Origin of the sequence: Parasphingorhabdus sp., assembly GCF_036963805.1 — a bacterium.
Taxonomy (GTDB): domain Bacteria; phylum Pseudomonadota; class Alphaproteobacteria; order Sphingomonadales; family Sphingomonadaceae; genus Parasphingorhabdus.
The window spans coordinates 115,343-576,715 of the sequence record NZ_JBALUN010000002.1 but is presented as its reverse complement, the minus strand read 5'-3'; the positions used below and the strand labels follow the sequence as shown (position 1 = coordinate 576,715).

Sequence of the window (461,373 nt, the reverse complement as noted above, 5' to 3'; positions counted from 1 at the left end):
CTGGCCGGACACCGTGGAGCCGCTCTGGCGACGGGAAATTGACGCTGAAAGGAGGCGTTCGCGAAATATTGGCGACTGAAATGTTGGAGGCGCTGGGCGTGGAAACGTCAAAAACATTCTCCTTGGTAGAAACAGGCGAAGAACTGCACCGCGGTGACGAGCCTTCTCCGACGCGCTCTGCGGTAATGACTCGGCTCAGCCATAGCCATATTCGCTTTGGTACATTTCAGCGGATTGCCGCGGAACAAAATCAAGGATTAATGCACGCGCTGGTCGACTATTGTCTCGCCCATTTTTATGGCGGCGCGACGACCGATAATCCGGCGATAGAATTGTTCCAAAAAGTCGCGGCCCAATCTGCAAAACTTGCCGCCAGCTATATGACAGCGGGATTTGTGCACGGCGTCCTCAATACTGACAATATCAATATTACAGGGGAAAGTTTCGACTATGGCCCGTGGCGCTTTACCCCTTATTGGGAGCAAGGCTTTACCGCCGCTTATTTCGATCATGAGGGATTATATTGTTTTGCTCGGCAGCCCGAAGCTTTGCACTGGAATCTCGCCCAATTGGCCAGCGCGCTACGGTTAATCTGTGACAGCGAACCCTTAGTGGCCACTTTGGAAGGCTTCCCCAAATCCTATGGAATAGCTTTCACGGAGCATTTCTGCTGGCGCCTCGGCATTAAAAGCGAGAGCTTTGAAAAAGATAAACCGCTCGTTGTTGCCGCAGAACAGGCCTTAACCCAAAAGACAATAACGATTGATCAGTTTTTTTTCGATTGGGGCAAGGACAGTGTTCCAAACAACGTAATTTATGAATCCGACCTATTCGTGCCATTTAGGCAGGAAATGGAAAAAAGGACGCGCGCGCGCGCATCCAGCCATGAATATTGGCAGTCAGAAACGCCCTGTTCCATGCATATCGATGAAGTCGAAGCGATCTGGGATGCTATTGCCAAAGATGATGATTGGCAGCCGCTGAATAGAAAAGTGGTCGCAATACGCAATATGGGCAAGGCGCTCAGGTAAAATGTAACAAATAGTAAACTTGAATATAGGGCCAACCGAATAAAAAGAGCGATGTAGTTACTGTATTTTTATGCTGTATCAGCTAGTTAGAAGACCTATAGATAAAACTGCATAGAGCTTGTTTAGGCACATTGAGTATCGGATAGATTTTTGACGGAACTTATTTCAACAGAACCAGCCACCGGCGCCATATTATGGAAAGGCCCCACGGGCAACGCCGACGAAGCTGTTTCCAAAGCACGCGACGCATGGCCCAAATGGGCCGCCCTCCCCGTTACCCAGCGGATTGAGGCTGTACGCCGCTATGCCAATCGTGTTCGGGGGAAAGCAGATGAGCTAGCCGAACTTATATCTCGCGAAACCGGAAAGCCCATGTGGGAGTCCAGAACCGAGGTTGAATCTGTCGTAAACAAAGTCGATATTTCGGTAACCGCCTATGCTGAACGGACCCCGCAGCGGCAATTGCCCAGCCAACCGAATATGCGGACAGCTTTGCGCCATAAACCACATGGGGTCTTGGCGGTTCTTGGTCCGTATAATTTTCCGGCCCACCTTCCCAATGGCCATATTGTTCCGGCTTTGATTGCGGGCAATACGGTCGTTTTCAAGCCTTCTGAAAAAACTCCTGCCGTCGGCCAATTCCTGTTTGATTGCTTTGAAAAGTCCGGATTTCCCAGCGGCGTCGTCAATATATTGCAGGGCGGACCGGAGACTGGAAAACAGCTATCCGCCAATGAAGGAATTGACGGGCTGTTATTCACTGGTTCGGCGCAAACCGGCGTTGCGCTCAATCGGCAATTTGCCACGCGGCCGGATAAAATATTGGCGCTGGAAATGGGCGGCAATAACCCAATCATTGTCTGGGACACCGACGACATCCATAGCGCCGCCGTTTTGGTGGTGCAGTCTGCTTTTCTATCGGCCGGACAACGCTGTTCTGCCGCAAGCCGGATGATCGTCAAAGATGAGCTTTATGATCGCGTCGTCAAAGAAGTGAAACGGATTGCCGACCGCTTGATCATCGACGAACCATTTAGCAAACCGGCACCCTTCATGGGACCGGTAATCGACAATCAGGTCGCCGATGGCTTGACCGAGAGTTTTCTGGCGCTGATGAGCCACGGTGGCCGCCCCATCAAGCATATGGCGCGGCCGATTAACGACCGCCCGTTCCTTACTCCCGGGATCATCGATGTCACAAATATGGAAGAACGTCCCGATATTGAACTATTCGGGCCGATATTGCAGATTATCCGCGTCGAGAGCTTCGATGACGCCATCGCAGAGGCGAATAATACCCGATACGGCCTCTCGGCATCGCTTATCGGCGGAAGCCCGACGCAGTATGATCAATTCTGGTCAAATAGCCGTGCTGGTATAGTCAATTGGAACAAAATGACCGTTGGGGCGTCGTCGTCGGCGCCCTTTGGCGGCATTGGCTTGTCGGGGAACCATCGCCCAAGCGCCTATTATGCCGCCGATTATTGCGCCTATCCTGTGGCTTCCATGGAAGCAGAACAACCCCGGGCCTCTATAGGCGTTGGCTTGAAAGACGAATAAACTGCCTAAATCCGCATAGATATTTCAGGTTCTGGTCAATAGTATAACTTAGGTTGCTGAAAAAACTTCTGCTTTGATAATCTGTGTTGATCCAGCCATATCGGCTTCATGGATAATTTTGAGACATTTTCAATACCTAGCGTATCCGGCAATGGCATAGTCTATCTTGTTGGCGCAGGCCCGGGCGACCCCGAACTGCTGACGTTGCGCGCCGCGCGTCTGTTGTCCGAAGCCGATGTGATTGTGCATGACGGTCTCGTCAGTGCCGATATTCTCGCGATGGCGCCCCCAACGACCAAGAAAATTTCCGTCGCCAAGCAACGCTCTCGCCACAGTATGGCGCAAGAAGAGATAAACGCCCTGCTGATTGCCGAAGCCCGCAAGGGCCATAAAGTCGTCCGGTTAAAAGGCGGCGATCCCTTTATTTTCGGGCGCGGCGGTGAAGAATCCAGCGACTGTGTAAAAGCAGGCATTCAGGTAGAAGTCGTCCCCGGCATCAGCGCAGCCCTTGGTTGTGCCGCTCAGGCAAAAATGCCCCTCACCCACCGCGATGCCTCCAGCGTAGTGTCGTTCGTGGCCGGGCAATGCAAAGGCCTGTCGGATCAAAACTGGTCGGGCCTCGCCGGGAAAGGCCGGACCTTGGTTATTTATATGGGCGTTGCCAATGCCGAATCCATTGTCGAAAAATTAATCGCTGATGGTGCCTCACCGGATATTCCAGTGGCGGTTTTGGAAAACGGGACGCGGAACAATTTTCGTGCGCTCCAGACGCTGTTGACTGATCTTGGTGATCTTGTACGGCGTGAAAATATTAAAAGCCCGGCGCTTCTAGTCGTCGGTGAAGTGGCTCGCTATGGCGATGCCGAAGACAAGTTTCGTGAATATGCCCAAATGGCAGGAGTAGAATTTTGAAGATATTAACCGGAAATGATTTGAAGACAGGCGATGTAACCTGGTGGACCGGAAGCGACTGGTCCCGCCATGTCGAAGATGCTGTTGACGTCGGCGACAATTTCGAAGCGCTTTTGCACGAAGAGGAAGCCGCACGTCGGGTTAACGTTCCTTATGCGATTGCAGCCGAAATGACCGATGACGGCCCTCGTCCTGCGCATATCAAAGACCGCGTACGGGCGCTTGGCCCCACTGTAAGACCGGATTTAACATTAAAGCCAGCGGATCCCGAAGCTGGCAATTGGGTGATATAAGCATGTATCAATATGACAAATATGACCAACAAATGGTCGACACACGGGTCGCCGAATTTCGCGATCAGGTGGAACGCCGCATCGCCGGTGAACTGACCGAAGACCAATTTAAACCGCTTCGGCTGATGAATGGATTATATCTGCAATTGCACGCCTATATGCTGCGCGTTGCGGTTCCCTATGGCACGTTGAGCGGTAAACAGATGAAGATGTTGGGCCACATCGCCCGCAAATATGACCGTGATTACGGCCATTTCACGACCCGTCAGAATATCCAGTATAACTGGATCAAATTGGAAGATGCGCCGGACATTCTCGCTGATCTTGCCTCTGTCGAGATGCACGCCATCCAGACCAGCGGCAATTGCATCCGCAACATTTCTTCCGACCAATATGCCGGTGCAGCAGCCGACGAAATTGCCGATCCACGTCCATGGGCCGAAATTTTGCGGCAATGGTCGAGCTTCCACCCCGAATTTTCGTATCTGCCGCGCAAGTTTAAATTCGCGGTGATTGCCAGCGATGAAGACCGTGCGGCCATGCGTTTGCATGATATTGGTATCCAGCTGGTCCATAAAGATGGCGAATTGGGCGCGAAATTCTTCGTCGGCGGCGGCATGGGCCGGACTCCGATGATCGCGCCGGAAATCCGGGACTTTGTACCTGCGAACGAATTGATCAGCTATACCGAAGCCTGTTTGCGGGTCTATAACCGCTACGGACGGCGCGACAATAAATATAAGGCACGGATAAAAATCCTCGTCCATGAGCTGGGCAAGGAAGAATATACCCGTCAGGTTGAAGAAGAATTTGCCCATATGAAGACGCTGGGAATTGATCCTCCGGTGGAAGAACTGGCGCGCATAACTGAATTTTTTGTCGATCCGGCTTTTGAAGCTGGTGCTAGCGATAATCTTGACCTGTCTGATCCGGATTTCAAACTCTGGGTTGAACAGAATACCGTCGCTCACAAAAAAAACGGCTATACCATAGCAACGATCAGCCTGAAACCGCGCGGCGGCATTCCCGGCGATGCGTCATCCGCACAAATTGATCTGATGGCCGATCTGGCGGAGCAATATAGTTTTGATGAATTGCGGGTCACGCACAGTCAGAATATCGTTTTGCCGCATGTTAAAAAGAGCGATCTTTATGCGCTGTGGCAAAAACTGGATGAAGCCGGTCTGGCGCCAGCCAATCTAGATCTAATCACGGACAGCATCGCCTGCCCCGGACTGGATTATTGCAGCCTCGCCAATGCGCGCTCTATCCCGCTTGCACAAAAAATCAGCGAACGCTTTGCCGACCTTGGTCGTCAGCGCGAATTGGGCGAGTTGAAGCTTAAAATTTCCGGCTGCATCAATGCTTGCGGGCACCATCATGCTGGTCATATCGGCATATTGGGCGTCGACCGTAAGGGCACGGAAAATTATCAATTGCTGCTCGGCGGTTCTGCTGCGGAGGATACCAGCCTCGCTAAAATCACTGGCCCCGGCTTTAGTGAAGACGGCGTGATTGATGCAATTGAAACAGTGACCAACGTCTATCTCGAAGAACGGAAGGATGATGAGCGTTTCATCGACACCTATCGCCGTGTCGGCATGGAACGGTTCAAGGAGGCTATTTATGGTTGAGGCAATTCGTTTTCGTGAAGATGATGTGCATGAAGAACCAGCCGTGTCGCTTGACGCGTTTCTAGATCAATCCAATGCGACAGCCGTCCGTATAGAAGCAGGCGAAGATGCGCGTCGGCTGCTACCGATGCTCGACCGACTGGCGTTGATCGAGGTTGATTTTCCAGCATTTGGCGACGGTCGCGGTTATTCTGCAGCGCAAATATTGCGTGAATCCGGCTATGTCGGTGAATTGCGGGCGAGCGGTGACGTTCTGGTCGACCAAATCGCCTATATGCGCCGCTGCGGCTTTGATTCCTTTGCGCCGGATGCACCGATTGATCCGAAAGTAATGGAAAAATCGCTGAGTCTCTATGACGACGTCTATCAGGGCACCACGGATAACCGCGCACCCATATGGAAATTGCGTCATGGCTGAACCAGCACGCAAAATCGACATTATTGATGCGCGTCCCGATTTTACGCAGGCGGATGCCGATGCGTTAAATGCACGCTTTGAGGGCGTCCACGCATCAGCCATGTTGAAAGCCCTGTTCGAAGAAGGCAATCTCGGCGAAATAGCCGTTGTTTCCTCCTTCGGCACCGAAAGCGCAGTGCTCTTGCATCTTGTTGCAGAAGCAGACCACAATATTCCTGTGACCTTTGTCGATACCCTCAAAATGTTCCCCGAAACTCTGGAATATCGCGACACGTTGATCAAGAAGCTGGGCATAAATAATGCCAATACGGTTGAGCCAGACGCGGCTGTTCTTGCCGCGAAAGATGAAAATGGCCTGCGCTGGTCTTTCGATCCCGATGGTTGCTGCGAAATCCGCAAGGTCGAGCCTTTGGTCCGCGCCAAATCCGGTTTGAACAGTTGGATTTCCGGCCGCAAAGCCTTTCAATCCGTCACCCGTCAAAATCTGCCCCGTTTCGAAGTGGAAGATGGCCGGTTGAAGATTAATCCTTTGGGTGACTGGGTCAAAGACGATCTGGAAGCCTATTTTACAGAGCATGACCTGCCCCGCCATCCGCTGGAAGCACAAGGCTATCTCTCGGTCGGCTGTGCGCCCTGCACCTCCAAAGTAAAACCCGGCGAAGACCCTCGTGCCGGTCGCTGGCGCGGTTGGGACAAGACCGAATGCGGCATCCATGACGAAGTCTCACCTTTGCCCGGTGCTGATAGTGACGATAATGGTGCAACCGATCCGATTTTTTAGCCTATCGGCCCGTGTCGCAGCCAGAGAAATCTAGATGCGCACACGGCTCAGCATTTGCATCAAGAAAAAACGCTACCCGACGGAACAAGACGCTCTCCGGTCCGCCGAGCGCGCCGATTTTCCGCTCAGACCTTATCTCTGTGACCGCTGCCGGAAATTTCATCTGACAGGGCGGACCAAAGGAAAAAGGATCGCCAGGCCCGCTGGATGACGACAATCGGGTAGAAAATGGAATTGGGGCATTCGTCGTATTGCGCGCGTTGGTCCCTATTTTGCCTTCTTATCAATCAGAACTGCCTGTTGCCACCTGCTTGGTGCCTTGTCAGTGCGGTGTATGCAGCCAGACCAACAACAGGGCCGCCTTTTCCCTTCCAATAACTCCTCACAGGTCCGCTTAATACGGCGCTGGCGTGTTTTCGATTGTTTGGCATCATCGACCCAACAAATAAACTCATTGCGACCGAGCGGCGTTAGACCTTGCCAATGAGCGAAAGCCTCAGAATCTTGTTGCACGGCCTGTTGCATATCGCTCTGGGCTTTGTGGACGGTCCCATGAGAAAATGTCTCTGTCATAATAGCATTACGCTCGCTTCAATTGCGCATTTTATAATCTCTTGTCTTTCGAGGATACCAGCACAGGAAATCGCCCGCAACAGACTCGTCACTGTTCAATGGTACTGGGCTAACAGGAATGGTTTCTAATCCGATGCCGGTTAGGCACAAACTCATCAGCGCTGCTTTTTGGCCGTGGTCGCGTTGAAATCAGGGTCTTTTTTTACTACCCAATCAACAAATTTACGCATGTTAGGGTTCGCCAAAAGAGCCTCGACATCCATTGCGTGGCGCTCCAGTTCGGAATTGGTGAAATTGGTGATCAGGGTCTGTTGGCAAATGGGATGCATCGGCACGACATCACGCCCACCCCGGCTTTTCGGCACAGGATGATGCCAAACAATAGTCTTGCCGGTAGGCCGGCTACAGAGCCAGCAATGAACGACCTCCGCCGGAGTCTCCTCCTCGCGGTCCAAGTCGTCGTAGCGACCATGTTTCGAATGTTTGCGTGCCATATTTCTGTACCTGATTTGCTTGATCTTGCGGAGGTCACCTAGCCTGATGCAACCGACATTACCACATCGGGGTAGTTACCCGTCGGATCCTACATCCGCTCGTCCGATCCTGCACCCCTAACGGCCCAAAGGATCAATACTCCTCAGGCCCATCGCCATAGGCCAGATCACCAAATTTGGTAAACTCACTCAGGAAGCTTAGCTGGATATTGCCTGTGCTACCCTGACGGTTTTTCGCGACAATGACGGTCGCTTTGCCGACTTTGCTTTCATGCTCGGTGGCCCAAGCTGCATATTTGGCCTTTTGTTCCTCGGTGGAATTTCCATCGGGGTCATCGGGCTTTGTGGCGAGGTGGTAATATTCGTCACGAAAAATGAACATCACGATATCGGCATCTTGCTCGATTGAACCGGATTCACGCAAATCCGAAAGCTGCGGTCTTTTATCTTCGCGGCTTTCCACTTGGCGGCTCAGCTGGGATAGTGCGATCACCGGACAGTTCAGCTCTTTGGCAAGAGTTTTCAGTCCCCGACTAATTTCCGATATTTCGTTTACACGGTTGTCATTCGCGCGGCCGGAGCCTTGGAGCAGTTGAAGATAATCGACCACGATCAGACCGATACCGCTACGCCGCTGCAGCCGACGTGCACGGGTCCGCAAAGCCGCAATAGTAAGTGCGGGTGTGTCATCGATAAACAGCGGCAAATCCTGTAACTCGCGCGACGCCAGCGCAAGCCGGTGCATCTCATCACGGCTAATCGCACCCATCCGCAGCTTTTCCGAACTAATTTCCGCTTGTTCGGACAAGACCCTTGTCGCGAGCTGATCAGCGGACATTTCGAGGCTGAAAAAGGCAGTTTTTGCTCCGAGCGTATCTTCCGGCGCAATACCGTCCAGCATGTCGCGGCGATAGCGGTTCGCTGCATTAAACGCGATATTGGTCGCAAGCGAAGTCTTGCCCATGCCGGGACGTCCCGCCAAAATCAACAAATCCGACCGGTGGAGGCCACCCATTTTGGCGTTGATATCAGTGAGGCCCGTGGTGATGCCCGATACTTTGCCGCCGCTATTAAAAGCGCGTTCGACATTGTTGAGCGCTTCGGTGGATGCGGCGAGGAAAGACTTTACGCCGCCTTCCTGCGCTTCGCCTTCGGACACGCGGTAGAGAGCGGATTCTGCCTCTTCAATCTGGATTTTGGGATCGACCGTTTCGCTGGTGTCGAGCGCGCTATCGACCAAACTGCGCCCCACGCTGACCAATTCCCGTAGCAGCGCCAGATCATAAATCTGGTCAGCAAAATCTCGCGCGCCAATTAAGCCCGCGCCGTCGCCGGTTAATTTGGCGAGATAGGAAGGGCCGCCCAAGACCTTCATCGCTTCGTCCGCCTCAAAATAAGGTTTTAGCGTAACGGGCGTGACAACCATATTGCGATCAAGCAGCTTCAAGGTTTGCTCATAAATCCGGCCATGCAGCGGTTCGTAAAAATGTTCTGGCCGCAGCTTGATCTGCACATCCTCGGCCACGCGGTTATCAATTAAGAGCGCGCCCAAAAACGTCGCCTCTGCCTCGACATTGCGGGGCATGCGCTGGGTTTCAACTTCTACGGGATCAAAACGAACTAATTCGGCCATGTCCTTGTCATCCACGTTCTAGTGATTCTGGGCAAGTCTGTTCCCAATAAATAGTTAAATCAGGTGGGGACAGACTTGTGGATAAATGCGTTTGTTTGGTGCCGCACTGCAAAAAAACTTGTTCTCTCACCGGTGCTGCGGCAAACGAGCGTCCATGTCTGATCCACGCATCATAAATGTTGAACTCGACGAAGCGACAATATTGTGGCGCAATGCCGATATTGAGCAAGAGCGGCGCATTGCGATTTTCGATCTGATCGAGGAAAATCACTTCAAGCCGCTGCGTGTACATGAAGATGGATATGCGGGGCCGTATAATCTCCATCTCAGCGTTCAGGAAGGCCGACTGGTTATTTCCATTGCCCGCGAAAATGAAGAACCCCTGGAAGTTTTAATCTTGGCCCTGGGCCGGTTTCGCCGACCGATCCGTGACTATTTCGCCATTTGCGATAGCTATTATCAGGCCATTCGCAAAGCCTCGGCACAGGAAATCGAAACCATCGATATGGCGCGTCGCGGCGTCCATGATCATGGTGCAGAACTATTGACCGAAAGGCTTGAAGGTAAAATCGAAGTCGATTTTAAAACCGCCCGTCGCCTCTTCACTCTGATCTGTGTATTGCATATCAAGAACTAGTCGATTCTCTGCCATTCGAGCAGTGAGCAGTGCATCAGGGAAGTAATTTGTCCAACCGGAACAGAAAAAATACATTGCTGCGGGTCGGCTTGATCGTCATCGCGTTGATTATCATTGCTTTCGTGCTGCGCAATATAGCGATCAGCTGGGCCCCGCCGCGTGACCAATATCCTGTTCAGGGTATTTCGGTGGATGCCAGCAACGGTGAAATCACTTGGCATATCGCCGGTGCTACCGGTGTCGATTTTGCTTATATTCGCGCCACCAACGGAGCGAAAGAACGCGACCCCAAATTTGCGGACAATCTCAAAGGGGCACGCGACGCCGGTATCCGCTATGGCGCTGTGCACGAATATGACTTGTGCCGGCTCGCCAGCGATCAGGCGACAGTCTTTGTCACCACGGTTCCACGCGAAGAAAATATGCTGCCGCCTGCGGTTCGCCTTGCTTTTGACAATGACTGCAAAGATCGGCCGGGACGCGCATTGGTACTCAGCGAGCTAAACATGTTCCTCAACCAGATTGAAGGGCATAGCGGCAAGCCCGCCATCATTGTCATTTCCAAAACATTTGAAGAAGAATATGGAATAAGCAGCGGAATTAACCGGACATTCTGGCTGGAGGGCAATTTCTTCCCGCCCGATTATGCGACCAAACCGTGGGTGATGTGGCGCGCATCAGACATGCGGCGGATCAGCGGCATTGAAGGTCCGGTTAACTGGAATGTTGTGCGACCTTAATCTTGCTGGCATGAACGGACCAACCACCAAAGAAAGAGAGATATGAGCATACTTTCCGACAGATGGATTCGCCAGGAAGCCAAGCATAGCAATATGATAGAACCCTTCGTGGAAGGACAAAAGCGCGATGGTTGCATCAGCTATGGTCTGTCCTCCTATGGCTATGATGCCCGGGTGGCGGATGAGTTCAAGATTTTCACCAATGTGAACAGCGCGGTTGTTGATCCGAAAAATTTCGATTCGAGCAGTCTGGTCGACCGTAAGACCGATTGCTGCATCATTCCGCCCAACAGCTTTGCGCTTGCACGCACGGTCGAATATTTTCGTATCCCGCGCGATGTACTTGTTATCTGCCTCGGCAAATCCACCTATGCGCGTTGCGGGATCATTGTGAATGTCACGCCGCTGGAGCCGGGCTGGGAAGGCCATGTCACATTGGAATTTTCCAACACCACGCCCCTGCCCGCGAAAATATATGCCAATGAAGGCGCGTGCCAGTTTCTGTTCCTGAAAGGCAATGAGCCGTGCGAGACAAGCTATGCCGAGCGGTCCGGTAAATATATGGGGCAAAGAGGCGTGACACTGCCGAAACTTTAGACACTGCTTAAATTTCCTACGCGCGCTTTGCTTGTTTCAGCATCACTTTACGCCTAAATTCTAAGACATGCTCACGAGAACGAACAACAAAAACATAGTAGGATAGAGATCCCATGGTCGATGCACGTGAATTTGATGTCATTATATATGGATCAACCGGCTATACCGGCCGTCTGGTCGCCGAATATATGGCAAAACAATATGGTATCGGTGGCGATGCTCCTAAATGGGCCATGGCCGGACGATCGATCGAAAAGCTCGAAGAAGTTCGCGCCCTGATCGCTGCGCCAAAAGAAACACCGCTGGTCGTGGCCGATTCCGATGATGCCGCCTCCATCGACATGATGGCAAGCCGCGCGAAAGTGATCCTAACCACTGTTGGACCTTATCAGCTTTATGGTGACGAACTGGTTGCCGCCTGCGTGAAAAACGGCACCCATTATGTTGATTTATGCGGCGAGCCGGGCTGGATGCGCGCAAAAATTGACGAGCATCAAGAGGCAGCCGAAAAATCAGGGGCGCAAATCTGTTTCTCCTGCGGCTTTGACTCCATCCCGTTCGATCTCGGTGTGGTCATGTTGCAAAAGGAAATGTCCAAGCGCTTTGGCAAGCCTGCGACCCGTGTTAAAGGGCGTGTTCGCGCAATGGAAGGTACATTTTCGGGTGGAACGGCAGCCAGCCTAAAAGAAACCATGAAGGCCATTGCAAAAAATCCCGGTCTTGTGAAAATTCTGGCGAGCAGCTTTGGCCTGACGCCCGGTTTTGAAGGACCGGACCAACCCAATATGTTGCTCCCTAAAAAGGACAAGACGCTGGACAGCTGGGTCGCGCCTTTCATCATGGCAGCGATTAATACCAAGAATGTGCATCGCACCAATTATCTGCTCGATTTTCCTTATGGGCAGGAATTCAAATATGACGAAATGGTTGTCACCAGCCCCGGCGAAATGGGCAAAAAAGCGGCAGAAATGATTGCAAAAGCAAATCCATTGGGCGGCGAAGATAGCCCCAAGCCCGGTGAAGGCCCAACCAAGGAAGAACGGGAAAGCGGATATTATGATATTCTATTCCTAGGCGAAACGGCGGATGGCGACACCGCAAGCCTCTGTGTCAAAGGCGACAAGGATCCAGGCTATGGCTCAACGTCCAAAATGATCGCCGAAGCTGCGCTATGTATTGCACTGGATGGCAACAAACATGGCGGCGGCATATGGACACCGGGCGCGTTAATGGCCAAAAAGCTAGTCAAACGTCTGGAAGACAATGCGGGACTGAGCTTCACAGTAGAAAACTGAAACACTAAATTCCCCATTCATATTGAAACATTATATAGACAAAGAGGCAGTCGCTGATTTAGCGGCTGCCTCTTGAACTTATCGAAAATGGAACGAAATTCACCGGCACTATGTTGAAGCGCCTATTTAACAGAAAATCCGCCGCAAGCCCGCTGGACACCGCTATGATTCCAGAGGGACGGCGTGTCTATGCAATCGGGGATATTCACGGCCGCAACGATTTGCTACAACAGCTGATCGAAAAAATCATCGATGATGATGCGCAGCGCGGCGATATTCAAAGCGAGATTGTCTTCCTTGGTGACCTTGTCGATCGCGGCCCCGATAGCGCGGGCGTCCTTGAAACCGCCATGCAGCTTAAAAAAGAACTGGGCGATGTCCGTTTCCTGATGGGCAATCACGAAGAAGTCTATCTGTCCGCCGCGACCGGTAGCGAGAAGGCGACCCGTTTTTTCAATCGTATTGGCGGCAAGGAAACCATTCTGAGCTATGAGATTAGCATGCGGGAATATATGGAACTCGACAATGCGGCGCTGGCTGAACGCTTGCCGGAATTAATCCCTGCCCATCATATTGATTTTGTGAAAGCCTTTGAGGACCAGATTATCATCGGTGACTATGCCTTTGTGCATGCCGGAATACGGCCCGGCATATCGCTGGAGGAGCAAAAACCAAAGGACCTACGCTGGATCAGGGAAGAGTTTCTCTCGGTCAAGGAAGCGCATGAGAAAGTCATTATTTACGGCCACACCATTAATGAAGACGTCGTTGAACAGAGTAACCGGATCGGGATTGATACTGGTGCTTATTATACCGAAAAGCTGACCGCCTTGGCGCTCGAAGGCAATCAACGCTGGTATCTGGACACTGCTCCAGCTGAATAATTATGACACAATAAAAAATGGCGGAACCCTAAAGGTCCCGCCGAATTTTTGGGTAGTGAGTTATTAGTCTTATACGACCGAAACTTAAGCAACCTGAACTTCAGGCCCCATTTCATCTTCCATATCGCGCAGCACATAGCCGCGGCCCCATACGGTTTCGATATAATTTTCACCGCCGCAAGCCAAAGCCAGCTTTTTACGCAACTTGCAAATAAACACATCGATAATTTTGAGTTCAGGTTCGTCCATGCCGCCATAAAGATGGTTGAGGAACATTTCCTTGGTAAGCGTCGTGCCCTTGCGTAGCGAAAGCAGCTCAAGCATCGCATATTCCTTGCCGGTCAGATGCACACGATTACCATCGACTTCAACAGTCTTGGCATCAAGGTTCACCGCTAGCTTGCCCGTCCGGATCACGGATTGTGAATGGCCTTTAGAGCGGCGCACCACAGCATGAATACGGGCGACCAGCTCTTCACGATGGAAAGGCTTGGTTACATAATCATCGGCACCGAAACCAAAGGATCGCACTTTGCTATCCATTTCGCTGATACCCGAAAGAATGAGAACGGGAGTTTGCACCTTGGCGACGCGCAATTTTTTCAGCACATCATAGCCATGCATATCCGGCAAGTTCAGATCGAGACATATGATATCATAGTCATAGAGCTTGCCCAGATCGAGGCCCTCTTCGCCCAAATCCGTTGTGTAGACGTTAAAGCCTTCAGTCGTCAGCATAAGCTCAATTGCTTTTGCGGTCGTTGGCTCATCTTCAATCAGCAGCACACGCATTGGGCAGCCCCTTTTCTTATTTTACGCACCAGCAACGGGTACACTCCCGAAGCCCCTGGATCATTTATTAACCATAAGACAGATGAACGTAAAAGGTTAATTTTTAATTAATGCAGGATTCAGCACGAGTCGTCTAGGGTCTCATGAGTCTGTAAGCCGCAGAAATGAGTCGTTTTAGGACTCTTCGCCGGTCCCAAAAAAAAATTAGCTTTTTCTCGAAGAAATTCCTCCAAATAGAAGAAATGGATGCTTTCAGGTCTGATTTTTACTGTTCGCGATCCGTTTTCAATCAATATTATATGCGAATTTCGACGATCCGACAGCCCCTATGCCCCACCTTTCTTATCGACTAGAGAAGCATCATGTCGTTCGATATTCCCGAAAGCGCGATAAGCGAAACATTTCTCGCCGCGTCTGGTCCGGGCGGACAGAATGTTAACAAAGTCGAGACAGCAGTCCAAATGCGCGTTAATATTTACGCGCTGCGCCTGCCCCCGTTTGCTTTTCGCAAGCTCCGGGATATTGCCGGCCGCAAAATGACCAGCGGCGGGGAACTGATTATCACTGTGCGGGAACATCGCACCCGAGAAGCCAATCGGGCAGAAGCGCGCAAACGAGTCCAAGAAATGCTCGTTACCGCGCATCACCGCGACGCTTATCGAATAAAGACCAAGCCAAGCCGCGCCGCTAAGGCCAGACGAGTTGATAGCAAGAAGAAAAAATCCGGCGTCAAGAAAATGCGCGGCAAACCGGCGTTGGATTAGATATATCCATGAAGTAAAGTCTAATATTATAATGAATAGATAAATTAAGTTCTGCTAATTCTATAAAAAATAAGCCTTGAGAAGCCATTCTATAATTATACTGACCTTCCAATAATAGCAAAAACCCCTGCCATTACTATTCCTGCTAGTTGCTAAAAACCCAATTTCAAAAATGACATCTGGCTTTGCTTGCACTCCCTTACAAAATGTTACAAATGGCGTCCGCGTTGGAGGATTATTGCTCTCATGAAATATATGGAAGAATTAAATGCCTCTGGGCCGGTGATTTCAACCATGCGCGCTTCTCTTTTTGGCGGCTTTCAATTACTGGCACCCGACGGCAAGGCAATCGAGATATCCAACCGCCGGGCACGGGCGTTGCTCGCGATGTTATGTCTCGCTCCAGATGAACGCCTTGATCGTGAATATGTTAGCAAGCTGCTCTGGCCGGGTCGGTTCGGAGCGCAAGCGCGGGCAAGTCTGCGGCAATGCCTGTTTGACTTGAACAAGGCACTTGGACCGCATCACGCTGAAACCCTTAATATTTCGCGCAATGCGATAAGGATTAAAAAATCCCACATCCTGACCGACCTTTCCGAACTAGAAGATATGTTGGCGCAAGGACAATGTGATAAAGCTAGCGAATTTCTACTCGCGATCGGTGCGAGACCCATTCTGGACCAAATGGATTTCGGGGACGAATTCCGAAGCTGGTTAAGCAACTCCCGTCAGCAAGTCGAAGGACGCCTCAAGGTAGCCGTTAAACACGCCCTGTCCATGTTTGAACAACAAGGCGTTAGCCCGGCCTATACCCGTTTGCTGGATGCTTGGCAGGTTCGCAATCCAGATTCACCTTCACCCGAAATCGCAAAACATAGTCAAGGTAAGACACGGATTGCAGTGCTGCCATTCCGATCCCTTGCGGAACCGGATGACGGCGGTTTTTTTGCAGACGGGATTTCCGATGAACTGATCACGACATTGGGCCAGTTGCCGGAGGTTTTGGTTGCGGGGCGGGCTTCCTCTTTTTATTTTAAAAACTCGGACCAAAGCCTACCAGAGATTGCGGCCGCGTTAAACGTCACGCATATCGTAGCAGGCTCGGTCCAAAGGCAGGATGAGCTTGTTCGCATTAATGTTAGCCTGATTGATACTAAAACCGGCTTTGAAATGTGGAGCTATGGCTATGATGGCAGCTTTGATCATATTTTTACCACCCGCAAAGCGGTAGGTAGGGCTGTCAATGAAGGCATTGCCAAGGCCCTTAACCTGACTGACCCGTCAGTTCGAATCCGCAGCCTCACCGACAATAGGGAGGCTTACAGCCTCTATCTACAAGGACGTGCGCTTACTATTCGTGCGATTGGCAATGGTGTTTTGGATAAGGCCGTTCACCTCCTTGAAAAAGCATTAGAACTTGATCCGGAATTTGCGGAATGTTGGACGGCATTGGCCGAGGCACAGATTAATATAGGAGTTTATACGCCTTGCCTAGACAGGTCGGAGCGATGTGAAAAAGCGGCGATCTACGCACGAAAATCATTGGAGCTATCCCCTACACAAGGACATGCTCGTATTGTGCTTGCCTTTTATGAATGGACAAAAAATAACATTATAGGCGCGGTCGATCTGGCGTTTGAGGCTTACAGGCTGGAACCTAATAACCCGGATGTTGTAAACCGGCTTGGGTCATTCCTGCTTTATTGTGGGCGGTGCAAGCAAGCTCTCCCCTATATAGAAGCGTCAATTGATCAGGACCCGGTCAACGGGCGTGCATATAGTATGCTAACAACAGTGCATCTCAATTTGGGTAATATAGATGATTCCTTAGCCGCTGGCCGACGAACGGTTGATCTTGGTTTCCCCTCTATGTGGCTGGCACGGGCGATAGCGGCCACCGGCAACAATGCTCTGGCGGTTGAGACATACCAACTGACCAAAGAATTGATGAACACAATCATCTTCCCGCCCGCCGGGACCACCCCGATGTCGCCGCAAGCTATGGATGCCTATTGGTTGATGGCGGGAACAGCGCTTTGGGGCGGGGATGAAGAAGCACGGAAAAATTACGGTCAGCTACTTGAAATGCTCCACGCTACTCTACACGATCCCTATGACTCAACCGTCGTATTCCCTGCGATCTGGATGGGAAATGCCCAAATGGTCTTCAAGACGCTCGGCAAACAAATAACACTTGGCAATTTTTTTGGCTTAATGTCGCTTTGGGATGATTATGAACCCACCCGCCAGGTTCGGCTCCATCCAGATTTTCTTGATTTTGCCGAACATATAGGGCTGACCACGATATGGGAGAAATATGGCTGGCCCGATTTGCTGCCGCGCCCTGACAATTGGTCTCCGAACATTATTTCGGCCTAGCTTGCGGCATTTTGACGCAAGTTTGACGCTTTAATAACGGTAGCGCGATTGACCGACGACCCTTGTCCGAGGCATTGATCTCGCTGAAAATGCAAGCAAAACCCTATCTCTGTAGGGCGCGATAGACCCTTATTCTTTCGGGCCCTTCTAAGATATTTGACTGTCTTTTCAAAAATGGAATGGAGGAGCCCCCAAAGCTTCTCCATTTCGCTAATTTTAAGCCGGATAATTTTTTTTCGGCAATGAGAAGAGAAGGAGATTTATGATGGCAACCCTATACTCAAAAATCACTCCAGTTCTGACAGCAGCAGTAATTGCCATTGCGGTGCCCGCCCATGCAGAGGACAAATCAGTTAATGTGATGACAAACGACTTGAATTTGTCGAGCGCTGCGGGTCAGGAAACGCTGAACATGCGATTGGCACGTGCAGTGAAATCAGCATGCGACAACACATATGAATCCACCTTGCGGGAAAAAATGGACAGAGCTCGCTGCATGAAGGAAGCATCTCTGGTCGCAAAGCAACGCGCTGCCACGGTAATTGCTACATATAAACAACGCACCCTCGCGCAGCGGGAAACCGTTCGAGTAGCAACGAAGTGATTATTTTCAGAGGTTTCTGATGTTCAAAAGGAGCACGAAAAGCGCAACCTCTCTATGTTCCATTTAAAGAGTTTTCCTGCACTATCAGCGCAGTGATAAATTATGGCTTGAACGTTTCCTCTATAAGCTGATAGCATTCCAGTCGATGCATGATTTTTCCATTCCTTCCGGTCAGTCCCCGGACATATTATATAACGACCTCAGATCGGCGGCGCGCGCGCTGACGGATGGAGAACCGGATGGCATTGCCAATATGGCCAATATATCTGCGCTCATCTGGCAATATATACCCGATCTAAACTGGGCCGGATTTTACCGAGTAATCGATGATGAATTGGTATTGGGCCCGTTTCAGGGCAAAAGTGCCTGTATCCGAATTGCAATGGGCAAAGGCGTTTGCGGAACAGCCGCCGCCACCAATGCAGTGCAGCGCGTGGCGGATGTCCATGATTTTCCGGGTCACATCGCCTGTGATGCGGATAGTCGCAGCGAACTGGTTGTGCCGGTTAGCAAAAACGGGAAGGTCATAGCGGTCCTCGATCTTGACAGCCCCCTGCCCGACCGGTTTTCGGCAGAAGACGAAGCGGGAATAACCGCGCTGATTGCGGCAATTGCTAACAGCTTAGGTTAACAACAATGTAACCATATCGCCCCATTTCGAGACAGTTCACCAAATCTACGCTATTTTACAAGCTGCTAATGGTCAAACCGCCCCCAAAATGGTAACTATATGTTAACCATTACTCGGTGGGCCCTGCAAATGGCACGGTCCAAACTTAGGAGCTGTTAACCATGAAGACCCTTTTATTTGCTAGCTTGGCTGGCGCTATGGCTATGATGCCCGCAGGAGCATCCGCCGCCATCGACTCGGTTAACGGTGGCTCCGCAGCGCAAGCTCCCATGAATATGTCATATACATCTGCGGCTGCGCTTGCCTCTGGCGCGCAGGGCGCAAAGAAAATGACGAATGGCATGGCTGCCCATAAAACGGGTGGCGGTCATGGATTTCATGATGGTGCAAAGGTCCGCATGGGACGCATGGGTTATACGCGCGGCTATTTGCGCCCGCATCGTGGTTTTCGTTTGCCCAGCACCTTCATTCAACCCAGCTTCTACATCGCCAACTATGGCAATTACGGTCTGAGACAGCCATCCTATGGCTATGGCTGGTCCCGCTATTATGATGACGCTGTTTTGACGGACCGCAGCGGGATTGTTTACGACAGCGTCAATAATCTCGACTGGGATCGCTATAACCAAGGTTATAATGACGGATATAGTGCGGGTCAGGCAACCTATGACAAGAGCGTGTTGATGGGTGATGACCGGGTCATCGCAACACCCTCTGGCGCACATGGTGGGTCAACGACCTATCAGGGCGATTGGGACGGCGCCTATCAGGATGATGGCAGCTATCAAGGCGATTGGCAGGGAACCTATCGCGATGCCGAAGGCCAAGTCTACGAAGGCCAATATTCCGGCACTTTCATCGGTGACGGCTCCGCTGTCCAAGCCGGTGCCAGCTACGCTGAAGGCCCACATTGGAGCAGCACAGGGCCGGTCAATGATTATAAAGCCCCCCGTGACGAAGCACCCCGCCATGCGGAACAACGCTATGACAGCCGCGAGGACGAACTCGCCTATCTCGAACGCTGCAAGAAAAGCAGCGGCATTGGCGGCGCAGTAGTCGGCGGTGCTATCGGCGCATTGGCAGGTAACCGCATTGCGGGAAGCGGCAACCGGCTTGGTGGCTCACTCATTGGTGCCGGTGTCGGAGCAGTTGCTGGCGCAGCGATTGATCATGGAACGGACAAGTGCCGCCAGCTGATCAAAAAATATGGTCAGGAATATCATGCCCAACCGCAATATTCTGGGCCCCAATATACACAGCATCACGCCCCTCAATATCGCGCACCACAGGCCTATCCAACCGGATGGCAGGGTGGATATTATTATCCCGCTTATTATCAACCTGCTGTGACGACCGTAGTCATTCAATCGGCACCGGTAACGACAACCACCACGACGACCTATATCGAAGAGGAAGTCATCTATACCAAGGCCAGCGCAGCGAAAAAACGCTGGAAACCAGCTCCAAAGACAGTTTGGAAAGCGAAACCCAAGCAACAAACACCGGCACCAGTTAAAGGCTGCCAGCAGGAATGCTGCCTCTACTGCGAATAATATTAAGTTGAAGATGAAAAAAGCCCGCTGGTCCCCAATGATCGGCGGGTTTTTCTATGACTGGTTGGCTGGTAAGATTTTATTGAAAGGCTGGTAGCATTAACTGATTGTCAGACGGTCTTTTTCAAATCCGCTTTAGCCTCAAATCGGTGCCATCCGTCTGCCCCCAATTGCTCAAGCGGCTGGAAACGGACCTTATATTCCATCCGGCTTGATCCATTGACCCAATAGCCAAGATAGACATAGGGCAGACGAGCTTTTCGCGCGCGCAAGATGTGATCCATGATGATATAATTGCCCAGTCCGGCCCGATCCGGATGATCAGCGTCGAAGAAACTGTAGATCATCGACAGGCCATCCCCTTGTTGGTCGGTGAGGCAGGCACCAACCAGACGGCCTTTGACACCATCAACAGTCGGTTCGCGATATTCGATAACGAAGCTTTTGACGGGTGATTGCTCAATCATGTCAGAATAGTCCATCTCGTCCATTTCCGTCATGCCGCCATCGGGATGCCGTTTGGAGAGATAATTTTGTAACAAGGAAAATTGCTCTTCCGTTGCCCAGGGCTGACAAGCTTCGACAACCAGATCGTCATTGCGCCGCAACAATTTGCGCTGCGTCGCATTTGGCCGAAATCCGTCCACCACGACACGAACAGAGACACAGGCTTTACAATCAATACAACTGGGCCGGTAAGCGACATTCTGACTACGGCGGAAACCGATACGGCCCAATGCATCGTTCAGTTCGTCCGTATGCGGCCCACTCAATTCTGTGAAAACTTTGCGTTCGCTTTTCCCCGGCAGATAAGGGCACGGACTAGGGTTTGTCACAAAAAACCGCGGAAAGCGAACGGGTGCAGTCACAGAAGATGGCCTAACGTTACAAATTTAAGAATCGATGACCCAATATGCCTTGGACTGCTGCTCATGGAAAGGCTCTTTACCACGATTTAAGACCAGTTGCCAAATACCGGCAATGCCCCATCATCCAAACCAAAGAAACAAGACAAAAAAAACGGGGCAAAAAGCGCCCCGTTCCTCTATATTCTTATTGTCAGGCCTCAGGGGCTTGTTGGATCATCATCATCAGCGATGACAATGATACCAGCGATAACCGCAGCTGCAGCCAAAACACCAATAATGATGCCAGAGCTACCACCAGCAAGTTTCTCAGCTTTAGCATCAGTAGAAGCGCCAATGCGCTTGGCTACTGGAGCCGTGCTTTGAACAGACTGTGCCATTGCAGGTACGGTGATGAGGGATAGTGCAGCGACGGATGCCGCCAACTTATTGAACTTCATAATATACTCCAATCAGAATATTCTAGTTTACCAGAAGGACGAGCCGAACGCCGACTCTAGTTCCTCCTGATAGGACAATAACGCCGCGCGATTCTTTTTGACTGCATCCGTTATTGATGCCTTTCTTACGTTCCGTCTTTTATTAAGGCAAGGTTTTAACCAACTTAATTAGGTAAGCCGTGTAAAACCCAGGCTGCCCGTTTAATTATTTCACTTTACTTACATATACTGGACGGCCGCCGATCCATGTTTGCTCAACGGTCATATTTCTGACATCTTGCGGCGTCGCCAGTAATATATCCTTATCAATAATCAGAAAGTCTGCGCGCTTCCCTTTTGTCAGGCTGCCAATCTTATCTTCTGCAAAAGAGGCATAGGCCGCACCGACAGTATAGGCCTGCCAAGCCTGCTCACGGGTGATACGCTCTTCGGGGATCCACCCACCAAAAGGCTGTCCATTCGCATCTTCGCGGGTAATCGCCACGACCAATCCGGGAAATGGATTGGATGATTCGACGGGGGCATCGGTACCAAATGCCAATCTCGCCCCCGATTGCAAAATGGAATTCCATGCATAGGCACCCGCCAGCCGTTTAGCCCCCAGCCGTGCCTCGGCCATCAAACGATCCGATGTTTGATGCACCGGCTGCATCGATGCAATAGCCCCCGTTTGGGCCATCCTCGGCAAATCAAGAGGGTCAATAATCTGAGCATGTTCAATCCGCCAACGGCGGTCGCCCTTAAATGTATACTGTAATTCTTCTATAGCGGAGATCACTTCTTCATTAGCTTGATCCCCAATGGCATGCACAGCCGTTTGAAAACCATCCATAGCCGCGCGGCTCATCTTATTTTTCAACTGGGCCGATGTCAGCAGCGCCAAGCCGCTCTCACCCGGCTTGTCGGCATAAGGCGCCTTCAACAAAGCACCCCGAGACCCCAAAGCACCGTCCAGATAGAGCTTCACGCCCGCGAGCTTTAACCGATCGTCATATAGCCACGGCGAGGGCCCCGGCCCACCGATAGCGATCATATTTTCAATTTCTGCGGCATAGGAAATGATCCGGATGGAAAGCTGGCCCTTATCACCTGCCCTGCGAAAGCTTTGCCAATCCTCCATCGTTGTGCCCATGTCGGCAATGGCGGTCACGCCATGGGACAATAATATTTCCTGCGCCTTCATCAACGCCAGATCATTTTCAACAGGCCGCGGCGCAGGAATGACTTTGGCAAAAAGATCCTGTGCCTTATCGATAAATATCCCGCTCGGCTTGCCGCCAGTCTTTTCAATCGCGCCGCCAACGGGGGCTTTGGTGGCCGTTGTTATGACCGCCTCCTTCATTCCGGCGCTATTGACCCATGCGGCATGTCCATCCACGCGCGTCAGATAAACCGGCCGGTCAGGGATGATTGCATCAAGGTCGGCAGCCGAAGGAAAACGCCCCAGCCCCCAAACTTCCTGATTCCACCCGCGCCCGATTATCCACGGACGGTTAGGAAATTTTTCGGCATATTCACGGATCGCCTGCTGCGCCTCGGCCAAGGATTTTGTCCCCGAAAGATCGAGCGTCAAGGCCGCAAATCCCAGCCCCATGACATGACCATGCGCATCGACAAAACCGGGGATCAGGGTTTTGCCCTTGCCGTCAAACTGGAAATCCAACTCTTTGGGTCGCTTGTCCTTACGGCCCAGCAATTCTTTCACACGTCCGTCATCATCGATGACCATGGCGGCAAAACGGATGACCTTCCCGTCATTGTCTAACGTCATGCCGTTGACATTTTCGATCAAACTATCGGCCTGTACAGGCACCCCGGCCAGCAAGACAGCGGCACATAAAGCCGTGCCCGCTTGCAACTTTGACAAAATACGCATCATGATTCCCTAAAAAAAGCCGGTATCCAGCTATGCCCTACCCTTAGGCAATCGAGACACTAATGAACTGGTATCGTGGCGACCGCCGCCAGCGGCTTGGACTTCCGCATAAAATTGATCGACCAAAGCGGCGACGGGCAGGGTTGATCCATTGGTGCGTGCTTCTTCCAATGCCAGACCAAGATCCTTACGCATCCAGTCTACTGCAAAGCCAAAGTCAAATTCATCCTCAGCCATGGTCGTCCAGCGATTGTCCATTTGCCAGCTTTGTGCCGCACCGGCGGAAATCGCTTCATAGACTTTATCAAGATCCAATTTGCTCGCCTGTGCAAAGCGCAAGGCTTCCGACACACCTTCCAGCACACCGGCAATCGCAATTTGATTACACATTTTGGTGGTTTGGCCCGCTCCGGGTCCGCCGACATGGACGATACGGGCGGCGTAAACGGACATGATAAGCTCTGCAGCAGCAAAAGCTTCCTTGCTACCGCCGCACATGATCGACAGCTTGCCATTTTCGGCGCCTGCCTGCCCTCCAGACATCGGCGCATCGACAACATGGATACCGCGCCCCTGTGCCTCGACCGACAACTGGCGGGCTATCTGCGCAGACACCGTCGTATGATCTATGAACAGGCTACCGCTCTGCATCGCCGCAAAAGCGCCGTCACGCCCCATGGTCACAGAACTCAGGTCATCATCATTGCCAACACAGGTAATAACAATCTCGGCATCCTTGGCAGCCTCCATAGGGCTCGCCGCGAAAGCGCCCCCATGTTCCGCCGCCCATTTTTCCGCTTTGGAGCGAGTGCGGTTATAGACGGTGAGATCATGTCCCGCCCGGACCAGATGCGCAGCGATGGGGCCACCCATCACGCCGATTCCGATAAATGTAATTTTTGCCATAGGTTACATGCATAATCATTGTTTCCCTGAATGACCAGATGCGTTAGGGGCCGTGACACTATGTCAGATAAAGAAACCAGCTCGCACCCTTCCTTCGACTTTGCCGATGTTCAGGCGGCCCATGCGCGTATCCGCGACCGGATCGTGCAGACGCCCACGCTCAAAAGCATTACACTGTCCGAAATGGCGGGCGCGGAAGTCTATCTGAAATTTGAAAATCTGCAGTTTACCGCCGCTTATAAAGAACGCGGGGCGCTTAACGCCTTGCTCTTGATGGACAAGGACAAGCGTGCCGCTGGCGTGATTGCGGCCTCGGCAGGCAATCATGCCCAAGGCTTGGCCTATAATGCAAAAAACCTGAACATCCCCGCGACGATTGTCATGCCGACCACGACTCCCATGGTAAAGGTGGAGCAAACGCGCGGTCATGGCGCAGAAATCGTGATGTTTGGTAGCAGCTATGACGAAGCCTATTTACATGCTCTGGAAATCGCGGAGCAGCGCGGCCTCACCTATATCCACGCATTCGATGATCCACATGTAGCCGCTGGTCAAGGCACGGTGGCAATCGAAATGCTCGAAGCCGTGCCCGACCTCGACCGATTGATCATTCCGATCGGCGGCGGTGGACTCTTTTCCGGCATGGCAACGGCGGCCTATGCGATCAATCCCAATATTAAAATGACCGGCGTGCAAGCCGCGCTCTATCCCAGCATGTATGGCAAGCTCACTGGCAAGGAAGTCACGGCTGGCGGCGACACGCTGGCCGAGGGCATCGCTGTGCGTAACCCATCGGAATTTACCGCCGCCATCATCAAAAAATATGTCGACGAGATTTTATTGGTCGGCGAAGCACAGCTGGAAGGCGCGGTCAGCCTGTTGCTACAGATTGAAAAAACCGTCGTCGAAGGTGCTGGCGCAGCCGGTCTCGCCGCCCTGCTCGGCAACAAGGAAAAATTTGCCGGTGAAAAAGTCGGCCTCGTCCTGTGCGGCGGCAATATCGATACGCGGCTACTGGCCAACGTGTTGTTACGCGATCTGGCCCGCTCCGGCCGCCTCGCTCGCCTACGTCTGCATTTGCGCGATCAACCCGGCGCGCTCTATAATGTGGTGAAGCAATTTGCCGAACATGAAGTGAATATCATCGAAGTCTATCACCAGCGCGTATTCACCAACCTGCCCGCGAAAGGCCTGATCACCGACATTGAATGCGAGGCGAAAGACAAAGCGCAATTGGACGGATTGATCGTCGATCTCAATAAAGAAGGTTATGACGTACGGCAGGTGGAATTAGCGGACTAGCGGTTAGGCTACTGCCTCTGCATCTGCGCGCTTAACCTGCTTATGATCATCTTCGATAAGGCCGCGCTTCCAATAGCTGGAAATATAAAGCCGCTCTTGCCCGAACCCTTGTTCCACCCGCAGATATTGGCGTAGCAGTTTCATTCCCTCAAACTCACAGGCGACCCACGCATAAGCCAATGCCTCCACCGCCGGCACGGTGCGAACGGCGTCGGACAGCAATGCTGGATTAGCACCGAGGTCGGCATCCACCAGCCAGTTAATCGCCACGCCTTCAGGCTTGGCAATATCCTGTTTATCTGCGGCATCGCGGATAAGGATGATGGCATGCCCTGTGGCATCATCAGGCAAAGCCTCTAGGTTCACTGAAATAGCTGGCAAAGCCGTCATATCGCCAACCAGCAAAAATGGGCCGGAGCCACCCGGCAACGGCTTCGCCGCGCCCGGCCCGCCTAGCGTAACGGTGTCACCGACCTGCGCATTAATCGCCCAACGGGTTGCGGGGCCGGATTCATCGTCCGAACCATGCAAGGCAAAGTCGACATCAAGGCCCGCCTCTGATTGATGCCTTATGGTATAGGTCCGCACACATGGCTTCCCGCCATCGGCATCGGGCAGCATCAACTTAACATAGCCGCCACTCTGGCCCTCCGGAAAGCCAGCGAGACCTTCACCGCCCAGCCGGAGACGGTGCAAATTGGGGGTTACGCGAAAACTGTCCATTACTGACAGAGTACGGGGTTCTGGGCGGGCCATAGAGAGGTTCCATTATCAGGGGAAGAAAATATCGATATGCTAGCAATCCGTTCGGATATTAATTCTCGATATCATATGATATTCGCGCCGCGAATTTCCAATGGAGCGGGGCCGAATTATATCTAGCGATTTATCGATTACACTAATCGATCTAGCCTTTAAGTAGCTAATCGCCCCCATGCATCGCCGCTCTAAACCCGAGCAGTCACCCCTGCATCGCGCATCCCACGCCAAACCTGCGCCGCCTGCACAGTTTCCGGTACATCATGCACGCGCACAATCTGGGCACCTTGTTGTATGGCGTGGTGCGCAAAGGCAACCGAACCGCCCAACCGCTGGTCAACATCTGCTTCCTTGGACAGCGCGCCGATCATCCGTTTGCGGCTGGCACCGATGAGTAGCGGTTGGCCGAGGCCATGGAACATGGCGATATTATTCATAAGCGCCAGATTATCTGTCAGCGACTTACCGAAGCCTAGCCCCGGATCGACGATGATTTTTTCCCTTTCAAAACCCGCTTCGACAACATCGTTTATACGTTGCTCCAGCCAGTCATAGGTGTCGGTCACGACATCCCCCCCGGGACTCTGACCGCCACCCTTATGCGGGTTTTTACCGCTGGAAGGCGCGTGCATCAGCACCACCGGTAAGCCTGATACGCCGGCCACTTCCAGCGACCGGCTATCGTGCAGCAACGCGGACACATCATTGATAATATGCGCACCCGCCGCAATTGCCGCTTCCATTACCGCCGCTTTGCGCGTGTCGATGGACAGCGCCGCTCCGCATTGGGCGAGCTTTTCGATCACTGGTACGACGCGCTTAATTTCATCGCCTTCCCACACAGGCTCCGCTCCGGGCCGAGTGGACTCTCCACCAATGTCGAGTATCGATGCGCCTGCCGTTGCCATATCAAATGCGGCATCCGCTGCAATTTGCGGGTCGCCATCATGTTTGCCGCCATCGGAAAAACTATCCGGCGTCATGTTCAATATGCCCATGACATGGGGTTGATCAAAACGCAGAACCCGCTCTCCACATTGCAGCGGCGCGTGGGTCTTTGTCAGATTGGCAAACAAGACAGCGGCACGTTCTTGCAAGGGTTCCGGCAACCGCGATGCGATCTTGTCCCATAGTTCAACGGGAACAAGCGCCCTGATGGTTGGCTTGCCATCCTCAAATATCGAATATTCTATTTGAGAAAACCAAAGCAAACTATTGTTTAACCGCCTATTTTGATCGTCAAAATATTGCGGACTATCCAGAAACCCAATGGGTTTCAGATATAGTTTTGCATTGGCACCAATATCCACCATCGCGTTCGTCCTAAGGCTCTGTGGCTAGCAAGTAGGTCTGACGCAGATCGTCAACCGGTTTCAGCTTTTCGCCATCATCATAATACCAATAGGTCCAGCCGTTACAGCTTGGCGCGTCCTGAACCGTGGCTCCGATTTTGTGGATAGATCCTTCATGGCCTTCCCACAGCAGCGAACCATCCGCCCGCACTTTTGCTTTGAATTTGCGGTTCTTGCTACACAATTCCGTGCCGGGTTTGAGATAGCCGGTTTCGACCAATGTGCCAAAGGCTACTCGCGGCTTCGACTTGGGCGATTGCATGGTTTTAAGGTCGCTTTCATCAAGCGGCAGCGCGGCTTCGATGCGCTCTTCGGCCACTTCGCAGTAGCTATCCTCTTTTTCACAACCAATCCAATTGCGGCCCAGACGTTTTGCCACAGCGCCAGTGGTTCCGGTCCCGAAAAACGGATCAAGCACAACGTCACCCTTATTAGTGGTCGCCAGCATCACCCTGTATAGCAAAGCCTCTGGCTTTTGCGTCGGATGCGCTTTGACGCCATTGCGTTTCAACCGTTCTTGTCCGCCACAAATCGGCATGACCCAATCGCTGCGCATTTGCAGCTCGTCATTGAGATTCTTCATCGCGCGATAGTTGAACGTATATTTGGCTTTTTCCGATTTCGACGCCCAGATCAGCGTTTCATGGGCGTTGGTAAAGCGTGTGCCTTTGAAATTAGGCATCGGGTTGGCTTTACGCCAGATAATATCGTTGAGTATCCAATAGCCCAGATCCTGCAACGTTGCGCCGACACGGAAGATATTATGATAGCTGCCAATAACCCAAAGCGAACCATTGGGTTTCAATATGCGCCGCGCTTCACTCATCCACGCTTTTGTGAAAGCATCATAAATGGCAAAACTGTCAAAATGGTCCCAGGCATCATCCACGGCATCAACCTGCCCGCCTTCGGGCCGGAAAAGATCACCGCCCAGTTGCAAGTTATAAGGCGGGTCAGCAAAAACCATATCAACGGATTCATCCGGCAGGCTTTTCATCGCCTCTACGCAGTCCATTTTTAAAATCTGGTTTAGCGGCAATTTGACCGCAGGCTTTTCAATGACCGGCTTTTTGGGCCGGACAATTTTTGCCTTTGCTATAGTTTTGGGCGTGTCGATACGCTCAATAATTCCCATGAAATATTCGCCTTTTTGACTGAAGTAGCGGTCACGGTGAGTCTTTCGCAGTCCGCGGTCAAGGCTGTTAACTTAGGTTAACGGCCAATATCGATGGTTAACAAAATATTGCAAAAGAGAACGAAAGGAGTCCCCCCACCAGATATGGAGTCTTGGCACGACCAGCGGACTCAATCCCTAGTGGTGTGCCCAAAAGGACTCTGTCCCGATTTTAAATGCAAAAAAATTTAAAAAACTTCGTATTTCACAAAGACTAACCCAAAAACATGGTTACATATTGGTTAACCCGTTTGCCGGGCTTCACAATATATGATTATATCGTCCCCATATTTCGGTTGATGCTTTTATTTGATCATACGGGGCGCGTAATGGCTATGGATACCAAACTAAAAGACACGGGCGATACAGTAAAACCAAGCCAGCCGGATACGCTCTTCACAGCAAAAACAAGTGACGCGGAACAGGTGCTGTTACAATCCGGCACAGACCCTGTCATGCCTTTTGGCGTAAAATATGGCGGCCGGGCGGCCCGCGCAAAATTGCGCGAACATGCCATTTTGTCCACCACCAAAATCGGCGGCTCCATCGCGGCGGTAGTTTGGGCGATTGCTTATGGATCCGGCTGGGTCGAATGGTCGGCGTTCATGGTCGGCTATTTCCTGTCGATGGTCGGATGTATTGTCGGCTATCACCGCTATTTCTCGCACCGCGCTTTTGAAACATCAAAGCCGATGGGCATATTCATTGCGATTTTGACGCAATCTGCCGCGCAAGGCTCCGCCCTCCATTGGGCCGCCAATCACCGCCGCCATCACGCGATGACGGACAAAGTTGGCGACGCGCATAGTCCCCATTTTGATGGCTATGGAAAACCATTAAAAGGCTTTGCGAAATTCCATCATAGCCATGTCGGCTGGTTGTTCGACCGGACGACGACTGATCTGGCTATTTACGGCAAGGGACTCGTCGATGACGAAATCGTCATGTTTGCCCATCGCACCCGCTGGATCTGGTATTTTGTTTCCGTGATTGTCTTTCCGGCGCTTTGGGCCTTGGCCTTTGCTGGACCAGAAGCGATAATTGGCACGATATTAATCGCCGGATTTTTGAGGGTTTTCACGGTTCTCACCGTGTTACAAAGCGTGAATAGCATCTGCCATCTCTTTGGATCACAACGCTTTCATGGTCATGGCACCGCCAAGAATAATCTGATCGTCAACATACTAACCATGGGCGATGGCTGGCATAACAACCATCACCAACATCCGCGCTCCGCAACATCCGGCTTGGTATGGTGGGAATTTGACCTATGCGCCGGCATCATCCGCTCATGGGAAAAAATGGGCCTCGTGTGGAATGTCAAATGGGCGCCGCGCTACACCAAGGATGAACATGGCAAATGGGTGCAGGAAAAAAGCAAGGTTGCTGTGAAGCAGGCGATTTGATCCGGACCGAGTTACAGTAATGAAAACTGCGCGACAGGCGCAAAGCTTTTGCGGTGCAGCGGCGTAGGTCCATATTTCTTGAGCGCAGCCATATGCTCCGCCGTGCCATAGCCCTTATTCCGCTCCCATCCATATTCGGGATATTCTTCTGCGGCAGCAATCATAATCCGGTCACGATATTCTTTCGCCAGTATCGATGCGGCTGAAATGCACGGATGGATAGCATCGCCGCCAATCACGGCCTCGGCCTGAAAATCCCATTTGGGCAAGCGATTACCATCGACCAATATATGATCGGGCGATTGGGACAATCCCTCTGCCGCACGCGTCATAGCCAGCATGGTGGCCTGTAATATATTGATAGAATCAATCTCTGATTCATCGCATAATGCTATATAATATATAGTTTTTTCTATGATTTGAATTTCCAGAACTGCGCGTCTTTTTGCGCTCAGTTTCTTGCTGTCATCCAGCCCGTGGATCGCATGCCCATCCGGCAATATCACCGCCGCCGCCACTACCGGACCGGCAAGCGGTCCCCTGCCCGCTTCGTCAATACCGGCAATATATTGCGGCTTCATATTTCAGGCACACCCATGGGCCCAGAACCTGCGCCAAAGCCCGGTGCGCTTTTAAGGCTCGCCCGGACATATTCGCGCGCCTTGCCAATGGCGACGCTGAGATTGTCACCGCTGGCTTGATATGTCGCGATAGCTGCCGACAGGGTGCAGCCGGTTCCATGGCTATGCCGCGTGTCTATCCGGCTGCCTTCCCATCGCTCTATCTCTCCGTCTGCGCTAATCAGCCTGTCCGTTAAAACCTCGCCATCGCCATGCCCGCCTTTGACCAGATAAGGCACGGCGGATTGCGCAATCATCGCATCTCCGCCCAGCCGTTCCATCTCTGCAAGATTGGGCGTTACAAGCGTGCACAGCGGAATTATGCGTTGAAAGGCCGCTACCGTAGCATCATCGGCCAAGGTCGCGCCGCTTGTGGCCACCATGACGGGATCAAAAATAATCGGCTTGTCGCGCACGGATTTCAGGAAGTTCGCCACCGCCAAGGCGATTTCCGGCGAACCGAGCATCCCTATCTTAATCGCATCAGCGTCAAAATCATCCATCACCGCCCAAATTTGCGCCAGCACCATATCGGGCGACATTAATTCTACAGCCGTGACACCCGCACTATTTTGCGCGGTAACGGCGGTAATCGCGGTCATCGCATGACCGCCAAGATTGGTAATGGTGCGGATATCCGCCTGTATGCCTGCCCCGCCGCCGCTGTCAGACCCGGCGATGGACAGCACGCGCGGGGGATTGGCGCTCATATTCCGAATATCAGCAGGACAATGGCCGAAATTAAAAGGAAATCGGCAATCGCAACGCCGGTTATAACGGCGGCCCGATTTTGCTGGAACCAGTCCGGAATGATGATGAACAGCGCCAGCCCGACCGCGACCGGCACAAATAAAACCATAACGATGATAGCCAGAAATATCATATTATCTTCCGATCCGCTTTGGCATCAGGCCGCGACTTCCTCGACCACATTGCAGATACGATCGACCACAGCATTGACTTGATCGGAATTATCACCCTCCGCCATCACGCGGATCAAAGGCTCTGTACCGGATGCCCGTATCACCAGACGCCCTGTACCGATCAGCTCTTTTTCCGCTTCGGCAATAACTGCTTTCACCCGTTCGTCGTCGAGCGGTTTGCCACTGGAGTAACGGACGTTTTTTAGCAATTGCGGTACCGGATCGAACAGGTGCAGCAACTCGCTCGCCGCCTTGCCGCTATCCACCAATTCCCGCAAAACTTGCAGCGCGGCAATAGTGCCGTCGCCGGTCGTGCCATGATCAAGCATGATCAAATGGCCCGATTGTTCGCCGCCAACGTTGAACCCGCCTTTTCTCATTTCTTCGAGAACATAGCGATCTCCGACCTTGGACCTCACGAGGTTCAATTTCTCCGACGCCAAAAACCGTTCCAAACCCAGATTGGACATGACCGTCGCAACAATGCCATTACCACGCAGCAGGCCATTGCGGCTCCAGCTAGACCCGATCAAGGCCATAAGCTGGTCGCCGTCCACAATCTTGCCCTTCTCGTCCACAACGATCAAACGATCCGCATCGCCGTCCAGCGCGATACCGATATGCGCGCCGCTGGCGACCACGGTTTCCTGCAATACCGCGACATCGGTTGAACCGCATTTATGATTGATATTCTTACCATTGGGATTAACGCCAATGGTCACAACTTCCGCACCCAATTCCCAAAAGGCTGAAGGGGCGACCTGATAGGCAGCACCATTGGCACAATCGACCACCAGTTTCAGCCCGTCGAGCCGGATATGGTCAGGCAGCGACATTTTAACCGCATGAATATAACGCCCGCGCGCATCTTCGAACCGCTTGGCACGGCCGATATCTTCAGCCGCAGCCAATTTGGCGTCTTCCGAGAGATAGCGTTCTATTTTCAGTTCATCTTCATCGGATAGTTTGAAACCGTCCGGTCCGAATAGCTTGATGCCATTGTCATAATAAGGATTATGGCTGGCCGAAATCATCACGCCCAGATCCGCGCGCATCGACCGCGTTAGCAGTGCCACGGCAGGCGTTGGCATCGGGCCAACTTGCACCACATCCATGCCCACGCTAGTAAAACCGGCCACCAAGGCGTTCTCCATCATATAGCCGGAAAGCCGTGTATCTTTACCAATAACAACCCGGTGGCGGTGGTCGCCGCGCAAAAAATGACGGCCCGCCGCCTGCCCGACTTTCATCGCGATTTCGGCGGTCATCGGATGTTTGTTCGTTAATCCGCGTATCCCGTCTGTCCCAAAAAAACTTTTCGTCATAACAGACCGCATTCTCCAATTAGTGCTGCCGCCAAATTAGAGTTGGCGTTGTGCTTTATGAGGCCTTAGCCTCTGCCCCCAACGGGATAAAGCCGAAACAGGGGCATATACGTAAAATGATCGATATTTTGAGCGAGTTAATCGGTAGCATCGCCGCATTTGTTTTCTCAAAAATCCCGTTTTTTGGCTCTGAAATCCCCTGGATTGTGCTCTGGCTCGCTGTTCCTATGGTTCTGTTCACGCTCTGGCTGGGCTTTATAAATATCCGCGCGCTGCCGCTATCTATCCAGATCATACGCGGTAAATTTGATGATCCCGAGGCACCCGGAACAATATCACAGTTCTCTGCGCTCACCACCGCGCTTTCCGGCACTGTGGGTTTGGGCAATATAGCGGGCGTCGCCATTGCCATTGCTACCGGCGGACCCCGCGCAGCTTTTTGGATGTTCATTATCGGTTTTTTTGCGATGACTCTGAAATGTGTGGAAGTCACCTTGGCGCTCATGTTCCGCGAAGTTGATCCATCCGGTGCCGTGCGGGGCGGGCCGATGTATAGTTTGAAAAACGGATTTAAACAAAAGGGCTGGCCAAAGCTGGGCCTTTTTTTGGGCGGCATATATGCTGTGCTCACTATATTTGTAGCGATACCGATGGTGCAAGTGAACCAGAGCCTCGCGACCGTTAGTGAAGTTTCGGGAATGCGATCCAATTTCGATAACAACCTGACATTCGGGGTCATTATGGCCTTTTTTGTCGGGCTGGTGGTCATTGGTGGTGTCAAATGGCTAGGCCGCGTGACGTCGATCATGGTGCCGTTAATGGCGCTGGTTTATTTATCGGGCGTGGTGACCATCATAGCCGTTAATTTTGCACAAATTCCGAACGCACTCGCATTGATCGTGAGCGATGCATTTTCAGGCGAAGCAGCCGCTGGCGGCGTGATCGGCGCCTTTATTATCGGGATGCAGCGCGCCGTCTATTCTTCCGAAGCCGGTGTTGGGACGGCGGCAATCGCCCATTCCCAGGCGCGGACCCACGACCCCGCATCCGAAGGTATCGTGGCGCTAATGGAACCGATGCTGGACACCGTGATCATTTGCTCTCTCGGTGCCATCGCAATTGTCCTTGCCGGTACGTGGCAAAGCGATGAACAGGATATTCGAATTACAGCCGCCGCCTTTGCCCAAATTTCAGACTGGTTCCCGTGGTTACTGACCATCGCAGTCCTGCTTTTCGCGCATAGCACCTTATGCTCGGTCGGATATTACGGGCTGCATGCTTATGAATATCTGGTCGGCAAAGGCAAAGTCCGGTCGATGATTTTTAAAATTTTCTATATCGGGATATTGCCCCTCGGTGCCTTGCTGGAAATTGCAACGGTCATTGATTTGGTCGATAGCGCGTTCTTTCTTATCTCGATACCGAATGTCATAGCGCTTTATCTCTTTGCGCCGGAGATTAAACGAGAGCTATATGGGTATCTAAAGCGACAATCGGAGACGCAAGATGAAGTATCGCAAACTCGGTGAAGAACTCGAAGTATCGGCCTTAGGGCTTGGCTGTATGCCGATGTTCGGTATCGGTAGCGGCATGTATGGCAAAGCCGATATGGCTGAAAGTCTTGCCACGCTTGATCGTGCAATCGAATTGGGTGTCACTTTTTTTGATACCGCCGAAGTCTATGGTCCCTATAAAAATGAAGAGCTTTTAGGTCAGGCGATCAGAGGACGTCGGGACCGGTTGATCATCGCTACTAAATTTGGATTTGATCTGAGCAATCCGGCAAAAATCGGAACCGATTCTTCGCCAGAAAATGTCCGCCGCGCCTGTGAGGCTTCGCTCCAACGCCTCGGCACGGATGTCATCGATCTATTCTATCAGCATCGGGTGGATCCCAAAGTGCCGATTGAAGACACGGTAGGCGCGATGGCCCGATTGGTGGAAGAGGGCAAGGTTCGCTATTTCGGCCTTTCGGAAGCTGGTCCCGACACGATAAAGCGCGCCCATGCCGTCCATCCGATTGCGGCGCTGCAATCGGAATATTCGTTATGGGAGCGCGGGATTGAAGACGAAATCCTGCCGTTATGTCAGGATTTAAATATCGGTTTCGTACCCTATAGCCCATTGGGCCGCGGTTTTCTCACCGGACAGATAAGCAGCCGTACAGATCTGGACGCGGACGATTACCGTTTGAACGATCCACGCTATTCAGAGGAAAATTTCGACCAGAATCTGAAAATAGTCGAAGTCGTTAAGCAGGTCGCAGAACGGCATGGCCGCTCCCCTGCTCAAATTGCGCTGGCCTGGCTTTTGGCACAAGGCGACTTCATTGTGCCAATACCCGGATCAAAGCGGCGCGCGACGTTAGAAGACAGTATGGCGGCGGTTGATATTGCTCTGACCGACACTGATCTGGACGAACTTGAAAAGGCAGCACCGGTCGGCGGCACCTCTGGCCAACGCTATGGAGATGCGATGATGTCGATGGTTCGGCTTTAATCGAAGCTGTCGCCACCGCCGGTTTAGGCTGTCCTACACGAGCAGCTTTATGATAGGATCAATTGTTCTTTCTCAATTTTAAATCGCTATCATTTGGTTAAAAACAAGGCCTGATTAGTGTGAACTTTGTGAAGTTTACCATCGTTTTAATCGCGTATTTACACCCCAGCTAAATGATCGCTCATAGGGTGTAATTTGTGTGAACTTTACCCCTGAATTGTCCGTCTATAACCCAACGCAACAAATCCGCTATCGATCATAAGCCTTGGGCAATGCGCCGGGTGCAGGATTGCGATAGCGCTCACGCAAACGCTCTTGCCGATTGGATAAAGATTGCTCAACACCGTCAATAAACACAGTCTCTACCTGCGTCGATAATTCCAGTGGATCGCCGGTCCAGATAACCACATCCGCCTGGCGTCCGGCCTTAAGCGATCCTAATTGGCCGCCCATGCCCATAATCTCTGCCGGTTTAGAGCTGATCGCCGCAAATGCGTCATCCCAGCTAAGTCCAGTCGCGCGCGGCATTTTGTTCAGGGCAACCAGATTGCCTGCATATTGCATCGAATAGCGTAATTGATGGGCATCATTATCGTTAATCATACCAATGGCGATTTCTACGCCTGCTGCTTTCATCCGGCCGATATTGGACTGCGTCGCGGACAGATTTTCAAATCCATAAGGCAGATCACTCAGCGCAGAAGCCAGCACCGGCACTTTCGCCGCCGCAATCTCGTTAGCGACCCGCCAGCCTTCATTTGCCCCGACCAGTACCAATTTCAACGCCGGAAAATCTTTCCGCAGGTCGAGCACTTTCAATATGTCGTTGGCGCTCTCAACATGGACCAATAACCGCGTCGAGCCATCAATCACCGGCAATAATGCCTTGGCATCGGATGCCTTCAACAGGTCACTGTCAAACAACGCCGGACTACGCGCATAGGTGCGGGCCTCGTTTAACATCGCGCGGAATAATATATGGGACGCAGACCGGCTACCCCCTGCCCGTCTGTGCCCCGTTTCGCCCAATTCGACAAATTGAAAGGCCTGCGCTTTGGTAATGGGATTGCTGTCCTCACCCAGATCGACAATGGCGCCATAGCCGCCGAAAATAGATTTACCCGTGCTCGGGGAAACCACCGCGCGGGTCACACCGGCGGCACGGTTTACGGCCACAGGGGCAGCGAACGGATTAACCGCATATTGGATATCCAGCGCCGCAGAGAAAACAGAGCCGTCCGCAGCGCTGTCATTGGTTTGACTAACTGCCTCCACTTCGACCAGACCGACGCGGCTAAAGCCCGCAAAGATACCGGGTGTTACCCATTTGCCAGCAGCGTCAATGCTGCGCGCATTGGCTGGAATAGTGACATTGGCACCGGCCGCAACAACACGGCCATCACGAATAAGGACGGTTGCATTTTCCATCGGCACACTGCCATCACCAACGACGACTTTACCGCCCGTTATGGCAATAGTTTCAGCAACCACGGGCGATGCCATTAAGGCCAGAGACGAAACGAGAATATATGCAAAATGCTTCATTTCACATCTCCTTCACCCGGTTGACCCAATTCAAAGTCGCTTACCGGACGACGTTTTGGATCATTAGCATCATAGAGCATGGCACCGTCGATCCAGACTTTTTCGGGTCGGGCATAAACGCTTAAAGGATTGGCGTTCCACAATACCACATCGGCCATTTTACCGGCTTTCAGGCTTCCGGTCTGGTCAGCGATCCCCATCGCTTTGGCGGGATTATAAGTAATCCACTGGATCGCCTCGGCATCGGTAATTTCTATACCCATCGCTCGTCCATCCGCCAGCGCCTTAGCGGCCTCCTGATTAAGCCGTTGGATCTGGTTTTCATCATCCGAATGGATAATCACGCAGGCTCCGGCCTGCTGCAACAAAGCGGCATTTTCGGGGATTGCATCATATGCTTCCATCTTGAAGCCCCACCAATCGGCCCAAACGGCGGAACAAATTCCTTCTTTCGCAAGGATATCCGCGATTTTATAACTTTCGACGGCGTGATGAAATGCGGTCACTTTATATCCAAACTCCTTGGACATATCGATAATCTGGTTCATCTCATCGGCGCGGTAACAATGGTTGTGGACCAGAATATCACCTTCCAGCACACCAACCAAGGTCTCCATCGCCAGATCTCGCTTCGGCGGCTTTCCGGCCTTTATCTTCTTTTGATAGTCCTGCGCATCAATCCATGTCTGGCGGTTTACGGCAAGGTTACCCATCCGTGTCGATGGCATACGGTTGCGGCCGCCATAGACCCGCTTGGGATTTTCGCCGCAGGCCATTTTCAGGCCATAAGGCGCGCCCGGAAATTTCATCGCCTGCACCGTTCGCGCTTGCACATTTTTAAGCGTTACCGACCGCCCACCGAAAAGGTTGGCTGAGCCGGGAAGTATCTGGAGCGAAGTAATACCGCCGTTGACCAGCGCACGAGAGAAACCGGGGTCTTGCGGCCACACGCTATGCTCGGCCCAGACTTCCGGCGTCACTGGCGACGTTGCCTCATTGCCATCACTATGCGCCGCAACGCTAGGCGTTGGATAATCGCCCAAATGACTATGCACATCGATAATACCCGGCGTCACATATTTGCCGGTGCCGTCAATAATCGTGCTGTCAATCGGAATTACAGTATCCGGCCCACCCACGGAGACAATCTTACCGGCTGACAGGAAGATGGTACCGTTATCGACTTGCTGCCCTTCACCATCAAAAATAGTCACACCGGTGATGACAATATTCTCTGATGGATAGGCTTTATAGGTCGACGGGAATGGAGGCTTAGCGGGGCTCTTTTCAGAACTACTCGCTGACGCGCTCGCTGGACCGGTTTTAGCCGCAGTGGCCGCACAGCCTGTGACCAGCGCCCCGGCAGCAACTACTGCCAGAATAGCCTTTAACTCCATATTCTACCCCTACGCTAAACGTGTCCGATATTAAGATTTCGTCGTCGGATGAATGCCCGCAGATGCTGGTTCACCAAATTCACTTTGACCTTCAAGATCATCGCCAAGATCATCGTCCGCCAACGTATCAAGATGCATCAGCTTCTTGACGAGCGGTGAAATAACGATGACGCCGACGCCAACCCCAACCGCTACCCAGCCCACTGTCGAATAGACTTCCAGCACGCGGTCAGGCCCGGCACCTTCCGCGCCGACAGCAGATGCGATCAAGCCAGCGGCAAAGTTACCGGTCGCCGAGGCAAAGAACCAGGTACCCATGATCAGGCTCGCCATATGAGCAGGTGCCAGACGGTTCATCGCACTCAGACCCACTGGGGAAAGGCAAAGCTCACCAGTTGTGTGGAGCAGATAGATCAGGAAGATGAAGATAACCGGCGTCAAGCTTCCAGTACCAGCGGCCAATGCACCAGCCACCAGAACCAGAAAGCCTGCACCAAGCTGGATCAGGCCCAAACCAAATTTAGCCGGAGCAGAGGGTTCCAGCCCCCGCCGTCCTAATGCGGTCCAAATAATGGCGAAAACAGGCGCGAGAAGCACGATGTAAATCGCATTGATCGATTGGAAAACAGATGCAGGTACCTCAATACCGAATAGATTTCTATCGACGCTGCGATCTGTAAACAAATTGAGCGATGAACCGGCTTGCTCGAACAGCGCCCAGAAAAGGATGGAACCAAAGATCAGGAACATTGCCGCAAAAATACGGTCACGATCTTCCTTCGCCAGTTTAGCCACAGCAGTATAAAGAACATAAAATACCAAAATAGCCCCGGCAATTCCGAGCAAGGAGCCGACCAATGCCTGATATTGAATCAAGACCCAAATCAAACCCACCGTCGCAAAGCTCAACAGATAGAGCAGCCATTCAAATTTAATGCCGCCCACCTTATTCTCAAGGCGCGCAGGATCCGAAGGTTCTCCGCGACCAACCAACAAGGGTTTGCCCCAAATAAACACGATCAGACCAAGCAACATGCCAAAACCAGCGGCACCGAAACCATAGGACCAGCCGTAGGTCTGACCAAGCCAGCCAGCAATAATCGCGCCCATAGCGGCGCCAAGGTTTATGCCCATATAGAATATCGTATATGCAGGATCCCGGCGGATATCGGTTCGAGAATAAAGCTGACCGACGATCACTGAAATATTCGCTTTAAGAAAACCAGAGCCAACAATGATAAACGCCAATGCTAACCAGAAAATATTAATCGCCGCCCCTTCTTGGCCGCCGGTTCCTTCGAAAGCCATCAGGAAATGGCCAAAGGTTAGTAATAATGCACCAAAGGCAACGGCTTTGCGTTGACCCAAATATCGATCAGCAAGATAGCCGCCAACCACAGGAGTAATATAAACAAGGGCGGTATAGGCCCCATAGATTACCGATGCTTCGCTGTCAGAGAACATCCAATGCTGGACGAGATAAAAAATGAGCAAGGCACGCATACCGTAGTAGGAAAAACGCTCCCACATCTCGGCAAAGAAAAGAACAAAAAGGCCTTTTGGATGACCGAAAAATGTCCCTTTGGCATCTCCGGATTCTTGGTACGCACTTGCCATAACAATGGCCTCCCTATCTCTCTGGTGAGCAGTCTACGCGGCTCGGTTGATCTGCACACTAATCAAAAAATGTCGCGTGTGAAGCATATTGTTACGTTTGCGACCAGTTATTGATCAAAAATCTACTTGTAATGCAACGGCGGCGTTGCGAGATGACAACCATGTTCAATGATCTTTCCAGCCTGAATGGCTATTTAAAATCCCGGCGCTCCGGTCGTCCACGCGACATGATTGCTCCCGGGCCCAGCGATGAGCAAATTGAAGAAATTGTTTCCACGGCCCTGCGCACGCCGGACCATGGCAAACTGGCTCCTTGGCGCGTTGTTCAGGTGGATAAAAATCAACGCGGACTATTGGCTGCAGAGCTTATCAAGGCATATCAAGCAGAAAAGCCCATCGCCGGACGGCTAGAAATAGAAGCTTTGGAAGCGATGGCGCATCAAGCCCCGACCTTATTGGTGATAGTTTTCTCTCCGGTTACATCGGTTAAGATTCCTTTTTGGGAACAAGAACTGAGTTGCGGGGCATTTTGTATGAATATTCTTCATGCCATTCACGCGCATAATTTTGTTGCTGGCTGGATTACCGGTTGGCCCACCTATAGTGACGCTGTTCGCAACTTATTTGGCCAAGCGCCGGAACAGATTGCCGGATTTATCTTCGCTGGCTCGGCGAATTGCGACCTTGTCGAACGGCCCCGCCCTGAATTACAAAAAATCTTGTCCAAATGGAATTACGAACTTCTCGCCTGACCAGTTTCATTTAATACTAAACCTAAGAGAAAAAAGACTTTTTCCTTGCCTGCATCGCTGTATTATGGCAGTGATGCAGCATGAACAATGCAAGCAAACCTGTCTATTTGAAATTGCGGGATATTATCTCCGAATCAATACTTGATGGCGAATATGGCGAGGGTGATATGTTGCCCTCTGTACGTGCTTTCGCTGTGGAACAAGGCGCTAATCCGCTAACAGTTGCAAAAGCCTATCAGGGGTTTCAAGAAGATGGCCTCGTCACGGTGAAGCGCGGTGTTGGCATGTTTGTGGCATCCGGCGCAAAAGCAAAATTGCGCGATGCACAGCGCGCGGACTTCATTAAAAATATTTGGCCTCCGGTGGAGCGTCAAATGAAACGGCTGGATATCAAGCTGAATGAGCTGCTTGAGAACGAGGCCTGAATTTCAAATTACGTCTTTTCAGCCATCCGCTCCTGCTTGAGGGCCGCAGATGCTTTTGCGAGGCTCAGACGATAAGCGGCGTTTCCAGGCGAAATCATAACAGCCTTTTCAATCAAATCACGCGCATCTTTGTTTCGGGAACCATCCATCAATAGCGCCAGCCCGTAAAGATGAGATACGACCGGACTTGATGGCTGCACATAATAGGCAATACGTCCTGCAGTGATCGCTTTTTCGGATTGCCCAAGGCCCGTATAGGCTTGGGCTAATCCCGCCATAATCAAAGCGTCATTATCACCAATCCGTTTTCGCAAATTCTCTAATATACTGCGTGCAATAGCCCAATTTCCAGTCTCCAGATGCTCATAGGCCATCCAACGTAGACCTGCGACGTTGATAGGATTATAGCTAAGATATTGCGCCAGTACTTTTCCTGATCGCTGCATCTCGCCTTTAACCCGAAGCGTTTCCACGATACGAAGCATCACAGACTCAGAAAACTGAATCTGTCGAGCGATTTCAAGAGCGGACATAGCTTCATCATATTCGCCGAGAGCCAAAGCTGTATCTGCTACCAGAATATGCGCGTCACTTGCTCCAGGATTACCGCGTTGGAGACGCTTGGCCTGATCAAAAGCAATCGTAAAATCACCGTGATTATAAAGGGCGCGGATATACGGAATAAGGGCACGAGCATTATTCGGATCTCGATCAGCCTCCGCTTGCAATACACCTATTGGGACATCCGTCGCAAAAGCAGTTTTTTGGCCCACATCATGGAGTGCTGCGCGGTTCAACGCATTAACGGCTTGCGGTCGCTCACCGGCATCCTCCAAGGCGCGCCCCGCTAACCAAAGCGCGTAAGGATCGGCACCGCTATTGTTCACTTGGGACGCCAGCACATCAATAGCATCGCTAGAATCTCCAGCTAGATAGAGAGACCTCGCCAATAGATTTTGCGCCTGCCGGTTATCGGGTTGAAGCGTGACCAGACGCCTAAACTTGTCGATCGCGGCATTATAATTTGCTTCGCTATGCTCGATTACACCCTGCACCAGAAGAACTGCTGGCACATCATCCAATCGGCCTTCAGTTTGTTGCATGAGCGTGCGCGCAAGCGGATAATCACCTGCCCGCGCAGCCAAAACCGCCTGCATAAAAAAGGCTCTCGAGTTTCTCGCATCAAGGGAAATAACCTTCCGAGCGACTGCCAACATATCGGACATCCTACCCATGTCGCCCAGCGTCGCCGCATATTCTGTCAATAGCGCAACGTCATTGGGATCGATTTGTAGCGCCCGTTCAAACCATGGCAAAGCGGCCCCAAGGCCAAATTGAAACCGCAACAGCTCTCCGCGATACTGCAGCGCACGGATATTATTCGGTTCTAGCCGTACCGCTTCATCCACTGCCGCAATAGCTCCGGCCTGATCACCGGAGCCTGCGCGGAAATGAGCAATATCCACCCATAGATCGGGATTTTCCGCATCAAGTTGGATCGCGCGGTCAAAAGCCTGTGTCGCGAGTATGTCGTCGCCGGTTTGTAAAGCGACCCGACCAACTATCCGGGCTGCATAAGCTTGATCCTGCACAGGAATATCACGCGCAAAAAGCTGTTCCTTGGCTTTGTCCCACTTGCTTTGCAACTGTAACGCATGCCCGTATAGATGACGTACTTTTGAAGGATCAAGTCCCAGCGCAATTGCCCGATCTAACTCAGCCTGAGCGCCAATGCCGTCAAATAATTTCAACAATATCTCGGCCTGCAACACTCGCGGATCAGTCCACTGTGGATCAGCCTTAATAGCATTCATCAATTCTATGCGGGCAGACCGAACGTCACCGCGAGAGCGATAATCTTGAGCTTTGGCAAAGGCTTTCATAGCCCTGTCATTACGTTCGCTTGCCGCATTGGTTGATGATAACCCTGTCATTGACAGCGCCAACAATACCGCAAGAATCAGAAGTCTGGAGTTCCACTTAGAGAAGTCCCGAAATAAGCTCCGCACAGTCTTAACTAGCCTGTTGCAACTGATATTGTTTCAGTAAATCATAAAGGGTCGGCCTGCTAATCCCCAATAGTTTGGCGGCGTTTGAGATATTCCCATCCGTTTGTGAAATAGCCCGGATGATAGCTGCTCGATCAGCAGCCTCTCTGGCTGCTTTTAGGTTCAACAGCTCTGTAGGCTCGTCTTCGTTGACTTGGAGATCCAAATCGCTTGCAACAATCATCTTACCATCTGCCATGATCACTGCGCGCTTTATGCGATTTTCCAATTCCCTCACATTTCCGGGCCATTTCCATGCTTCCAGCGCAGCAAGCGCATCAGGCGCGATACCTTTCACAGCTGGATTAATCTCTTCAGAGAATTTTTTCTGAAAATGCCGCGCCAGCAAGCTGGTATCACCGGATCTTTCCGATAAAGTCGGTATTTTAATCACGATTTCCGCCAAACGGTAATATAAATCTTCACGGAAGCTGTTGGCCGCAATCATCTCGTCGAGATTTTGATGTGTGGCGCAAACAATTCTCGTATCAACCGCGATTGTTTTGCGACCACCGATACGTTCGATCACACGCTCTTGTATAAAGCGCAGCAGTTTGACCTGCAATGGAAGCGGAATATCGCCTACCTCATCAAGGAACAATGTCCCGCCATTCGCTTGTTCTATCTTTCCTTCCGTCATTTTAACAGCGCCCGTGAAAGCACCTTTCTCATGACCGAAAAGTTCAGACTCCAGCAAATTTTCAGGAATGGCTGCACAGTTTATTGCAACGAAAGCATTCTCGCGCCGATTGCTCGAGTCATGCAAACCGCGAGCAAGTAACTCTTTACCCGTACCGCTTGCACCCAAAAGCATCACCGATGCGTTAGTATTTGCAACGCGTTCAATCATCTGCGCAACTTTGAGCATTTCAGGAGCACCTGTAATGATCTGTCCCAATATCTGATGGCTTCCATCATGTTTTGCAGCGAGATTGGAATTTTCAATTTCCAGCTTGCGAACATGGAAAGCCCGGCGAACGATTAGACCTAATTCATCGATATCTACTGGCTTGTGATAAAAGTCCCAAGCGCCACCTGCAATAGCACGCAGTGCGCTTTCTTTCTCGCCATGTCCCGAAGCTACAATGATTTTAGTATCGGGTTTCAGGCTGAGTATAGCATCCATTGTTGCGAACCCCTCGCTCGTCCCATCCGGATCTGGAGGTAAGCCAAGGTCCAACGTCACAACATCTGGTTCCTCCGCACGAAGCATATTTATTGCAGTTTCCCGGTCGCCAGCAACAATGACCTCAAAATCCTCATAGGCCCACTTAAGTTGCTTCTGAAGTCCAGGGTCATCCTCCACGATCAGCAGCTTCTCTAGCGGCTTTTTTTCCTTTCCTGACATATTAAGCGGCCCTTTCATCTTCTAAATCATCCTCTGTCAACTTACTCGCGAGAGGTAGAATCAACGTGAAGCGACTTCCCACACCTTCTTTACTTTCAACTTCCAATCTTCCATTCATAGCAATAGCCAAAGAACGTGCTTCAAATGCACCGATACCAAATCCGCCATCTTTACTGGATGCAAATGGTTTAAAAAGCTGGCTACGGATAAACTCGCTCGACATACCTTTACCGCGATCCAAAACTTCAATTGCGACGCTCAAATCCCGCCGACGTGCGTTTAGCAAAATAGGCTGACCTTCAGGGCTGGCGTCAATCGCGTTTTGGATAAGATGCCCTAATATCTGATCCACCCGAGTTGGATCTGCCATTGCTGTTAGATTATCAATCTTTGTACTTTCAATCGCATGCAACAAACGCTTTTTTTCAATAATCGACTGCAATAAAGCAGCAACTTTTACCGGCTTAGGCTCCTCCGGCTTAGCTTTATTATGCTGCGACAACCGCTCCAGAAGGCCGTTCATCTTACCTGCAGAATCCTGCAAAGTGGATATCATATCGATTTGAAATTCTGGATTATCTGCATGCTTTTTTGCATTCCGAGCCAGTAAACTAAGCTGACTGACCAGATTTTTAATATCATGCATGATAAACGCCATACGGCGATTAAATTCGTCAAAGCGCTGCGCTTCTGACAAAGACTCTTGGCTCCGTGCTTCCGCCAGATAGCTAGCGACCTGACGCCCAACCACGCGGAGCATATCAAGATCTTCCCAGTCCAAAGTCCGGTTTACCCGCGGCCGCGCCAACAAGACGATACCTGCCAGTCGGTCAAAATGAACCAGCGGGACTGCGATCCATGTCTGTGGATCATTGATCATCCATTCAGGAACAGCGCCAGAATCTATCTGGTCCACCTTATCCGAACGAAGATCGTCAAATTCAATAATATGTCCGGTTTCTTCAAAAAATGGTATCGTGCGGGTCGTACAAGCGCGCGGTGGAACCTGTATTGTCGGCCAGTTCCAGCGAGACTGTAGGGCCAGACAACTGGCATCATCTGGCATTAATAAAATACCGGCCGGAGATTCGGTTATATCCGCAATCGCTTTCACAACGCGTTCATGAAATGGCGCACTTTCCGCGCCCGGTCTCCCGATCGTATCGGTAAACCTGATCCATTCCGCCCTATAGTCGTAGCGATGCTGGAAAAAATTCTTGGCTAATTTGACTTTGAACCACGCCCGAAATTTCCCAGATGGAAGTAAAAGCAAAGCAGCGATGGTTGTACCAAAGAGAAAGCTGATTTGGGCCAATCGCGCATAATCACCGCCGATAATCTGCAAAGCAGTTGCAATGATGATCATCATCAACAAATATCCACCAATGGCCACTAACGACAAAGATCTAAAGGTGACACTGCGAGATAATTTTAGCTTCCATTCGGTATTACGAACCGCTGCCAATGCAAGAATAGGCGCGATACAAACCATGGCTGGCCCCCGCATTGCAGCGAGCTCTGGCGAGAAATGCTGCGTCAAATAAGTGATCGTGAATAGATTGAGATCATAGGTCCATATCGCCGCCAAGGATGCCATGGGTAGCCTGATGCCCCAGCGTGTTTCCGGCGCGGAAATAGAGTAAAGATTATGCACTAATACCAGAGCGCCTACAGCGAATAGCATGCGGAGCACCAAGGAAGTATAGGCCGCGACACCGGCGAGCTGCGCGCTGCCTGCAAAAACTGGAATTAGGCCGTCAACTATTACCTGAGCGACTAAAACAACTACCACAGCAAAATAAATGGCGTTCACGGCCTTTGGTTCATCACGCCCCTCACCAGCCCGCAAGAGCACGAACATAAAGGCCAGCCATCCCAAATTTCTTAAAGTCTCAGCAAAATTAGAGATTGGCGAAAATGCTCCTTCGACAGCAATGGAAAGCGCCCAGAAACTGGTCAATGCGAGTGCCATCATCAGCGATAATTGCGCCTTGTTGCGATCAGTTTGACGCTGAAATTGCCAAATTGTTAGCGCCCCAAATAGCGCTGCCGCAAGTCCGTGGCCGAATATGCTAATCTGGTCCAATATAGCACCCATCTCAACGAGCACCTTCAGACCACAGAACCACTCGAATAGTTTGTAGCAAGATCAGGATATCGAGAAATGGTGTATAATTTTTAGCGTAATAAAGGTCATATTCCAGTTTATGCCGGCTATCCTCTATCGACGCTCCGTAAGGATAGTTTATTTGAGCCCATCCCGTAATGCCTGGCTTCACCATATGGCGTTCAGCATAAAAGGGCATTTTGGTTTGGAGATCCTCAACAAATTGAGGGCGTTCCGGACGCGGACCGACAAAGCTCATTTCGCCCTTTAATACACTCCACGCCTGGGGCAGCTCGTCAATACGGACCTTCCGGATAAAACTACCCACTTTAGTGATTCTGGGATCATTTTCACTAGCCCAAACTGCTTGCCCAGCCACTTCAGCATCGGCGCGCATCGAACGAAGCTTCAGTATATAAAATTTTTGCCCGTATAGGCCGACACGTTCCTGCTTGAAAAAGGCCCCGCCTTTGCTCTCCAGCTTTATCAGTGCCGCAAAAGCAAGGATTATGGGTCCGGTAAAAAGCAGCAAAAGCAGGCTTAACAATATATCAAAGCTGCGTTTAAACGCAGTCGATATCCTGCGCCCCGAGGAGAAGCCATCCGAAAAAATAAACCAACTTGGATTTACACTATCTAAATCCACACGCCCGGTCTCACGCTCCAAAAAGCTGGACATATCATTCACATGTACACCGGTAGTCTTGATTGTCAGCAAATCAGCGACAGGTAGCGAATTTCTCCGCTCTTCGAGCGCCAAGACCACCTCACTAACTTCTAGATCGATTACATGTTGAGGCAAATTGTCAATTTCAGAGCGTTTTATCGCAGTCTTTACTTTTGCTGGCCCCTCGTTCATGTCGACATAGCCGCTAACGATAAAGCCACTTTCCTGTTTGCTGGCGAGCATTGCGATCCGATTAGCCCTAGGACCGGCACCCAAAATCAATAGTCGTCGTTTAAAGACATTACTGTCCAAAACAGTGCCCAGCATGATCCGCACCGTCATCAGCAAAACGATAGACAATATCATCGCATATAGAGAATTTGAACGCCAAAGAGTTATCCCCGGCATGATAAAAGCCATGATTGATAAAAATATGACACCCAGTGAAATAGCGACCAATATCCTCGCCGCAGCAAATTTCAGCGATTGGAGCGCTTCCGTTCCGTAAACACCTACCGCAATTAGGGCAAATTCAAGTGCTACAGCAAAACTGACAATTGGCGCTGGACGATCATAAATCGATCCTGCGTTCATTCCAATTTGATTGGCGCGCACGATCCAGCTGACTTCCGCTGCAGCAATCAACAGGATTATATCCAACAATCCGAGGAAAAGGAGTGGATAAGGAATATAATGTTTGAACAATCGGATCATGAAGCGTGCATTCTCTCCTTAGTGCACGCATGAGATAGACAAAATTCGTAAGCTGTCGGTTAATTTTACACTTTATTTTTCAAGAAACGCCTAATTTCGCTAAAAATGTTCAGTTTTCCGACAATAAAATCGTCAATCATTAACAAAACTAAAGGGCGTTAGTCCCGTTTCCTGAATATCAAGTCTCAAAACCCGGTTTTTTGGGGGAGCCGATCTCTGCGAACATTGAGCTCTGGTGCAAGCAGGACAACCAAGACCGATTAATTCCACATTATCTGCTGATAAATTAGCTCCACGAGCATAATAGAGTGTAGCAGCGTGCTCGGCGGATAGTCCTAAACCAACCGCAAATTCCGGAGTGATGCCACCAACACCGTAACCGATTCCTTGAACCGCACGCGATATGGTAAACCAGCTAGAGCCGTCCTCCAATCCCACCAATTGTGTGTGTTCCTCAAACGGGCGATCAAACACACGGTGGATATTCCACAACGCGCAGCGATGCGCGCTTTCCGCCAAAGATCCGTTACTAGCGCCGACGAAACGTTTCGAAACCAACCCCGATCGATCAATACGTATCATAAAAAATGGTAATCCGCGTGAGCCCACGCGCTGCAATGTAGTTAAGCGATGGGCGACTTGTTCAAAACTGGAACCAAAACGTCGCTGTAAAATTTGTATTTGATATCCGGTTTGTTCACATGCTCTGATAAACCGTGCGTAAGGCATCATTAAAGCGGCAGCAAAATAGCTTGACAAGTGTCGGCGATAAAGATGTTCCGCTGCGTTATCCTGAAAGTCAGCACCTGAAACTAAACCATCTATTTCTGATTGAGCTTCTATTTCACCGAGCAATGCGGCAACTTGAAATGTACGTGATGCTGGATCGAGCATTTCAGAAAGTTGCAATTGACGCGCATGTAGATCCAACCGCCTCAGTATTTCGGGCAATACTGACTCTGGCAAAATTCTTATCGCCAGTTGATGTTTAACGCGAAGCCTCTCAAGAATTGCGCCGTATAGATCTCCAGCACCCAGACGCAGTTCGTCAGCGAGCGTTTCAGCAATAGAGTCGAGATCTGCAAAATGGTTGCGCCACCGCTCAATTTCCGTTCGTATCAGCGAAATTGGGTCCGAAGTTTCGACAGCGGTTACCAATTGACCCGTTGATCGATTATCAAATAATCTGACAAAAGCTTCCGCAGTATTCGGAGCAGCGATTAGCCATTCCTCAAGTTCGGAGCGATCTATTGCCAAATCCGCGAACATGGGATCCGCTAACCGTCTGCCCATTCCATTGACACCACCACCTGGTTCATCAGCCACCAATTGTCGCGGATCAAAGTCGAAACGATCCGCGAGCAACAACATGAGACGAGCACTCAAAGGGCGCTGGTTGCGTTCAATCAAGTTCAAGTAGCTTGCCGAAATATCGAGCGCATCAGCGAGAGCTACCTGAGTCATATTGGCACCGCGCCTCAGCCGTTTTATCGCTGCTCCTGCAAAAAGTTTTCTGTCTGCCATCTTCTAAATCTATGTAAATTAATTTACAAATTGACAAGGATAAAGCGCAATAGTCATTATATTTACACGTATTTTAGTAAATTTTCTTTGCATCCTATTCAACCAGCCGGCTAATAATGGGTCAACAAATCGAATTTTAGTTAATTTACAAACTGTTTCCTGGGGAGGAAAATCTATCCGCCGGAGCCTTGCCGCTTCGGCGGATTTTTTTACTAACACATAATTTCTTGAAAAAATTTGTAAGAGTATCTTAACCCGTCACGTTTATTTAGCACACAAATAGTGTCTTTAATTATCGGTGGAATCATGATCAAAGAAGCAGGCCTTTTTATTCTGTCAGCAGGATTCCTTGTATATTTCATCTCTCCCGTTGATGACAAACCAAAGCCTCCACCAAGCAAAATTGAAACACCGCAGAAAGCAGTCTCATCTGACGAAGACGATGCCGCGTATTGGGGAGATGAATCCGAAGACGAAGCAGAACAAGAATTCGTGTTCGGGGAACCTATGACGGGCACCGACCCCACCTCGGACGATGACGATGGCCATAAAAATGATGAAGACAACCGCAATCGGGAAGTTGCACCAAAACAAAAAGCGTCAGCTAATAATGGAGCATCTCGCCCCGAAAGAATACCGCCCGCTCACAACAAAAGTCCAAAACCAGGTGAACTAGGTAGCGCAGAAAACCCTATCCCGCTCAACTAACTATTATTTTCTAATCCAAATCTCGCATCATATCACGGCGACATTCTTCGCCTATGATGGCGGCATGACCATAGTTGGGATGGTCAATCTGTATCATCACCTGCCCGGCCCCACTTTTCCATATTTTAGCTTGTTCAGCCGTCAGCGCAAAGTGAAGGAATTGGACAGCACTCGCTTTTCCATCTGACCGTGTACGGTCTACATCCTGCTCCGGCTCAGCTGTGATCTTATGGTCGCCGATGATTAAATGAATATGTTGGTCAACTCCGCCCAATTTCTTCAAAAACGCCGTACGGCGTTCTTCTTCATCGATTTCGAACATCAAAGTGCCGGTAAATTCCGATCCATTTGGGATCATCGGGTTATATGCGGCCAGTTCATCAACTAACTGCTCTTCTCCGCCCTTTTCTATACGCAACATTTCCTGAATTTGCAGCCACATACTATCCCAGCTTTCAAATTGGATAGTCGCATACGGACCAATTGCAAGTCGCCGAAATTTTTTGCGCAAGATGCTTTCCTGACGCTTTTCTTTCCGGATCAACTCATAATCGCTGAGAGAGATAATGTCATTTTTAGTTATGATATGTTCGTTACGAGGCATGATTATTTCCTTAAAATCCATATGCCTTTGCAAGCAGCTCAATCGGATGACCTATACGTTCGGGTATCTTAGCCTGACCATTTAATTCCATAACTTGCTTCAAATGCGGTCCCGCGAGTGGGCATTCACTAACCATGTAATCAGGACTATTTTTGACTAAAGCACGAGCAGCAGGACGACCAACCTTCACTGCCTTATCGAAATTTTCCTTAAAAATTCCCCATTTCCCGCCATGGCCAGAACAGCGTTCCGCTATAGTTGGTTTAGCATCCGGTATTAGCTTCAACATTTCCATAGCTTTTGGGCCCATATTCTGGGCTCGGCTATGACAAGCAAAGTGAATACCGATCTGCGCATCCATCGGCGCAATCGGCATCATGCCCTTACTCTTAGAAATTTCGACAATATATTCACTGAGATCGCGGGTTGCAGCAGCGAGTTTTTTGACCGCTTCATTTTCCGGTAATATCAATGGCCATTCAAACTTCATCATCAATGCGCAGCTTGGCGTCAGAGCGACAATGTCATAGCCCTCATCAATTAGCGTAGAAAAATGAGCGGAAACCGTTTCAGCCGCTGACGCCACTGCAGGAAGGTCGCCATTTTCTAACTTTGGCATTCCGCAACATCCAGGATATTCGATACGTGTCTGAACACCATTATGGGAAAGCACATCCAAGGCGGCTTTCCCTGATGTTTGATCGTTGAAATTACCATAGCAAGTTGCGTAAATCGCGGCTTTCTTTCCAAAGGCAGGCGCCTCGGAATTCGGAACAGGCCCGCTGCCGGGAAATTTGTGGGTCAATGGCACGTCTTCGAATTCAGGAAGATGCGCGCGCTTGTCGATGCCTGCAACTGTTTCCAGCACGCCGCGGGTAAAGCTGTTGTCTTTATTCGTCGCCCAATTGGCGGCACCGGCAACAACGCCTGCTAGTTTGGCATTACGGTCCATCTTTGCGAGCTCTTTGTCGACAAAACCGGTCTTGCCTTTACGATGCTCAACGGCGCGGTGGCGAAGCATTAGGTGGGGGAAGTCCAAGTCAAATTCATGGGGCGGGACATAAGGGCATTTCACCATGAAACACATGTCGCATAACGTACAGGCATCCACGACTTTCTTCATGTCGCCTGCGTTAAGATCGCCGACTTCTTCATTGGGGCTTTCGTCGATCATATCGAACAATTGCGGAAAGCTATCACAGAGATTGAAGCAGCGGCGGCAGCCGTGGCATATGTCGAACACGCGGCGCAATTCGCCGTCTAGCGCTTCTTCATCGTAGAAGGATTCTTCTTGCCAAGCGATGGGGTGACGCATTGGGGCGCCCAAGCTGCCTTCTGTCATGACATGGTCCAATCCTGAGACTTTGGTTCGGTGGGATAGTGCCGAAAGTTGTGAAAGTGCCGCGCAACGCCCTAAATCAGAAGGAGCGAGCGCGGCATTTTAATATTATTTTACAATGACTTAAGCGTCAAGAGTTTCCAGTGTCTTCTGGAACTTGCCGGCGTGGCTTTTTTCCGCTTTGGCCAGCGTTTCAAACCAGTCAGCAATTTCGTCAAAGCCTTCTTCACGGGCAGATTTTGCCATACCGGGGTACATATCGGTATATTCGTGGGTTTCGCCTGCAATCGCCGATTTCAGGTTATTTTCGGTGCTGCCGATGGGCTCACCAGTTGCTGGATCGCCGACTTCTTCAAGAAATTCAAGATGACCATGCGCGTGGCCGGTTTCACCTTCTGCGGTGGAGCGGAATACCGCTGCAACATCGTTATAGCCTTCAATGTCAGCCTTCTGGGCGAAATAGAGATAGCGGCGATTGGCCTGGCTTTCACCAGCAAATGCGTCTTTCAGATTCTGCTCTGTCTTGCTTCCTGCGAGTCCCATGGTCTTCTCCTTCAATCGGTTTGGGTGAATGGCTTATGCCGATAAGCTATATTGCTTGCGCGGTTTATACGCTTATCGAGCACCGCCCTCTATCCTATTTTTTGATTTTTCACCATCGATAAAACCGATTAATAAGATGCAACTTATTCGCAATAGCGATAACCGATCGTTACTGTCCGCAACGCTTCATAACATAGCTATCCGGTTCAATCGTAAAGGTAAATTGGTCAGGCATAGATAGAGAAACTGGCCCCTCCATTTGAAATCGCCCGCCTGCTTCACCAGTTTCTTCATCGACCGCCAGATCGATTAAACTCAGGGTCAGCTGTTCACCATCCCATTGCCACGTGCCCGTCAAATCTTCTGAAATGAAATTTCCACCGGCCAACAAAGTCCAGTTGGTGGGCTGTTGGCATGTTTCCTCCGCAAAGGCCCAACGCCCTTCAAAATAGGATGTTTCTACGTTCTCGGCTGGCGCAGAAAGGCGGACATTGGCGATGAGCAAACTGGCCGCAAAAACGCCCAAACCAATGAGCGTCATGGACGCTCGCCGGTTAATCACCTTTTTTCATCAGATGAAGCGCCGCCGCTGTGAGTGCTTCCGCTCCAGTCGCGACGACTTTTTCGGCATCCGGTGCCCATAGCGGACTATGCAGAGAAGGCAGCTTTGTGCCCGCTTTCTTCGCGGCTTCAAATTCATCCATCGGCACACCGCCAACCCAGAAGATCATGCTTTTAATCTTTTCATCAGCGCGGCGGTAGCGGCTAAAATCTTCCCCGCCCATAACCGGCTTTGATAGAACAACCCGTTCCTTGCCGAACCGGCTTTCAAAAAGCGTCGCCATCTCAACACTAAATTCAGGGCTGTTATAAGTGGAAGGCGTATATTCATCATCCCGCGTAGTGATGATCGGCATTTTATCTTCCGGAAGACCAGCGGTAATCGCTTCCCCTCTGGCAATACGCTTTATACCATCCAGCAACTTGGTCCGCGTTTCATCAGAATAGCTGCGCACGGTAAGCAATAAATTGGCTTTATCCGGAATGATATTATGCTTGAAGCCCGCCTGAAAGCTGCCCACCGTCACCACGGCCGGGTCTTGCGGATCCATTTCGCGGCTGACCAATGTTTGCAGCGCGCCAACGATACGCGAAGCGATCACAATAGGGTCTTTGGTTGTGTGCGGATAAGCACCATGTCCGCCCACGCCCTGTACTTCAATGTCCACACTATCGACATTGGCCAGAGCATAGCCCGGCACATAGCCAATATAGCCAGCGGGAGCACCCGCCGCATCATGGAAAGCCAGCGCATATTCGGGTTTCGGGAAACGCGTATAAAGGCCATCGTCCAGCATCGCCTTTGCGCCCTCGCCCGTTTCTTCGGCCGGCTGCAGGATCATGACCAGCGTCCCGGACCATTCATCCGTGCGCACCGACAATTGCCGGGCGGTTCCAACCCAGCCCGTCATGTGCGTGTCATGGCCGCAAGCGTGCATCACGCCCGTGTCATTGCCTTCACGGGTTTTTGCCATCACCGTCGATGCGAACGGCAATCCGGTTTTTTCGACCAGCGGCAGGCCATCCATATCCGCCCGGATCAATACCGTTGGACCATCACCATTTTTCAGCACAGCAACAACACCGGTACCGCCCACTTTTTCGGTAACATCAAATCCCAGTCGCCGGGCTTCGGTAGCCAGTTTCGCTGCGGTTTTAAATTCTTCACCGCTGAGTTCAGGATTGGCATGGAGATCGCGATATAAATCCATCAAGGACGGCAAATCTGCCTTGATCGCATCGTTCAAGGGATCGGCCTGCGCCTGTGTGCAGAATAAAATGGAAGAGGCTGCCAGCAGAGCGACTTTAGAAATTTTCAGCATCACTATCCCCGTTATCCGATTAAATTATGCGCAAGCCTAACCGCTAAACAACCGCTTGCAAGATATAAATTTACTCGGTGATCGGGGTCAGTTCCATGACATCTACTTTCGATTCATAATAGGGATAGGGAAAGACCATCCGCCAGCGTTTTTTACCAATGCGTTGCACCACCGCAGCCTGATCGCGCTCAGCCGTTGTCCCATAAGATATCAGCTTATCCTCGTACCCATAGATAAGCGATCCGAGATAGACGGAATGGCGCGGACCAGCATCATAGATCCATCCAATCGTGCGCTGTGACCCCGTCAATTTGGTAAAATGGCGACGCCCCGCATCGACCGTTACCCGGCATTGGAAAGCAGGATAGGCGATATAGGGCAAGCTGCCATCCGGATCGCCATCCAATTTGGTAATCGAGCAGGCATAAAGTCCGGCGGGAATTTTGCTCTCCCGCAGGGCTGCTGATTTTTTGAACAAGGGGCTGCGCGCGGCGAGCTCATCCCCCTCCCCGACCTGTGCGCCTTTTACTCCGATTTCTAATGCCTCTTCCCATTGGTCCAATCGCTTCTGGTCCGCCTCTGTCGCCTCCACCTGCCATTGTGATTTAGATGGCGTCGTTTTCTTAGGGGCTTGCGACAGCGTGGACGAACCGGCCGACGCCATCAAAAATGGCGCCGAACAGAATATCATTCGAAGTGTCGGAGCGATCATTGTGCCGTCCAGCCACCATCTACCGAAATATTCGCCCCCGTAATTGCACTGGCTTCCTCTTTACAAAGGAACAGGGCGAGCGCCGCAACCTGATCAATCTGGACAAATTTCTTGGTCGGTTGTCCTGCCAACAGCACGTCATTCATCACTTGTTCGCGCGTCATGTTCCGCGCTTTCATGGTATCGGGTATCTGGTTCTCGACCAGCGGCGTCCACACATAGCCGGGTGAGATTGTATTGACCGTAATTCCCTGCTGTGCGACTTCCAATGCAACGGTTTTACTAAAGCCCGCTATGGCATGTTTCGCGGCATTATAGGCGGATTTATAGGGACTGGCGACCTTGCTGTGCATGGAGCCCGTATTGATAATCCGCCCCCATCCTGCCGCCTTCATCGCCGGTAATACGGCCTTTGTGGTGTGGAAGGCGCTGTTGCAGATAATATCCATGATGGCGTTCCACTTGTCTTCGGGAAACTCGTCCACCGGGGCGACATGCTGAATGCCTGCATTGTTGATCAATATATCGACAACGCCCAATTGTTCAGCGCAGTCTGCCGCCATCTGGCGGATTTCTTCCGGCTTGGTCATATCGGCACTGCTATAAGCGGCCTTGGCCCCGCTCAGACTTTCTAATTCCTGACGCAGCTTTTCGATTTCATCTGCATCACCGAAACCGTTGATCATTATCGCCGCGCCTTCAGCAGCCAATGCTTTTGCATAGCCTCCGCCGATGCCAGATGTTGACCCTGTAATCAAAGCGGTCTTGCCCTTCAGAAACATGCATTTTCTCCTTTGGGCGACATTAAAACAGTCGGGCATGACTGCAATGGATATTTGTAAAAGAAATGCCGCCTACTTGCGCTTTTCGTTGATTCAGGCAAATTGGGTCGCAACAGGAGTATTAGCCATGCGTTTAGATGACCTCGATCCCAGCAAAAATGTCCGTGACCATGGCAGCGGCGGCGGTGGCCGGGGGTTTGGTGGCGGGGGCGGCGGAGGATTGGGCCTACTGCTCAGTTTTCTCCCGATGTTGCTTGGCCGGAAAATGGGCTGCGGGACCATCCTGCTGATCGGCGGCGCGGCTCTGGCTTTTATGTATTTTGGTGGCGGTGCGAGCATGTTGACGGGTGGCGGCGGCAGTCAGAGCGCTGGTTCTGGCAACGCGGTCGCCTATGACACAGCGGAAGAACGGTTTGCCGGTCAGGTGCTAAGCTCTACCGAACAGACTTGGTCTAAATTATTTCGGGCGAATGGCTCAAACTATCAGCCCACAACGCTCAACTTTTATCAAGGCGGCGTTAGCTCCAACGGCTGTGGTTCGGCCAGTTCTGCTGCAGGACCATTTTATTGTCCCGCTGATCAGGGCATTTATCTCGACACGTCGTTTTTCAACGAACTGGAAACGAAAATGGGTGCGAAGGGTGATTTTGCGAAAGCCTATGTCATCGCCCATGAAGTGGGTCATCATATACAGAATTTAAGCGGGACAGCCGATCAGGTGCGTCAGGCACAGGGCCGTGCCAGCAAGGCCGAAGGCAATGGTCTGCAAGTCCGTATGGAATTACAGGCGGATTGCTATGCCGGTGTCTGGGCTGCGCAAAATGCCGACCGGATGGAAGCTGGCGATGTCGAAGAAGGCCTGACCGCTGCTCATGCCATTGGCGATGATACGCTCATGCGCGGGGCCGGACAGCGCCCGGTCGAGAGCATGTTCACACATGGTACGTCCGAGCAGCGCATGGCGTGGCTTAAAAAAGGGATGCAAACCGGAGATCCGGCCGCCTGCGATACATTCGCAAGCGGCGCGGTTTTCTAGTTTGTCCGGTCAGGTTGCAGGATTTTTCTGCAACGTGCGGGTCCAGTCTAGCCGGCGGGTGACGAACATCACCCCGGCTAGAGCGGCAAAGATCAGCAGGGATCCGATGAGCAGCGAGTAAGCCTCCAAGCTCAACAATATATAGATCACGCCATATAGCGCCGCCAATAGGCCGCCGATTATCGATGCGCTTCGCCAACTGGACAGAACCGATGCGGCATAGGCTGTGATCAGCCCGATCGTCGCTATAGATGCGACGATATAGGCCAAGGCAAAGCCGATAATTTCGGCAAAGGCTAGCAACAATATGAAGAATAGCACCAGCGCCACACCGACCAATATATATTGGACAGACGAGATACGCACGCCGCCGATCAGATCGAACAACAGAAATGCGACAAAGGTAAATCCAATGAACAGGAAGCCATATTTGGTCGCGCGGCTGACTTGATCGTAGAGGTCGACCGGCTGGATGAAATTAACCGTCACACTGGAAGGCCCTGCGGAGGCCCCGCCGGCTTCGTAAGCATTATAACCCCGGTCATCGCTGGACGGATAGATTTGCTGCCCCGGCAACATTGAGGTTAAAGACGTTCCCAGCGCGAGATTGGAAATATTATATTTCGCGGTAAAACCAGCCTTCGTGACTTTATTCTCCGGCAGGAATCCACCCGTAAAGCTAGGGTGGGGCCATTTGGACGTCACGGTCCAGTTAGTCTGGCCAGCATCCGGCACCATGGTCAGGCTCTCGGTCCCGCGGAATTTCACATCGAATTTCACGTCGATCGTGCCGTCTGCCAAAGCGGTAGCATCTAACCATGAGAAAAAGCCGGTATTGCCGGTCTCGCCGAGACCTTTGCCCGGTTGCAGAACAAGAGACTGCCCAGCAACGGACAGCTTGTTATCCGCCGCTAACCCCCGTGCATCGGACAACCCAAAGCGGATTTCCGCGCGCGCAAAATCTATATCCGTCGGATCAATGCCGGAGCGGTTAAAATCCTCGGGCAATTTGAACGAGGCGGAGCCGGTTACGTTGCTGTTGTAGATCACAACCTCGTAGATGGAGCGGCTTTTTACTTCGGTCTGGATGTCGCTGTTAAAGGTCATGACTTCTGGCGACAGGAAAAGTTCGCGCGTCACGATATTGGTGCGCGTCACGGTTTTGCCGTCCTGCTCCACCGATTCCTGGACCTTGGCTCTGTAAGGCAACACAATTTTCGGGCCCGCAAAGACTTGCTCGCCGCCCCAACCGGTGACGATGGATCGCTCGGCCTGTTCACTCTGGCTCTGGCGATCATAGATGAGCAGCCAGCTTGCGAATAACGGGATGGCCAGCAAAAATCCGGTGAGTAGCACCAACAGGAATTTCGCCCCCGGTGATCGTTCCGGCCGCACAGCTAGCTGCGGCGATTGCGTCTCTTCGGCGGTTTTATTCATATTGCATTTCCCTCTCAATCCCTGTTTCTAAGTGCCTACCGCTATTGCAAGCCACTGTCATTGCTCTAATCATGATCACACCGACTGTTCTGTTAGCGACGAATCGAGGCTTACGTGCGACGAATTAACACATTGGCGGATTGCTACAATGTGAACGACTTTCGTTCTCTTGCCAAAAAGCGCCTGCCTTTCCCAATCTTTGACTATATTGACGGCGCAGCGGATGACGAAGTCACACGCCGCCGCAATACCACCGCCTATGAAGCCTGCGACCTTGTCCCCAATGTTTTGGCTGGGGTCGAGACTATCGACATGAGCACCACCGTCATGGGCCAGAAACTGGCCATGCCCCTTTTTCTGTCGCCCACCGCCTTGCAGCGCCTATTCCACTGGCAAGGCGAGCGCGGAGTCGCCAGAGCGGCGGAGAAATTCGGGACGTTTTTTGGTATCTCATCGCTGGCAACAGTCAGCATAGAGGAAATTGGCGAAAGCATCAGCACCCCGAAAATGTTCCAGCTTTATGTCCACAAGGATAAAGGCCTTAACAAGTCGATGGTGGACCGCTGCAAGGCTGCGAAATTTGATGCGCTCACGCTGACGGTTGATACGATTGTCGGTGGTAATCGCGAACGCTGCTTGCGCTCCGGCTTTACCAGCCCGCCCAAAATCACGCCTGCCAGTTTCCTGAGCTATGCCGCCAAACCAAGCTGGGCGCTCAACTATCTGTTCCGCGAGAATTTTGAGCTGTCCAATCTTAAAAGCCATGTCGCAGAAGGAACCAACGTCGCCCTGTCGGTAGCCGAATATTTCTCAACCATGCTCGATCAATCACTCGACTGGGCGATGGCCGAAGATATTCGTAAAGACTGGGGCGGTGAATTTTGTCTAAAAGGCATTATGTCGGTTGAGGATGCAAAACGTGCCGTCGACATTGGCGCAACGGCGATCATGGTCTCCAACCACGGCGGACGCCAACTGGATGGCTCCCGCGCGCCTTTTGACCAGCTTGCTGAAATTTGCGATGCGGTCGGCGATAAAATCGACGTGATTTGCGACGGCGGCATTACACGCGGCAGCCATGTTCTGAAAGCGCTGAGCGTCGGTGCCAAGGCCTGTTCAGGTGGCAGGCTCTATCTCTATGCGCTGGCCGCTGCCGGTCAGGCAGGGGTTGAACGCAGCCTCGGCTTGCTGCAAGCTGAAATCGCACGGGACATGAAACTAATGGGCGTGACATCCGTTGATCAGTTGAACCGCAATAATCTGCGATACCGATCTTAAAACTAAACAAGGAAATAGTGATGCACCATATTGCAAAATTAGCGACCGCTTCCCTAGCAACACTTATCCTCACTGCCCCACTTCAGGCGCAGCAGGCCGATCCGGATCAGTCGATGGAAGAGCATACGGTCGATGCAGCGACCACGCCGGTCAAAGATGTGGGCCTAAAAAAAACTAAAATCCCTGAAAAGCTTATCGCTATTCAAGATGATCCCTATTCCCTCACCGGCATGAAACGCTGTGCCGCGATCATTCAGGAAGTGACCGAACTTAATGCGGTTTTGGCGGCCGATGTGAATGAAGAGGTCGACAAATCCAGAGCAGAAAAACGCGAGGAAACCGCAGGCCGTGTCGCTGGGGGACTATTGGGAGGTCTCATCCCATTTCGCGGGATTGTCCGGGAAGTATCCGGCGCAGCAGGCGACGAACGGAAATATAACGCCGCCGTTTATGCCGGCGTGGTTCGTCGCGGTTTTCTGAAAGGCGTCGGACGAGAAAGGGGTTGCAAGGCCCCTGCCCGTCCGTAAACTACCATAGCGGAGTATAACCTAGGGGGCAGCTAGGGAGGGACATCATGTCCATCAACCGAGCGATGGCTGGATTATCTTTAGCGAGATTATCATTGGCCATGACACTGAGTTTTGCTGTCGGCGCGCAGGCAGAAGTACCGAACAAAGATAGCTCGATGCAGGAACATGCTGAAAACGCCGTGATGCAGCCGGTAAAAGACGTGAATATGCGGCAAGATCCGATCCCGCCAAAGCTGTTAGCGATTCAGCATCACCCCTATGATCTGGAAAATATGCGCGGATGCCGCGCGCTCGGATTTGAAATTGGGCAACTTGATGCCGTGCTCGGCCCTGATATTAATCAGCTGGACGATGTCAGCGATGCCGAAAAACGCGAAGAAGGTGCGAGCCGGATTGCCGGATCTATCATCGGCGGTCTTATCCCCTTTCGCGGCATTGTGCGTGAAATTTCCGGCGCCAATGCGGCCGAGCGGCGGTTCCTAAGTGCTATCGCGGCCGGCAATGCGCGGCGCAGTTTTCTGAAAGGTGTAGCAGTGACGAAGGGCTGCTTTCCCCATCGTCGCCCTGACCACTTCGCATTAACATATGATTTGCGAGGATTTTGACGCGATATCATCTGTGGAGACAGACACTCCTAGCTAGCGCGCACAATCCAGATACCACCCTGTAACACAACGCGCCCATTGTCATCATAAGGCGCCAGCGCCTCTCTCAATGCTACCATTAGCTTGGACTTCAGCTCATCATCAACTTCGCCCATCGCCCGCGATGCGGGGCCGATTTGTGATGAAAAATATGCCGCTCCATCCACGCCATCGGATTGGGAAATGCAAATATCGACAAGATGAGAAGTCATAGACACATTGGCAAAACCCGCGTCGGTTAATATGCTTTTCAGGCGGTCGGGATCGGAAAATGCAAAGGGGCCGGGTGCATGCGGGTCCGTCTCTGGTGCTTCCGGCAATAATGGCTTGATTGCCTGCATCGGGACCATCACCCACAAATTCACTTTCGGGCTCTGCCAGCATGCAAAAACCATGCGGCCACCGGGCTTTAAATTGGCTTTAATATTGGCAAATGCGGCGACCGGATCTTCAAAAAACATCACGCCAAATCGCGAAATGATCAGGTCAAATCCTTCATCCGCACGATATTCCGATGCATCCGCCAGTAATAGTTCGGCCCGGCCATCCGCCCGCGACCGCGCCAGATCCAGCATCGGTTTCGACACATCAACACCGGTAACATGCGCGCCGGCTTCCGTTGCGATTAGGACAGTTTCACCGGTACCGCAGCCAAGGTCCAAAACCCGTTCACCGGGCGCAATGGCAGCGGCGTCTATCAGCAAGGATGTAACGGGCGCGAGAAATACGTCCATTGCACCTTGCTGCTGCGCCCATTTCAGGCCGGCATTGTCATTCCAATATTCAATCTGCTCTTCATTGGACATAATCTTGGTACCCTCTGCTAAAATAGACAGACACACCAACCCATGTTCCGGAACAAATGTTGGATGCTATTTAATAGACCCGCTTCTTCGGCTTCACATATTCCGCTTCGTCAGTCAGCGTATAATCATGGACCGGACGATAGCTGATATTGACCTTGCCGGTGCCGCGCGATTTATCAGGACCGCCCCAACCGTCAAATGTCGCAACCGTATGTTTCATCCATTCTTTATCGTTACGGTCTTCATAATCTTCCTGCATGTGCGCACCGCGGCTTTCCTTGCGGTTGGCGGCGCTTTCCATCGTAACGACCGCTTGAGCCATCAGGTTATCCAGCTCCAGCGTTTCGATGAGATCGGTATTCCAGATTAGGGAACGGTCAGTGACGCTGACATCACCCATCTTCTGGTTAACCGCACGCATTGCGGCCACGCCTTCGGACAACAATTCATCATCGCGGAACACGGCGCAATTTTTCTGCATTGTTTTCTGCATTTCAGTGCGCAGGGCAGCAGTTGTTGTGCCGCCTTTCGCATAACGGAAATGGTCCAGACGAGCCAACGCGAGATCAGCCGAGTCCTTTGGCAATGGCTTGTGAGGCGTGCCGGGTGTCAGCTTGTCTTTCAGACGCAAGCCGGTTGCACGGCCAAATACCACAAGATCGATCAGCGAGTTAGAGCCGAGACGGTTCGCGCCGTGCACCGAAACACAAGCCGCTTCACCCACAGAATAAAGGCCCGGTACGACAGCATCGGGATTATCTTTGGTCGGGTTCACGACTTCGCCATGATAGTTACAAGGTATGCCGCCCATGTTATAATGAACTGTCGGCACAACCGGTAGAGCCTGACGCGTCAGGTCGACATTAGCGAAAATCTTGCCGGTCTCGGTAATGCCCGGCAGACGTTCCGCCAAAACAGCTGGATCAATATGATCGAGATGGAGGTAGATATGATCTTTCTCCGGCCCAACACCGCGGCCTTCACGGATTTCAGTCGCCATACAGCGCGACACAACGTCGCGAGAAGCCAAATCTTTCGCGCTTGGCGCATAGCGTTCCATGAAACGCTCGCCTTCGGAGTTGGTCAGATAACCGCCCTCACCGCGTGCGCCTTCGGTAATCAAAACGCCCGCACCGTAAATGCCGGTCGGGTGAAACTGAACAAACTCCATATCCTGCAATGGCAAGCCAGCGCGCAGCACCATACCGCCGCCGTCACCGGTACAGGCATGGGCAGATGTCGCGCTATAATAGCAACGGCCATAGCCGCCGGTCGCCAAGACAACCGCATGGGCGCGGAAACGGTGGATGGAACCGTCTTCCAGACAAATGGCAATAACGCCGCGACATTCGCCGTCTTCCATGATGAGATCGATTGCGAAATATTCGATGAAGAAATCCGCGTCATATTTCAGGCTCTGTTGATACAGCGCGTGGAGCATTGCGTGACCGGTACGGTCGGCCGCGGCACAGGTCCGCTGTACGGGCGGGCCATCGCCCATATTCTGCATATGGCCGCCAAAGGGACGCTGATAGATTGTGCCATCTTCGTTACGAGAGAAAGGCACACCGGCATGTTCCAGTTCATAGACTGCTGCCGGTGCTTCACGGACGAGATATTCAATCGCGTCCTGATCACCCAGCCAGTCAGAACCTTTGACCGTATCATACATATGCCAGGTCCAATGATCCGGCGTATTGTTACCCAGTGACGCCGCAATACCGCCCTGCGCCGCAACAGTGTGCGAACGGGTTGGAAAAACTTTGGTGATACAAGCGGTCTTCAGACCGGCTTCCGCAGAACCCATAGTCGCGCGCAAACCGGACCCACCGGCACCCACGACAACGGTGTCGAACATATGATCGATAATTTTATAAGCGGGTTTTGAATTTGTGTCAGTCATTAAGCGACCACTCCGGTAAAGGCGACCTTGGCAACAGCGAAAATTCCAAGTGCTGCACCGCCAATGGCGAAAAAGTTAAGCAAGATGATGATGCCGAATTTCAGGCCGTGATCCGGGATATAATCCTCGATCAACACCTGAAGCCCAAGCCGCAAATGCCAGAAAATACTAACCAGCATGAGTATCATCGGAACCGCAACCAGCGGCGAAGACAGCCAGCCGATGAGCAGTTCATGTTCGTAATTGGGCAGTCTCAACAAAGAGATGAGCAGCCATGCAATCATCGCGAGATTGCCGACGGCGGTTACGCGTTGAATGATCCAGTGATGGGCGCCGTGTTTGGCAGAGCCAAGACCGCGAACTCTACCGATTTCTGTTCCTGATCCCATCGTCTTATCCAATCAACTTTGTAGAGATAAAGAGCCAGAGCGCCCCGGTAGAAAGCAGCGCCAATATGGGCACGGCAGAAGACCAGAGCTTGTTCGTCTGGAGCTCATAACCAGCGCCGGTATCCAATACAAAATGGCGCAGGCCGGAATATGTATGTTCAAACAGGGCGAAGGACATGCCGATCATGACAATAAAACCGGGAATCGAAGTCATGATACCCGTGAAGGTTTCAAACGACTCTGGCCCGGCTGAAATACTATAAAGCCACCAAACCAATATTGGTGCACCTAGCAAAGCAAGCGCGTCACCCGTGACACGGTGAAGGATAGAGACCAGCATATGCGGGCCCCATTTATATATTCCCAAATGCGGCGATAATGGCCGGTTCGTTGGCTTAACCAATTTTTGTCCCCTGATCAGAGACCCCGCGCGTTGCTGGAGTCTTTGTAAACGAACCCGTGCTTTAGCGAAAACATGGCGGCATGCAAACAGGATAGCAGCGTTTTTATACGCTCATCATGCGGTTTTTTGAACTAAATTGCCGATTGGCACCCTCAAATCGCCATTTCCCAACAAAAATATGAGCGGTTCTGCATCTCTTATTGGACCTTTCGCGAAGCCCGCTCTATTCGACCGCGTTATGACAGAGGCAAAAACACATATATTGATGACGGGCACGGCCCTTGACGCCAATGGCGCGAGTTTCGTTCGATGATCGCGCGGGAGCTGCTGGATACAGCACAAATACCAAGCGGCGGCGGCGAATTGCGGCTTTATAAGCGCGAGTTAAAAGGCAATAATGAATTTTCGATCATGCTCGGCCGGATCGAGTTGATGAACAGCCGGTTGAGCGGGTCCGAAGAGGCTCTAGCCGATCTGAGCTGCGAAAAAATCATACCGCGCCCTCGTCCGCATGTTTTAATTGGCGGCTTTGGCATGGGGTTCACCTTGCGCGCTGCCATAAAGGCCTTACCCGCCGATGCCCGGATAACGGTTGCAGAGCTTATCCCCGCCGTCGTTAAATGGGCACGCGGTCCGATGCATGAACTTTGCGGCGATGTTCTCGAAGACCCGCGCGTTGAAATCATTGTCGGAGATGTTTGCAATATTATTGCCCAAGCCAGCAACGAATATGACGCCATCCTGTTAGACGTCGATAACGGCCCCGACGGTTTGACGCATGAAAGCAATGACCGGCTTTATAATATGGCTGGCTTGCAAGCATCAAAATCAGCGCTCAAATCCGGCGGAGTGTTGGCGGTCTGGTCCAGCGAGGCCGATTCCCGTTTCACCAGACGATTACAAAAAGCCCGCCTGATTGTGGAAGAACATACCGTCAGCGCCCGGCAAAATGGCAAAGGTGCACGGCATATGATCTGGTTGGCGACCAAAGGTTAAATTTCGGCGCGCTCCCAAATACGCATAATAAAAAAATAATTTCCCACAGGTGGATTAAATACCCACACCGTTTCGTTCTTCTATCAAGCAACTCATATAGGAGACTTACATATGCGTATAACTGCACTCATCGCTAGTCTGGCCATCATCAGCGCGACCACATCCCCCGCTCTGGCCCATAACGGCACCGAACATCATGTAGAAGTTCGCGAAGAACCGATTGCGGGCCAATATAATAAATTTTGGTATAATTATCTCGCCGATATACTGGAAGCAGACAAGGAACTGAAAAGCGACCTTCGCCGCGCTACCGACGAAGAAGACACGCGCGATGCCTGGGAAGAATATAGGAATGAACTGGTGGATGCCGATAGCGATTATGTCGAGGAAATGCGGGATCGCAATTTCCGTGCTGTTCGGGTTTCTGTAGGCAAATAAAAGCAATCACATATGATAAAAGGCGGGACATGATCCCGCCTTTTTTATGTCTGTTGAAGTTAGAAAGCTTAGCGCCAGCATTTAAACCAGCGCCAATACTCCGCCCTATTTCCAGCCTTTCTCCATCAATCTCCGTTCGGCTTTCGCATCTAACGGTGCGTCAGCCATTAACTCCGCCGCCTTTGCATTAATCTGACCGCTAGAGGCCTGACGATAATCGCCTGATGGACTGCCGGGTACAGTTGCATGTAGCCGCCAATCTTCTTTTTCACGACACGCAATTCCGGCAACCGCATTGCCGGTAAAGCTTCGGCAAACATCGCCCGACTTCGCCCGAAATGTAAGGCCGATACGATAGTCGCTTTTCTCGGGCTGTGCAGACGCCAATTGCTTTTCCAGAGCCGTTTCAAGCGAACCACTGGCAATTAATGCTCCATCGCTCTGCTGAAAAGGGCCGGTTTCACTGCCCAAACCAAATTGGCCGACAGCGACGCCGATCGCCAATGTTGCCGCCATCGCGCCCCATTGGGCGAAACCAAAACCGCGCCTTTGTTCTAGGGCGCGCTCTTGACCGGATTTTCGTGATGCAAAACTTGTATCGACATTACTGTCCAGCGAGCCGGTCAACAGAGATGTCAGACGATCAGGTATCGCCTCGTCCATCACCGGCGCATAATGGGCGGCCAGTTTATTCTGAAGCGCACGTTCCTGTTCGACCCGCTCGGCGAGATTGGCATCTGTTTCCATCGCCTTTTCAATCCGCTTCGCGGTTACAGCATCGCACTCACCATCAACATAGGTCATGATAGTTTCATTATCGAATGTCATGCGGCCTCTCCCAAAGCGCGTTGCAGGGCTTCGCGGCCGCGTACCAACCGTGATGTCAGGGTTCCTATCGGAATTTCGAGCAGCTCTGCGGCCTCTTTATAGGCAAAACCCTCTACCAGCACGAGGGAAACAGCCTCCCGCTGCTCCAGCGGCAATTCATCCATGGCGCGGTCGACGTCCCTAAGTTCCATGCGCGATTCCATCCGCTGATGATCGTCTCCCGCAATATTTTCCATTGCGCCATCGTCATTTGCGACATGTTCCCGCCGACCGGCAGAACGCACCGTGTCGATCCATATATTTCGTGTAATTCTATACATCCAGCTATCCAGTCTTGTTCCTGCCTGCCACTGGTCACGCTTTAATAGGGCGCGTTCAATGGCCATCTGACACAGATCATCTGCATCATCGATATTGCGCGTCAGGCTGCGAGCGAAACGCCGCAATCGCGGAAGCAATTCCAGCAGATCCTGTTCAAATGCCATTCAGCGCGGATATCCTTTTATTTATCGTCTATGGATGAAACGATGGACCTAGCGCGTTTAATCCCTGAAAACAAAAAAAAGCAAATTTGAAATCAAAATTCCAGCATTCGTGCGAAAGAGGCAAATATGAAAACGAAGAGAAAATGGCTTGCGGCGATGGTAATCGCGCTAGTTCCTTTCGCCGCGATTGCACAATTGTCGATCCCCAATGTCGGCCGCAACTTACCCCTGCCCAATTCGGGATTTGACGACATAACCAAACCATTAGTCGATCCTGTGACTTCCACTGTCGATGCCAGCATGTTGGATCAGTTGAGCACGTCCGAATTAAAAATATTGTTAAACCGGCTCCGCGTCGATCGCCTCAATCAGTTTCTCCGGCAGAATGAAGCCTATGTCGAGCGCGACAGCAATGGAGATCCGGCCGTGCGCGGTATCCTTGTGGCCACTGGCATATCTGAAGCCTCTTTGCAGCGTGCCCAACAGGAAGGGTTTCAGGTGCTGGAGCGCGAGACTATCAAAGGCCTCGACCTGAATTTTGTAAAACTGGCGGTGCGTCAAGGCAAAAAGTTGAAATCAGAACAGAAGAAATTACAGAAGATTGCCAGCGAAGCAGACATAAGCGCTGATAATATATATTTTCCCAGCAGCATATCCTCCACAACATATGCACCACCGCTTCCCACAATGACTCTGGCCAGCGGCAGCGCAAAATCCGGCGCATTGGGATTGATCGACGGCGGTGTGGCCCGCCATAAAATGATCACAATGGCGGTGGAGCAGCGCGGCTTTGCGAAAGGTGCCCCGACGGCCAGCAGCCATGCCACCGCCATTGCATCACTTCTTTCCGCCAATCCCGGAATTTCGGGACGAGGATTGCTGGCCGCAGATATATATGGCCGCGATCCAGCGGGCGGAAACGCAACGGCTATAGCGCGGGCGCTGGGCTGGATGGTTGAGCGCCACATATCGGTGGTGACGATTAGTTTGGTCGGGCCCAATAATGGTCTTCTAAAAAATGCCGTCTCCGCTGCACAGAAAAAGGGATTATTAATCGTTGCTGCTGTGGGAAATGACGGCCCTGCTGCGCCGCAACGCTTCCCGGCGTCCTATCTTGGCGTCATCGGCGTGACCGGTGTCGACCAACGGCAACGGGCTTTACCGGAGGCCGGAATAGCCACGCCGGTCGATTTTGCTGCACCGGGGGCAGATATTAAAGGTGCAGCGTTAGATGGCACGATGGCCCCATTGCGCGGTACGTCATTTGCCGCGCCATTGGCTGCCGCAAGACTGGCATCCTATTATCCCGCGCCCAGCATCACCAATATCAAGCCCGCCATAAATGGCTTGATCAAAGAAGCCAAAGACCTTGGTAAAAAGGGTCCGGATAAAATTTATGGCAACGGTCTTATCTGCGGAAACTGCGGCATTCGATAATTTATTTCAATTATTTTGCGGATTGATGGATTAAATTACCTATCCCCATCGTTGCTTCTCCAGACGACGAAAATATCATCGTCATAAATGGAGAAAGATTATGAAAAAGTTTATCGCAAGCACATTAACGATCGCATTTCTCACCGCTGTACCGGCCTCAGCGCAATTGCTCGGCGGCGCGGGCGGCCTTGGCGGATCATTGGGCGGTTCGCTCGGCGGCGGTCTAGGCAGCACAATGGGATCTGATACGATCAACCGTACTACCGGATCAGTGACCGGCCGCGGCGGAGTTGCCAGTTCCACTCAAATTGACAGGACGATCGATACGCGTTCTGGCCGCGTCGCAACCGATGCGAACAGCAGCTCTAGCGCAAATGGTTCGTTGATCGGTGCCGCTGATCTGCCAACCAATAGCGTCAATGGCGCAGCCAACGGCACGGCAAGCGGATCGGCAAATGGCGGCGCGGATGCAACCTTGCTCGGCACCGATGCCGTCCGCTCCACAGCGGGACAAGCGGTAGGCACTGCGCGTAATATTGGCCAAACTGCCAAATCTACTGCCGGTGGCGCTGCATCCACGGTTGCCGGAACAGCTGGCAACGCCGTCTCTTCCGCGTCAACTGCCGGCTCTTTGGCAGGAAACGCAAGTGGTAATGCGAGCGGTACTGGAAGCGGAATGGCCATGGGTAATCTCGGCCAATTGGCTGCATCGGGCAGCTCCGCTGCAAATGCGAGCGGAATGTTCTCAGTCATGCCGGGCATGCCCATCGAAGATCCCAAGGGCCGTGTTGTCGGATATGTCCAGACTGTTCAGCAAACCGGGTCGGGCATTGTTCAATCCGTGGTCGTGGAAGCGGGCAACCGCACGGCAACCTTGCCAGCAGCTAGTTTCGCCGGATCGGGTGATGTTCTTGTCACCGCGATGAGCAAGGGCGAGATTAAAAAAGCGGCTAAATCACAAGAAGCCCAAAGTGAAGCCAGCAAATAATCGGATCGTCAAAATGGTGTAAATGACTCAGTTGCGTCTAATGCCCCTACACCATTTTACGTAGGAAGCGCGTCGGATAAGTTCCGGCGCGCTTTTTAATAGGAAGCTGGCACCAAAATTCCTATGATTTACTACTCTAGCCGAATCCTCAAACCTCCGCTAACGAGCGCCCATGCTTAACTTCAGCAACATTACAGTCCGCCTTGGCGGCTCAGTTATTTTGGACGGCGCTACAGCCGCCCTGCCCCCTGGCGCACGCGTGGGGATGATCGGCCGCAATGGTGCCGGAAAATCCACCCTGATGAAAGTCGTGGCCGGATTATTGGAGCCAGATGACGGCAGTGTGGACATGCCCAAAGGCGCCCGTATGGGCTATATTGCGCAGGAAGCACCTGCCGGTGTGGAAACGCCGCTGGAAACCGTTTTGGCCGCTGATACGGAACGCGCCGCGCTGCTAGAAGAAGCGGAAACTGTCGCCGACCCGCACAGGATCGCCGAAGTTCACGAGCGTCTCAATATGATCGAGGCGCACAGCGCGCCGGCTCGTGCGGCAAAAATCCTGATCGGCCTTGGGTTCGATGAAGCGGCCCAACAACAGCCAATGGACAGTTTTTCCGGCGGTTGGCGGATGCGTGTCGCGCTCGCGGCGCTTCTGTTCTCGCAGCCCGAATTGCTATTGCTCGACGAGCCCTCCAACCACCTTGACCTTGAAGCGACCTTGTGGCTGGAAAATTTCCTGACTAGCTATCAGGCGACTATTTTGGTGATTAGCCATGAGCGGGATTTGCTCAACAATGTGGTCGATCATATCCTGCATCTGCAAGGCGGGAAAACCACGCTTTATCCCGGCGGCTATGACGCGTTTGAAAAACAACGCGCAGAACGTCAGGCGCAACTGGCCTCATCCCGCGAAAAACAAGTGGCTCAGAGGGAAAAGCTGCAAGCCTTTGTCACCCGTTGGGGTGCGAAAGCCCATAGTGCCAAACAGGCGCAAAGCCGTGTGAAGGCATTGTCCCGCATGGAGCCGATTGCGGCGGCGATTGAAGATCCCTCGCTCAGCTTTCATTTTCCCAATCCGGTGGAACTTAAACCGCCGCTGATCACGCTTGACGATGCGGCTGTCGGTTACGGCGATAATATCATATTGTCGGACCTCAACCTGCGCCTTGATCCCGATGATCGTACCGCTTTGCTGGGCCGCAATGGTAATGGTAAAACGACCCTTGCCCGTCTGCTCGCCAGCCAACTGGAACCCAAAGCAGGCTCTATGAGCAAATCCGGCAAGCTGACCGTGGGCTATTTCACCCAATATCAGGTCGAAGAACTGGATACGACCGATACGCCGCTGGAACATATGACGCGGCTGATGAAAGACGCCAAACCGGGCGCTGTTCGCGCACAATTGGGCCGCTTCGGCTTCTCCGGTGACAAGGCGACGATGAAAGTCGGCAAATTGTCAGGCGGCGAACGGGCGCGCTTGGCCTTGGCCTTGATCACACGCGACGCGCCGCATTTGTTGATCCTTGATGAGCCAACCAACCATCTCGACGTCGATGCCCGCGAAGCGTTGGTCCACGCCTTGAATGAATATAGCGGCGCGGTGATTTTGGTCAGCCATGACCGCCATATGCTAGAGCTTACCGCCGACCGTCTGGTCATGGTCGACAGCGGCAAAGCATCTGAATTTTCTGGGACTTTGAACGATTATACCGATTTTGTTCTGGGCAAGAATCAGGAACCCAAGGCTGGATCAGGTGGCGGTAGCGGCAATCGCAAGGAAGACCGCCGCATCGCCGCTGAACGACGCAAACAGCAATCGGAATTGCGCAAAACGGCCAGCACCGCCGAAAAGAAAATCGAAACACTTGGCAAAAAGCTGTCCGGCATTGACCGCGCCATGTTCGATCCGGCGACTGCCGAAAAAGATTTTACGGACCTCACCATGACCGAATTGATGAAATTACGCGCATCTGTGCAGGATGATCTGGAAAAAACTGAAGCCGCTTGGTTGGCAGCCAATGAAGCGCTGGACACCGCCAATGCTTAGACGCGTTTATGGCGGGCTAGCCATTAGATGACCGACACTTGGAAAATCTCCCTGCCGTGCACGCGTAGGGAAGCCGAACAATTGGCAAATGACGACCTATCCCTCGATCAATATGATGATGCCCCGACAATTGTTACACGCGAAGCCGCTCCGGATAGGCCCGATGATTGGGTGATCGAGGTTTATTGCAACTGGAATCCGGATAACGCGCTTCTAGACCATATCTGCAACCTTTCCCCATCGGCACAGCAATCCAAGATCAAACCGGTTGTCGAGAAACTACAAAATGAAGATTGGGTAACGCTCAGCCAGCGCGATCTGGAACCGCTGCGCGCCGGACGTTTTTATGTCCATACATCCAACAGTGCTCCACTGGACGACAAAGCCGTCAAGAATATCTGCATCGATGCCAGTCAAGCTTTTGGGACCGGACATCATGAAACGACGCTGGGTTGCCTCGAAAGCCTCGATCAGCTTAAACGAAATGGTCAGCTTTATTCCAATATTATCGACGTGGGAACTGGCACCGGCCTGCTCGCCTTCGTCGCCCGCCATCTCTGGCCAACTGCCCAGATTATCGCGAGCGATATTGATCCCGTTGCCGTTCAAGTCAGCGAAGAAAATGCCCGTGTGAATGGTATTACAACTGGAACAGCGCCCCGTGCGATAAAATTGCTCACCAGCAATGGCCTTGACCATCCCGCGATTAATCGCCGCGCGCCCTATGACCTTATCATCGCCAATATATTGGCCGGTCCGTTGATTGCTCTGGCCCCGCAAATTGCTGCTGCCGCTGCACCTAATACGGTCTTGATATTGGCTGGCTTACTAAAGGCACAAAAAATTGAAGTCGTTAGCGCCTATACCAGAGTAGGATTTCGCCTGCGCCATACGCGGGTCGGCGATGAATGGCCTTGCCTGACGCTGATCAAGGCTCGGGAATATGGGCCTGCCAAAACCAGAACAGCTATCCGGTCCCCACTGGCATCCGATTATTTCGGCGAGTGCTGAGCTGATTACACAATAACGGCTGTGTCACCTTGCGCGCTAACATGGTTCTGCGTGCCCCGTGTCACCACATCATCTGCATCGATAATGTCAGCAATGGCGATGTCAGGCAGGCGCGCAATTTTATCATATACCGGCTTAAAGTCAGTTTCGATTGTCACCCGCAACAATTCGTCCAGACTGGGAATGACAAAATAATTCTGCTGGAAATCATCAATCCTATATTCCGTCCGCAACACCCGTTCCAGATCGAACATGATGCGATTGGGACTGGCGTCGTCTAACGCAAACACGCTCTCGCCAAAGCTGGAAACAATTCCGGCTCCGTAAATCCGCAACCCTTCCGGCTCCTGCATCAATCCAAATTCAACCGTGTACCAATAGAGCCGCGCCAATTGTTTCAGCGTCCCATATTTTAGCGCCCAAAGCCCGCCGCGACCATAAGCCTGCATATAATCTGCAAAGCGTTGATCGGCCAACATGGGGACATGCCCAAAAACATCGTGAAAAATATCGGGTTCCTGCAAATAATCCAGCTGGTCCGGTCGCCTGATAAAATGCCCGGAAACAAAGCGGCGATTGGCGAGATGTTCAAAAAACACAGCATCGGGCACAAGCCCCGGTACCGCCACCACCTGCCAGCCAGTCGCATCCATCAATATTTTGTTCAATTCCTCAAAGTCAGGAATTCCGGGCTTGGTCAATTGCAATATATCGATACCATCCAGAAAAGCCTGCGCCGCGCGGCCCGGCAACATTTCCCGTTGGCGCGCAAATAGCGTGTCCCATGTGGCATGATCTTCGGCCGAATAGCCGGACCAGTTTTGATCAATGGTCCAGTCGGCATTTGCGTGCGCTGGCGGCTTGTCATAGACATGTAATTCTGGATCGGGAGTGGTGAGCATAAAGCCATCTTACAGCAAAAAAGGTTTCAATGGCAACTACTCGAATAAAATGGCTTAAACGCATCTTTGCCAGCCTTGCAGCAGCGGTCGCACTATATCTGATAGCCGCCCTTTTCGGTAGTATATTGCCCGCCAATCCATATTGGAAAAGCCCCGATGATGGCATAAAATTATATATAGAAACCAATGGCGTGCATACCGGAATCATCATGCCGATCCACAGCGATGTCCATGACTGGGGCGCATTGATCCGCCCCGAACATCTGGATGATCCCACAGAATATGGGAGTCACATATTAGTCGGATGGGGCCATGAAGGCGTCTATCGTAATACCCGATATTGGCAGAACCTCCGTTTCAAGGATGCCACCAGCGCGATATTGGGCAGCGATGATGTGCTACTCCATGTTTATCACCTGAAATATCCACAGGCTTATCCCCATTACCGGCGCGCATTCAAAGTCAGCGAAGCCGAATATCGGCTGATCGTGGAAGCGATAAAATCACGTTTCCTATTCGATCCGTCCGGTAACGCTATCCCCTCATCCGGCTATGGCAAGGATGATCTCTTCTATGAAGCGCGCGGCCATTATAACGCCTTTTACACCTGCAATAGCTGGACCAGCGATGTCCTGAGTCAGGCTGGTATCCGAACCGGTATCTGGACTCCTTTTCAGGGCGGTGTAATGCGCTGGTTTTTGGAACCGAATACGGATGGTTTGTGAGTGGGTAGAATCCGAACGAGCCACCTCCCATATTCGTCATCTATATTCGTCATCCTGAACTTGTTTCAGGATCCATTTTGCAGATATGCGCAGGTCGTGTTGTTCTTGCAATAGATCCTGAAACAAGTTCAGGATGACGAGAATATATACCCAAGAACATAAATCCCCCCTATCCCGCTGCTTTAACAATCTCCGCCCAAGCGGCTTCATCTATAACTTCGATGCCCAGCTCGGCCGCTTTCTTCATCTTTGATCCCGCACCGGGACCGGCAACCAATAAATCGGTTTTTGCACTGACCGAACCAGATGCTTTGGCGCCTAAAGCCTCCGCCTGTGCCTTGGCTTCATCGCGGCTCATAGTCTCTAGCTTGCCGGTGAAAACAACAGTTTTTCCTGCGACAGCGCTATCGCGGGTTTCGATAATATAATCCGGCGGCGTGACTTCTCCCATCAAATCATCCCAAACGGCGCGATTATGGGGTTCATGGAAAAAATCGGCGAGCGAATGCCCAACGGCCGCCCCAACGCCATCAATCGCAATGACTTCCGACACCGCATTATCAATCCGCTGCCGGTATTTTTTTTCCTCTTCGTCCGGCAATTTTTCAATGCCCGACCGCTCAGCCTCTATGGTTTCTGCCAGCGCAGCAATGTCTTTCAACCGCATCACTTTTTTCATCAAATCACGGGCGGAAACCGCGCCGATATGGCGAATGCCAAGACCAAAGAGCAGTCTTGCCGCATCGGCGGAGCGTTTCTTTTCCACAGCTGCCAACAAATTATCCACAGACTTATCCTGCCAGCCGTCGCGGGCTAATATCTCTGCACGATGCTGATGCAGCCGGAAAATATCAGCAGGACTTTCGATAAAACCTGCTTCGATAAATTCAGCGATGCTCTTTTCACCTAGTCCATCAATATCGAGAGCTGGCCGCGATGCAAAATGCGCCAGCCGCTGAAATCTTTGGGCCGGACAGATCAGCCCGCCCGTGCAGCGCACATCCACTTCGCCTTCTTCGGCCACAGCCTCACTATGGCAAATCGGGCAATGGTCGGGAAAATGATAGGGTTCGCGCGGTTCGTCGCGTGTGAGATTTTCCGCCACCTGCGGGATAACGTCCCCCGCCCGCTGCACCAACACGCGATCTCCCGGACGAACGCCCAGCCGCTCTATTTCATCCCGATTATGCAGCGTCACGTTAGACACGACCACGCCGCCCACCGTCACGGGCTTTAACCGGCCCACAGGAGTTAATTTGCCGGTGCGCCCGACTTGAATATCAATGCTTTCCAATGTGGTCTGCGCCTGTTCAGCGGGGAATTTATGCGCCAATGCCCAGCGCGGAGCCTTGGCGACGAAGCCAAGCCGCTGCTGCCAGTCGAGTCGGTCCACCTTATAGACCACACCGTCAATATCATAGGGCAGGTCCGCACGCTCCGCCTCTATATGGCGGTAATGGGCCAGCATATCGTCCAGCGTTTCAAACCGTTGGACCAGCGGCGATACCGGCACGCCCCAGCTTTTAATGGCCTTCATGACGTCAAAAGCTGTGTCGCCCGGCACTTCGCTTGCTACGCCCCAGCCATGGGCCCAGAATTTCAAAGGCCGCTTGGCGGTAATATTCGCATTTTTCTGCCGTAGTGAACCAGCTGCCGCATTGCGAGGATTGGCAAATTGACGGATTTTCTCGGGATCAAAATCGACATTTTTGGCCACCGCATCGGCTTTGCCTTCATCCATCAAACGGGCGTTGAGGCCATCAAAATCCGCCTTGGCCATATAGACCTCTCCGCGGATTTCGAAAATATCGGGCACATCCCCGATAAGCTTTTGGGGAATATCTGCGATCATCCGCACATTGGCGGTGACATCTTCCCCAATTTGACCGTCCCCGCGCGTCGCCGCCAGTACCAATTCGCCTTTTTCATAACGCAGCGAGCAGGACAGACCATCAATCTTGTCCTCCGCCGTCACCGCCACCGGTTCATCATCCGGCAAGTTCAAAAACCGTCGTACCCGCGCCAGCCATTCCGATATATCCTCATCGGAAAAGCCATTGTCGAGACTCATCATCCGCTGCTCATGGGCAACTTTAGAAAGCGGAGAGGCCGCCACCGCCGCGCCGACTAACTTGTTCGGGCTATCATCCCGCACCAGATGCGGAAATGCCTCTTCAAGTTCATTATTGCGCCGGACCAGCGCATCATAATCCGCGTCGGAAATTTCCGGCGTGTCCTCAGCATGATAAAGCTTGTTATGCTTGGCGATCTTGCGCGCGAGACGCATGAGTTCGTTGGCTGCATCGGCTTCATTCATACAAAGGTCTTAGCCGCATAGAAACGCGAACAAAAGCCGTTAAAATCAAGTTTTATTCAGGAGAGAAAGCGAAGCGTTTTCGTGATGCCCCAGGAGCCGCGCGCAACGCACCACCGATCAAACCAAAACCGAATATCAGCATCACCCAAGTAGCCGGCTCTGGCACAGCGTTCATCGTGCCTATTCCGACACCGCTATTCGAGCCATTAATATCCGGCGCGATTGATTGAAAGCGAGTAACAAAATTATCCAGCTCGATCGTATTGGTTCCGTCAACAAAATTGATCGAAAACGTACCTATTCCGGTCTGGCCTTGCGTCAGACCATTGGGTCCGCCGGTACAATTATTACCGCCTGTAGCACGGAAACATATCTCACGTACTCCAAGGCCTTCAGGGAAATTATTATTGGCGGCAGAAAACGGATAGGCCCCGGTCGCGGAGAAAGAGGAGATCGTATCTGCAGAGGTCACATCAAAGCCAAAAGAACGGATGCGCGATGCGTTGGTTGAATCGTTAGTCAGCGAATAGCTAAAATTATATGTTGTGTTGCCATTGGTGGCACCAACAAATGTAAACTCTTGTGACGCGCTGATCAGTGACGTCATCGAACCGCCGACTTTGCCTTCATAGCTTATTGAAAACGTGCTTCCGGTAACGCTCGAATCGATAAAGACCGCAGCACTTGTGGGCATAGCCACTAAAGAAGCCGCCAAAAATGATAAGGATATTAAATGTTTATACATATCGATCAGTCTATCCGTACGCAAATGTGCATCAGACACTTTATTAAACCTTTATTAGGCTAATTGCAAATTAGGCCAAGGAAGATTGTCCCGTTTTGCTACAGAATATCCCAGTATTCAAACCCCCTCCAGCAAACGATCCGCCTGCGCCCTTGCCTCATCGGTCACATCGGCACCGGACAGCATCCGCGCGATTTCCTGCCGACGGCCTTCGTTATCCAACGCGCGCACATCGGTACGCGATACGGTGCCGTTAGAGCTTTTATTGATCAGCATATGGGCATCGCCCTTAGAGGCCACTTGCGGGCTGTGCGTCACGACCAGCAATTGCGCGCTGCCCGAAAGCCGGGACAGCCGATCCCCAATGGCCGACGCCACTGCTCCGCCGACGCCGCGGTCAACCTCGTCAAAAATAATCGTCTTGGCGCCGCCTTCTTCTGCCAAGGCAACTTTCAGGGCCAATATGAACCGCGATAACTCCCCGCCCGAAGCAATTTTGCCGAGCGGAGCCAAGGGCGCACCGGGATTGGTGGAGATCAGAAATTCGATCCGGTCCATGCCATTGGCGCCCCAGCGATCTTCATCCAATGGCTCCAACAGGGTTTCAAACCGCGCTGCGTCCAGTTTCAGGGGTACGAGTTCACCCGCTACCGCTTTGTCGAGCGCTTTGGCCGCCTTGCTTCGCTTGATGCGTAGCGCCTCTGCAAGGTCCACGTAAGTCTGCTTGGAAGCTTTTACATTGGCCTCCAACGCGCCCAGTGATTTTCCGCCATCGCTAATCGCCGCTAACCGGTTTTCCAGATCAACTAGCAATTGCGGCAGGGCCTCTCCCTCAACCCGATGCTTGCGCGCTAATGCGCGCAGGTCAAAGAGTCGCGTCTCCATATCGTCGAGCCGCTGTGGATCAAACATCAGCGCTTGGGCCGCCTCGTTCAGCTTGTCCTCTGCTTCGCTGGCTTCGATCACCGCGCGATCAATAAACTGCAACGCTTCGGCCAGCAATGGATGGTCTTCAGCTATCCGGTCGAGCCGCCGCGCCGCCGCGCGCAAGGAAGCCAAACCGCCATTCGAGCCATCAAAGGCCGCCCGGATCGCCTCTAGGTCGCCGGTCAGCTTCTCGCCCTTCATCATCGTCGCGCGCTCAAGAGCCAATTCCTGCTCCTCGCCCGGTTGGGGCGCGAATTTAGAGAGTTCCGCCACGCTATGTTCCAGATATTCGCGGTCCAGTTCCGCCGCTTCCTGATCATTTAGCGCTTGTTCCAAAGCCTGTTTTGCGGACTGCCAGCCTTCAAAAGCCTGCCTTACCTTTTTGCTATCGGCACTGGCATAGGTGTCGAGCAATGCCCGATGGCCCCGTGGGTTAATCAGACCACGATCATCATGCTGCCCGTGAATCTCGATAAGCTTACTGCCCAATTCGCGCAGTAAGGTCGCGGAACAGGACTGATCATTCACAAAAGCGCGGCTACCGCCATCGGCTTTGACAGAGCGCTTTATAATAAGCGGTTCACCCGCTTCCACTTCTATATCATTATCCTGAAGATAGGCAGCCAGTTTGCTGCCCACTGGTGGCGGATCGAAACTTGCGGTTACCTGTGCCTTTTCCGTGCCTTGCCGGACCAATCCGCTATCCGCACGATTGCCGAGCGCTAGGCCCAGAGAATCCAGTAATATTGATTTACCCGCACCGGTTTCGCCGGTCAGCACCGACAGGCCCGCGCCGAACTCAAGGTCCAGCGCCTCTATGAGAACAATGTCACGAATGGAAAGGGACTGCAGCACAGCCCTCTCTTAAATCACGTTTATCTTAGCCGCAATGTCCCATGGACATTGAACGCTGTAATTTAAGCGGATTTCAGGTCGCGCCGTGCTTGTTGACCAGTGCATAAGCGCGCTCATACCATTTCGAACCGGGATAGTTGGCACCCAGAACCGCAGCAGTTTTCTTGGCTTCACTAGGCACGCCGAGTGCGAGATAGGATTCCGTCAACCGCATCAGCGCTTCTGCGGCGTGAGTCGTGGTTTCATATTTCTCGATCACGGTGCGAAAACGGATAGTTGCGGCCAACCATTTGCCGCGCCGCTGGTAAAAACGGCCAATTTCCATTTCTTTGCCGGCAAGATGGTCATTGACCAAATCCATTTTCAAAGTGGCATCGGCGGCATAGCGGGTATTGGGATAGCGGCGGGCGACTTCACCCAATGTGGACAGCGCCTGCTCGGTAATCTTCTGATCCCGGGTGACGTCACTAATCTGCTCATAATAGCTGAGCGCGATCAGATAATAGGCATAAGGCGCGTCTTTATTACCCGGATGGATGGAAAGAAAACGCCGCGATGATTCGATCGCGTTATTATAATCACCGGCGACATAATAGCTAAATGCACTCATTTGCTGTGCGCGGCGCGCCCATGGCGAATAAGGATGCTGGCGCTCCACCTCATCAAACAAGGCCGCCGCAATCTTATATTGGCCGTTGTCCAGGCGCTCTTTTGCAGCATTATAGAGGGTATTCACATCACGAGCGACATAGCGAGTGTCCCCGCCTTTACCTCCTCCGCCGCCCATGCCTGCACAGGCTGAAAGAGTGGTAACCGACAGGCCCAGCAGAGCCGCTTTGATGATCATGTTTTTCATAACACTTCCCTTAACCACTAATCCCCTGCCCGCCAATAGTTGTTTGAGCGATGCGTAATCATTGATCGCTCCTAGCGGCTTGTAGTTATCTGCAAGATGAATGATTTGCGCAAAAAAAGGGCCCCGCTTTCACGGAGCCCTTCATTATAATATTAAATCGAAAATCTAGTCTTCGGTAATCGAGCTTGGCAAAGGAATATCGCCGCCATCATCCTTTGGACCATCATTGTTCCGGCCACGTCCGCCGCCATCACGGCCACGTCCACCACCGTCGCGGCCACGACCACCGCCGCCGCCAGCACCGTCACGGCGTGGTCCACGAGGTTTATCACCACGTGGTTCGCGTGCAGGACGGGTGTCCTCCAGTTCTTCACCGGTTTCCTGATCAACAACCCGCATCGACAGGCGAACCTTGCCACGCTGATCGATTTCAAGAACCTTAACCTTGACTTCCTGGCCTTCGCTCAGTTCGTCAGCAACTTTCTCGACGCGCTCATTCTTGATTTCAGAGACGTGGACGAGACCGTCTTTGCCGCCCATGAAGTTCACAAATGCACCAAAGTCGACGAGGTTCACAACTTTACCATCATAGACTTTGCCAACTTCGGCTTCTTCCACAATGCCCTTGATCCATGCGATCGCCGCATCAATCTGTGATTTCTCGGAAGAAGAAACCTTGATCAGGCCTTCATCATCAATGTCGACCTTCGCACCGGTTTCGGCAACGATTTCGCGGATCACTTTGCCGCCGGTACCAATAACTTCACGGATCTTCTCTTTGTTGATCTGCAATGTTTCGATACGCGGAGCATGTTCGGACATTTCGGTACGAACGGAGCTAAGCGCCTTGGCCATTTCACCAAGGATATGCGCGCGGCCGCCACTGGCTTGTTCCAAAGCTGACTTCATGATTTCCTGCGTAATGCCGGCCACCTTGATGTCCATCTGCAAGGAAGTGATGCCTTTTTCGGTACCAGCAACCTTGAAGTCCATGTCGCCGAGATGATCTTCGTCGCCAAGAATGTCGGAAAGAACCGCAAATTCTTCGCCTTCGAGGATCAGGCCCATCGCAATACCGGAAACCGGACGCGCCAACGGCACACCGGCATCCATCATTGCCAGCGAACCGCCACAAACGGTCGCCATTGAAGACGAACCATTGGACTCGGTAATGTCGGACAAAACACGGATCGTATATGGAAAATCTTCCACTGTCGGCAAAACTGGACGCAGTGCACGGAAAGCGAGCTTACCATGTCCTGTTTCGCGGCGGCTGGTAAATCCGAAACGCCCAACTTCACCAACCGAATAAGGCGGGAAGTTATAGTGCAGCATGAAGTTGGTGTAGCTGAGGCCATCCAACCCATCGATCATCTGCTCGGCGTCTTTGGTGCCCAAAGTCGTGGTCACAATTGCCTGTGTCTCACCGCGGGTAAACAAAGCCGAACCGTGGGTCCGTGGCAGCAAGCCAACCATGGCTTCAATCGGGCGAACCTGATCAAGCTTCCGACCGTCAATACGGGTACCGTCTTTGATGATAGCGCCGCGAACGATTTCGGCTTCCAGTTTCTTAACCATCTTACCGGCAGTCATCTGGGTTTGGCCGTCTGCGTCAGCATATTTTTCTTTGGCTTTGTCGCGAACCTTGTTCAGCGCGTTGCTACGCTCTGACTTGTCGGTTTTCTTGTAAGCCGCAGCAATATCTTTTCCGACCAGCTTACGCAGGGCGTCTTTGATGTCACTATTGTCGTCGCCAGCATCAAGCTGCCAAGGCTCTTTCGCAGCCTGTTCAGCCAGATCGATGATCAGGCCAGCAACCTGCTTGGACGCCTCATGAGCGAACGCCACAGCGCCGAGCATGACTTCTTCGGAAAGCTCTTGCGCTTCCGATTCAACCATCATCACTGCGCCATGTGTAGCAGCCACAACCAGGTCGAGTTCGCCTGTTGCGACTTCTTCCATGGATGGGTTCAGCTGATATTCGCCTGCTTTGTAACCAACACGAGCCGCACCGATAGGGCCCATGAAAGGTACGCCGGAGATGGTCAGTGCAGCAGAAGCCGCAACCATTGCCAAAATATCCGGCTCGTTGACGCCGTCATAACTCATAACCTGACAGATCACGTTGATTTCGTTGAAGAAACCTTCTGGGAACAGAGGACGGCAAGGACGGTCAATCAAACGCGATGTCAGCGTTTCTTTTTCCGTCGCACGGCCTTCGCGCTTGAAAAAGCCACCTGGAATACGACCAGCGGCTGAGAATTTTTCCTGATAGTGGACGGTGAGCGGGAAGAAATCTTGTCCATCGCGTACCGATTTAGCGGCAGTTACTGCGCAGAGTACAACCGTTTCGCCGAGGGTCGCGAGTACAGCGCCGTCAGCCTGACGAGCAATACGGCCCGTTTCGAGAGTGAGGGTCTGTCCGCCCCACTGCATTTCAACTTTTTTTACATCAAACATTCTTGTTTTCCTTTGTCCCGCCTGCCCTATGCAGTGCGGGGGCTTTCATATTTGTCCAGCAATCCGGCTGAACAGCGGTTCGGGGCCATTTGTGCCCCTTTTGATGAGCATTGCTGCCTTATTGCCGCAACGCCCGATAAGAAAACGGCCTCCATTGGGAGGCCGGTTTCAAAACTCTTATTTCCGCAAACCAAGTGCGGAAATTAATTTGGTATAGCGATCTGCATCTTTCTTGCGGAGATAATCCAGCAAGCTGCGACGCTTGTTGACCATCATAAGCAATCCGCGACGGGAGTGGTTATCTTTGTGATGGCCTTTAAAATGCTCGGTAAGGTTTACGATACGCTCTGTGAGGATGGAAACCTGTACTTCCGGGGAACCGGTGTCGCCTTTTGTCTGTGCGAATTTTTCAATCAGTTCCTGTTTTTTTTCTGCAGTAATCGTCATAATCTAAGTTTTCCTTCGAACATCTTTACAGATTAAACCCGCGAACGACCTTTACGGTGCCGTCAACAAGCTCAGCCAAGGCAACCGGACTATCGTCTTCGGTCGCCAAGAAAAGCCCGTGCAACCCTTGTTTTTGGGCGGGGTTCCCGATCAAATCCTGTTCGTCCAGCGTCATGCCTTGCCGAAGCAGTCTCGCCTGATCAGGAGTGAGGTTAAAAGCCGGGATGTCGTCCAGCCCCGCCTCAAGCGGCAAGAGATAATCTTTAATGTCCGCGCCCTTACCAATTTCATTGAGTTTGTCCAGTGAAATCGCATGTTTCAGCGCGAACGGACCCGCCTTGGTCCTCCTTAACATGGTGACGTGACCAACTGTGTTCAAGGCACGGGCGATATCACGCGCCAGAGAGCGTATATAGGTTCCTTTGGAGACTGAGGCCGTGAGGGTAATTTCTTGCAAAGGCTCGTCATCCTGAACTTGTTTAGCTTCGCTGGTCTGACGACTCAGGATCTCAGGTGCGATGTTATTAGATCCTGAAACAAGTTCAGGATGACGAATTTCTAGAGAGTGGATAGTAACAGCCCGCAGCTTCATCTCCACCGGCTCGCCAGCCCGTGCCAGATCATAGGCCCGCCTACCGTTGATTTTCAGCGCCGAATATTTGGGTGGTATCTGTTCAATCGGCCCTGTGAATTGCGGTAAGATCGCTTCGATCTCGGCCAACGTCGGCAAATGATCCGATGTCTCACTCACCTCCCCTTCGGCATCCAGCGTTTCGGTCTCCGTCCCGAACGTGATTGTAAATTCATAGATTTTCGACGCATCGAGCATACGGCCGCATAGTTTAGTTGCCTCACCAATGGCGATCGGCAACACGCCGGTCGCCAAGGGGTCCAGCGTCCCGCCATGACCGACCTTGGCCTTGTTCTTGCCTTTTCCCATTAGACCGGCCTCGCGCAGGTTGCGCTTTACCGCGCCGACTGCTTGCGTCGAGCCGAGCTCCAAGGGTTTGTCAAGAATGATCCAGCCATGGGGCTTATTCAACCGACCCACTCCTCTTTCAGCAAGCCGAATACCGCCGTATCACGGACATAACCGGTCCAGGTCTTCCGGTTCCTGCGCAGCGTGCCTTCATGCTTCGCCCCCAGTTTCAACACCGCGGCCATAGAGCGTTTGTTACGGGCATCGACGGTAAATTCTATCCGCCAGAAACCGCTCGCAAACGCATGGTCGATCATCAGTTTTTTCATCCGGCGGTTAAAATCCGAGCCCCGCACCGATGGTTCAATATAGGTTCCGCCAATCATCACGGTGCCATTTTCCAAGCTCGGATGGATATAGCTGGTCGTGCCGACCACCTGATCGCCATTGAATACTGTAAAGCGTACCCAACCGTCTTCGCCGTGAAAGGATTTGAGCTGTGCATCAAAATCATCATCCAGCATATTGACCGGATAAATGTCCCAAATTTCCGTATCTTTCGCACAGGCCGCCCGAACATGCGGCAGATGGTTAGCTTCAAAGGGAATTATCCGCACATCGCCGTCGATCAACGCAATATCCAAAGGTGCATCGGTTTTAGCCATTGAGCGTCTCCATGAAAAGCTTTCAGCCAATCTTCGCAGTTGATCTCGCTATTGCTCTTCTTCGCCCAGATCTTGAGCGACTTTCGGATGGCTCAGCAAACTATTGATATGCTCGGCTTCATCGAAGCTTTCATCCGCCAGGAATTTCAACTTTGCGGCATATTTCAACTGCACCCGCTTCGCGACTTCCTTCTGGAAAAAGGCCGTGTTGGTTTTCAGCGCCTTGAGCACATCCGCTTCATTCGCGCCCAACAAAGGTTTCACAAAAACCGTCGCATGGCGCAAATCCGGAGACATACGCACCTCGGTCACGCTGACGGAATGAGAAGTCAGCACATCATCATGCACCTCTCCGCGTATCAGCAGTTCCGACAATATATGCCGGGCTTGTTCGCCCACGCGGAGCAACCGTACAGAGCGGCCTTCAGGAGATACGTCATTATATTTTGCCATAAAAAACTACTTGAGTTGATCCAAGATAAAGAAGCCAGAGATTGATTTCGAGCCACTGAGAAGCCGCCAAACAAACCGACACGAACCCGTCAAAACCCTTCCATTCGTCATACTGAACTCAATTCAGCATCCAGAGCGACATTCACTTGCCTGCCGCCCTGGCCACAGATCAAAACCGCGGTACTGACATTATCAAAGAATACGTTCTTTTTCTTCGATCTCAAAGACTTCCAGCATATCGCCCGGTTTGATGTCATTGGTATCTTCGAGCACCGCGCCACATTCCATGCCGGCACGAACCTCTTCGACATCGTCCTTGAACCGCCGCAGCGACGCGATGGTCGTTGCGCTGACGATGACATCGTCGCGGGTAAGACGTGCAAACAGACCTTTGCGAAGAGAGCCTTCGGTGACCAGCAAACCAGCCGCCTTGTCTTTCTTGCCCGATTTGAAGACATCTTTGACTTCGGCGCGGCCCATGACATTCTCGATCTTCTCTGGACCAAGTTCACCGGCCATTTCAGCACGAATATCGTCGGTCAGATCATAGATGATATCGAAATATTTCAGCCGCACACCATCGCGCTTCGCAATGTCACGAGCTTTGGCGTTGGGTCGCACGTTAAAGCCGATGATCGGTGCTTTGCTGGCACTAGCCAAAGTCACATCAGACTCTGTGATTGCGCCAACACCGCTATGCAAAATCCGAACTTTGATATCGTCGTTGGATATTTTGTTCAGCGCCTGCACAATAGCTTCGGCACTGCCCTGCACGTCAGCTTTAACAAGCAGCGGGAATTCCACTGCACTGTCGGCTGCGGCCGAGAACATATTTTCCAGACTTGTTGGCGCTTGCGTCGTGCGGTGCAGCTTTTCTTGCTCTGCACGATAGGCGGCAACCTCACGGGCGCGAGATTCGTTTTCAACGACCGTCAGTTTATCACCAGCCGAAGGAACGCCGGAAAGCCCAAGGACTTCCACTGGAACCGAGGGCCCCGCTTCTTTGGTCTGCGCGCCTTTGTCATCAATCAAAGCCCGGACTTTACCGGTCTGTGAGCCGACAACGAAAATATCGCCGCGTTTCAATGTGCCGCGCTGAACCAACACGGTTGCAACGGGTCCACGTCCTTTATCAAGCTTCGCTTCAACCACAATGCCTTCGGCCGGACGATCCGGACGGGCCTTAAGTTCAAGCAATTCAGCCTGCATATGGATTTTCTCGATCAGCTCATCAAGATTAATCTTCTTGAGCGCAGAGACTTCCACATCCTGTACGTCACCAGACATGGCCTCCACAATGACTTCATGTTCAAGCAAGCGGGTGCGGACCGTTGTCGGGTCAGCGCCTTCTTTATCGATCTTATTGATCGCGACAATCATCGGTACGCCCGCGGCCTTGGTGTGGCTAATCGCTTCAATTGTCTGTGGCATGAGACCATCATCGGCAGCCACAACCAATATTACGATATCAGTCACGTTGGCACCGCGAGACCGCATGCTTGTGAAAGCTGCGTGGCCCGGCGTATCAAGGAAGGTGATCTTCTCACCATTTTTCATTTTAACTTGATAGGCACCGATATGCTGGGTGATGCCACCGGCTTCACCGGCGACTACGTCGGTTCCGCGCAAAGCGTCGAGCAAGGTTGTTTTACCATGATCGACGTGACCCATGATCGTCACCACAGGAGGACGCGGTTTTTGCGTTTCTTCCGGATCAACATCATGTTCGGTTTTAATTTCAACATCGGACTCGGACACACGCTGGATGCGGTGGCCAAATTCCTCGACCAACAGCTCCGCTGTATCCTGGTCAATCGTCTGGTTGACGGTGACCATTGATCCCATGTTGAACAGGGATTTGACTAGGTGCGCACCTTTTTCGCCCATACGTTTGGACAATTCCTGTACGGTAATCGCTTCTGGCACAATCACATCGCGGACCTGCTTTTCACGCGGTTCGCGCGGCTGACCGGACCTTAGCGCACGCTTTTCTTTCTCACGCGCACGCTTGAGCGCCGCAAGAGAACGAGCACGTGCTGCACCATCTTCACCGCGCAAAGCTTTGTTGACGGTTAACTTGCCAGATTGGCGGCGATCGTTGCGATCGCTACGTCCGGTTTTCGGTTTTGCTTTTGGTTCAGGCCGTTTTGGCGCTTCCACCGGCGTAAATTTCCGGGCTGGTGGATGCTTGGACGTCGCAGCAGCAGTTGTTGTTGGTGTTGCTTCTTCTTTCGCTGCCTCCGCCGGAGCTTCCACAGCGTCATCTGCAACAACAGATGCGGCAGCAGCAGCTTCAGCCACCTTAATTTCTTCCTGAGCCTTTTTCGCCGCTTCCTCTTCGGCTTTACGATTATCTTCGGCGCGTTTTTTCTCTTCGGCTGTCTGATCTTTCTTGGCCTTGGTATCGCGTTTGCGCGCTTCTTGCATCGCTGACAAACGGGATTCTTCGGCTTCGCGTAGCAATTTGGCCTGTTTTTCCTGACGGGTCAGGACATCCTCCTGCCGTGCTCTTGGAGCGGGCGCGAGCTTTTTCGCCTCTACCGCCGCCGGTGTAGGTGTAGGTGTAGGTGATGGTGTTGGTGCAGGAATTGGCATTTCCGGAACGATATCCTTCGCCGCTTCCTGTGCTCCTGGCTTGCCCACCAATTTACGGCGCTTAACCTCAACGACGACCTTGTTGGTGCGCCCATGACTAAACGTCTGTTTGACTTCGCCAGGTTCAACCGAACGCTTCAGTCCCAAAGGCTTGCGTGCAGGTTTGGCGGTATCTTTGCTATCTTCACTCATCGAACAGACTTAATCCTTAAAAAAATTCATTACTTCAATAATTTAACCGGTCAGCTTTGAACCAGTTCACGCCACTTTTTTCGCCGCCTCGCCGCCGCCATCAACCTTATCATAACCGATAAAGTGACACCATCGTTCCAGCATCTGCGATATTCGCCCCGCTGCGCGCCTGTCGGTTATTCCGATATGCACGACATTTTGACGGCCCAATGCCACAGAAAGGGCCTGTCGGTCCACTGGCAATATCTGACCCCGGACATCTTGCCCTTCCCGGTCACTCCCAACGCGCCACGCCTGATCCAACTTTGCCGAACCATCACGGCCTGCATCAGAGGCATGAAGGAGCATATTCAAATCGCCCTGCCGCGCCGCCGTTTCGATTTTTTCCGAACCGGTCAGCAGCATGCCGCCACGTGATTCAAGTCCCATTCTGTCTAATGTGGCGCGTTCCAATGCTTTTTCAACCTGCTCGGCCAAATCATCAGGAATATCGAGCTTTCCGAGTTTGAACGCGCGCGACAAAGCGCCTTTCAACGCGCCTTTGGCGTGTGCTTGCTCTAATGCGGCACGATCAACACTGATCCACGCGCCGCGACCGGGCGCCTTGGCACGGACATCGGGCGCGATATGATCATCGGGACTTAAAGCCAGACGCACCAATGCTTCCTGAGGAAGGCTTTCCCCAGTCAATATACATTTACGGTGCGGCGTGCGATCTAAAGGATTAGAAGGCGTCTCATTGGGGAGCTTCCGCATTAGCGTCCTCCCCATTTTTTGGCGCTTCTTCTGATTCGTCAGCGGCTTCTGCAGCCGGAGCTACTTCTTCCTCATCTTCGAACCAATGGGCACGAGCGGCCATGATAATTTCATTGCCCTGCTCTTCGGTCAAACCATATGTCGCCAGAACACCATCTGGCTCAGCCTTACGATTATCATTGCGGCGGCGTGGTTCAGCCTTGCGTTTCAACACCAACTCGTCGGTTGCGAGATCCGCCACATCATCAAGCGTTTTGAGACCGGCTTTACCCAAGGTCACCAACATCGCTTCCGTCATATAAGGCAGTTCGGCGATTGCATCTTCAACGCCAAGCTCGGTACGTTCTGCTTTGGCAGCTTCTTCGCGGCGCTCCAATGCTTCCAGAGCACGGCTTTGCAATTCGGCGGCCAGTTCTTCGTCAAAACCTTCGATATTCGAAAGCTCTTCCGGTGCCACATAGGCGACTTCTTCCATTTCGCTGAAACCTTCAGCAACCAGCAATTGCGACAAGGTTTCATCCACGTCCAGATCTTCCTGGAACATCGCGGTACGGAGTGCAAATTCAGCCTGACGCTTCTCGCTACTATCCGCTTCGGTCATGATGTCGATGGCTAGGCCGGTTAGCTGTGACGCCAAACGAACATTCTGCCCGCGGCGACCAATGGCAAGGCTCAATTGATCGTCAGGAACAACCACTTCGATACGGCCTTCATCTTCGTCAATCACGACGCGGCTCACGGTGGCAGGCTGCAACGCGTTCACCACGAAGGTGGCAATATCGTCCGACCATGGAATAATGTCGATTTTCTCGCCCTGCATTTCCTGCACGACAGCCTGAACGCGGCTACCCTTCATACCAACACAGGCACCAACCGGATCAATCGAGCTATCATGGCTGATAACACCGATTTTTGCGCGACTACCCGGGTCACGAGCAGCGGCTTTAATTTCGATAATGCCGTCGTAAATTTCAGGAACTTCCTGCGCGAACAAAAGCTTCATGAAGTCAGGGTGGGCGCGGGACAGGAATATCTGTGGTCCACGGTTTTCACGGCGAACATTCATGATCAGCGAACGGACACGGTCGCCAACACGGGCGGCTTCACGCGGAATTTGCTGGTCACGGCGGATGACGCCTTCGGCACGGCCCAAATCAACGACCACATGGCCAAATTCAACCGATTTTACGACACCGGTAATAATTTCGCCGGTGCGGTCCTTAAACTCTTCAAACTGCCGATCACGCTCTGCATCACGGACTTTTTGGAAGATAACCTGTTTCGCGGACTGCGCATCAATGCGTCCGAGATCAACGGCAGGTAGCGGATCAACAATAAAATCGCCGACTTTAGAACCTTTTTCGAGCTTTTCAGCCTGCTTCAGGTCCACCTGTTTGAAATAATCTTCGACTTCTTCAACCACCTCAACCACACGCCAGAGACGCAGGTCACCAGTTTGCAGGTCAAGCTTGGCACGGATATCATTCTCGGCACCATAGCGTGCACGGGCCGCTTTCTGTATGGCTTCTTCCATCGCTTCGACCACGATGGACTTATCGATCATCTTTTCCGATGCGACCGCATTTGCAATTGCTAGCAATTCAGCCTTATTCGCAGAAATGGCACTGGCCATGATTAGTCTTCCTGTTCTTCGTTAAGAGTATGTTCTTCAATTTCATCCGCGCCATCGGCAGTAACCGGAATGGTCGCAGCAATCAGGGCATCGGTCAGAATCAGCTTTGCACTATGCACATTGTCGAGGGAGGTCGTTTGACGCCCTGCCTTGCGATCGTCAATCGCTATTATCTCACCTTCAATGCCTTCAATCAAGCCGCGCAATTGTTTCTTGCCCGAAACCGATTCCACCAGATTGATCCGCGCATCATGCCCGGCCCAATTCGCGTAATCTTTTGCACGGGTTAGCGGGCGATCAATGCCGGGGGAGCTAACTTCAAGCCGATACGCGCCTTCAATCGGATCACGACCGTCTTCTTCCATCGCATCAAATTTTTCCGAAATGCGCCGCGATAAAGCCGCGCAATCATCAATACCGAGCTGGCCGGTTTCTGGACGTTCCGCCATAATCTGTAGAGTCGGATCATCCGCACCAGAAATAAACTGCACACGCACCAAGTCAAAACCTAAAGCGTCCGCTTCCGGTTTAATCAGGTCAACAATGGCAGTCATATTGGTCAATTTGGGTTCCAGTAAATATGCAAAACTCTTTCGTGCCGGCCCCGTTCGGCGCCAGCCCCTTCAAAATCTCACAATGTTGGGATGACTGCTATTTAGGGACTGATTCCCAATTTTGCAACGCCTTAATTTCTGCGGCTGTTCAGCGCGTCAAACAGCGACCAGATTATAAACCAATTGTCCCAAATAAGCCGCGAGCAAAACAAGCCCTTCCCAACGGGATATTTTCCGGCCCGTTGCCGCGAAAATTAGCAATAATATCGACGCCGCGATAAGCAACGGCAAACCAAAATTGGCGATCTCGGTAGGAATAGTACCGGGAGCAATCACTGCGGTCACACCCCCAATTAGCAAGAGATTAAATATATTCGAGCCAAGGACATTGCCCAAGGCGACCGCGCTCGCGCCTTTATAAGCGGCGATAATCGACGTTACCATTTCAGGGAGAGAGGTTCCGATAGCGATCACAGTCAATCCAATAACCGCTTCGCTCATGCCAATCATCGTGGCCAGATCAACCGCCCCGCTCACTAGCCAGCGGCCACCCAAAACAATCAATATTATGCCGCCCAACAACACCAACGCAGAACGCCACAAGGGCTGCTCCAAATGCAACTGGGTATCGGTCATTTCCAGCGACACTGCTTTTTCATGCACGGCGCTCGCGCCGACCGGCTCTGTTTTCTCGGCCTTATAAGCGTAGATAAGATAGCCCAATAATATCGCTATGAAACCAGCACCAATGGCAACTGTTATTCCGCCATTTTGCGCGACAAACCAGAGAACGACCGTCATAGCCAGCGCCAGCCCACCATCACGCCACAATGGCCCGAGCGGCACCGCCATGGGTAAAATCACCGAAGCTGCGCCCAATATCAAAAGGCTGTTGGCTAAATTGGAGCCGACAATATTACCCCAAGCAATACCCGGTGATCCCGCTCGCGCCGCTTCAACGCTAGCAACCAATTCCGGTGCAGAGGTACCGAAACCGACAATTGTTAGGCCTATGAGAAGCTGTGACATGCCTGCGCGCTCGGCAATACGAACCGCACCGCGCACCAATAATTCACCGCCGACGATCAGGACAATAAAGCCAATCAACAGGATGAAAATTGCGCTCAGCATGTCAGTTCAGTTCAGCGATTACGCTTGCCCAACAACCGCAACCGCAAGGCATTCAGCTTGATAAAGCCTTCCGCATCTTTCTGGTCATAAGCGCCTGCATCATCTTCAAAGGTCACAACATCTTCGCTGTAAAGATTGTAATCAACATCCGCTTTGCGGCCGACAACATTCACCGAGCCTTTATAAAGCTTCAACCGAACTGTTCCGGTTACCCGTTCCTGACTCTTGTCAATGGCGGCTTGCAACATTTCGCGTTCTGGCGCGAACCAGAAGCCATTATAAACCAACTCGGAATAGCGCGGAGCCAGCTCGTCCTTCATGTGCATCGCACCACTGTCTAGGGTCAGCTGTTCTATACCGCGGTGAGCCGCGTGATAGATGGTGCCTCCGGGTGTTTCATACATGCCGCGCGACTTCATGCCAACGAACCGATTTTCGACCAGATCAAGTCGGCCAATACCGTGCTCTCGGCCATAATCATTGAGCTTTTCAAGCAACGTCGCGGGGCTCATGCCCATTCCGTTAACGGCAACGCCGTCACCACGCTCAAAATCAATCGTTATATATTCCGGCTTATCCGGCGCATCTTCAGGATTATTGGTCCGCGAATAGACATAATCCGGCACTTCTTCCCATGGGTCTTCCAAAATTTTGCCTTCGGAAGAAGTATGGAGCATATTTGCGTCAGTAGAAAAAGGCGCTTCACCGCGCTTGTCTTTAGCCACAGGAATTTGATGTTTTTCAGCGAATTCAATCAGTCTGGTACGGCTAGTCAAATCCCATTCGCGCCACGGTGCAATGACTTTTACATCAGGGTTCAGGCCATAATAGCCCAATTCAAAACGAATCTGGTCATTGCCCTTGCCGGTCGCACCATGGGATACCGCATCGGCTCCGGTCATCTTGGCAATCTCAATCTGACGCTTTGAAATTAACGGGCGAGCGATGGACGTGCCGAGCAAATATAGCCCCTCGTACAGCGCATTGGCGCGCATCATCGGGAAGACATAATCTTTCACAAATTCTTCGCGCAAATCTTCGATAAAAATATGTTCCGGCTTCACGCCCAGCATTTCAGCGGTCTTGCGCGCCGGACCGAGTTCTTCGCCCTGCCCCAGATCAGCGGTAAAAGTCACCACTTCGCAGCCATATTCCTGCTGCAGCCATTTCAAAATAACACTGGTATCAAGGCCGCCGGAAAAGGCCAAGACCACACGTTTGACGGAATCGCTCATGCTCATACTTTCTAAAACAGAATCTGGCCGCGCCTAACAGGCTCAACAATAGCGCGCAATATGATATGGCGCGCTCAAGACAAAAACACCGGCAGAACTTAAAGCCCTAGCTGCTTCTCGGTCTCGCCAATATAATCACGGGTCAAGGGCAGCGTATGGCGGTTACGGCTAAACTGTATCTGGTAATTACACATGCCGCCGCTTTCAAAGGCCGCGGTCGCGCCTGCGAGATAAAAAGTCCACAGCCTGAAAAACCGTTCGTCATATAGCTCGACGATCTTGTCCCTATTCGCCACCGTCCGCTTATACCATTCGCGCAGGGTCAGCGCATAATGCAGCCGAAGCGTCTCTATATCCGTCGCCATTAGGCGAAAACGCTCGCTGGCCTCGACAGTCTCACTGAGCGCAGGAATATAGCCGCCCGGGAAAATATATTTTCGGGTGAATGCATCTGTCGTCCCCGGCTTGCCCATCCGCCCGATAGTGTGAAGCAGCATTACCCCGTCATCCGTCATTAAGTTTGCCGCGCAACGAAAAAAGGTTTTAAAATGCGGTGTGCCGACATGTTCGAACATGCCCACCGACACAATCCGGTCAAATTGCCCGGCTTCGCGCTCTGCCAAATCGCGGTAATCGATAAGCTCAAATTTGACCTCATCCGCCACACCTTCTTTTTCAGCACGCTCCTGCGCCACTTTCAGTTGTTCCTCGCTCAAAGTAATGCCCAGCACCTCAACGCCAAATTTCTGATGCAAATAAAGCGCCATCCCTCCCCAGCCGCAACCAATGTCCAACACCCGCTGACTAGCCTTTAGGTCGAGCTTCGCGGCAATATGCGCCTTCTTGTCCAATTGCGCCTGTTCGAGCGTATTTTTTGGGTCCGTCCAATAGGCACAGCTATATTGCATGTCCTTGTCCAGAAACAGCTCATAAAGTTCGCGGCTCAGATCATAATGATGCGCCACATTCGCCTTGGACCGACGTTTTCCATTAATCCGGTCGAGATGACCCGCAATGAAATTTTTTGCTGTCTTTACGGCATTCGGCTCTTTCAGACGTCCGCCTCGCTCCCACCGCCGGTTGGCGCGCAGCAGCTGGACCAGTTCCATAATATCGCCCTTTTCGACGATCAGGCGCCCGTCCATGAATGTTTCCGCTGCTCCCAAGCGTGGATCCAGCAATATCTGACGCATTACAGCTTTATCGGCGAGGCGAATGATGACGTCGGGGAAACCAGCCTCCGGTTGCCCGAAACTTTCGTCAGATCCATCCGGATGGATGACCGTAATTGTTCCCCTTTTTACCACGCTTCCCAAGAAACGACCGAGTATGGACATCCACTGCTCCTCAGTTGAAAAAAGACCCTATCAAAAACCCCCTAAATACCGGCATACCATTCATAATTGGCGACATCTTCCCAATATCCACCTTTTCCTGAACCGATATTGTCCAGCGTTGCAACCGCCTCAATCCCGGTGACATATTTGGCATGTTTATAGCCCAATTGCCGTTCGACCCGAAGCCGCAGCGGCGCTCCGTTTTCAATCGGGATAGCCTCGCCATTCAACCTGTGCGCCATGATCGTTTGCGGATGGAAAGCGTCGAGCAAATCAATGCTTTCATAATAAGGTCGTCCGCCGAGGCGGTCCGCGCAGTGGAACACCAGAAATTTGGCTTTGTCCTGCAATCGCGCCAGATCCAGCAATATTTTGAGTGGAACGCCCGTCCATTGGCCAATTGCGCTCCAACCTTCCACGCAGTCATGGCGGGTAATCTGGGTCCGCTGCGGCATCGATTGCAACGCCGGCAGGGAGAAAATCTGCGGCTTGGCGAATAAACCTGTCAATCGCAATTGCCAGTCGGCAAATCCTTGTGCGGCACTGGCTGTGTAATCCGCCGTATCTGGATCGCGTGTCCCGTTGGCGCGGAATTTCGGAGAAAGGTCTGCGATACTATATTCGCTTGCCAGTTCCATCCGGTCACCAAGTGCGCGTTGGACCAGAAAATTCGCATCCTCCGCACTGCCCAAAATGTTCCGGAAAGCCGGACTACCGCTTAACGCATCACATCCAGTCAACAAGCTACCGGCACCAATAGCTCCGGTCGTGAGGAGGGATCGGCGGGTCAGTAATTTACGCATCCCTGTGCCCTTCTCTTCTTCCGCCTGTTATCATCGCCCAAGTCTCCTTGAGCGGCCCCGCCAGCAGCAAGGCCGCCATATGAACTACAAAAAACAGAACCAATAGAGACATGCCAATAAAATGAATCGAACGCGCCGATTGCCGACCTCCCAAAATATCCGTGAGCACTGGCCAGTTTGCGTCCATCGCAGGGGACATGGCAAGTCCAGTAAAAATCATCAACGGCAGCAAAATGAAGATCACCCCGATATAGCTGAATTTCTGCAGAATATTATAGATGTTGGCGTCACCCGGCGCATGGAAACGCAAGCGTGCATGGTTTTTGACGTCCTGCCAGATATGAGAAGGCCGCCATTCCCCGCGTGTGATATGCAAATCCTGCTTCACATGCCGGTTAAACAGCGATCGGATCATGAATATCGCTATGCTGAAGCTGAACAACCACGCAAAAAAGAAATGCCAAAGCCGCCCTTCCGCCAAGCTATAATAAGAAGGAATGGTTGCCCAGCCGGGAAACGCCCAAGTCTGGACATTACCGTCGCTGTCGCGCCAATTTCCGATGAAACCTGTGGTGTCGATCTTGGTTTCACCGATCCGCACATAGCCCACGGTTTGCGAAGATCCGACCGCAGCCCAAGCATGGTCATCATTGGCGCCATATTCCCCCCAATAAAGCCGGGGGTGGGCGTTAAAGACGGTTAGTCCGCTCATGACCATCACCAGAACGCATGTGGCATTGATCCAATGCCACAGCCGCGTAGTCAACCGGTGCTTTATTAATGGTTTGATACGGTTTCTCTCATTCATCTGGAGCATCTTACCCATTGGTTCGGCAAAGAAAAGCATATGGTTACAACATATTGAAATGATGCATTTTTGTCACATTTTACACGAAGATAAAAATATTACATTTTTGTGATTGATGCAGTTGATATTCATATTGGCAGGGTTATATCGGGGGAGATCGAGAAAGAAATTCTTAACTGATTCTAAACTATTCGATCAATTTTAATTTAAAACTTAAGGACCATCTCCCAATATGAAAAATTTAATACTTGCTGCAATGCCTATTGTGGCCCTTTTTTCTTCGCCTGTACTTGCTCAAGAAGCAGGTGACTTTACTGGTGTCAAAGCAACCGCAATTGCAGGCTATGACGATTTTGACCAGAATGGCGCTAGCGTCGATGGCTTCGCTTATGGCGTTGCACTGGGCTATGATCGCCAGACCTCGAACCTCGTTTATGGCGTCGAACTGGAAGCCACAGAATCAACCACCCGTATTAAAAACGCACCTGGCCGCATTGAAGCAGGCCGTGATTTTTATGCTGGTGCTCGCCTCGGAATCGCCGCAAGTGAAAAAGCACTTGTCTATATCAAAGCAGGCTACACCAACGCACGCGTTTCTGTTCCTGGATTTGGCGGCCAAAATGGTGACGGTTACCGCGTTGGCGGCGGCGTTGAATATAAATTGAGCGACAAAATATTCACTCGCGCTGAATATCGCTTTTCTAACTATGAAGCTGGTATCGAGCGGCAGCAAGCTCTGGTTGGTATGGGCTTTAAATTCTAAACCCCTCAAACGCATATATTTAGATAGAGAGGCGGGCAGCAATGTCCGCCTCTTTTTTATCCCGGATTTTAACCCAGTGCCGCTTGTTTTTCTTCTGCCAAACGGTCCAGTTCAGCGCGGCTTTTCTTTTCGCTGGCAGATTTTAACTGCCCACAAGCGGCCATGATGTCACGGCCACGCGGCGTGCGGACCGGCGCACTAATCCCGGCATCGAAAACAATTTTTGAAAAAGCCTTGATCCGTTCCGGCGTCGAACATTCATAATCGGAGCCCGGCCACGGATTGAACGGGATCAAATTGACCTTGGCTGGCAAATCATATTTTCGTAGCAGATTGACCAGTTCACGCGCATCTTGGTCGCTGTCATTCTTGTCTTTCAACATAACATATTCGAACGTAATTCGCCGCGAATTGCTCGAACCGGGATAGTCGGCGCAAGCTTGAAGCAGTTCTTCAATCGAATATTTGCGGTTGAGCGGGACAATCTCGTCACGCGTTTCCTTGTTCACCGCGTGAAGCGATATCGCAAGATTGACATTTATCTCTTCGCCAGCCCGCGCGATCATCGGCACTACACCGCTGGTCGACAAAGTGATCCGGCGGCGTGACAGCGCTAGACCGTCCCCGTCCATCACAATCTTCATGGCATCACGGACATTGTCAAAATTATATAGAGGTTCACCCATGCCCATTAAAACGATATTGGTCAGCAAGCGCCCATCGGATTTATAAGCCTGATTATATTCTTTTGTGTTTTCAGCCTCTTCGTCATCGGCAAAATCCATCACACCTTTGGGCCATTCACCCAGCGCGTCGCGTGCCAGCATGACTTGGCCGACAATCTCTCCGGGTGACAGGTTACGCACCAGCCGCATTGTTCCGGTGTGGCAAAAACGGCAGTTTAACGTGCAACCCACTTGCGACGAGATACATAATGTACCGCGATCTTCATCCGGGATGAAGACCATCTCATAATCCTGACTATCAGCAGAGCGGAGCAACCATTTACGAGTCCCATCTTCCGACAAATGCGCTTCGACAATTTCCGGCCGACCGATCACAAACCGCTGGGCCAGCCAAGGGCGCAAGGTCTTGCTCATATCCGTCATCAGCGCGAAATCGTTAATGCCGCGATGATACATCCAATGGAATAGCTGCTTGGAGCGCAATTTTCCTTGCTTCTCCTCAAGCCCGGCTGTGATCAACACGTCGCGAATTTCGGAGACGCTCAGACCAATAAGGTCAACGCGCCCGTCTTCACGGGGCGTCACTTTGGCGGGAAGCGGGACGGGATCGATATGGCCGGGAATCTGCATAGCGTGCATATAGGTCTGCTGATACAGAAACGCTAGCCATAGCGATCATATGTCTAAAGAGGAGATCTCTTCAATGTGACATCCGCTATAACACTCGTATCCGTTTCAAGCTGCCATGATCGTATAGCGCGGGGAACCGGGGAGCCGGCACATCTTCTTGGAAACCTGTGTTTCTTCGCCTTCGATGATTATAATATCGGAAATCACCAAACAGGGCGTGCCGTTGGCCAGTTGATTTTTATCCGAGACGGTCGAGCTGCCGGACACATTTTCTCTTACCGAGCTGGTCCACTCCACTTTCTTCCCGATCTCAGCGCCTCTTGTTGCTTCCTCAGTCGCCTCGGCCGCCTGTTTTTGTTCCTCGGGATAGAGTTTACAAGCAATTGTCTGAGATAGACTATTGGCACTATCAACCATGAAGTCGCCCACCAGCGGAATTTTCCGTGTAAAAGCACTCATCCGGTCAGCCATGCCAAATATGCCCTTTCGCTTTTCAACTTTGGGTCCTTCGGGCTTTCCCTGGCCATTGCCGCATAGGTTAGAGAACGAAGTCGCTCCTTCCTCATCGGTGCTTTCTGATTCTGGCGATTCCTCACCATTTTCCAAAGCTTCGAGGGGTACGGGATTTTCGGTTTCGTCTGCGGTCGGTTTACTCTTAAAAAATCCGAATTGGGCAGCAGCGGGTACCGGCAAAAGCAAGCCCACCACTGCAACGACATGTACTATAATTTTATGTGTCTTGGCGATGCGTTGAGCCATATAATTCCCTGATTTTCGCTAAATTTCTGCCGGATCGCAAAGCGAGGCAATAGGGTGTACGGGTAAATCATACAAGGTGAACAGAATTACGATAACCGCGAACAGCCCAGCGACGCGGCATCAATTGCGGTCGCGGCTCCGCGTAATAAATAGGCATCGACAATCGGTTTCCCGTCTCGCCCGGTGCTTTCAATCGTCATGCTGCTAGCGGATCGCAACGCCGCGATGATCGCCGCATCCATGCGCTTATCCTGTGACCAACCATCGGACCGGTTGGCGGTAAGCTGAAACCGGCGGCCGCCGATTCCCACCATGACCCGACTGTTGCTCGACCGATCCCGACTCAGCCGCGCATGAAATTGCGCGCGAATATTCCGTTTCGGCCAGAACCCGACTGAGGCATAAGATTTCCGTTCAGCCTTGCCGTAAATTTCTTCTGACTCCGCAATGGCATAGCATCGCGGCACTTGCGCGTCGCGAAAGGCGCCCCAGCTATTAAAAATGCCCAGCGAGTCCTTTGCCGCAATAGGTGCGGAAATTGCCGTCATGCATAAAACCAATAAGACGGCAAAAGCTCTCACGCTTTTTCGCCTTCTCCGGCACCCAGATGGATTATTGTTTCCACACCGTCGATAATTTGCACCATCGACCCTTGCGGCAAGCTGTCAGCCATCGGGGCATTGATCGTGTCCAACGGCAACCGTCCCGTCAACATGCCGCGCAAAACCCGACTGGTCATGCCATGGCTGATGAGCAGCATGTCACGATCAAATGTCTGATCGGTGATCCAAGTGCTGAGCCTGCTAACGATATGCTCGTAAGTTTCCCCGCCCGGCGCTTGTGTCAGGAATAATCCCTGTTCGCGATCCATCTGCAGCTGGCCGTTGAGGTCATTATAGTAAATGCCTTCCCACTTTCCCATGTCGATTTCGCGCAGCCGCGGGTCGGCGGCGACCTGATGCCAGTCCAGATTGATATGTTCACAAACCACCGATAAAGTTTGCAGCGCCCGGCCCGTATCCGATGCGACCAGCTCAATTTCCGAAAAGCCGTCAAGATAGCTAGCCAGCGCCCGCCCCATTTCATCCGCCTGCGCAAAGCCCCGCTGCGTCAGCGGGGTATGCGCAGCATTGCCCTGTATCCGCCCCGCCAGATTAAAAATCGTTTCGCCGTGCCGCGCAATGAATAGGCGCTTTCCTTTGGTACTAATTGGACTGCTTAAGCTGCTCATATCTCTGATCTAATTTTCCCTTGGGCCGCATAAATGGTTAATATTTTTCGCGGGTTTAGCGTCATTACAGGTTTTTTCCACAGATTTTCACCGGAATATGCTTCTTGGCCCTTGCATCGGGCTTGCCCTATTGCTTGATATTGTTAATGAAGCGATGACGAATTGTGAATTTGGTGGAGTCTTTCGCTGCGCCCCTCACAAAGCCATTGGGGCGGACAATACTGCCCAAGGACAGGAAATGAAGGACGGTTTATGAAAGCGACGATTGAACGCGCAGCACTGCTGAAAAGTTTGGGCCATGTCCAATCGGTGGTAGAGCGGCGTAACACTATCCCCATATTGTCCAATGTATTGATCGAAGCCAGCGCAGGCGGCGGAATCAAACTCATGGCAACCGACCTTGACCTGCAAGTCGTGGAAACCGTGGAAGCGCAGGTGGAAACAGCCGGTTCGATTACCGTTTCAGCGCACACATTGTTCGATATTGCCCGCAAATTACCCGATGGCTCCCAAGTGCAACTGGATGCAGCCGATGGCAAAATGAAGGTCAATGCTGGCCGCGCGCGGTTCAACCTGCAAACTCTGCCCCGTGATGATTTTCCAATCATTGCCGAAGGCGAACTGCCCACCAGTTTCGAACTGCCAGCCTCGTCGCTGGTTCAGATTATCGACAAGACCAAATTCGCCATTTCTACCGAAGAAACGCGCTATTATCTCAACGGCATTTTCCTGCACGTTCAGGATGAAGAAACGCCCGTCTTGAAAGCAGCCGCGACCGACGGCCACCGTTTGGCCCGCGTCACCCTGCCCCGCCCCGCCGGAGCAGAAGGCATGCCAGACGTTATTGTCCCGCGCAAATGCGTTAATGAACTGCGCAAATTACTGGACGAAAATAGCGATGCGTCGGTACAGATTGACCTGTCCGCCAGCAAAATCCGCTTCACGCTTGGCACCGCCATCCTGACCAGCAAGCTGATCGACGGAACCTTCCCGGATTATACCCGCGTCATTCCGACCGGAAATGACAAGATCCTGAGAATCGATCCCAAAAGCTTTGCGCAAGGCGTTGACCGTGTTTCGACCATCGCCACGGAAAAAACCCGCGCCGTCAAAATGGCGCTGGGCGATGACAAGATCACCCTCTCCGTCACCTCGCCTGAAAATGGCACGGCGGCAGAAGAAGTCCCCGGCTCCTATAAAGAAGATGCTTTCGAAATTGGCTTTAACTCGCGCTATCTACTCGACATATTAGGCGAGATTGATGGTGACACAGTGGAGCTCCATCTCGCCGATGCCAGCGCACCAACATTGATCCGCGAGAATGACAAAAGCGCAGCGCTTTATGTGCTGATGCCGATGCGGGTGTAATCTTTATTCCGGTCAAAATAACATTATGGCCGGAATGAATTACGATATCATACATCGAGCCTTTTCTGCTTATTTTTCTTTTCAAAAAAATTTGAACTGGATGATTAAAGCTATCATCTGCTAATGTTCTGCCATGATCAAAAAAGCCTCTTGGGAACCAGACCCAACTAGCGGAATCGCGATTAAATGGATCGAAGCCAATGGCCAAACATTTGAAGTTGCCGAAGCAGGGGAAGGCAAAAAACTAGCGCTATGCCTGCATGGCTTTCCGGAATTGCACTATAGTTGGCGCTTTCAAATCCCACTATTGGTCGAAATGGGCTATCGTGTCTGGGCGCCTAATATGCGCGGCTATGGCGGATCGAGCAAACCGGCCGATGTGCGTGATTATGCGCTTGATAATCTATGCGCCGATGTCGCGGCTTTGATTGACGCAAGCGGTGCGGAAGAAGTTACCCTGATCGCTCATGATTGGGGCGCAATTGTCGCATGGGCTTTTGCGATCCAGAAAATCCGGCCGCTCAAACGGCTGGTGATTATGAATGTCCCGCATCCCATGATCGCGCGCCGCGAAATGCGCCATTGGCGGCAGTTACAGCGCAGCTGGTATATATTTTTCTTCCAAATTCCATGGCTACCCGAATTTCTGATTTCGCGCGGTCAAGGTAAAGCAGTCAAACGGGCTTTTACAAACATGGCCTGCGACCAGAGCAGTTTTACGGACGAATCCTTGGACGTTTTCGCAAAAGCCGCAATGCGTCCAGGTTCCCTGACCTCCATGATCAACTATTATCGTGCGTTGCTACGACATGGGGATAGCGTTGATCTGGCGGACAAAAATATTGACCTGCCCACCCTGCTAATCTGGGGAGAGGAAGACAGCGCGCTCAATATCAAGTGCACCGAAGGCACGGAACAATGGGTTCCCAATCTGGAATTACACCGCCTGCCCAGCGTATCGCATTGGGTGCAACAAGAAGCGCCGGAAAAGGTGAATGCAATTTTGCGGAAATGGCTCGCCTAGCTTTTCCGCGCCGCAATCATATCGGCGACATCGATAAACTTCTCACGCGGCGCACCATCGCGGGCGTTGGCCACCTCTGCCTCTTCTATCTTCTTCCAGTCTCGGAAGGTGACAGGCTCGACACCGCGGCGTCCGAACAAGCGGTCGAGCCCTTTGCGACCTTCTTTATTGTTCCCTGCCCCGATATCATCGGCCACCGCTTCAATAATCGCAAAGCCATCCGGTTTGTTAGTACCGATCGTCCCACTTGGTCCGCGTCGCGCCCAACCGACGCAATAGAGGCCCGGCAATATCCGGCCATCAACATTGGCAAAGCGGCCCCGCCCATGTTCATAAGGAACGCCCTCGATCGGGGGTGTACGATAGCCGATGCAACTGATTATCATGGAGCAGTCCAGCTCGTAACGCTCGCCGGTTCCTTGGGAGCGCAGGTCTGCATCCAATTTGGTTTTCTCGATGATTAGCTTTTCGACCTTGCCATCGCCTTCTATCGCCACGGGCATAGCGAAAAAATCGAAATCTATCCTAACAGGCTTGTCGCGTAGCTCCCCGGCACGGGTAAAAAAGCTTCGCAAATGGGTTACGGATTTGCGCATGCCGGGTTCCAGCAACGCATCTGCGCCGTCATCGGGAAAATCCAGAGTGTCGATGACAGGTCGCGCGCGTTCCAGATGGCCAAGCTCTCCCAACTCCTTGGGCGTCATCGCAATCTGATGCGGACCGCGGCGACCGAGCAGCGTGATTTTTTCAACTTTGCTCTGTTTCAATTGCTCCAGCGCATGGCCGACAATATCGCTACCGGAAAATTCGGTTTCAGTCTTCGCTAATATACGGGCGACATCCAGTGCAACATTGCCATTTCCGATCACCGCAACGGATTTGCCGTCCAGCGGCGGGTTGAGATCTTTGTAATCGGGATGTCCATTATACCAACCGACAAAGGCCGCGCTGCCGATCACGCCGGGCAAATCACTGCCTTCAATGTCGAGAGGCCGATCATTGGGGGCACCGGTCGCCAATATCACCGCATCATAAAAGCCCTGAAGCTCTTCGATGCTGACATCCTTGCCCACGGTCACGTTGCCAATAAAATGCACATTATCGCCCAGCGCGGTTTTCTCATAGCGGCGGGATACTGCCTTGATCGATTGATGGTCAGGCGCAACACCGGTTCTGATTAACCCAAAAGGGACGGGCAAACGGTCAATAATATCGACAGTGACATCATCCCCATATTTTTTCTGAGCCGCCTCTGCCGAATAATAGCCCGCCGGCCCTGATCCGATGATCGCGATGTGCCGCATGCAAATTCCTCCCAAACCAAAGGTTATTTCTCTTTTTTACCATGCTAACGCCATTATTATAAAAGGAAAGAGTTACAGCTTATTCTGGATTTTTTCTTGGCATTCTGGTCAAAAAATAACATGTCCAAAACGTGCTATAGATCACAGCTAGCCAAGCCTATTGGCACTAGTATGAGTTTCAAGACCAATGACGCGCAAGATCAGTATCGTTTGTCCGCGCTGACAGGATGTTTTTAAATCGGAGGGAATAAAATGTTAAAGAAAATTATCACAGCTATTGCTGTCTCATCAATTGCACTTTCTGGCGGCTCCGCAATGGCAGCGGGCAAATCCAAAGGCCAGCAGGCTCAAGAAAAGGGAGCAGCAGCAATCCCGGTTTGCTATAAAAAGCTTGGCACGATCGCCATTGTTGAACCGGAAAATCGGTGGTGGACGAGTTATGAACTAGGTTCCCCCGAAGCATTGATCAAAACCTTTGTTGCACGGTCGGGTTGTTTCGGACTGGTTGACCGCGGCCAAGGCCTTGCTAGCAGGGCGGTTGAACGCGCTCTTGCCGATTCGGGCGAATTGCAGCGCGGTTCCAATATCGGCAAACGGCAGGTCAAAGCCGCTGACTATGTCATCGTACCGGATATTGTTTCGGCTAATAATAATTCCGGCGGCGGCGGCGCACTGGGCGGAATAGCTGGCGCTTTGGGTGGCCGGACGTTCGGCGGTTTGATGGGCGGCCTTAAAGTGAATAAAAAAGAAGCCAATGTGACGCTGTCTTTGGTTAATGTGCGCACCACCGAAATGGAGCGCATTACCGAAGGCTATTCCCGTACATCTGACGTTAGTTTTGGCGGCGGCGGCGGTGGTTTCTTTGGCGGCGTCCTCGCTGGCGCGGCTGGCGGCGGTTATACCGATACGCAAATCGGCCGGGTCATGGCCCTCGCCTATCTTGACGCCTACACAAAAATGGTAACGCAGCTTGGCGGACTTCCCGAAGACCCCAGCGCCGCTGCACCATTAGCGGAGTAAAACGAATTTAGTTTACGATATGATAGTCCCCGGTCTGGCTCAAAGCCATGCCGGGGATTTTTGAAAGGGCAATAGCCCGCACAATTGGCAACATTATTTTTCCGGGGTCGCGCTTAGGAAGATAGATATGCAAAAGCCGTTTAACCCCTTGCAAGCGCACATGCTCAAAGCACTCACGCAGACTTTATTCCATAATATGCCAATGGCAATCTCCCCATCGCAAGTGGTCGAGAATCTTCAGGAACATTTTTCCAATATTGACGGCGATAAGCCGAAAGAAATCGGAATGGCCCTTTATGGCCTGTTCCTGATCCTTGGTGGCCCATTTTTCTTTCTGGCGTCTCCTAAATTACGGCAAACGCTAATCCGCCGCCGGTTACAAAATAGCAGGGTGGACCTGTTTCAAGATATTGCCCGAACCAAAGGCGTCATATTGGCAGGCTATTATGGTCATTGGGAATATGGCGATGAAGAAGCGAATTTCGATAATCCGATTTACCAGCGCCTAAAATATCAATTACCCGGTCAGCGCGACCGTTCTGCCCCCGGTGAAGTGCAAGTAAAGCGGGAAACAAAGCGTGACCTGAAAGCCGACGTCTTTGTCGGTCATGACGCTGTTCCGGAAGAGGTTGATGTCATCGTCATCGGCTCCGGTGCTGGAGGCGCTGTTGCCGCCTCATCCGTTACCGATGAAGGCCATGAAGTGCTGATCCTCGAAGCCGGTCATAATTATCCCTCGTCCCGCATCACCCATGAAGAAGCGCGGATGACCGCGCGGCTGTTTAAAGATGGCGCGCTGCAAACGACCAAGGACCGCGACGTTATCATCTTTCAGGGACGGGTCGTTGGAGGATCAACCGTCATCAATAACGGCATCTGTTTGCGGATGAAACATGCCGGTCTTGTCCACCCGCAGGCTGAGGATGTTTACGAAACCTGGAAAAATCTCGGCGCGCCTGTCTCCGAAGCGGAACTTACAGCCAGCTACGAAGCTGTGGAATCCGCATTGGAAGTTTCCGAGATTTCAGCCATATCGGGCCGCCATAACGGACCGCATTTGCTTGATGGCTGGAACAAATATGCCGCCCAGTCCAACGACCCTATGGACAAACAGGCCATTGCTGCATGGTTCCAGAAAAATTACGGCCCTAAAACCCCCGATAGCGAATGTGTCTATTGCGGCTATTGCAACACTGGCTGCCCCTATGGCCGCAAGAAAGCGATGCCGGAGAGTTTCCTGACCCATGCGACGAGCAAAGACCGCGCGCAACCCGCCCGAATATTGGAAGGCGCTGAAGCGACCGAAATAGTCTGGAAAGACGGGCCCGACGGAAAACGCATTGCCGAAGCAGTAAGGGTGACATTACGCGATGGCCGCAACCGGACGATCAAAGCACGTAAAGGCGTTGTCGTAGCCGCAGGTGCCTTGGCTTCCAGCAATTTGCTCATCAATAGCGGGATCAGCAATAGCGGTGACGGCATATCCCTCAACATAGCTTGTCCGGTTGTTGCGCTCATGCCTGATGACCCGCCGCAAAATGTCTGGAACGAAGACCAGATGGCGACCTATGTTGATCGCGGAGACTTTCTAATTGAAAGTCATTTCCAGCCGCCCATGAGCATGGCGACATTGGTCCCCGGCTGGTTTGATGAACATTTCCGCCGGATGCTCAATTATAATCATCTGGTTTCTGCGGGCGTATTATTCCCCGTGGACCGGCTGGGGAAAATGGAAAAAGGCAAGCTGAAACTTAAAGTCGGGGGACCGGAGCTAGCGCTTCTCCGGCGTGCACTAGCGACGATGACCAAAGTCCATTTCCTCAACGGTGCAATCGAAGTTTATCCGGCCCTCTTAAAAGGCCAGACTCTCCGCAAGGGTATGAACGATGCCGAAATCGACGCGTTTTACGAGGAAGCCATAGTCGAACCGGATGATGTCGTCCTGTCCAGCTCTCACCCCCATGGCGGCAACGCGATTAATGTTGATCCCGCCAAGGGCGTGGTCGACCTCGACCAGCGCGTCCACGGCACCACCAATGTTTATGTCACAGATGCCAGCGTCATGCCCAGTTGTATCCGCGTCAACGCCCAGCTGACCACCATGGCCATGTCGCACCGGGCAATGGCAGGAAAGAAACGTTTTGGCTGATGCTAGTCGTGCAGTTTAAAGGACTGTCTCTGCAGTCTGATAGCCATCTCCTGTTTACTTCACCGCCATATCGTCTAATCGGAGCGCCAAGCTTTATTTGGAGAATTTGTAATGCGTGCGGAAGCTCAGGCGCATGTGGACCGGATCAACGCGGCGATCGACCTGCTAAAAACATCACTTAACTGGGACGTTGCCTTGCGGCGGCTGGACGAGCTTAACGCACGGGTAGAAGACCCGACGCTTTGGGATGACCAAAGCGCAGCGCAAGCCGTGATGACAGAGCGGCGGCGGCTCGACGAATCGATTACGGCGGCTAAGGAAATCCAGCAGGAAATGGACGACGCACTCGAATTTATCGAGATGGCGGATGAAGAAGGAGACGCCGCGCTTTCTGATGAAGGCGTGGAAACATTGGGCAAACTCGCTGACCGTGCTGATCGTGACAAGGTGCAGGCCTTGCTTTCCGGAGAAGCGGATAATCTGGACAGCTATCTGGAAATTCACGCGGGCGCTGGTGGTACCGAAAGTCAGGATTGGGCCGAAATGTTGCTGCGCATGTATCAACGCTGGGCAGAGGCACGCGGATATAAAGTTTCCATGGTCGATTATCAGGCCGGAGATCAGGCGGGCATCAAGTCCGCAACGATCGAGATTAAGGGCGAAAATGCTTACGGCTTTGCGAAGACCGAAAGCGGCGTCCACCGGCTGGTCCGCATCTCGCCATTTGACAGCGCAGCGAAACGCCATACCAGCTTTTCCAGCGTCTGGGTCTATCCTGTGATCGACGATAGTTTCGAGGTAGAGATTAACGAGGGCGACCTGAAAATCGATACCTATCGTGCATCGGGTTCAGGTGGTCAGCACGTCAACACCACCGATAGTGCCGTGCGTATTACCCACCAGCCGACTGGCATTGTTGTGGCGTCGCAGAATGATCGCAGCCAGCATAAGAACAAGGCAACCGCAATGGGCATGTTAAAAGCGCGCCTGTTCGAAGCCGAACTGCAACGCCGCGAAGCCGAAGCCAGCGGCGAATATCAGGCAAAAACCGAAATCGGCTGGGGCCACCAAATCCGTAGCTATGTCCTGCAACCCTATCAAATGGTCAAGGATCTGCGCACCGGCGTAACCTCTAGTGCGCCTTCGGACGTTCTGGATGGTGCACTGGACCCGTTTATTGCAGCGGCATTGTCACAGCGCGTGACAGGCGAGACGGTGGACGTCGAGGACGTGGACTAAACAGCCCCGCCCGCTCGCGAAGAGTACATCGGGATTGGAACGCTAGAAAGTGTAGCCGAGCCCTATTGCGCCCAGAAACTGATCTGAATCGCCGCGGATCGAAGTAATTGGTGAACGCTTGGCATCTTCCAGCATTTTAGAATAGCCGCCCAAGATAAACAGGGCAAACCCGCCATTGGTTACATCGCCATCAAAATCGATTCCGGCAAATATCGTTGCCCCAACATTTTTCCAGCCGCCATTCGCGCTAAAAGTAGGCAACCCGCTGGCCGCTGCGCCTGCTGGATCAATAGTAAAATAGTAATCCGCATAATCATCATCGACATGTTCTGCACTGATCGCAAAACTAACGGCAACACCGCGACTGAGCGGCGTAAAATAGGTCAGAGTCGGGAAGACTACCATACCACCATGTGCGCCAGCGACATCCCAGCGTGTATCGACTGCTGCCGTCAGTGAGTCATAATCATGCAAGACCCGATTGACCTGCACGCCTGCAACAGCGCCCAATTCAACGGCGACGTCCAATTTCCCAAGGCTGCGAACAACCTTGTCTTTGATTGAGTTATGACGATCAAAACGCGCACGAACGACGGGGCCGAGGATAAAATCAACTTTGGCACCATCAGTGTCCCTAATGAAATCTGCTGCAAAACCGGGGCCGCGCGGCTGAAAATCAATGCCACCGATGCTTCCAATAACGACTGGTAAAGGCGATATGACATAATCGTCAGACCCGTCATAGGACGGTCCAACCGCTGCGCCCCCGCCGATAGTAAGATAATCACCGTCAAAAACGGATTCACCGGCAGGTGGCCCCTGCTCTTGCGCATAAGCGGTGGTTGAAAAAAATAATGCTGCGCCCAGACAAAGGCTGTGGGCGACCGAAAGGGATTTCATGGGTGTAAGATATGTCATGCGGCTATAATGGATTGAAGACGCAAAAGTTCCAATGAAATTCGTGATATATCCAAGAATAATATTAGAGAATATATTTCATGGTCACCGCATAGCTGGCGTCATTTGCACCAATTGTGAACTGGGCAGATGCGAATTTCGGTGGTCCCATCCCGATTTTGGGATTGCGCGAGAAACCAAAGCCTTCCCGGGGCAGGAATAATCGCATGTCCATTTTTCCATTGGCATTCTCGTCATGGACAAGTGCGACGGCATAGGTTCCCGGCTTTATATCCAGAATATGCACATTTCCGGCGCGGGACGCCGTCACCTTAATTTTGCGGGCGGCCTTATCTTTGGTGCAATCAGGGAAATATTTGGGATTATTGCTTAAACAAATCAGCACATCGCCTTTTTTCGACCGCAGACCGGAAACGACAATATCGAGCTTAGCCATCACTGCTGACGTATCCGCAACCGGACTAGCCGCCGCCCCGTTGATCGGTAGCGCCGCCAACAGCACGCCCGAGATCGCCGCCAAACGCCCCCAAGCCAAGGTCCGTGCCGCAAATCTTGTCCCAAAACCGGAAATATAGTCCATAATTACCCTTATACGCACTGTGATGTTTCTCATGATGGGTCGCCGTTATCAGCCCCTTACCTAATATCCCCTGAACCAGCCAGCGCGGAAACATCTCCCACCCCATATGATTTGTCACGCCCATGATTGTCATAATAAGAAGCACCAGCCCCAACATCCCGACATGGATCGGTATCACGGTAACCAGCACCGGAATAACAATGGCGCCGCTAAGCGCTTCCCACGGGTGAAAACTCATGGCCGCCCAAGCGGTTGGCGGCCGACTTTCATGATGAACGGCATGGGCAATCTCAAACCAGCCGCGCTGGTGGAACAGCCGGTGGGTCCAATAAAACCATGCATCATGCAGAAATAAAAACAGGAGCAGCGACACCGGTAAATACCATATCGGATAGAGATAGACATCCGTATAAATTTTTGTCCAACCGGCATTTTGCCAGCCCCAAGCGATGATACCGGCGGGAATACCGTAAATTGTAGCAGAATAGAGCGACCAACGAATCTCTCGCGATATTTGCGGTCTCAACTTATCATATTGCCCCGGACGCACCCGCTGCGTCAGCCATGCGAACAGGCCGCTGGTGAGCAGATAGCGAACACCGACAATGAGGGTCATTACGGTGGCGGATAATATTATAGCAGCGATCAAATCCATTTGCACAAGCTATGCCGCAACGTCTGGCCAAGCAAGTTGAATGCGCAATAATAAACACGATCCTCTGGGACAGGCTTTCCCCCGCCTGCACCATAGGCTAAGCCTAATATATGGCAGCGGAAAAAATATATGATCTGGCAATAGCAGGGGGCGGTCTGGTCGGCGGTCTGGTCGCCATGGCCTTGCGCCAATTGAGGCCAGAATTATCCGTCGCGCTGATCGAGGCCGACGGTCATTTCGGCGGCAATCATGTCTGGTCCTATTTTGAAAGCGATATTGATCCGCAGCATGCTTGGCTGGTCGAACCGCTTATTTCGCATCAATGGGACAGTTATGACGTTCGGTTTCCCAAATATAGCCGCACCCTTTCAACGGGATATAGGTCGATATTGTCGGAGAATTTTGATCGTGTAATTCGGGACAAACTTTCCAATGAAAGCTGCATAACCGACTCTAATATAGAAAAAATTAGCCCTAATATTATTCGCATGAAAAATGGAAATATCCTCAAGGCTCGGACGATCTTAGATGCGCGCGGCGGTGGTGATTTTTCGGCGCTGGAATATAGCTGGCAAAAATTCGCCGGGCAATTGCTCCGCTTGTCCAAGCCGCATGGGCTGGACCGCCCAATCATCATGGATGCCACGGTGACACAGATGGACGGTTATCATTTTATCTATTCCCTGCCCTTCAGCGAAACCGAGATTTTTGTCGAGGACACCTATTATTCAAACGACGGCGATCTGAAGGCCTCCGCCTGTCACAAACATATTGAACGCTATGCAACCGAACAGGGATGGGACATTGTAGAAATTTTGCGCAGTGAAACCGGTCGTCTGCCCGTAGTTTATGGCGGCGACTTTGCAGCATTTTGGGCAGCGCATAATGGCATCGAAGCGCGGGCAGGAACCCGAGCGGCCTTGGTCCATCCCGTCACCAGTTATTCCCTGCCCACCGCCGTTCGTACAGCAATAATGATTGCAGCAATGCCAGAGATCAGTCAGAATAAGCTTGATAAAAGTTTACATGAATATGCCGCAAAACACTGGCAGGAGAGCAAATTTTATCACATGCTGTGCGCGATGATGTTTCAGGCCTCGACACCGGATAAGCGCTATCTCACGCTGGAACATACCTATGCCAAGAATGAAGGATTGATTGAGCGTTTTTATGCCGGTAAAACCACGAGACTGGATCGGGCTGCCCTGCTCTTTGGCCGCCCACCGGTTCCAATTGCCAAGGCTCTTCCCATCATGATGAAATATAGATGAGCAGAATTGCCAAGAAATGATGCGACTATGAGCCAATCAGAATTATTCAAAAAAGCAGCCGTTATCGGTTCAGGCTTTGGCGGGCTGGCACTGGCTATCCGTCTGCAGTCGGCTGGCATCCAGACAACCATATTGGAAAGTCGCGATAAACCAGGTGGACGGGCTTACTACTGGGAAAAAGACGGTTTTATATTTGACGGTGGCCCTACTGTCATTACCGACCCGGATTGTCTGCGCCAGCTCTGGGAATTAACTGGCAATGATATGGCCAAAGATATTGAATTGATGCCGGTTTCGCCGTTTTACCGCCTCAACTGGCCGGACGGCACCAATTTTGATTATGTCAACGATCCCGAAGCGCTGTACGCAGAGATTGCAAAGATCGAACCGAATGACGTTGAGGGCTATAAACGCTTTCTGGAATATAGCGGCGGCCTGTATGAAGAAGGCTATGTAAAGCTCGGCACCAAGGCATTCCTCGATTTCAAATCGATGATCAGCGCGGCACCGGCATTGCTGAAGTTTCAGGCCTACCGCTCTGTTTATGCAAAGGTTTCCAGTTTTGTGAAAAACGAGAAACTGCGCGAGTTTCTCTCCTTCCAGTCGTTGCTCGTTGGCGGTAACCCGATGACAACCAGCGCCATTTACGGGCTGATCCACAAATTGGAACGGCTGGGCGGCGTGTGGTTTGCAAAAGGCGGCACCAACATGCTGGTCGCGGCCATGGTGAAGCATTTTGAACGGCTTGGCGGTACGATCCGTTTGGCCGATCCCGTGACGAGCATCGACACGCTGGGCGACCGCGCAACCGGTGTCACCTGTAAATCCGGCTGGAGCGAGAAATTTGATGCGGTCGCTTCCAATGCCGATGTCATGCATAGCTATCGCGACCTGCTCGGTCACAAACATCGCAGCAGCACGGTCACCGCCTCGCTGAAAAAGAAGAAATATTCGCCCTCTTTGTTTGTCGTCCATTTCGGGCTGAAAGGGACATGGCCGGGCATACCGCATCACATGATCCTGTTTGGCCCGCGTTATAAGGGGCTACTCGACGATATTTACGACAATGGTGTTTTACCGAGCGATTTCTCGCTCTATCTCCACCATCCGACCGTCACCGATCCGGAAATGGCCCCCGAAGGCCATAGCAGCTTCTATGTGCTTGCTCCGGTCCCGCATCAGGGGAAATTGCCGATCGACTGGGAGGAAATGGGTCCGATATATGCAAAGCGCATTCTTGATGAAATTGGTCACCGCCTGATCCCCGACATTCACGACCGGATCGTTACCAGCTTCCACTATACACCGCAGGATTTCGGCAGCGACCTCAACGCCCATCTTGGCAGTGCATTTAGTCTGGAGCCATTGCTAACCCAAAGTGCATGGTTCCGCGTGCATAACCGCGATGATGTCATCCATAATCTTTATTTTGTAGGTGCAGGAACCCACCCCGGCGCTGGAGTACCCGGTGTAGTAGGAAGCGCCAAAGCAACGGCAGAGCTGATGCTTGAGGATATTTTATAAACACGCAATGAACCGCGCCAATCTCGTCCTTCACGCCAAAGCCAGTATCGACCGCGGGTCCAAATCCTTCGCGCTCGCGTCCAAGCTATTCGCCAAAGAAACTCGCGAACGGGCATGGATGCTCTATGCATGGTGCCGGCAATGCGATGATCTGGCCGATGGTCAGGATCATGGCCATGGCATGTCAACAGTGGCCGCCCCCCAACGCACCATTGCCGCAATGCGGATGCTCACCGCCAGAGCCATGAGCGACCAATCGACCGGAAAACCGGCTTTCGATGCTATGGGTGTGGTTGCGCAGGAATGCCGTATCCCACCGAAACTGGCCCAGGATGTAATTGACGGCTTTGCGCTAGATGCCAAAGAATGGCGGCCGCAAACCGAAGATGATCTCTACCAATATTGCTATCATGTCGCCGGAGCGGTGGGCTGTATGATGGCTGTCGTCATGGGGGTATCGGCAGGGGATGATGAGACGCTGGACAGGGCTTGCGATCTGGGCTTGGCTTTTCAGCTTTCGAACATTGCCCGTGATGTGGCGGAAGATAACGCGGCAGGTCGTTGTTACTTACCGAAAGACTGGCTGTCCGAGATGCGCATTGCGCCGGACCATATGATGGACGCATCCCGCAGGGAGGCTCTGACAGAGCTTATCGGGCGGCTATGCGATCTTTCAGAGCGTTATGAAGCATCGGCCCGTGTCGGCGCGGCGCAATTGCCCTTTCGCTCCCGCTGGGCCGTCTTAGCAGCAGCAGGGATTTACGGTGATATTGCGCGTGCGGTCAGACGCAGTAATGGCGCTGCGCTCGACAATCGCGTCGTGACAAGCAAGGCGGCAAAGGCTGCATGGGTGGTGAAAGCTTTGGGACAAGCGGTCAGAAAACCGAAATATGTAGATCGCTCAGGGTTGTGGGACAGGCCGAGAGGTTAACAGACAAACCGCTCGTCATCCTGAACTTGTTTCAGGATGACGGTGCCGATGCCGGTCCTCGGCTCCTGTAAGTCAAACCATTTAATCCCGCGCCAAAACCTCGGCAGCAATTGTCGATAATCGCCGAACTGCGGCATCATGTATATTTTTGGCACAGCATAGCACTCCAAATGCTTTGCCATGCTCGCTATTATAGAACAGCTTTTGCCCCAAGGCGTCGCTCACAAATCCACCTGCTTCACTGGCGATTAGATGCGCTGCGGCAATATCCCATTCATAGCCCCAACGGATCGATGCTACCAAGTCAGCGCGGTTATCCGCCACCATCGCCATACGCAGCGCAATACTATTCGGCTTGGACACGGGTGTCAGATCGACATCTTTTGCCAAATCTGCAACATCCAGCGGAATGCGCGCGCCATCATAACGGTCGCGAATACTCGCCTTTAACGCCCGCCCATTAACTTCTGTATGGCTACCTGCTTTCGCGATCCAGGTTTCCGCCATCGCAGGCGCTTCCAATATACCGAATATAGGCTGACCATTTTTTACTAGCGCGATGGACACCGCCCAGCCAGTCTTACCCTTTACAAAATCCTTAGTGCCATCAATGGGGTCGACAACCCAAACAAGCTCTTTACTCTGCCGCTCTGTGTCATCAGCCGTTTCTTCGGAAAGCCATCCTGCTTGCGGTAGCAATTTATGGAGGCGTTTTTTGAGCAGCTCATCAACCGCTATATCCACGCTGCTGACAATATGACCGGGAGCCTTTTCCCATACATCGTCTGAAATCACACCAGCAGACCAACCTGCCATAGCCAAATGGCCCGCCTCTCGTGCAATGGCGACTAGCTGGTCATAATCAATTTCAGCCACCGGCAACTGTCATGCTATCGGTACGCAAAGTCGGCGCGTTTACCGCATAGCGATATTCCAGATCATCGGCCGGGATCAGGCTGGCGAACATGTCTTTCAAATTTCCGGCAATGGTTATTTCCGAAATGGGCGGGCCTATCTCGCCGTCAACGATCAGGAAACCACCTGCACCCCGGCTATAGTCGCCCGTAACGGGATTGACACCTTGGCCAATTAATTCCGTGATATAGACGCCATGTTTAATATCTTTGATCAAGTCGGTCTTGCTCACCGATCCGGCATTCATGTGCAGATTGGTTACACTAACGCCCGGTGCCCCGCCAACTCCGCGAGAGGCATGGCCGGTTGGCTGCAATCCCAATTGCCGCGCCGAAGCGCTTTCCATAATCCATTGTGTGAGACGGCCATTGTCGATTAACTTTGTCTTCGCCGTGGGAAGGCCCTCACCATCAAAAGCCTTTGAACGCAGACCGCGTTTGCGGTGCGGGCAGTCGATAATGTTAATCGCGCTGTCAAATAACTGCGTATCCATAGCATCGAGCAAAAAGCTTGTTTTACGGGCAATAGCACTACCGGCAATCGCGCTAACAAAATGGCCGAGCATCGAATTGCTGATGCGCGGATCAAAAACCACGGGCATCGCACCGGATTTAAAGTCCACCGGATTCAGACGCGAAACTGCCCGCTCACCCGCTTCCCTACCGATTTCTTCAGCCGTGTTGAGGTCTTCAAAATGGCGTTTGCTGTCATAAGCATAATCGCGTTCCATGCCGTCGCCTTCACCGGCGATCACGCTGGCGTGGCAGCTATAACCGCTGGTGGAATAAGCACCCGAGAAACCGTGACTGGTTGCCAGTGCCACAATCGAACGGCCCGCGCTCGCGCCGCCGCCTTCACTATTGGAGACACCCGTTATAGCACGCGCCGCATCTTCGGCTTTCAAAGCCATTTCGCGGAGCACGGCGGGATCAGGGTCTAACCCATCATCGCCGTCAATCGCAGGCGGTTCAGATTTCAAGATTAGTTCTTCAGGGGCCAAGCCAGCATATTGGTCTTCCGGCGCTTCACGCGCCATATCCATCGCGCGGCCGACCAGAGCCGCTAGAATTTCAGGGTCCATGTCAGAGGAGGATACAGTTGCGGACCGTTTTCCGGCAAAGACCCGCAGGCCTATTTCTTCGCCTTCGGACCGCTCGACATCTTCAAGATTACCGAGCCGCATCTGTACCTGAGTGGAGGCATCACAGACGTAAATCGCGTCTGCGGAATCGGCACCGGCTTTTTTGGCTTGGGAGATAAGGGCGTCGGCGCGGTCTTGCGCTTCTTCTGGCTTTAGCATGGGCTGGACATAGGTGCGCCCGGCGGCAAGGTCAACGCCGCTATCGAGCTTTGTCCGACAAATAGACTAGATTATAAGATTGATCCGACAGCCTTGATCAAGCCCACAAACAGAAAGGGCAACCCTAGCGCCAAAATCCATAAGGTGATTTGATCTGTACGAAACCGCGCGGCAAGGCTCTGTTCCGAAAAACTTGCCGTATCCATATTTTCCCAGCGTTTTTCAAACTTACGGCAAAAGGGGATTATAATCGCCACAAGCAGCACGAGACCGAAATAAGGAGCAATGGACATGCCCTTGCTGTTAATAAAGCTCAATACAAAGAAAATTTGCATTAATGTGTATACCAGCAAGGCCGCCGCACAATTGTTGCTCATTTTCTTGTCCCATCGCACCATATGGGTAGACTGGACATCCTCATTGGCCCCATTAGTAGCCTGTTTCGAAACCGATTTTCGGGATGCTGCTGCAACCATTTTCATTCCCCTTCGACAAACTCTCAAGACACTGCCGAATGTTACCTTCGGGCTAGCGCTCACCACACTATAACTATTTTTATCGAAAAGCCAAATCGACAGATTTCAGCCTTAAAATATCATTAACATGACATTGGGCTTGCCCAAAATTACAACATTGGACAGAATCAGTTTTCATTCGCAATGGAATTTACGAGGCAACTACATGACAATCACACTCGCTGATCCGGTCTCCCTGCCCTGTGGTGCCGTCCTGATCAATCGGATCGGCAAAGGCGCGATGACGGAAGGGTTCGCAACCGCTGATGATGTGCCAATGCCAGAGCTTGAACGGCTCTATGGTATTTGGTCGGACGGCGGCGCGGGCATGTTGCTTAGCGGCAATATCCAGATTGACCAGCCCGCCATTATGAAGTCCGCAACAAACTTAAGCCAGCCGCCGCACCGGCACAATCAACGGCTCTCCGCTAGCGCTCGTCCCGATCTGCACTTCCACCCCATAAGCCCGCGCCAATATATCTGCAGTCATCACCTGCTCTCGCGGCCCGGCTGCTAATATTCTGCCCTCTTTAATAATCATGATATCATCGGCAAAGCGCGCCGCCTGCGTTAAATCATGGAGCACGACAATGACTCCGTTGCCCGCCGCCGCATAGTTTTTGAGCCGGTCGAGCACATCAAATTGATGGGCGGGGTCCAAGCTGGCCAGCGGTTCGTCGGCGAGTAGCCATTTCGGCTCCCCAGCCAATACACGGGCGAGCAATACCCGCCCCTGTTCCCCGCCCGAAAGGCGCAACACTTTCCGATCGGCAAAGCCTGTACAATCCGTTTGTTCCATCGCCTGAGTGACAGCCCGTTCATCATCCGCACTCATGGCCCATCGTCCGGAGTGGGGCAGCCGCCCTAAGCCGATCAAGGTTTTGACATCCACATTCCAATGGATATCTGGACGTTGCGGCAAAAGGCCGATCAAACGCCCCCGCATTTTTCTATCCAGTGATAATAAAGGCTGTCCGTCCAGCGCGACCGATCCGCTATGGGGTTCCCGAAGGCCAGACAGACAGGATAAGAGGCTGCTCTTTCCCGCACCGTTGGCCCCCAAGATCACGGTCACCCGTCCCCGCCGAAATGTCCCGCTAACATCATCCAATATGACGCGCCCGCGCAACATCAGAGACAGCGCTTCAAAAGACAGGCCTTCAACCATCAGGCAAGCTCCCGATGCATTTTGAACAATAGCGCCATGAAAAACGGTGCGCCGAGTATAGACATGGCGATACCCAGTCTTAACTCACTGGCGCTGGGCAATATCCGGACGAAGCTATCCGCCAATACGACGAGCAACGCCCCCGCTAAAGCCGAAGGCAGGAGCAATGCCGAAGGACGATGCCCCGCCAGCGGGCGCACGAGATGCGGTACAATCAAGCCCACGAAACCGATAATTCCCGCCACAGCCACCGATGCACCGACGGTTAGCCCAACTCCCAGCACGGCCAGCCATTGCAAATGCCGGACATTCACGCCCATAGAACGCGCCGCATCTTCTCCCAGTGTCAGTGCATCCAGCGAACGCCCTGTCGCGACCAGAAATAGCATGCCCGCTGCAATGAATGGAACAGAAAGCCATACGTCATCCCAGCTCCGGTCGGTTAGCGCGCCCATCAGCCATGTGACAATTTCCGCTGTAGCAAATGGCGTCGGGGCAAGGCTGATCATCAAGGACGTCAGCGATCCGGTAATGCTGGACAGGATCACCCCCGCCAGCGTGAACAGGATCAAGCTTCCTGACCTACCCGCCAACAAAGCCAGTAACCCCATGCCGAGACCAGCGCCTGCTAATGCAAAGGCGGGCAACAACCACGCTGTCACCGCATAGCCAAAATAGAGTGAGGAAACCGCTCCCAAGGCAGCGCTGCTGGACACCCCGAATATGCCCGGATCAGCCAAAGGATTGCGCAAATAGCCCTGCATTGTTGCGCCGGCCATTCCAAGCCCCCCACCAATAGCTGCGCCCAATATCGTTCGCGGAATACGCAGTTCCATGATGATAAGCGCACTGAAATCATCGCCCCACCATGCCGTTGGTGATATCCACACTTTGCCCGCCGCGAGCGAGGCCAGCATCGCGGCAACCAACGCCAGCGCCAGCAGCCCGTTGAGGCGCAGCGCGCTCAATGGAGGCTCCGCAATTTTTGGCGGGTCGCAGATAATGTCCCCACTGCTTCGATCAGAGTCGGCCCCGCGCAATGCAGCAAGCGTGCGGGATAATCGGCTATCGTAATGCGATGGGATAATTTCTGGATGACCGGATGGGATAGCATCCGGTCATAATTCCCTGCCCTGGATTTGGTTTCGCTGGCATTGGAAAACAGGACTTGCGGAGGCCGCTCGACCAGATGCTCCAACGGCAATATATCCCATTGGCTGAGCCCATAAGTGCTGCTACGATTTTCAAAACCTGTCCGGCGTAATAGCTCATCCGGCAATGTGCCGGTACCGGGCACCAAACCGCCGCTGCGCCAGATCAAAGCCGGCACCAATTCATCATCGGATGGCTTTGCTTGCGCCAAAGCCGTGGATATGCGGCGGTTCAATATTTTCCCACGTTCAGGGGCACCGACAATCGCAGCCACCTCGGAAATTTGTTGCTGGCTCTCTGCAACGCTTTGCGGAATAGACAGCTTGACCAGCGCGACACCCAACCGTTCGAGCGCCTGTTCCGTGGCAGGAGCGACAAAAGAGCCTGCGATCACCAGATCGGGCCGCATCGCCACTATTTCTTCGGCTGTGCCGGAAATCGCCTGATATTTCAAAGCTTGTGCCAAGGGAATGGAAGTAGCTTGGCGGTCATGGGAATAATGGCTGATCGCACCGATTTGCCCGGGATCAGCCAGTTGCATCAACAGAGCATCACCGCACGGATTAATGGAGACGATCCGTTTTGGCTGAACCGGCAAGGATATTTTCGGGTTATCTATAATCGCTTCTGCTTCAGCAAAAACCCCCGACCAGAATATTAGACAGGCAGCCGCCAGACAGCCTCCGACCATGGATTTCATGGCAAGAGGATAAGACTTGGCGGCTGCCCTGTTCATATCAATAGCGCAATCTGACACCGGCAAATGCTGATCGACCGGCGGTACCGAACTGGAAGATTGTTTCATAATCTTCATCAAACAGATTTTCGACACGGCCGTAAATCTCTATATTATTGGTTATCGGCATTGCGGCGCGGAGATCGACAAGAACATAGCCCGGCGTTTCAACGCTATTAGACGCATTGTCAAAATTCGAGCTAACATGCGTGATGGTCGTTCCGGTCTTCAAACCAAAGGTCCAGCCATAGTCAACCGAAGCATTAATACTATGCCGCGGGCGCCGGGCCAGTGTAAGTCCGGTATTCCGATTTTCGGCATCAATCAGGCTATAGTTAGTCGCTATGGTCAAAGCGTCAACGGGATTGAGAGAGACGCCCAATTCCACGCCCTGTGCTCGCGCCCGACCCACATTATCATAAGTGCCAAAAGGCCGATTGGTGCAGATTCCAGTCGACGTCGGACAACCGATAAAATCGATTAGATTTTCACTGTCGCGGCGGAACAGTGTCGCGCTCAACATGATTTTTCCGTCGACCAAATGCTGGGTCACACCGGCATCCCAACTGACGGATTTTTCTGGTTGCAACAGGCCATTGCCATAATCACTGAACAGTTGAAATAACGAGGGCGCTTTAAACCCTTCCCCGTAGCTTGCGCGAATGGTGGTATTGCCGTTATTCGGGCTATAAGCGATATCGCCCGCAAAGGATGTTGCACCACCAAAGCTGCTATGATCATCATAGCGCACGCCCGCGTTGGCGCTCAAACCGTTCAACGGCGATATCCGTATCTGACCATAGAAACTATCTAGAGTTGCGCTGGCGCGGCTTAAACTATCGCCGAATATATCGCTATAGCTCGCGGTACGGAACCGCGATTTCTCGGTTTCCGCTCCAAAGACCGCTCCCACCCCATCGGTAATGTCAAAAATGCCCTGATATTCATACCGTTCGTTCCGGCCCAAGGTTGCGAAAGTCAGTGTCGCCTCATCAAACGTATCGCGGGTGACGTCGGTATAGGCAAAGGCAAAACGATTGCGAAACCGTCCCCCGAAAAGCGCGACATTCAAACCTGCATAACCAACAAACTCTGTGGAATCATCAGTTTCCGCCGTATCACCAAACGTAAAGCTTGGCGTAAATCCGTCAATATCCGTCTTGGCATCCGCATAATAGCCGCGCAAATCAATCGAGATAGCGTCACTAAGCGTGACCTTAATCTTGCTGCTCGCTCCGAAATTACGATAGCCGTCCGCTTCGGTGCCGCCACGTGTTTTGTTAAAGGAAGAAATGCCATCGGTACGAAGATAGCCCGCGCCAAAACTGGCTGCGATCGGGCCGACAGCGTGCGAAATATTACCCACCAGTTGCGCTGTATCACGAGAGCCATATTCGCCCTGCACATTGATTGCGAGTTCATCCGTAGGCTCACGCGAGATGATATTGACCACGCCGCCAATCGCTTGGCTGCCCCAGATTACCGATTGGGATCCGCGCAGCACTTCTATCCGGGATATATTGCCCGTGAGCAAATTTCCGAAGTTGAAGCCGCTGCCAGGTGATGAAGGATCGTTGACCTTGACGCCGTCAATCAATGCAACGGTCTGGCTTGAATCCGCACCGCGAATTGTAACTGCACTGACCGTGCCGATGCCGCCATTGCTGTTGACGGTAACGCCCGGTACATTGCGAAGAAGGTCTACGACAGTGACGCTTTGGACCTGTTCGATCCGCTCACGATTGATCACCGAGATGGTCTGACCGCTTTGCGAGCGGGCTTGTTCATACCGTCCTGCGGTTACAATGATCACATCTTCGTCCTGCGGAGCCTCAGCCGTTTCTGCAAGAGCCGGTTGCGACAGAAGCATCACGGCAAGAGACGTAAATGATATTGTTGTCGAATATTTAAAACGCACGATATTTCCTTTTTGACAATCATTCAAAAAGGCCACGCATATCGACGCCTATGGAGTTTCCACATGCGCAGCCCGAAGTTAATCGTCGCCACGCGAGGAAATCCTCGATCATGTGACACACCCCGTCCGCATGATAGAACGACAGCTTCAGGCAGGTTTCCTGGCTCTTGGATCATCGCATGGCCTGTCCCCTTCCCAGACCAAGTCCAGTGGGATTTGACAGGCCCGCTCACCAATTACAGTTGCGGGGGCAGCTTCGGATAAAAACGATATCGTTCCCTCCGAATTCCCTTAAGATCCCGTCTCCGGGAACCTGTAGCAGAGGTCGCCCTAGCCATCCTCTATTTCGGGAGCAAGATAATTCTGCGCGGTCGCGGCATTCGGGGACGACGCACTTAAGGCAGCAACAGGCTAGAATCCCCATAGCTGTAAAACCGGTAACCCTCGGCGATGGCGTGGGCATAGGCGGATTGCATATTCTCAAGGCCCATAAGCGCGCTGACCAGCATGAACAAAGTGGATTTAGGCAAATGGAAATTGGTCATTAGACCGTCAATCGCGCGGAATTTATAGCCCGGGGTTATAAATATATCCGTATCGCCTTCAAAAGGCTGGATGATACCATCCGGGCCGGTTGCGCTTTCCAAAACACGCAAGCTTGTCGTTCCAACGGCGATCACCCGACCACCATTTTGCCGCGCCTGATTGAGCCGATCCGCAACGTCCGGTTCAATCCGGCCCCATTCGCTATGCATTTGATGATCGTCCGTTTCATCCACCTTAACCGGCAGAAAAGTACCCGCGCCGACATGAAGGGTCAGAGTCGCCTGACCAATACCGGCCTCATTGAGCGCCGCTATCAACCCATCGGTAAAATGCAAGGCCGCCGTCGGAGCCGCAACGGCGCCTTTTTCGCGTGCGAACATCGTCTGATAATCCTCCGCATCCCGCTCATCGATATCACGCTTGCTCGCGATATAGGGGGGGAGCGGCATCGTGCCTGCACGGGCCAGCAACACTTCTACTGGCTCTTCACCCAGGAAATGGAGCAGGAAGCTGCCATCTTGATATTTTTCTTCTGCACGCGCGCGAACATCTTTGCCAAAATCGACGATATCATCGACTTTAAGGCGTTTCGCATTGCGGATAAAGGCCTGCCAGCGCCTCAGGTCTACCCGCTTGTGCAGAGTTGCACCGATTTTGGCCTCGCCGCGACGACCTTCCAATTGGGCAGGAATTACCTTGGTGTCATTAAACACCAATATGTCGTTTTTCGACAATAGCTGCGGCAAATCCCAGACATTATTATCCGATAGCTGTCCCGAACCCGAAATACCAAGCATCCGCGCGCTGTCTCTTGGTACAGCGGGGCGAAGCGCAATATTTTCCGGCGGCAACGCAAAATCAAAAAGATCAACGCGCACGCAAAAAACCTATGGCTTAATCGGGGCGTTCAGATCGTCGAGCGTGATCTCTTTTTTAGGCATAGGCGAAAAGGCACCCGGTGTTGGCGGCGCTTTGCCATCAGCATCAATGGATGCCTGCAAAATCCGGCTCGGAATTGCAGGTGGCTCGCCACGATTAATCGCATCAACATATTGCATCCCTGCTACGACCCGCCCGAATACGGTATATTTCTTATCGAGGGCAAACCTCGGATAGAAAACAATGAAAAATTGGCTATTCGCGCTATCTTCGCCCTGTGCACGGGCCATAGAGACAACGCCGCGCAAATGAGGAAAACTAGAAAATTCCGCTTTGAGGTCGGGAAGCTCTGATCCGCCCATGCCTGTGCCGGTAGGGTCGCCGGTCTGGGCCATAAAACCTTCTATGACCCGGTGAAAAATAAGCCCGTTATAAAAGCCCTGTCGCGTGAGCGTTTTGATCCGTTCGACGTGTTGAGGCGCTTTATCGGGATAAAGCTGTATGGTTACCCGTCCGCCGGTAGATAGATCCAGTTGCAGTAAATTTTCTTCTGCAGGAACAGCGGCTGGATCAAGTTCAACCGCAGCGGGTTCGACCGAAGTGCTTTGTTCTTGTGCCACCGCGCCGGTGCTGATCATCGCAACAACGAAAAGGGAAACAATATATTTGCTTAGCATATGTAACTACTCACCTGTATTTTGGTCATCATCCCGACTGCTGTTGAGCCGCCTGATTAAAATATTAGTGCCTCTTGGACGAGATATGCTTTCGCCGCAATGAACTGCTTGTCAAATCACGCCTATTGGTCACCCTTTAAACCAATCTCAACAACACGAGCGACCACTTCTTCACATACTCTGGGTGGAACAAACTTGTGAATGTCGCCGCCATAAACTGCGATTTCCTTGACCAGTCGTGACGCAATCGGCTGCAATGACACATCGGCCATCAGGAACACCGTTTCTATATTGTCGTTCAATTGCTGGTTCATCCCGGCCATTTGATATTCATATTCGAAATCGGCCACAGCGCGTAACCCGCGAACAATAACGTTCGCACGTTGTTTTTGGGCAAATTTCATTAGCAGCGCATTAAAGGCCACTACCTCCACCGCATTGCCCAGATCGGCCGTTTCCCGGCGGACCATTTTGAGTCGTTCTTCCAGAGAAAACATCGGTGATTTTGACGGATTTGTCGTCACCCCGATGACCAATTTGTCCACCAGCCGTGTCCCGCGTTCAATGATATCCATATGACCCAGTGTAACAGGGTCAAAAGTTCCAGGATAAACACCAATTCTCATAAAATTCCCCCTCATCAGTCCCTGTTCAGACCTCGTTTAGCGGTCTCGCTGGACCGTAAATTCGGCAATCGCGCGAAGCAAATTGGCTTCCTCGCCATAGCCCTTTAAATGTGATTTGGCTTGATCAACCAGCATCTGCGCCTGATCTTTGGCGCGCTCCAGTCCCATCAAGCTTAAAAAAGTCTGTTTTCCAGCCGCTTCGTCTTTTTGCAGAGCCTTGCCGGCAAGCGCCTCATCACCCTCAACATCCAGGATATCATCGGCAATCTGAAACGCGAGGCCAAGGTCATGGGCATAGCCACGAAGTCCCGTCCGGCCATCCAGTGCAACACGGCCCAATATAGCGCCAATTTCTACGCAGGCGCTTATCAAGGCTCCGGTTTTAAGCTGCTGCAACCGCGTTACAGTCTGCAAATCAAATGTGGTGGTTTCAGCGACAAGATCCATCATCTGCCCGCCAGCCATGCCCGATGAGCCTGCGGCTTTGGCGAGACAAGCCACCATTTCAGCTCGAACGAACGGATCCCTATGGGTCTTCTCATCTGCCAGCAATTCGAACGCCAGCGCATGAAGCGCATCACCAGCAAGAACTGCCTGAGCCTCACCAAAAGCTTTGTGCGCCGTTGGTTTGCCCCGCCGCATTTCGTCATCATCCATGCAAGGCAGGTCATCATGAATCAGCGAATAAACGTGCAAAGCTTCCAAAGCAGTGGCCGCTCGTAAAGCACAATTTTCTTCGACGTTGAACAAACGCGCCGTTGCCATAACCAATAATGGCCGCAATCTCTTGCCTCCGCCAATAGCAGAGTGTCGCATTGTTTCATAAAGCTGGGCCCGTGCGTCGTCTGGCACAGTCAATATCAGATCAAACTGCTTATCAATCGCAGCGGCGACACCGGCCATTTCCTGCTGCAGATCCAGATTATTATTAGCCGCCACAGTTAATCGGCGTCAAAGGCAGTGACGCCCTGCGCCTTACCATTGCGATCAAGCGTGATTTTTTCGATCTTCGCCTGCGCATCTTCCAAGCGTTTCTGGCACAATCCGCGCAGTTTTTCGCCCTGTTCATATAGAGCAATGGATTGATCCAGCGGAACATCGCCGCTTTCCAGCTTTCTGACAATATCTTCCAGACGCCTAAGTGCATCTTCAAAGTTCAAATTGACGGTGTCGTCGGACACATCTTCGATAGTTTCGCTCATGTCCATTCCAATGACGACGCTTTGGGTTTGGGTCAAGGCCCCGAACGCGCAATTTGATCAGTATGGCTATCTTCGCCACCTGTGTAACGCGGGCACTGACATCCTATTTGTTACCAAGGTTCGTGAAAGCATAGAAAATACTAGACTTACAGCCGCTCCTGATATGGGTGCATCAACGCTTTGATTTTGCCATCAGTTCCCGCATTCTGGCAGGCAATACAGACAATATCTGCCGCTTGCGACCCGGCGGGGCAGACGCCCATTCTGCGATTTCAGACAAGCTGCGCCCACAACCGACACAAAGACCGCTTGGACGGTCTATGACGCAGATGTTATTGCAGGGAGATTCCATGCGGCTGTCATCAGCACAATCGCGGTGGCCCCGCAAGGCCGTTTTCTTTTAGGAAAAAAACCAGAGATTGCGACGACGGGTTTAAGCGGCCAGTTGCTCCTCAATTTGCGCCAAGCGCTCTTTTCCGAAAAACATTTCGTCTCCGACATAGATTGTTGGAATGCCGAAGGCACCCCGCGCGACAGCTTTTTCGGTATTGTCGATAAGCGTCTGTTTCACCGCTGACTCTTGAGTTTTTGCGAATAGCTCCTTCGCGTCAAAGCCGCCATCTTCAATGATTTTGCCGAGCGCTTCCACGTCCGTAACGTCCAATTCTTCTTCCCAAATTGGGGGCAGCAATATTTCTATAAGCGCAGCACGTTTCACAGGGTCAACCGCAACAAGCATGCGCTGTAGACTGATGGAATTAAATGGAAAATGCGGGTTCATCTGCCATTTTGTTAGGCGATGCTTTTCGATAAACCGCGTCATCTCTAACAGGGCATAAGCGTTTTTGCCTTTCACATCCGCGTCCCTAATGAACGGCGGCGCATTGCCTGTCAGCTTATGCATACCGCCAAGAGATGCCGGGATCACTTCAATTTTGGCGTCATGTTTTTCAGCCAATGCCTTTAGCGGCTGCCAGATCAGATAGGCATTGGGACTAACAAAATCGAAAACAAGTTCAATAGTCTTACCCATGCAATATATCCTTTTTGATTCGGCAGGAAGTGCCTGCGTCTATTCCAAGTAGCCCGTGACGAGTTTTCATAATATCCTTCCGGCCATCGCTCCATTTAAGTTTCATTATGAAACCATGTTCCAGGGGTAAATGCAACGGGTGATGCAAAACTGATAATTCGCACTAGGCGGAATCGGGACGGCTCGTTAAAGGGTCTTCATGACAAAAACATCCTCGCGCACCGCCGAAATCATCACACCCGAAATTGTTGCCGAACATGGCCTCAACAAGGAAGAATATCAGCGCATATTAAATGCGCTCGGCCGCACGCCGAATATTACCGAACTTGGTATATTCTCGGTCATGTGGTCAGAGCATTGTTCTTATAAAAGCTCGCGCTTGCACTTGAAGAAATTACCGACCACCGGCCCTCAGGTGATTTGCGGACCGGGTGAAAATGCGGGCGTGATCGATATTGGTGACGGACAGGCTGCGATTTTCAAAATGGAAAGCCACAACCACCCAAGCTACATCGAACCCTATCAAGGGGCAGCGACCGGTGTCGGCGGTATCTTGCGCGACGTCTTCACCATGGGCGCGCGGCCCGTAGCGAATCTCAACGCCTTGCGCTTTGGACGACCAGAACATCCCAAGATGAAGCATCTCGTCAAAGGTGTCGTCGCGGGCATTGGCGGCTATGGCAATTGCGTGGGCGTCCCTACCGTTGGCGGCGAAACCAATTTCCATGAAGCCTATGACGGCAATATCATCGTCAACGCGATGACCGTTGGCGTCGCTGATGCAGACAAGATTTTCTATTCTGCGGCCAGCGGTGTCGGCAATCCGATTGTCTATGTCGGCTCCAAAACCGGCCGCGACGGCATTCATGGCGCGACCATGGCGAGCGCTGAATTTGACGACGATAGCGATGAAAAGCGCCCGACTGTGCAGGTTGGCGATCCATTTACGGAAAAACTGCTGATCGAAGCCTGCCTTGAGCTGATGGCGTCTGATGCCATTGTCGCGATTCAGGATATGGGCGCGGCTGGTCTGACCAGCTCCGCCGTTGAAATGGCGACCAATGGCGAAGTCGGTATCATCCTCGACATGGACAAAGTGCCGTGCCGCGAGACCGAGATGACCGCCTATGAAATGATGCTGTCAGAAAGTCAGGAACGCATGCTCATGGTCCTGAAACCCGGCCGCGAAGAAATGGCCGAAGCGATCTTCACCAAGTGGGAACTAGACTTTGCTGTCATCGGCGAAGTGACCGACACGCGCCGCATGGTGCTGACCCACAAAGGCAAAACCGTCTGCGATATTCCGCTCGGCCCACTGGCTGATGACGCACCGCTTTATGACCGTCCGCATCTGACGCAGGAAGAATATAAGGCACATGTCGCCATCAAACCGCTGGACGATATTCCGGCCTGTGCCGATATTGGCGCAGATTTGCTGACAATGATGGCCAGCCCTGCCCTCGCTTCACGCCGCTGGATTTGGGAACAATATGACAGCCAGGTTGGCGCAGATACTTGCCAGCGTTCTGGAGGAGACGCCGCTGTCGTGCGCGTCCACGGCACGAACAAAGGCCTTGCCATCACCACAGATTGCAACCCACGCTATTGCAAAGCCGATCCGGTCGAGGGCGGCAAACAAGCGATTGCAGAAGCCTATCGCAACATCACCGCCGTCGGTGCAACGCCGCTGGCGACCACTGATTGCATGAACTTCGGTAATCCTGAAAAACCGCATATCATGGCGCAATTTGTCGGCTGTATCGAAGGCATGGCAGAAGCCTGCTTGGCGCTCGACATGCCTATCGTATCCGGCAATGTCAGCCTGTATAACGAGACGACCGGTGCAGATGGCATCAGCCACGCAATTTTACCAACACCGGCTATTGGCGCGGTAGGACTGCTCGATAATCTTGATAAAATGGCAACCATCGCCTTCAAAAAAGAAGGCGAAGCCATTTTCGTCATTGGCCATAATAATGGGCAGCTCGGCCAATCCATTTGGCTTAAGGAAATTCATGGCCGCGAAGATGGTACGGCTCCCACGGTCAACCTTGATCTGGAAAAAACCCATGGTGATTTTGTTCGCGAATTGATCGACAGCGAGAAAGCCACCGCCGTTCATGATGTTTCCGACGGCGGTTTGCTCGTCGCGATTGCCGAAATGGCCTTGGCCGGTAATATCGGTGCATCGCTCGAAGAACTGGGCGATCATATGACCGCCTTTGGTGAAGATCAGGCGCGCTATATTGTCACGAGTGCGCATGCGGACAAGATACAGGCGGCGGGCATACCCATGTGGCGGATCGGCACAACCGGCGGCGACGCATTGGATATTCAAGGGCGTTCGGTATCTCTTGCCGACCTGCGTGAAGCCAGTGACAGCTTCTTCCGCGACTGGATGCAATCCTAACGCCTCACGCGTTCAATCCGACCTTGTCCAAAAATGGCGAGGAAAATGCGTGCCGTTCTGCCGCATCCGGCAGGATAAGTTTGCGCACCTGATTCCAGCGATCCACATTACCGGCATAGCCTTGGCGCACGCGCGCTTTGGTGAGGTCGTTCATCTTGCCCCAATGCTGGGTGAAGGGCATGCCCGCTGCCTCCAGCCGCGCCGCTGCCAAGGTAATCAGCTTGCGCGCTGCGGGCGTGTCGATGCCGTCAATATCAATGACGCAGCACGGGTCAAAACGCGTGAATGATAATATCCCCGGTGATTTCTGCGCATAGCGGCAGGTGAAGACAACCGGCGCGCTTCTATGGACCTGAAAGGCCGCACGCAAAATATCAAGCGCGTTGGTGACTTGCGCAATTGGCACTGCAAAGCCGGAACTGGCGATCCCCTCCCGCGCGCTAGTAAAGCTATATGTTTCACCGGGCAGCCGCCATTCATGCGGGCGGTCAGAACGCACTTTCAACTCGCTCTGGATCAACAGACTGGCCGCCGTATCGCGTAGGTCAGGAAACATCTTGATCGCCGATGCAATCAGGCGCGGCAAATCGGTCCCCGGCTCGGCTTCGGATTTCAGATTATAATCCGCCTCATAGTCCGGTGGGCACAACTCTTTATAGCGCACGGTCGTATAGCCGATATCCATCTTATGCGGATCAAGGATTACCTGAAAAAAATATGGCCTGCGGGTTTGATCCGGTAGACCTGACCCCCGAAAATCGAGCATGTTGAGCGCACCTTGCAACTGACCGTAAGGAATATGGAGCAGCGAGGAATTGAGCAGATAGCGCCCCGTGCCGCGCAGCATGACGGAATGGACGATGCCCAATGCGCCCAAGCTCACAATCGCGGCATCAAATTTTGCATTATCACGTACCAATGTCGCGCCGAGCTTGGCCGCAAAATTCGCCGTCATCACTGGCGCTCGCGCTGGCTCAATCCACAGATTCTGCGTCGCGGTAAGCAGTTGTATGCCCGCAACCTCACTCTCCATTCCGCCAACATCAATGGACGAGCCGTGCACACCGGTGCCGATGGCCCCTGCAATCGTCTGGCCATTGCTCGCGCCCGATGTGCGTAAGGCGCGGCGGCGGGATTTTGTTTCCAGCCGTTCGTTAATCTTCGAAATATTTGTTCCGCATTGCACGAGATAGAGATCATCAGCCGATGTCCCGCTGCCCAGATCAACGTCATTTGCGCTGACCTTAAACGTCCAATCAAGATTGGCAGTCTCGACGACCCAGCCATTTTTCACCACTGGAATATCCGAAAAAGACCAGCGCGAACCGCAAGCCCGGATTTGCACGCCAGCCGTCAACGCATCTGCGATAATCCCTTGCAACCGCGCCGCCGTTGCGCGCATTCCCGACATGGTTGCCCGCGTTGGGCTTTCATTATGGACCCTCAAATGTTTGGCAATCGGCACTTTGATATTAAAGTGATGGTTCACCCACAGGAAATTATTTTCGGTCTGGATCTGGGCGTCAGGCGGCATTTATCCTCTCCCCTTAATGGAGCCTCTATTAGGCACATTATTCGTCCGTACTGCCTTCGCCCGAAGGGATTTTGGCGCAGAAATATTCGATGGTTGCGGGTTGATAAAAGCCCAGCGTCAGGACTGAAAGCAGCGACTGTCCGATATTCGTGTGCACGCGCACTTCATCAATCAGGTTCGTCTGGCACGCGGCCACATTGCGTGGCTGTCCCTTGGGCAGAAAAAAAGCATTGCTGTGAACTATAGCCTGTTCACCGTCGGGATTGGGCCGCTGCACGACCAGCCGATGTTCAGCGCAGGCCGACAAAAGCACCGCGCCGATTAGAACCAGTCCCATTCGCATGTCCATGACAATAGTCTCCTTCTCATCAGCAGCTTCAAGATGATACTCAAGACCGGGAAACTCAGGCGATCTAAACAGATTATTGCGGAAATGGAGACCCATCACAATGGGGGTTTTACGCCAAATCGGAGCAATCGCGTACGAACACCACATAGAATATGGTGCGAAAACTTGAAATTTTGGAGATTTAAGCTGGTTGACCCAGCAAATTATAAGGATCGATTCCCTGCGCCTCATAAGTAACATGCGCTTGTTTATAAAAAGCCGGCTCGCCGATATTCAGAAACGCGCGGGCTTCATCGATCGGCATGGCGAGAATCTTCTCGATATCATAATAAGCCAATCGTTTGGCTGCCTTGCCGAGCCGTTGTCCTTCCCGGACAGCTTTCAGCACCGGCGCATTAGATGGTGCCTGTTTTTTCATTTCCAACGCACCGGCATAGGCGATGAACAAGATTCCAAGATTGGGGTTCTGGCTATAGGTAAAGGCCAGCACACATTGTTCCCCCAATGCGTCGCGGCCATAGCCGGTTAGAACATGCAATAAATCATGGGTATCGCGCATCCGGTCGCCAAACCATTCGGTAATATCATTGCGCTTTTGATAGTCTGCTCCATAACGGGCAGATTCCGCAACCAGTCCGGCAGCGGTCAATCCTTCCTTTTCCATGAAGCGGACATAGGCTTGCCCCAAGCTATCGCTGGGCAGCTTCTGCAATTTATCATGATTATCCAGCATTGTCGGCAAGTCGACATTCCGTTCCATCAATTCCTGTGCGTGAGGGTTTTTCAAAAACGTCTTCGCATTGCGGATGAAAGCTTTGCCCGCCAGCGCTTCGATGATGTGAAAAACTTCCGCCGTATCTTCCTTATCCGCAATCAATTTACGGAAATGACGAAACGCCTTTACCGGACGCATTTTAGAAATGGCGTGCGCAGGGTTTACCATTGGCATGTTCACCGGCGCCACAATCTGGGGGGAAGTCGTCATATCAGAATCGCTTCAATCATTATCAGGTACACTGCAATATCTACTATTAACATAAATGTCAATAGTAGATATTCGCTTTCCTACAGAGCGGCCGATACCTATGCGTTTAAGCCAGTGCATTACGAAGCCGTCCGCTTGAGAGGGTGTGTTTTGTGTGAATTTTGAAATTTGTTACGTACCTTGTTTTTGGCACCAACTATCGAGAAAAATAGAGGAAAGTGCCATAAAGCCTTTTGATTATATTAGTGGTCAGGAAAGCTGGGGCAGCCGCGACCATATCTATGCATGCGAAGATTAAAAAAGCCGCTGGACGCCATTGCAAGCTAACTATAAGGGACTGTATTATTTTTATAATACAGTCGGGATATACTAATGAACGCGACTACGCCCCAAATCCGTCATATAACGCTGGATGCGCTTCGCGGCTTTGCGGTCATGGGCATATTGTGGATGAATATAACCGCCTTTGGTTTTCCGGAAATGGCCTATGTCAGTCCGGTCATCGGCACGCCCGGTAGTCCATCCGATATTGCATCATGGATGATATCATTTATCTTTTTTGATGGAAAGATGCGCGCGATATTCTCGCTGCTGTTCGGGGCCAGCATGATGCTGGTGATCGAACGTGCGGCGGCGACAGGACAATCTCCTGCGCATGTTCATTTCTCCCGGATGTTCTGGCTGGGAATATTCGGATTGTGTCATTTTTTTCTGCTGTGGTGGGGGGATATATTATTTCTCTATGCCGTGTCCGGCGCGGTCGTTTATGTGTTCCGCGACTGGTCCAGCGAAAGGCTCATCAAGACCGGTGTGCTAGCCTATATCATCGCGGCTATTCTCCTCATATTGGGTTTGGGAAGTATGTTTTACCTCCAGATGCAAGCCGCCCAGCCAAATGCCAGCCCGGAAATCTTGGACGATTTTGCAGAAATGATCGATGGTCTCGGCATATCCGTCCAAAGCCTGGCGCAAGAAACAGCACTCTATCGCGGGTCTTTCTGGCATCTGCTAATGGACAAGCTAACCCAACAGGTCAGCACACCATTTGACAATCTGATTCTTAGTCCGTTGGAAACCATCCCACTGATGATGATAGGCATGGGGCTTTATAAGTCCGGCTTCCTGCTCGGCCAAGCCGATCCCCTCCTTTATCGCCGCTTGGGTATATGGGCCACTGCGATTGGAACCTTATTCTTCACGGCCATGGCCTTGCTGGCAGTGTATAAGAAATTCGATATTATTTTGATTATGAACATCACGCAAGCTTGGTCCGCCTTGCCCCGTTTGGTGATGGCCACGGGCTATGTTTCTTTACTGATCATGCTTATCCAACGCTTTGGACATCAACCGTTGCTTCACCGCGTCGCTGCGGCCGGACGAATGGCTTTTTCCAATTATCTCGGGACCAGCCTTGTCATGGCCTTTATATTCTACGGTTGGGGCTTGGGACTATTCAGCACCGTGGGACGCGCTCAGATGGTCGTGCTTGTGTTCAGTACATGGATCACCATGCTGCTATGGTCAAAACCTTGGCTGATGCGTTACCGCTACGGGCCGCTGGAATGGCTGTGGCGCTCCTTGGCACGGCGCGAGCTGCAACCGATGGCAATTTCTCGCTGACAAAGAAAAACTGTATTTTTGATATTGCGATCTATTCTCATTAGCTATATACGAGTCGCATAAGGAGAGCACATGGTTGTTTGTGTATGCAATGCGATACGGGAAAAAGACCTACGGGCTGCGGTTCGTAGCGGGTCCGACCGTCCAAGTCAGGTCTATGCGCAGCTCGGACGGAAACCGAAATGCGGCCAGTGCCTGTCGTTCGCACGAACCATTATCGAAAGCGAAGTTGCGACCGCTTAGCATTCTCTTTATCAAATCATTGAAATAACTAGCTTTTTCGGGAACGAAAACTTGGCTACGGGTCTGTATTAGTGTATAGCGCTTTACATTACATCCCCTGCTAAAAGGAGTGTTCCATGAAGGGCGACACCAAAGTTATTGAATATTTGAACGAAGCTTTGAAAAATGAGCTTACCGCGATCAACCAATATTTCCTACACAGCAAGATGCTCGACAATTGGGGCGTCAGCAAGCTGGCGAAGTTTGAATATGAAGAATCCATCGATGAAATGAAGCATGCGGACAAGCTTGCCGAGCGTATTCTATTTCTCGACGGCCTACCAAATTTCCAACTGCTCGGTCGTTTGAAAATCGGCGAAACGGTAGAGGAAATTTTGAAGGCTGACTTGGCCTTGGAAAATGAGGCATTGCCGCCGCTAAAAGACGGCATTGAGCATTGTGAGAAAGTCCGCGACTATGTCACGCGTGATCTATTTGCTGAAATCCTCGAAAGCGAGGAAGAACATGTCGACATGCTCGAGAAGCAGTTTGATATGATCGAACGCATGGGCATTGAAAATTACATTCAGCTGCAATCAGAATCAGCGGAATGATAATCTAGCGGTTGCTAATATAGCTGCCAAGGCTGGTGGAGCGGCGCCCGAAACCCATGGTTTGGCGCTGCACCACCGGGCTGGATTCATGTTCCAATATTGGTAATGTTTCGTCGAAACAGGGACGCAAGCGTACAACTTGTTCCAATAATTCGTCCGGTGCTTGATGATACTCCACACATTTTCGTGCAGTCATCTCAATTTCCTCGGCCATCAATGCCAAACGGGCCGCTCCAAATTGCTGTGCCTCGCCCTTCAGCTTATGAGCAGACATGATCATCGCTCCGGCGTCCTTGGCCCGCATAGCGATTTCGACTTGTAAAACAGACTGCGTTCCATCTTCGCGGAAATAGCCCAATATGCGAACGAAATCAGGGCCGAGCGAAGATCGAGTCTCGCCAAAAACAGCCCAGTCAATCAGGTCGCTATCAGTTTGTGCCAAAGCCTATGTCCCTTTGAGGAATATCTGGAAAGATACTCATATTCCCTCAAGTAGGGCACAAACCTTAAAGACTTCGTTACCTCATCGAATATTATTAACCATATATCCAGCGCGATTAGACAAAGCCGATGCTCTAATCTTTGTCGTGATACGGGTTTTTCGCAGCCCGAATAATCAAACGTATCGGTACACCGCCAAAGCCCAGTTGGCGGCGGATCCCGTTCGTCAGATACCGGCGATAGCTTTCTGGTAGATCATCGACCCGTGTTCCGAAAATCACAAAAGACGGCGGACGGGTTTTCGCCTGCGTAATATAGCGCAACTTAATGCGTTTCCCACCCGGTGCTGGCGGAGGATTATCTTCAATCGCATCTTCAAACCAACGGTTTAATTTACCGGTAGCAACCCGCTGCGACCAAATCCGCCGCGTATTAAAGGCCGCTTTCATAAGCTCATCAATCCCTTTGCCGGTAAAGGCCGAAACCGGGATTAATGGAACGTCGCGGACCTGCGCGAGACCATCGTCCAACGCAGCACGAATGCCATTGAACAACTTGCTTGGGCCGTCAGCCACATCCCACTTGTTTATCGCAATGACGAGGCAACGCCCTTCCTGAATGGTCTGATCGGCAATCCGCAAATCCTGCGCCTCAAGCCCCTTTGTCGCATCAAGAAGAAGCACCACGACTTCTGCAAAATCAACGGCGCGCTTGGCATCAGCAACCGACAGCTTCTCAAGCTTGTCGTTCACTTTTGCGCGTTTGCGCATCCCTGCGGTATCAATCAGGCGAACTTTGCGATCCGGTTCAATACCATCAAGCTTTTCATCCTCGGTCAGCGCGTTGTCATGCCAGACCCATTCCACCGAAATACTGTCGCGAGTGATCCCCGCTTCCGGTCCGGTAATCAGCCGGTCATCATCAAGCATCTTGTTAATCAGTGTCGATTTACCCGCATTGGGCCGACCAACAACCGCCATTTTCAAAGGCGATGTTTCGTCAACCACCTCATCCTCTGCTGCTGCCTCAAACGCTTCGACATAAGGGCGTATCGCCTGAAACAAGTCGGCAATGCCATCGCCATGTTCTGCACTCAACGGAATAGGGTCGCCAAAGCCGAGAGCATAGCTTTCCAAAATACCGGATTCGGCGGCCTTTCCTTCTGCTTTGTTGACCAACAAAATGACTGGTGTTTTAGCACTCCGCAACCAGCGCGCAATTTCCTCATCAAGAGGTGTCAGGCCGGCACGGCCATCAATTACGAATAGCGCCAATTCTGCGCCCGCAACGGCCAGTTCCGTTTGATGCCGCATACGCCCGGGAAGGCTTTTTGCGTCTTCATTCTCATAACCGGCTGTGTCTATAATGTTGAATTCAAGACCCAGCAGATTAGCGGCATTCTCCCGCCGGTCGCGGGTCACACCAGGACGATCGTCAACCAGTGCTAGCTTTTTGCCGACAAGCCGGTTGAACAAAGTGGACTTGCCCACATTGGGCCGCCCGATAATTGCAATATTGGGCAGCATATGGCCGGTCCCGTTCCTTATCTAAATACTCTAGCGGAACGCAGAAATGCGGCCGCTATTGTCTAATATGTATAGCATTCCACCGGCAACGATTGGCGGCAGAGATACACCTTGCTTTAAATCAACCAAGGTTGTGCTGCTACCCTCACCCAGCGATACGGAAACCACGTCGCCTTCGGTGCTGGCAACGATCAATCGATTGCCAGCCAATATCGGACCTGTCCAGTTGACCGGGTTTTTCTTCTTCTTTTCGTTGCGGTAAGCTTCCAATTGGCTAATCCACCGCACTTTTCCGGTTGGCCGCGCGATACATAATAGCTTCGCGTCGTCGGTCAGCACGAACACCCATTCGCCAGCTACAACTGGTGTTGCGATACCGGCAATGTTGAGTTCCCAAATCCGCTGACCGGTCACGAGTTCATAAGCTGCCATCCGGCCGCCCTGTCCCAGTGCAAAAACACGGCCGCGATCAATCACGGGATCGGCATCAATGTCGGAAAGCGTGGAGACAGAAGTCGAAATACTGGTCCTCGCCAAGGCATCATTCCAAAGATTGCGCCCATTTTCATAGCGATAGGCGGTCAGCTCCCCGGACGAATAGCCAGCAATAACTGTACCTTGTGCCGCAGCTGGTGCCGCAACACCGAAAATTCCGGCGAGACCAACGGTACCCGCTTCATTCCATTGTACGGCGCCATCACTCTGCTTCAGCGCGTAAATCTGATTATCCTGAGTCATGACATAGACATTGCCATTAGACAGGGTCGGAGCACCGCGCAATGGCCCCGCTGGCCGAACTTTCCAAAGCTCACTGCCATCTGCTGCGTTTAGTGCGACGACGTCGCCGACGCCATTGGTTGCATAGACCATCGATCCTTCTGCACTGACACCGCCGCCAAACCGCGACGATTTAACATCATTTTTCACTTCAATTTGCGTTGACCATATCTTCGCGCCGGTCACAGCATCAAAAGCATGCACCATTGCCTGTGTATCAACGGCATAGAGCCGTCCATTTGAAACAACCGGAGCGGCCGCCAAACGTTCCCGCTTATTAGTGCCACTGATATCGGCGGTCCAAACGCGAGTCGTTGCGGAACCCAAGGCAATATGGCCCATTGACTTGCCGGCATTACCACCCGGTTGGGCCCAATCAGCATTTTCCCGGGCCGTGGGAACAATGACCGAAATACCAGCTAGTGCTGGATCAACTTCCGCGCCACTTTCACCGGTCAGGATATTCGTCCGCTCGCCCAATGTCGGCGTAGCTTTTTTCTTGTCGCCACCACTGCCAAGAATTGCACAACCAGACAATAGAGAGAGTGTGATCAGTCCAGCGCAGATCTTTGAGACGTGCTTATTCTTAACTGACATCATTATTCTGTTTCTCCCTTACTCGCCGCAGGACCTGCTGAATTTACAGTCCCATTAGCGGGCTTAGTTTTATTATCGGTATCCAGCTCGACAGCATCAATGCCTTGCACGCCTGCCATCTGCAAGGCGCGCGATCTTATTGTCGGTGGAACGCCGTCATCCTTTGCCAATTGAGCAAATAGCGGCCCTGCCAGATCATTTTTTTTCAGGTTCAGATAAGATAGCGCAACCATTTCGCCCGCACTGCCAAACCATGGATTACCCGGAACCGCGAGTGTCTTTAACCGGTCGATCACTTCCTGTGGCTTCAACTTGTCGAATTCGACAGTGGTTTGCCGGATCAGCGCAAGATCGCGAAAAGGTTGGGGCAAATCGGCATCATCGATAACGGCCTGATAGCCGGCAATCGCCGCCTTCGTATCTTGCTTTTCCAGCGCAATATTAGCCCGCATCAATTTGGCCGCGGCCTGATAGCCTGCCTGCTTTGCTTCTTCGAGCGGCTTCAATGCCGCATCCGCGCCGTCCAGATTATTCCGCTTCACGCTATCAATAGCAGCAACATATTCTTCGCTGCGCAATCCAGACTCTTCATCCAAGCTATTATTATAGAATATCCAGCCCGCCAGCGAAGCCAAGCCGATAACAACAAGTACGGCGATCCAGACGCCAAAACGGCGACCAAAATTCTTCAGATCATCGTCACGAACAGCGTCATCGACTTCCCGCATGAACACTTGATCTTGACGATCTTGTTTTTCGTCCGGTATATTTTTATCGTCTTTGGCCAATCCGGCCTCCTTCAATATTTATACTTATGGGGAAGCATGAAACAAGCTCCCAAAATTCTATCGCCAGTCCTTTACCGATCATGCATGAAATGTCCAAGTATATCGTCCATTTCCAGATGCTGAACGGGTGGTTGTTATTTAAAAATGTCAGAACTATTTTTTCGGTTGATAAAGCTGCTCCGCCGCCGGAAAACTGCGGCTCCGAACCTCACTCGCATAGCTAGCGACAGCCTGTTCAATATTTTCAGAAATATTGTGATAGCGTTTCACAAAACGTGCCGTGCGTTCAAACATTCCCAACATGTCTTCCGTGACCAGCACCTGACCATCACAATGAGCAGATGCCCCGATGCCGATTACCGGCACATCCACGCTGTTGGTTAAAGAAATAGCGATCGGCTCCAATATACCCTCTGCGACCATCGCAAAAGCGCCGGCATCCGCCACAGCTTTGCCATCTGCAATGATTTTTTCATGCTCTTCCTGACTGCGCCCCCGGGCCGCATAGCCGCCCAACGCGTTGACCGCCTGCGGCGTTAGTCCCACATGCGCCATTACCGGAATACCGCGCTGAGAGAGGAAAGAGATCGTCGAGGCCATCGATTGCCCGCCCTCAAGCTTCACCGCCGCACATCCTGTTTCCGCCATAATCCGGCTTGCCGATTCAAACGCTTGTTCCGGCGATTTTTCGTAAGACCCAAATGGCATGTCCACGATCACCAGGCTGTGATAGCTACCGCGCACAACTGCGGCACCGTGATTGCACATCATGTCCAGCGTAACGGAAAGAGTGGAAGGAAAACCATAAATCACCTGACCAAGGGAATCCCCAACAAGCAACATATCGCAATGCGCATCGAGTAATTGCGCTGTTCGGGCCGTATAGGCCGTCAACATGACTAGAGGTTCCTCGGTTTTCCGTTCAAACTTGCGTCGTTGGATGAGCGGAACGGTCAATCTTTTCAGCGGTTGCGGTGTCGGATTGGCGCGACTTGTCGAAGTATCGAGTGTGAATGTTGTAGACATGGCTTTCTAATAGCCCCCAAGAAACGTTAAAGCCAGACTAACATGGAATCATAGCGGCCGAACGAATAGCAGACCGCGTTTGGGATATAAAATCAAGTATATATAGACCATCGAGTCCAGTCGCCAGAACAGAGCCGTGCCCCAATAGCCATGCCCCGGCAATCGGAACAGCGCCATGGGACATTATCGTTGGCCGGGGTTATATCCGCAGGTCTCAGCCGTTGCGCGCTGTCAGTCCAACTGCTTCATAATCAGCGGCCTTAAAGCCGACGACCAAAGCTTCACCATGTTCCAGCACGGGCCGCTTGATCATGCTCGGGCTTTCTACCATCAACATAATAGCTGTATTTTCGTCGATATTTTCTTTCATCATATCGGGCAGCTTCTTAAAAGTGGTGCCGCGCTTGTTGAGCAAAGGCTCCCAGCCCACCTGCATCACCCAAAGCTCCAACAGGTCTTTGGTAATCCCCGACTTCTTGTAATCGTGGAAGACATAATTAATGCCATTCCGCTCCATCCAGTTCCTCGCCTTTTTAACGGTGTCGCAGTTGGAAATTCCGTACATTTTTGTTACATTAGCCATGACTTGATTCATCCTGATTTTCAGACATTGCTCTTTATTTCGACCAGCAATGCGTTCCCAGATTTGATTAGCCACAAATAACAACCGCGCAAGAGGCAATCGCTGGCGGAGTAAAACTGCAGTGCAGCCCATAGGCGCGCGATGATTAAGCTATATGGGCGCTTTCATAACGATTTGGCTAAAAATCAAAATAATTTCCGGCCAATCGTTACGACATGCGACGCGTTATATTACAACGCTGTGTAGAAGCCGATAGCCCGAACATTATAATTCCGATTACCCAAAAGCATCATGGGTCAGATATCAACAACAATCTTGCCGAAATGCGCGCCTGATTCCTGATGACGGAAGGCATCGGCGAGATCAGCGAGCGGAAAATGCTTGTCGAGCACTGGCTTGATACCGTTGGCCTCAATCGCAGCAATCATCTCGATCTGCTGTGCACGACTTCCAACGGTCAGGCCCTGTACGCGCAGGTTTTTGGCCATCAGCAATCTGGTTTGCACCGGACCGGACAAACCGGTCAGCACCCCAATCAACGCAATATGCCCACCAATGCGCGTTGCTATCATCGACTGATCGAGCGTGCCCGGCCCGCCAACTTCGACCACGCAATCAACACCGACTCCACCGGTCAGTCCGAGCACTTTCGGCCCCCAGGCCTCGACCTCCTTATAGTTGATCAGATGGTCTGCGCCCAAAGCCTTCAGCCGCTCCAGCTTTTCGTTGGATGACGAAGTCGCAATCACAGTCGCGCCAGCCGCCTTGGCAAATTGCAGCGCAAAAATCGACACGCCGCCCGTACCCTGCACCAACACCTTATCTCCGGGCTTGACGGAGCCATCAACAAATAAAGCACGCCAAGCCGTGAGGCCCGCGCAGGTCAGCGTCGCTGCCTCCGCCGAGCTGTAACCCTTTGGCGCATGGGTCCATGCTGTCACCGGTCCGACCGCCTGTTCGCAAGCATAGCCGTCAATGCCGTCACCGGGCACGCGGGCAAATCCGTCGTCAGGCACCGGGCCATCGATCCAGTCAGGGAAAAACGTAGAAACCACCGCATCGCCGACTTTAAACTCAGTCACGCCCTCATCCACAGCGGTTACTTCGCCCGCACCGTCGGACATAGGAATACGGTTTTCGGTGGTCGGAATCATTCCCTTGACCACCGCATAGTCATGATAGTTGAGCGACGATGCCCGCAGCCGGACCGCGATTTCACCTGAAGCGGGAGCGGCCGGATCGGGCAGGTCGACTAGTTTGAGATTATCGAGCGATGCTGGCGCTTGGAGTTGGATGGCTTTCATGGGTGGAATTCCTCTTTTATGATTTGGTTTTTCTCACGATAGCATCGCATCATGCGCGGTCTAGTGTCGAAATTGTCGAACTGACCAGCTCGTCAAGGATACCCTTCGGCAGAGCGCAAGCGTTTGAAATTTCTCGCACGAAGACAAAGGGCACTAAGAGTGCCGCGATCCCTTGCTATTTGCTAGTTTTGTACGCGATTTCGTCACCCCGGACTTGATCCGGGGTCCACTTCGCCCCCTCGCAGTCGATGATTGTATCACGATGGATGCTGAAACAAATTCAGCATGACGAGGTGTTATGGCCTTGATATATTGTACCCGTCTTTCCATACGTGAAATATTGTTTGCCGCCAAAGAATATCGATAGATTGAAACTTGAGTCTCGCTTTTTCGGTGGCATCCGACATGATGGACACAATTCTATCCTCGGAAACAAAATAATCTGACCAGTTCAGATAGATCACCAACCCTGTCTCGCTGGGATAGTTCTTTTCCCCTTTTATCGGATGCCTCTTTCAGAGCTAAATTTGCCGATCCCCAAGTTAGCCAACGCTCCGATGGGTCGTCTCTAACGGTCGAGAGCCCCGCTTCGGCTCTCACAACGTCCGCTTTAATTTCATCACCACGCCTTCTAGTGGGTTCCAGCACTTCCGTAGCTTCAAACTGCTTTTCAATACCAATTTGACTTGTTTCAAAATCTGGAAAATCAGCATCGATCAGTCGCACCTGATCGGCTCCCGAAAGCCTCGAATACTCTGCTGGGATCCAACTATCCCGCCAAAAACCATACCCGTGTTTAGCTAGCACTGCCGTTCCCCCAACAGACTGAGCACAATCATAAACGAGCATTCTCATTTGATCTGGCGACTGCCAAACCGACATTTTTTTAGTCCAGTCAGCCGGCTTCATCATGAATTCTGCGGCTCCTTACGTCGCCGAATAATCCGGACGAATGTCCCCCAGACAGCCGCTATTTCCGAATTATTCCCACTCAATAGTGCCCGGCGGCTTGCTGGTATAATCGTAAACCACCCGGTTAATCCCCTTCACTTCATTGACAATCCGCGTCGACACACGCGTCAGGAAGCTGGCATCAAACGGATAAACATCGGCGGTCATGCCATCGGTGCTCGTCACGGCGCGCAGGCCGCAGACATTGTCGTAGGTTCGCTGATCGCCCATCACGCCGACGGTTTTTACCGGGAGTAGCACGGCAAAGGCCTGCCAGATCGCGTCATATAGGCCCGCATTTCTGATTTCTTCCAGATAGATAGCATCGGCTTTGCGCAAAATGTCACAGCGATCCTTGGTAACTTCGCCAGGAATACGGATCGCGAGGCCGGGTCCGGGGAACGGATGCCGGCCGACGAAAATCTCCGGCAGCCCCAGTTCGCGGCCCAGTTCGCGGACTTCATCCTTGAACAGTTCGCGTAATGGCTCGACCAGCTGCATATTCATGCGCTCGGGAAGGCCGCCGACATTATGATGCGATTTGATGGTGACGCTTGGCCCCCCGGTAAAAGACACGCTTTCGATCACATCGGGATAGAGCGTGCCCTGCGCAAGAAAATCCGCACCGCCGACTTTTTTCGCTTCAATCTCAAATACATCGATAAAGGTTTTACCAATAAATTTGCGTTTCTTTTCAGGGTCCGTCTCGCCTTTCAGGCCGTTGAGAAACAATGTCTCAACATCCAAATTCACCAGCGGTATATTATAATGGCCCTTGAACAGGCTCACCACTTGATCCGCCTCACCCATCCGCATCAAACCATGGTCTACGAAGACACATGTCAACTGATCGCCAATGGCTTCATGGATTAGCACAGCGGCAACCGCACTATCGACGCCGCCGGAAAGGCCGCAAATTACTTTTCCGTCGCCAACTTGCGCACGGATTTCCTTGATCTTGGCCTCTTTAAATTCCGCCATCGTCCAGTCACCGGCACAGCCGCAGACATGGCGCACGAAATTGGCGATCAAGCGTCCACCGTCAGGCGTATGCACGACCTCGGGGTGAAATTGCATGCCGTAAAAGCGCTTCTCATCATCCGCAATAATCGCAAATGGAGCACCCTCGGTGGTTGCGACGATGCGAAAACCGGGGGCAAATTCAGTGACTTTATCACCGTGGCTCATCCACACCTGATGCTTCTCACCGACTTTCCACAGGCCGTCGAACAATACGCAACTTTCGGCAATCTCGATAAAGGCGCGGCCAAATTCACCGCCTTCGCCGCCTTCCACCTGACCGCCCAATTGCGTGGTCATGACCTGTTGACCATAACAAATGCCGAGCACCGGGATACCGGCGTCAAGAAAGGCCTGCGGAATACGCGGGCTACCGTCGTCGGTGACGCTCGCAGGGCCGCCGGAAAGGATTATCCCCTTGGGCTTCATCCGTGCGAATGCCTCTTCGGCATTGTTAAATGGGGCTATTTCGGAATAGACCCCCGCTTCACGGACCCGGCGGGCGATAAGCTGCGTGACCTGAGAGCCAAAATCGACGATCAGAATGGTTTCTTCATGAGCTATAGACATGAACAGCGCTTAATCTGACCCGGGGAAAGAGTCTATAGATTGTAGGTCAGAATAATAAGTTTCTGCACAAACTTACAATTGTGCCAGCAACTTATCGATTTTTGTCTGCTGATCGCCACTTGCAAAGGCTTTGAGGCTAGAAATAACCCGCTTGGCTTCTGCCGCTTGACCATTAGCGGCCAGCGCATTCGCAAGGTGCCAGCGAATCTCGAGATTACCCGGAGCACGGGATGTAGCCTGCCTCAGCAATTTCAACGCCTCCCTCTTATCCTGACCGGATTGCAATAAGGTCCAACCCATCGTATCCAATATGTTAGGATCGCCGGGCGTCAGCGCCAACGCAGCCCGGGCGAACGACACAGCCTTGGCCGCTTTCCCCAATTCCAGCTGCACCAAAGCGCTATCATTCATGACTATAGCATCGCGATCAAGGCCTGAAGCACGCAAGCTGGCATAAATGACCTCTGCTTTCGCCCATTGCTTACTCGCAATGGCCTTCCCTGCCTCGGCCATCTTCTGCTCAATATCATCCCGGCCCTGCGGTATTTGGGAGCGGATCCTGAAACTTGCAGCCAGCGGATCATTCTGTAATTTCCCGAGCTTCGCCGCTAAAGACAGCAATTGCGGAGTTGCGTTAGCGCGCTCGGCCGCTGGCTTCACTATCTTATAAGCTTCCACTTCATTGCCGGTCGCGAACAGTGCAGACCCAAGTCGCGTTATCGCTTGCACATGACCGGGCCGCTCAACCAAAAATTTGCGCAGCCAGTCAGTTGCTTGCTCGTGATTGCCTTTCAAATAGGCGATTTCTCCGCGCAACAAAGCCGCATCTGGAACATCATTCAACGCCTCGCCAGCGCTCTGAACAAGCGCTTGCGCGCGGTCGACATCACCATCGTTAAATGCAATTTTTGCCATCACAATAAGCGCCTTCGGATGACCGGGAGCCAGCTGCAATATCCGCTTTAAATTTGCTTTAGCCTGTTTCTCATTACCCATACCCGCATTAATGGTGGCCACCGAAAGTAGCGGCGTCACACTGTCGGGATATAGTTTGAGCGCTTTTTCGAACATAGCTTTTGCTGCTGGTAGGTCCTGACGTATCAAGGCCAATCGGCCTGAAAGCAGCAATGCATCAAGATTGCCGGGTCCATATTTTAGGGCAAGTTCAGCGGTCTTCTGGGCTTTGCCAATATTATGCTGATCCACATCATAATTGCCACGCAAAGCCAATAGGGCAGGATCATTCGGCACAGCAGCCAGCCCATCGGACATGGCCGCTAAAGCTTCATCCTCGCGGCCCAACTGCAACAATGCCTGCGTTCTCACCCAATAGGCAAGACCTGCATATTCCGCATCCGAGCTTTCCGTCAGCTCAAGCGCGCGCTCCGGCATATTACGCAATAATAGCGCGTGGGCCATCAGGCTTCGCACTTCCGCCTGATATCCCTGATTTTCCGCAAGTTTCTTGAACGCCGCTTCCGCTGCAATGCCATCGCCGAGATGCAGCAGAGTTTTGCCATAAAGTAAATTTGCCGCTGGATCAGCGCTATTTTCCTTGAGCGCAGACATCAAATAGATGCGCGCTGCGCGATAGTCATTCTCAGAAAATGCGGCCTGAGCATCCGCCATCGGATCGCTGCCGCCGGTCGAGCAAGCACTGAGCGTCAGGGAAATGGCAAATAAAGATGCAGCTATGGCAGATTTTAGCGCATGAATCATTGATGTTTAATAGCCAGATAATCCTTTAGGAATGTCTAATTGGAATCAAATCTTGCCCGTCTGGCTGGTTCAACTGCATGGGCGTTGATAAGGCCTGCAAGATGATCGAACGGCTGGTCCAGATAAAGGATCGGATTCACGATCATTTAGAGACAAACGGTCGCACCCTTACCCCGTTCCGTCCGAATGCTTCTTTTACCAACCTCTGGTGAAGATAATATCTCCAAAACCTAACCGGCCACCAACTTTACAAAGGTGCTTTCAACCCAGCCGCTCTCGCACGGACCTTCATAATTGCGCTTAGACCGCACCGGAGTGGATAAGCCGCAATCAACAAACTCCTGAGCGACGTCCTCGCCCTGAGCATCCGGCGCCGACACTTTCTCATAAACAATGCCTAGCCATTGCTGGTCATGGCTACGCGTGCAAATATGGACAAATTGCCCTTCTGACAGACTGTCGCTTTGTTTGGCACTATCAAAAGGTGCTATTAAGACCTTAAGCTCGCCGTTGCGTAGGTTTGTTATCTTCCCAACTGACGGACAGGCATCAAACCGCGGTCCGCCCTCACCAATGCGAACCGGCCGTTCACCGGGACTGGAATCTATCCTGGCCGTCCGGCCCGTCGGATTATCGACGTCAGAGCGACTCTCCGGCAAGTCATCGCTGACTTTAGTGGTTTCGGAACATGCGCTAACGGAAAAACAGATCAGCCCAGCGATAAACAAGTTTCTTATCATATCTAGTAGCCTAGCCCATGTTGCACCCTTTTGAAAAGGCTCGAACGATTTGCCTGATTAAGGAACGAGCTGCGTTGGCGTCCCCCCTTTAAAAAAAGCCCTGTCTTCGAACGATATGCTCGTTTGCCGAACGGACTGTATCCTACCGACTTTTAACGGAATCGATTCACACTAAGCGGCATGAGTTGACCGCATGCTCCGTCCATTACTGGTGGTACAAATTTCTGGCCGCACCAACATTTTGTCAAAGAGTTTACCCTCCCCCAAACTCCGTTTCTAGCAGCAATTGTTCAGGGAAAAGCATCGCTATAATTAGCCGACGGTCAAACACAATTAACCCATTGAATTATATAAAATATAATATCCAAATTTCGAACAAAACTCTTGGGTTTCAGGCCTCGCGGGTCTAAAAGGATGACATGAGTGAAAACACAGAAAATAGCACCCCGGAAGGCGCGCGTATGCCTTCCAATGTTTCTAATCAAAACGAATATGGCGCAGACTCTATCAAGGTTCTGAAGGGTCTTGATGCAGTCCGTAAACGGCCCGGTATGTATATTGGAGATACAGATGATGGCTCAGGTTTGCATCACATGGTGTTCGAGGTTTCGGACAACGCGATTGATGAGGCATTGGCCGGTCATTGCGACCTGATTTTAATCACACTCAATGCAGATGGCAGTGTCTCGGTTGAAGACAATGGCCGCGGCATCCCGACCGGTATGCACACCGAAGAAGGCGTTAGTGCTGCAGAAGTCATCATGACTCAGCTTCATGCCGGCGGTAAGTTTGAAAACACCTCCGACGACAATGCCTATAAAGTTTCCGGCGGCCTCCACGGCGTGGGCGTTTCGGTTGTTAATGCACTGTCTGAATGGCTAGAGCTTAATATCTGGCGCGATGGAAAAGAGCATAATATGCGCTTTGAATTTGGCGATGCTGTGCGCGCACTCGAAGTCATTGGTGATGCGCCTCCGGCAGAAAATGCGACGGGCTTCAAAAAAGGAACGAAAGTCACTTTCTTCCCCTCGCCCGCGACATTTAAAATTACCGAATTTGATTTTGATAAGCTTGAACACCGCTACCGCGAACTCGCATTCCTGAATAGCGGTGTGCACATTCTGCTGCGTGACGAGCGGAGCGAAGAAGCGAAAGAAATCGATCTGTTTTATGAAGGTGGCATTGCGGCCTTTGTAAGATATCTTGATCGAAACAAGACCGCGCTGGTTCCTGAACCCATAGCCATTCACGGTGACCGCGATGATGTCACTATCGACGTCGCGTTAGAATGGAATGACAGCTATTATGAAAATGTGCTGTGCTTCACCAATAATATCCCGCAGCGTGACGGCGGCACCCACTTGGCAGCTTTTCGTTCAGCACTGACGCGAACGTTGAACAATTATGCCGAAAGCTCGGGCGCACTTAAAAAGGAAAAGGTCAAGCTCACCGGCGATGATATGCGCGAAGGTTTAACCGCCATTGTGTCTGTCAAACTACCAGATCCAAAATTCAGTTCACAAACCAAAGACAAGCTGGTTTCATCTGAAGTACGGCAACCGCTGGAAAGCCTAATGGCTGATAAACTGGCTGAATGGCTTCAGGAAAATCCGCAAAATGCCTCGCTGGTCGTCCAGAAAGTCATAGATGCGGCGGCAGCCCGCGAAGCGGCGAAAAAGGCGCGCGAACTAACCCGGCGGAAAGGTGCGATGGACATTGCCTCCCTGCCCGGAAAACTGGCCGATTGTCAGGAACGCGACCCTGCCAAATCAGAACTCTTCTTGGTGGAAGGTGATTCTGCTGGTGGGTCCGCCAAACAGGGCCGTGATCGTCATTATCAAGCGATTCTGCCGCTTAAGGGTAAAATCCTCAATGTCGAGCGCGCGCGCTTTGACCGGATGCTATCTTCCAAAGAAGTCGGCACATTGATTCAGGCAATGGGCACTGGCATTGGCCGCGAAGATTTCAATATTGAAAAGCTGCGCTATCACAAGGTCGTGATAATGACCGATGCTGATGTCGATGGCGCACATATCCGCACCTTATTACTAACATTTTTCTACCGGCAAATGCCGGAAATCATCGAAGGCGGCCATCTTTATATCGCACAGCCTCCGCTTTACAAAGTCGGCAAGGGCAAGAGCGAAGTCTATCTGAAAGACGATCATGCGCTCGATCAATATCTGGTAGATGCTGGCTTGCAGAATATGATTTTGCAAACCGGTGAAGGTGCGCGATCTGGAGAGGATTTGCGCAATCTGGTCGAACATGGGCGGCGGATGCGTTCACTGATGACTTATGTTCCTCGCCGTTATGATAGCACAATTGTCGAAGGCATGGCACTTACCGGGGCACTCAACCCGGATCATGGACGCCCAGAACGACAGGCGGCTGTTGATGCTACCGCTGCATGGATGGATGCCGTGGATGAGGAAGGGCGCTGGTCTGGTAGCGTTTCCGAAGAAGGCGGTTATCTCTTCGAGCGTTGGTGGCGCGGTGTAACTGATCATCACATTATTGAAGCAAAATTCCTGGAATCTGCAGAGGCGCGCAAATTACACGGCCTCGCATCGGAACAAAGCGCAACCTATTCGCAAGGTAGCCGTTTGGTAAAAATGGCGACAGGCGAAGATACTGACGATGACGGCACAGTCGGATCAGAAGGTACCCTCATCACACGACCTTCTGAATTGTTGGATGCCGTATTGGCCGCTGGCCGCAAAGGCCTGTCTTTCCAACGCTATAAAGGCTTGGGTGAGATGAATGCCGAGCAGCTATGGGAGACCACACTGGATCCGGAAGTCCGCTCATTGTTGCAAGTGACGGTAGAACAAGCCGACGTAACCGACGAGATATTCACCAAATTAATGGGTGATGTTGTCGAACCACGGCGTGAATTTATTGTCGACAATGCCCTGAATGTGGCGAATCTCGACGTTTAACGGCTCTTTTTGCTGGCTAGCACTACGCTAGTCAGCAATTCCGAGTCCTACTGTATCCGCAAGAAAACCATAAATATCGGAATATTCCTCGATAAGCTTGTCCGTCGGCTTACCACTGCCATGCCCTGCCCGTGTTTCAATGCGGATAAGATGTGGCTTTTCGCCGGTATTCAGCGCTTGTAGGCGGGCTGTATATTTAAAGCTGTGCCCCGGTACTACGCGATCGTCAGTATCTGCAGTAGAAACCATTAAAGCGGGATAATCGGTACCATCTGCTATATTGTGATAAGGCGAATAGCTAAGCAGTGTTTTGAAATCGGCTTCCTTATTCGGATAGCCATAGTCATCAACCCAATAACGCCCCGCAGTAAACCGGTCGAAGCGCAACATGTCCATCACGCCTACCGCTGCATGGCCAGCGGCAAACAGGTCCGGCCGCTGGTTCATCACCGCCCCCACAAGCAAGCCCCCATTGGAACGCCCTTCAATCGCAAGGCCGTCTTTCGGCGTGATGCCTTCTGCGATCAGATATTCTCCAGCCGCGATAAAATCGTCAAACACGTTCTGCTTATTTTGCAGACGGCCGCTGTCGTGCCATTCTTTGCCATATTCGCCGCCGCCGCGCAGATTGACAGAGGCATAAACACCGCCGGCTTCTATCCACGCCATTTTGGGCGCGCTATAGCCCGGCAGGACCGATATATTGAAGCCGCCATAACCATAGAGCAGGGTCGGCGCGCCCTTACTCAGGTCCATGCCTTTTTTGTGGACCAGAAACATCGGAATTTTCGTGCCATCTTTGCTGGGATAAAAACGTTGGGTTACAGAAATTGATTTTGGGTCAAAAGGCAGTTCCGGTTTCGCCCAGATATCAGGTTGGCCAGTGCCGCTGAAACTGTAAATACTATTGGGCTGATTAAAACTGCCGAAGGCAAAATACCCTTTTCCCGACTTGGCCGAACCATAAAGCCCGTCGATAGTGCCCAGTCCCGGAAGGTCAATTATGCCCTTGGGCATACCGTCTAACCCAAATGCCTCAAGCCTGCTTTTTGCATCATCAATATAATCAACGACGATCATATCACCGACCAAGACCGCAGTGTCGATAGTCGCGCTATGTTCCGGAACGACTTCAGTAAAAGCATATATGGTTTTGCTGCACGTTGTATTTACCGCGCGATCGCCTTCACAAACTATCTTGCGAATTTCGGGTTTGGACAAATCAGTTTTCACGATACGTAACCGCTTTGCGTCCTGATTAGTTGCGAAATAGAGCGTATCACCAATGCCGTCGATCAATGACCAACTATGGTCGAAGCCCTCAACCAATTTCCGGGTTTCCAGTTCCGGGGTATCAACTTTAACCAGTGTGACTTCATAGCGGTCGTCCGTACCCGACGACGAGGTAATTACCACCCATTCCTTGTCCGATGTCACCTCAGCGATATGGTTTAATTCCGGTTGGTCCGGCGTAGCGTAAACTTTGATATCACCACTCTGTTCCCGGCCGATTATATGCATGTAGATCGTGTGATCTTTGTTAAGTGACTGAAACGCCTGCCCCTCCTTCGGTTCAGGAAAGCGCGAATAAAGGAAACCGCTATTGTCGGGCATCCAAGTGAGGTTAGAGAATTTTACCCACTCCACTTTATCGGCCATTTCTTCACCGGTCGCGACGTTAATGACTTTCACAGTCCGCCAATCAGCACCGCCGTCCTGAATAGCGTAGGCAAGCAGGCTACCATCTTCAGAAGGTTTCCATTCCGCCAACGCGGTCGCCCCGTCATCGGACCAAACTGCCGGATCGATCAATACGCGCTCCGCACCATCCTCTCCGTCACGGACATAGAGGATCGCCTGATTCTGGCCGCCGCTCTTACGTTCATAGAAATATTTTCCGCCCGCTTCTTCCGGTACACCGAGCGCATCATAGTCAAATAGCCTAGTCATCGACGCTGCCAACGCCTTCCGGCCATCGAGCCTCTCAAGATAAGCATCTGTCACAGCATTTTGGGCATCCACCCAAGCCGCGACATCTGCATCTTCCCGAACATCATTTTCCAGCCAGCGATATGGATCAGCGATATATTCGCCAAATTGTTCTTCGACCACATTTACGGTTTTGGTTTTAGGATATGTCAGAGCATGATCTTTCACTATTGCATCAGTTTGACCCAATGCCGGTATGGAGGTTATTGCTGTGCTGCTGACTAAGGCCAAAGCAAAGAAACTGGTGATACGCATAGAAACCTCTCGGACAACAATGGGAACAAACGAAAAGAGGCCGCAAGCTTATCGCTTGCAGCCTCTGATATCAATTGAAACTGTCTTCCGAATGAAGGCTTACGCCTCTTCGAAATCTTCTTCAGCATTCTGGTCTGGACCGCTGTCCTGACCTTTGGCAGTCACGTCGCGGTCAACCAGCTCGATGATTGCCATAGGGGCAGCATCGGAAGCACGGAAACCAGCACGGATAACCCGCGTATATCCGCCGTTGCGATCCGCATAGCGTTCAGCAAGAACTTCAAAAAGTTTCTTTTCCTGAACTTCATCCATCAAACGCGAATGGGTAAGACGACGGTTGGACAAACCACCTTTTTTTGCCAGCGTGATCAATTTTTCTACATAAGCACGCATTTCTTTGGCTTTAGGTAGGGTTGTCATGATCTGTTCGTGCTTGATCAGTGCGGCGGCCAGGTTTTTCAGCAAAGCCTGACGGTGAGCACCGGTCCGCTGCATACGGCGGCCCTTCATTCTATGACGCATATTCTATACTCCGTTTGTATTGGGGCCGTATGAGGTACCCCGATCCAGGCCGATTAAGGGTCGGCCAGTTTCCCTTTTTAATATCCCTGAACATCAGGGATATCAGTAGAATTAACCGAGCAGCTCTTGTTCAAGCTTCTTGGCCATTTCTTCGATATTTTCAGGTGGCCAGCCAGGAATATCCATTCCCAGACGCAGCCCCATGCTGGACAACACTTCTTTGATTTCGTTCAAAGATTTACGACCAAAATTTGGTGTGCGGAGCATTTCGGCTTCGGTTTTCTGAACCAGATCGCCAATATAAATGATATTGTCGTTCTTGAGGCAGTTTGCCGAGCGTACCGAAAGTTCGAGCTCGTCGACCTTTTTGAGAAGATAACGGTTGAGCTGGTTGGCATCGCTTTCTTGCTGACTTTGCGCAGCGGCCATGCCGATGGGCGAAGACACACTTTCCAATGCTTCTTCGAAATGCACGAACAACTGCAACTGATCCTGAAGAATACGCGCTGCATAAGCAATCGCATCTTCCGGTGTCACGGTGCCGTCGGTTTCGATGGTCAGATTCAACTTATCAAAATCGAGTTCTTGACCAACGCGGGCATTGTCGACTTTATAAGAAACCTGACGAACTGGTGAATAAAGCGAGTCAACCGGGATCAAACCGATTGGAGCATCTGCCGGACGGTTAGAAACCGCAGGGACATAGCCTTTACCGACATTGACTGTCAGTTCCATGTTGAAAGATGCGCCTTCATCAAGGTGACAAATAACCAAATCAGGGTTCATCACTTCAATGTCGCCAGAAACCGCAATGTCGCCCGCTGTAACTTCAGCAGGGCCGGTTGCAGAAAGCTGTAGACGCTTGGCATCTTCGCCTTCCATTTTTAAAGCAATTTGCTTTACGTTCAGAACAATGTCGGTGACATCTTCACGAACACCGGGAAGCGACGAAAATTCATGCAGCGCATTTTCGATCTTGATCGAAGTAACCGCAGCACCTTGCAGCGATGAAAGCAAAACACGGCGCAATGCGTTACCAATAGTCAAGCCGAAGCCGCGCTCAAGAGGTTCAGCTACGAATGTAGCTTTGCGCTTGGGATCACCACCAGATTTTATATCGAGAACATTGGGCTTCTTCAGTTCTTGCCAGTTCTTCATATTGACAGTCATGGACTTCCCCTAGTGAGTTCAAAGAGTGGGTTGGACCGTTTCCACTCTGAATTACCAAAAATTGGGAGCTACCGGCCGGATAGTTCCCTTAAGCTTTAGTGGCTTAGACGCGGCGACGTTTGGACGGACGGACACCATTATGCGGGATCGGCGTAACATCGCGGATCGAGGTAATGGTGAAACCGACGGCCTGCAGCGCGCGAAGAGCAGACTCACGGCCAGAGCCAGGTCCTTTTACTTCCACTTCCAAGGTACGGACACCATGGTCAGCTGCTTTCTTACCGGCGTCTTCTGCGGCAACCTGCGCCGCATAAGGCGTAGATTTACGAGAGCCTTTAAATCCCATCGTACCAGCAGAAGACCAGCTTATAGCATTGCCCTGTGCATCGGTGATGGTGACCATCGTGTTATTAAAAGTGGCGTTGACGTGCGCTACGCCTGCCGAAATATTCTTGCGCTCGCGCTTCTTAATGCGCTGAGGTTCGCGTGCCATGTGATCAATTCCTACCTAATATCCAGAAGAGACAAATACCCAAAATCTTTGGGGACTGTCCTATTTTTTCTTACCGGCGATTGCCTTTGGCTTGCCTTTGCGGGTACGCGCATTGGTATGCGTACGTTGTCCGCGAACAGGCAGTCCTTTACGGTGACGAAGACCGCGGTAGCAGGCCAGATCCATCAGACGCTTGATGTTCATTGCAACTTCACGTCGCAAATCGCCTTCAACCGTATGTTCCGCATCAATTGTTTCACGAATGTGTAAAACTTCTTGATCGGTAAGGTCCTGAACCCGACGGGCTGGATCAATTTTCAATTTTTCAACAATTTCGGCCGCTTTCGTGCGTCCAATACCGTGAATATAGGTAAGCGAGATAATTACGCGCTTGTTAGTTGGGATGTTTACCCCGGCAATACGTGCCAATATTTTTCTCCTGCTCCACAGAAACCGATTCGCCGGCCCCTATCTCATCGCTAAGCTGTTAAAATCACATTCAAAACGCACAAAACCAGCGGACGCCACGAAAGCGCTGCCGGTCGTATTGAGTTTCGAATAAAGATCGAATAGGGAGAGTCGCTCTCGCTGTCAAGCGCGGTTTACGCGACAAACGCAGTGTTTCTTTGGAACGATCAATACATAGAATATTACACAAGCCTAAGGCCCCTGTCAAAATTTCGTTAATCTTGATCTCCTGAAGGCTAAGCTTTGAATACCGGTACCGGGACCGCGAATGTTTTCTATCAGTTTATAGCACAGATCGACAAAGAATTGTTGCGCTTTTACCTTGCATCATCTGCCATCCCGATACCATAGAATAGCGAGCTATTTGGGGGCGGTAATGACAATTAGAAATAAATATGATCTCTTTGAGATCAGCGGAATAACTGTCGCACCGGGCCAAGTGGGCAATATCTCGATTCCAATCAGCGATTTGTCAGCTGGGATGCAAGCCAATATGGAAGTGCGGGTCTTCCACGGAAAACGGACGGGGCCAACCATTTTCGTGAGCGCTGCCATTCATGGTGACGAGATTATCGGAACAGAAATTATTCGCCGGGTCATGAAAAAGCTCAAGCCTTCGCGCATGGCCGGGACAGTCATATTCGTGCCCGTAGTTAACATGTTCGGATTTATTACCCACAGCCGTTATCTACCCGACCGGCGAGATCTAAACCGGTCCTTCCCGGGAGCAGAAAAAGGCTCGCTTGCTTCTCAACTCGCCTATATCTTCTCGACCGAAATTATCGGACATTGTTCACTCGGCATCGACATTCATAGTGCCGCCCTGCACCGATATAATCTTCCGCAGATCAGGATTGCGTCAGGCAATCCTGAATTGAAAGAGCTGGCAATGGAATTTGGCGCGCCCGTGGTGATAGAGGCAGAACTGCGCCCCGGCTCACTGCGCGCATTAGCGCGGGAAGCCGGCGTTGATATGCTGTTGATGGAAGCGGGCGAAGCCCTGCGCTTTGATGAATTCTCGGTTTTGACAGGTGTAAACGGTATTTTGCGCGTAATGCGCAAACTGGCCATTATACAAGCCAAGCGGCTTGGCAAACGCGGCGCCCCACCAGCGCAAGCAACAAAAACTGCGTGGTTGCGATCAACAAAAGGCGGGATTTGCCGCCTTGTTGCACCATCTGGCACCGCCGTGCACCAGGGCCAAGTCGTCGCCTATGTCAGCGATATATTTGGCGAAGGTGAAGAAGAAATTCTTGCTCCTGCCGATGGCATAGTCATTGGGCATTCGAATCTACCCGTCGTAAATCAGGGCGACGCACTGCTGCACATCGCACAAGTTCGTGTGTTTGATACGGTGGGTGCACGCGTCGGAAAAATAGAAGACGCACTCTACAGCGACCAGCTGCTCGACGAGGACGAGGTTATCTAAATATAGTTATCCGGTTCTACAACCGTTACGGCGCGCCGTCCTCGTCTTCCGATTAACGATCTAACCTATACCTTTGGTCTTCGTATTACCGGTTTTGGCCTTAGCCTCTATAAATTCAATTATCTGGCCTGCCACATCTTTGCCGGTAGCAGTCTCTATGCCTTCTAGGCCGGGCGAGCTGTTCACTTCCATAATCACTGGACCGTGATTGGCGCGCAATATATCAACCCCCGCGACATTGAGACCCATAACCTTGGCTGCACGAATGGCAGTTGATCGCTCTTCCGGCGTAATCTTGACCATTTTTGCGGTACCGCCGCGATGAAGATTGGATCGGAAGTCACCTTCCGCGCCGGTTCGCATCATCGCCGCGACAACTTTCCCCCCTACTACAAATATCCGAATATCGCTGGAGCCCGCTTCCTTGATGAATTCTTGAACCAATATGTTCACGTTCAAACCACGAAACGCCTCGACAACGGATTTTGCGCTATTAGGTGTTTCCGCCAAAACCACGCCGATACCCTGCGTTCCTTCAAGCAATTTGATAACAGCAGGTGCACCGCCAACAATTTTCAACACTTCTTCGGTTTGCTTTGGATCATGGGCAAACGCCGTTACCGGTAAGCCAAGCCCGTGTTTTGCAAATATCTGCATTGAGCGCAACTTGTCACGAGAGCGGCCAACGGCGACACTTTCGTTAAGCGGCCAAACCCCCATCATCTCAAACTGCCGCAAAACGGCAAGACCATAATGGGTGATCGAGGCACCGATCCGCGGGATCACCGCGTCAAAACCCGTCAACGTCTCCCCATTGTATAGGATGGATGGCCGGTGCGAAGTAATATTCATCGTGCAACGCAGCGTATTCAATATCTGCATCTCATGCCCGCGCTTTTCGGCCGCCTCCACTAGGCGTTTGTGAGAATATAATTTGGGGTTCCGGGCAAGCATCGCGATTTTCATTATGATTCCTTTGATATACTTTTAAGCTGGGGACTTCCCAGCATCCAGCGCTTGGCGCTATTAACGAGGAAACCTCGCCTAAGAGCACGCCGCCCGATGAGAACAGGAAACGCCATTGATTGGCGGTTTGCCAAGCTCATGTGCCCTATCCATATAAACGAACCGAGTTGCATTGATGTTTCAATGACAAACCTTTGTTGAGAACGCCCGTTAGAACTTTTAATCAGACGTTTTGCTACCAATTTAGCTTCGCAACGGATCGCAGGAAATTCAGGCGATTTAGGAATAGTGAATTCTACCCATTGCTCGTCTCCGCGATCAAACGGCTTAATACGCACGGCATGCAGCGACGATGTCGCTGCCCCACTATCTATCTTCGCGTGAATATTTGCAATACCCAGTTCAGGCAAGCTAACAAGCTCACACCAACCAATTTCGCAAGGTTCTTTCAGCCTTTTTTTTATTTTGAACAGCTTAGCATCTCTCATTCCTCGCATGTGCCCGAGATTCCAGTCCGGTAGCAAGCAAATTCAATAAAACGAAAGGCACCAGAGCTTACACTCCGGTGCCTTGTTACATAATCAAATAGAGTGGTTAAACTACACCGTAAGCCAGCATTGCATCAGCGACTTTCTTGAAACCAGCAATATTAGCGCCCTTTACATAGTCAACATAGCCATCACCCTGATCACCATATTCAACACATTGACTGTGAATACCCTGCATCAACTCGGTCAACATGGTGCCAAGCCGTTCGTGGTTCCAGCTGATCCGCTCTGCATTCTGGCTCATTTCGAGACCAGACACCGCTACTCCGCCGGCATTAGCCGCCTTGCCTGGACCGTACATAATCTTCGCATCGTGGAAAACATGCACACCTTCCAAGGTAGTAGGCATATTGGCACCTTCAGACACAGCAATCACACCATTGGATACCAGCATTTTGGCTTCGGCTTCATTTAGTTCGTTTTGAGTAGCACAAGGTAAAGCTAGGTCACATGCAACATTCCAGGGGCGCTGCCCTTCATGAAAACTTGCGCCTTTAAATTCCTCAACATATTCCGACATACGTCCTCGACGGTGGGTCTTATGGGTTTTGACCCAGTCAATTTTCTCTTGGGTGAAACCATCCGGATCATGGACAAAACCGCCACTGTCAGACAACGTCAGTACCTTGCCGCCCTGCTTGACAATTTGCTCCGCTGCATGGGTCGCAACATTTCCTGAGCCCGAAATAACCGCCGTTTTGCCGTCGATCGTATCCTTTTTGTGGGCAAGCATGTTTTGCATAAAGTAAACCGCACCATAGCCAGTCGCCTCGGGCCGCATAGCACTGCCGCCATATTCCCGGCCTTTGCCAGTCAGAACGCCTTCCCAGCGATTAGTAATCCGCTTATACTGGCCAAACATATAACCAATTTCACGCCCGCCCACACCGATATCACCGGCAGGCACATCGGTATCAGGGCCAATATGCCGATAAAGTTCAGTCATGAACGATTGGCAAAAGCGCATCACTTCGGCGTCCGACTTCCCTTTGGGATTAAAATTAGCCCCGCCCTTGCCGCCGCCCATAGGCAGGCCGGTGAGTGAATTTTTGAAAGTCTGTTCAAATGCTAAGAATTTTAGCACACTTTCAGTCACGCTGGGATGAAAACGGATACCGCCCTTATAAGGACCAATGGCATTATTGTTTTGAACCCGCCAACCGCGCTGTACGCGGATATTATGATTATCGTCTTCCCAGCAAACACGGAATGAAACAACCCGATCGGGTTCGGCCATGCGCCGTAATATCTGCGCTGTATGATATTCTTCTTTATCTTCGATAAATCCGTAAATATCCTGAGCAACTTCTTGTACTGCCTGAATAAATTCAGTTTGTCCCGGATTGCGTTTTTTAACGCCCTCCATAAATGTTGGAAAATCTACATGATCGGAAACGGCCATCGTCTTACTCCCCCTTAGGTGGTTATCTGAGCGCCCGTGATCAACTACGATGCCCTCGAATCGCAATTAATTATAGCGCCATATTAGAAGTAATAAGCCCGATAGGTAAAGCGTTGATATTCTGTTCTAATTAATCAGCACACTCGACCTCTTCATGTCCGCTCTCAACAACAATACCAGTTGCTTTCGTAGGTGCAAAAGGGCCCTCAGCCAGTTTAGATAATCACCAATAATACCATCAACCACAGGTGCATAAGTAATTTCTACACTATCGCGGGCGATGCATTGGCCACCATTTTATACTGAACAATAAAGCCATTACCTGCCATATTAGTGACTTCGGCTTGGTAAGCGAGATCTGGAGGCCGTGTATTATGCGGCTTGACGGTTCCGTAGGTTATTGTCTGTCCAGTTCCATGGCATAAGTTCGTCCCAACGGGAAGCGGGCCAGTCGGAGGCGATTTTCTCGATAACATCGGTAATATAGGCTTGGGGTTCCACGCCATTGAGCTGACAGGTTCCGATGACCGAGTAGATGGCGGCGGCGCGAGTTCCTCCGGCTTTTGATCCGGTAAATAGCCAATTTTTTCTGCCTATCGCTATGGAGCGGATAGAGCGTTCTGCAATGTTATTGTCCATCTCTGCCATGCCTTCATCAAGATAACGCGTGAGCGCATCCCAGCGTTTGCGGCCATAGGCTAGCGCCTTGGCCATGCTTGATTTGGGCGACAGGCGGCGCAAGGCATCGTCGATCACGCTGCGCAGCGTCTCGATTTGTGGTTTGCTATGTTCCTGACGGTGCTGGCGGCGAACATCGGGCGGCTGACCGCGAACATCGTCCTCGATCCGGTATAATCCTGCGATCCGTTCCAGTAGGTCGGTGGTCAGCGGCGTCGGGCTTGCTTGATGGTTCTCGAATATCTTGCGGCGGAAGTGCGCCCAGCAGGCGACCTCCTTGATCTGACCATCCTGATAGAGCTTATCGTAACCGGCATAGCCATCGGCCTGCAGCAAACCTGTAAATGCCTTGAGCTCGGTTTGTGGATGGATACCGCTGCGATCAAGGGTAAACTTGTACCAGACCAAGGCCGGACCCGTAGAGCCGGATGCGCGGTCATCGACGACATGGGTCCATAGCCTCGCTTGTGCCGTTTTACCCTTACCGGGCACCAGCATAGGCACCGGTGTGTCGTCGGTATGGATCTTTGCAGCCTTTAAGCCTTCTTCGCGGATACGGCTAACGATGGGATCAAGCAGACTGGCGGCTTGACCTGCCCAACCGGCCAGCGTCGAACGGTCGATGTCGAGGCCTTGTGCTGCCATCATCTCGGACTGACGGTAGAGCGGCAGATGATGATCGAACTTGTTCACGACGACATGGGCAAGGGTAGCGAAGCTGGCTTTACCCCGGGCAATGGCTTTGGCAGGCGCATGGGCCTGCACAATCTTCTCGCAGGAACGGCAGCTATACTTGGGTCGAATGGTACGGATAACGCGCCATTGCACCGGCAGCACATCAAGCATCTCGTCGCTGTCTTCGCTAAGCGGGCGAAGGGTACCGCCGCAATCAGGACAATTACAGGCACCTGTCTCCGGTTCAATGCGTCGTTCATCGCGTGGCAGATGATCAGGCAAAGCGCGAACGGGCGATGGCCGTCCGGCCTTTACGATCGGCTCAGACGCCCGGGCATCGGAAATCGCAGCTTCACTCTCCAGCTCTTCGAGCGTCAGTTCCAGTTGCTCGATCTGCTGGACAAGCTTCTCCGACGACTGGCCAAAGGTCATACGGCGCAGCTTGTCTAGTTGTAACTGCAGGGTCTCGATCAGCGTGTCACGGGCCGCCAAAGCAGCTTCCAGATCGGCGATCCGGGCGTCTTTATCGGGGCAAGAATGAGCGGTATCTGACACCGTCATTGAATAGCGGAGTGGCTCATGGATTGCCAGTAAAACCGGCCTAAATATGCCGTTTTATCCCGCCAAAAGCGGAGCGGCCGTGCGTTCAGGTCTACGCCAGTCAATGCCTTCCAGAAGCATGGAAAGCTGGGCCGAAGAGAGGTGCACTTTACCGGTCTTTGTCACCGGCCAAACGAACTTGCCGCGATCCATCCGTTTGGAAAACAGGCACATGCCCTGGCCGTCATACCACAGCAGCTTGACCAGATCACCGCGCTTGCCACGAAAGGCAAACAGCGCTCCTGAATGCGGGTTCTTCTGCAATACTTGCTGCGCCAATACTGCCAGACCATTAAAACCCTTGCGCATATCGGTTGTACCGCAAGCAAGGTAAATGCGCGTCGAAGGAGATGGCGGGATCATCGGCCCAGCACCCCGAGCACCCGTGTCAACGCATCGGCATCGACCGCCGCGTCCACCGTCAGCCTTATCCTTGACGGCAGGTCTATCCTGATCAGACCAGGCTGTGCAGGATTTACCGCCGCTCGGTCGATTAGGCCAGTATCCAGCGAGGCTTCGGCAAAAGCGGGTGCGGCAAGCGCGCGGCCTGACGGGTTCATGCCACCTAACTGACCGTTCACCGCCAGACGCCGCCATGTGTATAGCTGGCCACTGCCAATCCGGTGACGCTCGCAAGTCTGGCCAACCGATCCTTCCGGACCAAATGCATCTGCCAGCATCAACAGCTTCTGCTCCGCCGTCCAGCGCCTACGGCCGCCGACAATCTCTACACGGCCAAGGCTAGAACCACTCATATGAGTGGTCATATGACCACTCATATGACTACTCCCTGATCCCGAACCCATGTCGCCCATAATCGCCGCTCCCAAATAAGCAGCCTTCAACCCTTCAATGCCATAACGCGCAAGGCGGCCCACAGCTCTCGCTTACTCGGCTTGTGCCATCGAGCCGCCTAAAGTGACAGAAAGCGAGACAGTTTTCATCTGCGCTATTAATAGCGCCTACTAATCGTACTCATCACTGACAATGCATATCCAGCCTATCCCGGCAAAATGCAGATCAATCCAAAGCGAGGATAGCTTCTATCGCAGCACTGACCGCATCCATGCTTCCCATACCGTCTACTTTGGAAACGATGCCCCGTTCTTCATATATAGGAAGGATCGGTTGGGTTTTCGCGCGATATTCCGCCATGCGTGTACGCACAGTTTCTTCATTATCGTCCGGACGCCGTTTAAATTCAGCGGAACCGCACGCATCGCAAATGCCGTCTTTGGCAGGCTGTTTAAACGTATCATGATAGCCCGCACCACAATTACCGCAGGTAAAGCGGCCGGTAATACGTCCCACCAGTGCTTCTACATCCACGGCAAGCTCTATAACATGAGAGAGCTTGCGATTCCGCGCTGTCAAAATTTCATCTAGCGAATGGACCTGTGCCTCGGTACGAGGATAGCCGTCGAAGATGACGCCCTTCTCTGGGCCCAGTTCGTCGAGCTTATCGCCAATAATACCGGAGACCACTTCGTCAGGAACCAGCTCTCCAGCGTCCATCAATGCCTTAGCTTTCAGACCGACTTCGGTGCCAGCTTTCACTGCTGCGCGAAGCATATCGCCGGTCGAAAGTTGAACCATGCCATGTTCATTTTCGAGAATGCCGGCCTGAGTGCCTTTACCAGCACCTGGTGGTCCCAACAGGATGATATCCATAAGTTACTGTCCCCTATAACCTGTAAATCCCGGAGGGATATTTTAGCGTTTGCGGCGTCCGCCCTTAAGCTTAGCCTTTTTCAGCAGATCCCCATATTGCAAGGCCAGCAGATGACTTTGAATCTGGGTTACTGTGTCAACGGTCACATTAACGATAATCAGCAAGCTCGTACCGCCTAGAAAGAATAGCGGCAAGTTTGTTTGTGCCATCACATATTCAGGCAACACACAAACCAGAGCCAAATAGGCCGCGCCGACAACCGTAATACGTGTCAGCACATAATCAAGATAATCGGCTGTATTTTTACCGGGACGGATACCCGGCACAAAGCCACCATTTTTCTTTAGATTATCCGCAGTTTCTTCCGGGTTAAAAACAACCGCGGTATAAAAGAAACAAAAGAAGACAATGCCTGACGCATAGAGCAGCATATAAAGAGGCTGGCCGTGTGCGAGATATTGATTCAACGCGATAATGAAATCACCCATCACACTTTCACCCGCAGTCGCATTCCCTGCGAACTGACTAACGGTCAGTGGCATCAACAACAGCGAAGAAGCAAAAATCGGAGGAATCACGCCAGCGGTATTCACCTTCAAGGGAAGATGACTCCGATCCGCCTGCATAACGCCGTTTTGAGTTGCCCGTTTAGGATACTGAATCAGCACTCGCCTTTGCGCACGCTCCATAAAGCTGATGAACAGAACCAAAGCAGCTACCATTGTAATCAGACCGATAATGGTCAGGGCACCGATGGAGCCAGTACGGCTCCCTTCCATCAAGTTGCCAACAAAGGTGGGCATCTGCGCAACGATACCAGCCATAATGATCAGCGAAATACCGTTACCTATACCGCGGCTAGTAATCTGTTCACCAAGCCACATCAGGAATAACGTACCGCCAACAAGACTGATAACTGCGCCCATACGGAAACCCAGGCCAGGGTTGACGACAGCGGCCAAGCCGGATTGCGAGGCAAAGCTTTCAAGACCGACGGCAATAAAATAACCCTGAATCGCAGTCAGGCCGACTGTGCCATAGCGGGTATATTGGTTAAGTTTTTTGCGGCCTGCTTCGCCGTCTTTCTTTATCGCAGCCAGTGTGGGCGACAACGCCGAGGCCAGCTGAACCACAATCGACGCCGTAATATACGGCATAACACCCAGCGCTATTAAACTCATCCGTTCCAGCGAACCGCCGGAAAATGTATTGAAAATATCAAGAACGCCGCCGCGGGTTTGATCATAGAGATCAGCCAAAACGACGGGGTCGACTCCGGGCAGTGGGACAAAACTCAATAACCGAAAAATAATTAAAGCACCAAGTGTAAACCAGATGCGCTTACGAAGTTCGGTCGCTTCCCCGAATTTTGCCAGGCTCAAATTTGCTGCAACCTGATCGGCTTTTGATGCCATGCTAGTAGTTCCTTGCCCGCGTTCACGAGGGCGATTTGCCCCCAGTTCCATGCATCGAACCCATATCGGATGTTGCGGCCCGAAAAACAAGGCTGTTCGGCATCATGCGCAGCCAATAAGGGTAAAAAAAGGCCCCGTCTATGCTCGAAAGCTTAGCGGGGCCATTGATTGAATTAAATCAATCTTTGTTTTTAGCTCTGTTAGCCGCTTTTTTCTCTTTAGCGGGCTTAGAAGCAACTGCTTTTTTCTCATTCTTTGGACGGTGGACAGCTGGACCAGTCAATATTTCGACTTTACCGCCAGCTTTCTCGACTGCTTCAATGGCAGCTTTAGAAGCGCCAGCAACTGCGATAGTGATTTTCGCTTTGATTTCGCCTTTGGCAAGCAAACGAACGCCGTCTTTACCACCACGGGTAAGACCCGCTGCGTTGAAAACTGCCTGATCCAGCGTACCCTTATTCTCAAGCCTGTTGGCATCGATGAACTTTTGGATCATTCCCAGGTTAATTTCAGCGTAGTCGGTACCGAATGGATTATTAAAGCCACGCTTTGGAATCCGCATATGAAGGGGCATCTGACCGCCTTCAAAACCGTTAATAGAAACACCGGAACGTGATTTTTGGCCTTTTTGGCCACGGCCAGCAGTTTTACCTTTTCCAGAACCGATACCACGGCCAACACGGGTGCGCAATTTGCGCGCGCCGTCATTATCTCTAATTTCATTTAATTTCATGTCATGTACTCGCTTTCGCTTTTATTCGCACGGTCGTTTTCAGGAATTAACCTTCAACAACCTTTACAAGATGATTCACCTTCCGGATCATGCCGCGCACTTCCGGTGTATCTTCCAGTTCGGAGACACGATGCATTTTATTTAGACCCAATCCGATCAACGTTTTGCGTTGATCTTCAGGACGACGGATTGGCGAACCAATCTGCTTAACTTTCATTTTAGCCATTATGCCTTACTCCGTAACTGCTGCAGCATCGGCCTCAGCCTGTGCTTCAGAAGCGCCGCCGCGACCAAGTAGGTCAGCGATTTTCTTACCGCGCCGCTGGGACACAGACTTAGGGCTGGTCTGTTCACCAAGCGCCGCAAAGGTCGCCCGGATCATGTTATATGGGTTTGACGTTCCGTTAGACTTGGTCACTACGTCGGCCACACCGAGACTTTCGAATACCGCACGCATCGGGCCACCAGCGATGATGCCGGTACCTGGAGGCGCAGAACGCAAAGTCACGTTGCCTGCGCCAAATTTTCCGGTACCATCATGATGAAGAGTACGTCCTTCACGCAATGGAACACGAACCATTTTCTTTTTGGCAGCTGCGGTCGCTTTGGTAATAGCTTCCGGCACTTCGCGTGCTTTACCCTTACCGAAACCGGCGCGGCCTTTGCCGTCGCCAACCACTACCAATGCAGCAAAACCAAAGCGCTTACCGCCTTTAACAGTTTTGGAAACACGGTTTATGTGAACCAATTTCTCAATCAGTTCTTCACCCTGCTGATCGTCTCGACCACCACGGCCGCCACGGCCACGACCGCGGCCACCATCACGATTACCGCCACCACGATTATCGCGGTTGCCGCCGCCGCCACGGTTTCCACCACGGCCTTGACGTTCGTTACCACCAGTTTTATTTTCTGGCGCTACAGCGGCTACAGGCTGATTACCTTCACCGGTTGTACCGGGCTGTGCTGCACCGTCGGGTGTTTTGTTTTCATCAGCCATATTAAAACTCCAATCCGCCTTCGCGGGCCGCGTCAGCCAAAGCCTTCACACGTCCGTGATACAGGAAACCGCCGCGATCAAAAATTACTTCTTTAATGCCTGCTTTTGTCGCTGCTTCTGCAACGCGTTTGCCAACATCAGCTGCCGCTGCGCTATCGGCACCGGTTTTTACCTTGGACGCTTTGTCAATTGTCGAAGCTGCGGCAACAGTCTTGCCCGCTGCATCATCAATGACCTGCGCGTAGATGTGGCGGCCAGTACGGTGCACTGACAAACGAGGCTTTGTGAGCCCGCGCTTCCGCAATTTGGTGCGAACGCGTTGCTGACGCCGTTTGAATAGAGAAATATTAGCCATGGCTTATTTCTTCTTCCCTTCTTTGCGGAAAACATATTCTCCGCGATATTTAATACCCTTGCCTTTATAAGGCTCTGGTTTGCGCCAGCGCCGAATTTCAGCGGCTACTTGGCCAACCTGTTGCTTATCGATGCCCGTAATTTCGACAGTTGTCTGATCGGGCGTCTTAATCGTAACACCTTCAGGAATGTCGAAGTTCACATCATGGCTGAAACCAAGCTGCAAGTTCAGGACTTTGCCTTTAACTGCTGCACGATAACCAACACCAGTGATTTCGAGTACCTTGGTAAAACCGTCGGTTACGCCATCAACGAGGTTCTGAACCAGCGTCCGTTGCATACCCCAATAGGCGCGTGCACGGGTGGTTTTATTTGCGGGAGTTACCAACAAACCACCATCGCTCAGTTCGTAGGTAAGATCATCTACCATAGGGGTCGAAAGCTCGCCCTTTGGTCCTTTGACCTTAACCAGACCATCTTCCATGCTAGCGGTAACACCATCAGGAATGCTTACTGCTCTTTTTCCGATACGAGACATGATCAGAACACCTCTGCGAGTACTTCGCCGCCGACATTCTGCTGGCGCGCTTCTGCGTCAGACAAAACACCTTTAGGCGTTGAAACGATTGTGATGCCCAGGCCGTTACGTACCGTAGGCAGTTCTTGCGAACCACTATAAATACGACGACCAGGCTTTGAAACGCGTGCCACGTGGCGGATAGCCGGCTCGCCTTCAAAATATTTCAGTTCAATACGAAGTCCAGGGTGCTTATTGACCTCTTCTTCGCTGTAGCCACGAATATAACCTTCGCGCTGGAGAACTTCGAGAACAGCACCGCGCAATTTAGAAGCGGGGCTAACCACGCTATCTTTGCGTGCTTGCTGTCCGTTACGGATACGGGTGAGCATGTCACCCAAGGGATCGGTAAAAGCCATATTATCTTCCCTTTACCAGCTTGATTTCGTTACGCCGGGGATAAGACCTTTATTGGCCATATCACGCAGCTCGATGCGGCAGAGACGGAACTTACGGTAATAACCGCGAGGACGCCCTGTTGTTTCACAGCGGTTACGCACGCGGGTTGGATTACCGTTGCGCGGAATTTCCGCCATTTTTAGGCGCGCCATAAGACGTTCGGTCTCATCAAGAGACTGATCGTTGGCCATTGCCTTCAACTTCGCATAACGACCGGCGTATTTCTTCACCAGTTTCTTGCGACGTTCGTTTTTGTTAATGGAACTCAGTTTCGCCATGACTTAAGTTCTCTTCCTTTCTTGCGTGTCCCCGAAAAAGCGGAGAGCTTGTAAATTTAATAGCAGTTTTTAAGCTGCTGCTTTTTCTTCTTCTTCCTTCGGAAACGGGAAACCGAACAATTTCAAAAGCTCGCGAGCTTCGTCGTCAGTTTTCGCGCTTGTCGTCACGATAATGTCCATGCCGCGCACCACGTCGATGTCGTCATAAGCAATCTCAGGAAAGATGATCTGCTCTTTTATGCCCATGGCGAAATTGCCACGGCCATCAAAACTTTTTGGATTCAGCCCACGGAAATCTCGGATCCGAGGCATAGCCACTGTGATCAATCGGTCAAGAAATTCGTACATACGTTCCCGGCGCAGAGTAACTTTACAACCGATTGGCATGCCTTCACGAAGCTTGAACGTCGCGATCGACGTTTTTGCTTTCGTGATAACGGGCTTCTGGCCAGCGATCAGTTCCATTTCTTTTGCAGCGGTCGTGACTTTTTTCTTGTCCTGACTACCTTCACCGACACCCATGTTGATCACGATCTTCAAGATACGCGGAACTTCCATGTGGTTCGAATAGTTGAATTTTTCCTGCATCGCCTTGATGACTTCTTCGTCATATTTTTTGCGCATGCGAGGCAAAACTTTATCACCCATCGACTTTCTCCCCGGATTTCACGGCCACACGGACCATTTTACCGTCTTTCTCTTCAAAGCGAACACGTGTTGGCTTGCCATCTTTCGGATCGGCCAAAGCAACTTTGCTGATATGCATCGGCGCTTCGCGACGTTCCAGACCACCTTGTGGGTTGGCCTGTGTTGGCTTGCGATGACGAATTGCAACGTTAGCGCCTGCGACGATCAACTTGCCGTCTTTTGGCATTACCTTGGTCACTTCACCAGATTTGCCTTTATCCTTGCCGGACAAAACAACAACAGTGTCGCCTTTTTTTATTTTTGCACTGGCCATGATTATAGTACCTCCGGCGCAAGGCTGATAATTTTCATGTGCTTCTTGGCGCGCAATTCGCGAACCACGGGGCCAAAGATGCGAGTGCCGATAGGCTCTTTCGCATTGTTAACCAGCACAGCAGCATTGGTGTCGAAACGAATAACCGAACCGTCTTTGCGGCGGATATCTTTACGAGTGCGCACGATTACGGCCCGGTGAACATCACCTTTTTTGACCTTACCGCGCGGCGCAGCTTCTTTGATCGACACAACAATAATGTCGCCAACGCCAGCAAACCGGCGCTTGGAACCGCCCAGCACCTTGATACACTGCACGCGTTTGGCTCCGCTATTATCAGCGACCTCCAAGTTCGATTGCATCTGGATCATGGATCCAATTCCTTCTTCATTCGGCTCCAATTATTAGGAGCACAGTTAAACTTCGCTAGCTTCAGCTTTCGGCTTTAACTTCGCCTTCGTCTGCAGCAGTAATTTCACCAACCTTTGGAGTTGCAGGTGCGGCAGCAGCGCCGACCCGTTCCAATACTTTCCAAGTCTTAAGCTTGGAAATAGGCCGCGTTTCTTCGATCCGCACGGTTTCGCCGGTGCTTATCTCGTTATTTTCATCATGCGCATGATATTTTTTCGAACGACGCATAATTTTTCCGTAAAGCGGATGCTTCACCTTGCGTTCGACATTAACGACAACTGTTTTGTCGCCTTTATCTGACACTACCGTGCCGGTGAGAATACGTTTTGGCATATCGGTTCCTTACGCCTTTTCTGCAACGGCAGCTTGCGCACGCTCGTTCTGCAGGGTTTTAATCTTCGCAATCGTGCGGCGCACTTCACGTATCCGACTTGGCTTTTCAAGCTGATTGGTCGCAGACTGAAAGCGCAGGTTAAACGCCTCACGTTTCAGTTCGACCAGATCGCTTGTTAGCTGATCGTCGGTTTTGGTACGCAAATCTTCTGTCTTGCTCATGTCCTTAACCTTCCAAATGTGACGTATCGCCAAGGCGAGCCACAACTTTTGTCTTGATAGGAAGCTTCATCGCAGCACGCTCGAAAGCAACCGCAGCTACTGGTCCAGGAACACCGTCCAGTTCAAACATTATCCGGCCTGGCTTTACCCGACAAGCCCAATATTCAACCGAGCCCTTACCTTTACCCTGCCGTACTTCCGCCGGCTTTTTCGAAACTGGAACATCTGGAAAAATCCGGATCCACAAACGCCCCTGACGTTTCATGTGACGTGTAATCGCGCGGCGAGCCGCTTCGATTTGACGCGCTGTAATCCGATCTGGTTCCATAGCTTTCAGACCATAAGAACCGAAGTTCAGCGTCGTGCCGCCCGGAGCTTTTCCTTTAATCCGACCTTTAAAGGCCTTGCGGAATTTATGTTTCTTTGGTTGCAGCATGATGCTTTACCTATTCCCTAAAATCAACGTGAGGGGCGGACGCCGGAAGTTTGCGCTTCCACCATCAACCGGTCATGAGCCATTGGATCATGACCCAATATCTCGCCTTTGAAAATCCAGACCTTGATACCGATAATGCCATAAGCCGTCAGGGCTTCATATTCAGCATAATCAATATTGGCGCGCAGCGTATGAAGCGGCACGCGGCCTTCACGGTACCATTCAACGCGGGCAATTTCTGCTCCACCCAAACGACCACCACAAACAATTTTAATACCTTCAGCGCCCAATCGCAATGCAGACTGTACAGCGCGTTTCATCGCCCGGCGGAAAGCAACACGGCGGATCAGCTGATCGCCAATGCCCTGTGCCACCAACTGCGCATCTACTTCTGGCTTACGAATTTCAACAATGTTCAAAGACACATCGCCGGAAGACATTTCACTTAGCTTGCGACGTAGCTTTTCAATATCTGCGCCTTTTTTGCCGATAATAACACCGGGACGGGCGGCATAGATAGATACGCGGCAGGTTTTAGCCGGGCGTTCAATTACGACTTTAGAAATCGCAGCCTGAGGCACCGTCTTCATAATGAATTTACGCATCTTGATGTCTTCCATCAAGAGATCGCCGTAATTGGAACCTTCCGCATACCAGCGGCTATCCCAAGTCCGGTTAATCTGCAGGCGAAGCCCGATAGGATTACTTTTTTGACCCATGGTTTACGCCTCTTCTTCTTCGTGTTCACGGACAACAATGCGAACGCGGCTAAATGGCTTGATGATCTTGGCTGAACGACCACGTGCGCGCGCTTTCCAGCGCTTCATGGTCAGCCCCTTACCAACACTGGCTTCCTGAACGATCAATGCGTCAACATCCAAATTATGGTTGTTTTCCGCATTGGCGATAGCAGAAGCAAGTACCTTGCTCACATCCTTGGCCATACTCTTTTTAGAGAAGGACAGAATATTCAAAGCGTCTTCTGCTTTCTTGCCGCGAATTAGCTGCGCAACGAGGTTCAGCTTTTGAGCAGAACCACGAATGGAATTGCCAACAGCCAAAGCTTCATTGTCGCCAACGCGGCGGGGTGATGATGCCTTACCCATTATTTCTTGCCTTTTTTGTCAGCGCCATGGCCATAATAGTTACGCGTTGGAGCGAACTCGCCAAGCTTGTGACCGACCATGTCTTCATTTACGGAAACCGGAATGAATTTTTGTCCGTTATAAACACTGAATGTCAAACCGACAAAATCGGGAAGAACTGTTGAGCGACGCGACCATGTTTTAATCGGAGTACGCTTACTTTCTTCCTGGGCGGTCTGCGCTTTTTTCAGCAGATGGAGGTCAACAAATGGACCTTTCTTGATGGAACGAGCCATGCTTACCTCTTCTTCTTAGCGTGACGTGACCGGATTATCATCTTGTCCGTCGTTTTATTCTTGCGTGTACGAGCGCCCTTGGTTGGCTTGCCCCATGGTGTCACTGGATGACGACCACCGGAGGTCCGACCTTCACCGCCACCATGCGGGTGATCGACAGGGTTTTTAGCAACACCGCGAGTAAGAGGACGACGCCCCTTCCAACGGGTCCGGCCAGCTTTACCGAAGTTCTGGTTGGAGTTGTCGGGATTTGAAACCGCGCCAACTGTCCCCATGCAATCACTGCGAATATAACGCTGCTCGCCGGAGTTCAAACGAACGATAACCATGCCGCGATCACGACCAACAATCTGGACATATGTACCAGCAGAACGAGCAATCTGGCCGCCCTTGCCTGGCTTCATTTCCACATTGTGAATAATCGTACCGATTGGCATCGACGATAATTTCATCGCGTTACCAGGTTTGACGTCAACTTTCTCACCGGCGATGACGGCGTCACCAACGGCCAGACGCTGAGGTGCCAAGATATAGCTCAACTCGCCATCGTCATATTTGATCAATGCAATAAAAGCAGTCCGATTAGGATCATATTCGATCCGCTCAACGACAGCCGACATATCGAACTTGCGGCGCTTGAAGTCCACCAAACGATATTTCTGCTTATGACCACCTGCGATACCGCGCGAAGTCACATGACCTTTATTATTACGACCGCCAGTTTTGCGCTTGCCTTCAACAAGCTTTTTAACAGGCTTGCCTTTCCAAAGACCGCTCTTATCGACCAAGATAAGACCACGCCGCGCGGGACTTGTCGGTTTATAGGATTTTAATGCCATCTTCTATTCCCGCCCTAGATTCCGGTTGTGATGTCGATGGTCTGGCCTTCAGCCAAAGTTACGACAGCCTTTTTAACATCGTTGCGAGTGTAGGGACGACCCTTCCACTTCTTGGTCTTGCCTTTTTGCACCAGCGTATTGACGCCTTTAACTTTGACATCAAACAATGCCTCTATAGCGGCTTTAATCTGTGGCTTGGTCGCAGTATTGGCGACCTTGAAAACCACAGCATTATGCTCGCTGAGCAGGGTTGATTTCTCGGTGATGTGCGGGCCAACAATTACGTCATAGTGACGAATGTCGATTGCTTCTTTTTTAGCCATTGAAGCGCGCCTCCAGCTGTTCGACTGCAGCGCGGGTCAGCACCAAAGTCTCGTGGTTCAAAATGTCATAAACATTCGCACCTGCCGCCGCCATGACGTTCAGACGTGGAATGTTCGACGATGCTTTAGAAAAAGCCTCATTCACAGCATCACCATCCATGATCAAAGCCGACTTACCGAAACCGAGCTTCGCGATGTCCGCGATCAGCAATTTGGTTTTGGCTTCTTTGATGTCCAGATTCTCGAGGATCACCAGATTGTCACTTTTTGCTTTGTCAGACAGCGCCATTTTTAGACCCAGTGCGCGAACTTTCTTGTTCAGCGAAGGGTTGAAATCACGCTTGCGTGCACCATGGGCTTTACCACCACCGATAAAGATAGGAGCACGGCGATCACCATGACGAGCTGTACCACCGCCCTTTTGGTTGCCGAACTTTTTACCGGTACGAGCAATGTCGCTACGCTCACGCGTTGGACGAGCTGTACCACGTGCTTTTTCACGCTGCCAGTTGACAACACGGTGCAAAATATCTGCGCGCGCTTCAAGGCCGAACACGTCATCATTCAAATCGATGTCGCCTTTGGCCTTTGCGTCGAGGGATATCACTTTCAATTTCATGGCTTAACCCTCCTTCCCTGCATCATCCGCGGCATCAGATTTCTCTTCTGCCGGTTTTTCTGCCGGAGCTTCGGCTGCCGCCGCTACTTCTGCATCGGTCGGACCGACTGGCGCTTCGATCACTGCATCTGCTTCGATCATGCCTGCCGGTGCTTCTTCCGTTGCTGTCTCATCCGCGTTGCGGCGCATAGCACCCGGGAATGGAACACCCTCTGGAAGAGCAACTTTCACTGCGTCTTTAACCAGCAACCAACCACCTTTTGAACCAGGAACACTGCCGCGCACAAAGATCAAGCCGCGAGCGGCGTCTGTACGGACGATTTCCAGATTTTGCTGGGTACGATTTTTCGCACCCATGTGACCGGCCATCTTCTTGCCTTTAAAGACCTTACCTGGATCCTGGTTTTGACCAGTAGAACCATGGGCACGGTGAGAGATGGAAACACCATGGGTTGCACGCATACCACCGAAGCCCCAACGCTTCATAGCACCGGCGAAACCTTTACCTTGCGTTACACCTTGAATATCAACCATTTGACCTGCAATAAAGTGGTCAGCGGTAATGGTCGCACCAACGGGGAGCAAGCCTTCTTCGCTCTCAACCCGAAATTCGGCCATACGAGCCTTTGGCTCGACTTCTGCTTTAGCAAAAGCCTCGCGCTGTGGTTTGTTTACATTTTTCGCTTTACGGGCACCTGCACCAAGCTGAACAGCAAAATAGCCATCACGTTCTTGATTACGGGCTCCAACAACCTGACATTCCTCCAAGGAAAGAACGGTAACGGGCACATGCCGACCATCTTCCTGGAACAAGCGGGTCATCCCCATTTTTTTCGCGATCACGCCAGTACGCACGATCATTTCTCCTTACAGAGGCCCGTTCGCGTGATTGCTAGCGGGCGTGCTACAAATACTCAGCCCAATTTTTTTTGAATATCGCCCCGTCCGGGCTAAACCGTTCAACCGATCCTAAGATCAACCAAACTAGACGGGGGACACATGACCCGGATCAAAATCCGGCGGTTTCCCATGTCACCGCTACAAACAAAAAAGCTTGCAGCGCCTTAACTCACTTTAAGCGAGTTTAATTTCTACGTTTACACCAGCAGCAAGGTCGAGCTTCATCAAAGCATCAACGGTCTGCGGAGTAGGCTGTACAATATCAAGTAACCTTTTGTAAGTCCGGACTTCAAATTGTTCACGTGATTTTTTATCAACGTGAGGGCCACGGTTTACGGTGAATTTCTCGATATGCGTTGGCAATGGAATTGGCCCACGGATGAGCGCGCCAGTGCGGCGAGCGGTGTCAGCGATATCGCCAGTCGCCTGATCGAGTACTCGATGATCGAATGCTTTAAGGCGTATGCGAATATTCTGCGTTTCCATGTGAACCTATACCAATGTCAAAGAGCCAAAAATAAACCGCCCCGATTTTCTCTTTAAAAAAGAGGCCGGAGCGGCGAATAACTGGCCGCCCGAATCACTGATTCGGGCGGCGAAGCGTTTCTATATTACTTTGTTACCTTGCTGACAACCCCAGAACCAACTGTTCGGCCACCTTCACGAATAGCGAAGCGAAGACCTGGGTCCATAGCGATTGGAGCAATAAGCTTAACGGCGATTGTTACGTTGTCGCCTGGCATAACCATTTCCGTACCTTCGGGTAGGATAACTTCGCCGGTTACGTCCGTTGTACGGAAGTAGAATTGTGGGCGGTAGTTAGCGAAGAATGGTGTGTGACGACCACCTTCATCTTTGGAAAGCACATAAACTTCGGCATCAAACTCGGTGTGAGGAGTGATCGTACCTGGCTTACAAAGAACCTGACCACGCTCAACATCTTCACGGGCAACACCGCGGATCAAAGCACCGATATTATCGCCAGCTTGACCGGAGTCGAGCAGCTTACGGAACATTTCTACTCCAGTTACGGTTGTTTTCGTTGTATCTTTGATACCAACGATTTCACATTCATCACCAACATTCACGATACCGCTTTCAACACGACCGGTAACAACTGTACCACGACCAGAGATCGAGAACACGTCTTCGATTGGCATCAAGAATGGCAGATCAACTGGGCGTTCTGGCTGAGGAATAGCTTCATCGACAGCTTTCATCAGTTCCAAGATGCTGTTTTTGCCAATTTCATCATCACGGCCTTCAAGAGCTGCCAATGCAGAACCTTTAACCACAGGAATGTCGTCGCCCGGGAAGTCGTAATAAGAAAGCAACTCACGGATTTCCATTTCAACGAGCTCAATAAGTTCGTCGTCATCGACTTGGTCAACTTTGTTCATGTAAACAACAAGAGCAGGAACACCAACCTGACGTGCAAGCAAAATGTGCTCGCGAGTCTGTGGCATTGGACCGTCAGCAGCGTTCACAACCAAAATTGCGCCGTCCATCTGTGCAGCACCGGTAATCATGTTTTTCACATAATCGGCATGGCCTGGGCAATCAACGTGCGCATAGTGGCGAGCTTCAGTTTCATATTCAACGTGTGCCGTTGAAATGGTGATGCCGCGCTCACGCTCTTCAGGCGCTTTGTCGATGTTCGCGAAGTCCACGGCTACACCGCCGGTTGATTCAGCAAGCACTTTCGTGATTGCTGCGGTCAACGTGGTTTTACCGTGATCAACATGACCGATGGTGCCGATATTGCAATGCGGCTTATTGCGTTCAAACTTTGCTTTTGCCATTTTATATTACCTCTAATTTCTATCGTCTTGATAGTCTGTGCCGCGCTTTGGCGAGACTATCCAAATCTGTCAACACCCTTTTAACCTCTAGGCTTTTTTCTTAAGCCTGATCGAAAAGGTAAGCGCGGTTACTCGTAAAAAGAGAAGCGGCGATTAAGCCATCTTCTCCTTCAATTCTTCTGCAACATTCCGCGGCACTTCTTCATAATGAGAAAATTGCATCGAATATTGCGCACGTCCCTGACTGAAGGAACGCAGTTCGTTCACATAACCAAACATATTGGCTAACGGCACCATGGCATCAACAGCCTGTGCGATACCGCGTGTGTCTGTACCCAGGATCTGACCACGGCGAGAGTTAAGATCGCCAATAACGTCACCAAGATAATCTTCCGGCGTAATGACTTCGACCTTCATGATTGGTTCAAGCAATTTAATGCCTGACTTCTGGGCCGCTTCACGCATTGCAGCGCGCGCAGCAATTTCAAATGCGAGTGCCGAGGAGTCAACGTCATGATAGGCGCCGTCATAGACACGGATGTGAAAATCGATAATCGGGAAGCCGATCAGCGACCCTGTATCAGCCGTTTCACGCATACCTTTTTCAATAGACGGGATATACTCCTTAGGAATATTACCGCCCTTGATGACATCTTCAAAGGTAATGCCTGCACCGCGCTCACCGGGAGTGACTTCAAATTTGATACGCGCGAACTGACCGGAACCACCGGATTGCTTCTTATGCGTGTAATCAATATCAACAGCCTTGCCGAGTGATTCACGATAAGCCACCTGCGGAGCACCAACATTGGCTTCCACTTTAAACTCACGTCTCATACGATCGACGAGAATGTCGAGATGAAGCTCGCCCATGCCCTTGATGATCGTCTGACCAGATTCATGGTCAGTCGTTACACGGAACGATGGATCTTCAGCAGCCAGGCGATTAAGCGCAACACCCATCTTTTCTTGGTCAGCCTTTGTTTTTGGCTCCACTGACAGCTCGATCACTGGTTCAGGGAATTCCATCCGTTCCAAAATAATCGGCTTTTCTGCATCACACAGCGTATCACCGGTTGTGGTGGTTTTCATGCCAGCCAGAGCAACAATATCGCCTGCGAATGCCTCATCAATGTCCTTACGGTCATTAGAGTGCATTTCCAGAATACGTCCGACTTTTTCTTTTTTGTCTTTAACCGAGTTCAGCAAAATCCCTTTTTCAAGCTTGCCTGAATAAATACGGCAGAAGGTCAACGTACCCACGAAAGGATCGTTCATAACTTTAAAAGCAAGAGCCGAAAATGGTGCATCATCGCTGGATGCACGGGTATCTTCGGTTTCGCCGTCAAGCTTAACGCCTTTAATAGCCGGAACATCAAGCGGACTTGGCATATAATCCACAATAGCGTCGAGCAGAGGCTGAACGCCTTTGTTTTTAAACGCGGAACCGCAAAGTACAGGTACAAAGCTCTGGTTCAACGTGCCTTTACGGATCAACGCCTTCAAAGTTGCTGGATCAGGCAAATTGCCTTCCAGATATTGTTCCATCACATCATCGTCCTGCTCAACAGCAAGTTCAATGAGCTTCTCACGATATTCCGCAACTTCGTCGACCATATCCTCAGGGACTTCACCATAAGTATATTCCGCGCCAAGATCTTCGTTCTTCCACGTAATCGAACGTTCATTGACGAGGTCAACTAGACCCACCAAACTCGCTTCGATACCAATGGGCAGATAAAGAACGGCAGGTATCGCGCCCAAACGCTCTACAATCGAATCCACGCAGAATTTGAAGTTTGCGCCGGTACGGTCGAGCTTGTTGATGAAGCACATCCGTGGCACTTTATATTTATCAGCCTGACGCCATACAGTTTCAGACTGTGGCTCCACGCCAGCAACGCCGTCGAAACAGGCTACCGCGCCATCAAGCACACGCAAACTACGCTCCACTTCAATAGTGAAGTCAACGTGGCCCGGTGTATCAATAATGTTAATGCGGTGCTCAGGACCCTTACGGTCTTCGGCTTGCCAGAAACAGGTGGTCGCAGCAGAGGTAATGGTAATACCACGCTCTTGCTCTTGCTCCATCCAATCCATCGTCGCCGCGCCATCATGCACTTCGCCGATTTTATAGGACTTACCCGTATAAAACAGGATGCGTTCCGTGGTGGTTGTTTTACCGGCGTCAATATGGGCCATAATGCCAATATTACGATATCGTTCGAGCGGATGGCTGCGTGCCATAGTCTTTACTCCAGAATTAAGGACCAGAATCTTTTGGGAAGACCCAATAAGCGCCGCCCTATAATGAAACGGGCCAGCGATGACCAGCCCTGATTAGTTACAAATACAAGAATATGAAGGGCGCAGGGGTTTTACAGAAGCTCTGCCACCCCTGCGCCTTTATATAATGTTACCAGCGGTAATGTGCAAACGCTCTGTTAGCTTCAGCCATCTTATGCGAATCTTCCCGCTTCTTAACCGCGTTACCGCGATTGTTGGAAGCATCGAGAATCTCACCAGACAGACGCGCCGCCATTGTGGTTTCACTGCGTGCACGTGCAGCAGAGATAACCCAACGAATGGCAAGAGCCTGAGCGCGTTCAGGACGCACTTCGACAGGAACCTGATAGGTTGCACCACCAACACGGCGAGAGCGGACTTCGATGCCCGGCTTCACATTGTTGAGAGCGTCATGGAAAAGCTGCAGCGGATCTTTTTTCGCTTTGGCTTCCACGCTATCCAGCGCGCCATAAACAATACGTTCTGCGGTGGATTTTTTACCATCCATCATCAGGTTGTTCATGAATTTTGAAAGGACCTGATCCTTAAATTTTGGATCAGGAAGAATTATCCGTTTTTCAGGACGACGACGACGTGCCATATTTTAAAACTCCAATTAGCCTGCTTAAGGGCTGAATTACTTAGGACGCTTCGCGCCATATTTGGAACGGGATTGCTTCCGGTCCTTAACGCCTTGCGTATCAAGAACACCGCGCAGCACGTGATAACGCACACCGGGAAGATCGCGAACACGGCCGCCGCGAATGAGAACAACACTATGCTCCTGAAGGTTATGACCTTCACCTGGAATATAGCTGATGACCTCACGCTGGTTGGTCAGGCGAACCTTTGCAACCTTACGCAGAGCGGAGTTTGGTTTTTTTGGAGTCGTTGTATAGACCCGGGTACAAACGCCGCGTTTCTGCGGGTTAGCTTCCATGGCCGGCACTTTGGACTTCGTCTTCTGTGGCACCCGCCCTTTACGGACGAGCTGATTAATCGTTGGCATAAAGTCTTCACCTTATTAGTAGTTTTCCTGCAAATTGCAGGGGTTACTCTCACCGCTCAAATCAGCGGCAAGTGTTTTGCCTATGTAGCGCTCCATCATGACTGGACGTATCCCGACACAACAGAAGGGCGGCCCTTAGCGGGGATTCGGGCAACGGTCAAGGGCAGCATGGACGACCGACTGATGCAATAAGCATTCTCGGCAATAAAAATTTACAGATCACTTTCGGACTCTAAAGTACGCGCCAGATTACGAAAAGTCTTACCCCCATCGCGCGCATTTCAGTCGGCAAACTCCCGGGCTTGAATCGCCATTCCATCGCAGTCACATTTCCGACGCACGCCATGCTTTATATCTTCACATTAAATGTATCATACAGTAACAGCCTTGCTGCACTTGCAATATTCTTCTCCCACTGCTGCATAAAAGGCCGATGCTGATGTTGAAGTTTTCCGGATACAAGACCTCACTGCCCGCTCTCGCAATTTCTCTCGCTTTTACAGCAACTGCCAGTCCAACCTTCGCTCAGGATAATCTTGATGCCTTAGATGCCACCACTGACGATACGATCATCATCGTTACTGCCCAAAAAATCGAACAGAAATCAACAGACGTTCCCATCACTATCTCGGCGAACAGCGGCAAACGTCTCAAACAATTGGGCGTATCGGACCTCGACGAGTTATCCAACTATGTTCCCGGCCTGAATATCCAGGAACAGAGCGCCAATGACCCCGGCATCGTTATCCGCGGTATCACCTCTGACAGTGGATCAGCGCAAGAGGCAGCACGTGTCACGCTTTACTATAACGGCGTTGATATTTCCCGGTCTCGCGGTTCCTATCAGGATATTTATGACATCGACCGGATTGAGGTTATCAAAGGTCCGCAGGCGACATTATTCGGAACAGCCTCTGCAGTCGGTGCGATCAGCATCATCTCCAACAAACCGAAAGCTAGCTTTTCAGGTGAATTGTCTGGAACCTATGGCAATTTCAATCAATATTCTGTCGCAGGGCACCTTAATGCCGGTTCTGATATACTCGCTGGCCGCATCGCCTTTGCCTATAAACGGCGCGACGGCTACGTGACCAATCTGGCCCCCAATCAGGATGATCTTAACGGCCAAAACCAACTCGGCGTGCGGGGTTCTCTTCGCTACACGCCGACCGACGATTTTACTACCGATCTTATTCTGACCTATGATCGTCAGCGCAACCCCGGAACCGCATTTATCTCGGGATCGCTACCTACGACAGCGGGCCCTGCTGATCCCTTCGGCCCGGCCTTTCTCGGCGGCTCCCCTTTTTCCAAAACCGCATTGGGTGGCGCCAAACTCGGCCTTACTCGCGACGTATATGACGCGAATTTGACCTTTTCGTGGGATTTTGACGATGACTGGACCCTGACCATGGTCAACGGCTATCGTAATTTTGATGCGAACGAGATATTTGATGCAGATGGTTCGGCCGCTTTCTATTTGGAATTTGGCGAGGATGCGACCGGCGACCAATGGAACCACGAAACCCGCTTCTCTTATAATAATGGAGACACATTCCGTGGCTCTTTCGGTTGGAACTTGTTCCGCGAGGATGGCGGCCAAAGAGTACCATTTTCTACCGATGAGATCACTTATTTCCAATGTGCGGCCAATATCGTGGTTCCGGGCGTGCCGTGTGTATCCACTGCTGGCATTCCAGCAGGTGCAACTATCGAAGCGCTGACCGGTGGAGCGGTTACTGCAATTCCTTATGCAGGTTTTTTTGAGAATTTTGGCAAGAATGACAGCTATTCCGTATTTGCGGACGGAACCTGGATTCCGACACCGGAACTGGAACTCACCGCCGGTGTTCGCGCGCTAATCGAAAAGCGCCGTTCCGGCTATCGCGCCTCTATTCCCAACTCAGTACTGAACCCCGGTAGCCCGCCCGTTCCACTGACCGATACCGCCGGTCAAACATATCGCACCGAGGACAGCTTTCAAGCCTTCCTGCCGCGGTTCAATATTCTCTACCGCTTTTCCGATGAGATTAACGGCTTTGCAACCGTCTCCAAAGGGCGCCGCTCGCCCACGGTGAACCTTGATGCGACCAGCGGCCCCAATGGCCCGATCCCCGACTTCACCGCTATCGACGAGGAAACCGTATGGAACTATGAAATCGGTCTAAAAGGTGCCGTCGGTCCAGTCTCTGGCTCTCTCGGCGTCTATTACCAGGCCTATGAGGGATTTCAGGTCAGCGTCATTAATGGTAACGGTGTTACGGAAACCCAAAGCGCCGGCAGCGCAAAAAATTTCGGTGTAGAAGCCGAAATCAATATGCAGGCCTCCGACTGGCTGAGCCTGTTTGCGAATATCGGCTATATAGATGGCGGTATCGATGGAAAGCCTACCAATCCCGCCTCTTTCAGTGGCGCTCGTTTCCGTCTGCAGCCAGAAGTACAGACGGCTGCCGGTTTCACGGTTGATTACCCAATAAACGATACAACCCGTTTTTTCATGACACCCAGCGTCACCCATCGTAGCCGGATATATTTTGAAATCCCCAATGATTCCGCGATCAGCCAAGGTCCGGTCACTTTGGTCAATCTGCGCACCGGTGTTTCTTTCGCGGATGAGCAATTTGAAATTGCAGGCTTTGCACGAAACCTGACCAATAAGGATTATCTGCTCGATGCCGGTAATGTCGGCGGCGGTTTTGGTATCCCGACCCTCATCCCGGCAGAGCCGCGCTTTTACGGAATGCAACTGTCTGCGAAATTCTGATTAAAGTTTGTCGCCGCCGCGATTACCTAACACCACATTCTCGACACTGATCCGGTGGCGCAGTAAAATCGCGTTTAATATCGTGAATAGCAGCGCCACCCATGGCAGCCCCATAAGCAGCGGGACAATCGCGATTTCCAGTACGACCACCAGATAATTGGGATGGCTGATAAATTTATATGGCCCGCGCTTCACCCGATCAAAATGCGGGGCCGAGATTATCCGCGTCGTCCACCAGCGGCCGATGGACGCCAATGTCCAGACGCGCAAAATCTGGGTGCCGACGAATAGCGCGAGCATGATCGGATTCAACTCCTGCAGTGGATCCACGAGCAAGAAGATGATGGCCAACCAGGCGCTGTGGAGGAAGATGAACCAATGGTAATGGTCCGCGCCAAATTCTTTGCCGCCTTCGGACAACAACCGTTTAGTATTGCGATTGGCATAGACCAACTCCGCAAGCCGCTGCGCAACAATGTAAATCAACACCCATGTGACGAGAGTGGGAACCGCTGTGAATATCGTGCCTATTTCCATAGCCTTGCCCCTTATCCCAAAACTGGTCCGCTTGTCGAACCGCGTTTTTCATAAGGTAAGCAGTCTGCATCCCGTTGAGTATGAAAGGAAATTCCTCATCGCGACCGCTTAGGCCGGATCCAATATACCCACCACCGAGGTAAAGCCCGGTCCCAATGCCGTCATTAATATTGGCTTTACCGGACTATCCCCGAGTATCTTTTTCAGGATGAACAGTACTGTAGGTGAAGACATATTCCCGTGATGTTTCAGGACATCGCGGGTCGCCGCTATACCCGGTAACTCCGGCGCGAAATAATCTTCCAATGCCTCGACAACCCGTCCCCCACCAGGGTGGCAAGCAGGCTCACCCAAATCGGATTTTTTCAGTTCTTGCTCGGTTAAAAATGCATCACAAAAGGGAGCAAAGTCCTTTGTAACAAAGCTAGGAATATCCCGCGCGAGCACCAGATCAAAACCGGTATCACCAATGTCCCAGCCCATCATATCGCGCGTGTCCGGCCAGGTTTTCTGCCCGAATGCGCGGAAGGACGGTCCCTCCCCCTGTTCGCCTTTGCCGCTCAACACGGCGGCGGCGCAGCCATCGGCAAAAAGAGCCGTGGCGATCATATTTTTTTTGTCGAACTGACTATAGTCATAGGACAGGCTGCAAAGCTCCAACGAGATCAGCAACACATTCTGCCCGCCATTTGCATCCGCCAGATCATTGGCCAGCCGCAAGCCCAATATGCCGCCTGCGCAGCCATAACCAAAAACCGGAATTGTCTGCACCGATTGACGAAAACCCATGACTTCGATCAACCGGCTGGGAATAGATGGTGTCATCGTGCCCGTAGTCGATATCATCACAATTGCGTCGATATCAGCCGGTTGCAAAGCGGCTTTCGCCAATGCCGCCGATGCGGACCGCTCGGCCAGCGCCCTGCCCACTTCACTATAAATTTTGGCGCGCTCCGGCCAGCTCCGCTGCCCCAGATACTGTTCCGGCTCACAAGCGAGGTAGCGATGATCAATCCCGCTATTCCCCAATATCTGTCCCAATCGAGCAGGCAAAGCTGATCCTCGCGCCTTGGCAAGAATAGCCAGCACATCGTCTTGGCTGATCTTGTGTTCAGGCAGCGCTGTCGCGATTGATTTCAGTTGAGACATGGAACATATTCGTAAGGCATAGCGATGCTGTTACACATAGCCGTTCCAGACACAAAGATTAATCCTGCGGCGAACGCGGGTATATCGGTTAGTATGCAAAACCTGCTTTACCCAGAAATTCCTCTCGAGCCCCCTCAAAAAAGGTTTTCGTATTGGATATTATTCTTTCTGGAATCTAAAAAATAAGCCGCGCAACCACTTTGCCCTATAGCATTAAAATTAAATGTTTTTTTTGGGCAACATCCATTTATTGTGCAGTGCAACATTTTTTCTTGACTTTGATCCTATACGGCCCTATTTGTGCAGTGCAACAAACGAATGGAGGCAAAGATGGCCGATACAAACATCACTGATAAACAGGCTGTTCCGGCTGCTGAAAAGCCCACCAGCCTTTCTGCTGAGGCGGCCTATAGTGCCGCTGCATCTGCGGAACCTATTTCCGAGAAAATAGCTGCATCTGAAAAGACTGCGGCCAAACCCGCTGCAACCAAGCCTGCAGCAACCAATGCGGCTCCTGAAACGACCGTGACGAAGCGCAAAGCCGCTCCGAAACGTGCCGCTACATCGTCTAAAAAGACCGCAACAAAAGGGACACCCAAAATGACCACCGCAACAAAACGCGTAGTGAAAAATACGAAGGCCGCTAACACCAAGGCTGCCAACAAAGCGAAAAGCGCTGCAGAAACATTCGGCAGTCGTTTTGAAAAATTGACCGCAACTGCTCAGGAACGCGCTAAAGAAGCTGCGGACCGTGCTGTTGAAGTTTCCAAAAATGCCGTTGAATTCAACCGCGAAAACATCGAAACACTGATCGAAAGCGGCAAAATCACTGCTAAAGGCGCTCAAGAAATCGGCAAAACCAACATGAAATATACCCGCGAAAACTTCGTAGAAGCCAGCCGCGCTCTACAAGGTGCTTTCAGCGTTGCGTCACCGAAAGACTTTGTTGCGAAACAAACCGATTATCTGCGTAGCGGAATGGACCGTGTAATCGACCAAGCTTCTAATAATATGGAAGCTGTTACGAAATTGGCTGGTCAAGCCTATCAGCCAATAGCTGACCGGGTCAGCACCATCCGCAAGGAAATGAAAAAAGCCGCTTAAGCCGTTTTTTCGTCACGAAAAAAGGCCGTTCCTTAGGGGGCGGCCTTTTTTATTTGCGGACAATCAGACCGCTTGCATTAGAAACATTGCGGTTTGATCAATCCGCCACTTGCCCTCGGGGGTTAAAATACCATATCTTGGCCACCATGACTAAAACACAGATTCTCTCCCCGACACTGTCCAGCGCCGCCCAGCTTAGTTTAAAGGCTGGCGAAGCCATTTCGCTTGTCGAGCTTATGGCCGGAGATGGCGATGATGCTGGAGACAATGGCACCGGGGACAGCGACGACACAAATCTCGGCATCGCGACCAAAACGCGGACAAAAACAAAAAAGCCAAATCCATATAAGGTGCTGTTGCTCAACGATGACTACACACCGATGGAATTTGTTATCCTTGTCCTCAAACGTTTTTTCCAGATGGACATTGATGAAGCGACCAGAGTGATGCTCCATGTCCACCAGAAAGGCGTCGGCATATGCGGCACCTTCAGCTATGAAGTAGCGGAAACGAAGGTTACCCAAGTCATGGATTTCGCTCGTAAAAACCAGCACCCTTTGCAATGCACGTTGGAAAAAGCCTAAGCTGGCCCATCTATTACAAGGAAATACACCATGTCAGAGATCCCGGTAATTACCGTAGATATCGTCTCTGATGTCGTCTGTCCTTGGTGCATTATTGGCTATAAAAAACTTGAACAAGCCATGCAGCGCTTTGAAGGCAAGGCTGAGTTTGCACTGATGTGGCACGCGTTTGAATTAAACCCCGGCATGCCTCCTGAAGGGCAAGACATCAACGAACATATGGCGCAAAAATATGGCGCTACACCTGAACAGAGCAAGGCTAATCGCGAACGGCTTCGCAGCGCTGGCAGTGATCTTGATTTTGAATTCCGCTATCATGACAATATGCGCATGGTAAATACATTTGACGCCCACCGCTTGCTGCACTGGGCCGGAGAAACCGGGAAACAGACCGCCCTCAAACTGGCGCTGTTCACTGCCAATTTTACCGAGGGCAAGGATATCAGTGATCATGATGTCTTGACCGCTGTCGCGCTTTCAGTCGGCTTGGACGAAAAGCGCGTTCGCGATCTATTGGCTACAGATATGTTTGCCGCTGAGGTACGCGCGGTCGAAGCCGAATGGCAAGATCGCTTCATCTCCGGGGTGCCTGCCTTTATATTCAACAAGAAACTCATGGTTCCCGGCGCGCAGGATGCGGATGTCTTCGCCCAGATTATCGAGAATAAGATACTCGCTGCTGCCGCCTAAAAGGCCTCTGGAATCAAACACTTCCCCCTGACTGCTTGCCACCGAAGTCGGAACTAGAATCAGTATGGACGATATCGTCCATGGCTTTTTCGGGATATTTAGGAGTGACGCTGTGATAATAGTGACTAACCATTTTCATGTCTGCCTCATAATCTCCGGTCAATTGAATTTCCGGGCCAAGTCCTCCCGTTTTTTTCGCATAATCCATCATACCGATGATCAATGGGACCTTAGCTTTGAGCGCTATATAGTAAAAGCCAGTACGCCATTGCCGGACATTGCCGCGCGTACCTTCGGGCGGAATGGTGAGGATGAAGTCATCGCGCGAATTAAATTCCGCGACCATCGCATCAACCATATTTTGCGATTTCGACCGATCGACCGGGATACCGCCCATCCGGCGCATCATGTCTCCAAATGGCCATTTGAACAGCGTATCTTTCCCGATCCAATAGGATTTAAAATTTAAGCTATTGGTCAGGCCAAAAAAATAAATGAAATCCCAGTTGCTGGTATGCGGTGCTGCGATGATCACGCACTTACGCGGTACGGGATTCTCCTGAACCGCCTTCCATCCGTTCAAATTGTAAATGAATACAGAAAAGCGTCGGACGGTTTCCGAAAGCCAATTAGGTTTGATATTATTAGCCACGCTTTCCCCGCTTGCGATCTTGCCCGCATTTGTGAACCGTAAATAGATATATTCCACCGAAGCGCAACGTCAGATGCCAAAGCTAATCTAAAGCGGGTTCAGCTTTTGGCAATCGGAAATATCTACTGTTGATATCTATTATGGCAACCGGGACCACGTTTATGAAAACATCAACAATTTGGACATCTGTAGCGATCCTCTCAACTCTTGTCTTTCAACCCACCATTGCACAAGCGCATCAAGCAACCAAAACCGCAAGCAATCCACAGGTGGATTATGCAAGCTTTTTGAAATTGACGGAGCAATTATCCTCCTATCGCCAAGGTCGACTAATCAATCTGGATCAATTTAATAAATTGGCGCAAAAAGATGATGCTGTCATATTGGACACAAGGTCCGAAGCAGCCTTTCAGCAAGGGCATATCAGCGGCGCAATCAACATTCCCTTTTCGGATTTCACCGAAGAAAAGCTTGAGATGCTATTGGGAGATAAATCCCGGCCTATCCTAATTTACTGCAACAATAATTTCCGCGACAATATCCCACCCGTTGCTTTGAAACGGGCACCATTGGCATTGAATATACCAACATTTATAAACCTTTATGGCTATGGGTATGAGAATATCTATGAACTGGATGGCGCAGTCCATATAGCCGACCCAAGAGCTGGTTGGATTGGCAAGCCTACATTATAATTTCTCAACAAAACCATAGCAGATGACCAATGCGGTAATCAGGCGTTATCCACCCGTTACTTTCAATGTGGGGTATCGTGATACAATATGATCGAAGACAGCGGGGTGAAGACCGTGAACAAATTCACAGCCGTAGTAATCACTCTCTATCCAACAGATTCTGCTCTCAATCGCAGCGAATGAAGGCAATGTCATGAAGATATGTTTCTCACCTGACAGCCGGGTCATGCACCGCATCCGAAATCCGGTGAGTGACAGGTCGATAATCATCGCCTCGACCCGACCAAATCCTGGTTCACGGACTTCGGACAGGATCTCAACACCAGAGCGCGTAGAAACCCTGTGATCGCCTCTTTTAAACTGTCTCTGCATCATAACTTGATTAGCTCTTCCACACTCATCGCCCATTAAATCTCGATTTCAATGCCATCCGATCTTCGGTCTTCCAACGGTTGCACTGACCCCAGTGAACAATTCATAACTTCCAACAAACCAATAACCTCAGTTGTTTATGCAAAGGTTAATGCCATTCCCTTTTGTTTGGTTAATCAGATATCGCTATCAAAGCGATATTCCTTTAATTCTGCGAAGCAGCGTTGGTTTATAACCATCAGCGCAGACTCCGAAATCTGCTTGAAACGTTAAGATCGGTATCTAGGAACCGCAATTGGTTTGACAGATGACCGCCTCTTCATCCTCTAATTCGATCTGGATTGTGATATGCTGAATGGCAAACCGCTTTTTCATCGAAGCCTGAACATCCGCTAAAAAGCCTTTACCTGGATGTCCACCAGGAATTACGAGATGCGCCGTCATCGCCGTTTCGCTTGTACTCATCGGCCAGATATGGAGATCATGCACCGTTTCCACGCCCGGCATATCTGACAATGCTTCCAATACTTCTTCAACATTAATATCGCGCGGAACTCCCGCCAGGGACATCCGCACCGCTTCTAATAAGAGCGACCACGTGCTCCAGAATATAAGAGCAACGATCAACAAACTACTTAATGGGTCGATCCAATTATAATCTGTGTAATAAATTGCGATAGCGCCGATGACGACACCTGCGGAAACCGCAGCATCAGCCATCATATGCAAAAATGCTCCGCGAATGTTAATGTCTTCTTTCTGTCCCCGCATGAACAGCATAGCCGTACCAAAATTAATCGCGATGCCGAGCGATGCAACGACAATGACCGTAGTTGATGCCACTTCATTAGGAGCGTTAAACCTTCCTATGGCTTCCCATGCAATCGCACCGCACGCAACCAACAGGAACAGCGCATTAAGCAGTGCTGCCAATATGGATGATCCACCAAGACCATAGGTAAATTGTTTGCTTGGCGGCCTTTTTGAAAGCGCTGCGCCCGCCCATGCTACAGCCAGTCCTAATACGTCGGACAGATTATGTCCGGCATCTGCAAGCAAAGCCATCGAACCGGAAGCCAAGCCATAAGCGACTTCGACGACGATGTAGATAATGTTGAGCATAATGCCGAATGCAAACGCACGGCTAAAATCGGTCGGCATATGCCCATGAGCGCCATGCCGGTCATGATGGCTGTGGTGGGCATGCCCGCTATGATGGTGATGGCCGGACATCCACGCTCCAAGAAATTACTGAATGGCTATATCGCCTTAAGTACACCGGTTCATTGGAACGGTCTATGTTTAATATTCAATGTTTTCTATATGTTATATCATCTAAGCGATAACTAATGTGCAATTAATCTACGATTAGGCCGATGGCGAGATAGACAATAATTGCAGAACCAAAACCAAAAATCGTCGCAAGAACAAAAATGATGCGCAGAATATTGGTATCCATACCGCTCCAATTGGCAAGACCGGAACATACGCCCATAATTTTACCATTGGCTTTGTCGAGATGCAGTTGATTTTTCATTGGGTTATTCGTCCTTTTGGATGAAGAAATAGGTTCGGGCCAGCTTGATGGCGTGGAACTTGCGCGCTTGTTATTACCTGTCATCAGATCACCATTGAACCGGCGTTGTTGACAGCAGGCGCGATACTCGCGCTGATGAAAAGCGTAGCCGAGAAAAGGGCTGCGAAACCAGCGAGAAGATTGCTTTTGATATTGTAGGTCATGAGATTTCCTTTCAGAGTTTTGAAATAAGATTTAAATTATAAGAGAACCGGCACTGTTGATCGCTGGCCCAACGCTGGCACCGATGAACATGGTGGCAGAAATAATGGCGGCGAAAGCGGCGGCGATGCTATTTGATACATTCGAGAACATTTTAATTTCCTTTTAAATTTGGGTTTCGCGTTTGTATTTGCGAAGATGATCGATGCATTGCACAGGCCGTGCCAGTTTTATAAATATATATTTTTCAATAGTTTAACGTAGACCAACCTGCTGCCTTCAATAATTCAAAACCACTTTTTGGGAAATTTCCCTAACTTATGGCATTTGATGAATGAAAAATGAACAGCCTTGCATAGGATAGCGAATTTTCTTCTCATCCAAACGCGCCGAGGCTAGAGATAACAGACTGATATGACCATCTCCCGGCTCACTTTACAAAATTTTCGAAACTATCCGCAACTGCGTTTGGAAGTCGCGCCCGGCTTTATAGTGCTGAGCGGAGAAAACGGCGCCGGCAAGACCAATATCTTAGAGGCCGTATCGCTACTCTCTCCCGGACGCGGATTGCGGCGAGCTGCGCTTAAGGATATTTCTTATGAAAATAGCGACGGCGATTTTGCAGTGGCGGCCGAGCTTGGAGATGTCCAACTGGGTACCGGCACAAGCGCAGAATATCCCGAACGCCGGAAAACCCGTGTCAACGGCGCAGCTGTGCCGACCAATGATTTGGCACAATGGCTTTCGATTCTGTGGCTAACTCCGGCAATGGACCGTCTATTCATGGAGGGGGCATCGGGACGACGGAATTTTCTCGATCGGTTGGTGACAGCATTGGAGCCCAATCACGCACGTAATTGCGCGCGCTATGATGCTGCAAGACGAGAACGCAACCGGCTTTTAGCTGATGAATATATGCCTGATACCGAATGGCTGGATGCACTGGACGGACAGCTAGCAAGCTTTGGAGCCGCTGTCGCAGAGGCCCGCGTTCGTATTACAGAGGCCCTGAATATCAGGCTAAAAATTACCGATGACGGGCTGTTTGCGGCAGCCAAACTAAAGCTCGACGATAATGACCTGCGCAGCGAAAATGCGCTGCAACAAGCCTTGCGAGTAAATCGCCAAGCTGACCGGGCCGCAGGGCGAACACTGAAAGGTCCACATCGCGCCGACATGACCGTCTTTCATGGCACAAAGGGGCAAGCTGCGGAAAAATGCTCGACCGGAGAGCAAAAGGCCCTGCTTTTTTCAATCATTCTCGCCCACGCTGACCTAATCGCTGAAAAAAGAGGAAGCCGCCCCATATTGTTGCTTGATGAAGTGGCTGCGCATCTTGATCCCAGACGCCGCGCAGCACTATTTAGCAAGCTTGCGGAAAAAGGCGGTCAAGTCTGGCTAACAGGAACCGAACCGGAATTATTTAAAGATGTTCCCGACGGGGCCCTGCATTTCCAAGTCGCCGAAGGAACTATTACCAAGTGTTAACCATATATTTTAGCGGTCAATTTGTGTCTCATCTCTAATGTAGCTGCATGGAAATGCGCACCGAAAACGACAGAATAAAGCTCTTTCGAACTCTGGGAAGTTCAATCGTTCCGATTTTGCTCGTTCTACAAGCGATATTCTTTCCCGCGATTGCTCGCGCAGAGGACAATTCACCGTCCGAATATTTACAATGCGTTCCCTATGCCCGCGAACTCAGTGGTATCCAGATTTACGGCGACGCCCACACATGGTGGCGTCAAGCACGCTTTGCTTATGAACGCGGAAATATTCCACAAGTCGGTGCTGTCATGTCACTCAAGAGTCACGGCAATATGGAACTTGGCCATGTCGCAGTTGTCAGCCGGATTCTCGGCGATCGCCATATTTTGTTGAGCCATGCCAATTGGTCTCCGATCAACGGGCGCCGTGGACAGATAGAGCGCAATGTCGCCGCTGTAGATGTTTCGGATAATGGCGACTGGAGCCAAGTCAAAATCTGGTACGCACCGATTGGAGCGCTTGGCAGCACCACTTATCCAATAAACGGATTCATCTATCCAAGCGGAAAGCCAAGCGATTTTAGAAATGTTGCTGGCAAGCAATGGGCCTCTGCCACGACTGTTCGTGACACCCGAGCGCCCAATCGCAACCTTTTCGCACAAAACATGAAGTCCGAGTTAAAGCAAGCAGCGCGACAAGAGCAAATGGCAGAGGCTTTGACCGGGAAATCTCAGCCGACTGATTTAATTGGGGAATTGCTAGACAGGGTCGGCAGCTAAGGTCAGAATAGTGCAGAGCAATTCTCTGCCGGAGCCACAAAAAATGAACAACAATCCCCCCGCCTGTCTGATTATATTGGCTGGTGGCCAATCCCGCCGGATGGGACAGGAAAAAGCGACGATCAAACTCGGTGGCCAGCGGCTCATCGATCGGGCAATTGAACGATATAAGCCCTTGGTTGATCAGATTTGGTTATCGGCACAGAGTGATTTTGACACCGGGTTAGGCATTATCGCCGATAATCCAAACGCAGCCAGTGGCCCTGTTGGCGCAATTTTCACAATCGCTGCTCAACTGCCGAAACTATGTCCCGAAGCGAAAGCTTTTATCACAATACCTGTCGATGCACCATTTGCGCCAGATAATTTGATCTCTCGGCTGACTGCCGTTCCAGGGTGTGCCGTTGCACAAAGCCCGAAACGATTGCATCCGGTTTTTGGTTATTGGCGCTGCGACACCATCAACGATATTCGCGAAACGCATCAGCAAGGCAAGAAATCGCCGTCGCTGCACTGGCTGGTCCGGCAATGCGGTGCCCAATTGATTACATGGCATGATGAGCGCGCATTTACTAATTTGAACACGCCCGAAGATCTTGCTGCCGCGGAACCACTTATATAAAAACCGGCACACGAGAAGGTGCGCCGGTTTTTAGTGCCGCCATAACTAAATGGCGTCAGTCATTGATTGACGCCATTTAGTCCAAGTGACGCAGTTCTTTTTTCGTCAATGATGTCATCAATTTGCCATCAGTTTTAGACAATGTTTCCGCCTGAATGCGGCGTACTTTACCTTTATAAATAATCAACACATCGCCGTCTTCAGCAACACGGTTGATTCTTGCAACGCTTGAACCGGAAACGTCATAGAGACGGTCGTTACGTTCGGCGTCGGCGGCAAAGGCTGCAGGAGCAGTTAAAGAAAGCGCTGAAGCAGCAAGGATAATAGAAGAAAACTTATTCATAATGAGACTCCGTTAAATACTCAGGGAGGATGTCGATCCAGTAAGGTGGCTCAATAATAAGTTGCAATACGAAATGCTGCATTCGCGAGTTCTGTTTTTGCAATTGACTTGCAATTAATGCAAAAAGTGCGATTCCTGTAATATTATTACGTGGAATGCTGTCATTATAACATCGAGGCATCAATCTTCGTTGTTGCAGAGTATAATCTGAAAAGCCTTGGCTTAATTCTTGGGCTTGCCGCCCTACCTATCCTTACACATGCAGAATGAGCAGTAATCAGAAATAATGGCAGGCGTGCTGATAACGAAAATTCAGCTATATCAATGGCAACGCAAAACAACGCCGTTCGGCGGTAGAACGGAACTTGGGCTATTGGTGTTTGCTGCGCTTGGACTGTGCCAAGCATTACTCTTCGACAGGATACGCCTGCCATTTGGCCGCTCTTAAACTATCATTCAGGCTATACTGCCATCAGGCGGTAGATCGGATATGTCCCATAGCCTTTGGCAAATTCGACATTACCGACATAGCGGCATTTGAATCGATCCGATGCTTCCAGAACAAGGATAGCGGCGAAAGGCTCTGTTACAAACACTGCGCCCGGCGGTGTGACGGGCTCAATTCGTGCGGCACGGGAAACTTCGGTTCCGTAGAACGTGGTCCTGCCAGTGATCAGGTCCTCTGTCTGGTAAGCAGGGCCAAAATGCACGCCGATCCGCATCCCGCTGCTCTCTGAAAATCCAAGTAAGCTATAGTCAAAATCCCGCAAAGCCTCTTGTAAAGCCAAAGCAATTTTAGCAGCAACCGGAGCATCCGGCATGATCGCTAAAACCGCATCGCCCCAACTATTTTTCGCCAATATTTGATCCGGATATTCGTTCAGAACATTGGCCATATTACCCATCACGCCTTGCCAAAATGCCGGAAGTGCCGCCTCTGGTAATTTCGAGAATCCGGGAAAATCAGTAAATAGAAATGCCGCCAAACCGCGCTTATGTTGATCGACCTCCGGGACCTGTGCTCGGAGCAAATTGCGATCAACTCCCTCTGGAGCGATAATTGCAGACGAATAGCCATAGGATTTCCACACCTCTACATCGGCACCGGTCCCTGCAGGCCCTGTCGACGCTACACCGTCCCACAGCGCCAATTGCTGGAGAGAAGTACCAAGATATTGTGCACGTAATTTCGCCATGCCCATCGCAACTTTGCTCGCATAGCCAAACTGCGATGGATCTCCAACATAGTTCATTTCCGTCGCAAAATGCACGCTAGTGGCGGCATCAAGGCATTTTTCAAATCGCTCGATCCAACCAACTCCGGCCGGAATAACCGACTGTTCAATAAAATCGGCCTTCACAAAGGGGAACGTCACATGCAATTCCCCACCACGGGCAACTATTGCTTCGGCAACCAATATATCTGCGCCGGCCGCCAATGAACCATAAGCAAACTCAACGTCCTGACCGTCTAGAAATTGATCGATCCGTTGCCTCAGCAATGCCTCCGTCGGGGCGCCTTCCAGAAACATATGACCGCAATAATGGATGACCGTGGGCGGCACAATCGGGGCAAGCAATGCATTTTGTTTATCCACGTCAAGTTTTAAAATTTTGGCAATTTGCGATAATTGCCGGCTGGTACTGGACTTTGCACCGCTATTGGCATCCGGCAACCCGCTTGCCATGGACAATGCCACTGTGGCTTCCTCCACCCGGCCATTGATCAATAAAGCTTCAGCCAGCGTAGCTCCATCATAATAATCTTTGGGATTTGAAATTTCATCCAGAGCAATAATCGACGAGGCAAGCGCCCGCGCCTGTTCTTTGCGCCCACTCAAAAGCGCAAGGCTTGCCGCATTTATACCAGGATATGCATCGCCGCTAACCTCGTAAATTTCCGCATACGCACTGTAGGCTGCTGAAAGCGCCTCATCGCGATCCTGTCCCAACGGGAGCGCTAGCGCTGCATCCTTCAATATCCGTGCGGCCAGAGATCTATGATGGGCATTGGCCGAACCATGCAATCCATATTCCTGAAAAAGCTCCATCGCCCGCTGCGCGTCGCCCATGCGCGCTAAAGTTAACACCAAAAGATGGCGCAGTTCGACGGATGTATCCCCCCCGTCAATAGCAACCCGGGCCAGATCATAAGCGAGCAATAAATTGCCATTATCGATCGCTTTCTTTGTTTGCTTTACGCTTTGTGCCATCTGATCTCCCTAGATAAATTTTACAATTGCCGCAAATTATGCCTTTAGTCACTAACTTGCTGATAGGGTGCGTATCTTATTCAGGACCACAATAAGGGACGGGGCAAATATGGGACAAAAACCGGCGACACAGCTGTTCATAAGTCATCACTCCAGCAAATTGCCGGTTGCGCTGGAACTGGAAAAATCACTTGCCAAATATGGCGTCACCTGCTGGCTCGCACCGCGTGACGTCGAACCCAGCGAAGCATTCGACATGGCGATCAAACGCGCTATCGATGAAAGCTGTGCCACCTTGCTACTATTTTGTAGCCGGTCCGACAAAAGCCCGCATGTAAAGCGCGAGCTTATCCTTGCCGATTCATCGCACAAGGCGATTATTCCCATGCGGCTGGAAGAGCTGGCTCCGGATGAACTGGCCTATCATCTTGCAAGTTCCCAGTGGATTGACTGGCTGGAGCAACGCGAAGGCACGATCGAACGGGTGGCTGCGAAGGCGCATCAACTTGCGGGCACGGTTCAGAAAACGATGACGGTTGATGATCTGATTGAACATAGCAGTGATGAAGAGGCGGATATAGCCGCACCAACTGCAGTACGTATAAAACCAGAAGCGCTGGAACCAGAACCAGTCACAGAGGAATATGAAGACTGGGAACCGGAGAAGCCAAAAACCAATTGGGCATTAATAGTTGCCGGTGCAGCTCTGGCCGTGGCAATGGTTGCAGCCTTATTGATCTGGAACCTTATGGACACAAAAGAGCCAGTCCGCGCGGCAGGGCCTCTTGAAAGGCCCGAAGAACCAGTCGATAAAGTGGAAATAATTAAACCGGAAGCTGAACCTGCTCCGGAACCGGCTCCAAAACCGGAAGTTTCCAGACCGACTACACCCGAGGGTCCTAGTTTTAATTGTGCGAAAGCATCACAGAGAGTCGAATTTCTTATCTGCAACACACCCGACCTTGCAAAACTCGATCGGACATTATCGACTGTCTATAGCAAGGCCATGGCCGCTGCTGGCCCCAATAGTAGTCGGCTCCGCAAGCAACAGCGTATATGGCGAACCCAAGTGCGCGATATTTGCCAGGACACGGCCTGTGTCGCAACAACTGTACGGGAACGACTTGCCATATTAAGGGCAATTGCCGCTGGCAATCTAGATGTACCGCGTGATCAGCCGAGAGCCGAATTTCGAAGCGAATTTAATCGGGCGCTCAACAATAACAGCGAGCAGGCTATGAATGAAAACAGGCTTCCGCTCAGAAACTAGCAAATCCGCCGAAAACGCCCCCTTAGATAAGCAAAGCACGTGCTATGCTATCGACCAATACCGAATTATTCACTGAATAGTCCTTTGCCCTTGAAGCGTTGCGACGGAGGGTGAAGGTCGAGGTGCAGTGTAGTGAACTTATCGAAGTTATTATCAACTTACATGTCCGCAAAAATTGTATATCGTTAAGAATGATACTATTTGTGTAGTTTGAACATATTCATACAAACACGACTCCATAATATTCTGAACGAAAGAACACCCCACCATGTCTATTAAAGCTCATCACCGCATCGCTCTTGCTCTATCCTGCGCTTTGCTGCCTTTATCACTTGGCGCCTGCTCGACGGCTGCAAGCACGCCACCGACGGCTCAAATCGGTGCCTTTGGCTTTGATCAGGACGGCATGGATAAAAGCGTCGCAGCGGGGGATGATTTCTATGATTATGCCAACGGCAAATGGGCCCAAAATACCAAAATACCTTCCGACAAATCCAACTACGGGATGTTCACCGCGCTTGGCGATCTTTCGCAAGAGCGCGTGAAGGAAATATTGGAGGGCGCGAAAGACAATTCCGATTCGAAGATCGGCCGCGCTTTCACCAGCTTTATGGACGAGGCGGCGATCGAAAAAAAGGGCATGACTCCAATCAAGCCATGGCTCGACCAGATCGCCGCGTTGACCGACAAAGCTGATTATGCCGCGCTGGTTGCAAAAGCAGACCGGAACGGGATTAATGGTCCTTTTGCAGGATATATTGATCAGGATGATCGCAAGCCCACCAGCTATATCTATAAAATGGGGCAAGCCGGTCTTGGCATGCCTGATCGTGATTATTATCTCTCCAATGAAGAGCGCTTAGTCAAAGTCCGGGACGCCTATCGCAAACACCTTGCCGCGATGCTGACGCTGGCTGGCGGTTCGGATGCTCAAGCCCGCGCTGATGCAATATTAGCTTATGAAACCAAAATAGCCGCTGTCCACTGGACACGCGAAGATTCGTCCGATGCGATTAAAACCTACAACAAAATGGCGAACGGGGCGCTCGCAAAAACAACGCCTGATTTTAACATGATTGCCTATCTTGATGGTGTGGGCGTCAGCAAATCTGCGGAATTGATCGTAGCTCAACCAAGCGCGATAAAAGGCATATCAGATCTTATTGCAGCAACGGATATCGTGGTATTGAAGGACCAACTGATCGTTCGTTCGCTCGACAGCTATGCAGATGTTCTGCCCAAATCCGTCGATCAGCAGCATTTCAGTTTCTACCAGACAATTTTGGGAGGAACGCCCGAGCAGGAAGTCCGGTGGAAACGCGCCGTTGGATTTACCGAAGGCGTACTGGGCGAGGAAGTGGGCAAAGAATATGCGGCGAAATATTTCCCTGCAGAATATAAGAAATCGATCAACGCTCTGGTTGCCAATGTCATGGATGCCATGGGTGAACGCATTAACAAACTCGAATGGATGCAGGACGAAACCAAAAAGCGGGCCCAGAAAAAACTGGCCAATTTCACGGTAAAAGTTGGCTATACGGATAAATGGCGGGACTATTCCAATCTTGAAATCACCGCCGATGATGCATTTGGTAACGAGCTGCGCGGTCGCAATTTCTCGCATGAGTATGAAATCGGAAAGCTCGGCGGCCCGATCCGCAAATGGGAATGGGGCATGTTGCCACAAACAGTGAATGCCTATGCCAATTTCGGCATGATGGAAGTCGTATTCCCCGCCGCAATTCTGCAGCCGCCATTTTTTGATCCCAATGCAGACCCTGCCCTTAATTATGGCGGGATCGGTGCGGTAATCGGACATGAGATCAGCCATCATTTTGATGACCAAGGCGCAAAATACGATGAAAATGGTGCATTAAATGACTGGTGGATAAAAGAAGATGTCGCGGCTTTTGACAAAGCGGGCAAAGCGCTCATCGCTCAATATGATGCTTATGAAGCGCTACCCGGGCAATTTGTGAAGGGCGAATTTACCTTGGGCGAAAATATCGGCGATCTGGCCGGTCTCACCATAGCCTATGATGCCTATCGCAAATCACTTAACGGTAAAGAAGCCCCAGTGCTTGGCGGCCTATCTGGCGATCAGCGTTTCTTCCTCGGCTGGGCGCAAGTGTGGCGTCGCAACTACCGTGAGGAGAATCTAGCGAATCGCTTACTAACTGATCCGCACGCACCGTCCGTGCAGCGCGCTTGGGTCGTCCGCAATCTCGATCGCTGGTATCCTGCTTTTGAAGTGAACGAAGGACAGAAGCTTTATCTCGCACCGGAAGAGCGCGTTCGGGTCTGGTAAGCCAACACGTCACAAAATCAAATAATTCCACTTTAACGGTTTCGTTCGGTCCATCTGCTGGGTAGGAAAGCCCGATGATCGAGAATCTCCTGCCCCTGCTAAAATCAACCTTCGGGTTTAATGCTTTTCGCGGGGTGCAGGATGAGGTTCTATCACGGGTCATGGCGCATCAAAACACGTTGGCGGTTATGCCGACCGGTGCCGGCAAGTCGCTGTGCTACCAACTGCCGTCCATAGCAAATGAAGGCACGGTTGTAGTGATTTCGCCGCTGATCGCGCTCATGCACGATCAACTGCGTAGCGCCGAAGCCGTCGGCATTCGCGCTGCAACGCTGACCTCTGCCGACGATAATAGAGCCGAGACAATCGCGCGGCTAAAAGCGGGTGAGTTAGACTTGCTCTACGCCGCACCGGAGCGCGCTTCTGGACAGCATTTTCGTGAACTGCTTGAACAGACCAAAATCTCGCTCTTTGCCATTGATGAGGCGCATTGCGTTTCAGAATGGGGGCATGACTTCAGGCCTGATTATCGGTTGCTACGCCCGCTCCTCGACCATTTTGGTGATGTACCGCGCCTTGCGCTAACCGCTACCGCAGATGCGCACACGCGCGATGACATATTGGTGCAGCTTGGCATTGAACAAGACGGCCTGATTATCGCTGGTTTTGATCGACCCAATATCCGGTATAATATTTCCCCACGTAAAGGCCTGACCGCACAAATTGCTGATCTGATTCAGCGCGTACCCGGCCCCGGCATCATTTATGCACCAACCCGCAATGCTACTGAGAAAATGGCAGATCAGATAGCACGCACCGGCCGCAGCGCCCGCGCCTATCATGCCGGTCTGCCCTCCGAGGTACGTCAGCGCAATCAAGCTGATTTTGTCGCATCCGAAGATATGGTCATGGTTGCGACCATCGCCTTTGGGATGGGTATCGACAAACCGGATGTCCGCTTCGTTGCTCATGCCGGACTGCCCAAATCCATTGAGGCTTATTATCAGGAAACCGGCCGCGCAGGCCGCGATGGCGACCCGGCTGAAGCCCATATGTTTTGGGGCGCAGAAGATTTTGCACGGGCACGGCAAAGATTGTCTGAAGTGGACGAGGCACGCCTTGGCAGCGAACGAACAAGACTAGCAGCGCTGGGCGGCTTGGTCGAAGCAGCGGGATGTCGCCGCGCGATCCTGCTCAAACATTTTGGTGAAAAGCCGCCGCAGAGCTGCGGCAATTGCGATAATTGTCTGAACGCACCGATCACACGCAATGTCACCGAATTGGCCCGAAAATTCCTGTCTGCTGTCTATCGCACGGGCCAAAGCTTTGGTGTCGGACATTTGGAAGCGGTCCTAACTGGTAAGCGAGAAGATAAAGTCCTGTCCCGCGGACATGACCAACTTTCCGTTTTTGACATTGTTGATGCAGAAGAAGCACAGCTTATCAAACCGATATCACGGTCATTGTTGCTGCGCGACGCGCTCCGCAATACCAAACATGGCGGACTGATGTTTGGCCCCGAAGCCCGCGCCATTTTGAAAGGCGAAGCCGAGGTAGATATTGTTGAACCGCCTGTGCGAGAGCGCAAAAAGCGGCGTGATGGCGCATCTCCCAATCCAGTCGGAGATCCCTTATTTGATGCCTTGCGCGCTAAACGTATGGAACTCGCCAAAGAACAGGGTGTGCCGCCTTATGTTATTTTTCATGACAGTGTCCTGCGCGATATGACCGGTTTCAAACCGCACAGCCTATCGGCGCTGGCTGAGCTTCCCGGCATCGGTGCGGCCAAACTTGAAAAATATGGCGATCCATTTCTTGCTGTCATTCAAAATGTCACCGAAGCTCGGGAAGAAAGCGCATGAACAAATTTGCGCTCTCCGTTATCCCGATGCTTTTGCTTACAGCCTGCTCTCCACAAAAGACTCTCACACCGTGGACCGATAATTTCAACGAATCCCGCGACGCCGCTATAGCTCCTGCAGCGCGCAATTTCATTGTAGAGCGTCAGGGCTGCGATCATTTTCGTGGCGAACCGGGCTATGATGAAGCGCGTAGGAAATTTCTCACCGCACAGATAAAGAAGCTCTGTTCGGGAACAGACAAGCAGCTTGAAAAACTGCGCCTGCAATTTGCTGACAGCCCGGAAACTGTCAAAGCTCTTGCAGAGTTTGAAGATTGCATCGAATATGCCAGCATATGTTCAGCCACCGAAGCGGAATAGTGGATATGAAAACGATGTTTTCGCCCATCATTCCCATTGCCGCTTTGACATTAACCGCCTGCGCTCAAGAATCCGCTCAAGATTCTGTAATCGAGGCCAAAGACAAGGAAGTCCAACCCATGTTCCGCTCCATAAACGAAAAAATCAGCGTATCCCCTCAAATCTCTCTAGAGGATATCAAAGCTGCCCAAGCCGATGGTGTAACACTGATCGTCAATAATCGCCCGGATGGCGAGGAACCCAGTGCACCGCAGAGCGCTGATATTGAAGCAGCGGCCAAAGCAGCTGGTATGGATTATATCAGCATTCCGATCACCCATAGCGGATTTTCTGCACCGCAAGTCGAAGCGATGATCAATGCCCTTGATAGCTCAAAAGGCAAGATATTAGCCTATTGCCGGTCGGGCACCCGCTCGACCTTGCTTTGGTCGCTGGCGCAAGCAAAAAAAGGCATGGCACCTGACGAAATTGCCCGTCTTGCTGGCAACGCTGGCTACGACATCACGCCTGTACGTGCGATGGTCGAGGCGCTGGCGGGGCCCCAATGAAGATAGCCTAGACAGCAACTAACATTCATGTAAATACTGGGGAATGGAGAGTTTTCCTTCCCCGACCCTTTGGGCGATTCCTTTTTTCGTGGCAACTGTCGCGGGCGAATGGCTATGGAGCCGGAAGAATAGGCGTATCCGCTACGAAACCAGAGACGCCATCACATCATTGTTGCTCGGTACTGGAAGTATCGTCGCGGGCGCTCTCACCGCAAGCATAGTATTTGCTGTTTCTCTGTGGGCATATGATCAACGGCTGTTTGATTTCCAAGTCAGTTGGACCAACGCGTTATGGCTTTTGCCCGTTGCGTTCATCCTCGACGATTTCGCCTATTATTGGTTTCACCGCACCGCTCATCGCGTTCGCTGGTTCTGGGCCGCGCATGTCATCCACCATAGCAGCCAGCATTATAATCTGACGACCGCACTGCGACAGACCTGGACCGGGTTTTTCGCGCTTAGTTTCCTGTTCCGCATGCCGCTATTCTTTTTAGGCTTTCCACCCGCTTTGATCTTCTTTCTCGCAGGGCTCAATCTTGTCTATCAATATTGGATACATACTGAAGCGATTGACCGGATGCCCAGCTGGTTTGAAGCGGTGATGAACACGCCCTCGCACCACCGCGTTCACCATGCGACCAACGCGCGTTATCTAGACCGCAACTATGCCGGAGTTTTCATAACCTGGGACAAAATGTTCGGGACGTTTGAACCCGAAACGGCGGACGAGATAATCAAATATGGAATAGTCAAAAACCTGACCAATCATAATATTTTTTGGGCCGCCTTTCACGAGTGGATCGGTATCGCCAAAGATTTATGGTCCGCCCCCTGGCGCTACAAATTAAATTATCTGATCAAACCGCCCGGGTGGAGCCATGACGGCTCTCGAGACAGCAGCGAAGCCATAAAGGCACGCTGGGCAAAGCAGGAGAGAGAAAAATGGCAGAATATGACATCATCGTCATCGGCGGCGGATCAGCTGGCAGCGCGGTTGCCGGACGGTTAAGCGAAGATGGAAAACGTTCGGTCTGCTTAATCGAGGCTGGCGGCAATAATAATAATTTTCTGGTCAAAACCCCCGGAATGATGCCGTTCTTGCCCAAAAATGCCAACTGGAAATTTGATACAGTCCCGCAGAAAGGTTTAAACGGCCGCATTGGCTATCAACCGCGCGGCCGCGGCCTTGGCGGGTCCAGTGCGATTAACGCGATGCTCTATATTCGCGGCAATAAATGGGACTATGACAACTGGTCAGCTTTGGGCTGCGATGGGTGGAGCTATGACGATGTCCTCCCCTATTTCAAGCGATCCGAAAGCAACACACGCGGCGGAGATGGTTTTCATGGCGGTGACGGCCCTCTATCCGTATCTGACCAAAAATGGCTGAATCCCGGTAGTATTGCCTTTATTGAAGCCGCCCGAAACCTGCAAATTCCCATAATCGATGATTTTAACGGCGCGAAACAGGAGGGCATGGGCATTTATCAGGTCACCCAGAAAGACGGGGAACGCTGGACTGCAGCCCGTGCCTATATTGAACCTGCGCGCAATAGACAGAATCTAGACATTAAGACCAAATCATTGGTTGAAAAGTTGATTGTCGAGGATGGCCGGGTGACCGGCGTTCAAATACAGCGCGGTCGCAAACGGGAAAAACTGTCTGCAAAGGCTGCAGTTGTCCTTTCCGCAGGCGCATTTGGAACACCGCAGATCCTGCAACTATCCGGCATCGGTCCCGAAGCACACCTCAAGGACAAGGGCATCGATATAGTTGCCGACAAGCCGGAAGTAGGAGCAAATCTGAAAGACCATATTGATTTTGTATCCGGTTATAAAACGGAATCGAAAGAACTCATCGGCGACTCCCTGCAAGGGACTTTCCGCATGGGCAAGGCGATCATCGAACACCGGATGAAACGTACTGGTATCATGACCACGCCATATGCCGAGGCAGGTGGATTCTGGAGCTCCGGCCCCGACCTACCAGCACCGGATATTCAATATCATTTCGTGCCCGCCATGCTGGAAGATCATGGCCGTGAACAAGTCAAAGGACATGGCTTTAGCTGCCATGCATGCGTCTTACGTCCGCATAGTAAAGGCACAGTGCGGCTCAACAACGCAGATCCCACTGCCCCACCCGCCATTGACCCAAATTTTCTTGATGATGATCGCGATATTGCAACGTTGCGTAGCGGTGTCCGCCATATGCAGCGGATCATGGACGCGCTGCCGCTGACCGATTTCAAACCGACCAATCGCCATCCCATCGATATGAGCAATAATGACGCACTTGATGCGCTCATCCGTGCGCGTGCCGACACGGTCTATCATCCCGTGGGCACCTGCCGCATGGGCAGCGACGACGATGCAGTGGTCGATAGCCGTCTAAAATTCAAAGGGTTGGACGGACTATATATTGCTGACGCATCGATCATGCCGGAAATTATCAGCGGCAACACCAATGCGCCCAGCATCATGATCGGTGAACGGGCAGCCGATTTCATCAAGGCCGATCTGGCATAAAGCGCCCGAACTAGGCGAGAATCGTATAACCCTCATCATCCTGCCCGCGGCACATCTGTTTCGATACCCGCGTTTCTTTACCATCGATAATCGCGACATCCGTTATGTTGAGACATTTACGTCCGTTAGGTTGCGTGTTCATTGCAGTCACGGTCGATGATCCGGAAACGCCGGCGCGCGTCGGGCTTTTCCATGTGGCTGTAGCACCGACTTCTTCTTTCTCGGTCACTGCAACCGTGGCCTCCGCCGCTTCTATCTGTTCTTCCTGAGTCAACTGACAGGCAATTTCACCGACGAGCACCGCACCTACGCCGCTGGAAATCAAAGTTCCGATTGTTCCAAGACCAGCGGCATTACCGGCCACTCCGCCCAAAATTCCGCCAAGCACGCCGCCGCGCCGCTTGGCCTTCTTGCATTTTTGCGAACCGCTGGATTTTTTGGCACTTTTAACAGCACCGTCTTTCTTGTCTGTCTTATCTTTTTTGGCTTCGTCATCCTTGGAAACATATTCTGGCACCTGATAACCGCCACATCCGGTATTAAAGCAGAAACGATCCTGTAAATAACTACGGTCTTGCTGATAGCGCGACTCCAACATGCGATAGTCGGCCAAATGAGCACCATCGGGATCCGAAGCGGCATGCTCCTGTTTCACCACAGCGTAAAAATCATCCCGACTTTTTGCCGAATATTTCATCTGTCCAGCAACCTGTCTGGTATAAACAGCCGATAGTTGGTTTTGGTGATCGATCATTTTTTGCCGGAACGGGGTCAGCACTTCTGAATAATAGCGATCCAGTAAGACGGTGCAGCGATTAGTCTCTTTGGCCTTATCAAAAGGTGCTGCGATTTTTTGAAAATCCTCACGGCAGTCGGGATAACCCTTCTGACTTAATATCGGCGTTGGCGGTAGCGCCGGCAGCGCCGGTTCCGCAGCAACAGGAGCCGCATAGGCCCGGTCCACGCTTGATCCGCTCTGCTCCTGTGAGAAAGCAGGCGACCCCACGCTGGTCATCAAGCAAGCCGTTACCAGCGCATGAATCATGCTTTCTATCCGTTTTGCCATTTGATCGCCTCCATTCCCGAATTTGCTAGCTTCAAACCGCAGGCGCTGCAACCTTGACCTGTGTTATGTAGCTCGAACCATCACGATTAATGCATGACATAAGTCGACCTTTTTTATCTGTCTGTGCAAAATAGCACTTCTTGTAGGAAATTTGGCTTTAGATTATGTTGTGTCGATACGGGATAGAGAGAACAGCGATGAAGAATATTTATAAATCCTTGATTTTGCTAACGGCAACGCTGGCTATTCAGGGGAACACATTGCCCGATGAGAACCGGACGACCGACGCGCAAAATCCTACCTGTCCCGCTCAACCCAACTGGACCAGCTATAAAGAAATGGTCCTCACCCCGGTTAAAACAAACGGCACGACTGTGCTTTTTGCTGAAGGAGTTGTCGATCTCGGCCTGCCGGAACGTTTGAAGAAGGCGCTCGCAGCCAATCCCGAAATTACCGAAATCTGGCTACGCTCACCCGGAGGCCACGCCCGCGCTGGCAATGAAGCGGGACGAATTATCCGCGAAGAGGGCGGTGCATTGATCACTCGTATCCCAGCGGGGTGGACGTGTTTCAGCGCGTGTAATTTCGTCTTCATGGGCGGTCGGGCGCGGATCATCGAGGCAGATGGTGATTTCATGGTCCACATGTTCACCATGACTGGAGATCGTAACGCGATTAATTACAGCATTGAAATGGGCACAGATTCCACGGTCGAACTTATCGGAGAAGTGGAACAGGAAAGCGCCCTGCTCGCCACGGAAGATAATGACTTTTTGATCCGGATGGGCGTGTCACGCAAACTGCTGACGGACATTATGTATAAGCAAAAGGCAGTAAAAACAGATGGCTCTGATCAATCCACTCGCCGGTGCCTCACAAAAGCGGAAGCACTGAAATATAACGTTGCCAATGTAGAATAGCTAGATGGCTTGCGACTCTCGCGCGAATACTCAAGGGGCCTCTCGAGCAATCTGATTTGGCAGATTTTTAAGGATGTCTGTTAATATTCGGCTGTTTCCCACAACTTTTTTAGCATTTTTTTTGCAGTGTGTTTCAACAGCTTGAGGATGAATGTGCGGTATGTCACGCATCGATGTCGGAAAAATCCTATATTGTTTCTTATAAGCGCCTAACACTTCATCGACGGTAACAAACGGTTCACCGTGAATTCAGTAACGAACCCTAAAGTCATGCGTAGTGAATTTGGCAGCAAAGAGAAGGAAGAAAGATGTATTTATCTCCAAGATCATTCGTCAACCGTCCTCAAGACGTATTGGCCGAATCTAGCAATCCACAACAGGCGCCAGTGCTACAACGCGGATATCAGCCGATGTATCATCTCGATATCGTCAATCGTTGCCCTGGATGCGGCAAGTCACACTGGCATGTTGGACGGTTTAGTGCAGAATGCGCGCATTGCGAAACAGCTCTGCCACTGGCCATTGTGTCCAGTCAGCCTATGAAACCGCGCTTTACCGGTAGTTCAAGTAAAACGGCAATGGCGGCTTAATCGCGAAACCGGTTAAAGGTCTCCGAAGGATTTTAGCGCAGTCCGGGCGATCGGCTCACCCCATTCCTGAACAAAATGGCCGCCGCCTTCGATCATCATCGGTTCGGGACAGCCATTGATGAGCTTTTGTAGCTTGAGCATAACGGGTGGGCCGAGGACAGGATCGGCATCACCGATGGCCATGAAGGTATCGCCCTGCCACTCGTCTTTCCAGAAAACAGCAGCCTGAGTACTAACCTCGACACCGTCCATTTCCGGTGAAACAGGAACAAGAGCCGGGAATTTTCGTGCCCCGGCCTGATAGCTTGAGTCCGGGAATGGTGCGTCATAGGCCGCGATTTCCTGTTCGGTCAGATGCGGAGTACCGCTGGCGATGATCTGGCCGGTTTTGAATTCCGGCGTGTTGAGCGCAAATTCTTTCCACGCGTTAAAACCATCGCCGGGTGAGCGGCCTAAACCAAGGCCCGTATTCATAACGATCAGACGCGACAGGCGCGTCTTAAAAGCTTCATCGGCTGGCAATGTTAGCCCGATGACCCCACCCCAATCCTGCACTACTAATGTGATATTTTTCAGGTCCAGCCGCTCGACCAACGCCAGAATATAATTACGATGAAAATCAAAGGTATAATCATCCAGCTCTGTCGGTTTGTCGGAGCGGCCAAAACCAAAGAAATCCGGCGCAACAACGCGTGCACCGCTCTCCAGAAAGACCGGGACCATCCGCCGATATAGGAACGACCAGCTTGGTTCCCCATGCAAACAGAGAAAGGTGCGATCTGCGTCCTTAGCCCCTTCGTCAATCCAGGCCGCGCGTAGCCCTTCGTAACCCGGCAAATCCTCTGCGTAATGGGCAGCATAATCAAAGTCAGGAATATTGGCGAAGCGTTCTTCGGGGGTGCGTAGAGCTTTAATAACCATGACATCAATTTCCTCTTATAAAGTTGCAATATAAAACCTGTCAGGTGCGTGGCGGAAATGCAACAGATTCTGGCAATCTTCATCATATTGCAAATATGCGACGAACGACGGAACCATATCACCCCTTGTTCAGTTAAATTTGTGCATCGGGGTCGTGTTCAAATAATTGGACATCACGATGTCTGTACATGTGTTTTGTGCAGATTTTTTTAAGTAGTCAAAGTGGAGTAAAATATGAAATCCCCCCTAGTATACTCTCTCCTTGCTGGCAGCATATTGCTACCGGCAGCCGCGCAAGCACAGGAGAAATCCCCCTTCTCCGGTCCCCGTATCGAAATTCTCGGCGGCTATGACCAGCTTCGTTCCGGCAGCGATGTCGATATTGACACAGACGAAGACGGCATTTTTGAAGATAACGGCATCGACCAGTCGGTTGATGGTTTCGCCTATGGTGCAGCAGTCGGTTATGATTTCGATCTTGGCGGCGTAGTCGTCGGTCTCGAAGGTGAATATATGGACTCAACCGGAAAGCAGAGTACCAGCGAAGACGTTGCTGCGCCGTTTGGATATCGCATCAACGTCAATCGTGACCTTTATCTCGGTGCCCGTGTGGGCGTTCAGGTCGCGCCGCGTACCTTGGTCTATGCTAAAGGTGGTTACACTAACACCCGCGTCGAATCGCGGTTTCAGGACCGCGCCGAAGATGACGGTTATGAACTGGATTATGATGATGGGCAGTCCATCGACGGTTTCCGTGTGGGTGCCGGTGTCGAACAATTAGTCGGCCCGGGCTATGTGAAACTGGAATATCGCTATTCCAACTATAGCAGCATGAAATATGACGATGAACTATTCTCGGACAATAGCTCGATCGGCATTGACCTCGACCGGCATCAGGTCCTAGCCGGAGTTGGTGTTCGTTTCTAGATAACCACGACAAGCAAAGAAAAGGGCGCGCTAACCTCTCGGCTAGCGCGCCCTTTTTATATCTCTCAATGAGCGGCTTAATTGTCGCCAGTCGCCTCACCGGGTACAGGAAATCCGCGTTTCTTGAGGATATATTTCACTTCAGGGTCACGGCCGCGGAACTCGCGATATGCATCTTTCCGATCCGTTTCATTCGCTGTGGAAAGCACGATCGAACGGAAGCGTTCCGCCGTATCCTTGTCCCAGACATCCCCTGTCTCTTCAAAGGCCGCCCAGGTGTCCGCGTCCATGGTTTCCGACCATAAATAGCTGTAATAGCCTGCTGAATAAGCATCGGACGAAAAGAGATGATTAAATTGTGGCAGACGGTGACGCATGACAATCGTGTCCGGCATGCCAATTTCAGTCAAGGCCTCACGTTCAAACGCATCAGGATCGGTGACAGGTTCGGCGCGATTATGCAGCTTCATGTCAATAATCGCGGATGACAGATATTCGACCGTTGAGAAGCCTTCGTTGAAGGTTTTTGATTTGTTGATCTTGTCGACCAAAGCCTGAGGCATAGGCTCACCGGTTTCCGCATGTTTCGCATAATTATCGAGCACATAGCGGGTCAACAGCCAATTTTCGTTCACCTGACTCGGATATTCAACAAAGTCGCGCGGTGTGCCGCCCAGTCCCGGATATTTAATGTCATAATTGAGATAATGCAGCGCATGGCCAAATTCATGGAACAGAGTGGAGGCATCATCCAAACTTATTAAAGTGGGAGACCCTTTCCCGCCTTTAACGAAGTTATTATTGTTAGACGCCAGCACATAACGGTTCTTACCGCCTAAATCATATTGGCTGCGATAGGTCGTCATCCACGCGCCGGACCGTTTGCCCGTACGCGCAAAATTGTCGAGATAGAAAAGCCCGACCAGCTTGTCGCCGCGCTTCACTTCAAAGGTGCGGACTTCAGGATCGAAAACCGGAACACTGCCGGTATTTTCGGTAAATTTCATGCCATAGAGTTTGTTCGCGGCATCAAACATCGCGGCAACCATATTGTCCAGTTGGAAATAAGGCTTAATCTCCGTTTCATCGAGATCATATTTGGCTTTGCGGACTTTCTCCGCATAGAAACGATAATCCCATGGCTTGATAGTGATACCAGCGCCCTCGGCATCTGCAATCTCTTGCATATCCGCGACTTCTTCTTTCACCCGCGCGACAGCAGCCGGCCAGACTTTCATCATCAATTCCATCGCGGTTTCGGGGTCTTTCGCCATGGTATCGGCCATTCGGTATTGGGCGTGGTTTTCAAATCCCAATAGCTTCGCCCGATCAGAGCGCAGTTTCAATATCTTGGCGATTGTCGCGTTGGTGTCGTTCGCGTCGCCATTGTCACCGCGGTTAATATAGGCGTTATAGATTTTCTCACGCAGATCGCGGCGGGTAGAGTTTTGCATAAACGGCTGCATGACCGAACGCGTATTTTTCAGCGCCCAGCCCTCTTTACCTTGCTCTTTGGCCGCTTCAGCAATGGAAGCTACAAAACTAGCTGGCAAGCCGGCCAGATCAGCCTCGTCTGTCAGAAAGACAAACGTTTCCTCATCCGCGAGCACCTTGTTGGAAAACTCATTAAATTCCTTGGACAAGTCCGTATTCATCGCGATGAGTTTTTCTTTGTCTGCACCTTTAAGCAACGCGCCGTTACGGACCAAACTTTCATAATCCCGTTCGACCAAACGCAATTGCTCTGCGTCGAGACCGGCGGTCATACGGCCACCATAAACGGCTTTATAACGCTGGAAAATGACGGGATCGAGGGTTAGTTCGTCTAAGAAAGCGGAGATTTTTGGTAACCATATGCCCTGAATTTCGCGGATTTCATCGTTCGACAGGTTGCTGCTATGCACGCCCCATATTGCGAACAGCTCATCGGCGCTATTGCCCGCCAGTTCCAAAGGTACCGTCGTATTTTCAAACGTCGCTGGCTCAGGATTATCACGCACTGCAATAAATTTCGCCTTAATGTCTTTCATCGTCTGTTCGAAAGCGGCGGGAAAATCGGCTATCTTCACTTCATCCCACGGCGGCACACCGTCATAGGGGCCCGTCCATTCTTGCATGATCGAATTTTCAAATGCGTCGTCAGAGCTTTTTTTCATTCCGCTATTTCCGTTCGCGCTCATCTTGTTAAGTTCTGCTGTGGTCATCTTCTTCTCATGATCATCAGCCATGGCTGGGCTACTGCTAAACCCAAGCAAGGCGGCAGTCGAGACGCCCATAAAAAATTTGCGGCTGGAAACTGAAAATCGCATATATGTCTCTCCAATGGATAGGATATGTTGCCCCTGTTAGGGACATAAAGCTCCGTGTTCTCTTACGTTTGATACCCCGGTACAATAGCGGCGTATCAAAGGCAAAAAGGTTGCGTTTGAAATCATACTTTAGACGAAAGACGCTTAGCGGTCGATGAACGACGGTATAATGAGGTTATAGTCAGCGCAATGAAGCCGCCAACTAACGATATTCAATCCCGACGGCATCCGCCGCGCTTTTCGCCAGACGCCGTGCTGTGTCGCTATTTGCACCCGTAGCCAGCGCGACTGCCATCCGGCGATAGGGCCGGGTGATCGGTTTTCCAAATATCCGTATATCCACTTCCGCACCTTCGCGGCCCAAAGCCAAAGCCTCCGCGACACCAGTAAAAGCAAAATCCTCGCTATCCCGATCCGCCAATATCACCGCGCTGGCACTGGCTGGAGCGGTCAGCGCAATATGCGGAATGGGAAGCGCCATGATAGCACGGGCATGAAGATCAAATTCGCTTAAATTCTGGCCGATTAGGGTTACCATACCCGTATCATGCGGGCGCGGGCTGAGTTCGGAAAAGATAACCTCTCCATCCTTGGTCACAAAAAACTCAGCGCCAAATAAGCCGTAACCACCAAGATTATCAACGACCTTTCGCGCCATGTCCTGAGCAGTTGTTAACGCATCCTCAGACATCGCAGCCGGTTGCCAGCTTTCCTGATAATCGCCGCGTTCCTGCCTATGGCCGATTGGCGGGCAAAACAGGACAGCGTCACGCGTTCGGACCGTCAGCAGGGTAATTTCATAATCGAAATCGATAAACTGTTCGACAATCACGCGGGCGCGGTCACCGCGCATATTGTCAACGGCGTAAGTCCAGGCGGTTTCGAGCGCGTCGGCATTATCAACCTTGCTCTGCCCCTTGCCAGAAGATGACATGACCGGCTTGATAACAAGGGGTAGCCCGATATCATCTGCAGCGGCCTGCACCTCGGCGAAACTCTCGGCATAATGATAGCGCGAGGTCGTCAGCCCCAACTCCTGCGCCGCGACATCGCGAATGGCATCGCGGTTCATCGTCAGCTGGGTCGCACGAGCGGATGGAACAACATTATATCCCTCGCCCTCCACTTCGGCGAGAATTTCGGTACGGATGGCTTCCACTTCAGGCACAATCAGGTCGGGCTTATGCTTTTCGATCGCCGCGCGCAATTTATCGCCATCGAGCATGGAAAAAACTTCACTCGCATCCGCGACCTGCATCGCTGGCGCGTTTTCATAAGCATCACAGGCAATCACAAATGCCCCAAGGCGTTTGGCAGAAATGGTAAATTCACGGCCCAGTTCGCCGGAACCGAGCAGCAGGATTTTTTTGGTGAAGGTCATGAGGTTGATAATAACCAAATATCACCAGCTCGTCATCCTGAACTTGTTTCTGGATCTAGTTTGCAACGGTTGCGGTATTAAATCCTCAATCGAAGGCCGCCGAGAACAAAAAGTTCAGAATGACAAATAGTTATAGGACCCTATGTTCCCTCAGCCATCATCTCAGCCATCCGTTTATTCATCTCTTCCGGACTGACATCTTCAATATGCGTGGACAAGGTCCATTCATGACCAAATGGGTCTTTCACCCAACCAGACCGATCTCCGAAAAATTGATCCTCCACGGGCCGCACTGCGGTCGCGCCTGCACTGACGGCTTGCTCAAAAGCAGCATCGCTATCCTCAACATATATCATCAGGCTGCAAGTTCCGCCGCCGCGCTTATTCGGACCAAGCTTATCCATATCGGGGAATTCGTCGGACAGCATCACGTGGCTGTCGCCGATTAATATATCGGCATGGCCGATTTTATCGCCCATCGGCAAACGCATGACTTCCTCCGCGCCAAAGGCTTTTTTGTAAAATTCGATGGCCGCCGCCGCATCATCGACGGTCAGATAGGGTGTTACGATGTGATAACCCTCTTCTTTCCATTGGCTCATAGTTCATCTCCTCTCAATGATAGCGGTTCCATTTCATAGCAAATTTCACTCAGCTTGGCGACTAGGCCGAAATTATCAATTGATATGTTATATCATTAGACTTAAAGGCGAGTGACGTTTCCCCTAACCTTGTTAATCAGGCGAATATCCATGCCCCAGATAAAATATTTACTATCGACCGCACTACTCATCAGCCCCATCGCCCCTGCCCTTGCTCAACAAGAAGCCCAACATAGTACATCGCCTGATATATCCGGTGTGCAACAACAGCGCGGTACGGCTGATGATTTCCACAATGACGATGCGATTGTTGTGACGGCACCTTATGTCAAAAAGCTTGATATATTGGCCGGTACGTCAGTGTTATCCGGCGATAAATTAACTGAAGACTTGCGCGGCCAAATAGGGGACAGCTTGACGAGCCTTCCCGGCATTTCGTCGACCAGCTTTGCACCTGGCGCATCACGTCCAGTATTACGCGGCTTTCAGGGACCGAGGGTCAAGGTGTTGACGGACGGCATTGGTTCACTGGACGCATCCAATACGTCGGTTGACCATGCTGTGACAATTGATCCGCTGACCGCCCAGCGCATCGAAGTACTACGTGGACCAGCGGTCTTGCTGTTTGGCGGTGATGCAATTGGCGGAGCGGTAAATGTTATCGACAAGCGGATTCCTCGTGATGTACCAGATGAAGCATTCCATCTGGATGCTGTCGGTGGTTACGGCAGCGCCGCTAATGATTGGAGCATAGGCGGATCGCTTGACGTGCCGCTGACCGACTCTTTCGTTTTCCACGTCAACGGAAGCTACCGGAATACCGGCGATGTCAACATCGCTGGATTCGTATTGGCACCGGAACTGCGCGGAGAAGTCCTCGCTGCAGCAGCTGAAGAGACCGAAGAAGGCCATCTTGATGAAGCAGCCGAACTGACCGAAACTGCCAATCGACGCGGCTCCGTCCCCAATACGGCCAGTCGCACTGTCAACGCAGCAACCGGCCTCGCCTATATTGGCGATGGCGGTAATATCGGCTTTTCTGTCGGCTATTATGATACGGACTATGGCATACCGACCCGTCCGGGCACGGAACATGCCCATACAGAAGGTGGTGCTGAAGAAGAGGGCCATGAAGAAGAAGGGCCGGTTACTATCGGCCTAAAACAATATCGAGCCGATCTGCGCGCCGGCGTAAATATGGGTGGTTTTTTTGAATCGCTTAACCTGCGGGCAGGCTATTCTGACTATGAACATACCGAATATGAAGGCGACGAAGTTGGTACTGTTTTCCAAGTCGAAGGTATCGAAGCACGGGCGGAACTGGTGCAAAGCAACCGCAATGGCTGGCGCGGCGTTGTCGGTACGCAGCTATTGGCGCGAGATTTCAACGCTATTGGTGCAGAAGCCTTTGTCCCCAAAAACTCGGTCGAAAGCTGGGCATTATTTACCGTACAAGAAATAGATCTTGGCAATTTTGAAGTGGAAGCCGCTGCACGATACGACAACACGAATATCTCAGCCAACGCCGTTAATTTTGACCGTAGTTTTGACAGTTTTACAGGCGCACTTGGTTTTGCTTACGCTCCAGAGCAAAGTGGCTTTAAAATCGGCGTCAACCTCTCCCGATCAGAGCGGGCTCCATCGGCGGAAGAGCTATTGTCCGATGGCCCCCATATTGCCACGCAGGCCTATGAAACCGGAAACCCTGACTTTTCCACGGAGAAAAGCTGGGGCGGGGAACTATATGCGCGCTGGGACGCAAACGATATCCAACTAAGTGCCACAGTTTTTGCCAATCTTTTCAATGATTATATTTTTGAGGCTGAAACTGGGGTGGAAGAAGGTGGATTACCCATTTTCCAATATTTTCAACAGGATGCGACCTATTATGGTGTCGAGGCCTCAGCCTCCTTCACTCTAGCCCATGCTGGCGGGTTCGATTTCGTTACGGACGGGGTAGCCGATTATATCCATGCGAATATCAAAGATGGCGGCGGACCGGTTCCACGGATTCCGCCGCTGCGCTTATTGGGCGGTATCGAGGCACAAAGTGATGCGGTTGATCTGCGCGCGGAACTGGAGTGGTCGGACAGCCAAAATCGTGTCGCCGCCTTTGAAACAAGCACGGACAGTTTCACGATGGTCAATGCATCTGCGGCATGGCGACCTTTAGGCAAAAATGGCGGCGTCACATTACTGGCCTCCGCCAATAATATATTCGACGTAAACGCCCGTCGTCATGCTTCGTTCACGAAAGATTATGTACCGCTCTCAGGACGTGATATTCGTGTAAGCGCGAAATTCAGTTTTTAGCGGGAATCAGGTAACTCCTTATTTTTGCTAGAAACACAAAATAAGGAGTTACCACTATGCGCAAAATTATCGCTTCCATCGTCCTCTCCTCAGCGCTTTTGCTGGGTGCGTGCAACACTGTGCAGGGTGTGGGCGATGATATTAAATCCGTTGGCCGGGCCGGCGAACGGGTCATTGACTAATCTATTCCATCAGGAGAATTAATATGCGCAAGATTTTGGTATCAATGATAATTTCATCAACACTTTTGCTGGCAGCCTGCAACACGGTTCAGGGCGTTGGAAAAGACGTAGAATCAGTCGGGCGTGCCGGCGAAGACGCGATTGATTAGAATATATTTTAAAACCCGTTAGCAGCCTGAGCCCTTAACCAGGCATCCCATGCTAACGGGATTTTACTCCGCTTGTGCAGCCTTCGATTTTTTGCGCTCGGTAAACCACATAATAGCAAGAGAAGCCTCGTAGAGCAGGATAAGCGGGATGCCGAGAAGGAATTGCGACACGACATCTGGTGGGGTTAATATCGCGGCCAACAGAAAAGCGCCAACCATCATATATCGGCGCCAGCCTTTCAGCTGCTCACGGGTCACCAATCCCGCACGGTTGAGAAGCAATAGCAGAACCGGCAACTGGAAACAGATCCCAAAGGCCAGAATGAACTGCATAACGAGAGATAGATAATCTCCCATCGCCGGCAAGGCCTCTTGCTTCAACCCGCCGACTTCGCCTTCAAAGCCAAGAAAAAACCGAAATGCCGTTGGCATCACGACAAAATAGGCAAGCGACGCTCCCGCAGCGAATAATATCGGCGTGGCGAACAGAAATGGCAAAAATGCCTTTTTTTCGTTTGCATATAACCCCGGCGCAATAAAGGCCCAGAGCTGGTTTGAAATAACCGGAAAAGCGAGAAAAAAGGCTGCGAACATCGAAACCTTTATTTCCACGAAAAAAGCTTCATAAAGCTTGGTATAGATCAGCTTCCCTTCTCCCGGCGGGAAGGCATCGGTGAGCGGTCTGACCAATAGCCCAAATATTTCGTCCGCAAAATAAAAGCTGATCAGGAATGCTATCGCCAAAGCCGCCACAGCCCAGACAAGTCGTTTGCGCAGTTCGATCAGATGCTCGATCAACGGCGCTTTGCTGTCATCGATATCAGGCGAGGACTGTTCGTTCATGCGTCAGGCTTTTCCGCCGGTTTTGCAGGTGCTTCATTGTCAGACGGCAAATCAGCCTCTCCGGTAGCGGAACTTGAGTACTTTTCCGAAGGCGGTCCACCCAATGCTTCCATCACCGGCTCATCATCAGAAATGGTCGGATGTTCCAACATAATGCGCTCATTTTCAGAGGCCCATTTCTTTTCCATTTCCTGAAGTTCGGCTTCGCGGACCATGGCATCAAAACCGCTTCGGAAATTACCCATAATACCACGAGCCTTGGCCATCCAACGGCCAGCAGTCGCTAACGCGCGCGGCAGTTCTTTGGGACCAATCACGACGACAGCAACAATCACGATAATCGCAATCTCAGAGATGGATAGCTCAAACATATTTGTGCGCCGCTATGGCCGGCAAGCCAGCCTTAGCCAGCGATCTTGTCCGATGTGGTCGATTTATCTGCACTGATATCGACTGATTTACTGTCAATCTGGGCAGCGGCTTTCACGCTTTCCTCTTCTTCGGTGAGGCCTTTTTTGAAGGACTTAATGCCTTTTCCGACATCACCCATCATCTCCGAAATCCGGCCGCGACCGAACAGGATTAGCACCAACGCTGCTACAATTAAAATCTGCCAAATACTCGGTTGCATCAAAAATCTCCTGATTTACACCCTCTACTTAAGCGCTTTCCACTGCGTTATCCAGTGAATCGATAGAGTCATCATCATTTTCTTGTGCGGTCTCTTCATCAGATGCCTGCTCCAATGGCAATTCATCTTCTCCATCCGTCTCCATCTGGTCCAATGCCAGATCGACAGGGTCAAGCAAACCGGCTGCTTTCAGGTCATCCATACCGGGAAGTTCCTTACGGCTTTGCAACCCGAAATGGGTCAAAAACTCTGCCGTTGTCGCATAAATAAGCGGTCTTCCCGGAACTTCACGGCGACCAGCAGGGCGAACCCAACCCGTCTCCATTAGCACATCCAATGTCCCTTTTGCTACCTGAACGCCTCTAATGGCTTCAATTTCTGCCCGGCTGACTGGCTCATGATAGGCGATGATCGCCAGCGTTTCCATACCAGCACGGCTGAGTTTACGGAGCTCGGCACGTTCCCGGCGAAGCAAGTGCGACAAATCATGAGCGGTTTGAAAATGCCAGCGGTCGCCGGTTTTAACCAGAGCTATACCGCGGCCTGAATAGTCGTTCTGCAAGTCATTAAGAGCGGAACGAATATCAGCTTCCTCGCCAACATAAAGCTTGATGTCTGCGATAGTCATCGGGGATTCGGATGCGAATAATGTCGCTTCTACCGCGCGAGTGATTTCATTCATTTCGGCATTCATGCCCATTATCAGGCTGCGACCGTCCTTATCTGGTTTATCCATCAGAGCTTGCCTTCAACTTTAACGGCGCAAAACTGCCCTTCTGACTAAGCAGCAGCTTTCCTTGCCGCGCGAGTTCAAGCGCCGCCACAAAGCTAGAAGCCAGCGCAGATTTGCGCAATTGCGGCGATGCGCCGGGTGGCAAAAAAGCACGAATATCCATCCAGTCAATCGTTTCACCAATCATACGTGAAACCCGCGCCAAAGCATCTTCCAACGTCATAACCATGCGCTGTTTGACAATATGAACTGGCGGGATACTGCGCAATTTTACGCGCCCATAGGCGGAGATTAAATCATAATATTCTGCCTGCCAGTGCCGGTCTTTCACCACGCGCAACCCTTCGGGAGCACCGCGAGCAAAAACATCGCGGCCAATCCGATCCCGCGCGAGCAATCTGGCCCCTGCATCCCGCATCGCATTGAGCCGTTCCAGTCGCATTTGAAGGCGGAGTGCCAATTCTTCCGGAGAAGGATCAATTTCGGGATCTTTGGGTAGCAGTAAACCGGATTTGAGATAGGTCAGCCATGCCGCCATCACCAGATAATCCGCCGCCAGTTCCAGTTTTAAAATCTGTGCGTCAGCAATATATTTTAAATATTGCTGAACCAGTTCAAGGATCGAAATTTCCCGCAAATCAACTTTCTGGTTTCGTGCCAAGGCCAGCAAAAGGTCGAGCGGTCCTTCCCACCCGTCAATATTCAAAGTCAGCGATACATCTTCTTCGGCCTGTGGCGGCGCAAAAAAGAAATTCTCTGAGTCGCTATCTACATCCGTATCCAGCTCCTCGGCCATCAGGCTGCCGCCAAGAGAGCATCGCGGCGGGAAAGCAGATCAGCCAGCTCGACGGGGGCGCTAGCTTCATCCAGCGAAGCCATCGCCCTGTCTAACCGCGTGCGGGATATGTCGCTAATCTCACCCAGCAAGTCAGCAATACCGACCATTTCGTCCATCCGGCCCCAACAATTAAGTGCAATGTCGCAACCTGCCGCGACAACATCACGGGCGCGCTCCGGCACTTCGCCTTTCAGCGCCTTCATGTCGAGGTCATCCGAAAATAGCAGTCCGTCAAATCCGATCGCTCCGCGAATAATATCTTGGATGACAGTCGGCGAAAGGCTCGCGCAGCGCTCTGCGTCCCAGGCATCATAAACAATATGCGCAGTCATTCCCATAGGAGCAGAGGACAGCGCACGGAAGGGAGCAATATCGATCTCCAATTCCTCAGCAGACGCCGTTACTTTAGGTAATTCCATATGGCTATCCACCACAGCGCGGCCATGACCAGGCATATGCTTGACGATACTGACCGCTCCGCCTCTTGTCTGTCCGTCAATAACAGCACGCCCTAGCGCAGCGACCTGCATCGGCTCGCTGCCCATAGCGCGATTGCCGATGGCATCAACCGTATCCGGTTGCCGTACATCCAACAGCGGTAGGCAATTGACGGTAATGCCGACTTCCCGAAGGCTTTCGGCAATCGCCTGTGCGTTCAGTCGGGCCGCCTCAATAGCTGTGGCTGGCGCGATATTATAGAGCTTGTCGAAAACCTCTCCTGCGGGGAATTTAGGCCAAACCGGTTCTTGCATTCGGGCAACACGGCCGCCCTCCTGATCAATCAGGATAGCGACATCATCCCGGCCATGCAGCGTGCGCAATTCGTCGGTTAAAGCCCGCAATTGAGCTTTGCTTTCCACATTCCGGCCAAAGATAATATAGCCAGCGGGTTCACTGTCTTTAAAAAATGCTTTTTCATCAGCGGTCAGGCACAATCCCGACATACCAAAAACTACCGGTTTCATGATCTTACTCTACCCAATCCCGCGTATAAATTCATGATTATATCATGCGGAAATTAAGCAGGTCGGTAAAGAAGAAAGCGCCGTTATCCACAGCGCTTCCCCAGATATCACAGCTTTGGAGACTTTATTGAGGGACGACAATACAACTTTCGCCAGCCGCCTTCAGTCCGTTACACACTTTTTGCGCAGACGATATATTGGGCGCCACTGCGTTAAGGCGAAAGATCGTACCACCTTCTACCGTGCCCTGAGTAATTTTCTTGGGCAAAGCGTCAATGTCAGCAAATCGCCGCGCAAAGCCGGACCATGCACTATTCGCTTGGTCTGCAGAACTAAACGCACCGAGTTGGATCATCGCGCTACCGGGGGCAGATGGGGTAACCGTATCCGTCTTTTTAATCGGCGCTTCGACGGGAGGCGTTGTGCCAAGCTTACCTTCGGTGCCTTGCCCTTGTGACGCGGCAAAACTGGCATCGCCTTCGCCTTCAAACTTCTTGGACTGCGGGTCATTAGGGCGCACTTTATAGTCACCCTCTTGCGCGGCGATCAATGTACCGTCGCCGCTGAGACCGCCGGCATCACGGGTTTGCATCCAGTAAATACCACCAACAATTGCAGCCAGTAGCGCTATCGCAAGTCCGACAAATAATGCGACACGAAGGGGCGAATATTCGCCCTCATCATCATAATCTTCAGCCGACTCCAGCCAAGGCAGACGATTTTCATCGTCCAGATCCAGACCATCGCTATTCACATCAGACATACTCAAACCCCATGCTAATTTTTAGCGCTCACATTTTGTCAGCGGCGCTAACCCCCATTAGCGCGAGACCGTTCTTAATCACTTGCCCTAAATATTTAGCTAAGAAAAGCCTCGCAGACGTCATTACAGGGTCATTAACCATGATTATCCGCATTTCTGGCCGGTCATTACCCATATTCCAGAAGGCGTGGAAGGCTGCGGCTAGGTCATTGAGATAAAAGGCGACCCGGTGCGGCTCGCGATTTGCGGCTGCCGATTCGACAATGCGTGGAAATTGAGCAGCCTGCTTTATAAGATCCAATTCTTCCGCGCCCAGCAATGCTAAATGTTCCGCCGACGGTCGGATATTTTCTTCGGCCGCAGCCTTACGAAGCGTCGATTGAATCCGCGCATGGGCATATTGCACATAAAAGACCGGATTGTCCCGGGACGCCTCGGTCACTTTGGCAAAATCAAAGTCCATTTGCGCGTCCGCTTTGCGGGTCAGCATTGTGAAACGCACGGCATCCTTACCGACTTCTTCAACCATATCGGCGATGGTGACGAAATTGCCTGACCGCTTCGACATTTTTTCCGGCTCGCCATTACGCAATAAACGGACCATCTGGACCAGCTTCACATCGAATTTGGTTTTGCCTTCGGTTAGCGCCGCGACAGCAGCCTTGATGCGTTTCACTGTGCCCGAGTGATCTGCACCCCAGATATCAATCAGTTCATCGGCGCTTTGCGCTTTTTGAAAATGATAAGCCAAATCGCCACCAAAATAGGTCCAGCGACCGTTGGACTTTTTAATCGGCCGGTCCTGATCATCACCAAATTGTGTGGAACGGAACAGCGGTAATTCAACCGCTTCCCAATCATCAATTATCTTGCCTTTGGGCTGTTCCAATACGCCGTCATAAACCAGATCGCGCGACCGCAATATAGCTTCGGCAGCATCCGCTTTACCTGCTTCGTGAAGTTCCGCTTCGGAGGAGAATACGTCGTGCTTAATGCCCAGCAACGCGAGATCGCTGCGGATCATGTCCATCATCCCGTCTACGGCGGCCTTGCGGAAAATGGGAAGCCATGTTTCTTCAGGTGCATCGCGATATTGGTCGCCATATTGCTGTGCCAATGCCCAGCCCACGGGTTTCAGATATTCGCCGGGATATAATCCTTCGGGAATGGCTAGAATCGTTTCGCCCAGCGCTTCCCGATACCGGATATGCGTCGATTCTGCGAGTATGTCGACCTGCGCGCCTGCATCGTTCACATAATATTCGCGGATCACCTTATGGCCCACAAATTCGAGCAGGTCCGCCAGTGCGTCGCCTACAACAGCGCCCCGACAATGGCCCATATGCATCGGGCCGGTTGGATTGGCAGAAACATATTCAATATTGACGGTGACCCCCTGCCCCTTGGTCGAACGACCATAGTCGGCGCCCAATGCCTTAATTTCTTGCAGTTCAGCGATCAACACTGCATCGCTGACCCGCAGATTTATAAAGCCCGGACCGGCAATCTCCGCCATTTTAACATCATCCAGCGCGCTCAGTTTCTCGACAATTTTTTCCGCTAGGTCGCGTGGCTTTTGACCAGCGGCCTTTGATAAGACCATCGCCGCGTTGGTAGACAAGTCCCCGTGCGATGGATCGCGCGGAGGTTCCAGCGTCACATTCTTGCGATCAAGATCAGCCGGCAGAGCTCCACTAGCTACAAGATCATCTAACGCTTTATCAATGTGTTGCTGAAAAATATGAAACAACATCGCTTCACCCCAATTATCAATAGATTATAGAGCCCGGATCAACCGAGCGATTATTACGTGTAACCTAGCATTACGTCGGCCGACTAATTTATTGGCCTAAAATATTATCGGGTAGCGTTATATTTCAACTGTTCCGAGCTCAGCTGAAATCCGATCAATAGCTCGAATGTCGATCGAGCAACCGCAGCGCGGACCTCGGGATCAGCCAATGGGTCCAATGCCGCATCTGGATCTCCCGCTTTTCTGCGTCGTGTAATCCGCTCGATTACATCTGCTGGCAACCGCGCGGCAGAAGCGTCTACATAAGAGCCCGCTTTAGCAGAGGCAGAAGCCCGATATTGCCCATCGGCGAAAGTGAGCGTCACGTTGTTAACCCGTTTTGCAACTACAGCAGTCCCGCCCTGCACCACCGTGGAAAAATACGGCACTGTTATCGTCCGCGCGCCATTGGGCCGCGAACGGAGGGCATATACGTCAAAGGTTGCCTCGGAATAAATCCGCTCGCCTTCGCTGTTGCAGGTGGAACGAACATTGGTGATATTGGCGACAACATCAATCGCGCCAGCATCTGTACTGTTAACCGGATCAAATATCGTGATATCACCAGTATAGTCCGGTATAGCGATTGCAGGACAACCCGTCCGGATGACGCTTACGCCAACACCAGAGCTAATGTCGAGCTGGCCTTCTCGGGCACAGCCCGCCAAAGCTAAAACCGTTACGCTCGTCAAAAGCAGCTTATTGAAACGCCCATTGAGTATCATGCTTATTCCTTGCCTTTAATCCCGTTCCGCACAGATTTAGTCTGTCTTCTTGTTCAGGGTTTGGAAACCCTTATCTATGCCTTTAAGAGCGCGCAACCATCCATAGGATGAACAGACAGGCTTTTCGCCGCCTCCGTTTTTCACTAAGGCATTGATTATGAATCACCTAGAACCAGAAAAACCCCGTATTAGCTTGCTTGTAGCAGCACCGCGCGGCTTTTGTGCGGGCGTCGACCGCGCGATAAAAATTGTTGAGTTGGCGATCGAAAAATATGGCGCACCGGTCTATGTCCGCCATGAAATTGTTCATAATCGCTATGTCGTCGATGCATTAAAGGCGCTTGGCGCGATTTTTGTCGAAGAATTGGACGAAGTTCCAGATGGTGTTCCGGTCGTATTTTCTGCACATGGTGTGCCCAAAGCGGTGCCACACAAAGCCGAGGAACGGGGCCTCGAATATCTCGACGCCACTTGCCCCCTGGTATCGAAAGTCCACCGGCAAGCCGAACGGCAGGTTGAGGCCGGGCATCATATTATTTTTGTCGGCCATCAGAACCATCCCGAGGTAATTGGCACCTTTGGTCAGGTGGATGAGGGTTGCATGACGCTGGTGGAAACACTGGAAGATGTCGCGGCTCTTAATCCGGCGAACCCGGAAAAATTATCATTCCTCACCCAGACTACATTGTCCGTCGATGATACAAAGGCCATTATCGAGGCACTACAAGATCGATTCCCGTCCATTGTCGGACCAAAGGGCGAAGATATTTGCTACGCCACATCCAACCGGCAAGATGCTGTGAAAAATATTGCCAAATCCTGCGACCTTTTGCTGGTTATTGGCGCGCCCAATAGTTCCAACAGCCTGCGTTTGGTCGAAGTTGCGGAACGTGAAGGCACAAATGCTTATTTGATCCAACGCGCTGATGAGATTGATCTGGACTGGATGAAAAATGTGACAACGCTTGGTTTAACCGCAGGTGCATCCGCGCCGGAAATATTGGTGCGGGAGGTTGTAAACCGCCTCAGCGAATATTTTGTCGTCGACGAGCAGCAAATATCAACAACCGACGAACATATGGTCTTTAAATTGCCACGGGGGTTAGAAGCCGCCTGATGGCCGTTTATACAAAGGTTCGTTCCGAAGAGATTGATGCTTTCCTGACGCGGTTTGACGCCGGCAGCCTCGTCTCCGCAAAGGGCATTGCCGAGGGCGTGGAAAATAGCAATTATCTGATTGAAACAACGCAAGATCGGTTCATTTTAACCCTGTATGAAAAGCGTGTAGATCCGGGGGATTTGCCATTTTTCATCGCAATGCTTGACCATTTGGCAGAAAAAGGCTGCCCCGTTCCGCCGATGATTGCCGACCGCGATGGAATAAAGATACAGCAGCTAAATGGCAGATATGCATGCCTGATCAAGTTTCTTCCCGGCATTTCATTGACCGTGCCAACTGCCGCACAGGCAGAAGCTACAGGCCGCGCCTTGGGAAATATGCACGATGCGCTGCAGGATTTTAACGCCGAGCGTCCGAATAGCATGAATCATGATACATGGCGGACACTTGCTGTTGATTGCGGCCCGCTTGAATTGGATAATATTGCGCCCGGATTGCACGATTTGGTGGAAGCCGAACTGGGCTTTCTTGATACGCATTGGCCAGATGATTTGCCAAAATCGGTGATACATGCCGATCTTTTCCCAGACAATGTCCTGATGCTGGATGATCATGTGACAGGTCTGATCGACTTTTATTTTTCCTGCACCGACGTTCGCGCCTATGATGTTGCGATTACCCACGCCGCCTGGTGTTTTTCAGAAGACGGGGTGCAATTTAATCCCGCTATTTCAAATGCCCTAATTGGTGGATATTCGGAGGCATTCAACCTAAGCGACACCGAACGCGCCGCTCTGCCTGTACTTGCACGGGCCGCAGCGCTCAGATTTTTGCTGACCCGCGCTTATGATTGGATCAACACACCGGCCGATGCGATGGTCACGCGCAAAGATCCAACGGCATTTCTCAACCGCTTGAAATTTTATCAGGCCAATCCGGATATTTTTAAAGCATGAGCGAACTTACCTATGTCGAAATCGCCACTGACGGAGCGTGCAAGGGGAATCCCGGTCCGGGCGGCTGGGGTGCATTGATCCGTCATGGCGGCAGAGAAAAAGAAATTTCTGGCGGCGAACCCGACACGACCAATAACCGCATGGAATTGCGCGCAGCGATTGAAGCACTCAATACGCTCAAACGGCCATGCAAAGTCAAATTATCCATCGACAGCACCTATGTGAAAGACGGCATCACACAATGGGTATTCAATTGGCAGAAAAATGGCTGGCGTACGGCAGCGAAAAAGCCAGTCAAAAATGCCGATCTTTGGCAGGATTTGCTGGAAGCCGTAAAGCGCCACGAAATCGAATGGCATTGGGTCAAAGGACATGCCGGTGATGCTGACAACGAGCGCGCTGATATATTGGCAAGCGACGCAGCAATGGGCATGATGGCGTATCGTTAGGACCCATTTTACGAATAGCTAAGCTTAGCCTTTGTCATCTGGTTCAACTCATGAAACGAGCGGGATCATATAGGGTCGCATCGATCGACTGAACGGAAGCATCCCGGTCCATATTCAGAAAGAGGGATTTTGCCAATTTCGCCGCTGCCGGTGCGGTCTGAATGCCAAAGCCGCCTTGCCCCGCAAACCAGAAAAAATCGGGCTGTTGCGGATCATATCCATAAACCGGCAAACGATCGGGCGAAAAGCTACGCAGGCCTGCCCATTTGCGGTTTACGACCTCGATCGCAACATCTGCTATCGATTGAAAACGATCAATTGCCAACGCAACATCCCATTCTTCAGGCGCAACATCACCAGCAGGGACCGGCGTTTCATCATGGGGACTAAGCCAGAAATTCCCACCCGCTTCAGGCTTAAAATAGAAGCTTCCATCCAGCGCAACAACCAACGGCATGTCGGCCGTTGAGGGCGGATTGGTCCGCAATTGAACCATGGTCCGCCGCATAGGCTGAATATCTATCGGGAGTGCATTTGCCAAGGTTGCCACTTGTGTGGCCCATGCGCCGGCTGCGTTGATAATCTTTCTGGCGTGAACGGGACTGCTGCCGGTGTGAATTGTCCATGTACCTTCAATGTGCTCGATCTTTTCTACTCGGCTATTGCACGATAAAGTTACGCCCTTGCGTTTCGCATCACGTAAATAGGCCATGTGCAGCCCCCCCACATCGATGTCACAACAATCCGGTTCATAAACCGCTTGATCCCAACCCGATTTCAAAGGTGGAAAAGCGTTTTTAATCTCGTCGCGGTTCCAAGGAATCATCGCAACGCCGCTTTCCGCAAATTCTGCGATAAATGGATTTATCAGATGCGTCTCATCAGAACGCGCAATATTCACGGCCCCACGGCTTACCAAGAAACTAGTTTCTGAAAAGGCCGGCAATGGATTTTTGAGGAAATCGTATGATGCTGTCGTCAATGGCTGAACCCGCGGCCCCCCGTAGCTTTCTGTCCAAAATGCCGCCGACCGTCCGGTGGCATGATAGCCGGGCTGGTCTTCCGCCTCCAATATGATGACTGAACATCGGTCGGCAATCTCGGAAGCAATGCTGGCCCCGGCAATTCCTGCTCCGATAATAGCGACGTCAAAAACGCTCATACGAACTTATCACTTATTTTGATGGTGCGACCCTATCTAGAAATTCAAAGCTGGCTTGCAATGCCTCGTTACGGACAAGATCCGCTTCCCGATATATTTCATGTGCACATTCCTTGCCGAATAGCTTCATTTCGGCATTAGGTAGAAACTGCACCGCACGTTCTATCGTGGCATGATCGACCAGTTCATCGGTTGCCGTTGCGAGAATGAGAATGGGAATATCCACAGCCTCCAGATTTTTTCGGTTTCTCAGCCGACGCGTGGATGCATAAGCTCTCTCCACCCATCGCCAGCTTGCCGGTCCCAGGCGCACTTCCGGACGCTTTTTAAACCAGAAAAATTCATCGGAGTAACGGGAGGCGTCATGCGTCAGCAAGCCCTGTCGCAACACTTCCGGTTCCAAAGGCTTCTCGCTGACTTTCCAAGCGCGGCGTTTTGCCCGGCCAAGCGAGCAAATCACCTTCGAAAGCAAATAGGCCGTCCATTCGGGCATACCGCCGCCTGCAGGTGCAAGCATAGGCGCGCTTAATATCACCGCATCAGGATGAATTCGCTGTTCTGTAAGTGCCCGCGCAACAAGATGACCGCCCATGCTGTGACCGATTACAATATGCGGTCCCGGATGATTTGCTTTCCATTGTTGGAAAAAAGCACTGAGATCGCCAACCCAAGTCGAGAAATCATCAATATGGCCGACATGGCGATGGGGACCGCAACGCCCCGAACCACCTTGCCCCCGCCAATCTGGTGAGGTGACATTCCAGCCCCGTTTGTGAAAATCGCTAAATGTCTCAAGATATTTTTCGTAAAAATCCGCGCGCCCGGTCATGAATAATATCGATCCGCGCGCTGCCTCATCCAACTGAGGCCACTCAAATTGACGGATCGCCCAGCCGTCCGGGGCTTTCCACATCAGTTCTTTGGCGTCATTGGGAATGGACCGTCGATCAAATATAGGTGATTTCGATCGGCTCAAAAACGGGCTCCGGTCATCGTGGTTACTATTTGGTAAGGCATTTTTATTAAAGCTACTTCCCATGAACGGGGAACAACTCATCTACTTGCTCTGGGGCGGATTGGCAATTGCACTGATTGTGGCAGCCATTACCGATATCAAGAGTCGTCATATTTCAAATAAGCTGAATTTGGCAATAGCATTAGGGGCACCCGTGTTCTGGATTGCCAGCGGTATGAATTTCTGGCCAGACATGGTGTGGCAGATTGGCATCGCTACAGTGATATTTACCATATTTGCCGGAATGTTTGCCATTGGCGCGATGGGCGGCGGGGACGTCAAGCTCCTTACAGCCATAGCGTTGTGGCTCCATTGGCTCACTTTAATTCAAATGTTGATCGTCATGTCGATCGCTGGCGGTGTGCTTACGCTGTTAATGATAACGGCTAAGAAAATCCAAAAAACTGAAGGTCCAGTAAAGGTTCCATATGGAGTCGCCATATCATTTTCCGGGCTTTGGATAATTTACGAACGATATTTTAACCATTTTACTTGAAAGAGAAATTGACCGCCAACGGATCGTTTAAGAGCGATTAATTTCGGTGGGGCATTCAGGAGGCGTAAGACGTCATGGACAAGAAGAAACTTATTTTGCTAATCGGCGCGTTGTTTGTGGCAGCGATCACAGCTTTGCTTGCCAGAAACATGTTCGCCGGTGCCTCCGCACCTGAGGCAGAGGCGAAAAAGGTCGAAATGCTGGGACAAGAAGTCCTCGTTGCATCTCGTGCGCTTCCCGTTGGCACCATCATCACGCCGGATGCCTTCAGTTTCCAGCCTTGGCCAAAAGATCTCGTTGAAGAAGCCTATTTTGAGAAAGAAGGCACGGACCTCGAATCCCTGATTGGCACGGTTGTACGCAATGCGATTACCGCCGGCCAACCGCTCACCAAAGGCTCTATTGTCAGCCCAGGTGACCGCGGATTCTTAGCCGCTGCGCTTGGCCCCGGTATGCGCGCTGTAACCATTCCTGTATCAGGCCTAACCGGTGTTGCAGGCTTTGTATTTCCGGGCGATCGGATTGACCTGATGCTCACCCAGACGGTCCAAGGCGATGGACCTGAACTGAAAGTTTCAGAAACCATAATTCGCAACGTTCGGGTGCTGGCAACCGATAACCGGGTTACCCAGACAACGAACGAAGAGGGCCAAGCAGTCCCCAAAACAGCCAAATTGGTAACATTGGAAGCCACACCAAAAATTGCTGAAAAAATTGCAGTGGCCCAGACATTAGGTACCTTGAGTCTTTCGCTACGCTCCTTGGCTGACAGCTCGGCCGAGCTTGAAGAAGCCATCGCTTCCGGTGAGATTAAATTACCTAAAACAGATGATCCCGCAGAAGAAGCAGCAATGATCAAGTCTCTGGCGGCGCGACCAAGTTCCAAAAAATCGACCTATTCAACCGGTGGTGAAGTGTCGCGCTTTGAAGCACGCACGCCTCCGCCGCTTGCCAAGGAAGAAAAGCCCGAAGGACCAAAAGTTCGGGTGGCGCGCGGTAATGCCGTCAACGACGTACAGTTTGGAGACAAATAATGTCCACGCTATTTATAATAGATCGTCATTTGGCGAAAAACATCCCGATTAAAAAGACAATGGGCACGGCAATTGCCGCTGTGTTGGCTCTGTCTGCAACCGTCAATGGCTCTGCGCCGCTAAACGCGCAGTCGGTCAGCGTGACAGTACCGCAATCGCGGATTTCAGTTGCCGTGGGGCGTGGCAAGCTGATTACATTACCCGCATCCATTGAAGATATTTTTATCGCTGAAAAAGACATTGCGGATGTCCAAGTGCGTTCGCCGCGCCAGATCTATATCTTCGGCAAGTCCGGTGGCCAGACCAGCTTTTATGCAACCAGCGCCTCTGGTAAGGTAGTATATTCTGCAGAAGTGTCTGTCGGAGCGGAAATATCATCGATCGATCAGATGCTAAATCTGGCAATGCCGGATGCAAAAATTTCGGTTAGCACGACAAATAATTTTGTCTTGTTGACGGGTACAATTGCTAATCCGGATGACGCCGAGGAAGCTGAAAATCTTGTTCAGGCCTATGTCGGTGACACAACGAAGGTCATCAGCCGATTGAAAACCGCAACGCCGATGCAGGTAAATTTGCGTGTCCGCTTTGCTGAGGTCAGCCGTTCTTTGACAAAAAACATGAACGGCAATGTCTTAACACGCGATAACACAAGTGGATTCCAGTTCGGTGTAGCTCGCGGCCGTAACTTTGGCACGATCACCAATTTCGATACAAGCGGGTTCCCTTCGTTGGACGCATCCAATCTATTCGGTCTGCCAGCGGGTTCGATTTCGCTGCCGTTCAACACAGCAACGGGGCAATTTGTAACGCAAGGCGGCACAGCGTTTAATTCCACTCAGGCAAGCGGCCTCGATACGATCACCGCTGCAGGACGCCTGTTCGGACTTGATATTTCAACTGCCTTAGATGTTTCCGAACAAATTGGTCTTGCCACAACTCTGGCATCGCCAAATCTGACAACAATTTCTGGCGAAACGGCGACCTTCCTGGCTGGTGGCCGCTTCCCGATTCCAATTTCTTCCGGCTTGGGGGAAATTACCATCACCTATCAGGAATACGGCGTTGGTTTGTCCTATACGCCGACGGTTCTATCCAACGGTCGTATTTCGCTTCGCGTCAAACCTAGCGTGTCCGAACTTTCATCCACCGGTGCCGTATCTTTGAATGGTATTGAAATTCCTGCGATTACAACCCGCGAAGCGGAAACAACTGTTGAGCTTGGCTCTGGTGAGAGCTTCATGATCGCCGGGTTGATGCAGAACAGCTATAACTCCTCGATCACAAAAACGCCTGGGCTGGCCGATATGCCCATTCTCGGGAACCTCTTCAAATCAGATGGTTACCGGAAAAACGAAACCGAGTTGATGATCGTTGTGACACCATATCTCGTCAAACCTGTGAACGATGACGAGATTGTTTTGCCGACTGACGGGTTCAAACAGGCGAATGATTTTGAACGGGTAATTATGAACCGGCACAGTTCAACCGGCACGGACGACCGTCCGAAGCCATCCGTTGCCCCGCCGGTATCTTCTGGCCCTGAGCTTGGCAGCCTCGCTACTCCAGCCAGTAATAAATCTGCCCAGAATTCCAAAAAATCTGGTGGTTCTGCCCCCGGTTTCAGCTTCGACAAATAGTCCGTCTCAGGAGAAAACATCATGCGTTTTGTTTCTATAGCTCTAGTAACCGCTCTCGGACTGTCTGTCACAGCATGCGGTAGCACTACAGCCAACCGTACCGTGAACAGCGAACGACAACCGGTTGTTACCCGGTCCCATTTCACTCTTGATGTCAATACTTCAGGGTCGGGATCGCTTTCCTCCCACGAACTCGGCCGCGTTTCCGGCTGGTTTGATGCTCTGGAGCTGGGATATGGTGACCGTGTCTCGATTGATGACCCAGGCTTTAATGCCGGAGCTACGGCTCGCAGCGAGGTCGAAACCTTAGCGGCACAAAAAGGATTGCTGATCAGTGATATTGCCCCGGTAACCGAAGGTAATATTCCAAGCGGTACGATGCGCATAGTAATATCTCGGTCAACTGCAGCCGTTCCCGGCTGCCCTGACTGGAGCAATCGTAGCCATACTGATTTTCAGGCACGCACGAGCGAGAATTACGGCTGCGGCGTGAACAGCACAATGGCGGCGATGATCGCCGACCCTGAAGATCTGGTTCGCGGTCAAAGACGTGGCGGTGAAGATCAAGCCGAGGCATCAAAAGCAATTCGTGCCTATCGTGATAAAGCCAAAAATGCTGGAGGCCTATAATGAACGCTCCTTGGAAACCCGGTGCAGTGAACGGACGCGATCCATTCTCCGCTTTCGTCTGTGATGAAGATACACTAGATCTGCTTCGTCCTGTCGTTGAAGAAATGGGCTGGCCTGTCGACAAGTGCCATAAAGGCGGACTTCGCAATGCAGTGCAATCGCTCTCGGTTGCGGCAAGCCCGAATATTTTGATGGTTGATCTGTCTGAATCTGGTGATCCGTTGGCGGATATCAATTCGCTGGCCGAAGTTTGTGAACCCGGCACTGTGGTTATCGCCATGGGTCAGGTAAATGACGTTCGCCTTTACCGGGATCTAATTGTCAGCGGGTTGCAGGATTATCTCCTTAAGCCATTTAGTCCCGAACAATTGCGCGACGTGCTGAGCCAAGCGCAGGCCACGCTCAACGCTCCGAAGGCCGAAGATACAGGCAGTGAGAAAACCCATGTTTCCACCGCAGTTATCGGAACACGCGGCGGCGTTGGCGCTTCGACTATTGCGACCTCTTTGGCATGGTTGTTGAGCAAAGAGAAAGAGCGTTTGACCGCCCTTCTCGACCTCGATGTCCATTTTGGTACTGGCGCCCTTGCGCTTGATCTGGAGCCCGGCCGCGGTTTGACCGATGCGATCGACAACCCAAGCCGGATTGACGGCCTGTTTATCGAACGCGCAATGATCAAGGCGAACGACAAGCTGTCTCTACTGTCTGCAGAAGCGCCGATTAACTCGCCGATGATGACCGACGGAACGGCATTTTTCCAGTTACAGGAAGAGTTTCGCGCTGCTTTTGAATGCACCGTAATCGACTTGCCCCGTGAGATGCTCATCAACTATCCCCATCTTCTGGGTGATGTGAATGCGACCGTCATTGTCACTGAACTGACATTAGCTTCTGCACGGGATGCTATTCGCTTGCTGTCGTGGCTAAAATCCCATGCGGCCCAGAGCAAAGTCATTGTAGTTGCCAACAAAGTATTATCTGGCGGTTTGGAAATTTCCCGCCAGGATTTTGAAAATTCAATTGAACGCAAAATCGACATCATGATTCCTTCTGATCCCAAAACAGCGGCCCACGCGGCCAAATTGGGTCAAGCCTTTGTCGAAGCCGGGAAATCGACTAAAGCTACTAGCAAAATCATCGCACTGGCTGAGCATATCCTTGGCACTGTTGAAGCCGCGAGCGAAGATGGTACCGACAATGCGAAAACTTCGTTGATGGACAAATTTGGAGACATGAAATCGCTGTTGTCGTCCAAGAAAAAGAAAGCAGCCGAGACTTCTTAATCGTGATGAAGCAACGGCTACTTTCTAACATGCAAGGATGCACATAATGGATATGATGCAGATCACCATCATTGGCGTGGGAGTAATAACCTTCCTGCTGCTCGTCATATTTGCTTTTGCTGGCCCTTCCGTGGCGACAGCAAAAACAAAGCGGCTCGAAAAAATGCGCTTTCGTCATTCCGACAGCACCAATTCAAAGATGGAAGCACAGATGAAAAAGGTGGTCAGTGCCCGCCGGAAAAATCATCGCCCTTCTGGATTAAAACAGTCGAGAATGGATAGACTCGCAATCCGGCTAGATCGAACTGGTCGCAAATGGACGATACCTCAATTTTTCTATGTTTGCAGTGGCTTAGCTACCATTGTTGCTGCCGGTCTTTATTTTAAGGGAGCACCATTGCTTCTCTGCCTGTTTGGGGGAACCGCAATAGGTTTCGGATTTCCGCATATGGCAGTCGGATTCCTCATCAAAAAACGCGTTGCGAAATTTACGGCATCATTTCCGGATGCCATCGAGCTTTTGGTTCGCGGCCTGCGCTCTGGTCTTCCGGTCACAGAAACCATTGGCGTAGTTGCCAAAGAAGTTGATGGCCCGGTGGGTGAGGAATTTACAAAGGTCGTCGACCGGATCAAAATCGGACGGACGATGGAAGATGCTTTGGGAGAAAGTGCCAAACGGCTCGATACGCCTGAATTCAAGTTCTTCTGTATCACCTTGGCCATCCAGCGGGAAACCGGTGGTAACCTTGCGGAAACGCTAGCTAACCTAGCAGATGTGCTGCGTAAACGTAGTCAGATGAAGCTGAAGATCAAGGCGATGTCCTCTGAATCTAAGGCCTCAGCCTATATCGTTGGTTCGCTGCCGTTTATCGTTTTTGCATTGGTTTACTCGGTTAACCCCACTTATCTCGCAGGATTCTTCTTTGAAGAGCGCTTGATTATTGCGGGACTTGGCGGATTGACCTGGATGAGCATTGGTGTGTTCATCATGGCCAAAATGGTCAACTTTGAAATTTAAGGTGAAGGTGTAGTGCAATGACCCAAGCTGGTGGTCCAACATTATTTGGAATAGATGTCCTCTGGGTAGCTACCATTATGGCTGCTGTTGCGACGTTAGCTGTTATGTTTGCAATCTACGCCGCTGTCACCGTCCGCGATCCTATGGCTAAGCGTGTCAAATCACTGAACCAACGGCGCGAACAGCTAAAAGCTGGTATTTCTGCTTCTACAACCAAGAAGCGCGCCAAGCTGATCCATAAAAATGACACGACAGACCGTATGCGTGGGATGCTGTCGTCTCTAAAAGTATTGCAAGACGACCAGCTGAAAGAATCTCAACAAAGATTGGCGCAGGCTGGTATTCGTTCAAAAGATTTGGCCTATGCGATTATTTTCAGCCGCTTAGTTCTTCCAATCGTTTTGGGCGGCGGCGCAGCGCTTGCGATTTATGGCTTTGGCTATCTGCCTGATTGGACACCAGTTAAAAAATTCGCTGTATTCGCAGGTGCCGTAATTTTAGGCTATAAAGGCGCGGATATTTACCTGAATAACTTGATTTCCAAGCGGACCGATCTGGTTCGAAAAGGCCTGCCTGATGCCATCGATCTATTGGTCATTTGCGCCGAGGCCGGTTTAACCGTCGATGCCGCCTTTGCCCGCGTAGCCAAGGAACTTGGTGACGCTTATCCTGAACTGGGGGACGAATTCTCGCTTACTTCCATCGAACTAGGCTTTCTGACCGAACGTCGTCAGGCATTTGAAAATCTTGCCTACCGTGTTGCGTTAGACCATGTCAAAGGCGTGGTAACAACCATGATCCAAACCGAAAAATATGGTACGCCCCTGGCCTCATCCCTTCGCGTTCTTTCAGCCGAGTTCCGAAACGACAGGATGATGCGCGCAGAAGAAAAAGCAGCGCGATTACCTGCGATCATGACGATCCCATTGATCCTCTTCATTCTGCCCGTTTTGTTCATCGTGATCCTTGGGCCTGCAGCATGTTCCATATCGGATACGATGTTGTAGCAAGAATCAGAAAAGCAAAAAAAAGGAGCGGCCTTCAACAGCCGCTCTTTTTTGTGTGTCTAGCTAACGCTTGAATGTTTGACTGGCAGCAATTTCATCCGCGGAATTTTTTATCTTCCCCAACATATTGGACAACAGCTTTTGATCATCGGCGGTCAAAACGGCCATGATCTTCTTTTCCATAACCTCCGCCGTCGGCATAATCTGGTTATAAAGGTCGCGGCCGGTCTGGCTTAAAACCAAATGGTGGGAACGACCATCAGCATTATTCGGGCTTCTTCCCAGCAATGCGCGATCAACCAAAGCCTTGACGGCGCGGTTGACGGTGACCTTGTCCATCAAAGTCGCTTCGACGAGCTGCCGCTGCGTGGAAGATCCCTGATTACCGAGAACGGCCATGATCCGCCATTCCGGTATCTTCAATCCGAAGCGACTTTTATATTCATTGGAGATCAGATCACTCACTGCATTGGATGAAGTGGATAATTGATAAGGAAGGAAATCATTAAGGTTTGTGGTCATATATAATATTTATTCAATTTTGGTGCGAAGTCCAATCCAAAATGTCCTTGGAAACGCCCTTTCTATAATATTTCTGCTTATTGCTGTCTCTACCCGCGCATTAAGCAGGTTTTCAACCCGTCCTTCGATCAACAACCGATTATTCACTGCAAAACCTATGCGTCCGTCCATGGTAAAAGCGTCATCAAGACGGCTGATATTTTGGTCATCTTCAAACTGGCTACCAATATACCGCAGCGAGATTGCTGCGCCGGTACCATTCTCCTGTTCCCAAATCAGGCTAGCAGAAGCATTATGGTCCGGTATCTGCGCCGGACGCAGTCCGTCAATCGCAGCGGCATCACCGGACGCGTTTACTTCGGCATCGACATAGGAATAGGCGGCGCGGGCCGTAAGATTATTGATCAGGGTTCCAAGGTCAAATTCAGCGTCAATTTCTACGCCCTTGGACTCGATTGACCCCAGATTTTGTCGCTGGCTATAGGTCCCGTTTGCTGAGACAAAACCGACGCCAGGAAATGATCCCGGACCATTGGCCAGCGTAACATTAGCAACGGCATCATCCAGCTGATTATAAAAAGCGGTCACTCCAATCGAAACCGTCTCGCTCGCCCAATCCATTCCCAGTTCGGCACCCTTCATCCGCTCTGGTTCCAGCAATTCATTGGCTGCCGTCGCATCATCACCCACGCGAAAGGGGCGGAATAATTCGTTAAGCGTCGGCAAACGCCAACCAAGATAGGCTGCCCCGCGCAATGTTATCTGATCGGTCGCATCAAATGCGAAACCTCCACGGGCCGTAAATTCGGTGCCGTCACGATTAGCATATTGTTCATCCGTCCGTACCGAACCCGGGAAAGGATTGATAAGTTCAATCTCTTTTCGAAAGCCGTGATCAATAGTCCAAAAATCAACGCGTCCACCGCCGGTGAGCGTCAACCTTTCGCTAGCCTGCACACTACCCTCAACAAACCCGCCATAGGTTGCGGTCGAACCTCCTGCGTTCCTGCTGCGACGCGGTGTATCATCGTCGAGGAAGAAGAAATTCTCTTTCGTCTCCCCTTCCGTACGCCGCCAATCACCGCCAATACGCAGTTCAACATTCTCGGCCACCGGAGGCCGCACTTCAAAACGGGCGCCTAGCCCCGTGGATGGAACGCTATATTGTTCAAAAACGCGGGAGACGCTGTTTCGATCATCCGCGACGCCGCCAAAGCTCACATCAAAATTGCGGATCTGCACATAGGCCAGAGCGGACCATTGCCAGCCGGCATCCGAACGATTGACCAGCCGGATGCTCGCATCCGCGCCGTCATTATGGTTATCGCTAAAAGCAAAACCCCGTTCCCGATCATCGGTAAAGGCTCGGACATTGGCTTGCAGTTCGGTATTTTCCGTAAGCGGCGCAACATAGCGCACAGCGATACCGGCTTGCTCATATTCCGCCTGACGATCAACATCTCCCCGTTGGCTTTCAACAATCGGAATAAAGCCGTCGCCCCGCGCATAATTGGCGGAAATGGTCAACTGTCCCTGCCCCAGTTCGCGGACGAAGAGCAAATCGGCATCGAGGCTGTTTCGACTGCCATAGGCCGCCCCCAGCTCGATCAAATTTCCCACGTCTTTGCTAAAAAGTTCAATGGTTCCGGCAATTGCTCCGGAACCTTCTGGGCCGCTGCCACCGCCCCGCGTTACCCGAGCAGAGCTCAGTGCCAAAGCATCATAGCCGGGCCATGCAACCCAGCCGCCAAATGGATCGGCTTGCGGAACGCCATCAAGCAACAATACCGCACGTGAAGAGGCATTGCCGCCCAAACCGCGTATCGTAATGCCCTGACTGGTAGGATTAGCGGTGCGCGCATCGGACCGCCGGAACTGCTGAAGTCCGGGGATATTACGCAACGCATTCTCAATCCGCTCACCTTTATCCAGTGCAACGACGGTGGTGCTGTAAACCTCATCAGCCTCCGGCAATGGCAGACCTGTAACCGTAATTTCCGCCGATGACGTAAGTTCGTCCCCAGCTTCGGCCCACAGCGGAGAAGTCACAAGGAAGCTAGAGGCGAGTAACGGCAAAGCCAGAATAGATTTTTTCATTCTGCTGGTTTTACCTGTTCGGGCGCGGCGTCATGAAACGCCTTTAGTAAATTACAAGCCGCATCAATCCGCACAAGTTTCGGGAAAGCCGCCATATCTGTTTCAAAGCGCAGAGCGTTATAGATTTGCGGAACCAGACAAACATCTGCCAGATTAGGCGCATCTCCACCGAAAAATCCAACATCCGGCGCCATGGCTTCCAATGCTTTAAAGCCTTCACTGACCCAGTGACGATACCAGATATCAATCGCTTCCTGATTCTGGCCCATTTCATGTTTCAGATATTTCAACATCCGCAAATTGTTCATCGGATGAATATCCGACGCGACCACCAACGCCTGAGCCAGTGTCTTGCTCCGTTCCAGCGGGTCGCTCGACACCATCGGCGGTTCAGGGAATTTTGCGTCCAGATAGTCGATGATCGCGAGTGACTGGGTCAGGTCATGCCCGTCAATATGCAGCATAGGAACAAAGCCTTGCGGATTGCGAGCGATATAGTCTGCCTGCTTCGTGCTACCATCAAGCAGATTTTTTGAAACCGACCGATAAGAGACGCCCTTAAGGTTGAGCGCAATGCGGACGCGATAGCTGGCAGAACTGCGCCAATAGTCGTAAAGTGTGATATCTGTCATGCGAACCTGACCATCTAAGAAAAGCTGACCGGCTTGTGCAGAGCGAGCGATCAAAATGCAAGTGCATCCCGGTTAAGCGGTCGTAATTTGCCCGGAATGCAGCCCTATATCGCCCTTGCCTTCTACCGAAACAGTGCGGCCGGTTTGTTTGGCTAATTTATCCAGCCATTCAGACCGACAGTCTAGTTCTGCAGCAATGGCGGGATGAACAGACATCTGAATAGCGCCTGTGCCCTGTGTTCGCGCCGCCTGTCGCAATAGCGCAAGAGTGGCATTTAAAAGCTTATCCGCCTGCATGATTTCAAGAACAGACGGACCGGTCTTGCGCGCAACCACCTGCATGAGGCCGAAGCCATTTATCGCCGTCCGTTCGCACTTGCCGGTCATATAGCTATCAAATATCGCACAAATCTCTGTTCGATCGGACTTGGCTTCCAAGCTAGGGAAGTCCACCGCAACAGACCCACCAATATCAAGCCGTGTCAGCGCCATTGCGCCCTCTTTCGCCGCACGTTTCGCCAGTTCAATTGGCGCGAGCGGCCCATCCACATCAATCACAGTCATCGCGGGCGTGAGGGATATCAGCAAATTTCCACCGTCAAAATCTATCCGTCCGGTTTCGGCCTGCTCCATCGCTTCATGCCAGCCATATGCCGCCAATATATCCGCCTCATGGGCCTGAACATGGCGGATCGGCTCGCCGCTCTGTTCGATATGATCTAACAGGCTTAGCCCTATTGAAAGCGCACTACCCTCGTCCGCTGGCCGCGCCTTTGCCCGCTTCGATTGCCCGCCTTTTTCGTTGAGCGCCTCGCGTATAATTTCTATCCGCAATTTGGCACCCTCGGTCAAGCCTTTTGGTAGTGGCTGCAGCAAAGCCTCTTCACCGCTTTCCAGCGTTACAATACCGGATTTTCCTGCAACCCATTGCTGTGTGAATTGTACGTCAACTACGGCACCCAGCTTTGCACTGCCTCTATCCCGTTCGACCCGGACAGCAACCAGCTCGCCTTGTAAGACACGCAGCGCGCGGTTTTCACCGATACCAGCTTCATAAAGCCAGCCATTTTGAAAATCAGTCAATGGAATAACCGGAGCTGATCAACAGATTTCGCGTCTCATAAAGCGGCAAGCCCATGATACCGCTAAAGCTACCGGAAATTGAAACGACAAAAGCCTCCGCCATGCCTTGAATGGCATAGCCGCCTGCTTTGCCCAACCCTTCACCGGATTTGATGTAAGCATCAATCTCGCTGTCATGAAAACGCTTGAACTTGATAATGCTATCAGAAAACTTTGTACGCATTGTGCCATCTGCAGCAATCACACAAACCGATGATATGGTGTGATGTCGCCGCCCGCCCAGTAGTTTCAAGAATTTGCGCTGATCAGCCGCGTCTTCCGCCTTGCCCAATATCCGCCGGCCAACCGCCACAATGGTGTCGCCCGCGATTAATATTTCATCAGCGGCGCGTTCAACAGCAGCCGCCTTTTCCTGCGCCATGCGAATAACATAGTCACGCGGAAGCTCCGCCTTTAGCGGGGTTTCGTCAATATCTGGAGATATGATCCGGTCAGGCTTCGCCCCCAACCGGCCAAGCAGTTCCAACCGCCGCGGGCTGGAGGAAGCGAGGACTAGCCGCGTCACGGCGCTAAGCCCCGCTTACTTGAAGCGATAGGTGATACGACCTTTGGTCAGGTCATAAGGCGTGAGTTCAACGAGCACTTCATCGCCCACCAGTACACGGATGCGGTTTTTGCGCATCTTGCCAGCGGTATGGCCAAGAACTTCATGACCATTTTCCAATTCGACCCGGAACATCGCGTTGGGGAGTAATTCGCGAATCATCCCCTTCATTTCCAATAATTCTTCTTTTGCCATCCGGCTTTACTACATCCCTATTGATTCGTGGAGTTTTCCACGTGTTGCGGTGCGCCATAAACCCAATTTTGACAAAAGGGAAGGATTTGCTGCGTACCCCGTTGTTGCGGCCCGCCACCTGCGACAAATTATTACAAAGATTCAATTGATGACAGAGCCATAGCAAGGCATTTCCGGCCTGTCCCCAGATCCCCCTGATTAGTTTAGTTTATATAAGAGCAAATAATATGATGCGATCCTCTCCCAAGCTTTTCGGTGCCAGCATGCTGGTGCTTTCCTTGATAAATGTTGCTCCTGCTTATGCGCAATTAAGCGACGACGATCTTTATAATGAAGATATCATCGTCAATGCGGAGCGCCCACGCGGATCGGTAATCACCGAAGTTCCACCGCTAATTGAGTTGGATGCAGGTGAAATCGCTAGCTATGGTGCCTCTTCCGTTGCAGATTTATTGGATGCGCTGACATCCCAAACCAGTTCCAATCGCGGGCGCGGCAGCGGTCGGCCAATAATTTTGATCAACGGCCAGCGCATATCGGGTTTCCGCGAAATCCGTGATCTTCCCTCGGAAGCCATAAAAAATGTGCAGGTTTTCCCTGAAGAACTGGCGCTCCAATATGGCTATCGTCCCGACCAGCGGGTCATTAATTTTATTTTAAAAGACGGCTATGTCGGATTTAACGCAGAGGCGGAATATGGCGTCCCCACACGCGGCGACCAAGGCCAGTCCGAACTGGAATCAACCTTCACAAAAATCGGCGAAAACAGCCGCTTAAATGTGAACATCGAATATCAGAACAAAACCGCCATCACGGAAGCAGAACGCGGAATCATCCAGAGTGACGCCGCTGCTGCAGTCAATCTTGGCAATTTCCGCACGCTCAGCGCCCCGTCAGATAATGTAGAACTGAACACCAGCTATAGCCGTTCGCTTGGCAACGGCACGTCCCTGTCGTTTAACGGCGGCTATGTTTACGATAAATCACGCGCCCTTTTCGGCCTGTCCAGCGGCACAGTCGATATCCCGGCAACCAGCCCGTTTGCGACGTCGGCAGATGACGAAAGCCTGTTTCGCTATTTTACCCAATTTAACCCGCTGCGTAAAATTGTGGAAACCAACACGATCCAAGGCGGTGCTGCGCTTAACGGCAGCTTCTCGCGCTGGAACTATTCGCTGACTGCGGATTACGCAAGGACACGGGTGGATACCGCCACCGATAACTCCGGCGACTTAAGCGCGCTTCAGGCCGCCATAGACAATGGGACGGCCGACCCGTTTGCAACGGACTATGGAATTTTATTATCGGCTCCCGTCACCGATCAAGCGCGCTCAATCAGCAATAGCCTGACCAGCATAGCTACACTTTCCGGCACATTGCTCAACCTGCCATCCGGGTCCGTCAATACAACCCTCCGCGCTGGTTACAGCCGACAGGATCTCGATAGCCGTGATATTACTGCAGGCGTCACCACACTCAGTAATTTGGGCCGTGACAATTTTAATGCCAGCATCAATCTCGATATCCCCCTAGCCAACGAGAATATCGATGTTGTCGAAGCTATTGGTGAACTATCGATCAATGGCAACCTAGGCTATAGTGAGCTGTCAGACTTTGGTGGACTGGTCGAATTTGGCTTTGGTTTGAACTGGGAACCGTTGGACGGACTGGTATTCACCGCTTCCGCCATTGGCGAGGAAGCGGCCCCGACAATCCAACAGCTAGGCAATCCGGTGATCGTCACGCCCAATGTGACCGTCTATGATTTTACCAATGGCGAGACGGTATTGGCCAATATTACAACCGGCGGGAATCTCAACCTTCCGGCAGAAAAACGGCGAGATATCAAGCTGGCGGCCAGTTACAGCCCGAAATTTTTAGATGATTTCACATTTCTGGCCGAATATATTCGCAACAATAGCAAAAATGTCGCATCCAGTTTTCCTCTTCTGACCGAAGAAATTGAAGCCGCCTTTCCTGATCGTGTGACACGGGATAATGATGGGCGTCTCATCGCAATCGACCAGCGCCCGGTCAATTATAGCAATGTGCGTAGCGAGAGTATCCGCTATGGTTTTGATTTTTCCAAACGCTTTGACGAGCAACGCGGCGGTGGTCCGCCAGGTGGTCGCGCGGGCGGTGGTAATCGCCCCGATCGTGCACCGGCGGGTAATAATGCCAGTCCGTCACAAGAAGGCGGAACCCCGCCCCCGGGCGGCGAAGCTGGCCCCGATAGTGCACCACCTAAAAGCAGTTTATCCGCAGATGCACGCCCCGCTCGACAGGGCGGTGGTGGTGGTCCCGGCAGACCGAGTGGTGGTCGTTGGCAGCTTGGGGCCTATCATACGGTCCGTTTGGCGGAGAGCATATTAATCCGTCCGGGCGTAGAAGAGCTCGATCTGCTAGACGGTTCGGCTATCGGATCAACGGGCGGCAGTGCCCGCCACAAATTCGAGCTAGATGGCGGATGGTTCAACAATGGTATCGGTTTTCGGGTACGGGGAGAACATCAGACCGCTACGCGGGTGAATGGCGGGCTGACCAGCTCTGATCTACGCTTTTCCGATTTGACGACGCTCAACCTGCGGATGTTTGTCAATCTCGATGACCGCGGCAATTTGACCGAAAAATATAAATTCCTGAAAGGTAGCGCGATCTCACTTCGTATCGATAATGTTTTTAACGATATTCAGGACGTTCGCGACAGCAACGGATTGGTCCCGCTCAGCTATCAAACTGGCTATGTCGATCCGGTCGGACGCTATGTCGAGCTAAGCTTTCGCAAGAGATTCTAAGCGATAGATCAAAGGAACAGACGGCTTTCCTACAGCGGCGATATTATGATAGATTAGACCGGTTCTTTCTCAGCTTTGAATAATGGATAATCTCCCACACCATCGATAAACTAGTGGGTTCTGTGTGAATTTTGGACCAAGGATACGGAGGAGAAAAAGCGCGAAAAAGCGCGCTTCTTTTGTAGATTTGGTCCAAAGTTCAACGCAAATCGAAGTTCACACTATTTCGCCAAATGCAGTTTCCGTAACGCACGCCAACTCAGCGCCTTCATTCTATTTTGTTTCGGGAACCGACCCGGCATAATGGGGCTCACCCCCCAGCGACGCAGCATGTGATTAAACGCATGGGCATCCGCCTCGGCAAAGCTCCAGTCAGACCGCCACGTAATCGAGAGAGATATGCTCGGCACAGCGCCGTTTTTCACGAAATGCGGCGCCATTACCGGCACAAAAATCGCTTTTCCGGCCGTAAGATGGAAAGCTTGTCCCTGATCACTAAATGCATCATTCCAAACCAGATTACGCGGGCCGCCCGTATGATAGGACTCATGCGCCGAGGCCGGTGCAAATCGTTCATCCCCAGCAGGGAAAACCATCATCGTCTTTTCACCGCGCAATTGCAGCAGGATATTATGTTCTGGATCGAAATGATAGGGGGTCATCGCATGGGGTGAAGACACGAAAATAAAGCCCTGTGGCCGCAACATCTTGCCGGTCTTGCTCTCCAATATCGGTTTGATTTCGGAGAGCAAATCAAGCAGCAGCGCTTCATATTCCGGAACCTGCTCGATATTTTTCAGGACAGCCCAGCTTGCCGAATTTTCAATCATCAAAATTGTATCAGCGATAGTCATTCCGTTATCAGGCACGTCTTTCGGGTCTATTCCCACCGGCAAATCACCGGGATTATATTCTACGCTTGCCTTGGGAAGCGCTGCCCCGAGTTTAGCCAGAGCATCGAGGGTCAGCAGATCATGTGCCGCCATATCATGGTTCAACAACCGGGGCTGTTCGGGGTAACAATTGGCAAATATTTCCCGTGTATCGTCTGCAAAAACCGGCCTGCTAAAGGTGTCTTTTCCCGTGATCTGGTTCATAGCTTCACCTGAGAGATATCGATAATTTCGCGCTTTTTGATATGGGCCATTAAACCCTCGCCCAAACGCACGCCGCGGAATACGGCTGTCCGCGACAATCCTTTTAGTTCAATAGAAAAGCGGCCAATATGGCGGCGGCCTGACCACAGACTGTCAATCATGGGGTGCCCTTCTGCAGCACAGCTATCCATCCAGTATATATCGGGTTGTCCCAGAATTTTAAGATTTTCCAGTTGGAGCAATACGCCGGGAGAAAATCGTGCATAATCATCATCAAAGGCTGTTTTGAAAGAAAAGCTCCCCGGTGCAGAATGGAAATTTACCAGCATTGCTAGTGGCTTACCATCCAGCCGCAGATCATGGCGTTCAAGCTGGCCGGAACATGCCGCGCCTGTCAAAGCCTCACAGAAGAAGGGGCGTGTGTCGTCGGAACAATCAAGGGCAGACCCCTCCTGCCCTTTCCAGCTTCGCCGTTCCAGTTGCAGAAATTCATCAATCCAGGCGTCCAGTCCGGTCGCGCCATTAACATGCGAATAGGTTACCTCGCCCATCTCGCCCAGTCGTTTGGCCTGCCGGCGTATTTCTTTGCGTTTTTTGGACCGGACCGTTTCGGCATAATAAGCGTCGGCATCGAGGTTGCTCTCCAGTAACGCCCGAGCCTCGCTATGCACAAGATCGCAGCGGCGCTTTTGCCGGACACATACCGACCGCAAAGCCTGATCAAGCGGCCCGCCGACTGTCATACCCCTTATATGCAAGAATCCCCGCCAGCTTGTGGCGTCTAGCTGCTCGAACAAGACGGTCCAGAATTGATTCTCAAAGCCCTTGCGCACCAACGGCGTGCCCAGAAAACTGTTATGATGGGTCCAGTTCTGGACAAACGGCACTGGCCAGGAACCAAATTGCCGGAACGGGCCTATGGGCAGTAGCCCAAGCAAGTCGGACTTATTGGGAAGCCCTGCCCAATATAGAAACAGGCTGAGCTGCGGTTCCGTATCGAAATGTTCCAATGCCGGGTTGAGCGCCCAATGTTCATAGAAGACATTGGGCTCAGCCGCATTACGGGCGAGCTTCTGCCATGATGACAGCAATTCGTCGCTCATCGCAGCAATGGGCAATAATTCCGATGTCGCTGAACTATTCAGGCACACGCGGTCAGAGGTGTCATAATAGTTCACCTCGTCACATTGCGTCCGGAAACCGCCTGCATCCATTTCATACTACCTTCGCTAGCTGCATAAATTTGCTAGCAAAAATAGGGTAATAACCGATTAACGACGATAATTTTCTACACCCAAAAGAAAACCCCGCCGGAATCTCTTCCAGCGGGGTCTGTTCAACCGATATGTAGCTTATGCCAAACCGCCATGCGCCAGCGCTGCGAGGAGCAGCAAGGCAACAATATTGGTAATTTTGATCATCGGGTTCACTGCTGGACCTGCGGTATCCTTATAAGGATCACCCACAGTATCGCCCGTCACAGCGGCATGATGGGCATCGGAGCCCTTACCGCCATGATTGCCGTCTTCGATATATTTCTTCGCATTATCCCATGCACCGCCGCCTGCTGTCATCGACAAGGCAACGAACAGACCGGAGACGATTACACCAAGGAGCAAAGCGCCCAAAGCTGCAAAGCCATTGGTCTGACCCGCAACAGCGGTAATCACGAAATAGACCACGATAGGCGCCAGAACCGGAAGCAGGGATGGCAGGATCATTTCCTTAATCGCCGCTTTCGTAACCAGATCCACCGTACGCGCATAGTTAGGACGCGAAGTGCCCGCCATAATGCCCGGATCACTTGCAAACTGCTCGCGAACGTCTTTTACAACGTCACCCGCAGCACGGCCAACAGCGGTCATACCCATCGAACCGAACAGATACGGAAGAAGCGCACCCAGCAGCAATCCGACAATCACATAAGGGTTTTCAAGGCTGAAACTGACTTCAAGGTTCGGGAAGAACTCCTTCAGATCAGCAGTATAGGCGGAGAAAAGCACCAGTGCAGCGAGACCGGCAGAACCAATGGCATAGCCTTTGGTCACAGCCTTTGTGGTATTGCCCACAGCATCCAGCGCATCGGTTTTCTGCCGTACGCTATCATCCAGACCTGCCATTTCAGCAATACCGCCGGCATTATCTGTAACAGGACCATAAGCATCAAGTGCGACAACCATACCGGCCAAAGCCAACATGGCGGTTGCTGCAAATGCTATACCGATCAAACCCGCAAGCTGGAAAGCGATGACGATACCGACAACGATAACCAACGTTGGCAAAGCCGTCGCTTCCATCGAAATAGCCAGACCCTGGATCACGTTTGTACCATGACCGGTTTCTGATGATTTAGCGATAGAACGCACCGGGCGATATTGGGTGCCGGTATAATATTCGGTAATCCAAATGATCAAACCAGTAACTGCCAAACCAACCATCATCGACCAGAACAAGGCCATGCCGGTAAATCCGCCAGTGCCATCAAGCCCAGCACCAATCGTCACATTCATGTCGCCAAGCGTCCGCATGGTTACATAATAAATGGCCGGAATGGAAAGGACAGCGGTTGTAATGAAGCCTTTATACAAGGCCCCCATGATATTGTTGCTGCTACCCAAACGGACCATATAGGTACCGATAATGGAAGTCAGGATGCAAACACCGCCAACAATCAAAGGCAATGCCATGAGATCGTTCAGCATGACGTTGCCGACGAGATCGCCAAAGGTCAGAGCCAAGAGCACCATTGTCGCACCAACGGTCACAACATAGGTTTCGAACAAATCGGCAGCCATACCAGCACAGTCACCAACATTATCACCGACATTATCGGCGATAGTAGCGGGATTGCGTGGATCATCTTCGGGGATGCCTGCTTCGACCTTACCGACCAAATCAGCGCCAACGTCAGCCGCTTTGGTAAAGATACCGCCGCCAAGCCGTGCAAAGATAGAGATCAGCGAAGCGCCAAAGGCCAGAGCCACCAGCGAGTCGATAACGGTCCGGCTTTTCGCCTCAAGGCCCATCTGGGTGGTTAGCACCCAAAAGAAGATCGAGATGGCGAGAAGGGCAAGACCGGCAACCAGCATGCCTGTCACGGCACCAGCGCGAAACGCTACCGTAAGACCTGTTTGCAAGCTTTCGCTAGCGCCCTGAGCCGTCCGGACATTGGCACGAACCGAGATGTTCATGCCGATATAACCCGCAACGCCGGAAAGAATGGCACCTACTAAAAATCCGACTGTTGAAATCGGACCGAGAAACAAGAAAACTAGAACAGCAACAACGACACCGACCATGCCGATCGCGCGATATTGCCGGTTCAGATAGGCTTGTGCGCCTTCCTGAATAGCGGCAGCAATGTCCTGCATTTTTTCATTACCGGCAGGCGCGCTGAGCACCTGTCGGCTTGTTACAAAGCCATATAAAACGGCAACTAAGCCGCAAATTATTGAAATGGTGACAACAGTCATTGCTGTGCTTCTCCCCTATGTTATTAATGCGAAATTCCCCAAATTTGGGGTAATCTCACAGAAACTTATAAGGCGTGAAGCGCTTGGCGCAAGCTCTGTTTTTACATGCCGTTGCGAGCCATCAGGCGTGCACGAAACCAAGAGTTTCGGGTAGACTGATCCGTTCGCCCTTTTGCACCAACGATACGCCCGATCCAGGCCGACACTTGCCGATCAACGTCAGTTCCGTTGGCAAGACTGTTTCGGGGCTAGCCGTTAGCAGCAATTGATAATCATCACCGCCGGTAGCCGCGTTCATGCGCGCCTCTTCATCATCGCCAAACAGCGCTTTATACGATTGTGACAAAGGAATCCGGTCCAGATCAATTTCCAGATTGACGCCGCTGGCGCTTGCGATCCGTGACGCATCAAGCAAAAGCCCGTCGGACACATCCATCATCGCGCTGACCAACGAGGACAAAGCCCGACCAGCATCCAATCTGGGTTGTGGCCGGTTATAAGCCCTTAACAATGCAGCCGATGTCTCCATATCCGAAGCATGGGCCTTGCCGGTTGCCAACTGCAATCCAGCCCATGCATCACCGATATTCCCGGTGACATAAATACTATGCCCCGGAGCCGCGCCGCAGCGCGCCGGTATGATATGGCCCTTAGCTTCGCCAAAAGCGGTCAACGCCAATGTTCGTTTTCCATCCCCCACAGAGACAGTATCACCGCCGAGCAATGGAACACAAAAATGCGTTATCGCTTCTTTTAGCCCAAGGATAAAAGCAGTATCCCAAGTGTCATCGCCAGCACGGCTATACCCCATTAACATGCCAAGCGGCTTTGCCCCTTTAGCTGCAAGATCAGACAGATTTACAGCAATGAGTTTCCACGCCACATCTGCGGGGTCCGCAGTGGACAGAAAATGCACATCTTCAACGAGCATATCATGGGTCATCACCAATTTGTGCCGTCCAAATGGTAATACAGCCGCGTCGTCGGATAATCCACGCGCAGCCGGATGGGTTGCCAGTATTTTCAACTGGTCAATAAAATCTAATTCTGTCAATCGGGGCCCCACTTACTAAGAAAGATGTGCCCCACATCAGTTACTAACACTCATACTCCCCTGCCAAGCAGGGACGTGTTAAAAGGCAGCCCCTCAGCTGCCCCGTACCTGCTTCGCTATTGCATCCAGCAATCCATTGACGAAGCCGCTATCCTTTTTGTTAAAAAAGGCATGTGCAACGTCGACATACTCATTGATCACTGTCGCCGTCGGGACATCGTCCCGAGCCATTAATTCAAAAGCGCCTGCGCGCAATATTTGCAACATAGTTTTGTCGAGACGCCCTATAGACCAGCCAGATGCCAGTTTGCTTGTAACAAGCGCATCAATTTCGTCCCGCTTTTCCGAAACTCCAATGACGATCTCGTCAAAAAACTCGACTTCAACGGGTTGATATTGCTCATCCTCAATCTCTGCGCCAAGTCTATGGTCGTGAAATTCTTTTAACAGCCGCGGAACCGGTGTCTTTTCCATATGATGCTGAAACAGCGCTTGCACAGCGGCAAGACGAGCGGTGGATCGAGTGTTTGATTTTGCGGTCATCGGTTCAATCTCTTCCTAACGCTTGCAGCATGAGCAGGCAAACCTTCTGCTTCGGCGAGGGCGACAGCCGCCGGACCAATTTTTTCAAGCGCGGCTTCATCGCATTCCAGAAAACTGGTGCGTTTCATGAAGTCGGTAACCGACAACCCTGACGAGAATCGTGCGCGCCGTCCGGTTGGCAGCACATGATTGGGGCCTGCGACATAATCTCCAATAGCTTCCGGTGTATGGCGGCCCATAAATACAGAACCAGCATGTCGGACTTTGTCGAACAAAGCCTGCGGATTATCGCAAGCCAGTTCAAGATGCTCTGCGGCCAGCCGGTCAACCAGAGGCAAGGCTTTCTCCAACCGGTCAACCAATATGATGGCGCCGTTGTCATTCCAGCTTCGGGTAGCGGTTTTACTTGTCGCTAATTCGGCAAGCTGAGCATCTATACGGCTTGAGACCTGATCCGCAAAAGTGGCATCATCGGTAAATAAAATCGACTGGCTGGTTGGATCATGTTCCGCCTGCGACAATAAATCAGCAGCAATCCAGTCGGGATTATTTTGATTATCGGCAACAACGACAATCTCTGACGGCCCAGCAACCATGTCAATGCCGACGACACCGTAAACCTGCCGCTTAGCCTCAGCCACCCATGCGTTTCCCGGGCCAGTTATAACATCGACGGGAGTAATTTTTTCGGTACCGAAGGCGAGTGCCGCGACTGCTTGTGCGCCGCCAATTCGCCAAATTTCATCAACACCGGCAATTTGTGCAGCGGCCAGAACCAACGGGTTCATTTCTCCACCGGGCGTTGGCGTTACCATGATGATACGATCCACGCCGGCAACCTTGGCGGGTATCGCGTTCATCAAGACAGATGACGGATAGGCTGCGCGCCCCCCCGGAATATATATTCCGGCGCGCTCTACCGCATTCCAGCGCGCGCCAATGCGCACACCGGCATCATCGCGATAGTCGCGATTATCGGGTACTTGTCCTTCGTGATAATCACGGATGCGAATGGCCGCGAGTTCCAAAGCAATACGTAAATTGGGATCGAGCCCCTCTAGCGCCGCTTCACATTCCAGTTGGGAAACCTGCCATCCTGTAAAATCCAGATCATGCCCGTCAAATTTCTGGGTCAACCGCGACAAAGCTTCATCGCCATTGGCGCGAACGGCTTTGATGATGGCCACAACATCTGCCGATATATCTTCATCTGTCTCTCGCCGAGCATTGACCAGCGTGTCAAAGGCTTCGGCAAAACCGGCATCGGATATGGAAAGTCGCAAAGCCACTAGGCCTGCCCCACTAACTCACGGAATTTCTGAACAAGCGCGGTCAGTTCCTGACTGCGCATCTTAAAGGCTGCGCGATTCACTACCAATCGCGCGGAAATATCAATAATCCGGTCCGTTTCGACCAGATTATTCGCTTTCAGCGTATTTCCAGACTCCACAAGATCGACAATATGACGCGACAAACCAAGCGACGGCGCAAGCTCCATCGCTCCGTTCAGCTTCACGCATTCTGCTTGAATTCCCTGCGCTTCAAAATGGCGGCTGGTGAGATTTGGGTATTTGGTAGCAACACGGATATGCGAGATATTGCTTATTTGTTCCGCATCATCTTTGGGCTGTGCAACCGACAGACGGCAGCGGCCAATGCCCAAATCAACAGGGGCATAAAGCTCACTATAGCCGAATTCCTCAACCACATCGGAACCGACAATCCCAATTTGGGCTGCGCCATGGGCGACAAAGGTCGCCACATCAAAAGCGCGAACCCGGATGATCGAGACATGCGGCTGATTGGTGCCGAACATCAGGCTACGGTTCGCCTTGTCAAAAAATTCGGGTGCGGGCTCAATCCCGACCTTCGCCAACATAGGCAAAGCTTCGTCGAGAATCCGTCCCTTGGGGATTGCAAAGATCAGGGGTTTGGTCATAGTTGCCGGGGCTTTAGGACTTCCCAAAGGAAAGGGCAATATGTCTAACCAGCAAAAAGTGCGCGACGCGTTTGCCAATCAGGTCGAATATTGCCGTTCCAACGGTGCCCCGATCACAGGCCGGATGGTCGAAGCGATAATAGCTGCTATCGACGAAAACAGCGAATTGGGCCGGCGGATATTGGGATGGGACGGCAATCCGCTGGCCGACGCTTTGCCTTTGCGTATTGCCGGGGGCTTTCATGCTTTGCAACTGGCAGGGCATCACCCCAGTCTTTCGGCCATATATGAGGGCGATGGGGAAGCCACGGCCAACGCCGAGTCGATTATTACAGAAACTATTGCCAGCGATGAGGCCGCGCTTTTACCTTGGCTCGATTCCCCGCCGCAAACTAATGAAGCGGGGCGCTCATCCTCTTATATAGCGGGATTGCTGTGGTTGACCGCACAGGAACTGCCTCCGCGCTATGAAATTCTGGAAATCGGTTCCAGCGCGGGGCTAAACCTGATGATCGAACGCTATCATTATAATCTTGGTGGCATTTCCGTAGGGCCGGAAAATGCCCCCCTGTCCTTCTCGCCCGAATGGCAAGGACCGCCGCCGCCCAATGCGCGCTTTGAATTTGAATCGATCCGCGGATGCGACATAGCGCCGGTTGATCTGGCCGAGCCCGCACAGGCCAACCGCCTTACGGCCTTTATCTGGCCCGAACATAAAGTCCGCTTTGAACGGATGAAGACCGCCATCGGCCTCGTCACCGAAAAGGCGCCCCAGCTAGACGGTGCCAGCGCCGATGACTGGATGATCGAACAGCTGAAAAAGCCACAACAAGAAGGTGTAACCCGGGTGCTGGTGCACTCTATCGTCTGGCAATATATCCCCAAAGCAGGCCGCGAACGAATCAAGCAAGCGATGGAAGCGGCAGGAGCGAAAGCTACGACCGATCGTCCTCTCGTTTGGCTGTCACTCGAAGCCAATCGGGAAACCTATCGCCATGAGTTGACCGTCCAACACTGGCCCGGTGGCGGCGAACGGACCAAGCTTGGCGAAGCCCATGCTCATGGTGTTTGGCTCAAATGGCTGGGAGTTTGAGTATAAGTTTACGGGATAGCGCCGACTGACTTATTCTCCCGGCACTGTCGCCTTGATTGCCATGGCGTGCACCTTTTCCTGCATCAGGTCGCCCAGCGCTTTGTTGACCATGCGCTGGCGGTTCAGCCGCGATTGCCCTGCAAAGGCGGCGCAGGCAATCTCTACCGTAAAATGCGACTCACCGCTTCCATCATCGCCAGAATGGCCATGATGTTTAGCACTGTCATTTATGACGTTTAATGCTTCCGGTGAAAGGGCGGCCAAAAGCCGCTTTTCGATTTCTGCGGCCACAGGGCCTTTTGATTCTGTTTCCATATTGCCTATATAGAGGTTTCACGATCATTTGCGAACCACCTTCTCCTGAAATATACGGACAATCTCTTGCCTTCCTCAAGCCATCAAAAAAAGAAATCCAACCGTTTTCATGGCCGCGTGGAAACCGATGGGCGAACCTGCTCGATTGATGGATGCGAGGAAGATGGCGAGTTTCGTGCACCACCGATTTATGGTGCCTCCCATGGTTTTGATGGACCTGGCGAATATCGCTGGCTGTGCTTGGACCATGTCCGCGAATTTAATCAAGGCTATGACTTTTTCCAAGGCATGGATCAGGAACAAATATTTGAGGCGCAACATCCGGTACGCGGGTGGGATAGCAACAGGCGAATCTATGAAGCCGGACCCAGCGTTGCTCCGGCGTGGTCGGATTTTACCGATCCGCTGGATGCGATCGGCGCAAGATTTTCCAACCACTTTTCGCGACCCCAGCCAGCTGGTCGATCGGTCAATGGCGCTGACCGTAGAGCACTTGAAACGCTGGGGCTTAGCGAGAAAGCGGAGCGTAGCGAAATCCGTCGTCGCTATTCAGAATTGGTTCGAAAATATCATCCTGATCGCAATGGCGGCGACAGAAGTCATGAGAAACAGTTGGCAAATGTAATCGCGGCCTATACGCAGCTAAAGGAATCACCGGATTTTAGATAATTGCCGAAAACAGGTTAGTCCAAAGCCCGACGAAAGACATCGATCATTATCGGCACCTGTCGAAAATGAGAAACGAAGTACATTAGGCTCCGTGTTAACCGCAGAAAAACTATAAGGACGACCATGACCGATTTACCAAATACTCATCCCACCGGCAGCGGTGAAACTGTTCTGGACGCGCCAGATATAACAGTTGATGCGCGGAAAATGTTTGGCATTGATCTGGACATGCAAATCCCCGCCTTTAGCGAAAAAGACGAGCGGGTTCCCGATCTTGATCCGGCCTATGTCTTCGATCAAGATACAACTGCCGCTATTCTTGCGGGTTTTGCCTTTAACCGCCGGGTGATGGTGCAGGGTTTTCATGGCACCGGTAAATCGACACATATCGAACAGGTAGCAGCGCGGCTCAATTGGCCCTGCATCCGTATCAATCTCGACGCGCATATCAGTCGTATAGATTTGGTCGGTCGCGACGCGATCGTTCTGAAAGATGGTCAGCAAGTTACTGAATTTCGTGAAGGTTTATTGCCTTGGGCGCTGCAGACACCGACCGCTCTGGTGTTTGACGAATATGATGCGGGCCGCCCTGACGTAATGTTTGTGATCCAGCGTGTTCTGGAGGCGGAGGGCAAATTGACCCTGCTCGACCAGAATCGCGTTATTCGTCCCAATCCTTATTTCCGCCTCTTCGCCACGGCCAATACGGTCGGCCTTGGCGATACAAGCGGGCTATATCACGGAACGCAGCAGATCAACCAAGGCCAGATGGACCGTTGGAACATCGTCGTCACGCTAAACTATCTGCCGGCCGCGACCGAAGCGAAGGTTATCCTCTCGAAGGTTCCAGATACGGACGACAAAACCGTTGAAAATATGATTAAAGTCGCTGACCTCTCTCGTCAGGGCTTCGTGAACGGAGATATCTCCACAGTGATGAGCCCTCGGACCGTGATAAGCTGGGCGCAAAATGCTGCGATATTCAATAATGTTGGCTTTGCCTTCCGCCTATCCTTCCTCAACAAATGCGATGAAGCAGAACGGATGCTCGTAGCCGAATATTATCAGCGTGTATTTGGTGAAGATTTGCCGGAAAGTGTCATTGGCGGTTGATGCGATTCAACCCATAATCTCTCCGGCCGCTAGCAAACCAAGCTAGGAAAGCTGAGTATCTGGCTCTGCGATCCTATTGCTCAGACACAAAGCCTTGAGAAATCCAATGAACTGTCAGCCGGAGTGCGCCGTCAGCATACCGCTAATTTCATCAAGCAAGCCCAAGCGCTGTTTTTTCATATCTTCGACGCGAAAATCAGATGCAGCGTCAACTTCCGCCTCAATCCGATGAATTTCGCGGTTAAGCTCATGATAGCGTCCGGACAGCTTACCAAAATGTGCATTTTCAATCTTTAACTGGTGAAGCGCATCAATCGCGTGAGGAAATTCATCGGCAAGTTCATGTGGCGTGTGGGACATAAAGGACTCCATTTGAAAAACGAGACTCGAACGCTCGTTCAATAAGCTAGATTTTTCATGATCCCTTTGCCGCCGCATTGCGCTATATCAAAAAAACATTCTATTTTCGCTCTCGCCACAGGCGTCTCATTAAAGTAACACAGTAATAATGTTAGACCACCATCCTCCCGTTTCTGACCGGCATCAACCGAGCCACAAGCGGCGCTGGTATTGGCCTTTTGGCCGCAAGGCGTTAGCCGAACCGGTATTTTACCAACCCCATGACGATCCCCTGCAGCCGCATTTGCAGAGCGAACCGATTGCACCGCTTAAAAAACCGCGCGGAAAATGGTGGTGGTACAGCCGCGGGCTTGCCGTATTTCTATTCCTGTTCATCCTGCTGGTTGCCTGGTTGGCGATCACTGCGCCGCTGTCCAAATCCTTGCAACCGATAGCGCCGCCGCAAATCACCCTGCTGACCTCAAACGGACAACCGATCGCGCGGAGCGGCGCAGTCGTCGATGAACCTGTGGAAGTGGCGAAATTGCCCAATCATGTGGTCAACGCATTTCTGGCAATTGAGGACCGGCGCTTTTATTCCCATTGGGGCTTGGATCCGCGCAGTCTTGCCCGGGCAGTATGGAGCAATGCAACGGACAACGGTATGACTCAGGGTGGTAGCACGATCACCCAGCAGCTTGCCAAATTTACCTTTCTGACGCCCGAACGCAGTCTAACCCGCAAGGCTCGCGAAATGCTCATCGCCTTTTGGATGGAGGCACGGCTGTCGAAGAACGAAATTCTCGAGCGTTATCTCTCCAACGTGTATTTTGGAGATAATGTTTACGGCCTACGCGCTGCCTCACTTCATTATTATTATCGTCAGCCGGAAAATCTGAAACCCGAACAGGCCATCATGCTGGCCGGACTAGTACAGGCACCTTCGCGCCTTGCGCCGACACGTAATCCTGATCTTGCCGCAAAGCGCGCGAAGTTGGTTAAGGCCGCAATGGTCGATGCAGGCTTTCTGACACAGGCAGAGGCAGATAAATTGCGCAATCCAGTGCTCGACGTCCGCAGCAGCAACACACTACCGACAGGCACTTATTTTGCCGACTGGGCAATGCCGCAGGCGCGTGCACTGTCGGAGATGAGCTATAGCAAGCTCAACCTTACTACTACATTGGACTCCAGACTGCAGGATATTGCCCGCCGCGTTGTTGGCAGGGCGCCGCTGGGCAATGCACAGGTCGCGCTTGTCGCCATGCGACCTGATGGGGAAGTCGTGGCAATGATTGGTGGGCGAGATTATCAAAAGTCTGCCTTTAACCGAGCGACACAAGCCAAAAGGCAGCCGGGCTCGACGTTCAAGCTATTTGTCGCCTTGGCAGCGCTCCGTTCCGGTATGACGCCGGAAACGATGGTCGATGACAGTCCGATAACAAAGGGTGGTTATCTTCCGAAAAATTCAGGCGAACGATATCGCGGTCAAATCCCGCTGAAAGAAGCTTTTTCGCGATCGAGCAATGTCGCGGCCGTACGGCTATTCGGCGAATTGGGCGACAAAGCGGTCATTCGCGAAGCGCGCAGACTAGGCGTTAGATCGTCCTTAGCAGAGGATGACCCCAGCCTTGCCCTCGGCACATCGACCATGACGTTGATGGAACTCACTGCCGCCTATGCCGGTGTTGCAGGTAACCGCTGGCCTGTCATTCCCTATGCATTCAAAAATAAGGATCAAAGCTGGCTCGAATGGCTAACCGATTGGCCCGGCAGTTATGGAAGCCGCATGCATGAAGATATCGAGATGATGTTGCGCGAAACCGTACGTAACGGAACTGGCCGCGCTGCAGGCCTGTCCATTCCGGCCTATGGCAAAACCGGCACCAGCCAGAATAATCGCGATGCGCTGTTCATCGGTTATGCCGGGGACTTGGTTGTCGGAGTCTGGATCGGCAATGATGACAATAGCTCGCTAAAAAGCGTCAATGGTGGCGGCTTGCCCGCACGTATATGGCGAGACTTTATGAGTCAGGCAATTAAAGGAGCGGGCAGCACGAGCAAACCGAAGGCAGCTAAAAAGCCGGACCCTGACGGCCCGGTTCAGCCGTTGGACCTGCCCAATCTGGAAGATTTACAGGATATTCCGATTGATCTTGGTAATTCCGAAATTCGTATAAAGGGCAGTGATGGCGCTACGCTGTCGACCGAAATTGGCGGCGTGCCGCTGGACATCAGCATCGATAATGATGGTGTTGCAATCACGAGCAAACGGAATGAGCCACCATCCGGTCAGCAATGATACACTGCTTCCCTAAATACATAGTAACAACGCCATTGAAACTCCCCCCATGTCTGGTTATCGAACCATATGGCTGATCGTTCCAAACTTGATGACCTGAAAGATGTTCTCGGCGGGACCGCGCGCGCTATGGCCCGTGAACCCGAAGTGGAACTGGCATATACAGCGGAAGCCCCCTCGCAATCGGGCCAGCATCTCAAGGTGCCGATGCCGGCTCGGGATCTACCAGCCGATCAAGTGGCACAAGCCCGCGGATTTGCGGACAGTTTTGCACTAAAATTACGTTATCATAACGAAGCCCGCCACCGTAAAAATGCGCCTCAGGAAGCCATTGCGCGCGCCTGTTTTGATGCTTTGGAAGAAGTGCGCACCGACGCACTCGGGTCTCGCAATATGAAGGGCGTCAACGGCAACCTCCAGGCAGCGCTACAAATGCGGATGCGCTCCGATCCGATATCGCGCGCGCAAAATCGCGACGAAGTTCCTATTTCAACCGCCCTTGCTTTACTCGCACGCGAAAAGCTAACTGGTGAAAAGCCGCCACAATCGACCCAAAAGGGAGTCGATATGTTGCGCGAGTGGGTCGAAGAAAGTGCGGGTGCCGATCTGGATGGGCTGAACCTGACGCTCGATGATCAGGACAGTTTTGCTAAACTATCCACTCAGCTACTCCAACATCTCGACCTTATCAAAAGTGATGAGGAAGCGTCAGAAGCTAACGATAGTGATGATGATTCAGACGATGAAACTGACGATCAGGACGATGACGGTGCGGATGATGAGGCTACGGGCGATCAGGGGCAACAGGACATGCGCTCTGAACAATCAGAAGATGATGCGCAAGAAAGCGAGAGCGAACTAAACGCTGACGATCTGGAAGACGGCGCAGAGGATGAAATGGGCGATAGTGGTGACGAGGGCATGATGCCTGTCCGTCCCAATCGCCCAATGTCCGACCTGCCCCCCGGCTTCGACTATACGCCGTGGACCGAAAAATATGACGAAATTATCAGCGCTGCCGAATTATGCGACGATGAGGAATTAACGCGCTTACGCGCCTTTCTGGATCAACAGTTGACCAGTTTGCAGGGTGCTGTGACAAAACTCGCCAATCGCCTCCAACGTCGTTTGATGGCTCAACAGAACCGCAGTTGGGATTTTGATCAGGAAGAAGGCATGCTCGATGCCGCCCGCCTTGCCCGGGTTATCAGCAATCCGGCTCATAGCCTGTCTTACAAGATGGAACGTGAAACTGATTTCCGCGACACTGTGGTCACATTGCTGATCGACAATTCAGGGTCAATGCGCGGACGGCCCATCAGCATAGCAGCCATCAGTGCCGATATCATGGCGCGCACGCTGGAACGCTGTGGTGTAAAGACGGAAATATTGGGCTTTACCACCCGCGCCTGGAAAGGTGGACAATGCCGTGAAAGTTGGCTCGCCGCCGATCGTCCAGCCAACCCGGGGCGGCTTAACGACCTGCGCCATATTATATACAAACAGGCCGACGAACCATGGCGGCGTGCGCGGAAAAACCTTGGCCTGATGATGCGTGAAGGCTTGCTGAAAGAAAATATCGACGGAGAGGCTTTGCTCTGGGCGCACAGCCGATTGATCGCTCGCCCCGAAGAACGCCGTATATTGATGGTGATTTCCGATGGCGCACCAGTTGATGATTCCACATTATCTGTGAACCACGGCGCCTATCTGGAAAATCACCTGCGCACCGTGATCGACTGGATTGAAAGCCGTTCGCCGGTGCAACTGGTCGCCATCGGCATCGGTCATGATGTAACACGCTATTATAAACGCGCTGTCACGATAATGGATGCCGAGCAATTGGGCGGCACCATGGTTGAACAACTGGCAGGATTATTTGAAGAGGAAACAAAAAAATGAACGTAACTGAAGCAGTTAAATCACGCCGCTCGGTTCGACAATTTCTCGACAAGCCGGTGGATCAACAAATGCTTCAGAACGTTCTGGCAACCGCCGCCCGTTCACCATCCGGCGGCAATACACAGCCATGGAATGCCATTGTCGTTAGTGGCAATGAACTAACCCGCATCGCTGACGCAATCAAAGCCAAAGTCCTTACCACACCGGCTGGAGAGGGTATGGAATATGATATTTATCCCAAGGGCTTGGAAGGCCGCTATGAAGAACAGCGGCGAGGTGTCGGCAAAGCCATGTTCGCATCGCTTAAAATTCCAAAGGACGATAGCGCCGCACGAGTCAAACAGATGATGGCAAATTGGGACAGCTTTGGCGCACCGGTGCAGCTGTTCACATATACCCGCAAATATATGGGCCCGCCGCAATGGTCGGATATGGGGATGTGGCTGCAAACCGTGATGCTATTACTCCGCGAAGCAGGCCTTGATAGCTGCCCGCAAGAAATTTGGGCAATGTACGGCACCTATATGCGCGAACTGCTTGATATAGACGACGAACATATATTTTTCTGCGGAATGTCTATTGGTTATCGTGATCCTGATGCGCCGATCAATAATTTTGATGTCCCGCGGGTGTCGCTGGCAGAAACTGTGAAATTTCGCGGATTTTAAATGACCTAAGCATCTGATATCAAAATATTTAATCATTAGAATTTTCAGATTGTGACAATAGTCACCTCAATTACGCCAGCATGGCGAATAATTGCTATGCTAGACTCGGAAAGGTCGCTTATGGGCTTTTTTGAGGGGTTTCCGGGTCGCAATGTGAACAGCTTAGCCATGTGGCTCAAGTTGCTATAGATGATTGTGGGGAACATATGATCGGTCCGAGAAATTTCCGCCTACCTTTGCTGGTATTGGCGTTGACCACCGCGTCTACCATCGCTCATGCTCAAGGCACTCCAGTAGCCTTACGGGACAGTTTCCCGATTGGGTCCGGCGATGGCACACTCTGTCAGGTTCAGGACAGAAGCCTCGAAAATAAAACCAAAATAAGCATTTTTGATCGCAGTTGGGCCGTCGTCTGTCGTGATTCAGCCCGGCCGGTGAGCTATGTCTACGCCTTCCGATCTCCAGACGACGATATAATGGCTCGTATCGGAAAATTTCGGAAAGATCCTGTTTCTTGTGATGATCAAACCAAACAAGATCGTATTGACGGCATAAGCCGCACTCTTTGCCAATTAACCAATGAGCCGGTCAGCTATTCAATATTTAAAGAACAACGCGGAAACGTCACCTATGCGGCAGAAGGCCTGACCGTTTATGATAGTGCGACCCTGTTGGCACTGAAATCAATCATGTCCGATAAGATCGTCAAAGGCAAAATCGACGTGGCCTCGACTTCGATCGAAGATCCGTTCGCTTTTGCCCGTGTGCAAGCACTGACGCTGAAGCCCGATCAAGCGTTGGCCGAGGGTTATCGCCGCAATCTAAGCGGCAACTATGCCGAAGCGGCTGCATTTTTTGAAACGTTACAGCAACGCACCGCCGGTCTTGGTGATCAGGATATTAATCCTCAGGAATATTTCATTAATCGGGCCTTACAGAAATCAAATCTAGGTGAATTTGCAGAAGCGGACGAACTGTTCGAACAAGCACGATCGGTCATCGCTGACAATGATGTCAACCAACGATTGCTGCGCAATTTTGAAGGCATGCATTTGCTCAACCAAGGCCGCTATGATGAAGCGGTGGAGCGGATCAACATTCCCGTTAAAACAGCCGAAAGACAGCGGGATGCATTGCTATCCAGCCTCACCATCACGACCCCGATTGCGACGCGTATGAACGGCGACAATAAAACCGCAAATTTGCTCGGCTTCAATGATGATCTAAAACTAACACAGTTAGAGCGCGCCGAGATTATTGATGCCCAGGCACTGCAACTGATCGGCACAGCACAACGCATCAGAGGCGATGCAGAGGCCGCTAATATATCGCTGACCACAGCTTATAACCGCGCGGTGGCGATACGCGACGGACGCGTGACCTCGATAACTCGTTTACGTGCGCAAATATTGTCGGAACTAGCCCTGATTGCCGAAGCAGATGGCGATGTTGGTGGCGCCGAGGAACTTTTGCGCGATGCTCTGGAACTAGTAGAACTACAATATCCCGAAACACGGGCCGTCAACGCAGCGAAAGCGAAACTGGCTAGCTTTTTGCTGCGTCAAGGCAACCAAAGCGATGCGCGACAATTATACCGGGAGGTAATTGACAATTCGCTCGGGAAGCGCAGCGCCGTAACCGGTATTGTCAATCAACTGGCACCTTATTTCCAATTAATGGCCGATGATCCGGATTCCGGGGAAGAATTTTTTAAAGCATCGCAAGTTCTCATCCGGCCCGGCGTAGCCGAAACCCAAGCAGCGTTGTCCCGCGAGTTAAGTGGGGGTACGGATGAAGCATCCCGATTATTTCGTCAGTCCAGCAACCTGGACCGGAGCATTGAACGGTTACGCATGCGCTTCACTGCGCTCGGCAAAGTGGAGGAAACTTCAGAAACACGGCGGCTGCGCGCCGATCTGGCTGCAGAAATCGAAGAACTGGAGCGGAGCCAACAGCTGACCATCGTAAGCCTGTCAAAATATCCACAATATCGCGCCATTGCCGGAAGCTCCATCAGTCTCAGCGATTTACGGGCCAGCATGACCCCTTCAGAATCCTATGTCCGTATGGCGATTGTCGGCGATGACATCTTCATTTTCTATACCGACAAGCAATATGCAACAGCATATAAATCGCCACTAAATTCCAATGAGCTGGATAGAGAGGTCGATGTTTTACGGGCTTCTATTTCCGCTTTTGAAAATGGCCAGTATGTAACATATCCTTTTGATATTGAGACATCACGCAGTCTTTTCAAATCGCTTTTGGAACCAGTTGCAGAGCGACTGGTATCCAAAGAACATCTGATTTTTGAACCTGACGGAGCGATGCTGCGTTTACCAGTAAATTTGTTGATTACAGACGATCAGTCTGTCGCTGAATATACAGCACGCGTCGACCGGCCGGATGGCGACCCATTCGACTATACCAATATTCACTGGCTCGGCAGCGATACCAATATAAGCACAGCGGTTTCGGCGCGTGGTTTCGTTGATGCACGCAAAGCGCCGATTTCAAAGGCATCCCGTCAATATTTAGGTCTAGGCAGCAACCAGCCGGTATTGGCAGACACCCGGATAGGTGGCGTACGCGCTTCGACAGAAGGCCTTGATGCTAATTGCAATTGGTCACTAAATGAGTGGAACAAGCCGATTTCAGCCGCCGAACTTGTCCAGGCGCGTTCGATAATCGGTACCAATGGTTCCGATGTATTAACCGGCAACGCATTTTCTGATGATCAAATTATGTCTAAATCAGACATTTCCGATTATCGTATTTTGCATTTCGCCACCCACGGTCTGGTTACGGCGCCCCGACCATCCTGCCCCGCCAAGCCTGCCCTGCTCACGTCTTTCGGCGGCAGCGATTCAGATGGTTTATTGGCATTTGACGAGATATTTGACCTGAAACTGGATGCCGATATTGTCATTCTTTCCGCCTGCGACACCGCCGGTAAGGCCAGTATTCAAGCCACTCGCGAAGCAGGCGTTACCAGCGGCGGCGGAACGGCACTCGACGGACTAGTCCGCTCTTTCATCGGTGCCGGTAGCCGCTCGGTATTGGCGAGCCATTGGCCCGCACCGGATGATTTCCGGGCAACGGAACGTCTGATCGGCGGCCTGTTCGAGGATGGCAAGGGACACTCCGTGGCCACCGCCCTCAGGGTTTCCCAAAACAAGTTGATGGATGATCCCGTAACATCCCACCCCTATTATTGGTCCGGCTTTGCCATTATCGGCGATGGATCAAGACCTTTTTTGCCTGATAATCAATCAAGCATCCCAAGCATTGATGCAACCTCGGTCAGTGCCTCCAGCAAAAAGATATCGGCATTAAAATAATGACAAGTGAGAATGCTCAACATGATCCGGCCCACCAAGGCCGCGATGTCAAAGAAGAAGCACGCGGTGTGTTAAAATCTTTGCGTCAGATGAGCAAGCAACTGGGACCTATCCGTCTCGGGTCAACGCTTTTGTTCATCATTCTTGCCGTTTTAATGGCGCGTTTCAGTTGGTCAACGCCCCTTATTCAAGATGCGGAACGCGCCCTATATGACATGCGCGTATCTGTCTTTGCTCCAGAAGTGGAGAAAGAAGACCGTATCGTGATGATCGTATATAATGAAGACACGTTAAAACTAACTGGCCAACGCTCTCCAGTCGATCGCACAATATTGGCACAAGCCCTTGAAACCATTGATAAAGCCGGTGCAAAATCGATCGGGATCGATATTCTCTTCACTATGCCTCAGGATGATGACGCATTACTCATCGAATCATTCAATAATATGAAAACGCCAACCTATCTTGCCTATGCTGATCCGGTCGCCAATCCTGAAATAGATTTTGCCGAACATGAATTTTTAAACCAGTTCGTTGGTGAGATAAAAGGAAAAGCTGTAAGCAAGACCAGTATACGCTTGGAAACCGAGAGTGATGGCGTAGCCCGCAGATGGACCGCCCTACCGAAAAACCTTCCTCCCTTTTTGGCAATTGCCCTGACCAAACCCAATCCCCAATTTGCGCAAAATGAGGGAGCGATCCGTTATTTGGTCCCGAAAAACGCTGACATGCCCGTTTTCGACAAATTTCCTATCGAAAGTTTCGCAGACCCGACGACCGCCGACATGCTCCAATCTTTCATTAAAGACAAATATGTCCTGATAGGCGGAGACTTTATCGATCGTGATCGCTTTGAAACGCCGATCGGTTCCATTCTCCATCTCCAAAGTGATGACGGGAAAATGATCGGGCTAGAAGTTCACGCCCATATGCTCGCTCAACTTTTAGATAATGAAATTCCTACCCCGATACCCAATTGGATATTATGGGTCGCGGCGATCATTATTGCTATATGCGGAGGACTGTCGGCGCTTGTAGTCGGTAATCCGTTAAAAGTTGGCGGCCTGTTAATTGGTCAGTTTGCTTTCTTCATAATTTTCCCGTTTGTTCTGCAGAATATTGGCACCGATACACTTTCGTTACCAGCATTTGGCTGGGGACTGGGCTGGCTTTTTGGTTACGCCTCTGTCGGATCCGCTGCCAGAACCGTAAATTCCAAACAACGGGCTTTTGCGCAAAATGCTCTTGGAAAATACCTCCCTAAATCGATCGCGGGTGAAATTTTACGCAATCCGGAAAAACTCGCCCTACATGGCGAAAAGCGCAAGATTTTTGCAGTTTTCACTGATCTGGAAGGCTTTACCAAGCTTAGCCACGCCATTGAGCCTGAAATGGTCGCCACGTTGCTGAATGACTATCTCGATCGCCTGAGTGAAGTGGCGCTGGAATACGGCGGCACGATCGATAAATTTGTCGGCGATGCGCTAGTCTGTTTCTGGGGGGCGCCCATTTCCTATCCTGATGATGGCGAACGGGCAGCCAAAGCTGCTTACGCGCTTTATCAGGCCGGTGAAGAATTTCGGCAGAATGCACCGGAAGGCGTGCCGCCCATTGGCCGTACGCGTGTCGGCATGCACTATGGCGATGCGATTGTCGGAAATTTTGGCGGCGAAGGCCGCATTCAATATACCGCTCTTGGCGATGCGATGAATACCGCAGCGCGTTTAGAGGCAGCGAACAAGACGCTTGAAACAAAAGTACTGATCAGCAAAGAGGCAATGGAACGCACCGGTCTCGACTGGTATCGTCCCATGGGTAAGATTACCCTGCGTGGCCGGTCCACTCCGGTTGAGGTATTTGAACCAATACCCGACTGGGAAGAAAAGGATCGGGCAGCAGTGATGGCCGTCATAGCGGCTCACGAAAAAGGTGATATTAGCTATGTTCAGGCACTTGGTGCTATGATGGCGCAATATGGCGAAGATTTAGGCCTCGCCAATTTACTAATACGTTTGGAAAAAACAAAAAATGGAGAAAGCTATGCACTCGGTTGAATGTAAAAAGGCGCAATATGGAAACTTCGCCCGCAGTCTGGGCAAAGCAGCTTTAGGAGCGGCTTTGCTGGTCGGCGTCAGCGGCGCTGCAGTGGCGCAAAATATGGTGGTTCGTTCGACTGGACCTTCCGCCACATCCTATCCTGCTGGTAAGAAACTCGCCAATGGCGCGAAACTGACGCTGAAAAATTTGGATATGGTGACGGTTCTCGGCAAAGGCGGCACTCGCGTGCTGAAGGGGCCTGGTGTCTTTTCTTTGGGGGCGACAGCAAGCGCGCAGTCTAGCAGTTCAACGCGTCTTGCCAGTTTTATCAATAATCGCGGGAGCAGCCGGGCCAGAACCGGAGCCGTTCGTAGTGCTGGTGTAAGTGTTTCGAATGAAGAGCCAAAGAACCCTAATTTGTGGTTTCTCGACGTGACCAAAGGCGGAAAATTCTGCGTGGCTGATGCCAATGCACTGGTACTTTGGCGTCCTGATTACACGGGATCAGCCACTGCTAGCATCGTTGAACCGGCCAATGGCACAGTGACCGCTGTTGCCTGGCGCAAAGGTAATCCGTTGAAAAGCTGGCCAACGGCTGAAGCGCCCTTAACGGACGGCGCGCGCTATCGGCTAATCGGTTCTAATGTTGAGAAATCTGTCGAGATTAATTTTGTAATGCTGAATGAATCACCGCAAAACCTAGATGATGCAGCCGCGGCACTGATTGCCAATGGTTGCCAGAGCCAGCTTGATCTGCTGGTGGACACCTTGGACGACGGCTCATCAACGAACCAGGATCAAGGTTAGCACAGAAAATATTTCACGCTCTGAGGTGAGGGTCAAGGTGTGAAATAAAAAAAATATTTCCGATTGGGGTCGCGCAGGAAATATTTCAAAACGGGGAAAAATATGTCGCGAGCGCGCGCTACAATTAAATTGGCTTTCATGGTTTCAACGTCGGCAATTCTGCTGGCGCCTAATAGTGTCTGGGCACAGTCATCTATTGCGGCACCCACGAGAGAAGAAATCCAGCGCGGGATGCTGGGAGAGGCCGACAAGGGACAAGCGCAAGCCTTGACTGTTGACGGTGGTGTTGAACGTTCTGCGTGTCCGCTAGCCAATCCCGAATTCGCGGATGTAAAATTCACTTTACAATCGGCTGAATTTAGCGGCCTGAACGTTATCAATCCGTCGATACTGGAATCAGCTTATGCTGGATATATCGGTCAGGAAATCCATGTCGCCGCGGTTTGCGAAATTCGTGACCGGGCAGCAACAATCCTGCGCCGCGCCGGTTATCTTGCAGCGGTACAAGTTCCTCCCCAGACGATTGACGGCGGCAATGTAAAATTCAATGTTCTATTAGCTCGAATGACATCGGTGCAGGTTCGCGGTGACGCGGGCTCGTCAGAGAAATTACTCAAGCAATATATCGACCGCCTATTGGACGAACCGGTATTTAACATTGATCTGGCTGAACGTTATCTTTTGCTCGCCCGCGACATTCCGGGACTTGATGTGCGCTTGTCTTTGCGTCCGGCCGCAGCGGGTTCGGCAGGCAAGGCTGGCGATGTGATTGGCGAATTTAATGTCATTCGTACGCCCGTTTATATGGATGCCAATATCCAAAACTTCGGTTCCAAGCAGGTTGGCCGGTTCGGTGGACTGTTACGTGCCCGCTTCAATGGGCTGACTGGTATGGGTGATGAAACCACGATCAGCACTTTTTCAACTTCTGATTTTAGCGAGCAACAAGTGCTGCAAATTGGTCATGAGTTTCGAGTTGGCGGTGAAGGTCTCAAATTTGGTGGTAGTTTTGTCTACGCATGGACCGATCCGGAATTAGCCAGCAATTTTGACATTGAATCAGAGACCATGATCGCCGGGATTTATGCCAGCTATCCTTTCATCCGCAAACAATCCCATAATTTATTCGGCACCGTCGGTTTCGATTATATTGATCAAAAAACCGACATTTTGGGCGTAAGAACCAATGAAGATAATCTGAGTATCGCTTATGTCAGGATCGACTATAATGCGATTGCCCCTGACAGCCTTTCCAGCCGTGGCGGCTATTCTCCTTTTGAACCGAGATGGGGCATGGCCGGGTCATTAGAACTGCGTCAAGGCTTGGGTATATTGGGCGCCAGCGACGGATGCGGCCCTGCTTTTATTCGCTGTGTCGGGCAAACCGTTTTACCAACCCGTGCTGATGGTGATCCAACTACCTTTGTTGTGCGCGGAAAGGCAAAGCTCGATTATCGCCCTACCCCGCTTTTGGCATTTACTTTAAAGCCCCGCTTTCAATATTCTCCCGACGCACTTTTTTCCTATGAAGAAGTTTCGGGCGGCAACTATACGGCCGGCCGTGGCTATGATCCCGGTACAGTAATCGGCGACAGCGGCTTTGGTCTACAAACCGAAATCAGCTATGGTTCACTGGTTCCCGACACGCCAAACGGCAATGCGTGGCAGCCCTATCTCTATTTCGATGCCATGGCGGTATGGAACAAGAATATCCCCGGAGATCCGCAAAAAATTTATTCTGCTGGTGGCGGTATCCGCGCAACAATCGGACGTCAGGCCAGTCTGGATGTGATGGCCGTTGTACCCTTGAAACGCGGACCGTTCCAAACTCGGCGGGATAGCGCCAGAGCTTTGATGACGCTGACCGTGCAACTCGCACCGTGGACTCGGTAGAAGAAGCGGAGCAGCAAATGATGACCAGAGGCAAGATGATGACAGAGACCATCTGCAACATAACTGAGGAAAGCAAGATGGCAGACCATCATGAAAGAAATATGACCTGTTTGAAGCAAAGGTCTTTCAATAAACTAAAGTTGCTTGCTGGCGGGTCCATTGCTGCAGCGGTAATCGCAATAACTTCTGCTCCCGCCTCTGTGAAGGCTCAGGCCTTTAACCCAGTGGCCGGCCAAGCATTTCAAGCAAGTGCCACATCCCCGACCGGAGGCGTGATCTTCGACGGCCCGCGTACAACGAATTTAGACTCCCTTTTGATAAGCACACCCGAAGTAGTGATTAACTGGCAACCATTGGACACTAATGCGGCCGTATTGGGACCGGATGGACTACCGACCAACCCGATCAATATCCTGCCCAGCGGCCGGACTTTGCGTTTCTCATCGGCCAGCAGCGATTATACCATCTTGAACCGCATACTTCCCAACGCATCGGCCGCAGGTCGGCCGATCGAATTTAATGGTGCCGTAGAGAGCTTCACCAACGGAAACCCGGGCGGCAATATCTGGTTTTACAGTCCGGGCGGCATCATCGTCGGCTCGACAGGGCGCTTTGATGTCGGGAACCTAGTGCTCACCGCTAATGATATCGACACGACCGATGGCTTTTTTGGTGCTAATAATGAAATCCGCTTTCGCGGCACCGAAAATAGCACTTCCGCCGTCTCCGTCACCAGCGGAGCGCAGATAAACGCGCTGCAAGAAGACAGCTATGTCGCCTTAGTCGCGCCGCGTGTTGTGCAGGGCGGCACCGTCACGGTCAACGGATCGGCGGCCTATGTTGCTGCGGAACAAGCCGACCTGATTATCAACACAAATAATCTGTTCAGCATCGAAATTCCATTGGGCGCAGGCACCACCGATGAAAATGGTATTGTGCATAGTGGAACCGGAACAACAAATGGCCCGGCACCTCTCGACAATGCTGATAAACATCACGTCTATATGGTCGCCGTACCTAAAAATCAGGCAATGACCATGTTGCTAAGCGGCTCAATCGGTCAGGATTTGGCCGTTAGTGCATTTGTAGAAGATAGCAGGATTATATTAAGCGCTGGCGGCAACGTAAGTAACACAAGCTTCAATAATACTATTGATAAGACTATCGATCCAGCGCTCAATGGGAACATTTCGATTTCCGGTGCCGATTTCACCGGTGGGATTGATGCTTTTGCTAATAATCGCATCGACATTTTCGCTACGTCCGGCGGAGATGTCGTTCAAAGCCTGCAAAGCATCTATTCCCAACTTGATTTCACATCGGGGAATAGCATTGGTATCAGCGCCAGTGGTGGCGGGAATATCGATTTTGCCGGTGATATGACATTTAATACCACTAACAGGATTGATTTTGCAGTTGGTCCAGGTTCGCAATTCAGCCAAGTGGGCAATCTCTCACTCAATGCATTTACCGACACGCAAGGCGGCATTGTGGATATCGATATTACCGGTCCCGGAGCGCTTACCACGGGTTCAGGCCAATTGATCGTCGATGGAACCTTCAACATTCTCGCTGGCGTAATAGGGACGGAAAGCCGCCGTGCCGTGGTTGATAACGGAACCGATACATTCGGAGGCACGATCAATGTCGATATTATCTCTGGCGGACTTCTAGACATATCGGGCGGTGCCGATTTCGATGAATCTACTTTCGATGCGAGTGCCTCACCCCATTTGGGGCTAGTTTCAGGCGCCGATAGTTTTGGAGGTACGATTAATTTCAATATTGATGGTGCAGGCAGTACTCTGGTTGCAGATGGGTTTTTCGGGCTTGAACTCTATGCCCGAGGGAATAGCACCTCAACTTTCAACGGAACATCGACCGGCGGTAGCGGCACGGGCGGCGCGGTCAACCTGATCGTTAATGGCGGCACCATCACGGCAAGCCGTCTGGAACTGGATGCAAGTGCCGATGGTTCTTCCAGTGCCAGCGGTAACACCACCGAGAGCATCAATTCCGCATTTAGCGGCAATGTGGTGGCCAGTTTTACGGACGCTCTGATCAACATTGATGAACTGACCCTTTTGACCGGCGCCGATGCTGCCCGGTCCATTGACTCTGCCGGCAATCTGATAACGGCCAATGCATCTGGTGGTGATCTGACGCTCACGTTCGACAACACAATCTTCAACGCCGATGTCATGGCAATAAATGCCAGCCCCTTCGGCGCGTCCGGAACCGCACTTTCTGGCGAAGTGGCGGCCGGTGAAGAGGGAAGTGCTACGTTCAACCTGTTGAACGGTTCTGTGGTCACCGTTCTTGGTCAATTTCGCATGTTCGGGCGGGGCCGTTCAGATATTGATGGATCATCAAGTTCGGTCGATCTCGACTTGCTGATCAACAACGCAACGCTCAACGCGGCAACTGTCTCTCTGGACAACAGCCGGACGACCGATTCCCCGGCCGGTTCACCGGAAGGCACACCTAGCAGCATAAATGTTACGATAGAAAACGGCGGGGCACTCAATGCGGGAATCCTCAGTGTGAATTCAAGTGCACTTGCTGGTGCGGCTGGTGGGCAGGCCACCGCTGGCGATATCAATCTACTGGTCGATGGTGGCAGCCTGATCTTGAATGAATCCTCTGCCACTTCATTATTCATGGACGCCAGGGGCCTCGGCGCCAACAATGATGGAAGCGGCGCAACCAGCGATACCGGCCTAGGCATCGGTGGCAATATAGTTGTAACCCTGCAAGGTGGCGGTACAATGACTATGAATTCCGCCAGATTTTCGAGTGACGGCTTGATTGTTGTTCCGGGGGACGGCGTAGGATTCCAGGCAGCCGGTGAAGGTGGTTCAGGACTTGGCGGATCGGTGACCTTCAATCTCAACGGCAGCACCTTTGCCGCCACGGAGCTTACAATTTCTGCCAGCGGGGTAGCATCCGATGGCGGTAATTCTTCCACAACCGTGGTTGGCAATGGCGGTACCGGAACAGGCGGGAATGTAATATTCAATTTGCGCGGGACAGATGTTATAGTCAATAATCTGACAGTCAACGCCGAGGGCATCGGCGGCGGCGGCGGTAATTCGCGCGAAACAGAGGGCGAACCGGCCGGTGACGGAGGACAAGGCGTAGGTGGGTCGGCTATTTTCAATGCCAATTCAGGCAGTTTGACAGTTTCTAATTCCCTGACCATTTCATCAGGCGGATTTGGTGGTCAGGGCGGGACCGGAGAGGGCGTTGACGCTGGCAATGGCGGCGATTCCATTGGCGGTATCGCAACATTCACTCTCGACGGTACGGCTGATGTCGATATCGGTACGGGAGGGCTCATTGTAAACGCAAATACTACTGGCGGCGATGGCGGCTTTGCTTTGGTCGGAAATTCGCCTGCCCCCACCCCTAGTCCAGCCAGAAATGCGGGCAATGGCGGAAACGCGATAGCAGGGACTGCTACTTACAATAATCTCAGCGGAGCGATCACCTTCAATGATCTCTATGTCACTTCCATCGGAGCCGGTGGCACAGCAGGCATGGGCGGCACATTAACCTTTAATAATCAAACCTTTATATATGATTTTACAGAATCCTTCGTTGGTCAAACAGGTAGTAACGGCGGAAACGGAACCGGCGGAAACGCGATAATTAATCTGGGGCAGGATGATTCCAACCCTATTCAATATTCTGTTGATGCCAGTGGCACAGGCACAGCCGGTAGCGACGGCATCACAGGTGGTGTCGGTGGTAATGGAATCGGTGGATCTGCCATTATCAACGTTATTGATGCCACAGTGATTCTCGATAATCCAACGATCACAGCCAATGGTTTTGGCGGCAGGGGCGGAAACGGGAATCGTGATAGCGTTGCCAGCGTAACAGGTGACAGCGGCAACGGTAGTAACGGAATCGGAGGCACAGCGCGACTAGAAGTCACAGGCGCGGGTAGCAATATTGACCTAAGCTCGATTATTTTAGAAGCCAACGCAACCGGCGGAGCGGGCGGAGCGGGTTTTTATCAGTTTGGCGGCGGCATCAACGGCGGCAACGCAGGGTCTGGTGGTAATGCCAATGGCGGAACGGTAGAAATTATCGCGCGGACCGGCGCTATGATCAACATCACGACAAGCGAATTTAACATGACCAGCACCGGCACTGGCGGTGCTGGCGGCAATGGTGGCAATTCCTATGACAGCGATAGCGGCGATGGCGGCAATGGCGGCAATGCCACCGGCGGCACCGCACGCTTGCTGGCTCAAGGTGCAACGATATCTGGCAATAACTTGACCATCACGACCTCCGGTCAAGGTGGCAATGGCGGAATCCGGGGTATATTTGGGGCCACTGGCACAAACGGAACTAGCGGCATCGGTGGAAACGGAACCGGCGGTACGGGCATCATCGCGATTCAGGAAGGTAGCCCCGGCATTATCACCTTGGGCGATGTCCAGATCGCCGCCAATGGCTTCAACGCCGGTGATATCTCGTTGCCAACAGGCTTTGGCGGCCGCATCGAAATAACCGATACGTCAGCCGACCCTGCCGGTCTGATTAGCTTCGGCTCTTTGAACGCAGAAGCACTAGCAGTTGCTGGACCGATGAGCGGGTTTTTCATGTCCGGCAATAGCGGGATTATTTCCGCTACCGGCGACATAGTGATCAACGTCGCTGGCAATGCCGAATTTACTTATGATGGCGATGGTCAACTAATTGTTGACGGATTTATGGACGTCAACAGCGGCGCCTCCATTCTAGTCTCACATAGCAATAATGCCCTGTCTATCCCATCGATCGATGTTGCAGGAACCTTCGACGCGCGCGCGCAAGAAGATTTCAACAGCGCCACCGGGTCTATTATCAATTCTGCTTCCACCGTCTCCATTCGGGCAGAGGGTAATGGTTCCGCCGCAGATTTAAGGGCCTTTACCAATATAGATCTTTCGGCCGGGCGAAATGCACTGCTTGATAATGCGACTGTGAACGGCCCGCCAATTACGCTTGTCGTTGGAGCGGATAGTTTTTTGGTCAGCGGCATTTCAGTGAGTGCCGGTGGCGACGGTGGTTCGAGTTTTGAGCTTTTTGATCCCTCTTTCAACGCAACATTAACGGGTGACATTGCATCGTCTGGGGCCATTCGGGTTGAGGCGGGCGGTAATGCAATATTCCAAACCGGCGCTAATGTTGTTTCAGACAATATTCTTTCCGTACGCACCGGCGATGATATCATCATACAGTCTGGTGCGAGCGTTACAGCCGCGAATAATCCCCTTGATACCCCAAACACAATAACTCCGTTCGACAATATAAATAATTTGTTACTCTTGGCCGGTGACATTGGTACGGTAGGCCAGTTATTCACCACGCCCCTCACCCCAATCGCTTCCATCATTGCAGCGGGTGATATAAACGCCAATGGCTTTGCCGTGATAATGACGGCGGGTGCCATTGATGGTCTAGGCGGTACAATTTCAGCGGGGTCAATCAGTGCCGATATTAACAATGCGCCGTCCAATGCGGTAATTACCGCAATTGGCCAATCCGACGACGCTGGTCTGCTCAGCGCCAATTGTCTTGAAGGCAATTTATGTTTGGGTGCCTTAAGTGCGGATAATATTGTCGAAATCGGACAATTCGGTGTTCCCGTTCAAGCGATTATCGAAAATGGCGACATTTTTGCCAACCGCATCTTGGTGTCGACGCGCCGCGATATTGTGATGGGTGCCGACGGCATAGCATCGCGGTTTATCGCCAGCGATGAGATATTTGTGAACAGCACCGAAGGTAATGTAAATCTGAAAGACGCCGAACTGACAAGCGGCACGATTGGTATCGAAGCGGCAGGAAGTCTGCTCGGTTCCGGTTCGCTGAATAGTGGAAACGATATCGGGATTACGGTCAGCGACAGCATCTCGGCAGCCACCATTAATACGAGCGGCGAATTGACAACCGTGACCGCGCGTGGCGGCGCACTGGAGCGCTTTTATTCTGTGCCCGGCAGCATGAATGTCAGTATTTTGACTGTAGGCGTTGGCGATGTAAATTATGATGCCGGTGGTGATTTAAGTTTCGATCAAATTAACGTTCCCGACACCGATATTTTCTTAACCGCACCGGGTTCGATTTTCGTTGGCGGTACATCAGGCGCCCAAAATATCGATATTGACGGCGACAGCATCGTACTGGGCGGTGTCGGCGGTGCAGGTGATATCACGTTGACAGCTGCAAGTTTCATCGATTTTGGTACGGTGTCCGCTGGCAATTTTCTGGGCATCGCTGCGAGCACCATATCCGGCGATTCAGCCGATGGCAGCGATATAGTTATGGACGCTGATTTTATCAGTGTAAACAGAGTTGCAGGCGGTAACCTTGACGCAGTTGCGCAACAGGATCTGGCCTTCAACAATATTGATATAACCGGAAATGCGAATCTGGATGCCTTGGATCAAGCGGTTGTCGGTAACGGTGATGTCAATGGCAATCTCGTCCTAACCGGCGCAGGTGTTGCTCTCGATAGCGGCAATATTGGCGGCAATCTTACGATGTACGCAAGCGCAGGTGATATTGATGGAAACGGCATAATTGACGTTGGCGGTACGATTGACCTTGATGCAACCGGCAATATCGGATTTGGTTCGTTGGCGGCCAATGGTGGTGACTTCACCGCAGATGCTGGCGGCGATATTGAATTTGCCAATGCGTTTGCTGCTGGTGATATTCTCTTTAACGCAATTAATATTTTGGGGGGCAATATTGTCTCCGATCAGGATATCGTAATTTCGGTAGAGTCCATTAGGTTAGGCAACGCAACTACCGCCGGTTTGATCGATCTCACTTCCTCAGTTGGAGACATTGTTGCGGCAACGCTGGATGCTGGAAACACAATTAATGTCTCTGCGGCAGGCGATGCTGTTATCAGCAATGTTATTTCTATAAACGAAACCCGTTTACGGGGTAGTTCGGTCAATTTGGGAGGGGCTGATACCGGCGACAACGGCGACCCTAGATTCACTGTGGGCCTGTCGGTCAGTGCCAGTGATGGTGATGTTACCATCGGCGGCGATCTTGACATTTCCAGGCTGGGGGCATTTGGCGCAACCGGAAATATTGTTTTTGCGGACCTCGACATCACCAGCAAACTCCCCGCTAGAGTAACCGTCTCAGCGCAGGATTCGATCATATTCGGCAATGTCACTTCCGATCGTTCTATTACTGCTGGGGCTACGAATGACTTTACGGCCACAAGCGTCACAGCACCTGAACTGAGAGTGACCGTTAGTGGCATAGTGACCATCGAGACAGCCCAAGGTGGAGCCCTACGCGTTACGGGCGATCAAGACATAAATATCAACAATATCATAGCTGATTCAGCATTGTTGCTTTCCTCTGATGGAGACGTCTCCGTTCGGAATAACGCGGCGGTTAGCGATTTATTGACTGCAACCGGCAATAACGTTCTCCTCCGCTCTGACGGGGCTCTGAGAGTATCAGCCAGAGCGACGACTGGCACCATAGATATAGTCACGGTCGGAAATCTAGTTGTTGATGACGCCGATGCGGCTGGAAATGTCCGGTTGACTAGCTTGTCAGGCAATGCTGAGCTAAATGACGTAATCTCTCTCGGTGCGTCCTTTGGAATGTCCCCAACTGGTATCACGGGCCAAGCGACCACAAGTGCCAATGGCAATATTGATATAACCGCAGCCGGGGATGTCTTGATCAACAGCGAAACCAACGCCGCCAATGCCCTCACGATTACAGCTGGTAATCTTATCGATATCCAAGCTCTAACCACCGGAACGACAATCAATCTCTCATCTGCAGATATTGACATTGGCCCTGATGGCCAGCTTGGCGATTTTGTGCAGACGAATGATATTTTCATCCAAAGCAATGGAATCAACCAAGCCATTTTGGGCGGAGCAGGCACAACCGGCCTGTTCAGCCTCAGTAATGATGAGTTTTCACGTATTCAATCCAATCAGGATCTCACCATATTTATCACAGAAACGGGAAATATTACCCCAGACCTGACCATCCAGGACTTAACCGTTCGCGCGGGCGATAATATCAGCGGGCCGCAATCGGCAACCCTAGGATTTGCTGGAACATTGACAATTAATTCCGGTCAATCCACGCGGGTGGATGGCAATTTGAACTTAGCCAACGCCTCTGGCAGCACAGTATTAAACATGACATCCCAGAATGATCTCAGAATCAACGCCAATGGCGGTCTGATCCAGATGACCGATGCCAATGGCGGCTTTGGCAACGTCGGATTGATGACGCTAACAGCCCAGAATATCTATGTCCTGACCAATCAAGCCTATAATGATATTTTCGGACTGGATCTTGCCGCAATCAATCAGCGTTTGGCGAATAATGACGGCGTCGATATTGATCGTGGTTTTATACGTGGCGGTTTTGCAGAGTTTGTGGTCGATGGTGATCTGTTTATCCAGAACAGTGCGCCCGTTGCCAGTTTTGACGCTCGCCGCGGGTTCACAGTTAGCAGCCTGACGGTCAATGGGCGGAGTGCCAGCAGCAATGCAAATATTGTCATCAATGGTGTTATTGATGGAGTAACCGGTATCGACACGATCCCGGTTACAAATATTGGCGTCGGATTTAATAGTGCTTCGACAATTAACGGATGCTTGATCGCGAATCCGGCTAGCTGTGGTACACCTGCCCCAACACCTACACCCGCCGGAAATCCCCGTGCTGAAAATCCGGTGCAGGATATTATCGAAGAAGAGGTAGCGCCAGACGAAGATGGTTCCCTTGTAAGCGATCCGTTTGAAACCAACCTGATCGAGCTGAAGGAAACGGAGGAATTTATCGATGACCCGCTAATCGACGAGCCGGTTACCGGAGCTGGAAATGATGATCTGTGGGTTAGCGAGGAAGACACCAGCGGCGAAGATACTGATACGTGCGAGAGCGGTGATGAGACATGTAATCAGGATAGCCCAGCCGATAAAGAAGCACTGGAGTCGGCCGAGTAAATTGACTAGTTGACCTTTTACATCCTAAGCCATTAGGCGGTGGATATGAACGATAATATCAGCCATCCTTTGAAGCTGTTCAACAGCCTCACCCGCAAGCTTGAACCATTCGCGCCTGTCCATGAGGGAGAGGCCCGCGTCTATACTTGCGGTCCAACAGTTTATAACTATCCCCATATCGGTAATATGCGCGCCTATGTTTTCGCAGATCTGCTGGGTCGAACATTAAGCTGGAAAGGCTTTGCGCTTAAACATGTTATCAACATCACCGATGTCGGGCATCTCACCGACGATGCGGATGAAGGAGAGGACAAACTTGAAAAGGCAGCGGCTGAACGTGCGCAATCCATCTGGGATATCGCCAAACATTATACCGAGGCTTATTGGAACGATATAAAGTCGCTGAACATCCGTCAGCCAGCCCATTGGTCCATCGCTACTGACTATGTTCCACAGATGATCGAATATGCAAAAGGGATTACCGAGAAACATTGCTATGAACTGGATAACGGCCTTTATTTCGACGTCTCCACTGTCGCTGATTATGGCAGTCTTGCTCGAACGGCGACCGAAGATGGAGAAGGCCGGATCGAAACGGTTGAAGGCAAGCGTAACGCAGCCGATTTCGCAATCTGGCGTAAGACCGCCGAAGGTGAAACCCGCCAGATGGAATGGGACAGCCCCTGGGGCAAAGGCGCGCCGGGCTGGCATCTAGAATGTTCAGTTATGTCAGAGGCATTGCTGGGCCTGCCCTTTGACATTCATACTGGTGGAATCGATCACCGCGAGATTCACCATCCCAATGAAATCGCTCAAAATCAGGCCCACAGCGGCTGTGATCATAGCGGCGCGCAGATATGGATGCACAATAATTTCCTGATTGACCGTAGCCAGAATAAAAACGGCGCAAAAATGTCCAAATCCGCTGGTGAATTTTTACGGCTGCAATTGCTGATAGACAAAGGCATCCACCCCCTCGCCTATCGCCTTATGTGCCTTCAGGCCCATTATCGCAGCGAGCTGGAATTTACTTGGGATAATTTGCAGGCATCCCTGACCCGGTTAAAGCGCATCGTCATGGCCTTTGGTCAGCTGACGATCAAAGCGGAAGGCACAGCCGAACCGGTGGATCATCCACGTTTGATCCAGATTCAGGACCAATTTGACGCCGCGATAAGCGATGATCTGAATAGCGCAAAATGCTTGCCGTTATTAGAAGACTTATTGGCGCAAAAGAAGATATCCGCGTCGCAGCGCTTGATGCTAGCAAAAAAGATGGATGAAATATTTGGGTTTGATCTCATGAACCTGACACGCTCAGATTTACGGCTTCGACCCAAGGCCCGGACTATTGCGGAAGCTGAGATTGAACAAAAACTGAATCTACGCCAACAAGCTAAGGCCGATAAAGATTTTACTACCGCTGACGCGATCCGAGACGAACTAACCGCCCAAGGTGTAGAATTAATGGACGGCGACCCACTGCGCTGGGAATGGAGCATTTCAATATGAGCAAACCAATAGCCGCGATGGCTTCGCTTGTCCGGCCGATGGTCGAACCATATTGCGCCAATCTGGATGTCACTTGGTACACCACTACAGAGGAAGCTCTGGAAATCGCACCCCACGCCGAAATCGGCTGGTTTGACATGTATGACAAAGAAAAAATGGCGACCTTGCTGGGGGCCGCTACCAATTTGAAATGGCTCAATAGTATTTATGCCGGAGTTGAGCATTTCCCGCTAGATCAGTTGAAGCGACAGGGTACGATACTTACCAATGGAGCGGGGCTGAATAGCTCTCCAATTGCAGAATTTGTAGTTATGGGAATGCTCGCCGCTGCCAAACGGACCGACAAATTGCTCGCCCTACAAGAACAACAAGAATGGCCAGAGCAAGCGCCCGGCACGACCGAATTGGCCGACGGCAAGGCTTTAATCATCGGATATGGCGGCATTGGTCAAGAGGTTGCCAAAAAACTCTCCGGTTTCGGAATGGATGTGACTGCTGTACGACGGACAGCTAGCAATGATCCCGCAGACCTCGGCACAGAAGTAATCGGCACAAATGACTGGCAGGCACGGCTAGGCGAATTTGATTGGGTAATCGTTTCTGCGCCAGCAACCGCAGAAACGCAGAAGCTGCTCGGCAAAGACGAATTTACAGCGATGAAATCATCCGCATGGCTAATCAATGTCGCACGCGGGTCCTTGATCGATCAAAGCGCATTAGTCGCTGCACTCAACGGCAAAAGTATAGGCGGAGCGGTTTTGGATGTCACGGATCCAGAACCTTTGCCCAAGGGCGACCCACTCTGGACCGCTTCGAATTGCTTCATCACCATGCATGTTTCCGGAGTTGCGCAAACCCGGATGTTCCAACGTGCGGCTAGCCGCTTTGTGGAAAATTTGAAGCGCTATCAAAATGACGAGGAAATGATCGCCGTCGCGGATCTGAATCGCGGATATTAAGATGGAAATGAAAATTTGGATTGCCCCCGTGACATAAATGTAAATTTAGCTTATCAACCAACATCATAGGGGTAGGGATGAGTCTTTTCTGGAGGGGAAAAATTCATTCTGGTGTCGTTACCAATATCTTGAGCAACTACTGATCATCAAGATCGGGGAAGGACCCATATGACCAAAGCATCTGATTTATTCGTCCAATGTCTTGAAAATGAAGGCGTTGAATATCTGTTCGGCGTTCCCGGCGAAGAAAATCTCGACATGCTCGACAGCCTGTCGCGCTCCAAAAAAATCAAACTCATTCTCACCCGTCACGAACAGGGTGCTGGCTTCATGGCTGCAACCTACGGACGGCATACCGGCAAGACCGGTGTCTGCATGGCAACACTCGGCCCCGGCGCGACCAATCTCGTTACTGCTGCGGCTTATGCCCAACTCGGCGGCATGCCGATCCTGATGGTCACCGGCCAGAAGCCGATCAAGAAATCCAAACAGGGCCGCTTCCAGATCCTCGACGTCGTCGACATGATGGGCCCGATCACCAAATTCACGCATCAGCTGGCTTCGGCAGACAATATCCCTAGCCGCGTGCGCGAAGCGATCCGTCTAGCGGAAGAAGAAAAGCCCGGTGCCACCCACATCGAATTTCCGGAAGATATTGCCGACGAGGAAACCGACTCGACTCCGATCACGCCCAGCCTCGCCCGCCGTCCCGTTGCCGAAGCGAAAGCCGTCCGCGCAGCGACCAAGAAAATCGAAAATGCCAAATCTCCGATCATCGTTGTCGGCGGCGGTGCCAACCGGACAACCACCGGACGCATGCTCACGCAATTTATCGAGAAGACGGGCATTCCCTTTGTCACCACCCAGCTCGGCAAGGGCGTGGTCGATGAAACCCACAAGGAATTCATGGGCTGTGCGGCCCTGTCGGCCAATGATTTTGTCCACCGCGCGATCGAATCCGCTGACCTGATCATCAACGTCGGTCATGACGTGATCGAAAAGCCGCCCTTCTTCATGGCGACCGGCAGCACTGAAGTCATCCACGTGTCGATGAACAGTGCGGAAGTCGATCCCGTCTATTTCCCTCAGATCGAAGTGATCGGCGATATCGGCAACGCGATCTGGCAGATGAAGGAAGATATTGTTCCCTCGGGCAGCTGGAATTTCGATGCGATGTACAAGGCACGTAAGGCCGAGGAAGAGCATACCGATTCGATGGATGACGATGTACGTTGCCCTATCTATCCGCCGCATCTCGTCAAGGTCGTCCGCGAAGCGATGCCAGCCGACGGGATCATCTGTCTCGACAATGGCGTTTATAAAATCTGGTTTGCCCGCAACTACAAGGCGCGCCAGGCCAATACCGTGTTGCTCGACAATGCGCTGGCGACGATGGGCGCCGGGCTGCCCTCTGCCATGGCCTCGGCGATGGTCTATCCTGATCGCAAGGTAATGGCGATTTGCGGCGATGGCGGATTCATGATGAACAGTCAGGAAATGGAAACCGCCGTCCGGTTAAAACTGAACATCACCGTACTGGTGCTGAACGACAACAGCTACGGCATGATCCGCTGGAAGCAGGCCAACATGGGCTTCAAGGACTGGGGTCTGACTTATGGCAATCCCGACTTTGTTAAATATGCCGAGGCTTATGGTGCCAATGGCTACCGGATCACCAGCGCCAAAAACCTGCAGGAAACGATCGACAAATGCCTCAGCAGCGAAGGCGTGCATCTCATCGAGGTTCCGGTCGACTATTCGGACAATGATCGCATATTGAATCACGAGATCAAGGAACTCAGCGCGAAGGTTTGATTGGATAAACAATGACAAAACTCAAAGACGTTTATCCGCTGTACCTCAACAATGTTGCTGCTCAGCCCAATACTGATCTGGAAGTTACCGACAAGTTTACTAATGAGGTAGCTTTCCGGACGGCTTTGGCAACGCCCGATATTATTGAGGAAGCCATTGCGGGCGCTGTTACAGCAACAGAACCCATGGCACGCATGGCCAGTTATGAACGGCAAAATGTACTGCAACATTGTGTCGACCGGTTCAAAGAACGGTTTGATGAATTGGCTTATTCGCTGTGCGTTGAAGCCGGTAAACCAATAAAAGACGCCGAAGGCGAAGTCGGTCGGTTGATCGACACATTCCGCATTGCCGCAGAGGAATCGACACGTAATTACGGTGAAGTCCAACCTCTCGATATTTCAGAGCGTGCCAAAGGCTATCAAGGCATGTGGAAACGGGTGCCCATCGGCCCCTGCAGCTTCATTTCACCATTTAACTTTCCTCTAAATCTCGCAGCGCATAAGATTGCGCCGGCGATTGCCGTAGGTTGTCCCTTTGTGATGAAACCAGCGTCTAAGACACCGCTTGGTGCAATTATCATGGGTGAGGTTTTAGCAGAAACCGATCTTCCCAAAGGTGCTTTTTCGATATTACCAGCAAGCCGTGACGGCGCCGATCTGTTTACTGTGGACGAACGACTGAAGCTCCTTTCTTTTACCGGTTCACCCGGCGTTGGTTGGGACCTCAAAGCCAAAGCAGGCAAAAAACCGGTAATCCTTGAGCTTGGTGGTAATGCTGCCGTCATCGTTGATCATGATGCCGACCTCGAAGACGCGCTCGACCGCATTATCTTTGGAGCGTTCTATCAATCCGGCCAAAGCTGCATCGGCGTGCAGCGGATCATCATCCATGAAACAATCTACGACAAATTCAGGGATATGCTGGTTGCTAAAACTAAGACGCTAGTTGCTGGAGATCCCAAAAACCGCGATACATTTATCGGCCCAATGATTTCCGAAGGCGAAGCCAAACGCCTACAAGGCTGGATTGAAGAAGCCGTTGCCGGTGGAGCAAAATTGCTGTGCGGCGGTAATCGCACAGGAAATATGCTGGAAGCAACTTTGCTGGAAAATGTTGACCGCAACGCAGCAGCCAATCGCGAGGAAGCATTTGGCCCACTTGCACTGTTGTCAAAGTTTAGCGATTTTAACGCGGCTCTAGATGAAGTTAACGATAGTAAATTCGGCCTGCAGGCCGGTATCTTCACCCGTGACCTGTTTAAAACACTGGATGCGTGGGATAGGCTGGATGTGGGCGGTGTCGTGATTAACGACGTGTCATCCTATCGTGTTGACAATATGCCTTATGGCGGCGTCAAGGATAGCGGCTTAGGAAGAGAGGGTATCAGGTTCGCAATGGAAGACATGACTGAAATTCGTAATCTGATCATCCGGCGGAAACTATAAGCAAAACCGAATCACTAGGTCAGGCGGTTCGTCGAAAGTGCAGCTAAGCCACATCAAAGTGGCAAATAGGCAACGTCTAATTGGGAAAAATAAACTGGCATGTGATCCAAGTCACAGAAAAATCACAATATTCCGGGGCTTTTATCATTGCATTGAGCTATCAATGCAGCTTAATGTAATAGTGTAAACAGGGTTAACGACTTGGGTCGCGTCGGGCTGATAGAGGGACCTGATCTTCGGATCAGGAGAGGCAACGATGCAAATGGGGAAAAATATTTCGTGGAAACGTAGCTGGTCAGCACTGGCAGCTAGCGTTTTTTGTTTTGCGCTTGCCGGCGTAGCCCTTTTCATATCCTCAATAGCCTCGCCTGCACCTGTTGCCGCCGCTCAGGATTTAGCCAGCGGAACGCATCTCGGAGTCGCTTCGTGCGGAGGTACGACCTGTCATGGGCGCCAAGAAGCCGATGGCGAAATCGTGCGTCAGGACGAATTGATGCGCTGGCAGGAAGAATCCACGCCCGGCGGCGCACATAGCCGGGCCTTTCGCATATTGCGCGAACCGCGCAGCATCGCGATCGCCAAGCGCCTTGGAATCAAGGATGCCGCATCATCGCAACAATGCCTGGGCTGTCACAGCACACCGGCTGCAAAAAAAGGCCCGCGCTTTCAATTGGGTGACGGTGTAGGCTGTGAAGCCTGTCACGGTGCGTCTTCCGGTTGGCTATCCGCGCATTACGCCATTGGAGCCAATCATACGCGCAACGTCTCGCTCGGTATGACTCCGCTCGATAACCCGAAGGCACGCGCCAGCACTTGCCTCGATTGTCATTTCGGCAGCGCGAAAGACGGTCAATTTGTCGATCACCGGATCATGGCTGCGGGTCATCCCCGAATTTCTTTTGAAATGGATCTATTCTCTACGCTGCAACAGCATCATGATGAAGATGTCGATTATGTACGGCGAAAGGGAAAAACTAACAGCGTCCGGTTCTGGGCCGTGGGCCAATCAATGGCACTGGAGCGTTCGCTCAATCTGTTCTCAAAACCTGCACTAGCGCAGCAAGGCATATTCCCTGAATTTTATTTCTACGATTGCCATAGCTGCCATCGCCGGATTTACGACGAGGCTTCTGCCCGTCCCGCATCAATTAATAATCCCGGTCGCCCCATCCCAGAAGGCATGCCGCCCTATAATGACGAAAATATAATCATGCTGAGCGCAGCCATTACAGTGGTCGCGCCCGATCTTGCCGGACAATTTGATAGCCAGTCCAAGGGGTTTCACGCCGCAATGGGCCAAGGCCGTGGTCCGGCTGTCGAAGCTGCTGCAAAATTACGTCAAACTGCAACTACGCTGGCAGACCGTTTCTCTCGCGCCAGCTTTAGCCGCGACCAGACGTTTGAGATTATGGAAACCATTGCCGGGCAAGCAATATCTCCGCGCTTTACCGATTATGAAGGCAGCGTGCAGTCTGTGATGGCGATTGATACTTTGCTCAACGGATTGGTCAATAGCGGTCAGGTGAGCGCATCAGCGGCCACTAGTCTGCGCGGTCAGATCAATGTGGCTTATCAAGCCGTGGATGAACCGAATAGCTATCAGCCCCTGCAATTCCGGCGTGCGCTCGGCAGCGCGGTCCGGACCATAAGGGCGTTACGATAATGCGAAACTACCGTTTCACCGCTGCAATTTCTGCAGCAGCGTTGATCTTGACCTCTTGCGGGGGTGGAGGCGACAGCAATGATTTTGGTGGCACACCATCTCCCTCCCCAACGCCCACACCAGCACCGGTTAATGGCAATGGCGGCGCTTATACACCGCCTGCGCAAGAATCGCTCAGTGTTACAGACGTTCAGACGATTATAGCGCAGGCCGTAGGCGAAGCCACTGCCCGCAGGCTGCCTTCGGTGATCGCAGTTACCGACCGGGTCGGTAATGTTCTGGCCGTGTTTGAAATGAACGGTGCACTTGCGACTGCCACAACCAGCAGTGTTACGTCGAGCGGTTTGAGCATGCCGCCGATTGATGCGCAAAATGTAACCTTTCCTGCTGCTGCTGGAGCAATTGCAAAGGCTGTCACGGGTGCATATCTCTCCAGCGCGGGCAATGCATTTACGACGCGGACAGCAAGCCAGATTGTGCAACAACATTTCCCACCCGCACCGCAAGTTACGGTAGGACTTGAAAGCGGACCTCTATTCGGAGTGCAGTTCAGCCAACTGCCCTGTTCGGATTTCAATGAGCGTTTTAATGCGGGGGGAGGAGCATCAGCTTTGATCGGCCCCAAACGTTCGCCTTTGGGCCTAGCCGCTGATCCAGGCGGATTACCACTTTATAAAAATGGCGTCGTGGTGGGCGCAATAGGTGTTATGGGTGACGGCGATTATGGCTTCGACCCTGAAACTACCGAGGTCACGCCTGATGTCGATGACGAGGAAGCCATAGCTCTCGCAGGAATTCAAGGGTTTGCGCCATCCGCCGCGATAACGGCTAACCGCATAACGGTCGACGGTACTTCACTGCGTTTCAGCGACATGGTGCTGTCGGATCTTTCCCCCTTACAAAACAATTTTGCAGCGATAAACGGTACGCTTGGTAATATTATTTCGGTTACGGGATATAGCAACGGCACGATAATCGCTGGAACAGCCTATGGCACAGAAGCTTCGGGAATTCGTGCTTCTACTCAAACCGAATTTGGTAATAGCGACGCCTTCGTGATGACCGATGGCACTGGCACGAACCGTTTTCCTATTCGTGCAGGCACAGATGGAATAGATGTCGCGCAGCCCCTTACTGCCACAGAAACGCGAGCAATCCTCGAAGAAGCGTTTATCATTATGAGCCGAGCACGGGCGCAAATTCGCAAACCAGAATTCAGCCGGGCGCAAGTGACAATCTCGTTGGTCGATACCCATGGCGAAATATTAGGTATCGTACGCGGTCCAGATGCACCGATATTCGGTTCGGATGTTAGCTTGCAAAAGGCGCGGACAGCCGCGTTTTTCTCTAATAAAGTCGCTGCGTCTCAACTTCTGGGCAATCCCGATAGCGATGTCTCAGCCTTCGTCGGACGTGTGCGGACCTTTCTCGATGACCCAAATGCCCTGACCGGCACCGTGGCCTTTGCCGATCGCTCAGGTGGTAATCTGTCCCGTCCCTATTTCCCGGATGGCGAGCTAGGACGGCCTAATGGCCCGTTGTCACGGCCAATAGCGCAGTTCAACCCCTTTGCTACCGGCCTGCAGGTTGCACTCATTGTCCAGAATCTTGTCGAGCATATCACATTTGTGAGCGGTGGATCAGCAACCGATACCGAGCAACGCTGCACAAACATTCCCGATGCCACATTAGGCCAAAACCGGCTCGAGAATGGAATACAGATTTTCCCGGGTAGCGTACCGGTCTACCGTGGAAATACGCTTATCGGTGGCCTTGGTGTTTCCGGTGACGGTATCGATCAGGATGATATGATTAGCTTTCTTGGTCTCAATAACGCCGGGAAGCGGGTTGGCAGTATCGGCAATGCCCCCATGGCGATACGTGCGGATAATATCGTCGTAAATGTAGGTGCTGGCGTAAGATTGCGCTATGTAAGCTGTCCGTTTAATCCGTTTCTTGATACCGAAGACCAAAATGTCTGCATCGGTCTTTGATCCCAATGTCTGCGATATCTTCTTCTTTCATGCCACTAATGGCGGTCATGTCCGGTCAAACCGACCAGATGGAAGCGCAGCGGCTATCTGTTGAAGAGATGGAAACATCTTTGACCGCATTGCTGGCTAGTGAGCAATTTAAGTGGGTACACACCGGTAGTCCAGACGTTGCATTTGCCGAGATGGATACTTCCGCTGGCATTACTGCAATAGGTGGTCCAACTCCCGAGGATGAAGCCGGGATCGCGGAATCTGAACCGCCGGTGGAGGAACCAGTGGAAGCCGAAATCGTTCCGGTCAAAGTACAACAACTGGAAATGGACTTTGACGGCCTGGATGCCGATGAAGCCTTGATCGATGGTCGTCGCCGTCCGGGTGTACCAAAAGAGCTGCCGGGGCGCGTCACCCAGAATAATCCCGGTGCGATCAGCGCGCCGCCGCCTGAAGCTTTCCCCACCGATGAATTTCCGGTTCCCGATCGCTGGCGCATCATGCAAACGCTGTGTCCGCAAAAAGGTGGCGACGAATCTATTTTCAAAGTTTTTGGCGGCTTACGCGCCAATTGCCGCCCCACATCCGATCCGTATGGACAGAATGTCCTAAAAGGTGACAAACCTATTCCTGCGGATAAAAAGCCGTCCTTCCTGAAAGGTGATGACTGGTTTTTTGTCGTCAACGCAATTTCCGATACGGTAATTGAACCGCGCAGCTTTCCTATTCCTGTGGGCGTACAAACCACCGAACGCCCCGGCAGCATTGACGTATTCGGACGCTCAGGATCAGAAGTCTATGCGCAGACTTTTATCACCGGTTTCGCGCTCATTAAAGGCTCTACCGCCTATAAGCCACCTGACGTAGAATATCGCCTTACGCTGGCAACGCAGATCAACCATGTAAACGTGCCGGAACGCCGCGTGCTGTTTGTCGAGCCTTCCAAAGCTTCGAACCGGACAGACTATTTTATTGGCGTACAGGAAGCATTTTTCGACTATCATATCCGCAATACATCCGCGCGCTATGATTTTGACAGTTTCCGCATCGGTATCCAACCAATGCAGGCCGATTTTCGGGGATTCCTGTTTCAGGATAACCAACTTGGCGTACGTCTGTTCGGCACGCGCGACAATAACCGCGTCCAATATAATCTCGGCGCCTTTGTGCAACTCGAAAAAGACACCAATAGCGGCCTGAACGACATTACGCAGACGCCGCGCGAAAGTTACATTCTTTTTGCCAATCTCTATCGTCAGGACATGCCCTTTGTTGGTCTAACCAGCCAGTTTAGCGTTACCTATAATATGAACCGCGAAAAGAGCGATATCGAGATTGACGATAACGGCTTTCCAGTTCGCCCGGCCCTGATCGGTGACTTGCGTGGCCGGGCCTATGATGTTGTCTATCCGGGCTATGCCGTGGATGGCCGGATTGGCCGGATCAATGTTACCGGACAAATTTACGGTGCCTTTGGCGAAGACCGCAACAGCATTTTTACCAGTGATCCGGCAAAAATTGCTGCCTATTTTGCCGCCGCAGAAGCAAGCTATGATGTCGATTTTTTACGCTTTCGGGTATCCGGCCTGTTCGCTAGCGGCGATAGCAATCCTTATAATAATACCGAATCTGGTTTTGACTCGATATTCGAAAACCCCATTTTTGCTGGTGCCGATACCAGCTATTGGATCAGGCAAACCATTCCTTTTGCCGGAGGTGGCCGGGCGGTCAGCATTAATGGTCGCAACGGTATCCTTAATTCATTGCGGTCATCCAAGGAACAGGGCCAAAGCAATTTCAACAATCCCGGTACGATATTAGCAGGCGTAGGGGCTGATGCCGATTTGACGCCGGAGCTTCGGCTGTCGGCCAATGCAAACCATTTATGGTTCCACAGAACCGAGACATTGGAAGCATTGCGCAATCAAGGGGGCATCTCCAAGGATATTGGATGGGATTTATCAACCGCCGCTATTTACCGGCCCAAAGCCACCCAGAATATGGTTTTCCGTTTATCCGGTGCGACGTTACTCCCCGGAAAAGGTTTTCAGAATCTCTTTGACCAGACCGATAAGCGTGACTTCCATTATTCCATTCTCATCAACGCAATATTGGCCTTCTGATATGCAGCTTCCCAACCTTCCCAAATCAACGGCAGCGCATTTTCCGCACGTGATACAAAGTATGGTGGCGCTGGCTTTTGCTGCTTTGTTGCTTATTTTTGGTTCGTCACAAGCGCTTGCTGCAGGCACAGAAAAACCGCAGAAAATTGACTATAGCTTCTCGCCGCCGGCACCGCAAAACCAGACATGGGATGCAGCCAACGGCAAAAGCGTGGGCTGCGTCTCTTGTCATACCGACAGCGATCAGAAAACCATGCACGAGACACCCGCCGTGGTGCTGGGCTGTGTCGATTGCCATGGCGGCGACGCCAGTGTTACCGGCGACAATGAATGGGGCAAGAAAAGCCCACAATATATGTTTGCGCTCAAGAAAGCCCATGTTCTTCCTAAATATCCTGAAAGCTGGCACTGGCCCTCTTCCGCCAATCCCAAGCGCAGCTATACATTGCTCAACAAGGAATCGCCCGAATTTGTCCGGTTCGTTAATCCGTCAGACTATCGCGTAGCACGCGAATCCTGTGGTGCGTGCCATATGGAAATTATCGAGGCCTCCGAACGCTCTTTAATGGCAACCGGCGCCATGCTTTGGGGCGGAGCAGCCTATAATAACGGTATTGTGCCGTTTAAAAATTATGTCTTTGGCGAAGCCTATACCCGCAAAGGATTGCCCGCGACGATCAAGTCACCGGGTAGCCCGCATGGGACAGTTACCGATGCGGAAAAAAAACGCGGCGCTCTACCCATATTATATCCCCTGCCCACTTGGCACACTATCCCGCCCGGAGATGTGTTTCGCGTATTTGAACGCGGCGGCCGCAATATCAACACGCAATTTCCCGAAATTGGCCTGCCTAATATTGGAGGAATCATTCAGCGGCTGGAAGAACCAGGTCGTCCCGATCTAAAACAATCCAATCGCGGCCCTGGCACTGGATTGCGTGTCGCTATTCCGGCGCTCAATATCCATAAAACCCGTCTCAACGATCCGTTCACCTGGTTCATGGGCACCAATGACCAGCCCGGCGATTATCGCCAGTCCGGCTGTGCCAGTTGCCACGTCGTTTACGCCAATGACCGCGAACCGCGCCACAGCCTGATCTGGGCGAAATATGGACGCGATGGTCAAACGCAGACCAATGATCCGACGATCCGCAACCTGAAAGAAGGCGAACACCGCTTCGGAACCTATGGCACCTATGATGCCTCCCATGGCAAAGAAGGTGATCATGGCGAGAAAACTGCGGAACATGGCGATAGTCATGGAGATGCTCACGAAGAAGATCACAGCAATGACATAGCCGCAACGGACCGGGAAAAAGGCCACCCGATCCAGCATGCTTTCACACGCGCTATTCCAACCGCGCAGTGCATGAATTGCCACATGCATCAGCCCAATATCTTCCTGAATAGCTTTCTCGGCTACACAATGTGGGATTATGAATCCGATGCGCCGCTCATGTGGCCCGGCCCCCATAACACCACACCCAAGCCAGAGGGTATGAGCGACGAAGAATATCAAAAGATCTACAAGCAGCAAAAATATCCAACCGCTGCGGAAGTGCGCAAGGTTCTCGATCGCAATCCGGAAGGCGCTTCACCCAAAGGGCTTTGGGCCGATTTGGATTTCCTGCGCAATGTCTATGACCTCAACAGTGAGGCAAAAGACACGCAATTTGCCGATTATCACGGCCATGGCTGGAATTTTCGGGCCGTATTGAAACGGGATCGCGATGGCAACTTGCTTGATGAAGATGGCGCGATTGTCGAGAATGATGATCCGGAAAAATTCCGCAAGGAAGGCGAAGAAAAATTCGTCAAACCCGGGATCAACCCCGGTAAGTCCGTCCATATGATGAGTATTCATGCCGAGGTTGGCATGCAATGCGCCGATTGCCATTTTGCACAGGACAGCCACGGCAACGGCCTCATCTATGGTGAAGTCGCTAATGCCATCGAGATTAATTGTAAGGACTGCCACGGCACAGCCGACGCCTATCCGACGTTAATGACGTCCAACGTAGCTGCCCGGCCCAAAGGCAATAATCTTAGCCTGTTGCGCAATGCAGATGGACAACGCCGTTTTGAATGGATGCAGGATGCAAACGGAAAGCGCGTGTTGCTTCAACGCTCGATCGTCGATCCTGAGCTAAGCTGGCGGGTCAGTCTGGTCAAAAACGCTGTGGATCGCTCTCACCCTGACTTTAATCTGAAAGCTGCGCGCGCCAAGCTCATGTCAAAAAGCGGGGCGGAAACGGGTAAATTTACATTTGGTAGCGGCGTGCCTGCATCTGACCGTGCCCATAAAGACGAAAATATGGTCTGTTTCACCTGTCACCTTAGCTGGACCACCAGTTGCGGTGGATGCCACCTGCCAATCGAAGCCAACTGGCAAGCGGACAGCCATAAATATGAGGGCGGTACCACCCGCAACTATGCGACCTATAATCCGCAGGTTGCCCGTGATCAGATGTTCCAGCTCGGCCGTCATCAAACGACCAAAGGCAGCGTCATCGCCCCGGTTCGCTCGACCTCGGCATTAGTGCTTTCATCGACTAATATTAACCGCGAACGCATCTATGTTCAGCAACCGCCTATCTCGGCTATCGGCTTTTCCAGTCAGGCCTTTGCGCCGCATTTCCCGCATACCGTGCGGAAAACAGAGACCAAGCAGTGCTCCGATTGCCACTTGAGCGAAGCTAACGACAATAATGCGATTATGTCGCAGCTCTTGTTACAGGGCACAAATTTCGTGAATTTCGTTGGCCTCCATGCGTGGGTGGGAATGGACAAAGGCTTTGAAGCCGTCCGCGTCACCGAATGGGATGAACCACAGGCGGTTATCGGATCCTACCTTCAAAAATATGCCTATCCCGATTATTGGAAGATGCATGTTGAGGATAACGGACGGGAGCTGATCGACTGGGTGCGCGGAGAAAGGTTGGACAAAGATCTTTCCGGTGAAACCAAAGCGCTCGAACAATTTGCCAATGTTGTTCAAGGCACCGGGGACAGTGTCCGCTGCCTGCAACTACGCGGCGAATATATGTTCGTTGCCGAAGGCAAAGGCGGATTCCGCGCCTATGACGTGGCCTCTATCGGTAATAAGGGCTTCTCCGAACGTATCATCAAAGCGCCCTTCTCTTCCTTGGGTCAAGACACCCATGTGAACACGAAGAACGCGACCTGCATGGCAATTTCTACCAACCAGCCCATTGCACCGGGACGCAATACCAAAGAATTGCGCGAAATTAACGAGGAACAAGCCTTCCACCCCATCTATAATTATGCGGTCATCACCGACAGCGAAGAAGGCCTGATCCTCGTCAACATCAACACATTGTCCGATGGCGAATTCCGCAATAACTTCTTCAAACGGTCGCTTACATGGAATGAAGGCGGTGTATTGAACGGTGCGCAGCATATCACGCTGGCAGGTCATTATGCCTATATCACCGCTGCAAGCGGTCTCGTAGTGATCGATCTAAATGATCCTTTGAAACCGCGCCATGTCATCACCATGCCAATGACTGACGCCCGGGCCTCAGCTCTCCAATTCCGCTATTTGTGGGTAACAGATACCGATGGTGTAAAACTGTTCAACATTACGGATATGGAAAAACCGGTTCCTGTTGAATCCGGCACAATTCCGCTGAATAATGCGCGCCGGCTCTATCTCGCCCGCACCTATGCCTATATTGCGGCCAAGGATGAAGGGTTGATCATTGCTAACATCACCAAACCGGAAGCACCCGCCATATATCGTAAAGAGACATTTGGTGGTCAGATGAATGATGCAGAAGATGTCATCGTCGGTTCAACCAACGCGACGCTATTCGCCTATGTCGCGGATGGCCGGAACGGGTTGAAGGTGATCCAACTGACATCACCAGATAGCCAGCCCAATTATTACGGCTTCTCGCCGCCGCCAAAGCCGGAGCTTATTGCTTTTGCAAAAACTCCGAAACCTGCGCTCGCATTGTCCAAAGGTTTGGATCGTGATCGGGCCGTGGATGAAACCGGCGGTCAGATGGCAGTATTCGGACGCTTAGGCTCTCGTCCCTTTAATCGCAGCGAGATGGAACGCTTCTATCTCAACAGCAAGGGCAAGCCTTATTTCGTCAAGGACGAACCCAGCCTGTCGGATTGGATCGGACCGGTTCCACCGAAACTGGCGCGTCGCTGATCCAATGGCCTCTACCGGAAATGGTTGGGGACCGCAGTCATAGACCACGGCCCCCGTTCCTCGATACGCGACCCGAGGAATGAAAGGCGCCCTGTATTCCAACGCGGAATACGGAGCGCTTAACTTTAATAGATATGTGGCTTTGCCTTAGCAGTTACCGTCAATTGCCCGTCCAGCCAGCGCACCAACGGCTCCGCCAATGATCGTGCCTTCGGTCTTATCACCTCGGCGAGCAACTTCATTGCCGAGCAGTCCACCGGCAATCGCGCCGATTATGGTACCGCCTGTACCGCGGTCACATCCGCGATAATTACTGCGGCGGTCGTCGCGATAACGGCGACGGTCCCGACGGTTATCATAGCGATCACCGCGATAATAATCGCCGCGGCGATAGTTACGATGGTCATTGCCTCTGACTTGCTGATAATAGCCGTCATTATAGCCTTGCTGATATCCCCGTGCCTCGGCTGGGGCTGCGAAAGCCATGGTTGAAACAGCTGCGGTGGTGATGGCGAGCGTTCCTAAAATCTTGTTGATCATTACTTCTACTCCAAAAAGGATCATCGCGATCCGACTCGTTTCTTGCCCTACAACGATGCTTTTACGGGTCATCGCTTGACCATTAGCTGAATGTCGATTTTATCTTAGGTTCATATTAGAGGAGTGTTTTATGAACATTTTGTCATTATCACTATGACCGAGGCTAGGGCAAAAGCTCTTCACGCTTTTTCGCGACATCTTTCATGCCAGCCCACGGATCACCGGCTTTTTGGCCAGATTCGCTGTGCGCCGCTTCCGCATCATTCCCCTGTGCAACCGGTGTGGCCGGTGGATCTGCTGCGACACAATAGGCAGTGACCAACACCATGGCTGACCACCACAGCGCATTATTGCGACTGGCAAAGACTCGAGACAGGCGAGGACCGAACATGATTCCTGTTTTATCGGATCATTCTTAACATTCGGTAGCAGAGGCCCCCGACCAGCGGGAGCGAGGGCAAACCCTTACTGACAAGCCTTCAAAAAAGCCGTCAACGCAGTGCCTGATCCATTTAAATGCATGCTGAACTTATTCCCGTTCAGATTGACATAGGCCCGGCTTCCCTGTGCCAGCGCGCGAAACAAGCTATGGGAATTGGGCAGATAGAACTGCGGCATATGATATTCTTCGCCCTCGATATTGACCGGCAACATCCGCGCCAGCACACCGATGGACTGGCCGTCATCGACCCGTACCGTAAAGCCGAAGCGATCCTCTGCTACCAATTCCTTGGGCTTTGCCATGATTTGATTGGCAATCCGGATGCTGCCGTTTTTCTGTTTCTCACAGGCCACGTTCCAAAGCAGGTTATCTGTCTCGGGCACTTCAAAGGCCAGATTGGGGTTATTGTCGTAATTGGTATAATGCCATATCATGCCAAAAGCCTGCCCGGCATCGGGATAGTCTTCGCGTGACGGAACCACCGGCTTAGCCGTCTTATCCGCGCCTGTTGGCGGACTGGCCGACTGCGCAAAAAGCGGGGTGGCGACCATGGCGAGCGCGGCGGCGGCCAGAGTGACGATGCGTAATACTTTTTCTACCATATCCAATGGCTTAGCACCGAAATTAGCGGTTTGTTAACCCTATAATATATTAAATCGAAAAAGGTCGCACATGTGCCGCTTAGGCCAGAAAATAGACCGCGCCGCCAAATAGCACCACGCCCTGAAACATCACGATATTTTGCAGCCTATCGCAAAATGGCTGTTTGCGCGTTTTGTGTCGGAACACCGCCCGGCCGGCATAGGCCCCTGCTGTTCCGCCGATAAAGGCCAGCCCCAGCAAGCTCGATTCCGCCACGCGCCAACCGCCGCTTTCTGCGCGGACCTTATCCCAACCGAACATGCAAAATGTCCATACGTTGATCAGCAAAAGCGCGAGTAATATGTTGGCAGAAGTAACCATAGGCAGCGGGATTAAACCTGACCGGTTTTCCCCGCAACCCATGTTATTTCAATCGCATTGACAGGAGCGGCCAGCCCCCACTTGCGTTAGCGGCACTTCATCCCGCCGCGATCAATTTCGCGGCCCAATAGCGCGCCGCCTGCTGCGCCCAATAACGTGCCCACAGTCCGGTCCTGTCCGCCATCAAGTTCCCGCCCGAGCAGCGCACCAACTGCGCCGCCGATGATCAGGCCGGTCGTGCCATTGTCACGCTTGCAGTGATAACGCCCGTCTTTCCCGCGCCAAATCCGGTCATTGCGACCAAGCGCCACGGGCTCGGCATAGCGGCCATGTTTATCATAGCGGTGGTGATGTTTGCTTTTGGCGACGGCTGTCGGAGCGGTCAGCATAGCGCCCGCAGGAACAACCAACGAAGCGGCGGCGAGTGACATCAGTATGTTACGCATATTAAACTTCCCATTTATTTTTATAATGTGACCGGGTTTTACAATTTGAAATATGAACGGATAGTGACGCGATTGTGGCGTCGATGTTCATCGGCTTTGGGATTTGAGCTTTTGCGGTCACTCTCCATTCTCGTCATCCTGAACCGTCCTCTCGTCATCCTGAACTTGTTTCAGGATCTCGTGGGGCTGGGAGGATAGATCCTGAAACAAGTTCAGGATGACGAACCGAGGCGGCATGGAATGAAAAGGAAAGGAAAAATCTAACGCCACACGACACCATCCCTAGTTCACACCGAAGCCCCTTTTTCTTTGCTCTTATTTTTCGCGCCGTGGCCCATCTCGTCGCCCGGTGGAAGCCATCCGATCGAGATGCGATAAGGGCACCAAAGCGCCCTATTGCAAGGGTTTTAAGCGTCCCGATATAGCGCCCGCCGCGCATCACGGGGCGGTATCGGCCCATGCGGATACGCTGAAACACCGTTTCGAGTGTGACCTTTGGTGGGGGTGTATTTTGCACGCCCAATATGGAATCCCATATAGCGACAAAACTGTCCGTTCCCGGCTTACTGCAGTTTTTGACAGCGTCACTGCGCGGGTCGGATTGGGAGTGTGGGTGGTTTTTCATGGCGCGGATTAACGCATAAAGCGGCGCATGTAGGAAAGCATTTTTTTGCGGTGCGTTGACACATCCGGTCAAACCACACCCGATTCCTCATCCTGGATTTGGTTCAGGAACCTAGTAGCGCGACCCTGTACCCATGACTTTCCAACCCACCGTCTATATCGACGTCACATCAAACCCGACGTAACGCATCCATCGCCACCATGAGGGCATCGTAGCAGCCAGAACAAAGCATACGCCCGACCTTTATGGCCGGGCGTTCTTGCCTATCAATCAAATTTGAACCCAAAGGTCACACCATAGGTTGCCGGCATGCCCGCAAACCGGGACGCGCCATCATACGACTGATGAACCGAAGTCCAGTAATATTTATCCAGGATATTCTTGCCCCAAGCCATAACCTTCCAGCGGCCATCTTCGGCTTCATAGCCCAGACGGGCATCGACGGTCGCATAGCCTTTGATACAGAATACGCAATCGACACCCGGCTTGGCATAGGAACCGGTCGTATTGAAATAGTCGATCTCTCTCGCCGCGATCACCGAATCCGCTTTGGAACGAGCACTTATTGTGAAGCCGACGAACGGCGTACCCCCTCCTGATGTTTCCGCGCGGTAATCGACATTGAAAGTACCCGACAATTTCGGCGTAAAGGGCAGCGTAGCGCCGGAGTGATCGAAATTTGTTACCCCCACGACATTGATGGCCGTATAGTCTGTGATCTTGGAATCAAGATAAGTGGCTGCAGCAGACACGGTCAGACCGTCAACAGGGCGGATGGTTACGTCTGCTTCGATCCCGAACACCCGTGACTTGGGAACATTGATCAATGCATCAAGCTGATTGAAGATAATGTCCGATAGCTTGCCGCGAACCTGCTTGTCCTTATAGTCATAATAGAAGACAGCGCCGTTAACCGAGCCGCGCCCGTCCATGAACTTGGCTTTCACGCCTCCTTCATAGGCAGTAAGCACTTCCTGATTTACCGGCGAAAACGCGGCAATATTTGAGGCCGTCAACGACGGAAAACTACCCGCCTTATAGCCGCGCGACACATTAGCGTATAGCAGCAGATCCGAATTAACCTGAAAATCCACGCCCCCTCGCCATGAAATATTGTCTTCCTCTAGCGTCGCGAAAACCGGCACCCCGATCGGGACATTTTGTTCGTTGAGCGAATAACAATCATCCGGCCCAACCGGCGTAAATGGCGTGCCACCACCAACCGCATTGCCAAGGAAGTTAAAGAAAAGATCCACATTACCGCCCGGAATGGTAGTATTGCAAAGCTCTGCTTTGTTGCGAGAATTAGTATAACGGATACCACCTTTCAGGACGACCCGATCATTCACGCTGAATTCGGCATTTCCAAAGAGCGCATAATTGCGAATATCCTGATAGGTATGGACCGCCGGGGCATTAATAAACATTGTACCGGCCCGGTATGCCGTGTGCGTGAAACGAACGAGATAATCCTCGTCAGTTTTGCTATCCTCATAATTAAAACCGACAAGCCAGCGTAAGCGTTCAGCATTATCGTTAGCGATACGCAATTCCTGGTTGAACGATTTTATCCGGCCAGTCTGATCTACAATGTTGCTCTGAAGATATTCCGTACCGCTGGTGCTGACATTTTGAAGCTGGTCATAGTCGCTATAGGATGTCAGCGACGTGATCGTGATCTCGTCGGTCAGGTCCACATCTGCCCGCAATGAAGCCTGCACAAACTTGCGGTCACTAAATGGTGAGAAATCCACCAATGGTGCCGAACCAGGGACAATCGCACCTCCCCCGGCAGGAGTGCCTAGTGCTGGATCAAATGTCGTCCCAGTCCAGTCGGCCGCTCTTGCATTATTGGGTGCAAAGTTGATCCCATTCGTATAATTGTCAATCACCGCTTGCTGGATTGCAGCGGAGGAACTGGACGGCCGAAAAGCAATCGACTGCTGCGCTTGAGGATCGGATTTATCCTTAAATCCGTTAATGTTCAGCAAGAACCGAGCAGAGTCCGAAGGTTCAAACTCGAACAGGAAGCGTCCTGCGACATAAGACTTGGAGCCATTTGTATCCCGGCGGGTTACACTTTTCTGCCAGTCATCCGAATTCAAACCGGTAACCGCCAACCGGACACCCGCATTGTCACTGACAGGGCCGCTAACGAAGGCATTGCCTTCTACGGTGTTGAACCGGCCATAGCTAATATCGCCGCCGGCCTGCCAAGTATTGGTCGGCTTTGCAGCGACAAAGTTGATCGCGCCGCCGGTCGCATTTTGGCCAAATAGAGTGCCCTGCGGACCTTTCAGAACTTCGATACGCTCAAGGTCGAAGGCGGCGTGTAAAGTCATTACGGGAAAGGCCAGCGGTACCTCATCAACATATGAACTGACGGCAGGATAAACGCCCAGCGACTGTTCATTGAAGCCAATACCACGTAACGTCAAAATTGGGGTTGCACCTGCACTGGGAGCATAGCTCAGCCCCGGAACCGCCGCAGCGATATCGTCTAAACTTGATATCTTGCGATCCGCGAGCATTGCACCCGATATGGCGGTAATGGTCTGACCGACCTTGCTCAGGCTTTCCTCACGCTTGTTAGCGGTGACGATAATATCGCCTGCAAACGCCTTTTCGGCATCAGCACTGGCGCTATCCGGCGTATTCTGCGCGTAAGCGGCACCCTGAATTGCTATGACGGACACACCCGCACAGGCAGCCGCCCAAACTCGTCTAAATTGCATATTCTCTCTCCCTAACTTATTTTTTTCGGTGGTATGCCAAAACATACGGGCGGGCGGGCAAGCGAAAACCTATGCCAAGGCCCAATCAATATCTTTAGCATGCTACCATCTTATCCATAGAGGCGATCTTATCAGCGATCAAGTGCTAGAATGTTAGCGTTCTAAATATTCACAAATTTTGGGAGATTTTTGAGGGACCCGAAGAAGCGGCGGAACGCTAGTATCCCTTGGTAGGGCCGATAGAAACCAGCATGAATCGTTGATACTCGGCTCGGGGCGTTCCCGGGCCGTAGGAAAGTGAAAGTTTCGATTCAATTGTAAACAGCCAGCTCTGGTACAAAGCCGTGGTTCAGCACGCCGGCATCGCAATCGGAGGGGTTTCGTACGGCATGCAGTATTAGTCCATGATGGCGATCACGCCGTTCCGTTCTCCGTAAGCTCGGCCTTCAACACACGCCGCAGCAACTTACCGGTTTCATTATAAGGAAGTTCGGAACGAAAGTCCCACATTTCCGGTGTCTTCGTTGATCGCAGGCGAGTTTTTACCCAATCAGCTAATTCGACAATGCTCGGGGCCGGATCGGATGGAACGATAACCGCCGCAACCTTTTCGCCCCACTGAACATCAGGCAAGCCCAACACAGCAACGTCGCGCACACCGGGGTGAGTACGCAGAATATCTTCTATCTCTCCGGGAGAAATATTTTCGCCTCCGCGTACGATCACATCATCTAGACGTCCATCGATAAAGAGATAGCCCTCTTCATCGAGAAAGCCCGAATCCTTGGTCGGAAACCAGCCATTGGCATCAAGCATGCTCTGCCCCATATATTCGCCAGCGATCTGGTCTCCGCGCACATGCACTTCGCCTGTGTGGTGCGGTGGACAGCGGGTTCCATCGGGCTTGCGAACTTCCAGTTCGACCGCAGGCAAAGCCTGACCTACCGAACCAAGCCGCTGCTTTACGGCAGGGTCATCAGACAAATGGGCGGTGCGGTGATCATCTGGGCCAAGCACGGCGATTGTCGAACTTGTCTCCGTCAAACCATAAGCATTCACGAAATTAACATGCGGCAACAAGTGCAAGGCGCGCTCGATAACCGATTGGGGCATGCGCCCACCGCCATAAGACAAAGCGCGCAAATGAGGCAAATCTTCACCGCGCTGTTCAATCAGGTCCAGCACGCGGCCTAGCATAGTCGGCACGACCATCGCGTGACTAATCTTCTCACTTGCCGCCGCATCAACCCATGCTTCCGGCGTAAAATTCGGCAAATAGACAATCCGTCTGCCGCTATAAACGCCCGTCAGGACAGCAGAAATTCCGGCAATATGATATGGCGGAACACTGACCAGTGCCGCTTCATCCTCACCCGCACCCATAAATTCTACGCTGGAAATGACATAGGATGTCAAATTGGTGTGGCGCAGTACCGCCGCCTTAGGGTCGCCGGTCGTACCGCTAGTAAACAGCAATACTGCAATTTCTTCATCTGTGAACGGGACCTCAGCCCCTGCAGCGGCCTTTTCGCGGCACACTGATAAGAAATCCTCACTATCTATAAAAATAATGCCTTCGGTTCCGGCTACGCGCGGCATCATATCTGCATCTACAATCGCGATAGCGGGCGCCGTGCGTTCAAGCAGCCGTTGCAAATCCGCATCGGCGAGCCGATAGTTCAGCGGAGTAAAAGGTTTCCCTGCTATGCCGCTGGCAAACAGCGCAACCGGCATAGCGGCGCCATTCAGCCCGATGAAAACCGTCTTCGTCCCGGTCTGTTCCACCAAAAACGCAGCGCCGCCGCGTGCCTGTTCGGCAAGCTCAGCATAACTCAAATTACCATCCGCGCCGCCAATTGCGACACGGTCCGCCATGCCATCAGCGGCCATTTCTAGAAGTAGCGAGGTTTGCATATTATTCCTGTAAATCCATTACTATTTCCAATCCAGACGGCACCGCCGCACTGGCCGAAAGTGGTTCTAGCGGCCCTTCCACTGCGGCGGACGTTTTTCTGCAAAAGCCGCTGGTCCTTCGATTAAATCTTCCGAAGCAAACAGAGCGCCCATGGCAGGATAATCCCACTGCTTCTTGATGGCGCCGTCTAGCGTGTCTTCCAAACCAAGCGAAACCGCTTCTTTTGAAGCACGGATCGACATCGGGCTGGCTCGCACGATCGTTTTTGCCACTTCTAACGCGGTGTCCATAAGCGCATTAGGCGTGGTTACATAATTCACAAAACCAAGCTCTTTACCCTCTTCAGCGCTCACCCGGCGCGAGGTGAGGATAAGGTCCATAGCACGTTTCGTCCCGATCGCGCGCGGTAGACGATGTAACCCGCCACCCAGCGCGGCAAGCCCCACATTCGGCTCGGGGAGAGAAAATGTTGCAGCCTGAGAGGCTATAATAATGTCACAGGCAAGAGCGATTTCGAAACCACCTCCCATGGCTAGCCCGTTCACCGCCGCAATAATCGGTTTGGTCAAATCGAACCTTGAAGTCAGGCCGGCAAAGCCGCTGTCTGGCATGGTCATGTCACCACCCGCCGCCTGATATTTGAGATCATTACCTGCACTAAACGCCCGCTCTCCAGCAGCCGTCACAATCGCAACCCATTGATCAGGATCAGCGGTAAACTCGTTGAATACACGGTCCAATTCCATATTCGCCGGTGAATGGAGCGAATTCATTACTTCCGGGCGGTTCAGCGTCACAATTGTGATCGGCCCGTCGCGCTCTACAGCTACAAATTCTAAATCAGCCATTATTGTACTCCTGAGTTTCCATATGCGGCCCGGCGCAGACTTAGCGCCGGATATACAGTAATTTTAATGTTTAAAAACAATCGAATAATAGGTTGTCCTACTATTTCTTAGGTGCCTCTACCAATCCACCTGCACCACGCGGGTCAATAGGCAGACCGTGCACCTGCATATTGTGGCTATGACCAAGCTGATGAAGCGCAAAGGCAGTCTGCATAGCCGAAACACGGCCCTGCGCGTCCGCTGCGGCATTGACAGACTCTTTTGCCAGTTTTAGCGCGAATAGCGGCTTGGCTGCTATCCGGCTGGCCAGAGCCAGCGTGGAAGACTCGAGGTCAGCGGCAGGGACAACCTGATTGACCATGCCTAGGCGATGGGCATCCTGTGCAGACACAAAATCAGAGGTAAACAGCATCTCTTTAGCCTTGCGAGCGCCCAGTTCCCAAGGGTGTCCGAAAAACTCAACGCCAGTCATCCCCATCGACACAGTATTATCAGAGAACGAAGCATCTTCGCTCGCGATGATCAGGTCGCAGGGCCAGACCAGCATCAATCCACCCGCGATACATTTGCCCTGAACCTGAGCGATAGTAGGCTTAGGAATATTCCTCCAACGCTCACTCAGCCCCTGATACAGCTCCTTTTCACGCGCCATCCAGCCTTCCGCACCATCGCAGGAAAAGCCACACCATGTACCAACCGTGTCATAATCCTTGAGACTGCCTATCGGGTCTGGCTCGCGTAAGTCGTGACCCGCAGAGAAATGGGGGCCGTTGGCCGCAAGAATGATAACTGAAATATCATCATCCGCAGAAGCCTTGTCGAACGCGTCGTTCAGCTCATAAAGCAATTTCGTATTCTGTGCATTGCGCGTTTCGGGCCGGTTAAGCGATATCCGGGTCACACGTTCGGCCGGTACTTCATAGGTTATCGTCTCAAACATGTTTCATGCTCCATTTAGCTAATATTCAAAAAGCGAACCTTTGGCAGGCCAGCCACAACCGTCAAAAATTGCACTACGTTATTCTTTTGGCTAATATGCTTTTTGATCGATTCTAGTCAAGCTTTGATTAGCTGGCGCTTGGAGCTACACATATCCACAAAATCCGTCCGTTCCCTTAACCAATCCGGTCGAGGGCAGCTTGCGGCCCAAGAAAGGCCGCATCGGCCTTATGGAAATCAGCCACTTCGGGCGCCATCATCACGCCCGCATCAACAGTAATTACCTCACCTGTAACATGCGCCGCATCGTCACTGGCGAGATATGTGAAAGCACCTGCAATTTCACGCGGATACATTGCCTGACCAAGCGGGGATGCCTTTTCCGCCAGCTTGCGAAGCGTGTCATTATCCGCGCCGGTTAAATTTTGGATCAACGGTGTAACCACCGCGCCAGGGGCCACCGCATTCACGCGTACGCCCTCTGGTGCAAGCTCCGATGCGACGGACCGTGTCAGCCCGATCACTGCGTGTTTGGCGGTGGAATAAGCATGCGCCCCAAATCCTCCACGCAGCCCCGCTACACTTGCTGTATTAAGGATTGTACCTTTGGTTGATGATGCCCGCATGGCAAGCGCCGCATGTTTACATCCAAAGAAAACACCATCCAGCATTACCGCCAACGTCGCCCGCCAATGTTCGTAAGGCGTATCGCGGATAGAGCCAACTGCCCCGACAAATCCAGCATTGTTAATCATGCAGTCGAGTTGTCCAAATGTCTGAGTGGCGGCCAAAATCGCAGCGGCTACATCATCCTCCACCATCACATCAGTGCGACAAAAAACCGCTTCTCCCAGTTCGGCGGCCAGTGCTTCACCAGCCGCAACATCCATGTCGGCAATGACGAGCTGTGCTCCTTCTGCTGAAAACATGCGTGCCGTTGCCTCACCGATACCGCTGGCGCCGCCGGTAATTACCGCAACTTTTCCGTTCAATCTTCCGCTCATAATTCGCTCCTATAGACGATCCATTCAATATCAAAAGGCAACGGCAGTTTAACGCAAGTCAAAAATGCATGCGCAGTGCAATTTTGTCACTTGCTGGCCAAGACTTATGAAGTTGAGGGTAGTTTCGGTTATTCGTGAAACTGCGCAAACTCTTCCAGCGGGCACCATGCTGCTCCAAATCACAGCGAGCGACCGACGATTTCCTTCATGATTTCCGAAGTCCCGCCAAAAATTCGCGTAACGCGGGCATCGCGCCACATACGCGCGATCATATATTCATTCATATAACCCGCCCCACCGAACAATTGCAGCGCAGCGTCACAACATTTACCCTGCAGTTCAGAATGGTACAGCTTCGCAGCCGACGCTTCGACAGCATTGAGTTCACCGCGAATATGGCGAGAGAGCGCCCAGTCTAAATGAGCCCAGCCAACTTGTAGTCCGGTCGCCATCTCCGCCAATGAAAAACGCGTGTTTTGCATATTAAAAATGGTAGTGCCAAATGCTTTGCGCCCCTTGGTATATTCAACCGCTTCATCCAGTGCCCGCTGTGCGGCGGCTTGCGCGCACACCGCGATACTTAGCCGTTCTTGCGGCAACCGTTCCATAAGATAACGAAACCCGGCATGTTCTTCCCCCAAAACATTGGACGCCGGAACGCGCACGTCCTCAAAAAACAATTCGGAGGTATCAGCGGCGTGCTGCCCGATTTTGTCAAGATTGCGCCCGCGCGCAAAACCGGGTCGATCCGCCTCCACCAAAATCAACGACGTGCCCTTTGCTCCGCCCTCTTCCGATGTTTTGGCAACCACGATTATAATATCGGCATGTTGCCCGTTGGTAATATAGGTTTTCGACCCGTTGACGATATAGTCACTACCATCACGCCGGGCGGTTGTTTTAATCCCTTGCAGATCAGAACCGGTCCCCGGCTCTGTCATCGCAATCGCAGAGATGGCTTCCCCGCTGATCATCGGTGGCAACCAACGTTCACGCAATTCCTGAGAAGCATAATCAACAAGATAATCAACCGCGACATCAGATTGCAGGACGACCCCGGCGGAACAGCCGATATAGCTCAGCTCTTCATCAATGATGGCATTATAGCGATAATCTGCACCAAGCCCTCCATAAGCTTCGGGCACCGTTGGACATAATAGGCCCGCTTCCCCGCATGCCAGCCAAAAATCACGATCGACAATGCCTTCGGCTTCCCACCTATCAAGATGCGGGACAGCCGCCTGTTTAAGGAATTTACGAACCTGATCGCGAAAAAGCTCATGCTCGGGTTCAAAGACAGTCCGTGTATTTGTATTCAGCATCATAAATCTCTTATTCTCAAAGTGCCTTGGAGGAGTCCGGTAAACCGAGCCACGACCACAGGCGACCAGCCAAAGGGCCGTGCGGAAAATTCCACGTGATTAAAAATGAAAATTGCACTCTGTTATCAAATTAGTCAAGTGCACTTAGTCTTACTGCTTGTTCAGCTCCAGCGTTTCTTCAAAAAAGGCAAGCGCGCGCAGATGAAATGCACGTGCAATATAGTGCAAACTGACATTGTGCCCGGACTGTGCTTGCAACGCGGTTTCGACGCGCGGTGATCGGGTGAACAGGGCGGCCGTCTCGTGTAGCGCAGGCCAGCCGGTTTCTGTAACAGCCTCATGATCGCCCAGCGTGATACGAACCGGAACCTCTATTGCACTGGCGGTCTGCGAAAACTGAGAGGGCCAAGCAACGGAATCTGCAAGTTCAGTGGATGGTGGCGGGACAAGCGAGACATCTTTACGGAGCAGCGCGGCATCGTAACTTTCGGGTGGTCCATAGAAGAGCTCCGCAGCCGATTTGCCTGCACTATGCGCCTCATCTCCATCCAAGTTAGCGGAAACTGCACTTGCCAGCTTTTCCGAAAAACGCAGCGGAACACCCGACACGTCCAAGCCAAGCAAACCGTGCGGTTGCTCCGCAGCGACGCGCAAAGCGACGATACCGCCCATGGAATGACCGACCAGAAAAACCCCTGCCCCCGCACCGGGTGCGCGAGAAAGCTCGTCTACTAACCCACCTATAAGGCTAAGCTGGCGATCAAGGTGACAGCCATCAGGGAACAGTGCGCTGCTTGCACCATAGCCGGGCCGATCAACCGAAAAAACACGAAAGCCCAGCGACGCCCCCAACTCGACAAGGGACCCTCTGCGATTGCAGGGATGGTGCCAATAGGCTGAATTATAACCGCCACCCGGAAGCGCGATAATCGTCGCTAGCGCGGGTTCGCTCGGCTCGCCCTGAATGGCAGAAAGTGTCAACCCTCCGGTATCAAGCCTCTCATCTGTAACCGTAAATGTCATATTTTATGTTCCTTTTCGCCAAACCCGGAATCCCGATCCATATGGCGAGCCGATAACCAGAAGAAATAGGCCGACAGGATGCCGGCCAGCATGAAAATGGCAATTGCATAGCTCAGCCCATCGGCCGGTGAACCGGTAACGCCCGATAAATAATCACTCAACTTGCCAACCCCCCATGGCCCAAGCCCGCCCCCTAGAATAGCAGCGGCAGTAACCCCGACTGCGGCCGACAACGCCCGTGTTCCGGGAAGCGCCAGACGCTGAATCAATGCATTGCAGGGCGCGAGGTAAATATTTGCGAAAACCGATGATACAAGCGCCGCGACGATTGAGACAGCAAGATTGCCAGTTAGAAACTGAAGCATTGCTATAGGAGTCGCAATGATTGCCGCGAGTGCAGGAAAAAGCATCAGCCGGCTGGGACGGTGGCGAGCAATTCTATCACCCAGAACACCGCCGCCCAGCGTGCCGACGGCACCCGCGCCCGCCATGACAAAGCCGACCAACATAGCGACCTGACCGAGATCAAGGTCAAAACTGCGGCTGTAAAATGGTGCCGCCCATGTCAATATCGATATAGACACTATGCTCTGCAGGCCCAGTCCCAAGATACAATAGCGAAAGGCCTTACGCCGCCATATATCGCGCAGTGCCTCGGCCAGTTTCGGAGTAGCAGCCGGCCCCGCCCCGTCCGTGGTCCGTGCAGGCTCCTTCAACCCGATCATCAGGATCGGCACGAGGCACAGCCCGACAGCACCAATCGCGAAAAATGCCCCGCGCCAGCCTAGCTCAACCCCCAAATGACCGCTCAGCACCAGACCAATCATACTGCCCAAAGGGAATGTCGATCCCAATATAGCTATCGCCCGGCCATGCGTTTGTTTCGGATAATAATCCGCGATCAGAGAATAAGATGTTGGCAAGCAGCACGCTTCCCCCAGCGCGACGCCCACGCGCAAAAACAGCAGAAGGATAAAGCTGCCCGCAAGCCCGACAGCAAATGTCATCCCGCTCCAGATTACTAATGCGAAGATTAGAATTGCCTTGCGGTTACTACGGTCCGCCAATCGCGCCATCGGAATTGAGAGCGCCGTGTAGGGAATGAAAAATGCAAAACCCATCAACAAACCGATCTGTTCATCGGTTAATAATAGTTCAGCTTTCACCGGTACTTGCAGCACGCTCATCGCAACCCGGTCGATATAATTCACCAGCCCGATTGCGAACAAAAGACCTAACGCCAGATGCGCACCCGGTTGCGCCTTCGCGGTCTTCTCAAGACCGGGTGTAATTGGCTGCAACTGCTTTCTCCTCTGCTTGGTTCAGAACTGCTCTGGATATGTGCTAGGCCGCCATTCTATGTCGGGCGGGAGCGCATTTAACCATTGCTCAAGAAATCCTGACGCCAGCGGCCCGCTTGTTCAATAAAGTCAAAGATATCGCTCATACTGTCCGGTGCGGCAGGGGCAGTGACGGTGATGATTGTTGCCCCGGCGTCAAGAAATGCCGGTGCAGCCTCCAATGTTTGAGCAACATCGGCCTTGCCCGTTGCCCCCATGACATTACCCAGCCCGACTTTAATATGTTGATCGGCCATATCGCGGCCGACCTCGTTCACCGCTTCAGCGAGCCGGTTAACGCCTTCGCGCAATCCCTGCTCGTCCAGCCCCATTGGGCACCAACCATCACCAAGCCGCGCCATACGCATTGCGTTTTTGTCTGTCATTTTTAAACCCATCAGCATCGGTATACGGGCCTGATGCGGACGCGGCAGACAGTAGGCATCGGTCAATTTGAGGTTGGCCGATTCAAAATCAACCGGCTGCTCACCCCATATTGCGCGGCATGCCGTGACATTTTCGTCCAACCGGCGATAACGTTCCTCCCACGGAATACCTTGCGCTTCATATTCAGCCCGCTGCCAACCAACCCCAAGAGCCAGTTGAACTCTGCCCTTGGTCAACGCATCGAGCGTCGCAATCGTCTTTGCGAGCAATAATGGTGGCCGCAGCGGCGCAAGAAGTATTCCTGTCGATAGGATCAAATTCTTTGTCACACCGCCCATCGCCGCCAATGTCGTCAATGGCTCTGGCCAAGCCGATTCAGACCGGTGAAGGAACTTCCCATAAGGATAGCCGGACGTGTCCGGGCCAAGCATAAGATGATCGCCAAAGGTAATCGAATGCAGCCCCGCTTCATCAGCCGCACGTGCAACGTCAATACACACGGAAATATCTTCATGGGCTGGTATCTGATAGGGACGGAAAAACAGGGATAGCTGCATTTTTAACTCCTCAATTTAATGAATTACGCATTCTGCTCAAGCCAGCGCAAGGCGCGCTGAAACAGGAAAATAGTCTGGTCATGAAGCATGCGGCCTACGCCAGGGTCCGCTTTACCGGCGGCGGCGCGCGCATAGGTTCCTTCGAGCAGGATACCCAGCTTATAGCAGGCCAGAACCTTGTACCACAGCAAGCCATTCATATCCCTGCTGCTATGTGCAGCATAATATTCGACCAGCTCGTCTGCTTCGGGAAATCCGTCCCATGGCGTAACTGGCAATCGCGCCTGATCGACATCATCGCCGGGCCATGTCGCCAGCAACCAGCCGAGGTCAATCAGGGGATCTCCCAGCGTCGCAAGTTCCCAATCGACAATTGCCGCAATCTGGGGGCCGTCATTACGATACATCACATTAGCGAGGTGGTAATCGCCGTGCATGATGCCCGGCGTAAAACTCGCAGGACAATTTGTTTCAAGCCAATGTCCGATCACATCAACACCGGGCAGCGCATCTGGCCCATCCCATTCCGTGAAGCGTGCGTAGCCATCTAACTGGCTCTTCCAACGGCTAGTTTGACGTGTCAGGAAATTCTCGACCTTGCCAAAATCACTCAACCCCACAGCAATGGCATCCACCCGGCCGAGCTTCGCGACCGCATCGACAATCTCGAATCCCATTTGCCGTCGGATTGCTGGGTCTCCCGCATGCAATGGCGGCAAAGCGACAGTTGCGTTAAAACCGTCCACCGGCTCCATCAGGTAAAATGCGGCCCCGATCACGCCGGGATCACCACATGCCGCGATCAGACGCGCATGCGGCACATCGGTATCTGCAATGGCAGCGAGAACGCGGGCTTCACGGCGCATCGTCTCGTCACCGTCCGCAATAGTTGTTTTGGGCGGATGGCGCAGAACATAGGGCCTGCCTGCACGGGAAAAGCTCAGCAATATATTCTGCGTACCGCCGGTAAGACGTTTTAAGTTTTCAAGCGGTCCAGCCCCCAGCCCTTCCTTATCCATCCATTCGCAAAGGCGCGCCTGATCGACCAGATTATCACTCACAGCGAGGCACCACCATCAACGGTTATCGTCTGCCCGACGACATAATCGGCTAAAGGAGAGGCCAGATACAATACCGCGCCCGCTATATCGTCCGGAGTCCCGAGCCGTTTCGACGGAATCATGCTCAGGGCCCATTTCCGTCGTTCGGGATGTTCAGTCATGACCTTAGTAAGCTTGGTATCGACCAACCCAGGCGCGACCCCGTTGACACGAATGCCTTCACCGATCCAAGCCTGTGACAGCGAACGAACCAGCCCCAATACGCCAGCCTTTGACGCATTATAAGCCGGGTTGCCCAATGTGGTACGATAGGCCGCGTTAGAACTGAGCATGACAAGTGAACCGCCCCCATCGGCCAGCATATCGTGAAATCGTGTCGCGCAAGCCATCATGCTGCTCAGATTAACGGTCATCACCTTTTCGAAGCCAGCCATCTCGAACTCGCCGCGCTCATAGATCACCGTGCCCTGACACAGCACCAGCACATCCAACCGGTCAAACGGATCGGCCGCATTGGTCACCGCATCAAAATCAGCCACATCGACACAAGCATAAGACAGTCCGCTAAGGTCGCTACCTTCCTCACCTGCATAGTCGGCAGCTGACGAACGCGTGCCCCACACGCAAACCTGTGCTCCTCGGTTCCGAAAGGCATGGGCTACCCCGTTACCAATCCCGCTGGAACCACCCACAATCAAAACATTTTTGCCACTAAAATCCATTGAAACCTGCTTTCCTAAAATAGCATTATCGTTCATAGTCATCCACACGCCATAAAATGGCGATGACCAGAGGAACCTCCATGCAAGACCTGAATATCATTGTAACCGAATTGGCCGATCGTCAGTCGATCACCGACCTGTTGCTCGCCTATTGCGCGGCCTGTGACCGGATCGACGAAGCTGCGCTGCGCACTTGTTTCCATACCGATGCGACCCACGATCATGGCGGCTATGTCGGCCCCTCGAGTGAATGGATCGCCCCGGCCCTTGCGTGGCTGAAAGGGCGCGTTGGAATTACGCACATGATCTCCACACCGCGCATCGTCATTAGGGGTGACAGAGCGGCCAGCGACTGCCATTTCGTCGCCTATAATCGCACCGACAAGCAGGAGGGTATGTTGGAAGAAGTGCTGGTCAAGGGTCGTTATGTCGACCGTCTGATCCGCACCGAACAAGGTTGGCAAATCCTTCACCGCACGGGTATCCACGACCTTGAATTGATCCGCGAAGTTCCGGCCGAAACGCGGCCTATGGCTGCTGGCCCCTCCAGCGGCGGGCCGGCGGACGACCCTTTTGCACGCGAACTTGCGGCGTTGGTGGGCGGCTGACGCTCCCCTTGAATGTGAACGTAATTGAGGTGAGCGCGCCGCGCGCATGCATGTGCGCCAGAAAGAGGGCGATACATCACGCCGTTTAATGAGTCCGTTCGGCCGCACCTACCGTCAAGCCGCGTCGATTTTGGTAAACCGTATCGGCAATTCCTTCATCGGTCGTAACAGCACATGGGGAATATGAATAATATCGGGTAGCGGTCGCGCCAATTCGATATCACTCATCCGCGTCAGCAGCGCCGTGAAAGCCATATTGAGTTCGCGCCGCGCAAGCGCCCTGCCAACGCAAAAATGCGGGCCGTTACCGAAGGCGAGATGGGCTTTATTATTGCGATCAATATCGAATTTATGCGGGCATTCAAATTTGGCAGGATCACGATTGGCCGCCGCATAGCGCGTCATCACGATTGAACCGGCGGGAATATCAACGCCCCCAACCTGCGTGTCGCAAGTCACCAGCCGCGCCAACCCCGGAACCGGAGAATCATAGCGCAGCGCCTCTTCGACAAAATCGGGGACACGCGACATATCCGCCCGCAAACGCGCCATCACGTCGGGATTGCGCAGCAAAATAAGCATGCCATGCGAAATCATCGTCACGACTGATTCATATGTGCCTGACAGAAACTGGCGCATCAGGCTTTGCAGTTCGAGCATGTTCAGCTCTTCGCCATCATCGGCGCGTGCGGACACCAATGCAGAAATCAAATCTTCGCGCGGCTCCTTGCGCCGTTCTTCCAACTTGCCGGCAATAAATTGCTGCATCTCGACAATGGTATCGGCATTTTCCCGCAACTCCTCGACAGTCATCACCCGGCTGGTAGGGGCCATGATCGCCTCGCCCCATTTTTTGAACTGAGCCATCTGGTCGGACTCAAGGCCGAGCTGCTCTGATATAATCGTGCCCACGAGCGGAAAGGCGAATTCGCTGACAAATTCGCATTCGCCGCGTTCGATGAAGCGATCAATCATCGCATGGCATAATTGTTCAATACGGCCGCTGAGTGCCGCAATCCGTTTGGCATTGAAGATAGTGTCGGCAATGCGGCGATAACGCGTATGAGCTGGTGGATCGGTGAAATTCAGCGTTGCTAGGTCGGGCCAACCGCGCGCTTCCAATATTTCTTGATGGACCTTCCAGTTTTCACCCTGAAGCATGCCATAACCATCCATATTGTTGGAAAAGGTTTTGGTATCCAGCAAAACTTTACGAAGATCATCATATCCAGCGACGATATACATGCCGGTTTCGGGCATTTTATATACTGGCGCCTGTTCGTGCAGCGCTCCATAATATTCGAATGGGTCATCCAGCACTGCTGGATCGAGAAAGTTAAAATCCTCAATAGGTTTGGAACCAGTTTGCCTATCCATCATTCTCTCCCAATTCGTTCAGTGGCCTTCGCAACATGCCCCTAGATTTGTCTTTCACAATCGAAATAGGAACATTCTAACCGGACAGTATCACAGCAGAATCGATCACGCATCTACAATTTTAACATGCTGTGCAATTTATGCTCTGCGTCAGGAAAGATGCGATCCTTTCATATAACGCTGCAGGTGAAATTGTTTTCCGCCAAATTGTTTTTCGATGGCAAGTGCCCGGCGAAAATAGCCGCTGATCGGTGTTTCATCTGCAATGCCAATTGCGCCATGAATTTGCACCGCATCCTGTGCAACGCGGCGGCATGCTTTTGCCACCAATGCCATACAAGCCGATGTTGCCGTCGCCCGATCCCAGCTATGAAGCTTGCCCCGTGCCAACTGCGTGATGCTCTGCGCTTGCTCAATCACAACTGACATATCGACCATGCGATGCTGCAGCACCTGAAATGCAGAAAGTGGCTGCCCAAATTGCACCCGCTGTTTTGTGTATTCAATTGTCTGGTCGAGCATCGCCTGCATAATTCCAACTGCCTCAGCACAGACCGCCACAGTTCCGTCATCCATCGCCTGCTCGGCACGCCCGCGCGCCTCTTCTCCGTTAGCAATCACGCAAGACCGGGAAAGCCGGACTTCGTCAAAATGAAGATGGCTACCAGTAGCACCGTCGATCATCTGAAAATCCTCGCGCGTCACACCTTGCGCGTCCGCTGCAACCATCAACAGGATTTGTGACTCTGACTCACCATTCTCCTGACGGGCCAAAACCACAAAATGGTCGGCCAACGGTGCATCGCGAACCAAAATTTTGCTCCCGCGCAGCACCAGTTCCTCCGTCCCCATATCTACGACAGTATTGGCGGATTGAAGGGCATGATCATCGGGGCCATCAGCCAAAGCAGGCACAATAATCATTTCGCCCTGTGCAGCAGCAGACAGCCATTGCGCCCCACCTGTATCCGCAGGGTCGAGCAGCGCGGAGGCCATGACCATCGTCGACAAATAAGGCTGCGCCACCAGATGTCGGCCGAAGCCCTCCATTAATATCGCATGGGCAGCGGGTCCGGCTTCCATTCCGCCCAGAGCCTCTGGCAGCGCGGCGGCAAGCAAACCTAGCTCACCACCAAGCTTTTCCCACATTTCGCGATCAAAGCCAGTGCCGCACAAAACATCGTGCCTATCGCCCAAGACCCGTTCCACCAGATCGCCAATTGAAGCGAGCAATTCGCGCTGTTCGTCCTGCTGTTCCATATCGTCTGCCTTCATGTCCGCCATCAGATACCCAGCGCCGTCCGGGTAAGGATATTGCGCTGGATCTCGCTCGAACCGCCAAAAATGGTAATTGCCCGCATGTTCAAATAGTGAGCAACCGGTGTCATCGCTCGCGGCGGAACATGAGCGGAGGCTTCAGCCTTTCCGAACAGCACTGGCCCCTGATCGATCTGGGCATATGCACCGATTGCATCCACTTCCAGTTCGGTGATTGCCTGCATGATATGGCTCACGTGAAGCTTGTGGACCGATGCCAATGTATCGCCTCGTGCCATCTCCCCACGCCTTATGGCCTCCAGCAAGCTATGCTCTGACTGTTCCAGTGCAGCGATTTCGATTTCAACCTCCGCCAGGCGCCCTGCAAATGCAGGGTCAGATGCGGCTACGGAAAATGGACCGTCAGCCGCGATTATCTTGTTCAGCAAGCCGAGTGCATTTTTGAGATAGGCCGCGCCAGAACCACTGCCGCGTTCGTTAAGGAGCAGGAATTTAGCCACTTTCCAGCCTTGGTTTTCATCGCCAACGAGATTGGTCGCAGGAACCCGCACTTCGTCGAAGAACACCTCGTTGACTTCATGTTCGCCCGACATCGAAAGGATCGGTCGTACCGTGACACCCGGCGCGTCCATCGGCACCAACAGAAAACTGATGCCGGCCTGACGCGGCCCCTCGCGTGATGTGCGTACGAGTACAAAAATCCACTGCGCAAACTGGGCATGGGTGGTCCAGATTTTCTGTCCATTGACGACAAAATCATCCCCGTCCCGCTCCGCTTTGCACTCCAGTGCCGCTAGATCGGACCCTGCCTGCGGTTCGGAATAGCCCTGACACCAGACATGTTCGCCAGACAGAATTTTCGGAAGGAAAACATCCTTCTGCTCCTGTGTACCAAATTCGATCAATACGGGGCCGCATAATCTGACCCCCGCAACCGGCAAATTGGGCGTTCCGGCGCGCGCGCATTCATCGTTAAAAATATATTGCTGCGTTGCTGTAAAACCCGCCCCGCCATATTCTTCCGGCCAGCCGGTTGCCGCCCAGCCGCGTTCAAACAATATCCGGTGCCATTGGGCAGCCAGACTTCCGTCGGCAAAAACCCCCGTTTGCAGCTCCGTTTCCTTGCGCAGTTCAGGTGTGAATTTCTCAGCAAGGAAGCGGCGCACCTCCTCGCGAAAAGCGCTGTCTTCAGCGCTGAGTTTCAATTCCAATTCAATCATAACATCTCTACCCAATGGCCCCTAAGCGGACGCGTTCCCGTTTCCGGCAGTAATTTGGCGGAATAGATCAGCGCATGCAGCATTGGCGGAAATTTGCACATCTAGCGCAGCGCAGCGGGCAACCAGATCGCGCAAATACCATTTCCCAGCCGCGCGCAGCCTATTTTCCGCCTCTCCGCTACCTTCCACTGCGGTCAGCCGAGCAGCGATCCATCCTAATGCTGCTAGCCCCGCCAGTTCAAGAAAGGCTGTCGCCCCTGCTTCGGCCGCAGCAGTATCAGCACGCATCGCAGCAAGACGGGCAGCTGCCTGCTCCAACAACTCGCAACAATCGAGCGCAACATCCGCACTTGTGCTGTCATGCGTGGCAAGATCTTCACGTGCCATCTTGAGGAAAATATCAAGCCCTGCGGATTGATCCTGCCACAATCGTCGATGTAGCAGATCCAGCGCCTGCATACCGGTCGTGCCTTCAAAAATTGTTGCGACCCGACCGTCGCGCAGCGCCTGTTCCAGCGGCCATTCATCAGTATATCCGGCCCCGCCCAGAACCTGTATCGCCTCGCTCGCCAGTTCGAAACCAGCCCCGCCTGCCAGCGTTTTGTAAATAGGCAACAGGAAGGCAACCAAAGCCGATGATTGCTTGCGATATTCTTTGTCTCGGTCATGCACGGCAAGGTCTGCGTGCACACCAAGCAACAGGCCAAGTCCGCGCAGGACCTCAAGCTTCGCCGTCATATCCAGCAACATGCGCTGAACATCTGGATGACTGTCGATTGTAACCGGCGGCGCACCTGATGGACCGCCCTGACGGCGCTCAGCTGCATAATCATGGGCCGTCTGAACAGCCGAAGCCGCAAGCCCAAGCCCTTGGGCGCCAACGCAAAGCCGCATGTTCACGATCATGACAAAAAGCTGGGACAAGCCCCGTCCTTCGTCCCCGATCAACCAACCTTTTGCCCCTTCAAGACCAAGCTGGCAGGTCGGCGAGCCGTGCAGGCCAAGCTTTTTTTCAATCCGGCGCACAAATACTGCGTTGGGCGAACCATCATCAAGGGTATTCGGTACCAGAAACAGGCTGAGCCCGCCTTCTGTACGCGCCACCACACAATGGCCGATACGCGGGCATAAATCATGATCGCCAAAGCTGATCCACATTTTCTCGCCGCTGACAGACCAGCTGCCATCTTCATTGGGGACAGCGGTTGTTCGCGCGCGCGCGACGTCGGACCCGGCATCCGATTCTGAAATACAAATGGTCGCAGCCCATTCGCCTGACACCAGACGGGGCAGCCACTCCGCCTGCATTTCTTTAGAGCCATGCGCAAAAATTAAGCGCGCCGCCGATCTCAGCAAAACCGGAAGCATCGCAAATGCTGCGCATGAGCCATCCAGCAATTGTTGCACAGTGGAGGATAAGAACAAGGGCAGACCCTGGCCGCCAACTTCCTCAGGCAAATCTAGAGTTGGCCAGCCCAGTGCAACATAAGAGTCCCATGCCTGCTTGAACGGTTGAGGTACGACAACACGGCCATCGGTTAACCCGCATCCCTGTTGATCAGCAATATGATTTATCGGGGCAATTTCACCGGCGCAGAAATCCGCCGCTTGTTCAAGAATGGCCTCGGTCAATTCACTGTCGGCGCTACCCAGCGCACCATCAAGCGAACGTAAACTGTCTATCCCGGGCGTATTCTCAATCTGCACCAGCAGCGAACCGACATCGAGACGGGGTGGATGGGCGCTCATTTTCTTATCCCCCAATGAAGCAAATGATCAGGCCGGTTTAAATACAGGCAGCGGTGGGCCATCTTCGGTTGGCTGAAAGGCGACGCTTACCTGCTGACCGATTTCCACAGAGGCCGGATCACAATCTACAATTGCCGTCATCATGATCGGGCCCTCTGCTAGCTGCACCATTGCAGGAACCTTAAACACTGGTGCTCGATCCGTAATCGTGAAGGTGTAAATCGTGCCTGTGCCGGCCGCATCGCACCATTCGGTATGGTCACTGCCACAATGCGGGCAGAAAGGACGCGGATGGACATAATGCTTTTCGCATGAAATGCAGCGCATAACTACTAGCCGCCCTTCGGCCGCAGCATCCCAATAGGGTGTTACTTCGGGCCAAATTTCCGGCGCTTTAGGAAGTGGGACATTTTCAGACATGGAATTCAGACCCTTTCGAGAATTGCAGTGGCCGAGCCATGATAGCCAGCGAGCGAGCCGCCCGTGCCATGTGCCACGGCAAGCGAACAATCAGGAACCTGCACAGCGGGGTGCGCCTCACCGCGCAATTGGCGAACAGCCTCCAGCAGCTTGGTGATACCGCCCCTATTGCCGGGGTGATTGTTGCACAATCCGCCGCCGTCAGTGTTAAATGGCAACTTGCCTACGCCGGAAATGAGGTTTCCGTCAGCAACGAAACGCCCTCCCTCACCCTTTTCACAGAAACCTAAATCTTCCAGCTGCATGATAACTGTGATGGTGAAACTATCGTAAAGCGAAGCATAGCGAATATCCGCTGGCGTAACCCCAGCTTCAGCAAAAGCAGATCGGCTCGATTCACGCCCAGCCGAATAGCTCAGATCAATCTTACCGCCTGCATTATGCTTTACTGCCTCACCGGCACCGCGCAGACGAACGTTCGGACGTTTGAGATTTTTAGCGATCTCAGGCCGCGCCAAAACAACTGCACCGCCGCCATCGCTCATCACGCAGCAGTCCAGCCGGTGCAGAGGAGAAGCCACAATAGGCGAAGAAATGACATCCTCCACAGTAACAACATCCCGCAATAAGGCATTGGGATTATGTTGCGCATGATGCGAAGCCGCGACTTTTACCCAAGCCATCTGCTCCGCAGTCGTGCCGAATTCGTGCATATGCCGCTGGGCCACCATGCCATACAGCGCGGCGGGCCCGAAATAATAGCCATCCTCAAATGGCTGCTCTGGTGCCCCGCGCCAATCCACGCCGCCAAGGCCTATAAATTTCCTGCTGGCAACTTGATTATCCGCGCAAGTTATTAACGCGACATCACATTTGCCCGCAGCAATAGCTAGAGCGGCGTGATGAACATGCCCGATATAGCTTGAGCCACCTGTTTCCGTACTATCAGTATAACGCAGATCCAGCCCCATATATTGAGCCATCGTCATTGCGCCGATTCCGGGAGCGTCCGCTCCGCAGAAATAGCCATCAACGTCAGACAGGCTCAGCCCGGCATCCTCGACCGCCCCTTTGGCGACATCGGCGTGTAATTGAGCCAGAGAAATCCCGTCCGCCTTGCGAGTGGGATGTTCATAAATTCCGACAATATTGGCATCAGATGGGTACATTGCACTCTTCCGTTACTAATCATTTGCTGTGGGCTCGCAAGCGAACCCACAGCAAATTTAATTAAAGTTCTAAATTAAAGCTCAATGTTATAGCAACGCTGTGCATTTTCCTGCAAAATCTTACGCACATGCACTGGATCTACATCGGCAAGAACTTCGCTGAGATGCGCCTGAGGATCAGGATAAAGCGCTGTCGGATGTGGAAAATCGGTTTCGAACATAACATTGTCCGGGCCGATCAGATCGAGCATCTTAGAAGGCGCAATTTTCTCAAACCAGAAAGACGCAAACATTTGGTCTTTGAAATATTCAACCGGGCGTCGCTGCATGTTGTGATCAGGCATCATCTCATCGACCTGATACTCTAACGCTTCGAGCAGGAACGGAATCCAGCCAATGCCGCTTTCTACCGAGACAATCTTCAATTTAGGATATTTGTCAAGCAAGCCACTAACAATGAAGTTTGCCAAAGTAGCCGCATTGCCGATGTAGAACAGCATTGCGCCAACTGCGAGTTTCTTCTGGAAGTCGAGATCTTTCCAAGTCACAGCAAAACCATCAATACCACCGGTCGCAATGTGGAAATTGATCGGGATTTCTTTGTCATTGCAAAGTTCGAACAGTGGTGCCCAGTGATCATCGTTAAATGTCGGCAGGCCGAACTGTTCTGGACGATCGGGCAGGTTAAAGCCTTTTACGTCATATTCTTCAACACAGCGCAGTGCTTCTTTGCCCATTGCTTTGCTGTCCCAGACAGGAAGCAATGCCATTGGAAGAAGGCGCCCGCCAGATTGCTTCTGTGCATCACCGCGATCGTCATTATAAACCCTGATCAGTTCTTCGGCGAAGTCCTTGTCGACCCAGTTCAGCAAACTGACGGACGACGAAGCAAAGCCATTCGGGTAACAAATCTGAGCATGAACGCCCAAATCATCCATAAATTTCAAGCGTTCCTTAACATCATAGGCTGCAGGATGAATATCTTCTACCCTCGGGATGCTGAGGCGCCCCAGACGCTTGTTGCGGTCTTTATCAATCACCGAAGCGCCAGCAGGCGAAATCAGCTTATCGCCAATGAACCAGTAATCCATAGAGCCTTCACGCTTCATATAAGGAGTACGATCCTTCATGCTTGCAGGCATACGAGAGGTCCAAAGATCGCCTTTTTCCGTAAAATGCGTATCAACATCAATGATTTTAATGTCCTTGGTAAGCTCGCTTGTTCCCTGAAGATCGGCGGCCGGCACGACCTTGCCACCGTCCTTGAACGCCCCGACCAGCCAACCGCCGACCTGAGTTTCATCAACGCCCATTTCGGCTCCGAAACTAAATTTTTCGCTATCTTCTGACATTATCAATTCCTTTTCTTTGATCTGCAGCATCGGACCCGACTGACCCGATCACCGAATTACACAACTTAAATTCCAGCATAATGGCCCTTTGGATCAGGCCCATTGATTCATCAGTTCATCCATCACACGTCGGACCGAGCCAATTGAGGCGGCGAGAAAGGCAAAGCCCAGAACCACCGCGACGGCCTATTTGTGTCCGTTACACATTTTCCGGCTAACTGATTTCACATAAATTGCTACGCGTTCTCCTAATCTACATCTCTAGCTGTCCGAGGCCCAAGAATGAGTGCGACTCCGACATTTCAATATTAACTACATCATGCAAATTTCTCAATAATGCAATGTGTATTAATTTTACTTTAGCGTCAACCCGACTCTCCTTCCTTATTCCTCTCGCCCCTAACGCGCGCGAAAGCGGCCTTTCCGATCGTCGGAGCTCCACATCAACATGTGCGGCGGTTAGAAATATGCTCCTGAACAATTTCATCCGCTCTTGACAGCGACGTGATACAACCACTAGCTGCGAGTACTTACTGCAACATGATGCAGAAATAACCTATCTAAGCGGAGCTGTCCATGATCGGTGGTATATTATTAGCAGAAAGCCTTCACAGGCTGGGTGTGCGAGACATGTTTATGCTGCATGGTGGGCATTTAGACCCCCTTTTAATCGGCTGTGCTTCCCTTGGCATTCGGCTAATTGACACGCGGCACGAAGCCACCGCGGGCCATGCAGCAGAAGTGATGGGCATGCTTAAACCAGATACTGTTGGCGTCTGCGCGATCACCGCTGGTCCAGCCTTCACCAATGCGCTGACGGCGATGGCAAGCGCCTATGCAAATGCCCTGCCAGCGCTGTTCATTGCCGGAGCGCCACCGACACGCGAAACCGAAACCAACGAACTTCAGGGCGGGTTTTCGCAACTGCCAATGGCTGTTTCTGTAACCAAATGGGCACATAGAATCCTATCGGGAGATCGAATTCCGGATATTGTGGAGAAGGCCATGCGAATCGCACAGACTGGCCGCCCCGGACCTGTCTTGCTGGAGGTACCGATCGATATAATGTTCCGCGAGGTACCCCGCGTTCTGTTTCCCATTGCTGAAACGCCCTCTAGCCCGGCCAAACCGGCACCATCAACGCAAGACGCCAAAGATTTTCTCGCAGCCATCGCATCCGCGGAAAGGCCTGTTCTCATTGGCGGAACCGGCGCGATCACCTCCGGCGCGGGCACCGCAATTGATCGCTTTGCGCGACTAACAGGTGTTCCGGTGGTCACCAACAGCAAGGCCCACGGCCTATTACCCCATGATCACCCTGCTAATTTCGGGCCCGCCTCGACGTTAGCGGTCCTCAACGCAACCGGCGCCCCAAGACCGGATCTGGTAATTCTAGCCGGGGCGCGGGCAGGCCTGCTGCTCGGCGGGCGCTCGCATGCAATCATACCCAAGGACGCTAGGCTATTACAGATCGACATTGAGGCAAGTGAGATCGGGAGGATGACACCAGTAGAGCTTGGACTTGTAGCGGACGCCGCAGAAACTTTTGAATTACTTGATGAACTCGCAACAGAGCAGTCATGGCCCGAACTGGCAGAATGGCGCGCTACCCTCGCGAAAGCACATAACTTCGCCCCATTTGAACAGGAAGAAGCTGTCTGCAACAGTGGGCGGCTCCACCCGCATCATGCGGCTAAAGCAGTGTTCGACGCCATTTCTCCGGATGCTACCGTGGTCGTTGATGGCGGCGAGATGACGGCGTGGTGCGAACCGCTTAACCGGGCATCGCGGCCAGGCGGCTATCTCACGGCGGGCTATCTCGGTACGCTTGGATTCGGACCGGGCTACGCAATAGGCGCCGCTGTAGCGCGCCCTGAAACGCCGGTATTTTTAATTGCTGGAGATGGCGCTATCGGTTTTCATCTGCAGGAATTCGACACTATGGCAAGGCATAACCTTCCGATCATCACGATCATCATGAACAACGCCTGCTGGGCAATGTCTAAAAATGGTCAGGATCTCGTTTTTGGCAAAGAACACCGAGTAGCTGTCGACTTGTGCGACAGAGCCTATGAGGATGTTGCCCGCGCACTGGGCTGCGATGGCGAACGGGTCGAGCGCATCGAAGATATTGGACCAGCGATTGCTCGCGCCTGTGCCAGCGGACGGCCAACCTGCATCAATATCGCAACAGATGCAGACGTCGTCCACCCCATCACTTTCGGAATGGCGGGCACCGATCCAACGAAGGGCAAGATCGCGATGCCCTACTATCAGAATGAAAATGGCTGATGCAGTCCGTCAATGGCGAAGTAGATAAACAAGAAGCGAGTATCAGTCGCTAATTTCTTTCCCGTCCACGCGGCCTGCGGGCTTAGGAAATTCAGGTAATTTACACGAAATATGAAATGTTTGCAGCATCTCCTCAGCCTTATCGGCTACCTCACCCTTGGTGGCACCAATGAGTATTGTAAGTGTCGCGGTGAATAATGCTGACAGATATTCCTCATCAGGCAGCCGTCCAAGACACCAGTCACTTATGATGGAATATTGTAAATTTGCCATTTCATTGGCAACCCTGTCCGGTTCCGCCCATTCCTTGAATAAACCCTGTTCTTTCAATACTTTAAACCAATCTGCCCAGCCTGTTTGAGTCATATCTTGAATGGTTTTCCAGATATCGTTGCTGGTTGTCGAGGAAAAGTAGATCGACACAATTGCCTTCGTGTAATTGCGAACTTTGAAATTCCGACGATTGGTAGAAAGTGTCCGGTCAATCACCCCTTCCAGACTGAAGGGATCGGTACGATATGAAATGAATTTCTGAAAATCATCATACGCTTCACGGATCGCCAAGGCAATCAAACGGTCCTTGCTTTCATAAGCATTATAAAAGGTACGTTGAGCAACATCTGCTCGCTGACAGAGCTTTCTGATGCTGAAATTTTCTAATCCACCCTCAGCAATCATCCGCCGCGCTTCCGCCAGCAATCGCCGCCTGCGATCAATAATCTGCTCACTGGAATAAGACAGGGATTTGTTAGGATTGGCAACGAGAGCCGGCATATTTTACTCTTCCAACACGTGTTTTTGGGACTCTTGCCGCTTGCCCACGCGTAAATATTAGCACAAGTAGCAATTTATCTTGCATCCAAGCAAGTTTCGATGAACTGTCCACTAGCATAGAATATAGCCCATGTATCAAGTCAATAATGACAAATACTATAGAGAGAATGTCGGTAATGCCAATTTTAGAAAAATTTTCACTGCAAGGTAAACTCGCAGTTGTCACTGGCGCGGGACGAGGCATTGGCAGAGGAATCGCAATTGCTTTGGCGCAAGCCGGTGCCGATATCGTGATCAGCGCACGCACACAAAATCAACTTGAGGAAGTCGCAGCAACGATCCGTGCACTCGGCCGAAATTGCGAAATCTGCGTAGCCGATCTTGTCGCGCCGAATGGTCTGGACAAGTTGGAGGATTTGGTCGCCAGTCAACCAAATAGCCTCGACATCTGGGTTAATAACGCCGGTGGACTGCCCGATGCAACGCCTCGTTTCCTCACTAAAACATCACCGGAACAATGGGATGCCCAAGTCGATCTTAATTTGAAAGCGGTGTGGGCCGGCTGCGTAAGCGCGGCGCGGCTGATGGACACGGGGGCAATTATCAACCTCTCATCACGGGCAGCCTTTGGCGGACACCTTAAGAATGGTCCGTATTCGGCGGCAAAAGCCGCCGTGAACAGCCTGACAGAGACTTTTGCACTGGAACTGGCTCCCCGTATACGCGTTAACGCGCTGGCACCCGGCCCGATCGCGACCACCAACATGCTCGAATCGGTCGGTATGACGGAAGATCAGGCAGATGATGTTTTAAAGCATTTCCCTGTACCGCTTGGGCGACTGGGCACGCCCGAAGATATCGGCGCTGCGGCGGTATTTCTTGCTTCGCCCGCATCTAGCTGGATTACTGGGCAATGTCTTTACGTGACCGGAGGTTTTTAAGCCTCAACACTCGGCCACGAAAATTCAAATCCCCTGGCCAAGGAGATGCGCGTTACGGAATCGCGGAAAAAATAGGATAAAAGGAGACCATCATGCGTTTTTCGGAGAAAACACTAATGATTACGGGCGGAGCAAAGGGCATCGGCCTTGCTACCGCTCGCCGATTCGCCGCTGAAGGAGCCAAAATTGCACTGGTTGACATCGACGAGGCCGCGTTGAAGCTGGCAGAGAAAGAACTGAAAAGCCTAACCTCTGACGTCATTTCAATAGTTGCGGATGCAGGCAATCCCGAACAGATCAGAGAAGCAGTCGCCCGCACTATCGATCAGTCCGGCGGTATAGATATTGCGGTATCCGGTGCGGGACGAGGATCTCCCAATGTTGATTTTTTTGATGTGGAAGATGCAGACTGGGATGCTGTCCTAAAGGTCAATCTGACAGGCGGGTTCATCCTTGGCAAAGCCGTTGCCAAACATATGATAGCCACCGGACGAGAGGGCGCTATCATCTTCATATCCTCTGTCGGCGCAGTGCTGGGCGTGCCCACCCAAGCACCTTATTGCGTGAGCAAGGCAGGCATCGGCATGTTGACGAAAACCATGGCCCTGTCACTTGCACCGCATAATATCCGGGTAAATTCAGTGGGTCCGGGACCAATCCGGACTGCGATGACCGAGGCCGTTATCGCGGATGACGCTTTGCATAACCTCATGCTGTCTCGCACCCCGCTTGGGCGGTTTGGTGAAGCCGATGAAGTAGCCGGCGCCGTGTCTTTTCTCGCTAGCGCCGATGCAGGGTTTATGACTGGCCAGACCATATATCCCGACGGAGGACGACTGGCCCTGAACTACGTCACGATGCCTACGGCCTAAATTAAAGCCACCAAGTTTGGCGGCTTTCCGCCCCATCCAATCGCGGTTAAAATGGATGGATGGGGCGTTGATGCAGTCTTATCAGCGCGGAGCCATGCGGATGGCACCATCAAGACGAATGGTTTCGCCGTTAATCATCGGATTTTCGATAATTGATTTTACAAGAAGCGCATATTCCGATGGTTTGCCCAGACGGTTCGGGAACGGCACCTGTGCACCCAATGACTTTTGAGCTTCCTCAGGCAGCGCGCCAAGCAAAGGAGTATGGAACAGACCGGGGGCGATTGTAACCACACGTATTCCATTTTGTGCAAGGTCGCGGGCAATCGGCAACGTCATCCCCACTATTCCACCCTTTGAAGCAGAATAGGAAGCCTGACCAACTTGACCTTCAAAAGCAGCAACCGACGCTGTGTTGATAATCACGCCGCGTTCCTCATCAATCGGATCAAGTGTCGTCATTTTTGCTGCCACTTTGGACAATACGTTAAACATACCGATAAGGTTGATCTCTATCACTTTGCGGAACGTTCCCAAATCGTGTGCCTGCCCTTTGCTCACCGTTTTCATTGGAGTCCCGGTGCCAGCACAATTGACAAGCACGCGTAGCGGCCCAAGCTTGTTCTGCGCCGCCTCTATCGCAGCGGTAACCTGCGCCTCATCTGTGACGTCAGCCTTAACGAAAATGCCGCCCAGTTCAGCGGCTAGTTTCTCGCCCAGTTCCTCATTGAGGTCGAGTATCGCAACCTTGGCACCTTGTTGTGTCAGCATCTGTGCGGTAGCCGCACCAAGACCAGACGCACCTCCTGTAATGAGAGCCGCAACATCTTGAAGATTCATGTTCATTCCTTTCTAAAATTTAATAAGCACGCGATTTGCCCGGAACAACCGTTTCTGACCTGCCAGTGGATCACTTCCGAGTCGCGTTCATGGTCTGATAGCAAAAATTGCTACACTGTATCATATTTATTGTTTAAGCTAATCTACGGCTAAGTTTTGGATAAGGGCTACCAAGCCGTCTGTCGAGATTTACTATAACGATCTGGTCCGGGCTGTTCCAAAATTCAGGAACAGACCCACTCTGCAATTTGGCAAATCCACCACAAAATAAATTTACCAATTTTATAACGTGATGCAGAAATATAAATCTCGCAGACGAAATATCTTGCATTTTTCTGCCAAGAAGGACAAAAAAGAGACGATGTTTCAGAATCTCTAGTGCATGATATGACATTGCTAAATTTTGAAGAATACAGGGTTTGAAAAACCGAATGAAAAGGACAGAATGATGAAAGCGGGAATGCGGTTTAAAAGCGCTGTCTGCTCAGCCGAAGGTGTGGTGGTCCGCGCAGCAGAGGGCAAAGGCGAACTAACATGTGGAGGCGTGATAGTTACGCTAGCCGACCAGCAACCGGCTGATGCTACACCACTCACCGAAGCGCAGGACGGCGGCGTACTGCTCGCCAAACGTTATGTCGATACAGACTCGAGCTTAGAAGTACTTTGCTCCAAGGCGGGGCTTGGGATGTTCGCCTTTGCGGGCCGCAAACTGGCACTTAAAGAAGTGAAAGCACTACCCGCCTCGGATTGATAGGTAAAACTGAACGAGTTTTTGCCCGACATGGCCTAATATCTGCTTCGTTAGCCAACAAGGCGCGAGGATATCTGGGGCCGGGAATAGCCGGCCCCCATTATATTTCACAGATCGTGATTTCCAATCGCGGCGATAACTGGGAGGGCTCCAACATTGTCTAAAACACAAGAAAGCTCACAAGCAGGAACGGACATTCCGTTTCGGAAAATCAATACAATTGAGCCCTTGGCCGAATGTATCAAACAACTCGATGGCAGCTTCATTATCCGTGACCCACGCCCGGTGCAAGAAGCGGAAAATTCTATCGTGAACTATCTGCGTCACTGGTCATCGAACGTGCCAGACCGGGCAATGCTGGGCCAACGTGATCCTACAGGTGCATGGCGGAAAATTTCCTATCATCAAATGCGCGAACAGGCGGATGCCGCCGGGCAATGGCTACTGGACCACTCAATTGAACCGGGGCAGACGGTGTTGATCTTGTCTCCTGCCTCGATCGAACATGCTGTGCTTGCTATGGGTGCGATGACCGTAGGCGTGACCATCGCTCCAATATCGCCGCCATATGCGCTGCACAAATTAGGCTGGAGCAAGCTACAGAAAGTCGTCGATGCTGTGCGGCCAAGCGCCATTTTTTCGCAACAGGCCGCGCCTTATGCTGATGGAATAGCCGCAGTCGGACTAGACGGCATTCCCTGGATCGTGGTTGAGGATGACTTGCCTGATCGTGATCTGATCAACTTTGCCGAATTGCTGGAAACCGAACCAACCGACGCGGTTGAACAGGCTTTTGCCCGGACCGGACCAGACACAGTCGCAAAGATACTCTTCAGTTCTGGTTCCACCGGATGGCCAAAGGGGATTATCAATACACAGCGGATGATGTGCCTCAATCAAGCTTATCACGACACGATCTGGCACCCAGACGAACATTGCGGACCGTTTGACACGCTGAACTGGATGCCGTGGCATCACACAATGGCCGGGAACGGATTATTCAACCGCAGCCTGCGACAAGGTGGGACATATTATATCGACGAAGGACGTCCGATTCCGGACCATTTTGATTCGACCATCGACAGCCTGCGGGAAATGTCCCCTCACAGCTATTCGGACGTCCCCGCAGGCTTTGCCATGCTTGCGACTACGCTCGAAGAAGACTCAAACCTGCGGGACAATTTTTTCCGCAATTTGGTGTTCCTGCAATATGCGGGAGCCAGCCTACCAATCGAATTGTGGCAGCGATGGCAGGAGTTGTCGGTTCAGGCGACAGGTCTTCGAACCCCGTTCCTGACCGGCTATGGCTGTACCGAAACCGGTCCATCAATCACGCAGCTCTATTGGCCTGTCGAGGGTAGCGGATATCTCGGCGTTCCGGTTCCGGGGGTTGAGATGAAGCTAATTCCCGTTGACGACACGCGATATGAAGTGCGCGCTCGCGGGGGGAATGTAACCCCGGGCTATCTTGGCAACGATGCGCTTTATGCAGAAACGATTGACGACGACGGCTTCTATTGCACCGGCGATGCCGCGACTTTTGTGGACCCCCAAAACCCCTCTGCAGGCTTCCGCTTCGCTAGCCGGGTCGCTGAGGATTTCAAATTGCTAACCGGCACATTTGTCGCAGTCGGTTCCATTCGGGCCAAAGCGGTCGGCGCAATGATGCCGCTGGTCAGCGACATGGTGATTACCGGCCAAGACAAATCTTTTGTGGGCGCCTTGATATGGCCCGACATTGGTGCCTGTCGCAAGTTCATCGGCAAAGGGGCAGATGCTCTCACCGATCAACAAGTGACAGCTCACCCCGATATACGGATGGCAATTGCCGATAAGTTGAAGAGTTTCAATTCCTCCAACACGGCATCTTCAATGCAAATCGTCCGCGCAATTTTACTGGATGAGCCGCCCTCTGCCGAAGAAAATGAGATCACCGACAAGGGTTATATCAACCAACGCCGCGTGCTGGAGCTCCGGGCGGGCCTTGTCGATAAGATATATGCTGAACCAATAGCAGCGGAAGTGATCGCCCCCGCCTAGCGGCGGTTTTAACGTGGGCGATCACTCAAATTATATCATGCGCCGCCATATTGCTTGAGCTTGAGCCGGCCTAGCTGATTCATATGCACTTCATCCGGACCATCCGCCATCCGCAGAAACCGGCTGACAAGAAAAGTCTCGGCGATCGGCGTGTCATCGCAAAAGCCCATTGCTCCATGCACTTGCATAGCCCTGTCCGCCACGGTTTGAGCCATTTTCGGCGCGACAATCTTGATCGCCGCGATCAGGTCCAAAGCTTTCTTATTGCCATATCTGTCCATGGCATCGGCAGCCTTCAACGTCAGCAGACGCGCCTGCTCAATCTCGATAAAGCTGCGCGCTATATCCTGCCTGATGCTACCTTGAGCAGAAAGTTTTCTACCAAAAGCGACGCGATTTTCAGCGCGCATACACATTAGTTCGAAGGCGCGCTGCGCCTGCCCTACTGAGCGCATGCAGTGATGAATTCGGCCTGGTCCGAGGCGACCTTGCGCGATCTCAAAACCCCGCCCTTCACCCAAAATCATATTGCTCACAGGAACCCGTACATTGTCCAGCAGAACTTCGGATTCCCCCCCCGGTGAATGCCAATTGTTAAAAGTACGTAGATTGCGAACAATCGACACACCCGGAGTATTTCGCGGCACGATAATGGTCGATTGTTGCACATGGCGTTCCGCGTCAGGATTGGTTTTTCCCATTACCAGCAGTAGCTCGCATTCCGGCTCCATTATACCGGAAATCCACCATTTTCGGCCATTAATGACATATTCGTCGCCATCGCGCACGATGGAAGTTTCGACATTAGTCGCATCTGATGAAGCCACGTCGGGTTCTGTCATTACAAAGGCGGAGCGAATGCGCCCTTCAAGCAAGGGCGCCAACCAATCACTCTTTTGCTGCTCCGTTCCGAACTTCGCCAATACTTCCATATTGCCAGTATCGGGAGCCGAACAATTGAATATTTCCGGTGCCCATGGCACGCGGCCCATAACCTCAGCCAGAGGTGCATATTCAAGATTGGTCAGGCCAGGACTAATTTCTCCATATTCTACCGGTAGAAACAAATTCCACAGGCCCAGCGCCCTCGCCTTTTCTTTCAATGCGCCAAGGCCGGGCCAAACCTTCCAACGATTGACCTCCTCCGAGGTCCACATCCGAAACTCCTGCTCAATCGGATAAACATGCTCATCCATAAAGGTTTCGAGCGTCGCAATGAGCGCCTGTACCTTTTCGCTATACTCAAAGTCCATGTGACCGAATTCCTTCTAATTACGGAGTGATGGGCACTCCGACTGATAACGCCGAAGCCAACTGATGCTGACTCACTGTTGTATGCTTTGTGATAGAAAATTGGGCCATCCCAAAGCGCTTGACATTCCCTTTCCACAAAAGGATAACGCTATGCAAGAATTTACTACAACACTGCTGAGTGCATTCACCCAGTGAAGCTTCCAGCATCGAGAATTCAGATGAAAATAATCACACACTGTCGTTCCCATCGCGGCAACCGGGAAAAAACACGTTTGTCAGGCTCGGCAACCCTAAAAGCCAGGCTTCGCGATCTATCAATGGCATTTCAAATGGATCTGTAGTGCTTGTTTCTGACTGACTCAGGAATACGCCAACAACGTCCTACACTCTTTTTCTATAGGAATATCATTATGAGCAACTCCGCCTTAAACATCACATCCCCTTGGATGAGTGAAGATGCTGTCATGTTGCAAGACAGCGTCCGTAAGGTGTTGGAAAAAGAGTTTTATCCGCACAGAGAACAGTGGGAAGATGACGGAATTGTCAATCGCGAAGCATGGTTAAAGGCGGGTGAGTTCGGCCTACTTTGCCCTAGTATTCCCGAAGAATTTGGCGGCGGCGGTGGCAGTAAAGCCCATGATGCGGTGCTCGCACAAGAAGTTGAACGGGCTGGCTTGGGCGGAGGCTTTGGTATTGGTATCGGTACACATTGCATGGTAGCCCACTATATTCTTGACTATGCATCCGATGAGCGCCGGAATGAATGGTTGCCCAAAATGGCAAGCGGAGAACTGATCGGCGCAGTCGCGATGACAGAGCCAGGAACTGGTTCGGATTTGCAGGCAATTAAAACCAAAGCGGATAAAGTACCCGGCGGATATAGGATCAACGGCCAGAAGATTTTTATCTCCAACGGCCAGAATGCCGATCTAATCATCACTGTTTGTCGCACGGGTGAGACGGGATCAAAGGGGATATCCCTGCTCGTGGTAGAAGCCGGTGCAGAGGGCTTTAAGCGCGGACGCAACCTTAAAAAGATCGGCCTTCCTGCTCAGGATACATCGGAATTATTCTTCGATGATGTCTTTGTTCCGGACGAAAATCTTCTGGGCGGTCAGGAAGGTGGCGGATTCTACCAACTTATGAATCAGTTAATGTGGGAACGCATGCTGACTACACTAGGCGCTGTTGTCAGCATGGAGCTGGCGGTTCAATATACCGTTGAATATGTTAAATCCCGCACGGTCTTTGGCAAGGCAGTAATGGATTATCAGAATACGCAGTTCAAACTAGCTGAATGCAAGACGCAGGCGCATATTGCACGCGTTTTTGTGGATCAACTGATGCTGAAATTGCTGGATGGTACACTCGATAACACATCCTCGGCTATGGGCAAATGGTGGGCTACCGACACCCAGTTCAAGGTTCTCGACGAATGCCTCCAACTGCATGGCGGCTATGGTTATATGACCGAATATCCAATCGCGCGGCTGTGGCGCGATGCCCGCGTACTTCGGATATGGGCAGGCACCAACGAGATCATGAAGGTGATTGTCGCGCGCGACCTTTAAATCTTCAGACCATGTCGGCCGGGCTATTACCCACTAGATAGATTACACTATTCATTGGGACTTTCCCGAAGAAAGTGGACGCCCGGCCACCCGCATCAGAATGTCTGGCACGGCACCGCATACAAAATTGCGTATCGTATCAATATTCTTGACACATGGTTCATTTTTGACAATGTTCCATGGCCAAGCCCGCATCAAGATTCAGACATTCTAGTCGTGTCACAAACTTGGGCGGGATTCATCGATCACCGGCATAGTGGCGGCAACTTTGTAAAACTGGGAGCATCCAGATTGCGACATATACAAGTTTGACTGCCTCATAAACAATCGGCCCACCGCCTTTTACGGTTTGCAATAACGATATAGATACAGAAGGAGAAATTCTATGAATGGAGTGTTATCAGGAATCAAAGTGATCGAGGTAGCGATCTATGCGTTTGTGCCTGCTGCTGGAGCCGTGCTTTCGGATATGGGAGCCGACGTATTGAAAATTGAACACCCTGAAAACCCCGACCCCATGCGAAACCTTTCTAGCTATGGCATTAACAAGCCGGGAACCGATGGCCCCAGCGTTTTGTGGCAGGTGATGAACCGCGGCAAGCGCAGTGTCGGCATTGATATCCGCAACCCCGAAGGACTAAAGGTACTCATGTCGCTGGTCGACGAGGCCGATATATTCCTTACGAACTTTATGCAGCCCGCACGAGCCAAGCTGGGTATAGATGCAAAAGATATTCTCGCGCGCAATCCCCGAATTATTTACGGCCGCGGAACTGGCCATGGTCCGGTCGGGCCTGATGCAAATAGGCCCGGTTTTGATGCACTATCCTATTGGGCAAGATCAGGCGCTGCTGTTGCTGGAATGTCGAATGAAAACCGCTACCCAGCGCTTATGCCCGGGCCAGCCTTTGGCGATATTCAAGGCGGGATGAATCTTGCTGGTGGAATCATGGCCGGTCTTTACCAGCGCGAGCGCACAGGCAAAGGCTGCGTGGTCGACGTGTCCCTGTTAGGTTCGGGCATGTGGGCAATGGCGGCATCGACAGCCGGTGCCTATTCGCGCGGTACCGACAATATCGAACAGCTTGATCGCACCCGTGCTCCTAATCCGATCGCCAATATCTACCGCTCTTCTGATGATCGCTATTTCATTGTAGGCGCTTTGGAGGGGGATCGTTTTTGGCCGAGCATCTGCAAAATAGTCAACCGGCCCGACTTGGTTGAGGATTCGCGTTTCGCAACCTCGGCTGACCGTACAACCAATAGCGAGGAATGCGTTGCGATACTCGAAAGTGCCTTCGAAACAATGACTCTAGAGCAAATCGCCGAGGCTCTTGAGGCAGCAGAATGTCCTTGGGCGGCGATAAACCCACCCATTCATCCCGTCGAAGATGAGCAAGCAAACGCCAATAATTATATTCAAATGGTAGAATGTGGCGACGAAGGCTCGCTGCCAATCGTCACCGCACCGATTCAGATTGATGAACAAGCTGCCGTTCTGACGCCCGCGCCTGGGCATTGCGAACATACTGACGAAATACTAATGAGCAGCGGACTTACAATGGACGAATTGCTCGAGCTAAAACTCTCTGGCGCCATTTTCTGAACGGCTCCGGCGCTTTTTGGTTATAGCGTAACTCGGTCCCAAAAACATCAAATCGGCCATCTCTGCTGTTCGAACCTGCTCGTTGCAGGACAGCATTGATGGCCGAATTTTGAAAACTTCCTCACAAACCTAAAGCACAAGAGCTCTGTCAGTTCACTGCGGCTTATTGTGCGGAGCCACCTTTCCGTTTCGCCGTTCCGATTGCTTTTTGGGTCACTTCCTCGCGGAATTGCTCAAATATCGTACGCTTTCCCAGAAAATCCGTAAAATAGACGTTGATTTCTTCATAGCCTTTGCCATCGGTAAGGCCGGCCGCACTGCTCAAAACCGCCAAGACCTTTTTCTCAAAAAACGTCTCATCCGAAATATCCGTCCTGCTCCATTCCAGCGAGATCGTAAATTTCAGACGTATAATCTGCTCCACCAAATCATCGGCGGTTATACCTTCCCGCAGATATCCGTGTTGCTGCAATCTCATGGCCCAAGGGCGCAGAGTCAGGATTACATTATATCCAACGGAATCGCGCAGATATTCATCGACCGTCAGTGAAAAATAGATGTTAGTGACCGTTTTGACATATTCTTTCATACCCAGCATTGTTGCATGGGCGATAATCAGTCGTTCAAGCACACCTTCCAAACTGCGGCGTGGATATTTAAGAGGGTGTTTCGTCGCAAAGGATTCGAACTGGTGACGAATAGCCACTGCGATCAACCGTTCCTTGCTTCCAAACGCTTTGTAAATCGTGTGCGGTGCTACCTCGGCACGTTTGCATAACTCGCGCATACGAAATTTCTCAAAGCCCTCATCGGCAATAAGTTTTTGAGTTTCTTCGAGGATACGCAATCGCCGTTCAAAAATGCGGCGGCTGCCGTAAACAAGATTATCGGCAAGGCCAAATTCTGAAAAATCCATATTTTAACCCCGTGAGCGGAGCCAAATATCCTATGGCAGAAAGATTAAAAAGTCCAGTCCAGCTAGGTAATCGCGCTACGCAATCAGCAGTGGCGGACAGTCATCCCGCGCTTAAAATCATCCCAGCATTGACCGGATTGTTACCATTGACCACAAGGACATTCTTTGCGCTCTCAACCTGCCGTGTGCCCGCCGTGCCGCGCAGCTGACGAACAGCTTCAAGAACATGACCAAACCCTTGCACGCGGCCCTCGCCAATATTGCCGCCATGCGTACTCATGGGAATTCGTCCCAGAAAGGAAAGTTTGCCCGTTTCGGCATTCCAGCTATCTTCGAGAAAGCCACTCGCCTCGCCTCGCACATCAAATGCCGCCTCGATCCATTCTAGTGCCAGACTGGAAAAGCCATCATAAATATTCACAACATCCATATCTTCAATCGTCAAACCGCTTTTATTCCAAAGGCGCTCTACGAGCACGCGGTATGAAGCATAGCTATCAAAGGCCCGGAAAAAGAAATCGGTCCCCCCGGTTATTGCATTGGATGATGCTTCTACAACGGCAGGGCGGTTGGGCAAATCTGCCGCACGCTCTGCAGTCGTGATAACGACCGCCATCGCCCCATCAATCGGCATATCCATATCCAACGCGCTCAGCGGCGGTGCAATTTGCGGCGCGGCGAGATAATCTTCCATAGAAAGCGGCGCATCGTGAAAAACTGCGTCTGGATTTTCCAATGCCCAGTTTCGGTTATTCACAACAATTTTGCCAAGATCCTCCCGCGTCGTACCATATTCATGGGCATGGCGCTGCATTGCCGCGAACATACCATTAGGCACACCAACAGGTTCGACCAGTGGCATAGTCATCGCTGGATCAAATGCCCCGCGCGGCGCGCGGCGCAACGGATCTTTTCGCGCCGCTCCGGAAACCATATCCCAGCGAAACTTAGCATGATAGCAAACTGCGTAATCGCAAGCTCCAGCAGCAACCGCGAGTATCCCTTCTGTCACGGTATTAGCCGAGGGAGGTGACGAGCAATTAGACCAAACTATGTTTTTCAGCCCGAGACTTTCGACCACATAACCAGGCCAAACCGTAGGCAAGTCGGTACTGTATATGCCGGAAACACCGTCAATTTTGTCGCGTGGCACTCCTGAATCGATAATTGCGTTCCGAACCGCGTCAAGCGCAAGCCCGCCAACTGAACGACCGCCATCGCGTGATAGCGTTGACGAACCGATGCCGACGATCGCAACCTTTTCTCCCCGCCCAGTCATTTTTCTTCTCCAGCGGAAAAAACGGGAAGGCTTATGCCTCCTTGTTCCCTAAAACCAAGCGTGAGCTTTGCCCCAATCTCAACATTATCGAACGACATTCCTTCGACAGGCGCAACCACGAAAAGTTCTTTCTGCTCTACCAGCTCAGCCCAGCCGACCACTTCAGGCGGCTGTTTCGGAGCGGTAGGCTGGATAAGATAGCTAAAAAGAGTTGCCTGCCCACTAGGACTTTCATGACCGATATCATCAGACCAGCAAGCTGGACAGCACGCGCGGGGTGGATGAATCCAAGTCTCACATTCTCTGCAACGGCACAAGATGAGCTTAGCTTCACGTAACCCCTCCCAATATGCCACAGTATCATGATCCATGCGGGTCGGCCAAGTTACGGTCATCTGCTGCTCCATACCAATCTATTTACTCCGGCTATACTCTCCGGAAGGTTTTGCTGGTGCAACCACCATTCCTAAAAATAACAACAGCCCGAGCCTGAATGGTCGGAGCTACCGCCCCAGCGGGATGTCCTATTCCCAAAATATATGGCGGGGACAGTAAAACCGCCCCCGCCAAGTTTAATCAGAAATTAAATCCGACCGATACGCCATAGCTGACTGGCTTCGAATAAGAAGTAAAGTCGCCAACATTAGCTTCACGGGGATAAACCAACCTGCGTTCGTCAGTCAGGTTTTCACCCCAGACTGTAAATTTGAGGTTATCGTCAACGTTCCAAGTCAATGAAGCATTCACAACCACAAAGGAAGGCTGCTTCAAACGGTTATTCACGTGCCAGAAGAATGAGTCGCTATAAGATGCCGTAGCATTGGCAACAAGCGAGCCCTCAGGAAGCTCGTGAGTGAAGGTACCTGAAACAAAGCCCGTAAATTCTGGCGTCCGGATCAGCTCGTTTCCGGTCGCGCTTGGATTAGGATCAACCATATTGCCGCCGACAGGATTGCCCGCCAAATCCAGTCTTGGTGTCCACTTGGTCGCAAATGGGAAATCCGTATATTCGCTGTGAGTCCATGACGCACCGCTGCTGAAACTGAAGAAGTCACTGACTTTCATAGAAAGCGACGCTTCCAGTCCATATATTTCGGCTTTAGCAGCGTTATACAGAATTTGCTGATTCGCCACACCAAGCGCATTCGTGCCGAGTGCGTTCACCTGAATATTCTTATAATCCGTATAATAGCCGGCCAACGAAATGACGGTTCGGCCAGCATTATATTTATAGCCTGCCTCATATGAGGTTACCTTTTCAGGCTCAACCGGAGTACCTTCAAACGGACAGGTTGCACCGACTACCGGGCAATCGCCGAAATTACCGCCATCAAACAAGCCGCTCTTAAAACCTTCGCTATACGCGACATAGACACTCGAGGAGTTTGTCACGTCATAACGCAGCGATGCCTGCGGCGTAAAATCACTGAAACGCTTCGACGCATCAACAACCTGAGGGCCGCCATTACCAAAGAAAGTCTGCACCTTCTTCTTTTCGGTACTGTAACGTCCGCCTGCGGTAAAATGCAGACGATCAGTAATATCGACGGTACCCTCGATAAATGCCGCAAAAGCATCTGCTTGAGCAAAAACATCCGGTGGAAAAACAACGACCCCGAACGAACTGATATCCGCGTCAGTATGAGATTTTTCGCTCAGATAGAATAGCCCGCCCGTGAAGGTCACTGGTCCAAGACTTGGACTAGTATAGATTAATTCTTGCGACCAAGTCTTCGTTGTCTGCGGATCACCTTCAAAAGTCTGTAAAGGAACTTCTGTACCATCAAGATCCGTCAGGAAAGGAAATGATGTCTTAGCAAAGGCCGAAACCGACGAAAGATTACCCCAGCTTCCCTTCAAGTCTATGTTCAAACTGGCAGTTGTCAGGGTCAGCTTGTTGTAAGGCTGATCATTCAGCGAGACTTTGCGCTTCTCGGTCAGGCCAAGTGTTGCAGCCTGACTGGTTGGAAATACCGAATTGCCATTGATCGGCACATAAGAATAGGCGGTGTTATCTTCTTGACTTACATGTCCAGCCGACAGGATGAAGCGTAAATTGTCGCTCGGTTCAAACATCAGTCGCCCACGAATACCACGCGATTTTGTAACAGAGGCATCTTCGCCGTTAAAAACGTTGACAGCATAACCATCGTTCGAGCGGTTATATGCAGACACGTTAAACGCAACCGTATCACCCAGCACGATATTGGCAAACCCATTGGCCCGCACTTCTTTAAATCGGCCGTAACCAAACTCAGCACTTACGCTATCTTCGGCTAGCGAAGGGACTTTCGTAGAGACCACGATGGCGCCGCCCGTGGCGTTACGCCCATAGAGCGTTCCTTGCGGACCTTTCAGGACTTCAATCTGGGAAACGCTATTGAAATCGAACAGCGCCGCACCCTGACTAGCCATGTAAACGCCATCAACATAAACGGCGACATTCGGATCAGCACCCGTGCCCGTAACCGATGTACCAACGCCACGGATAGTCGGCTGCACAAATGTACCTTGCTGCGAGATGTTTAACCCAGGAGTTAGTAACTGCAGGTCACGCGTACCGCTAACACCTGCGGACTCAAGCTGCTCTCCGGTCACGACCGAAATCGAGCCTGCAACATCCACATAACGCGATTCGCGGCGTTGAGCGGTAACGACGATTTCGCCCGTATCCGTCACCAACGCATTGTCTGGTACATTTGAACCTTCCTGCGCCAATGCAGGCGTTGCAAGCGCGGTTCCTGCTAGCAAGTAGGGCAGCAGTTTAATAATTTTCATTTTATTTTCTCCCTTAACGGCCAGCTGGCATGCTAGCTCTCCGACGAATAACGATACTGCATCTAACTCAAATTTGCACAATGCACTACGGAAAAATGCCTTGTGTAGCAGAATTCTCTAAGCGTGATAATTTTGCTACACTTATTGAACTTTGGAATCATGATAAATTTTCGATAATTACCTTGCAAAACAATGTTATAACGCTGGATCTATGCCCGTAGCGGGAGTCTAATCCTGATCCAGGAAGTCCTAAGACATCAACGCTGGCAGAGAATGGTACATTTTATTTCATCGGGCTGGGCTTCAAAAAAGCATCTAGTCCTTGCCCCTCAATATAATCCAATCGGCTTGCAGGGGATTAAATTTCAGGCTTGCCAGGCGATGTTGCCACCGATCAACGTCAGACTCACCGCACCAAGCTTATTGGTGTCTTCGGGCCAGCTGTAGAGGATCAGGTCAGCTGGCGCCCCTACTGCCAAGCGTGTATTTTGGTAAAGAGCCAATGCCGCCCTGCGATCGACTGCCTCACCCGCACCAATGACTGTGCCATTACGTGTCCGGCGGTCGAGCGCTGCGCGCAAGCCGATCCACGGATTAATGTCGCCATAAGGCGCATCCGATCCACCCAGCACACGCACGCCGCCGCGTAATAAAGAACCTAGGCGATAAAGATCATTCAGCTCAAACTCGTCGATTTGTGCTCGATAGCGATCCCCGCGATCGTGGATAAAATTAGGTTGGGTGACCACTATTAGTCCCGCAGAAGCAATGTCGCCGATCATGCTTTCGGGAATGATACTACCATGCTCGATCCGGTCGCCAGATCGCGCGCCACCTGACTGTTGCAATGCTTCAAGATAAAACAGCAACTCGCCAAGCGTTGCACAATGCGCGGCCACGTTGCGGTTTAACTTTCGAACGGCGCCGATGCGCAATACAGTCTGATCGATGGGCGGTAGATCATTTTCGTCGAGTATCAATTTGACCGGGCCGACTGAATAAAACTCTCCAGCGGGTAATTCTTCGGAGCCCATGATAACCAGCCTTTGGGGCATAGCACCAGCGAGCAGCTTCGCCTCGACAGTTCCATTTGACGCGCTGGCATCGGTCACGCCAGTGACACCCCATCGTGCCAGTTTTTTGCCTAAAGCACTCAGCGAAGGCGGTGATCCCCCGATCCGTTCCCGCAGCCATTTATCGCCGCGCCAGATGCGACCAGTCGGTAGCCCGTCAGCGTCGCGTTCGACACAAGAGGGCAAGCTTTGCTCACCTAGCCTCGCAATGGCAGCGCTGTTAAGAAGCCAATAAGCTCCTGTGCGATCCTGTATCCGTAAAGGAGGCTGCGGCAGCCATTTGTCGAGCAAATTTCGATCGGGCAATCCAGCGGCACGCTCATCATAACCAAAAGCGCGTATCCATCCGTCTGGTGCGCCAGTGCCGGCGCGGAGCTGCGCCATCACAGCCTCTTCTGTGCGACAATCGGTCAGGTCAACCGACTCCATCCGTGCTGCCGTCGCTAGCAGGTGGCAATGATGGTCATGCAAACCTGAACCCAGTGTTTGTTGTTGCGCATCATATTCGGCTCCGACCCCATCTAGCGCTGGACCAATGGCCGCAATTATACCATCACGGATACCGACCGAGATAAGATTTCCGGTCGTATCGCAGGCATTGCGAATGATCAAATCAAACGATGTTTTCATGCAATCGCCTTGGCAAAACTCGCTGCCGTGCGCGCGAGCGAGATATCAAGAAGCCCTACTTTTCCGGCTTCCAAGGCTTCGAGTGCCCGCGTTGCTGCCATTATCCCAGTTAACGGGTCGGCGAGTGCATCGCCGATAAACTGCGGGTTATCGTGATCCCAGCGAAGCAGCCCGCCCGCTGCCGCACAATCATCGCCAAACCCAACACGCATTGCCGCGTCATCATGCCAGCCATGAGCGGTAATTGCGATCCAAAGCAGGTCGGGGTTTCTGATAAAAACTTCCTTCTCATCAAGACCCAACCGCGCCAGAGCATGTGGCCTGGCCGATGTAATTATCGCCCGCGCATTTTCAATCATGGGTAGCAACTCAGCGGCGTTGAGTACCACATTCTTCCGTTCTTTTCTGCCGTTAAGACGTGCGTCGAGTTTGGGAGTATGCTGCGGTGTCGGATCAGGACGGGCAGGGCTCTCGATCTTTATGACTTTGTGTCCGGCTTCTGCGAGCAGGCCGCCACAATATGGCCCAGCCCAAAGCGCGGACATATCTAGGATAGTAGCGTTTTTGGTACCGCCATCGGTCAGACAGGGAGGTGCAAGCACTGCCGCTTCGTTTATGAGTGCTACTGGTAAGTGCAGCTCTACCGCAGCAGCTACCAAGTCTTGCGCTGTTCGCTTCGTCGCCGCCGATATTAGCGATTCCCAAGGTTCATCATCATGCGTCGTGCCCAGCCATGCAGGCAATAGGTCGATGTCATCGCGGCGTGCAAGTGAAACTGCTATCCAAGTATCGCTGGTCTGGATCAGACGGCAATGACCGTTCGGCGACATTAGTCCGGGCGGCATCAAATCCAATTCGTTTCCCCGCGCCAGCGCTTGAGCTGCGTTAAAACAAACTCGCCCGTGCGATAGTTTGACCAGCCGATCGCCCGCCTTTGCAACGGCTTCGAGTAACGCTTTCACGGTTTCCCCTTGATTGCATGCACAAGCCCCCAGTCGAGCGCCTGCGCCGCGCTTATACGTTTGCCCGACAGCAGCATCCACATCGTGCGATGCCGCCCGATCGCGCGTGCAACCGTTGCGGTGCCGCCTGCTCCGGGGATTAGCCCCATGCTTAGTTCGGGCAGTTGAAACCACGCGGCCGGGGCGGCAATGCGGTGATGTGCCGCCGCCGCAATCTCGATCCCTGACCCGACGCACGCCCCATGTAGCATTACGGTCGCACGCTCACCCAGAGCGTCAAGTGCAATTGCACAGCTGTGCAAACTGCGCGCGACATGCGCCTCAGCGAGATCACGTGCTGTTCCAAATTCGGGAAGGGAGCCTCCGGTGGAAAAGCATTTACCTGCACCTTCAAGGGTTACGTCCGGCTTGCTTGGATCGTCGAGAATATTGGCAAGGGCCTCATATAGCGCATCCCGCATGGTCGCCGACATTTCGTTGCGATTTTCATGATCGTTGAGTTTCAACGTGATTTTATCCGTTTCACGATGAACGACCACAGGATCTGTAGGGACTGCTGACAGTTTGCTGTGCTTGGATGCTGCCATCCAATTACTGAATTCACCGCCGCCCAATAACGCGGAATAGGCAAAAGACTCGACTGTGATGGCATCCGATAAGGTTAGCCCGGACGATAATCGTAAAACTTGCGCCCCAATGGTCGCCGCGATGGGGTTCGCGTCTACCGAGCCAGTAAGTCGCTGGACCGTGTCATCAAACTGTGTCGGATCGAGCGATACCCAAGGTTTTGGCGCTGCTTTGAAAGTAGTTAGTAGAACGTCAAATTCTTGATCGGAAACCGTCGGCAGATCACCTTCTCGATCAATTCCGATAACGACCGCTTGAATCGGGGAAGCAGGTCTATGCCAGCTCGCCGCTTCGACAACCAAAACAGGTTTCCCGCCCAAGGCGGAAAAGCGATCGCTCCCCAGATAGTCGGTCCCTTGCATGGTCGAATGCTAGTCCTGTTCAGCTGCGTTTACCAGCTCAGATTTCTAAACTACGCAGCAGTTTGCCGGAGGAGCAAGCCACGCGACTAGCCTTAGCGATTTAGATAGATATGCGAACTCATCTACTTTAAAAAATCATATTGCTGGCGAAACAGCCCTAGCTACCTAGCGCATCCTTATGGCGAACGCGTATGCTCTTTTTATCAATCTTGCCAGTCGCGGTCATTGGCACATCTTCAAAAAAGATACGATCGGGCATCCACCATTTCGGAACATGCTGTTCAAGATAGGAACGAACTATGTCCTCGCTTACTTCGCTACCTGCATGGCATTCGATCAGCATGATTGGCCGTTCTTCCCATTTCGGGTGAAAGATACCTGCTACGGCTGCGACGCGTACACCTGGACAGCCAGCCGCGATATTTTCAAGGTCAATAGAACTTATCCATTCACCACCGGATTTTATCACATCCTTTTTACGATCCGTAATTCGCATAAAACCAAGCTCGTCAATCGTCGAGATGTCACCCGTGTCAAACCAGCCATCAGCATCCAATGCGCTTTCATCAGAGCGGTAATAGCGTTCCAAAACCCACGGCCCGCGAACAAGTAGTGCGCCCGACGCCTCTCCATCATGCGGAAGTGGATGACCATCATCATCAACAATTTTCATTTCCATACCGAACATCATCCGGCCCTGCCGCGTCCAGATATGATCCAGCTCAGCTTCGCGGCCTCTTTCCGCCAGTGCGGGAGTTGAAGTCGCAACCACGCCTAGCGGAGATGTTTCGGTCATGCCCCATATTTGCTGCACAGATACGCCGCGCCGATCAAAATCGACAGCCATCTCACGCGGAACCGCAGAACCGCCGATAATCACACGCTTCAACGTTTCAGGATTTTGGCCCGTTCGCTCTATATAATCAAGATACATCGTCCAGATTGTTGGTACACCGCCAGAGAAGGTTACACCCTCTGCGGAGATCAATTCCTGCAAACTTGCGCCGTCGAACTTGTCACAAGGAAAAACGAATTTAACGCCGGCCATACAACCCGCAAACGGCAGGCCCCAAGCGGTAGCATGATAGAGCGACTGACACGGCATCACGACGTCAAATGCCGAGAAGCCTAACGCTCCGTCAAGTGCCGCAGCAAATCCGTGCAGCACGACAGACCGGTGCGAGTATAATACGCCCTTTGGATCGCCGGTCGTACCCGAAGTATAGCAAAGGAAGGCACCTGCATTTTCATCAAGCATGGGCCAATCAAAGACTTCAGGACATGGCGCGATCAACGTCTCATAACCATCATATTTGCCATCCGAACGCGCCGTATCCGTTAAGGTTATTACCTTCTCAACCGTTTCCAATCGATCCGCAATGCGCTCGTAAATTTCGACCATATTGCGATCGAGAAGCAAGACACGGCTTCCCGCGTGATTGATCGTATAAACAAGATGGTCGTCAGGAAGGCGTGGATTGGCCGTATGCAAAACGACCCCTAGACCAGGACCTGCGAAGAATAGTTCGAAATGGCGATGATTATTCCATGCCAAAGTGCTGACCCTATCTCCGGCGTTCAAACCAAGCGATTGGAGCATATGCGCGGCCTGAGCAGCCCGTTTGAATGTCGCAGCATAATTGCTTCGCCGCATCGGCTCATCAACATTTTTGGAAATGATTTCCTGCGTCGCGTGTGCGCTGGCTGCGAAACGAAGTATGTCGATGATCGACAAAGGCCGATCCTGCATCAATCCTGGTAACATCTATTTATCCTTCAGCTTGTGACGGCATTCAGAAAGGGAATAACAAGTTCGACAAAGCGTTCTCGTTTTTCAATTTGCGTCCAATGGCCGCAATTGCCAAAAACATGCAACTCACTGTTCGGAATTAGTGCGTTAAACTTATAGGATTGCTCAACCGGCACGATCACATCTTCGCGCCCATGGACGATTAACGTGGGATGCTGCATTGCCTGCAATGCAGCAGGCTCGGTACAAAGACGTTCAAGCTTTTCCTGACGCGGTTCTGGGAAAAGCCGGGAATAATTCTCCTGAGCATCTGGCCTTATACTTGCTTCATACCGAGATCGTACGATTTCTTCTTTCACCAGCGCCGGATCGTGCGCAAAGGTATTCATCAAATCACGCATTGCTTCGATCGAAGGCTCATAACCCCAAACCTCATCAAGTCCCTTTGTCAGCTTGAACGGTAGACCGGCTGCGCCCATTAACACAATACCGGCGACCCGTTCAGGATGGCGCGTTGCCATCGCAAGCGTCAATGCGCCGCCATAAGAATTGCCGATAAAATGAGATCGCTCTATTCCCAACGCATCCATAAACCCGCGGATATGATCTACCCAAACATCAATGGTAAAATCATCAATCTCATCCGGGCAATCCGTATATCCAAACCCGACCATATCCGGCGCATAACAGGTAAAATGCTCGGAAAATTCAGGGATTACGCCGCGCCAATTGGCATAAGCCGTAACGCCTGGCCCGGAACCGTGGATGAGGATCAGCGGATCCCCCTGCCCCTGACGAATATAATTGGTGCCAATGCCGTTGGCGAATATTCTTTCACCGATTTCCGGATTTTCGGTCATTTCTTTATCTCTCCTGACAGCGTACAGCTGGCTTCTTCTCAGTATTAAACGGATTAAAATATTAATCCGTCCTCTGGTGGACATTCTACAATCTCATAGGATGGTGCTCTAAATTAGCAATTCACACGGAATAGACATCAAGAGGACAAGGAATATTGTCGTTCATTACAAGAATGCGTCGACTTGCAATCTTCAAGCCTTGATCGCCAAGTTTAAGAATATGCTCTTGAGTCCCAAAAAAATTATATGTCTGGTCAAGGCGATAGCTGAAAGAATTCCAACTTGAATTCACGACAACACTGCCATCATCATTCTGGCTTATATTACCAATATTGACTGTATGAGCAGTCCGGGGCAGTGGCCGAGATGCAAGTGACTGGTCAGTCCGAATCCTAAAAATACGATCCTCTAGTCCGGCCCGGCTTTCATAATAGATCAGAGATATCTGACTCTGGGGATCGCTCGTTAGACTACCATCCTCAAGATAGCAGGGTAGCCAATATTCCGCATCCGGAAGATAAAGTTCAAGCCATTCATCCCATGCCCGTGTATCTAGTAACCAACCTTCTCGAGCGACCAAACGAGACGCTTCGACGAACAATGCATCAGTCAATGAACGTCTCCTCTTTACTGCTATCTTCCATTCCGGCAAGCATAAGTTCTTGCCAGTAATGATGTTGATTCAAATATATTGCTTCATCTTGAAGTTGCGTACCAGTATACTTGGGAGCTATTCCTAGTTTAGTCGCACGTTCATCACCTCCATCAACAATGTTGAGCGAACCACGCGATACATCGCTCCACTCCACGTTCGTCGCATGGAAACCACGTTGGCTGGAATTGAATGCCGCGACATCATCAGGCGTTGCCATACCGGTTGCGTTGAAGAAATCTTCATACTGCCGTATCCGGTTGGCCCGTTCGGACGGAGTATCGCTTTTCGGCGCGAAGCACATAGTTCTAATTTCGGTTTTCTCGACTGAAATCGGCCGCACTATTCTGATCTGGCTGCTCATCTGGTCCATCAAAAAAACATTCGGATAAAGACACAGGTTGCGCCAACAATTGATCATCCACCACGAAGCATCTTCGCCGCACCTTTCTGACAACTCGTCCTGATGCAACCAAGTGGCCCGAATTTCCGGATTAGGGGACTGGTTCCAAAGCACCACATGACCATTCTCAAGAGCATAAAAACCGCCGGGATATTTTGAAAAATTCTCAACATCCATTGGCTTTACACGCGCATTTTCTCCGTCGATCAATACTCGGTTTTTTGTGGTTGCGACATAGTTTCCGTGGATAGAGTTCACATGATATCCATCAACCCCATTTTCCGTCTGCAATTTCCAGTTGCCGTCAAACGTATAGGTTTGCGGCCCAGGAACAATCTCAAGCTCACCATTTGGGTCCTGATCAACAATCAGGTCGATGAATTTCTTTGCTTCGCCAAGAAATTCACTCAAGCTTTTGACGTCTGGAGAAAGGCTTCCCCAGATGAACCCACGATAGCTTTCCAAATGCGGAAGCTGAACGAGGTCCAGCTCTGCCTTAAGAAAACCGGGACCATATCCAGCAGTCGGAGAATTCCCGAAAGACAGCAATTTACCAGAGGAATTAAATGTCCACGAATGGAACGGGCAAGTCATGCGCCGCGCATTACCGCATTTTTCGGTTTGCAACTGGGCTCCACGGTGCGAACAACTATTCAGCACACCTGCAAGCTTGCCCTCGTCATCACGAGAAATAATAACAGGCTGACGCCCCATATAGGTCGTGAAGAAATCATGATTTTCCGGAATCTGCGCCTCATGGCCAAGGAATATCCAGTTTCCTTCAAAAATATGCTTCATCTCAAGATCAAATAGCTCTTCATCGATAAAGGCAGATCTCTTGACGCGAAAAAGTCCACTTTCCTTGTCTTCGTGAAGCATCCCAATGATGCTGTCTTTAGTTATGGTCATTTCTTTTCTCTCAAATCCAAACTGGAAGGAAACCTAACAAATTTTCATATTCAAATTCCGCGCGCCGGAAGACTCCTGCAATTTCCCTAATCTTTCCTATTCTGGCGAATAACGCGCTGCGGCCTCATCGAAAGACGGTCCGCGGCTGGCCCGCATTTTAGGCAGCCAGTAAGGAAGCTTTGTCATCATTCCGCCATCAACCGTCAGCGTTTGCCCCGTAATCATCGCGGACATTTCCGATGCAAAAAATACGATGGCATTAGCTAGATCCTCAGGCTCCGCCAAACGAGGAAGGGGTGTTTCCGTTGCAAAAAGTTCGAACATTTCCTTGCCCATGGTTTTACGACCACGCTCGGTCAGAACAGCGCCGGGAATGACAGCATTGCATCTGACATTGTCACGCCCATAGGTTGCAGCGATCTCTTTGGTTAGCTGATTTACGCCGGCCTTTGCGGCACCATATGCAGTGAGATCCATAGTCGCTTCGAGCGAAGCCAATGACGAGACATTGACAATGCTTCCACCGCCGCCCGAAATCATGATGGGCAGGGAGTATTTCGCCATCAACATTGTCGATGTGAGATGTCCGGCAATCGTGGTGTTCCAGTGATTAACATCCATTTCGACGACTTCAAAATCTGGCGCAATCGTGCGCGGAATACCCGCACTATTGACCACGATATCTATTCCACCAAATTGATCGGCCACATTTTTCGAAAGCGCCGCAATATCAGCCTCCTTCAAAATGTCAGTCCGCGCAAATAGCATGTCTTTCCCAGCGCCTGATAACTCGGCCGCGAGTGAAGCACCCTTTTCTTCATCGACATCAGCAATTGTGACGCGCGCGCCCAGATCGGCGAGTTTACGCACAGTTTGCTCGCCAATACCGCTGGCACCGCCTGTAACGATTGCCGATTTACCAGAAAGATCGATCATTTTAAGCGCCTCAAAGCTCTACGTCGAGACCAACGCCAGTTGCCTCCGGCCCGTGTCCGAATACATCAAGATGGTGATAAGATTGCTGCGACTCTGGCTTACACCCGCCCCAGCCCAATTCCATCAGCCAACCAGAAGGTGTCTGTGAATAAAAGGTAAGAGCCTTATCATTTGCGTGCTTACCCAGTTGCAGCGCTACCGGAATTTCACGCTTCCGAACAACATCATGCGACGCACCAAGATCATCCAGATGTGTGTATTCCAGCATCATGTGATTTAACATCTTGCCGTCAGAGGGGACGCCGAACGCGATAGAATGCTGACGGTCGTTACAGTGCATAAAAATCGGCTTAATCACCCCATTAGGCGTACCGAGATGATATTCTATCGAACCAGAGAGGCCCAACATCCGGTAAAATTCGTAGCTCGCCGCCAAATCAGTTGCAGCGATCAGGCAATGCCCAAGCCCCGCATTATTGGTAACAAAACGCCCATGCATGCGCCGACCCGGATGAAATGGCAGATGCAAATCAACCCTCGGACCATAAAAAATTTCAACTGGCGTTCCAGCCGGATCCTTTAGCTTCAAATGACCCAGAACGCGACGCTCTTCATTTTCTTCTATTGTGCCGACACGATATTCAACGCCATTTTCTTTAAGCAAAGCTTCCATCTCATGAAGCTCCGGCTCACCAGCAACCCGCCATCCCATATATGCCAGATCGTCAGAAGCGCCTGTATGCATAACAAAGCGGTGATGCCAATTATCCATTCTCAGATAAAAACGATCCCCTTCATTTTCATCATAAACTTCCAATCCGATGCATTCAGATGCATAATTTTTCCAGGCCTCGGGATCCGAAACCGTCAACCCTATATATCCCAGCTCAGTCACAGCAACCATGGCTACACCTCTCGACCAAAAAAATAACTCTTCAACGACAGAGCTCTATTGTAGCTACGATCTAGCATGTCAGCATGTTAAAGGTCAAACGGTAATTTGGTGATAATTAGCATGTCGATTAAGCACATGCTCGCGCGTTTACCCGCGCGTTGATTGCATCAACGCGTCGTTATATTTTATCGCTGAGATTGTCGTGTGGTTAAGGATAAACCAGCTTGGGTTTGCCATTGACATGGTCGTGCATTAGGCGAGAAGCTGCCTTCTTGTCCCCTGCGATGATCTTTTCGGCAATCTGGCTGCGCTGTTCATTCAATTTTTCTGCTGCTGAAAAAGCAAGCTCATGGATACCTTGCCAAAGGTAAAAGCTGGCCAAATTACGAAGGCCGCTAAACTGCCCGTCCAGTAAGGGAGATTTTGCCATCGCCCAGATCTGATCATGGAACCTATCAATGTAACTAATATACGCCGCCCGTTCGCCAACATTATGAAGTCCAGCAGTCGGAGGAGGCTGTATCGCGGCTAATTGCGCTTCCTCTGCTTCGGTTTTACGCTCCACCGCAAGCTCCACGGCTACAGCCTCTATGGCGCTGTGCACACGAAAGAAATCCAGCATTTCCTCTTGCGAGGGCTCAACAACCCGGCATCCGACTTGCGGTAGCACTTCCACATAACCGCATGCACGCAGATGCCCAAGGGCAGAGCTTACCGGTTGACGGCTGACGTTAAATGTATCCGCAAGTTTTTTGAAGGAAAGGCTTTCTCCGGTTTTATAATATCCAAGGATCATACGCCGTTCTAGTTCGGCGGCGATCTCTCCAGCCTTGCCCGTGGGGGCGTTCATCGCCTTACGACTCATCATCCGTTTCTGTCTTTCGGAATCTTGAATCAATAGCCGAAGTGCTTCATCCATGGCTGTTCATTTTCCCTCTAGATTGCCGGAATCAACCTATCTAGCGGTATAGCCTACAAGTGCAAGGCTTTACAATAATATGTCCGATTACTGCCGTCCGCAGAACTGTAAACCTCCGTCGCAGGGAATTGTTACACCATTCACAAACCCCATTTCGTCGGATTACTTAACTGTTGTTAATAATGGAAAACATCTACTGTCCGCCTACTAACTTCGCTTGTTCCAACTCATAGTCTGCATATGAATCCTTAAAGCTAGCGACGTTGAGAAGCACGCTAGCGAGAATTTTCTCCTGTCCCGGTAAATAGATATCTGACCGAACCCAACAGCTCTCCGTCCTGCGACTGCCTGAAAGCGCAACAAGTGTCCGTTCGACCTCATATTCAGTATCCGCCATCAATGGACCATTGAGCACCCGTATCTCTTGATCGACGAACAGGTCGATCGTATTTTTCTGAGGTAGCCATGGATCTTCCGACGCGCGATGATGGGCCAGCACACTAATCATTTCCACAGGCAGAATAGGCCCACCCCACGGGGTCTTCGCTCCTTCACCATAATAACTTGAAACTTCTGTTATATTTGCGTTTTTTTCCCGCAGCGTAAACGGATAGAGGTCACCCATAGGGTCGTCGAAACTGATGCGCGCCGCAAATCGCTGCCGTATTGAGCCCGGTTCCACATGACCAAAGATCACACGGTGGGGGTCTGGTGCGTTTAGCCTGTCGAGTTTGACCTGAAGTGCGCTGTCCGGTGCGTCCATACCAATCGAAGCCGTGCCGCGCAGAACTTCACTACCATCGCGTTTTGTCATCCAGATCGGCAGTTGTTGCTCTTCTCCAGTCGGGGCACCTATAAAGGCCATTACCTCTTCGCCATCAAGAACCGCCCCTTTATAACTGACCGAAAGGCATCCTTCGGCTAACCAACGGTCGCCCCAAATCTCTGTACAGAGGGGGATAAATTGACTGAAATGCGTCGGACCTTCGATAGGCGCAGCATCGAACCCCATTTTACGTGCAGTCTCATCGTCATGGACGGAGGCATGGCCGCCATAGGTCTGGGCCTGAAGGAGGTTACGTGGGCTCCGCCAAGGGCCATGGAGACGATCAGAACCACGTTCGATTGCGGTGGCGAATGCTCGTGTCATACTGTCATACCTTCATCTGTTTTTGATTTTTCTGCACCAGGTCCGGTCTGAAGATTATGCATAATAGGCTGAAGCGCTGCCGCTTCGACCTTTTCAATCGACTTGTCCTTGACATAGCCATAGCCAGCTATGCCCTCTGGAACGCTCGCAGCAGCAACAGCTTTCAGGTAATTTTTGGCATTAAGTTGCGCGCAAATTTCGTTGATATTTTGCTCATAATCACGCGCCATAGCGCGCTCCTTGCGCCTCTCAGCCTGATAACCGAATGGGTCCAGGGTGCTACCACGCAATTTCTTGAACTTTGTCAATATACGCAAAGCAAACATCATCCATGGACCAAAGCTCCGCTTACGCGGAAGTCCGTTAGATGGGTCACGCTTAGCCAAAAGCGGCGGCGCCATATTGAATTCAATCTTGTAATCACCTTCAAAGACCTCCGATATTCGTTTCTCAAAACGACCATCAGTATAGAGGCGCGCAACTTCATATTCGTCCTTATAGGCAAGCAGCTTATAGAAATTCCACGCGACTGCGCGGGTCAATTCTCCTGGCTCGGTAGCTAGCGTCATTTCGGCCGCACGGGCACGGTCCGTAAGTGTTCGATAACGATCGGCATAGGCCGCATCCTGATAGGCGACCAATTCCTCCGTGCGCTGTGAAATCAACCCATCAATATCCTCGACAGCTTCTTTCCTAGATACCTTCTTTCCGCCAAGTGCAGTTTTGATAGTTCCCATGTCATGCGCGGCCAGCCGTCCCCATTCAAACGCTGCCATACTGTTTTTAACGGCGACGCCGTTCAACTCAATCGCCCGTTGAAGCGCGTCGCGGCTTAATGGAATACGTCCACGCTGCCACGCAAAACCTAGCAGGAAAAGGTTACTCGCGATGGAATCTCCCATTAACCGCGTGGCAATATGTGTTGCATGCAAGAATTCGCTATCTGGCCGGGTACGCTTGACAATAGAACGCCGGTCCGGGGACGCCGAAAGATCGATGCTACCGTCTGTAACAAATGCCGCAGTAGGTGTTACATCATCATTTACGACACCTGTGGTGCGTTCCGCCGACAAGCGTGAGAGAATCGTGTCACTTCCCGCCACGACGAGATCACACGCCAGCAACAGATCCGTCGCGCCGACGCCGATACGCCCCGAACCAAGGCGCCGCTTTTCGTCCGCCAAGCGGATGTGACTGGATACACTCCCATTCTTTTGCGCAAGCCCCGTATTATCCAGAACGGTAACGAATTTCCCTTCAAGATGCGCAGCCATACCGATCAATGCGCCAACAGTAACGACCCCGGTACCGCCAATACCGGTAACAAGGATATTAAAGGTCCCGTTAATCGGAGCTATGTCTGGTTCAGGAACGATTTGCGATGGCGCTTCGCCCGGTGACATCGCCACATTTAGCCGAACATTACCGCCCTTAACTGTTACAAAACTGGGACAAAACCCTTCAAGGCAGCTATAATCTTTGTTACAATCCGACTGATCAATCTGTCGTTTGCGACCGAATTCGGTTTCGAGTGGCTTAACCGCAATACAATTTGATTTAACAGAGCAATCGCCACACCCTTCGCAGACCAGATCGTTGATAAATAGCCGCTTTGGTGGATCAGGATATTGCTTGCGTTTGCGTCTGCGCCGTTTTTCGGCTGCGCAGGTCTGATCATAGATGATGACGGAAAGTCCTTTTACCTCCCGCAATTGCCTTTGCACTGCGTCAAGTTCTAGCCGGTGGTGGATCGTTGATCCTGCAGGGAACGCAGAGGTCCCGCCATATTTTTCCGGCTCATCCGATACAATAGCTATGCGCGCAGCCCCTTCCGCCGCAACCTGCTGCGCAATCATGGGCACATTAATCGGCCCGTCATGTGACTGTCCGCCCGTCATCGCCACTGCATCATTATAGAGTATCTTGTAGGTTATGTTTGAGCCTGCAGCAGAAGCTGCGCGAATTGCCATAAGCCCCGAATGAAAATAGGTCCCGTCACCCATATTCTGGAATATATGATCCTCAGTCGTAAAGGGCGCTTGCCCTATCCACGACGCACCTTCGCCGCCCATCTGGGTGATGAAAGACGTGTTACGATCAGGCATTGAATATGCCATCCCGTGACAACCGATCCCCGCCATTGCTCGGCTTCCTTCTGGAACCTTGGTAGACGTATTATGCGGGCAACCAGAACAGAAAAACGGAACACGGTCGAGCTTACCAGAAAATGCATCAAGCACAGCCGTCGAGTTAATCTCAACGAGCTTTTCCTGTAACGGGGCAATGTTCACACCAGCAGAATCGAGACAATGCACCAACGCTGCGGCGACCTTTCCCGGATCCAGTTCCCCCGAACTCGGCAACAGCACCGTGCCATCCAGACCTTTTTTGCCCATCAACTTGTGACCATCGCGATTGACCAAAAGCGAAGCGATCTGCGTCTCGACGAAGGCATCCTTTTCCTCAATCACCATCACATGGCGCGTGTCGCCCAAGAATTTTAGCAATCCGAGCGGCTCCAACGGCCAGGACATACCAATCTTATATATCGCGATGCCCATATCTTGCGCCGCCTGCATATCGATGCCTAGATCGGCAAGCGCATCGATCAAATCACCATGCGCCTTTCCTGTTGTGATCACCGCTAGCTGCGTATGCGGACTATCTAATATTGTTTTATCGACGGGATTACGCCGGGCAAACGCCTGAATCGCTTCCATTCGCGGGCCATGCAGGCGTTTCTCCATATCGTTTGGCGTATCGGGCCAACGAATGCCAAAGCCTCCAGCCGGAATAGTAAAATCAGTTGGAATGGAGGAATTTGAATCAATCGCACCGATGTCGACAACTGCGCTGCTTTCAACGATTTCAGTCGTAGCCTTTAGCGCGACCCAACAACCCGAAAAGCGCGAGAGTGCAAAACCATGAAGGCCAAATGATATTAGCTCCTCCACATTTGCCGGATTTAACAGCGGCATATGCGCAGCAGCAGCCATTTGGTCACTTTGATGCGGAAGCGTTGATGATTTACAGGCGTGATCATCACCCATCACCGCCAAAACACCGCCATATTCCGATGTACCCGCGGCGTTGGCATGTTTGAACACATCCATCGTCCGGTCAACCCCCGGCCCTTTCCCGTACCAGATCCCAAAAACCCCCTGCTTCGTCGCCTTGGGCGAAAGTGCGACCTGTTGCGTGCCCCAAAGAGATGTAGCCGCTATATCCTCATTAATCCCCGGCAGAAAATGGATGTCTTGCGCTGCCAAGTGTTTTTCCGCTTTTTCGAGAGCATCATCGTAATTACCCAGCGGCGAGCCACGATAGCCCGAGATGAATCCAGCAGTATCAAGCTCGGCAGCGCGATCCCGCTCGCGCTGTAACATAGGAAGGCGCACCAACGCTTGAATCCCCGACATATAAACCAGGCCACTGGTATCAGTATATTTCGCATCGAGAGTGACTTCACGCAACATCTTAAATTCCCAAGCTTTGTAGCTTTGTATTAGGCAGGAAGCCCATCAACAAAGCGCAAAGCCGATTATATTTACAGTTAAGGTGACAGTGGTGTTCACGCGCATAACCATTCAGGTCGAGTGTCAATGAAGGTACGATCAACTTCGTCCAAGCGGTTGAACAAGCTCATCGCACGGGGAAGCTCCCATAGGCGGAAGTAACGTGCAGCAGCGCGTTTTCCATCGTAGAAATCACCTGATTTCCCGTCGCAGGCAATTATCTGTTCCAGCCAGATCCAGCTGATAACCATATGGCCAAACACGTCCAAGAACGGAGCGGCGTTGGCAAGTACTGCCTGCCTATCGTCATGCACGCCCATGCGCTCAACAAGAATAACCACAGCGCCGAGTATCTCCTCGACCAGTGCTGCGTGCTGCGATGGTTCACCGCCAATTTCGGCCCCACGTTGGCAACTTTTCCTGATTCGACTCGCTAGTATTTTCAGTGCGCGGCCATTTTGCATCGATACCTTACGCCCCAGTAAATCGAGCGCCTGAATACCATTTGTACCCTCGTGGATCGCATTAAGCCGATTATCACGATAGAATTGCTCGACCGGAAAATCCCGGGTGTAGCCATATCCTCCATAGACTTGGATCGCGAGGCGATTGGCCTCAAGGCAATATTCCGATGGCCACGCCTTCGCGACCGGCGTCAATATGTCCAACAGAAGCGTTATTTCTTCGCGCTCCGTACCACTACTGCATCGCATTTCATCAACCAATTTGGCGCAGTAAAGATTAAGCGCCAGCGCCCCCTCAACATAGGATTTCTGAACCAGAAGCATTCTACGAACATCGGAGTGCTCAATTATAGCCACCGGACTTGTTTCGCCCGCTGTACGACCCTGAATACGTGTGTTGGCATAATCTACCGAATGTAGAAATCCGGTGTAGCCGATCGTAGCCGCGCTCATCCCAACGCCTATGCGGGCCTCGTTCATCATATGGAACATCAACGACAGACCGGAACCTTCTGCTCCAACCATATAACCGATAGCTCCGCCTTCGCCGTCAGGTTTATACTTGGCTTCACCAAAGTTAAGCGCAGCATTGACCGTACCGCGCTGGCCCATCTTATGGTTTAATCCAGCAACAATAACGTCATTGTGAACAACCGACCCTTCTTCCAACTCTACATCGCGCGGCACAATAAAGAGCGATAGCCCCTTAACCCCAGCGGGCGCTCCTTCGGTGCGAGCCAATACCAGATGGGTGATAGACCGCGACAACCCATGGTCTGCCCCTGAAATCCACATTTTATTTCCGAACAAACGATACCGGTTTCCATCAAGAACCGCACGCGTCCGGATATCCCCTAACGAAGACCCCGCTTGTGGCTCTGACAGGCACATTGTGCCAAAATCGACGCCGGCCAATAAAGGCTTCGCATATTTTGCCACCTGATCTTCGGAACCGTGCTCAAACAATAAGTTAGCAGCCGCCGCAGATAATAATGCATATCCCGAAATTGCCGGACTGGCTGCTTGGAGCCATGCAAAAGCAGCGCGATCAACAACGAAAGGCAATTGCATCCCGCCGCGCTCCACCGTCTGCGAAGCAGATAGCAAACCCGATTCTGCAAAAGCTGCAAGCGCGGCACCAATTTCGTTTGGAAGAGCAACTTCACCGCCCGGCATCAATACCGGTTCTATTTGGTCAGCCACACGATTGGCTGATTGAAAATGATCAGTCGCGATCGCTTCGGCAAGGTCAATTGTCGCCTGAATTGTTTCCTTGTCATGCTCGCTGTACAACTGGTTTTCGAGCAAGTCATCGACCTGCAGCCATTCAAACAGGATGAAATCCATATCGCGGCGTGACAAAATCTGGGACATAAGTGCCTAATTCTCTTTATTTTTAACGCCTCAAAATGGCTGTTGATTATTTTTGGGTCGGGGAAACAACCAAGGTTGAATATGCGACCTTGTAAAATACTGCATATCCAACGGCAGCAAGAGTGGATGCGACCCGTGAAATCATTGACTAACGAATAACATGTTAGTATTCAAGTATGGTTATTCAGGCAGGGCACGAGCCTAACCCGCTGTGCGATTTTCTTATCCCACAGTTCTGCAAAGTTAATCAGGAGTGATGAATGAATTTGGGAATAGAAGGACGTCGCGCTATTGTATGTGGGGCAAGCAGAGGCCTCGGCCGCGCCGTAGCAGAATCCTTGGCCGAAGCCGGTGTGAATCTTGTCCTTAATGCGCGTGGCTTGGAAGGTATCGAGCAAGCAGCCGACGAAATCCGAAAAAAGCATGGCGTCAAAGTAGATACCTTAGCTGGCGACCTAACCACCGAAGAAGGTTGCAACAGAATGGCTGATGCCTTCCCTTCGATCGACATTCTAATCAATAATGCCGGTGGCCCACCTGCAGGGGATTGGCGCAGTTTCGAACGCGAGGATTGGCGCACTGCTGCTGATCGCAATATGATCGGTCCTATATTCCTGATCCGAAATTATCTGGACGGCATGGTCGACCAAGGTTTCGGACGCATCGTCAACATCACATCAATCGTCGTTAAACAACCCAAGGCGGTTCTAAGTCTTTCCGTTGCTGCGCGGCTCGGCCTTACCGGCGCTGTCAAAGCCATTGCGCCTTCGGTTGCGTGCAATAATGTAACAATTAACAACCTTCTCCCCGAATTATTCGATACCGACCGGCTACGTCAAAACCTGACGACAATTGGTAAGAAAAACGGACGGACATTAGAAGAAGAGATGGCAGAGCATTTGAAGAACTCGCCAGCCAAGCGCTTAGGCCGACCTGAAGAGTTGGGCGCGACATGCGCTTTCCTGTGCAGCGAACATGCTGGATTTATAACCGGTCAATCGATTCTGTTGGATGGAGGCTTTTATCCGGGCCTGTTTTAATAATCATAAACATCGTTGACGCGATCACCGGTCACGCTGCAAATAAAGAAATTAAGCAGTGGCCTGAACCAATATTCCAGCGAGCCGAACCAAGCTTAAGAGTATGTAAAGTTGACGCGATTGCACTTTGAGTCCGAACATGAAGGTTTCCGGGAAATAGTGAACAGATTCTTCATCAACGAATGTTTGCCCCATTATGAGGGATAAGAAACGCAGGGATATTCGGGCGAGCAAAGAAAAATTGAATAGTGTTCGAACTTGGCCTGAAGTTAGCGGGTCAGTAATATCCCGAAAGCAGTTTCTAGCGCGCTCCACTAACCCCGCCGGATTTCTCTAACAGGGCTTTAAAGTCACTTTTTGATTGGTGCCAAGGCGCAGTTCATACCACGACAAGCATGGCTAATTTTGTTCTCGGTATTCTCGGTTCGGTTGCTGAATTTGAAACCGATATCCGCAAAGAGCGGCAACGTGATAGTATCGAAAAGGCAAAACTACGCGGTGTTTACAAAGGGCGCCCAGCTTCTATTGATGCCGACAAGGTACGAGAATTAGGGACGGCGGGTATGGGCGGCGCTGAAATTGCTAAACAGGGGGGTATAGGACGTGCAAGTGTCTATCGATTGCGGGCCTAAAAATCAGGAAAGTCCAATGTCCGCTGAGGGCGCAGAAGGAGACATTATAGACAGAAGAACTGTCGTTCAGCTTCCGCACCATTTTCGGACATTCGATACCACCTGATGTAGCAGGCAGCAAAGCTGGCGCTTATATTACCAGCTTTATTGAGGACTGTCAGCCGGCCCTCTTTTTTAGTGGCATCTGAAACGTGAATTTGGTTTCTGCTTTTTTGGAGGTGACGATCATTCGTCCTCCATGCGCTTTGGCAATTTCATCAACTATAAATAGCCCGAGCCCGAGCCCTTGGTTACTATTCAATGCCTTACCCCTAGCGAACGGTTCGAAGAGCTTTCCAATCGCGTTAGCCGGAATTGGTTCGCCGCCATTGGTCACAGATATAATGAGTTCTTTCGGTGTCTTGTGGGCGGCAAGAACAATCGATTGATCTGGCGCGCCATGTCGGACCGCGTTTGCCAGCAGATTTGACACGAGTTGTGCGATCCGGTCAGGATCGCAATCCACGGGATCGCCAACATCGAGTTGAATGATAATTTCTCGGTCGTCAGCTACCACGAGAATTTCAGTTACAACCTGTTCGATAACTGGACGCAGATCTTGGTTTTTTTTGTAGTTCAAGGCAAAGCCACCGCCGAGCTTTCCTCTGGCAAGGTCCAGAACATCGTCAATCAGCTTGTTTGCTCGCTTCAAACTCGCGTCCATCTCGTGGACGATCATTTGGTCGCGGGCGTCCAGATGCCCGCTGTTTGTTAGCATACGCGTACCGGCGGCCACTGCGGCAAGTGGGTTGCGTAAGTCGTGACCCAGCACAGCGACAAATTGATCACGTATCTCGATTGCCTTTCGCTCTACCAGGGCACGCTGCTCCGCTTTGACCTTTGCTTCAATCAGCGACCGCTCGAACGTCAAGCGATCTGCTGCCTTGAACAGCGTCAGCCTAGTAAAAAGAAGTTCTCCCGTCTTCGCGCGACATTCTGCTGCATTGGCAATCACTGGGATTTTGGTCTGTTCCGTGTCCAGTAAGTCCAAGGCAATTTCACCAACGCTGCCATGCATAAGCAAGATGGGAGCGAGATGGGTTTCATAAGCTATTTTTCCTCCAAAACTGAGGATGTCATGAATGGGGCGGTCAACTAAGGCAGTGGGCGGATGTTGTAACCAATCAGCTAAGGTCCGATTGACCTTCACAATATGACCGTCGGATGAAAGCGATAAATAGCCGCATGGAGCGTTATCGTACAGATCCGCTAGGTCTTCTATATTGTTATGTTCAGACAAAAGCGCGGATCGCTTCGATTACTTTTGCCGGAGCGCTGAGGTTGGGGCAGTGGCCTGTCGCATCAAGCAATACATATTCGCTGTTCGGCACGTGCGCGTGGACATATTCACCCACATATTCAGGTGCGATAATGTCATTCTTACATTGCATCACCAATGTGCGTGCCGAAATTTTGGGTAAATCAGCGCGGTTGTCTGAAAAGAACGTAGCGCGCGCAAATTCTCGAGCGATAGCGGGATCGGTAGCGCAAAAGGACTTTGTCAGTGCCTCACCCAGTTCCGGCTTTTCCGGATTGCCCATGATGGCGGGCCCCATAGCCGCTGACCAACCAAGGTGGTTCTCGGCAAGAAAGTCGAGCAACTCTTCAATCTGCGCTTCTGAAAATCCTCCATCGTAGTTGTTATCGTCAATGTAGCGAGGTGAAGGACCGACCATGACCAGACTCGAAAACATTTCAGGCGCCTGAATCGATGCCAGTGCGCCGATTATCGAACTGACGGAATGACCCACGAAAACAGCGCCATGAAGGCCTAACTCCTGGCCTATTTCAACGACATCGCTGGCATAACCGTCTAGACTGGCGTACTTTTGGTCATCGTAGGACGTCAAGTCCGATGCTCCGGCCCCTACATGGTCAAATAATATAACGCGAAAATCACTTTCGAACGCGCGAGCGACTTCTGTCCACATATGCTGATCGCAGCCAAAACCATGAGCGAATATCATAGCCTGATCGCCTTGACCTGAAACAACCACATTATTACGCTTCAAAGGCATACTCTAACCTTCCATTCATTCGCGTCGGCATCAACTGGATAGCTATTGCGATGATGTCGTCAAAATCTTCAAAAACCATAGACCGATTTGTAATATTTACTTTGATCGGATACTTCAATGTTCACAGGTAGATCAATTTGTTTCCGAACGTAAAGCGTTAATCTAGGTCTATATTCCCTGTTTGAAATCTCTACGAACAATGCCGGTGATATCAGACAAGGAAGACTATGACGGCTGGTTGTCTGGAGCAAATCCGGAGATGTTCGCGAAGCCATACCCGTCACAGTTGATGCAGGTAGTCTCAATTGAATTATGGCTACAGAGCACCTTTGATTTATCAAACTATTTCAATGTGTTAGAAAAATGGTGCCGCTTAGAGGACTCGAACCTCTGACCCCATCATTACGAATGATGTGCTCTACCACCTGAGCTAAAGCGGCGTATAATTGGAAGGCCGGACTTTTGTCTCGCAAACCAGTCTACGGACGCGCCTTTAACAGTCGGCCTGCCCGGTGACAAGCCTGACAATGGCATTGGCTACGTTTTGCAGTTCTTTTAACAAATAACCGCATGAGAAATGTTCGAAAAATTTACCATATATTTACCATGGTGGCCCCAAAACAGTCTGGAAACGATTTGAACTGGTAGGATCAGACATGGAAAATCTTCGTAATTCGGATGAAAACGGCGGTATGGGCAATGGCCACGACCCCGATTACATCGCCTATGAAGAAGAGGTTGTAACAAGCGAAGCGCCGCCTGCCATCGGTCAGGACGAGCGACGCATGCATGTGCGGGCGTATAATTTCTGGGCTGGACTGTTAGGTGATCGGCAATTCCCAAGTGTGGAAGACCTGAACCCCGAAACAGATGATGACTTTGGTCCGAATAGTGTTTTGCTTGATTTTACCACCGGTGTGGAAAATCCATCAATCCAGTTTCTCGGAAAATCTCTTCGTCAAGAATGTGAATTAGATGACAGCATTACGACGATTGATCAGGTTCCCGCACGCTCTCTATTGTCACGAATTACTGATCACTATCTTCAAATAATTGCCAATCAGGCACCAATCGGCTTTGAGGCCGAATTTGTAAACCAGCGCGGAATTACGATCATGTATCGCGGCATATTGCTGCCTTTTTCAACCGATGATGATACTATTGACTTCATCTATGGCGTGATCAATTGGAAAGAAGTTGTCGAAGACGATTATGCTCAAGAACTTCAAAATCAAGTGGCCGAAGCCATGCGATCCGCTCCTGCGAAAACCGAGACCGGGCCTATCTGGGCTGACGGCCCAACATCCAATCGGTTAGAATTGACCGCTGCAGACGCAAAGGCAGCATCGGACGCGCTGATCGGCGGCATCCACATTGATCTTGATGATATCAGCGATCAGCCAGGTGAAGACGGCAGTCTTGCTGACTGGCTTGTCGCAGCACGCAGCTGCGCTGATAATGCGGCGCATAGCGAACAACGTAGCCGTGCCACGCTCTATAACGCCCTGGGCCAAGCCTATGATTTCTATCTGATGACACAAGAGCATCCGCAAGACTACGCGGCATTGCTCGAAGATTCCGGACTAAAAGCGCAGGCCCGTGCACCGATGACTCCCATTGTTAAATTAGTCTTTGGTGCCCATTATGATAAAACCAGGCTGACAGAATATGCCGCCGCGTTACGCTTTGCGGCACAAGCTGGCATCGCCAAGGGGTTATTTGCAGTCTATCTCGAAAATCAGGGTGGTGGCCTGAAAGCCATCGTCTATGCAGAAAGAGATGCACGCAAGCCCAAGCCCAAATTATCTGGTCGTGTTGAACAGAATGAGTCCCTATTGGAGCGGCTGCGTAATGCGCCAAGCCGCCATTTAAACGATATTGATGCGGGTGACGCAGAATTTGTTGTCCTCGTGGCCCGGCGGGATGATCACGGAAAGCTATCCATTGTTGGGCCCGTCTTGGGTGATCAGAAATTGACTGACAAAGTGCTGAAACAAACGAACATATAGCAACCGCCTTGGATGACATTGATTTCAAATGTAACTTTTATATCACGCTTATCTTATAATTGTTCATCCGCATCGCAATTGCTTGCTCTACGCTATTGAGCATCACCGATTATCGGCCCATAAGATTCCCAAACTGCCGGTGCCGCTGACCGGACCGATATATTTGGGGGAACCATGACTGGTAGCCGCGACACGAAATTAGTAAAAACAACCGCATCGATTGCTGATAAGAAGCTTGAGACAGCGCTGATCGCGGCTTTTCAGGGAAGCGCGTTACCAGGCGAAAATATTGATTTTGACGACAAGGCTTGCGAAGAAGCTGTCCGCTTCGCACTTGAGTGCGGACTTTACCGGACTGCCTGCGAAGCAACATTGTTGCTTGAAAGTGTTGTTAGTCCCAAAGGCCGAAGACATTTACGCCTTGCGATAATTAATGACGATATGCCGTTTCTGGTGGATTCCGTCTGTGCGACCATAGCCGGCTTTGGTCTGAACATACAGCGGCTCATCCACCCTGTCATTGGCGTTAAAAGGGATAATGATGGTAAGCTCGTAGCGATTCACAATGACCCTGCCAGAGGTGAAAAATGCGAATCAATCATCTATGTTGAGATAGAACGGGCTGACGCCAAACTACGTAGGACTTTGGAAAAGTCGCTCCACAAAAACCTCAACGACGTCGGCGCCGCTGTCGGTGATTGGCTTAAATTACAGGTTGCATTAAGCGAGGATGCAGACAACCTGCCAGAGGGAGAAGGAACCGCTCTGTTACGGTGGTTTCTAGATAGAAACTTTACTTTATTGGCTCACGAAACCGTCGATGAGCAAGGTGTACGAACGCATCAGCTAGGTACTTCGCGTATAGGGGAAAGGCCGACTCTTTCCTCCGAAAGTCAAAAACGCGCTTTCGATTGGTTCAGAGCCGGTGGTCAAGCACCTCTGATTATCAAATCCAATCAGATATCAACAGTCCACAGACATGTGTTGATGGATATAATTGTCGTCCCGGTACGCGATAAAGACATACTTGTTGGCTTGTCTTTAACAGCAGGCCTTTGGACGAGCGCTGCACTGGCCACCTCTCCAGAAAAAGTCCCTCTCCTTCGCACACAAATGACGAGGCTGTTTGACAAATTTGAATTTACCGCCACTGGCCATGCGGGAAAATCCCTCACCCACGCGCTCACTGCCCTACCCCACGATATTTTGATCACATTTCAGCAGGAAGACCTTGAGAAACTAGCTCTAATTTCCATGTCTCTGATTGATCGTCCACGACCAAAATTACACAGTGTGATGTCACCACTGAATCGACATCTCTTCGCATTTATTTGGCTGCCGCGCGAACAATTATCGACCACACGGCGCGAAAATATTGAATCACTGCTGACCGATGCCACCGGTGCCACGATTTTAAGCTGGTCTAACACATTGGATGAGGGCGGCATATCCTCGCTCCGCTACATATTGGAAATGGGCGCGAATAGCAAAATCCCCAACCCCGATACCCTCAACCAGCAGTTGGAAACTATGATCCGCGGCTGGCGCCCCAAAGTAGAGGCCTATCTCGGCGAATTTGTCCCTGAGAACCGCGCTGCTGTGCTAGCCCAACGCTATGCCGATTGCTTCCCAGGCACCTATCAATCAACTTACGGCGCGATGGAAGCCTCCCGCGATATTATGCGGCTCTTTCAATTAGAACGTGGCGGGCAAAAATCGACGCGGCTCTATCGCTTAGATAGTGACGAAGACCATTTGCTGAGACTGAAAATCTATCATCTTGGCGGCGCTTTGCCGTTATCCGATGCCGTTCCAACCCTCGAAAATTTCGGTTTTTCTGTTCTAGAAGAGATGCCAACCCCCCTCGATGAAGGACGCCTCGGTTATATCCATGATTTCAAATTGGTGCTGCGCAATCCAGATGCCCGTGACGATTTAATTGCCCGTGCGTCTGAAATACAAAATGCCATTACCGATGTTTTGGAGGGCGTGGCGGAAAATGATAGCTTTAACCAGCTAATCACGGCCACGGGAATAAGCGCCCAATCGACGGTGTGGATCCGGTCATGGTTCCGCTATTTGCGCCAAACGGGTTTAAGTTATGGATTGATCACCGTTGTCGAAGCACTGGTAGAAGCAGCCGATGTGACGCGGGCGCTGGTGCGGCTGTTCGCAACCTTGCATGACCCAAATTTTGTCGGCGATCGCGACACAAACATATCAGATGCGGCCAAGGACATTGAAGGCGGATTAGCTAAAGTTGATGCGATTGATGACGACCGAATTTTACGGCTATTCCGGGCAGTTATAGACTCTATTTTGCGAACAAACGCCTTCGCGCCGCAATCCAGCGAAGCGCTCGCATTCAAAATTGAGGGCGCAAAAATTCCCGACTTACCCGCTCCGGTGCCGTGGCGCGAAATATTCGTTTATAGCCCCCGGGTCGAAGGCATTCATTTGCGCGCTGGCCCAGTCGCGAGAGGCGGGCTTCGTTGGTCGGATCGGCGCGATGACTTTCGCACGGAAATCCTAGGGCTAATGAAAGCCCAGCGGGTTAAAAATGCTGTCATTGTCCCGACAGGTGCAAAGGGCGGATTTTATGCCAAAAAATTGCCTGCGGGAGATGACCGCGATGCATTTATCGCAGAAGGCATCGCCTCGTATAAAATATTCATTCGCACTTTGTTATCGATAACCGACAACATCAAAGATGATGAAGTGATACCGCCTGAACAAGTCATTCGACTGGACGATAATGATCCTTACTTCGTCGTTGCGGCCGACAAAGGTACTGCCAGCTTCTCTGACATTGCCAATGCCATTGCGATCGAAAACGACTTTTGGTTAGGCGATGCTTTCGCAAGTGGCGGCAGTAATGGATATGACCACAAGGCGATGGGGATTACCGCACGCGGTGCATGGATTTCGGTACAGCGCCATTTTGCAGAAATGGGTGTTGACGTTCAGGAGGAGCCCATCTCAGTGGTCGGGGTTGGCGATATGTCGGGCGATGTGTTTGGAAACGGCATGCTTTTATCCAAGACCCTTCGCGTTGTGGCCGCTTTTGATCATCGCCATATTTTTGTCGACCCCAATCCTGATCCGGCGACAAGTTGGAATGAGCGCAAGCGCCTGTTCGATCTGCCTCGCTCCAGTTGGGAAGATTATGACAAAAGCCTGATTTCAAAGGGTGGTGGAGTATTCTCACGTCAATCCAAAACGTTGAAAATAAACAAGGAAATTGCAGCTCTTTTAGGTCTTTCTGGTGAAAAAGAAGTAACGCCTTCACGCCTCATGTCAGCCATTTTAACCAGTAAAGCCGACCTTTTGTGGTTTGGCGGCATCGGGACTTATATCAAGGCACCGAGCGAAAACCATATCGAAGTAGGTGATCCGTCCAACGACAAAATCCGCGTTGATGCAAAACAATTGCAAGTTAAAGTCATCGGCGAAGGTGCTAACCTGGGTGTCACACAGGCTGGACGCATTTATTTTTCCGCACAAGGCGGCCGGATAAACACCGATTTTATCGACAATAGTGCCGGTGTCGATTGCTCCGATAATGAAGTGAATATAAAGATCGCCCTCAATGCCGCGATGAAAAATGGCAAGCTCAAGTTTGCGGCTAGGAACAAGCTACTTGAAACGATGACAGAGGACGTCGGAACGCTGGTTCTTGAGGACAACCGCCTTCAGGCACTAGGCCTGTCTATTGCGGAAATAGGCGGCAAGAAGACATTGCCTTCCTATATCCGATTGATAGAATTTTTCGAGGAGCAGGGAAATCTCGACCGTGCTGTAGAAGGTCTAGCTGCCAATGAAGACCTAATCCGCCGTGGACAAGAAGGTCAAGGCCTGTTCCGGCCAGAACTTGCGGTGCTTATTTCCACGGCAAAACTTGCATTGCAAGCAGCGATAGAAAATAGCAATTTAGGTAATGATCCCGGACTGAATGTGGAATTGCTCAACGCTTTCCCGAGCGAAATGCAAGCAAAGCACAAAGATGCAATCCTTAACCATCAATTACGCAAAGAAATTATAGCAACAAAATTGGCAAACCGGATGATCAACCGGCTCGGCCTTATCGACCCATTTGAACTGGCTGAGGAAGAAGGACGCTCGCTCGGTGAAGTTGCAGCTGCTTTCGTCATGGCGGAGCGCCTATTTCATGCCGACAAGCTATGGGCATCACTCGAAGATGCCCGAATAACCGAGAATGTCCGTTTATTGCTCTTTGACCAGTTCGCTTATGTACTCCGCTCACATATGGCGGACCTCATGCGCATTGGTCTATCTGATGACCTTATTGATGACGCAGTACAAATGCTCGCGCCGGGTGTAACGGAACTGAACGACACGGTGGACGACCTAATTACTGCACAGGGTAAGTTAGAATCTACCAAGCAGATTAAGCTATTGATTGAAGCCGGTGCAACTAATGAAATCGCTCAAAAAATGGCTAACATCTATAAAAATGACGGAGCGGCTGGAATTGCATTTCTCGCCAAAAAAAGAGATATTGATGCCGTTGATGTCGCGGCCGCATTCACCAAATTGGGTAGTTTGTTAGGGCTCGACTGGGCCCAGATGACCGCTACGCGGATCAATCCGTCAGACCCTTGGGACCGTTTACTCGTTGCCGGACTAGCTCGCGATTTTCAGCAAATGCGGCTGAATTTCTTAGGCCGTGCCCGCGACAACAATATGGATCAATTCCTTGAAGGCTGGGTAGATAAAAATGCGGGACGCGTAGCGCAATTCCGGCATATTGTTGATCGCGCCCAACTATCGCTAAGACCGTCTATTGCAATGCTGGCACAAATTGCAGGTCAAGCTAGGATCCTGCTCACCCGCTAAGCTATATCCAATCGCCTAAAATGTGAAGCACAACGCCGACTAGGCCGCCGACCACCGTACCGTTTACACGGATATATTGCAGGTCTCGCCCGACAGCATTCTCCACACGATCCGTAATCGTTTGCGCGTCCCAGCCGCGGATGGTTTCCGATACGAGTTTGACGATATTATCGCCATAGCTGGCCACAACACCAACCACCGCCCGGCGACCGAACCGATTGAGTTGACGGTTGAGCAACGGATCCTGTTGTAGGCTGTTACCCAATTGCATGAGAGCATCTCCAAAATGCCCGGCCATTGCCGCTTCAGGGTCACGGGAAGCTTTCAGGAGCGATTTACGACCGGTTTCCCACATGCCATCGATCCAGTTAGCAATAGCCGGGTTTTCTATGATCTCGAGCTTCCACTCATTCACCCGTTGCCGCAATTCCGGGTCACTTTTCAGCTCCTGGGCCAATTGTACCATAGCTTCTTCGGTTTTAGCCCTCACCGGATGCTCTGGATCCGAAGCCATATCAGCAAGAAGCTTATAGAGCCCATCGACCACTTCATTAGCCAACCGGTCATCCAAACCTGTCCAGCGCATGACTGTATTCGCTCGATCGTGGACGATAGCGCGAATGACATATTCATTGGCATCAAGCGTGCGGTAAGCCCATTTAATAGTAGAATCAATCAACGGTCCGTGCCGGTTTTCGGCCATCACGGCTTCCAGAATTTGCCCGATTGGCGTCGCCAGATCCAGTTCTCTGGCCTGTGCCTTGACGGCACCCTTAAACATGCTGCCTAGTCGGTCTTGATCTAGTGAACCAATAATATCGCCAATCACACGCGACGCGCCCATACGCAGACGTCCCTGCCCGCCTGTGGGTGACTTTAAAAACTTTCCAACGCCACCTGCCAAATCGATCCCGTGCATCCGCTGCGCAACAATCCGTGAAACCAGAAAATTATTCTTGAGGAAATTGGCCAGCGTATCGCCAATCCGATCTTTATTCCGCGGAATAATCGCTGTGTGCGGTATAGGTAAGCCCATGGGGTGGCGAAACAAAGCCGTAACCGCAAACCAATCCGCTAGTCCACCAACCATCGCCGCCTCTGCAAAAGCACGCACGAAGCCCAGAGCAGGATGCACTTCCTCATAGGATTTAGTAGTGAAATAAATCACCGCCATCAACACAAGCAAGCCGGTGGCAATAATTTTCATATCGCGACCAGCACTATTCCTATCCAAGCCGATTCCGGAAGAACCATTTGCCCGATGCACAGTTTTGGAAGAAAGCGGCTTCACTCGGCTGGCTGAACCTTTATCTTATCATCCCCATCATCGCCGGGATTATAGGTCAACAGTGTCTTGCGCAACCATGGGCCTAAGCGTCGTTCAAACCCATCAGCAAGACTGAAACCTGCCGGGACAATCACTAACGTAAGAAGAGTGGATACGATCAACCCGCCGATCACAACAGTGCCCATCGGCGCACGCCATGCACCGTCCCCAGACAGCGACAAGGCTGTTGGAACCATACCCGCAGTCATCGCGACAGTGGTCATGACGATAGGTTGCGCACGCTTATGACCGGCATCCATAATTGCTTCATATTTTGGGACGCCCTTCTGCATTTCCTCAATCGCAAAGTCGATCAACAGGATCGAGTTCTTACTGACAATGCCAAGTAGCATTAAGACGCCAATCAAAACCGGCATCGATAATGGCTGGCCTACAATCCAGACTAGCAAAATACCACCTAGCGGAGCCAATGCCAACGATCCCATATTTACCAGCGGCGACATCACACGCTTATAGAGCAGCACAAGTGTGGCAAATACCAGCAAGATACCTGAAATCAGAGCTATAATAAAATTGAGGAACAGTTCTTGCTGCCACTCATCTTCCCCGAAGGGTGCATTGGACACGCCAGCCGGTAAGTTTTTCAGGATTGGCAGATTGTTGATTGCGGTCATCGCCTCGCCCTTAACGACATCAGGAGCGAGATCGGCACCTACGAAGGTTCGGCGATTTTGATTATAGCGCTGAATGGTCGTTGGTCCGGAACCAAAACTGACTTTAGCTACCCGATTCAAAGGGACAGTACCGCCATTTGCGGTTTGAATAGGCAGGTTCTCAATCGTCGTCAGATCCGTGCGCGATTCTTCGGGTAACATCACACGAATAGGAATCTGGCGATCTGAGAGTGAGAATTTAGCCGCATTCTGATCGATCTCGCCTAATGTCGCGATACGAATCGTCTGGCTAAGGGCAGCAGTTGTAACCCCCAATTTAGACGCCAAATCAGCATATGGTGTAATCAGTATTTCAGGGCGCCTAAGATCGGCATCAATTCTAGGGGCAACAAGCAGTTTGATGCCCTTCATTTGCTCGACGAGTTGGTAGGCTGTTTCATCTAGTAATTTAGGGTCTGAACCGGTCAGCATAATCGAAATATCACGTCCGGTCCCACCGCCGCCGCTTTGTGATTGGAAAGAGATGCGCGCGTCCGGTATTTTTTGCAGGAGCGGAACCATACTACGTTCAAATTCTATGGATGTTTTGTCACGTTCTGTTTTGTAGTTCACAAAGACGGTTGCATTTGTTTCCCGCACGCGGGTCAATGCGCGCTCCACTTCCGGTTGCTGGTACATAAGTTCGGAAACCTGATCAGCGATTTTTTCGGTTTGCTGCAATGTGGTACCTGGTACAACTTCGATCTGCACCCGACTGGAATCTTCATTAATCGTGGGCTGAAACTGGGCTGGCGTGATCACAAACAAAACCACTGTCAATCCGAATGCGAAAAGCCCTACACCCATGAGCCAAATTCTGTGATCCAAAAACTTAGCGATAAAGCGACGGCCAAGACCGCCGCCTTCAGCATATTTTCGCGCAGCGCTTTGGTCGAGACACCACCCAAGCAAACGCATATAACGATCCATCCACACGCCCTCACCATGTTCGGTATGGCCCTTGGATTTCAGGAAATAAGCAGCAATCATCGGTGTAATCATACGAGCGACAGCCAAACTCATTAAAACGGAAATCACCACTGTGATCCCAAAATTTTTAAAAAACTGGCCCGAAACGCCGGGCATCAGGCCAACAGGCAGGAAAACCGCGACAATACAGAAAGACGTCGCAACAACGGCCAATCCGATTTCATCAGCAGCATCAATAGATGCTTGATACGCGGATTTTCCCATACGCATATGCCGCACAATATTCTCAATCTCCACGATCGCATCATCGACTAAAACACCCGCAACGAGGCCGAGCGCAAGGAGCGAGAGGAAGTTAAGATTAAATCCCAGCAAATCCATGAACCAGAAAGTGGGTATAGCTGACAAAGGGATTGCGATCGCGGAAATAACCGTTGCGCGCCAATCACGTAAAAATAGGAAAACGACAACAACAGCCAAAAGCGCGCCTTCTACCATGGCTGCCATTGAGCTTTTATACTGAGTTTTCGTATAGTCCACACTGCTACCAAGGCGAATAAATTCAACTCCGGGGTTTTCTTCTACAATAGTGTCCATAAGCTCCATAGCATTGTCATAAACAGTCACATCGGATGCACCGCGTGCTCGCGACATAGAAAAATTCACGACCTCCACGCCCTTAACTTTGCTAATGGAACTGCGCTCGCCAAAAGAGTCATTCACATCAGCGACGTCGCCTAATTTGACCGTTTGACCATTGCCCAAAGAAATTTGCGTTTGAGAAAGGGTATAAGCATCAGCGGCATTCCCTAAGACACGCACAGATTGCCGGGTACCGCCAACTTCAGCGCGGCCACCAGCCGCGTTAACATTTACCTGTCGCAAGACATTGTTGATCTGATTGGCAGTTACGCCCAGCGCTTGCATGCGAGCCGGTTTCAGGATCACCCGAATTTCACGGTCTACGCCACCAAAACGTTCGACCTCAGCCATCCCCTCTACCTTAAGCAATGTTTTAGCTACCGTATCGTCAACAAACCAGCTGAGCTGTTCGACGGTCATATCATCGGCTTTGACTGCGAAATATGCTATCGGCCCACCAACGACATCTTCCTTGGTGACTTGAGGCTCCAATATGCCATCTGGCAAAGACCCGCGCGCCTGATCAACAGCATTTTTTACTTCATTTACCGCCTCGTTTACATCAGTCCCAATTTCAAATTCGACGAAGGTACGGCTACTACCTTCGCTCGCGGTAGAACTGATATTCTTAACACCACTAATGCTGCGCACGGACGACTCTATCCGCTGCGTGATTTGATTTTCAATCTCAGTTGGTGCTGCCCCCGGCTGCGAAATAGTAACGCTGACAGCGGGAAATTCGACATCTGGATTATTGACCACGTCCATCCGGTTGAAGCTCAACAAACCGGCCAGCAACAACGCGATAAAAAATACGAGCGGGACAACAGGATTGCGGGTCGACCAAGCAGAGATATTGCGAAGATTCATGATTTATTCTTTCACGCAGCCTTGTCTTTTTCGACGATAGGCTTGACCGTTTGACCAGGATTCAAGAAACCAGCGGCTCTCAATACGACACGCTCGGCTCCACTCAAACCAGATGTAATGGACAGTCCGGCAGCAGAAACAGATCCAACTGTAACATCGCGGCGAATGACCTTATTGTCTTTATCAATGATATAAACGAAGCTGCCCTTGCTATCATTTTGTACTGCAGATTCGGGCAAAACAGCGGCCTGTGAGCTACCACTTTTTATTCGTGTACTGGCAAATCCACCAGGACGAAGCGCACGATCATAGCTTAGTGCTATTTTCGCCATGCCTTGCCGCGATTGCGCATCTATTGTTGGAGAGATTTGCCAGATTTGACCTTTCAGCACCTTATTTGTTCCGACAGGAATCACCTCTGTACTGACACCGACTGAAATATTAGCAAGATCGCTCTCGCTAAGCTGCGCCTGCAGTTCCATTTCGCCGTTTTGCGCCAGGCGGAACAAAGTCCCGCTGCCCGGACTAACAGTTTGCCCCACTTCGATATTACGTTCGAGAACAAAGCCGCCTTTTGGTGCAACGATGTCCAAAAAATTGTTGCGGGCACGGGTTTCGCCAAGCTGTGCCTGAGCTACCCTAAGCTGCGCTGCGCTAGAATCACGTGTTGCGCTCAGCCTGTCGATATCAGCCTTTGAGATAAACCCGCGCTCGACCAGCTTTGTCGCGCGATCAAGATTCGCTTGCGCTAAGTTCAGATCAGCTCTGGCTGATGCGACCGATGCATCGAGACGCGCCACTTGTTGATTTTGAACAGAGCGATCGATGCTCGCCATGATCTGTCCGGGCTTTACCCAGTCGCCCGCATCAACATATACCTGCGTTACACGCCCGCCATCACCAACAACGCCAACAGGAATTTCACGCCGGGCCGCCAAGGTGCCCGTCGCGTTGATCGTGCGTACGACATCATGTTTGCCTGGAATCATTACAGTGACAGTCGGCGCCTGACTGTCACTGGCAGCATCTGCCGCAGCGCCGTCACCGCTACCCGCGAAATACTGATAGGCAACAATTGCAAGAATGATTGCCACCGCAATAGCAGCTACAATCATTAGCCTTCGTTTACTGCGCCCCTGATCATCACCATCATCCAATATCGCGACGCCAACCTCTTTCTCAGAAATTTTCGATTCATAGTTCATTATCAATACTCTTCAGCCGGGGGTCTTGTGTTGCTTTTGCGCTGCAATAAACAAAAAGAATTACCAATAATAGGGAGAAAACTGCAATTCCTATATCTAGTGTATTATATCAATAAATCAGCCGGGACAAGCCCCGAACACCGGATCTTGGAAAACTCAAAGTCCAAAGCCCCGTAACAGCGTCAGATAGGGAATATTTTTTACAAAAGAAAGGCTGCCCCAATTTTGACCAGCCTTTCTAAAAACAGTATAATGCATGAATTATAAACCGGTTAACGTACCCGTCCGCGCTGGATTAGATTTAGGATCAACAATAACACGACGGCGCCAACAAAAGCAGTGATTAAACCCATAATCGAAAAGCTTTGAATGCTACCGCTAAAACCAAAATATTGACCGACAAAATTACCGATAACCGAACCGACTATGCCGACCACGATATTCCAAAAAATGCCCATGGATGCATCTCTTCCCATGACCATACTTGCCAACCAACCAGCAATACCGCCTACTATTAATGCTATAATAATACCCATATCTTCCTCCTGACTATTTGCGGGATAGCTTTTCTTTCCCTGCCAAGACAATTCTATACAAAAGATCGGCAGAAGCCAGCCGATAAAAAAAGAGCTCCGGGAATCTCTTCCCGGAGCCTTGATATTTTACGCAGGATCTTTGTCTCTAATATTTCTGCTGACGCTCGTAAAGATCCCGATAGTGCTGGATCCGGGTGACACGCAAACCCGGCATACCGGAACGATCAACCGCACGCTGCCAAGATGCGAATTCCTCTAGCGACAAACTATAACGATCGCAGACCTCATCGACCGTCAAAAGTCCGCCATTTACTGCAGAAACAACTTCTGCCTTACGCCGGACCACCCAACGGGTTGTACCCGGAGCCGGCAAATCTGCTATCGTCAATGGTTCCCCCAATGGGCCAACCACTTGTGCCGGTTTTATTATTTGGTTCTCGATCATACTACCCTCAAAAATACGCCTTGCGGCATTTCACTATCGCCGAATGTTTTTACATTTGTAGACATAGAGTTTTGCAAACTACTAAATCACCAAGGTAAACAACCCATTCATACTTACTCTTCATCCACCCCACCGGATGAACTTCCACGCAATAAATCCGGCCAAAAATGACCATTTTCGAATATGCGCTCGCTCTTCGCAAACGAGCTTCCTGGTCGAAGCTCCCCTGCAAAAAACTTGATCCGATCTTCCACTAATCCCCGGCTCGCATGAGCTGGTTTTACAACCGACCCATTCCGACATGCGATATAGGCACGAGCCGAAGGAGAAAGAGACTGACGCGCGATCGCATGCGCAATAAGCACATCATGTGCGCTGGCTGCATTTACATCCGCGTCCGCACTGGTCTTTGCCAGTCTCTTATGTGGGAAGTTCATTTCCATAAGCAGTTATCTAGCAGCGAAGGTATAAACTAATGTAAAGACCGTGTTCACGCGCTCTTAGGACTAGTTAAGCAATCCTTCCTTCCAATTGGCCTTTTCGTCCCAATATGAACCAATGACGGGCGTGACCCGACTATCTGGCCGCTAATTCCGGCAATACTGGCGCTTCGCACGCTTCATCGTTAAGGGATGTGGATCATGACAGATCGAATCAATAGTGAATTTCAGCTCGGCGAAGATATGACCAGCAAGCGCATCGTGGTTGCGATGTCCGGCGGCGTCGATTCGAGCGTTGTAGCCGCCCTCGCCGCTCGGACGGGCGCCGAGACCATCGGCATTACCTTGCAGCTCTATGACCATGGCGAAGCTGTAGGCCGCGCTGGTAGTTGCTGCGCTGGTCAAGACATTCGCGATGCCCGCGCCGTTTCCGAAAAACTTGGCATCGCCCATTATGTTTTCGATCACGCAAGCCGGTTTCAGGAATCGGTCATGAATGTGTTCGCCGATGAATATATGGCCGGGCGCACCCCCATTCCTTGCGTCCAGTGCAATATGGGTGTGAAATTTACCGACCTGTTAAACCTGTCCCGCGAACTGGGTGCCGATTGCCTAGCCACTGGCCATTATGTCCGGCGCGTCTTGGGCGAGCATGGTTCAGAATTGCACCGTGCGATGGATCCGGCACGCGACCAGAGCTATTTTCTATTCGCGACGACACAAGACCAGCTCGACTATTTGCGCTTTCCACTGGGTGACATGCCCAAAAGCCAAGTCCGCGAAATAGCCGAAGAAATGGGCCTCGCCGTCGCTTTCAAACCCGATAGTCAGGATATCTGCTTCGTCCCCGATGGTGATTATGCCAAAGTTGTTCGTAAGCTGCGCCCCGATGCCGATGATGATGGCGAGATTGTACATATAGATGGTACTGTCATGGGTCGGCACAAAGGTCTGATCCATTATACCGTTGGCCAGCGCAAGGGACTGGAAATCGGCGGACAAGCCGAACCACTTTATGTCATTCGCATCGATCCCGAAACCAAGCGCGTCTTTGTTGGCCCCAAACAGGCACTAGCGGTCGCGTCTGCAACGCTGCGCGATATCAACTGGATTGGCGGAGATTTCGAAGGACCAATGCAGGTCAAAGTTCGCTCCATGGCACAGCCTACCCACGCGCGGTTGGAAGGAAGCACACTTCGTTTTCACAACCCGGAATATGGCGTATCCCCAGGACAGGCTGCGGTATTCTATAATAAAGACCGTGTACTGGGCGGCGGTTGGATCGAAGAAACCAGTGCGGTTTCACAAGAATGGCTGACGGCGGCTCTGGCCTGAATATAGCCGAAGCCACCGATTTAGTCGGCTTCGGCCTCGGTCAGCATCACACAGCCCCAGCCTTCGCGAAATTCGGCGGTCGCGCTAGCAATGAGCGGGACAGAGGCGGTTACACGCCGCTTTTCCGCATCCAAAGACAGGCTAACGATTTCCATACCGGGCTCAAAATCCTTTTCACAATCGGTCAAATCCCGCCCCCCAACATAATGACAGGGGCAAGCAACGCGCGCGCCATAGGCGGTACCGAGGCCAAGCTGCCCTTTGATAGAGCTATAATTATACGCAAAGACCGCGGCCAATATCAGCACGAATAAACCGAGCATATATAAAGCCAATCGACCTTTGCTCAGGTGTGCCTTGGACAAGTTTTCGGGATTGCTATTTACGGGTGCCATGGCTGCATCTATTGGTGCAACCCATGCCCATGCACAAGATTAAAATTGCCACCCTGTCCGCGCTCGCGCTCTTGCTTTCAAGCTGTGGAGCCACTGACAAACCGGCAGGCCCACCGCCCAAAACCGCCGAAGAGCTGGCCTATATATCGGATGACAGCCCGATTAGTAAGGCGCGGCTCGATGCCCTCATTTCTCCCTTGTTCGAAAATCCTGAAATGGCAGAAACCCGTGCATTACTGATCATGTATCGTGGCGAAATTATCGCCGAACGCTATGGCGAAGGCTATGATCAAGATACTAGATTCATTAGCTGGTCGATGGCCAAATCCTTTACCGGCACACTTATCGGTTTTCTGGTCGCCGACGGCCGACTTGTGCTGGACGACCCTGCCCCCGTTCCCGCTTGGCAACGCCCGGGTGATCCGCGCGGTCATATCACATTGCGTCAACTGCTCCAGATGTCCTCTGGCCTTGATCATACCGAAAATGCCGAAGAAAATGGTAAAACAATTTACGAAGCCGATACCCAGCAGATGCTGTTTCTTGAGGGTTCCGGCGATATGGCGGGCTATGCAGAGGCCCGTCCAATGGAAGCCGAACCTGGTGAGAAATTTGAATATAGCACCGCGACCAGCATCATTTTGGCTGATATTATCACACGGACTTTGACCAACAGCACCGACCCCAAGGCACGCCGCGATAGCGCGATGCGCTTCATTCGCGGTCGATTGCTCGAACCACTGGGTATGGACAGCACCTATTTCGAATTTGATGCCAATGGCACGTTCATCGGTGGTAGCCTGATCCATGCCACCGCCCGCGACTATGCTAAATTCGGAGAGTTTTTACGCAACAATGGCACCAGAAAAGGCGCGCAGCATCTGCCGGTCAGCTGGGTCAAGTTCATGCGTACATCGTCTGCCAATGATCCGGCCTATGGCGGTCATATCTGGCTGAACAAGAAACGTCCCGAAGGCCGAAATCCCATATTATTCCCCGACATGGCACCGGACTCGGTTTTCGCCGCCCTTGGTCATTTGGGTCAACAGATTGTGGTATCACCGGAACAGAAGCTAACGGTTGTCCGGTTGGGCAAGACGCAGGATGATGTGAACCGGCCGATGAGCGACCAGATTGGCAGGATTGTTTCTGCCTTTCCGATTGGTGGCTGACTTTTCGACAATCATTGAAATTTTACATTCTTCACACCAAGGAACCCACAATTTCTGCCGATTTCCTAAAAACCGCTATTTGAGAAATTTGGTCAACCATCGTCTTTTTCGCTGACATATTTGACATTATCAGCCAGGCACAATTGCCCCGCTACTTATCATAACTGAGATAGAACGGGCGTAAAATATCATAACGGCGCTTTTGTAGAAAAGCCCCTTTTTACAAAGATTATCCGCTGCGTACTATATTAGAAAAGCCGGAACGTCCCTTCGACCACGGTCACACATTTTCCGCCCAGCCATGCTGAGTCCCCGTCAAGTCGGCAGTGCAAATAGCCACCGCGACTGCTGGCTTGATAGGCGGTGAAATTATCCCGCCCGAGTTGCTTTGCCCAATAAGGCGTCAGCACCGCATGGGCCGACCCCGTCACGCTATCCTCATCAACGCCGCCGCCGGGCACGAAAACGCGGCTCAGCACATCAGTGTCTGTACCAGAGGCCGTACAGATAAATTGCTCGTTCCCCAACGCGGCCAATGCTTTTAAATTCGGTTTAAGTGCCATAACCTCCTCCGCGGTTGCATAGCGGATCACATTATAGCGCCCCGCATGAAACTGCGTCTCGACCGGACTACCGCCGACCAAGGCGACAATATCCGGCAGCTCTTTTGGCGCAGGCGAATAGGCGGGCAATGCCAGCGCATAGCCCGCCCCGTCACGAACCATGGTCAGCACACCGGCTTTGCGGGTGCGAAACTTCACCTGATCTTTATCCGGATTTTGCGACAAGATGATGTGGCCGCTGGCCAAGGTTGCATGGCCGCATAATGCAATTTCTATAGCCGGTGTGAACCAGCGTAACTCATAATCCGCCTCGCCGGTATCATCGGGCAGATAAAAGGCAGTTTCGGCGAAATTATTTTCTTCGCCAATGGCCTGTAACACATCATCATCCAGCCAGTTGTCCAATGGCATTACCGCAGCCTGATTGCCGGTAAATGGCCGATCCGCAAAGGCATCGACATGAAAATAGGGCAAAGATCGTGTTTTCTGCGTCATGGATAAAGCATTCCTTCATTCCAATTATCACCGTCACGGACAAATATCCGCCGTTCGTGCAAACGATGTTCGCGGTCTTGCCAAAATTCAAAACGCTGCGGCGTCAGGCAATAGCCGGACCAATAAGGTGGACGCGGCACATCCCTGCCATCAAAACGCGCGCGCACTTCCTCAAACCGCGATTCAAAAGTGGCGCGGCTATCCAGTGGCCGCGATTGATCGGAAGCCCAGGCACCCAATTGGGAATCCCGGCTGCGCGTCGCAAAATAAGCATCTGCAACATTGTCGGGCACGGTTGAAAGACTCCCCTCAATACGGATTTGACGGCGCAGGCTTTTCCAGTGAAATAATATCGCCGCCTTGTGGTTGGACGCAATGTCGGATGCCTTACGGCTTTCCTTATTTGTATAGAATATAAAGCCATCGGGACCGTGCCCTTTTAACAATACCATCCGCGCCGAAGGCTGGCCGTCAGCATCTGCCGTCGCGATTGTCATGGCATTGCCGTCATTAAGCTCTGTTTCGCGCGCTTTGGCAAACCAGCTATCGAAGGTCGAAAAAGGATCTTTTGTCATAGACGATCATCTACCAGCATGACCGGCGGCAGGAAAGACCGGTATTAAATTTATTCCAGATCCTATTTTTCGGTAACCGCACGTTGCCCTTGTCGTTTGGAAATGGCGTAATATTATGTATGCTTAAATGCGGGGGTATATGTGGACAAAAATAAAGCGGCTACGGACACAGAAGCCGAAAAGACAGTCATCACTTTTTCTCCCGGCCTTGCCGGTTTTCTGGCAGAAAATGATATTTCTATCGGTTTCACCTCTTATCAAACCGGGCGGCTGTATCTCGTAGGCCGCGGGACTGATGGCAAACTGGCCATTCATGAAGCCATATATCCGCAAGCAATGGGCGTTATAGCCAATGAAAATCGCATCTATCTGAGCAGTTTGACACAAGTCGTACGGATGGAAAATGTTCTGGCGCCAGGGCAACTTGCCAATTGCGTGCATGACAAAGTCTATGTTCCACGCAATATGCAGACGACGGGCAATATCGACATTCACGAGCTTGGGTTACGCAAGGATGGCCAGATTATCTGCGTCAACACACGGTATAATTGCCTGAGTATATCAAGCCTTACCCATAGTTTTAAGCCGATCTGGAAACCCGACTTTATTTCCGAGGTGATAGCCGAAGATCGCTGTCACCTAAACGGGCTTGCTATGGTCGAAGGGCAGCCCAAATATGTCAGTGCCGTGGGACAGTCTGACGTCAAAGACGGCTGGCGTAACTGCCGCAAAAACGGCGGCGTTATAATTGACGTCGAAAATGATACGATATTGACCGAGGGACTGTCGATGCCACACAGTCCCCGATGGTACGCGGATCGTTTGTGGCTGTTAAATTCCGGTACTGGTGAGCTCGGCTGGCTGACTCCGGACAATCATTGGTTCAAACCAGTTGCCTTTTTTCCCGGATTTTTAAGGGGCCTAGCATTTCACAACGACCACGGCTTTGTCACGCTTTCCAAACCGCGCCATGGACATTTTGAAGGCCTAACGCTGGATGAGCGATTGAAGGAAAAGAAGGCAGAACAATGGTGCGGCGTGCAGATATTATCGCTCGCAACCGGCGAAATCGTCCAATGGCTACGTCTCGAAGGCGCCATTACTGAGTTATTCGATATCTGCATCCTGCCAGGTGTAAAAAATCCAATCACTTTGGGTCCGCAATCGACAGAAATCAGGGACTTTATTACCATTGAGCGGCCAGATTGGTAGAACAGGCTTCCGATTCTACCTGTCCTTCCCGCATTGAAATAATCGTGCTGATCATTTTATAGAATGAAAGTTTCTGACATTATCCCTTCAATAACCATCAGGATGACCGTTCCAATAGCAGGACCAACAGCTTGGACGGGAAGATGGAAGCAGTGCGTAGCGCCGATAAAATTGAAATATCGCCGCTTGGTAACAGAAAACACGAGCGGGCCGTTGTTGAGGGCGAAATATTGGTCCGGCAATCTAATTCCCAGCTTTTTCCGGCAGCATTATCGGACCTGTCCGTCTCCGGATTTAAGATGAAAAGCTATACCCATCTCGATGAACAGAAACCCGTCTATATCCGGCTACCGGGAATTCAAACGCTCACTGCAACAATCAAATGGACCGGTTTTCAGGAATATGGCTGCGCCTTTTCCCAAGATCTACATCCGGCTGTGTTGACGCATCTCCTCGCGAAATTACGCGAACATGGTTGAATAAGTGGCGGATCAATCCGCCGAAACAGCCTTATTCCGCTTCGCCGCTATTTTCATATTTTAATTCCAGATACCGGCCGCGGATCGAAAGATTATCGATATCGCCCTTGGCAATTTGCCGTGTAACTCCTGAAATTTCTTTTTCAATTAACGACAAGCCGCGGATTAACTGTTCATCCGGCGACTTGCCCGTATCATTGGTTTTTCCGCGCATCGGCACGGGAATGGCACGGTAGCCGGAAATGAGTTCCGGCAGATGTTCACCCATTAGCTTGCGAACCTCATAGGCCGCTGGCTCTGCTTCATTCAGCTTTTGCAATTGCGGGGACAGCATATCAAGCTGCACGCCGATATCGTTGATAATCTTGATCGCTGGCGGGGGCAGCGCCGGACGCTGTGCCTCCAGCCATATCTCCGTCTTGCCCGCCAAGGTTTTCAGGTCGGATTGCACAAGTGTTTCCGGTGTCGGGATTTTCATTTGGGGGAATTTCATCGCCGCCCAGATACCGCCCGCAATCAGGCCCGCCGAAATCATCACGCCCCAAAAACCAATGCCGTTTAATATGCCCCCGAGAATACCCGCGCCCACCAGCACGCCGAGCGTAACCACCACGGCCCGTCCTAGCTTTTTACGAAAATAACCACGCTTCAGGCCCTTGGACCGCTCACCGATGGATTCTGCAAATTTATAGCTACGAAGATAGTTCGCGGCATTGTCATAAACCTGCTGATTGCTTTCGCTCATGCGTGTTATTCCTCAAGCGCGCTTAGCGGGTTTTCCGATGGTGCTTCCAGCGCGGCTTTATCCTGCCCTTCGGCCCTTGCGATATAGCCTTTTGATTTTTCAATCTCGCCGGACAGGCTGTTGACGGTGGTTTTCATATTTTCCAGCGCCTTGACCTTGAACGTGTCGATATTGTCCATCGTGTCATAGATATTCTGGAACGCCCGTTGCAGCGTTTCGAGCGGGATAGTCGCTGATGCGGCTTGCTCGTGAATCGCAGCGGTCTGGTTTTTCAGCATGTCGCCGGTGCTGTCGATAATCCCTGCTGTGGTAGTATTCAGCGCAGTGACCTGATCGAGCACGAGCTTTTGGTTGGTAAGTGCCTGTGCCACAGTGACGCCGGTGCGCAGCGCACTGACCGTTGTTGTGCTGGCACGGTCCACGCCTTTGACCAGCTCCACATTATTTTTCTTCACCAGATCGAGCGCGAGATAGCCTTGTACGGTCACCGCCATTTGGGTGAGCAAATCCTGTGTCCGCTGGCGCACATAGAAAAGCGCGCTTTCCCTTATCGCCTTGGCCTTGGCTGGGTCAGTCGCATCCAGTTCCGCCGCTTTATCTTCCAGCCGCTGGTCCATGACCTTGGAGACATGGATCATCTGTTCCAGCCGGCCCATGGCGGCCCACAGGTTTTTACGCTCCACATCAATGGCCGCATTGTCCATCAAAAGTTCGTCTTTACCGCCCTGCAAGCGCGTCAATATGGACGAGATATGCCCCTGCGCGCTTTTATAGCCGTCGAAATAGTTGCGGAGTTTCGAACCGAAGGGAATAATCCCGAATAGCTTGCGCGGGGCCAGCAGATTGCCGCGTTTGCCGGGATCAAGATCTTCTACGGTCCGGCGCAGTTCAGAAAGATCGGCTCCGATGCCCGATTCTTCATCCATCGACCGGATCGGGCGATCGAGAAAGCGGTTAGACTGTCCTGCCGCGTCCGCAATTTCCTTGCGACCCATATTGGTAATCTGATCAACTTTTTTGCCAAATTCCGGGCTATTTTCGTCCTGCGCCACCAGATCGTCGATAAAGCTATCGACTTTCTCTTCGAGCTTTGACTTAATCTCATCGCCCACCGGTACAAGCCCGGCCGCCTTTGTTGGAGACACAGCCACAACCGGTTCCGGCGGGGTCAGCGTCAATTCTTCGGTTGCGGTAATCGTTTCGGTCGCCATTGGCTCAGTCTCCATATCGCTGTCAGTGGTACAGCCTTCTGCTAATAAATGGATGCAAATGCAGCACTTTTCAAGCGTTTCCGCAGCTGTATTATAAAAATAATACAGCTATTGCAAATATGGGTATAACGCGCACTGTATTTTAATAGGCTCTCTACTCTTTCAACGCGGTTTCAACACTGGGCGTTATGCGTTCCACAATCACATCAATCCCCTTGGCATTGGGATGAATACCGTCCGGTAAGATCAGCTCGGACCGCCCGACAACCCCGTCCATGAAGAAAGGATAGAGACCAATATCATATTTTTTGGCGAGCGCCGGATAGATGACATTAAACTGCCCTCCGAATTCCTTGCCTAAATTAGGCGGAGCCAACATGCCGGTCAACATTACCGCTATGTCACGGTCTGCCAGTTTTTTGACCATAGCCTCCATGTTGGCCTGTGTTTCCGATGGCTTTAACCCACGGAGCAGATCATTGCCGCCCAGCCCCAATATGACCAGATCGGGCTTTCTCGGCAAGCTATCGAGCACAAAGTCCATCCGCCGGAGACCGGCCGCCGTTGTATCGCCAGAAACACCGGCGTTGTGAACTTTTACATCCTGTCCGGCATCATTTAACGCTTTTTGTAAATCCGGTACGAAGCCATCACTCGGTGCCAAACCATAGCCTGCATATAAGCTATCGCCAAACGCGAGGATGAGTGTTTTGGCTTCTGCAGCCGGTTGAACGGCGTTCTCTTGGGCTGCTCCTTCCTGCGGGACGGCGGCGCTATTTTGCTCTGCGGCCGGACCACATGCGATCACAAGTTGAAGAATTGCAATACAAAACCCATATGACAATAACCTGCCCAACATTGGATATACCTTCCCATCATGTCTCAAAAATCCGCCGCAGCCGCTGATGCTGCACAACCTAATTCCCATATTGCCATTGATGCACAAAATGTCACCCTGTCTTTAGGGGAAGGCGATGCGCGGGTTGATATTCTGGGCGGAATTAACCTGTCGATCAAGACCGGCACCACAGTTGCCCTGCTCGGCCCGTCCGGTTCGGGAAAATCCTCGCTCATGGCGATATTATCCGGCCTTGAGCGGGCGAGCGGTGGAACAGTGAATATTGCGGGTGCTGATTTTGGAACGATGAACGAGGACCAGCTTGCCATTGCGCGACGCGGACGGGTTGGAATTGTTCTGCAAGCCTTTCACTTGCTGCCGACAATGACCGCGCTGGAAAATGTCGCTGTGCCCTTGGAACTGAATGGTCAGCCTGATCCCTTTGCCATAGCGGCGAGCGAACTAGAAGCGGTCGGCCTTGGCGACCGGCTCGGCCATTATCCCACCCAGTTATCGGGCGGTGAGCAACAGCGTGTGGCCATTGCCCGCGCCATGGCTTCGCGCCCTTCTATTATCTTTGCTGATGAACCGACCGGCAATCTGGACGGGACAACAGGCGAGAAAATTATCGAACTATTATTTGATCGTCAGAAAGCCAGCAAAGCTACTTTATTGATGATCACCCATGACCCCGATCTCGCAAAACGCTGTGACCGGATTATCGAATTGCGGGACGGCATGATTGAGAAAGACAGCGCTGCGTGAGTGCTAATCTATCCAAAGCATGGACCATCGCGCGACGTGATTTGCGGGGCCGGTTTGTTGGCCTGCGCCTTTTAATAATCTGCCTATTTCTGGGCGTTGCAACATTGGCAGCCATAGGTAGCCTAACCAGTGCGATCACGGATGAGCTGGCCAATCGCGGACAGTCTATATTAGGCGGCGATCTCGAAATTTCTGTAGCACAGCGCGAAATTTCATCCGCCGAGCGCGCAACGCTCACCGCAGCGGGCACGGTTTCCGAAACCCTGCGCATGCAGGCTATGGCGCGGGTACCGGATGGCAGCGATACGCAATTAGTGGAATTAAAAGGCGTGGATGCTCCTTATCCGCTTTATGGTGATTTCACTTTGGCAGACGGCACAATCGCACCGCCGCTTAGTGATAAGCAAATTTATGTCACCCCTGCCCTGATCCAGCGCATGTCGCTAAAAACCGGTGACACGCTGCTATTTGGGGAAGCAGCCTTCACTATCGCAGGCATAATCGGTGACGAACCGGACCGGCTGAGCGAAGGCCTGTCCCTCGGGCCAGTAGCGATTACATCTATAGGCGGATTACGTTCGACCAATTTGGTCCAGCCGGGCAGCCTGTTCGAAAGCAAATATCGCCTGAAACTTCCGGCCAGTATCGACCCTGCCGAATTGGGTGACAGACTGGAAGCGCAATATAAAAATGCGGCATGGGAAGTAAAAACCCGTGACAATGGCGCGCCTAGTACCCGGCGTTTCATCGTTCGCATGGGGCAGTTTCTAACGCTTGTTGGCCTTACGTCGCTCGTCATCGCGGGCATTGGCGTTGGCAACGGGGTGGCGTCCTATTTACGTGGAAAACAAGGCGCGATTGCGACGCTCAAAATATTGGGCGCGGATAGCGGGATGATTTTTAGCATCTATATGCTCCAGATATTGGCCGTCTCTTTGGTCGCTATATTTGCTGGCCTCATTGTCGGGGCCATTGCACCGCTTGTGATCATAGAGGTGGCGGGCGATATCTTACCGATTAAGCCGGAATTTGCCCTATATCCGTTGCCACTGATTGTCAGCGCTGCTTATGGTTTGCTCATCGCCTTGATCTTTGCCCTGCCTCCATTGTCGCGGGCCAAGCTGATTCCGGCGGCGGGATTATTTCGCGGTGACAGCCGGTCATGGCGTCTGATCGACCGACCGACATGGATTGCCGTCGGGTTCTCTATCGCCGCCATTGTGGCTCTGGCAGTTGGTAGCACCGACGAACCGGCTTTTTCCATGTGGTTCATCGTCGCGGCGCTGGGTATATTATTATTGCTCAGCCTGCTGGGCATAGCAATACGCTGGCTCGCCAGCAAAGCGCCGCGTCCCAAACAGCCCTTATTCCGGCTGGCGTTGACCAACCTACATCGCCCCGGCGCACAGACCGGGCAGTTAGTAGTGGCATTGGGGCTAGGCCTGACTTTATTTGCCACGCTGGCCGCGATCCAGACCAGTTTGACGAATGAAATCCGGTTGAGCATTCCCCAAGAAGCGCCCAATTTCTTTGTCCTCGATATACCCGTAGAGCGCGCCGAGGAATTTAAAGCCACCGTCCAAGCCACCGCCAGCGATGCCGAAATAAACATCGTACCAACGCTGCGCGGGATCATCACCGAATATGGCGGGCAGATTGTTTCCGAGCTGGAAGAAATTCCCGAAGGTGCGTGGGTATTACGCGGAGATCGCGGGCTTACTTATAGTGCCGACATACCGGAAGGCAGTGAAATAGAATCAGGCAAGTGGTGGCCGGCGGATTATAATGGCCCACCACTCATATCGGTCGATTCAGAACAGGCCGCAGCATTGGGCCTGAAAGTCGGAGACAGCCTGACCGTCAGCCTATTAGGTGTGGAAATCAAATCGACTGTTGCATCGCTTCGGACCGTCAACTGGCGGAATTTCGGCTTTAACTATGTGCTGGTTTTCCCGCCTAATGTGCTGGCCGGAACGCCGCATAATGTTGCGGCGACCATACAAATGGATTCAGCCGGAGAAGACGGATTGCTCGGCAGTCTACCACGGAACTTCCCTTCCATCTCGATGATAAAGGTCAAAGAAATCGCATCTCAAATCGGTACGATATTGGACCAGATGGCAACCGCCATCGGTGCTGCCGCCTCGATTGCGATATTCTCCGGCATTGCTGTCTTGATCGGGGCCATTGCCGCTTCCCGCCAATCACGAGTTTATGACAGCGTGATATTAAAGCTATTGGGCGCAACGCGGTTCCAGATATTGTCGGCACAGGCCATTGAATATGCAGCCCTCGCCCTTTTACTCTCCGCCGTAGCATTGGGCCTTGGCCTACTGGGCGGATGGTTTGTCATTACTCAGATTTTTGAATTTACCTGGCAACCCGATTGGGGCGTGGTTTTGATGACGCTGGGGCTTGGGGCCGTCGTGACACTAGGTATCGGTCTATTAGGATCGATCCCCGTCCTGTCCGCTAAACCTGCGCAGGCGCTTAGGGAGCTATAGCGTCATCCTTGCCGAGGTGTAGCGCCACCGGGGCCGAAATAATCAACTGTGTCAGGTGATAAATAAGCAGCGGCAGCAATATCAGACCCGCTCTATCTGGCGGAAATAATATGGCCGCCAAAGGCGCGCCAATGGCAATGCTTTTTTGCGCGCCAGAGAATAGCAGCGTCTTACGGTCGCCCCGCACCAGTTGCAGCCATCCCCCCAGCATCCATGCTCCGCCAAAACCAATAGCCAATAATACGGCCAGCGCGGCTGCCATCACGGCAAATTGTCCCGCTTCGATTTGAAACCATGTCCCAGCGATAATGGCACCGGAAAAAGAAATATAAACCACCATCGCGATCACGATCTTGTCCATCCAGCCGATCAGGCCATTGTTTTTCATCACCCACGGGCGCGTCCAACGCTGAATCAACTGGCCCATAACAAAGGGTAGCAATAATATTGCCAATATCCGCACGAACGCATCTGTGGTGATCGACACACCCGCCGCGCTGGCCAGCAACGCGAACATCAAGGGGGCAATGAACACGCCCGACAGATTTAGAAATGCCGATGCTACGACAGACCCAGCAACATTGCCGCGTGCGATTGCGCAATAGGATGTCGCCGATTGCACTGTCGATGGCAGTACGCCCAGAAACAGAAAGCCAAGCGCAAGATCATGTGGCAGGAAATTATCCGTCACTTTGGACAGCGCCAGCCCGGCAATCAACATTACACCAAATACAAAAGCAAAAATCGCGCCTTGTAGGCGGATATTTTTGAATCCGGCGACAACCTCGGCGCGCTCCAGCCTGATACCGTGCAGTAGAAAGATCAGAAAAATACCGGCGGAGGAAACAATACTGCCAATACCGCTTAAGTTTGTGCTGAGCGGCAATGACAACGCGATAATAACAGCTACAGACAAAAGCCATATGAAACGATCAGACGCAATCTGTCGTAAAACTTGAAAAAATGATGTCATCGCGGTGCCCTAGCCGATTTGGCGGTAATTACTAATAGCAGAATTGATGTTTTATCACCCCGTAAGCGACATTTATAAAGCCGCGAGAAAACCCTGCTAACCCTTCCCTAACGACCTGATCAATTGAAGGATTTTCGGTACAAACCAATTTCAGATCAACGCCAACCGTAAAAAGACGCATTTTCTAATGTTGCGGCGCAGCAGTAAACAGGTTAAGGGCGCACGCATTATAAGGTCCGGCACAAGTGCCCCCCTTTCCTCTCTATACGGCAGAATCTAATATGTCTCTTCGCAATATTGCAATAATCGCGCACGTTGATCACGGTAAAACAACCCTTGTGGACCAGCTTTTCCGCCAGTCCGGTACATTCCGAGACAATGAACGAGTCGAAGAACGCGCGATGGACAGCAATGATCTGGAAAAAGAACGCGGCATTACGATTCTCGCAAAATGTACCAGTGTCGAATGGAAAGGCACACGGATCAATATTGTCGATACACCGGGCCACGCCGACTTTGGCGGCGAAGTAGAACGCATCCTGTCCATGGTCGACGGCGTTATCTTGCTAGTCGACAGCGCTGAAGGCGCTATGCCACAGACGAAATTCGTCACCGGCAAGGCGCTTGCTCTCGGCTTGAAGCCAATTGTTGTTGTGAACAAGATTGACCGTCCTGATGGCCGCGCGGAAGAAGTCCTCGACGAAGTGTTCGACCTCTTCGTCAATCTCGACGCCAATGACGAGCAACTTGATTTCCCGACACTCTATGCGAGTGGTCGTAATGGCTATGCCGGCGAGACACCAGATGTACGCGAAGGCGATCTATCTGCTTTGTTCGACAAAATTATTGAACATGTGCCAGAGCCTGACGTTGATCCGGATGCTGAATTTAAATTTCTTGTCACGCTGCTTGACCGCGACAATTTCGTTGGCCGTATTTTGACCGGCAAGGTTGAAAGCGGAAAAATCGATATCAACATGCCGATCCACGCGATTGATATGGATGGTAAGGTTGTTGAAACTGGCCGTGCGACAAAGATCATGGCGTTTAACGGTCTTGAACGCGTTCCCGTTGAAAGTGCCAAGGCGGGTGATATTATCTCCCTTGCAGGCCTGACAAAGGCAACCGTTTCCAACACCATATGTGATGTTTCTGTTTCAGAACCTATTGCTGCACAACCTATTGATCCACCAACCTTGTCCATGCGCTTTGCCGTCAATGACAGCCCCGTTGCTGGCCGTGAAGGCGACAAGGTTACCAGCCGTGTGATCCGCGACCGACTTGCACGCGAAGCAGAATCGAATGTTGCGATCAAAGTGACCGAAAGCGAAGATAAAGACAGCTTTGAAGTCGCTGGCCGCGGCGAATTGCAATTGGGCGTCCTCATCGAAACGATGCGCCGCGAAGGTTTCGAACTCGGCATTTCCCGCCCGCGCGTTTTATACCGCGAAGAAAATGGCAAGCGCCAGGAACCTTATGAAACGGTCGTCATCGACGTGGATGATGAATATGCCAGCACGGTTGTTTCCAAAATGCAGCGCCGCAAAGCAGAATTGACAGAACAGCGCCCTTCTGGTGCAGGCAAGACCCGTCTGACCTTCTCTGCACCTTCACGCGGATTAATCGGCTATCATGGCGAGTTTCTATCTGACACGCGCGGTACCGGCCTGATGAACCGCCTGTTCGAGAAATATGGCGAATATAAAGGCGTTATCGAAGGCCGTCCGGTTGGCGTGCTGGTGTCCAATGGAACCGGCAACACCGCAGCTTATGCTCTGAATATGCTCGAAGAACGCGGCGTACTGTTTATCGGCGCGCAGACACCGGTTTACGAGGGCATGATCATTGGTGAAAATGCCAAGCCAGGCGATCTCGACGTCAATCCGATGAAGTCAAAGGCTCTGACCAACTTCCGGGTTTCGGGCAAGGAAGATGCCATCCGCCTGACCACACCGAAGGTTATGACGCTGGAACAGGCCATTGCCTATATCGACAATGATGAACTGGTCGAAGTCACACCGAAGAACATCCGCCTGCGCAAACGCTATCTCGATCCCAATGATCGCAAGAAAGCGTCACGTCAGGCATCGGCGGCATAAAAAAAGGCGGCTGTTAAGGCCGCCTTTTTTATTGTTTGGACGCTACAGCTGGAAACGCAGCGCGAGCGTAGCCGACCCTGCCCCGCTTACCTAGCATATGATCCAGCCCTCGGTTAAACCTGATATGAGGCGAGCATTGTGCGGATTGCCGTCACGATTTCCGTCGATTTGCTATAAAGCATTGTGCCGGCAACAGCTTGAAATAGGCGCTTGATTTTCATTTTGAGCGGCTTAGGCTCTGGAAACTAATAGCATAGAGGGGAAGACCGATGGAATGGATGTTAATGCCGCTAAAACGTTATGCGGATTTTAGCGGGCGATCGCGCCGCAAAGAATATTGGATGTTCGTGCTTTTCAATATTATTGTGATGTTTGGCTTAGCCATTATCGGCGGTGTTCTAGGCGGTTTTACGCCCGATGAAGCCGGTGCAGCGTCCCTTGGCGGCGGTTTAATGTTCGGATTGCTTGGTATCTATTCCTTGGCGATCCTCGTCCCCGCTCTAGCCGTGCAAGTAAGGCGCTTTCATGATCAAGACAAATCCGGCTGGTTCGTTCTGCTAAGCTTCGTTCCTTATATTGGCGGGCTAATCGTTCTCGTGTTCATGTGCCTAGATGGCAACAAGGGCGAAAATCGCTTTGGACCCGATCCGAAAATGAGCGACAATGTTGGTGATGTCTTCAACTGAATGCAACCGCATATCCAATATAGCAAATGGTAGAACTTGATTTTCGATAGGGTTGTGGCAAAGCGCCGCAACCCTTTTTTGGAAAGAATGATATTATGACCGACACCCCGATTGAACCGGAAAAAGAAGCCCCGGCAGAATCCAAATCCGGCACGGACACGCCGCCTGATCATCTCGCGATTCATCCGCGCAGCAAATATTATGGCGGAGAACTGTTGGAACGCGGCATCGGCATTAACTTTCGCGGGGAACGTAAGCATAATATCGAAGAATATTGCATTTCAGAAGGTTGGGTCAAAGTGCAGGTTGGTAAAACCATGGACCGCAAGGGCAACCCGTTGCTGATCAAGCTTAATGGGGATGTCGAAGCCTGGTTTGAAGACCTTGGTGATGATGCACCAACGATCAAAAAAGACGCTTAGATAAGAAAAGCGCATAGGGACATACGGTAGCATATGACACCTCGGCACATCCAATATTTCATTATACTGGTGTATTTCACGTTGGGTGAAGGAAAATGAAAGCGTCTAAACTAGCTGAAAAACATGAGACCGGAGACAATGATTAATGGCATTAATATTACTTGATAAAGCCGAAGGCGTTGCGACCATTACGCTGAACCGGCCAGAGGCAATGAATGCCTTGTCTCATGGTTTGCGCTCCGAATTATATGATGCTTGTAAGGATGTTGAGGCCGATAGCGATATCCGTGCCTTGATCGTTACCGGAGCAGGTGACCGCGCCTTTACCGCTGGCCTTGATCTCAAGGAATTAGGGTCATCAGGCCTTGGCGCCGCGACTGAGCAAAATCCGGCAAGTAATCCGTGCAACGCACTAGAGAGCTTAAAAATTCCAGTTATCGGCGCGATTAATGGCGTGGCCATAACCGGCGGTTTTGAATTGGCCTTGGCCTGCGATGTACGTATCGCGTCTAGCAATGCGCGCTTTGCCGATACACATGCCCGTGTCGGTATCATTCCGGGATGGGGCCTGTCGCAGAAACTCTCCCGTTACATCGGATTGTCCCGCGCCTGCGAATTGAGCTTTACCGGCCAGTTTCTCGATGCCGATACCGCTTGCACTTGGGGGCTAGTCAATCATGTCTATGCTCCCGATGCATTATTGCCCGCAGCAAAGGCACTCGCGGCGGATATGGCGACAATTGATCCTGAATTTCTTTCCACTTATAAGAAGCTTATTCGCGATGGCTATGATCGTAACTTCAAAGATGCGCTGGCTTTGGAACAGCAAATTACCACCTCTTATAATGACGGTGTGAGTGCCGAAGAAGTTGAGCAGCGGCGGCTTGCCGTTATCGAACGGGGGCGCAGCTTGAAAGGCTAGTCCCTGTCCCCTGCCTCAACGCACGATAAAGTCCATTATCTGTGCGCGTACCAGCTTCGCTTCTCTGATCGGTAACAGCATCCATACATGCTGCATCTGTTCACCAAAAGTGAAAGCAATATCAACGCCCGCTATTTCGGCCTTTTCTTTCAACCGCAGGGCATCTGAATATAACAGGTCGTTGCAGCCCGAAAATACCGCAATAGGCGGCAGGTTTTCGATTGAAGAGAATAGAGGGCTGGCAGGGAAGGCCGCCGGGTCACGCCCCTCACCAGCCCAGAATTGGCCTGCCGTCCGGGCGCCTTGCACAGATAATAGGACATCATGCTTTTCAAGCTCCTCCTGCAACGGATCACTGGCCGTCGCATCCAGCCAAGGGGAGAGCAGGATGATTTTTCCGGGCAGCGGCTTGCCTTGATCGCGCAGCATCTGCGCGAGCCCAAGGCTATATCCACCACCAGCGCTATCGCCCATTACCGTGATATTTTCGGCGCCATATTTGGCGGCCGCCCGTTCATAGGCTTCCATCACTATCGGGTAGCTTTGGGACCAGTCATGCTCTGGTGCCAGCGGATAAAGCGGGACAGTGGCGCTACCGCCCGTTGCCTTAATCAATTTCTTGATCATCGCCCAATGTACAACCACCATATTAAAAGCATAGCCGCCGCCGTGCAGATAAAAAATATGGTGCTTGCTGGGCGTCTGCTTCGGCGTAATCTCATAGACCTTGTGGCCATTGATCCGGCCTTCGCTGATCACGCTATGCTTTTTAAACCATCGGCCCGGAACAGCAGGTCCATTTCTCCGGTCCCGCGCAATCAAGCGCATCCCGCTATCATAATCTGCCAGACGTTCCCGGACCTTCAGGAACCGCAGCACAAAATTGATAAATCGCGCCCGCTTACTAATCCGCAAAGACATTTCCCCTTATTCTCGTTATTCGCCCCTATGCGGCCACTTTCCGCACAAAAACCATTCCTGCCGAATATCCTGCGCCAAAGGAACAGATAAGTCCAATATCGCCGCCTGACAGGTCCTCGCTATGTTTGTGGAATGCAATAATCGAACCCGCCGATGACGTATTGGCATAGGTATCGAGCACGGTCGGACTTGTGTCCTCATTCGCCTGATAGAGCCGAAGCCTTCTGATGCCGGTGCTTTCGATACCCAGTTTTTCGGACTACTCGACAATCATTTTCCCGTCCATGGGTACAACCTTTGCGTGACCTATACTGTCACCGGGAGTGAACAGCCCAGTAGCCAAAATTATCGAGACATGGCCATGTTTCATCGAAATTAATCTCCTAAACTCGCGGCGAATAGGCGTTTTGTAAACACGGCCATAAAAGTCCGCTTCGGAACTGGCAAGTGATCCACTGCCGGATTGCCAATCGCGGACAGCTTGCTATTTGTCAGGCATGACCGAGACAGATCACATTAGATTGCATGAAAGCTGGAAAGCGCCACTCGCCCCCGAATTTTCCAGTGATTATATGGCGAACCTGCGGGCTTTTCTGATCAAAGAGAAACAAGCAGGCAACGAGATTTACCCTGAAAGTCACGAATATTTTCGCGCCCTTGACCTGACCCCGCTGGATAAGGTCCGCGTCGTAATTTTGGGGCAAGACCCTTATCATGGGCCGGGGCAAGCACATGGGCTGTGTTTCAGCGTGCGGCTCGGCGTTCGTCCCCCACCCTCGCTGGTTAATATCTATAAAGAATTGGAAAGCGATATCGGTCTGCCGCGCCCTGCGCATGGCTTTCTCGAACCTTGGACGAAACAGGGCATATTGCTGCTGAATAGCGTGCTGACAGTTCGCAAAGCCGAAGCGGCCTCCCATCGCGGAAAAGGGTGGGAACAGTTTACGGACGCGGTCATTCGCCTGATCGCCGCTAAGGAGGAACCCGTCGTCTTTCTTCTGTGGGGCGCTTATGCGCAAAAAAAAGCGGGCTTTGTGCAGAGCGTAGAGCAAGGTGGCAGACATCTCGTGTTGAAAGCGCCGCATCCCTCTCCCCTGTCCGCCTATAACGGCTTTTTCGGCTGTGAGCATTTCAGCAAAACCAATGCGTTTTTGAGGGAACAAGGCCTGACGGCGATTGACTGGTCATTACCCCCTGCTTGACTTATGATCTGCATGGGAGCGAAAAAAGCGGTCGTTGAAGACGCCTAACCCGCATTTTCTATTCCGCCACTCCAGATTCCAATATCACGCGCCACTTATTCTAGGTATTTCCTTCATCAGCCAATGCCCCGATCAATGATAGTATCTAATATTACATATCAGAACCCATGTAGGACAGACAAAAAAGGGCGGAAGCGCCGTAGCACTCCCGCCCTTTTAAAATTCTAGCCGGTTGGCTTAAGCTTGCTGAAGATTTACAGCTGCTTTTTTGCCATTGTTGCCGGTTTCAACGTCGTAGCTCAAACGCTGTTCTTTTTCGAGAGTCTGCATGCCAGCAGCCTGTACGGCCGTGATGTGCACGAAGCTGTCGTCGCCGCCATCTTCAGGAGCGATAAAGCCATAGCCTTTGTCTGCGTTGAAAAATTTTACTGTGCCTGTAGGCATATTCTTATTCCTATTCATAACTTAATTATGTCTGATCTCGCGAATGTGCGAGGCCAGACGGGGTCGCCAACGTCGAGAAAAAGGAAAAAAGAGTATGGGGCTTTTTGAAGAGCCGCTAAACAAGAATTTCGTCGTACGCGATTATTAGCTGAGGCCGCCATAGCAGTCTATTAGCCATATAGCAAACTGCTTGGCAGAACAGATCGGGCGACTTGTGCCATAAGAGCGCTAAAAGCTGATTAATACCTAGATTTACGCGGGTTGCATTGGCAACCAACCATCCCCTCCTTACCTGCTCTTTCCTTCAATTCCTATACCGTGTATTGATTTCCGCTATGAAACAGACTGCTAGAATCACCGCCAGAAAAATTGCTCCGTTTTCTATTCCCATCCTCGCCATGGCGCTAACTTCTTGCGAGCCGGGGCCTGCGCCCACTGCTCCCGATCCTTCACCGCAGGACGTATTTTTCGAACGCCTGTCTTTGCTCTGCGGCAAGGCCTATTCCGGGCAGCTTGTTTCCGACCAAAAAGCCGATGTGGAAATGACCGGCAAACCGATGATCATGCATGTCGCCCATTGTGACCATAGTCAGATACAGATTCCCTTCCATATCGGTGGCACGGACAACACGTGGGACCGCTCGCGTACATGGACCATTAGCCGCGCCGATGACGGATTGCGATTAAAACATCGCCATCGTCATGAAGACGGGACGTTGGATGCGGTCACCAATTATGGCGGCGATACCGCCAATGAGGGAACGAACGAGCGCCAGGAATTTCCTGTCGATCCGGAATCCATCGGCTTTTTCAAAACAGCGGGTCTCGACCAATCCGCAACCAATATCTGGGCCTTAGAAATAAGCCCTCCCGGCGGCAAGCAAGCCCGCTTTGCCTATGAGCTGCGCCGTCCCGGCACAGCCGATGGGCGATTTTTCCGCGTGGAGTTTGATCTTTCCAAAACAGTAGATGCCCCGCCACCGCCTTGGGGCGATTAAACCCAATCACCCCTTGACGGGCACACTTGTCCTTGCGAACAGTCCGGCCATGTTTCCAGAGCTCTTCGTCAGCACCGTCATGGTCCTCCTAACCGTCCTGATCCACGGTACCGGCATTTTCACGCTGGGCCGGTTGCTGCAGATCGAAGCGCGGGAAGAAGCGCAGGATCATATCCATCCGATGTCCCTGCGCGGGATTGCCGTGACCTTGGGCCTCGTTTTGGGGTTATTCATTTTGCATGGCATTGAAATATGGATCTATGCCTTTGTCTTTCTGTTGCTCGAAGCTTTGCCTACCCTGCCCGATGCGATTTATTTTTCGACCATCACCTATGCGACCACCGGCTATGATGACGATGGCTTTGCCGAAACATGGCGTATGGTGGCGGCGATTGAGGGCGTGAATGGTGTCATACTTCTGGGTTGGTCGACCGCTTTCTTTGTCACTGTGGTTGCCCGAATGGGTCGCCGCCGATGAACCCATCTCCCCAAGACTCCCTCATGCGCCGGCTATTCCGCTTGCTCCTTGCCATCGCCTATTTCATCGCGGGCATTGCCCATATCAAAAGCCCCGGCGGGTTCCTCGCCATCACGCCGAACTGGGTGCCGTTTCCCGAACAGGTGATCTTCCTAACCGGTGTGGCAGAAATTGCCGGTGCGATCGGCCTGCTGATCCCGCCCAAGCTGGTCCCGCATATCCGCTATGCCGCCGGCATTGGACTGGCGCTTTATGCGCTTTGCGTATTTCCGGCCAATATCAACCATGCCATCCATAATATCGCGATCGGAGGCCAGACTGCGAGCTGGGCCTATCACGGTCCGCGCCTGTTGTTTCAGCCGGTGTTTATCTGGTGGGCGCTGATCGCTGGCGGGGTTATCAACTGGCCGTTTCGCCGCCGAACATAGCCCTTTTGAACTTTGTCTTCCGAATATGCTATACTCTGTTGAGGAGGGCAGTTTTGGAAGGAAAAATATATGGAACGCCACGGAGATGAAGTCTCGGTCACAGAAGAAGAAGCCGGCAGCAAGGCCAGCCCGCAAGGGGTACGCTGGGTCTTGGCGGTTTCCTTGGTTGCCGCGTTAATTGCCATGACGATCGTCTGGATCATCCCTGCCCTGAGCTGAGGGCGAACAAGAAACGGTATCGGTCCGGCACAACACCGGACCGATACCGGTTTATCTTTATCGCGCGCTCTCTTGCCCGCGCACCAATATACCGAGCACGACCGCGACCAGCAACAAGGCCGGTACATCGCCCAGCATATGCCCCATATGTTCCGGATTTTCCAGCGATTGGACCGCCATGATCGCGGCATGGACCACACTCGACCAGATGGTGAACCAGATAAGCGAGAGATTCGCCGCCGGATTTTTCGCCGCGCGGATCAGGAATATGCCCAAAGTCGCATAAACCCCAACGATCATCATATAATATTGCGAAGCCACCGGTGCGCCTTCATGCCATTTCCAGCCGGACGGCCAGACTAGAGCCAGCGGATAAATCAGACAAAAAATTACGCCGAACAGCACCAAAGCTGCCTTTAAATAGTTAAAGCGTCCTGTCATATATGCCTCCCTCAAGGCGACCCGGGAGGGAATTTACTCCTAATCCCGACCGAAAGCAAATCGGCGGGCGGCGACAGAGGACGGCTGGCGAGATCGTCATTTTCTTGCTTGACCTTCCGGGACATGCGTTCATAATTGCCGCCAAACCAACAAATCAAGATGGAAGAGGCGGAATAGATGATTGGCATGGACAGCGCGGGCGAGGAAGATTGCCCCTTCGCCTTCAACTTTGACGAAAAGACATTCAAGGTCGGCGACTCCGTTTCCTACCGCGTGACCAATATGGATGACTTTCCTTTTGTCGGTACATTGCTCGAAGTGCATGAAGATTATGTCATCATCAGTGCCGATGAAAATGATCCCACCAGCCGGATGAAAGGCACAAGAGAAAGCCGCCCGATCGTGGATGAAAGCGAGATTTAGCGGCCGCAACGGGCGTCTTGGGGCTCCATGAAATTCACACCGAACGGCCATTTTATTTCCCGTGACCTCCCTGCCCCGCGTCCGCATCATCCTTCTGCGGGGTGACGCTTTTGAGCTGCGCCAAAGCCGATAAAAGCGCGCTATTCCGAGAGTTTCCGGCTATCCTAACAACAAGCCCGGCACGCAGCGCGGGGCGGTAGCGGCCCGACCTTATGCGCTGGAACAGCCATTCGAGTGTGACCTTTGCGCTACCGCCAATGCCAGCCCTGATATTGGACATCGCCGGCACGCCCGATGATGCAGGAGAACCGGCGGTTCCGGCTAGCAACGTGGCGCCGATAAGGGGCGCAGGGTTTGGGACATGGGGGATCATCGCGGCGATTAAGCCATATTTGGGGTGATGTAGGAAAGGTTTTTTTAGGTGGAGCTGTTTCACAAGATCATCATGTGAGCAATCTCTAGAAAATCATGCGGGCACAGCATAAGCGAACGCATCAACCTGTACGTTCGATATACACCACAAACTTCCTATCGCACCCAAGCCCTGATAACAGCGATTAATGCGACAATTGTTGTTACTTTCAACATCAAGCGCAGCGATTCATTCGCGGGAACGAATATAATCATCAATATCGCAACTATAATCCAAATTGGTCCAAATAGCCTTATATTTCGATCCATAATATTCGTGCTTTCACTTGATTATTATGCTTAAATATCATTTAATTGAAAATAGCGAGCGATTTTATAGGCACTCATCATTTACTAAAGAGATAATTGATGCGCCGCACTCTCCCGACGGTTGGGAAGGATAATTCCAGCCATCTGCCAAGCCAATTCCCAAGCGAGTTTTTAAAATCGCTCATAACTCTCATCATCCCCCTCCCTCGTCATCCTGAAACAAGTTCAGGATGACGAATACAGGTAGGTGTCGCCCGCTACCCAAGCAGCTACCGCCCGTACCTAATTACTCCCCCTCAACCACCAAACTGACAATCTCCGGAAAATCATCGCTCATAACATTGCCTTCATTGTCATATTGCTTGCCTAGTTTCACGACGATGGTGGCGGTACGTCCGATAAATTCGGGGGGCATTGCTTGATCGCTGAACCAGTCGGAGCACAGGTCGACGCTGCATAGGGCGCTCATCATATCCCCTGCCTCGCTATCCGGCTGGGCGAACGGGCTGTAGTCGAGATAGCAGTTATCGCCGCATTCAAAACCGGCGATGGTGACTCGCTGGCTCTGTCCTCCTTTGGTGTGATCTACGGCGGGCTTGCTGGCATCTGTGACGGTATCAGCGGTTTCGGTGTCGGCGCTATCGACGTCGGGCTCTGCGGCGGGGGCTTCGCTGGCGGCACAGGCACTTAGCGCCACTATGGCAATAGCGGTCAGGGGCATTTTGATGAAGGAACGCATATATATAATCTCCGATAATGACGCGCGTTACCCTGAACTTTTTTGCCCATCCCGTCCAGCAATGCGCCGAACCGTTTTTATTTATCGCCAATCTGTTGTGACGCGGGAACCATCTCGCCGCTCGCGCATTTATTCATTGTGCAGGCAATATCGCAGGCACATCCCCCAACGGGCCGGCAATCCGGCTCAACAGAAGGACGAAGAATATGGGCGAACTTGTAGATAAAGTGAAAGGCAATGTGAACGAAGCCGTTGGCAAAGCCAAACAACATAGCAATGATCCCGAAACCCGCGCAAAAGGCAAAGCGCAAGAAATCAAGGGCAAGGGTCAACAAGTCAAAGGCGCAGTGAAGGGCGCTTTGGGCGACGATATCTAACATTCTTTAAACCCTGTTACATCCCAATTACCACCTTACCTCGGTGCTGTTATCTCTCCCCCACCCTCCCGATTGCAGCATCGAAGGAAAAGCCGTCCCTCACGGGGCGGCTTTTTTTGGTTTGGTTTGGGGGTTCGGGAGCGGGTTGGAATGAAGTCCCTGTCAAAATAGGAGCTTCATCCCAAACATTCGTCATGCCGAACTTGTTTCAGCATCCATTGCACGCCCATTACCGTCCCATGGAACAGGATAACTGCACGACAATATGGATAGATCCTGAAACAAGTTCAGGATGACGATTAGTTTTTAGGGTGACGGTTACTGTAAGAAGGAATACCGGTTCCAGCGTCCGCAGCAAAAACGCCCGCGCTTACGAACAAGCCTCAACATAGGCGAGCACCGGCATGGTTCCCACGTGGATCACGCTGACCTTGCCATCGCTACCGATTTCAATGCGCAGCGCGGCGTCCCCGCTGTCGGCATTGGGCGCGGTCAGATATTTGGCCGGAGCATCCTCATATTTATGCGGTGTCTCGGGAAAGGGGAAATATTTCTTGGCCGCAGCTTCGCTGGCACCGGGACCAATGCCTTGGGCTAGCTTGACCGGCGAGCGATCGCCAATCGAGATGCGCTGCACTGCGCCGCCTTCGACAATCGCATAGGCGCCGGCATAATCAGGCGAAGACATAATAATACACTCGTCCGACGCCTGCGCCCCACGCGCGCTCCAATTGCTAGTGGCAGGAACCGGCTCACCAATGCGCAAATCACCGAGACCGGTGAGCGACAGGATATTTGTCGATTGTGTTGGAACGGGCGCGGTCTGTTCCGGCACAGATGCTTCGGGCGCGGGCGGTGCGGCAGACGACAGATCATCCGCCACCGGATCGGCATCAGGCGCCGACTGCGATGAACAAGCCGCCAGTAACGCGAACGGCACAAGGGACAGGATATGCTTCATATTTTGGCTACTCGCTTGAGGGGGAATGGTTGCCTGTATAGGGCCATTCGGAGGCTTGATTGTGAGGAGTGAGGGATAGCATATTGTCAGATGTGCACTGTCACCGTAATTCTAATTCTATTTGATCCAGCCATGGCTACGCGCGTAAGATTGCGAATAACAGACCGTATAAGGTGCATTGGTCCTGCCGTAATATTTTACGCAGTGTTCTGTTTTGCGCTGCTCTTTTTGGCGGTCATGGTAAGTCTGCCAAGCTCGTTCTACGGTCTGCATGTCCATGGACTTTTGGTTGATACTTACCCAATATTCACGGTCGGATTTGACGATACGATCTCTAATGATGCAGGCTTCGTCGTCGCCTAGCCGGCAGGCCTTATCAAAATTTTCAATCGTAACATCCACATTCTGCGGGCCGCCTTCGGCTTTCCCGCTCATGTCAGCGCTGATGAAGCAGGATTCCACCATGTCGAGTTTACACCCGAGCAGGTAATATTTGCGCGCCAAAGCGGGGTTTTTGGGCGTGCCCTTGATAACGCCGGCATAGCGCATGGCCGCGCCCTGACAATGAAGCCCCCGATTCAAAGCACATCCCTTCCCGAAAACGCGCAGAATGCGCGCGTTGAGATTCGGTGTCGGGGCATTCGCCGTCGGGGACTGGATGATAATGGCACCCGAAAGGCGCGCTTCTTCACAACCGTCCGACGACCCGGCCAGACATGCCTTTTCAAAATAGCCGAAGGCACGCGACTGGTTTTTGGCGGTGCCATATCCATTCACATTCATCACCCCGAGCGAGAAACAACTGTCAACGTCATTCAGGGTGCAGCCCTTGACGAAATAACTCATCGCCTTGGCATAATTTCTTTCCGCTGTAGGAACGAAGGAAGAATGTTGTCCGCCAGCCATGCCGCATGATGGTCCGTTTCCAAGATCGCAGGCTTTCCCAAAATAGATCTTTCTATCGCGATTTGCGTTGCTTTTGCTGATCACGGCGTTGCCGCCTTGCTTGTGAATCGCGTCGAGGTAGAGGCCGTAAAAATGGCAAGCCGCCGCGGAACCAGAAGCGCATTCGCGATTATAGCGCGGCGCGGCGTTGGCATCATACAGCGTCTTTGCGGTTACGGTTGCCGCAGACGAAGCATTGCTGCTTTGAGCCGATGCGGGCACACCAAGCAGAGCCAAAAGTGCAAAGGCCAGTAACAAACTGACAATCGCGGCCGCCGATGCCGGATTTTTGTCCAGATCGGAATCACGGAAATGGTTAAATGTCATGATAGTTTAGCCCCCCAATAATATGCTGAAATTACGGTGACAGTGCACTTAATTCCCTTGGCTCATTCAAATGTTACACTGTCGACACAATTCTTCATGCTATTCCGTCATGCTGAAGCTGTTTCAGCATCCATCGCGCATCTCTGTTCAGCCTATGCGATCGAATAGATGGATCCTGAAACGAGTTCAGGATGACGAGATTGTAGAAGCCCCGCCCTATTCCGCAGGCTCAACCTTCTCTGCCACCTCATCCTCCGGCAAATACAACCGGTCGCCCTTGTCCTTATAGACTTTCGCCATTTCGCGCATACCTTCTTCGGCAGCCGCTTTACTCGCCGCTGCGGTTTCCGCGCCCAGTTTTTCGCTGGCGATAAAGCCTTCGGCGCTCTGGTTCTGCTTGCTGGCAAAGTCGCGGACTTCTTGGCTGATCTTCATCGAACAGAATTTAGGCCCACACATGGAACAGAAATGCGCGGTCTTTGCGCCCTCTGCGGGAAGCGTCTGGTCGTGATATTGCATCGCCGTATCGGGGTCGAGGCTGAGGTTGAACTGGTCGCGCCAGCGGAACTCGAACCGCGCTTTCGACAGCGCATCATCGCGGACCTGTGCCGCCGGATGGCCCTTCGCCAAATCAGCCGCATGGGCGGCCAGCTTATAGGTGACAACGCCGACTTTCACATCGTCGCGGTCGGGCAGGCCCAGATGCTCTTTGGGCGTGACATAGCAAAGCATCGCGGTGCCATACCAACCGATTTGCGCCGCACCAATGCCGCTGGTAATATGGTCATAGCCGGGCGCGATGTCGGTGGTTAGCGGTCCAAGCGTATAGAAAGGTGCCTCGCCGCAAACTTCAAGCTGCTTTTCCATATTTTCTTTAATCTTGTGCATCGGCACATGGCCGGGCCCTTCGATCATTACCTGCACATCGGATTTCCATGCGCGGTGGGTCAGTTCGCCCAGCGTATAAAGCTCGGAGAATTGTGCTTCGTCATTGGCATCGGCAATCGAACCGGGGCGCAGGCCATCGCCCAAGCTATACGCAATGTCATAGGCCTTCATGATTTCCGTAATGTCGTCGAAATGCTCGTAGAGGAAGCTTTCCTTATGATGGGCAAGGCACCATTTCGCCATGATCGACCCGCCGCGCGAGACGATACCGGTAACGCGCTTGGCCGCCATCGGAACATAGGGCAGACGCACGCCAGCATGGATGGTGAAATAATCGACGCCCTGCTCGGCTTGCTCGATCAATGTATCACGGAAAATTTCCCACGTCAGGTCTTCGGCCACGCCGCCGACTTTTTCCAGCGCCTGATAGATAGGCACTGTCCCGATGGGCACAGGCGCGTTACGGATGATCCATTCGCGTGTGTCGTGGATGTTGCGGCCGGTGGACAGATCCATCACGGTATCGCCGCCCCAGCGGATCGACCAGACCATCTTGTCGACCTCTGCCGCCACATCGGATGCGACCGCGCTGTTACCGATATTGGCGTTCACCTTCACGAGGAAGTTGCGGCCAATCGCCATAGGTTCGGATTCAGGGTGGTTAATGTTGTTCGGAATGATCGCCCTGCCCCGTGCAATTTCATCGCGGACAAATTCAGGTGTGACATAATCGGGGATCGACGCACCAAAGCTTTCGCCATCGCGCTTATATTCTTTCAGACGCTCCCGCCCGAGATTTTCACGCTCTGCGACATATTCCATTTCGGGGGTGATGATACCTTGACGGGCGTAATGCATCTGGCTGACATTCATGCCCGGCTTCGCGCGCAGCACTTTGCGGCGAACATTCGGGAAAGGTGCCACGCCGCCGCTACGGTCGGGGCCAAGCTGGCCATTATCTTCGGGTTTAATCTCCCGCTGGGTGACTTCCTCGACATCACCGCGCGCGCGGATCCACGGGCTGCGTAGCTCGTTGAGGCCGGTGGAAATGTCGATCAGGACATCGGGATCGGTATAAGGACCGGATGTGTCATAAACCCGCACCGGAGCCTCGCCGCCTTCTAACTGGATTTCGCGCATCGCAACGCGAATGCCGGAGCCGCTATGCGCCGCTACGTGTATCTTTTTGGAACCGCTAATCGGGCCAGTGGTGACGCCAATTTCGGTTTTTGCGGGTAGGTCGGCCATATTCTTTACTCCAGCTAGCAGAGTGAAGAGGCGGGATTTTTGTCTAAAACCGCTCCCTCCCTCCGCCCGGGTTAACGGGATCAGGTTCAACGGGTCGCGGTTTATTCCGCTCTCAACCTGCTTTTGCGCACAGGCTCCCCGGGGATGAGTCGCAAGTTAGTGGCCCGATGGCATAAGGTCCAGCGAAGAATATATATGGTTGCGATAGATAAGGCGGAAAATTACCAGCCGGGCACGAAATATTTCGGCGGAACCGCACAGCCCCAGTAAAAACCCTGCCCGAAATCCGCACCCAAGAGCCGCGCCTGTGCCAGATGATGGGTGGTTTCAATTCCCTCGATCACTGATCGCGCCTTACGACCGCGACAAAATTCCAGCATCGAGGACAGCAGAGAAATAGGAATATCGCCATCATAACAGGCGTTGAATATCGTCTTGTCGATCTTCAGCTCGTCAAACGGAATTTTCGCAATCCGCTCCAGATTGGCAAGGCCGGTGCCATAATCATCAATCGAAATGCTCAGGCCATGACCGCGCAACATGTGGCATACAGCCGCCAGCCGATCGACATCGACGACGCGGGCTTCTTCGGTAATTTCCAGCATCAAGGCATTGGGCGGCACGTCGGCATGTTTCAGCCGGCTGATCACCGCATCGACAAACCGGCGATAGGTCATCAAAATCGCGCTGCAATTAAAGGAAACCGGAACCGGCTTACCGCGCTTGGCCAAAGCGGTGGCGAGCCGGATGGATTCATCCACCACCACCAATGTCGCCTCAACCTCCACCGCAATATCAACCAGATCGGAAAAGATGATCCCCGGATTAAGCGCCCGCCGCGTCTTCACACGGGTTAGCGCCTCATAGCCCACGATCTTGTCATTCTTCAAAGACTGTTTGGACTGAAACTCCACCGAGAGATTGGGAAGCAAACGATCCGTTTCCACCAGCGCGCAGACATAATCGAGATCGTTGACCGCATGGCCGCTGACGTCTGCCATCCGTTCGATAAGATTGCATAAGGTCGGCACTGTATAGGGTTTTTGCAGCCGCTGCACGACGCTGGCAGCATTAAAAGCCAACTCGTCATCCCCGCTATCTTTCGGGTTGGGTGTCAATATCACCGGCAGCGAGGATCGCAATCCGGCAAACCGGTCGAGCAGACCCCGGCCATTTTCGCGCATGCTTTTGGGGTCAATGATCAGCGCATCCGGCCCAAAGACCATACTGGCATCTTCATCCAATTTGGAAAATACGCAGGCGACCGAAATATCATGCGCTTCCAGATCGTCCTGTAATGACCGGGAAAGCGCGTTTTCTTCTTCGACAATAATGACTTTGGCACTGGACATGATTTTTCTCAATAGATTGCGTTTCGCCGCCAGCACAAGGCCGGGCGAAACTATGAAATCAGAAAGGGGGAAAGCGACACGATCAGGTTTTTCAATCTGTCGCATCACCCCCGTCACATATTATAATTGGGACCGCGATCGCGATATTTCTGCAAATGGGTAATGCGCAGGCCCGTCATACCGGAACGATGAATCGCCTGCTGCCAGGAGATAAGTTCCTCCAGCGACAATTGATAGCGTTCACACGCTTCATCACTGGTCAACAGCCCGCCATTTACCGCAGCCACGACCTCTGCCTTGCGGCGGATAACCCAGCGGGTTGTGTCCGCAGGCGGTAAGTCATGCTCAGCGAGCGCTTCCCCAAGCGGCCCGATAACTCTGTTTGCTCTTGGTATTGTTACATGTTTCATATGGAACCTCAATTCTGCCTTTCGGCGTTACCCTGTTCCTATGCCCGTCCATGAAAATGCGCCGAGAATGTTAAGCGCGACTAAATTTTTGTAGTTAACAACTTATGACACGTGCGGTTGGTCGCAATTGTCGCGCGACGGAATTATTGGGTAGAGAATTGAGGAATATTTGCGTGAGGGGACCGGGACAATTGGCGTCTGGAAATGGAGGCCGGTTGTCTGAAATTCCTGAAACGGAGGTTGGCTTTTACCATGTTAGTGGACTATTAGAATAATACGTGAAGATAGCAGCAACATGGCCATCCCGCGCTAAAAAAAGGAACAATAATGATACCCTTCGTCACCTTAATGGACAAACGCGGTAATGAAATCTCGGTCAATCCGGAAATCGTTCAATTTGTGCGCTTGGTCGACAATTTAGATGACGAATGTCTGATCGTGTTTGGCAAGGATCAACTGCTACGCGTTCGTGGTTCTTTGGAAGAAGTGACCGACATATTGCGGGACGGATAACGGCGGTAAAAGCTGCAAACTTCACGAACTTCTATAGATTTGGCTGGTGTCCGCTTTTTGCGGCGTTTGCCGACGAACAATGGACATATTTCTTCTCCTAAAAAGCCGCCGTAATTTTTGCTAATTAGGATAACCTATCGCGCCAAACACGGCAGCAATGGTCATAATTAATGACGTCAACCGCTCCTAAAAAGAGCGCATTGCCTTTCATCATGTTGGGCAACGAGAAAAAGCTGATAGCTTCTTATTGCCTGCTAGAGACATATGCGTACGAGTTACGGGCGCGTGAAAGCGGCACAACCGATTGATGTTTCCAGATACGGAGAGGTTTCCGGGTAGATTATTGCAATGCTTCGGGCTCCCGCGTCAGCCCCCGTATGTTGCAGCGCGTAGCCGCTGCCTTCAAGACCTTGAATGACCTGCCAGCCTAAACAGAAAGGGATGCCATCTTCCTCAATATTGACCAGTTTGATCATTTCTCGCTGAAGTTGGAGGGACATATCCATCCCTCTCATAACATACGCCATGAAGGTCGCGTAATCTCGTGCACTGGTTGCTTCATCCGGCAGGGCTTTTTCATGCGTATGAAGTGCTAGATTAATGACATGGGTTACACCCAGTGCTTTGATGTCCGCTAATTGTTGTTCGGTCGGTTGGCCAGAGGTCGTCGTTCGATCGTCAAGCCGAAGCCAAGCAAATACGTCGGTGGGGTCACTCACGGGCAAATTCCTCTATGAGAAAAAGTAAGAATAAGACAAAATGTCCTACCGCTTAGGCAAGCGCCAATCTTATCATATTTCCCGATATTGAACCAATCATGTTTCGCTCCATGAAGCGCTATGCTGCACCTTTGGTTAAGCGGCTCCCCCGGTCTCACTTGTCGTCATCAGCTGGAGCATTTTTTCAATCTGCGGTGATTGATCGAGGATATCTTGAAGCGAATAGCGTTGGAAAACGCCCAGAAATGCCGCCAGCGCCTCATTGATAACACCCTGCAGACCGCATCCTCCGCCTATCCGGCAAGAGCCGCAGTCGACAAGCTGGAAGTCTTTTTCCATCTTGCGCAGAACATCACCAATGTTGATCTCGGCCGCCGGCTGCGATAGCCGGATACCGCCATAGCGTCCGCGCGCACTGATCAAATAGCCCTCTTTTCCAAGCTCATGGACGACCTTCATCAAATGGTTGTGCGAGATGCCATAAGCTTCGGAAATGTTTCTGATAGAACAAATCCGGTCATTTTGTTTGCCGAGATAGAGCAGCACTCTCAAGGCATAATCGGCGTGGCGGGTCAGCTGCATGGGGCGGATATCCTGAAAACTGTCTCAATCATATATTCTTATTGCATCATTAATTGATCGCCTATAGATGTATCACAAATACATTGATGAAGCGAATGTCCAAGGCCACCACAGTTTTTAAATATCAGCCACGATTGAAAGGTGAATTATATGAGCAAACCATTGAGCGCAGAAACCATCGCACTTGTTAAAGCAACTGCGCCCGCGTTGCAGCAGCACGGTGTCGCCATCACAACACGCATGTATGAACGGCTGTTCGTAAACGAAGACGTAAAGGCGCTTTTTGATCAGGCCGCGCAGGAAAGTGGTGAGCAGCCCAAACGCCTTGCAGCGGCGATCTTGGCTTATGCCCAGAATATCGACAAGCTCGAAGCGCTCGGCGGTCCGGTTGAGCGCATTGTCACCCGCCATGTTGAAACAGGTGTAAAGCGCGAGCATTATCCTTATGTTGCCGAAGCTCTTCTACCTGCCATCCGCGACGTATTGAAAGAAGCGGCAACCGACGAAATTCTCGCCGCATGGGGCGAAGCTTACTGGTTCCTCGCGGATATTCTCATCGGCAAAGAAGAAGAGGCATATGCTCAATAAGCACGCCAGAATCCCGCCAAAGTAAATGCAAGTAGCAAATCTGCAAAAGCCATCCTGCCTCTGAAATGTTCAAGGCAGCATGGCTTTTTGCATTTTGACTATGAGGCTCTGATCAAGGCCCAATAATGATCAAGGCCTATCCGCTAAAGCTAAATATCTTTTCCAACCCTTTGCGATTTTTAATAATATCGCTCAACGCGAACCGGTCCAGATGGGACAGAAATAGTTCGAGTGCATCGGACAATATATGCACCAACCCGCATGCCGGTGTAATCACGCAGCTATTGGCAGCGCCCGTCTGACATTCAACAAATTTGCTGGTTTCCTCCATCAATCGCACCACATGGCCGACGTTGATGTCCTCTGGTGCCGACGATAGCGATAGGCCGCCGCCCCTGCCCCGCTGGCTATCGATCAGTCCCGCTGCGGCAAGCCGTTGGGCCACCTTCATCAGATGGTTTTTGGAAATACCATAAGCCGTGGCAATATCATCAATGGTCTGATTGCCCTCGTTAATCGCCAAAAACATCAACATGCGCAGGGCGTAATCGGTCTGTGTGGTTAATCTCATATAAGATGCATATTATATATTGCTTTAGCCTTCAAGTGATGTATAAGAGGCATATTAAATACATCATATAAGAGTCGAGATCATGGCCCACCCGGATTCCATCGCTGCAAGAGAAGAAAAAGCCCACCATGCTGCGGCGCTTGGCATTACCGAAGAACGTATCACCGAGATGGTCGATAATTTCTATGGCCGGATCCGGAAAGACGCACTTTTGGGGCCTATTTTTAGCAGCAAAATATCCAACTGGCCTGTCCATCTGGCACGGATGGTCGATTTCTGGACTTCGATTGCGATTGAATCCGGCCGTTTCCGCGGCAATCCGATGATCAAACATATCGCTATACCGGACATCGAGAAACGTCATTTTGACCATTGGCTGACGCTGTTCGAACAGACGTTGGAAGAAATCATGCCGCAAGCCAGTGCGCGCCAATTCCTTCTGGAACGGGCACAACGGATTGCAGAAAGTCTTACCATAGGGATTTCCATCCATCGCGACGGGCTTCCCAAGCCCCCGCGCAAAAAGGAGATGAATAATGTTTCTAGATGAAACGAACATGGCTGTTCAGAGCGGAAATTTGAGGATAGCCACAGGAAAAATTGGAGTATCTCTATGAAACGGTCGCTCCCTGATAGCGTCAGCAAATATTCTGAAACACCTGTCTTTACCGAAACCACTGTTCCGGAAAAGCTGACGAATCTGCACACGACAAAGGCCGGAACATGGGGCCGGATTTGCGTGTTGGAGGGGCAGTTACAATATATAATCCCCGGCCCATCACCGCACTCCGCCCTGCTCAAAGCGGGAGAATTTGACATTGTCAGCCCCGAAGAACCGCATCATGTAAAAATATCGGGACCCGTGCGCTTCAAGGTCGAGTTTTACAAATAATCAGCCTGTTTAGTGGTAGCGAGGATCAGGTTACGCGATCCACAGCCGTAAAATATAGGCGACGACACCCAGAACCGTGACGCTCATCGCCCAGATCGCGGCCATCCACGCCAGCCGTTTCCATAACGGCGCGTCATCGACAGTTTGTTCGTCGGTACGCGTCATCAGTGGTAGCCGTCCGTACCGACCTTACCGCGAAACACCCAATAAGCCCATCCAGTATAGATGAGGATGAGCGGTACTATCAGCACGACACCGACCAGCATAAAAATCTGACTGCTTTCGGGAACCGCTGCATCCCAGATCGTAATCTGGTTCGGCACGATAAAGGGGAACATCGAAACGCCGAGCCCGGCCATGCCAAGGAAAAATAGGCCGAGCGAAATCAGAAATGGAGCGGCTTCCTGTTTCTTATATAGTCCGCGAAACAGAAAATAGGTCAGGATCAGCACCAGCAACGGAACCTGAGCGGCGAATAATATATTCGGCATTTCAAACCAGCGCGTCCAATATTGGCCGTCGAGGAACGGCGTATAGAGGCTGACCGCCGCCATAAGTGCCAGCGTTGCGATCGCAGCGGGCTTAGCGAGCCGGTACGCTATGTCCTGCGCGCTATGTTCGGTTTTCCAGATCAACCATGTCGCGCCTAGCAAGGCATAGCCCGCAACCGTTCCCGCTCCGGTGAGCAAAGTATAGGGTGTGAACCAGTCAAACCAGCTCCCCGCGTAAGCGCGGTCGGCGACTTCCACGCCTTGCAGCAGCGCGCCCAATATCATGCCTTGCGAAAAGGCCGCAGCAAAAGAACCCCCGGTAAAGGCGAAATCCCAAAAGGCGCGATGGCCGGGATCACGCCAGCGAAATTCAAAAGCCACCCCGCGAAAGACAAGGCCCAACAGCATGATGATGATGAGCGGATAGGTCGCGGGCAATATGATCGCATAAGCCAATGGGAAAGCCGCGAGCAGACCGCCGCCTCCCAGCACCAGCCATGTTTCATTGCCGTCCCATACGGGTGCAATGCTGTTCATCGCCTGATCGCGTTCCTCTCCGACCTTAAAGGCAGGGAATAATATGCCAATGCCCAGATCAAACCCGTCCATCACCACATAGGCAAAGACAGCAAAAGCAATGATGAAGGCCCAGATGACGGTTAAATCCATAGCATCTACTCCGTTGGCTTCTGTTGAGGGGTAAATGGTCCATAGGCACGCGCTTCATTTTGGGCAGGCCCCGGTGTGATACCGGCGGACCGAACGGGTCCAGTCTCGGTCGATTTAACGCCCTTCTCACCCACATGAGGTGCCTGGCGCATCAAGCGCATGATATACCAGGTGCCGACCCCGAAGACGAAGAAATAAACCACGATAAAAGCGATGAGCGATACCGCGACGGCGGGTGCCGCCAGTGGAGAGGCGCTATCGGCAGTGCGCAGCAAACCATAGATGGTAAAGGGTTGCCGCCCGACTTCGGTGGTAATCCATCCCGCGATTACCGCGATAAAGCCCGCTGGCCCCATTACTATCGCCGCGCGGTGGAGCAAGGGCCAGTCATATAGCTTTTTACGAAACCTCGCGAACAGGCTCCACAGCCCGATACCCAGCATTGCAAAACCAATGCCGACCATGATCCGGAACGACCAGAACACAATGCCGACCGGCGGCTGGTCTGCTTCGGGAATAGTATCAAGCCCATCAAGTGGCGCATTGAGATCATGCTTGAGGATCAGTGACGAAGCCTTTGGAATCTCGATCTTATAATCCACGCGCTTCTCTGCGCTGTTCGGAATACCAAAGAGGATAAGCGGCGCGCCATCGGGGTGGCTGTCATAATGGCCTTCCATCGCCATGACTTTGGCCGGTTGATGCTCGAGCGTGTTCAGCCCGTGCAAGTCGCCCGCAAAAATTTGCACCGGCGCGACGAGTGCAGCCATCCACATTGCCATCGAAAACATTTTGCGGGCATGGGCGTTGGTCTTGTCTTTGAGCAAATGCCATGCACCGACACCGCCGACGACAAAGGCAGTCGTCAGATAAGTGGCCATCAGCGTGTGAAACAGGCGGTAAGGAAAGCTCGGGTTGAATATGATCGTCCACCAGCTGTCACCCGGCACAAATTGGCCATTGGCCGCAATTTCATGCCCGACCGGTGTCTGCATCCAGCTGTTCACGCTCAAAATCCAGAAGGCGGAGATGAACGTGCCAAGCGCCACCATCAAGGTCGCGGTGAAATGCAGTTTCTTGCCAACCTTGTTCATCCCGAACAACATGACGCCCAGAAAACCGGCCTCTAGAAAAAAGGCCGTGAGCACTTCATAGGCCATAAGCGGCCCGATAACCGGCCCGGCCTTGTCCGAGAAAACAGCCCAATTGGTCCCGAACTGATAAGACATAACAATGCCGGACACGACGCCCATGGCAAAGGTCACGGCAAATATTTTGATCCAATATTTGAACAGGTCCATATACACTTGCTGACCGGTTTTAAGCCATAGCCCCTCTAGCACCGCCAGATAGCTGGCCAGACCAATGGAGAAGGCCGGAAAGATAAAATGGAAACTGATCGTAAACGCGAATTGGATACGCGCTAATAATATGGCATCAAACTGCTCAAACATCGTCAATTGCCCCTTTGGGGATGGATCGAATTTCAAATGCGTTGGCAGCTAGTTAGTCCCTAAGCGGTTCTTTTACAACAGAGCTGCACTTGATAAGAAGCGGATTGAAGTTGCATCGCACACAACTGGAAAAAGGAATAATTATGAAACTTCTTAAAGCGGCGCTTCTTTTCAGCGGACTGGCAATGGCTCATCCCGCATTAGCGCAGATGGAAGGGTTTAAGACCGGTCCTGTATTTGATGATTTTGGTCCGACAGCCGAAGTGCAGACCGATGCTCCGCTTCCCGCAGACAGCCAGTTTAACATCGCCTTTGATGTGGCAAAAGCAGCCGATCCCGGCAAACTTAATCGCACCATTGAAAGCGCCGCGCGGTTTATCAACCTGCATGTAGCAGCGGGCGTAGCTCCCGAAAATATCAAGATTGCTATTGTTGTCCATGGCGGCGCGTCGGTCGATCTCACCCATCAGCTGTTTTATGCTGCCCATAATGACGGCGCGGCCAATGGCAGCGCCGATGCGATTGCGCTCTTACAAAAACATGGCGTTGAATTTCATATGTGCGGGCAAAGTGCCGCAGCGCATAAAATTACCAATGCCGATCTTTTGCCCGGTGTGAAAATGCAATTATCGGCAATGACCGCTCATGTGTTATTGCAACAAAAAGGATATACGCTGAACCCGTTTTAGGCCAGATATAACGCGTTTAGGCGGCGAGCTGTTCTTCATCCGCCATAGCCTTGCGCTTGCGCAGGATTTTCATTGTGAGCAATCCGGCTGGTACAGCCAGCGCGACGATGCCGAAGACGATCCAGAACACATCACCAAGACCGCCATAGCCTTTGATAAGCTGGCTCAAAGGTTCCCAGCAAAAACGGATCGCGACCACCCACAAAAGTGCGGCAAGATACAGGGCGACCTTATTTTCCAACACGATCCCCAGTCCGGCCAACCCCCCGCTATCAACGCCGGATTTTCCACCAGAGGCGGTATGGAAACGCTCCAGTTCCGCTTCGGCTTCTTTTTGGCCGGATTGGGCCTGATCCAATTCGCGGCGCAGACGAACCAGTTCGCGTGCATTGCTGGCATATTCGCCCGCTTGCGCTTTGGATGCCGCGGTCAACTCGCCAAGCTCGGCTTCCATTGCTGCGCGTTTGGCGCGTTCGCGGGCCAATTGCTGGCTAGTGTCCGGGGTCGCGCTTTCAATCAGGCGGTCGATGACGCTACCCGCGAGAGGATCGGCTGGATAGCGGCTCAGCCAAGCTTTCCAGTCATCGCTGCTGCCCTTTTCCCGAAGCCGCGCATATTCGGCAAGGCCGGGGCGATCCAAAAGCTCGCCAATGCGGTTGAGGATATTGAGCCAGACGAGATTATCTGTGCCCTCTGCGCCTTCCTCCAATATTTCCGCCTGAACCGACCGGAATTCCAAAGGAAGCTGACAAGCGCGCAGTTGAACCGCAATTAATCCGCTGCGTTCTTTGCCGGTGCGCGCTTCATTACGAACCCAGTCGGACTCAACCGACTCTTCGGTCCACAGCACCAGCAGAGCTTTGGCTGCCGCTATCTCGCGTTCAATTTCCCGGTCAAAAGAGGAACCGGCACCAATGCCGGCATCAAACCAGACGCTGACCTTCAGCGCCTCCAGATGGTCTCGAATGGCAGTACAGCGGGCCCGGTCATTGCGCGAGTAGCTGATGAAAATGTCTGCCATATCCGTCCCTTATCCCATTTTTATAAGCCGCTTTATAGTCTGACAATGATTGCAGAACAAGGCCGGAGCAACACATGCATCAAAAATGTGACGGGGACTAGTCATGTAAAATCACAGGCCCACAGCGCCCTTCTCCTTGACCTGTTTTCAATCTTCTCTATTTTAGAACAAATCATGAACATTATCGATTCGAACATATTGGAGAAATTTGGCGCGGAAAAGTCGCGCATGTTGGCCAATGGGACGGCCAAGCATTTCACTTTCGGTGATACAGCCATTGATGCCGCGCTATGCGGAGAGACATATAATCCCGGCCTGCCACTGGCGCAGCTTCATGAAATCCATACGGCCGAACCTGAAGACAGCAGCAGCGCCGCCGCGCTAACCCTGCTCTTGGCCGCGCGCGCGCGAATGGCAGCAGACACGCCGGAGCAGCCCATTGCATGGGTGCGGGATTGTGGGGAGGCGCGGCGACAGGGACGGCTTTACCCGCCCGGTCTGGTCGAATTGGGGATTAATCCCGATCATATATTATACATTGATGCCGCCGATAGCATCGCTGTGCTGCGCGCCGCCGCTGATGCGGTACGCTGCGCGCCCATAGGGGCAGTGATTGTCGAACTGGCGGGTAAGAACCCCAAAGGGCTTGACCTAACCGCGACGCGGCGCCTGTCGCTGTCTGCAAAAAAATCCGGCGTGACGGCCTTCATGCTCCGCAGCAAGGCCGCCCCTATGCCCAGCGCCGCCTATAGCCGCTGGCAGGTCGCCGCCGCTCCGTCAAAAGCGCTTGCGGCCAATGCGGTCGGCCATCCTGTTTTTGACATTATATTAATGCGCCATCGCGGCGGATTGGATGGCCTGAACGCCCGTTTGGAGTGGAACCGTGAAACAAGAAGCTTTCAGGAAGCGCCGGATACTAGCGTTGTTCCTGCCCTATCTGGAATCAGAACGGATCGCGAAAAAATACGCGCACGCGCCTGACGCGCCGCTGACCGCGCCTTTTGCCCTGATCGAAAAGGTAAAGGGGGCGATGGTGTTAATGGCGGTGGACCGGGAGGCGGCGCATCTGGGCCTTGGTCCCGGCATGAAGCTGGCCGATGCACGGGCACGCGTGCCTGATCTGAAGGTTTTCGATCATGATATGCTGGCCGATGCTGCTTTGCTCAACCAATTGGCCGATGCCTGTTTGCGCTACACCCCGATGGTGTCGGCCTGCCCGCCCAACACATTGCTCCTCGACATTAGCGGCTGCACCCATTTCTTCGCTTCTGAAAACGCACTAGCCGAAGATGCAGAAGACCGGTTTGATCAAACTGGATATAGCCTGTCATGGGCTTTGGCCGGAACGCCCGACGCAGCCATCGCGCTGGCCCATCATGGCTTACGGGAAGGCGCGGAGGCGCAGCTACCTATCTCTGCCCTTGCGATGGATGACAAAACCCACCGCGCGCTGGAACGGGCGGGGCTTTATCATATCGGTGATCTGGCCGAACGGCCACGCGCTGCTCTGGTCACGCGGTTCGGATTGTTGCTGGCCGTGCGGCTCGACCGGATCATGGGGGTGGAAGACCGCCCGATCGACCCGATCCGCAAGCTCGCCAATGTCACCACCGAACGCCGTTTTGCCGAACCGCTCACCCATATTGATTTCGCCATAAGCTGTCTGGAAGAGCTTTTTGTCGAAGCGGCCCGCCAACTTGAAGAACGCGGCCAAGGCGCACGCATGATCCGCATGATGCTGTTCCGCTGTGACGGAAATATAGCGCGGCTGGCGATCGAAACCGCGCCCGCGACCCGTGATGCCGCTTTGTTCAAACGTCTGCTCAAGGAACGGATAGAGGCGCTGAATGATCCGCTGAACCCCGGCTTTGGTTATGATCTGATCCGACTATCCATTGTCGCCACGGATGCTTTGGAGATCGAACAATATCGACTGGAAGGCGGGGAAGACAAGCAGGGCAATCAGGCCGCATTGGTCAGCCAGCTCAGTGTTCGGCTCGGACGCGCACAGGTGCAGCATTTCATGCCCGCGGACAGCCATATTCCCGAACAGGGCCTGCTCGCCCTACCCGCTTTGGATAGCGGCCCGCCCAAGGCGTGGGACATGCCCAAGGCGGGAGAGCCGCCGATGCGGCCCTTGCATATGTTTGATCCGCCGCAACACATAAAGGTGCTCGCCGAAGTGCCCGATGGCCCGCCCTATCGCTTTACATGGCGGCGCAAAACCCACCGGGTCAGCCGCTATGAAGGGCCGGAACGCATCGCATCGGAATGGTGGCAAAGGCGCGATGGCCAACAGGCCGGAAAAGGCGGACTGACCCGTGACTATTACCGCGTCGAGGATATTCGCGGGCGGCGATACTGGCTGTTCCGGCACGGCCTTTATGGAATGGAAAAAACCAATCCGGACTGGTATATCCACGGCCTGTTCGCGTGACTGGCCCGTCCAAACCACTCTTTGCCGAGCTTTGTGCCGCCAGCCATTATAGTTTCTTGCGCGGGGCCTCCTCGCCTGCCGCTATGGTTACACAGGCAATGCTGCTTGATATGACCGGCATGGGGATTGCCGACAGGAACAGCGTCGCCGGCGTCGTCCGCGCCCATGCGGCCCTGCGAACGGCTTATCAAGAAGCTGCGGAGGAAGGCCTCACCCTACCTGATTTCAAACTAATCGTCGGTGCGCGGCTGGTCTTTGCCGATGAAACACCGGATATCATCGCTTATCCGATGACCCGCACCGGCTGGGGTCGGCTGACACGGCTGCTCTCCACCGGCAATTTACGCGCCGAAAAAGGCGACTGTTTTTTATATGAAGCGGACCTGTTTGAGTGGGTGGGTGAGATGGCGCTCATAGCCTTCCCCAAACAGGTAAAACCGGATGATCCGGAAGCAAAAGATTTCTGGTCGCACCTGCGCGCGCGCATCCCGCACCTGTGGATCGGGGCGACCATGCCGCGCGCGGGATGCGACAAGCGCCGGTTAAGCGAGCTGCAAGCACTTTCGCAAGCCACCGGCATCCCGTTGCTCGCCACCAATGACCCGCTTTATGCAACGCCGCAACAACGCCCGCTCCATGACATTATCACCTGCATCGCGGAAAAAACAACCATCGTCAAAGCGGGCCGCCTGCTCACCGCCAATGCCGAACGGCACCTGAAAAGCCCGCAAGAAATGGCGAGACTCTTTGCCGACTGTCCGAAAGCGATAACTGAAACCCAAAAACTACTGGAATGCATTAATTTCACACTGGATGAGCTCAGCTATCATTATCCCGATGAGCCGGTACCCAAGGGCTGGACGCCGCAGGACTGGCTGGAACATCTCAGCTGGAGCGCAGCGCAGGAACAACATCCTGACGGCATTCCAGACATGCTCCGGTCAAAGGTCGAAGAGGAACTGCGCCTGATCGAGAAGATGGAATATGCCCCCTATTTCCTGACTGTGCACGACATTGTGAAATATGCGCGGTCCCAAGGCATATTATGTCAGGGCCGCGGGTCTGCGGCCAATAGCGCTGTCTGTTTCCTGCTCGGCGTCACCTCGGTTGATCCGATGAAACATGATCTGCTGTTTTCACGCTTCATATCGGAGGAACGCAAGGAACCGCCCGATATTGATGTCGATTTTGAACATGAGCGCCGCGAAGAGGTGATCCAATATATTTACAACCGCTATGGCCGCCACCGCGCCGGTATTGCCGCGACGGTCATCCACTACCGCTCCCGCAGCGCGATCCGCGAAGTGGGCAAGGCATTGGGCCTGTCCGAAGATATAACCGCGCGGCTGTCGAGTACCGTGTGGGGCAGCTATTCCAGCAAGACCCCCGATAGCCGGTTCAAGGAAACCGGCCTCGATCCCGATAGTCCTGACATCATGCGGCTCGGCGACCTTGTCCGTGACATCCTGCAATTCCCTCGGCATTTGTCCCAGCATGTCGGCGGTTTTGTCCTTACTCAGGACCGGCTTGATGAAACCGTACCTATCCATAATGCCGCAATGGAGGACCGCACGTTTATCGAGTGGGACAAGGATGATATTGATGCTCTCGGCCTGATGAAGGTCGATATATTGGCACTCGGCATGTTGAGTTGTATCCGCAAATCCTTTGACCTGATGCGCGATCACGGCCTTGGCGATTATGCGCTCGCCACCGTACCGTCAGAAGATTCTGCAACCTATGATATGCTGTGCAAGGGCGATAGCATCGGTGTGTTTCAGGTCGAAAGCCGCGCGCAGATCAACATGTTGCCGCGCCTGCGTCCGCGCAAATTTTATGATCTGGTTATTCAGGTGGCCATTGTCCGGCCCGGCCCGATTGAGGGCGATATGGTCCATCCCTATTTGCGCCGGCGATCGGGCGTCGAACCGATTACGCTTCCCTCTCCCCAGCCGCCGCATGATCCTGATGAACTGCAATCGGTGCTCGGCAAGACCTGCGGCATCCCCCTGTTTCAGGAACAGGCGATGAAGCTGGCGATTGTTGCAGCGGATTTTTCTCCCATTGATGCGAACAAGCTGCGCCGCGCCATGGCGACTTTTCGCAATGTCGGGACGATCCACCATTTTGAACAGAAGATGGTCGAAGGCATGGTGGCCCGCGGCTATGAACGCGAATTTGCCGAGCGCTGCTATAAACAGATACAGGGATTTGGCAGCTATGGTTTCCCCGAAAGCCATGCCCAGTCCTTCGCCATATTGGTGTACATCAGCTCATGGATTAAATGCCATCATCCGGCGGTCTTTGCCGCCGCCTTACTCAATTCCCAGCCGATGGGATTTTATGCCCCCGCCCAGATTGTCCGCGATGCCCGTGAACATGGGGTGGAAGTAAGCGGTGTCGATATCAATCACAGTGAATGGGATAATAGTCTGGAGGATGTGGCAAGCGGCGATCATCCACACGCCCTGCGCATTGGTTTGCGCCAAATTGATGGCTTCCGTGAAGAGTGGGCAGAGTTCATGGCTGCAGCCCGCCCCTTCCGGTCCATTGAGCAACTGGCCCATCAGGCCAATCTCCCTGCCCGCGCCTTGCGCTTGCTTGCCGATGCCGATGCCTGCCGTTCCATCGGCCTCGACCGGCGGCAGGCGCTTTGGGAGGTGCGGCGCACGCCGTCTAATGTCCTGCCCTTGTTCGAAGCCGCACAGGCCAGAGAGCAAGCCGAGGAAGAAGACGCCCACCTGCCCATCATGACCCCAAGCGAACATGTCGTCACCGATTATCAGAGCATCAGACTATCCCTCAAAGGCCATCCAATGGAATTTCTGCGCGACCGGTTCCGGGCCATGAACGTGCTGAGCTGCGCCGATATAGCCAAAGCCAAAAACGGAAGTTTCGCCCGCGTGGCTGGCGTCGTCCTGATCCGCCAGCGGCCCGGCAAGGGCAATGCGATTTTCATCACACTGGAGGATGAGACCGGCATATCCAACCTGTTGCTATGGGCCAGCCGGTTTGAAGCCATGCGCCGACCGGTCATGGCGGCGCGGCTGATGCTGGCCTCTGGCGCAATCCAGCATAGTAAGGAAGGCGTGACCCATTTGATGGTCAGCCGGGTCGAGGATTGCACCCATATGCTCGATAATATCGCCATTCGCGAAGAGACACCCATAGACCTAGCCTATGGTGATGAAGTCCGTCGCCCCAAATATGAAAAAGAGGACCGGCAAGCAGAACGCCATGAACCGGGAACCGGAGAGGCACCGGTTAAATATCCGCCTATTAAATTTAACCGGGGCGGCCATCCGCGCAATGTCAGGATATTGCCAAAATCGCGTGATTTCCATTAAGCGAAAACAGTAAAATGAGCGGCAAAAAACCGCTGTCGTACTCGTTAAATACCAAAGCGCTAAATACGCGAATCCGATAAGCTGCCTCTAACCTCAGATGAATTTCCGTTGCTTTTCAATTGGCCGCAAGGCTTATTCCGCTTGCCGCTTAATTCTGGAATGTTGCCCAATAACCTCCATCTTTTAATCAGGCAGGGGGTTAATAATGGAGTTGAGTAAGATGAAAAAACTACCCATGATTATAACTGCCTTTGGTGCTGCAACGTTAATTGCAGCCCCTAGTTTTGCACAGGATGCAAGTCCTGAAGAAGAAGCAACAGAAACGGCGCCCGCCCCAGAAGCAGCGCCTGCGACTATCGATACTGATGGCGATGGCACCATGGATGCCTGGGACCAACGCGGCGATGGTAAACCGGATAGCTGGGATACCGATGCCGATGGTGCACCCGATGCTTTTGACCAGGATGGTGACGGCGCGCCCGATCCCAAATAAGTAATGCATGAACGGCCTATCCAGCCGTAGCTGTACCTAGGGGTCCGGCTAACGTGCGCGGCCAACCTGAGCCCCCTTTCCCTTAACTGCTCGGTTGGCCGCCACCTATTTCTCACAAAGGAAGATAGCTCATGAAAAATCTATTCAAACCAGCATTGGTTTTGACACCCGCGATATTTGCCCTCGCCGCTTGCGATACTCCGCCAGCGGAAGACCCAACCGCCGATACCATGGAAACGGAAGGCGAACTGGTTGAAAATCCGCTTGAAACTGGACCAATGGATGAAGCTTTGCCAACTGAAGGCGGCCTTGAAGGCGGAGCAATTTCCTCCGATGAAATCGGACCGGAAACCGACAAAGCTCGCCCGCCAACCGGCGAAAAAAGCATGATGGACGAAAATAACGAAACGCCCGATGCAACCGGAAATGAAACAACGTCGGAATAAGCCTGACAATCAAGCTCCGTGGGCGTCCTTTCACGTCACTTGCTTTGGCCTATTCCTCAAAAATGAAACGATAATTCTGCATAAAAAATCTGATGGGAACCTAAAACGCGTTGATAAGTTATTACTATATCAACAACGGTTACGGAGAGACTCTATGTTACGATATGCGATCATATTTCTTGTTATTGCGATAATCGCTGCCGCACTCGGCTTAGGCGGAGTTGCCGGTTTTGCTATGTATTTGGCCTATGGTGCCGCAGTTATTTTTGTAATTTTGCTCGTTCTGCATCTGGTTGGCGTTAACACCAGAGTTTAGCCATACGGGTATGAAAGCAGATATCTAAACCAATAAGCCACAAAAACGGCCCGGGATTTGATCCCCGGGCCGCTTTTCATTTCGTCTGTAATCTAACGATTAGCCAAACTGGTTCATCGTATTGTCGCCGCCGCCAGCTTTCAAGGCTGCGTCGCCAGCAAAATATTCTTTATGGTCATCACCAATGTCGGAACCAGCCATATTCTGGTGCTTTACGCAGGCAATGCCTTGGCGAATTTCCTGACGCTGGACGTTGAGAACATAACCCAACATGCCTTGTTCACCGAAATATTCCTTGGCAAGATTATCGGTCGATAGAGCCGCCGTGTGATAGGTTGGCAACGTGATCAGGTGGTGGAAGATACCAGCCCGTTTCGCGCCATCAGCCTGAAACGTCCGGATACGTTCATCCGCATCAACCGCCAATTCAGTCGCATCATATTCCACGCTCATTAGGCCTGCACGGTCATAAGCAGAAACGTCTTTGCCTTCTGCTGCCCACGCATCATAAACCTGCTGACGGAAGTTCAGCGTCCAGTTGAATGACGGCGAGTTGTTATAAACCAGCTTCGCATTCGGCATGACTTCACGGATCCGGTCAACCATGCTGGCGATTTGCTCAACATGTGGTTTTTCGGTTTCGATCCACAAAAGATCGGCGCCATGTTGCAAGGATGTAATGCAATCGAGAACACAGCGATCTTCACCGGTTCCTGCGCGGAACTGGAAGAGATTGCTTGGCAGACGTTTGGGACGCATCATTTTGCCATCGCGGTTCAATATGACATCGCCATTGCGCGCTGTTGCCGGATCAATTTCTTCGCAATCCAGAAAGCTGTTATATTTGTCACCAAGATCACCCGGCTCATTGCTCACCGCAATCTGCTTGGTGAGGCCAGCGCCCAAAGAGTCGGTACGAGTAACAATGATGCCGTCTTCAACGCCCAGTTCCAGAAACGCATAACGACATGCGCGAACCTTCGCGAGGAAGTCTTCATGCGGCACGGTAACTTTGCCATCCTGGTGACCACATTGCTTTTCGTCAGAAACCTGGTTTTCGATTTGCAGGGCGCAGGCACCCGCTTCGATCATCTTCTTGGCGAGCAAATAAGTTGCTTCTGCATTACCAAAGCCAGCGTCGATATCAGCGATAATCGGAACAACATGGGTCTGGTGATTTTCAACTTCATTCATCAACCGCTTTTCAGTGACCATGTCACCAGCTTCGCGGGCCGCATCAATATCGCGGAATAAGCCGCCTAGTTCACGGGCATCGGCCTGACGCAAGAACGTATATAGTTCTTCGATCAGCGCGGGCACGGATGTTTTTTCATGCATGGACTGATCCGGCAATGGACCGAAGTCAGAACGCAGAGCAGCAACCATCCAGCCTGACAGATAGAGATAACGGCGTTTCGTGCTACCGAAATGCTTTTTGATCGAGATCATCTTCTGCTGGCCGATAAATCCGTGCCAGCAACCCAAAGACTGCGTGTAGTTGGCTGAATCAGCATCATAAGCAGCCATATCTTCGCGCATGATAGCAGCGGTATATTTGGCAATTTCAAGGCCGGTATGGAAACGGTTTTGCAAACGCATCCGGGCAACGGCTTCGGCGTCAATGCCGTCCCATGTTCCGTTTTGCTTTTGGATCAGCGCGTTCGTCTGATTGATATGATCTTGATATGACATTGTCATGTTCCTTTAATTTGTCTGTATTTAGGCTTGTTTCAGCGAATCAACTTTGAAACTCATGCCCTTGCATAGGCCGCAAACGGCCCCGACCGAAGCGCTGCGAAGTTTAACTGTAACGCTTTACAAATATTTCGTGTATAGTTGTAAGGATATGACAAACAATGAGAGTCGCCAGATGCTAAAGTTCCGAAATGTCGAGTGAACGCCCCGTATATATGGGGCCCCGCCTCAAAAGGCTGCGCCGCGACCTTGGCCTGACGCAGGCAGATATGGCGGCTGATCTCGAAATATCGGCCTCTTATGTCGCCCTTCTAGAGCGCAATCAGCGGCCTTTTACAGCCGATATGCTGCTGCGTCTCGCGCGCACCTATAAAATTGATATGGCCGAACTGGCCGGTGATGGCGGCGAAGAATATACTGCGCGGTTAGAATCAGTGCTGAAAGATCCGATGTTTGCGGATATCGACTTTCCACAATTCGACACAGCGGATGTAGCAACCAGCTATCCTGGCTTTACCGAGGCGATGCTGCGCCTCTACACCGCCTATCGCGAGGAACAATTGGCGCTGGCCGACAAAGATACCGGCCAGCACGGAGACACGGGCAGCGGCAATCCCGACGCCGCCGATCCGGTCGCACAGGCCCGCCGGTTTCTCGCCGCGCGCCGCAATAGCTTTTCCAATATTGATGATGCTGCAGAGCGCCTCGCTGAAACGATCAAGGGCCAACAAAGCATGATCGCGCATTTACAAGACAAGCACGGCCTGCAGGTCCGCCGCCTGCCTTCTGACGTGATGATGGGCGCGACCCGCCGGCTCGACCGCCACCGCCGCCAGATATTGCTGGACGACCAGTTGGACCATGCTAGTCAAATGTTCCAATTGGCACTGCAACTTTCCTATCTGGAACTGAATGACGAAATTAATGCAGTGCTGAAAGACGGCAGCTTCACCACCGAAAGCGGCGAACGGCTGACCCGCCGTGCCCTCACCAGCTATGCAGCAGCGGCCTTGCTCATGCCCTATTCGGCTTTCGCAAAAGCCGTGGAAACGCGCCATTATGATGTCGAAGCACTGTCGCGCCAGTTCGGCACCAGTTTCGAACAAACCGCCCACCGCCTCACCACGCTTCAAAAAGCGGGGCAAGAACGGGTGCCGTTTTTCTTCATTCGCGTGGACCCGGCAGGCAATGTTTCCAAACGGCTCGACGGCGCTGGATTTCCCTTTGCGCGTCATGGCGGTGCCTGTCCCTTATGGTCGGTACATCAAGCTTTCCGGACGCCGCGCGAAGTTATCACCCAATGGCTGGAATTACCGGATGGAGAGCGCTTCTTCTCCATCGCCCGAACCGTGACGGCAGGGGGCGGAGAATTCGGCACACAGCGTGTCGAGCGCGCGATTGCTCTGGGCTGCGCAGAGGAACATGCCGCTCGCCTGATCTACACACGCGAGCGGCCGGATATTAGCCCCGAAAAAGCCACACCCATAGGTGTCACCTGCCGCCTATGCCACCGCACTGACTGCAGAGCGCGATCCGCGCCGCCTATAGGCCGCCAGATATTATCGGACGATAATCGCCAATCCAATACGCCCTTTGGATTTTCGCATAGCTGAGCGGCTGGATTAATCCGCGAACGGATCCGTAACCAAAATCGTATCTTCGCGTTCAGGGCTGGTTGACACCAACGCCACGGGGCATTGGATCAGCTCTTCTACGCGTTTGATATATTTGATCGCCTGAGCAGGAAGATCGGCCCAACTGCGCGCGCCTGCGGTCGATTCGCTCCAACCGGGCATGCTTTCATATATCGGCTTCACCGCTTCCTGATCCTGATGATGCGGCGGCAGATAATCATAGGTCACGCCGTTCAGGTCATAGCCGACACAGATTTTCAGTTCTTCAAAGCCATCGAGTACATCCAGCTTGGTCAGTGCAATTCCAGCAACACCGGATACCGCCAAGGCCTGACGCACCAGCACGGCATCAAACCAACCGCAACGCCGTTGCCGACCGGTCACAGTGCCAAATTCATGGCCGCGTTCGCCCAGACGCTGACCGACTTCATCGCTCAGCTCGGTCGGAAACGGCCCCGAACCCACGCGTGTCGTATAGGCTTTGACAATCCCCAAAACATAACCGGTCCCAGAAGGACCGATGCCGGAACCACCGGCGGCTGTTCCCGAAATAGTGTTGGAACTGGTCACAAACGGATAGGTGCCGTGATCGACATCAAGCAACACGCCCTGCGCGCCTTCGAACAGGATACGGTCACCCCGCTTGCGCGCTTCGTTTAAACGCTTCCACACAGGCTGCGCATATTGCAGGACAGAATCCGCAATCTCGCGCAGGTCCGCAAGCAAACGCTCCCGATCGACCGGCGCTTCACCGAAACCGGCGCGCAGCGCATCATGGTGTGCGCATAGCCGGTCCAATTGTGGTCCCAGATCATCGAGATGGGCCAAATCACAAACCCGGATGGCGCGGCGGCCTACTTTATCTTCATAAGCAGGACCGATGCCACGCCGGGTCGTGCCAATCTTGCCCTCGCCGCTGGCATCTTCACGCAGCGCGTCAAGGTCGCGGTGAATAGGCAAAATCAATGGGCATGTTTCGGCAATGCCAAAATTATCCGCATTGATGGTGACGCCTTGCTTGCTCAGCTTTGCAATTTCTTCGCGCAGATGCCAAGGATCAAGCACAACGCCATTGCCGATGATCGACAATGCGCCGCGCACAATACCGGAAGGCAGCAAGGACAGCTTATAAACCTCCCCATCAACAACCAATGTATGACCGGCATTATGACCACCCTGAAAACGGACGACGACATCGGCGCGTTCCGACAGCCAATCGACAATTTTGCCTTTACCTTCATCGCCCCACTGGGCACCGATCACAGTTACATTGGCCAAGGTTTCGCCTTTCAAATAGTCTATTATCAAACGAGCACTGCCTAGTCGCGCAAACAGGATTCGTCCAGCGATACAATTTGCGACAATTTCTCCCCTTGTGAGATGCGTTTTCCGATCATAATCTGCGGTCACAAATGACAGATTTGAAGGAGCCGATATGCGCAAATATCTAGTCTTTTCGGCCGCTAGTATAGCGCTCGCGTCAATGATTTCGGTCGCAGCACAGGCCCGGCTGGATCGCAGTTGCCGACAAGAAATCGTCTCCATGTGCGGCATGAACCGCGACGCCATCCGCGCCTGTATTAAAGAGAAGCGGGACCAACTGTCAGATAATTGCACAACGCAGTTACGCGAAAATATCAGAGAACGGGCTGGTCGCAACCAGGCCAAAGAAGACACCATATCCGATGTTGCCGCCAATGGAGAGCTTATATCTTATGGCGCAGACCCGCTTCAAAAACTGCGTTTCTATCGTGCAGCAAAAGCAGATGCACCGCTGATCATTTTCATCCATGGCGGCGGCTGGAAAAGGGGCGATATGGACAATGCAACCGGTTCAGATAAAGTCTCACATTATCTGTCCGAAGGCTTTGCTTTTGCTACCATAAATTACAGGCTGGTTCCGCAATCCACGGTGGAAGATCAGGCCGCCGATATTGCCGCTGCTACCGCTGCCTTGCAAGATAGGATGCAAAAACTGGGTAGTGGTCCCAGACATATCTTTCTAATGGGCCATAGTGCCGGTGCACATCTCGCGGCATTGACCGCAACGGACCTATCCTATTTCCGCAAAGCAGGCGTAAATCCGGCAGCATTGCGCGGAGTTATATTGCTTGATGGCGCAGCCTATGACGTGCCGACGCAATTGGTCACAGGCAACCGGATCATGCAAAGCACCTATAAGCAAGCTTTCGGCAGCGACGCTCAACGGCAAAAATCATTGTCACCGACCTATCATGCGGCAACGCCCAATGCGGCCGCCTTCATGATCCTGCATATTGATCGTAAGGATGCGAAACAACAGTCTGACAAACTAGCAGAAAATCTCTTAAAAAACGGCACGTCAGTAGCTGTTCGGGCCATATCGGGGAAAGGCATGACTGGCCATAGGGAGATAAACCACAATCTGGGCAAGGCCGACTATCCGGCCACGACCATTGTCGATTCTTGGCTGGCGGAGCAACTCCGCTAATATCTAGAGCCGCTAATATTTAAAGCGGCTTGGCTTCACCATCGGCCCAGATATGGGAGCAACCCAGCGCCTTCGCATCATCCTTTTTGGATAAGGCGGCAACGGTCCGCCATCCGTCCGCGCGCAATTTCTCACCCGCTTCGGTTGCGGAATCCATTGGCAAGAAAACCGTAGGCTTTGGCTTTGCGCCCAATCCGGCTTGTATTAGCGGACTGGGATAGAGCGAAAATCCGACGGCTGTTTCCGGGACATCATGGGAGGATGCAATCTCGTAACTTCCGCCACGACCCAAGGCCCCGATAAAACCATCTGCATAAAGCGTGAAACCTAACCAGCTTTGATATTCAAAGCCATGGCGTTCGGTCGGATCAAGAGTCAAATTGGCCTGACCGTTAATGCTTTCAGCGATCTTGGCGATGCCGTCGAGACGGGAGGTCAACAAATTCTCGCTGTCAAATTCCCGCAACCGCTTCATGGCTTCGTCAAACGGACCGGTTGCTTCAATGAGCGGCAGATATCCGGTTGCGCCCATGGCTGCCAATCCGCCAGCGTCCTTCATGTCCAGCTCGTTACGGACTTCCGCAATCTGGGCTTCATTCAGCGGCAATGGCCCTGCTGCCAAAATGTTGATCAAGTCCGGCAATGTGAAATCGACGGTAATACCAGTCACACCCGCCCTGCCCAATGCTTCTATCGCGACCGCCACAATCTCACTCGCCGCCGCAACACTGTCGGTGCCGATCAACTCTGCGCCAATTTGCAAGCGGCTGCGTTCGGGATGCAATTGGCCGGAACGCAATTTCAAAACCTGCCCCGAATAGCTGAGGCGCAAAGGCCGCGTGGCTTCCGACAGGCTAGTGGAGGCGATCCGTCCGATTTGCATGGTAACATCGGGGCGCAGCGCCAATGTCCGTTGTGAAATCGGATCGACAAAGCGCATTAAATCGCTTTTTGCCGATCCGTTCATCCGGCCGGTGACGACATCTTCATATTCAACCAAAGGCGGTGACACCCGCGCATAACCATGGCTAGCGAGCGTATCGAGTACGTCGCGCTCCAGCCGTGACCCCGCCTCGGCATAAGGCGGCAAGGAATCATGAAAGCCTTCAGGCAGCAAGTTGGACAGCTTTTGCATAGACTTTCGCCTCCCTTAGACTTTCGCCTCAATAGCCTAAGCACGCGCTGAGGCCACCGCTTTTTTGGTCGTCGTTTAGAAGCGCAGAGCTTTCACGGTTTTCACGCCTTCAAGCTTACACACGTCCCATAATACAGGTTCTTCGACCGGCGAATCGATCGAGAGCAGCAATACAGCCTCTCCGCCCGGTGCATCGGCGCGGCGGCCAAGATGGAACGTCCCGATATTAACGCCAGCTTCACCCAATGTAGAACCGACACGGCCGATAAATCCAGGCTGATCCTGATTGACGATATAAAGCATGTCGCCTTCGAGATCGGCCTCAACCTTGATACCGAACATTTCCACCAGACGCGGACCGGAAGAACCGAACAACGTACCGGCTACGGATTTCTCCCCTTCGTCGGTAGTCACGGATACGCGGACCAATGTGTGATAATCGCCTTCGCGGTCATGGCGTATTTCACGGACATCAAGACCGCGTTCTTTTGCCAGATAAGGCGCGTTCACCATGTTCACGGTATCGCTATAAACACCCATTAATCCGGCCAGCACAGCAGCGGTAATCGGTTTAGGATCAAGCTCTGCCGCAGCGCCTTCAACCTCTACCGCAACGCCCTTAATTTCGTCGCCGGCAAGCTGACCCACCAAAGAACCAAGCTGCGTCGCCAACGCCATATAGGGGCGCAGTTTCGGTGCTTGCTCTGCCGACAGGCTCGGCATGTTCAGCGCGTTGCTGACGCCGCCGTTGACAAGATAATCGGCCATTTGCTCGGCCACCTGAATGGCAACATTAACCTGTGCTTCGCCAGTTGAAGCGCCCAGATGCGGGGTGCAGATCAGGTTGGGCGTTCCGAAAAGCGCATTTTCCTTGGCTGGTTCTTGCGCATAAACATCAAGAGCTGCGCCTGCCACTTGACCGGATTCCAAAGCCTCTTTCAAAGCGACTTCGTCAATTAATCCGCCGCGTGCACAGTTGATGATTCGCACGCCGGGTTTGGTTTTCGCGATCGCTTCTGCCGATAAGATATTGCGTGTCTGATCGGTCAGCGGCGTATGCATGGTGATGAAATCAGCGCGTTCGAGCAGCTCGTCCAGTGTCACTTTTTCCACGCCCATTTCAATCGCGCGCTCAGCGGTCAGGAACGGGTCATAAGCGACAACCTTCATCCGCAAGCCAATCGCGCGTTCGGCCACAATCGAACCAATATTACCCGCACCAATTAAACCCAGTGTCTTGCTGGTCAGCTCGACGCCCATGAATTTGGATTTTTCCCATTTGCCGGCCTGTGTGGAGGCATCGGCAGAAGGAAGCTGACGGGCTAGCGCGAACATTAGCGCAATGGCGTGTTCTGCGGTTGTAATGCTGTTACCAAACGGGGTATTCATGACCACTACGCCTTTGGCAGAAGCAGCCGGAATATCGACATTATCCACACCGATACCGGCGCGGCCAACGACTTTCAAATTGGTTGCGGCCGCCAATATTTCAGGGGTAACCGTGGTCGATGAACGGATCGCAAGGCCGTCATATTCACCGATAATTTTCATCAATTCTTCGGGTGTCTGTCCAGTGATTTCGTCCACTTCGACACCGCGCTCGCGGAAAATTTCGGCGGCTTTAGGGTCCATTTTGTCGGAAATTAATACTTTTGGCATTTTCAATATCCTTATTGAGCATGTTTCCCCGCCTCAGCGAGGAACAATCTCCCGATATTCGATTTTCATGATGCGGGAGATGCGCCCCTGCCGCAGCAGGGGCGTAACTGTTTAAATCTCGGCTTTAACCTGCGCAAAAGCCCATTCAATCCAGGGCAGCAGGCGGCGAACATCTTCTTCTTCTACGGTCGAACCGCACCAGATCCGCAAAGATGGCGGAGCATCGCGATAGCCGTTGAAATCATAAGCAACGTCCATCTTTTCGAGCATGCCAGCAATTTTCTTGGGCACGGAAGCCTGTTGCTCTGCATCAAGGCCTTCATACCAATCGCCCTGAAACATCATGCAGACGCCGGTATTGGTCCATTTTGCAGGATCGCCAACCATATTGCGCATCCAAGGCGTCGCTTCAATCCAGTCATGGACGATCTTGGCATTACGGTCTGCCCGTGCGAGCAACTCTTTCGAGCCGCCAATGGATTTTGCCCATTCGAGCGCCGCGATATAATCTTCCGTTGCCAGCAACGACGGCGTGTTGATCGTCGCACCTTCGAAAATCGCTAGGTTGAGTTTATCACCCTTTTTCACGCGGAATATCTTAGGCAGCGGCCAGCTGGGGCTATAGCTTTCGATCCGTTCGACAGCGCGCGGGCTGAGGATCAGCATGCCGTGAGCAGCTTCCGATCCCATGACTTTCTGCCAGCTAAATGTTGTCGCGTCGAGCTTTGACCAATCCATTGCCTGCGCAAATACAGCGCTAGTCGCATCGTTGATGGTCACGCCATCGCGGTCAGCGGCAATCCAGTCGGTATTAGGAATTCTTGCGCCTGATGTCGTGCCGTTCCAGGTAAAGACAATATCATCACCCTTATCGATCTGTGTCAGATCAGGAATTTCGCCATAATCGGCTTCAAGAACGGACAAATTTGCAGGCTTAAGCTGCTTTACAGCATCCTGAATCCAGACATTACCGAAGCTTTCCCAAGCAGCAACGGTAACCGGACGGGCGCCAAGCATATTCCACATGGCCAATTCAACCGCGCCGGTATCGGAGCCGGGAACAATACCAATTAAATAATCATCGGGGATACCGAGCAGCTCACGACTAAGGTCAATAGCATATTTCAGCCGTGCCTTACCCGTAGCAGAACGGTGGGAGCGGCCCATGGCCACAGTATTGATTTTATCGAGAGACCAGCCAGGAAATTTGGCTGTTGGGCCCGAAGAAAAATTCGGGCAATTAGGACGCAACGTAGGTTGCGGAACAGTAGTATCAGTCATGTACGCTTCTCCTTACAGAGAGCTCGCGCGGCGTTGGGACCGCGTGGCCCGGCGCCGCAATGTATGTTGGAACGCACCAAGTCAAGCGCCAAATATATTGGTCTCCCAAAAAACAAAAAGGACCCGCTAGTTTTTGAAAAAACATGATAAACAGCTTGTCGCAAAGATTGTCCAACCTGACGCAAAAAAGGCTATTGTCTATATTCTTCAGGTGAAATTTAGGAAAACTCTGTCAAGCGCATGCTATGAATTTATTAATTGAAAAAACACCACTCGTGCGAAATTTCATCCTGCTAGGCATCTTGTCACTGGCGCTCAGCGCATGCGGCATCTCCGGCGGGAAGCGACCGTCAACTGGTAGCGGGAAAATTGACCCTAGCCCCAATGCCAAACAATGTTTTAGCGAGATGCGCCGCGCCGGTGTCGAGTTTTCCCCCTTACCCAATCAGAATTTCAGCGGCGGATGTAACCAGATAGATGCAATTAAAATGTTGGATGTGGGTCGCGGCACCGATGTAACAAATCTTGGTCCGGTAAAATGCGCCTTAGCGAATAAATTTGCGGCATGGACCGAATATGCCGTCAAACGGGCCGCACGCCAATATTTGAGAAGCGAATTGGTGCGGATCGAGACGATGGGCAGCTATAGCTGTCGCAACATTGCAGGTTCCGGGCGTCTGTCCGAACATAGTCGAGCCAATGCCATCGATGTATCCGGCTTTGTCTTGGCCGATGGTCGGCACATCTCGGTGACAAAAAACTGGAATAGCGGGCGACAAGAAATGCAGTTTTTACGCGCCATTCATCAAAGCGCCTGTCGGAGATTCGGCACGGTTTTAGGTCCAGACTATAATGCCGATCACTACAACCATTTCCATTTTGACATGAGTGGCAACGGCTATTGTCGCTGAACGAAACATACGAAATATTAGGGTCACATCGTTAAGTGCATTGGCAAGTCACATTCCTGTGCTCTAGGATAAACATATGACAAATAAAGATTTACATGATGGCCGCTTCTACCCTGCGAAACAGGAAGCTGATTTTGCCAAGAAGCAAGCTCTCAGCACACCGCAAACCGAAGACCCTGCTTATACCCTCGCATTTCAGGATAAAGAATTCCTGCTCCGCGAAGAATTGCGCCCGGTCCGGTTTCAACTCGAACTTCTCAAACCGGAAATGCTGCTCGACGAGGCCGGCATTGGTTCGACATTGGTAATGTATGGCTCAGCGCGCATACCAGAGCCTAGCAAGGCTGATGCACTGATTGCGGCGGCAACTGATGACGCTTCTTTAAAGACAGCCCAGCGGCTGAAAGAAAAATCAAAATATTATGACGAGGCTCGAAGATTGGGATATCTCGCCAGCGCCTGCGGAATCGCAGAAAATGGAAAGCGGGACTTTGTCGTTTGCTCCGGCGGCGGTCCTTCAATTATGGAAGCGGCCAATCGCGGAGCCAGCGATGCAGGCAAGGAATCAATCGGCCTCAACATCGTATTGCCGCATGAACAAGCGCCCAATGAATATGTGACGCCATCGCTGAGCTTTCAGTTTCATTATTTCGCGCTGCGCAAGATGCACTTCCTACTCCGCGCGCGCGCTGTTGCCGTTTTCCCCGGTGGATTCGGAACATTTGATGAATTTTTTGAACTGATAACGCTGGTTCAGACCGGCAAGATGGAGCCATTACCGATCATATTATTCGGCAAGGACTTCTGGAACCGCGTAATTAATTTTGAGGCCTTAGCGGAAGAAGGCACCATCAGCGCCAAGGATCTCGATCTATTCCAGTTTGTCGAGACCGCCGACGAAGCCTGGAAGATTATCCAGGACTTCTACGGCCTTGACTGCGGCTAACCGATAATCAGTTTATTCTGAATCGGCGGCTTTATCTGCTTCTACTGTTTCGTCCGCAACCTGTTCGGCTGCTGCATCTGCTTCAGCTTCGGCAGGTGCTTCGCCCTCAACAGCTTCGGCTGCTGCCGGCTCTGGCACGGCGGGGAGCGGCAGGTTTGAACCCTGCGTGTTCAAATAAGCGATCAAATTCGCGCGGTCTTCTGGTTTGCCCAGACCGGCGAAGGTCATTTTTGTGCCAGACGCATATTTACGCGGGCTGGTCAGCCATGCGTCCATTCCCGCCCAGTCCCAGTTTCCCGGAACAGCTTTTAGTGCGTCGGAATAAGCGAAACCGGCGACATGGCCATGCGGTTTGCCCAAGGCTCCCCATAAGTTCGGACCAATACCGTTGGCACCGCCCTGATTAACCGTATGGCAGGCGGCACATTTGCCAAATATTTTTTCGCCAGCCGCGACATCAGCGCTTGCGAGCAATGTTTCGAGCGCCGGACCACTGTCCGCACCTTCGGAGGATTCAACACCCTCAATAACAAATCCCATCGTCTCAGGGCGTTCATGTTTATCAGCGTGGAAATATTTTCCACTGATGATCGAAAAGCCGAGTGCCGCGATGCCGCCAGCCAGAACCCAGCCAGCAATGGTGTTGTTATTGTCCATCTTGTCTTAAATCCCCAAATTACGGGCAGGAACAGCCTGCCGGAACTTTGGAGCTTTCTCTAATAAGGGTCCCCGTTCAAAGCAAGGCCTCAATTGACTGTGGGGCAGTAATATTATTGCCGTTATTTTGCGATATACGATCAGGTCTTGCACAGCCGCCGTTTGTGCGGCAATCGCGGCCATCAAAGGGCGGGCGCATAAAGTAAGGATTCGACAACATCATGGACAGCTTTCCGCGAAACGCCATGGGAATGGTAAAAAAAATGGCGGAAACCGCCGCTGAAGCCCCCGCTCAGGCGATAGCGTTTCAGGGCGCACCCGGCGCCAATTCCCATATCGCAGCCTTGGAATATGCACCATATTGTCTGCCCTTGCCCTGTTTCTCTTTCGAAGATGCGCTTGATGCAGTAAAGCAAGGCACGGCGGGATCGGCTATCATCCCTATCGAAAACAGCCTGCATGGGCGGGTTGCCGATATTCATTTCCTGCTACCCGAATCGGGCCTGCATATTGTTGCCGAGCATTTCATGCGAATCCGCCATTGCCTGATGGCTAAAACTGCCGACGCAGAAATTAAAACAGCAATGAGCCATCCCCAAGCGCTGGGCCAGTGCCGCCATTATCTGCGGGCTAATGATATTATTCCGGTTGCCTATGCCGACACAGCCGCAGCAGCAGCCTATGTCGCACAGCATGATGACCCCCATGCGGCGGCCATCGCACCACAGCTGGCCGCAGAAATTTACGGGCTGCAACCGGTCGCCAATGCGATTGAGGATGCAGATCATAATATGACGCGTTTCGTCCTGCTCGCACCCGAAGCGACGATACCGGATGCCAATGGCGCTGATGAGTTTTGCGCCATGACCACCTTGATCTTTGAAGTGAAAAACGTCCCTGCAGCGCTTTACAAGGCGATGGGCGGCTTCGCGACCAACGGCGTCAATATGACCAAATTGGAAAGCTATCAGGAAGGCAGTAGCTTTTCAGCTTCTAAATTCTATGCTGATATCGAAGGCGCACCGGGTGATCCGGCGGTGGACCGGGCGTTGGAAGAATTACGCTTTCACTGCAACGATGTCCGCCTGCTCGGCACCTATAAGCAAGCAAGGCCGCGCACGGTCGGCGCGCAATAAAATTACGCAGCCGTGATCGCAAGATCGTCTTGCATCAAATCAGCCCTCGGGCTTTCCAAAGGTCGGGATTTTCCTCCAAGGCATCGTCACGATCGCTCAACAGTATGAGTTTCGAATAGGCGGTATTCTGGGACAGATGGACCTGTCCTGAGAGCTCATCAAGAAAATGCGACCGTTTCAGCGCATCCATGACGGGCCCCTTCACTTCCGAAAGGTGCAGACTGATATTCGCATCATGCAGACGGTGATTAACCGCTTCGATGCTTTCCAGCGCGGACGCATCAATAGCATTGACGGCGGAACACATTAAGATAACGTGCCGGACAGACTGCTGTTCCGCAACCTGTTCGAGCACAAATTCTTCTAGCCAGCGAGCGTTCAAATAGGTCAGACTCTCGTCAATCCGGATGGTCAGGATACGCGGATCGGTAAACACCTTATGCCGATGAATATTACGAAAATGCTCCGTCTCTGGCACACGTCCGACAATGGCGGCGTGTGGCCGTGAACTACGCCACAGAAACAAAGCGAGGCTGAGACCAACGCCGGAAATAACGCCCGGTTCCACGCCCGCCAGCGACGTGATAGCAATGGTTGCCGCCATCGCCGCGAAATCCGGCTTGGAATAGCGCCATATCTCGCGCGGTGTTTTTAGATCGACTAGACTGAGCACGGCCACAATGATCGTCGCGGCCAAGGTCGCAATGGGAAGCGATGCTAGCAACGGCGTCAAAAACAGCGCCGCTATCGCAATGCCAACGGCGGTGAACGCGCCTGCGGCAGGGGTTTCCGCGCCCGCGTCAAAATTCACCACCGAACGCGCAAATCCGCCGGTAACGGGATATCCGCCTGAGAAAGCAGCGGCAAGGTTGGAAGCACCCAGCCCGATAAGCTCTTGATCGGGATCGATCCGCTGGCGTCTCTTCGCCGCCAATGTCTGCCCCACTGAAACCGATTCAACAAAACCGATAATGCTAAGGAGCAACGCGGGTACGGCCAATGTCTGCCATAGTTCCAAATCGATGAGCGGTACCGAAAAAGGTGGCAGGCTCTGCGGAATGGAGCCGACCGTTTTGACGCCTTTGGCTTCCAAACCCAGCATGATGGTGGCAATGGTGGACACGGCAACCGCCCCAATGGGACCGGCCTTGGCGATTAACTCCGCTGGGCGCGCCGGTAATCCGAAACGCACCAAAAGTGGTTTTAAACCCTTGCGGACCCAGAATAGAAAAGCGGTGGCTGTGACGCCAATAATCAGGGTCGGCATATTAATAGTGTCGATGGTCGCAAGCAGGCTGGTGATAAGCTCCGGCATAGCCGCACCGCTGGCCTTTATACCAAATATAGACTTTAACTGGCTGGTGGCGATGATGATCCCGCTGGCCGTTATGAAGCCTGACACCACGGGATGAGACAGCAGATTGGCGAGAAAACCGAGCCGCAAAACGCCCATTAACAAAAGGAATAGCCCCGATAATAGTGCCAAGATCAACGCCGCGGAAATAAATTCGGCGCTGCCCGGAGCCGCGATCGCACTGGCGGCCGTCAGGGTCATAAGCGATACCACGGCGACTGGTCCTACAGCCAAGGTCCGACTTGTGCCGAATACCGCATAAGCAATAAGCGGCAGGATAGAGGCATATAACCCAATTTCCGGCGGCAAGCCTGCAAGCATCGCATAGGCAAGACTTTGCGGAATGAGCATGATCGTAACGATGATCGCCGCGACACCATCATTGGTTAGCGTCTTGCTGTTATATTCGCGGCCCCATTCCAATATAGGGAAATAGCGGGAAATTTTCATAGCCGGTTTAATCCGCACCGATCAGGTGGGGCTTCACCATCCATTCCCGCCCTTTTAGCATACCATGCCAATAGACGGGCGGAAGAATCGTGTCTTTCAATAACCAAGACAGGCGCGATGGCTTGGTTCCGTCAATCAACCACGTCGGAAAGCTTGGAAGAAGCTTCCCGCCATAGCCAAATTCAGCCAGCACGACTTTGCCGCGCTCGACCGTGAGCGGGCAACTGCCATAGCCATCGTAATCCGCAACCGGCGACTTACCCTCCAGTGCCGCAAGCGCATTCACAGCCACAATCGGCGCCTGTTTGCGGACCGCAGCCATTGTCTTGGCATTGGGCGCACTGCACGCATCGCCGAGCGAGAATATATTTTCATATTTCACATGCTGCAAGGTCGCTGGGTCAACGTCAACAAAGCCGTTTTCTGCTGCCAAAGGACTAGTGCTTACGAAATCAGGCGCGCTCTGCGGCGGCACGACATGGATCATGTCAAATTCGACCTCGACCCGTTTTGTGCTGTCGCCATCTTTTTGCTCAAAAGTCGCAACCTTACGCTCCCCGTCAACCGCGACGAGATTGGAAGTAAAATTGAGATGTGCATTATAGCGCTCAATATATTGCATCAGTGCGGGCATATATTCGCTTACGCCGAATAATACCGCGCCATTATTATGGAATTGCACATCGATATTATTCAACACCCCTGCTCTTTCCCATTTGGTGCACGAAAGATACATGGCTTTTTGCGGCGCACCGGCACATTTTATCGGCATGGGTGGCTGTGTGAACAGCGCTCTTCCGCTAGTCATCTCGTTGACAAGGCGGCAAGTATAAGGCGCAAAATCATAGCTATAATTGGACGTCACACCATTTTTTCCCAATGCTTCGGGAAGGCCGTCGATCGCGGACCAGTTCAGCTTGATTCCCGGGCAGACAATCAGCACATCATAGGTAATTTCTTGCCCGTCTGACGTTAGGATCGAGTTGCTTTCCGGATTAAAAGAGGAAACTGATGACTGTATCCATAGCGCACCGTGCGGGATAAGGTCTTTTTCCTTGCGCCGCGTCACTTCGGGAGAAAATATGCCGCCGCCGACCATTGTCCAACCTGGTTGATAATAATGGTTATCGGAAGGATCAACAATCGCGAGCGAGATATTCCTGTTCCGCTTCAACATACTCGCGGCAGTGGCAATTCCTGCGGAACCGCCGCCAACCACAACGATATTATAACGGCTGCTGGCAGAAGACGGGATGTCTTCAGTATGAATTTGCGGAAACACGCTGATAGTTTCACTTAATTTTGTGATCTTGGGCGAGTCAGTCATGGAACGTCCTTCCTGTCCGTGATTTGCCGGTCTATGTCGTTAAACGGTGGAACATCATTCCGGCCAACATAGCTATGATGAAGGCGAAGGCAGGTAGCGGGTTAATCGCCAAATCAGCAAATGCCGGACCGGGACAAAGCCCGCTTATCCCCCAACCAATGCCAAATATGACAGCACCGCCAGCCAGCTTCGCATCAATGCGGCTGGTACCCGGCAAGGAAAAATGAGCATCGGCAAAGGGCTTATCCAGTCTGCGCTGTATGATCCACGCTATTGCCATAGGGATGATCGCACCGCCCATGACAAAGGCTAATGTCGGATCCCAATAGCCAAACATATCCAAAAACCCGCGCACACGCTGAGGGTCAGCCATTCCAGACAGAGCGAGCCCCGCGCCGAATAAGGCACCGGCGAACAGGGCAACAAGGCCGCGTATCATAACAAACCTCCGACGCGCATTAACGCTACAGTGACAATGCCACTCGATATGAAAATTGCAGTTGCGATTAACGAGCGCGGCGACAATCTGGACATGCCGCAAACGCCGTGTCCACTGGTACAACCGGAACCAAGACGTGTTCCATAACCGACCAGAAGTCCGCCAATGGCAAGAGGTAGCAGCGTGGACGGGAAGTTTGTTTCAACACCTCCGACAATCACTGCCATAATGGCTGCGCCGAGCGGCAGACCGATGACAAATGCAACAGCCACCCCGCGCGGAGCGCCGCCATCAGCTATGCCCGTGGCACGCGCCGCCAATCCGCTAACACCGGCAATCCGGCCAAGCCCGAGCAGCATGATCGCAGCTGCTACACCGATCATCAAGCCGCCGATCAAACCTTCGACCGGCATAGCGTCCGGAAATGCTTGCAACATCACACTGCATTCAACGGCAGTTTGAGATATTGTACGCCATTTTCTTCTGCCGGTGGCAAATGCCCTGCCCGCATATTGATTTGAACCGATGGGAGAATGAGGCGCGGCATATCCAATGTCTTGTCGCGTGCTTCCCGCATGGTGACAAATTCATCTTCCGTAATTCCGTCATGCGCGTGAATATTATGCTTTCGCTCCGCCTCGACCGTCGTTTCCCAGATATATTTATCGCGACCTTCAGGCAAATAGTCGTGGCACATGAACAGGCGGGTCGTTGCCGGAAGTTCCAAAATCCGTCGCAGTGAACGGAATAGCTGGCGGGCATCGCCGCCGGGAAAGTCCGCCCGTGCGGAGCCATAGTCCGGCATGAACATCGTATCACCGACAAACACTGCATCGCCCACCACATAAGCGAGACATGCAGGCGTATGGCCGGGGACGTGCATGACCGTCACATCAATATTACCAATTTTAAAGGTATCGCCGTCAGCAAATAAATGATCAAAATCCGATCCATCCCGCTGAAATTCAGGTCCGACATGGAATAATTCTCCGAACACATTTTGCACGGTGACTATATGCTCACCAATGGCGATCTTACCGCCCAGCTTTTCTTGCAAATAGGGCGCCGCTGACAGGTGATCTGCATGGGCATGGGTCTCCAGCAGCCATTCGACTTCCAGATCATGGTCCTGAACATAAGCAATCACAGCATCCGCCGAATCATAAGTCGTGCGCCCCGATGCAGGATCAAAATTACAAACACTGTCCACAATGGCCGCGCTTTTAGTCTCTGGATCGCGCACAACATAAGTGACGGTAAATGTATCTTTATCAAAGAAAGCCTTGATAACGGGGCTCTTACGCTGTGCGTCAGCAACTTGAGCTGCTGCATGCATCAGTACCGAATCGGTCATAGAAAATTCCTCATCTTCATATTTACAATAATTATGTAATACACTATATGTGTTGCGTCAATGTCGTTACAATGCCAATTTCGGTTAGGAGACATGTTTAATGTTAGACGATGCGCCGATAAAATCAGGGATGTTACGGATAGGCGACCATGCACCGGATTTTGAGGCACGCACGACGCAAGGCCCGATCAAACTGTCAGGTTATCGCGGAAAGTGGTTGATCTTCTTTTCCCATCCCGCTGATTTCACACCGGTATGCACAACCGAATTTGTCGCTTTGGCGCGCAAAGCAGACGCGTTCGAGAAAATGGACTGCGCCCTGCTCGGCTTGTCCGTAGACAGTCTTTATGCGCATTTTGCATGGATCCGCGCCATCCAGACGCAGCTCAACGTCCAGATTAGCTTTCCGGTCGTTGAGGATCCCAGCATGGCAGTGGGAAAAGCCTTTGGCATGATCGACGAAGATGCGGTCAATTCTACCGCTATGCGAACCTGCTATTTCATTGATCCCGAGGGAATTATCCGGGCCACCACCTGCTATCCCCATAATGTCGGGCGTTCGGTGGACGAAATGATCCGCCTTCTTGCGGCCCTGCAAACGGTCGATACCGGCAAAGCATTCGCACCGGAAGGCTGGCAGCCAGGGGATAGCCTTCTGGCCCCCTCACCCAGTGCGGCGTTGGGCGTCGAAGCTGGAGAAGACTGGTTCTGCAAACAGATTGATCCCACATGACCGCATTTTTTGAAAGCCGCGAACTCGCGGATAGCGCTGCCGACAAACTGAAAGTCTATGCGCAGCCACAACGGCTGATGATATTATCATTCCTGCTTTGCGGAGAAAGCGTTGTCAGTGATATTGATGAAGCGACAGGCATTGGACAACCGGCGCTCAGCCAGCAATTAGCGGCCCTCAGGCGCGCCGATATTGTAAAAACCCGCCGCGACGGGAAGCAAATCTGGTATGATCTGGCCGATGATGCGGCACGGCTATGCGTCAAGTCAATGGAGGCGCTGTTGAAGGATGTGCCTGACTCGGAGCAGCTTCTTGCCGTTGCGGCGCCTACCCCATCAGCTACGACAAGAAAACCTGTGCCTGTTGGCGCTGCCGGATTTGCGAAAATTCTCTAACAGGCGATTCCGCTATCAGCGCGCGTAGTGATCACCAGCCGCCATGCCTGTCCTTATGCTTCTTGCAGTAGTAATATATGCCGAAACTAATCGCCGCGACCATCACTATAATCAACCCATAAGCAATTTGTAATCTGACCGGCATATTAATGTCTCTCGGCTTCTGCCTCTTCGGCGAATTCGTTTGTTATATCGGCATCGAGTTGATCGAGTGGGTCGAGATGGCCAGCTTCCCGCTTTTCAGCATTTATAGCTTCCAGTCCCCATGCCTTTGCTGCCGCCGCCGCTATTTTTCGGCGGCTTTCTAACGGATCATTGGTGGCAAGATCGAGCTGGAGTGCTTCTTGAGCGCGGCAAATTTCTGACTTCAGGTGCATATTCTGCTATTTTCCGCGACCGGTTTTCATATGCTCCAGCCCGCGAACAACGCCGGATTTTTCAGATGGATTTGACGCATTTTTCTTTACTTTTTCCGCTTTTGGTTTGCGGACTTCACGGTTGGATTTCTTTTGTGATTTCGCCATATTTAATGCCTTTGTAGGGTAAGCCTGCATCACATCGGTCGTACGGAATAGGGATGAAAAGAGGTGCCCAAGAGATGTCATCTATCCTCAGATGATCACACGGCAACTCCATAAAGCAGATGCGGCAGGCCTTTCGCATCGCTCACACCGGTCTGTCGAGGCTCCGGACATAGCGATTGCTTTTCCTGCCTCAGGAACGCCAATCAAACGAATTTTGATCGGGAAGAGACACCGTCAGACAGAATTACGGTCAAAAACCCGCAACGACGTGATATAGATATAGGGATGGATCAAGGCTAATATAAGGCGGCCCCACGATTCAATTACAAGTAAATCGCAGAAATCGAACGCCCTTCACATATTTACGTTTCCGATGATTTGCATGCACCGCGATACCAATACATCTGGCCATAAGCCATTTTTAGAACAAATTGGTCGGCAGCCATGCGTTCAAATTGCGTGTTAAAGGCAGCAAGCGCAGGTTTGATTTTTATTTCGTCGCCCTTAATGACGTAGCTTCCCGTCTCATCTATCTCGGTTGACGGGTTAGTCTGATATAATAATGTTCCGTCTTTCGAGAAAATATAGTTGATCATTTCGACGGATTTTTCTTCTCCTGCGGTAAAGTGGGAATAGCACCATTGCCCTTCCAGAAAGGCGGGTGCCACCCCGGCAACCTGCGCCGCATCAGAAGTTACCGTTGCCGAAGTTGATCCTTCGCCATCTGCTTGACCGCAGGCAGAAAGGAACAAGGGCAATAATATCAGAGCGCGGAATTTCATGTCTATTTCCTGATGATTTAAAGTTATAATTGAAAACTTATGTGCCGGATGCGTTTTCAACACCGACGGTCAGTTCGCGCATAGGGCCTTTGTCGGTGATCGTAACCACGATCATTCCATGACCGTTGCCGCGAAACATCGGCTTGCCCGGCTTCGGCTTATCCGAGCCAAACGGCTCATATCCTGCCGCAACCATATGTTCGCTAAAGCTCGTTTCCAGCTCGGCAGCATTCATATCGGTTTCACCCCGCAGCACATAAGTCTCCGCTACCGGAGAGATTTTCTGGCTCTGCGTCGGTTTGAAATCAACGGGCAGCCATATGTCTTTAGGCACCCAATCCATATCCTTGGATAAAAATGCTGGCGGTGAATCGGGTGCATTAGACGACGCCTGTTTCGTCACATCACTCGCAACTGGCTCGGACTGAGAACCATTATCGCTGCATGCGGACACCATGGATATCGCCGCCAATCCCATGAAAGCTACATTACACTTGTGCATCTATTCTCTCCGTCTCGTAGATTCAAAAACCAAGTTTAATGGACAACATGGCAGGCGTTCATCATTTCTTTTAGTAAAATCATGGTTGCCTTTAAAGCCGGGCAAAAGCCTCTGAAGACCTTACAACATTTAGTCGCCAGATTTGCTAATTGCCTCTAAAGCGGCGATATCGATCCTATCCAGTGCGGCGCGCAGCGCTTCGATAGAATTGGCATGGCCATCTGCCTCAACATTGAAACGATCGCCCACAATCATTCCATAGCGACCATCTTTGCTTGCACTGTCAAAGCGAATGTTTGCCAGTCGACCATCTATTTTTCCGGTCTTCTCTATAACGCTGCCATTCTGGCTCTCAGATTCAATGTTTAATGCATTTCCCAAAGAGGCAAGGCTTCCTGCAACACCCAAATCAGTGATCGTCAAGTCGATTACATATTCGCCTTCACCATAGCTTGCCGAGGCGCTTGATGCCCCGACGCCGCCAATGGAGGTTCCGCTGGTTTTCAAATTCGACTGCACAAGCCCGCCCGGCAATGCACTCGGCAGCATTGTGGCGAGTTGTTTGGCAGGCACTGCGGTTGCTCTTCCGCTTTGCGCTCTTTCATTGGCGGCGGCCATTTTTTTGCCCGCGTCTTCCAGCTTGCCTAAATCTAACGATCCCATACCAGGAACGCTGACGGTGCCGGACAAATTACCGTCACTAACGTCCGGTACAGCGCTGGAAAATAGCATGAGCGGCGCAAGCACCAGACTGAAAATCATCCCCGCTATCGCGCCGACCACGACCACTGCCACCGTGTAAATAATCGCCTTGTCTTCTGGGGCTTTCATCATCACGGGAATGCCCAGATAGATCAAATAGAGCCCATAAAGACCAAGGATGGTAAGCATGCTTAGACCGGGAATAAGCTGAAAAATCCCGGCGACCCATGCCGCTGTCGCGCTATAGGCTGCCAATTTAAAGGCGTTGTTGCGATTTGCAGTTCCGCCAAAGCGAGGCGCTAGAAAATCAATCACCAATGCCATCAGGAAAACGCCAATCAGTGTGAATATATAACTGACCACGGCAGACGACAGGGCAGAAAGAAAAGACGGGCGGTGCGTAATTCCCAGAAAGCTAGTGCCAAAAACGACCGCGTGAATAAATGCGGAAACCGGCCCGATTGCAGCCAGCGGAAGAACATGGGATTTATAAATAGTCCCGATGCTTGCCAGTTCACCTTCAATAACCGGCCATTCCTCACGGGGGTTCAATAAAATCGACTTGGTCCGTTGTAGTAAGGCTGCCCCTGTCTGCTGCTCATTCATCTCGTATTCTCCCCGAATATTGCGTAATTACCTATAAAAACGCAAAATAATTCTAAGACCCGCACCCGATGTATAAAATAATTTCGAGGCCGTATTGGATAAAACAGCCAATACCGATAGCGATCTCCATACGCTCATAGGGAACGATCAAATCACATTTTCAGTCTTGCTCATACGCATATGCGACATGATGCACCCAGTACGATAAGTCATCGTAACTGGGTATTAGATGTTCTATACATAGAATCGGTAAAATAGCGGTGGAAACCCGACATTTAGAAACGATGTTTAATCGCGCCCAACTTGTATTTCATTCACGGGCGGCGAATTTTGCCAGCCACCACCAAGCGCTTTGAACAGACTGATTTGCGCAGCCAGACGATTAGCTCCGGCGGCGGCAGCAGCAGCCCGCGATTGCGCTCTTTCTTTTTCAGAATCAAGCAACTGGAACAAGCTATCTGCCCCATAATCATAGCGCAAACGGGAGATATGGGCCGCGCTTTCGCTTGCCGATACAGCCTTGTCGAGAGAGCGTTCGCGCCCGATAGCCCCGGTCAGGCGCGCCAATGCTTGTTCGGTTTCCTGAAGCGCATTCAAAATGGTTTTATCGAACTGCGCCAATGATCCGTCAGCAACAGCTTCGGATTGTTTTACCTTTGACCGGGCCGCGTTATTGAACGGGAAATTCCAGCTGATAAGCGGCCCGATGGAATAGCCAAAGGAATCACCTTTAGGCACATCACCGATGCCGGTCGCACCCAGAGATACGCCGCCAAGCAAAGAGATGGAGGGATATAGCTGCGCTGTGGCGACACCTATGCGGGCGACATCTGCCGCCAGTTGACGTTCGGCCTGACGAACATCAGGACGTCGGGCCAATAAATCGCGTCCGTTGCCGACCGGAATGGCGGCTTCGATTTCTGGCAACTCGCCGCAAGCAGCCGCTTCAGCATCGGCATTGGCGGGAGGATCACCGGTTAATACAGCCAGCGCATATAAAGCCGCGCGGCGTTCCGCTTCAAATTCCGGCACTTGCGCGCGCGTTTGTTCCAACAATAGAATCGCGCGGTCGACATCGCGGCGATTGGCACGTCCGCCCGATAAAAGACGCTCCGTCAGATCCAGTGTTTTTTGCTGCAACTGGGTGGTATCTGTGGCAACCTGCGCTTGAACGGCGAACGAACAGACCAGCGTATATGCACGCGCTGTCTCGGCCGCCACCGAGACACGCGCAGCATCAAGCGTCGCTTGTGCTGCCTGTGAATCAGCATTTGCGGCCTCAATTGACCGGCTCACGCCGCCAAACAGGTCGACTTCATAAGATGCGTCAAACCCGACCGAAAAATAGTCCAGCGTGACCGGACTGGTCCCGCCTGTTGGAGAACCGGAAGCACTCGAACTGCTCGTTGTCCGCTGCCGGACGCCAGACGCGCTGGCGGTCGTCACCGGCAAACGCCCTGCCCCGGCTTCCGCAAGCAATGCGCGCGATCTTTGCAAATTGGCCGCTGCGATGCGCAAATCAGTGTTGTTGCGCAGTGCCTTTTCGACCAACCTGTCGAGCGTGGGATCCGCAAATAGCTGCCACCATTTTGCAGGCAATTCAGCCATGACAATATTGGAGTTAGCGTCGGTTTCGATTAGCGTCGTAGAGCCATCCGGCAATGCTGCCGGCGGGCGGTAATCCGGTCCGACTGTACAGGCAGAAAGCCCGATAACGGAAAGCGCTACACCTAGTTTTTTTATCATTGGTCGGACTCCGCAGCGATTTCCATCGGATGGCCAGCTTCTACTTTTGTGCGGCGAATTCTGTCACCCAGCTTACGCGCAATGACGTAAAAACTAGGAGTGAACAATAGACCGAATATTGTCACGCCGATCATACCGAAAAATACTGCCACACCCAAAGCTTGCCGCATTTCCGATCCGGGCCCGGAACCAATAACCAACGGCAACACGCCCAAGATAAATGCAAAGGACGTCATTAAAATCGGACGCAAGCGCTGTGCCGCAGCATGGCGAGCTGCCTCCAGCAATTCCATCCCCGCCTCTTCATTTTGCTTTGCGAATTCAACGATCAGGATAGCATTTTTGGCAGCAAGACCGATTAAAACAACCAGACCGATCTGGGTAAGGATATTATTATCCATTCCCATCAAATTCACCCCTAAGATGGCCGCCAATAGACACATCGGGACGATCATAATGACGGCAAGCGGCAGGACGAGGCTTTCATATTGCGCCGCCAATAGCAGGAATATGAAAATTACGGCCAACCCGAAAATCAGCGATGCTGTATTGCCCGCCTGCTTCTGCTGGTAAGCCAGTTCTGTCCATTCATAGCTAAAACCCTGCGGCATGATTTCTGCAGCTAGATTTTCCATTGTTACAAGCGATTGTCCGCTGGAAAAACCACTGACCGTATCCCCCTGAAGCTCTGCCGAAGGATAAAGATTATAACGCACCACGCGGTAAGCGCCGCTATCATTCTTAAGCGTCATGATCGCATCGAGCGGTACCATTTTACCGGTAGCAGAGCGTGTTTTCAACCTGCCAACGTCACTAACTTGGTCGCGGTGAGCCGCGTCAGCCTGCGCGGTCACGCGGAATGTGCGCCCAAGATAATTAAAGTCGTTGATAAACGTCGAACCAAGATAGGTGCCCAATGTCGAGAATATATTCTCAACCGGGACACCAAGCTGTTCCGCCCGCTCACGGTCAATATCGGCAAATAGACGGGGAGTATTGGTGTTGAACGTTGTAAAGACAGAAGTCAGGCCTTTTTCCTGATTAGCCGCCATCATCATCTTCATGCTCACATCTTGGAGCGCGCCTAATCCCGCGCCGCTGCGATCTTCGATAATCATTTTCCAGCCACCTCCGGTACCAATTCCTCGAACGGGCGGAGGCGGAATGACGAGAATATTACCTGCCGTGATAGACGACAACGCACCGCGTAATTCATTGGCAACGGTATTGGCATCTGCCCTGTCACTATGTGGCTTCAACGGAATGAACATGGTCGCAGCATTGGGCGCGATGGTGAACGTTGCTCCATCAAGCCCTGCGAACGCGACAGTTGCCTTGACCGCTTTGTTATCTAGCACCATTTTCTGCGCTTCCAGTACGACCTCGTCCGTGCGTTGCAAAGACGCGCCGGGCGGCATTTGCACAATACCAATCAGATAGCCCTGATCCTGTGCCGGGATAAATCCAGTTGGCGTTTCTGAAAACCGCCACGCTGTCAGACCAATAAGCACCGCATAAATAATAGAGACCATAAGCAACATGCGCACTGCACGCGCTGTGAGCCTGCCATAACGTTCTGACAATTTGTCAAATCCGCTGTTAAAGCCTCGAGCGAAGCGCGATGGCATACCACGCCATCCGTCCTGCGGTTCGGCTTCCTCTTTAGGTTTCAATAGAAGCGCGGCAATCGCGGGAGACAGCGTTAGAGATACGAAAGCAGAAATAACTGTCGCGCTTACGATGGTCAGCGCAAATTGCTGGTAAAATTGGCCGGAAAGTCCCGGAATAAAGGCGGTCGGGATGAAAACACCGGCCAGTACCAAAGCAATGGCAATGAGAGCTCCCGACACTTCATGCATGGTTTCATGCGCCGCTTCTAGAGGACTCAAACCCTGTTCGTGCATCAACCGTTCGATATTTTCGACGACCACAATCGCATCGTCAACGACGATGCCGATAGCCAATACCATGCCGAATAATGATAGATTGTTCAGAGAAAAACCGAAGGCAGCGAGCATCGCAAATGACCCGACCAGCGATACCGGAATTGCGATAATGGGAATAATTGCTGCGCGCCAGCTCTGTAAAAAAACGAGCACGACAATTGCGACCAATATTATCGCCTCGATCAATGTATCCTGCACCGCCTCTATCGACGCCTCGATATATTCCGTCGGGTTATACGGAATTTCATAGGCCATTCCCGGCGGAAAGCTTTTGGACGCCTCATCCAATTCAGCCTTTACCGCCTCGGCCGTTGTTAAGGCGTTGGAGCCGGGTAACTGCGTTATCCCTATCGCAACCGTAGGTTTGCCTTTCAGATAGGCGTTGATGCTATAATCCTGCGCTCCCAATTCAATCCGCGCGACATCGCTTAGCCGTGTAAGCCGCCCCTGGTCATCACGCTTGACAACAATCGCACCAAATTGCTCCGGAGAGGTAAGCCGGCCTTCTGTCTGGATGCTCAACTGAAATGCGGTGCCGCCTTCGTTAAATGGCGGTTGACCTATCGACCCAGCCGAAACCTGTGCATTTTGCGCACGGATCGAACTGGTAATTTCATCCACGGTCAAATTGCGTTCGGAAGCCCGGTCGGGATCGATCCAAACCCGCATGTTATAATCACGCCCGCCAAGTTGCCGGACGCCGCCTATGCCGGGGATACGCAAGAGACGGTCAATGACTTGCAACTTCACATAGTTGGCAACATATTGCTGTGACAGCGAACCATCGCTGGAAAAAAAGGTTGAGACTAGCAGAATATCCGGTGAATTTTTGCGCACGGTAACACCAATTTGCCGGACCTCGGTCGGCAATCTCGGCTCTGCGGTAGAAACCCTGTTCTGGACCAGAACTTGCGCTTGATCCACGTCTACCCCTTGCGCAAAAGTAACCGTAATAGAGAGATTGCCGTCACCCGTTGAAGATGAGGACATGTAAATCATATCCTCAACACCGTTGATGGACTCTTCCAGCGGAGCGGCAACCGTTTCGGATAGGGTCTCCGCGGTGGCACCGGGGAAACTAGCGCTAACAACTACCGTCGGCGGTGCGATTTCCGGATATTGTGCGACCGGCAAGGACGGATAAGCTACAATCCCGAATATAACGATCAGGATCGAAAGTACGGCGGCGAATATCGGGCGATCAATAAAAAAATGGGAAAATTTCATATATTATCTCGCCGGAGCGGCATCAGTGGGCGACGGCGCTTTGACGGGAATGGATACAGGCGCAGTATTTCCAGACCTCGGCTTTAATTGGGTCAACTTCGCTTTTACCGCCGTACCTGGCCGCAATCCGCTCAACCCGTCCAATATTATTTTTTCGGTCGGTGCTATCCCTTCACGAATAACCCGTAAACCTTCGACCAGCGGCCCAGTCTCTACAATGCGCTGAGCGACTTTGCCATCCTTACCAATCACATAAAGCAGCTTGCGTGTCTGGTCAGTGATAATGGACTCGTCGGGAACCAGCAGCGCTTTGTAAGTGCCTGAACCGAGCAAACGAGCACGCCCGAACATTCCTGGCACTAGAAAGCCATCCGGATTTGAAACTTCCGCATGAGCGCGAATGGTCCCTGATTCCGGATCAATGGCATTATCGACAAAGGTCATGCGCCCTCGCCACTTGTAGCCGCTGTCATCTGCCAGCTGAATTTCAACGGGGTTGTGCGCATAGCGCGAAGAGCGCCGCTCACCCCTTTGATCTTGCCGAATATATTTCAGATAAAAGCTTTCTGCACCATCAAAGCTAAAATATATCGGGTTCACTGTCCCGACACGGGTTAAAAGCGTTTGCCCTGCGATTACAGTATCGCCCAATGCCACCCGTTTGTCCGAAATTCGCCCAGTGATCGGTGAACGAACGGTCGTATAGGAAAGTTGCAATTTTGCTTCATTTAGCCGCGCGACCGCTCCGGCACGCTGCGCCGCTGCACTACGATAGGCGGCCTGTTTCTGCTCATATTCTTCTTTGCTTACAGCTTCGAAGCCGAGCAATTCGCGGGCACGGTCCATTTCTGTGCGGGCATTGGACACGGTCGCTTCGTTTTGCGTGATCTGCGCCTGTGCCTCTGCAACCGCATTGCGGAAACTCCGCTGGTCAATCACGAACAGCACCTGCCCCTTTTTGACCTCCAGGCCTTCACGAAACGTAATACGCTCAATCGTGCCGGACACACGCGGCATAATTTCAACGTCTTGCATCGCTTCAAAACGACCGATAAATTCATCCCAATCAACAATCTCGCGCTGTAACGGCACAGCCACCGAAACACCTTTGAGCGGCGGAGCCGGAGGCGCTGTTTCCCCGCAGCCGACTGCGAGAAATAACGACATAAGCCCCAGCATGGCTTTAATAGACCTGATAAGCTTATCGGGGTTTGTAGGAATCATGGGGGAGGATCCAATGGGTTATTATGTGATCTTGGGAATTTTGTTTGACATTAGCTAACTTTGTTCATGCTGCAATGCAACATAGATATTATTTGTTCTCCGTAGAAAAATATTTAATGCCAAAATCATCGGCCTACGGACACTTTGTCCAAGCGGATGCGCACTTATTGGACCAACGATTAGTTGTGCAATGATGGCTTTACGGGTTTGGGAGGCGGTAGATCGGACAGGTCGAGCCAGTCTTTTGCGGCTGGCTTTTTTGCCGACTGCCCATAATAGCTGTCAAGCGCGGCAAATGGTATCCGAAATGGTACTCCCCAATCGCTGTTCCACATTGCGACCACTCCGGTGCGGGCTGCGGGATCAAATATAATCGTCGCACGATAACCATCCACCGCACCGCTATGTCCGATTAATCGCCGACCATTATAGGTAAAATTGCGCCAACCAAGGCCATAGCTTGGCTCCACCAGAGCGCGGGCGAGATCACCGCTATACACCCGCTTGGTTTTGATCAACGGAGCATGAACGAGTGCCAGCATCTCACCCGACAGAACGTCTTTATTCGCGCCCATCTGCGCTCGAAGCCAGCGTGCCATATCTACGATATTGCTGCTAACACCAGCCGCCGCCGGCAGACGCCAATAGGATTCCGATAGGGTGCGCACTTCATCACCGCGGTGTGGTCGCGCCCAGCTATCCGCGCCGGTGAGGCCCACCATGCCAAATTGCGCACTCTTCATACCAAGCGGTTCAAATAATTGCTTTTCAACAGCAGCGGCATATAAACTACCAGCGGCCTGCCCCAAAATCTCGCTGGCCGCATCAAAAGCAATATTCTGATAGCTATGGCAGGTACCAGGCACGCATTGCAGCGGCGCAGTTCCTAGCTGGGCGCGCAGCAGGCCGGGGCTTTCTCCGTCCTCCAGTTTGCGATCATAAGCATTTTTGGTGAGACCAGTCTGGTGCGATAAAAGCTGCGCCAGCGTAATTCGTGACATAGCATCTCCGGGAAGCACCAGTGAGGTTTTCCAATGGTTCAACGTGGCGTCGAGATTAAGCTTGCCTTCTTTTGACAATTTTGCCGCGAGCGAGCCCGCGGCGCCCTTCGATACCGAAGCCCAGCGGAAAACCGTCTGCGGCACTACCTGTTCGCCGGTGCTTTTATCGGTCACGCCATAGGTGTGCACAAAGCGAATTTCATCATCCTCGATGATTGCAACGGCCAGCCCGGCCATTTCCGGACGTGCGGCGAGCGCTGCCATATGCTCATCAAGGATCATATAATTAATCTTACCGTGCCAGTCACCGGGCTCCGTTGGCAACCGCTCCTGAACCACGGCTTCCGCACTTTCAGCCAGCGGAAGTCCGGGCTGTTCCTGAACCAATGCGCGATAACCATTCCAGCCGACGAGCGATAAGGCCGCCAGCCCGAACAACGGTACCAAAAATTTTCCCATTAACCTGCCCCATGTTGGCGCCCATACATTAAGTCAAAGCCCGGCGGTTAAAGCGGTCCATCTGGACTGACAGAAGGGCAACGTAGAGCAATCCAGACAGACAAGGCAAGAGTGATTGTGGCGCCGATGTTGCACCTCCACTACAACATCTATATAATAATGTGAATCACTTGCATTAGCATAGAATGGCTGTAACAGACCTCCCTGCGATGCGAATGATTCGCATAAGCTGCTATTAAGGGGGCAAAAGTGGTTAAAAAACATGTTTGGCGTGCATTACAATCCGTGGCTGTCGCGGCATTGCTGACGTCGGCGGGCGCCGTCGCTGCCCCTGCCGTAGCGACTATTCCGGTCGAATTAAGTGTGGCTGGGATGTTCGCGCAGGCTGACTGGATTGTAAAGATAGTCATCATCGGTCTGATCATCGCCTCGCTGGTCAGTTGGACGATATTCATTGCCAAGATTTCAGAGCTGCACAAAACAATGGCAGCTGAACGGATCATCCATGATGAGGTCGTCAAGATTCGTTCTCTGGAAGATGCTGGAAACGACCCGGTTCTGGCGAAAACTGCGCTGGTGAAAGAGGCTTCTGCCGAACTCACGCTTTCTGCCGATGCCCTGCATGATGGCGACGGTATCAAAGAACGCATCGTTTCCCGCTTTGAAAGATATGAAGCCGCTCTGTCGCGCAAAATGACGCGCGGTATCAATATATTAGCAACCATCGGCGCAACGGCTCCCTTTGTCGGGCTGTTCGGAACGGTTTGGGGTATCATGAACAGTTTCATCGGTATCGCGGAGAAACAGACGACCAATCTCGCCGTTGTGGCCCCCGGCATCGCAGAGGCGTTGCTTGCCACGGCACTGGGCCTCGTCGCAGCCATTCCCGCTGTCGTCATGTATAACCATTTTTCGCGGCAGATTTCAGCTTATCGCGCGCTTGTTTCCGATACAGCGGCAGCCATTTTGCGGCTGGTGTCGCGGGATCTCAGCCGCGGCACTGTGAAGATCGAAAAGGATTGATAATATGTCGATCCGGCTTTCCGACAATAGTGATGATCTGCCCGTTAATCATGAAATTAACGTTACGCCCTTCATCGATGTGATGTTGGTATTGCTAATCATTTTCATGGTGGCGGCGCCGCTAGCGACGGTGGATGTGAAGGTGGACCTTCCGGTTTCCACCGCAGCAGCCGCGCCCAAACCTGAAAAACCTGTTTTTCTATCCATTCAGGCTGATGGTAATATTCTTGTAAACGAAACCCCTGTATCGCAAGCCGGTTTAGGCTCCGCGATCGAAGCAGCCACCCAATCCGACAGAGAGCAGCGCATCTTTTTGCGGGCCGACAAAACTATTACCTATGACACCATTATGGGCGCGATGAATTCGCTACGTTCTGCCGGTTATTTACATGTTGCGCTTGTTGGCGCGGAATCCGGTACGTCAAAGTGACTGCGGCCTTGCTCAAATCTGATGAAAAGCGGCGCTGGATGTCGGCCGGAGCGGTTGCTGTGGCAGCCCATGCCTTATTGGGCGTCGCGGCCATAGCTTGGAAGGCACCCCACGTCCCGCCAGTACCGGAGCCGGTTGTCCTCATAGAGCTTCCCCCCGCGGCGGCGGCGAGCGAAGCCATGTCCGAGCCCGTCCCTGCATCGCGGCCGGATGTCCTCCCGCCATCACAACCCTTGCCCTTTGATGTGCCGCCCGTGCGTGCGCCGCTGCCCAAAGAGGCGATCATATTGCCGCCAGAATCAAAACGTGTGCCTACCCCGGTAATGGCGGACGCCTCGACCAATAGCCCCCCGATTGCAGCGCCAGCGCCCACACGGACAGAAGCACCTGCGACTGCTTCGTCCAGAACAGCGCCCAGTAATAGTGCCGGTAACAGCGCCAAAGCGAAAAAGGAAAAGGCAAACTATTACGCAATGGTGAGTTCGCACCTGAACCAGCGGAAAAAATATCCGACCGAAGCGCGCAAAGCCCGCGAACAAGGCATCGTCAAAGTCCGGTTCACGGTCGATCGCACTGGCAATATTTCAAACGTGTCCATCACCGGATCCAGCGGACACGCCATTCTTGACCAAGCCACTTTGGCGCTGATGCAACGCGTCGCGCCTTTGCCGGCCATGCCCCCATCCATGGAGCAAGACAAAGTAACGATCTCGCTACCCATTGATTATTCTCTTAGAACTCATTGAAAAAGAAGGAAATTTCATGATGAAAAAAAATACGCCTCAAATGCAAAGACCAGCCAGCCTGCGCGCCTCCAGCTTTGGTAAACGCAGCGCGGTTTTTGCATTGGGTCTGACCACCGCACTTTCCACTGCACCGGCATATGCACAAGATGCAGAGCCTGACGAAGTAGAACTGGAAATATTGCAGATCGAAGATACTGCCGCTGACGTTAATCCCTATACGCAGAAAGGCGCGCCTTATAAGGCCCGCATCTCTGGCGACCTGCGGCGTGTAAAACCATTGTCGGAAACCCCGGCAACAATCACCGTCCTCACAGAAACGCAGATAGAAGAACAAGGCGCGACCGATCTGCGCGATCTGCTGGATAACCAACCTGGCGTGACCGTCGGGACAGGCGAAAACGGTAACGCATTCGGCGACCGTTATATCATCCGCGGCCATGAAGCGCGCAGCGATGTTTTTGTCGACGGCCTGCGTGATCCCGGTATGACAACGCGTGAAACCTTTGCGGTTGAACAGATTGAAATTACCAAAGGGCCAAGCTCGTCCTTTGCTGGCCGCGGCTCCACTGGCGGTGCGGTAAATTCGATCACCAAACAGGCAAGTACCGACTATAATTTCAACCGTATTGATGCAGGTATTGGTACCGACAATCTCTACCGCGTTACGCTTGATAGCAACTGGGCGCTCAGCGACGACATCGCGCTTCGCGCAAACCTGCTTTACAGCAATGAGGAAGTGCCTAACCGCAACTTCTCCGACCGTGAACGTTATGGCGCGGCAATTTCCGGTAGCTTCCGTTTGAATGACACATTCCGCGTCTTGCTCGATTATTATCACCTGAACGCCAATGATACTCCGGACTTGGGTAGCTATGTTCCGGCTCCAACCGGCACCGGACCAGACGACGTGACTGTTCACGGTCCCTGGAATCAGTCATTCAACTATGCCCAATCGGAAGATTTCCTGGATTCGGAAGTGGATACATTTACCGGACGAATCTTCATCACACCATTTGACGGTTTCTCGATTGTCAACTCAACGCGTTATGGCAAAACTTCAAACGGCTATGTTGTAACCGGCCTGCGTGGCGGCGCTTATCAACCTGCGACAGATGATTATGCCCCGCTGACGCTCAGCGACCATCAAGGTAATCAGGATGTTGAATATTTCGTCAATCAGTTCAATATCTTTGGTGAGTTTAACACCGGGTCAATTGGCCACAGCATTGTTGCGGGTGTGGAATATTCGAATTTGAAAGTCGCGAACGGCACCTATAACTTTACGGCCAATGGTGCGACCAATTGTATCACAGCGGGCAGAGGCGGCCTACGCCCGGGATATTGCATTACCGATGAAAATCGTAATCTGAACGTAGATGATGTTCATAATATTCTACAACGTGATATTACTGATGGTGGGATCGATAGCAATTGGAAGGTTGAAACGATGTCCGTCTATTTGATGGATACGGTCGACATCAACCCTTGGCTTTCTGTTCACGGCGGTATTCGCGTCGATGCGTTCGATTACAGCAACACAGTGGATAGCCGCGGTTCGATAGATAACTATCGCTATAAAGATACCTTGTGGAATGGCCATGCCGGTATTGGTGTCAAACCGATGGAAGAAGTCTATGTCTATTTCAACTGGGGTTCTGCCAAGAATGTAAACGGCGGCGAATCTGATCTGGGTGGCAATTGCGGCTATGGCGGTATCTGTGTTGATGAGGGCACAGGTATCGGGGACGGACGACCAGAAAGCTCGACCAGCTATGAATTTGGTATGAAAGCCGATTTGTTTGACGACCGGCTCTTGCTCACCGCAGCTGCCTTCCAGATCACCAAGAGCGATGTTTTTGAATCGGCTGGTGATGACTATACCGCTGGTGGCAGCCTGAATACTGGCGAAAACCGCGTTCGTGGTATCGAGCTTGGTCTGGTTGGCAATATTACGCCGAAACTTTCCGGTCAGGCATCGGTTACCTTCATGGATTCGGAAATCAGAGATTCTAACGATGCTTCCAAAATCGGTCGCCGATTGAGCAACTTCTCTAATACACAGGCCTCTGCTCAGCTACGCTATCAAGCGACAGAGGCATTCGCCTTTGGTGGTACCGCCACTTATAAAGGAAAGATGTTCACTGGCCAACCAGACGATGCTGCCGGTTATAATTCGACGCTGGAAGTCTACACTTACCGCGTTCCGGATTATTGGACCTTTGATGCCTTTGCGAGTTACAAAGTGAACGAGCATCTTGCTGCACGGGTCAACCTGACCAACGTAACCAACGAGGATTATTATCTCGCCGGTTATCGCAGCGGTCACTTCCTGTACAAAGGTGATGAACGCCGCGCGACGCTAACGCTGACCGGACGTTTCTGATACGAACAAAGGGAGCGGCGATTCGTCGCTCCCTTTTGCTAACTTAACCAACGGCTGATCCCATGCTTACCATCATCGAAAATATTTTAGATGACGAACAGGTTCTGAATTTCAGACAAAAGCTTGAATCTGCCGAATGGGCTGACGGTGCGGATTCAGCAGGCACCCGCTCGGTCAAGGTGAAGCAGAATTTGCAGCTTAGTCGGCAGAATGCCGTTGCTATCGAACTGGGCAATATTATTTTGCGCAAATTGGGAAATGATCCCCTATTTATCTCTGCTTCTTTAGCCGAGAAAATCTGGCCGCCTATTTTTAATCTTTATCAAAATGGCGGCCATTATGGCACGCATAGCGACGCCGCTTTGATGCGCCTTCCCGAAGCGGATATGACAATCCGCAGCGATCTCTCTGCAACTATATTTCTTTCCGATCCGGATGAATATGACGGCGGGGAACTGGTGATAGAGGAACATTATGGGGCGCAGCCGGTCAAATTGGCAGCCGGAGATATGGTCCTATATCCCTCGTCCAGCCTGCATCAGGTAACGCCGGTCACGCACGGCAAGCGCATTTGCGCGATTACCTGGATGCAAAGTGCGGTTGCAGACGCATCTGCGCGGGAAATGCTCTTTGATCTGGACCAGTCGATACAGGCGCTTACCCCTGACCGGCCCCATGATGATCCCGATATTGACCGCTTAATTCATGTCTATCACAATCTGCTACGGCGCTGGGCCACGGTATGAGCCGTTATGCGGTGAAGGCGCTGTTGTGGACCATTCTGTCCATCCCCGCTATCCTCATGCTCTGGTCGTTCTCGCAAGGCAAAGTTTTGACAATGGATTTGCTGCACCCCAGCGGGGAAATGTCGGTCCGCTTGATGATCCTCGCAATGCTGCCCGGACCTTTGTCTGAATTTTTTAGTCTCAACCGTTTTTTTCGGGCGTGGCTAGCGATCCGACGCAATCTGGGCGTCGCGGCATTTGCATATGCATTGCTCCATCTGGTTTTTTACGTGATCGATATGAACAGCGTAGCAGCGATGCTCGATGAATTGGGCATAGCCAGTATTTGGACGGGATGGCTCGCGCTCGCTCTTATGATCCCGCCCGCTGCAATAAGTTTTAACCTTGCTATGCGGAGGCTCGGGAAGAACTGGAAGAAGGTGCAACGCCTCGTATATTTAGCGCTAATTATCGGGTTGGTTCACTGGATTTTACTCGATTGGGACTGGCGGCCAGCAATAGTTCATCTGTCCCCCCTTATCGTCGCTTGGATTTTGCGCAATCTGAGCCGCAGACGGCGACATAAAATGCAACGGAGTATGACATGAAAAAAAATTCTCGGAAATATGTGGCCGCTGCCGCCGCGTTGGCTACGCTAATGGTAGCGCAACCCGCTTATGCAGATGGCGACATAAAATGTAACGCAGGCCCAACCAAGAATTGGAAGCCCATCGCGAAGTTGAAAAAGCAAGCTTGGATGGAAGGCTGGGAATTGCTCAAAGTACAGGTCGAAGGCGATTGTTATGAAGTCTATGCCCGTACCGAAAGCGGACAAGCGATTGAGGCATTTTTTCACCCTGTCACGCTCAAAAAACTGGTCGTTTATCGGCGCGGAAGCGAAATCTATCGCGCACCGGGTTTCTCCAATTGAGGTAATTTTAGCGCCGGATTTTGGGCCATATCATCTCCTGCGAACTCTATGCCGAATACTTCGGGTTACGCGCCTTTTGGTTTTTTGGGTCTCAACCGGCCAGCGCGCCACTCTTTTGGGGTGACTTTTTGTAAAAATTCTGGGATGAATGCGCAGACCTCGCGCCACATGGCTAACTAAATTACATATCATCACAAAAACAATACAAAGGATTCTCTACTATCATGGCTGAAGCTTATATTATCGACGCATGTCGCACCCCTCGCGGCATTGGCAAAGCTGGCAAGGGCGCGCTTGCAAGCCAGCACCCCCAGCATCTGGCAGCCACGGTCTTGAAAGCGATTGCCGATCGCAACAGTCTCAACACCGCCGATGTCGATGATGTAATCTGGTCTACGAGCACCCAAAAGGGCATGCAGGGAGGCGATCTGGGCCGGATGGCAGCGCTTGATGCCGGCTATGATATTCGCACCAGCGGCACCACACTTGATCGGTTTTGCGGTGGCGGAATTACTTCGGTCAGTTTTGCTGCAGCGCAAATCATGTCAGGCATGGAAGACTTGATTGTCGCCGGCGGGACCGAGATGATGTCACTGACGATCAGCATGATGCAGGACGAGACGGCAGCCGGCATAGCACAGCTTGGCATGGGCTCAGGCAATCAGCGGCTCCAGCAAATTCATCCCCAATCACATCAAGGTGTGTGCGGCGATGCCATTGCTTCCATGGACGGCATCAGCCGCGAAGACCTCGATGCATTGGCTCTGGAAAGCCAGAAACGCGCTGCCATAGCTATCGAGGAAGGCCGGTTCGACAAAAGTCTGATTCCTGTTGTGGATGAAAACGGCAACGTGATTCTGGATCATGAAGAATTTCCGCGGCCGCAGACCACGACGGAAAGCTTGGCCGGCCTGAAACCTTCGTTTGAAGCGATGGCCGATATGCCACTCGATGGAAAAGGCACCACATTCCGCGGCCTGATCAACCAGAAATATCCTGATCTGGAGATCAAACCGGTCCATCATGCAGGCAATTCGTCCGGTGTGGTTGATGGCGCAGCGGCAATCTTACTGGCATCGAAAGATTATGCCGACAAGCACGGTCTGAAACCCCGCGCGCGCATTGTCGCGACGGCCAATATGGGCGACGATCCAACATTGATGCTGAACGCGCCGGTTCCGGCTGCACTGAAAGTTCTGGCGAAAGCAGGATTGACCAAAGACGATATCGATCTTTGGGAGATCAATGAAGCATTTGCGGTTGTCGCAGAAAAATTCATCCGCGACCTCGATTTGCCACGCGACAAAGTCAATGTGAATGGCGGATCGATTGCGCTTGGTCATCCGATTGGCGCAACCGGTGCTATCCTGATCGGTACGGTCCTTGATGAGCTGGAACGGCGGGACCTGAAACGCGGACTAGTAACGATGTGTGCCGCTGGCGGCATGGCTCCGGCTATCATCATCGAGCGTGTCTAGTCGCTTAGCCGCTTTCTGAGGATATTTTTCTGGATTTTCCCCGACGCTGTTCGGGGAAAATTATCCACCAGAGCCAGATGTTCTTCAATCTCTCAGAAAGACAGGCTGTGCGGGTGGCACCGCCCTCACCTATCCCTTCATCATGCTCTTCGCACTTGCAGCGAAGCGGTGCAGGTCGGCCGGACCTAATGTTGCCGATAAAAAATCTAGTGCCGGATATCTGCGCCGCCGCGAGCCAGCAGTTGCGGGACGTCGGTCATTGAACGCAGCACGTCATTGAGATGGGTACAACCCACCGTCCCGCGCAATTGCTCAAGCACCGTTTCCCGCAGATCGCCGAGTTTCACACCGATCATCTTCGACGCATTGGGGGAAGCTGCTGGACATTCCCTGTAGGGAAGGATGCGCGGATCGACATCGATCGATAATAGTTCCAAGCTCTTTAGATCAGCGGTTGCCCGTACCCGATATTCATGCACCGCAATTCGCCCGCCCCCGGGGGCATTGGCGCTATCCTGAAAGCCGATGTCGATCTGTACAACATCATCCACCCAGATATCAATCCGTCGCGCCCGTCGCATTGCGCAGCCCTTCTGGTCGGCCAGTGGATGCCAGCCTTCCGGATCATCTGGATGGACCAGCGAAGGCACAGCGGCCATCGACTGTATATCGTTTCGCGGCGATCCGTCAGCTTTGAGCGAAGAGGCACCGGGTGCAAAGCCCGCGCAGACCCCCTCCATATTACCACCTTTACCAATATGCTTTGGCTTACCATTTTTGGCTATTAGCGCGTCCCAATCATCCACCCACAACCGCCAGGCCCAGCCAGCAACCAGACTTGCCCCAGCGAAATCATCGAATAACTGGAACAACGGTGTTCCTGCCTTACGGTCGACCGCCAACACCTCGGCCAATATGCTCCGCGATTGGCTTCCCGCACGGCAACCGATCAGCATGTTGATATTCTCCCGGTGAGGTTCCACTTCCACAGCCAGAATCTCTCGCATTGGAGAGGATAACATGCGGAATTGATCCAACGCCAACTTCCGTCCCGGTGCGCCGTCCAGCGGCGTCAGATAGTCGCGTCCGGTACCGGTCATCGCCATCGGCCGGCCATAGCCCTCCGGCCAAATCGTATCGATAGTCGTCGTCCGGCGGATCGATCCGGCCGGACGGAGGGGAGAATATCCGGAAGGATCTGAGGGGGCCTTGGTCATGGCTGGATAGAGGTTTTTCACAATTTAAGCTTAAGTAATATGAGCTGCAATAGAAAGAGCTTTCATTGCGGTGGTTGCGGAAAGTTCAACAAAATACAGAAGCGTGTGATAATTTACCGACCAAGAATTGAGTGTCCGTTAAACACACAAAAGCGGAATCGGCTTTTACTGCAAATTAGATTTTTATTTCAATCGGCAAACTTGGTTCAATCTGCGGTCAGGGGCTTTTACTAATGGATCCTAATCTTTGCATTTTGGCGGCCAGTGCGTTGGGGTAGAAAAACTATCAGCGCCACTATGCTACCTACGATCAGGAAAAGCGACGCAAGCGGACGGCTAAAGAAAAGCCCTCCCTGATCCAACGGCTTGTCGAGAAAATCACCAACCGTCGCTCCCAATGGGCGCGTCAGAATGAAAGCGCCCCAAAACAGAGCGACATGGCTGATTGACGTTCGGAAATATAACAGCGCAAACACCGCCAAGATGGAACCGAATATAGTTGTCCCCAAGCAGTTGGCCGTGGCTGACCCTGCGGCGCGCTGGACCGCCGCGTCGCGCGAACGGGCTTTCTTCCCTACAGCATCAACTATCTGATCAATCTTGATCATTCGGTTATCATGGACGTGGGGGCGACTACATTGATCCGTCAAGCGGAAGTCACAGCGCAGCGGCGGATGATCGACAGGACTGAGGAACGGTTCGGTATTTTACCCGGACGTCTCGCTGGTGACACCGGCTATGGATCGGCAGACAATCTCGCCTCGTTGGTCGAGAAGGGCATCGCGCCGCATGTTCCGGTGTTCGACCATTCCATCTGGTAACAGCGTTTTAGGCCATCGAGATAAATGGGTATTATGCCCCCCTATCGCCGCTGCCAAATGGTCTCTGGTCACCGGGACTTCAATGAGAAGTGAGCTAACCCTTTAACAACTACGCATTAAATGTGCACACGGTGGCGTGTGCCACGACACATTGAGAAATAAGGAAAAAAATGGTGCCCGAAGGCGGATTCGAACCACCGACACAGCGATTTTCAGTCGCTTGCTCTACCAACTGAGCTATTCGGGCATCGGGCGGGGTGAATGTTCCCACCGATTTAGAAGCGCCGCTATAGGCGGCGGTTGCATAGCTTGTCCAGCCTAAAAATAGCCGTTTTTTTAGGCTGGGTCAGGACTCACCGTCGCGGCCAGATTCTCCGGCAAAATGATCAGCCAACTGGTCCGGCGAAACGGGTCGTCCAGGAACCTTATAGCCTTCTCCCAACCATTGCAGCAAATCACGGTCTTTGCAGCCTGCGCTGCAAAAAGGCGTATATTCGGGCGACTTTGGTTTGCGACAGACCGGACATGTTGAGGTTTTGGATTTTTGCATAACGAGCCTCTATCCGATCAAGCCGGGGAACAGGCCTGTGAGAAGAATAATTGTGATGACCGCTGGGCAGAGCCAACGAACGAGAAACAACCAAGTACGGTGTATGCCGCCACTTAGCCCATTTTCGCTATCGATCAATTGCCGGTCTGCCACCCACCCGACAAACACCGCAACTAACAAAGCCGAAATAGGCAATAGGATTTTGGCCGTTAGTTCATCAATAATACCAAAAACCGGCTGTCCCGAGAAAATCATAAAATCCAGTGGTTTAAAATCGATCTGACTATTAAAAGAAAAACTTGCCCAGCCACCGATAAGAAAAGCTGCGCCGCCGAGCACGATCGCTACCAACCAGCGCGGTTTGTTGAATCTTGTAATGGCCCAACTGACCGATGCTTCCAACAACGCCACAGAGCTGGTCAGCGCTGCAAAAAACACCATTATAAAAAAGAGCAAACCGATAATTGATCCGCCGGGCATAGACTGGAAAGCAACCGGTAGGCTGACGAAAAGCAAACCCAAACCGCCCTGCACTTGTTCTTTCCCGTCAAGTATGGCCTGTAAGCTTGCAGGCGCCAGTGTAGCAAAAATTATCGGAAATATTGCAAGTCCTGCAATAATCGCAACGGACGTATCCGCCGCTGCAATTTGCACCGATGTTTTTGCAAGGTTTACGTCTTTCGAAGCATATGCTCCGTAGGTAATCATCAAGGCAGAACCCAAGGAAAGAGAGAAAAGCGCCTGACCAAGAGCGGAAAGCTGCACCGAAGGGTCGAGTAAGCGAGCAGGTTGAAAATCAAACAGAAAAGCCAGGGCCGCACCAAATGCGCCGTTAAATGCACCATAGACCGTTATACCGATGATAAGCAGGAAGAAGATCGGCATCAACCAAACCGCGACTTTTTCGATACCACCCGTCACACCCCGAGCCACAGCAAGTACCGTTAGAGCCATGAATATCCCGTGCATCATCAGCATCTGCGTGCTGTCACCATGAAGTGCCGGCAAAATTGCTTGCACCTGATCGACCGAATAGGTCGTAAGCGCTCCACTGTGAAGCGTATTGCCGCCAATCGCACTGATCGTATCTCCAAAGAAGATGCCGATAAAATGGACAATCCATCCAGCAAGCACGCTATAATATGTCAGGATCAAAAAGGCACCGACCATCCCGATCCCGGCCGCCACTGACCACCAACCGGATGCGCGGGATTCCTCTGCAACTTTTTTAAAGCTTTCAATTGCAGATGATTGGCCATGCCGGCCGACCAGCGTCTCGGATAAGAGAATAGGCAAGCCGATAAGACATACACAAAATATATAGAAAATAACAAAAGCACCGCCGCCATTGGCACCCGCCTCGGCAGGAAATCGCACGAGGTTGCCCAAACCGACGGCAGACCCGACTGCTGCTAGAACAAATGCTGTCCGAGAGGACCAACCTTCGCCTGTTTCTATTGCTGGTCCTGCCATGTCTCATTCTCCCCAAAATATGATATGCGCTGTCCCAGCGGCTTGGCTGCTCTTATTCCTAGCCTTTCGCTAACATCGGGCCAAGCGGTTTTCCGGCAAAAATATGGACATGGAGATGCGGCACTTCCTGATGCCCGTCCTGACCGATATTGGCTAGCAGCCGATAACCAGGTTCAACCATGCCCGCTTCACGCGCGACATGACCAACACCGCGAACAAAACCGGCAATATCAGACTCACTGGCACGCGCAGAAAAATCATCCCAGCTGACATATTTCCCTTTGGGAATAACCAATATATGTTGAGGAGCCTGCGGATTAATATCATAAAAGGCGAGGACGTGTTCGTCCTCGTAAACCGTCTTATTAGGAATTTCTCCGCGCAGGATTTTAGCGAAAATATTATCATCATCATAAGGTTGGGTCGCATCAATCGCCATGGTTCAGTCCTTTCTCGCAGCTTTTTCGGTAATTCCGGAAAGACCTTCGCGACGCGCAAGTTCGGCCAGCACATCATCAATGGATAAGCCCATGTCGGCCAACAGGACCATCAGGTGAAACAAGACGTCGGCGGCCTCTCCGGTCATGCCGACCTTATCATCCTGTACAGCAGCGATAACCGCTTCAATCGCTTCCTCTCCCAGCTTTTCTGCCATTTTCGAGCGTCCCTTGGCACGCAGGCTTGCAACATAGCTGTCTGTGGGATCGGCATCGCGCCGTTTGAGGATGGTCGCTTCCAGATTTTGTAAGATATTAGTCATGGCTATCCGTTTGCGCGAGCAACGGGATAAACGTCAAGCCTTTGCAGCGCATAGGACTCGATTATCCAAAAGAAAGGGCCGTCTAATCCCCCGATGACGACCCTTCCATGGTGCAGCAAGATCATAGATCCGCGCGCCATATGGTGACGAACTATTAAAGTCCGTTGCGTTTCTTACGTGCAGCATAGCGGCCAGTAACCAACCCGGCAACACCCAAGGCTAACATGAGCATGTTGGATGGTTCTGGAACCGGGGTCCCGCCCGAAGAAGATCCGCCTGTTGAAGTACTTGTTGAAGTCGTGCCACCGGAACCGGTAGATGTGCTTGTTGTTCCGCCATAGCTGGATGACCCCCAACCGGAACTACCCCAACCAGATGATCCACCACCAGACGAACCCCAGCCGCCGCCTGTACTTCCACCGGAAGAATACCATGTGGCCTGTGCAGGGCTGGCAGCAACAACCGCTAATGCAGCGGCGGCGGTTAAAATCGCAAGTCTTGTCAGTGTCATACGTGCCTCTTTGTGATGTAGCAGAAAATTGGAAATTCTTAATGGTTGTTTAGAAGCAATTTTCCTGCCAACACTTTCCTATCCGCAGTATCAAACGACCTTAATGGTTAACGGATTTTCGATATTACGAAAACTGTAAGTTAAACCGACATTAACCTTGATGCTAATCGTTTCATTATGGGACAGGCGATTATAGCGACAAGGTATTGCGCGTCCTAGCCGAGCAATCGCCAAAAGCGGTTTTGCGCCAGTATACGCTGAACCGATGCAGAGCGAATTTCAAGGATAGTTTAGAAAATATTAATAGATTAACAGCATAAATATTATGCTAAAAATAGATCGTTAATGCCATATTTCGTTAAATCATCTTACCTTGGAATCTTTTGAGATAAACTCCTAAGACAAACCGCGTGCGGGGAGTCCAGCAGCGCGAAGCGCGGCATGGGCTTCAGCGATGCTATATTGACCAAAATGGAAAATCGAAGCGGCAAGGACAGCATTGGCTCCACCCTTGGTTACCCCTTCGACCAGATGATCCAGATTTCCGACACCGCCGCTGGCGACAACCGGAATCGACACCGCATCGGCAATTGCCCGGGTCAGAGACAGGTCATAACCATCACGCGTACCATCGCGGTCCATTGAGGTGACGAGCAGCTCCCCTGCCCCCAATTCGGCCATGCGCACGGCATGTTCCAAAGCATCAATCCCGGTCGGCGTTCTGCCGCCATGGGTAAAGATTTCCCAGCGCCCTTCTTCAACCCGCCGCGCATCGATGGAGGCAACCATGCACTGGCTGCCAAAGCGTCCCGCAATATCGCTGACCACCTCGGGACGAGAGACAGCCGCGCTGTTGACCGCAACCTTGTCGGCACCGGCCATCAGTAGCGCCCTTGCGTCATCCGCCGTTCGTACACCGCCGCCAACCGTGACCGGCATGAAGCAAACTTCCGCCGTCCGCCGCACCACGTCAATAATCGTATCGCGATTTTCATGGCTCGCACCAATGTCGAGAAAGCAGAGTTCATCAGCGCCAGCCGCATCATAGGCGCGCGCCTGCTCCACCGGATCTCCGGCATCCTGCAGGTCGACAAAATTGACGCCCTTGACCACGCGGCCATCGGCAACGTCGAGACAGGGTATAACGCGGATACGGACGGTCATGTCTATCGGTTCGCCATCGCAATGGCCGTCGCCAGATCAAGCCGTCCGTCATAGAGCGCCCTGCCGGTAATCACGCCTTCAATGCCGTCCTGCGTAAACTGGCTGAGCATATGTATATCATCCAGACCTTTGACCCCGCCGCTGGCGATGACGGGAATATCAACCGCGCGGGCCAGATCGACCGTCGCCTCAATATTGCATCCGGTTAGCATCCCGTCCCGGCCCACATCCGTGAACAGCAAAGACGCCACACCCGCATCCTCAAAGCGCCGCGCCATATCAATCACGCTGACCTCCGACACATCGGCCCAGCCTTCGGTCGCGACCATACCGTCGCGTGCATCAACCGCGACAACAATGCCGCCTTCATAGACTTTCGCCATGTCGCGTACAAATTCGGGGTCTTTCAAAGCCGCTGTGCCAATCACCAGCCGCGCCACGCCCAATTCGAACCAGCGCTCCACCGTA

At 51.9% G+C, this 461,373-nt stretch carries 427 protein-coding genes, 2 tRNA genes, 4 pseudogenes and 2 riboswitches (2 of these 435 only partly in view); of the genes and pseudogenes, 157 read left to right on the top strand and 276 right to left on the bottom strand.

The annotated features are described in order from the left end of the window. The 7 genes from V7676_RS09430 to V7676_RS09400 all read left to right on the top strand — a co-directional run. A protein-coding gene (locus tag V7676_RS09430; protein ID WP_335659434.1) for a protein adenylyltransferase SelO family protein crosses the window boundary here: on the top strand, positions 1-1,031 show its 3' portion. It extends 364 nt beyond the left edge of the window; the window shows 1,031 of its 1,395 coding nt (coding positions 365-1,395); its start codon lies off the left edge, out of view; it ends in the stop codon at positions 1,029-1,031. Between the two features lie 150 nt (positions 1,032-1,181). Then, on the top strand, positions 1,182-2,591 hold the full coding sequence (gene astD, locus V7676_RS09425) for a succinylglutamate-semialdehyde dehydrogenase (protein ID WP_335659433.1): 1,410 nt from the start codon (positions 1,182-1,184) through the stop codon (positions 2,589-2,591). Between the two features lie 108 nt (positions 2,592-2,699). After that, the gene (gene cobA, locus V7676_RS09420) at positions 2,700-3,503 is read left to right on the top strand and encodes a uroporphyrinogen-III C-methyltransferase (protein ID WP_335659432.1); all 804 of its coding nucleotides are present in this window, start codon (positions 2,700-2,702) and stop codon (positions 3,501-3,503) included. Beyond that, positions 3,500-3,796 (top strand): DUF2849 domain-containing protein, encoded by a 297-nt coding sequence (locus V7676_RS09415; protein ID WP_335659431.1) that lies wholly within the window; start codon positions 3,500-3,502, stop codon positions 3,794-3,796. The genes cobA and V7676_RS09415 overlap by 4 nt, the downstream gene beginning before the upstream one ends. A 2-nt stretch (positions 3,797-3,798) precedes the next feature. After that, positions 3,799-5,430 (top strand): nitrite/sulfite reductase, encoded by a 1,632-nt coding sequence (locus tag V7676_RS09410; RefSeq protein ID WP_335659430.1) that lies wholly within the window; start codon positions 3,799-3,801, stop codon positions 5,428-5,430. Then, positions 5,423-5,848, top strand: a complete 426-nt coding sequence (locus tag V7676_RS09405; protein ID WP_335659429.1) for a DUF934 domain-containing protein — start codon at positions 5,423-5,425, stop codon at positions 5,846-5,848. Before V7676_RS09410 ends, V7676_RS09405 begins: the two co-directional genes overlap by 8 nt. Further along, on the top strand, positions 5,841-6,629 hold the full coding sequence (locus V7676_RS09400; RefSeq protein WP_335659428.1) for a phosphoadenylyl-sulfate reductase: 789 nt from the start codon (positions 5,841-5,843) through the stop codon (positions 6,627-6,629). The genes V7676_RS09405 and V7676_RS09400 overlap by 8 nt, the downstream gene beginning before the upstream one ends. 267 nt (positions 6,630-6,896) lie before the next feature. Here the strand turns inward: V7676_RS09400 and V7676_RS09395 are convergent, their stop codons facing one another. The 3 genes from V7676_RS09395 to V7676_RS09385 all read right to left on the bottom strand — a co-directional run bounded on the left by V7676_RS09395 (position 6,897) and on the right by V7676_RS09385 (position 9,329). Then, positions 6,897-7,154, bottom strand: a complete 258-nt coding sequence (locus tag V7676_RS09395; RefSeq protein ID WP_335659557.1) for a YdeI/OmpD-associated family protein — start codon at positions 7,152-7,154, stop codon at positions 6,897-6,899. 203 nt (positions 7,155-7,357) lie between these two features. Continuing rightward, on the bottom strand, positions 7,358-7,696 hold the full coding sequence (locus tag V7676_RS09390) for a hypothetical protein (protein ID WP_335659427.1): 339 nt from the start codon (positions 7,694-7,696) through the stop codon (positions 7,358-7,360). Between the two features lie 133 nt (positions 7,697-7,829). Continuing rightward, a complete protein-coding gene (locus V7676_RS09385; protein ID WP_335659426.1) occupies positions 7,830-9,329 on the bottom strand; it encodes a replicative DNA helicase in 1,500 nt (499 codons plus the stop codon). A 154-nt stretch (positions 9,330-9,483) separates the two neighbouring features. Here V7676_RS09385 and V7676_RS09380 point away from each other — a divergent pair, with 154 nt between their 5' ends. The 5 genes from V7676_RS09380 (at position 9,484) to V7676_RS09360 (ending at position 13,482) form a co-directional block, all read left to right on the top strand. Next, complete coding sequence (locus V7676_RS09380) at positions 9,484-9,966, top strand: UPF0262 family protein (RefSeq protein WP_335659425.1); 483 nt, start codon at positions 9,484-9,486, stop codon at positions 9,964-9,966. Between the two features lie 47 nt (positions 9,967-10,013). Further along, complete coding sequence (locus V7676_RS09375; protein ID WP_335659424.1) at positions 10,014-10,706, top strand: GH25 family lysozyme; 693 nt, start codon at positions 10,014-10,016, stop codon at positions 10,704-10,706. 42 nt (positions 10,707-10,748) lie between these two features. Then, positions 10,749-11,303 carry a dCTP deaminase gene (gene dcd / locus V7676_RS09370; RefSeq protein ID WP_335659423.1) on the top strand — a complete coding sequence of 185 codons (555 nt, stop codon included), beginning with the start codon at positions 10,749-10,751 and terminating at the stop codon, positions 11,301-11,303. 113 nt (positions 11,304-11,416) lie between these two features. Then, positions 11,417-12,598: a saccharopine dehydrogenase family protein gene (locus tag V7676_RS09365; protein ID WP_335659422.1), complete on the top strand. Its 1,182-nt coding sequence runs from the start codon at positions 11,417-11,419 to the stop codon at positions 12,596-12,598. Between the two features lie 164 nt (positions 12,599-12,762). Then, a complete protein-coding gene (locus tag V7676_RS09360) occupies positions 12,763-13,482 on the top strand; it encodes a metallophosphoesterase family protein (protein ID WP_335659421.1) in 720 nt (239 codons plus the stop codon). A gap of 84 nt (positions 13,483-13,566) precedes the next feature. Here the strand turns inward: V7676_RS09360 and ctrA are convergent, their stop codons facing one another. Next, a complete protein-coding gene (gene ctrA, locus V7676_RS09355; protein ID WP_335659420.1) occupies positions 13,567-14,274 on the bottom strand; it encodes a response regulator transcription factor CtrA in 708 nt (235 codons plus the stop codon). Between the two features lie 362 nt (positions 14,275-14,636). Here ctrA and arfB point away from each other — a divergent pair, with 362 nt between their 5' ends. The 5 genes from arfB to V7676_RS09330 all read left to right on the top strand — a co-directional run bounded on the left by arfB (position 14,637) and on the right by V7676_RS09330 (position 20,205). Next, entirely contained in the window at positions 14,637-15,038 is a 402-nt protein-coding gene (arfB, locus tag V7676_RS09350) for an alternative ribosome rescue aminoacyl-tRNA hydrolase ArfB (protein WP_335659419.1), read from the top strand. 246 nt (positions 15,039-15,284) lie between these two features. Beyond that, the gene (locus V7676_RS09345; RefSeq protein WP_335659418.1) at positions 15,285-17,417 is read left to right on the top strand and encodes a tetratricopeptide repeat protein; all 2,133 of its coding nucleotides are present in this window, start codon (positions 15,285-15,287) and stop codon (positions 17,415-17,417) included. Positions 17,418-17,679: 262 nt separating this feature from the next. Further along, positions 17,680-18,021 (top strand): UrcA family protein, encoded by a 342-nt coding sequence (locus V7676_RS09340; RefSeq protein WP_335659417.1) that lies wholly within the window; start codon positions 17,680-17,682, stop codon positions 18,019-18,021. A gap of 145 nt (positions 18,022-18,166) precedes the next feature. Beyond that, a complete protein-coding gene (locus V7676_RS09335; protein ID WP_335659416.1) occupies positions 18,167-18,652 on the top strand; it encodes a GAF domain-containing protein in 486 nt (161 codons plus the stop codon). Between the two features lie 161 nt (positions 18,653-18,813). Continuing rightward, on the top strand, positions 18,814-20,205 hold the full coding sequence (locus V7676_RS09330) for an RcnB family protein (protein WP_335659415.1): 1,392 nt from the start codon (positions 18,814-18,816) through the stop codon (positions 20,203-20,205). 110 nt (positions 20,206-20,315) lie between these two features. On the opposite strand, the gene V7676_RS09325 is transcribed toward V7676_RS09330, so the two are convergent. From V7676_RS09325 to V7676_RS09310, 4 genes are all read right to left on the bottom strand, one after another. Beyond that, positions 20,316-21,074: an arginyltransferase gene (locus tag V7676_RS09325; protein WP_335659414.1), complete on the bottom strand. Its 759-nt coding sequence runs from the start codon at positions 21,072-21,074 to the stop codon at positions 20,316-20,318. 197 nt (positions 21,075-21,271) lie between these two features. Next, positions 21,272-21,511: a hypothetical protein gene (locus V7676_RS09320; RefSeq protein WP_335659413.1), complete on the bottom strand. Its 240-nt coding sequence runs from the start codon at positions 21,509-21,511 to the stop codon at positions 21,272-21,274. Positions 21,512-21,716: 205 nt separating this feature from the next. Further along, the gene (locus V7676_RS09315; protein ID WP_335659412.1) at positions 21,717-23,390 is read right to left on the bottom strand and encodes an amidohydrolase; all 1,674 of its coding nucleotides are present in this window, start codon (positions 23,388-23,390) and stop codon (positions 21,717-21,719) included. Positions 23,391-23,417: 27 nt separating this feature from the next. Next, positions 23,418-24,293, bottom strand: coding sequence for an NAD(P)-dependent oxidoreductase (locus V7676_RS09310; protein ID WP_335659411.1), 876 nt, complete (start codon positions 24,291-24,293; stop codon positions 23,418-23,420). Positions 24,294-24,353: 60 nt separating this feature from the next. Here V7676_RS09310 and V7676_RS09305 point away from each other — a divergent pair, with 60 nt between their 5' ends. Then, positions 24,354-25,595, top strand: a complete 1,242-nt coding sequence (locus V7676_RS09305) for a threonine ammonia-lyase (protein WP_335659410.1) — start codon at positions 24,354-24,356, stop codon at positions 25,593-25,595. Between the two features lie 3 nt (positions 25,596-25,598). Here V7676_RS09305 and V7676_RS09300 read toward each other — a convergent pair whose 3' ends face one another. The 3 genes from V7676_RS09300 to V7676_RS09290 form a co-directional block, all read right to left on the bottom strand. Further along, positions 25,599-26,351: a siderophore-interacting protein gene (locus tag V7676_RS09300; protein WP_335659409.1), complete on the bottom strand. Its 753-nt coding sequence runs from the start codon at positions 26,349-26,351 to the stop codon at positions 25,599-25,601. A 191-nt stretch (positions 26,352-26,542) separates the two neighbouring features. Continuing rightward, positions 26,543-27,667, bottom strand: a complete 1,125-nt coding sequence (gene folP, locus V7676_RS09295; RefSeq protein WP_335659408.1) for a dihydropteroate synthase — start codon at positions 27,665-27,667, stop codon at positions 26,543-26,545. A 10-nt stretch (positions 27,668-27,677) separates the two neighbouring features. Continuing rightward, on the bottom strand, positions 27,678-28,841 hold the full coding sequence (locus V7676_RS09290; protein WP_335659407.1) for a site-specific DNA-methyltransferase: 1,164 nt from the start codon (positions 28,839-28,841) through the stop codon (positions 27,678-27,680). A gap of 368 nt (positions 28,842-29,209) precedes the next feature. On the opposite strand from V7676_RS09290, the gene V7676_RS09285 reads away from it, so the two are divergent. Beyond that, complete coding sequence (locus tag V7676_RS09285; protein WP_335659406.1) at positions 29,210-30,286, top strand: acyl-CoA desaturase; 1,077 nt, start codon at positions 29,210-29,212, stop codon at positions 30,284-30,286. Between the two features lie 11 nt (positions 30,287-30,297). Here V7676_RS09285 and V7676_RS09280 read toward each other — a convergent pair whose 3' ends face one another. The 4 genes from V7676_RS09280 to glmM are packed head-to-tail and all read right to left on the bottom strand — an operon-like array spanning position 30,298 to position 33,154. Then, positions 30,298-30,867 carry a ribonuclease HII gene (locus V7676_RS09280; RefSeq protein WP_335659405.1) on the bottom strand — a complete coding sequence of 190 codons (570 nt, stop codon included), beginning with the start codon at positions 30,865-30,867 and terminating at the stop codon, positions 30,298-30,300. Beyond that, complete coding sequence (gene thiD / locus V7676_RS09275) at positions 30,864-31,616, bottom strand: bifunctional hydroxymethylpyrimidine kinase/phosphomethylpyrimidine kinase (protein ID WP_335659404.1); 753 nt, start codon at positions 31,614-31,616, stop codon at positions 30,864-30,866. The genes V7676_RS09280 and thiD overlap by 4 nt, the downstream gene beginning before the upstream one ends. Beyond that, entirely contained in the window at positions 31,613-31,789 is a 177-nt protein-coding gene (locus tag V7676_RS09270; RefSeq protein WP_335659403.1) for a hypothetical protein, read from the bottom strand. The genes thiD and V7676_RS09270 overlap by 4 nt, the downstream gene beginning before the upstream one ends. 24 nt (positions 31,790-31,813) lie before the next feature. Then, the gene (gene glmM, locus V7676_RS09265; protein WP_335659402.1) at positions 31,814-33,154 is read right to left on the bottom strand and encodes a phosphoglucosamine mutase; all 1,341 of its coding nucleotides are present in this window, start codon (positions 33,152-33,154) and stop codon (positions 31,814-31,816) included. Between the two features lie 116 nt (positions 33,155-33,270). Between glmM and V7676_RS09260 the strand changes: the two genes are divergently transcribed. Then, positions 33,271-34,683, top strand: coding sequence for an alanine/glycine:cation symporter family protein (locus V7676_RS09260; protein ID WP_335659401.1), 1,413 nt, complete (start codon positions 33,271-33,273; stop codon positions 34,681-34,683). Beyond that, complete coding sequence (locus V7676_RS09255) at positions 34,661-35,653, top strand: aldo/keto reductase (RefSeq protein WP_335659400.1); 993 nt, start codon at positions 34,661-34,663, stop codon at positions 35,651-35,653. The genes V7676_RS09260 and V7676_RS09255 overlap by 23 nt, the downstream gene beginning before the upstream one ends. A 249-nt stretch (positions 35,654-35,902) precedes the next feature. On the opposite strand, the gene V7676_RS09250 is transcribed toward V7676_RS09255, so the two are convergent. Genes V7676_RS09250 through V7676_RS09240 form a run of 3 tightly spaced genes read right to left on the bottom strand, consistent with a single transcriptional unit; the run spans position 35,903 to position 40,212 of the window. Beyond that, positions 35,903-37,198: an amidohydrolase family protein gene (locus V7676_RS09250; protein WP_335659399.1), complete on the bottom strand. Its 1,296-nt coding sequence runs from the start codon at positions 37,196-37,198 to the stop codon at positions 35,903-35,905. Then, entirely contained in the window at positions 37,195-38,595 is a 1,401-nt protein-coding gene (locus V7676_RS09245) for an amidohydrolase (protein WP_335659398.1), read from the bottom strand. The genes V7676_RS09250 and V7676_RS09245 overlap by 4 nt, the downstream gene beginning before the upstream one ends. Before the next feature lie 30 nt (positions 38,596-38,625). Further along, complete coding sequence (locus V7676_RS09240) at positions 38,626-40,212, bottom strand: peptide MFS transporter (RefSeq protein WP_335659397.1); 1,587 nt, start codon at positions 40,210-40,212, stop codon at positions 38,626-38,628. A gap of 161 nt (positions 40,213-40,373) precedes the next feature. On the opposite strand from V7676_RS09240, the gene V7676_RS09235 reads away from it, so the two are divergent. Together V7676_RS09235 and V7676_RS09230 are read left to right on the top strand one after the other, a co-directional pair. Then, positions 40,374-40,964 carry a nitroreductase family protein gene (locus V7676_RS09235; protein WP_335659556.1) on the top strand — a complete coding sequence of 197 codons (591 nt, stop codon included), beginning with the start codon at positions 40,374-40,376 and terminating at the stop codon, positions 40,962-40,964. A gap of 80 nt (positions 40,965-41,044) precedes the next feature. Continuing rightward, the gene (locus V7676_RS09230; protein WP_335659396.1) at positions 41,045-41,389 is read left to right on the top strand and encodes a GntR family transcriptional regulator; all 345 of its coding nucleotides are present in this window, start codon (positions 41,045-41,047) and stop codon (positions 41,387-41,389) included. Between the two features lie 8 nt (positions 41,390-41,397). Here the strand turns inward: V7676_RS09230 and V7676_RS09225 are convergent, their stop codons facing one another. The 5 genes from V7676_RS09225 to V7676_RS09205 all read right to left on the bottom strand — a co-directional run bounded on the left by V7676_RS09225 (position 41,398) and on the right by V7676_RS09205 (position 49,797). After that, positions 41,398-43,323, bottom strand: a complete 1,926-nt coding sequence (locus tag V7676_RS09225; protein ID WP_335659395.1) for a tetratricopeptide repeat protein — start codon at positions 43,321-43,323, stop codon at positions 41,398-41,400. 79 nt (positions 43,324-43,402) lie between these two features. After that, on the bottom strand, positions 43,403-44,785 hold the full coding sequence (gene prsR, locus V7676_RS09220; RefSeq protein WP_335659394.1) for a PEP-CTERM-box response regulator transcription factor: 1,383 nt from the start codon (positions 44,783-44,785) through the stop codon (positions 43,403-43,405). A 1-nt stretch (position 44,786) separates the two neighbouring features. After that, a complete protein-coding gene (prsK, locus tag V7676_RS09215) occupies positions 44,787-46,883 on the bottom strand; it encodes an XrtA/PEP-CTERM system histidine kinase PrsK (protein WP_335659393.1) in 2,097 nt (698 codons plus the stop codon). A gap of 1 nt (position 46,884) precedes the next feature. Next, positions 46,885-48,273 (bottom strand): TIGR03013 family XrtA/PEP-CTERM system glycosyltransferase, encoded by a 1,389-nt coding sequence (locus V7676_RS09210; protein WP_335659392.1) that lies wholly within the window; start codon positions 48,271-48,273, stop codon positions 46,885-46,887. Positions 48,274-48,405: 132 nt separating this feature from the next. Then, entirely contained in the window at positions 48,406-49,797 is a 1,392-nt protein-coding gene (locus V7676_RS09205) for a helix-turn-helix domain-containing protein (protein ID WP_335659391.1), read from the bottom strand. 306 nt (positions 49,798-50,103) lie between these two features. Between V7676_RS09205 and V7676_RS09200 the strand changes: the two genes are divergently transcribed. Continuing rightward, entirely contained in the window at positions 50,104-50,505 is a 402-nt protein-coding gene (locus tag V7676_RS09200; RefSeq protein WP_335659390.1) for a hypothetical protein, read from the top strand. Positions 50,506-50,515: 10 nt separating this feature from the next. Here the strand turns inward: V7676_RS09200 and V7676_RS09195 are convergent, their stop codons facing one another. From V7676_RS09195 to V7676_RS09165, 7 genes are all read right to left on the bottom strand, one after another. Then, the gene (locus tag V7676_RS09195; RefSeq protein WP_335659389.1) at positions 50,516-51,109 is read right to left on the bottom strand and encodes a DUF3501 family protein; all 594 of its coding nucleotides are present in this window, start codon (positions 51,107-51,109) and stop codon (positions 50,516-50,518) included. A 10-nt stretch (positions 51,110-51,119) separates the two neighbouring features. Further along, positions 51,120-52,451: a (Fe-S)-binding protein gene (locus V7676_RS09190; protein ID WP_335659388.1), complete on the bottom strand. Its 1,332-nt coding sequence runs from the start codon at positions 52,449-52,451 to the stop codon at positions 51,120-51,122. Between the two features lie 120 nt (positions 52,452-52,571). Then, positions 52,572-52,991: a rubrerythrin family protein gene (locus V7676_RS09185; protein ID WP_335659387.1), complete on the bottom strand. Its 420-nt coding sequence runs from the start codon at positions 52,989-52,991 to the stop codon at positions 52,572-52,574. Between the two features lie 169 nt (positions 52,992-53,160). After that, on the bottom strand, positions 53,161-53,532 hold the full coding sequence (locus V7676_RS09180) for a hypothetical protein (protein WP_335659386.1): 372 nt from the start codon (positions 53,530-53,532) through the stop codon (positions 53,161-53,163). A gap of 13 nt (positions 53,533-53,545) precedes the next feature. Further along, a complete protein-coding gene (locus V7676_RS09175; RefSeq protein ID WP_442955424.1) occupies positions 53,546-54,874 on the bottom strand; it encodes an amidohydrolase in 1,329 nt (442 codons plus the stop codon). Between the two features lie 70 nt (positions 54,875-54,944). Further along, the gene (locus V7676_RS09170; RefSeq protein WP_335659385.1) at positions 54,945-55,586 is read right to left on the bottom strand and encodes a DUF4893 domain-containing protein; all 642 of its coding nucleotides are present in this window, start codon (positions 55,584-55,586) and stop codon (positions 54,945-54,947) included. Then, complete coding sequence (locus V7676_RS09165; RefSeq protein WP_335659384.1) at positions 55,583-56,368, bottom strand: 3-hydroxybutyrate dehydrogenase; 786 nt, start codon at positions 56,366-56,368, stop codon at positions 55,583-55,585. Before V7676_RS09165 ends, V7676_RS09170 begins: the two co-directional genes overlap by 4 nt. Positions 56,369-56,495: 127 nt before the next feature. Between V7676_RS09165 and ypfJ the strand changes: the two genes are divergently transcribed. Continuing rightward, positions 56,496-57,404: a KPN_02809 family neutral zinc metallopeptidase gene (ypfJ, locus tag V7676_RS09160; RefSeq protein WP_335659383.1), complete on the top strand. Its 909-nt coding sequence runs from the start codon at positions 56,496-56,498 to the stop codon at positions 57,402-57,404. A 9-nt stretch (positions 57,405-57,413) separates the two neighbouring features. Here ypfJ and creD read toward each other — a convergent pair whose 3' ends face one another. Further along, a complete protein-coding gene (gene creD, locus V7676_RS09155; RefSeq protein ID WP_335659382.1) occupies positions 57,414-58,841 on the bottom strand; it encodes a cell envelope integrity protein CreD in 1,428 nt (475 codons plus the stop codon). Positions 58,842-58,991: 150 nt separating this feature from the next. Between creD and V7676_RS09150 the strand changes: the two genes are divergently transcribed. From V7676_RS09150 to V7676_RS09140, 3 genes are read left to right on the top strand one after another with little or no spacing between them, the layout of a single operon-like run. Further along, positions 58,992-60,119, top strand: a complete 1,128-nt coding sequence (locus tag V7676_RS09150; protein WP_335659381.1) for an alpha-hydroxy acid oxidase — start codon at positions 58,992-58,994, stop codon at positions 60,117-60,119. A gap of 20 nt (positions 60,120-60,139) precedes the next feature. Beyond that, entirely contained in the window at positions 60,140-60,646 is a 507-nt protein-coding gene (locus tag V7676_RS09145; protein ID WP_335659380.1) for a hypothetical protein, read from the top strand. Positions 60,647-60,693: 47 nt separating this feature from the next. Further along, entirely contained in the window at positions 60,694-61,254 is a 561-nt protein-coding gene (locus tag V7676_RS09140) for a hypothetical protein (protein WP_335659379.1), read from the top strand. A gap of 29 nt (positions 61,255-61,283) precedes the next feature. On the opposite strand, the gene V7676_RS09135 is transcribed toward V7676_RS09140, so the two are convergent. The 4 genes from V7676_RS09135 to sdhC all read right to left on the bottom strand — a co-directional run bounded on the left by V7676_RS09135 (position 61,284) and on the right by sdhC (position 64,794). Then, positions 61,284-62,099: a class I SAM-dependent methyltransferase gene (locus V7676_RS09135; protein WP_335659378.1), complete on the bottom strand. Its 816-nt coding sequence runs from the start codon at positions 62,097-62,099 to the stop codon at positions 61,284-61,286. 70 nt (positions 62,100-62,169) lie between these two features. Beyond that, complete coding sequence (gene sdhA, locus V7676_RS09130; RefSeq protein WP_335659377.1) at positions 62,170-64,002, bottom strand: succinate dehydrogenase flavoprotein subunit; 1,833 nt, start codon at positions 64,000-64,002, stop codon at positions 62,170-62,172. Further along, a complete protein-coding gene (sdhD, locus tag V7676_RS09125; protein WP_335659376.1) occupies positions 64,002-64,391 on the bottom strand; it encodes a succinate dehydrogenase, hydrophobic membrane anchor protein in 390 nt (129 codons plus the stop codon). Before sdhD ends, sdhA begins: the two co-directional genes overlap by 1 nt. Before the next feature lie 4 nt (positions 64,392-64,395). Beyond that, positions 64,396-64,794: a succinate dehydrogenase, cytochrome b556 subunit gene (gene sdhC / locus V7676_RS09120; protein ID WP_335659375.1), complete on the bottom strand. Its 399-nt coding sequence runs from the start codon at positions 64,792-64,794 to the stop codon at positions 64,396-64,398. 309 nt (positions 64,795-65,103) lie between these two features. On the opposite strand from sdhC, the gene V7676_RS09115 reads away from it, so the two are divergent. Continuing rightward, positions 65,104-65,790 (top strand): spermidine synthase, encoded by a 687-nt coding sequence (locus tag V7676_RS09115; RefSeq protein ID WP_335659374.1) that lies wholly within the window; start codon positions 65,104-65,106, stop codon positions 65,788-65,790. Positions 65,791-65,901: 111 nt separating this feature from the next. Continuing rightward, positions 65,902-66,228 (top strand): hypothetical protein, encoded by a 327-nt coding sequence (locus V7676_RS09110; protein ID WP_335659373.1) that lies wholly within the window; start codon positions 65,902-65,904, stop codon positions 66,226-66,228. 105 nt (positions 66,229-66,333) lie between these two features. Here V7676_RS09110 and V7676_RS09105 read toward each other — a convergent pair whose 3' ends face one another. Further along, entirely contained in the window at positions 66,334-67,056 is a 723-nt protein-coding gene (locus tag V7676_RS09105; RefSeq protein WP_335659372.1) for an anti-sigma factor family protein, read from the bottom strand. Continuing rightward, entirely contained in the window at positions 67,053-67,541 is a 489-nt protein-coding gene (locus tag V7676_RS09100) for an RNA polymerase sigma factor (RefSeq protein WP_335659371.1), read from the bottom strand. The genes V7676_RS09105 and V7676_RS09100 overlap by 4 nt, the downstream gene beginning before the upstream one ends. A 126-nt stretch (positions 67,542-67,667) precedes the next feature. Here V7676_RS09100 and V7676_RS09095 point away from each other — a divergent pair, with 126 nt between their 5' ends. The 4 genes from V7676_RS09095 (at position 67,668) to V7676_RS09080 (ending at position 73,024) form a co-directional block, all read left to right on the top strand. Next, the gene (locus tag V7676_RS09095) at positions 67,668-68,978 is read left to right on the top strand and encodes a S8 family serine peptidase (protein WP_335659370.1); all 1,311 of its coding nucleotides are present in this window, start codon (positions 67,668-67,670) and stop codon (positions 68,976-68,978) included. A 100-nt stretch (positions 68,979-69,078) separates the two neighbouring features. Continuing rightward, positions 69,079-69,966, top strand: a complete 888-nt coding sequence (locus V7676_RS09090) for a hypothetical protein (protein WP_335659369.1) — start codon at positions 69,079-69,081, stop codon at positions 69,964-69,966. A 172-nt stretch (positions 69,967-70,138) separates the two neighbouring features. After that, positions 70,139-72,013, top strand: a complete 1,875-nt coding sequence (locus V7676_RS09085) for an ATP-binding cassette domain-containing protein (protein WP_335659368.1) — start codon at positions 70,139-70,141, stop codon at positions 72,011-72,013. Between the two features lie 27 nt (positions 72,014-72,040). After that, positions 72,041-73,024 carry a 50S ribosomal protein L11 methyltransferase gene (locus tag V7676_RS09080; protein WP_335659367.1) on the top strand — a complete coding sequence of 328 codons (984 nt, stop codon included), beginning with the start codon at positions 72,041-72,043 and terminating at the stop codon, positions 73,022-73,024. Between the two features lie 5 nt (positions 73,025-73,029). Here the strand turns inward: V7676_RS09080 and phhA are convergent, their stop codons facing one another. After that, positions 73,030-73,926 carry a phenylalanine 4-monooxygenase gene (gene phhA / locus V7676_RS09075; protein ID WP_335659366.1) on the bottom strand — a complete coding sequence of 299 codons (897 nt, stop codon included), beginning with the start codon at positions 73,924-73,926 and terminating at the stop codon, positions 73,030-73,032. Between the two features lie 29 nt (positions 73,927-73,955). On the opposite strand from phhA, the gene V7676_RS09070 reads away from it, so the two are divergent. Then, the gene (locus V7676_RS09070) at positions 73,956-74,651 is read left to right on the top strand and encodes a TIGR02117 family protein (RefSeq protein WP_335659365.1); all 696 of its coding nucleotides are present in this window, start codon (positions 73,956-73,958) and stop codon (positions 74,649-74,651) included. Positions 74,652-74,820: 169 nt separating this feature from the next. Here the strand turns inward: V7676_RS09070 and ligA are convergent, their stop codons facing one another. The 18 genes from ligA to V7676_RS08980 all read right to left on the bottom strand — a co-directional run bounded on the left by ligA (position 74,821) and on the right by V7676_RS08980 (position 96,339). Next, positions 74,821-76,968 carry an NAD-dependent DNA ligase LigA gene (ligA, locus tag V7676_RS09065; RefSeq protein ID WP_335659364.1) on the bottom strand — a complete coding sequence of 716 codons (2,148 nt, stop codon included), beginning with the start codon at positions 76,966-76,968 and terminating at the stop codon, positions 74,821-74,823. A 52-nt stretch (positions 76,969-77,020) separates the two neighbouring features. Beyond that, on the bottom strand, positions 77,021-77,752 hold the full coding sequence (locus tag V7676_RS09060; RefSeq protein ID WP_335659363.1) for a cistern family PEP-CTERM protein: 732 nt from the start codon (positions 77,750-77,752) through the stop codon (positions 77,021-77,023). A 78-nt stretch (positions 77,753-77,830) separates the two neighbouring features. After that, positions 77,831-79,495, bottom strand: a complete 1,665-nt coding sequence (gene recN, locus V7676_RS09055; protein WP_335659362.1) for a DNA repair protein RecN — start codon at positions 79,493-79,495, stop codon at positions 77,831-77,833. Positions 79,496-79,568: 73 nt separating this feature from the next. Beyond that, the gene (locus tag V7676_RS09050; protein ID WP_335659554.1) at positions 79,569-80,342 is read right to left on the bottom strand and encodes an outer membrane protein assembly factor BamD; all 774 of its coding nucleotides are present in this window, start codon (positions 80,340-80,342) and stop codon (positions 79,569-79,571) included. A gap of 174 nt (positions 80,343-80,516) precedes the next feature. Beyond that, a complete protein-coding gene (pnp, locus tag V7676_RS09045) occupies positions 80,517-82,811 on the bottom strand; it encodes a polyribonucleotide nucleotidyltransferase (RefSeq protein WP_335659361.1) in 2,295 nt (764 codons plus the stop codon). Between the two features lie 177 nt (positions 82,812-82,988). Continuing rightward, complete coding sequence (rpsO, locus tag V7676_RS09040; RefSeq protein ID WP_335659360.1) at positions 82,989-83,258, bottom strand: 30S ribosomal protein S15; 270 nt, start codon at positions 83,256-83,258, stop codon at positions 82,989-82,991. Between the two features lie 25 nt (positions 83,259-83,283). After that, positions 83,284-84,300: a tRNA pseudouridine(55) synthase TruB gene (gene truB, locus V7676_RS09035; protein WP_335659359.1), complete on the bottom strand. Its 1,017-nt coding sequence runs from the start codon at positions 84,298-84,300 to the stop codon at positions 83,284-83,286. Continuing rightward, positions 84,297-84,842, bottom strand: a complete 546-nt coding sequence (locus V7676_RS09030; protein ID WP_335659358.1) for a GNAT family N-acetyltransferase — start codon at positions 84,840-84,842, stop codon at positions 84,297-84,299. Before V7676_RS09030 ends, truB begins: the two co-directional genes overlap by 4 nt. A 48-nt stretch (positions 84,843-84,890) precedes the next feature. Further along, complete coding sequence (gene rbfA / locus V7676_RS09025; protein WP_335659357.1) at positions 84,891-85,295, bottom strand: 30S ribosome-binding factor RbfA; 405 nt, start codon at positions 85,293-85,295, stop codon at positions 84,891-84,893. Between the two features lie 192 nt (positions 85,296-85,487). After that, positions 85,488-88,082, bottom strand: coding sequence for a translation initiation factor IF-2 (gene infB, locus V7676_RS09020; RefSeq protein WP_335659356.1), 2,595 nt, complete (start codon positions 88,080-88,082; stop codon positions 85,488-85,490). Positions 88,083-88,148: 66 nt separating this feature from the next. Then, positions 88,149-88,838, bottom strand: a complete 690-nt coding sequence (locus tag V7676_RS09015; protein ID WP_335659355.1) for a DUF448 domain-containing protein — start codon at positions 88,836-88,838, stop codon at positions 88,149-88,151. Beyond that, complete coding sequence (nusA, locus tag V7676_RS09010; protein ID WP_335659354.1) at positions 88,819-90,471, bottom strand: transcription termination factor NusA; 1,653 nt, start codon at positions 90,469-90,471, stop codon at positions 88,819-88,821. The genes V7676_RS09015 and nusA overlap by 20 nt, the downstream gene beginning before the upstream one ends. 2 nt (positions 90,472-90,473) lie before the next feature. Beyond that, complete coding sequence (gene rimP / locus V7676_RS09005) at positions 90,474-91,025, bottom strand: ribosome maturation protein RimP (RefSeq protein ID WP_335659553.1); 552 nt, start codon at positions 91,023-91,025, stop codon at positions 90,474-90,476. Between the two features lie 156 nt (positions 91,026-91,181). Continuing rightward, positions 91,182-92,156: a calcium/sodium antiporter gene (locus V7676_RS09000; RefSeq protein ID WP_335659353.1), complete on the bottom strand. Its 975-nt coding sequence runs from the start codon at positions 92,154-92,156 to the stop codon at positions 91,182-91,184. Between the two features lie 11 nt (positions 92,157-92,167). After that, entirely contained in the window at positions 92,168-93,391 is a 1,224-nt protein-coding gene (locus V7676_RS08995) for an argininosuccinate synthase (RefSeq protein WP_335659352.1), read from the bottom strand. A gap of 98 nt (positions 93,392-93,489) precedes the next feature. Then, positions 93,490-94,728, bottom strand: a complete 1,239-nt coding sequence (locus tag V7676_RS08990; RefSeq protein ID WP_335659351.1) for a class I SAM-dependent methyltransferase — start codon at positions 94,726-94,728, stop codon at positions 93,490-93,492. Positions 94,729-94,769: 41 nt separating this feature from the next. Further along, complete coding sequence (locus tag V7676_RS08985) at positions 94,770-95,531, bottom strand: molybdopterin-dependent oxidoreductase (protein WP_335659350.1); 762 nt, start codon at positions 95,529-95,531, stop codon at positions 94,770-94,772. After that, positions 95,524-96,339 carry a cytochrome b/b6 domain-containing protein gene (locus V7676_RS08980; protein ID WP_335659349.1) on the bottom strand — a complete coding sequence of 272 codons (816 nt, stop codon included), beginning with the start codon at positions 96,337-96,339 and terminating at the stop codon, positions 95,524-95,526. The genes V7676_RS08985 and V7676_RS08980 overlap by 8 nt, the downstream gene beginning before the upstream one ends. A gap of 232 nt (positions 96,340-96,571) precedes the next feature. Here V7676_RS08980 and V7676_RS08975 point away from each other — a divergent pair, with 232 nt between their 5' ends. After that, a complete protein-coding gene (locus tag V7676_RS08975; protein WP_335659348.1) occupies positions 96,572-97,102 on the top strand; it encodes an outer membrane protein in 531 nt (176 codons plus the stop codon). Positions 97,103-97,170: 68 nt separating this feature from the next. On the opposite strand, the gene rlmN is transcribed toward V7676_RS08975, so the two are convergent. The 4 genes from rlmN to V7676_RS08955 form a co-directional block, all read right to left on the bottom strand. Beyond that, positions 97,171-98,427, bottom strand: coding sequence for a 23S rRNA (adenine(2503)-C(2))-methyltransferase RlmN (gene rlmN / locus V7676_RS08970; protein ID WP_335659347.1), 1,257 nt, complete (start codon positions 98,425-98,427; stop codon positions 97,171-97,173). 96 nt (positions 98,428-98,523) lie between these two features. Continuing rightward, entirely contained in the window at positions 98,524-99,177 is a 654-nt protein-coding gene (locus tag V7676_RS08965) for a hypothetical protein (RefSeq protein ID WP_335659346.1), read from the bottom strand. An 86-nt stretch (positions 99,178-99,263) separates the two neighbouring features. Further along, a complete protein-coding gene (locus V7676_RS08960; protein WP_335659345.1) occupies positions 99,264-99,725 on the bottom strand; it encodes a hypothetical protein in 462 nt (153 codons plus the stop codon). A 29-nt stretch (positions 99,726-99,754) separates the two neighbouring features. Further along, entirely contained in the window at positions 99,755-100,408 is a 654-nt protein-coding gene (locus tag V7676_RS08955) for a histidine phosphatase family protein (protein ID WP_335659344.1), read from the bottom strand. Positions 100,409-100,660: 252 nt separating this feature from the next. On the opposite strand from V7676_RS08955, the gene dnaN reads away from it, so the two are divergent. Further along, complete coding sequence (gene dnaN, locus V7676_RS08950; protein WP_335659343.1) at positions 100,661-101,776, top strand: DNA polymerase III subunit beta; 1,116 nt, start codon at positions 100,661-100,663, stop codon at positions 101,774-101,776. 133 nt (positions 101,777-101,909) lie between these two features. Continuing rightward, positions 101,910-102,800, top strand: a complete 891-nt coding sequence (locus tag V7676_RS08945) for an alpha/beta fold hydrolase (RefSeq protein WP_335659342.1) — start codon at positions 101,910-101,912, stop codon at positions 102,798-102,800. Here V7676_RS08945 and V7676_RS08940 read toward each other — a convergent pair. Continuing rightward, positions 102,797-104,104 carry an FAD-dependent oxidoreductase gene (locus V7676_RS08940; protein WP_335659341.1) on the bottom strand — a complete coding sequence of 436 codons (1,308 nt, stop codon included), beginning with the start codon at positions 104,102-104,104 and terminating at the stop codon, positions 102,797-102,799. The genes V7676_RS08945 and V7676_RS08940 overlap by 4 nt on opposite strands. Positions 104,105-104,356: 252 nt before the next feature. On the opposite strand from V7676_RS08940, the gene V7676_RS08935 reads away from it, so the two are divergent. From V7676_RS08935 to prfB, 3 genes are all read left to right on the top strand, one after another. After that, entirely contained in the window at positions 104,357-105,124 is a 768-nt protein-coding gene (locus V7676_RS08935) for a CsgG/HfaB family protein (RefSeq protein ID WP_335659340.1), read from the top strand. Between the two features lie 127 nt (positions 105,125-105,251). Further along, complete coding sequence (locus tag V7676_RS08930; protein WP_335659339.1) at positions 105,252-107,273, top strand: GMC family oxidoreductase; 2,022 nt, start codon at positions 105,252-105,254, stop codon at positions 107,271-107,273. A gap of 111 nt (positions 107,274-107,384) precedes the next feature. Next, complete coding sequence (gene prfB, locus V7676_RS08925) at positions 107,385-108,512, top strand: peptide chain release factor 2 (protein ID WP_335659338.1); 1,128 nt, start codon at positions 107,385-107,387, stop codon at positions 108,510-108,512. Positions 108,513-108,554: 42 nt separating this feature from the next. On the opposite strand, the gene V7676_RS08920 is transcribed toward prfB, so the two are convergent. The 3 genes from V7676_RS08920 to V7676_RS08910 all read right to left on the bottom strand — a co-directional run bounded on the left by V7676_RS08920 (position 108,555) and on the right by V7676_RS08910 (position 110,665). Continuing rightward, positions 108,555-109,430 (bottom strand): MipA/OmpV family protein, encoded by an 876-nt coding sequence (locus tag V7676_RS08920; protein WP_335659337.1) that lies wholly within the window; start codon positions 109,428-109,430, stop codon positions 108,555-108,557. Between the two features lie 64 nt (positions 109,431-109,494). Then, positions 109,495-109,932 (bottom strand): DUF2141 domain-containing protein, encoded by a 438-nt coding sequence (locus tag V7676_RS08915; protein ID WP_442955423.1) that lies wholly within the window; start codon positions 109,930-109,932, stop codon positions 109,495-109,497. Further along, positions 109,892-110,665 carry a sterol desaturase family protein gene (locus V7676_RS08910; protein ID WP_335659335.1) on the bottom strand — a complete coding sequence of 258 codons (774 nt, stop codon included), beginning with the start codon at positions 110,663-110,665 and terminating at the stop codon, positions 109,892-109,894. Before V7676_RS08910 ends, V7676_RS08915 begins: the two co-directional genes overlap by 41 nt. 110 nt (positions 110,666-110,775) lie before the next feature. Here V7676_RS08910 and crtY point away from each other — a divergent pair, with 110 nt between their 5' ends. From crtY to V7676_RS08895, 3 genes are read left to right on the top strand one after another with little or no spacing between them, the layout of a single operon-like run. Next, positions 110,776-111,936 carry a lycopene beta-cyclase CrtY gene (gene crtY / locus V7676_RS08905; protein WP_335659334.1) on the top strand — a complete coding sequence of 387 codons (1,161 nt, stop codon included), beginning with the start codon at positions 110,776-110,778 and terminating at the stop codon, positions 111,934-111,936. A gap of 27 nt (positions 111,937-111,963) precedes the next feature. After that, positions 111,964-113,460 (top strand): phytoene desaturase, encoded by a 1,497-nt coding sequence (locus V7676_RS08900; RefSeq protein ID WP_335659333.1) that lies wholly within the window; start codon positions 111,964-111,966, stop codon positions 113,458-113,460. A 7-nt stretch (positions 113,461-113,467) separates the two neighbouring features. Then, on the top strand, positions 113,468-114,391 hold the full coding sequence (locus V7676_RS08895; protein ID WP_335659552.1) for a phytoene/squalene synthase family protein: 924 nt from the start codon (positions 113,468-113,470) through the stop codon (positions 114,389-114,391). 81 nt (positions 114,392-114,472) lie between these two features. Here V7676_RS08895 and V7676_RS08890 read toward each other — a convergent pair whose 3' ends face one another. The 14 genes from V7676_RS08890 to V7676_RS08825 all read right to left on the bottom strand — a co-directional run bounded on the left by V7676_RS08890 (position 114,473) and on the right by V7676_RS08825 (position 127,058). Then, entirely contained in the window at positions 114,473-115,267 is a 795-nt protein-coding gene (locus tag V7676_RS08890; protein WP_335659332.1) for a 3'(2'),5'-bisphosphate nucleotidase CysQ, read from the bottom strand. After that, the gene (locus tag V7676_RS08885) at positions 115,260-116,606 is read right to left on the bottom strand and encodes a TldD/PmbA family protein (RefSeq protein WP_335659331.1); all 1,347 of its coding nucleotides are present in this window, start codon (positions 116,604-116,606) and stop codon (positions 115,260-115,262) included. The genes V7676_RS08890 and V7676_RS08885 overlap by 8 nt, the downstream gene beginning before the upstream one ends. A 71-nt stretch (positions 116,607-116,677) precedes the next feature. Continuing rightward, positions 116,678-117,082 carry a hypothetical protein gene (locus V7676_RS08880; protein ID WP_335659330.1) on the bottom strand — a complete coding sequence of 135 codons (405 nt, stop codon included), beginning with the start codon at positions 117,080-117,082 and terminating at the stop codon, positions 116,678-116,680. 427 nt (positions 117,083-117,509) lie between these two features. Next, positions 117,510-118,289, bottom strand: coding sequence for an ABC transporter ATP-binding protein (locus tag V7676_RS08875; protein WP_335659329.1), 780 nt, complete (start codon positions 118,287-118,289; stop codon positions 117,510-117,512). Next, entirely contained in the window at positions 118,289-119,206 is a 918-nt protein-coding gene (locus V7676_RS08870; protein WP_335659551.1) for a FecCD family ABC transporter permease, read from the bottom strand. The genes V7676_RS08875 and V7676_RS08870 overlap by 1 nt, the downstream gene beginning before the upstream one ends. Before the next feature lie 47 nt (positions 119,207-119,253). Beyond that, positions 119,254-120,246, bottom strand: coding sequence for an ABC transporter substrate-binding protein (locus tag V7676_RS08865; protein WP_335659328.1), 993 nt, complete (start codon positions 120,244-120,246; stop codon positions 119,254-119,256). Then, a complete protein-coding gene (locus V7676_RS08860; RefSeq protein WP_335659327.1) occupies positions 120,179-122,095 on the bottom strand; it encodes a TonB-dependent receptor plug domain-containing protein in 1,917 nt (638 codons plus the stop codon). The genes V7676_RS08865 and V7676_RS08860 overlap by 68 nt, the downstream gene beginning before the upstream one ends. A 133-nt stretch (positions 122,096-122,228) precedes the next feature. After that, a riboswitch (cobalamin riboswitch) is annotated at positions 122,229-122,427 on the bottom strand. 63 nt (positions 122,428-122,490) lie between these two features. After that, the gene (gene queA / locus V7676_RS08855; RefSeq protein ID WP_335659326.1) at positions 122,491-123,519 is read right to left on the bottom strand and encodes a tRNA preQ1(34) S-adenosylmethionine ribosyltransferase-isomerase QueA; all 1,029 of its coding nucleotides are present in this window, start codon (positions 123,517-123,519) and stop codon (positions 122,491-122,493) included. A 9-nt stretch (positions 123,520-123,528) separates the two neighbouring features. After that, entirely contained in the window at positions 123,529-124,197 is a 669-nt protein-coding gene (locus V7676_RS08850) for a peptidylprolyl isomerase (RefSeq protein ID WP_335659325.1), read from the bottom strand. 122 nt (positions 124,198-124,319) lie between these two features. Continuing rightward, the gene (gene coaD / locus V7676_RS08845; protein WP_335659324.1) at positions 124,320-124,823 is read right to left on the bottom strand and encodes a pantetheine-phosphate adenylyltransferase; all 504 of its coding nucleotides are present in this window, start codon (positions 124,821-124,823) and stop codon (positions 124,320-124,322) included. 36 nt (positions 124,824-124,859) lie between these two features. Continuing rightward, entirely contained in the window at positions 124,860-125,726 is an 867-nt protein-coding gene (locus tag V7676_RS08840; protein ID WP_335659550.1) for a polyprenyl synthetase family protein, read from the bottom strand. A 38-nt stretch (positions 125,727-125,764) separates the two neighbouring features. Continuing rightward, positions 125,765-126,025 carry an exodeoxyribonuclease VII small subunit gene (locus V7676_RS08835; protein ID WP_335659323.1) on the bottom strand — a complete coding sequence of 87 codons (261 nt, stop codon included), beginning with the start codon at positions 126,023-126,025 and terminating at the stop codon, positions 125,765-125,767. Positions 126,026-126,197: 172 nt separating this feature from the next. Then, positions 126,198-126,377 (bottom strand): DUF1289 domain-containing protein, encoded by a 180-nt coding sequence (locus V7676_RS08830; RefSeq protein WP_335659549.1) that lies wholly within the window; start codon positions 126,375-126,377, stop codon positions 126,198-126,200. Between the two features lie 81 nt (positions 126,378-126,458). Next, positions 126,459-127,058 (bottom strand): 2-hydroxychromene-2-carboxylate isomerase, encoded by a 600-nt coding sequence (locus tag V7676_RS08825; RefSeq protein ID WP_335659322.1) that lies wholly within the window; start codon positions 127,056-127,058, stop codon positions 126,459-126,461. A gap of 199 nt (positions 127,059-127,257) precedes the next feature. Between V7676_RS08825 and purL the strand changes: the two genes are divergently transcribed. Further along, the gene (gene purL, locus V7676_RS08820; protein ID WP_335659321.1) at positions 127,258-129,468 is read left to right on the top strand and encodes a phosphoribosylformylglycinamidine synthase subunit PurL; all 2,211 of its coding nucleotides are present in this window, start codon (positions 127,258-127,260) and stop codon (positions 129,466-129,468) included. A gap of 4 nt (positions 129,469-129,472) precedes the next feature. On the opposite strand, the gene V7676_RS08815 is transcribed toward purL, so the two are convergent. The 3 genes from V7676_RS08815 to V7676_RS08805 form a co-directional block, all read right to left on the bottom strand. Continuing rightward, a complete protein-coding gene (locus tag V7676_RS08815; RefSeq protein ID WP_335659320.1) occupies positions 129,473-131,002 on the bottom strand; it encodes an FAD-binding protein in 1,530 nt (509 codons plus the stop codon). A 37-nt stretch (positions 131,003-131,039) separates the two neighbouring features. Then, positions 131,040-131,351: a hypothetical protein gene (locus V7676_RS08810; protein WP_335659318.1), complete on the bottom strand. Its 312-nt coding sequence runs from the start codon at positions 131,349-131,351 to the stop codon at positions 131,040-131,042. A 181-nt stretch (positions 131,352-131,532) separates the two neighbouring features. Beyond that, entirely contained in the window at positions 131,533-132,336 is an 804-nt protein-coding gene (locus V7676_RS08805) for a Coq4 family protein (RefSeq protein ID WP_335659317.1), read from the bottom strand. Positions 132,337-132,708: 372 nt separating this feature from the next. Here V7676_RS08805 and V7676_RS08800 point away from each other — a divergent pair, with 372 nt between their 5' ends. The 3 genes from V7676_RS08800 to bfr all read left to right on the top strand — a co-directional run bounded on the left by V7676_RS08800 (position 132,709) and on the right by bfr (position 134,792). Then, positions 132,709-133,956 (top strand): DUF418 domain-containing protein, encoded by a 1,248-nt coding sequence (locus tag V7676_RS08800; protein ID WP_335659316.1) that lies wholly within the window; start codon positions 132,709-132,711, stop codon positions 133,954-133,956. A 72-nt stretch (positions 133,957-134,028) separates the two neighbouring features. Next, the gene (locus V7676_RS08795; RefSeq protein ID WP_335659315.1) at positions 134,029-134,199 is read left to right on the top strand and encodes a (2Fe-2S)-binding protein; all 171 of its coding nucleotides are present in this window, start codon (positions 134,029-134,031) and stop codon (positions 134,197-134,199) included. A 116-nt stretch (positions 134,200-134,315) separates the two neighbouring features. After that, entirely contained in the window at positions 134,316-134,792 is a 477-nt protein-coding gene (bfr, locus tag V7676_RS08790; RefSeq protein WP_335659314.1) for a bacterioferritin, read from the top strand. Positions 134,793-134,796: 4 nt separating this feature from the next. Here the strand turns inward: bfr and V7676_RS08785 are convergent, their stop codons facing one another. The 11 genes from V7676_RS08785 to V7676_RS08735 form a co-directional block, all read right to left on the bottom strand. After that, on the bottom strand, positions 134,797-135,234 hold the full coding sequence (locus tag V7676_RS08785) for an Hpt domain-containing protein (RefSeq protein ID WP_335659313.1): 438 nt from the start codon (positions 135,232-135,234) through the stop codon (positions 134,797-134,799). 133 nt (positions 135,235-135,367) lie between these two features. Next, a complete protein-coding gene (der, locus tag V7676_RS08780) occupies positions 135,368-136,759 on the bottom strand; it encodes a ribosome biogenesis GTPase Der (protein WP_335659312.1) in 1,392 nt (463 codons plus the stop codon). A gap of 30 nt (positions 136,760-136,789) precedes the next feature. Continuing rightward, a complete protein-coding gene (locus V7676_RS08775) occupies positions 136,790-138,136 on the bottom strand; it encodes an outer membrane protein assembly factor BamB family protein (protein WP_335659311.1) in 1,347 nt (448 codons plus the stop codon). Further along, positions 138,136-138,921 carry a tetratricopeptide repeat protein gene (locus V7676_RS08770; RefSeq protein WP_335659310.1) on the bottom strand — a complete coding sequence of 262 codons (786 nt, stop codon included), beginning with the start codon at positions 138,919-138,921 and terminating at the stop codon, positions 138,136-138,138. Before V7676_RS08770 ends, V7676_RS08775 begins: the two co-directional genes overlap by 1 nt. Before the next feature lie 153 nt (positions 138,922-139,074). Further along, on the bottom strand, positions 139,075-139,947 hold the full coding sequence (gene panB / locus V7676_RS08765; RefSeq protein ID WP_335659309.1) for a 3-methyl-2-oxobutanoate hydroxymethyltransferase: 873 nt from the start codon (positions 139,945-139,947) through the stop codon (positions 139,075-139,077). Between the two features lie 214 nt (positions 139,948-140,161). Next, the gene (locus V7676_RS08760; RefSeq protein WP_335659308.1) at positions 140,162-140,530 is read right to left on the bottom strand and encodes an ArsC family reductase; all 369 of its coding nucleotides are present in this window, start codon (positions 140,528-140,530) and stop codon (positions 140,162-140,164) included. Positions 140,531-140,826: 296 nt separating this feature from the next. After that, complete coding sequence (locus V7676_RS08755; RefSeq protein ID WP_335659307.1) at positions 140,827-141,834, bottom strand: zinc-dependent alcohol dehydrogenase family protein; 1,008 nt, start codon at positions 141,832-141,834, stop codon at positions 140,827-140,829. A 420-nt stretch (positions 141,835-142,254) separates the two neighbouring features. Continuing rightward, entirely contained in the window at positions 142,255-142,746 is a 492-nt protein-coding gene (locus V7676_RS08750; protein ID WP_335659306.1) for a hypothetical protein, read from the bottom strand. A 69-nt stretch (positions 142,747-142,815) separates the two neighbouring features. Next, the gene (guaA, locus tag V7676_RS08745; protein ID WP_335659305.1) at positions 142,816-144,375 is read right to left on the bottom strand and encodes a glutamine-hydrolyzing GMP synthase; all 1,560 of its coding nucleotides are present in this window, start codon (positions 144,373-144,375) and stop codon (positions 142,816-142,818) included. Between the two features lie 72 nt (positions 144,376-144,447). After that, complete coding sequence (locus V7676_RS08740; RefSeq protein ID WP_335659304.1) at positions 144,448-146,094, bottom strand: tetratricopeptide repeat protein; 1,647 nt, start codon at positions 146,092-146,094, stop codon at positions 144,448-144,450. A 230-nt stretch (positions 146,095-146,324) separates the two neighbouring features. Beyond that, on the bottom strand, positions 146,325-146,834 hold the full coding sequence (locus V7676_RS08735; RefSeq protein ID WP_335659303.1) for a hypothetical protein: 510 nt from the start codon (positions 146,832-146,834) through the stop codon (positions 146,325-146,327). 419 nt (positions 146,835-147,253) lie between these two features. Between V7676_RS08735 and gyrB the strand changes: the two genes are divergently transcribed. Then, positions 147,254-149,776 carry a DNA topoisomerase (ATP-hydrolyzing) subunit B gene (gene gyrB, locus V7676_RS08730; protein ID WP_442955421.1) on the top strand — a complete coding sequence of 841 codons (2,523 nt, stop codon included), beginning with the start codon at positions 147,254-147,256 and terminating at the stop codon, positions 149,774-149,776. A 27-nt stretch (positions 149,777-149,803) separates the two neighbouring features. Here the strand turns inward: gyrB and V7676_RS08725 are convergent, their stop codons facing one another. The 5 genes from V7676_RS08725 to rpsM form a co-directional block, all read right to left on the bottom strand. Further along, positions 149,804-152,020: a prolyl oligopeptidase family serine peptidase gene (locus V7676_RS08725; protein ID WP_335659302.1), complete on the bottom strand. Its 2,217-nt coding sequence runs from the start codon at positions 152,018-152,020 to the stop codon at positions 149,804-149,806. A gap of 99 nt (positions 152,021-152,119) precedes the next feature. Beyond that, a complete protein-coding gene (gene rplQ / locus V7676_RS08720; protein WP_335659301.1) occupies positions 152,120-152,542 on the bottom strand; it encodes a 50S ribosomal protein L17 in 423 nt (140 codons plus the stop codon). Between the two features lie 111 nt (positions 152,543-152,653). After that, positions 152,654-153,712 (bottom strand): DNA-directed RNA polymerase subunit alpha, encoded by a 1,059-nt coding sequence (locus tag V7676_RS08715; protein WP_335659300.1) that lies wholly within the window; start codon positions 153,710-153,712, stop codon positions 152,654-152,656. Positions 153,713-153,815: 103 nt separating this feature from the next. Continuing rightward, positions 153,816-154,205, bottom strand: a complete 390-nt coding sequence (gene rpsK / locus V7676_RS08710) for a 30S ribosomal protein S11 (RefSeq protein WP_335659299.1) — start codon at positions 154,203-154,205, stop codon at positions 153,816-153,818. A 60-nt stretch (positions 154,206-154,265) separates the two neighbouring features. Next, complete coding sequence (gene rpsM, locus V7676_RS08705) at positions 154,266-154,634, bottom strand: 30S ribosomal protein S13 (protein WP_335659298.1); 369 nt, start codon at positions 154,632-154,634, stop codon at positions 154,266-154,268. A 415-nt stretch (positions 154,635-155,049) separates the two neighbouring features. Here rpsM and V7676_RS08700 point away from each other — a divergent pair, with 415 nt between their 5' ends. Then, positions 155,050-156,102, top strand: coding sequence for a succinylglutamate desuccinylase/aspartoacylase family protein (locus V7676_RS08700; protein ID WP_335659297.1), 1,053 nt, complete (start codon positions 155,050-155,052; stop codon positions 156,100-156,102). Between the two features lie 60 nt (positions 156,103-156,162). Here the strand turns inward: V7676_RS08700 and rimK are convergent, their stop codons facing one another. The 33 genes and pseudogenes from rimK to rpsL form a co-directional block, all read right to left on the bottom strand. Further along, complete coding sequence (gene rimK, locus V7676_RS08695; protein ID WP_335659296.1) at positions 156,163-157,068, bottom strand: 30S ribosomal protein S6--L-glutamate ligase; 906 nt, start codon at positions 157,066-157,068, stop codon at positions 156,163-156,165. Between the two features lie 107 nt (positions 157,069-157,175). Next, positions 157,176-157,556: pseudogene (locus V7676_RS08690) on the bottom strand (ATP-dependent zinc protease family protein); the annotation flags it as partial. Positions 157,557-157,662: 106 nt separating this feature from the next. Next, the gene (gene gdhA / locus V7676_RS08685; RefSeq protein ID WP_335659294.1) at positions 157,663-159,018 is read right to left on the bottom strand and encodes an NADP-specific glutamate dehydrogenase; all 1,356 of its coding nucleotides are present in this window, start codon (positions 159,016-159,018) and stop codon (positions 157,663-157,665) included. Between the two features lie 372 nt (positions 159,019-159,390). Continuing rightward, on the bottom strand, positions 159,391-160,932 hold the full coding sequence (gene tnpC, locus V7676_RS08680) for an IS66 family transposase (protein WP_335659293.1): 1,542 nt from the start codon (positions 160,930-160,932) through the stop codon (positions 159,391-159,393). A gap of 54 nt (positions 160,933-160,986) precedes the next feature. Continuing rightward, positions 160,987-161,334, bottom strand: a complete 348-nt coding sequence (gene tnpB, locus V7676_RS08675; RefSeq protein WP_335659292.1) for an IS66 family insertion sequence element accessory protein TnpB — start codon at positions 161,332-161,334, stop codon at positions 160,987-160,989. Next, a complete protein-coding gene (locus V7676_RS08670) occupies positions 161,331-161,750 on the bottom strand; it encodes a transposase (protein ID WP_335659291.1) in 420 nt (139 codons plus the stop codon). Before V7676_RS08670 ends, tnpB begins: the two co-directional genes overlap by 4 nt. Positions 161,751-161,991: 241 nt before the next feature. Then, positions 161,992-162,642, bottom strand: a complete 651-nt coding sequence (locus V7676_RS08665; protein ID WP_335659290.1) for an adenylate kinase — start codon at positions 162,640-162,642, stop codon at positions 161,992-161,994. A 42-nt stretch (positions 162,643-162,684) separates the two neighbouring features. Beyond that, positions 162,685-164,058 (bottom strand): preprotein translocase subunit SecY, encoded by a 1,374-nt coding sequence (gene secY, locus V7676_RS08660; RefSeq protein WP_335659289.1) that lies wholly within the window; start codon positions 164,056-164,058, stop codon positions 162,685-162,687. A gap of 178 nt (positions 164,059-164,236) precedes the next feature. Further along, positions 164,237-164,791, bottom strand: a complete 555-nt coding sequence (rplO, locus tag V7676_RS08655) for a 50S ribosomal protein L15 (protein ID WP_335659288.1) — start codon at positions 164,789-164,791, stop codon at positions 164,237-164,239. A gap of 46 nt (positions 164,792-164,837) precedes the next feature. Further along, the gene (rpmD, locus tag V7676_RS08650) at positions 164,838-165,017 is read right to left on the bottom strand and encodes a 50S ribosomal protein L30 (protein ID WP_335659287.1); all 180 of its coding nucleotides are present in this window, start codon (positions 165,015-165,017) and stop codon (positions 164,838-164,840) included. Between the two features lie 6 nt (positions 165,018-165,023). Next, complete coding sequence (gene rpsE / locus V7676_RS08645) at positions 165,024-165,791, bottom strand: 30S ribosomal protein S5 (RefSeq protein ID WP_335659286.1); 768 nt, start codon at positions 165,789-165,791, stop codon at positions 165,024-165,026. 1 nt (position 165,792) lies between these two features. Next, positions 165,793-166,146, bottom strand: coding sequence for a 50S ribosomal protein L18 (gene rplR, locus V7676_RS08640; RefSeq protein WP_335659285.1), 354 nt, complete (start codon positions 166,144-166,146; stop codon positions 165,793-165,795). A gap of 3 nt (positions 166,147-166,149) precedes the next feature. Further along, entirely contained in the window at positions 166,150-166,683 is a 534-nt protein-coding gene (gene rplF, locus V7676_RS08635; protein ID WP_335659284.1) for a 50S ribosomal protein L6, read from the bottom strand. Positions 166,684-166,685: 2 nt separating this feature from the next. Next, positions 166,686-167,081 carry a 30S ribosomal protein S8 gene (gene rpsH, locus V7676_RS08630; RefSeq protein WP_335659283.1) on the bottom strand — a complete coding sequence of 132 codons (396 nt, stop codon included), beginning with the start codon at positions 167,079-167,081 and terminating at the stop codon, positions 166,686-166,688. A 12-nt stretch (positions 167,082-167,093) separates the two neighbouring features. Beyond that, a complete protein-coding gene (gene rpsN / locus V7676_RS08625; RefSeq protein ID WP_108810506.1) occupies positions 167,094-167,399 on the bottom strand; it encodes a 30S ribosomal protein S14 in 306 nt (101 codons plus the stop codon). 69 nt (positions 167,400-167,468) lie between these two features. Continuing rightward, a complete protein-coding gene (gene rplE / locus V7676_RS08620) occupies positions 167,469-168,047 on the bottom strand; it encodes a 50S ribosomal protein L5 (RefSeq protein WP_335659282.1) in 579 nt (192 codons plus the stop codon). After that, positions 168,040-168,360 (bottom strand): 50S ribosomal protein L24, encoded by a 321-nt coding sequence (gene rplX / locus V7676_RS08615; RefSeq protein WP_335659281.1) that lies wholly within the window; start codon positions 168,358-168,360, stop codon positions 168,040-168,042. The genes rplE and rplX overlap by 8 nt, the downstream gene beginning before the upstream one ends. A gap of 2 nt (positions 168,361-168,362) precedes the next feature. Then, the gene (gene rplN / locus V7676_RS08610; RefSeq protein WP_207987484.1) at positions 168,363-168,731 is read right to left on the bottom strand and encodes a 50S ribosomal protein L14; all 369 of its coding nucleotides are present in this window, start codon (positions 168,729-168,731) and stop codon (positions 168,363-168,365) included. Positions 168,732-168,792: 61 nt separating this feature from the next. Continuing rightward, positions 168,793-169,104, bottom strand: coding sequence for a 30S ribosomal protein S17 (gene rpsQ, locus V7676_RS08605; protein ID WP_335659279.1), 312 nt, complete (start codon positions 169,102-169,104; stop codon positions 168,793-168,795). 9 nt (positions 169,105-169,113) lie between these two features. Then, positions 169,114-169,326 carry a 50S ribosomal protein L29 gene (gene rpmC, locus V7676_RS08600; RefSeq protein ID WP_335659278.1) on the bottom strand — a complete coding sequence of 71 codons (213 nt, stop codon included), beginning with the start codon at positions 169,324-169,326 and terminating at the stop codon, positions 169,114-169,116. A 4-nt stretch (positions 169,327-169,330) separates the two neighbouring features. Continuing rightward, a complete protein-coding gene (rplP, locus tag V7676_RS08595; RefSeq protein ID WP_066744981.1) occupies positions 169,331-169,762 on the bottom strand; it encodes a 50S ribosomal protein L16 in 432 nt (143 codons plus the stop codon). A gap of 23 nt (positions 169,763-169,785) precedes the next feature. Then, positions 169,786-170,481 (bottom strand): 30S ribosomal protein S3, encoded by a 696-nt coding sequence (gene rpsC / locus V7676_RS08590; protein WP_335659277.1) that lies wholly within the window; start codon positions 170,479-170,481, stop codon positions 169,786-169,788. Between the two features lie 3 nt (positions 170,482-170,484). Then, complete coding sequence (gene rplV / locus V7676_RS08585; protein ID WP_335659276.1) at positions 170,485-170,868, bottom strand: 50S ribosomal protein L22; 384 nt, start codon at positions 170,866-170,868, stop codon at positions 170,485-170,487. Further along, the gene (rpsS, locus tag V7676_RS08580; protein ID WP_335659275.1) at positions 170,868-171,143 is read right to left on the bottom strand and encodes a 30S ribosomal protein S19; all 276 of its coding nucleotides are present in this window, start codon (positions 171,141-171,143) and stop codon (positions 170,868-170,870) included. Before rpsS ends, rplV begins: the two co-directional genes overlap by 1 nt. 2 nt (positions 171,144-171,145) lie before the next feature. Further along, on the bottom strand, positions 171,146-171,982 hold the full coding sequence (rplB, locus tag V7676_RS08575) for a 50S ribosomal protein L2 (RefSeq protein ID WP_335659274.1): 837 nt from the start codon (positions 171,980-171,982) through the stop codon (positions 171,146-171,148). A gap of 14 nt (positions 171,983-171,996) precedes the next feature. Next, entirely contained in the window at positions 171,997-172,305 is a 309-nt protein-coding gene (locus V7676_RS08570) for a 50S ribosomal protein L23 (protein ID WP_335659273.1), read from the bottom strand. Next, positions 172,298-172,924: a 50S ribosomal protein L4 gene (gene rplD / locus V7676_RS08565; protein ID WP_335659272.1), complete on the bottom strand. Its 627-nt coding sequence runs from the start codon at positions 172,922-172,924 to the stop codon at positions 172,298-172,300. The genes V7676_RS08570 and rplD overlap by 8 nt, the downstream gene beginning before the upstream one ends. A 3-nt stretch (positions 172,925-172,927) precedes the next feature. Continuing rightward, the gene (gene rplC, locus V7676_RS08560) at positions 172,928-173,779 is read right to left on the bottom strand and encodes a 50S ribosomal protein L3 (RefSeq protein WP_335659547.1); all 852 of its coding nucleotides are present in this window, start codon (positions 173,777-173,779) and stop codon (positions 172,928-172,930) included. A 219-nt stretch (positions 173,780-173,998) separates the two neighbouring features. Beyond that, positions 173,999-174,310 carry a 30S ribosomal protein S10 gene (gene rpsJ / locus V7676_RS08555; protein WP_066744965.1) on the bottom strand — a complete coding sequence of 104 codons (312 nt, stop codon included), beginning with the start codon at positions 174,308-174,310 and terminating at the stop codon, positions 173,999-174,001. Positions 174,311-174,435: 125 nt separating this feature from the next. Beyond that, complete coding sequence (gene tuf / locus V7676_RS08550) at positions 174,436-175,626, bottom strand: elongation factor Tu (protein ID WP_335659271.1); 1,191 nt, start codon at positions 175,624-175,626, stop codon at positions 174,436-174,438. Positions 175,627-175,779: 153 nt separating this feature from the next. Beyond that, complete coding sequence (gene fusA / locus V7676_RS08545; RefSeq protein ID WP_335659270.1) at positions 175,780-177,873, bottom strand: elongation factor G; 2,094 nt, start codon at positions 177,871-177,873, stop codon at positions 175,780-175,782. A 169-nt stretch (positions 177,874-178,042) separates the two neighbouring features. Further along, complete coding sequence (gene rpsG / locus V7676_RS08540) at positions 178,043-178,513, bottom strand: 30S ribosomal protein S7 (protein WP_335659269.1); 471 nt, start codon at positions 178,511-178,513, stop codon at positions 178,043-178,045. A 36-nt stretch (positions 178,514-178,549) separates the two neighbouring features. Continuing rightward, on the bottom strand, positions 178,550-178,921 hold the full coding sequence (gene rpsL / locus V7676_RS08535; RefSeq protein WP_067198316.1) for a 30S ribosomal protein S12: 372 nt from the start codon (positions 178,919-178,921) through the stop codon (positions 178,550-178,552). Positions 178,922-179,360: 439 nt separating this feature from the next. Between rpsL and V7676_RS08530 the strand changes: the two genes are divergently transcribed. Next, positions 179,361-181,685: a TonB-dependent receptor gene (locus V7676_RS08530; RefSeq protein ID WP_442955420.1), complete on the top strand. Its 2,325-nt coding sequence runs from the start codon at positions 179,361-179,363 to the stop codon at positions 181,683-181,685. Here the strand turns inward: V7676_RS08530 and V7676_RS08525 are convergent, their stop codons facing one another. Together V7676_RS08525 and V7676_RS08520 are read right to left on the bottom strand one after the other, a co-directional pair. Beyond that, entirely contained in the window at positions 181,686-182,222 is a 537-nt protein-coding gene (locus V7676_RS08525) for an isoprenylcysteine carboxyl methyltransferase family protein (RefSeq protein ID WP_335659267.1), read from the bottom strand. A gap of 108 nt (positions 182,223-182,330) precedes the next feature. Next, positions 182,331-183,371 (bottom strand): type III polyketide synthase, encoded by a 1,041-nt coding sequence (locus V7676_RS08520; RefSeq protein ID WP_335659266.1) that lies wholly within the window; start codon positions 183,369-183,371, stop codon positions 182,331-182,333. A gap of 330 nt (positions 183,372-183,701) precedes the next feature. On the opposite strand from V7676_RS08520, the gene V7676_RS08515 reads away from it, so the two are divergent. From V7676_RS08515 to V7676_RS08505, 3 genes are all read left to right on the top strand, one after another. Further along, positions 183,702-184,475 (top strand): phasin family protein, encoded by a 774-nt coding sequence (locus V7676_RS08515; protein ID WP_335659265.1) that lies wholly within the window; start codon positions 183,702-183,704, stop codon positions 184,473-184,475. Between the two features lie 236 nt (positions 184,476-184,711). After that, entirely contained in the window at positions 184,712-185,059 is a 348-nt protein-coding gene (clpS, locus tag V7676_RS08510; RefSeq protein WP_335659546.1) for an ATP-dependent Clp protease adapter ClpS, read from the top strand. 30 nt (positions 185,060-185,089) lie between these two features. Continuing rightward, the gene (locus V7676_RS08505; protein WP_335659264.1) at positions 185,090-185,749 is read left to right on the top strand and encodes a DsbA family oxidoreductase; all 660 of its coding nucleotides are present in this window, start codon (positions 185,090-185,092) and stop codon (positions 185,747-185,749) included. A 13-nt stretch (positions 185,750-185,762) separates the two neighbouring features. Here V7676_RS08505 and V7676_RS08500 read toward each other — a convergent pair whose 3' ends face one another. After that, positions 185,763-186,401, bottom strand: a complete 639-nt coding sequence (locus tag V7676_RS08500) for a lysophospholipid acyltransferase family protein (RefSeq protein ID WP_335659263.1) — start codon at positions 186,399-186,401, stop codon at positions 185,763-185,765. Between the two features lie 161 nt (positions 186,402-186,562). Here V7676_RS08500 and V7676_RS08495 point away from each other — a divergent pair, with 161 nt between their 5' ends. After that, complete coding sequence (locus V7676_RS08495; protein ID WP_335659262.1) at positions 186,563-187,096, top strand: rhodanese-like domain-containing protein; 534 nt, start codon at positions 186,563-186,565, stop codon at positions 187,094-187,096. A gap of 45 nt (positions 187,097-187,141) precedes the next feature. Here the strand turns inward: V7676_RS08495 and V7676_RS08490 are convergent, their stop codons facing one another. From V7676_RS08490 to V7676_RS08480, 3 genes are all read right to left on the bottom strand, one after another. Continuing rightward, positions 187,142-187,471 (bottom strand): PilZ domain-containing protein, encoded by a 330-nt coding sequence (locus tag V7676_RS08490; RefSeq protein WP_335659261.1) that lies wholly within the window; start codon positions 187,469-187,471, stop codon positions 187,142-187,144. A 279-nt stretch (positions 187,472-187,750) separates the two neighbouring features. Continuing rightward, a complete protein-coding gene (locus tag V7676_RS08485; protein WP_335659260.1) occupies positions 187,751-188,701 on the bottom strand; it encodes a cation diffusion facilitator family transporter in 951 nt (316 codons plus the stop codon). 124 nt (positions 188,702-188,825) lie between these two features. Further along, positions 188,826-189,005: a PspC domain-containing protein gene (locus V7676_RS08480; RefSeq protein WP_335659259.1), complete on the bottom strand. Its 180-nt coding sequence runs from the start codon at positions 189,003-189,005 to the stop codon at positions 188,826-188,828. A gap of 615 nt (positions 189,006-189,620) precedes the next feature. Here V7676_RS08480 and recF point away from each other — a divergent pair. The 3 genes from recF to mobA are packed head-to-tail and all read left to right on the top strand — an operon-like array spanning position 189,621 to position 192,095. Next, the gene (gene recF / locus V7676_RS08475; RefSeq protein WP_335659258.1) at positions 189,621-190,694 is read left to right on the top strand and encodes a DNA replication/repair protein RecF; all 1,074 of its coding nucleotides are present in this window, start codon (positions 189,621-189,623) and stop codon (positions 190,692-190,694) included. A gap of 53 nt (positions 190,695-190,747) precedes the next feature. Beyond that, complete coding sequence (locus V7676_RS08470; RefSeq protein WP_335659257.1) at positions 190,748-191,473, top strand: CHAP domain-containing protein; 726 nt, start codon at positions 190,748-190,750, stop codon at positions 191,471-191,473. A gap of 43 nt (positions 191,474-191,516) precedes the next feature. After that, positions 191,517-192,095: a molybdenum cofactor guanylyltransferase gene (gene mobA, locus V7676_RS08465; RefSeq protein ID WP_335659256.1), complete on the top strand. Its 579-nt coding sequence runs from the start codon at positions 191,517-191,519 to the stop codon at positions 192,093-192,095. Positions 192,096-192,171: 76 nt separating this feature from the next. Here mobA and V7676_RS08460 read toward each other — a convergent pair whose 3' ends face one another. Together V7676_RS08460 and V7676_RS08455 are read right to left on the bottom strand one after the other, a co-directional pair. Next, a complete protein-coding gene (locus tag V7676_RS08460; protein ID WP_335659255.1) occupies positions 192,172-192,438 on the bottom strand; it encodes a hypothetical protein in 267 nt (88 codons plus the stop codon). A gap of 461 nt (positions 192,439-192,899) precedes the next feature. Further along, a complete protein-coding gene (locus tag V7676_RS08455; protein WP_335659254.1) occupies positions 192,900-194,651 on the bottom strand; it encodes an adenylate/guanylate cyclase domain-containing protein in 1,752 nt (583 codons plus the stop codon). A 109-nt stretch (positions 194,652-194,760) separates the two neighbouring features. On the opposite strand from V7676_RS08455, the gene V7676_RS08450 reads away from it, so the two are divergent. The 7 genes from V7676_RS08450 (at position 194,761) to V7676_RS08420 (ending at position 203,527) form a co-directional block, all read left to right on the top strand. After that, complete coding sequence (locus V7676_RS08450; RefSeq protein WP_335659253.1) at positions 194,761-195,921, top strand: TIR domain-containing protein; 1,161 nt, start codon at positions 194,761-194,763, stop codon at positions 195,919-195,921. A gap of 268 nt (positions 195,922-196,189) precedes the next feature. Next, a complete protein-coding gene (locus V7676_RS08445) occupies positions 196,190-198,229 on the top strand; it encodes a M13 family metallopeptidase (protein ID WP_335659252.1) in 2,040 nt (679 codons plus the stop codon). 74 nt (positions 198,230-198,303) lie between these two features. Beyond that, on the top strand, positions 198,304-200,091 hold the full coding sequence (gene recQ / locus V7676_RS08440; protein ID WP_335659251.1) for a DNA helicase RecQ: 1,788 nt from the start codon (positions 198,304-198,306) through the stop codon (positions 200,089-200,091). After that, on the top strand, positions 200,088-200,450 hold the full coding sequence (locus V7676_RS08435) for a hypothetical protein (protein ID WP_335659250.1): 363 nt from the start codon (positions 200,088-200,090) through the stop codon (positions 200,448-200,450). Before recQ ends, V7676_RS08435 begins: the two co-directional genes overlap by 4 nt. 5 nt (positions 200,451-200,455) lie before the next feature. Beyond that, on the top strand, positions 200,456-200,998 hold the full coding sequence (locus V7676_RS08430) for a TIGR01244 family sulfur transferase (protein WP_335659249.1): 543 nt from the start codon (positions 200,456-200,458) through the stop codon (positions 200,996-200,998). Positions 200,999-201,041: 43 nt separating this feature from the next. Further along, positions 201,042-202,007, top strand: coding sequence for a sterol desaturase family protein (locus V7676_RS08425; RefSeq protein WP_335659248.1), 966 nt, complete (start codon positions 201,042-201,044; stop codon positions 202,005-202,007). Next, positions 201,941-203,527, top strand: a complete 1,587-nt coding sequence (locus tag V7676_RS08420) for a GMC family oxidoreductase (RefSeq protein ID WP_335659247.1) — start codon at positions 201,941-201,943, stop codon at positions 203,525-203,527. The genes V7676_RS08425 and V7676_RS08420 overlap by 67 nt, the downstream gene beginning before the upstream one ends. Before the next feature lie 10 nt (positions 203,528-203,537). Here the strand turns inward: V7676_RS08420 and V7676_RS08415 are convergent, their stop codons facing one another. Next, on the bottom strand, positions 203,538-204,593 hold the full coding sequence (locus V7676_RS08415; RefSeq protein ID WP_335659246.1) for a hypothetical protein: 1,056 nt from the start codon (positions 204,591-204,593) through the stop codon (positions 203,538-203,540). A 197-nt stretch (positions 204,594-204,790) separates the two neighbouring features. On the opposite strand from V7676_RS08415, the gene V7676_RS08410 reads away from it, so the two are divergent. Next, entirely contained in the window at positions 204,791-205,513 is a 723-nt protein-coding gene (locus V7676_RS08410) for a hypothetical protein (RefSeq protein WP_335659245.1), read from the top strand. Between the two features lie 602 nt (positions 205,514-206,115). Here the strand turns inward: V7676_RS08410 and V7676_RS08405 are convergent. Beyond that, complete coding sequence (locus tag V7676_RS08405; RefSeq protein ID WP_335659244.1) at positions 206,116-207,024, bottom strand: haloalkane dehalogenase; 909 nt, start codon at positions 207,022-207,024, stop codon at positions 206,116-206,118. A gap of 234 nt (positions 207,025-207,258) precedes the next feature. Between V7676_RS08405 and V7676_RS08400 the strand changes: the two genes are divergently transcribed. Continuing rightward, complete coding sequence (locus tag V7676_RS08400) at positions 207,259-207,951, top strand: outer membrane protein (RefSeq protein ID WP_335659243.1); 693 nt, start codon at positions 207,259-207,261, stop codon at positions 207,949-207,951. 77 nt (positions 207,952-208,028) lie between these two features. Here V7676_RS08400 and V7676_RS08395 read toward each other — a convergent pair whose 3' ends face one another. From V7676_RS08395 to V7676_RS08385, 3 genes are all read right to left on the bottom strand, one after another. Further along, on the bottom strand, positions 208,029-210,260 hold the full coding sequence (locus V7676_RS08395) for a M3 family metallopeptidase (RefSeq protein WP_335659242.1): 2,232 nt from the start codon (positions 210,258-210,260) through the stop codon (positions 208,029-208,031). A 202-nt stretch (positions 210,261-210,462) separates the two neighbouring features. Continuing rightward, the gene (gene purT, locus V7676_RS08390) at positions 210,463-211,641 is read right to left on the bottom strand and encodes a formate-dependent phosphoribosylglycinamide formyltransferase (RefSeq protein WP_335659241.1); all 1,179 of its coding nucleotides are present in this window, start codon (positions 211,639-211,641) and stop codon (positions 210,463-210,465) included. 140 nt (positions 211,642-211,781) lie between these two features. Continuing rightward, a complete protein-coding gene (locus V7676_RS08385; protein WP_335659240.1) occupies positions 211,782-212,243 on the bottom strand; it encodes a VOC family protein in 462 nt (153 codons plus the stop codon). 150 nt (positions 212,244-212,393) lie between these two features. Between V7676_RS08385 and V7676_RS08380 the strand changes: the two genes are divergently transcribed. Genes V7676_RS08380 through V7676_RS08370 form a run of 3 tightly spaced genes read left to right on the top strand, consistent with a single transcriptional unit; the run spans position 212,394 to position 214,887 of the window. Next, positions 212,394-214,556, top strand: a complete 2,163-nt coding sequence (locus tag V7676_RS08380) for a TonB-dependent receptor (RefSeq protein ID WP_335659239.1) — start codon at positions 212,394-212,396, stop codon at positions 214,554-214,556. Positions 214,557-214,612: 56 nt separating this feature from the next. After that, positions 214,613-214,738, top strand: a complete 126-nt coding sequence (locus tag V7676_RS08375) for an Entericidin EcnA/B family protein (protein ID WP_335659238.1) — start codon at positions 214,613-214,615, stop codon at positions 214,736-214,738. Between the two features lie 23 nt (positions 214,739-214,761). Then, positions 214,762-214,887 carry an entericidin A/B family lipoprotein gene (locus V7676_RS08370; protein WP_335659237.1) on the top strand — a complete coding sequence of 42 codons (126 nt, stop codon included), beginning with the start codon at positions 214,762-214,764 and terminating at the stop codon, positions 214,885-214,887. A gap of 63 nt (positions 214,888-214,950) precedes the next feature. On the opposite strand, the gene tatC is transcribed toward V7676_RS08370, so the two are convergent. The 9 genes from tatC to V7676_RS08325 all read right to left on the bottom strand — a co-directional run bounded on the left by tatC (position 214,951) and on the right by V7676_RS08325 (position 222,177). Continuing rightward, positions 214,951-215,730 carry a twin-arginine translocase subunit TatC gene (gene tatC, locus V7676_RS08365; protein WP_335659236.1) on the bottom strand — a complete coding sequence of 260 codons (780 nt, stop codon included), beginning with the start codon at positions 215,728-215,730 and terminating at the stop codon, positions 214,951-214,953. Next, positions 215,727-216,101 carry a Sec-independent protein translocase protein TatB gene (gene tatB, locus V7676_RS08360; RefSeq protein WP_335659235.1) on the bottom strand — a complete coding sequence of 125 codons (375 nt, stop codon included), beginning with the start codon at positions 216,099-216,101 and terminating at the stop codon, positions 215,727-215,729. Before tatB ends, tatC begins: the two co-directional genes overlap by 4 nt. 32 nt (positions 216,102-216,133) lie before the next feature. Then, the gene (locus V7676_RS08355) at positions 216,134-216,361 is read right to left on the bottom strand and encodes a twin-arginine translocase TatA/TatE family subunit (protein ID WP_442955419.1); all 228 of its coding nucleotides are present in this window, start codon (positions 216,359-216,361) and stop codon (positions 216,134-216,136) included. 28 nt (positions 216,362-216,389) lie between these two features. Then, positions 216,390-217,055 carry an SMC-Scp complex subunit ScpB gene (gene scpB / locus V7676_RS08350; RefSeq protein ID WP_335659545.1) on the bottom strand — a complete coding sequence of 222 codons (666 nt, stop codon included), beginning with the start codon at positions 217,053-217,055 and terminating at the stop codon, positions 216,390-216,392. A gap of 34 nt (positions 217,056-217,089) precedes the next feature. After that, positions 217,090-217,890, bottom strand: a complete 801-nt coding sequence (locus V7676_RS08345) for a segregation and condensation protein A (protein WP_335659233.1) — start codon at positions 217,888-217,890, stop codon at positions 217,090-217,092. Then, complete coding sequence (gene nagZ, locus V7676_RS08340) at positions 217,890-218,897, bottom strand: beta-N-acetylhexosaminidase (protein WP_335659232.1); 1,008 nt, start codon at positions 218,895-218,897, stop codon at positions 217,890-217,892. Before nagZ ends, V7676_RS08345 begins: the two co-directional genes overlap by 1 nt. A gap of 124 nt (positions 218,898-219,021) precedes the next feature. Further along, positions 219,022-219,660: an SPOR domain-containing protein gene (locus V7676_RS08335; RefSeq protein ID WP_335659231.1), complete on the bottom strand. Its 639-nt coding sequence runs from the start codon at positions 219,658-219,660 to the stop codon at positions 219,022-219,024. Positions 219,661-219,688: 28 nt separating this feature from the next. Next, the gene (gene argS / locus V7676_RS08330) at positions 219,689-221,413 is read right to left on the bottom strand and encodes an arginine--tRNA ligase (protein WP_335659230.1); all 1,725 of its coding nucleotides are present in this window, start codon (positions 221,411-221,413) and stop codon (positions 219,689-219,691) included. Between the two features lie 104 nt (positions 221,414-221,517). After that, entirely contained in the window at positions 221,518-222,177 is a 660-nt protein-coding gene (locus tag V7676_RS08325) for a hypothetical protein (RefSeq protein WP_335659229.1), read from the bottom strand. A gap of 157 nt (positions 222,178-222,334) precedes the next feature. Between V7676_RS08325 and ispH the strand changes: the two genes are divergently transcribed. The 3 genes from ispH to rnhA are packed head-to-tail and all read left to right on the top strand — an operon-like array spanning position 222,335 to position 224,702. Beyond that, entirely contained in the window at positions 222,335-223,294 is a 960-nt protein-coding gene (ispH, locus tag V7676_RS08320; RefSeq protein WP_335659228.1) for a 4-hydroxy-3-methylbut-2-enyl diphosphate reductase, read from the top strand. Then, on the top strand, positions 223,294-224,253 hold the full coding sequence (gene thrB, locus V7676_RS08315; RefSeq protein ID WP_335659227.1) for a homoserine kinase: 960 nt from the start codon (positions 223,294-223,296) through the stop codon (positions 224,251-224,253). Before ispH ends, thrB begins: the two co-directional genes overlap by 1 nt. Beyond that, positions 224,250-224,702, top strand: coding sequence for a ribonuclease HI (rnhA, locus tag V7676_RS08310; RefSeq protein WP_335659226.1), 453 nt, complete (start codon positions 224,250-224,252; stop codon positions 224,700-224,702). The genes thrB and rnhA overlap by 4 nt, the downstream gene beginning before the upstream one ends. A 43-nt stretch (positions 224,703-224,745) precedes the next feature. Here the strand turns inward: rnhA and V7676_RS08305 are convergent, their stop codons facing one another. Beyond that, on the bottom strand, positions 224,746-225,864 hold the full coding sequence (locus V7676_RS08305; protein ID WP_335659225.1) for an NAD(P)/FAD-dependent oxidoreductase: 1,119 nt from the start codon (positions 225,862-225,864) through the stop codon (positions 224,746-224,748). A 13-nt stretch (positions 225,865-225,877) separates the two neighbouring features. Then, complete coding sequence (locus V7676_RS08300; RefSeq protein ID WP_335659224.1) at positions 225,878-226,840, bottom strand: alpha/beta hydrolase; 963 nt, start codon at positions 226,838-226,840, stop codon at positions 225,878-225,880. 61 nt (positions 226,841-226,901) lie between these two features. Here V7676_RS08300 and V7676_RS08295 point away from each other — a divergent pair, with 61 nt between their 5' ends. The 7 genes from V7676_RS08295 to V7676_RS08265 all read left to right on the top strand — a co-directional run bounded on the left by V7676_RS08295 (position 226,902) and on the right by V7676_RS08265 (position 233,987). After that, on the top strand, positions 226,902-227,375 hold the full coding sequence (locus V7676_RS08295) for an A24 family peptidase (RefSeq protein ID WP_335659223.1): 474 nt from the start codon (positions 226,902-226,904) through the stop codon (positions 227,373-227,375). Positions 227,376-227,449: 74 nt separating this feature from the next. After that, on the top strand, positions 227,450-228,409 hold the full coding sequence (cpaB, locus tag V7676_RS08290; protein WP_335659222.1) for a Flp pilus assembly protein CpaB: 960 nt from the start codon (positions 227,450-227,452) through the stop codon (positions 228,407-228,409). Beyond that, positions 228,409-230,049, top strand: a complete 1,641-nt coding sequence (locus V7676_RS08285; RefSeq protein WP_335659221.1) for a type II and III secretion system protein family protein — start codon at positions 228,409-228,411, stop codon at positions 230,047-230,049. Before cpaB ends, V7676_RS08285 begins: the two co-directional genes overlap by 1 nt. Before the next feature lie 21 nt (positions 230,050-230,070). Further along, a complete protein-coding gene (locus V7676_RS08280) occupies positions 230,071-230,679 on the top strand; it encodes a CpaD family pilus assembly protein (protein WP_335659220.1) in 609 nt (202 codons plus the stop codon). After that, complete coding sequence (locus V7676_RS08275; RefSeq protein WP_335659219.1) at positions 230,679-231,962, top strand: pilus assembly protein CpaE; 1,284 nt, start codon at positions 230,679-230,681, stop codon at positions 231,960-231,962. The genes V7676_RS08280 and V7676_RS08275 overlap by 1 nt, the downstream gene beginning before the upstream one ends. A 46-nt stretch (positions 231,963-232,008) precedes the next feature. Next, complete coding sequence (locus tag V7676_RS08270; RefSeq protein ID WP_335659218.1) at positions 232,009-232,980, top strand: type II secretion system F family protein; 972 nt, start codon at positions 232,009-232,011, stop codon at positions 232,978-232,980. A gap of 17 nt (positions 232,981-232,997) precedes the next feature. After that, complete coding sequence (locus V7676_RS08265) at positions 232,998-233,987, top strand: type II secretion system F family protein (RefSeq protein ID WP_335659217.1); 990 nt, start codon at positions 232,998-233,000, stop codon at positions 233,985-233,987. 63 nt (positions 233,988-234,050) lie between these two features. Here the strand turns inward: V7676_RS08265 and V7676_RS08260 are convergent, their stop codons facing one another. From V7676_RS08260 to infA, 6 genes are all read right to left on the bottom strand, one after another. Then, on the bottom strand, positions 234,051-234,509 hold the full coding sequence (locus V7676_RS08260) for a MarR family winged helix-turn-helix transcriptional regulator (RefSeq protein ID WP_335659216.1): 459 nt from the start codon (positions 234,507-234,509) through the stop codon (positions 234,051-234,053). Between the two features lie 9 nt (positions 234,510-234,518). After that, positions 234,519-236,606, bottom strand: a complete 2,088-nt coding sequence (locus V7676_RS08255) for a TonB-dependent receptor (RefSeq protein WP_335659215.1) — start codon at positions 236,604-236,606, stop codon at positions 234,519-234,521. Next, complete coding sequence (gene maiA, locus V7676_RS08250) at positions 236,603-237,238, bottom strand: maleylacetoacetate isomerase (RefSeq protein ID WP_335659214.1); 636 nt, start codon at positions 237,236-237,238, stop codon at positions 236,603-236,605. Before maiA ends, V7676_RS08255 begins: the two co-directional genes overlap by 4 nt. A 72-nt stretch (positions 237,239-237,310) precedes the next feature. Then, complete coding sequence (locus V7676_RS08245; RefSeq protein WP_335659213.1) at positions 237,311-238,321, bottom strand: ribonuclease E/G; 1,011 nt, start codon at positions 238,319-238,321, stop codon at positions 237,311-237,313. Beyond that, on the bottom strand, positions 238,314-238,886 hold the full coding sequence (locus tag V7676_RS08240) for a Maf family protein (protein WP_335659212.1): 573 nt from the start codon (positions 238,884-238,886) through the stop codon (positions 238,314-238,316). The genes V7676_RS08245 and V7676_RS08240 overlap by 8 nt, the downstream gene beginning before the upstream one ends. Positions 238,887-238,901: 15 nt before the next feature. After that, entirely contained in the window at positions 238,902-239,120 is a 219-nt protein-coding gene (infA, locus tag V7676_RS08235) for a translation initiation factor IF-1 (RefSeq protein ID WP_108810762.1), read from the bottom strand. Between the two features lie 227 nt (positions 239,121-239,347). On the opposite strand from infA, the gene V7676_RS08230 reads away from it, so the two are divergent. Continuing rightward, positions 239,348-241,915 (top strand): TonB-dependent receptor, encoded by a 2,568-nt coding sequence (locus V7676_RS08230; protein WP_335659211.1) that lies wholly within the window; start codon positions 239,348-239,350, stop codon positions 241,913-241,915. A 221-nt stretch (positions 241,916-242,136) separates the two neighbouring features. Here the strand turns inward: V7676_RS08230 and V7676_RS08225 are convergent, their stop codons facing one another. From V7676_RS08225 to hisG, 7 genes are all read right to left on the bottom strand, one after another. Beyond that, positions 242,137-243,012 (bottom strand): transcriptional regulator, encoded by an 876-nt coding sequence (locus tag V7676_RS08225; RefSeq protein WP_335659210.1) that lies wholly within the window; start codon positions 243,010-243,012, stop codon positions 242,137-242,139. Further along, complete coding sequence (locus V7676_RS08220; RefSeq protein WP_335659209.1) at positions 243,009-244,226, bottom strand: GNAT family N-acetyltransferase; 1,218 nt, start codon at positions 244,224-244,226, stop codon at positions 243,009-243,011. The genes V7676_RS08225 and V7676_RS08220 overlap by 4 nt, the downstream gene beginning before the upstream one ends. Before the next feature lie 138 nt (positions 244,227-244,364). Beyond that, complete coding sequence (locus V7676_RS08215; protein ID WP_335659208.1) at positions 244,365-246,485, bottom strand: sodium-translocating pyrophosphatase; 2,121 nt, start codon at positions 246,483-246,485, stop codon at positions 244,365-244,367. Between the two features lie 121 nt (positions 246,486-246,606). Continuing rightward, on the bottom strand, positions 246,607-247,539 hold the full coding sequence (gene thiL, locus V7676_RS08210) for a thiamine-phosphate kinase (protein WP_335659207.1): 933 nt from the start codon (positions 247,537-247,539) through the stop codon (positions 246,607-246,609). Between the two features lie 93 nt (positions 247,540-247,632). After that, positions 247,633-248,082, bottom strand: a complete 450-nt coding sequence (nusB, locus tag V7676_RS08205) for a transcription antitermination factor NusB (protein ID WP_335659206.1) — start codon at positions 248,080-248,082, stop codon at positions 247,633-247,635. Further along, on the bottom strand, positions 248,079-249,371 hold the full coding sequence (gene hisD / locus V7676_RS08200) for a histidinol dehydrogenase (protein ID WP_335659205.1): 1,293 nt from the start codon (positions 249,369-249,371) through the stop codon (positions 248,079-248,081). The genes nusB and hisD overlap by 4 nt, the downstream gene beginning before the upstream one ends. Continuing rightward, positions 249,371-250,021 (bottom strand): ATP phosphoribosyltransferase, encoded by a 651-nt coding sequence (gene hisG / locus V7676_RS08195; RefSeq protein WP_335659204.1) that lies wholly within the window; start codon positions 250,019-250,021, stop codon positions 249,371-249,373. The genes hisD and hisG overlap by 1 nt, the downstream gene beginning before the upstream one ends. Positions 250,022-250,061: 40 nt before the next feature. Between hisG and V7676_RS08190 the strand changes: the two genes are divergently transcribed. Continuing rightward, positions 250,062-251,114 carry a DUF2332 domain-containing protein gene (locus tag V7676_RS08190; RefSeq protein WP_335659203.1) on the top strand — a complete coding sequence of 351 codons (1,053 nt, stop codon included), beginning with the start codon at positions 250,062-250,064 and terminating at the stop codon, positions 251,112-251,114. 30 nt (positions 251,115-251,144) lie between these two features. Here the strand turns inward: V7676_RS08190 and V7676_RS08185 are convergent, their stop codons facing one another. After that, on the bottom strand, positions 251,145-251,429 hold the full coding sequence (locus V7676_RS08185) for a BolA family protein (RefSeq protein ID WP_335659202.1): 285 nt from the start codon (positions 251,427-251,429) through the stop codon (positions 251,145-251,147). A gap of 66 nt (positions 251,430-251,495) precedes the next feature. On the opposite strand from V7676_RS08185, the gene V7676_RS08180 reads away from it, so the two are divergent. Together V7676_RS08180 and cobS are read left to right on the top strand one after the other, a co-directional pair. Then, entirely contained in the window at positions 251,496-252,098 is a 603-nt protein-coding gene (locus tag V7676_RS08180) for a J domain-containing protein (RefSeq protein ID WP_335659201.1), read from the top strand. A 123-nt stretch (positions 252,099-252,221) separates the two neighbouring features. Further along, the gene (gene cobS, locus V7676_RS08175; RefSeq protein WP_335659200.1) at positions 252,222-253,211 is read left to right on the top strand and encodes a cobaltochelatase subunit CobS; all 990 of its coding nucleotides are present in this window, start codon (positions 252,222-252,224) and stop codon (positions 253,209-253,211) included. Positions 253,212-253,325: 114 nt separating this feature from the next. Here the strand turns inward: cobS and V7676_RS08170 are convergent, their stop codons facing one another. Beyond that, entirely contained in the window at positions 253,326-253,571 is a 246-nt protein-coding gene (locus V7676_RS08170) for a YdcH family protein (protein ID WP_335659199.1), read from the bottom strand. Between the two features lie 148 nt (positions 253,572-253,719). On the opposite strand from V7676_RS08170, the gene V7676_RS08165 reads away from it, so the two are divergent. The 16 genes from V7676_RS08165 (at position 253,720) to V7676_RS08090 (ending at position 291,196) form a co-directional block, all read left to right on the top strand. Next, positions 253,720-255,852, top strand: a complete 2,133-nt coding sequence (locus V7676_RS08165; RefSeq protein WP_335659198.1) for a transglycosylase domain-containing protein — start codon at positions 253,720-253,722, stop codon at positions 255,850-255,852. A 69-nt stretch (positions 255,853-255,921) separates the two neighbouring features. Continuing rightward, positions 255,922-257,754: a cobaltochelatase subunit CobT gene (gene cobT, locus V7676_RS08160; protein WP_335659197.1), complete on the top strand. Its 1,833-nt coding sequence runs from the start codon at positions 255,922-255,924 to the stop codon at positions 257,752-257,754. Next, a complete protein-coding gene (locus V7676_RS08155) occupies positions 257,751-258,422 on the top strand; it encodes a nitroreductase (RefSeq protein WP_335659196.1) in 672 nt (223 codons plus the stop codon). The genes cobT and V7676_RS08155 overlap by 4 nt, the downstream gene beginning before the upstream one ends. Positions 258,423-258,628: 206 nt before the next feature. Continuing rightward, the gene (locus V7676_RS08150) at positions 258,629-261,763 is read left to right on the top strand and encodes a CHAT domain-containing protein (RefSeq protein WP_335659195.1); all 3,135 of its coding nucleotides are present in this window, start codon (positions 258,629-258,631) and stop codon (positions 261,761-261,763) included. Beyond that, on the top strand, positions 261,763-263,817 hold the full coding sequence (locus V7676_RS08145; RefSeq protein WP_335659194.1) for an adenylate/guanylate cyclase domain-containing protein: 2,055 nt from the start codon (positions 261,763-261,765) through the stop codon (positions 263,815-263,817). Before V7676_RS08150 ends, V7676_RS08145 begins: the two co-directional genes overlap by 1 nt. Next, positions 263,804-264,607 (top strand): hypothetical protein, encoded by an 804-nt coding sequence (locus tag V7676_RS08140; RefSeq protein WP_335659193.1) that lies wholly within the window; start codon positions 263,804-263,806, stop codon positions 264,605-264,607. The genes V7676_RS08145 and V7676_RS08140 overlap by 14 nt, the downstream gene beginning before the upstream one ends. A 102-nt stretch (positions 264,608-264,709) precedes the next feature. Next, positions 264,710-266,500 carry a ShlB/FhaC/HecB family hemolysin secretion/activation protein gene (locus V7676_RS08135; protein WP_335659192.1) on the top strand — a complete coding sequence of 597 codons (1,791 nt, stop codon included), beginning with the start codon at positions 264,710-264,712 and terminating at the stop codon, positions 266,498-266,500. Further along, positions 266,488-275,508 (top strand): beta strand repeat-containing protein, encoded by a 9,021-nt coding sequence (locus V7676_RS08130; RefSeq protein WP_335659190.1) that lies wholly within the window; start codon positions 266,488-266,490, stop codon positions 275,506-275,508. Before V7676_RS08135 ends, V7676_RS08130 begins: the two co-directional genes overlap by 13 nt. 45 nt (positions 275,509-275,553) lie before the next feature. Then, entirely contained in the window at positions 275,554-277,020 is a 1,467-nt protein-coding gene (cysS, locus tag V7676_RS08125; protein ID WP_335659189.1) for a cysteine--tRNA ligase, read from the top strand. Further along, complete coding sequence (locus tag V7676_RS08120; protein ID WP_335659187.1) at positions 277,017-277,979, top strand: D-2-hydroxyacid dehydrogenase; 963 nt, start codon at positions 277,017-277,019, stop codon at positions 277,977-277,979. Before cysS ends, V7676_RS08120 begins: the two co-directional genes overlap by 4 nt. Positions 277,980-278,147: 168 nt before the next feature. Next, entirely contained in the window at positions 278,148-279,794 is a 1,647-nt protein-coding gene (locus tag V7676_RS08115; protein WP_335659186.1) for an acetolactate synthase large subunit, read from the top strand. 11 nt (positions 279,795-279,805) lie between these two features. Further along, the gene (locus V7676_RS08110; protein ID WP_335659185.1) at positions 279,806-281,242 is read left to right on the top strand and encodes an aldehyde dehydrogenase family protein; all 1,437 of its coding nucleotides are present in this window, start codon (positions 279,806-279,808) and stop codon (positions 281,240-281,242) included. Positions 281,243-281,504: 262 nt separating this feature from the next. Next, positions 281,505-282,905, top strand: coding sequence for a multiheme c-type cytochrome (locus V7676_RS08105; RefSeq protein WP_335659544.1), 1,401 nt, complete (start codon positions 281,505-281,507; stop codon positions 282,903-282,905). Next, entirely contained in the window at positions 282,905-284,899 is a 1,995-nt protein-coding gene (locus V7676_RS08100) for a heme-binding protein (protein ID WP_335659184.1), read from the top strand. The genes V7676_RS08105 and V7676_RS08100 overlap by 1 nt, the downstream gene beginning before the upstream one ends. A 182-nt stretch (positions 284,900-285,081) precedes the next feature. Then, positions 285,082-287,013, top strand: a complete 1,932-nt coding sequence (locus tag V7676_RS08095; RefSeq protein WP_442955427.1) for a hypothetical protein — start codon at positions 285,082-285,084, stop codon at positions 287,011-287,013. 61 nt (positions 287,014-287,074) lie between these two features. Continuing rightward, complete coding sequence (locus V7676_RS08090; protein ID WP_335659543.1) at positions 287,075-291,196, top strand: hypothetical protein; 4,122 nt, start codon at positions 287,075-287,077, stop codon at positions 291,194-291,196. A gap of 147 nt (positions 291,197-291,343) precedes the next feature. Here the strand turns inward: V7676_RS08090 and V7676_RS08085 are convergent, their stop codons facing one another. The 16 genes from V7676_RS08085 to V7676_RS08010 all read right to left on the bottom strand — a co-directional run bounded on the left by V7676_RS08085 (position 291,344) and on the right by V7676_RS08010 (position 308,101). Further along, positions 291,344-291,736: a glycine zipper 2TM domain-containing protein gene (locus V7676_RS08085; protein ID WP_442955426.1), complete on the bottom strand. Its 393-nt coding sequence runs from the start codon at positions 291,734-291,736 to the stop codon at positions 291,344-291,346. A 163-nt stretch (positions 291,737-291,899) separates the two neighbouring features. Beyond that, positions 291,900-292,127, bottom strand: coding sequence for a hypothetical protein (locus V7676_RS08080; protein ID WP_335659182.1), 228 nt, complete (start codon positions 292,125-292,127; stop codon positions 291,900-291,902). A 74-nt stretch (positions 292,128-292,201) separates the two neighbouring features. Beyond that, positions 292,202-292,780 (bottom strand): hypothetical protein, encoded by a 579-nt coding sequence (locus tag V7676_RS08075; RefSeq protein ID WP_335659181.1) that lies wholly within the window; start codon positions 292,778-292,780, stop codon positions 292,202-292,204. A 79-nt stretch (positions 292,781-292,859) separates the two neighbouring features. Beyond that, complete coding sequence (locus V7676_RS08070; protein WP_335659180.1) at positions 292,860-293,141, bottom strand: DUF1294 domain-containing protein; 282 nt, start codon at positions 293,139-293,141, stop codon at positions 292,860-292,862. Positions 293,142-293,227: 86 nt separating this feature from the next. Continuing rightward, positions 293,228-293,587 (bottom strand): glycine zipper 2TM domain-containing protein, encoded by a 360-nt coding sequence (locus V7676_RS08065; protein ID WP_442955418.1) that lies wholly within the window; start codon positions 293,585-293,587, stop codon positions 293,228-293,230. Between the two features lie 891 nt (positions 293,588-294,478). Further along, complete coding sequence (locus V7676_RS08060; protein ID WP_335659179.1) at positions 294,479-296,947, bottom strand: TonB-dependent receptor; 2,469 nt, start codon at positions 296,945-296,947, stop codon at positions 294,479-294,481. A 414-nt stretch (positions 296,948-297,361) separates the two neighbouring features. Next, positions 297,362-298,861 (bottom strand): class I adenylate-forming enzyme family protein, encoded by a 1,500-nt coding sequence (locus V7676_RS08055; protein WP_335659177.1) that lies wholly within the window; start codon positions 298,859-298,861, stop codon positions 297,362-297,364. Positions 298,862-298,927: 66 nt separating this feature from the next. Then, the gene (locus tag V7676_RS08050; protein WP_335659175.1) at positions 298,928-299,710 is read right to left on the bottom strand and encodes an enoyl-CoA hydratase-related protein; all 783 of its coding nucleotides are present in this window, start codon (positions 299,708-299,710) and stop codon (positions 298,928-298,930) included. Positions 299,711-299,810: 100 nt separating this feature from the next. Beyond that, positions 299,811-300,650 carry an enoyl-CoA hydratase gene (locus tag V7676_RS08045; RefSeq protein WP_335659174.1) on the bottom strand — a complete coding sequence of 280 codons (840 nt, stop codon included), beginning with the start codon at positions 300,648-300,650 and terminating at the stop codon, positions 299,811-299,813. A gap of 175 nt (positions 300,651-300,825) precedes the next feature. Beyond that, positions 300,826-301,653 (bottom strand): glucose 1-dehydrogenase, encoded by an 828-nt coding sequence (locus V7676_RS08040; protein WP_335659172.1) that lies wholly within the window; start codon positions 301,651-301,653, stop codon positions 300,826-300,828. A gap of 179 nt (positions 301,654-301,832) precedes the next feature. Beyond that, on the bottom strand, positions 301,833-302,975 hold the full coding sequence (locus V7676_RS08035) for an acyl-CoA dehydrogenase family protein (RefSeq protein ID WP_335659540.1): 1,143 nt from the start codon (positions 302,973-302,975) through the stop codon (positions 301,833-301,835). Positions 302,976-303,125: 150 nt separating this feature from the next. Next, a complete protein-coding gene (locus tag V7676_RS08030; protein ID WP_335659170.1) occupies positions 303,126-303,998 on the bottom strand; it encodes an alpha/beta hydrolase in 873 nt (290 codons plus the stop codon). Continuing rightward, the gene (locus tag V7676_RS08025) at positions 303,995-305,299 is read right to left on the bottom strand and encodes a spinster family MFS transporter (protein ID WP_335659169.1); all 1,305 of its coding nucleotides are present in this window, start codon (positions 305,297-305,299) and stop codon (positions 303,995-303,997) included. Before V7676_RS08025 ends, V7676_RS08030 begins: the two co-directional genes overlap by 4 nt. A gap of 77 nt (positions 305,300-305,376) precedes the next feature. Then, positions 305,377-306,282, bottom strand: a complete 906-nt coding sequence (locus tag V7676_RS08020) for a TIGR03619 family F420-dependent LLM class oxidoreductase (protein WP_335659168.1) — start codon at positions 306,280-306,282, stop codon at positions 305,377-305,379. Between the two features lie 23 nt (positions 306,283-306,305). Then, entirely contained in the window at positions 306,306-307,343 is a 1,038-nt protein-coding gene (locus V7676_RS08015; RefSeq protein ID WP_335659167.1) for a phosphotransferase family protein, read from the bottom strand. Next, positions 307,340-308,101, bottom strand: coding sequence for an SDR family NAD(P)-dependent oxidoreductase (locus V7676_RS08010; protein WP_335659166.1), 762 nt, complete (start codon positions 308,099-308,101; stop codon positions 307,340-307,342). Before V7676_RS08010 ends, V7676_RS08015 begins: the two co-directional genes overlap by 4 nt. Before the next feature lie 44 nt (positions 308,102-308,145). Between V7676_RS08010 and V7676_RS08005 the strand changes: the two genes are divergently transcribed. Next, positions 308,146-308,673 carry a nuclear transport factor 2 family protein gene (locus tag V7676_RS08005; protein ID WP_335659165.1) on the top strand — a complete coding sequence of 176 codons (528 nt, stop codon included), beginning with the start codon at positions 308,146-308,148 and terminating at the stop codon, positions 308,671-308,673. Positions 308,674-308,787: 114 nt separating this feature from the next. Here V7676_RS08005 and V7676_RS08000 read toward each other — a convergent pair whose 3' ends face one another. The 7 genes from V7676_RS08000 to V7676_RS07970 all read right to left on the bottom strand — a co-directional run bounded on the left by V7676_RS08000 (position 308,788) and on the right by V7676_RS07970 (position 317,238). Continuing rightward, complete coding sequence (locus tag V7676_RS08000; RefSeq protein ID WP_335659164.1) at positions 308,788-310,053, bottom strand: cytochrome P450; 1,266 nt, start codon at positions 310,051-310,053, stop codon at positions 308,788-308,790. Between the two features lie 147 nt (positions 310,054-310,200). Then, positions 310,201-311,334 (bottom strand): acyl-CoA dehydrogenase, encoded by a 1,134-nt coding sequence (locus V7676_RS07995; RefSeq protein ID WP_335659163.1) that lies wholly within the window; start codon positions 311,332-311,334, stop codon positions 310,201-310,203. After that, a complete protein-coding gene (locus tag V7676_RS07990) occupies positions 311,334-312,548 on the bottom strand; it encodes an acyl-CoA dehydrogenase family protein (protein ID WP_335659162.1) in 1,215 nt (404 codons plus the stop codon). The genes V7676_RS07995 and V7676_RS07990 overlap by 1 nt, the downstream gene beginning before the upstream one ends. Before the next feature lie 21 nt (positions 312,549-312,569). Beyond that, positions 312,570-314,297, bottom strand: a complete 1,728-nt coding sequence (locus V7676_RS07985; protein ID WP_335659161.1) for an acyl-CoA dehydrogenase family protein — start codon at positions 314,295-314,297, stop codon at positions 312,570-312,572. A gap of 27 nt (positions 314,298-314,324) precedes the next feature. Then, positions 314,325-314,717, bottom strand: coding sequence for a Zn-ribbon domain-containing OB-fold protein (locus tag V7676_RS07980; RefSeq protein ID WP_335659160.1), 393 nt, complete (start codon positions 314,715-314,717; stop codon positions 314,325-314,327). A gap of 5 nt (positions 314,718-314,722) precedes the next feature. Then, positions 314,723-315,886, bottom strand: coding sequence for a thiolase domain-containing protein (locus V7676_RS07975; RefSeq protein WP_335659159.1), 1,164 nt, complete (start codon positions 315,884-315,886; stop codon positions 314,723-314,725). 74 nt (positions 315,887-315,960) lie between these two features. Next, positions 315,961-317,238 carry an amidohydrolase family protein gene (locus V7676_RS07970; protein ID WP_335659158.1) on the bottom strand — a complete coding sequence of 426 codons (1,278 nt, stop codon included), beginning with the start codon at positions 317,236-317,238 and terminating at the stop codon, positions 315,961-315,963. Between the two features lie 576 nt (positions 317,239-317,814). On the opposite strand from V7676_RS07970, the gene V7676_RS07965 reads away from it, so the two are divergent. Further along, positions 317,815-319,530 (top strand): thiamine pyrophosphate-binding protein, encoded by a 1,716-nt coding sequence (locus V7676_RS07965; protein ID WP_335659157.1) that lies wholly within the window; start codon positions 317,815-317,817, stop codon positions 319,528-319,530. Between the two features lie 42 nt (positions 319,531-319,572). Here the strand turns inward: V7676_RS07965 and V7676_RS07960 are convergent, their stop codons facing one another. Beyond that, entirely contained in the window at positions 319,573-320,229 is a 657-nt protein-coding gene (locus tag V7676_RS07960) for a TetR/AcrR family transcriptional regulator (RefSeq protein WP_335659156.1), read from the bottom strand. Positions 320,230-320,480: 251 nt separating this feature from the next. Here V7676_RS07960 and V7676_RS07955 point away from each other — a divergent pair, with 251 nt between their 5' ends. Then, the gene (locus V7676_RS07955; protein WP_335659155.1) at positions 320,481-321,245 is read left to right on the top strand and encodes an SDR family NAD(P)-dependent oxidoreductase; all 765 of its coding nucleotides are present in this window, start codon (positions 320,481-320,483) and stop codon (positions 321,243-321,245) included. Between the two features lie 92 nt (positions 321,246-321,337). Continuing rightward, on the top strand, positions 321,338-322,117 hold the full coding sequence (locus tag V7676_RS07950) for an SDR family NAD(P)-dependent oxidoreductase (RefSeq protein ID WP_335659154.1): 780 nt from the start codon (positions 321,338-321,340) through the stop codon (positions 322,115-322,117). An 81-nt stretch (positions 322,118-322,198) separates the two neighbouring features. Here V7676_RS07950 and V7676_RS07945 read toward each other — a convergent pair whose 3' ends face one another. Then, positions 322,199-322,957, bottom strand: coding sequence for a 3-hydroxyacyl-CoA dehydrogenase (locus tag V7676_RS07945; protein WP_335659153.1), 759 nt, complete (start codon positions 322,955-322,957; stop codon positions 322,199-322,201). Between the two features lie 445 nt (positions 322,958-323,402). Here V7676_RS07945 and V7676_RS07940 point away from each other — a divergent pair, with 445 nt between their 5' ends. Together V7676_RS07940 and V7676_RS07935 are read left to right on the top strand one after the other, a co-directional pair. Further along, the gene (locus tag V7676_RS07940) at positions 323,403-323,708 is read left to right on the top strand and encodes a hypothetical protein (RefSeq protein WP_335659152.1); all 306 of its coding nucleotides are present in this window, start codon (positions 323,403-323,405) and stop codon (positions 323,706-323,708) included. A 156-nt stretch (positions 323,709-323,864) separates the two neighbouring features. Next, the gene (locus V7676_RS07935; RefSeq protein ID WP_335659151.1) at positions 323,865-325,748 is read left to right on the top strand and encodes a feruloyl-CoA synthase; all 1,884 of its coding nucleotides are present in this window, start codon (positions 323,865-323,867) and stop codon (positions 325,746-325,748) included. A 35-nt stretch (positions 325,749-325,783) separates the two neighbouring features. Here V7676_RS07935 and V7676_RS07930 read toward each other — a convergent pair whose 3' ends face one another. Continuing rightward, the gene (locus V7676_RS07930) at positions 325,784-327,001 is read right to left on the bottom strand and encodes an acyl-CoA dehydrogenase family protein (RefSeq protein ID WP_335659150.1); all 1,218 of its coding nucleotides are present in this window, start codon (positions 326,999-327,001) and stop codon (positions 325,784-325,786) included. Positions 327,002-327,412: 411 nt separating this feature from the next. Between V7676_RS07930 and V7676_RS07925 the strand changes: the two genes are divergently transcribed. After that, positions 327,413-328,573, top strand: a complete 1,161-nt coding sequence (locus V7676_RS07925; protein ID WP_335659149.1) for an acyl-CoA dehydrogenase family protein — start codon at positions 327,413-327,415, stop codon at positions 328,571-328,573. A gap of 385 nt (positions 328,574-328,958) precedes the next feature. Continuing rightward, the gene (locus V7676_RS07920; protein ID WP_335659148.1) at positions 328,959-330,179 is read left to right on the top strand and encodes a CaiB/BaiF CoA transferase family protein; all 1,221 of its coding nucleotides are present in this window, start codon (positions 328,959-328,961) and stop codon (positions 330,177-330,179) included. Between the two features lie 163 nt (positions 330,180-330,342). Here the strand turns inward: V7676_RS07920 and V7676_RS07915 are convergent, their stop codons facing one another. The 17 genes from V7676_RS07915 to V7676_RS07835 all read right to left on the bottom strand — a co-directional run bounded on the left by V7676_RS07915 (position 330,343) and on the right by V7676_RS07835 (position 352,633). Beyond that, entirely contained in the window at positions 330,343-331,095 is a 753-nt protein-coding gene (locus V7676_RS07915; protein WP_335659147.1) for a TetR/AcrR family transcriptional regulator, read from the bottom strand. Between the two features lie 100 nt (positions 331,096-331,195). Beyond that, the gene (locus tag V7676_RS07910) at positions 331,196-332,374 is read right to left on the bottom strand and encodes a thiolase family protein (RefSeq protein ID WP_335659146.1); all 1,179 of its coding nucleotides are present in this window, start codon (positions 332,372-332,374) and stop codon (positions 331,196-331,198) included. Beyond that, positions 332,371-332,769 (bottom strand): Zn-ribbon domain-containing OB-fold protein, encoded by a 399-nt coding sequence (locus V7676_RS07905; RefSeq protein WP_335659145.1) that lies wholly within the window; start codon positions 332,767-332,769, stop codon positions 332,371-332,373. The genes V7676_RS07910 and V7676_RS07905 overlap by 4 nt, the downstream gene beginning before the upstream one ends. Before the next feature lie 181 nt (positions 332,770-332,950). After that, positions 332,951-335,152, bottom strand: a complete 2,202-nt coding sequence (locus tag V7676_RS07900; RefSeq protein ID WP_335659144.1) for a TonB-dependent receptor — start codon at positions 335,150-335,152, stop codon at positions 332,951-332,953. A gap of 365 nt (positions 335,153-335,517) precedes the next feature. Continuing rightward, positions 335,518-336,855 carry an amidohydrolase family protein gene (locus V7676_RS07895; protein WP_335659143.1) on the bottom strand — a complete coding sequence of 446 codons (1,338 nt, stop codon included), beginning with the start codon at positions 336,853-336,855 and terminating at the stop codon, positions 335,518-335,520. After that, positions 336,852-337,817 (bottom strand): CoA transferase, encoded by a 966-nt coding sequence (locus tag V7676_RS07890; RefSeq protein WP_335659142.1) that lies wholly within the window; start codon positions 337,815-337,817, stop codon positions 336,852-336,854. The genes V7676_RS07895 and V7676_RS07890 overlap by 4 nt, the downstream gene beginning before the upstream one ends. Continuing rightward, positions 337,814-338,806 (bottom strand): enoyl-CoA hydratase/isomerase family protein, encoded by a 993-nt coding sequence (locus V7676_RS07885; protein ID WP_335659141.1) that lies wholly within the window; start codon positions 338,804-338,806, stop codon positions 337,814-337,816. Before V7676_RS07885 ends, V7676_RS07890 begins: the two co-directional genes overlap by 4 nt. 157 nt (positions 338,807-338,963) lie before the next feature. After that, complete coding sequence (locus V7676_RS07880; protein ID WP_335659140.1) at positions 338,964-340,571, bottom strand: long-chain fatty acid--CoA ligase; 1,608 nt, start codon at positions 340,569-340,571, stop codon at positions 338,964-338,966. Positions 340,572-340,582: 11 nt separating this feature from the next. Continuing rightward, entirely contained in the window at positions 340,583-341,416 is an 834-nt protein-coding gene (locus V7676_RS07875) for an alpha/beta fold hydrolase (RefSeq protein WP_335659139.1), read from the bottom strand. A 121-nt stretch (positions 341,417-341,537) separates the two neighbouring features. After that, entirely contained in the window at positions 341,538-342,029 is a 492-nt protein-coding gene (locus V7676_RS07870) for an aromatic-ring-hydroxylating dioxygenase subunit beta (protein ID WP_335659138.1), read from the bottom strand. Further along, positions 342,022-343,380, bottom strand: coding sequence for a Rieske 2Fe-2S domain-containing protein (locus V7676_RS07865; RefSeq protein ID WP_335659137.1), 1,359 nt, complete (start codon positions 343,378-343,380; stop codon positions 342,022-342,024). The genes V7676_RS07870 and V7676_RS07865 overlap by 8 nt, the downstream gene beginning before the upstream one ends. 96 nt (positions 343,381-343,476) lie before the next feature. Then, positions 343,477-344,316: an SDR family NAD(P)-dependent oxidoreductase gene (locus V7676_RS07860; protein WP_335659136.1), complete on the bottom strand. Its 840-nt coding sequence runs from the start codon at positions 344,314-344,316 to the stop codon at positions 343,477-343,479. A 10-nt stretch (positions 344,317-344,326) separates the two neighbouring features. Next, positions 344,327-345,220, bottom strand: coding sequence for a VOC family protein (locus V7676_RS07855; protein ID WP_335659135.1), 894 nt, complete (start codon positions 345,218-345,220; stop codon positions 344,327-344,329). Between the two features lie 199 nt (positions 345,221-345,419). Beyond that, positions 345,420-346,130: a GntR family transcriptional regulator gene (locus tag V7676_RS07850; protein WP_335659134.1), complete on the bottom strand. Its 711-nt coding sequence runs from the start codon at positions 346,128-346,130 to the stop codon at positions 345,420-345,422. Positions 346,131-346,323: 193 nt separating this feature from the next. Further along, positions 346,324-347,280 (bottom strand): hypothetical protein, encoded by a 957-nt coding sequence (locus tag V7676_RS07845; protein ID WP_335659133.1) that lies wholly within the window; start codon positions 347,278-347,280, stop codon positions 346,324-346,326. Continuing rightward, positions 347,277-350,756, bottom strand: a complete 3,480-nt coding sequence (locus V7676_RS07840; protein WP_335659132.1) for an indolepyruvate ferredoxin oxidoreductase family protein — start codon at positions 350,754-350,756, stop codon at positions 347,277-347,279. The genes V7676_RS07845 and V7676_RS07840 overlap by 4 nt, the downstream gene beginning before the upstream one ends. Before the next feature lie 95 nt (positions 350,757-350,851). Next, entirely contained in the window at positions 350,852-352,633 is a 1,782-nt protein-coding gene (locus tag V7676_RS07835; RefSeq protein WP_335659131.1) for an acyl-CoA dehydrogenase, read from the bottom strand. A gap of 260 nt (positions 352,634-352,893) precedes the next feature. On the opposite strand from V7676_RS07835, the gene V7676_RS07830 reads away from it, so the two are divergent. The 3 genes and pseudogenes from V7676_RS07830 to V7676_RS07820 all read left to right on the top strand — a co-directional run bounded on the left by V7676_RS07830 (position 352,894) and on the right by V7676_RS07820 (position 354,305). Continuing rightward, entirely contained in the window at positions 352,894-353,673 is a 780-nt protein-coding gene (locus V7676_RS07830) for an SDR family oxidoreductase (protein WP_335659130.1), read from the top strand. 386 nt (positions 353,674-354,059) lie between these two features. Further along, positions 354,060-354,164: pseudogene (locus V7676_RS07825) on the top strand (recombinase family protein); the annotation flags it as partial. Next, complete coding sequence (locus tag V7676_RS07820; RefSeq protein ID WP_335659539.1) at positions 354,150-354,305, top strand: helix-turn-helix domain-containing protein; 156 nt, start codon at positions 354,150-354,152, stop codon at positions 354,303-354,305. The pseudogene V7676_RS07825 and the gene V7676_RS07820, both read left to right, overlap by 15 nt. Before the next feature lie 157 nt (positions 354,306-354,462). On the opposite strand, the gene V7676_RS07815 is transcribed toward V7676_RS07820, so the two are convergent. The 3 genes from V7676_RS07815 to V7676_RS07805 all read right to left on the bottom strand — a co-directional run bounded on the left by V7676_RS07815 (position 354,463) and on the right by V7676_RS07805 (position 356,802). Next, entirely contained in the window at positions 354,463-355,584 is a 1,122-nt protein-coding gene (locus V7676_RS07815) for a PAS domain-containing sensor histidine kinase (RefSeq protein ID WP_335659129.1), read from the bottom strand. Continuing rightward, a complete protein-coding gene (locus tag V7676_RS07810) occupies positions 355,577-356,362 on the bottom strand; it encodes an alpha/beta fold hydrolase (RefSeq protein ID WP_335659128.1) in 786 nt (261 codons plus the stop codon). Before V7676_RS07810 ends, V7676_RS07815 begins: the two co-directional genes overlap by 8 nt. Positions 356,363-356,726: 364 nt before the next feature. Further along, positions 356,727-356,802 (bottom strand) — tRNA-Thr (locus tag V7676_RS07805). A 216-nt stretch (positions 356,803-357,018) separates the two neighbouring features. Between V7676_RS07805 and V7676_RS07800 the strand changes: the two genes are divergently transcribed. Then, a complete protein-coding gene (locus tag V7676_RS07800; protein ID WP_335659127.1) occupies positions 357,019-358,371 on the top strand; it encodes a PAS domain-containing protein in 1,353 nt (450 codons plus the stop codon). Positions 358,372-358,545: 174 nt separating this feature from the next. Further along, a complete protein-coding gene (locus tag V7676_RS07795; protein WP_335659126.1) occupies positions 358,546-363,228 on the top strand; it encodes an NAD-glutamate dehydrogenase in 4,683 nt (1,560 codons plus the stop codon). Position 363,229: 1 nt separating this feature from the next. Here the strand turns inward: V7676_RS07795 and V7676_RS07790 are convergent, their stop codons facing one another. From V7676_RS07790 to V7676_RS07765, 6 genes are all read right to left on the bottom strand, one after another. Next, positions 363,230-364,435, bottom strand: coding sequence for a DUF445 domain-containing protein (locus tag V7676_RS07790; protein WP_335659125.1), 1,206 nt, complete (start codon positions 364,433-364,435; stop codon positions 363,230-363,232). An 80-nt stretch (positions 364,436-364,515) separates the two neighbouring features. Further along, complete coding sequence (locus V7676_RS07785) at positions 364,516-367,671, bottom strand: efflux RND transporter permease subunit (RefSeq protein WP_335659124.1); 3,156 nt, start codon at positions 367,669-367,671, stop codon at positions 364,516-364,518. Positions 367,672-367,682: 11 nt separating this feature from the next. Continuing rightward, entirely contained in the window at positions 367,683-368,876 is a 1,194-nt protein-coding gene (locus V7676_RS07780; protein ID WP_335659123.1) for an efflux RND transporter periplasmic adaptor subunit, read from the bottom strand. A 272-nt stretch (positions 368,877-369,148) separates the two neighbouring features. Continuing rightward, entirely contained in the window at positions 369,149-369,412 is a 264-nt protein-coding gene (locus V7676_RS07775; RefSeq protein ID WP_335659122.1) for a GlsB/YeaQ/YmgE family stress response membrane protein, read from the bottom strand. Positions 369,413-369,557: 145 nt separating this feature from the next. Beyond that, positions 369,558-369,857 carry a CtrA inhibitor SciP gene (sciP, locus tag V7676_RS07770; RefSeq protein WP_335659121.1) on the bottom strand — a complete coding sequence of 100 codons (300 nt, stop codon included), beginning with the start codon at positions 369,855-369,857 and terminating at the stop codon, positions 369,558-369,560. Positions 369,858-369,970: 113 nt separating this feature from the next. Beyond that, on the bottom strand, positions 369,971-370,294 hold the full coding sequence (locus tag V7676_RS07765; protein ID WP_335659120.1) for a hypothetical protein: 324 nt from the start codon (positions 370,292-370,294) through the stop codon (positions 369,971-369,973). A 204-nt stretch (positions 370,295-370,498) separates the two neighbouring features. Between V7676_RS07765 and mnmA the strand changes: the two genes are divergently transcribed. Next, complete coding sequence (gene mnmA / locus V7676_RS07760) at positions 370,499-371,632, top strand: tRNA 2-thiouridine(34) synthase MnmA (RefSeq protein WP_335659119.1); 1,134 nt, start codon at positions 370,499-370,501, stop codon at positions 371,630-371,632. A gap of 20 nt (positions 371,633-371,652) precedes the next feature. On the opposite strand, the gene V7676_RS07755 is transcribed toward mnmA, so the two are convergent. Further along, positions 371,653-372,027, bottom strand: coding sequence for a hypothetical protein (locus V7676_RS07755; protein WP_335659118.1), 375 nt, complete (start codon positions 372,025-372,027; stop codon positions 371,653-371,655). 29 nt (positions 372,028-372,056) lie between these two features. On the opposite strand from V7676_RS07755, the gene V7676_RS07750 reads away from it, so the two are divergent. Further along, positions 372,057-373,199 carry a serine hydrolase domain-containing protein gene (locus tag V7676_RS07750; protein WP_335659117.1) on the top strand — a complete coding sequence of 381 codons (1,143 nt, stop codon included), beginning with the start codon at positions 372,057-372,059 and terminating at the stop codon, positions 373,197-373,199. Positions 373,200-373,447: 248 nt separating this feature from the next. On the opposite strand, the gene V7676_RS07745 is transcribed toward V7676_RS07750, so the two are convergent. Both V7676_RS07745 and pdxH read right to left on the bottom strand, forming a co-directional pair. After that, complete coding sequence (locus tag V7676_RS07745; protein WP_335659116.1) at positions 373,448-374,257, bottom strand: PhzF family phenazine biosynthesis protein; 810 nt, start codon at positions 374,255-374,257, stop codon at positions 373,448-373,450. After that, positions 374,254-374,832 carry a pyridoxamine 5'-phosphate oxidase gene (gene pdxH, locus V7676_RS07740; protein ID WP_335659115.1) on the bottom strand — a complete coding sequence of 193 codons (579 nt, stop codon included), beginning with the start codon at positions 374,830-374,832 and terminating at the stop codon, positions 374,254-374,256. The genes V7676_RS07745 and pdxH overlap by 4 nt, the downstream gene beginning before the upstream one ends. 141 nt (positions 374,833-374,973) lie before the next feature. On the opposite strand from pdxH, the gene V7676_RS07735 reads away from it, so the two are divergent. Next, the gene (locus V7676_RS07735) at positions 374,974-376,044 is read left to right on the top strand and encodes a TIGR03032 family protein (protein ID WP_335659114.1); all 1,071 of its coding nucleotides are present in this window, start codon (positions 374,974-374,976) and stop codon (positions 376,042-376,044) included. Positions 376,045-376,175: 131 nt separating this feature from the next. Next, positions 376,176-376,523: a PilZ domain-containing protein gene (locus V7676_RS07730; RefSeq protein WP_335659113.1), complete on the top strand. Its 348-nt coding sequence runs from the start codon at positions 376,176-376,178 to the stop codon at positions 376,521-376,523. Between the two features lie 31 nt (positions 376,524-376,554). Here the strand turns inward: V7676_RS07730 and V7676_RS07725 are convergent, their stop codons facing one another. From V7676_RS07725 to V7676_RS07715, 3 genes are all read right to left on the bottom strand, one after another. Continuing rightward, positions 376,555-377,268, bottom strand: a complete 714-nt coding sequence (locus V7676_RS07725) for a hypothetical protein (RefSeq protein ID WP_335659112.1) — start codon at positions 377,266-377,268, stop codon at positions 376,555-376,557. Between the two features lie 5 nt (positions 377,269-377,273). Then, on the bottom strand, positions 377,274-378,479 hold the full coding sequence (locus V7676_RS07720) for a toxic anion resistance protein (RefSeq protein WP_335659111.1): 1,206 nt from the start codon (positions 378,477-378,479) through the stop codon (positions 377,274-377,276). 154 nt (positions 378,480-378,633) lie between these two features. Then, on the bottom strand, positions 378,634-379,338 hold the full coding sequence (locus V7676_RS07715; RefSeq protein WP_335659110.1) for an arylesterase: 705 nt from the start codon (positions 379,336-379,338) through the stop codon (positions 378,634-378,636). An 18-nt stretch (positions 379,339-379,356) separates the two neighbouring features. Between V7676_RS07715 and V7676_RS07710 the strand changes: the two genes are divergently transcribed. Next, positions 379,357-380,082 (top strand): ABC transporter ATP-binding protein, encoded by a 726-nt coding sequence (locus V7676_RS07710; RefSeq protein ID WP_335659109.1) that lies wholly within the window; start codon positions 379,357-379,359, stop codon positions 380,080-380,082. Beyond that, positions 380,079-382,586 carry an ABC transporter permease gene (locus V7676_RS07705; protein ID WP_335659108.1) on the top strand — a complete coding sequence of 836 codons (2,508 nt, stop codon included), beginning with the start codon at positions 380,079-380,081 and terminating at the stop codon, positions 382,584-382,586. Before V7676_RS07710 ends, V7676_RS07705 begins: the two co-directional genes overlap by 4 nt. On the opposite strand, the gene V7676_RS07700 is transcribed toward V7676_RS07705, so the two are convergent. Next, positions 382,573-383,559: a bile acid:sodium symporter family protein gene (locus tag V7676_RS07700; protein WP_335659107.1), complete on the bottom strand. Its 987-nt coding sequence runs from the start codon at positions 383,557-383,559 to the stop codon at positions 382,573-382,575. The two genes, V7676_RS07705 and V7676_RS07700, sit on opposite strands and share 14 nt — an antisense overlap. Before the next feature lie 281 nt (positions 383,560-383,840). Between V7676_RS07700 and typA the strand changes: the two genes are divergently transcribed. The 4 genes from typA (at position 383,841) to V7676_RS07680 (ending at position 387,688) form a co-directional block, all read left to right on the top strand. Then, positions 383,841-385,658, top strand: a complete 1,818-nt coding sequence (typA, locus tag V7676_RS07695) for a translational GTPase TypA (protein ID WP_335659106.1) — start codon at positions 383,841-383,843, stop codon at positions 385,656-385,658. 269 nt (positions 385,659-385,927) lie between these two features. After that, the gene (locus V7676_RS07690) at positions 385,928-386,344 is read left to right on the top strand and encodes a DUF805 domain-containing protein (RefSeq protein ID WP_335659105.1); all 417 of its coding nucleotides are present in this window, start codon (positions 385,928-385,930) and stop codon (positions 386,342-386,344) included. Between the two features lie 95 nt (positions 386,345-386,439). Beyond that, entirely contained in the window at positions 386,440-386,766 is a 327-nt protein-coding gene (locus V7676_RS07685; RefSeq protein ID WP_335659104.1) for a DUF3297 family protein, read from the top strand. A 145-nt stretch (positions 386,767-386,911) separates the two neighbouring features. Further along, the gene (locus V7676_RS07680) at positions 386,912-387,688 is read left to right on the top strand and encodes an enoyl-CoA hydratase (RefSeq protein WP_335659103.1); all 777 of its coding nucleotides are present in this window, start codon (positions 386,912-386,914) and stop codon (positions 387,686-387,688) included. A gap of 15 nt (positions 387,689-387,703) precedes the next feature. Here the strand turns inward: V7676_RS07680 and V7676_RS07675 are convergent, their stop codons facing one another. Together V7676_RS07675 and V7676_RS07670 are read right to left on the bottom strand one after the other, a co-directional pair. After that, positions 387,704-388,609 carry an alpha/beta hydrolase gene (locus V7676_RS07675; RefSeq protein ID WP_335659102.1) on the bottom strand — a complete coding sequence of 302 codons (906 nt, stop codon included), beginning with the start codon at positions 388,607-388,609 and terminating at the stop codon, positions 387,704-387,706. Positions 388,610-388,634: 25 nt separating this feature from the next. Beyond that, a pseudogene (locus V7676_RS07670) lies at positions 388,635-388,907 on the bottom strand (3-oxoacyl-[acyl-carrier-protein] synthase III C-terminal domain-containing protein); the annotation flags it as partial. Between the two features lie 199 nt (positions 388,908-389,106). Between V7676_RS07670 and ung the strand changes: the two are divergent. Continuing rightward, on the top strand, positions 389,107-389,811 hold the full coding sequence (gene ung / locus V7676_RS07665) for a uracil-DNA glycosylase (RefSeq protein WP_335659101.1): 705 nt from the start codon (positions 389,107-389,109) through the stop codon (positions 389,809-389,811). A gap of 237 nt (positions 389,812-390,048) precedes the next feature. Here the strand turns inward: ung and V7676_RS07660 are convergent, their stop codons facing one another. Beyond that, positions 390,049-390,255: a cold-shock protein gene (locus V7676_RS07660; RefSeq protein ID WP_168818520.1), complete on the bottom strand. Its 207-nt coding sequence runs from the start codon at positions 390,253-390,255 to the stop codon at positions 390,049-390,051. Positions 390,256-390,590: 335 nt separating this feature from the next. On the opposite strand from V7676_RS07660, the gene V7676_RS07655 reads away from it, so the two are divergent. The 4 genes from V7676_RS07655 (at position 390,591) to V7676_RS07640 (ending at position 392,378) form a co-directional block, all read left to right on the top strand. Next, positions 390,591-391,253 (top strand): hypothetical protein, encoded by a 663-nt coding sequence (locus tag V7676_RS07655; RefSeq protein WP_335659100.1) that lies wholly within the window; start codon positions 390,591-390,593, stop codon positions 391,251-391,253. A gap of 49 nt (positions 391,254-391,302) precedes the next feature. Next, entirely contained in the window at positions 391,303-391,731 is a 429-nt protein-coding gene (locus tag V7676_RS07650) for an ion channel (protein WP_335659099.1), read from the top strand. Beyond that, positions 391,728-392,159 (top strand): DoxX family protein, encoded by a 432-nt coding sequence (locus tag V7676_RS07645; RefSeq protein ID WP_335659098.1) that lies wholly within the window; start codon positions 391,728-391,730, stop codon positions 392,157-392,159. The genes V7676_RS07650 and V7676_RS07645 overlap by 4 nt, the downstream gene beginning before the upstream one ends. 69 nt (positions 392,160-392,228) lie before the next feature. Beyond that, positions 392,229-392,378, top strand: coding sequence for a hypothetical protein (locus tag V7676_RS07640; protein ID WP_335659097.1), 150 nt, complete (start codon positions 392,229-392,231; stop codon positions 392,376-392,378). A 57-nt stretch (positions 392,379-392,435) separates the two neighbouring features. Here V7676_RS07640 and V7676_RS07635 read toward each other — a convergent pair whose 3' ends face one another. Then, positions 392,436-392,819 (bottom strand): DUF6632 domain-containing protein, encoded by a 384-nt coding sequence (locus V7676_RS07635; protein ID WP_335659096.1) that lies wholly within the window; start codon positions 392,817-392,819, stop codon positions 392,436-392,438. Between the two features lie 177 nt (positions 392,820-392,996). Between V7676_RS07635 and V7676_RS07630 the strand changes: the two genes are divergently transcribed. After that, positions 392,997-393,242 (top strand): hypothetical protein, encoded by a 246-nt coding sequence (locus V7676_RS07630; RefSeq protein ID WP_335659095.1) that lies wholly within the window; start codon positions 392,997-392,999, stop codon positions 393,240-393,242. Positions 393,243-393,294: 52 nt separating this feature from the next. Here the strand turns inward: V7676_RS07630 and V7676_RS07625 are convergent, their stop codons facing one another. Further along, the gene (locus tag V7676_RS07625; protein WP_335659094.1) at positions 393,295-393,678 is read right to left on the bottom strand and encodes a hypothetical protein; all 384 of its coding nucleotides are present in this window, start codon (positions 393,676-393,678) and stop codon (positions 393,295-393,297) included. 531 nt (positions 393,679-394,209) lie between these two features. Continuing rightward, the gene (locus V7676_RS07620) at positions 394,210-394,662 is read right to left on the bottom strand and encodes a hypothetical protein (protein ID WP_335659093.1); all 453 of its coding nucleotides are present in this window, start codon (positions 394,660-394,662) and stop codon (positions 394,210-394,212) included. 206 nt (positions 394,663-394,868) lie between these two features. Between V7676_RS07620 and V7676_RS07615 the strand changes: the two genes are divergently transcribed. After that, positions 394,869-395,039, top strand: a complete 171-nt coding sequence (locus V7676_RS07615) for a CsbD family protein (protein WP_335659092.1) — start codon at positions 394,869-394,871, stop codon at positions 395,037-395,039. Positions 395,040-395,409: 370 nt separating this feature from the next. Here the strand turns inward: V7676_RS07615 and V7676_RS07610 are convergent, their stop codons facing one another. From V7676_RS07610 to sciP (V7676_RS07590), 5 genes are all read right to left on the bottom strand, one after another. Beyond that, positions 395,410-396,000, bottom strand: a complete 591-nt coding sequence (locus V7676_RS07610; protein ID WP_335659091.1) for a hypothetical protein — start codon at positions 395,998-396,000, stop codon at positions 395,410-395,412. A gap of 117 nt (positions 396,001-396,117) precedes the next feature. Further along, positions 396,118-397,272: a tetratricopeptide repeat protein gene (locus V7676_RS07605; protein ID WP_335659090.1), complete on the bottom strand. Its 1,155-nt coding sequence runs from the start codon at positions 397,270-397,272 to the stop codon at positions 396,118-396,120. Positions 397,273-397,488: 216 nt separating this feature from the next. Next, on the bottom strand, positions 397,489-399,408 hold the full coding sequence (gene thiC, locus V7676_RS07600; RefSeq protein WP_335659089.1) for a phosphomethylpyrimidine synthase ThiC: 1,920 nt from the start codon (positions 399,406-399,408) through the stop codon (positions 397,489-397,491). Positions 399,409-399,448: 40 nt separating this feature from the next. Then, positions 399,449-399,559: riboswitch (TPP riboswitch) on the bottom strand. A 70-nt stretch (positions 399,560-399,629) separates the two neighbouring features. Further along, entirely contained in the window at positions 399,630-400,865 is a 1,236-nt protein-coding gene (locus tag V7676_RS07595) for an EAL domain-containing protein (protein WP_335659088.1), read from the bottom strand. 8 nt (positions 400,866-400,873) lie between these two features. After that, the gene (sciP, locus tag V7676_RS07590; RefSeq protein WP_335659087.1) at positions 400,874-401,170 is read right to left on the bottom strand and encodes a CtrA inhibitor SciP; all 297 of its coding nucleotides are present in this window, start codon (positions 401,168-401,170) and stop codon (positions 400,874-400,876) included. 327 nt (positions 401,171-401,497) lie between these two features. Here sciP (V7676_RS07590) and V7676_RS07585 point away from each other — a divergent pair, with 327 nt between their 5' ends. Then, on the top strand, positions 401,498-401,683 hold the full coding sequence (locus tag V7676_RS07585; protein WP_335659086.1) for a hypothetical protein: 186 nt from the start codon (positions 401,498-401,500) through the stop codon (positions 401,681-401,683). Positions 401,684-401,958: 275 nt separating this feature from the next. Here the strand turns inward: V7676_RS07585 and V7676_RS07580 are convergent, their stop codons facing one another. Then, on the bottom strand, positions 401,959-402,402 hold the full coding sequence (locus V7676_RS07580) for a hypothetical protein (RefSeq protein ID WP_335659085.1): 444 nt from the start codon (positions 402,400-402,402) through the stop codon (positions 401,959-401,961). 135 nt (positions 402,403-402,537) lie between these two features. Beyond that, entirely contained in the window at positions 402,538-402,984 is a 447-nt protein-coding gene (locus tag V7676_RS07575) for an RrF2 family transcriptional regulator (RefSeq protein ID WP_335659084.1), read from the bottom strand. Positions 402,985-403,134: 150 nt separating this feature from the next. Between V7676_RS07575 and V7676_RS07570 the strand changes: the two genes are divergently transcribed. Then, positions 403,135-403,572, top strand: coding sequence for a globin domain-containing protein (locus V7676_RS07570; RefSeq protein ID WP_335659083.1), 438 nt, complete (start codon positions 403,135-403,137; stop codon positions 403,570-403,572). 136 nt (positions 403,573-403,708) lie between these two features. On the opposite strand, the gene V7676_RS07565 is transcribed toward V7676_RS07570, so the two are convergent. Beyond that, positions 403,709-404,143 (bottom strand): RrF2 family transcriptional regulator, encoded by a 435-nt coding sequence (locus V7676_RS07565; RefSeq protein WP_335659082.1) that lies wholly within the window; start codon positions 404,141-404,143, stop codon positions 403,709-403,711. 82 nt (positions 404,144-404,225) lie between these two features. Between V7676_RS07565 and V7676_RS07560 the strand changes: the two genes are divergently transcribed. Continuing rightward, positions 404,226-404,693: a group III truncated hemoglobin gene (locus V7676_RS07560; RefSeq protein ID WP_335659081.1), complete on the top strand. Its 468-nt coding sequence runs from the start codon at positions 404,226-404,228 to the stop codon at positions 404,691-404,693. A 63-nt stretch (positions 404,694-404,756) separates the two neighbouring features. Continuing rightward, positions 404,757-405,035 (top strand): DUF1971 domain-containing protein, encoded by a 279-nt coding sequence (locus tag V7676_RS07555; RefSeq protein ID WP_335659080.1) that lies wholly within the window; start codon positions 404,757-404,759, stop codon positions 405,033-405,035. A 30-nt stretch (positions 405,036-405,065) separates the two neighbouring features. Here V7676_RS07555 and V7676_RS07550 read toward each other — a convergent pair whose 3' ends face one another. The 3 genes from V7676_RS07550 to V7676_RS07540 are packed head-to-tail and all read right to left on the bottom strand — an operon-like array spanning position 405,066 to position 407,649. Further along, on the bottom strand, positions 405,066-405,200 hold the full coding sequence (locus V7676_RS07550) for a DUF2474 domain-containing protein (protein ID WP_335659079.1): 135 nt from the start codon (positions 405,198-405,200) through the stop codon (positions 405,066-405,068). Next, positions 405,200-406,195 (bottom strand): cytochrome d ubiquinol oxidase subunit II, encoded by a 996-nt coding sequence (cydB, locus tag V7676_RS07545; protein ID WP_335659078.1) that lies wholly within the window; start codon positions 406,193-406,195, stop codon positions 405,200-405,202. Before cydB ends, V7676_RS07550 begins: the two co-directional genes overlap by 1 nt. Positions 406,196-406,200: 5 nt before the next feature. Next, positions 406,201-407,649 carry a cytochrome ubiquinol oxidase subunit I gene (locus V7676_RS07540; protein WP_335659077.1) on the bottom strand — a complete coding sequence of 483 codons (1,449 nt, stop codon included), beginning with the start codon at positions 407,647-407,649 and terminating at the stop codon, positions 406,201-406,203. 143 nt (positions 407,650-407,792) lie between these two features. Here V7676_RS07540 and V7676_RS07535 point away from each other — a divergent pair, with 143 nt between their 5' ends. Further along, complete coding sequence (locus tag V7676_RS07535) at positions 407,793-408,338, top strand: DsrE family protein (RefSeq protein ID WP_335659076.1); 546 nt, start codon at positions 407,793-407,795, stop codon at positions 408,336-408,338. Positions 408,339-408,354: 16 nt separating this feature from the next. On the opposite strand, the gene V7676_RS07530 is transcribed toward V7676_RS07535, so the two are convergent. Next, entirely contained in the window at positions 408,355-409,359 is a 1,005-nt protein-coding gene (locus tag V7676_RS07530; protein ID WP_335659075.1) for a toll/interleukin-1 receptor domain-containing protein, read from the bottom strand. A gap of 174 nt (positions 409,360-409,533) precedes the next feature. On the opposite strand from V7676_RS07530, the gene V7676_RS07525 reads away from it, so the two are divergent. The 6 genes from V7676_RS07525 to V7676_RS07500 all read left to right on the top strand — a co-directional run bounded on the left by V7676_RS07525 (position 409,534) and on the right by V7676_RS07500 (position 416,398). Then, entirely contained in the window at positions 409,534-410,340 is an 807-nt protein-coding gene (locus V7676_RS07525; RefSeq protein ID WP_335659074.1) for an ImuA family protein, read from the top strand. Further along, positions 410,243-411,796 carry a Y-family DNA polymerase gene (locus tag V7676_RS07520; RefSeq protein WP_335659073.1) on the top strand — a complete coding sequence of 518 codons (1,554 nt, stop codon included), beginning with the start codon at positions 410,243-410,245 and terminating at the stop codon, positions 411,794-411,796. The genes V7676_RS07525 and V7676_RS07520 overlap by 98 nt, the downstream gene beginning before the upstream one ends. Next, positions 411,793-415,143: an error-prone DNA polymerase gene (locus V7676_RS07515; protein ID WP_335659072.1), complete on the top strand. Its 3,351-nt coding sequence runs from the start codon at positions 411,793-411,795 to the stop codon at positions 415,141-415,143. Before V7676_RS07520 ends, V7676_RS07515 begins: the two co-directional genes overlap by 4 nt. Before the next feature lie 220 nt (positions 415,144-415,363). Next, a complete protein-coding gene (locus V7676_RS07510) occupies positions 415,364-415,636 on the top strand; it encodes a hypothetical protein (RefSeq protein WP_335659071.1) in 273 nt (90 codons plus the stop codon). A 131-nt stretch (positions 415,637-415,767) separates the two neighbouring features. Beyond that, positions 415,768-416,082, top strand: coding sequence for a hypothetical protein (locus V7676_RS07505; protein WP_335659070.1), 315 nt, complete (start codon positions 415,768-415,770; stop codon positions 416,080-416,082). 154 nt (positions 416,083-416,236) lie between these two features. Next, positions 416,237-416,398, top strand: coding sequence for a DUF1328 domain-containing protein (locus V7676_RS07500; RefSeq protein ID WP_335659069.1), 162 nt, complete (start codon positions 416,237-416,239; stop codon positions 416,396-416,398). Positions 416,399-416,497: 99 nt separating this feature from the next. On the opposite strand, the gene V7676_RS07495 is transcribed toward V7676_RS07500, so the two are convergent. Further along, on the bottom strand, positions 416,498-418,090 hold the full coding sequence (locus V7676_RS07495; protein ID WP_335659068.1) for an isocitrate lyase: 1,593 nt from the start codon (positions 418,088-418,090) through the stop codon (positions 416,498-416,500). Positions 418,091-418,284: 194 nt separating this feature from the next. Between V7676_RS07495 and V7676_RS07490 the strand changes: the two genes are divergently transcribed. Beyond that, on the top strand, positions 418,285-419,706 hold the full coding sequence (locus V7676_RS07490; RefSeq protein WP_335659067.1) for a helix-turn-helix domain-containing protein: 1,422 nt from the start codon (positions 418,285-418,287) through the stop codon (positions 419,704-419,706). Between the two features lie 9 nt (positions 419,707-419,715). On the opposite strand, the gene V7676_RS07485 is transcribed toward V7676_RS07490, so the two are convergent. Next, positions 419,716-421,005 carry an adenylosuccinate synthase gene (locus V7676_RS07485; RefSeq protein WP_335659538.1) on the bottom strand — a complete coding sequence of 430 codons (1,290 nt, stop codon included), beginning with the start codon at positions 421,003-421,005 and terminating at the stop codon, positions 419,716-419,718. 157 nt (positions 421,006-421,162) lie between these two features. On the opposite strand from V7676_RS07485, the gene V7676_RS07480 reads away from it, so the two are divergent. Then, positions 421,163-422,197 carry an alpha/beta hydrolase gene (locus V7676_RS07480; RefSeq protein WP_335659066.1) on the top strand — a complete coding sequence of 345 codons (1,035 nt, stop codon included), beginning with the start codon at positions 421,163-421,165 and terminating at the stop codon, positions 422,195-422,197. A gap of 19 nt (positions 422,198-422,216) precedes the next feature. Here V7676_RS07480 and V7676_RS07475 read toward each other — a convergent pair whose 3' ends face one another. The 3 genes from V7676_RS07475 to V7676_RS07465 form a co-directional block, all read right to left on the bottom strand. Continuing rightward, entirely contained in the window at positions 422,217-423,332 is a 1,116-nt protein-coding gene (locus V7676_RS07475) for an ATP phosphoribosyltransferase regulatory subunit (RefSeq protein ID WP_335659065.1), read from the bottom strand. 75 nt (positions 423,333-423,407) lie between these two features. Continuing rightward, positions 423,408-424,991, bottom strand: a complete 1,584-nt coding sequence (serA, locus tag V7676_RS07470) for a phosphoglycerate dehydrogenase (RefSeq protein WP_335659064.1) — start codon at positions 424,989-424,991, stop codon at positions 423,408-423,410. Positions 424,992-425,102: 111 nt separating this feature from the next. Then, positions 425,103-426,272 (bottom strand): phosphoserine transaminase, encoded by a 1,170-nt coding sequence (locus tag V7676_RS07465; protein WP_335659063.1) that lies wholly within the window; start codon positions 426,270-426,272, stop codon positions 425,103-425,105. Positions 426,273-426,517: 245 nt separating this feature from the next. Here V7676_RS07465 and V7676_RS07460 point away from each other — a divergent pair, with 245 nt between their 5' ends. Together V7676_RS07460 and V7676_RS07455 are read left to right on the top strand one after the other, a co-directional pair. Then, entirely contained in the window at positions 426,518-427,183 is a 666-nt protein-coding gene (locus V7676_RS07460) for an extensin-like domain-containing protein (protein WP_335659062.1), read from the top strand. 76 nt (positions 427,184-427,259) lie between these two features. Then, the gene (locus tag V7676_RS07455; RefSeq protein WP_335659061.1) at positions 427,260-428,129 is read left to right on the top strand and encodes a TIGR00730 family Rossman fold protein; all 870 of its coding nucleotides are present in this window, start codon (positions 427,260-427,262) and stop codon (positions 428,127-428,129) included. A 12-nt stretch (positions 428,130-428,141) separates the two neighbouring features. Here V7676_RS07455 and V7676_RS07450 read toward each other — a convergent pair whose 3' ends face one another. Continuing rightward, on the bottom strand, positions 428,142-428,786 hold the full coding sequence (locus V7676_RS07450; protein WP_335659060.1) for a c-type cytochrome: 645 nt from the start codon (positions 428,784-428,786) through the stop codon (positions 428,142-428,144). Positions 428,787-429,007: 221 nt separating this feature from the next. Between V7676_RS07450 and V7676_RS07445 the strand changes: the two genes are divergently transcribed. Then, positions 429,008-429,922 (top strand): prephenate dehydratase, encoded by a 915-nt coding sequence (locus tag V7676_RS07445; protein WP_335659059.1) that lies wholly within the window; start codon positions 429,008-429,010, stop codon positions 429,920-429,922. Positions 429,923-429,956: 34 nt separating this feature from the next. On the opposite strand, the gene V7676_RS07440 is transcribed toward V7676_RS07445, so the two are convergent. From V7676_RS07440 to V7676_RS07420, 5 genes are read right to left on the bottom strand one after another with little or no spacing between them, the layout of a single operon-like run. Further along, complete coding sequence (locus V7676_RS07440) at positions 429,957-431,726, bottom strand: SulP family inorganic anion transporter (protein WP_335659058.1); 1,770 nt, start codon at positions 431,724-431,726, stop codon at positions 429,957-429,959. 7 nt (positions 431,727-431,733) lie between these two features. Continuing rightward, entirely contained in the window at positions 431,734-433,053 is a 1,320-nt protein-coding gene (locus tag V7676_RS07435; RefSeq protein WP_335659057.1) for an NAD(P)/FAD-dependent oxidoreductase, read from the bottom strand. A gap of 31 nt (positions 433,054-433,084) precedes the next feature. Further along, positions 433,085-433,492 (bottom strand): DUF6691 family protein, encoded by a 408-nt coding sequence (locus V7676_RS07430; RefSeq protein WP_335659056.1) that lies wholly within the window; start codon positions 433,490-433,492, stop codon positions 433,085-433,087. Further along, positions 433,489-433,929, bottom strand: coding sequence for a YeeE/YedE family protein (locus V7676_RS07425; protein ID WP_335659055.1), 441 nt, complete (start codon positions 433,927-433,929; stop codon positions 433,489-433,491). The genes V7676_RS07430 and V7676_RS07425 overlap by 4 nt, the downstream gene beginning before the upstream one ends. Then, positions 433,929-434,846 (bottom strand): MBL fold metallo-hydrolase, encoded by a 918-nt coding sequence (locus V7676_RS07420; RefSeq protein ID WP_335659054.1) that lies wholly within the window; start codon positions 434,844-434,846, stop codon positions 433,929-433,931. Before V7676_RS07420 ends, V7676_RS07425 begins: the two co-directional genes overlap by 1 nt. Before the next feature lie 100 nt (positions 434,847-434,946). Here V7676_RS07420 and V7676_RS07415 point away from each other — a divergent pair, with 100 nt between their 5' ends. Both V7676_RS07415 and V7676_RS07410 read left to right on the top strand, forming a co-directional pair. Further along, positions 434,947-435,579, top strand: coding sequence for a peroxiredoxin (locus V7676_RS07415; protein WP_335659053.1), 633 nt, complete (start codon positions 434,947-434,949; stop codon positions 435,577-435,579). After that, positions 435,576-435,974: an ArsR/SmtB family transcription factor gene (locus tag V7676_RS07410; RefSeq protein WP_335659052.1), complete on the top strand. Its 399-nt coding sequence runs from the start codon at positions 435,576-435,578 to the stop codon at positions 435,972-435,974. Before V7676_RS07415 ends, V7676_RS07410 begins: the two co-directional genes overlap by 4 nt. A gap of 146 nt (positions 435,975-436,120) precedes the next feature. On the opposite strand, the gene V7676_RS07405 is transcribed toward V7676_RS07410, so the two are convergent. The 9 genes from V7676_RS07405 to V7676_RS07365 form a co-directional block, all read right to left on the bottom strand. Continuing rightward, positions 436,121-436,351 carry a hypothetical protein gene (locus V7676_RS07405; protein WP_335659051.1) on the bottom strand — a complete coding sequence of 77 codons (231 nt, stop codon included), beginning with the start codon at positions 436,349-436,351 and terminating at the stop codon, positions 436,121-436,123. 6 nt (positions 436,352-436,357) lie between these two features. Continuing rightward, complete coding sequence (locus V7676_RS07400) at positions 436,358-436,498, bottom strand: hypothetical protein (protein WP_335659050.1); 141 nt, start codon at positions 436,496-436,498, stop codon at positions 436,358-436,360. Positions 436,499-436,860: 362 nt separating this feature from the next. Next, positions 436,861-437,280, bottom strand: coding sequence for a hypothetical protein (locus tag V7676_RS07395; RefSeq protein WP_335659049.1), 420 nt, complete (start codon positions 437,278-437,280; stop codon positions 436,861-436,863). A 37-nt stretch (positions 437,281-437,317) separates the two neighbouring features. Next, the gene (locus tag V7676_RS07390) at positions 437,318-437,782 is read right to left on the bottom strand and encodes a hypothetical protein (RefSeq protein ID WP_335659048.1); all 465 of its coding nucleotides are present in this window, start codon (positions 437,780-437,782) and stop codon (positions 437,318-437,320) included. 129 nt (positions 437,783-437,911) lie between these two features. After that, a complete protein-coding gene (locus tag V7676_RS07385) occupies positions 437,912-439,090 on the bottom strand; it encodes a Yip1 family protein (protein ID WP_335659047.1) in 1,179 nt (392 codons plus the stop codon). Between the two features lie 288 nt (positions 439,091-439,378). After that, positions 439,379-440,836, bottom strand: a complete 1,458-nt coding sequence (locus V7676_RS07380) for a TolC family protein (protein ID WP_335659046.1) — start codon at positions 440,834-440,836, stop codon at positions 439,379-439,381. Next, a complete protein-coding gene (locus V7676_RS07375) occupies positions 440,833-444,009 on the bottom strand; it encodes an efflux RND transporter permease subunit (RefSeq protein WP_335659045.1) in 3,177 nt (1,058 codons plus the stop codon). Before V7676_RS07375 ends, V7676_RS07380 begins: the two co-directional genes overlap by 4 nt. Before the next feature lie 3 nt (positions 444,010-444,012). After that, positions 444,013-445,233 (bottom strand): efflux RND transporter periplasmic adaptor subunit, encoded by a 1,221-nt coding sequence (locus V7676_RS07370; RefSeq protein ID WP_335659044.1) that lies wholly within the window; start codon positions 445,231-445,233, stop codon positions 444,013-444,015. A 179-nt stretch (positions 445,234-445,412) separates the two neighbouring features. After that, positions 445,413-446,693 (bottom strand): serine hydrolase domain-containing protein, encoded by a 1,281-nt coding sequence (locus tag V7676_RS07365; protein ID WP_335659043.1) that lies wholly within the window; start codon positions 446,691-446,693, stop codon positions 445,413-445,415. A gap of 249 nt (positions 446,694-446,942) precedes the next feature. On the opposite strand from V7676_RS07365, the gene exbB reads away from it, so the two are divergent. The 8 genes from exbB (at position 446,943) to V7676_RS07325 (ending at position 454,409) form a co-directional block, all read left to right on the top strand. Continuing rightward, positions 446,943-447,716, top strand: coding sequence for a tonB-system energizer ExbB (gene exbB / locus V7676_RS07360; protein WP_335659042.1), 774 nt, complete (start codon positions 446,943-446,945; stop codon positions 447,714-447,716). Positions 447,717-447,720: 4 nt separating this feature from the next. After that, positions 447,721-448,146: a TonB system transport protein ExbD gene (exbD, locus tag V7676_RS07355; RefSeq protein ID WP_335659041.1), complete on the top strand. Its 426-nt coding sequence runs from the start codon at positions 447,721-447,723 to the stop codon at positions 448,144-448,146. Beyond that, positions 448,143-448,892: an energy transducer TonB gene (locus V7676_RS07350; RefSeq protein ID WP_335659040.1), complete on the top strand. Its 750-nt coding sequence runs from the start codon at positions 448,143-448,145 to the stop codon at positions 448,890-448,892. The genes exbD and V7676_RS07350 overlap by 4 nt, the downstream gene beginning before the upstream one ends. Before the next feature lie 16 nt (positions 448,893-448,908). Then, positions 448,909-451,275, top strand: a complete 2,367-nt coding sequence (locus V7676_RS07345) for a TonB-dependent receptor (RefSeq protein WP_335659039.1) — start codon at positions 448,909-448,911, stop codon at positions 451,273-451,275. Positions 451,276-451,337: 62 nt separating this feature from the next. Next, entirely contained in the window at positions 451,338-452,021 is a 684-nt protein-coding gene (locus V7676_RS07340; RefSeq protein WP_335659038.1) for a Fe2+-dependent dioxygenase, read from the top strand. Continuing rightward, positions 452,018-452,608 carry a ferric reductase-like transmembrane domain-containing protein gene (locus V7676_RS07335; protein ID WP_335659037.1) on the top strand — a complete coding sequence of 197 codons (591 nt, stop codon included), beginning with the start codon at positions 452,018-452,020 and terminating at the stop codon, positions 452,606-452,608. The genes V7676_RS07340 and V7676_RS07335 overlap by 4 nt, the downstream gene beginning before the upstream one ends. Further along, entirely contained in the window at positions 452,605-452,931 is a 327-nt protein-coding gene (locus tag V7676_RS07330; RefSeq protein ID WP_335659036.1) for a PepSY domain-containing protein, read from the top strand. The genes V7676_RS07335 and V7676_RS07330 overlap by 4 nt, the downstream gene beginning before the upstream one ends. 224 nt (positions 452,932-453,155) lie before the next feature. Further along, positions 453,156-454,409: an acetyl-CoA C-acetyltransferase gene (locus V7676_RS07325; protein WP_335659035.1), complete on the top strand. Its 1,254-nt coding sequence runs from the start codon at positions 453,156-453,158 to the stop codon at positions 454,407-454,409. Positions 454,410-454,615: 206 nt separating this feature from the next. Here V7676_RS07325 and V7676_RS07320 read toward each other — a convergent pair whose 3' ends face one another. Then, on the bottom strand, positions 454,616-455,647 hold the full coding sequence (locus V7676_RS07320) for a DUF2889 domain-containing protein (RefSeq protein ID WP_335659034.1): 1,032 nt from the start codon (positions 455,645-455,647) through the stop codon (positions 454,616-454,618). Between the two features lie 209 nt (positions 455,648-455,856). Next, positions 455,857-456,102 (bottom strand): hypothetical protein, encoded by a 246-nt coding sequence (locus V7676_RS07315; RefSeq protein ID WP_442955417.1) that lies wholly within the window; start codon positions 456,100-456,102, stop codon positions 455,857-455,859. Between the two features lie 22 nt (positions 456,103-456,124). Between V7676_RS07315 and V7676_RS07310 the strand changes: the two are divergent. Continuing rightward, a pseudogene (locus V7676_RS07310) lies at positions 456,125-456,438 on the top strand (IS5/IS1182 family transposase); the annotation flags it as partial. Between the two features lie 180 nt (positions 456,439-456,618). Here V7676_RS07310 and V7676_RS07305 read toward each other — a convergent pair. The 8 genes from V7676_RS07305 to hisA form a co-directional block, all read right to left on the bottom strand. Next, positions 456,619-456,694: transfer RNA gene (locus V7676_RS07305), tRNA-Phe, on the bottom strand. 99 nt (positions 456,695-456,793) lie between these two features. Continuing rightward, positions 456,794-456,997 carry a DNA gyrase inhibitor YacG gene (locus V7676_RS07300; RefSeq protein ID WP_335659033.1) on the bottom strand — a complete coding sequence of 68 codons (204 nt, stop codon included), beginning with the start codon at positions 456,995-456,997 and terminating at the stop codon, positions 456,794-456,796. Positions 456,998-457,006: 9 nt separating this feature from the next. Then, positions 457,007-458,470, bottom strand: a complete 1,464-nt coding sequence (locus tag V7676_RS07295) for a sodium-dependent transporter (protein ID WP_335659032.1) — start codon at positions 458,468-458,470, stop codon at positions 457,007-457,009. Positions 458,471-458,528: 58 nt separating this feature from the next. Then, on the bottom strand, positions 458,529-458,909 hold the full coding sequence (locus V7676_RS07290; protein ID WP_335659031.1) for a histidine triad nucleotide-binding protein: 381 nt from the start codon (positions 458,907-458,909) through the stop codon (positions 458,529-458,531). A gap of 3 nt (positions 458,910-458,912) precedes the next feature. After that, entirely contained in the window at positions 458,913-459,230 is a 318-nt protein-coding gene (locus V7676_RS07285; RefSeq protein WP_335659030.1) for a phosphoribosyl-ATP diphosphatase, read from the bottom strand. A gap of 154 nt (positions 459,231-459,384) precedes the next feature. Next, positions 459,385-459,741: a PEP-CTERM sorting domain-containing protein gene (locus tag V7676_RS07280; RefSeq protein WP_335659029.1), complete on the bottom strand. Its 357-nt coding sequence runs from the start codon at positions 459,739-459,741 to the stop codon at positions 459,385-459,387. Between the two features lie 396 nt (positions 459,742-460,137). Next, on the bottom strand, positions 460,138-460,905 hold the full coding sequence (hisF, locus tag V7676_RS07275) for an imidazole glycerol phosphate synthase subunit HisF (protein WP_335659028.1): 768 nt from the start codon (positions 460,903-460,905) through the stop codon (positions 460,138-460,140). A gap of 2 nt (positions 460,906-460,907) precedes the next feature. Beyond that, positions 460,908-461,373: the 3' portion of a 1-(5-phosphoribosyl)-5-[(5-phosphoribosylamino)methylideneamino]imidazole-4-carboxamide isomerase gene (hisA, locus tag V7676_RS07270; RefSeq protein ID WP_335659027.1), read on the bottom strand. 260 nt of this gene lie beyond the right edge of the window; 466 of the gene's 726 nt are visible here — the last part of the coding sequence; its start codon lies off the right edge, out of view — the gene reads right to left on this strand; the stop codon is at positions 460,908-460,910.

What these genes read in the sequence shown, in the direction of transcription:
- tatC (WP_335659236.1), bottom strand. Translation starts at nt 215,730, where the DNA reads ATGAACGAACAGTCCTCGCCTGATATCGATGACAGCAAAGCGCCGTTG.
- V7676_RS07655 (WP_335659100.1), top strand. Translation starts at nt 390,591, where the DNA reads ATGAAACAGACTGCTAGAATCACCGCCAGAAAAATTGCTCCGTTTTCT.
- rpsK (WP_335659299.1), bottom strand. Translation starts at nt 154,205, where the DNA reads ATGGCACGCGAACCTCAGCGCATTAAGAAGCGCGAGCGCAAGAATATT.
- V7676_RS08800 (WP_335659316.1), top strand. Translation starts at nt 132,709, where the DNA reads ATGAACGCGACTACGCCCCAAATCCGTCATATAACGCTGGATGCGCTT.
- V7676_RS07745 (WP_335659116.1), bottom strand. Translation starts at nt 374,257, where the DNA reads ATGACGCAGAAAACACGATCTTTGCCCTATTTTCATGTCGATGCCTTT.
- V7676_RS07335 (WP_335659037.1), top strand. Translation starts at nt 452,018, where the DNA reads ATGAGCCGTTATGCGGTGAAGGCGCTGTTGTGGACCATTCTGTCCATC.
- V7676_RS08070 (WP_335659180.1), bottom strand. Translation starts at nt 293,141, where the DNA reads ATGGTTACTTCTGCCAACATATTACTCGCGCTTTTGCTGATCAACGTA.
- V7676_RS08230 (WP_335659211.1), top strand. Translation starts at nt 239,348, where the DNA reads ATGATGCGATCCTCTCCCAAGCTTTTCGGTGCCAGCATGCTGGTGCTT.
- V7676_RS07795 (WP_335659126.1), top strand. Translation starts at nt 358,546, where the DNA reads ATGACTGGTAGCCGCGACACGAAATTAGTAAAAACAACCGCATCGATT.
- V7676_RS08145 (WP_335659194.1), top strand. Translation starts at nt 261,763, where the DNA reads ATGACAAGTGAGAATGCTCAACATGATCCGGCCCACCAAGGCCGCGAT.
- rplO (WP_335659288.1), bottom strand. Translation starts at nt 164,791, where the DNA reads ATGAAATTAAATGAAATTAGAGATAATGACGGCGCGCGCAAATTGCGC.
- V7676_RS07330 (WP_335659036.1), top strand. Translation starts at nt 452,605, where the DNA reads ATGAAAAAAAATTCTCGGAAATATGTGGCCGCTGCCGCCGCGTTGGCT.
- V7676_RS08135 (WP_335659192.1), top strand. Translation starts at nt 264,710, where the DNA reads ATGTCGCGAGCGCGCGCTACAATTAAATTGGCTTTCATGGTTTCAACG.
- V7676_RS08215 (WP_335659208.1), bottom strand. Translation starts at nt 246,485, where the DNA reads ATGACTGTTGTCACCATTTCAATAATTTGCGGCTTAGTTGCCGTTTTA.
- secY (WP_335659289.1), bottom strand. Translation starts at nt 164,058, where the DNA reads ATGGCATCAAAAGCCGATCAGGTTGCAGCAAATTTGAGCCTGGCAAAA.
- V7676_RS07620 (WP_335659093.1), bottom strand. Translation starts at nt 394,662, where the DNA reads ATGCGTTCCTTCATCAAAATGCCCCTGACCGCTATTGCCATAGTGGCG.
- V7676_RS08045 (WP_335659174.1), bottom strand. Translation starts at nt 300,650, where the DNA reads ATGTTTGAGACGATAACCTATGAAGTACCGGCCGAACGTGTGACCCGG.
- V7676_RS07365 (WP_335659043.1), bottom strand. Translation starts at nt 446,693, where the DNA reads ATGGGAAAATTTTTGGTACCGTTGTTCGGGCTGGCGGCCTTATCGCTC.
- V7676_RS08080 (WP_335659182.1), bottom strand. Translation starts at nt 292,127, where the DNA reads ATGTTCGGTCCTCGCCTGTCTCGAGTCTTTGCCAGTCGCAATAATGCG.
- sdhD (WP_335659376.1), bottom strand. Translation starts at nt 64,391, where the DNA reads ATGGGATCAGGAACAGAAATCGGTAGAGTTCGCGGTCTTGGCTCTGCC.
- V7676_RS07340 (WP_335659038.1), top strand. Translation starts at nt 451,338, where the DNA reads ATGCTTACCATCATCGAAAATATTTTAGATGACGAACAGGTTCTGAAT.
- prsK (WP_335659393.1), bottom strand. Translation starts at nt 46,883, where the DNA reads ATGGGTGCTATATTGGACCAGATTAGCATATTCGGCCACGGACTTGCG.
- V7676_RS09340 (WP_335659417.1), top strand. Translation starts at nt 17,680, where the DNA reads ATGATGGCAACCCTATACTCAAAAATCACTCCAGTTCTGACAGCAGCA.
- V7676_RS07980 (WP_335659160.1), bottom strand. Translation starts at nt 314,717, where the DNA reads ATGTCTGAAAATGTCCCACTTCCTAAAGCGCCGGAAATTTGGCCCGAA.
- V7676_RS09185 (WP_335659387.1), bottom strand. Translation starts at nt 52,991, where the DNA reads ATGGGACTCGCAGGAAGCAAGACAGAGCAGAATCTGAAAGACGCATTT.
- V7676_RS08120 (WP_335659187.1), top strand. Translation starts at nt 277,017, where the DNA reads ATGAGCAAACCAATAGCCGCGATGGCTTCGCTTGTCCGGCCGATGGTC.
- V7676_RS08975 (WP_335659348.1), top strand. Translation starts at nt 96,572, where the DNA reads ATGAAAAATTTAATACTTGCTGCAATGCCTATTGTGGCCCTTTTTTCT.
- V7676_RS08005 (WP_335659165.1), top strand. Translation starts at nt 308,146, where the DNA reads ATGCAAGACCTGAATATCATTGTAACCGAATTGGCCGATCGTCAGTCG.
- tnpB (WP_335659292.1), bottom strand. Translation starts at nt 161,334, where the DNA reads ATGATCCCGCCATCTCCTTCGACGCGCATTTACCTTGCTTGCGGTACA.
- V7676_RS08570 (WP_335659273.1), bottom strand. Translation starts at nt 172,305, where the DNA reads ATGGCTAAAAAAGAAGCAATCGACATTCGTCACTATGACGTAATTGTT.
- sdhA (WP_335659377.1), bottom strand. Translation starts at nt 64,002, where the DNA reads ATGACTGACACAAATTCAAAACCCGCTTATAAAATTATCGATCATATG.
- V7676_RS08875 (WP_335659329.1), bottom strand. Translation starts at nt 118,289, where the DNA reads ATGGTTGAAGGCCTGTCTTTTGAAGCGCTGTCTCTGATGTTGCGCGGG.
- V7676_RS08375 (WP_335659238.1), top strand. Translation starts at nt 214,613, where the DNA reads ATGCGCAAAATTATCGCTTCCATCGTCCTCTCCTCAGCGCTTTTGCTG.
- V7676_RS07585 (WP_335659086.1), top strand. Translation starts at nt 401,498, where the DNA reads ATGATACCCTTCGTCACCTTAATGGACAAACGCGGTAATGAAATCTCG.
- V7676_RS08935 (WP_335659340.1), top strand. Translation starts at nt 104,357, where the DNA reads ATGTTAAAGAAAATTATCACAGCTATTGCTGTCTCATCAATTGCACTT.
- V7676_RS09225 (WP_335659395.1), bottom strand. Translation starts at nt 43,323, where the DNA reads ATGACAGGGTTATCATCAACCAATGCGGCAAGCGAACGTAATGACAGG.
- V7676_RS08740 (WP_335659304.1), bottom strand. Translation starts at nt 146,094, where the DNA reads ATGATTCATGCGCTAAAATCTGCCATAGCTGCATCTTTATTTGCCATT.
- V7676_RS07925 (WP_335659149.1), top strand. Translation starts at nt 327,413, where the DNA reads ATGAGCAACTCCGCCTTAAACATCACATCCCCTTGGATGAGTGAAGAT.
- V7676_RS07295 (WP_335659032.1), bottom strand. Translation starts at nt 458,470, where the DNA reads ATGGCAGGACCAGCAATAGAAACAGGCGAAGGTTGGTCCTCTCGGACA.
- V7676_RS07395 (WP_335659049.1), bottom strand. Translation starts at nt 437,280, where the DNA reads ATGAAATTCCGCGCTCTGATATTATTGCCCTTGTTCCTTTCTGCCTGC.
- V7676_RS07385 (WP_335659047.1), bottom strand. Translation starts at nt 439,090, where the DNA reads ATGAATGAGCAGCAGACAGGGGCAGCCTTACTACAACGGACCAAGTCG.
- rpsN (WP_108810506.1), bottom strand. Translation starts at nt 167,399, where the DNA reads ATGGCGAAACTGAGTTCCATTAACAAAAACGAACGTCGCAAGAAACTG.
- V7676_RS08110 (WP_335659185.1), top strand. Translation starts at nt 279,806, where the DNA reads ATGACAAAACTCAAAGACGTTTATCCGCTGTACCTCAACAATGTTGCT.
- V7676_RS09380 (WP_335659425.1), top strand. Translation starts at nt 9,484, where the DNA reads ATGTCTGATCCACGCATCATAAATGTTGAACTCGACGAAGCGACAATA.
- mobA (WP_335659256.1), top strand. Translation starts at nt 191,517, where the DNA reads ATGAACAACAATCCCCCCGCCTGTCTGATTATATTGGCTGGTGGCCAA.
- glmM (WP_335659402.1), bottom strand. Translation starts at nt 33,154, where the DNA reads ATGACGAAAAGTTTTTTTGGGACAGACGGGATACGCGGATTAACGAAC.
- V7676_RS07480 (WP_335659066.1), top strand. Translation starts at nt 421,163, where the DNA reads ATGCGCAAATATCTAGTCTTTTCGGCCGCTAGTATAGCGCTCGCGTCA.
- V7676_RS07345 (WP_335659039.1), top strand. Translation starts at nt 448,909, where the DNA reads ATGATGAAAAAAAATACGCCTCAAATGCAAAGACCAGCCAGCCTGCGC.
- V7676_RS08420 (WP_335659247.1), top strand. Translation starts at nt 201,941, where the DNA reads ATGGCAGAATATGACATCATCGTCATCGGCGGCGGATCAGCTGGCAGC.
- V7676_RS08260 (WP_335659216.1), bottom strand. Translation starts at nt 234,509, where the DNA reads ATGACCACAAACCTTAATGATTTCCTTCCTTATCAATTATCCACTTCA.
- V7676_RS08450 (WP_335659253.1), top strand. Translation starts at nt 194,761, where the DNA reads ATGGGACAAAAACCGGCGACACAGCTGTTCATAAGTCATCACTCCAGC.
- V7676_RS09405 (WP_335659429.1), top strand. Translation starts at nt 5,423, where the DNA reads ATGGTTGAGGCAATTCGTTTTCGTGAAGATGATGTGCATGAAGAACCA.
- rpsQ (WP_335659279.1), bottom strand. Translation starts at nt 169,104, where the DNA reads ATGCCAAAACGTATTCTCACCGGCACGGTAGTGTCAGATAAAGGCGAC.
- V7676_RS09365 (WP_335659422.1), top strand. Translation starts at nt 11,417, where the DNA reads ATGGTCGATGCACGTGAATTTGATGTCATTATATATGGATCAACCGGC.
- V7676_RS08480 (WP_335659259.1), bottom strand. Translation starts at nt 189,005, where the DNA reads ATGAAAAATCAACTGCATCTCGACAAAGCCAATGGTAAAATTATGGGC.
- V7676_RS08530 (WP_442955420.1), top strand. Translation starts at nt 179,361, where the DNA reads ATGTTGAAGTTTTCCGGATACAAGACCTCACTGCCCGCTCTCGCAATT.
- rplX (WP_335659281.1), bottom strand. Translation starts at nt 168,360, where the DNA reads ATGGCCAGTGCAAAAATAAAAAAAGGCGACACTGTTGTTGTTTTGTCC.
- thiD (WP_335659404.1), bottom strand. Translation starts at nt 31,616, where the DNA reads ATGAGCGCCAATCCCCCGCGCGTGCTGTCCATCGCCGGGTCTGACAGC.
- V7676_RS07905 (WP_335659145.1), bottom strand. Translation starts at nt 332,769, where the DNA reads ATGACCGTAACTTGGCCGACCCGCATGGATCATGATACTGTGGCATAT.
- V7676_RS08415 (WP_335659246.1), bottom strand. Translation starts at nt 204,593, where the DNA reads ATGGCAAAACGGATAGAAAGCATGATTCATGCGCTGGTAACGGCTTGC.
- dcd (WP_335659423.1), top strand. Translation starts at nt 10,749, where the DNA reads ATGAGCATACTTTCCGACAGATGGATTCGCCAGGAAGCCAAGCATAGC.
- V7676_RS07640 (WP_335659097.1), top strand. Translation starts at nt 392,229, where the DNA reads ATGGAACGCCACGGAGATGAAGTCTCGGTCACAGAAGAAGAAGCCGGC.
- V7676_RS09145 (WP_335659380.1), top strand. Translation starts at nt 60,140, where the DNA reads ATGCACCATATTGCAAAATTAGCGACCGCTTCCCTAGCAACACTTATC.
- rnhA (WP_335659226.1), top strand. Translation starts at nt 224,250, where the DNA reads ATGAGCGAACTTACCTATGTCGAAATCGCCACTGACGGAGCGTGCAAG.
- V7676_RS07800 (WP_335659127.1), top strand. Translation starts at nt 357,019, where the DNA reads ATGGAAAATCTTCGTAATTCGGATGAAAACGGCGGTATGGGCAATGGC.
- V7676_RS08010 (WP_335659166.1), bottom strand. Translation starts at nt 308,101, where the DNA reads ATGAACGATAATGCTATTTTAGGAAAGCAGGTTTCAATGGATTTTAGT.
- V7676_RS09250 (WP_335659399.1), bottom strand. Translation starts at nt 37,198, where the DNA reads ATGAAGCATTTTGCATATATTCTCGTTTCGTCTCTGGCCTTAATGGCA.
- V7676_RS08065 (WP_442955418.1), bottom strand. Translation starts at nt 293,587, where the DNA reads ATGCGTAACATACTGATGTCACTCGCCGCCGCTTCGTTGGTTGTTCCT.
- guaA (WP_335659305.1), bottom strand. Translation starts at nt 144,375, where the DNA reads ATGTCTATAGCTCATGAAGAAACCATTCTGATCGTCGATTTTGGCTCT.
- V7676_RS07685 (WP_335659104.1), top strand. Translation starts at nt 386,440, where the DNA reads ATGACCGACACCCCGATTGAACCGGAAAAAGAAGCCCCGGCAGAATCC.
- panB (WP_335659309.1), bottom strand. Translation starts at nt 139,947, where the DNA reads ATGTCTACAACATTCACACTCGATACTTCGACAAGTCGCGCCAATCCG.
- V7676_RS08900 (WP_335659333.1), top strand. Translation starts at nt 111,964, where the DNA reads ATGAGCCAATCAGAATTATTCAAAAAAGCAGCCGTTATCGGTTCAGGC.
- V7676_RS08995 (WP_335659352.1), bottom strand. Translation starts at nt 93,391, where the DNA reads ATGAGCGATTCCGTCAAACGTGTGGTCTTGGCCTTTTCCGGCGGCCTT.
- V7676_RS08470 (WP_335659257.1), top strand. Translation starts at nt 190,748, where the DNA reads ATGCGCACCGAAAACGACAGAATAAAGCTCTTTCGAACTCTGGGAAGT.
- V7676_RS08190 (WP_335659203.1), top strand. Translation starts at nt 250,062, where the DNA reads ATGTCTAACCAGCAAAAAGTGCGCGACGCGTTTGCCAATCAGGTCGAA.
- V7676_RS07495 (WP_335659068.1), bottom strand. Translation starts at nt 418,090, where the DNA reads ATGTCATATCAAGATCATATCAATCAGACGAACGCGCTGATCCAAAAG.
- V7676_RS08495 (WP_335659262.1), top strand. Translation starts at nt 186,563, where the DNA reads ATGAAAACATCAACAATTTGGACATCTGTAGCGATCCTCTCAACTCTT.
- V7676_RS08185 (WP_335659202.1), bottom strand. Translation starts at nt 251,429, where the DNA reads ATGGAAACAGAATCAAAAGGCCCTGTGGCCGCAGAAATCGAAAAGCGG.
- V7676_RS09390 (WP_335659427.1), bottom strand. Translation starts at nt 7,696, where the DNA reads ATGGCACGCAAACATTCGAAACATGGTCGCTACGACGACTTGGACCGC.
- V7676_RS07845 (WP_335659133.1), bottom strand. Translation starts at nt 347,280, where the DNA reads ATGACACGAGCATTCGCCACCGCAATCGAACGTGGTTCTGATCGTCTC.
- V7676_RS07400 (WP_335659050.1), bottom strand. Translation starts at nt 436,498, where the DNA reads ATGGCGAAATCACAAAAGAAATCCAACCGTGAAGTCCGCAAACCAAAA.
- V7676_RS08980 (WP_335659349.1), bottom strand. Translation starts at nt 96,339, where the DNA reads ATGAATGAGAGAAACCGTATCAAACCATTAATAAAGCACCGGTTGACT.
- V7676_RS07595 (WP_335659088.1), bottom strand. Translation starts at nt 400,865, where the DNA reads ATGCGACAGATTGAAAAACCTGATCGTGTCGCTTTCCCCCTTTCTGAT.
- V7676_RS08075 (WP_335659181.1), bottom strand. Translation starts at nt 292,780, where the DNA reads ATGGTAGAAAAAGTATTACGCATCGTCACTCTGGCCGCCGCCGCGCTC.
- V7676_RS07785 (WP_335659124.1), bottom strand. Translation starts at nt 367,671, where the DNA reads ATGAATCTTCGCAATATCTCTGCTTGGTCGACCCGCAATCCTGTTGTC.
- V7676_RS07615 (WP_335659092.1), top strand. Translation starts at nt 394,869, where the DNA reads ATGGGCGAACTTGTAGATAAAGTGAAAGGCAATGTGAACGAAGCCGTT.
- V7676_RS09345 (WP_335659418.1), top strand. Translation starts at nt 15,285, where the DNA reads ATGAAATATATGGAAGAATTAAATGCCTCTGGGCCGGTGATTTCAACC.
- V7676_RS09360 (WP_335659421.1), top strand. Translation starts at nt 12,763, where the DNA reads ATGATTCCAGAGGGACGGCGTGTCTATGCAATCGGGGATATTCACGGC.
- V7676_RS08955 (WP_335659344.1), bottom strand. Translation starts at nt 100,408, where the DNA reads ATGAGCAGCTTAAGCAGTCCAATTAGTACCAAAGGAAAGCGCCTATTC.
- thrB (WP_335659227.1), top strand. Translation starts at nt 223,294, where the DNA reads ATGGCCGTTTATACAAAGGTTCGTTCCGAAGAGATTGATGCTTTCCTG.
- V7676_RS07410 (WP_335659052.1), top strand. Translation starts at nt 435,576, where the DNA reads ATGACCGCATTTTTTGAAAGCCGCGAACTCGCGGATAGCGCTGCCGAC.
- rpsC (WP_335659277.1), bottom strand. Translation starts at nt 170,481, where the DNA reads ATGGGTCAAAAAAGTAATCCTATCGGGCTTCGCCTGCAGATTAACCGG.
- V7676_RS08305 (WP_335659225.1), bottom strand. Translation starts at nt 225,864, where the DNA reads ATGAGCGTTTTTGACGTCGCTATTATCGGAGCAGGAATTGCCGGGGCC.
- V7676_RS09335 (WP_335659416.1), top strand. Translation starts at nt 18,167, where the DNA reads ATGCATGATTTTTCCATTCCTTCCGGTCAGTCCCCGGACATATTATAT.
- V7676_RS07855 (WP_335659135.1), bottom strand. Translation starts at nt 345,220, where the DNA reads ATGGTTGCTGTGACTGAGCTGGGATATATAGGGTTGACGGTTTCGGAT.
- V7676_RS09070 (WP_335659365.1), top strand. Translation starts at nt 73,956, where the DNA reads ATGGCAACTACTCGAATAAAATGGCTTAAACGCATCTTTGCCAGCCTT.
- V7676_RS08410 (WP_335659245.1), top strand. Translation starts at nt 204,791, where the DNA reads ATGAAGAATATTTATAAATCCTTGATTTTGCTAACGGCAACGCTGGCT.
- sciP (WP_335659087.1), bottom strand. Translation starts at nt 401,170, where the DNA reads ATGAAACATGTAACAATACCAAGAGCAAACAGAGTTATCGGGCCGCTT.
- V7676_RS08150 (WP_335659195.1), top strand. Translation starts at nt 258,629, where the DNA reads ATGATCGGTCCGAGAAATTTCCGCCTACCTTTGCTGGTATTGGCGTTG.
- V7676_RS08835 (WP_335659323.1), bottom strand. Translation starts at nt 126,025, where the DNA reads ATGAGCGAAACTATCGAAGATGTGTCCGACGACACCGTCAATTTGAAC.
- V7676_RS07290 (WP_335659031.1), bottom strand. Translation starts at nt 458,909, where the DNA reads ATGGCGATTGATGCGACCCAACCTTATGATGATGATAATATTTTCGCT.
- pnp (WP_335659361.1), bottom strand. Translation starts at nt 82,811, where the DNA reads ATGTTTGATGTAAAAAAAGTTGAAATGCAGTGGGGCGGACAGACCCTC.
- V7676_RS07920 (WP_335659148.1), top strand. Translation starts at nt 328,959, where the DNA reads ATGAATGGAGTGTTATCAGGAATCAAAGTGATCGAGGTAGCGATCTAT.
- gyrB (WP_442955421.1), top strand. Translation starts at nt 147,254, where the DNA reads ATGAGTGAAAACACAGAAAATAGCACCCCGGAAGGCGCGCGTATGCCT.
- rplD (WP_335659272.1), bottom strand. Translation starts at nt 172,924, where the DNA reads ATGAAATTGAAAGTGATATCCCTCGACGCAAAGGCCAAAGGCGACATC.
- V7676_RS08505 (WP_335659264.1), top strand. Translation starts at nt 185,090, where the DNA reads ATGTCAGAGATCCCGGTAATTACCGTAGATATCGTCTCTGATGTCGTC.
- V7676_RS09330 (WP_335659415.1), top strand. Translation starts at nt 18,814, where the DNA reads ATGAAGACCCTTTTATTTGCTAGCTTGGCTGGCGCTATGGCTATGATG.
- V7676_RS08515 (WP_335659265.1), top strand. Translation starts at nt 183,702, where the DNA reads ATGGCCGATACAAACATCACTGATAAACAGGCTGTTCCGGCTGCTGAA.
- V7676_RS07475 (WP_335659065.1), bottom strand. Translation starts at nt 423,332, where the DNA reads ATGCAAAAGCTGTCCAACTTGCTGCCTGAAGGCTTTCATGATTCCTTG.
- V7676_RS07465 (WP_335659063.1), bottom strand. Translation starts at nt 426,272, where the DNA reads ATGACTGATACTACTGTTCCGCAACCTACGTTGCGTCCTAATTGCCCG.
- V7676_RS07880 (WP_335659140.1), bottom strand. Translation starts at nt 340,571, where the DNA reads ATGTTACCAGGATTGATGCAGGATCGGCCTTTGTCGATCATCGACATA.
- V7676_RS07675 (WP_335659102.1), bottom strand. Translation starts at nt 388,609, where the DNA reads ATGTCTTTGCGGATTAGTAAGCGGGCGCGATTTATCAATTTTGTGCTG.
- creD (WP_335659382.1), bottom strand. Translation starts at nt 58,841, where the DNA reads ATGAATAAAACCGCCGAAGAGACGCAATCGCCGCAGCTAGCTGTGCGG.
- V7676_RS08670 (WP_335659291.1), bottom strand. Translation starts at nt 161,750, where the DNA reads ATGAGTGGTCATATGACCACTCATATGAGTGGTTCTAGCCTTGGCCGT.
- V7676_RS08050 (WP_335659175.1), bottom strand. Translation starts at nt 299,710, where the DNA reads ATGGCTGATTTAGAATTTGTAGCTGTAGAGCGCGACGGGCCGATCACA.
- V7676_RS07715 (WP_335659110.1), bottom strand. Translation starts at nt 379,338, where the DNA reads ATGTTGGGCAGGTTATTGTCATATGGGTTTTGTATTGCAATTCTTCAA.
- V7676_RS07540 (WP_335659077.1), bottom strand. Translation starts at nt 407,649, where the DNA reads ATGTTTGAGCAGTTTGATGCCATATTATTAGCGCGTATCCAATTCGCG.
- V7676_RS08285 (WP_335659221.1), top strand. Translation starts at nt 228,409, where the DNA reads ATGTCCACGCTATTTATAATAGATCGTCATTTGGCGAAAAACATCCCG.
- V7676_RS08810 (WP_335659318.1), bottom strand. Translation starts at nt 131,351, where the DNA reads ATGGACATGCGAATGGGACTGGTTCTAATCGGCGCGGTGCTTTTGTCG.
- V7676_RS09095 (WP_335659370.1), top strand. Translation starts at nt 67,668, where the DNA reads ATGAAAACGAAGAGAAAATGGCTTGCGGCGATGGTAATCGCGCTAGTT.
- V7676_RS09170 (WP_335659385.1), bottom strand. Translation starts at nt 55,586, where the DNA reads ATGATCGCTCCGACACTTCGAATGATATTCTGTTCGGCGCCATTTTTG.
- sciP (WP_335659121.1), bottom strand. Translation starts at nt 369,857, where the DNA reads ATGATCGAGAACCAAATAATAAAACCGGCACAAGTGGTTGGCCCATTG.
- V7676_RS07375 (WP_335659045.1), bottom strand. Translation starts at nt 444,009, where the DNA reads ATGAAATTTTCCCATTTTTTTATTGATCGCCCGATATTCGCCGCCGTA.
- V7676_RS09080 (WP_335659367.1), top strand. Translation starts at nt 72,041, where the DNA reads ATGACCGACACTTGGAAAATCTCCCTGCCGTGCACGCGTAGGGAAGCC.
- V7676_RS07280 (WP_335659029.1), bottom strand. Translation starts at nt 459,741, where the DNA reads ATGACACTGACAAGACTTGCGATTTTAACCGCCGCCGCTGCATTAGCG.
- tuf (WP_335659271.1), bottom strand. Translation starts at nt 175,626, where the DNA reads ATGGCAAAAGCAAAGTTTGAACGCAATAAGCCGCATTGCAATATCGGC.
- V7676_RS07560 (WP_335659081.1), top strand. Translation starts at nt 404,226, where the DNA reads ATGGCCCACCCGGATTCCATCGCTGCAAGAGAAGAAAAAGCCCACCAT.
- prfB (WP_335659338.1), top strand. Translation starts at nt 107,385, where the DNA reads ATGCGTGCGGAAGCTCAGGCGCATGTGGACCGGATCAACGCGGCGATC.
- exbD (WP_335659041.1), top strand. Translation starts at nt 447,721, where the DNA reads ATGTCGATCCGGCTTTCCGACAATAGTGATGATCTGCCCGTTAATCAT.
- pdxH (WP_335659115.1), bottom strand. Translation starts at nt 374,832, where the DNA reads ATGACAAAAGATCCTTTTTCGACCTTCGATAGCTGGTTTGCCAAAGCG.
- V7676_RS07895 (WP_335659143.1), bottom strand. Translation starts at nt 336,855, where the DNA reads ATGAAAACATCGTTTGATTTGATCATTCGCAATGCCTGCGATACGACC.
- V7676_RS08965 (WP_335659346.1), bottom strand. Translation starts at nt 99,177, where the DNA reads ATGGCTCAACGCATCGCCAAGACACATAAAATTATAGTACATGTCGTT.
- V7676_RS08940 (WP_335659341.1), bottom strand. Translation starts at nt 104,104, where the DNA reads ATGCGGCACATCGCGATCATCGGATCAGGGCCGGCGGGCTATTATTCG.
- V7676_RS07555 (WP_335659080.1), top strand. Translation starts at nt 404,757, where the DNA reads ATGAAACGGTCGCTCCCTGATAGCGTCAGCAAATATTCTGAAACACCT.
- V7676_RS07535 (WP_335659076.1), top strand. Translation starts at nt 407,793, where the DNA reads ATGAAACTTCTTAAAGCGGCGCTTCTTTTCAGCGGACTGGCAATGGCT.
- bfr (WP_335659314.1), top strand. Translation starts at nt 134,316, where the DNA reads ATGAAGGGCGACACCAAAGTTATTGAATATTTGAACGAAGCTTTGAAA.
- V7676_RS09115 (WP_335659374.1), top strand. Translation starts at nt 65,104, where the DNA reads ATGATCGCGCGGGAGCTGCTGGATACAGCACAAATACCAAGCGGCGGC.
- V7676_RS08850 (WP_335659325.1), bottom strand. Translation starts at nt 124,197, where the DNA reads ATGCTAAGCAAATATATTGTTTCCCTTTTCGTTGTTGCGATGATCAGC.
- V7676_RS08760 (WP_335659308.1), bottom strand. Translation starts at nt 140,530, where the DNA reads ATGGCTAATGTAACAAAAATGTACGGAATTTCCAACTGCGACACCGTT.
- V7676_RS07610 (WP_335659091.1), bottom strand. Translation starts at nt 396,000, where the DNA reads ATGAAGCATATCCTGTCCCTTGTGCCGTTCGCGTTACTGGCGGCTTGT.
- V7676_RS07490 (WP_335659067.1), top strand. Translation starts at nt 418,285, where the DNA reads ATGTCGAGTGAACGCCCCGTATATATGGGGCCCCGCCTCAAAAGGCTG.
- V7676_RS08355 (WP_442955419.1), bottom strand. Translation starts at nt 216,361, where the DNA reads ATGCAACCGAGTATTTGGCAGATTTTAATTGTAGCAGCGTTGGTGCTA.
- V7676_RS07725 (WP_335659112.1), bottom strand. Translation starts at nt 377,268, where the DNA reads ATGAGCGAAAGCAATCAGCAGGTTTATGACAATGCCGCGAACTATCTT.
- V7676_RS09090 (WP_335659369.1), top strand. Translation starts at nt 69,079, where the DNA reads ATGAAAAAGTTTATCGCAAGCACATTAACGATCGCATTTCTCACCGCT.
- V7676_RS08275 (WP_335659219.1), top strand. Translation starts at nt 230,679, where the DNA reads ATGAACGCTCCTTGGAAACCCGGTGCAGTGAACGGACGCGATCCATTC.
- rlmN (WP_335659347.1), bottom strand. Translation starts at nt 98,427, where the DNA reads ATGCACGCTATGCAGATTCCCGGCCATATCGATCCCGTCCCGCTTCCC.
- V7676_RS08445 (WP_335659252.1), top strand. Translation starts at nt 196,190, where the DNA reads ATGTCTATTAAAGCTCATCACCGCATCGCTCTTGCTCTATCCTGCGCT.
- V7676_RS09000 (WP_335659353.1), bottom strand. Translation starts at nt 92,156, where the DNA reads ATGCTGAGCGCAATTTTCATCCTGTTGATTGGCTTTATTGTCCTGATC.
- V7676_RS09190 (WP_335659388.1), bottom strand. Translation starts at nt 52,451, where the DNA reads ATGACAGAAGGCAGCTTGGGCGCCCCAATGCGTCACCCCATCGCTTGG.
- V7676_RS07910 (WP_335659146.1), bottom strand. Translation starts at nt 332,374, where the DNA reads ATGACTGGGCGGGGAGAAAAGGTTGCGATCGTCGGCATCGGTTCGTCA.
- V7676_RS08805 (WP_335659317.1), bottom strand. Translation starts at nt 132,336, where the DNA reads ATGACGACTTCCCCCCAGATTGTGGCGCCGGTGAACATGCCAATGGTA.
- V7676_RS08100 (WP_335659184.1), top strand. Translation starts at nt 282,905, where the DNA reads ATGCGAAACTACCGTTTCACCGCTGCAATTTCTGCAGCAGCGTTGATC.
- V7676_RS08405 (WP_335659244.1), bottom strand. Translation starts at nt 207,024, where the DNA reads ATGGTTATTAAAGCTCTACGCACCCCCGAAGAACGCTTCGCCAATATT.
- V7676_RS07810 (WP_335659128.1), bottom strand. Translation starts at nt 356,362, where the DNA reads ATGCCTTTGAAGCGTAATAATGTGGTTGTTTCAGGTCAAGGCGATCAG.
- tatB (WP_335659235.1), bottom strand. Translation starts at nt 216,101, where the DNA reads ATGTTTGAGCTATCCATCTCTGAGATTGCGATTATCGTGATTGTTGCT.
- rpsL (WP_067198316.1), bottom strand. Translation starts at nt 178,921, where the DNA reads ATGCCAACGATTAATCAGCTCGTCCGTAAAGGGCGGGTGCCACAGAAG.
- rplB (WP_335659274.1), bottom strand. Translation starts at nt 171,982, where the DNA reads ATGGCATTAAAATCCTATAAACCGACAAGTCCCGCGCGGCGTGGTCTT.
- V7676_RS09260 (WP_335659401.1), top strand. Translation starts at nt 33,271, where the DNA reads ATGATCGATATTTTGAGCGAGTTAATCGGTAGCATCGCCGCATTTGTT.
- arfB (WP_335659419.1), top strand. Translation starts at nt 14,637, where the DNA reads ATGTCGTTCGATATTCCCGAAAGCGCGATAAGCGAAACATTTCTCGCC.
- rplP (WP_066744981.1), bottom strand. Translation starts at nt 169,762, where the DNA reads ATGCTGCAACCAAAGAAACATAAATTCCGCAAGGCCTTTAAAGGTCGG.
- rimP (WP_335659553.1), bottom strand. Translation starts at nt 91,025, where the DNA reads ATGACTGCCATTGTTGACCTGATTAAACCGGAAGCGGACGCTTTAGGT.
- V7676_RS08430 (WP_335659249.1), top strand. Translation starts at nt 200,456, where the DNA reads ATGAAAACGATGTTTTCGCCCATCATTCCCATTGCCGCTTTGACATTA.
- rplF (WP_335659284.1), bottom strand. Translation starts at nt 166,683, where the DNA reads ATGTCTCGTATCGGAAAAAGAGCAGTAAGCATTCCTGATGGTGTTACC.
- V7676_RS08425 (WP_335659248.1), top strand. Translation starts at nt 201,042, where the DNA reads ATGGAGAGTTTTCCTTCCCCGACCCTTTGGGCGATTCCTTTTTTCGTG.
- V7676_RS07775 (WP_335659122.1), bottom strand. Translation starts at nt 369,412, where the DNA reads ATGGGTATTATTATAGCATTAATAGTAGGCGGTATTGCTGGTTGGTTG.
- V7676_RS07650 (WP_335659099.1), top strand. Translation starts at nt 391,303, where the DNA reads ATGTTTCCAGAGCTCTTCGTCAGCACCGTCATGGTCCTCCTAACCGTC.
- clpS (WP_335659546.1), top strand. Translation starts at nt 184,712, where the DNA reads ATGGCCGGAGATGGCGATGATGCTGGAGACAATGGCACCGGGGACAGC.
- V7676_RS09305 (WP_335659410.1), top strand. Translation starts at nt 24,354, where the DNA reads ATGTCAGATAAAGAAACCAGCTCGCACCCTTCCTTCGACTTTGCCGAT.
- scpB (WP_335659545.1), bottom strand. Translation starts at nt 217,055, where the DNA reads ATGAATGCCGAAATGAATGAAATCACTCGCGCGGTAGAAGCGACATTA.
- V7676_RS08395 (WP_335659242.1), bottom strand. Translation starts at nt 210,260, where the DNA reads ATGCGATTTTCAGTTTCCAGCCGCAAATTTTTTATGGGCGTCTCGACT.
- V7676_RS09320 (WP_335659413.1), bottom strand. Translation starts at nt 21,511, where the DNA reads ATGAAGTTCAATAAGTTGGCGGCATCCGTCGCTGCACTATCCCTCATC.
- V7676_RS08990 (WP_335659351.1), bottom strand. Translation starts at nt 94,728, where the DNA reads ATGTCCATACTCGGTCGTTTCTTGGGAAGCGTGGTAAAAAGGGGAACA.
- thiC (WP_335659089.1), bottom strand. Translation starts at nt 399,408, where the DNA reads ATGGCCGACCTACCCGCAAAAACCGAAATTGGCGTCACCACTGGCCCG.
- V7676_RS07900 (WP_335659144.1), bottom strand. Translation starts at nt 335,152, where the DNA reads ATGAAAATTATTAAACTGCTGCCCTACTTGCTAGCAGGAACCGCGCTT.
- V7676_RS07630 (WP_335659095.1), top strand. Translation starts at nt 392,997, where the DNA reads ATGATTGGCATGGACAGCGCGGGCGAGGAAGATTGCCCCTTCGCCTTC.
- serA (WP_335659064.1), bottom strand. Translation starts at nt 424,991, where the DNA reads ATGCCAAAAGTATTAATTTCCGACAAAATGGACCCTAAAGCCGCCGAA.
- V7676_RS09300 (WP_335659409.1), bottom strand. Translation starts at nt 26,351, where the DNA reads ATGGCCCGCCCAGAACCCCGTACTCTGTCAGTAATGGACAGTTTTCGC.
- V7676_RS07965 (WP_335659157.1), top strand. Translation starts at nt 317,815, where the DNA reads ATGATCGGTGGTATATTATTAGCAGAAAGCCTTCACAGGCTGGGTGTG.
- V7676_RS07550 (WP_335659079.1), bottom strand. Translation starts at nt 405,200, where the DNA reads ATGACGCGTACCGACGAACAAACTGTCGATGACGCGCCGTTATGGAAA.
- V7676_RS09110 (WP_335659373.1), top strand. Translation starts at nt 65,902, where the DNA reads ATGCGTATAACTGCACTCATCGCTAGTCTGGCCATCATCAGCGCGACC.
- V7676_RS07300 (WP_335659033.1), bottom strand. Translation starts at nt 456,997, where the DNA reads ATGCAAAAATCCAAAACCTCAACATGTCCGGTCTGTCGCAAACCAAAG.
- V7676_RS07440 (WP_335659058.1), bottom strand. Translation starts at nt 431,726, where the DNA reads ATGAAAATTTCCCGCTATTTCCCTATATTGGAATGGGGCCGCGAATAT.
- der (WP_335659312.1), bottom strand. Translation starts at nt 136,759, where the DNA reads ATGCTGCCCAATATTGCAATTATCGGGCGGCCCAATGTGGGCAAGTCC.
- V7676_RS07865 (WP_335659137.1), bottom strand. Translation starts at nt 343,380, where the DNA reads ATGACCATAACTAAAGACAGCATCATTGGGATGCTTCACGAAGACAAG.
- V7676_RS08665 (WP_335659290.1), bottom strand. Translation starts at nt 162,642, where the DNA reads ATGGATATCATCCTGTTGGGACCACCAGGTGCTGGTAAAGGCACTCAG.
- rpsH (WP_335659283.1), bottom strand. Translation starts at nt 167,081, where the DNA reads ATGGCTTTTACCGATCCCTTGGGTGACATGCTCACCCGTATCCGTAAC.
- V7676_RS07510 (WP_335659071.1), top strand. Translation starts at nt 415,364, where the DNA reads ATGAAAAAACTACCCATGATTATAACTGCCTTTGGTGCTGCAACGTTA.
- rpsG (WP_335659269.1), bottom strand. Translation starts at nt 178,513, where the DNA reads ATGGCACGTCGTCGTCGTCCTGAAAAACGGATAATTCTTCCTGATCCA.
- V7676_RS09240 (WP_335659397.1), bottom strand. Translation starts at nt 40,212, where the DNA reads ATGGCAAGTGCGTACCAAGAATCCGGAGATGCCAAAGGGACATTTTTC.
- V7676_RS07565 (WP_335659082.1), bottom strand. Translation starts at nt 404,143, where the DNA reads ATGAGATTAACCACACAGACCGATTACGCCCTGCGCATGTTGATGTTT.
- V7676_RS07530 (WP_335659075.1), bottom strand. Translation starts at nt 409,359, where the DNA reads ATGGCAGACATTTTCATCAGCTACTCGCGCAATGACCGGGCCCGCTGT.
- V7676_RS08345 (WP_335659233.1), bottom strand. Translation starts at nt 217,890, where the DNA reads ATGGCCGAGGAGCTGGATACGGATGTAGATAGCGACTCAGAGAATTTC.
- V7676_RS07875 (WP_335659139.1), bottom strand. Translation starts at nt 341,416, where the DNA reads ATGACCGAAAATCCGGAAATCGGTGAAAGAATATTCGCCAACGGCATT.
- V7676_RS08985 (WP_335659350.1), bottom strand. Translation starts at nt 95,531, where the DNA reads ATGCGTAAATTACTGACCCGCCGATCCCTCCTCACGACCGGAGCTATT.
- V7676_RS08920 (WP_335659337.1), bottom strand. Translation starts at nt 109,430, where the DNA reads ATGACATATCTTACACCCATGAAATCCCTTTCGGTCGCCCACAGCCTT.
- ypfJ (WP_335659383.1), top strand. Translation starts at nt 56,496, where the DNA reads ATGCGTTTAGATGACCTCGATCCCAGCAAAAATGTCCGTGACCATGGC.
- V7676_RS08020 (WP_335659168.1), bottom strand. Translation starts at nt 306,282, where the DNA reads ATGCAGCTATCCCTGTTTTTCCGTCCCTATCAGATACCAGCCCATGAA.
- V7676_RS09015 (WP_335659355.1), bottom strand. Translation starts at nt 88,838, where the DNA reads ATGCGGAAGCTCCCCAATGAGACGCCTTCTAATCCTTTAGATCGCACG.
- maiA (WP_335659214.1), bottom strand. Translation starts at nt 237,238, where the DNA reads ATGACAGATATCACACTTTACGACTATTGGCGCAGTTCTGCCAGCTAT.
- V7676_RS07790 (WP_335659125.1), bottom strand. Translation starts at nt 364,435, where the DNA reads ATGAAAATTATTGCCACCGGCTTGCTTGTGTTGATGGCGGTGATTTAT.
- V7676_RS07940 (WP_335659152.1), top strand. Translation starts at nt 323,403, where the DNA reads ATGATGAAAGCGGGAATGCGGTTTAAAAGCGCTGTCTGCTCAGCCGAA.
- V7676_RS09315 (WP_335659412.1), bottom strand. Translation starts at nt 23,390, where the DNA reads ATGATGCGTATTTTGTCAAAGTTGCAAGCGGGCACGGCTTTATGTGCC.
- V7676_RS07680 (WP_335659103.1), top strand. Translation starts at nt 386,912, where the DNA reads ATGGCATTAATATTACTTGATAAAGCCGAAGGCGTTGCGACCATTACG.
- V7676_RS08910 (WP_335659335.1), bottom strand. Translation starts at nt 110,665, where the DNA reads ATGGATTTGATCGCTGCTATAATATTATCCGCCACCGTAATGACCCTC.
- V7676_RS08825 (WP_335659322.1), bottom strand. Translation starts at nt 127,058, where the DNA reads ATGGGTAAGACTATTGAACTTGTTTTCGATTTTGTTAGTCCCAATGCC.
- hisG (WP_335659204.1), bottom strand. Translation starts at nt 250,021, where the DNA reads ATGACCAAACCCCTGATCTTTGCAATCCCCAAGGGACGGATTCTCGAC.
- V7676_RS08490 (WP_335659261.1), bottom strand. Translation starts at nt 187,471, where the DNA reads ATGATGCAGAGACAGTTTAAAAGAGGCGATCACAGGGTTTCTACGCGC.
- V7676_RS08830 (WP_335659549.1), bottom strand. Translation starts at nt 126,377, where the DNA reads ATGGAATCTCCCTGCAATAACATCTGCGTCATAGACCGTCCAAGCGGT.
- V7676_RS08035 (WP_335659540.1), bottom strand. Translation starts at nt 302,975, where the DNA reads ATGCTGAATACAAATACACGGACTGTCTTTGAACCCGAGCATGAGCTT.
- V7676_RS08870 (WP_335659551.1), bottom strand. Translation starts at nt 119,206, where the DNA reads ATGCTGGCCTCGCTCGCGGCGGGCAAAGTGTGGATATCACCAACGGCA.
- ispH (WP_335659228.1), top strand. Translation starts at nt 222,335, where the DNA reads ATGAATCACCTAGAACCAGAAAAACCCCGTATTAGCTTGCTTGTAGCA.
- V7676_RS07430 (WP_335659056.1), bottom strand. Translation starts at nt 433,492, where the DNA reads ATGATACGCGGCCTTGTTGCCCTGTTCGCCGGTGCCTTATTCGGCGCG.
- V7676_RS08090 (WP_335659543.1), top strand. Translation starts at nt 287,075, where the DNA reads ATGGTGGCGCTGGCTTTTGCTGCTTTGTTGCTTATTTTTGGTTCGTCA.
- rplE (WP_335659282.1), bottom strand. Translation starts at nt 168,047, where the DNA reads ATGGGTGATAAAGTTTTGCCTCGCATGCGCAAAAAATATGACGAAGAA.
- V7676_RS08370 (WP_335659237.1), top strand. Translation starts at nt 214,762, where the DNA reads ATGCGCAAGATTTTGGTATCAATGATAATTTCATCAACACTTTTGCTG.
- cobS (WP_335659200.1), top strand. Translation starts at nt 252,222, where the DNA reads ATGACCGATTTACCAAATACTCATCCCACCGGCAGCGGTGAAACTGTT.
- rplN (WP_207987484.1), bottom strand. Translation starts at nt 168,731, where the DNA reads ATGATCCAGATGCAATCGAACTTGGAGGTCGCTGATAATAGCGGAGCC.
- V7676_RS09400 (WP_335659428.1), top strand. Translation starts at nt 5,841, where the DNA reads ATGGCTGAACCAGCACGCAAAATCGACATTATTGATGCGCGTCCCGAT.
- V7676_RS07690 (WP_335659105.1), top strand. Translation starts at nt 385,928, where the DNA reads ATGGAATGGATGTTAATGCCGCTAAAACGTTATGCGGATTTTAGCGGG.
- V7676_RS09395 (WP_335659557.1), bottom strand. Translation starts at nt 7,154, where the DNA reads ATGCAACAGGCCGTGCAACAAGATTCTGAGGCTTTCGCTCATTGGCAA.
- V7676_RS08380 (WP_335659239.1), top strand. Translation starts at nt 212,394, where the DNA reads ATGCCCCAGATAAAATATTTACTATCGACCGCACTACTCATCAGCCCC.
- cpaB (WP_335659222.1), top strand. Translation starts at nt 227,450, where the DNA reads ATGGACAAGAAGAAACTTATTTTGCTAATCGGCGCGTTGTTTGTGGCA.
- V7676_RS08755 (WP_335659307.1), bottom strand. Translation starts at nt 141,834, where the DNA reads ATGAAAGCCATCCAACTCCAAGCGCCAGCATCGCTCGATAATCTCAAA.
- rpsE (WP_335659286.1), bottom strand. Translation starts at nt 165,791, where the DNA reads ATGGCTGATGAAAACAAAACACCCGACGGTGCAGCACAGCCCGGTACA.
- V7676_RS07445 (WP_335659059.1), top strand. Translation starts at nt 429,008, where the DNA reads ATGGACAGCTTTCCGCGAAACGCCATGGGAATGGTAAAAAAAATGGCG.
- V7676_RS08750 (WP_335659306.1), bottom strand. Translation starts at nt 142,746, where the DNA reads ATGATGAAGCCGGCTGACTGGACTAAAAAAATGTCGGTTTGGCAGTCG.
- V7676_RS07645 (WP_335659098.1), top strand. Translation starts at nt 391,728, where the DNA reads ATGAACCCATCTCCCCAAGACTCCCTCATGCGCCGGCTATTCCGCTTG.
- purT (WP_335659241.1), bottom strand. Translation starts at nt 211,641, where the DNA reads ATGACCTTCACCAAAAAAATCCTGCTGCTCGGTTCCGGCGAACTGGGC.
- cobT (WP_335659197.1), top strand. Translation starts at nt 255,922, where the DNA reads ATGGCTGATCGTTCCAAACTTGATGACCTGAAAGATGTTCTCGGCGGG.
- V7676_RS07835 (WP_335659131.1), bottom strand. Translation starts at nt 352,633, where the DNA reads ATGTCCCAGATTTTGTCACGCCGCGATATGGATTTCATCCTGTTTGAA.
- tnpC (WP_335659293.1), bottom strand. Translation starts at nt 160,932, where the DNA reads ATGACGGTGTCAGATACCGCTCATTCTTGCCCCGATAAAGACGCCCGG.
- cysS (WP_335659189.1), top strand. Translation starts at nt 275,554, where the DNA reads ATGAACGATAATATCAGCCATCCTTTGAAGCTGTTCAACAGCCTCACC.
- infA (WP_108810762.1), bottom strand. Translation starts at nt 239,120, where the DNA reads ATGGCAAAAGAAGAATTATTGGAAATGAAGGGGATGATTCGCGAATTA.
- V7676_RS08520 (WP_335659266.1), bottom strand. Translation starts at nt 183,371, where the DNA reads ATGTCTCAACTGAAATCAATCGCGACAGCGCTGCCTGAACACAAGATC.
- V7676_RS08880 (WP_335659330.1), bottom strand. Translation starts at nt 117,082, where the DNA reads ATGGTTGCAGCAGCATCCCGAAAATCGGTTTCGAAACAGGCTACTAAT.
- V7676_RS09385 (WP_335659426.1), bottom strand. Translation starts at nt 9,329, where the DNA reads ATGGCCGAATTAGTTCGTTTTGATCCCGTAGAAGTTGAAACCCAGCGC.
- V7676_RS07435 (WP_335659057.1), bottom strand. Translation starts at nt 433,053, where the DNA reads ATGACTGACTCGCCCAAGATCACAAAATTAAGTGAAACTATCAGCGTG.
- V7676_RS07285 (WP_335659030.1), bottom strand. Translation starts at nt 459,230, where the DNA reads ATGACTAATATCTTACAAAATCTGGAAGCGACCATCCTCAAACGGCGC.
- V7676_RS08295 (WP_335659223.1), top strand. Translation starts at nt 226,902, where the DNA reads ATGAACGGGGAACAACTCATCTACTTGCTCTGGGGCGGATTGGCAATT.
- V7676_RS07425 (WP_335659055.1), bottom strand. Translation starts at nt 433,929, where the DNA reads ATGTTGCAAGCATTTCCGGACGCTATGCCGGTCGAAGGTTTGATCGGC.
- V7676_RS07405 (WP_335659051.1), bottom strand. Translation starts at nt 436,351, where the DNA reads ATGCACCTGAAGTCAGAAATTTGCCGCGCTCAAGAAGCACTCCAGCTC.
- V7676_RS08170 (WP_335659199.1), bottom strand. Translation starts at nt 253,571, where the DNA reads ATGTCCCACACGCCACATGAACTTGCCGATGAATTTCCTCACGCGATT.
- V7676_RS07990 (WP_335659162.1), bottom strand. Translation starts at nt 312,548, where the DNA reads ATGATTGAATTGGAATTGAAACTCAGCGCTGAAGACAGCGCTTTTCGC.
- V7676_RS08775 (WP_335659311.1), bottom strand. Translation starts at nt 138,136, where the DNA reads ATGATGTCAGTTAAGAATAAGCACGTCTCAAAGATCTGCGCTGGACTG.
- V7676_RS07710 (WP_335659109.1), top strand. Translation starts at nt 379,357, where the DNA reads ATGTCTCAAAAATCCGCCGCAGCCGCTGATGCTGCACAACCTAATTCC.
- V7676_RS09255 (WP_335659400.1), top strand. Translation starts at nt 34,661, where the DNA reads ATGAAGTATCGCAAACTCGGTGAAGAACTCGAAGTATCGGCCTTAGGG.
- V7676_RS09285 (WP_335659406.1), top strand. Translation starts at nt 29,210, where the DNA reads ATGGCTATGGATACCAAACTAAAAGACACGGGCGATACAGTAAAACCA.
- rpmC (WP_335659278.1), bottom strand. Translation starts at nt 169,326, where the DNA reads ATGAGCAAGACAGAAGATTTGCGTACCAAAACCGACGATCAGCTAACA.
- argS (WP_335659230.1), bottom strand. Translation starts at nt 221,413, where the DNA reads ATGTTGTTTCATATTTTTCAGCAACACATTGATAAAGCGTTAGATGAT.
- V7676_RS07975 (WP_335659159.1), bottom strand. Translation starts at nt 315,886, where the DNA reads ATGTACCCATCTGATGCCAATATTGTCGGAATTTATGAACATCCCACT.
- V7676_RS08060 (WP_335659179.1), bottom strand. Translation starts at nt 296,947, where the DNA reads ATGCAATTTAGACGAGTTTGGGCGGCTGCCTGTGCGGGTGTGTCCGTC.
- V7676_RS07525 (WP_335659074.1), top strand. Translation starts at nt 409,534, where the DNA reads ATGAACATTATCGATTCGAACATATTGGAGAAATTTGGCGCGGAAAAG.
- recQ (WP_335659251.1), top strand. Translation starts at nt 198,304, where the DNA reads ATGATCGAGAATCTCCTGCCCCTGCTAAAATCAACCTTCGGGTTTAAT.
- V7676_RS07460 (WP_335659062.1), top strand. Translation starts at nt 426,518, where the DNA reads ATGAATTTATTAATTGAAAAAACACCACTCGTGCGAAATTTCATCCTG.
- rpmD (WP_335659287.1), bottom strand. Translation starts at nt 165,017, where the DNA reads ATGGCTAAAATGAAAGTTAAGCAGATTGGTTCGCCAATCCGTCGTCCT.
- nusA (WP_335659354.1), bottom strand. Translation starts at nt 90,471, where the DNA reads ATGGCCAGTGCCATTTCTGCGAATAAGGCTGAATTGCTAGCAATTGCA.
- fusA (WP_335659270.1), bottom strand. Translation starts at nt 177,873, where the DNA reads ATGGCACGCAGCCATCCGCTCGAACGATATCGTAATATTGGCATTATG.
- V7676_RS07755 (WP_335659118.1), bottom strand. Translation starts at nt 372,027, where the DNA reads ATGGCACCCGTAAATAGCAATCCCGAAAACTTGTCCAAGGCACACCTG.
- V7676_RS08930 (WP_335659339.1), top strand. Translation starts at nt 105,252, where the DNA reads ATGCAAAAGCCGTTTAACCCCTTGCAAGCGCACATGCTCAAAGCACTC.
- V7676_RS09200 (WP_335659390.1), top strand. Translation starts at nt 50,104, where the DNA reads ATGATCAAAGAAGCAGGCCTTTTTATTCTGTCAGCAGGATTCCTTGTA.
- V7676_RS08885 (WP_335659331.1), bottom strand. Translation starts at nt 116,606, where the DNA reads ATGCTAAAGCCAGAAGAAGCGCAAGACCGCGCCGACGCCCTTATCTCC.
- V7676_RS08225 (WP_335659210.1), bottom strand. Translation starts at nt 243,012, where the DNA reads ATGAACCAGATCACGGGAAAAGACACCTTTAGCAGGCCGGTTTTTGCA.
- V7676_RS09230 (WP_335659396.1), top strand. Translation starts at nt 41,045, where the DNA reads ATGAACAATGCAAGCAAACCTGTCTATTTGAAATTGCGGGATATTATC.
- V7676_RS07970 (WP_335659158.1), bottom strand. Translation starts at nt 317,238, where the DNA reads ATGTCAGAAGATAGCGAAAAATTTAGTTTCGGAGCCGAAATGGGCGTT.
- V7676_RS07985 (WP_335659161.1), bottom strand. Translation starts at nt 314,297, where the DNA reads ATGAGCGCCCATCCACCCCGTCTCGATGTCGGTTCGCTGCTGGTGCAG.
- V7676_RS09050 (WP_335659554.1), bottom strand. Translation starts at nt 80,342, where the DNA reads ATGATCATCAAAGCGGCTCTGCTGGGCCTGTCGGTTACCACTCTTTCA.
- V7676_RS07500 (WP_335659069.1), top strand. Translation starts at nt 416,237, where the DNA reads ATGTTACGATATGCGATCATATTTCTTGTTATTGCGATAATCGCTGCC.
- V7676_RS07635 (WP_335659096.1), bottom strand. Translation starts at nt 392,819, where the DNA reads ATGACAGGACGCTTTAACTATTTAAAGGCAGCTTTGGTGCTGTTCGGC.
- V7676_RS08040 (WP_335659172.1), bottom strand. Translation starts at nt 301,653, where the DNA reads ATGAGCGGAAGATTGAACGGAAAAGTTGCGGTAATTACCGGCGGCGCC.
- V7676_RS07455 (WP_335659061.1), top strand. Translation starts at nt 427,260, where the DNA reads ATGACAAATAAAGATTTACATGATGGCCGCTTCTACCCTGCGAAACAG.
- V7676_RS09210 (WP_335659392.1), bottom strand. Translation starts at nt 48,273, where the DNA reads ATGATCCGATTGTTCAAACATTATATTCCTTATCCACTCCTTTTCCTC.
- cobA (WP_335659432.1), top strand. Translation starts at nt 2,700, where the DNA reads ATGGATAATTTTGAGACATTTTCAATACCTAGCGTATCCGGCAATGGC.
- rplV (WP_335659276.1), bottom strand. Translation starts at nt 170,868, where the DNA reads ATGGGTAAGGCATCATCACCCCGCCGCGTTGGCGACAATGAAGCTTTG.
- V7676_RS08325 (WP_335659229.1), bottom strand. Translation starts at nt 222,177, where the DNA reads ATGATACTCAATGGGCGTTTCAATAAGCTGCTTTTGACGAGCGTAACG.
- V7676_RS07995 (WP_335659163.1), bottom strand. Translation starts at nt 311,334, where the DNA reads ATGGCGGACATGAAGGCAGACGATATGGAACAGCAGGACGAACAGCGC.
- V7676_RS08525 (WP_335659267.1), bottom strand. Translation starts at nt 182,222, where the DNA reads ATGGAAATAGGCACGATATTCACAGCGGTTCCCACTCTCGTCACATGG.
- V7676_RS08220 (WP_335659209.1), bottom strand. Translation starts at nt 244,226, where the DNA reads ATGGATGCAGGCGGTTTCCGGACGCAATGTGACGAGGTGAACTATTAT.
- rplQ (WP_335659301.1), bottom strand. Translation starts at nt 152,542, where the DNA reads ATGCGTCATAGAATGAAGGGCCGCCGTATGCAGCGGACCGGTGCTCAC.
- V7676_RS09235 (WP_335659556.1), top strand. Translation starts at nt 40,374, where the DNA reads ATGTTCAATGATCTTTCCAGCCTGAATGGCTATTTAAAATCCCGGCGC.
- V7676_RS07660 (WP_168818520.1), bottom strand. Translation starts at nt 390,255, where the DNA reads ATGCCTACAGGCACAGTAAAATTTTTCAACGCAGACAAAGGCTATGGC.
- V7676_RS07945 (WP_335659153.1), bottom strand. Translation starts at nt 322,957, where the DNA reads ATGAATCTTCAAGATGTTGCGGCTCTCATTACAGGAGGTGCGTCTGGT.
- V7676_RS08265 (WP_335659217.1), top strand. Translation starts at nt 232,998, where the DNA reads ATGACCCAAGCTGGTGGTCCAACATTATTTGGAATAGATGTCCTCTGG.
- rplR (WP_335659285.1), bottom strand. Translation starts at nt 166,146, where the DNA reads ATGGCTAATATTTCTCTATTCAAACGGCGTCAGCAACGCGTTCGCACC.
- gdhA (WP_335659294.1), bottom strand. Translation starts at nt 159,018, where the DNA reads ATGGCCGTTTCCGATCATGTAGATTTTCCAACATTTATGGAGGGCGTT.
- V7676_RS08485 (WP_335659260.1), bottom strand. Translation starts at nt 188,701, where the DNA reads ATGTCCGGCCATCACCATCATAGCGGGCATGCCCACCACAGCCATCAT.
- V7676_RS08000 (WP_335659164.1), bottom strand. Translation starts at nt 310,053, where the DNA reads ATGATGGATAGGCAAACTGGTTCCAAACCTATTGAGGATTTTAACTTT.
- V7676_RS08735 (WP_335659303.1), bottom strand. Translation starts at nt 146,834, where the DNA reads ATGATAAGAAACTTGTTTATCGCTGGGCTGATCTGTTTTTCCGTTAGC.
- V7676_RS07390 (WP_335659048.1), bottom strand. Translation starts at nt 437,782, where the DNA reads ATGCACAAGTGTAATGTAGCTTTCATGGGATTGGCGGCGATATCCATG.
- V7676_RS08865 (WP_335659328.1), bottom strand. Translation starts at nt 120,246, where the DNA reads ATGAAACAATCTTCCAGTTCGGTACCGCCGGTCGATCAGCATTTGCCG.
- V7676_RS09245 (WP_335659398.1), bottom strand. Translation starts at nt 38,595, where the DNA reads ATGGAGTTAAAGGCTATTCTGGCAGTAGTTGCTGCCGGGGCGCTGGTC.
- V7676_RS08895 (WP_335659552.1), top strand. Translation starts at nt 113,468, where the DNA reads ATGAACCGCGCCAATCTCGTCCTTCACGCCAAAGCCAGTATCGACCGC.
- V7676_RS09165 (WP_335659384.1), bottom strand. Translation starts at nt 56,368, where the DNA reads ATGTTTCTGAAGGGCAAGACCGCTTTGATTACAGGGTCAACATCTGGC.
- typA (WP_335659106.1), top strand. Translation starts at nt 383,841, where the DNA reads ATGTCTCTTCGCAATATTGCAATAATCGCGCACGTTGATCACGGTAAA.
- V7676_RS07950 (WP_335659154.1), top strand. Translation starts at nt 321,338, where the DNA reads ATGCGTTTTTCGGAGAAAACACTAATGATTACGGGCGGAGCAAAGGGC.
- V7676_RS07850 (WP_335659134.1), bottom strand. Translation starts at nt 346,130, where the DNA reads ATGGATGAAGCACTTCGGCTATTGATTCAAGATTCCGAAAGACAGAAA.
- rpsJ (WP_066744965.1), bottom strand. Translation starts at nt 174,310, where the DNA reads ATGGAAACGCAGAATATTCGCATACGCCTTAAAGCATTCGATCATCGA.
- ung (WP_335659101.1), top strand. Translation starts at nt 389,107, where the DNA reads ATGACCGAGACAGATCACATTAGATTGCATGAAAGCTGGAAAGCGCCA.
- dnaN (WP_335659343.1), top strand. Translation starts at nt 100,661, where the DNA reads ATGAAAGCGACGATTGAACGCGCAGCACTGCTGAAAAGTTTGGGCCAT.
- V7676_RS07370 (WP_335659044.1), bottom strand. Translation starts at nt 445,233, where the DNA reads ATGATTCCTACAAACCCCGATAAGCTTATCAGGTCTATTAAAGCCATG.
- mnmA (WP_335659119.1), top strand. Translation starts at nt 370,499, where the DNA reads ATGACAGATCGAATCAATAGTGAATTTCAGCTCGGCGAAGATATGACC.
- V7676_RS08030 (WP_335659170.1), bottom strand. Translation starts at nt 303,998, where the DNA reads ATGACATTTACGGTTACAGATGAGAGGCTTGATACCGGAGGGTTGACA.
- V7676_RS07720 (WP_335659111.1), bottom strand. Translation starts at nt 378,479, where the DNA reads ATGGCGACCGAAACGATTACCGCAACCGAAGAATTGACGCTGACCCCG.
- V7676_RS08280 (WP_335659220.1), top strand. Translation starts at nt 230,071, where the DNA reads ATGCGTTTTGTTTCTATAGCTCTAGTAACCGCTCTCGGACTGTCTGTC.
- V7676_RS08335 (WP_335659231.1), bottom strand. Translation starts at nt 219,660, where the DNA reads ATGTCTGATGTGAATAGCGATGGTCTGGATCTGGACGATGAAAATCGT.
- V7676_RS08945 (WP_335659342.1), top strand. Translation starts at nt 101,910, where the DNA reads ATGATCAAAAAAGCCTCTTGGGAACCAGACCCAACTAGCGGAATCGCG.
- V7676_RS07700 (WP_335659107.1), bottom strand. Translation starts at nt 383,559, where the DNA reads ATGACATCATTTTTTCAAGTTTTACGACAGATTGCGTCTGATCGTTTC.
- V7676_RS07575 (WP_335659084.1), bottom strand. Translation starts at nt 402,984, where the DNA reads ATGCAGCTGACCCGCCACGCCGATTATGCCTTGAGAGTGCTGCTCTAT.
- V7676_RS07885 (WP_335659141.1), bottom strand. Translation starts at nt 338,806, where the DNA reads ATGCAAGGGACCGACTATCTGGGGAGCGATCGCTTTTCCGCCTTGGGC.
- V7676_RS09270 (WP_335659403.1), bottom strand. Translation starts at nt 31,789, where the DNA reads ATGATATTTCTGGCTATCATCGTTATGGTTTTATTTGTGCCGGTCGCG.
- V7676_RS08795 (WP_335659315.1), top strand. Translation starts at nt 134,029, where the DNA reads ATGGTTGTTTGTGTATGCAATGCGATACGGGAAAAAGACCTACGGGCT.
- rbfA (WP_335659357.1), bottom strand. Translation starts at nt 85,295, where the DNA reads ATGGCAAAATATAATGACGTATCTCCTGAAGGCCGCTCTGTACGGTTG.
- V7676_RS08400 (WP_335659243.1), top strand. Translation starts at nt 207,259, where the DNA reads ATGAAATCCCCCCTAGTATACTCTCTCCTTGCTGGCAGCATATTGCTA.
- V7676_RS08115 (WP_335659186.1), top strand. Translation starts at nt 278,148, where the DNA reads ATGACCAAAGCATCTGATTTATTCGTCCAATGTCTTGAAAATGAAGGC.
- V7676_RS09030 (WP_335659358.1), bottom strand. Translation starts at nt 84,842, where the DNA reads ATGGCTAAAACCGATGCACCTTTGGATATTGCGTTGATCGACGGCGAT.
- V7676_RS09310 (WP_335659411.1), bottom strand. Translation starts at nt 24,293, where the DNA reads ATGGCAAAAATTACATTTATCGGAATCGGCGTGATGGGTGGCCCCATC.
- prsR (WP_335659394.1), bottom strand. Translation starts at nt 44,785, where the DNA reads ATGTCAGGAAAGGAAAAAAAGCCGCTAGAGAAGCTGCTGATCGTGGAG.
- V7676_RS09290 (WP_335659407.1), bottom strand. Translation starts at nt 28,841, where the DNA reads ATGGGAATTATTGAGCGTATCGACACGCCCAAAACTATAGCAAAGGCA.
- V7676_RS09105 (WP_335659372.1), bottom strand. Translation starts at nt 67,056, where the DNA reads ATGACATTCGATAATGAAACTATCATGACCTATGTTGATGGTGAGTGC.
- V7676_RS09205 (WP_335659391.1), bottom strand. Translation starts at nt 49,797, where the DNA reads ATGGCAGACAGAAAACTTTTTGCAGGAGCAGCGATAAAACGGCTGAGG.
- nusB (WP_335659206.1), bottom strand. Translation starts at nt 248,082, where the DNA reads ATGACCGCAAAATCAAACACTCGATCCACCGCTCGTCTTGCCGCTGTG.
- V7676_RS07420 (WP_335659054.1), bottom strand. Translation starts at nt 434,846, where the DNA reads ATGACCGATTCGGTACTGATGCATGCAGCAGCTCAAGTTGCTGACGCA.
- V7676_RS07780 (WP_335659123.1), bottom strand. Translation starts at nt 368,876, where the DNA reads ATGAACTATGAATCGAAAATTTCTGAGAAAGAGGTTGGCGTCGCGATA.
- V7676_RS09100 (WP_335659371.1), bottom strand. Translation starts at nt 67,541, where the DNA reads ATGGCATTTGAACAGGATCTGCTGGAATTGCTTCCGCGATTGCGGCGT.
- V7676_RS08270 (WP_335659218.1), top strand. Translation starts at nt 232,009, where the DNA reads ATGGATATGATGCAGATCACCATCATTGGCGTGGGAGTAATAACCTTC.
- rimK (WP_335659296.1), bottom strand. Translation starts at nt 157,068, where the DNA reads ATGAAAATCGCGATGCTTGCCCGGAACCCCAAATTATATTCTCACAAA.
- cydB (WP_335659078.1), bottom strand. Translation starts at nt 406,195, where the DNA reads ATGGATTTAACCGTCATCTGGGCCTTCATCATTGCTTTTGCTGTCTTT.
- ctrA (WP_335659420.1), bottom strand. Translation starts at nt 14,274, where the DNA reads ATGCGTGTGCTGCTGATTGAAGATGAGCCAACGACCGCAAAAGCAATT.
- purL (WP_335659321.1), top strand. Translation starts at nt 127,258, where the DNA reads ATGACAAAAACATCCTCGCGCACCGCCGAAATCATCACACCCGAAATT.
- V7676_RS08085 (WP_442955426.1), bottom strand. Translation starts at nt 291,736, where the DNA reads ATGATCAACAAGATTTTAGGAACGCTCGCCATCACCACCGCAGCTGTT.
- V7676_RS07325 (WP_335659035.1), top strand. Translation starts at nt 453,156, where the DNA reads ATGGCTGAAGCTTATATTATCGACGCATGTCGCACCCCTCGCGGCATT.
- V7676_RS09135 (WP_335659378.1), bottom strand. Translation starts at nt 62,099, where the DNA reads ATGTCCAATGAAGAGCAGATTGAATATTGGAATGACAATGCCGGCCTG.
- recF (WP_335659258.1), top strand. Translation starts at nt 189,621, where the DNA reads ATGACCATCTCCCGGCTCACTTTACAAAATTTTCGAAACTATCCGCAA.
- V7676_RS07450 (WP_335659060.1), bottom strand. Translation starts at nt 428,786, where the DNA reads ATGGACAATAACAACACCATTGCTGGCTGGGTTCTGGCTGGCGGCATC.
- V7676_RS08095 (WP_442955427.1), top strand. Translation starts at nt 285,082, where the DNA reads ATGGATACTTCCGCTGGCATTACTGCAATAGGTGGTCCAACTCCCGAG.
- V7676_RS08455 (WP_335659254.1), bottom strand. Translation starts at nt 194,651, where the DNA reads ATGGCACAAAGCGTAAAGCAAACAAAGAAAGCGATCGATAATGGCAAT.
- V7676_RS09410 (WP_335659430.1), top strand. Translation starts at nt 3,799, where the DNA reads ATGTATCAATATGACAAATATGACCAACAAATGGTCGACACACGGGTC.
- V7676_RS09195 (WP_335659389.1), bottom strand. Translation starts at nt 51,109, where the DNA reads ATGCCTCGTAACGAACATATCATAACTAAAAATGACATTATCTCTCTC.
- V7676_RS07605 (WP_335659090.1), bottom strand. Translation starts at nt 397,272, where the DNA reads ATGACATTTAACCATTTCCGTGATTCCGATCTGGACAAAAATCCGGCA.
- V7676_RS07505 (WP_335659070.1), top strand. Translation starts at nt 415,768, where the DNA reads ATGAAAAATCTATTCAAACCAGCATTGGTTTTGACACCCGCGATATTT.
- V7676_RS08435 (WP_335659250.1), top strand. Translation starts at nt 200,088, where the DNA reads ATGAACAAATTTGCGCTCTCCGTTATCCCGATGCTTTTGCTTACAGCC.
- V7676_RS09175 (WP_442955424.1), bottom strand. Translation starts at nt 54,874, where the DNA reads ATGCTGAAAATTTCTAAAGTCGCTCTGCTGGCAGCCTCTTCCATTTTA.
- ligA (WP_335659364.1), bottom strand. Translation starts at nt 76,968, where the DNA reads ATGAATGAAGCCGATGCAGCCAACGAACTCATGCGTCTCGCGCGCAAG.
- V7676_RS08460 (WP_335659255.1), bottom strand. Translation starts at nt 192,438, where the DNA reads ATGAATAAGTTTTCTTCTATTATCCTTGCTGCTTCAGCGCTTTCTTTA.
- V7676_RS08960 (WP_335659345.1), bottom strand. Translation starts at nt 99,725, where the DNA reads ATGACGGCAATTTCCGCACCTATTGCGGCAAAGGACTCGCTGGGCATT.
- V7676_RS08715 (WP_335659300.1), bottom strand. Translation starts at nt 153,712, where the DNA reads ATGACTGTCAATATGAAGAACTGGCAAGAACTGAAGAAGCCCAATGTT.
- V7676_RS07930 (WP_335659150.1), bottom strand. Translation starts at nt 327,001, where the DNA reads ATGGACTTTGAGTATAGCGAAAAGGTACAGGCGCTCATTGCGACGCTC.
- rpsS (WP_335659275.1), bottom strand. Translation starts at nt 171,143, where the DNA reads ATGGCTCGTTCCATCAAGAAAGGTCCATTTGTTGACCTCCATCTGCTG.
- coaD (WP_335659324.1), bottom strand. Translation starts at nt 124,823, where the DNA reads ATGAGAATTGGTGTTTATCCTGGAACTTTTGACCCTGTTACACTGGGT.
- nagZ (WP_335659232.1), bottom strand. Translation starts at nt 218,897, where the DNA reads ATGAAACCGGTAGTTTTTGGTATGTCGGGATTGTGCCTGACCGCTGAT.
- V7676_RS07840 (WP_335659132.1), bottom strand. Translation starts at nt 350,756, where the DNA reads ATGTTGCGTGAAGTCACTCTCGATGCGAAATATACTGATACCAGTGGC.
- V7676_RS09140 (WP_335659379.1), top strand. Translation starts at nt 60,694, where the DNA reads ATGTCCATCAACCGAGCGATGGCTGGATTATCTTTAGCGAGATTATCA.
- V7676_RS08700 (WP_335659297.1), top strand. Translation starts at nt 155,050, where the DNA reads ATGACAATTAGAAATAAATATGATCTCTTTGAGATCAGCGGAATAACT.
- V7676_RS07955 (WP_335659155.1), top strand. Translation starts at nt 320,481, where the DNA reads ATGCCAATTTTAGAAAAATTTTCACTGCAAGGTAAACTCGCAGTTGTC.
- V7676_RS07860 (WP_335659136.1), bottom strand. Translation starts at nt 344,316, where the DNA reads ATGATCGATCTTTCTGGTAAATCGGCAATCGTTACAGGCGGTGCCAGC.
- phhA (WP_335659366.1), bottom strand. Translation starts at nt 73,926, where the DNA reads ATGCTCACCACTCCCGATCCAGAATTACATGTCTATGACAAGCCGCCA.
- V7676_RS08840 (WP_335659550.1), bottom strand. Translation starts at nt 125,726, where the DNA reads ATGGCCGGTGTCGCCGCTGCGATTGATAAGCAGTTTGATCTGATATTG.
- V7676_RS09180 (WP_335659386.1), bottom strand. Translation starts at nt 53,532, where the DNA reads ATGACGCTCATTGGTTTGGGCGTTTTTGCGGCCAGTTTGCTCATCGCC.
- V7676_RS08815 (WP_335659320.1), bottom strand. Translation starts at nt 131,002, where the DNA reads ATGCCGCCTGACGCCCAGATCCAGACCGAAAATAATTTCCTGTGGGTG.
- rpsO (WP_335659360.1), bottom strand. Translation starts at nt 83,258, where the DNA reads ATGACGATTACTGCAGAAAAAAAACAGGAACTGATTGAAAAATTCGCA.
- infB (WP_335659356.1), bottom strand. Translation starts at nt 88,082, where the DNA reads ATGAGTGAAGATAGCAAAGATACCGCCAAACCTGCACGCAAGCCTTTG.
- V7676_RS08155 (WP_335659196.1), top strand. Translation starts at nt 257,751, where the DNA reads ATGAACGTAACTGAAGCAGTTAAATCACGCCGCTCGGTTCGACAATTT.
- V7676_RS08385 (WP_335659240.1), bottom strand. Translation starts at nt 212,243, where the DNA reads ATGAGCCAATGGAAAGAAGAGGGTTATCACATCGTAACACCCTATCTG.
- V7676_RS07765 (WP_335659120.1), bottom strand. Translation starts at nt 370,294, where the DNA reads ATGAACTTCCCACATAAGAGACTGGCAAAGACCAGTGCGGACGCGGAT.
- V7676_RS09085 (WP_335659368.1), top strand. Translation starts at nt 70,139, where the DNA reads ATGCTTAACTTCAGCAACATTACAGTCCGCCTTGGCGGCTCAGTTATT.
- V7676_RS07750 (WP_335659117.1), top strand. Translation starts at nt 372,057, where the DNA reads ATGCACAAGATTAAAATTGCCACCCTGTCCGCGCTCGCGCTCTTGCTT.
- V7676_RS08140 (WP_335659193.1), top strand. Translation starts at nt 263,804, where the DNA reads ATGCACTCGGTTGAATGTAAAAAGGCGCAATATGGAAACTTCGCCCGC.
- folP (WP_335659408.1), bottom strand. Translation starts at nt 27,667, where the DNA reads ATGGTGGATATTGGTGCCAATGCAAAACTATATCTGAAACCCATTGGG.
- V7676_RS07570 (WP_335659083.1), top strand. Translation starts at nt 403,135, where the DNA reads ATGAGCAAACCATTGAGCGCAGAAACCATCGCACTTGTTAAAGCAACT.
- V7676_RS08725 (WP_335659302.1), bottom strand. Translation starts at nt 152,020, where the DNA reads ATGCGTATCACCAGTTTCTTTGCTTTGGCCTTAGTCAGCAGCACAGCA.
- V7676_RS08165 (WP_335659198.1), top strand. Translation starts at nt 253,720, where the DNA reads ATGTTAGACCACCATCCTCCCGTTTCTGACCGGCATCAACCGAGCCAC.
- V7676_RS07380 (WP_335659046.1), bottom strand. Translation starts at nt 440,836, where the DNA reads ATGATAAAAAAACTAGGTGTAGCGCTTTCCGTTATCGGGCTTTCTGCC.
- V7676_RS07830 (WP_335659130.1), top strand. Translation starts at nt 352,894, where the DNA reads ATGAATTTGGGAATAGAAGGACGTCGCGCTATTGTATGTGGGGCAAGC.
- V7676_RS08255 (WP_335659215.1), bottom strand. Translation starts at nt 236,606, where the DNA reads ATGAAAAAATCTATTCTGGCTTTGCCGTTACTCGCCTCTAGCTTCCTT.
- V7676_RS08055 (WP_335659177.1), bottom strand. Translation starts at nt 298,861, where the DNA reads ATGCAAACCTCGCTACTTCTAGAAATGGCCGCTGATGGCATGGCGGAC.
- crtY (WP_335659334.1), top strand. Translation starts at nt 110,776, where the DNA reads ATGGCAGCGGAAAAAATATATGATCTGGCAATAGCAGGGGGCGGTCTG.
- hisF (WP_335659028.1), bottom strand. Translation starts at nt 460,905, where the DNA reads ATGACCGTCCGTATCCGCGTTATACCCTGTCTCGACGTTGCCGATGGC.
- V7676_RS07415 (WP_335659053.1), top strand. Translation starts at nt 434,947, where the DNA reads ATGTTAGACGATGCGCCGATAAAATCAGGGATGTTACGGATAGGCGAC.
- V7676_RS07915 (WP_335659147.1), bottom strand. Translation starts at nt 331,095, where the DNA reads ATGGATTTTTCAGAATTTGGCCTTGCCGATAATCTTGTTTACGGCAGC.
- V7676_RS08105 (WP_335659544.1), top strand. Translation starts at nt 281,505, where the DNA reads ATGGGGAAAAATATTTCGTGGAAACGTAGCTGGTCAGCACTGGCAGCT.
- V7676_RS09280 (WP_335659405.1), bottom strand. Translation starts at nt 30,867, where the DNA reads ATGAAGCCGCAATATATTGCCGGTATTGACGAAGCGGGCAGGGGACCG.